The 382,237-nt window shown below is 51.7% G+C and carries 362 protein-coding genes, 9 tRNA genes, 24 pseudogenes, 2 riboswitches and 1 other annotated feature (1 of these 398 cut by a window edge); of the genes and pseudogenes, 161 read left to right on the forward strand and 234 right to left on the reverse strand.

What is annotated here, in order from left to right:
• The 4 genes and pseudogenes from ACLJTG_RS03790 to ACLJTG_RS03805 form a co-directional block, all read left to right on the forward strand.
• A pseudogene (locus ACLJTG_RS03790) lies at window positions 1-170 on the forward strand (fimbrial protein) (its annotated part extends 394 nt beyond the left edge of the window); the annotation flags it as partial.
• Between the two features lie 790 nt (window positions 171-960).
• Complete coding sequence (locus ACLJTG_RS03795; RefSeq protein ID WP_001233445.1) at window positions 961-1,875, forward strand: DMT family transporter; 915 nt, start codon at window positions 961-963, stop codon at window positions 1,873-1,875.
• A 132-nt stretch (window positions 1,876-2,007) separates the two neighbouring features.
• Complete coding sequence (locus tag ACLJTG_RS03800) at window positions 2,008-2,166, forward strand: DUF5993 family protein (protein ID WP_000480735.1); 159 nt, start codon at window positions 2,008-2,010, stop codon at window positions 2,164-2,166.
• A gap of 9 nt (window positions 2,167-2,175) precedes the next feature.
• Complete coding sequence (locus ACLJTG_RS03805) at window positions 2,176-2,790, forward strand: disulfide bond formation protein B (protein ID WP_000848069.1); 615 nt, start codon at window positions 2,176-2,178, stop codon at window positions 2,788-2,790.
• Window positions 2,791-3,116: 326 nt separating this feature from the next.
• Here the strand turns inward: ACLJTG_RS03805 and ACLJTG_RS03810 are convergent.
• Window positions 3,117-3,263 (reverse strand): annotated as a pseudogene (locus tag ACLJTG_RS03810) (helix-turn-helix domain-containing protein); the annotation flags it as partial.
• 14 nt (window positions 3,264-3,277) lie between these two features.
• On the opposite strand from ACLJTG_RS03810, the gene ACLJTG_RS03815 reads away from it, so the two are divergent.
• Entirely contained in the window at window positions 3,278-3,424 is a 147-nt protein-coding gene (locus ACLJTG_RS03815; protein WP_001520350.1) for a hypothetical protein, read from the forward strand.
• A gap of 513 nt (window positions 3,425-3,937) precedes the next feature.
• Here ACLJTG_RS03815 and ACLJTG_RS03820 read toward each other — a convergent pair.
• Window positions 3,938-4,063 carry a hypothetical protein gene (locus ACLJTG_RS03820; RefSeq protein WP_001574229.1) on the reverse strand — a complete coding sequence of 42 codons (126 nt, stop codon included), beginning with the start codon at window positions 4,061-4,063 and terminating at the stop codon, window positions 3,938-3,940.
• Here ACLJTG_RS03820 and ACLJTG_RS03825 point away from each other — a divergent pair.
• Window positions 4,054-4,254: pseudogene (locus ACLJTG_RS03825) on the forward strand (IS3 family transposase); the annotation flags it as partial. The gene ACLJTG_RS03820 and the pseudogene ACLJTG_RS03825 overlap by 10 nt on opposite strands.
• Before the next feature lie 377 nt (window positions 4,255-4,631).
• Entirely contained in the window at window positions 4,632-4,832 is a 201-nt protein-coding gene (gene pagK, locus ACLJTG_RS03830; protein WP_001751604.1) for a vesicle-borne virulence factor PagK, read from the forward strand.
• A 96-nt stretch (window positions 4,833-4,928) separates the two neighbouring features.
• Here the strand turns inward: pagK and ACLJTG_RS03835 are convergent.
• The 4 pseudogenes from ACLJTG_RS03835 to ACLJTG_RS03850 form a co-directional block, all read right to left on the reverse strand.
• Window positions 4,929-5,417, reverse strand: a pseudogene (locus tag ACLJTG_RS03835) (tail fiber assembly protein); the annotation flags it as partial.
• A pseudogene (locus tag ACLJTG_RS03840) lies at window positions 5,384-5,758 on the reverse strand (macro domain-containing protein); the annotation flags it as partial. The pseudogenes ACLJTG_RS03835 and ACLJTG_RS03840, both read right to left, overlap by 34 nt.
• Window positions 5,750-5,974: pseudogene (locus ACLJTG_RS03845) on the reverse strand (tail fiber protein); the annotation flags it as partial. The pseudogenes ACLJTG_RS03845 and ACLJTG_RS03840, both read right to left, overlap by 9 nt.
• Window positions 5,967-6,227, reverse strand: a pseudogene (locus ACLJTG_RS03850) (DUF1441 family protein); the annotation flags it as partial. The pseudogenes ACLJTG_RS03845 and ACLJTG_RS03850, both read right to left, overlap by 8 nt.
• 54 nt (window positions 6,228-6,281) lie before the next feature.
• Between ACLJTG_RS03850 and ACLJTG_RS03855 the strand changes: the two are divergent.
• A complete protein-coding gene (locus ACLJTG_RS03855) occupies window positions 6,282-6,473 on the forward strand; it encodes a hypothetical protein (RefSeq protein WP_001034750.1) in 192 nt (63 codons plus the stop codon).
• A gap of 64 nt (window positions 6,474-6,537) precedes the next feature.
• A complete protein-coding gene (locus ACLJTG_RS03860; RefSeq protein ID WP_000789530.1) occupies window positions 6,538-6,705 on the forward strand; it encodes a lytic enzyme in 168 nt (55 codons plus the stop codon).
• Between the two features lie 256 nt (window positions 6,706-6,961).
• Here the strand turns inward: ACLJTG_RS03860 and ACLJTG_RS03865 are convergent, their stop codons facing one another.
• Both ACLJTG_RS03865 and ACLJTG_RS03870 read right to left on the reverse strand, forming a co-directional pair.
• Entirely contained in the window at window positions 6,962-7,495 is a 534-nt protein-coding gene (locus ACLJTG_RS03865) for a DUF2514 domain-containing protein (RefSeq protein WP_410958892.1), read from the reverse strand.
• 53 nt (window positions 7,496-7,548) lie between these two features.
• A pseudogene (locus ACLJTG_RS03870) lies at window positions 7,549-7,740 on the reverse strand (glycoside hydrolase family 19 protein); the annotation flags it as partial.
• Between ACLJTG_RS03870 and ACLJTG_RS03875 the strand changes: the two are divergent.
• Both ACLJTG_RS03875 and ACLJTG_RS03880 read left to right on the forward strand, forming a co-directional pair.
• A pseudogene (locus ACLJTG_RS03875) lies at window positions 7,729-8,455 on the forward strand (exonuclease VIII); the annotation flags it as partial. The pseudogenes ACLJTG_RS03870 and ACLJTG_RS03875 overlap by 12 nt on opposite strands.
• Window positions 8,455-9,378 (forward strand): annotated as a pseudogene (locus ACLJTG_RS03880) (tyrosine-type recombinase/integrase); the annotation flags it as partial. The pseudogenes ACLJTG_RS03875 and ACLJTG_RS03880, both read left to right, overlap by 1 nt.
• A 371-nt stretch (window positions 9,379-9,749) precedes the next feature.
• Here ACLJTG_RS03880 and ACLJTG_RS03885 read toward each other — a convergent pair.
• From ACLJTG_RS03885 to yobA, 3 genes are read right to left on the reverse strand one after another with little or no spacing between them, the layout of a single operon-like run.
• On the reverse strand, window positions 9,750-10,103 hold the full coding sequence (locus ACLJTG_RS03885; RefSeq protein WP_000722367.1) for a YebY family protein: 354 nt from the start codon (window positions 10,101-10,103) through the stop codon (window positions 9,750-9,752).
• Between the two features lie 16 nt (window positions 10,104-10,119).
• Entirely contained in the window at window positions 10,120-10,995 is an 876-nt protein-coding gene (gene copD / locus ACLJTG_RS03890; protein ID WP_000979706.1) for a copper homeostasis membrane protein CopD, read from the reverse strand.
• Window positions 10,996-11,370 carry a CopC domain-containing protein YobA gene (yobA, locus tag ACLJTG_RS03895; RefSeq protein ID WP_000168395.1) on the reverse strand — a complete coding sequence of 125 codons (375 nt, stop codon included), beginning with the start codon at window positions 11,368-11,370 and terminating at the stop codon, window positions 10,996-10,998.
• Window positions 11,371-11,507: 137 nt separating this feature from the next.
• Here yobA and ACLJTG_RS03900 point away from each other — a divergent pair, with 137 nt between their 5' ends.
• The 3 genes from ACLJTG_RS03900 (at window position 11,508) to exoX (ending at window position 13,224) form a co-directional block, all read left to right on the forward strand.
• The gene (locus ACLJTG_RS03900; RefSeq protein WP_000856224.1) at window positions 11,508-11,738 is read left to right on the forward strand and encodes a DNA polymerase III subunit theta; all 231 of its coding nucleotides are present in this window, start codon (window positions 11,508-11,510) and stop codon (window positions 11,736-11,738) included.
• A 107-nt stretch (window positions 11,739-11,845) separates the two neighbouring features.
• Window positions 11,846-12,502 (forward strand): carbon-nitrogen hydrolase family protein, encoded by a 657-nt coding sequence (locus ACLJTG_RS03905; protein WP_000100249.1) that lies wholly within the window; start codon window positions 11,846-11,848, stop codon window positions 12,500-12,502.
• Between the two features lie 23 nt (window positions 12,503-12,525).
• Window positions 12,526-13,224: an exodeoxyribonuclease X gene (gene exoX / locus ACLJTG_RS03910; RefSeq protein WP_000944284.1), complete on the forward strand. Its 699-nt coding sequence runs from the start codon at window positions 12,526-12,528 to the stop codon at window positions 13,222-13,224.
• Window positions 13,225-13,260: 36 nt separating this feature from the next.
• On the opposite strand, the gene ptrB is transcribed toward exoX, so the two are convergent.
• The 4 genes from ptrB to yebG all read right to left on the reverse strand — a co-directional run bounded on the left by ptrB (window position 13,261) and on the right by yebG (window position 16,989).
• Entirely contained in the window at window positions 13,261-15,312 is a 2,052-nt protein-coding gene (ptrB, locus tag ACLJTG_RS03915; protein WP_001648967.1) for an oligopeptidase B, read from the reverse strand.
• 212 nt (window positions 15,313-15,524) lie between these two features.
• The gene (locus ACLJTG_RS03920; RefSeq protein ID WP_000024709.1) at window positions 15,525-16,184 is read right to left on the reverse strand and encodes a tellurite resistance TerB family protein; all 660 of its coding nucleotides are present in this window, start codon (window positions 16,182-16,184) and stop codon (window positions 15,525-15,527) included.
• Window positions 16,185-16,277: 93 nt separating this feature from the next.
• On the reverse strand, window positions 16,278-16,631 hold the full coding sequence (gene yebF, locus ACLJTG_RS03925) for a protein YebF (protein ID WP_001042123.1): 354 nt from the start codon (window positions 16,629-16,631) through the stop codon (window positions 16,278-16,280).
• Between the two features lie 67 nt (window positions 16,632-16,698).
• Window positions 16,699-16,989, reverse strand: a complete 291-nt coding sequence (gene yebG / locus ACLJTG_RS03930) for a DNA damage-inducible protein YebG (protein WP_000257723.1) — start codon at window positions 16,987-16,989, stop codon at window positions 16,699-16,701.
• A gap of 130 nt (window positions 16,990-17,119) precedes the next feature.
• Between yebG and purT the strand changes: the two genes are divergently transcribed.
• The gene (gene purT / locus ACLJTG_RS03935) at window positions 17,120-18,298 is read left to right on the forward strand and encodes a formate-dependent phosphoribosylglycinamide formyltransferase (protein WP_079951057.1); all 1,179 of its coding nucleotides are present in this window, start codon (window positions 17,120-17,122) and stop codon (window positions 18,296-18,298) included.
• A 99-nt stretch (window positions 18,299-18,397) separates the two neighbouring features.
• Here purT and kdgA read toward each other — a convergent pair whose 3' ends face one another.
• The 3 genes from kdgA to zwf all read right to left on the reverse strand — a co-directional run bounded on the left by kdgA (window position 18,398) and on the right by zwf (window position 22,598).
• A complete protein-coding gene (gene kdgA, locus ACLJTG_RS03940) occupies window positions 18,398-19,039 on the reverse strand; it encodes a bifunctional 4-hydroxy-2-oxoglutarate aldolase/2-dehydro-3-deoxy-phosphogluconate aldolase (RefSeq protein ID WP_000800494.1) in 642 nt (213 codons plus the stop codon).
• Window positions 19,040-19,076: 37 nt separating this feature from the next.
• Complete coding sequence (gene edd / locus ACLJTG_RS03945; RefSeq protein ID WP_001524363.1) at window positions 19,077-20,888, reverse strand: phosphogluconate dehydratase; 1,812 nt, start codon at window positions 20,886-20,888, stop codon at window positions 19,077-19,079.
• A gap of 234 nt (window positions 20,889-21,122) precedes the next feature.
• The gene (zwf, locus tag ACLJTG_RS03950; RefSeq protein WP_000301711.1) at window positions 21,123-22,598 is read right to left on the reverse strand and encodes a glucose-6-phosphate dehydrogenase; all 1,476 of its coding nucleotides are present in this window, start codon (window positions 22,596-22,598) and stop codon (window positions 21,123-21,125) included.
• A gap of 341 nt (window positions 22,599-22,939) precedes the next feature.
• Between zwf and ACLJTG_RS03955 the strand changes: the two genes are divergently transcribed.
• Both ACLJTG_RS03955 and pyk read left to right on the forward strand, forming a co-directional pair.
• Complete coding sequence (locus tag ACLJTG_RS03955) at window positions 22,940-23,809, forward strand: MurR/RpiR family transcriptional regulator (protein WP_001056719.1); 870 nt, start codon at window positions 22,940-22,942, stop codon at window positions 23,807-23,809.
• Between the two features lie 123 nt (window positions 23,810-23,932).
• On the forward strand, window positions 23,933-25,375 hold the full coding sequence (gene pyk / locus ACLJTG_RS03960) for a pyruvate kinase (protein ID WP_000091156.1): 1,443 nt from the start codon (window positions 23,933-23,935) through the stop codon (window positions 25,373-25,375).
• A gap of 72 nt (window positions 25,376-25,447) precedes the next feature.
• On the opposite strand, the gene lpxM is transcribed toward pyk, so the two are convergent.
• The 3 genes from lpxM to znuA all read right to left on the reverse strand — a co-directional run bounded on the left by lpxM (window position 25,448) and on the right by znuA (window position 28,815).
• Entirely contained in the window at window positions 25,448-26,419 is a 972-nt protein-coding gene (gene lpxM / locus ACLJTG_RS03965) for a lauroyl-Kdo(2)-lipid IV(A) myristoyltransferase (protein ID WP_000448401.1), read from the reverse strand.
• A gap of 116 nt (window positions 26,420-26,535) precedes the next feature.
• Window positions 26,536-27,855, reverse strand: a complete 1,320-nt coding sequence (gene mepM, locus ACLJTG_RS03970) for a murein DD-endopeptidase MepM (RefSeq protein WP_001184028.1) — start codon at window positions 27,853-27,855, stop codon at window positions 26,536-26,538.
• 15 nt (window positions 27,856-27,870) lie between these two features.
• Window positions 27,871-28,815 carry a zinc ABC transporter substrate-binding protein ZnuA gene (znuA, locus tag ACLJTG_RS03975; protein ID WP_000939597.1) on the reverse strand — a complete coding sequence of 315 codons (945 nt, stop codon included), beginning with the start codon at window positions 28,813-28,815 and terminating at the stop codon, window positions 27,871-27,873.
• 78 nt (window positions 28,816-28,893) lie between these two features.
• On the opposite strand from znuA, the gene znuC reads away from it, so the two are divergent.
• Complete coding sequence (gene znuC, locus ACLJTG_RS03980; protein WP_000203023.1) at window positions 28,894-29,649, forward strand: zinc ABC transporter ATP-binding protein ZnuC; 756 nt, start codon at window positions 28,894-28,896, stop codon at window positions 29,647-29,649.
• Window positions 29,646-30,431 carry a zinc ABC transporter permease subunit ZnuB gene (znuB, locus tag ACLJTG_RS03985; RefSeq protein WP_000571508.1) on the forward strand — a complete coding sequence of 262 codons (786 nt, stop codon included), beginning with the start codon at window positions 29,646-29,648 and terminating at the stop codon, window positions 30,429-30,431. The genes znuC and znuB overlap by 4 nt, the downstream gene beginning before the upstream one ends.
• Before the next feature lie 78 nt (window positions 30,432-30,509).
• Here the strand turns inward: znuB and ruvB are convergent, their stop codons facing one another.
• From ruvB to ACLJTG_RS04000, 3 genes are all read right to left on the reverse strand, one after another.
• Window positions 30,510-31,520 carry a Holliday junction branch migration DNA helicase RuvB gene (gene ruvB, locus ACLJTG_RS03990; protein WP_000568508.1) on the reverse strand — a complete coding sequence of 337 codons (1,011 nt, stop codon included), beginning with the start codon at window positions 31,518-31,520 and terminating at the stop codon, window positions 30,510-30,512.
• Between the two features lie 8 nt (window positions 31,521-31,528).
• Window positions 31,529-32,140: a Holliday junction branch migration protein RuvA gene (gene ruvA, locus ACLJTG_RS03995; protein WP_000580334.1), complete on the reverse strand. Its 612-nt coding sequence runs from the start codon at window positions 32,138-32,140 to the stop codon at window positions 31,529-31,531.
• 359 nt (window positions 32,141-32,499) lie between these two features.
• Entirely contained in the window at window positions 32,500-33,192 is a 693-nt protein-coding gene (locus ACLJTG_RS04000; protein WP_000227321.1) for a hypothetical protein, read from the reverse strand.
• A 208-nt stretch (window positions 33,193-33,400) separates the two neighbouring features.
• Between ACLJTG_RS04000 and ACLJTG_RS04005 the strand changes: the two genes are divergently transcribed.
• Window positions 33,401-33,997: a YebB family permuted papain-like enzyme gene (locus ACLJTG_RS04005; RefSeq protein ID WP_198898148.1), complete on the forward strand. Its 597-nt coding sequence runs from the start codon at window positions 33,401-33,403 to the stop codon at window positions 33,995-33,997.
• Between the two features lie 99 nt (window positions 33,998-34,096).
• On the opposite strand, the gene ACLJTG_RS04010 is transcribed toward ACLJTG_RS04005, so the two are convergent.
• From ACLJTG_RS04010 to aspS, 5 genes are all read right to left on the reverse strand, one after another.
• Window positions 34,097-35,593: a PstS family phosphate ABC transporter substrate-binding protein gene (locus tag ACLJTG_RS04010; protein ID WP_000974705.1), complete on the reverse strand. Its 1,497-nt coding sequence runs from the start codon at window positions 35,591-35,593 to the stop codon at window positions 34,097-34,099.
• 30 nt (window positions 35,594-35,623) lie between these two features.
• Window positions 35,624-36,145: a crossover junction endodeoxyribonuclease RuvC gene (gene ruvC / locus ACLJTG_RS04015; protein ID WP_000022510.1), complete on the reverse strand. Its 522-nt coding sequence runs from the start codon at window positions 36,143-36,145 to the stop codon at window positions 35,624-35,626.
• Between the two features lie 36 nt (window positions 36,146-36,181).
• The gene (locus ACLJTG_RS04020; protein WP_000907242.1) at window positions 36,182-36,922 is read right to left on the reverse strand and encodes a YebC/PmpR family DNA-binding transcriptional regulator; all 741 of its coding nucleotides are present in this window, start codon (window positions 36,920-36,922) and stop codon (window positions 36,182-36,184) included.
• Between the two features lie 29 nt (window positions 36,923-36,951).
• Window positions 36,952-37,404, reverse strand: coding sequence for a dihydroneopterin triphosphate diphosphatase (gene nudB, locus ACLJTG_RS04025; RefSeq protein ID WP_000653693.1), 453 nt, complete (start codon window positions 37,402-37,404; stop codon window positions 36,952-36,954).
• Between the two features lie 102 nt (window positions 37,405-37,506).
• Window positions 37,507-39,279, reverse strand: coding sequence for an aspartate--tRNA ligase (gene aspS, locus ACLJTG_RS04030; protein ID WP_001258633.1), 1,773 nt, complete (start codon window positions 39,277-39,279; stop codon window positions 37,507-37,509).
• A gap of 324 nt (window positions 39,280-39,603) precedes the next feature.
• Here aspS and ACLJTG_RS04035 point away from each other — a divergent pair, with 324 nt between their 5' ends.
• The 5 genes from ACLJTG_RS04035 to cmoB are packed head-to-tail and all read left to right on the forward strand — an operon-like array spanning window position 39,604 to window position 43,185.
• A complete protein-coding gene (locus tag ACLJTG_RS04035; RefSeq protein ID WP_000916144.1) occupies window positions 39,604-40,170 on the forward strand; it encodes a hydrolase in 567 nt (188 codons plus the stop codon).
• Entirely contained in the window at window positions 40,167-40,985 is an 819-nt protein-coding gene (locus ACLJTG_RS04040; RefSeq protein WP_000639226.1) for a DUF72 domain-containing protein, read from the forward strand. The genes ACLJTG_RS04035 and ACLJTG_RS04040 overlap by 4 nt, the downstream gene beginning before the upstream one ends.
• 52 nt (window positions 40,986-41,037) lie before the next feature.
• Window positions 41,038-41,433 (forward strand): MAPEG family protein, encoded by a 396-nt coding sequence (locus ACLJTG_RS04045; RefSeq protein WP_000252975.1) that lies wholly within the window; start codon window positions 41,038-41,040, stop codon window positions 41,431-41,433.
• Between the two features lie 40 nt (window positions 41,434-41,473).
• Window positions 41,474-42,217, forward strand: coding sequence for a carboxy-S-adenosyl-L-methionine synthase CmoA (gene cmoA / locus ACLJTG_RS04050; RefSeq protein ID WP_000019607.1), 744 nt, complete (start codon window positions 41,474-41,476; stop codon window positions 42,215-42,217).
• Complete coding sequence (cmoB, locus tag ACLJTG_RS04055) at window positions 42,214-43,185, forward strand: tRNA 5-methoxyuridine(34)/uridine 5-oxyacetic acid(34) synthase CmoB (RefSeq protein WP_021000436.1); 972 nt, start codon at window positions 42,214-42,216, stop codon at window positions 43,183-43,185. The genes cmoA and cmoB overlap by 4 nt, the downstream gene beginning before the upstream one ends.
• Before the next feature lie 235 nt (window positions 43,186-43,420).
• Here cmoB and cutC read toward each other — a convergent pair whose 3' ends face one another.
• Both cutC and ACLJTG_RS04065 read right to left on the reverse strand, forming a co-directional pair.
• The gene (cutC, locus tag ACLJTG_RS04060) at window positions 43,421-44,167 is read right to left on the reverse strand and encodes a copper homeostasis protein CutC (protein ID WP_001185768.1); all 747 of its coding nucleotides are present in this window, start codon (window positions 44,165-44,167) and stop codon (window positions 43,421-43,423) included.
• 19 nt (window positions 44,168-44,186) lie between these two features.
• A complete protein-coding gene (locus ACLJTG_RS04065) occupies window positions 44,187-44,756 on the reverse strand; it encodes a VOC family protein (RefSeq protein ID WP_000024794.1) in 570 nt (189 codons plus the stop codon).
• A gap of 236 nt (window positions 44,757-44,992) precedes the next feature.
• Here ACLJTG_RS04065 and argS point away from each other — a divergent pair, with 236 nt between their 5' ends.
• Entirely contained in the window at window positions 44,993-46,726 is a 1,734-nt protein-coding gene (argS, locus tag ACLJTG_RS04070; protein WP_001025360.1) for an arginine--tRNA ligase, read from the forward strand.
• Window positions 46,727-46,914: 188 nt separating this feature from the next.
• Entirely contained in the window at window positions 46,915-48,786 is a 1,872-nt protein-coding gene (gene mrdA, locus ACLJTG_RS04075) for a penicillin-binding protein 2 (protein WP_000142857.1), read from the forward strand.
• Between the two features lie 53 nt (window positions 48,787-48,839).
• Here mrdA and ACLJTG_RS04080 read toward each other — a convergent pair whose 3' ends face one another.
• The 15 genes from ACLJTG_RS04080 to flhD form a co-directional block, all read right to left on the reverse strand.
• Window positions 48,840-49,979 (reverse strand): glycoside hydrolase family 105 protein, encoded by a 1,140-nt coding sequence (locus ACLJTG_RS04080; RefSeq protein ID WP_000989909.1) that lies wholly within the window; start codon window positions 49,977-49,979, stop codon window positions 48,840-48,842.
• 236 nt (window positions 49,980-50,215) lie between these two features.
• On the reverse strand, window positions 50,216-50,608 hold the full coding sequence (gene flhe, locus ACLJTG_RS04085) for a flagellar protein FlhE (protein ID WP_001233619.1): 393 nt from the start codon (window positions 50,606-50,608) through the stop codon (window positions 50,216-50,218).
• Window positions 50,608-52,686 (reverse strand): flagellar biosynthesis protein FlhA, encoded by a 2,079-nt coding sequence (gene flhA / locus ACLJTG_RS04090; RefSeq protein ID WP_000002386.1) that lies wholly within the window; start codon window positions 52,684-52,686, stop codon window positions 50,608-50,610. The genes flhe and flhA overlap by 1 nt, the downstream gene beginning before the upstream one ends.
• A complete protein-coding gene (gene flhB / locus ACLJTG_RS04095) occupies window positions 52,679-53,830 on the reverse strand; it encodes a flagellar biosynthesis protein FlhB (RefSeq protein ID WP_000797089.1) in 1,152 nt (383 codons plus the stop codon). Before flhB ends, flhA begins: the two co-directional genes overlap by 8 nt.
• Before the next feature lie 193 nt (window positions 53,831-54,023).
• Window positions 54,024-54,668, reverse strand: coding sequence for a protein phosphatase CheZ (cheZ, locus tag ACLJTG_RS04100; protein ID WP_000983585.1), 645 nt, complete (start codon window positions 54,666-54,668; stop codon window positions 54,024-54,026).
• A 10-nt stretch (window positions 54,669-54,678) separates the two neighbouring features.
• Window positions 54,679-55,068, reverse strand: coding sequence for a chemotaxis response regulator CheY (gene cheY, locus ACLJTG_RS04105; protein ID WP_000763861.1), 390 nt, complete (start codon window positions 55,066-55,068; stop codon window positions 54,679-54,681).
• Window positions 55,069-55,085: 17 nt separating this feature from the next.
• Window positions 55,086-56,135 carry a protein-glutamate methylesterase/protein glutamine deamidase gene (gene cheB, locus ACLJTG_RS04110; RefSeq protein ID WP_000036389.1) on the reverse strand — a complete coding sequence of 350 codons (1,050 nt, stop codon included), beginning with the start codon at window positions 56,133-56,135 and terminating at the stop codon, window positions 55,086-55,088.
• Window positions 56,132-56,998 (reverse strand): protein-glutamate O-methyltransferase CheR, encoded by an 867-nt coding sequence (cheR, locus tag ACLJTG_RS04115; protein WP_000204362.1) that lies wholly within the window; start codon window positions 56,996-56,998, stop codon window positions 56,132-56,134. Before cheR ends, cheB begins: the two co-directional genes overlap by 4 nt.
• Window positions 56,999-57,151: 153 nt before the next feature.
• Window positions 57,152-58,813, reverse strand: coding sequence for a methyl-accepting chemotaxis protein II (tar, locus tag ACLJTG_RS04120; protein ID WP_000483275.1), 1,662 nt, complete (start codon window positions 58,811-58,813; stop codon window positions 57,152-57,154).
• Window positions 58,814-59,049: 236 nt separating this feature from the next.
• Window positions 59,050-59,553 carry a chemotaxis protein CheW gene (gene cheW, locus ACLJTG_RS04125; protein WP_000147295.1) on the reverse strand — a complete coding sequence of 168 codons (504 nt, stop codon included), beginning with the start codon at window positions 59,551-59,553 and terminating at the stop codon, window positions 59,050-59,052.
• A 20-nt stretch (window positions 59,554-59,573) separates the two neighbouring features.
• On the reverse strand, window positions 59,574-61,589 hold the full coding sequence (cheA, locus tag ACLJTG_RS04130) for a chemotaxis protein CheA (protein WP_000061314.1): 2,016 nt from the start codon (window positions 61,587-61,589) through the stop codon (window positions 59,574-59,576).
• Between the two features lie 4 nt (window positions 61,590-61,593).
• Entirely contained in the window at window positions 61,594-62,523 is a 930-nt protein-coding gene (gene motB, locus ACLJTG_RS04135) for a flagellar motor protein MotB (RefSeq protein WP_000795653.1), read from the reverse strand.
• Window positions 62,520-63,407, reverse strand: a complete 888-nt coding sequence (gene motA / locus ACLJTG_RS04140) for a flagellar motor stator protein MotA (RefSeq protein WP_000906312.1) — start codon at window positions 63,405-63,407, stop codon at window positions 62,520-62,522. Before motA ends, motB begins: the two co-directional genes overlap by 4 nt.
• Window positions 63,408-63,531: 124 nt before the next feature.
• Window positions 63,532-64,116 carry a flagellar transcriptional regulator FlhC gene (gene flhC, locus ACLJTG_RS04145; protein ID WP_000605987.1) on the reverse strand — a complete coding sequence of 195 codons (585 nt, stop codon included), beginning with the start codon at window positions 64,114-64,116 and terminating at the stop codon, window positions 63,532-63,534.
• Window positions 64,113-64,454, reverse strand: coding sequence for a flagellar transcriptional regulator FlhD (gene flhD, locus ACLJTG_RS04150; protein ID WP_001518146.1), 342 nt, complete (start codon window positions 64,452-64,454; stop codon window positions 64,113-64,115). The genes flhC and flhD overlap by 4 nt, the downstream gene beginning before the upstream one ends.
• A 682-nt stretch (window positions 64,455-65,136) precedes the next feature.
• Here flhD and ACLJTG_RS04155 point away from each other — a divergent pair.
• A complete protein-coding gene (locus tag ACLJTG_RS04155) occupies window positions 65,137-65,253 on the forward strand; it encodes a hypothetical protein (RefSeq protein WP_001617301.1) in 117 nt (38 codons plus the stop codon).
• Window positions 65,250-65,678, forward strand: a complete 429-nt coding sequence (gene uspC / locus ACLJTG_RS04160) for a universal stress protein UspC (RefSeq protein ID WP_000122606.1) — start codon at window positions 65,250-65,252, stop codon at window positions 65,676-65,678. Before ACLJTG_RS04155 ends, uspC begins: the two co-directional genes overlap by 4 nt.
• Before the next feature lie 17 nt (window positions 65,679-65,695).
• Here uspC and otsA read toward each other — a convergent pair whose 3' ends face one another.
• The 4 genes and pseudogenes from otsA to ACLJTG_RS04180 form a co-directional block, all read right to left on the reverse strand.
• A complete protein-coding gene (otsA, locus tag ACLJTG_RS04165; RefSeq protein ID WP_000089042.1) occupies window positions 65,696-67,117 on the reverse strand; it encodes an alpha,alpha-trehalose-phosphate synthase in 1,422 nt (473 codons plus the stop codon).
• Window positions 67,092-67,895 (reverse strand): trehalose-phosphatase, encoded by an 804-nt coding sequence (otsB, locus tag ACLJTG_RS04170; protein WP_000840114.1) that lies wholly within the window; start codon window positions 67,893-67,895, stop codon window positions 67,092-67,094. Before otsB ends, otsA begins: the two co-directional genes overlap by 26 nt.
• Window positions 67,896-68,117: 222 nt before the next feature.
• Window positions 68,118-68,298, reverse strand: a pseudogene (gene araH, locus ACLJTG_RS04175) (L-arabinose ABC transporter permease AraH); the annotation flags it as partial.
• Window positions 68,299-68,409: 111 nt separating this feature from the next.
• Window positions 68,410-68,967, reverse strand: a complete 558-nt coding sequence (locus tag ACLJTG_RS04180; RefSeq protein ID WP_000754796.1) for a DJ-1/PfpI family protein — start codon at window positions 68,965-68,967, stop codon at window positions 68,410-68,412.
• A 550-nt stretch (window positions 68,968-69,517) separates the two neighbouring features.
• Between ACLJTG_RS04180 and ACLJTG_RS04185 the strand changes: the two genes are divergently transcribed.
• The gene (locus tag ACLJTG_RS04185) at window positions 69,518-70,021 is read left to right on the forward strand and encodes a non-heme ferritin-like protein (protein WP_000741707.1); all 504 of its coding nucleotides are present in this window, start codon (window positions 69,518-69,520) and stop codon (window positions 70,019-70,021) included.
• 178 nt (window positions 70,022-70,199) lie between these two features.
• On the opposite strand, the gene ACLJTG_RS04190 is transcribed toward ACLJTG_RS04185, so the two are convergent.
• Entirely contained in the window at window positions 70,200-70,838 is a 639-nt protein-coding gene (locus ACLJTG_RS04190) for an RpiB/LacA/LacB family sugar-phosphate isomerase (RefSeq protein WP_000684804.1), read from the reverse strand.
• Between the two features lie 255 nt (window positions 70,839-71,093).
• Here ACLJTG_RS04190 and ACLJTG_RS04195 point away from each other — a divergent pair, with 255 nt between their 5' ends.
• Both ACLJTG_RS04195 and ftnA read left to right on the forward strand, forming a co-directional pair.
• Entirely contained in the window at window positions 71,094-71,429 is a 336-nt protein-coding gene (locus tag ACLJTG_RS04195) for a YecR-like lipofamily protein (protein WP_000803229.1), read from the forward strand.
• Between the two features lie 239 nt (window positions 71,430-71,668).
• Window positions 71,669-72,166: a non-heme ferritin gene (gene ftnA / locus ACLJTG_RS04200; protein ID WP_000920619.1), complete on the forward strand. Its 498-nt coding sequence runs from the start codon at window positions 71,669-71,671 to the stop codon at window positions 72,164-72,166.
• A gap of 45 nt (window positions 72,167-72,211) precedes the next feature.
• Here ftnA and ACLJTG_RS04205 read toward each other — a convergent pair whose 3' ends face one another.
• Window positions 72,212-72,451, reverse strand: coding sequence for a YecH family metal-binding protein (locus ACLJTG_RS04205; protein ID WP_000377238.1), 240 nt, complete (start codon window positions 72,449-72,451; stop codon window positions 72,212-72,214).
• A 226-nt stretch (window positions 72,452-72,677) separates the two neighbouring features.
• On the opposite strand from ACLJTG_RS04205, the gene tyrP reads away from it, so the two are divergent.
• Window positions 72,678-73,889, forward strand: a complete 1,212-nt coding sequence (tyrP, locus tag ACLJTG_RS04210) for a tyrosine transporter TyrP (protein ID WP_198898150.1) — start codon at window positions 72,678-72,680, stop codon at window positions 73,887-73,889.
• Window positions 73,890-73,963: 74 nt separating this feature from the next.
• Here the strand turns inward: tyrP and ACLJTG_RS04215 are convergent, their stop codons facing one another.
• The 10 genes from ACLJTG_RS04215 to uvrY form a co-directional block, all read right to left on the reverse strand.
• A complete protein-coding gene (locus ACLJTG_RS04215; RefSeq protein WP_000781521.1) occupies window positions 73,964-74,629 on the reverse strand; it encodes a YecA family protein in 666 nt (221 codons plus the stop codon).
• Between the two features lie 238 nt (window positions 74,630-74,867).
• The gene (locus ACLJTG_RS04220; RefSeq protein ID WP_000240837.1) at window positions 74,868-75,194 is read right to left on the reverse strand and encodes a glucose-6-phosphate dehydrogenase; all 327 of its coding nucleotides are present in this window, start codon (window positions 75,192-75,194) and stop codon (window positions 74,868-74,870) included.
• Between the two features lie 212 nt (window positions 75,195-75,406).
• Window positions 75,407-76,846, reverse strand: a complete 1,440-nt coding sequence (locus ACLJTG_RS04225) for an SH3 domain-containing C40 family peptidase (RefSeq protein WP_079950369.1) — start codon at window positions 76,844-76,846, stop codon at window positions 75,407-75,409.
• Window positions 76,847-77,060: 214 nt separating this feature from the next.
• Entirely contained in the window at window positions 77,061-77,393 is a 333-nt protein-coding gene (locus ACLJTG_RS04230; RefSeq protein WP_001669250.1) for a hypothetical protein, read from the reverse strand.
• A gap of 249 nt (window positions 77,394-77,642) precedes the next feature.
• Window positions 77,643-77,729 (reverse strand) — tRNA-Leu (locus ACLJTG_RS04235).
• A gap of 11 nt (window positions 77,730-77,740) precedes the next feature.
• A tRNA-Cys gene (locus ACLJTG_RS04240) sits at window positions 77,741-77,814 on the reverse strand.
• A gap of 52 nt (window positions 77,815-77,866) precedes the next feature.
• Window positions 77,867-77,942, reverse strand: a tRNA-Gly gene (locus ACLJTG_RS04245).
• Between the two features lie 151 nt (window positions 77,943-78,093).
• Window positions 78,094-78,642: a CDP-diacylglycerol--glycerol-3-phosphate 3-phosphatidyltransferase gene (gene pgsA, locus ACLJTG_RS04250; RefSeq protein ID WP_198898151.1), complete on the reverse strand. Its 549-nt coding sequence runs from the start codon at window positions 78,640-78,642 to the stop codon at window positions 78,094-78,096.
• Between the two features lie 56 nt (window positions 78,643-78,698).
• The gene (gene uvrC / locus ACLJTG_RS04255) at window positions 78,699-80,531 is read right to left on the reverse strand and encodes an excinuclease ABC subunit UvrC (RefSeq protein WP_179669614.1); all 1,833 of its coding nucleotides are present in this window, start codon (window positions 80,529-80,531) and stop codon (window positions 78,699-78,701) included.
• Window positions 80,528-81,184, reverse strand: coding sequence for a UvrY/SirA/GacA family response regulator transcription factor (uvrY, locus tag ACLJTG_RS04260; RefSeq protein ID WP_000611323.1), 657 nt, complete (start codon window positions 81,182-81,184; stop codon window positions 80,528-80,530). Before uvrY ends, uvrC begins: the two co-directional genes overlap by 4 nt.
• Window positions 81,185-81,495: 311 nt before the next feature.
• Here uvrY and ACLJTG_RS04265 point away from each other — a divergent pair, with 311 nt between their 5' ends.
• Both ACLJTG_RS04265 and ACLJTG_RS04270 read left to right on the forward strand, forming a co-directional pair.
• Window positions 81,496-81,651, forward strand: coding sequence for a hypothetical protein (locus tag ACLJTG_RS04265; protein ID WP_079950368.1), 156 nt, complete (start codon window positions 81,496-81,498; stop codon window positions 81,649-81,651).
• A complete protein-coding gene (locus ACLJTG_RS04270; protein ID WP_000106483.1) occupies window positions 81,648-81,872 on the forward strand; it encodes a DUF2594 family protein in 225 nt (74 codons plus the stop codon). Before ACLJTG_RS04265 ends, ACLJTG_RS04270 begins: the two co-directional genes overlap by 4 nt.
• Before the next feature lie 66 nt (window positions 81,873-81,938).
• Here the strand turns inward: ACLJTG_RS04270 and sdiA are convergent, their stop codons facing one another.
• From sdiA to ACLJTG_RS04315, 9 genes are all read right to left on the reverse strand, one after another.
• The gene (gene sdiA / locus ACLJTG_RS04275; protein ID WP_079951063.1) at window positions 81,939-82,661 is read right to left on the reverse strand and encodes a transcriptional regulator SdiA; all 723 of its coding nucleotides are present in this window, start codon (window positions 82,659-82,661) and stop codon (window positions 81,939-81,941) included.
• 232 nt (window positions 82,662-82,893) lie between these two features.
• Window positions 82,894-83,646 carry an L-cystine ABC transporter ATP-binding protein TcyN gene (gene tcyN / locus ACLJTG_RS04280; protein ID WP_001273033.1) on the reverse strand — a complete coding sequence of 251 codons (753 nt, stop codon included), beginning with the start codon at window positions 83,644-83,646 and terminating at the stop codon, window positions 82,894-82,896.
• Window positions 83,643-84,311, reverse strand: coding sequence for a cystine ABC transporter permease (tcyL, locus tag ACLJTG_RS04285; RefSeq protein ID WP_001158234.1), 669 nt, complete (start codon window positions 84,309-84,311; stop codon window positions 83,643-83,645). Before tcyL ends, tcyN begins: the two co-directional genes overlap by 4 nt.
• A gap of 20 nt (window positions 84,312-84,331) precedes the next feature.
• Complete coding sequence (dcyD, locus tag ACLJTG_RS04290; protein WP_001128188.1) at window positions 84,332-85,318, reverse strand: D-cysteine desulfhydrase; 987 nt, start codon at window positions 85,316-85,318, stop codon at window positions 84,332-84,334.
• A 153-nt stretch (window positions 85,319-85,471) separates the two neighbouring features.
• A complete protein-coding gene (tcyJ, locus tag ACLJTG_RS04295) occupies window positions 85,472-86,272 on the reverse strand; it encodes a cystine ABC transporter substrate-binding protein (RefSeq protein WP_000761628.1) in 801 nt (266 codons plus the stop codon).
• A gap of 146 nt (window positions 86,273-86,418) precedes the next feature.
• On the reverse strand, window positions 86,419-86,970 hold the full coding sequence (gene fliZ / locus ACLJTG_RS04300) for a flagella biosynthesis regulatory protein FliZ (protein WP_000218080.1): 552 nt from the start codon (window positions 86,968-86,970) through the stop codon (window positions 86,419-86,421).
• Window positions 86,971-87,028: 58 nt separating this feature from the next.
• A complete protein-coding gene (locus ACLJTG_RS04305) occupies window positions 87,029-87,748 on the reverse strand; it encodes an RNA polymerase sigma factor FliA (RefSeq protein WP_001087453.1) in 720 nt (239 codons plus the stop codon).
• 196 nt (window positions 87,749-87,944) lie between these two features.
• On the reverse strand, window positions 87,945-89,150 hold the full coding sequence (fliB, locus tag ACLJTG_RS04310; RefSeq protein WP_079951064.1) for a flagellin lysine-N-methylase: 1,206 nt from the start codon (window positions 89,148-89,150) through the stop codon (window positions 87,945-87,947).
• Between the two features lie 78 nt (window positions 89,151-89,228).
• Window positions 89,229-90,737 (reverse strand): FliC/FljB family flagellin, encoded by a 1,509-nt coding sequence (locus ACLJTG_RS04315; RefSeq protein ID WP_000079798.1) that lies wholly within the window; start codon window positions 90,735-90,737, stop codon window positions 89,229-89,231.
• A 256-nt stretch (window positions 90,738-90,993) separates the two neighbouring features.
• Here ACLJTG_RS04315 and fliD point away from each other — a divergent pair, with 256 nt between their 5' ends.
• From fliD to amyA, 4 genes are all read left to right on the forward strand, one after another.
• Window positions 90,994-92,397: a flagellar filament capping protein FliD gene (gene fliD, locus ACLJTG_RS04320; RefSeq protein ID WP_000146806.1), complete on the forward strand. Its 1,404-nt coding sequence runs from the start codon at window positions 90,994-90,996 to the stop codon at window positions 92,395-92,397.
• Between the two features lie 14 nt (window positions 92,398-92,411).
• Window positions 92,412-92,819 carry a flagellar export chaperone FliS gene (gene fliS, locus ACLJTG_RS04325; RefSeq protein WP_000287764.1) on the forward strand — a complete coding sequence of 136 codons (408 nt, stop codon included), beginning with the start codon at window positions 92,412-92,414 and terminating at the stop codon, window positions 92,817-92,819.
• The gene (gene fliT, locus ACLJTG_RS04330) at window positions 92,819-93,187 is read left to right on the forward strand and encodes a flagella biosynthesis regulatory protein FliT (RefSeq protein ID WP_000204899.1); all 369 of its coding nucleotides are present in this window, start codon (window positions 92,819-92,821) and stop codon (window positions 93,185-93,187) included. Before fliS ends, fliT begins: the two co-directional genes overlap by 1 nt.
• Window positions 93,188-93,258: 71 nt before the next feature.
• On the forward strand, window positions 93,259-94,743 hold the full coding sequence (gene amyA, locus ACLJTG_RS04335; protein WP_080102185.1) for an alpha-amylase: 1,485 nt from the start codon (window positions 93,259-93,261) through the stop codon (window positions 94,741-94,743).
• Between the two features lie 39 nt (window positions 94,744-94,782).
• Here the strand turns inward: amyA and yedD are convergent, their stop codons facing one another.
• Complete coding sequence (gene yedD, locus ACLJTG_RS04340; RefSeq protein WP_000754694.1) at window positions 94,783-95,196, reverse strand: lipoprotein YedD; 414 nt, start codon at window positions 95,194-95,196, stop codon at window positions 94,783-94,785.
• A 185-nt stretch (window positions 95,197-95,381) separates the two neighbouring features.
• Here yedD and yedE point away from each other — a divergent pair, with 185 nt between their 5' ends.
• The 3 genes from yedE (at window position 95,382) to ACLJTG_RS04355 (ending at window position 97,469) form a co-directional block, all read left to right on the forward strand.
• Entirely contained in the window at window positions 95,382-96,587 is a 1,206-nt protein-coding gene (yedE, locus tag ACLJTG_RS04345) for a selenium metabolism membrane protein YedE/FdhT (protein ID WP_001672650.1), read from the forward strand.
• Entirely contained in the window at window positions 96,584-96,817 is a 234-nt protein-coding gene (gene yedF, locus ACLJTG_RS04350; protein ID WP_000790504.1) for a sulfurtransferase-like selenium metabolism protein YedF, read from the forward strand. The genes yedE and yedF overlap by 4 nt, the downstream gene beginning before the upstream one ends.
• A 265-nt stretch (window positions 96,818-97,082) precedes the next feature.
• On the forward strand, window positions 97,083-97,469 hold the full coding sequence (locus tag ACLJTG_RS04355) for a hypothetical protein (RefSeq protein ID WP_000639596.1): 387 nt from the start codon (window positions 97,083-97,085) through the stop codon (window positions 97,467-97,469).
• Between the two features lie 120 nt (window positions 97,470-97,589).
• Here ACLJTG_RS04355 and fliE read toward each other — a convergent pair whose 3' ends face one another.
• Entirely contained in the window at window positions 97,590-97,904 is a 315-nt protein-coding gene (fliE, locus tag ACLJTG_RS04360) for a flagellar hook-basal body complex protein FliE (RefSeq protein WP_000719037.1), read from the reverse strand.
• A 216-nt stretch (window positions 97,905-98,120) separates the two neighbouring features.
• Here fliE and fliF point away from each other — a divergent pair, with 216 nt between their 5' ends.
• From fliF to rcsA, 14 genes are all read left to right on the forward strand, one after another.
• On the forward strand, window positions 98,121-99,803 hold the full coding sequence (fliF, locus tag ACLJTG_RS04365; RefSeq protein WP_001276833.1) for a flagellar basal-body MS-ring/collar protein FliF: 1,683 nt from the start codon (window positions 98,121-98,123) through the stop codon (window positions 99,801-99,803).
• Window positions 99,796-100,791, forward strand: a complete 996-nt coding sequence (fliG, locus tag ACLJTG_RS04370; RefSeq protein WP_000067735.1) for a flagellar motor switch protein FliG — start codon at window positions 99,796-99,798, stop codon at window positions 100,789-100,791. The genes fliF and fliG overlap by 8 nt, the downstream gene beginning before the upstream one ends.
• A complete protein-coding gene (gene fliH / locus ACLJTG_RS04375; protein ID WP_000064161.1) occupies window positions 100,784-101,491 on the forward strand; it encodes a flagellar assembly protein FliH in 708 nt (235 codons plus the stop codon). The genes fliG and fliH overlap by 8 nt, the downstream gene beginning before the upstream one ends.
• The gene (fliI, locus tag ACLJTG_RS04380; protein WP_000213257.1) at window positions 101,491-102,861 is read left to right on the forward strand and encodes a flagellar protein export ATPase FliI; all 1,371 of its coding nucleotides are present in this window, start codon (window positions 101,491-101,493) and stop codon (window positions 102,859-102,861) included. Before fliH ends, fliI begins: the two co-directional genes overlap by 1 nt.
• Window positions 102,862-102,882: 21 nt before the next feature.
• Window positions 102,883-103,326 (forward strand): flagellar export protein FliJ, encoded by a 444-nt coding sequence (gene fliJ / locus ACLJTG_RS04385; RefSeq protein WP_000046981.1) that lies wholly within the window; start codon window positions 102,883-102,885, stop codon window positions 103,324-103,326.
• Window positions 103,323-104,546, forward strand: a complete 1,224-nt coding sequence (gene fliK, locus ACLJTG_RS04390; protein WP_079951283.1) for a flagellar hook length control protein FliK — start codon at window positions 103,323-103,325, stop codon at window positions 104,544-104,546. Before fliJ ends, fliK begins: the two co-directional genes overlap by 4 nt.
• Before the next feature lie 104 nt (window positions 104,547-104,650).
• The gene (fliL, locus tag ACLJTG_RS04395) at window positions 104,651-105,118 is read left to right on the forward strand and encodes a flagellar basal body-associated protein FliL (RefSeq protein ID WP_000132169.1); all 468 of its coding nucleotides are present in this window, start codon (window positions 104,651-104,653) and stop codon (window positions 105,116-105,118) included.
• A 4-nt stretch (window positions 105,119-105,122) separates the two neighbouring features.
• Window positions 105,123-106,127 carry a flagellar motor switch protein FliM gene (gene fliM / locus ACLJTG_RS04400; protein ID WP_000502811.1) on the forward strand — a complete coding sequence of 335 codons (1,005 nt, stop codon included), beginning with the start codon at window positions 105,123-105,125 and terminating at the stop codon, window positions 106,125-106,127.
• A complete protein-coding gene (gene fliN / locus ACLJTG_RS04405; RefSeq protein ID WP_001282111.1) occupies window positions 106,124-106,537 on the forward strand; it encodes a flagellar motor switch protein FliN in 414 nt (137 codons plus the stop codon). Before fliM ends, fliN begins: the two co-directional genes overlap by 4 nt.
• Window positions 106,537-106,914 (forward strand): flagellar biosynthetic protein FliO, encoded by a 378-nt coding sequence (gene fliO / locus ACLJTG_RS04410; protein ID WP_000978276.1) that lies wholly within the window; start codon window positions 106,537-106,539, stop codon window positions 106,912-106,914. Before fliN ends, fliO begins: the two co-directional genes overlap by 1 nt.
• A complete protein-coding gene (gene fliP, locus ACLJTG_RS04415) occupies window positions 106,914-107,651 on the forward strand; it encodes a flagellar type III secretion system pore protein FliP (protein WP_001253411.1) in 738 nt (245 codons plus the stop codon). The genes fliO and fliP overlap by 1 nt, the downstream gene beginning before the upstream one ends.
• A gap of 9 nt (window positions 107,652-107,660) precedes the next feature.
• A complete protein-coding gene (fliQ, locus tag ACLJTG_RS04420) occupies window positions 107,661-107,930 on the forward strand; it encodes a flagellar biosynthesis protein FliQ (protein WP_000187355.1) in 270 nt (89 codons plus the stop codon).
• An 8-nt stretch (window positions 107,931-107,938) separates the two neighbouring features.
• The gene (fliR, locus tag ACLJTG_RS04425; protein ID WP_000616953.1) at window positions 107,939-108,733 is read left to right on the forward strand and encodes a flagellar biosynthetic protein FliR; all 795 of its coding nucleotides are present in this window, start codon (window positions 107,939-107,941) and stop codon (window positions 108,731-108,733) included.
• Between the two features lie 281 nt (window positions 108,734-109,014).
• Window positions 109,015-109,638 (forward strand): transcriptional regulator RcsA, encoded by a 624-nt coding sequence (gene rcsA, locus ACLJTG_RS04430; protein ID WP_000103971.1) that lies wholly within the window; start codon window positions 109,015-109,017, stop codon window positions 109,636-109,638.
• A 38-nt stretch (window positions 109,639-109,676) separates the two neighbouring features.
• On the opposite strand, the gene dsrB is transcribed toward rcsA, so the two are convergent.
• On the reverse strand, window positions 109,677-109,871 hold the full coding sequence (dsrB, locus tag ACLJTG_RS04435; RefSeq protein ID WP_000867218.1) for a protein DsrB: 195 nt from the start codon (window positions 109,869-109,871) through the stop codon (window positions 109,677-109,679).
• 128 nt (window positions 109,872-109,999) lie between these two features.
• On the opposite strand from dsrB, the gene yodD reads away from it, so the two are divergent.
• Window positions 110,000-110,227 (forward strand): YodD family peroxide/acid resistance protein, encoded by a 228-nt coding sequence (gene yodD, locus ACLJTG_RS04440; protein ID WP_000844798.1) that lies wholly within the window; start codon window positions 110,000-110,002, stop codon window positions 110,225-110,227.
• Window positions 110,228-110,537: 310 nt separating this feature from the next.
• Window positions 110,538-111,353 (forward strand): mannosyl-3-phosphoglycerate phosphatase-related protein, encoded by an 816-nt coding sequence (locus ACLJTG_RS04445; RefSeq protein WP_000948794.1) that lies wholly within the window; start codon window positions 110,538-110,540, stop codon window positions 111,351-111,353.
• Here ACLJTG_RS04445 and dgcQ read toward each other — a convergent pair.
• The 3 genes from dgcQ to ACLJTG_RS04460 all read right to left on the reverse strand — a co-directional run bounded on the left by dgcQ (window position 111,332) and on the right by ACLJTG_RS04460 (window position 114,388).
• Window positions 111,332-113,044 carry a cellulose biosynthesis regulator diguanylate cyclase DgcQ gene (gene dgcQ, locus ACLJTG_RS04450; protein ID WP_001119828.1) on the reverse strand — a complete coding sequence of 571 codons (1,713 nt, stop codon included), beginning with the start codon at window positions 113,042-113,044 and terminating at the stop codon, window positions 111,332-111,334. The genes ACLJTG_RS04445 and dgcQ overlap by 22 nt on opposite strands.
• A gap of 164 nt (window positions 113,045-113,208) precedes the next feature.
• Window positions 113,209-113,394: a YodC family protein gene (locus tag ACLJTG_RS04455; protein ID WP_001521741.1), complete on the reverse strand. Its 186-nt coding sequence runs from the start codon at window positions 113,392-113,394 to the stop codon at window positions 113,209-113,211.
• Window positions 113,395-113,470: 76 nt separating this feature from the next.
• Entirely contained in the window at window positions 113,471-114,388 is a 918-nt protein-coding gene (locus ACLJTG_RS04460) for a DUF808 domain-containing protein (RefSeq protein WP_085983347.1), read from the reverse strand.
• Between the two features lie 169 nt (window positions 114,389-114,557).
• Between ACLJTG_RS04460 and yedA the strand changes: the two genes are divergently transcribed.
• Window positions 114,558-115,478, forward strand: coding sequence for a drug/metabolite exporter YedA (yedA, locus tag ACLJTG_RS04465; protein ID WP_001212264.1), 921 nt, complete (start codon window positions 114,558-114,560; stop codon window positions 115,476-115,478).
• Here yedA and ACLJTG_RS04470 read toward each other — a convergent pair.
• From ACLJTG_RS04470 to drpB, 4 genes are all read right to left on the reverse strand, one after another.
• Window positions 115,467-115,937 (reverse strand): very short patch repair endonuclease, encoded by a 471-nt coding sequence (locus tag ACLJTG_RS04470; RefSeq protein WP_000785981.1) that lies wholly within the window; start codon window positions 115,935-115,937, stop codon window positions 115,467-115,469. The genes yedA and ACLJTG_RS04470 overlap by 12 nt on opposite strands.
• Complete coding sequence (locus ACLJTG_RS04475; RefSeq protein ID WP_001157303.1) at window positions 115,918-117,348, reverse strand: DNA cytosine methyltransferase; 1,431 nt, start codon at window positions 117,346-117,348, stop codon at window positions 115,918-115,920. Before ACLJTG_RS04475 ends, ACLJTG_RS04470 begins: the two co-directional genes overlap by 20 nt.
• Window positions 117,349-117,421: 73 nt before the next feature.
• Window positions 117,422-118,117: a phosphohydrolase gene (locus ACLJTG_RS04480; protein WP_079951284.1), complete on the reverse strand. Its 696-nt coding sequence runs from the start codon at window positions 118,115-118,117 to the stop codon at window positions 117,422-117,424.
• A gap of 79 nt (window positions 118,118-118,196) precedes the next feature.
• Window positions 118,197-118,508, reverse strand: a complete 312-nt coding sequence (gene drpB / locus ACLJTG_RS04485) for a cell division protein DrpB (RefSeq protein ID WP_079951285.1) — start codon at window positions 118,506-118,508, stop codon at window positions 118,197-118,199.
• Between the two features lie 649 nt (window positions 118,509-119,157).
• Between drpB and ompS1 the strand changes: the two genes are divergently transcribed.
• Window positions 119,158-120,351 carry a porin OmpS1 gene (ompS1, locus tag ACLJTG_RS04490; protein ID WP_410958894.1) on the forward strand — a complete coding sequence of 398 codons (1,194 nt, stop codon included), beginning with the start codon at window positions 119,158-119,160 and terminating at the stop codon, window positions 120,349-120,351.
• Window positions 120,352-120,612: 261 nt separating this feature from the next.
• Here ompS1 and ACLJTG_RS04495 read toward each other — a convergent pair whose 3' ends face one another.
• The 7 genes and pseudogenes from ACLJTG_RS04495 to ACLJTG_RS04525 form a co-directional block, all read right to left on the reverse strand.
• Entirely contained in the window at window positions 120,613-120,801 is a 189-nt protein-coding gene (locus ACLJTG_RS04495) for a hypothetical protein (protein ID WP_024131109.1), read from the reverse strand.
• 10 nt (window positions 120,802-120,811) lie between these two features.
• Entirely contained in the window at window positions 120,812-121,024 is a 213-nt protein-coding gene (locus ACLJTG_RS04500) for a cold shock domain-containing protein (protein ID WP_000208509.1), read from the reverse strand.
• Window positions 121,025-121,478: 454 nt separating this feature from the next.
• Window positions 121,479-122,747 carry a Y-family DNA polymerase gene (locus ACLJTG_RS04505; protein WP_079951288.1) on the reverse strand — a complete coding sequence of 423 codons (1,269 nt, stop codon included), beginning with the start codon at window positions 122,745-122,747 and terminating at the stop codon, window positions 121,479-121,481.
• Between the two features lie 2 nt (window positions 122,748-122,749).
• Window positions 122,750-123,169, reverse strand: a complete 420-nt coding sequence (locus ACLJTG_RS04510; protein ID WP_000394196.1) for a translesion error-prone DNA polymerase V autoproteolytic subunit — start codon at window positions 123,167-123,169, stop codon at window positions 122,750-122,752.
• 748 nt (window positions 123,170-123,917) lie between these two features.
• Window positions 123,918-124,736 carry a hypothetical protein gene (locus tag ACLJTG_RS04515; RefSeq protein WP_023238927.1) on the reverse strand — a complete coding sequence of 273 codons (819 nt, stop codon included), beginning with the start codon at window positions 124,734-124,736 and terminating at the stop codon, window positions 123,918-123,920.
• A 481-nt stretch (window positions 124,737-125,217) separates the two neighbouring features.
• Window positions 125,218-125,463 (reverse strand): annotated as a pseudogene (locus ACLJTG_RS04520) (hypothetical protein); the annotation flags it as partial.
• A gap of 290 nt (window positions 125,464-125,753) precedes the next feature.
• Window positions 125,754-125,843 (reverse strand) — tRNA-Ser (locus tag ACLJTG_RS04525).
• Between the two features lie 88 nt (window positions 125,844-125,931).
• Here ACLJTG_RS04525 and mtfA point away from each other — a divergent pair.
• The 8 genes and pseudogenes from mtfA (at window position 125,932) to ACLJTG_RS04565 (ending at window position 132,757) form a co-directional block, all read left to right on the forward strand.
• Window positions 125,932-126,729, forward strand: a complete 798-nt coding sequence (gene mtfA, locus ACLJTG_RS04530; RefSeq protein WP_000598920.1) for a DgsA anti-repressor MtfA — start codon at window positions 125,932-125,934, stop codon at window positions 126,727-126,729.
• 100 nt (window positions 126,730-126,829) lie between these two features.
• Window positions 126,830-126,905: transfer RNA gene (locus ACLJTG_RS04535), tRNA-Asn, on the forward strand.
• 167 nt (window positions 126,906-127,072) lie between these two features.
• Window positions 127,073-127,378, forward strand: a pseudogene (locus ACLJTG_RS04540) (Arm DNA-binding domain-containing protein); the annotation flags it as partial.
• 421 nt (window positions 127,379-127,799) lie between these two features.
• Window positions 127,800-127,875: transfer RNA gene (locus ACLJTG_RS04545), tRNA-Asn, on the forward strand.
• A 162-nt stretch (window positions 127,876-128,037) separates the two neighbouring features.
• Window positions 128,038-128,367 (forward strand): annotated as a pseudogene (locus ACLJTG_RS04550) (peptidase); the annotation flags it as partial.
• A pseudogene (locus ACLJTG_RS04555) lies at window positions 128,347-128,592 on the forward strand (transposase); the annotation flags it as partial. The pseudogenes ACLJTG_RS04550 and ACLJTG_RS04555, both read left to right, overlap by 21 nt.
• 683 nt (window positions 128,593-129,275) lie before the next feature.
• Complete coding sequence (locus ACLJTG_RS04560; RefSeq protein WP_111742543.1) at window positions 129,276-130,970, forward strand: SEL1-like repeat protein; 1,695 nt, start codon at window positions 129,276-129,278, stop codon at window positions 130,968-130,970.
• A gap of 56 nt (window positions 130,971-131,026) precedes the next feature.
• Window positions 131,027-132,757: a hypothetical protein gene (locus ACLJTG_RS04565; protein WP_111742317.1), complete on the forward strand. Its 1,731-nt coding sequence runs from the start codon at window positions 131,027-131,029 to the stop codon at window positions 132,755-132,757.
• A 57-nt stretch (window positions 132,758-132,814) separates the two neighbouring features.
• Here the strand turns inward: ACLJTG_RS04565 and ACLJTG_RS04570 are convergent.
• Window positions 132,815-132,919, reverse strand: a pseudogene (locus ACLJTG_RS04570) (DUF520 family protein); the annotation flags it as partial.
• A 47-nt stretch (window positions 132,920-132,966) separates the two neighbouring features.
• Between ACLJTG_RS04570 and ACLJTG_RS04575 the strand changes: the two are divergent.
• The gene (locus ACLJTG_RS04575; protein ID WP_000957535.1) at window positions 132,967-133,140 is read left to right on the forward strand and encodes a hypothetical protein; all 174 of its coding nucleotides are present in this window, start codon (window positions 132,967-132,969) and stop codon (window positions 133,138-133,140) included.
• A 521-nt stretch (window positions 133,141-133,661) separates the two neighbouring features.
• On the opposite strand, the gene ACLJTG_RS04580 is transcribed toward ACLJTG_RS04575, so the two are convergent.
• Window positions 133,662-135,116 carry an AMP nucleosidase gene (locus ACLJTG_RS04580; protein ID WP_410958895.1) on the reverse strand — a complete coding sequence of 485 codons (1,455 nt, stop codon included), beginning with the start codon at window positions 135,114-135,116 and terminating at the stop codon, window positions 133,662-133,664.
• A 45-nt stretch (window positions 135,117-135,161) separates the two neighbouring features.
• Here ACLJTG_RS04580 and ACLJTG_RS04585 point away from each other — a divergent pair, with 45 nt between their 5' ends.
• Window positions 135,162-135,323 carry a hypothetical protein gene (locus ACLJTG_RS04585; RefSeq protein WP_001536381.1) on the forward strand — a complete coding sequence of 54 codons (162 nt, stop codon included), beginning with the start codon at window positions 135,162-135,164 and terminating at the stop codon, window positions 135,321-135,323.
• On the opposite strand, the gene ACLJTG_RS04590 is transcribed toward ACLJTG_RS04585, so the two are convergent.
• From ACLJTG_RS04590 to ACLJTG_RS04605, 4 genes and pseudogenes are all read right to left on the reverse strand, one after another.
• Window positions 135,312-135,638, reverse strand: a complete 327-nt coding sequence (locus ACLJTG_RS04590) for a DUF1493 family protein (protein ID WP_000228159.1) — start codon at window positions 135,636-135,638, stop codon at window positions 135,312-135,314. The two genes, ACLJTG_RS04585 and ACLJTG_RS04590, sit on opposite strands and share 12 nt — an antisense overlap.
• A pseudogene (locus ACLJTG_RS04595) lies at window positions 135,632-136,095 on the reverse strand (STM2901 family protein). Before ACLJTG_RS04595 ends, ACLJTG_RS04590 begins: the two are co-directional and overlap by 7 nt.
• Before the next feature lie 419 nt (window positions 136,096-136,514).
• Window positions 136,515-136,590, reverse strand: a tRNA-Asn gene (locus ACLJTG_RS04600).
• A 140-nt stretch (window positions 136,591-136,730) separates the two neighbouring features.
• Entirely contained in the window at window positions 136,731-138,188 is a 1,458-nt protein-coding gene (locus tag ACLJTG_RS04605) for an EmmdR/YeeO family multidrug/toxin efflux MATE transporter (RefSeq protein WP_001669456.1), read from the reverse strand.
• A gap of 159 nt (window positions 138,189-138,347) precedes the next feature.
• Here ACLJTG_RS04605 and ACLJTG_RS04610 point away from each other — a divergent pair.
• Window positions 138,348-138,423, forward strand: a tRNA-Asn gene (locus ACLJTG_RS04610).
• Window positions 138,424-138,648: 225 nt separating this feature from the next.
• Here ACLJTG_RS04610 and ldtA read toward each other — a convergent pair.
• From ldtA to pduF, 23 genes are all read right to left on the reverse strand, one after another.
• Window positions 138,649-139,578 (reverse strand): L,D-transpeptidase, encoded by a 930-nt coding sequence (gene ldtA, locus ACLJTG_RS04615; RefSeq protein WP_001252817.1) that lies wholly within the window; start codon window positions 139,576-139,578, stop codon window positions 138,649-138,651.
• 77 nt (window positions 139,579-139,655) lie between these two features.
• A complete protein-coding gene (gene cobT / locus ACLJTG_RS04620) occupies window positions 139,656-140,726 on the reverse strand; it encodes a nicotinate-nucleotide--dimethylbenzimidazole phosphoribosyltransferase (RefSeq protein WP_001193983.1) in 1,071 nt (356 codons plus the stop codon).
• Between the two features lie 26 nt (window positions 140,727-140,752).
• The gene (gene cobS / locus ACLJTG_RS04625; protein ID WP_023226667.1) at window positions 140,753-141,496 is read right to left on the reverse strand and encodes an adenosylcobinamide-GDP ribazoletransferase; all 744 of its coding nucleotides are present in this window, start codon (window positions 141,494-141,496) and stop codon (window positions 140,753-140,755) included.
• Window positions 141,493-142,038: a bifunctional adenosylcobinamide kinase/adenosylcobinamide-phosphate guanylyltransferase gene (gene cobU / locus ACLJTG_RS04630; RefSeq protein WP_000973193.1), complete on the reverse strand. Its 546-nt coding sequence runs from the start codon at window positions 142,036-142,038 to the stop codon at window positions 141,493-141,495. The genes cobS and cobU overlap by 4 nt, the downstream gene beginning before the upstream one ends.
• On the reverse strand, window positions 142,035-143,555 hold the full coding sequence (locus ACLJTG_RS04635) for a cobyric acid synthase (RefSeq protein WP_045901211.1): 1,521 nt from the start codon (window positions 143,553-143,555) through the stop codon (window positions 142,035-142,037). Before ACLJTG_RS04635 ends, cobU begins: the two co-directional genes overlap by 4 nt.
• On the reverse strand, window positions 143,552-144,367 hold the full coding sequence (locus ACLJTG_RS04640; protein ID WP_045901214.1) for an energy-coupling factor ABC transporter ATP-binding protein: 816 nt from the start codon (window positions 144,365-144,367) through the stop codon (window positions 143,552-143,554). The genes ACLJTG_RS04635 and ACLJTG_RS04640 overlap by 4 nt, the downstream gene beginning before the upstream one ends.
• A gap of 8 nt (window positions 144,368-144,375) precedes the next feature.
• Window positions 144,376-145,053 carry an energy-coupling factor ABC transporter transmembrane protein gene (locus ACLJTG_RS04645; RefSeq protein ID WP_198898279.1) on the reverse strand — a complete coding sequence of 226 codons (678 nt, stop codon included), beginning with the start codon at window positions 145,051-145,053 and terminating at the stop codon, window positions 144,376-144,378.
• On the reverse strand, window positions 145,040-145,321 hold the full coding sequence (locus tag ACLJTG_RS04650) for an energy-coupling factor ABC transporter substrate-binding protein (RefSeq protein WP_000753212.1): 282 nt from the start codon (window positions 145,319-145,321) through the stop codon (window positions 145,040-145,042). Before ACLJTG_RS04650 ends, ACLJTG_RS04645 begins: the two co-directional genes overlap by 14 nt.
• Window position 145,322: 1 nt before the next feature.
• Complete coding sequence (cbiM, locus tag ACLJTG_RS04655) at window positions 145,323-146,060, reverse strand: cobalt ECF transporter S component CbiM (RefSeq protein WP_000764336.1); 738 nt, start codon at window positions 146,058-146,060, stop codon at window positions 145,323-145,325.
• Window positions 146,057-146,770 carry a cobalt-factor II C(20)-methyltransferase gene (locus ACLJTG_RS04660; RefSeq protein WP_001748552.1) on the reverse strand — a complete coding sequence of 238 codons (714 nt, stop codon included), beginning with the start codon at window positions 146,768-146,770 and terminating at the stop codon, window positions 146,057-146,059. Before ACLJTG_RS04660 ends, cbiM begins: the two co-directional genes overlap by 4 nt.
• A complete protein-coding gene (gene cbiK, locus ACLJTG_RS04665) occupies window positions 146,767-147,561 on the reverse strand; it encodes a sirohydrochlorin cobaltochelatase (RefSeq protein ID WP_000709784.1) in 795 nt (264 codons plus the stop codon). The genes ACLJTG_RS04660 and cbiK overlap by 4 nt, the downstream gene beginning before the upstream one ends.
• 2 nt (window positions 147,562-147,563) lie before the next feature.
• Window positions 147,564-148,355, reverse strand: coding sequence for a cobalt-precorrin-6A reductase (locus ACLJTG_RS04670; protein WP_001001975.1), 792 nt, complete (start codon window positions 148,353-148,355; stop codon window positions 147,564-147,566).
• Complete coding sequence (locus tag ACLJTG_RS04675; protein WP_000953643.1) at window positions 148,352-149,077, reverse strand: precorrin-3B C(17)-methyltransferase; 726 nt, start codon at window positions 149,075-149,077, stop codon at window positions 148,352-148,354. The genes ACLJTG_RS04670 and ACLJTG_RS04675 overlap by 4 nt, the downstream gene beginning before the upstream one ends.
• Window positions 149,077-150,132, reverse strand: coding sequence for a cobalt-precorrin 5A hydrolase (gene cbiG, locus ACLJTG_RS04680; protein WP_001098927.1), 1,056 nt, complete (start codon window positions 150,130-150,132; stop codon window positions 149,077-149,079). The genes ACLJTG_RS04675 and cbiG overlap by 1 nt, the downstream gene beginning before the upstream one ends.
• Complete coding sequence (locus tag ACLJTG_RS04685) at window positions 150,113-150,886, reverse strand: cobalt-precorrin-4 methyltransferase (protein WP_023226670.1); 774 nt, start codon at window positions 150,884-150,886, stop codon at window positions 150,113-150,115. The genes cbiG and ACLJTG_RS04685 overlap by 20 nt, the downstream gene beginning before the upstream one ends.
• Complete coding sequence (locus ACLJTG_RS04690; protein ID WP_061383541.1) at window positions 150,870-151,448, reverse strand: decarboxylating cobalt-precorrin-6B (C(15))-methyltransferase; 579 nt, start codon at window positions 151,446-151,448, stop codon at window positions 150,870-150,872. Before ACLJTG_RS04690 ends, ACLJTG_RS04685 begins: the two co-directional genes overlap by 17 nt.
• Window positions 151,438-152,043, reverse strand: coding sequence for a cobalt-precorrin-7 (C(5))-methyltransferase (locus ACLJTG_RS04695; protein ID WP_000958839.1), 606 nt, complete (start codon window positions 152,041-152,043; stop codon window positions 151,438-151,440). Before ACLJTG_RS04695 ends, ACLJTG_RS04690 begins: the two co-directional genes overlap by 11 nt.
• Window positions 152,037-153,176, reverse strand: coding sequence for a cobalt-precorrin-5B (C(1))-methyltransferase CbiD (gene cbiD, locus ACLJTG_RS04700; RefSeq protein ID WP_001292910.1), 1,140 nt, complete (start codon window positions 153,174-153,176; stop codon window positions 152,037-152,039). The genes ACLJTG_RS04695 and cbiD overlap by 7 nt, the downstream gene beginning before the upstream one ends.
• The gene (locus ACLJTG_RS04705) at window positions 153,176-153,808 is read right to left on the reverse strand and encodes a cobalt-precorrin-8 methylmutase (protein ID WP_000558988.1); all 633 of its coding nucleotides are present in this window, start codon (window positions 153,806-153,808) and stop codon (window positions 153,176-153,178) included. The genes cbiD and ACLJTG_RS04705 overlap by 1 nt, the downstream gene beginning before the upstream one ends.
• Before the next feature lie 10 nt (window positions 153,809-153,818).
• The gene (gene cbiB, locus ACLJTG_RS04710) at window positions 153,819-154,778 is read right to left on the reverse strand and encodes an adenosylcobinamide-phosphate synthase CbiB (RefSeq protein WP_000153660.1); all 960 of its coding nucleotides are present in this window, start codon (window positions 154,776-154,778) and stop codon (window positions 153,819-153,821) included.
• Window positions 154,775-156,154, reverse strand: coding sequence for a cobyrinate a,c-diamide synthase (locus tag ACLJTG_RS04715; RefSeq protein WP_000741252.1), 1,380 nt, complete (start codon window positions 156,152-156,154; stop codon window positions 154,775-154,777). Before ACLJTG_RS04715 ends, cbiB begins: the two co-directional genes overlap by 4 nt.
• 96 nt (window positions 156,155-156,250) lie before the next feature.
• Window positions 156,251-156,426: riboswitch (cobalamin riboswitch) on the reverse strand.
• A gap of 325 nt (window positions 156,427-156,751) precedes the next feature.
• Window positions 156,752-157,663 carry a transcriptional regulator PocR gene (pocR, locus tag ACLJTG_RS04720; RefSeq protein ID WP_000622326.1) on the reverse strand — a complete coding sequence of 304 codons (912 nt, stop codon included), beginning with the start codon at window positions 157,661-157,663 and terminating at the stop codon, window positions 156,752-156,754.
• 216 nt (window positions 157,664-157,879) lie between these two features.
• Window positions 157,880-158,674, reverse strand: coding sequence for a propanediol diffusion facilitator PduF (pduF, locus tag ACLJTG_RS04725; RefSeq protein ID WP_001000023.1), 795 nt, complete (start codon window positions 158,672-158,674; stop codon window positions 157,880-157,882).
• 524 nt (window positions 158,675-159,198) lie between these two features.
• Between pduF and pduA the strand changes: the two genes are divergently transcribed.
• The 21 genes from pduA (at window position 159,199) to pduX (ending at window position 175,968) form a co-directional block, all read left to right on the forward strand.
• Window positions 159,199-159,483 carry a propanediol utilization microcompartment protein PduA gene (pduA, locus tag ACLJTG_RS04730; protein ID WP_001183618.1) on the forward strand — a complete coding sequence of 95 codons (285 nt, stop codon included), beginning with the start codon at window positions 159,199-159,201 and terminating at the stop codon, window positions 159,481-159,483.
• Window positions 159,480-160,292 carry a propanediol utilization microcompartment protein PduB gene (pduB, locus tag ACLJTG_RS04735; RefSeq protein ID WP_000097500.1) on the forward strand — a complete coding sequence of 271 codons (813 nt, stop codon included), beginning with the start codon at window positions 159,480-159,482 and terminating at the stop codon, window positions 160,290-160,292. Before pduA ends, pduB begins: the two co-directional genes overlap by 4 nt.
• A gap of 18 nt (window positions 160,293-160,310) precedes the next feature.
• Entirely contained in the window at window positions 160,311-161,975 is a 1,665-nt protein-coding gene (pduC, locus tag ACLJTG_RS04740) for a propanediol dehydratase large subunit PduC (RefSeq protein ID WP_001256899.1), read from the forward strand.
• A 10-nt stretch (window positions 161,976-161,985) separates the two neighbouring features.
• A complete protein-coding gene (gene pduD, locus ACLJTG_RS04745; protein ID WP_000405048.1) occupies window positions 161,986-162,660 on the forward strand; it encodes a propanediol dehydratase medium subunit PduD in 675 nt (224 codons plus the stop codon).
• Between the two features lie 14 nt (window positions 162,661-162,674).
• Window positions 162,675-163,196, forward strand: coding sequence for a propanediol dehydratase small subunit PduE (gene pduE / locus ACLJTG_RS04750; RefSeq protein ID WP_001090597.1), 522 nt, complete (start codon window positions 162,675-162,677; stop codon window positions 163,194-163,196).
• A 9-nt stretch (window positions 163,197-163,205) separates the two neighbouring features.
• Window positions 163,206-165,038, forward strand: a complete 1,833-nt coding sequence (gene pduG / locus ACLJTG_RS04755; protein ID WP_001268879.1) for a propanediol dehydratase reactivase alpha subunit PduG — start codon at window positions 163,206-163,208, stop codon at window positions 165,036-165,038.
• Window positions 165,028-165,378: a propanediol dehydratase reactivase beta subunit PduH gene (gene pduH, locus ACLJTG_RS04760; RefSeq protein ID WP_039520013.1), complete on the forward strand. Its 351-nt coding sequence runs from the start codon at window positions 165,028-165,030 to the stop codon at window positions 165,376-165,378. The genes pduG and pduH overlap by 11 nt, the downstream gene beginning before the upstream one ends.
• Before the next feature lie 19 nt (window positions 165,379-165,397).
• Window positions 165,398-165,673 (forward strand): propanediol utilization microcompartment protein PduJ, encoded by a 276-nt coding sequence (pduJ, locus tag ACLJTG_RS04765; protein ID WP_001057755.1) that lies wholly within the window; start codon window positions 165,398-165,400, stop codon window positions 165,671-165,673.
• A 3-nt stretch (window positions 165,674-165,676) separates the two neighbouring features.
• Window positions 165,677-166,159, forward strand: coding sequence for a propanediol utilization microcompartment protein PduK (gene pduK / locus ACLJTG_RS04770; RefSeq protein WP_001284393.1), 483 nt, complete (start codon window positions 165,677-165,679; stop codon window positions 166,157-166,159).
• A complete protein-coding gene (locus ACLJTG_RS04775) occupies window positions 166,159-166,791 on the forward strand; it encodes a phosphate propanoyltransferase (RefSeq protein ID WP_001540344.1) in 633 nt (210 codons plus the stop codon). The genes pduK and ACLJTG_RS04775 overlap by 1 nt, the downstream gene beginning before the upstream one ends.
• On the forward strand, window positions 166,788-167,279 hold the full coding sequence (gene pduM, locus ACLJTG_RS04780; RefSeq protein ID WP_001012965.1) for a propanediol utilization microcompartment protein PduM: 492 nt from the start codon (window positions 166,788-166,790) through the stop codon (window positions 167,277-167,279). The genes ACLJTG_RS04775 and pduM overlap by 4 nt, the downstream gene beginning before the upstream one ends.
• A gap of 3 nt (window positions 167,280-167,282) precedes the next feature.
• Window positions 167,283-167,558 (forward strand): propanediol utilization microcompartment protein PduN, encoded by a 276-nt coding sequence (pduN, locus tag ACLJTG_RS04785; RefSeq protein WP_000549825.1) that lies wholly within the window; start codon window positions 167,283-167,285, stop codon window positions 167,556-167,558.
• A 9-nt stretch (window positions 167,559-167,567) separates the two neighbouring features.
• Window positions 167,568-168,578 carry a two-domain cob(I)yrinic acid a,c-diamide adenosyltransferase PduO gene (gene pduO / locus ACLJTG_RS04790; RefSeq protein ID WP_001029486.1) on the forward strand — a complete coding sequence of 337 codons (1,011 nt, stop codon included), beginning with the start codon at window positions 167,568-167,570 and terminating at the stop codon, window positions 168,576-168,578.
• On the forward strand, window positions 168,575-169,969 hold the full coding sequence (gene pduP, locus ACLJTG_RS04795; RefSeq protein WP_410958896.1) for a CoA-acylating propionaldehyde dehydrogenase PduP: 1,395 nt from the start codon (window positions 168,575-168,577) through the stop codon (window positions 169,967-169,969). Before pduO ends, pduP begins: the two co-directional genes overlap by 4 nt.
• An 11-nt stretch (window positions 169,970-169,980) precedes the next feature.
• Window positions 169,981-171,093, forward strand: a complete 1,113-nt coding sequence (gene pduQ, locus ACLJTG_RS04800) for a 1-propanol dehydrogenase PduQ (protein WP_017465518.1) — start codon at window positions 169,981-169,983, stop codon at window positions 171,091-171,093.
• Entirely contained in the window at window positions 171,090-172,445 is a 1,356-nt protein-coding gene (gene pduS, locus ACLJTG_RS04805) for a cobalamin reductase PduS (RefSeq protein WP_079951296.1), read from the forward strand. The genes pduQ and pduS overlap by 4 nt, the downstream gene beginning before the upstream one ends.
• Before the next feature lie 2 nt (window positions 172,446-172,447).
• Window positions 172,448-173,002 carry a propanediol utilization microcompartment protein PduT gene (gene pduT / locus ACLJTG_RS04810; RefSeq protein ID WP_198898263.1) on the forward strand — a complete coding sequence of 185 codons (555 nt, stop codon included), beginning with the start codon at window positions 172,448-172,450 and terminating at the stop codon, window positions 173,000-173,002.
• On the forward strand, window positions 173,002-173,352 hold the full coding sequence (gene pduU, locus ACLJTG_RS04815) for a propanediol utilization microcompartment protein PduU (RefSeq protein ID WP_000441103.1): 351 nt from the start codon (window positions 173,002-173,004) through the stop codon (window positions 173,350-173,352). Before pduT ends, pduU begins: the two co-directional genes overlap by 1 nt.
• Window positions 173,353-173,356: 4 nt before the next feature.
• Entirely contained in the window at window positions 173,357-173,809 is a 453-nt protein-coding gene (pduV, locus tag ACLJTG_RS04820) for a propanediol utilization protein PduV (RefSeq protein WP_000826278.1), read from the forward strand.
• On the forward strand, window positions 173,794-175,008 hold the full coding sequence (gene pduW / locus ACLJTG_RS04825; RefSeq protein ID WP_000120647.1) for a propanediol utilization propionate kinase PduW: 1,215 nt from the start codon (window positions 173,794-173,796) through the stop codon (window positions 175,006-175,008). The genes pduV and pduW overlap by 16 nt, the downstream gene beginning before the upstream one ends.
• A gap of 93 nt (window positions 175,009-175,101) precedes the next feature.
• Complete coding sequence (pduX, locus tag ACLJTG_RS04830) at window positions 175,102-175,968, forward strand: L-threonine kinase PduX (protein WP_135370423.1); 867 nt, start codon at window positions 175,102-175,104, stop codon at window positions 175,966-175,968.
• Between the two features lie 33 nt (window positions 175,969-176,001).
• Here the strand turns inward: pduX and ACLJTG_RS04835 are convergent, their stop codons facing one another.
• The 8 genes and pseudogenes from ACLJTG_RS04835 to ACLJTG_RS04870 all read right to left on the reverse strand — a co-directional run.
• Window positions 176,002-176,337: a DUF496 family protein gene (locus ACLJTG_RS04835; RefSeq protein WP_000450405.1), complete on the reverse strand. Its 336-nt coding sequence runs from the start codon at window positions 176,335-176,337 to the stop codon at window positions 176,002-176,004.
• A 244-nt stretch (window positions 176,338-176,581) separates the two neighbouring features.
• Window positions 176,582-177,640, reverse strand: coding sequence for an FUSC family protein (locus ACLJTG_RS04840; protein WP_001200854.1), 1,059 nt, complete (start codon window positions 177,638-177,640; stop codon window positions 176,582-176,584).
• A gap of 118 nt (window positions 177,641-177,758) precedes the next feature.
• On the reverse strand, window positions 177,759-178,226 hold the full coding sequence (gene sbmC, locus ACLJTG_RS04845; RefSeq protein ID WP_000384326.1) for a DNA gyrase inhibitor SbmC: 468 nt from the start codon (window positions 178,224-178,226) through the stop codon (window positions 177,759-177,761).
• Window positions 178,227-178,376: 150 nt separating this feature from the next.
• Entirely contained in the window at window positions 178,377-179,549 is a 1,173-nt protein-coding gene (dacD, locus tag ACLJTG_RS04850; protein ID WP_198898264.1) for a serine-type D-Ala-D-Ala carboxypeptidase DacD, read from the reverse strand.
• Window positions 179,550-179,672: 123 nt separating this feature from the next.
• Window positions 179,673-180,437 (reverse strand): thiosulfate reductase cytochrome B subunit, encoded by a 765-nt coding sequence (gene phsC / locus ACLJTG_RS04855; RefSeq protein ID WP_001092553.1) that lies wholly within the window; start codon window positions 180,435-180,437, stop codon window positions 179,673-179,675.
• Window positions 180,434-181,012: a thiosulfate reductase electron transport protein PhsB gene (phsB, locus tag ACLJTG_RS04860; protein ID WP_001016236.1), complete on the reverse strand. Its 579-nt coding sequence runs from the start codon at window positions 181,010-181,012 to the stop codon at window positions 180,434-180,436. Before phsB ends, phsC begins: the two co-directional genes overlap by 4 nt.
• A 14-nt stretch (window positions 181,013-181,026) precedes the next feature.
• Window positions 181,027-183,303 (reverse strand): thiosulfate reductase PhsA, encoded by a 2,277-nt coding sequence (gene phsA, locus ACLJTG_RS04865; RefSeq protein ID WP_198898265.1) that lies wholly within the window; start codon window positions 183,301-183,303, stop codon window positions 181,027-181,029.
• Window positions 183,304-183,562: 259 nt separating this feature from the next.
• Window positions 183,563-183,655, reverse strand: a pseudogene (locus tag ACLJTG_RS04870) (heavy metal-binding domain-containing protein); the annotation flags it as partial.
• A gap of 267 nt (window positions 183,656-183,922) precedes the next feature.
• On the opposite strand from ACLJTG_RS04870, the gene sopA reads away from it, so the two are divergent.
• Window positions 183,923-186,271, forward strand: coding sequence for an SPI-1 type III secretion system effector HECT-type E3 ubiquitin transferase SopA (gene sopA / locus ACLJTG_RS04875; protein WP_198898266.1), 2,349 nt, complete (start codon window positions 183,923-183,925; stop codon window positions 186,269-186,271).
• A 129-nt stretch (window positions 186,272-186,400) separates the two neighbouring features.
• Here sopA and ACLJTG_RS04880 read toward each other — a convergent pair.
• Window positions 186,401-186,478, reverse strand: a pseudogene (locus ACLJTG_RS04880) (hypothetical protein); the annotation flags it as partial.
• A gap of 159 nt (window positions 186,479-186,637) precedes the next feature.
• Here ACLJTG_RS04880 and sbcB point away from each other — a divergent pair.
• Window positions 186,638-188,068: an exodeoxyribonuclease I gene (sbcB, locus tag ACLJTG_RS04885; protein ID WP_000216699.1), complete on the forward strand. Its 1,431-nt coding sequence runs from the start codon at window positions 186,638-186,640 to the stop codon at window positions 188,066-188,068.
• 135 nt (window positions 188,069-188,203) lie between these two features.
• Here the strand turns inward: sbcB and plaP are convergent, their stop codons facing one another.
• From plaP to ACLJTG_RS04905, 4 genes are all read right to left on the reverse strand, one after another.
• Window positions 188,204-189,562, reverse strand: coding sequence for a putrescine/proton symporter PlaP (plaP, locus tag ACLJTG_RS04890; RefSeq protein WP_001519005.1), 1,359 nt, complete (start codon window positions 189,560-189,562; stop codon window positions 188,204-188,206).
• Window positions 189,552-189,614 (reverse strand): membrane protein YoeI, encoded by a 63-nt coding sequence (yoeI, locus tag ACLJTG_RS04895; protein ID WP_096335044.1) that lies wholly within the window; start codon window positions 189,612-189,614, stop codon window positions 189,552-189,554. Before yoeI ends, plaP begins: the two co-directional genes overlap by 11 nt.
• Before the next feature lie 233 nt (window positions 189,615-189,847).
• A complete protein-coding gene (locus tag ACLJTG_RS04900) occupies window positions 189,848-190,762 on the reverse strand; it encodes a LysR family transcriptional regulator (RefSeq protein ID WP_000803316.1) in 915 nt (304 codons plus the stop codon).
• A gap of 45 nt (window positions 190,763-190,807) precedes the next feature.
• Complete coding sequence (locus ACLJTG_RS04905; protein ID WP_000754712.1) at window positions 190,808-191,632, reverse strand: SDR family oxidoreductase; 825 nt, start codon at window positions 191,630-191,632, stop codon at window positions 190,808-190,810.
• 162 nt (window positions 191,633-191,794) lie between these two features.
• Here ACLJTG_RS04905 and hisL point away from each other — a divergent pair, with 162 nt between their 5' ends.
• The 9 genes from hisL (at window position 191,795) to hisIE (ending at window position 199,127) form a co-directional block, all read left to right on the forward strand.
• The gene (hisL, locus tag ACLJTG_RS04910; RefSeq protein ID WP_001364200.1) at window positions 191,795-191,845 is read left to right on the forward strand and encodes a his operon leader peptide; all 51 of its coding nucleotides are present in this window, start codon (window positions 191,795-191,797) and stop codon (window positions 191,843-191,845) included.
• Window positions 191,821-191,944: a sequence feature (His leader region), on the forward strand. (Overlaps the previous gene by 25 nt.)
• Before the next feature lie 46 nt (window positions 191,945-191,990).
• Complete coding sequence (hisG, locus tag ACLJTG_RS04915) at window positions 191,991-192,890, forward strand: ATP phosphoribosyltransferase (RefSeq protein ID WP_000886604.1); 900 nt, start codon at window positions 191,991-191,993, stop codon at window positions 192,888-192,890.
• A 102-nt stretch (window positions 192,891-192,992) separates the two neighbouring features.
• Window positions 192,993-194,297, forward strand: coding sequence for a histidinol dehydrogenase (gene hisD, locus ACLJTG_RS04920; RefSeq protein WP_000009622.1), 1,305 nt, complete (start codon window positions 192,993-192,995; stop codon window positions 194,295-194,297).
• On the forward strand, window positions 194,294-195,373 hold the full coding sequence (gene hisC / locus ACLJTG_RS04925; protein WP_000102715.1) for a histidinol-phosphate transaminase: 1,080 nt from the start codon (window positions 194,294-194,296) through the stop codon (window positions 195,371-195,373). Before hisD ends, hisC begins: the two co-directional genes overlap by 4 nt.
• On the forward strand, window positions 195,370-196,437 hold the full coding sequence (gene hisB / locus ACLJTG_RS04930; protein ID WP_079951300.1) for a bifunctional histidinol-phosphatase/imidazoleglycerol-phosphate dehydratase HisB: 1,068 nt from the start codon (window positions 195,370-195,372) through the stop codon (window positions 196,435-196,437). The genes hisC and hisB overlap by 4 nt, the downstream gene beginning before the upstream one ends.
• Window positions 196,437-197,027, forward strand: a complete 591-nt coding sequence (gene hisH / locus ACLJTG_RS04935) for an imidazole glycerol phosphate synthase subunit HisH (protein WP_001103591.1) — start codon at window positions 196,437-196,439, stop codon at window positions 197,025-197,027. Before hisB ends, hisH begins: the two co-directional genes overlap by 1 nt.
• The gene (gene hisA / locus ACLJTG_RS04940; RefSeq protein ID WP_000586406.1) at window positions 197,027-197,764 is read left to right on the forward strand and encodes a 1-(5-phosphoribosyl)-5-[(5-phosphoribosylamino)methylideneamino]imidazole-4-carboxamide isomerase; all 738 of its coding nucleotides are present in this window, start codon (window positions 197,027-197,029) and stop codon (window positions 197,762-197,764) included. The genes hisH and hisA overlap by 1 nt, the downstream gene beginning before the upstream one ends.
• The gene (hisF, locus tag ACLJTG_RS04945; protein ID WP_023194277.1) at window positions 197,746-198,522 is read left to right on the forward strand and encodes an imidazole glycerol phosphate synthase subunit HisF; all 777 of its coding nucleotides are present in this window, start codon (window positions 197,746-197,748) and stop codon (window positions 198,520-198,522) included. The genes hisA and hisF overlap by 19 nt, the downstream gene beginning before the upstream one ends.
• Window positions 198,516-199,127, forward strand: coding sequence for a bifunctional phosphoribosyl-AMP cyclohydrolase/phosphoribosyl-ATP diphosphatase HisIE (gene hisIE, locus ACLJTG_RS04950; RefSeq protein ID WP_000954846.1), 612 nt, complete (start codon window positions 198,516-198,518; stop codon window positions 199,125-199,127). Before hisF ends, hisIE begins: the two co-directional genes overlap by 7 nt.
• A gap of 80 nt (window positions 199,128-199,207) precedes the next feature.
• Here hisIE and wzzB read toward each other — a convergent pair whose 3' ends face one another.
• The 43 genes and pseudogenes from wzzB to ACLJTG_RS05165 form a co-directional block, all read right to left on the reverse strand.
• Window positions 199,208-200,191 (reverse strand): LPS O-antigen chain length determinant protein WzzB, encoded by a 984-nt coding sequence (gene wzzB / locus ACLJTG_RS04955; RefSeq protein ID WP_023231304.1) that lies wholly within the window; start codon window positions 200,189-200,191, stop codon window positions 199,208-199,210.
• Window positions 200,192-200,333: 142 nt separating this feature from the next.
• Complete coding sequence (gene ugd, locus ACLJTG_RS04960) at window positions 200,334-201,500, reverse strand: UDP-glucose 6-dehydrogenase (RefSeq protein ID WP_079951302.1); 1,167 nt, start codon at window positions 201,498-201,500, stop codon at window positions 200,334-200,336.
• Between the two features lie 236 nt (window positions 201,501-201,736).
• The gene (gene gndA / locus ACLJTG_RS04965; protein ID WP_198898268.1) at window positions 201,737-203,143 is read right to left on the reverse strand and encodes an NADP-dependent phosphogluconate dehydrogenase; all 1,407 of its coding nucleotides are present in this window, start codon (window positions 203,141-203,143) and stop codon (window positions 201,737-201,739) included.
• Window positions 203,144-203,306: 163 nt separating this feature from the next.
• Window positions 203,307-204,737, reverse strand: coding sequence for an undecaprenyl-phosphate galactose phosphotransferase (locus ACLJTG_RS04970; protein WP_000373565.1), 1,431 nt, complete (start codon window positions 204,735-204,737; stop codon window positions 203,307-203,309).
• Window positions 204,738-204,815: 78 nt separating this feature from the next.
• Window positions 204,816-206,252 (reverse strand): phosphomannomutase, encoded by a 1,437-nt coding sequence (locus ACLJTG_RS04975; RefSeq protein ID WP_076737177.1) that lies wholly within the window; start codon window positions 206,250-206,252, stop codon window positions 204,816-204,818.
• Between the two features lie 7 nt (window positions 206,253-206,259).
• A complete protein-coding gene (locus ACLJTG_RS04980) occupies window positions 206,260-207,681 on the reverse strand; it encodes a mannose-1-phosphate guanylyltransferase/mannose-6-phosphate isomerase (RefSeq protein ID WP_079951303.1) in 1,422 nt (473 codons plus the stop codon).
• Window positions 207,682-207,695: 14 nt separating this feature from the next.
• Window positions 207,696-208,853: a glycosyltransferase family 4 protein gene (locus ACLJTG_RS04985; protein ID WP_000405025.1), complete on the reverse strand. Its 1,158-nt coding sequence runs from the start codon at window positions 208,851-208,853 to the stop codon at window positions 207,696-207,698.
• Complete coding sequence (locus ACLJTG_RS04990) at window positions 208,840-209,850, reverse strand: glycosyltransferase family 4 protein (protein WP_001060530.1); 1,011 nt, start codon at window positions 209,848-209,850, stop codon at window positions 208,840-208,842. Before ACLJTG_RS04990 ends, ACLJTG_RS04985 begins: the two co-directional genes overlap by 14 nt.
• Window positions 209,850-211,049 carry an O-antigen polymerase gene (locus ACLJTG_RS04995; protein ID WP_023200996.1) on the reverse strand — a complete coding sequence of 400 codons (1,200 nt, stop codon included), beginning with the start codon at window positions 211,047-211,049 and terminating at the stop codon, window positions 209,850-209,852. The genes ACLJTG_RS04990 and ACLJTG_RS04995 overlap by 1 nt, the downstream gene beginning before the upstream one ends.
• 93 nt (window positions 211,050-211,142) lie before the next feature.
• Window positions 211,143-212,186: a glycosyltransferase family 2 protein gene (locus ACLJTG_RS05000; protein WP_001100430.1), complete on the reverse strand. Its 1,044-nt coding sequence runs from the start codon at window positions 212,184-212,186 to the stop codon at window positions 211,143-211,145.
• A 1-nt stretch (window position 212,187) separates the two neighbouring features.
• On the reverse strand, window positions 212,188-212,802 hold the full coding sequence (locus tag ACLJTG_RS05005) for an acyltransferase (RefSeq protein ID WP_001669240.1): 615 nt from the start codon (window positions 212,800-212,802) through the stop codon (window positions 212,188-212,190).
• A gap of 46 nt (window positions 212,803-212,848) precedes the next feature.
• Window positions 212,849-213,811, reverse strand: coding sequence for a glycosyltransferase family 2 protein (locus ACLJTG_RS05010; RefSeq protein WP_410958897.1), 963 nt, complete (start codon window positions 213,809-213,811; stop codon window positions 212,849-212,851).
• Window positions 213,804-215,144 (reverse strand): membrane protein, encoded by a 1,341-nt coding sequence (locus tag ACLJTG_RS05015; RefSeq protein ID WP_021000487.1) that lies wholly within the window; start codon window positions 215,142-215,144, stop codon window positions 213,804-213,806. The genes ACLJTG_RS05010 and ACLJTG_RS05015 overlap by 8 nt, the downstream gene beginning before the upstream one ends.
• Window positions 215,144-216,025: a CDP-abequose synthase gene (rfbJ, locus tag ACLJTG_RS05020; protein WP_000887842.1), complete on the reverse strand. Its 882-nt coding sequence runs from the start codon at window positions 216,023-216,025 to the stop codon at window positions 215,144-215,146. Before rfbJ ends, ACLJTG_RS05015 begins: the two co-directional genes overlap by 1 nt.
• Window positions 216,026-216,038: 13 nt before the next feature.
• Window positions 216,039-217,352, reverse strand: a complete 1,314-nt coding sequence (gene rfbH / locus ACLJTG_RS05025; protein ID WP_000126351.1) for a lipopolysaccharide biosynthesis protein RfbH — start codon at window positions 217,350-217,352, stop codon at window positions 216,039-216,041.
• 26 nt (window positions 217,353-217,378) lie between these two features.
• A complete protein-coding gene (rfbG, locus tag ACLJTG_RS05030; RefSeq protein WP_000565902.1) occupies window positions 217,379-218,458 on the reverse strand; it encodes a CDP-glucose 4,6-dehydratase in 1,080 nt (359 codons plus the stop codon).
• A gap of 4 nt (window positions 218,459-218,462) precedes the next feature.
• Window positions 218,463-219,236: a glucose-1-phosphate cytidylyltransferase gene (gene rfbF, locus ACLJTG_RS05035; RefSeq protein ID WP_000648783.1), complete on the reverse strand. Its 774-nt coding sequence runs from the start codon at window positions 219,234-219,236 to the stop codon at window positions 218,463-218,465.
• Window positions 219,233-220,226 (reverse strand): annotated as a pseudogene (locus ACLJTG_RS05040) (CDP-6-deoxy-delta-3,4-glucoseen reductase). Before ACLJTG_RS05040 ends, rfbF begins: the two are co-directional and overlap by 4 nt.
• A 5-nt stretch (window positions 220,227-220,231) precedes the next feature.
• Window positions 220,232-220,783, reverse strand: coding sequence for a dTDP-4-dehydrorhamnose 3,5-epimerase (gene rfbC, locus ACLJTG_RS05045; RefSeq protein ID WP_410958898.1), 552 nt, complete (start codon window positions 220,781-220,783; stop codon window positions 220,232-220,234).
• A complete protein-coding gene (gene rfbA, locus ACLJTG_RS05050; protein ID WP_000857530.1) occupies window positions 220,784-221,662 on the reverse strand; it encodes a glucose-1-phosphate thymidylyltransferase RfbA in 879 nt (292 codons plus the stop codon).
• A 47-nt stretch (window positions 221,663-221,709) separates the two neighbouring features.
• A complete protein-coding gene (gene rfbD, locus ACLJTG_RS05055) occupies window positions 221,710-222,609 on the reverse strand; it encodes a dTDP-4-dehydrorhamnose reductase (RefSeq protein WP_001023661.1) in 900 nt (299 codons plus the stop codon).
• On the reverse strand, window positions 222,609-223,694 hold the full coding sequence (rfbB, locus tag ACLJTG_RS05060) for a dTDP-glucose 4,6-dehydratase (protein ID WP_000697846.1): 1,086 nt from the start codon (window positions 223,692-223,694) through the stop codon (window positions 222,609-222,611). Before rfbB ends, rfbD begins: the two co-directional genes overlap by 1 nt.
• A gap of 376 nt (window positions 223,695-224,070) precedes the next feature.
• Complete coding sequence (galF, locus tag ACLJTG_RS05065) at window positions 224,071-224,964, reverse strand: GalU regulator GalF (protein ID WP_000981469.1); 894 nt, start codon at window positions 224,962-224,964, stop codon at window positions 224,071-224,073.
• A 177-nt stretch (window positions 224,965-225,141) separates the two neighbouring features.
• Window positions 225,142-226,545 (reverse strand): colanic acid biosynthesis protein WcaM, encoded by a 1,404-nt coding sequence (wcaM, locus tag ACLJTG_RS05070; RefSeq protein ID WP_023226691.1) that lies wholly within the window; start codon window positions 226,543-226,545, stop codon window positions 225,142-225,144.
• Between the two features lie 10 nt (window positions 226,546-226,555).
• A complete protein-coding gene (wcaL, locus tag ACLJTG_RS05075) occupies window positions 226,556-227,776 on the reverse strand; it encodes a colanic acid biosynthesis glycosyltransferase WcaL (RefSeq protein ID WP_023226692.1) in 1,221 nt (406 codons plus the stop codon).
• Window positions 227,773-229,053 carry a colanic acid biosynthesis pyruvyl transferase WcaK gene (wcaK, locus tag ACLJTG_RS05080; RefSeq protein WP_198898270.1) on the reverse strand — a complete coding sequence of 427 codons (1,281 nt, stop codon included), beginning with the start codon at window positions 229,051-229,053 and terminating at the stop codon, window positions 227,773-227,775. Before wcaK ends, wcaL begins: the two co-directional genes overlap by 4 nt.
• 21 nt (window positions 229,054-229,074) lie before the next feature.
• Window positions 229,075-230,553 carry a colanic acid undecaprenyl disphosphate flippase WzxC gene (wzxC, locus tag ACLJTG_RS05085; RefSeq protein ID WP_000058681.1) on the reverse strand — a complete coding sequence of 493 codons (1,479 nt, stop codon included), beginning with the start codon at window positions 230,551-230,553 and terminating at the stop codon, window positions 229,075-229,077.
• 132 nt (window positions 230,554-230,685) lie between these two features.
• Window positions 230,686-232,080, reverse strand: coding sequence for an undecaprenyl-phosphate glucose phosphotransferase (wcaJ, locus tag ACLJTG_RS05090; RefSeq protein WP_000183163.1), 1,395 nt, complete (start codon window positions 232,078-232,080; stop codon window positions 230,686-230,688).
• A 53-nt stretch (window positions 232,081-232,133) separates the two neighbouring features.
• Entirely contained in the window at window positions 232,134-233,504 is a 1,371-nt protein-coding gene (gene cpsG, locus ACLJTG_RS05095) for a colanic acid biosynthesis phosphomannomutase CpsG (protein WP_114043198.1), read from the reverse strand.
• Window positions 233,505-233,614: 110 nt separating this feature from the next.
• Window positions 233,615-235,057 carry a mannose-1-phosphate guanyltransferase gene (gene cpsB / locus ACLJTG_RS05100; RefSeq protein ID WP_000605946.1) on the reverse strand — a complete coding sequence of 481 codons (1,443 nt, stop codon included), beginning with the start codon at window positions 235,055-235,057 and terminating at the stop codon, window positions 233,615-233,617.
• Window positions 235,054-236,277: a colanic acid biosynthesis fucosyltransferase WcaI gene (gene wcaI / locus ACLJTG_RS05105; protein WP_079951308.1), complete on the reverse strand. Its 1,224-nt coding sequence runs from the start codon at window positions 236,275-236,277 to the stop codon at window positions 235,054-235,056. The genes cpsB and wcaI overlap by 4 nt, the downstream gene beginning before the upstream one ends.
• The gene (locus ACLJTG_RS05110) at window positions 236,274-236,747 is read right to left on the reverse strand and encodes a GDP-mannose mannosyl hydrolase (protein ID WP_079951309.1); all 474 of its coding nucleotides are present in this window, start codon (window positions 236,745-236,747) and stop codon (window positions 236,274-236,276) included. Before ACLJTG_RS05110 ends, wcaI begins: the two co-directional genes overlap by 4 nt.
• A gap of 2 nt (window positions 236,748-236,749) precedes the next feature.
• Window positions 236,750-237,715: a GDP-L-fucose synthase family protein gene (locus tag ACLJTG_RS05115; protein ID WP_079823364.1), complete on the reverse strand. Its 966-nt coding sequence runs from the start codon at window positions 237,713-237,715 to the stop codon at window positions 236,750-236,752.
• Window positions 237,716-237,717: 2 nt separating this feature from the next.
• Window positions 237,718-238,839, reverse strand: coding sequence for a GDP-mannose 4,6-dehydratase (gene gmd, locus ACLJTG_RS05120; RefSeq protein WP_000048160.1), 1,122 nt, complete (start codon window positions 238,837-238,839; stop codon window positions 237,718-237,720).
• 23 nt (window positions 238,840-238,862) lie between these two features.
• Window positions 238,863-239,417 carry a colanic acid biosynthesis acetyltransferase WcaF gene (gene wcaF, locus ACLJTG_RS05125; protein WP_001153603.1) on the reverse strand — a complete coding sequence of 185 codons (555 nt, stop codon included), beginning with the start codon at window positions 239,415-239,417 and terminating at the stop codon, window positions 238,863-238,865.
• Between the two features lie 15 nt (window positions 239,418-239,432).
• A complete protein-coding gene (gene wcaE, locus ACLJTG_RS05130) occupies window positions 239,433-240,179 on the reverse strand; it encodes a colanic acid biosynthesis glycosyltransferase WcaE (protein ID WP_000480128.1) in 747 nt (248 codons plus the stop codon).
• Window positions 240,180-240,191: 12 nt separating this feature from the next.
• A complete protein-coding gene (wcaD, locus tag ACLJTG_RS05135) occupies window positions 240,192-241,406 on the reverse strand; it encodes a colanic acid polymerase WcaD (RefSeq protein WP_000091392.1) in 1,215 nt (404 codons plus the stop codon).
• Window positions 241,381-242,598: a colanic acid biosynthesis glycosyltransferase WcaC gene (wcaC, locus tag ACLJTG_RS05140; RefSeq protein ID WP_020437419.1), complete on the reverse strand. Its 1,218-nt coding sequence runs from the start codon at window positions 242,596-242,598 to the stop codon at window positions 241,381-241,383. Before wcaC ends, wcaD begins: the two co-directional genes overlap by 26 nt.
• The gene (wcaB, locus tag ACLJTG_RS05145) at window positions 242,595-243,083 is read right to left on the reverse strand and encodes a colanic acid biosynthesis acetyltransferase WcaB (protein WP_000888725.1); all 489 of its coding nucleotides are present in this window, start codon (window positions 243,081-243,083) and stop codon (window positions 242,595-242,597) included. The genes wcaC and wcaB overlap by 4 nt, the downstream gene beginning before the upstream one ends.
• Before the next feature lie 2 nt (window positions 243,084-243,085).
• The gene (wcaA, locus tag ACLJTG_RS05150; protein WP_000205695.1) at window positions 243,086-243,928 is read right to left on the reverse strand and encodes a colanic acid biosynthesis glycosyltransferase WcaA; all 843 of its coding nucleotides are present in this window, start codon (window positions 243,926-243,928) and stop codon (window positions 243,086-243,088) included.
• 86 nt (window positions 243,929-244,014) lie between these two features.
• Entirely contained in the window at window positions 244,015-246,174 is a 2,160-nt protein-coding gene (gene wzc / locus ACLJTG_RS05155) for a tyrosine-protein kinase Wzc (protein WP_020437420.1), read from the reverse strand.
• Window positions 246,171-246,620, reverse strand: a complete 450-nt coding sequence (wzb, locus tag ACLJTG_RS05160) for a low molecular weight protein-tyrosine-phosphatase Wzb (protein ID WP_000482224.1) — start codon at window positions 246,618-246,620, stop codon at window positions 246,171-246,173. Before wzb ends, wzc begins: the two co-directional genes overlap by 4 nt.
• Before the next feature lie 5 nt (window positions 246,621-246,625).
• A complete protein-coding gene (locus tag ACLJTG_RS05165) occupies window positions 246,626-247,765 on the reverse strand; it encodes a polysaccharide export protein (RefSeq protein ID WP_000978077.1) in 1,140 nt (379 codons plus the stop codon).
• Between the two features lie 674 nt (window positions 247,766-248,439).
• Between ACLJTG_RS05165 and ACLJTG_RS05170 the strand changes: the two genes are divergently transcribed.
• The gene (locus ACLJTG_RS05170; protein WP_000454713.1) at window positions 248,440-250,020 is read left to right on the forward strand and encodes a TerC family protein; all 1,581 of its coding nucleotides are present in this window, start codon (window positions 248,440-248,442) and stop codon (window positions 250,018-250,020) included.
• Window positions 250,021-250,105: 85 nt separating this feature from the next.
• Here the strand turns inward: ACLJTG_RS05170 and asmA are convergent, their stop codons facing one another.
• From asmA to udk, 3 genes are all read right to left on the reverse strand, one after another.
• Complete coding sequence (gene asmA, locus ACLJTG_RS05175; RefSeq protein ID WP_021294058.1) at window positions 250,106-251,962, reverse strand: outer membrane assembly protein AsmA; 1,857 nt, start codon at window positions 251,960-251,962, stop codon at window positions 250,106-250,108.
• 38 nt (window positions 251,963-252,000) lie between these two features.
• Entirely contained in the window at window positions 252,001-252,582 is a 582-nt protein-coding gene (dcd, locus tag ACLJTG_RS05180) for a dCTP deaminase (protein ID WP_001234783.1), read from the reverse strand.
• 90 nt (window positions 252,583-252,672) lie between these two features.
• Complete coding sequence (gene udk, locus ACLJTG_RS05185; protein ID WP_000132082.1) at window positions 252,673-253,314, reverse strand: uridine kinase; 642 nt, start codon at window positions 253,312-253,314, stop codon at window positions 252,673-252,675.
• A 330-nt stretch (window positions 253,315-253,644) separates the two neighbouring features.
• Here udk and ACLJTG_RS05190 point away from each other — a divergent pair, with 330 nt between their 5' ends.
• A complete protein-coding gene (locus tag ACLJTG_RS05190; protein ID WP_023197841.1) occupies window positions 253,645-256,635 on the forward strand; it encodes an MASE1 domain-containing protein in 2,991 nt (996 codons plus the stop codon).
• Here the strand turns inward: ACLJTG_RS05190 and alkA are convergent.
• Entirely contained in the window at window positions 256,603-257,472 is an 870-nt protein-coding gene (gene alkA, locus ACLJTG_RS05195; protein WP_410958899.1) for a DNA-3-methyladenine glycosylase 2, read from the reverse strand. The two genes, ACLJTG_RS05190 and alkA, sit on opposite strands and share 33 nt — an antisense overlap.
• A gap of 133 nt (window positions 257,473-257,605) precedes the next feature.
• Between alkA and yegD the strand changes: the two genes are divergently transcribed.
• Window positions 257,606-258,958, forward strand: coding sequence for a molecular chaperone (gene yegD, locus ACLJTG_RS05200; RefSeq protein ID WP_000469629.1), 1,353 nt, complete (start codon window positions 257,606-257,608; stop codon window positions 258,956-258,958).
• 98 nt (window positions 258,959-259,056) lie between these two features.
• Here yegD and ibsA read toward each other — a convergent pair whose 3' ends face one another.
• Entirely contained in the window at window positions 259,057-259,116 is a 60-nt protein-coding gene (gene ibsA, locus ACLJTG_RS05205; protein ID WP_074430376.1) for a type I toxin-antitoxin system Ibs family toxin, read from the reverse strand.
• Between the two features lie 282 nt (window positions 259,117-259,398).
• Between ibsA and mdtA the strand changes: the two genes are divergently transcribed.
• The 11 genes and pseudogenes from mdtA to ACLJTG_RS05260 all read left to right on the forward strand — a co-directional run.
• Window positions 259,399-260,640, forward strand: coding sequence for a multidrug efflux RND transporter subunit MdtA (mdtA, locus tag ACLJTG_RS05210; RefSeq protein ID WP_000678811.1), 1,242 nt, complete (start codon window positions 259,399-259,401; stop codon window positions 260,638-260,640).
• On the forward strand, window positions 260,640-263,762 hold the full coding sequence (mdtB, locus tag ACLJTG_RS05215; RefSeq protein WP_020437424.1) for a multidrug efflux RND transporter permease subunit MdtB: 3,123 nt from the start codon (window positions 260,640-260,642) through the stop codon (window positions 263,760-263,762). Before mdtA ends, mdtB begins: the two co-directional genes overlap by 1 nt.
• Complete coding sequence (gene mdtC, locus ACLJTG_RS05220; protein WP_001210075.1) at window positions 263,763-266,843, forward strand: multidrug efflux RND transporter permease subunit MdtC; 3,081 nt, start codon at window positions 263,763-263,765, stop codon at window positions 266,841-266,843. It abuts the gene before it with no gap.
• Entirely contained in the window at window positions 266,840-268,252 is a 1,413-nt protein-coding gene (locus tag ACLJTG_RS05225) for an MFS transporter (RefSeq protein WP_080071949.1), read from the forward strand. The genes mdtC and ACLJTG_RS05225 overlap by 4 nt, the downstream gene beginning before the upstream one ends.
• Window positions 268,252-269,655, forward strand: a complete 1,404-nt coding sequence (gene baeS / locus ACLJTG_RS05230) for a two-component system sensor histidine kinase BaeS (RefSeq protein ID WP_000870075.1) — start codon at window positions 268,252-268,254, stop codon at window positions 269,653-269,655. Before ACLJTG_RS05225 ends, baeS begins: the two co-directional genes overlap by 1 nt.
• Window positions 269,652-270,374, forward strand: a complete 723-nt coding sequence (gene baeR, locus ACLJTG_RS05235; protein ID WP_000137854.1) for a two-component system response regulator BaeR — start codon at window positions 269,652-269,654, stop codon at window positions 270,372-270,374. The genes baeS and baeR overlap by 4 nt, the downstream gene beginning before the upstream one ends.
• 268 nt (window positions 270,375-270,642) lie before the next feature.
• Window positions 270,643-271,842 carry a cytoplasmic protein gene (locus tag ACLJTG_RS05240; protein ID WP_139761599.1) on the forward strand — a complete coding sequence of 400 codons (1,200 nt, stop codon included), beginning with the start codon at window positions 270,643-270,645 and terminating at the stop codon, window positions 271,840-271,842.
• On the forward strand, window positions 271,842-272,558 hold the full coding sequence (locus ACLJTG_RS05245; protein ID WP_000498587.1) for a DUF1266 domain-containing protein: 717 nt from the start codon (window positions 271,842-271,844) through the stop codon (window positions 272,556-272,558). The genes ACLJTG_RS05240 and ACLJTG_RS05245 overlap by 1 nt, the downstream gene beginning before the upstream one ends.
• Before the next feature lie 10 nt (window positions 272,559-272,568).
• A complete protein-coding gene (locus ACLJTG_RS05250) occupies window positions 272,569-274,680 on the forward strand; it encodes a DUF4034 domain-containing protein (RefSeq protein ID WP_198898271.1) in 2,112 nt (703 codons plus the stop codon).
• Window positions 274,681-274,795: 115 nt separating this feature from the next.
• The gene (gene yegQ / locus ACLJTG_RS05255; protein WP_001540403.1) at window positions 274,796-276,157 is read left to right on the forward strand and encodes a tRNA 5-hydroxyuridine modification protein YegQ; all 1,362 of its coding nucleotides are present in this window, start codon (window positions 274,796-274,798) and stop codon (window positions 276,155-276,157) included.
• 451 nt (window positions 276,158-276,608) lie between these two features.
• A pseudogene (locus tag ACLJTG_RS05260) lies at window positions 276,609-276,788 on the forward strand (non-LEE encoded effector protein NleB); the annotation flags it as partial.
• Between the two features lie 9 nt (window positions 276,789-276,797).
• On the opposite strand, the gene ACLJTG_RS05265 reads toward ACLJTG_RS05260, so the two are convergent.
• Window positions 276,798-277,214, reverse strand: a complete 417-nt coding sequence (locus ACLJTG_RS05265) for a CesT family type III secretion system chaperone (protein ID WP_410958901.1) — start codon at window positions 277,212-277,214, stop codon at window positions 276,798-276,800.
• 121 nt (window positions 277,215-277,335) lie between these two features.
• Window positions 277,336-277,671 (reverse strand): type III secretion system effector SteD, encoded by a 336-nt coding sequence (steD, locus tag ACLJTG_RS05270; RefSeq protein ID WP_079951314.1) that lies wholly within the window; start codon window positions 277,669-277,671, stop codon window positions 277,336-277,338.
• A gap of 570 nt (window positions 277,672-278,241) precedes the next feature.
• Here steD and yegS point away from each other — a divergent pair.
• Entirely contained in the window at window positions 278,242-279,141 is a 900-nt protein-coding gene (yegS, locus tag ACLJTG_RS05275) for a lipid kinase YegS (RefSeq protein ID WP_001273393.1), read from the forward strand.
• Window positions 279,142-279,193: 52 nt separating this feature from the next.
• Here yegS and fbaB read toward each other — a convergent pair whose 3' ends face one another.
• Window positions 279,194-280,246, reverse strand: a complete 1,053-nt coding sequence (gene fbaB, locus ACLJTG_RS05280; RefSeq protein WP_000129590.1) for a class I fructose-bisphosphate aldolase — start codon at window positions 280,244-280,246, stop codon at window positions 279,194-279,196.
• Window positions 280,247-280,499: 253 nt separating this feature from the next.
• On the opposite strand from fbaB, the gene ACLJTG_RS05285 reads away from it, so the two are divergent.
• The 3 genes from ACLJTG_RS05285 to ACLJTG_RS05295 are packed head-to-tail and all read left to right on the forward strand — an operon-like array spanning window position 280,500 to window position 283,734.
• Entirely contained in the window at window positions 280,500-281,771 is a 1,272-nt protein-coding gene (locus ACLJTG_RS05285; RefSeq protein WP_000858692.1) for a nucleoside permease, read from the forward strand.
• The gene (locus ACLJTG_RS05290) at window positions 281,768-282,772 is read left to right on the forward strand and encodes an ADP-ribosylglycohydrolase family protein (RefSeq protein ID WP_000642799.1); all 1,005 of its coding nucleotides are present in this window, start codon (window positions 281,768-281,770) and stop codon (window positions 282,770-282,772) included. The genes ACLJTG_RS05285 and ACLJTG_RS05290 overlap by 4 nt, the downstream gene beginning before the upstream one ends.
• Entirely contained in the window at window positions 282,769-283,734 is a 966-nt protein-coding gene (locus tag ACLJTG_RS05295) for a PfkB family carbohydrate kinase (protein WP_001012652.1), read from the forward strand. The genes ACLJTG_RS05290 and ACLJTG_RS05295 overlap by 4 nt, the downstream gene beginning before the upstream one ends.
• On the opposite strand, the gene ACLJTG_RS05300 is transcribed toward ACLJTG_RS05295, so the two are convergent.
• Genes ACLJTG_RS05300 through thiM form a run of 3 tightly spaced genes read right to left on the reverse strand, consistent with a single transcriptional unit; the run spans window position 283,708 to window position 286,074 of the window.
• Window positions 283,708-284,454: a GntR family transcriptional regulator gene (locus ACLJTG_RS05300; protein ID WP_000434062.1), complete on the reverse strand. Its 747-nt coding sequence runs from the start codon at window positions 284,452-284,454 to the stop codon at window positions 283,708-283,710. The two genes, ACLJTG_RS05295 and ACLJTG_RS05300, sit on opposite strands and share 27 nt — an antisense overlap.
• A 35-nt stretch (window positions 284,455-284,489) precedes the next feature.
• On the reverse strand, window positions 284,490-285,290 hold the full coding sequence (gene thiD / locus ACLJTG_RS05305; RefSeq protein WP_001188956.1) for a bifunctional hydroxymethylpyrimidine kinase/phosphomethylpyrimidine kinase: 801 nt from the start codon (window positions 285,288-285,290) through the stop codon (window positions 284,490-284,492).
• Complete coding sequence (gene thiM / locus ACLJTG_RS05310; protein WP_079951315.1) at window positions 285,277-286,074, reverse strand: hydroxyethylthiazole kinase; 798 nt, start codon at window positions 286,072-286,074, stop codon at window positions 285,277-285,279. The genes thiD and thiM overlap by 14 nt, the downstream gene beginning before the upstream one ends.
• Before the next feature lie 31 nt (window positions 286,075-286,105).
• A riboswitch (TPP riboswitch) is annotated at window positions 286,106-286,202 on the reverse strand.
• A 281-nt stretch (window positions 286,203-286,483) separates the two neighbouring features.
• On the opposite strand from thiM, the gene rcnB reads away from it, so the two are divergent.
• Complete coding sequence (rcnB, locus tag ACLJTG_RS05315; protein WP_000837534.1) at window positions 286,484-286,798, forward strand: Ni(II)/Co(II) efflux transporter accessory subunit RcnB; 315 nt, start codon at window positions 286,484-286,486, stop codon at window positions 286,796-286,798.
• A 261-nt stretch (window positions 286,799-287,059) separates the two neighbouring features.
• On the opposite strand, the gene ACLJTG_RS05320 is transcribed toward rcnB, so the two are convergent.
• The 6 genes from ACLJTG_RS05320 to apbC form a co-directional block, all read right to left on the reverse strand.
• Window positions 287,060-288,067: a putative fimbrial-like adhesin protein gene (locus tag ACLJTG_RS05320; RefSeq protein ID WP_198898272.1), complete on the reverse strand. Its 1,008-nt coding sequence runs from the start codon at window positions 288,065-288,067 to the stop codon at window positions 287,060-287,062.
• Window positions 288,068-288,082: 15 nt separating this feature from the next.
• Window positions 288,083-290,572: a fimbrial biogenesis outer membrane usher protein gene (locus tag ACLJTG_RS05325; RefSeq protein ID WP_000945362.1), complete on the reverse strand. Its 2,490-nt coding sequence runs from the start codon at window positions 290,570-290,572 to the stop codon at window positions 288,083-288,085.
• A 13-nt stretch (window positions 290,573-290,585) separates the two neighbouring features.
• Window positions 290,586-291,269, reverse strand: coding sequence for a fimbrial biogenesis chaperone StcB (stcB, locus tag ACLJTG_RS05330; protein ID WP_000698775.1), 684 nt, complete (start codon window positions 291,267-291,269; stop codon window positions 290,586-290,588).
• A gap of 55 nt (window positions 291,270-291,324) precedes the next feature.
• On the reverse strand, window positions 291,325-291,855 hold the full coding sequence (yehD, locus tag ACLJTG_RS05335; protein WP_079951316.1) for a fimbrial protein YehD: 531 nt from the start codon (window positions 291,853-291,855) through the stop codon (window positions 291,325-291,327).
• Between the two features lie 278 nt (window positions 291,856-292,133).
• On the reverse strand, window positions 292,134-292,415 hold the full coding sequence (locus tag ACLJTG_RS05340) for a YehE family protein (RefSeq protein ID WP_000760404.1): 282 nt from the start codon (window positions 292,413-292,415) through the stop codon (window positions 292,134-292,136).
• A 277-nt stretch (window positions 292,416-292,692) separates the two neighbouring features.
• A complete protein-coding gene (gene apbC, locus ACLJTG_RS05345; protein ID WP_001005424.1) occupies window positions 292,693-293,802 on the reverse strand; it encodes an iron-sulfur cluster carrier protein ApbC in 1,110 nt (369 codons plus the stop codon).
• A 164-nt stretch (window positions 293,803-293,966) separates the two neighbouring features.
• Between apbC and metG the strand changes: the two genes are divergently transcribed.
• From metG to ACLJTG_RS05360, 3 genes are all read left to right on the forward strand, one after another.
• Complete coding sequence (gene metG, locus ACLJTG_RS05350; RefSeq protein WP_000195332.1) at window positions 293,967-296,000, forward strand: methionine--tRNA ligase; 2,034 nt, start codon at window positions 293,967-293,969, stop codon at window positions 295,998-296,000.
• A gap of 240 nt (window positions 296,001-296,240) precedes the next feature.
• The gene (locus ACLJTG_RS05355) at window positions 296,241-296,699 is read left to right on the forward strand and encodes a YehR family lipoprotein (protein WP_000703137.1); all 459 of its coding nucleotides are present in this window, start codon (window positions 296,241-296,243) and stop codon (window positions 296,697-296,699) included.
• 171 nt (window positions 296,700-296,870) lie between these two features.
• Window positions 296,871-297,401, forward strand: a complete 531-nt coding sequence (locus ACLJTG_RS05360) for a YehR family lipoprotein (RefSeq protein ID WP_001197951.1) — start codon at window positions 296,871-296,873, stop codon at window positions 297,399-297,401.
• 56 nt (window positions 297,402-297,457) lie between these two features.
• Here ACLJTG_RS05360 and ACLJTG_RS05365 read toward each other — a convergent pair whose 3' ends face one another.
• Genes ACLJTG_RS05365 through ACLJTG_RS05375 form a run of 3 tightly spaced genes read right to left on the reverse strand, consistent with a single transcriptional unit; the run spans window position 297,458 to window position 300,373 of the window.
• Window positions 297,458-297,925, reverse strand: a complete 468-nt coding sequence (locus ACLJTG_RS05365) for a DUF1456 family protein (protein ID WP_000950413.1) — start codon at window positions 297,923-297,925, stop codon at window positions 297,458-297,460.
• 46 nt (window positions 297,926-297,971) lie between these two features.
• Complete coding sequence (btsR, locus tag ACLJTG_RS05370; RefSeq protein WP_000598637.1) at window positions 297,972-298,691, reverse strand: two-component system response regulator BtsR; 720 nt, start codon at window positions 298,689-298,691, stop codon at window positions 297,972-297,974.
• Window positions 298,688-300,373, reverse strand: coding sequence for a sensor histidine kinase (locus ACLJTG_RS05375; protein WP_000272850.1), 1,686 nt, complete (start codon window positions 300,371-300,373; stop codon window positions 298,688-298,690). The genes btsR and ACLJTG_RS05375 overlap by 4 nt, the downstream gene beginning before the upstream one ends.
• A 222-nt stretch (window positions 300,374-300,595) precedes the next feature.
• Here ACLJTG_RS05375 and mlrA point away from each other — a divergent pair, with 222 nt between their 5' ends.
• Window positions 300,596-301,327, forward strand: coding sequence for an HTH-type transcriptional regulator MlrA (gene mlrA, locus ACLJTG_RS05380; RefSeq protein ID WP_001240417.1), 732 nt, complete (start codon window positions 300,596-300,598; stop codon window positions 301,325-301,327).
• Between the two features lie 59 nt (window positions 301,328-301,386).
• On the forward strand, window positions 301,387-301,494 hold the full coding sequence (locus ACLJTG_RS05385; protein WP_001261696.1) for a protein YohO: 108 nt from the start codon (window positions 301,387-301,389) through the stop codon (window positions 301,492-301,494).
• Here ACLJTG_RS05385 and ACLJTG_RS05390 read toward each other — a convergent pair.
• From ACLJTG_RS05390 to bglX, 5 genes are all read right to left on the reverse strand, one after another.
• Window positions 301,475-302,206, reverse strand: coding sequence for an ABC transporter permease (locus ACLJTG_RS05390; protein WP_000824854.1), 732 nt, complete (start codon window positions 302,204-302,206; stop codon window positions 301,475-301,477). The genes ACLJTG_RS05385 and ACLJTG_RS05390 overlap by 20 nt on opposite strands.
• Window positions 302,190-303,137: an ABC transporter ATP-binding protein gene (locus ACLJTG_RS05395; RefSeq protein WP_000569166.1), complete on the reverse strand. Its 948-nt coding sequence runs from the start codon at window positions 303,135-303,137 to the stop codon at window positions 302,190-302,192. Before ACLJTG_RS05395 ends, ACLJTG_RS05390 begins: the two co-directional genes overlap by 17 nt.
• Complete coding sequence (locus ACLJTG_RS05400) at window positions 303,130-304,299, reverse strand: ABC transporter permease (RefSeq protein ID WP_001278103.1); 1,170 nt, start codon at window positions 304,297-304,299, stop codon at window positions 303,130-303,132. The genes ACLJTG_RS05395 and ACLJTG_RS05400 overlap by 8 nt, the downstream gene beginning before the upstream one ends.
• Before the next feature lie 3 nt (window positions 304,300-304,302).
• The gene (locus ACLJTG_RS05405; protein ID WP_023238869.1) at window positions 304,303-305,220 is read right to left on the reverse strand and encodes an ABC transporter substrate-binding protein; all 918 of its coding nucleotides are present in this window, start codon (window positions 305,218-305,220) and stop codon (window positions 304,303-304,305) included.
• A gap of 180 nt (window positions 305,221-305,400) precedes the next feature.
• Window positions 305,401-307,698, reverse strand: coding sequence for a beta-glucosidase BglX (gene bglX / locus ACLJTG_RS05410; RefSeq protein ID WP_000871554.1), 2,298 nt, complete (start codon window positions 307,696-307,698; stop codon window positions 305,401-305,403).
• A gap of 266 nt (window positions 307,699-307,964) precedes the next feature.
• Here bglX and dld point away from each other — a divergent pair, with 266 nt between their 5' ends.
• On the forward strand, window positions 307,965-309,695 hold the full coding sequence (gene dld, locus ACLJTG_RS05415) for a D-lactate dehydrogenase (RefSeq protein ID WP_000095234.1): 1,731 nt from the start codon (window positions 307,965-307,967) through the stop codon (window positions 309,693-309,695).
• 58 nt (window positions 309,696-309,753) lie between these two features.
• Here the strand turns inward: dld and pbpG are convergent, their stop codons facing one another.
• Both pbpG and ACLJTG_RS05425 read right to left on the reverse strand, forming a co-directional pair.
• Window positions 309,754-310,701, reverse strand: a complete 948-nt coding sequence (gene pbpG, locus ACLJTG_RS05420; RefSeq protein ID WP_000911555.1) for a D-alanyl-D-alanine endopeptidase — start codon at window positions 310,699-310,701, stop codon at window positions 309,754-309,756.
• Between the two features lie 165 nt (window positions 310,702-310,866).
• Window positions 310,867-311,454, reverse strand: a complete 588-nt coding sequence (locus tag ACLJTG_RS05425) for a Yip1 family protein (protein ID WP_001017057.1) — start codon at window positions 311,452-311,454, stop codon at window positions 310,867-310,869.
• Between the two features lie 158 nt (window positions 311,455-311,612).
• Between ACLJTG_RS05425 and ACLJTG_RS05430 the strand changes: the two genes are divergently transcribed.
• Entirely contained in the window at window positions 311,613-312,182 is a 570-nt protein-coding gene (locus ACLJTG_RS05430; protein ID WP_001523476.1) for a DedA family protein, read from the forward strand.
• A 48-nt stretch (window positions 312,183-312,230) separates the two neighbouring features.
• On the opposite strand, the gene ACLJTG_RS05435 is transcribed toward ACLJTG_RS05430, so the two are convergent.
• Window positions 312,231-312,992, reverse strand: coding sequence for an SDR family oxidoreductase (locus ACLJTG_RS05435; RefSeq protein WP_000169609.1), 762 nt, complete (start codon window positions 312,990-312,992; stop codon window positions 312,231-312,233).
• Window positions 312,993-313,057: 65 nt separating this feature from the next.
• On the reverse strand, window positions 313,058-314,494 hold the full coding sequence (mdtQ, locus tag ACLJTG_RS05440) for a multidrug resistance outer membrane protein MdtQ (protein WP_001081453.1): 1,437 nt from the start codon (window positions 314,492-314,494) through the stop codon (window positions 313,058-313,060).
• Between the two features lie 317 nt (window positions 314,495-314,811).
• Here mdtQ and yohP point away from each other — a divergent pair, with 317 nt between their 5' ends.
• Window positions 314,812-314,895 (forward strand): small membrane protein YohP, encoded by an 84-nt coding sequence (gene yohP / locus ACLJTG_RS05445; protein ID WP_000698460.1) that lies wholly within the window; start codon window positions 314,812-314,814, stop codon window positions 314,893-314,895.
• Window positions 314,896-314,952: 57 nt separating this feature from the next.
• Here yohP and dusC read toward each other — a convergent pair whose 3' ends face one another.
• The 6 genes from dusC to ACLJTG_RS05475 all read right to left on the reverse strand — a co-directional run bounded on the left by dusC (window position 314,953) and on the right by ACLJTG_RS05475 (window position 320,985).
• Window positions 314,953-315,891 carry a tRNA dihydrouridine(16) synthase DusC gene (dusC, locus tag ACLJTG_RS05450; protein ID WP_001264844.1) on the reverse strand — a complete coding sequence of 313 codons (939 nt, stop codon included), beginning with the start codon at window positions 315,889-315,891 and terminating at the stop codon, window positions 314,953-314,955.
• A 108-nt stretch (window positions 315,892-315,999) separates the two neighbouring features.
• Complete coding sequence (locus tag ACLJTG_RS05455) at window positions 316,000-317,193, reverse strand: 3-hydroxybenzoate 6-monooxygenase (RefSeq protein ID WP_000150113.1); 1,194 nt, start codon at window positions 317,191-317,193, stop codon at window positions 316,000-316,002.
• A 14-nt stretch (window positions 317,194-317,207) separates the two neighbouring features.
• A complete protein-coding gene (maiA, locus tag ACLJTG_RS05460; RefSeq protein WP_000781183.1) occupies window positions 317,208-317,852 on the reverse strand; it encodes a maleylacetoacetate isomerase in 645 nt (214 codons plus the stop codon).
• 8 nt (window positions 317,853-317,860) lie between these two features.
• Window positions 317,861-318,562, reverse strand: coding sequence for a fumarylacetoacetate hydrolase family protein (locus tag ACLJTG_RS05465; protein ID WP_000170626.1), 702 nt, complete (start codon window positions 318,560-318,562; stop codon window positions 317,861-317,863).
• 15 nt (window positions 318,563-318,577) lie between these two features.
• The gene (gene gtdA / locus ACLJTG_RS05470; protein ID WP_001289857.1) at window positions 318,578-319,615 is read right to left on the reverse strand and encodes a gentisate 1,2-dioxygenase; all 1,038 of its coding nucleotides are present in this window, start codon (window positions 319,613-319,615) and stop codon (window positions 318,578-318,580) included.
• An 11-nt stretch (window positions 319,616-319,626) separates the two neighbouring features.
• The gene (locus ACLJTG_RS05475; RefSeq protein ID WP_000194218.1) at window positions 319,627-320,985 is read right to left on the reverse strand and encodes an MFS transporter; all 1,359 of its coding nucleotides are present in this window, start codon (window positions 320,983-320,985) and stop codon (window positions 319,627-319,629) included.
• 125 nt (window positions 320,986-321,110) lie between these two features.
• Between ACLJTG_RS05475 and ACLJTG_RS05480 the strand changes: the two genes are divergently transcribed.
• The 8 genes from ACLJTG_RS05480 to preA all read left to right on the forward strand — a co-directional run bounded on the left by ACLJTG_RS05480 (window position 321,111) and on the right by preA (window position 328,092).
• On the forward strand, window positions 321,111-322,019 hold the full coding sequence (locus ACLJTG_RS05480) for a LysR substrate-binding domain-containing protein (RefSeq protein WP_000024658.1): 909 nt from the start codon (window positions 321,111-321,113) through the stop codon (window positions 322,017-322,019).
• Window positions 322,020-322,150: 131 nt separating this feature from the next.
• Entirely contained in the window at window positions 322,151-322,549 is a 399-nt protein-coding gene (locus tag ACLJTG_RS05485; RefSeq protein WP_000045719.1) for a CidA/LrgA family protein, read from the forward strand.
• The gene (locus ACLJTG_RS05490) at window positions 322,546-323,241 is read left to right on the forward strand and encodes a CidB/LrgB family autolysis modulator (protein ID WP_000989296.1); all 696 of its coding nucleotides are present in this window, start codon (window positions 322,546-322,548) and stop codon (window positions 323,239-323,241) included. The genes ACLJTG_RS05485 and ACLJTG_RS05490 overlap by 4 nt, the downstream gene beginning before the upstream one ends.
• A 153-nt stretch (window positions 323,242-323,394) precedes the next feature.
• Window positions 323,395-324,279, forward strand: coding sequence for a cytidine deaminase (cdd, locus tag ACLJTG_RS05495; RefSeq protein WP_000553526.1), 885 nt, complete (start codon window positions 323,395-323,397; stop codon window positions 324,277-324,279).
• 176 nt (window positions 324,280-324,455) lie between these two features.
• Window positions 324,456-325,175 (forward strand): outer membrane permeability protein SanA, encoded by a 720-nt coding sequence (gene sanA, locus ACLJTG_RS05500; protein ID WP_000920081.1) that lies wholly within the window; start codon window positions 324,456-324,458, stop codon window positions 325,173-325,175.
• Window positions 325,172-325,417: a DUF2542 family protein gene (locus ACLJTG_RS05505; RefSeq protein ID WP_000605187.1), complete on the forward strand. Its 246-nt coding sequence runs from the start codon at window positions 325,172-325,174 to the stop codon at window positions 325,415-325,417. The genes sanA and ACLJTG_RS05505 overlap by 4 nt, the downstream gene beginning before the upstream one ends.
• A 204-nt stretch (window positions 325,418-325,621) precedes the next feature.
• Window positions 325,622-326,863 (forward strand): FAD-dependent oxidoreductase, encoded by a 1,242-nt coding sequence (locus ACLJTG_RS05510; RefSeq protein WP_198879723.1) that lies wholly within the window; start codon window positions 325,622-325,624, stop codon window positions 326,861-326,863.
• Window positions 326,857-328,092, forward strand: a complete 1,236-nt coding sequence (preA, locus tag ACLJTG_RS05515) for an NAD-dependent dihydropyrimidine dehydrogenase subunit PreA (RefSeq protein WP_000956095.1) — start codon at window positions 326,857-326,859, stop codon at window positions 328,090-328,092. The genes ACLJTG_RS05510 and preA overlap by 7 nt, the downstream gene beginning before the upstream one ends.
• 74 nt (window positions 328,093-328,166) lie before the next feature.
• On the opposite strand, the gene mglC is transcribed toward preA, so the two are convergent.
• The 6 genes from mglC to folE form a co-directional block, all read right to left on the reverse strand.
• Window positions 328,167-329,177: a galactose/methyl galactoside ABC transporter permease MglC gene (mglC, locus tag ACLJTG_RS05520; protein ID WP_001275101.1), complete on the reverse strand. Its 1,011-nt coding sequence runs from the start codon at window positions 329,175-329,177 to the stop codon at window positions 328,167-328,169.
• A 15-nt stretch (window positions 329,178-329,192) separates the two neighbouring features.
• Window positions 329,193-330,713, reverse strand: a complete 1,521-nt coding sequence (gene mglA / locus ACLJTG_RS05525) for a galactose/methyl galactoside ABC transporter ATP-binding protein MglA (RefSeq protein WP_000535907.1) — start codon at window positions 330,711-330,713, stop codon at window positions 329,193-329,195.
• A gap of 133 nt (window positions 330,714-330,846) precedes the next feature.
• On the reverse strand, window positions 330,847-331,845 hold the full coding sequence (mglB, locus tag ACLJTG_RS05530; RefSeq protein ID WP_017465879.1) for a galactose/glucose ABC transporter substrate-binding protein MglB: 999 nt from the start codon (window positions 331,843-331,845) through the stop codon (window positions 330,847-330,849).
• Window positions 331,846-332,343: 498 nt separating this feature from the next.
• Window positions 332,344-333,366, reverse strand: a complete 1,023-nt coding sequence (gene galS, locus ACLJTG_RS05535; RefSeq protein ID WP_000628634.1) for an HTH-type transcriptional regulator GalS — start codon at window positions 333,364-333,366, stop codon at window positions 332,344-332,346.
• A gap of 149 nt (window positions 333,367-333,515) precedes the next feature.
• A complete protein-coding gene (gene yeiB, locus ACLJTG_RS05540; RefSeq protein ID WP_088759370.1) occupies window positions 333,516-334,658 on the reverse strand; it encodes a DUF418 domain-containing protein YeiB in 1,143 nt (380 codons plus the stop codon).
• A gap of 14 nt (window positions 334,659-334,672) precedes the next feature.
• Window positions 334,673-335,341, reverse strand: coding sequence for a GTP cyclohydrolase I FolE (gene folE, locus ACLJTG_RS05545; RefSeq protein WP_001139611.1), 669 nt, complete (start codon window positions 335,339-335,341; stop codon window positions 334,673-334,675).
• Window positions 335,342-335,670: 329 nt separating this feature from the next.
• Here folE and fghA point away from each other — a divergent pair, with 329 nt between their 5' ends.
• Window positions 335,671-336,528, forward strand: a complete 858-nt coding sequence (gene fghA / locus ACLJTG_RS05550; protein ID WP_000425488.1) for an S-formylglutathione hydrolase — start codon at window positions 335,671-335,673, stop codon at window positions 336,526-336,528.
• On the opposite strand, the gene ACLJTG_RS05555 is transcribed toward fghA, so the two are convergent.
• A complete protein-coding gene (locus ACLJTG_RS05555) occupies window positions 336,517-336,906 on the reverse strand; it encodes a helix-turn-helix domain-containing protein (protein WP_000876817.1) in 390 nt (129 codons plus the stop codon). The two genes, fghA and ACLJTG_RS05555, sit on opposite strands and share 12 nt — an antisense overlap.
• Before the next feature lie 4 nt (window positions 336,907-336,910).
• Complete coding sequence (locus ACLJTG_RS05560; RefSeq protein WP_079951319.1) at window positions 336,911-338,278, reverse strand: L-serine ammonia-lyase; 1,368 nt, start codon at window positions 338,276-338,278, stop codon at window positions 336,911-336,913.
• Between the two features lie 216 nt (window positions 338,279-338,494).
• On the opposite strand from ACLJTG_RS05560, the gene serB reads away from it, so the two are divergent.
• Together serB and ACLJTG_RS05570 are read left to right on the forward strand one after the other, a co-directional pair.
• Window positions 338,495-339,382 carry a phosphoserine phosphatase SerB gene (gene serB / locus ACLJTG_RS05565; RefSeq protein ID WP_058108583.1) on the forward strand — a complete coding sequence of 296 codons (888 nt, stop codon included), beginning with the start codon at window positions 338,495-338,497 and terminating at the stop codon, window positions 339,380-339,382.
• Window positions 339,383-339,414: 32 nt separating this feature from the next.
• Complete coding sequence (locus tag ACLJTG_RS05570; RefSeq protein ID WP_000023807.1) at window positions 339,415-340,737, forward strand: MFS transporter; 1,323 nt, start codon at window positions 339,415-339,417, stop codon at window positions 340,735-340,737.
• A 43-nt stretch (window positions 340,738-340,780) separates the two neighbouring features.
• Here ACLJTG_RS05570 and cirA read toward each other — a convergent pair whose 3' ends face one another.
• The 3 genes from cirA to yieE form a co-directional block, all read right to left on the reverse strand.
• Complete coding sequence (gene cirA, locus ACLJTG_RS05575; protein ID WP_410958902.1) at window positions 340,781-342,772, reverse strand: catecholate siderophore receptor CirA; 1,992 nt, start codon at window positions 342,770-342,772, stop codon at window positions 340,781-340,783.
• A gap of 345 nt (window positions 342,773-343,117) precedes the next feature.
• A complete protein-coding gene (lysP, locus tag ACLJTG_RS05580) occupies window positions 343,118-344,587 on the reverse strand; it encodes a lysine-specific permease (RefSeq protein WP_000535000.1) in 1,470 nt (489 codons plus the stop codon).
• Between the two features lie 189 nt (window positions 344,588-344,776).
• Window positions 344,777-345,640: a DNA-binding transcriptional regulator YeiE gene (yieE, locus tag ACLJTG_RS05585; protein ID WP_000548316.1), complete on the reverse strand. Its 864-nt coding sequence runs from the start codon at window positions 345,638-345,640 to the stop codon at window positions 344,777-344,779.
• Between the two features lie 120 nt (window positions 345,641-345,760).
• Between yieE and ACLJTG_RS05590 the strand changes: the two genes are divergently transcribed.
• On the forward strand, window positions 345,761-346,810 hold the full coding sequence (locus ACLJTG_RS05590) for a YeiH family protein (RefSeq protein ID WP_000137966.1): 1,050 nt from the start codon (window positions 345,761-345,763) through the stop codon (window positions 346,808-346,810).
• A 78-nt stretch (window positions 346,811-346,888) separates the two neighbouring features.
• Window positions 346,889-347,746, forward strand: coding sequence for a deoxyribonuclease IV (gene nfo, locus ACLJTG_RS05595; protein WP_000873909.1), 858 nt, complete (start codon window positions 346,889-346,891; stop codon window positions 347,744-347,746).
• A gap of 64 nt (window positions 347,747-347,810) precedes the next feature.
• On the opposite strand, the gene fruA is transcribed toward nfo, so the two are convergent.
• The 3 genes from fruA to fruB are packed head-to-tail and all read right to left on the reverse strand — an operon-like array spanning window position 347,811 to window position 351,584.
• Window positions 347,811-349,499, reverse strand: a complete 1,689-nt coding sequence (fruA, locus tag ACLJTG_RS05600; protein ID WP_023217963.1) for a PTS fructose transporter subunit IIBC — start codon at window positions 349,497-349,499, stop codon at window positions 347,811-347,813.
• Window positions 349,500-349,515: 16 nt separating this feature from the next.
• Window positions 349,516-350,454 (reverse strand): 1-phosphofructokinase, encoded by a 939-nt coding sequence (gene fruK, locus ACLJTG_RS05605; RefSeq protein WP_000091249.1) that lies wholly within the window; start codon window positions 350,452-350,454, stop codon window positions 349,516-349,518.
• Complete coding sequence (gene fruB / locus ACLJTG_RS05610; protein ID WP_000487287.1) at window positions 350,454-351,584, reverse strand: fused PTS fructose transporter subunit IIA/HPr protein; 1,131 nt, start codon at window positions 351,582-351,584, stop codon at window positions 350,454-350,456. The genes fruK and fruB overlap by 1 nt, the downstream gene beginning before the upstream one ends.
• 368 nt (window positions 351,585-351,952) lie before the next feature.
• Here fruB and setB point away from each other — a divergent pair, with 368 nt between their 5' ends.
• Entirely contained in the window at window positions 351,953-353,134 is a 1,182-nt protein-coding gene (setB, locus tag ACLJTG_RS05615) for a sugar efflux transporter SetB (RefSeq protein WP_000551934.1), read from the forward strand.
• A gap of 64 nt (window positions 353,135-353,198) precedes the next feature.
• On the opposite strand, the gene ACLJTG_RS05620 is transcribed toward setB, so the two are convergent.
• From ACLJTG_RS05620 to ACLJTG_RS05630, 3 genes are all read right to left on the reverse strand, one after another.
• On the reverse strand, window positions 353,199-353,864 hold the full coding sequence (locus ACLJTG_RS05620) for a GNVR domain-containing protein (RefSeq protein WP_001213889.1): 666 nt from the start codon (window positions 353,862-353,864) through the stop codon (window positions 353,199-353,201).
• A gap of 1 nt (window position 353,865) precedes the next feature.
• Window positions 353,866-353,988, reverse strand: a complete 123-nt coding sequence (locus ACLJTG_RS05625; protein ID WP_001519564.1) for a membrane protein — start codon at window positions 353,986-353,988, stop codon at window positions 353,866-353,868.
• A gap of 414 nt (window positions 353,989-354,402) precedes the next feature.
• Window positions 354,403-354,657, reverse strand: a complete 255-nt coding sequence (locus ACLJTG_RS05630; protein WP_001523448.1) for a YkgJ family cysteine cluster protein — start codon at window positions 354,655-354,657, stop codon at window positions 354,403-354,405.
• A gap of 323 nt (window positions 354,658-354,980) precedes the next feature.
• On the opposite strand from ACLJTG_RS05630, the gene yeiP reads away from it, so the two are divergent.
• From yeiP to yejF, 9 genes are all read left to right on the forward strand, one after another.
• A complete protein-coding gene (gene yeiP, locus ACLJTG_RS05635; protein WP_001136822.1) occupies window positions 354,981-355,553 on the forward strand; it encodes an elongation factor P-like protein YeiP in 573 nt (190 codons plus the stop codon).
• A 212-nt stretch (window positions 355,554-355,765) separates the two neighbouring features.
• Window positions 355,766-356,752, forward strand: a complete 987-nt coding sequence (locus ACLJTG_RS05640; protein WP_000169350.1) for a CobW family GTP-binding protein — start codon at window positions 355,766-355,768, stop codon at window positions 356,750-356,752.
• A gap of 29 nt (window positions 356,753-356,781) precedes the next feature.
• Complete coding sequence (locus ACLJTG_RS05645) at window positions 356,782-357,501, forward strand: phosphatase PAP2 family protein (protein WP_001749128.1); 720 nt, start codon at window positions 356,782-356,784, stop codon at window positions 357,499-357,501.
• A gap of 413 nt (window positions 357,502-357,914) precedes the next feature.
• A complete protein-coding gene (mepS, locus tag ACLJTG_RS05650; protein WP_000241015.1) occupies window positions 357,915-358,487 on the forward strand; it encodes a bifunctional murein DD-endopeptidase/murein LD-carboxypeptidase in 573 nt (190 codons plus the stop codon).
• Between the two features lie 325 nt (window positions 358,488-358,812).
• Entirely contained in the window at window positions 358,813-360,369 is a 1,557-nt protein-coding gene (locus ACLJTG_RS05655; protein ID WP_000957751.1) for a cyclic di-GMP phosphodiesterase, read from the forward strand.
• A 106-nt stretch (window positions 360,370-360,475) separates the two neighbouring features.
• The gene (locus ACLJTG_RS05660) at window positions 360,476-362,281 is read left to right on the forward strand and encodes an ABC transporter substrate-binding protein (protein ID WP_198898275.1); all 1,806 of its coding nucleotides are present in this window, start codon (window positions 360,476-360,478) and stop codon (window positions 362,279-362,281) included.
• A gap of 9 nt (window positions 362,282-362,290) precedes the next feature.
• Entirely contained in the window at window positions 362,291-363,385 is a 1,095-nt protein-coding gene (locus ACLJTG_RS05665; protein ID WP_000501623.1) for a microcin C ABC transporter permease YejB, read from the forward strand.
• Complete coding sequence (locus ACLJTG_RS05670) at window positions 363,385-364,410, forward strand: ABC transporter permease (protein WP_001137761.1); 1,026 nt, start codon at window positions 363,385-363,387, stop codon at window positions 364,408-364,410. The genes ACLJTG_RS05665 and ACLJTG_RS05670 overlap by 1 nt, the downstream gene beginning before the upstream one ends.
• 1 nt (window position 364,411) lies before the next feature.
• On the forward strand, window positions 364,412-366,001 hold the full coding sequence (yejF, locus tag ACLJTG_RS05675; protein WP_198898276.1) for a microcin C ABC transporter ATP-binding protein YejF: 1,590 nt from the start codon (window positions 364,412-364,414) through the stop codon (window positions 365,999-366,001).
• A gap of 3 nt (window positions 366,002-366,004) precedes the next feature.
• On the opposite strand, the gene ACLJTG_RS05680 is transcribed toward yejF, so the two are convergent.
• The 3 genes from ACLJTG_RS05680 to rsuA form a co-directional block, all read right to left on the reverse strand.
• On the reverse strand, window positions 366,005-366,349 hold the full coding sequence (locus ACLJTG_RS05680) for a YejG family protein (RefSeq protein WP_001094639.1): 345 nt from the start codon (window positions 366,347-366,349) through the stop codon (window positions 366,005-366,007).
• A gap of 390 nt (window positions 366,350-366,739) precedes the next feature.
• Window positions 366,740-367,930 (reverse strand): Bcr/CflA family multidrug efflux MFS transporter, encoded by a 1,191-nt coding sequence (locus ACLJTG_RS05685; RefSeq protein WP_000213349.1) that lies wholly within the window; start codon window positions 367,928-367,930, stop codon window positions 366,740-366,742.
• A 27-nt stretch (window positions 367,931-367,957) separates the two neighbouring features.
• Window positions 367,958-368,653 carry a 16S rRNA pseudouridine(516) synthase RsuA gene (gene rsuA / locus ACLJTG_RS05690; protein WP_001234835.1) on the reverse strand — a complete coding sequence of 232 codons (696 nt, stop codon included), beginning with the start codon at window positions 368,651-368,653 and terminating at the stop codon, window positions 367,958-367,960.
• Window positions 368,654-368,804: 151 nt separating this feature from the next.
• Here rsuA and ACLJTG_RS05695 point away from each other — a divergent pair, with 151 nt between their 5' ends.
• Together ACLJTG_RS05695 and rplY are read left to right on the forward strand one after the other, a co-directional pair.
• Window positions 368,805-370,565 (forward strand): DEAD/DEAH box helicase, encoded by a 1,761-nt coding sequence (locus ACLJTG_RS05695; RefSeq protein WP_000578121.1) that lies wholly within the window; start codon window positions 368,805-368,807, stop codon window positions 370,563-370,565.
• A 124-nt stretch (window positions 370,566-370,689) separates the two neighbouring features.
• Window positions 370,690-370,974, forward strand: coding sequence for a 50S ribosomal protein L25 (rplY, locus tag ACLJTG_RS05700; RefSeq protein WP_000494192.1), 285 nt, complete (start codon window positions 370,690-370,692; stop codon window positions 370,972-370,974).
• A gap of 108 nt (window positions 370,975-371,082) precedes the next feature.
• On the opposite strand, the gene ACLJTG_RS05705 is transcribed toward rplY, so the two are convergent.
• Entirely contained in the window at window positions 371,083-371,703 is a 621-nt protein-coding gene (locus ACLJTG_RS05705) for a hypothetical protein (protein WP_000033443.1), read from the reverse strand.
• A gap of 27 nt (window positions 371,704-371,730) precedes the next feature.
• The gene (gene yejK / locus ACLJTG_RS05710) at window positions 371,731-372,738 is read right to left on the reverse strand and encodes a nucleoid-associated protein YejK (RefSeq protein WP_021000527.1); all 1,008 of its coding nucleotides are present in this window, start codon (window positions 372,736-372,738) and stop codon (window positions 371,731-371,733) included.
• A 179-nt stretch (window positions 372,739-372,917) separates the two neighbouring features.
• Here yejK and ACLJTG_RS05715 point away from each other — a divergent pair, with 179 nt between their 5' ends.
• The 3 genes from ACLJTG_RS05715 (at window position 372,918) to ACLJTG_RS05725 (ending at window position 375,087) form a co-directional block, all read left to right on the forward strand.
• The gene (locus ACLJTG_RS05715) at window positions 372,918-373,145 is read left to right on the forward strand and encodes a YejL family protein (RefSeq protein WP_001135904.1); all 228 of its coding nucleotides are present in this window, start codon (window positions 372,918-372,920) and stop codon (window positions 373,143-373,145) included.
• Window positions 373,146-373,176: 31 nt separating this feature from the next.
• The gene (gene yejM / locus ACLJTG_RS05720) at window positions 373,177-374,937 is read left to right on the forward strand and encodes an LPS biosynthesis-modulating metalloenzyme YejM (RefSeq protein ID WP_000256150.1); all 1,761 of its coding nucleotides are present in this window, start codon (window positions 373,177-373,179) and stop codon (window positions 374,935-374,937) included.
• Between the two features lie 73 nt (window positions 374,938-375,010).
• Window positions 375,011-375,087 (forward strand) — tRNA-Pro (locus tag ACLJTG_RS05725).
• Between the two features lie 310 nt (window positions 375,088-375,397).
• Here the strand turns inward: ACLJTG_RS05725 and ACLJTG_RS05730 are convergent.
• From ACLJTG_RS05730 to ACLJTG_RS05740, 3 pseudogenes are all read right to left on the reverse strand, one after another.
• A pseudogene (locus tag ACLJTG_RS05730) lies at window positions 375,398-375,620 on the reverse strand (DUF4113 domain-containing protein); the annotation flags it as partial.
• Window positions 375,621-375,707: 87 nt separating this feature from the next.
• A pseudogene (gene sspH2, locus ACLJTG_RS05735) lies at window positions 375,708-378,074 on the reverse strand (SPI-2 type III secretion system effector E3 ubiquitin transferase SspH2).
• 935 nt (window positions 378,075-379,009) lie between these two features.
• Window positions 379,010-379,690, reverse strand: a pseudogene (locus ACLJTG_RS05740) (phage tail protein); the annotation flags it as partial.
• Between ACLJTG_RS05740 and ACLJTG_RS05745 the strand changes: the two are divergent.
• Entirely contained in the window at window positions 379,650-379,808 is a 159-nt protein-coding gene (locus ACLJTG_RS05745) for a hypothetical protein (RefSeq protein ID WP_000340080.1), read from the forward strand. The pseudogene ACLJTG_RS05740 and the gene ACLJTG_RS05745 sit on opposite strands and share 41 nt — an antisense overlap.
• A gap of 29 nt (window positions 379,809-379,837) precedes the next feature.
• The gene (locus ACLJTG_RS05750; protein WP_023242741.1) at window positions 379,838-380,026 is read left to right on the forward strand and encodes a virulence protein; all 189 of its coding nucleotides are present in this window, start codon (window positions 379,838-379,840) and stop codon (window positions 380,024-380,026) included.
• A gap of 191 nt (window positions 380,027-380,217) precedes the next feature.
• Here ACLJTG_RS05750 and pagL read toward each other — a convergent pair whose 3' ends face one another.
• On the reverse strand, window positions 380,218-380,781 hold the full coding sequence (gene pagL / locus ACLJTG_RS05755) for a lipid A 3-O-deacylase PagL (RefSeq protein WP_000281877.1): 564 nt from the start codon (window positions 380,779-380,781) through the stop codon (window positions 380,218-380,220).
• A 729-nt stretch (window positions 380,782-381,510) separates the two neighbouring features.
• On the opposite strand from pagL, the gene narP reads away from it, so the two are divergent.
• Window positions 381,511-382,158, forward strand: a complete 648-nt coding sequence (gene narP, locus ACLJTG_RS05760; protein ID WP_023258133.1) for a nitrate/nitrite response regulator protein NarP — start codon at window positions 381,511-381,513, stop codon at window positions 382,156-382,158.
• Window positions 382,159-382,237 lie beyond the last annotated feature (79 nt).

The following is a 382,237-nucleotide window of genomic DNA, read 5'->3' on the forward strand; positions in this document are numbered from 1 at the left end:
GCTATAAAGATTTAACCACACGGGTATCATCCGGTTCAGTAGAAATCTACAGCGGTGATTTTACTGCCTCACTTGAGGCGATCGGCGGACAAACAGTAACAGCAGGAAGCGTTAATGCGCAATTACAGGCATCGCGTCGTAGTGTGTCTGGCATCTATATTACGTTATAAACTGTTTTGCTCTGGTAACCCATTATGTTCTGCGGCTACGTAATGGGTTTTACAAGCTCTGGTGATGAATCTGACTCAGAACAAATTCTTCCAGGTAGCTGTACGGCCAGGAGAAGTAATTTAGAAGCGGATCACAATTTTGTTAATTGATTATATTTTATCCCAAATGGCGCCAGTATTAAGGTCGCCATATAAAAACATTCTATTACAACGAGTTATCTCCTCCTGCCTCCGCCCCGGCGCAAAGCTATAGTTTTTTCTATCTCCTTGTGAAACAAACAATTATTCTTGCTATGGCGCTGATTAACAATCGTTCGCGGGCAACGTACATTCAGCGAGTTTCAGAGCTTCCTGACGGAATTCAGCCGGTGCTGTTTCTGGGGCTTCTTACTGGTTGATACAGATCCTGCCTCTTACTTGAGAATTTACTCATTTAGCCGTATGTCCATTATGGGTGGATAAGATCATTTATCATCGTAAGGGTTGAAAGCGATAAGTTAAACTTGTCCTGGCTCAACAAGGGACCCGACTAATGATGAGCTCTTCATCTTCAAGGCGTTTTATGCCTTCCAGCAAGAATAGACATTAAATCGACAACTGCTGCCAGGTCTTACAGGCGCAGTGGACAATCGTGTGGTAACAGCCTGAGTCATTTATTATTTTTCTCATTCAGCATAACTGCGTCTTCTGATAGAGAAATTTTTATCTAAACATATAAAAAACACAGTGAAGAAAACGCTACTTTTTTCTAGCTAAAAAGCTAAATTAATTTTTTTACGGAGAGGATCTTATGCGCAAGGTGTCGATATCTATATTATTCATGCTAGTTTCACTGACTTGGGGGACTACATGGTTGGCCATGCGAATTGCCGTTGAAACTATCCCTCCAGTGTTTGCAACCGGAATGAGGTTTATGTTTGCAGCACCTTTTTTAATCATCATTGCATGGTTAAGAAAAAAAACACTGTTGTTTCCTCCCGGACAACGATTATTCCAGTTTGTGATATGCATCTTTTATTTTTGCATTCCTTTCTCACTAATGATTTATGGTGAAACCTATGTCAACTCTGGGCTTGCCGCCATTATCTTTGCGAATATGCCTGTGGCCGTTTTGATAGCATCGGTTTTGTTTCTAAATGAAAAAGCGAAACTAATGCAGATCGCGGGCTTAACTATCGCAATCACTGCATTGACGGGGATACTTCTTGAAGAAACGAATACAAGTACAGAGAGTCACTGGCAGGGTATCACTGCGCTTATTTCTGCTGTGTTAATCCATGCCATAATATATACACAATGTAAGAAAAGAAGTTGTACTGTCTCTGTTATCACATTTAATGCGCTCCCGTGCCTTTTAGCTGGGTTGATACTTTCTGCGACAGGATGGTTTTTTGAAAGACCACAAGTATCAACCTTCTCAGTACACTCAATATTAGCTACCCTGTATCTCGGGGCTTTTGCCGGAGTTTTTGGTATCCTGTGCTACTTTGCGCTTCAGCAAAAGGCTAATGCCTTCCAGGCTTCGCTTGTATTTCTTATCTTTCCGCTGATTGCGGTAAGTCTGGAAGACTATATTTATGGATATGCTATTTCAACACACTCAATGCTGCTTATTATACCATTAGTTATCGGGATATTTCTTACTCTTGTCGCCAGAAATATCCCTGTAACCAGCAGATGCCGGGATAACTCATCACAGAAATAATCGATTTATAATAACGCAAATAATTCCTGATGCCTTACTGAGCTCCGGCTAATGCGGGGTGGATAAGCTGGAATACAGACCCGGTAATACACAGCGATTATATTAACAAGCAATGTAATAAAGGAGTTTTTTATGTTCATGTTTCTGCCATTCTTGCTTGCACTGAGCGTGGCAATGGGGGCCATAAACAGAAAGGATAAAGTCAGCTACATTCTGTGGGCCGTTTTACTCATCGTCACTATTTTATCATTCATTCATCATATGACCAATTCGCTGACTTTGTCATTTTAAGGAGTGTGTATGAAAACGCATCATCATCCAACAACATTTGTTCATCTGATTAATCAGGTGGGACTCCTTGGGATATGCGTTGCTCTGGTTGTAGCCTTTTATTATCAACTCGTCAGGCATGAGCTGCCTTGTCCAATTTGCTTATTACAGCGGGCTGGCCTCATCATCGCCGGTTTTGGCTTTTTATTTAACCTCTGCTTTGGTCTACGAGGTATACATTACGGGATGGTAATTATTGGCAGTATCCTGACCGGAGTTATGGCATCCCGGCAAATATGTTTGCATATCATGCCCGGTGACACAGGATATGGTTCTGCATTTTTTGGATTACACTTTTATACCTGGACTCTGATTACGTCAATTCTGATTATTATTGCTGTTGCGGTAATTCTGGCAATCAGTAGCATGAATGTTGCATTTCGTTCATTGAATATTAATCCGGACCTGTTCAGTATTGTCGGTTGGGTATTTCTGTTACTGATTACTGCCAACCTTATTTCAACTGTACTGGAATGTGGCGGAGGGGAATGTGCTGCTAACCCGGTCACATATAAGCTACTGTCGAAACAGGATATTGCCTTTCTGAAAACAGGCCTCCTGACGAGGACAGTTCTCCGGTTATGACGCACTTTTAAAATGACTGATTGGTAAATATATAGCAAGCACCTGTCTTGTAGAAATTGGAATGGTTATGGGCTAACACGGAAGTTACAGTAACATTGAAATGGTGCAATAACAGGAATCAAACTTACAACCTTCGCATTACGAATTAGTAGAATCACATTTAACTAACTGTTTCAAATACACATTTCCGCATTCACATTGCTCAACTCAATGGCACATGATGTTAGAAATAGAATGATGCTTCACCATGTTTGACACAAAAATGGCACACCCTATAAAGCATCCACAGCACATATTTGGGTGGCACGCACCGTGGAAATACTGCATTACCCTAACACAGGGAATTTTCTGTACAGCGTCGACAGCCCCGCATCATAAATAATCGCTACCTGCTGTCGCGGTACTCCTGCCCTAATAAGGCACCCTGCCTGCGCCCATTGCTCCGGCGTCAGTTTTGGCCTACGGCCACCAATGTAGTGGCACTGTAGTGGCACACTGGGTACTGAAGCAATGGCCACAACTGGCGCTTGATGCTATCAGCCAGATAACCTTCCAGATGGATAACAAACATAGCAGCTATCCTGTCTGTATCGGAATTGTAAAACCAGACGTTGACCATCTTCATCAAGGTTAAAGGAACAAAGAGCTCTTTAAAGTAACTCTTTGTTCCATTACGATAGTTTAAATATGATGTTCTGAATGGGCCTTCACTACATAAACAGGAAAGGCTCAGGATAACCACTTCTCAGACATTAAAAGCAAATGAGAAAACCAAGGGGGCCTAAACCTGCCGCCAGGGAACAAACCTTTGCACAGTCTGCAGTGCTACCACCGTCCCCTATGCACCCCAGGGCGAACGCTGGCTGGGCAGCAGACGACAACAGCAGAAGAGTTGTTATGAATAAAACTTTACGTGATTTAATAAGAGAAAACATATTATTACCCTCATAGTAAGCAGTATTAAATAAGCCGGGATATATCTGATGTTCAATCAGTCCCTCATATAGGGTTAGCACCATAGCGAGTCGTTTTCACAAAAAACACAGACTGTTGAAACTTTATTTATCACTTTGACATTTGCAATACATGACACATGATTAGCTTCAGCCGCCATTATAGGGAAAGCTCCATTTCCATACTCATTTACTCACTTCTCCCTGCGGAAAAAGAAATGCAGTATAGCCAGCGTGATGCTTTTGCTGAAACCAGGCGCGAGCAACACGGCAATGATGATCGGCGTCAGAATGAGTTCGGAATCAGCATTGGCAAACAAGGCGCACAGTCGTTAATACCCACCAGCAGTTCCGGCAGGACTGCGACAATGTCGTAAGAGAGGCCTTCAGCCAGGCAAAACAGCGCTACGGTGCGCCCCGGCTTGCTGAGGAAGTGAACCTGGGGCCTGAGGTACAATGTAAAACGATAGCGTCCAGCCTGCGCCGTCAGGGTCTGCGGCGATCTCAATCCGGAACAATTTGAAAACCAGAACCTCGCTTAAGGCTGTGTCCACAATACGCGGACAGGATCAAAACTGTTAGTGTGGCTGGCTTACAAGAATGAAGTGAAGTTGATTGATATAACAAACACTCCTGATAATGTTAACTGGCCTGTTCCTCCGGGGGGGCGAGCCAGCCATGATTTGAAAAGCACATGAAATCACTTTCACATGAATTAATTTACATTGAAAATAAAATATAATAGTGCTTATCATTTTTATTTAAGTTAAATATTTTATAAATGGTTTTTATTTACTCACCTGATGGTAATGAATAACGTTTAATATCTATAGTAAAGGATGCTGTAACCGTAAGGATAGTGTGCCACAATTTAACAGGTAACATATTATGAAACACGTTAAGAGCGTATTTTTAGCAATGGTTTTAATATTACCATCTTCACTATATCCTGCTCTTACAATAGCGGCAGACTCTCAAGATCATAAAAAAGAAGAAACAATTAAGCCAATGCCTAAAAAGTGGTGTAATCTTTGGCCTGCTGACATACCCTTCCCTGAAGATTGGTTTAAAATGTGTAGAGGTTATTGAGTATAAATTTAATATACTAGCCAGTAACCATATCAGTTATGACAGACAGGCCTTCTTCATATTTGCTATAAATAAGGCCTGAGCTTTCCTGACAAATTATAAACTACTGGCTGGTTTCTCCGGCCAGACAGGCTTTAAAGTATCAACACGGTTTACCTGTACCCGGTACTTTCTCCATGCCAGAAGAGAAGCTTTTTCTTTATTGGTTGCTTCGTCCAGATCCACTGCATCCTGTAACGGCGCGATTTTTTCAGACGCTATTTGCAGGAGTCTGTTTTTCGTTCCTTCAGCTTCACGAAGTCTGGCTGCGGCCTCCGCAGCTTCATCATTCATCCAGACCTGAGCCTTACTATCCCATTTTTTGTATCCACCACCTGGTGAAACTGATGTGACGTTTTCAGGTAGCGGACCAAGATCGGAGATATAAACCTGATTGCCGGCTGTTGTGTCGTAAACCGTCTCGCCGCGGTGATCCTCCTGCAGACTCCACGTTTGGGTTTCAGCGTCAAAAACAGCAATATGACTGGAGGGAATATCAGGAGGGGCTATATCAGTACAATTTGCCGGGCGACGCTGTCCGGGGGGACCTGACCACATCCGGCCCCCATTGCAGGTAATGCAACAGATGTAATTTTCCGGTCTTCTCCGGCGCTTTTATTGTGCTGAAAAATTGCCAGTAACGCAGCCCGTGTTGCATTATAAACCGCGTCGGTGCCGTCAATAATCAGCGGAACGCGCATCGTCGGGGCGTGAACCAGCCACGGATGTTTACTGTTACCCGTTTCAATAACAAAGGCGGTGCCGACGGGCTGTTCCCCCAGGTATTCACGGATGATATTTTGCTGTACCCGTTCCTGTAATTGCGACCCGAAATATGCCGTAATAGCAGCATCCACACCGCCGTCCATAAGACCAAAGGTTTCCGCATTACCGTCTGCGTCCACAATAACGACGTGTCCGTGTGGACCGATATACATGGTGTGCTCGTGTCCTCCGATATAAACTGTATGCGCATGGTCGCCAGCGGCCTGTGTCCACGCACCACCTCCTAGCTGAAATGAAGTGTGATTGGAATCTCCCCAGTATGAGTTGATATAACCGCCGAACTGGTTAGTATGATTGCCCGTGGTATTAACGCCCCTTTTCGGAGTCAAACCAGTTCTTACGCTCTTTTGGAGTCATTTTATTCGGGTCCTGATGTTCAGCAGCCTGGGAAACGGGCGTTTCCATAAGTACGCGGATCACATCCGTCAGGAGATACAGCTTGTTTTTTTCATTGCTTCCCGGTGCCAGGGGAACGCCCGAGAGGCGACTGACAACCGTCTGTCGATGTAACCCTGTAATAGCGGTAAGCTGACAGATATTGCATTTGAGGTTCTTCAGTTCGCCGTCCATTTTTACCTCTGGGGCTGTTTCTTAGCGCGCCCTCCCCCGGAAAAACAAAATATAATGAACAAAAAACATACAAACCATCATCTTTTAAAAATAAATGACATTAAAACAGAGAGTTACAACATGATGATGATGATGCATGAAAAATCAAAAATGCGCCAAATCCCGCGCCGCTGCCGCCCCGTGGCAGACCGCCCCGCCGGGAGTACCTTTTTAAAATACGAACAATTATCAACAACTACCACTTAATGATTATTTATTTCATTTTGCGATATTGATTATCATTTTCAATAACAACACACAGAGAACATAAATGAAAAACATCATCACTATTATCGTAGCCATTATTATCGTTTTTTATGCAGGTATGTGGTCGCAGAAATTCCTGATGGAAGATGAGTGCCTTGATTCAGGTGGTTCATACAATGAAAATGGAATTTGCAATATTGCAGGCAGTCATCAGGATGTTCCCCCTAAGTAAGCAGAATGCTTTTTAAATTCGTTACCCACCTCTACAGATAAGGAGGCGAATGGTCACTAAAAGTAAAATCCATTGCAGAAGAATTTCCGGAAAGTTGTTATTCCAGCACCCCGACAGGTTATTCAGACAGATTTCAGCTATATCAAAACTGAGTGAGTACTTATCAGTTTCATCTGGTGAAAAACCTGTTCTTATTCATCTGGTTCCATCTGATGATATGTAGTCACTTTTTTACAGCAATATTACAGGGGGAGTTTCAATGCCTCCTGTAATTATTTGACTCTCTCACCGAATCATATACTCGTTCACACGTCATTCCTGCCCGGTAGCGCTCGTCAGCAATTCCAGCATAATGTTTAGCTTCTTCTGCAATATCTCCGAGCATGTTGGCAAGCATTCTGGCGTCGGCGTTGGTTGTTTTGCTTCTGACTGCAGCGGCAAGATTTGCGGTGTGCTTTGCGGCGTCCAGGCGGGTGGCAAGTTTTTTTGCTTCGGTACGCAGCTGGCTAACAGTGGCAGACAGGCCAGCAGCAGTGGCAGCAGATTTAGCGGCTTGCGCTTGTGCATCTTTCACAGCCTCATCACGGGCAATAACGCGGACCTGTTCAATAATACGGGCGGCGGTCTGGGCGTTGACTTCCTGAGAGGATTCAGCGCTGTCGCGATCTGCCCATTTTTTTTGCCAGCCCCTGTCACTCCAGACATTACCGGCGATAAACGCACCAGCCATCAGCAAAATAAACACCAGCTGCAACCAGTATCTTTTCAGAAGAGCAGATAACAGATTCATACCAGCACCGATTTTGCTTTCTCAAAGCGCTCCCGCCGATCACCGATGCCGTTCTACCCTCCGTTGATGATCTGCGTAACTCGTACCAGGTCGCCGGAATATTTCAGACACCCTTTAGTCACAAAAAGCCACGCTGCGGATCGGGCGGCATGACGTTCTAGCTCAAGCTGTCCTGGATTCGCCACTAGATCCAGTTTCAGTGCAACGCCACATCTGGTGTAATTCTCCAGCCCGGTAATCCTGATCTTCGCCGAACGTGGTGCGAAAGCTTTCTTGCCGTTCATGGCATTCGCGATCCGGACTGGTACGAATATGTGCCTGATAACACCCCAACAACCCATGAAGAAAATGCAGCAAGGCTTAGTCAGGCGGGCAAATGTCTGCGGGATATTGAGGCAGGGAGATTTCAGTGTGATGAAGAAAAAAAAGCAACCGACAGGCGAACTGGCAGATGAACCAGCAACGCCTGAAGCAGTGGAACAGGACACAACTGAACATCATCCGGACCCACAGCCGCTGGAGAATGAACCACCTGTAAGCCAGACAGAAGCAGGCTACCAGAAAATACGGGCAGAACTGCACGAAGCACGTAAAAACATTCCACCCAAAAACCCGGTTGATGTTGGTAAACAACTGGCAGCCGCGCGCGGTGACTATGTCGAAGACATCAGCGACCCGAACGATCCGAAGTGGGTTCATAACAATTACAGCGCCTCAAATCAGGGTGAAAAAGAAGAAGTGGTGCCGGAGGAAAAACAACCAGCAGCAGAGCCGGAGGCTGTCACCAGAAACGCGGACGGGACTTTCGATGTATCAGCGCTATTCCCGCCCCCCTCAAACCAGACCGAAAAAACGGAAGCCAGAACAGAAAGAGATGGAGAAACGCCGAAAGAGAGCAACCAGCAGGAAACGGCTGGCGATACAGGGCAGGAAATTACAACGGACGGTGGATCAGGTACAACTTCATAGCGCAAAACCACACGCCAATGGCGCTTATTGAAAAACTAAAAGGAACGGACTCATTCACTGTGTCCGCATGGATTGATCGCTATGAGGTTTTATTACAGCGCCGGAGTCTGTCGGTTAATACCTACAAGATTCGCAGTAATCAATTAGCGACCGTACGCGAAAAAATGGGGGAAATGATACTGGCAGAGGTGACCACGCGGCATATTGCTGAGTTTCTGGAGTCATGGATCGCGGAAGGTAAAAACACGATGGCGGGGGCGATGAGGTCTGTACTATCTGACATGTTTCGTGAGGCAATTGTGGAAGGAAGAATAACAACGAATCCGGTTGAGCCAACCCGAGCACCTGAAATTAAGGTTGCCAGGGAACGCCTGCAACTGGAAACATATAACGCCACGCGGACGGCGGCAGAATATCTGCCTGTGTGGTTTCCTCTTGCGATGGATCTCGCGCTGGTTACTGGCCAACGCCGTGAGGATATAGTTAACATTAAGTTTAGTGATATCGTTGATGGTCGCCTACACGTAACCCAGATAAAGACAGGAATGAAGATAGCATTCCCCCTATCCCTGACCCTTGAGGCGCCAGGGTTACGTCCGGGAACGGTTATCGATCGCTGCCGGCTGGTAAGCAGAACTGATTTCATGATCAGTGCAGGAATCAGGAAAAATAGCCCGACCGGGAATATTCATCCGGATGGATTGACAAAGACATTTGTAAAAGCAAGAAAAGCCTCCGGCGTTAACTTCAGCAATAATCCACCGACATTTCACGAGATCCGAAGTCTGGCCGGGCGGCTGTACAAAAACGAGCACGGCGAGGTGTTCGCCCAAAAACTCCTGGGCCACACATCAGCGAACACCACGAAACTCTATCTCGATGAGCGTGATGATAAAGCTTATATGATGCTCTAATACTCTAATTTTTGTTGTGAAATAAATGTTAAATTTAATTTGATTGTGATATAACCAAAAAGACCGGAATACCGAAATTCGGAAAATTTCGGATCGTTAATTGTAAGTAGCTTATTTATAATCAAAATAAAAAGAGACCGAATACGATTCCTGTATTCGGTCCAGGGAAATGGCTCTTGGGAGAGAGCCGTGCGCTAAAAGTTGGCATTAATGCAGGCTAAATCGCCTTGCCCTTTAAGAATAGATGACGACGCCAGGTTTTCCAGTTTGCTACGAAGGTGATTGAAAAAACCTGGCGTTTTGTCTGTCATCAGAGATAAAAAAACCGTAAGCCTTTTCGTGAAGGTTTACGGTTTTTTATTAAAAATCAGTCAGCTATTGGATGGATCACAAAGCTTTTCCGCACGTTCGATAAACGGCGCCAGACTCATTTTCTCACCGGGCTTCGCCGGGTTATCGATTTGAATGACGGCAATAGGCTGAGCACGCGTTTTACCCTCCGCTACTTGCTGTTCGGCAATGGCATTCAAGGGATACTGCACCAGCGTACTGGGGTTGATCACATAGAGCGCCTGGCCAGGCCGACAGGTCAACATGACCTCTTCCCGATTAAACGCCCACTTGTCTTTTCCTACTTCAAAACGACTTACGGTAATCACCTGCGGCGCAGCCAACGCTACGCCCGAAGTGGCCAGCAGAAGCGCCGGAAGGAGTATTTTTTTCATTCGTTATGCCAGTCCATCAAAAAGGTTCGAGGGTTGCAAACAGGCTGACGATCGCCAGAACTATGCCTCCAACTCCCCATTCAATTTGCGTCATCCTGACAAACCATAGGTCAGTCCGGGGATTTTCCTGTCGCATACGTGGTACGAGAACATACCGATTCGTCAGCGCAATTGCTACCATAAGCACGACCAGCGCACATTTTAACAAAAGCAACTGTCCATAGGTGGTCTGCCAGATAGCGGTAAATCCCGTGATAAATAGCGTGTTGCCAATGCCTGTGAGCAATACGCCCGCCACAAAAAAGTGACCATAACGAGAAAAACGCATCATGGCGCTAATAGCATGTTGACGCCAGCGTCCCTGAGCCATGCGCATACAATAAACCACTGGCAACAGCCCACCAAACCAGGCTGCGGCACAGAGTAAATGCAGAGCATGGTTAATCTGCTGTAATGTTCCCACTACACCGTCGCGCATCGTCGCATGTCCAACGCCTGCCAGCAGGATAAACTGAGCAACGGTGAGAATAAGAAGCCGTCGTTGCATTTTTACCGGCGCAATGACTACCACCGCCAGCGTGACCAGCGCGAGGATAATTTGCCATATCCAGACCGCACCAAAGCGGGTTTGCAGTACCGCGCCCCACACCGAGACGGAAAAAACATCGGGCCAGCCGCCGCCCATCAGTCCGCCCTGAATCGCCAGCATAAAAGCCGCGCTGATAACGCTCCAGGCGGCGGCATGTCGTTGCAGATGTAAAAATCGACGCGTCATTAAACGACGAATTGATGCGGGTGCCAGCCAGGCGCCGTAAAGCGCGCAGCCGTAGACCAGCATCACACTAGCAAAATGAATAAATCGGAGAGTTATCCAGACGAATGTCAGCATCATTTATTTCACGCTGAAGGTGTATTTCCCTTTTGTTTTATGTCCATCCACCGACACAACGTGCCAGTCTACCGTGTAAGCGCCAGATTTTAACGGCTGCTCAAGCGGGATAATCAACTGCGTTTTATCCTGTTCATTTCGCTTTGCCGGGCGCGTTTTGATGAGCTCTTGCTGAGGGCCAGTAATGGTTGCGCCGCTGAACCCTGGCTCAATCCCTTCAGAGAAATTCAGAGTCAGCGCCTGTGGCGAGGCCGTAACGGCAGCATTCGCCGCTGGATACTGATGCGTCAGGTGCGCATGTGCCCAGGCCGCTGGCGTCACAAATGTCGATGCCAGCAGCAGTAAAGCTAAACGTCGCGATGGTGCAGAAGAAGCCATATTCACTATTCCTTTTTGTTATACCTACGTTACAAAGAATAACCTTCAACAATCAATGAGTCGAGGATCATCATTTCCATCTTGCCATTACCGCGGACTCTTAGTACCTTCTGGCGGCAACAAAAAAGGAGACACGTATGAAAACAAATCTGGCTCAGCTTGAACAAGCGGAAATGGATAAAGTCAATGTGGACCTGGCGGCAGCCGGGGTGGCATTTAAAGAGCGCTACAATATGCCAGTTGTCGCGGAGGCGGTAGAACGTGAGCAGCCAGAGCATCTACGCGCCTGGTTTCGTGAGCGGCTGATTGCCCATCGTCTGGCTTCCGTATCACTATCCCGACTCCCTTACGAACCCAAAGTTAAATAAAAATTATATAGCGTTACACTTCCTTACATGCAGACGACTACATTATAAGGCGATTCTTAACCTATGCTTTTTAGAATGGCTGTAGAGACTATGAAAAGGAAGTCATTATGTCCTCCTGGAAAATTGCTGCTGCGCAGTATGCGCCCCTGAACGCCTCGCCGGCGGAGCATGTCGCCCATCATCTGGAATATATTGAGCTTGCGGCTCGTCAACAGTGCGAACTGCTGGTCTTTCCGTCGCTGTCGCTATTAGGCTGCGACGAAAGAAATAAACCGTTGCCCGCCCCGCCTGACGAGGCGCTTTTACAGCCGCTCACTCATGCGGCCGATACCCACCATATGACTATCATTGTGGGTATGCCTGTTGAGCATAACTGCCGCTTCGTAAAAGGCATCGCTATTTTTGCCCCATGGCTAACGTCGCCGCTCATGTTTCACAAAAGTCATGGCGCCTGTATTGCCAGGCAGCGAAGCGCTATCAACGTGGTGGATGAGCAGCCAGAAGGTGGTGATATAGATCCCTCATTTACGTTATTCACAACCAGTCAATGTCTTAACGAACCTGAACTCCATGCTTCTACCTCACGCTTACAACGTTTTTCGCATAAATATGCGCTGGCCGTACTGATGGCCAATGCCTGTGGCAGTAGCGCGCTGTGGGATGAAAGCGGGCAACTTATTGTTCGTGCCGATTGCGGTTCGCTATTACTGACGGGTCTGCGCACAACCGAGGGTTGGCAAGGCGATATCATTCCATTACGCTAAGGTCTTTCGGTGAGGAATGAATCATGTTGCGGATTATAGACACGGAAACCTGCGGGCTGCAGGGCGGGATCGTAGAGATAGCCTCTGTAGATGTCATTGATGGCAACATTGTCAATCCCATGAGTCACCTGATACGCCCCGATCGCCCTATTACGCCGCAGGCGATGGCGATACACCGTATTACCGAAGCCATGGTCGCCGATAAGCCGTGGATTGAAGATGTCATACCGCTTTATTACGGTAGTGAGTGGTATGTCGCTCACAATGCCAGTTTCGACAGACGCGTATTACCTGAATTGCCGGGTGAGTGGATCTGTACCATGAAGTTGTCGCGACGCCTGTGGCCGGGAATAAAATACAGCAATATGGCGCTCTATAAATCGCGCAAACTAAGCGTACAAACGCCACCGGGGCTGCATCATCACCGGGCGCTTTATGATTGCTATATCACCGCCGCCTTGCTGATTGATATTATGCGAACCACCGGCTGGACCGCGGAAGAGATGGTCAATATCACGGGCCGTCCTGCGCTGTTAACCACTTTCTCGTTCGGTAAATACCGCGGTAAGGCGGTATCTGAAGTCGCAAAACGCGATCCGGGCTATTTACGCTGGCTTTTTAATAACCTTGATAATATGAGCCCGGAACTTCGCCTGACGCTTAAACACTACCTGGACGATGTTCAGGCTGGCGAGCAACGCAGCAATGGAACACCACAATAACCCGCGACGCTCACAAGCCGTTGCGGGCGCGCGCGTCTATGCGCTATGTAAGGTTCCCTGCGCCAGGCCGATTAAAAAGGCGAACTCCAGCGCGACGCCTTCGTAGGATTTAAACCGCCCCGACTTACCACCGTGCCCGGAGTCCATATCCGTACATAACAGCAGCAGACATTGGTCCGTTTTTAGCTCGCGTAATTTTGCCACCCACTTCGCCGGTTCCCAGTATTGCACCTGGGAATCGTGCAATCCTGTCGTCACCAGCAGGTGCGGATAGTCCTGCGCTTTGACATTGTCATAAGGACTATAGCTTTTCATATAGTCATAATACTCAATATCCTGCGGGTTCCCCCACTCTTCAAACTCCCCTGTCGTTAATGGGATCGACTCATCCAGCATCGTGGTTAATACATCAACAAAGGGCACCTGGGCAATAACGCCGTGGAAAAGCTCGGGGCGTTCGTTGATAGCGACGCCCATTAGCATTCCGCCCGCGCTCCCGCCCATCCCATAACACAGCGACGGTGAACCGTAACCCAGTTTTAATAAGGCATCGCAGGCATCAAGATAGTCATTAAAAGTATTCCGCTTTTTGAGGAATTTGCCATCTTCATACCACTGCTGCCCCAGCTCACCGCCGCCGCGAACGTGTACGATTGCGTAAACAAAGCCACGATCCAGCAAGCTCAGTCGGCTGCTGCTGAAGTCGGCGTCAATACTGGAACCGTAAGATCCGTAGCCGTAAACCAGAAGCGGATTTTGCCCTTTACGAAAATACTTCTGATGATAAACCAGCGATACCGGCACTTCGACGCCGTCGCGTGCGGTGATCCACAGGTGTTCGCTCTGATAACAGCCAGAATCAAACCCAGGCACTTCCGTCTGTTTAAGTACCCGTCGTTCTCCGGTATCCATATCCAGTTCAAACAAGGTATCTGGCGTCGTCATTGAAGAATAGCCGTAACGCAGCCGGGAGGTCTCAGGTTCGGGATTATAGGCAAGCCACGTCACGTAAGCCGGATCGTCAAAGGCAATGCCTATCACTTCACGGGTTTTACGGTTAATTTGCCGCAGGCTGGTAAGCCCCCGTTGACGCTCTTCGACCACTAACCAGTCGGTAAACAGGGTAAACCCTTCCAGCATAATATGCTCGCGCGGAGGGATCAGCTCTTCCCAGGCGTTTTCATTGCGCACGCGGGTACGGTACAACCCAAAGTTTTTACCGTTCCGGTTAGAGCGCAGGTAAAACTTATGTTGATAGTGATCGAGACTATATTCGTGGTCTTTGCGGCGCGGTAAGAATGAAAACGGCTCGGCATCGGCCAGTTCCGCGTCAAGTAATAGCACTTCGCTAGTGGTGGCGCTGGCAAGATGAATTACCACATAATGCTGCGAAGTGGTTTTATGCAGGCTGACATAAAAGGTGTCGTCTTTCTCTTCATATACCAGTTCATCTTGCGATGACGGAGTGCCAATCGTGTGCCGCCAAACCTGATAGGGCAGCAGCGTCTTCTTATGCTTACGCACATAGTAAAGGGTCAGGGAATCATTGGCCCAGACAAATTCAGGCGCAACGTTATCCAGCAGTTCCGGATACCAGTTACCGCTTTCGAGGTTACGAAAACGCAACCCATACTGACGACGGGATAAATAATCTTCTGCCAGCGCCATGATGGTATTATCCGGCGTAATGGCAAGTCCGCCGAGCGTATAAAATTCGCTGTGCGCGGCCCGCTGGTTCGCATCGAGCAAGGTTTCCCACACATCCCACTCTTCGCTTAACGCCGATTGTCGTTGATAGATGGCATATTCGCAGCCGGGTTCATAGATATAACGGTAGCGATAGCCATTTTTCACATACGGAGCGGAAACTTCTCTGGGCGGGATGCGATCGATAATTTCTTTTAGAATGCGGTCCTGTAACGCCTGCTGAGAGGACATGACCTTCCGGCCATACTCATTTTCCTGATGCAGGTAATCAAGGACTTCCGGCTGCGAGCGAGTGTCATCTCGCAGCCAGTAATAATTATCAATGCGCGTATCGCCATGTACGGTCATGGCATAGGGAATTCGATTGGCTTTTGGCAACATGTCGTTTTTTCTTTTGCGTTAATATTTGTTATATATCACGCGGCAAACACAGCGACGTAGCATGGTAGTCCCGGTCGCTCACCTCGGTAAGCGCCTGAGATGTCACTGCTTCGCCGCTATCTTGCAACATGAATGATGTAAACTATCCATCCTATAAGGGTGGCAAAAGACACGCATGATGCAAGCGAAACATGTTACTTAATGGCAGGTTATCAGCCTGGTAGCGCTTGTTTTTGCTGCTGCAAGTCCTGCTCGATACCGTCCCGAACCTCTTGAGGAATTTTTAGCGCGTCTCCTAACGCATTCAGATAGCTACGTTCCATAAAGTGGTCAATATCAATGGCGGCACAGCTCAGGAAGTAGAGTTCCAGGGCTTCTTCTTCATTACGAACGCCCTGTGCCAGACGTTGTGGATCAAGCGGCTGCTCAATAGCTTTCTCGATAAACACACGCCCTTGCTCTTCCACACCTGATTCTCGCAGTTGGTGCTCAATCGCCGCGCGTTCTTTGGCATCAATATGCCCATCGCTTTTTGCAGCAAAAACCAGCGCCAGGATCAGTCGCTCAGTGCGAACATCCAGCGGCGTACTTTGGCTGCCGAATTGCGGCTCCCCCTGATGCGCGGCGCGTACTTTATCTTTGTACTTATTCCACAATACGGAACCCGCCACCGCGCCGCCGCCCACCAGCAAAGCGCCAGTACCGTATTTGGTTAATAATTTGCGCGAAGACTTATTGGCGACCAACAGTCCAGCCAAACCGCCCAGCGCGCCGGGAACCAGCAGTTTATTTAACCCCTGTTCACCGGAAGGCGATGCAGAAGCGCCTTTTTGCCCAAGAAGTGATTGTAATTGGTTCAACCAGTTAGCCATAGTACCCCTCAAATACAGACCAATAATGGTCAAGCGTACCTGAGGGGATGTCAGGAATTGTCTGTTCCGGCAAAAGAAGCGCAAATTACGCTGCTAGCGGGGCTTATATTCCGCCTTGCCGGCTTTGCAATCAACGATGACCTGATAATGAATATCGGCGCTTTTACCGCGAACAGTTAGCGGAACTGTCCATTTATCATTTTGACCTACAACGTCCTGCACATTAACCCACGCGACCGGGTCAGCCTGCCCGACCTTTTTTTGGTCGTCGGCCCACCGCACGATACGATTTTGCTGGTAGTCACGCTTCACGCTTGCCGCAATCCCGGCGGCATCCAGCCCTTCACACTGCGGAAACTTAACCGATTTACTCTCGGTGGATGCCGCAAATGCCGATACGCTGGCGGATAACAGTAGCAGGCTCAACAACGCTCCTCTTTTATTCATACTTTTCTCCTTAGCACAATGATTCAGGAAAAGCATGGTACAAAACGCCGGGAGCGCAAGTACGGGTTCAGGCGGCTTGCTTTTTCGTTTTACTCGCGGCGTCCTTTTCAACCGCCTGCGGAGAAGGCAACTTACCGGTTTTGAGGATAGTACTTAACACCTCTTTATGTTCCGCCAGCCACAGCGACAACGCCTCGCGCTGCCCATCTTCCAGCACGACTGGCGACTGCTCAAGCCAGGTATCAAGAAGATCGGCAGTATCGAGCATTTTGTCCCAGGCGTCGGCTTCCTTTTTACTGGTAAATGACATCTTCTCCTCACCCTCGCGAATGACTACGTATTTAACTTCAACCGCCATTTTGCAGCCCCTTATTTACCTGTGTTTATATACAGTATATTGCAAGACAGCAAGAAAAGCAATCTATTCGAAAAGACATACGCAAACGTTTTCGTATATACTGCGCGCAGGTAAATAAGGGGACAGAAATATGACGCTATTAGGCACTGCGCTGCGTCCGGCAGCAACGCGGGTGATGTTATTAGGGGCAGGTGAATTGGGAAAAGAGGTGGCGATTGAATGCCAACGCCTGGGGATCGAGGTTATCGCCGTCGATCGCTATCCTGATGCTCCCGCCATGCATGTGGCTCACCGTTCACACGTCATTAATATGCTGGACGGCGAGGCGCTACGTCATGTGATTACAGAGGAAAAACCGCATTATATCGTGCCGGAAATAGAAGCGATCGCCACCGATACGCTGCGTGAGCTGGAGGACGAAGGGCTGAATGTCGTGCCTTGCGCCCGTGCAACGCAGCTCACGATGAACCGCGAAGGGATCCGTCGCCTGGCCGCAGAAGAATTAGGTCTGCCGACATCGACGTATCGCTTTGCCGACAGTGAGGCCAGTTTTCATGATGCGGTAGCCGCAGTGGGTTTTCCTTGCATCGTCAAACCGGTCATGAGCTCTTCCGGCAAAGGCCAGAGCTTTATCCGCTCGGCCGAACAGCTCGCGCAGGCATGGGAGTATGCTCAACAGGGCGGACGCGCTGGCGCGGGTCGCGTGATTGTGGAAGGTGTGGTTAAATTTAATTTTGAAATTACGCTGCTCACCGTTAGCGCCGTCGATGGCGTGCATTTCTGCGCGCCAGTCGGTCATCGTCAGCAAGATGGCGACTATCGCGAATCCTGGCAGCCACAGCAGATGAGCGAACTGGCGCTGAAGCGGGCGCAAGAGATTGCGCGTCATGTGGTACTAGCGTTAGGCGGGCATGGCCTGTTCGGCGTTGAACTCTTCGTCTGTGGCGATGAAGTCATTTTCAGCGAAGTCTCCCCTCGCCCGCACGATACCGGAATGGTCACGTTGATTTCTCAGGATCTTTCTGAGTTTGCGCTGCATGTGCGCGCCTTTCTGGGAATGCCCATAGGCGCTATTCGCCAGTATGGTCCCGCTGCCTCGGCCGTGATTCTGCCGCAGCTTACCAGTCAAAATGTGACGTTTGATAATGTACACGCGGCGGTAGGGGCCGGAGTGCAGGTACGGCTGTTTGGTAAGCCTGAGATCGACGGCAGCCGTCGTCTTGGTGTAGCGTTAGCGACAGGTGAAAACGTTGAAGAAGCGGTGATAAGAGCGAAAAAGGCCGCCAGCCGCGTGACGGTAAAAGGCTAATGCGCCATCGCCTGATGGCGACGTTAGCGCATTTTTATCAGACCTGCCTGATCGCCACTCGTAAGCCCGATAAGCAAGCGCCATCGGGCATTTAACGGCTTACTGTTTCGCGCCTTCTACCGCTTCGCGCGCCAGTTTGGTGATGCGATCGTAATCACCCGCTTCCAGCGCGTCGGCCGGCACCAGCCAGGAACCGCCGATGCACAACACGCTTTTCAGCGCCAGATAGTCACGATAGTTTGCCGGAGAGATGCCGCCGGTTGGGCAGAAACGTACCTGAGAGAACGGACCGGCAATCGCCTGCAACGCTTTAGTGCCGCCATTCGCTTCCGCCGGGAAGAATTTGAACTCTTTCAGACCATAGTCCATGCCCAACATCAGTTCAGAAACGGTGCTAATACCGGGAATCAATGGGATAGTGCCTGCCGTCGCGGCTTTCAGCAGTGGCTCAGTCAGTCCCGGGCTAATCGCAAACTGCGCGCCCGCTTCCGTCACCTCCGCCAACTGCTGCGGATTGAGAACGGTTCCGGCGCCGACAATCGCTTCCGGCACGTCTTTAGCGATAGCGCGAATAGCATCCATCGCGCAGGCCGTACGTAAAGTCACTTCCAGAACGCGAACGCCCCCGGCCACCAGCGCTTTAGCCATCGGCACCGCGTGCTCCAGTTTATTGACTACAATGACCGGGACAACCGGGCCGGTGGTCAGGATTGCTTCTGCACTTGTTTTCCAGTTTTTCATCGGAATTCTTCTCTCGCCTGATTACTAGTGTGTCATCTTAAAAAGTGATACAGGTTGCGCCCTGCTCCGCACCCGACAGCTTTTCGCGCAGCGCGCCAAACAACTCACGCCCCGTTCCGACGCGCGACGCGCTCAGGTCCGGAATATGAGGCTGACGAGCGGCAAGTTCCGCCTCGTCGACCAGCAGAGTTAACTCACCTGTCTGCCCATTCACGCGAATGATGTCGCCATCGCGCACTTTTGCCAGTAAGCCGCCATCGTAGGCTTCCGGCGTTACGTGGATAGCTGAAGGCACTTTACCCGAAGCGCCTGAAAGTCGTCCATCAGTAACTAACGCGATTTTGAAACGGCGGTCCAATAATACACCAAGTGGCGGCATGAGTTTATGTAATTCTGGCATTCCATTCGCTTTTGGTCCCTGATGACGCACGACAACGACACAATCCCGGTCAAGCAGGCCCGCGTCAAACGCAGGCAGCACATCATGCTGACTTTCAAATACCATGGCAGGCGCTTCAATGATCTGGTTTTCAACCGGTACCGCAGACGTCTTCATTACTGCGCGCCCCAGATTACCGCTTAGCACCTTAGTACCGCCGTGAGGAGAGAACGGCTTATCAAAAGAGGCAATGACATCGTTATCCAGTGACCTTTCCGCGCCTTCACGCCAGTCCAGCTCGCCGTTGTTGAGCCAGGGCTCCAGCGTATAGCGTTTCAGGCCGAAGCCTGCGACAGTATTAACGTCTTCGTGCAGCAATCCGGCATTGAGCAGCTCACGCATCAATACCGGTACGCCGCCCGCCGCCTGGAAGTGGTTAATGTCCGCCGGACCGTTCGGGTACAGACGCGCCATCAACGGAACCACTTCCGACAAATCCGAGAAGTCATCCCAGTTGATCAGAATGCCCGCCGCGCGCGCCATTGCAACCAGATGCATGGTGTGGTTGGTGGAGCCGCCGGTAGCCAGCAGCGCGACAATGCCGTTCACCACGACTTTTTCGTCGATCATTTTACCGAGCGGCATCCACGTATTGCCGTTGCCGGTAAGACGTGTTACCTGACGTGCGGCAGCGGCAGTCAATGCCTCGCGCAGCGGCGCATCCGGATGCACAAACGAAGAACCCGGCAACTGCATTCCCATAAACTCCACCACCATCTGGTTGGTGTTGGCGGTGCCGTAAAATGTACAGGTGCCCGGCGCATGGTAAGAGGCGGCTTCTGACTCCAGCAGCGCCATTCTGTCTACTTTTCCTTCCGCATATAGCTGACGAATACGGACTTTTTCTTTATTCGGCAGGCCGCTCGCCATCGGGCCTGACGGAACAAAAATCGCGGGTAAATGACCAAAAGAGAGCGCGGCCATCGCCAGCCCCGGAACGATTTTGTCGCATACGCCGAGGAATAACGCGCCGTCAAACATATTGTGAGAGAGGCCTACTGCTGCCGACATAGCTATCACTTCGCGGCTGAGTAATGACAACTCCATGCCATCCTGACCTTGCGTAACGCCATCGCACATTGCCGGTACGCCGCCTGCGACCTGACCTACCGCATTCACGGAATGCAGGGCCTGACGAATAATCTGCGGATAATGTTCATACGGTTGATGCGCAGAGAGCATGTCATTGTAGGAGGTAATAATGGCGATATTATTGCGCAACATACTTTTCAGCGAGGCTTTGTCCTCTGGCTGACAGGCGGCGAAGCCATGCGCCAGGTTGCCGCAGGCCAGTTGAGATCGGTGGACCGTGGCGGTTTTCGCCTGCTCAATGCGGGCAAGATAGGCTTTTCGGGTCTGCTGCGAGCGTTCGACAACGCGCTGTGTTACGCGTAACAAATTAGGATTCATAGAGGCTCCTGAAATTTATCTGTCCGGCTACCGGGTTTACCATGCGTTTCATCAATGTGGAAAGACAGTGAAATACATGATGTCCGGGGATAATGGGGCAAAATCGTTTCAGGCAGTGTAATAAAAAAAGCCTCGCAGGTGAATCCACACGAGGCTTAAAAGTGCAAAAATGATTCTACAATCTGTGTTAGATCATGTTACCGGTAAAATACCACCTAAGAGTGAGTGGCAAATTTACTCAAACTCATTCCACGAACGACCGTCACGGGTAATCATCGCCACGGACGCTACCGGTCCCCAGGTGCCCGCCTGATACGGCTTCGGCGCGTCGTTGTCCATCGCCCATGCTTCGGTAATGGAGTCCACCCACTTCCAGGCTTCTTCCACTTCGTCACGGCGGACAAACAGCGCCTGAATGCCACGCATCGTTTCCAGCAGCAGGCGCTCATATGCATCCGCCAGGTGCGTCTGATTAAAGGTCTCGGAGTAGCTCAGATCAAGCTTCGTGATCTGCAGATTATGCTTATGATCCAGCCCCGGTACTTTGTTAAGCACCTGAATATCTACGCCTTCATCCGGCTGCAGGCGAATCGTCAATTTGTTCTGCGGCAGGTCTTGCCAGGACTCTTTAAAGAGATTCAGTTCAGGCGTCTTGAAATAAACCACGACTTCAGAGCACTTGGTTGGCAGACGCTTGCCGGTGCGCAGATAGAATGGCACGCCCGCCCAACGCCAGTTATCAATGTCGACGCGGATCGCGACGAAAGTTTCGGTGTTGCTGCTTTTATTCGCGCCCTCTTCTTCCAGATAGCCCGGCACCTTTTGACCCTGCGCAAAGCCCGCGGTGTATTGACCACGAACCGTTTTTTCACGCACGTTGGAGCGATCAATACGGCGCAACGATTTCAACACTTTGACTTTTTCATCGCGAATACTGTCGGCGCTCAGGTCAGACGGCGGTGACATGGCAATCATGCAGAGAATTTGCAGCAAGTGGTTCTGGATCATATCGCGCATCTGACCGGCCTGGTCAAAGTATCCCCAGCGCCCTTCAATCCCCACCTCTTCCGCTACGGTAATCTCAACGTGATCGATAGTGCGGTTATCCCAGTTATTAACGAATAACGAGTTGGCAAAACGCAGCGCCAGCAGGTTGAGAACCGTTTCTTTACCCAGATAGTGGTCGATACGATATACCTGGCACTCTTCAAAGTATTCGCCGACCCGATCGTTAATCTCACGCGAGGTCGCCAGCGAAGTACCCAACGGTTTTTCCATCACGACGCGCGCCGGTTTGGCGTTGAGTTTAGCCTCTCCTAACCCTTTGCAAATAGCGCCAAAGGTGCTGGGCGGCATCGCAAAATAGTTAATGGTGGTGCGGTTTTTTTGATCCAGCATATCGCCCAGGCGACTAAACGCAGGCGTATCGTTAACGTCAAGATTACAAAAATCCAGACGGCCGCTCAGCGTATCCCACAAGCCTTCATCAATTTTTTCCTTCATGAAGGTTTCCAGCGCTTCACGCACAACGTGGGTATAGGCTTCTTTATCCCAGTCCGCGCGCCCCACCCCAATGATACGGGTATCCGGATGGATCTGGCCGGCTTTCTCAAGCTGATACAGGGAAGGCAGCAGTTTCCGGCGCGCCAGGTCGCCTTTCGCGCCGAAAATGACCAGGTCACATGCCTGGGCTGTTTGCGTTACCGCCATGTCATTCTCCTCAGTTAATCTCCTGGTACTTTAGCCAGGATATCGTTGTAATTTTATTACACAGCACTGTACTGCTTTTACGAGATTACGGAAACCGTAAACGCCTTTTCATGGGTGAACCGGCGTTTGATTGGCAATATAATCGGCAAAACGCCTAATAAAATTGTCGCTTTTCCACACAAGCTGGAACTTAAAATCCGACGTCGGTCATGTAATGAAAAAAAACGACACCTTTTTTAGCCATTTTGCCCCCTTTGACAGCCGCCAGGAGTAATATCTAACAAAACGCGCTCGGTTTCGCGCATCATTGAAATCGCTAATACCCATGAGCCTTGCTAATCATGAATATGCTGGAAAAAGTCCAGTCTCAACTGGAACATTTAAGCAAATCTGAACGAAAAGTCGCCGATGTTATTCTGGCCGCCCCAGGCAGATCGATTCACTTAAGCATTGCCATGCTGGCCCAGGAAGCTAACGTTAGCGAGCCAACGGTGAACCGTTTCTGTCGCAGCATGAATACCCGCGGCTTTCCTGATTTTAAACTGCATCTGGCGCAAAGTCTGGCAAATGGCACCCCCTATGTTAATCGCAATGTGGATGAAGATGACAGCGTCGAGGCCTATACAGGAAAAATCTTCGAGTCCGCCATGGCCAGTCTCGACCATGTTCGTCAATCGCTGGATAAATCGGCCGTCAACCGCGCGGTCGATTTACTGACCCAGGCAAAAAAAATCGCCTTTTTTGGCCTTGGTTCCTCCGCCGCGGTCGCGCATGACGCCATGAATAAGTTTTTTCGCTTCAATGTGCCGGTGATTTACTCCGACGATATCGTGCTGCAACGGATGAGCTGTATGAATTGTAACGATGATGACGTCGTCGTGCTCATTTCGCATACTGGCAGAACCAAGAGCCTGGTGGAACTGGCGCAGTTGGCGCGGGAAAACGATGCGATGGTGATCGCCCTGACCTCCGCTGGAACGCCGCTGGCGCGCGAAGCCACGCTGGCCATTACCCTCGACGTACCGGAAGATACAGACATTTATATGCCCATGGTCTCTCGACTTGCTCAGCTGACCGTGATAGATGTGCTGGCAACGGGATTTACTTTGCGTCGCGGGGCGAAATTCAGAGATAACTTGAAGCGTGTCAAGGAAGCGCTCAAGGAATCGCGTTTTGATAAAGAATTACTCATCAGGAGTGATGACCGCTAAAAGCAATAACAATGTTCTACCCTTTTCGTCATCCGGGGACGTTCATTTTATACCGTTAAGGTTTCAGAACGACCGGATCAATGTTCACGCAACACCAAGTTGTTTTAGTCAACGGAGTATTACATGTCCAGAAGGCTTCGCAGAACCAAAATCGTTACCACGTTAGGCCCGGCAACTGACCGCGATAACAACCTTGAGAAGGTTATCGCCGCGGGCGCAAACGTAGTACGTATGAACTTCTCTCACGGCTCGCCGGAAGATCATAAAATGCGTGCTGATAAAGTCCGTGAGATTGCCGCCAAATTGGGGCGTCATGTGGCTATTTTAGGCGACCTGCAAGGGCCAAAAATTCGCGTTTCCACTTTTAAAGAAGGCAAAGTGTTCCTCAATATCGGGGATAAATTTCTGTTAGACGCTAACCTGGGTAAAGGCGAAGGCGATAAAGAAAAAGTCGGCATTGATTACAAAGGGTTGCCGGCAGACGTCGTTCCTGGCGATATTCTGCTGCTTGACGATGGTCGAGTGCAGTTGAAAGTGCTTGAAGTCCAGGGCATGAAAGTCTTTACCGAGGTCACCGTCGGCGGCCCGCTGTCTAACAATAAAGGCATTAACAAGCTCGGCGGCGGACTTTCTGCTGAAGCGCTGACCGAAAAAGATAAAGCCGATATTCAAACCGCTGCGCTGATAGGCGTTGACTATCTGGCCGTATCCTTCCCGCGCTGCGGCGAAGATCTGAACTATGCACGCCGCCTGGCGCGCGACGCCGGCTGCGACGCGAAAATTGTGGCTAAGGTCGAACGCGCCGAAGCGGTATGCGATCAAAACGCCATGGACGATATCATTCTGGCCTCTGACGTTGTGATGGTCGCACGTGGCGACCTGGGCGTTGAAATCGGCGATCCGGAGCTGGTTGGTATCCAGAAGGCGCTGATTCGCCGTGCGCGTCAGCTAAACCGCGCAGTCATCACCGCAACGCAGATGATGGAGTCGATGATCACCAACCCGATGCCGACCCGTGCGGAAGTGATGGACGTGGCGAACGCCGTCCTGGATGGCACGGATGCGGTTATGCTGTCTGCCGAAACCGCAGCCGGTCAGTATCCTTCTGAAACCGTTGCCGCAATGGCGCGCGTCTGCCTGGGCGCAGAAAAAATCCCCAGCATCAATGTGTCTAAACACCGTCTCGACGTGCAGTTCGACAACGTTGAAGAAGCCATTGCCATGTCTGCGATGTATGCGGCAAACCATCTGAAAGGTGTTACCGCGATCATCACCATGACGGAATCCGGTCGTACCGCGCTAATGACTTCCCGTATCAGCTCCGGCCTGCCGATTTTCGCCATGTCGCGCCATGAACGCACGCTGAACCTGACCGCGCTCTACCGCGGAGTAACGCCAGTGCATTTTGATAGCGCGGCTGATGGCGTTGTCGCGGCGCATGAAGCTGTTAATCTGCTGCGCGATAAAGGGTATCTGGTTTCCGGCGACCTGGTTATCGTGACTCAGGGCGATGTCATGAGCACCGTCGGTTCAACCAATACCACGCGTATTTTGACCGTTGAGTAAAACTCCTCCACGCCTGTTCATCAGGTAGTACAGGGTTTGTCAGCATAAAGCCTCTCTTACGAGAGGCTTTATTTATTTGATAGGATAAAGATCTTTACGCTTATACGGCTGAATCTCGCCTGGCTTGCGGGTTTTGAGCAGCTTCAGGATCCAGGTGTACTGTTCCGGATGCGGGCCGACAAAAATTTCGACCTCTTCGTTCATCCGTCTGGCGATAGTGTGGTCGTCAGCCGTGAGCAGATCGTCCATTGGCGGGCGAATCTGGATAGTCAGGCGATGCGTTTTACCATTATACACCGGGAAAAGCGGTATCACGCGTGCGCGGCACACTTTCATCAGCCGACCAATCGCAGGCAGCGTTGCTTTGTATGTCGCAAAGAAATCAACGAATTCACTATGCTCCGGGCCGTGATCCTGGTCCGGCAGGTAGTAACCCCAGTAGCCCTGACGAACAGACTGAATAAAGGGTTTAATCCCGTCATTGCGCGCATGCAAACGTCCGCCAAAACGCCGACGCACGGTGTTCCAGATATAGTCAAAAACCGGATTACCCTGATTATGAAACATCGCCGCCATTTTTTGCCCCTGAGAGGCCATCAGCATGGCTGGAATGTCGACGCCCCAGCCATGCGGTACGAGAAAAATGACTTTTTCGTCGTTACGACGCATCTCCTCGATAATCTCCAGACCTTCCCAGTCAACACGCTGTTGAATTTTTTTCGGACCGCGCATCGCCAACTCAGCCATCATCGCCATTGCCTGCGGCGCGGTGGCGAACATCTCATCGACAATCGCTTCGCGTTCAGCTTCGCTACGCTGCGGAAAGCACAATGACAGATTAATTAGCGCCCGGCGACGAGAACTCTTCCCCAGCCGTCCGGCAAAACGCCCCAGCGTCGCCAGCAAAGGGTCGCGGAATGATGCCGGTGTTAATGCGATCCCCGCCATTGCCGCCGCGCCCAACCAGGCGCCCCAATACTGCGGATAGCGAAAGGATTTTTCGAATTCAGGGATATACTCACTATTATTTTTTTTGGTTTCCATGCTTTTCCAGGGTCTGCTGACGCGAAAAGGAATTGTGAATAGTGTAGCGACGTCTGCGTCTCACACAAAACAAAAAAGCCGGCACACATCGCGTACCGGCTCTGTCAGCGCATTTGTTAATCGAAGCGCAGTTGCGGCAGAACCTCTTTCACCTGTGCCAGGTATTCACGACGATCTGACCCCGTCAGACCTTCCGTGCGCGGCAATTTTGCTGTCAGAGGGTTAACGGCTTGCTGGTTGATCCATACCTCATAATGCAGATGCGGCCCTGTGGAACGCCCGGTGTTACCAGAAAGCGCAATACGATCGCCACGTTTCACTTTTTGCCCCGGTTTCACCAGCAGCTTACGCAAGTGCATGTAACGTGTGGTGTAGGTGCGTCCATGACGAATCGCAATGTAGTAACCGGCAGCGCCGCTACGTTTAGCGACCACGACCTCGCCATCCCCCACCGACAGCACCGGCGTACCCTGCGGCATCGCAAAGTCAACGCCACGATGCGGCGCAACGCGTCCGGTAACCGGGTTCAGACGACGCGGATTGAAGTTGGAGGAGATGCGGAACTGTTTGGCGGTCGGGAAGCGTAAAAAGCCTTTCGCCAGGCCAACACCGTTACGGTCATAGAATTTACCGTCAGCGGCGCGAATGGCGTAGTAATCTTTACCATCGGAACGCATCCGCACGCCCAACAACTGACTCTGTTCACGCTTGCCATCCAGCATCTCGCGCGACATCAGAACCGAAAATTCATCGCCCTTTTTCAGCTTGCGAAAATCCATCTGCCACTGCATGGCTTTTATCACTGCGCTGATTTCGCTGCTGGTTAAACCGGCCTCTTTCGCGCTGGCGACAAAGCTACCCCCTACCGTACCTTTCAGCAGACTGTTGACCCAGTCCCCCTGCTGCATTTCACTGCTCATTTTAAAACCGTTGGCAGTGCGATCGTAGGTACGCGTTTCACGGCGGGAGACTTCCCATGTCAGACGCTGTAAATCGCCATCGGCGGTCAGTGTCCAGGAAAGCTGTTGGCCAATTTTCAGATTGCGCAGCTCCTTATCAGAAGCGGCAAGTCGGCTAATATCGCTCATATCGATGCCGTACTGATTCAGAATGCTGCTTAACGTATCGCCTGTGGAGACGACGTATTCATGGACGCCGACTTCGCCTGCGGTTTTATCGTCCAGCTCATCCTGAGGAATAGCTTCATCTTCCTGCGCGGCCTGATCGATGGGTTCGCTGGCCTCCGGTAAGAGGGAACGAATCTCGCTTTTCTCCAGTTCAATAGTTTTAACGATTGGTGCGGATTCTGGGTGGTAAACATAGGGCCGCCATACGGCGACGGCCAGTGTCAGAACGGTAAGTGACCCCAGCATAACGCGGTGGGGTCGGGGCAGATTATTAAATGCCAGGGCGACAGAGCGGGCTATCTGTTGCACGTATTCACTTCCTCGTTAATCTCCTTTCAGGCAGCTCGCATACTGGTTGGCTAATTGGCTTAAAAACGCTGAATAGCTTGTTTTACCCAGTTTAATGTTCGTCCCGAGGGGGTCCAGTGTTCCCATTCGAACGGATGTCCCTCTCGCCACGGCTTCCACGACCGCTGGCCTGAATTGTGGCTCAGCAAAAACGCAGGTTGCTTTTTGCTCAACCAACTGTGTTCTTATTTCATGTAAACGCTGCGCGCCAGGTTGTATCTCAGGGTTCACGGTAAAGTGACCGAGCGGGGTGAGTCCGTAGTGTTTTTCGTAGTAACCGTAGGCGTCATGAAAAACGAAATACCCTTTCCCCTTGAGCGGCGCGAGCTCGTTACCGACCTGTTTATCGGTTGCGGCTAATTGTGCCTCAAAATCCTTCAGGTTGGCGTCGAGTTTGGCTCGACTTTGCGGCATAAGTTCCACTAATTTTTCATGGATTGCAACCGCTGTAGCCCGCGCTATCTCTGGGGAGAGCCAAAGATGCATGTTATATTCGCCGTGATGGTGATGTACGTCACCTTTTTCCTCATCGGCGCCCGTATGCGCATGTTCATCCTCATCATCATCCGCGCCCTTCATGAGTAACGGTTTTACATCGGCAAGTTGCGCAATGGTAACCTGCTTATTATCAGGAATATTCCTGACCGACTTCTCCATAAAGGCTTCCATTTCCGGGCCAACCCAGACGACTAAGTCCGCGCCCTGTAAGCGTTTTACGTCTGATGGACGCAATGAATAATCATGCTCGGAAGCCCCATCCGGAAGTAATACTTGTGTATCCGTAACGCCATCAGCAATGGCGGAAGCGATAAACCCAAGCGGTTTAAGCGAAGCGACAACGGCGGCGTCGGCAGCCTGGGTTGCACTCCCCCAAAGCGCGGCGGATAATGCTGCGAAAAGAAGCGTATTTTTCTGTAACATAATGCGACTAATCATCGTAATGAATATGTGAAATGTGATATTATAACATTCTATCACTTCTGCAAGCCTAAAATTAACATGACAAGTTTAGTTTCACTGGAAAACGTCTCGGTCTCATTTGGTCAACGCCGCGTCCTCTCTGACGTGTCGCTTGAATTGAGCCCCGGAAAAATTTTAACGCTTCTCGGCCCTAACGGCGCGGGGAAGTCAACGCTTGTACGCGTGGTTTTAGGACTGGTAGCCCCTGATGAAGGGGTGATCAAGCGCAACGGGCAACTCCGTATCGGCTATGTCCCACAAAAGCTCTATCTCGATACCACGCTTCCGCTGACGGTAAACCGATTTTTACGTTTACGTCCCGGCACGCAAAAAACGGATATTCTCCCGGCGCTTAAACGCGTTCAGGCCGGACATTTGATTGACGCGCCCATGCAAAAACTCTCCGGCGGTGAGACACAGCGCGTACTGCTGGCGCGTGCTCTGCTTAACAGGCCGCAGTTGCTGGTACTTGATGAGCCGACGCAAGGCGTGGATGTCAACGGCCAGGTCGCGTTATACGACCTTATCGATCAGCTGCGCCGTGAACTCGATTGCGCTGTGCTGATGGTGTCGCATGACCTACATCTGGTCATGGCAAAGACGGATGAAGTGTTATGCCTGAACCATCATATTTGCTGTTCCGGCGCGCCGGAAGTGGTGTCTATGCATCCGGAATTTATCTCTATGTTTGGCCCGCGAGGCGCGGAGCAATTAGGGATTTATCGCCATCATCATAATCATCGCCACGATTTACAGGGTCGTATTGTACTGCGCCGGGGAAATGGTCACTCATGATTGAATTATTACTGCCCGGCTGGCTGGCCGGGATGATGCTGGCCTGCGCCGCTGGTCCTTTGGGCTCATTTGTGGTCTGGCGTCGGATGTCCTATTTTGGCGATACGCTGGCTCACGCGTCGCTTCTGGGCGTGGCGTTTGGCCTGTTGCTGGACGTTAACCCCTTTTATGCGGTAATCGCCGTTACGCTGCTGCTGGCCGCCGGTCTGGTATGGCTGGAGAAGCGCCCTCACCTCGCGATTGATACCTTACTGGGCATTATGGCGCACAGCGCTTTATCTTTAGGACTGGTCGTGGTCAGCCTGATGTCCAACGTCCGCGTTGATTTAATGGCTTATCTGTTTGGCGATTTGCTGGCCGTCACGCCGGAAGATCTTATCTCGATCGCTATTGGGGTCGTTATTGTGCTGGCCATTCTCTTCTGGCAGTGGCGCAACTTGCTGTCAATGACTATCAGTCCGGATCTTGCCTTTGTCGATGGCGTGAAGTTACAGCGCGTGAAGCTACTATTGATGCTGGTAACAGCGTTAACCATTGGTGTGGCGATGAAGTTTGTCGGAGCGCTGATCATTACGTCGCTGCTGATTATCCCCGCCGCAACCGCGCGTCGCTTTGCCCGTACGCCGGAGCAGATGGCGGGCGTCGCCGTTGGTGTAGGTATGATAGCGGTTACAGGTGGACTGACCTTCTCAGCCTTTTATGATACCCCGGCAGGGCCATCCGTAGTGCTATGTGCCGCGCTGCTGTTTATCTTCAGTATGATGAAAAAGCAGGCAAGCTAAGCGTGTGTTGCCCGGTGACGCTGCGCTTACCGGGCCTACAAAATCGCCCTGGTCTGATGAGCGCAGCGACTTCAGGCGTTAAGGCATCTCTGGCGGCGTAATACCAAAGTGGTTCCAGGCGCGCACCGTTGCCATACGCCCACGCGGCGTGCGCTGCAAAAAGCCTTGCTGAATCAGATACGGCTCCAGCACGTCCTCAATGGTTTCACGCTCTTCGCCAATCGCCGCCGCCAGGTTATCCAGTCCCACCGGACCACCGAAGAATTTATCAATAACCGCCAGCAGTAGCTTGCGATCCATATAATCAAATCCTTCCGCATCGACGTTCAGCATATCCAGCGCCTGCGCGGCAATTTCCGCTGAAATAGCCCCGTCATGCTTCACCTCAGCAAAATCACGCACACGTCTGAGCAGACGGTTGGCTATACGCGGCGTACCGCGCGCCCGACGCGCCACTTCCAGCGCGCCGTCATCGCTCATCTCAAGCCCCATGTGCCTTGCGCTGCGCCCGACGATGTGCTGCAGATCGGGCACCTGGTAGAACTCCAGGCGCTGCACAATACCAAAACGGTCACGTAGCGGGGACGTTAACGACCCGGCGCGCGTCGTCGCGCCAATGAGCGTAAACGGCGGCAGATCGATCTTAATTGAACGTGCGGCAGGCCCTTCGCCAATCATAATATCCAACTGGTAATCTTCCATCGCCGGATAGAGTACCTCTTCCACCACCGGTGAAAGCCGGTGAATCTCATCAATAAACAGCACATCATGCGGTTCAAGATTGGTGAGCATAGCCGCCAGATCGCCTGCTTTTTCCAGCACCGGGCCGGACGTGGTTCGGAGATTGACGCCCATTTCATTGGCAACGATATTCGCCAGAGTCGTTTTACCTAACCCTGGCGGGCCGAAAATCAGCAAGTGATCTAGTGCGTCGCCACGCCGTTTTGCCGCCTGAATAAAGATCTCCATCTGGGAGCGCACCTGCGGTTGGCCGACATATTCCGCCAATAACTTCGGGCGAATGGCGCGATCGGCGACGTCTTCTGCGATCGTGGCGCCTGCTGAAATCAGGCGATCTGCTTCTATCATCCTTTACCTCATAACGCGGCGCGTAACGCGTCGCGAATCAGTGTTTCACTGCTTGCATCCGGACGGGCGATCTTGTTTACCATCCGACTGGCTTCTTGCGGTTTATAACCCAGCGCCACCAGCGCAGCAACTGCTTCTTGTTCTGCATCTTCCGAGGTTGGGCTGGCCGGCGATGTCAATACCAGATCGACCGCTGGCGTAAAGAGATCGCCATGTAGCCCTTTAAAGCGGTCTTTCATTTCGACAATCAGCCTTTCGGCGGTTTTCTTGCCGATACCCGGCAGCTTCACCAGTGCGCCAAGCTCTTCGCGCTCAACCGCATTGACGAACTGTTGCGCCGACATGCCGGAGAGAATCGCCAGCGCCAGCTTAGGCCCGACGCCATTCGTTTTAATTAGCTCTTTAAACAGCGTGCGCTCTTGCTTATTGTTGAATCCGTACAGCAACTGCGCATCTTCACGCACCACAAAGTGGGTGAAGACGATTGCCTCCTGCCCGGCCTCCGGCAGCTCGTAAAAGCAGGTCATAGGCATATGTACTTCATAGCCTACGCCCCCTGTCTCCAGCAGCACGATCGGGGGTTGTTTTTCGAGAATAATGCCTCTGAGTCTGCCTATCACATGACGCTCCTGCGTAAAGGGCTGAAAAGATAATGCACTATCATAAAAAAAGACTGGATGTTTATCCAGATGAAAAACACGTATCCCGATATTTCTCTACTCCGACAACCCGCGATGGTTAACGACGGGTACGCTCCCCGCTGCGTACAAAATAAGTCGTACACTCATTGACAACTTTTTGCGTCCTACGCGAACAACTTTTTGCCAACATGCCGTGGCGCACGTTCGGTAGTCTTCAATAATGAGTATCCTGATAACACTAATAATGTATCCAGTACGAATGCCAACAGCGGAACATCGGGCCTCCAAAAAAACAGACCCGAGAATAGATTTAATAATATTAACCACTAGCGCTGAATTTAATCGCATGTTGTTTTATCGTCGCGCGCAACAGATTTTAATTCGCCATGACACAATAAATATTGTACAAACTCATTTTTCATGCCATCGAAATTCACGGCTGGCATCCCTTCTGAATAACTATAATAAATATTCACATACTCTTCGCTACTAAAAAGTGCCTGTCGTTTTGCTGCTAACCCACGGCCTTTTGCTGCAATATACTGGAAGCAGTGGCCGCTGGAGCCACAGCTCCGCCCATCATCAACAATATATATATCGGCAGCGTTAAACAGCTGTTCCAGCCAGCACTGGCGAATCGTTCCGGCCGCACAAACCAAAAATAATGATGCGCTAATCATCCACCCGGATTTTTTTACCGATGTCATAGCCAGGAAAGCCATAAAGCACGCTGCCTGCAGGCACAAAACCAGTTCTTTATTCCCGGCAACCAAATGCCACTGGTTAAATACTAAGGTAATGAAAACTGAACTCAATGTTGCCAACAGTCTGGTCCTGAACCGCCTGGCAGGGAGAAGCAAAAATAATAATGAAATCGTCCCTGGCTTTAATAAAAAAACAACAGTATTAGCCTCTGCCATATCAATACTCAAACAATAACAAAAACTAATAAACAGATGAAAGATAATAGCAACAAAAATATAAGAAAAATAAAATACCCAACCTATTCTCATTGGTTTATCATCAACCACGTCATACTCCCTGTCAATATGAGAGATCAGATGATGAGAAATTTACCACCTTAATCCCCCCCAAATATATTTGCGACATTAATTCCAATAAATGAAATATTCACCATACATATTTCGATGACACTAAGGCTTGTCATTTATCTGGTATAATGCTAACTACCCTGTAGAATAAATAAAAGGAATTTATTTCAAATAATGGAATGCAGAGATGAAAAAACATTATTCTGTCCAATATGAAACCGGGGATATCGTCTTTACCTGTATAGGTGCCGCGCTTTTCGGCCAGATATCCACCGCTTCACAGTGCTGGAGCAACCATGTTGGGATTATTATTGGTCATAATGGTGATGACTATCTGGTGGCGGAAAGTCGCGTCCCCCTCTCAACCGTCACCACGCTGTCACTGTTTATACAACGTTCAGCCGGACAACGTTACGCGGTTCGTCGCCTGTGCGGCGGCCTGACGGTCGAACAGAAACTCGCCATCATGGAACAGGTTCCCGCCCGGCTGAATAAGTTTTATCACACGGGGTTTAAATATGAGTCATCGCGCCAGTTCTGCTCGAAATTTGTGTTTGATATCAATAAAGAAGCATTGTGTATTCCGGTAGGCGATATTGAGACATTCGAAGAATTACTTCACAGCAATCCTGATGCAAAACTCACCTTCTGGAAGTTCTGGTTTTTAGGTTCAATCCCGTGGGATCGTAAGACGGTGACGCCAGCCAGCCTGTGGCATCATCCCAACCTGGATGTAATCTATCAGAGTCACTCTCAGGGGCATCTTCCCGGAGAAGCGGCATAACGCCCTGATATTTCCACTCGCGAGTATATCCTGACAGGCCGATACGAGGCCTGTCAAATGACTGACAGATATATTGTCTCTCCCGCCTCCCAACGTGCATTAGCGCGCCAGAGGAACGTATCCAACGTCAGCAATCAACCTTTGCCCTTGCTCGCTCAAAAACCAATCGATAAATTTTTGCGATTGCCGCGAGGGTTTTCCAGCGGAAACCATATATACATCAATAGTGTAAGGATATTTTCCATTGCGAATATTTTCGATGGTTGGCTCGATGCCATTCACCGCCAGCAAGCGCAAATCAGGGCTATGGTGAAGCTGCGTAGCATAATAGCGGAAGGTATACCCCAGAGCATTGGCGCTGTTCTGGTAATTTGCCACATTACGCAGCAATCCGATCATATCGTGAACGGATTCTGTTTCCAGCGGCTTGCGAAGTTTATCCTCGCCCATCACCGCAGCCAGCATAATCGTCTGGCTACCCGATCCCTTTGGCCGCTGATAGGGGTAAATACGCGCATCGTTGCCGCCGACTTCCAGCCAGTTGTTCACACGCCCGGAATAGATATCGCGAATCTGTTTTTCACTCAGTTGAGTCAGCGGATTATCCTTATGCGTGACAAAAACAAAAGCCTCGCGGGCAATGGGATAGAAGTGTAAATCAACGCCCTGCGCCCTCGCGCTGGCTTTTTGCTCGGCGGAAGGCTCAGCGACAAAAATGATATCCGCTTCACCATGAATTAACTTCTCCCAGGCACCAGGTGTCCGATCGCAGCGAACATATTTCCACACGCTGTCTACATCCAGATTGTGATACAGCGCCTGCGCTGCCGAGGCGTACACCGGATAAACTGCCGTTGCGCCATTCAGTCGCGGCCAGTCGTTTTCCAGCAATAGCCCAGGTGATGCGTTCAGCGCCGTCAGTTTATTATCGGGGGTAAACGGGTCATATGCGCCAGGCTCAAAAGATTCCGTTATTTCCCTGGCCGGATCGTTAACCACTCGTCGCTCGCGACGATCATAACTTTGCCAGGCCAATAATCCGCTAATGGCAATTGTCATTGCGGCAATGAGCAGAACAATACTTCGCCATCCGGTGACGTTTTCCAACTTATTATTCTGCCGGACGGTGATAAAACGCATGATGGTATACGACAGGAAGCCGACAAATGGAATCACCGGGGCAATGATCACCCTTGACGATGATATCTCATAAAATTCCGTCATTAAAGCCGATTTGATCAAGGCAGAATAGAGTCCGAACCACTGTATCCCGTGATAAAACACGCGACTTTCGAAGTCGCCGTCAGCGACGATAATCATTATCAGCCAAACGGTAAGAGAATAGAAAATCAGTAATAAGGCAGGTAAAAAACCAGGAATAAAACGCTCTCGTTCATCGATAAAGCGACCGCGAATACCACCAGTCGCACAACCCACAAGAATGGTGGCCATCAGCGTGGCGATAAGCCCATAGATATCGCCAGCAATATTAAAAATAATGTTAAAGATACTGAGTATTATTGCTAATATCGGCAACACCACGACCAGCAGCACGATTTCTGCCAGCCAAAATTTTATCGACTTTATTATCGCCATAGTACGGGTCTCCCTGACCCTGCATTTACATCAGCGCATTCTCCCACGCGCTAAATTCAGCCGCGATTCGCTCATTTGCATCGCGTTCTGGCTAACATGGCAATGCGTAATGGCGATAGCCAGCGCATCCGCGGCATCGGCCTGCGGGTTAGCGGGGAGCTTTAGCAACGTACGAACCATATGCTGTACCTGGCTTTTCTCCGCGCTACCAATACCGACGACGGTTTGCTTCACCTGACGTGCCGCGTATTCAAACACGGGCAGTTCCTGATTGACCGCGGCGACAATCGCGACGCCGCGCGCCTGTCCCAGCTTGAGGGCTGAATCGGCGTTCTTCGCCATAAACACCTGTTCGATAGCAAAATAGTCCGGCTGGAACTGCGTGATGATTTCCGTCACGCCTGCGTATATGAGCTTCAAACGAGACGGCAAATCATCGACTTTGGTGCGAATACATCCGCTGCCCAGATAGGTCAGTTGTCTGCCTACCTGGCGGATAACGCCATAACCGGTAATGCGCGAGCCGGGGTCAATACCGAGAATAATCGACACGCTATACCCCCTGCCCGCCGGCGTTTAACAGCACCATTACAGGGTCGCCGCCACCTCATCAGAGATCTCACCGTTATGGTAGACTTCCTGAACATCGTCACAGTCTTCCAGCATATCGATCAGACGTAGCAGTTTCGGCGCGGTTTCCGCATCCATATCCGCTTTGGTTGACGGGATCATGGACACTTCGGCGCTGTCCGCTTTCAGACCCGCCGCTTCCAGCGCGTCACGCACTTTGCCCATCTCTTCCCAGGCAGTGTAAACATCAATCGCGCCATCATCATAGGTCACAACATCTTCCGCGCCAGCTTCCAGAGCGGCTTCCATGATGGTGTCTTCATCGCCTTTCTCAAAGGAGATGACCCCTTTCTTACTGAACAGGTACGCCACTGAGCCATCGGTACCCAGATTACCGCCGCACTTGCTGAAAGCATGACGCACTTCCGCTACGGTACGGTTACGGTTGTCACTCAGACACTCAATCATAATGGCCGTGCCGCCAGGACCATAACCTTCATAGATGATGGTTTCCATGTTTGAGTCTTCATCACCACCCACACCGCGAGCGATGGCACGGTTCAGAGTGTCGCGGGTCATGTTGTTGGCCAGCGCTTTATCTACAGCCGCGCGCAGACGCGGGTTGGCATCCGGATCGCCGCCGCCCAATTTAGCTGCCGTTACCAGTTCACGAATAATTTTAGTGAAGATTTTACCGCGCTTGGCATCCTGCGCAGCTTTACGATGTCTGGTGTTGGCCCATTTACTATGACCTGCCATAAATATTTCCTCAAAAAAAGCGCGCCTTTTCAGGCGACGTTAATGACAAACTCTTCAATCGCTTGCCGGTTACTCCAGGACTTGGTAAGCGCCGCCGCGTCAGGCGCATCAAGCCACTGGTACGTCAGATGTTCAGTGAATATCACCTGCCGCTCATGCGGTAACGCAAGGCAGAACCAGAATTCTGTATTGTGCATAACGCCCGGCGCATAGCGATGACGTAAATGTGAAAAAATTTCAAACTCCACCGTACGTTGGCAGTCGATTAAGGTCAGTTGCTCTGCCGCAACATCAATCGTGACCTCCTCTTTGACTTCACGCACGGCGGCCTGCAACGCGGTCTCCCCTTCTTCTATGCTGCCAGTCACTGACTGCCAAAAATCCGGGTCGTCGCGTCGCTGCAACATTAGCACCCGTTTCGTATCCTGCGCGAAAATAACCACCAGGACCGAAACGGGGCGCTTGTACACTTTATCCTTCACGCGACCTCGTTGTTGGCTGTTGAGTGACGCCGTGCATTGATGAGACTCGCCCTTGCGGGCCGCCGCGATATCACGCGAATGATGTCGTGTACATTGTTCATATCAGTTATTCTCGGCTTTCTTCACAACCTGAATCCCCAACTCCGTCAACGCTGCCTGGTTGGCGAAACTCGGCGCTTCGGTCATCAGACACGCGGCGGCGGTCGTTTTCGGGAAGGCGATAACATCACGAATATTGTCGGTGCCGGTCAACAGCATGGTCAGACGGTCCAGACCAAACGCCAGGCCCGCATGCGGCGGCGTACCGTATTTCAACGCATCCAACAGGAAGCCGAACTTCTCGCGCTGCTCCTGCTCATTGATACCGAGAATACCAAATACGGTTTGCTGCATTTCACCGTTGTGAATACGCACCGAACCGCCGCCCACTTCATAGCCGTTAATCACCATATCGTAAGCGTTAGCGACGGCTTCTTCCGGCGCAGTTTTCAGTTCAGACGCCGTCATGTCACGCGGGGCGGTGAACGGATGGTGCATCGCGGTCAGACCGCCTTCGCCGTCGTCTTCGAACATCGGGAAGTCAATCACCCACAGCGGCGCCCATTTGTCTTCGTCGGTCAGGCTCAGGTCTTTGCCCAGTTTCAGACGCAGCGCGCCCAGCGCATCGGCAACCACTTTTTTGTTATCTGCACCGAAGAAAATCATATCGCCGTCCTGGGCGCCGGTACGTTCAAGGATAGCCTCGACAATGTCGGCGGTCAGGAACTTGGCCACCGGACTGTTAATCCCATCCAGACCTTTCGCGCGCTCGTTAACTTTGATATATGCCAGGCCTTTCGCGCCGTAGATCTTAACAAAGTTACCGTAATCGTCGATCTGCTTACGGCTAAGCTGTGCGCCGCCCGGCACACGCAGCGCTGCCACGCGGCCTTTCGGATCGTTAGCCGGGCCCGCGAAGACCGCGAACTCTACCGATTTCAGCAGGTCAGCAACATCCACCAGTTCCATCGGGTTACGCAGGTCTGGTTTGTCGGAACCGTAACGACGTTCCGCTTCGGCAAACGTCATGACCGGGAAATCCCCCAGATCCACGCCTTTCACTTCCAGCCATAAATGGCGCACCAGCGCTTCCATCACTTCGCGCACCTGTGGCGCGGTCATGAAGGAGGTCTCGACGTCGATCTGAGTAAACTCCGGCTGACGGTCAGCACGTAAGTCTTCATCACGGAAGCATTTGACTATCTGATAGTAACGGTCGAAACCGGACATCATCAGGAGCTGTTTGAACAGCTGCGGCGACTGCGGCAGCGCGTAGAATTTACCTTTGTGCACGCGCGAAGGCACCAGATAGTCGCGCGCGCCTTCCGGCGTGGCTTTGGTCAGCATCGGCGTTTCAATATCAAGGAAACCGTGATCGTCCATAAAACGACGCACCAGGCTGGTAATTTTGGCGCGAGTTTTCAGGCGCTGCGCCATTTCCGGGCGACGCAAATCCAGATAGCGGTACTTGAGACGCGCCTCTTCGGTATTAACGTGGTTAGCGTCAAGCGGCAGTGAGTCTGCGCGGTTGATGATAGTGAGAGAGGACGCCAGCACTTCAATTTCGCCGGTCGCCATATCCGCATTGACGTTTTTCGCGTCACGCGCACGCACGGTGCCCGTAACCTGAATGCAGAACTCATTACGCAGTTCAGAGGCCAGCTTTAACGCGTCCGCACGATCCGGATCGAAGAACACCTGCACAATACCTTCGCGGTCGCGCATATCGATAAAGATCAGGCTGCCAAGATCACGACGACGGTTGACCCAACCACACAGAGTCACCTGCTGCCCCACGTGGGACAGACGTAGCTGTCCGCAATATTCTGTACGCATGAGATATCCCTTAACTTAGCCGCAGGCGGATTGTTGCCTGCCATGCAGGCGACGAAGTCGCAGCTTTAGCTGTATGTCACAACTGGATGAAAAAAGGCGGCTATTATACTGGAAATTCTGCCGCACGATAAGAGTCAATCCAGCATGGGAGCGATAACTTGCCCGTTTCATGCGGTATCGACACTTGGTTCATACTGACTGTACCCGGGTTTTTCACGCGGGTATTGCGTATGCTCACAAAAATTAACAATATTTGTCACCGCTTTCCTCTTTAATCGCGCTTAAGGTGTAGTGAAATACGCTATTTTTAGGAGAGTGATTATCATGCTGAAACTCAACGCGACCACAACCGCCCTAGTGGTTATTGATTTACAGGAAGGAATTCTTCCGTTTGCCGGCGGCCCGTATACGGCAAATGAGGTGGTCGCCCGCGCCGCGCGGCTGGCGGAAAAGTGTCGTGCCAACGGCTCGCCCGTGGTTATGGTACGCGTCGGATGGTCTGATGATTATGCCGAAGCGTTAAAACAACCCGTGGATGCCGCAACGCCTGCGCACGCGTTGCCGGAAAACTGGTGGACCTGGCCTACGGCATTGGGTAAAAAGGACAGCGATCTGGAAGTGACTAAACGCCAGTGGGGCGCGTTTTACGGCACCGATCTGGAATTACAGCTTCGCCGCCGGGGTATCGACACCATCATATTGTGCGGGATCTCAACCAATATCGGCGTCGAATCCACAGCGCGTAACGCCTGGGAGTTGGGATTTAACCTTATTATTGCCGAAGATGCCTGTAGCGCCGCCAGCAGTGAGCAGCATCAGAGCAGTATGACGCATATTTTCCCGCGCATTGGCCGGGTACGCAGCGTAGAGGATATTTTAAACGCCTTATGATCTACATTGGCTTGCCGCAATGGTCGCACCCGAAATGGGCGCGGCTCGGCATCACCAGTCTGGAAGAGTATGCCCGCCACTTTAACTGCGTGGAGGGCAACACCACGCTTTACGCGCTGCCGAAAGCGGAAATTGTCGATCGCTGGTATGCGCAAACTACGGACGATTTCCGTTTTTGCTTTAAATTTCCCGCGACCATTTCTCACCAGGCCGCGCTGCGCCATTGCGACGATCTGGTACAGGCGTTTTTTACCCGCCTGGCGCCGCTGGAAACGCGTATTGGCCAATACTGGCTGCAGTTGCCCGCCGCCTTTGGACCGCGCGATCTCCCCGCCTTATGGCAGTTTCTTGATGCGCTCCCCGCCACGTTTACCTATGGCGTAGAAGTTCGTCATCCGTGTTTTTTTGACAAAGGTGAGGATGAACAGCGGCTCAATCGCGGGTTACACGCGCGCGGCGTAAACCGCGTGATCCTGGATAGTCGTCCGGTACATGCCGCCCATCCCCACAGCGAGGCCGTCCGCGACGCGCAGCGAAAAAAACCCAAAGTTCCGGTACATGCTGTCGTGACGGCTAGCCATCCGATGGTGCGTTTTATCGGTAGCGATAATATGGCGCAAAACCGTGAGTTTTTCGCCGCCTGGTTGCAGAAACTCCCGCAGTGGCGGCAGACCACCACGCCTTTTCTGTTTTTACATACTCCGGATATCGCGCAGGCGCCGGAACTGGTGAATACACTTTGGCATGATTTACGCAGCGTCTTACCGGAAATCGGCACTGCTCCGTCCATTCCACAGCAATCTTCTCTTTTCTGAAAATGCCCCCTATCATAGACAGTGCCATCAGCCATTTTAAAAGGGAGTTTGTATGGTAAGCGCGCTGTATGCCGTTTTGGGTGCGTTATTATTAATGAAGTTCTCTTTTAATGTCGTTCGCTTGCGAATGCAGTACCGTGTCGCCTATGGCGACGGCGGTTTTAGCGAATTACAAAGCGCCATCCGTATTCATGGCAACGCGGTGGAATATATTCCTGTCGCGCTGGTGCTGCTGCTGTTTATGGAAATGAACGGCGCCGAAACGTGGATGGTGCATATCTGCGGCATCATTTTAATCGCCGGTCGGCTGATGCATTATTACGGTTTTCACCACCGCCTGTTCCGCTGGCGGCGGGCGGGGATGAGCGCTACCTGGTGCGCATTGTTGCTGATGGTGCTGGCAAACCTGTGGTATATGCCCTGGGAGTTGGTTTTCTCCCTGTATTAGCGCACAATATGCGCCTTTATTTTTCCCGGATGTATACGTTATGTCTCACCGCGACACGCTTTTTTCTGCGCCTATCGCCCGTCTCGGCGACTGGACTTTTGATGAACGAGTAGCCGAAGTTTTCCCCGACATGATTCAGCGTTCGGTACCAGGCTACTCCAACATCATCTCCATGATCGGCATGTTAGCTGAACGCTTTGTGCAGCCGAACACGCAGGTCTACGATCTGGGCTGCTCGCTGGGCGCCGCGACGCTGTCTGTTCGGCGTAATATCCGCCATGAGCATTGTCGCATTATCGCCGTCGATAACTCCCCGGCCATGATTGAACGCTGCCGCCGCCATATTGATGCGTATAAAGCGCCTACGCCGGTTGAAGTCGTTGAAGGCGATATCCGCGATATCACTATTGAAAACGCCTCGATGGTGGTGCTGAATTTTACCCTGCAATTCCTTGAACCTGCCGAACGCCAGGCATTGCTGGATAAGATTTACCTGGGGTTGAATCCCGGCGGCGCGCTGGTACTGTCGGAAAAATTTAGCTTTGAAGACGCGAAAGTGGGCGAGCTGTTATTCAACATGCACCACGATTTTAAACGCGCGAATGGGTACAGCGAACTGGAGATCAGCCAGAAGCGCAGTATGCTGGAAAACGTGATGCTCACCGACTCGGTGGAAACACATAAAGCGCGCCTGCGTAAGGCGGGTTTCGAACATAGTGAACTGTGGTTCCAGTGCTTTAACTTCGGGTCGCTTGTCGCGTTAAAAGCCGGAGTTGCCGCATGATCGAGTTTGGTAACTTTTATCAGCTCATTGCTAAAAATCATCTCTCCCACTGGCTGGAAACATTGCCCGCGCAGATTGCCGCCTGGCAACGCGAGCAGCAGCATGGCTTGTTTAAACAGTGGTCGAACGCGGTAGAATTTTTACCGGAAATTACGCCCTGGCGGCTGGATTTACTGCACAGCGTCACGGCGGAAAGCGAAACGCCGCTCAGCGAAGGTCAGCTAAAGCGTATTGATACATTGTTGCGTAATCTGATGCCGTGGCGTAAAGGCCCGTTCTCGCTTTATGGCGTAGATATTGATACCGAATGGCGCTCCGACTGGAAGTGGGATCGCGTACTGCCGCATCTGTCAGATTTAACCGGCCGGACGATCCTTGATGTCGGCTGCGGCAGCGGCTATCACCTGTGGCGGATGATTGGCGCGGGCGCACATCTGGCGGTCGGCATCGATCCTACACAGCTTTTCCTCTGCCAGTTTGAGGCGGTGCGTAAACTGTTGGGTAACGATCAGCGCGCGCATCTGCTGCCGTTGGGCATTGAACAACTCCCGGCGCTGAAAGCATTTGATACCGTCTTCTCGATGGGGGTGCTTTATCACCGTCGCTCGCCGCTGGAGCATCTGTGGCAGTTAAAAGATCAGTTGGTCAACGAGGGTGAACTGGTACTGGAAACGCTGGTCGTCGACGGCGACGAAAATACCGTACTGGTGCCGGGTGACCGCTACGCGCAGATGCGTAACGTCTATTTTATTCCTTCCGCGCCGGCATTAAAAAAATGGCTGGAAAAATGCGGCTTTATTGATGTGCGTATCGCCGATGTCTGCGTCACTACCACCGAAGAGCAACGCCGTACCGAATGGATGGTTACCGAGTCGCTGGCCGATTTCCTCGACCCGAACGATCGCAGCAAGACGGTGGAAGGCTATCCCGCCCCGCAGCGCGCGATGCTGATTGCGCGTAAACCGTGATGGATTACCGAATGACCGTTACGTATAGCACCGTTTCTCCAAAATAGTTCAAGTTGCAGCAAGGCGGCAACGCAGCAAATCCCCGGGAACGTAGGTAGCTACGTGACCGGGGTGCGCGAGGCGGCCAACGCTGCTGCGGCTTGAAATATGAAGGAGAAAAAAAGGCCCCTGTTGAATTGGCAGGGGCCTGGTACGAGCAAGCATCATATTGGGCGACATGATGCAACGGTAAAAATCATTTGGCCTGATGGCGAACAATGATTCCTTTCATTTCAGCGACCGCCGCACCCTCTACCCTATAGCGAGAATACTCGTCCGCCTGTATATCGGCAGACATCGATAACCCCTGATTGCGATAGCGCATCGGCGAAGGCAGTAAGACTCCGGCGGAACTGTGTACTTCCCGTACTCCGGCATCGAGGAAATTCTGCAGGTTATTTGCACGAACCCCCGCACCAGCCATAATGATTGGAGCATCCCCCTGGGCAATAAGTTCCATAATTATTGATAAACCTTGCGCCGCATCGGCTTTTTGTCCGGAAGTCAGTACTCTTGCTACGCCTGCGTCAGCCAGATTCTTTAGCGCATTGAAGGGATTAGCGCACATATCGAAGGCGCGGTGGAATGTCACCGCCAGCGGCCCGGCCGCCGCCATTATTTTTTCCATTCGCGACATATCGACATCCCCATCAACGGTCAACACGCCAGTAACCAGCCCGGGAAAACCCAACTCTCTGACGAGGCGAATATCTTCCAGCATGGCGGCAAATTCGCCGTCAGTGTAATAAAAATCCCCGCCGCGAGGACGAATAATCGGATGTACGGGAATCGTAATATGCTCGCGTACGCTGCGTAAGACGCCGAAAGAAGGCGTAAGCCCCCCTTCTTTCGGCGCGGCGCACAGTTCGATACGATCCGCACCGTTTCGCTGCGCGGTGAGCGCGCATTCCATGCTGTAACAACAGATCTCAAGTAACGCCATATTCACTCCGCTCGGCAGGTTAATGGGCCGCCTGTTCGCTGGCGACAATCGCTTCAATCGACCATGGATGAAATTTTACCGTGATGCGGCCATCGGTCACGGCCAGCGTAGGGTTTGGCAAACGTTCATGCTCGCCCTGTGGCGAACTGGTTTTAACCACTATCCCCGGCTGACTAAGCCCCTCATCCGACAACAACGCCAGGGCCCTCGCGTTCAAGGTCTCCGGCTCGCCGGGCAGCACGATTTCAATATGCTCCCACCCCTCGTGTGGATAGCGTTTTTCTCCCGGCCACGGTAATTCGATAACAGAAAACCGCCAGTGTTCCACACATACCGGTTCATGCAGTTTAAACAGACAAATCGGCCTGCCGTTGATGATATTTTCCGACAGTAGCTCACCGCATTGTTCAAAACCGCGACGCCAACGCTCCGCCGTCGTATTCTGGTGACAGCGCAATGAAATGTGATCGGCCTCAAGGGCGCTAATCTGCAGACCAAGGCGAGTGGAAAGTTCTCTGAACGCCAGAGTGAATCGCGGTAAATCTGCGGAAATATCATGCAGTTCATCAATGTGTTGCCAGTTCGCCATATCAGGACGCTCTTCTTGCTGTGAAAACCGCTAATTTACGCTGTTGCGCCCCGGCAACCAACCTTTGATTTGATTGGGCGTTTATTGAATGCTTATGCAGATTATTGTTGCGTATATTTCAGGCGACGCGCCGCGCGCGCAATGCTGACGCCAACGGGCATTTGCAGTATACTCCCGCCCTAATTCTTAAACTGGCGCGGGCAATACAGTCCGCTTCATAAACGTAAGGTATTCCGGTGAATATTCAGGCTCTTCTCTCAGAAAAAGTTAGTCAGGCCATGATTGCTGCAGGCGCGCCTGCAGATTGCGAGCCCCAGGTTCGTCAGTCAGCCAAAGTTCAGTTCGGCGACTATCAGGCCAACGGCATGATGGCAGTTGCGAAAAAACTGGGTATGGCCCCCCGACAACTTGCAGAGCAGGTGCTGACTCATCTGGATCTCAGCGGCATCGCCAGCAAGGTTGAAATCGCCGGCCCTGGCTTTATCAATATTTTCCTCGAACCGGCTTTTCTCGCTGAACAGGTGCAACAGGCGCTGGCCTCCGATCGTCTGGGCGTTTCTCAGCCGACTCGTCAGACGATTGTCGTCGACTACTCCGCGCCCAACGTCGCGAAAGAGATGCACGTCGGTCATCTACGCTCCACGATTATCGGCGATGCGGCAGTGCGCACGCTGGAGTTTCTGGGCCATCATGTTATTCGCGCTAACCACGTCGGCGACTGGGGCACCCAGTTCGGTATGCTTATCGCCTGGCTGGAAAAACAGCAGCAGGAAAACGCGGGCGACATGGCGCTGGCGGATCTCGAAGGATTCTACCGCGATGCGAAAAAGCATTATGACGAAGATGAAGCGTTTGCCGAGCGCGCGCGTAACTACGTCGTCAAATTGCAGAGCGGTGATACCTATTTCCGTGAGATGTGGCGTAAGCTGGTTGATATCACGATGACGCAAAACCAGATCACCTATGATCGTCTGAACGTCACTCTGACGCGTGACGATGTGATGGGCGAAAGTCTGTATAATCCGATGCTGCCGGGCATCGTCGCCGATCTGAAAGCCAAAGGCCTGGCGGTTGAAAGCGAAGGCGCAACGGTGGTTTTCCTTGATGAGTTTAAAAACAAGGAAGGCGACCCGATGGGCGTCATTATTCAGAAGAAAGATGGCGGTTATCTGTATACCACTACCGATATCGCCTGCGCCAAATACCGTTACGAAACGCTGCACGCCGACCGCGTGCTCTACTACATTGACTCCCGTCAGCACCAGCACCTGATGCAGGCCTGGACCATTGTGCGTAAAGCCGGTTATGTGCCGGATTCCGTTCCGCTGGAACATCACATGTTCGGCATGATGTTGGGTAAAGACGGTAAACCGTTTAAAACTCGCGCGGGCGGTACGGTGAAACTGGCGGACCTGCTGGATGAGGCGCTGGAGCGCGCGCGTCGTCTGGTGGCGGAGAAGAACCCGGATATGCCGGCTGACGAGCTGGAAAAACTGGCTAACGCCGTCGGTATTGGCGCGGTGAAATACGCCGATCTGTCAAAAAACCGCACCACTGACTATATCTTCGACTGGGATAATATGTTGGCTTTCGAAGGCAATACCGCTCCTTATATGCAGTATGCCTATACGCGTGTGCTGTCTGTTTTCCGCAAAGCGGATATCGACGAACAGGCGCTGGCGAGCGCGCCGGTTATCATTAGCGAAGATCGCGAAGCGCAGCTCGCCGCCCGTCTGCTGCAGTTTGAAGAAACCCTGACGGTGGTCGCGCGTGAAGGTACGCCGCACGTCATGTGCGCGTATCTGTATGACGTCGCCGGGCTGTTCTCCGGCTTCTACGAGCACTGCCCTATTCTCAGCGCCGAGAATGACGCGGTTCGCAATAGCCGCTTAAAACTGGCGCAACTGACGGCGAAGACGCTGAAACTGGGTCTGGATACGTTGGGTATCGAAACCGTAGAACGCATGTAAACGCGCCGTCGTTAACATCATCAGGCCTGACTCCGGGTAACGGACTCAGGCCTTTTTATTGCCACAGCGGTATATCTGTAACAAATCACAAGGAATGACACATTTCTATAGAGAGATGGAACATCTTTTACCTGTGCTGGCGCTGACCGCCCCGTATCATTAGGCGGCGGATTGTTCAGGTACAGGTAATGACTTTTAAAGACTTTGATGCGGAAGAGAAACTCTTCCTGAGACGTGTGATTGTGGCGTTTGGTGTAGTGGTTGTCTGCTTTGGTATCCTGATCTTCAACCTCTATAACTTGCAAATCCGCCAGCACCACTACTACACCACCCGTTCGAATGAGAACGATATCAAGATGCTACCCGTCGCGCCCACGCGCGGCATCATTTACGATCGCAACGGCATTCCGCTGGTGCGTAACGTAACCTGGTATGATATCGCGGTTACGCCCTATAAAATTGCCGATATGGATGCGCTGCTAAAACAGCTCACCCCTATTGTTGATCTCTCCCCCGATGATATCGCCGACTTTCGCCATGCGCTAAAATCCAGTAGCCGCTATCGTCCGGTGGTGCTCAAAAACGCGCTAACGGATGTTGAAATCGCACGCTTTGCGGTCAATCAGTTTCATTTCAACGGCGTCACGATCAATAGCTATCAGGATCGGCAGTATCCTTACGGCGCGGAGCTGGCGCATGTTCTCGGTTACGTGTCAAAGATAAACGATAACGACCTTAAAGCGCTGGATAAAAAAGGGCTGGCAGAGAATTACGCGGCGGACCATAACATCGGTAAACAGGGGATTGAGCGTTACTACGAAAACGATCTTCATGGCAAAACCGGTTATCAGGAGGTCGAGGTGGATAATCACGGGCGTATTGTCCGCCTGCTGAAAGACGTTCCTCCCATCGCGGGTAAGAACATTCACCTGACGCTGGATCTCCATTTACAAGAGTACATTGAAAGTTTGCTGGCCGGGCAGCGTGCTGCCGTACTGGTTGAAGATCCGCACGATGGTTCAGTGCTGGCGATGGTATCTATGCCCAGCTACGACCCGAACCCCTTTGTAAAAGGCATTAGCTATCAGGATTACGGCAAACTGCTGCACGATAAAAATCTGCCGCTGATCAACCGCGTGACGCAAGGGCTTTATCCCCCGGCGTCAACGGTTAAACCCTATATGGCAATGTCCGCGCTGTTATGCGGGATTATTACGCCGCAAACCACCTTCTTTGGCGCGCCAACCTGGACGCTTCCCGGCACGCAGCGGCATTACCGGGACTGGAAAAAAACCGGACACGGTATGCTGGATGTCACTAAAGCGATTGAGGAATCTGCGGATACCTTTTTCTATCAGGTCGCTTATATGATGGGTATTGACCGTATCGACACGATGTTGTCTCAGTTCGGCTATGGCAAACCGACGGGCATCGACCTTAATGAAGAATATGACGGGCTGCTTCCCAGCCGCGCATGGAAACAGCGGGTCCATAAAAAAGCCTGGTATCAGGGCGATACCATTTCTGTCGGCATCGGCCAGGGTTACTGGATTGCCACCCCCATCCAGATGGTAAAAGCGATGGTGGCGCTCATCAACAACGGTAAGGTGATTGCCCCTCACCTGTTACTCAATGAAGAGAGCGGCAAAACGGTGGTTCCGTATCGCCCTTCAGGAACACCGGCACAGATAGCCGATCCGGCGTCGCCATACTGGGGACTGGTGCGTCAGGCGATGTATGGCATGGCGAATGCACCCAACGGAACGGGCTATAAGTTCTTTCACACCGCGCCCTACGGCATTGCGGCCAAAAGCGGCACGTCGCAGGTGTTTAGCCTGAAAGAAAATCAGACCTACAACGCGAAAATGATCCCCATTCGCCTGCGCGATCATGTGTTTTATACCGCTTTTGCACCGTATAAAAACCCTAAGGTCGCTATTGCCTTGATTCTGGAAAACGGCGGAAGCGACGGCGTTACCGCCGCGCCCATCATGCGAAAAATCCTTGACCACCTGTTTGATCCACAGGCTGATACCACACAGTCGGGTCAGGCGCCATAGTCAAATAAGCAAAGCGCCATCAGACAAGGATACGACCGGAATATCCGCATACATCAGAAATAGTTACGCAGATATTCCGTCAAACACAGCATAGCCATCGCCTGCCCGTAAGGCATAGAGGTCAACGGAATATGACGGTAAAAATCGAGATCGTGGCCCATGCCAGTGCCAAATGACGTTTGCAGCAGTTCGCCTTCCGGCGAGATATGTTTCACTATCCCCCGAATGGCTTTTTCCGCCACCTGCGCATAGTGCCGCCCGACATAGCGTTTGCGCACCGCTTTAAGAATACCGTAGGCAAAACCCGCCGTCGCCGACGCCTCAAGATAAGAGTGCGGATCGTCAAGCAGCGTATGCCACAAACCGCTTTCATCCTGACATTTCGCCAGCGCGGCGATCTGCGCATTCAGTACCTGGACCAGATAACGGCGCACAGCATTATTTTCCGGCAAGTCCAGCAGTTCAAGAAAATCCGGGATCACAATGGTCAGCCAACTGTTGCCGCGCGCCCAGCGAGCGTTAGCGAAGTTATGATGACCGTCATAGCTCCAGCCGTGGAACCACAGCCCCGTCTCTTTATCCATCAAATTCTGCACGTGCAGCAGGAACTGATAGGTTGCCTCTTCCACATATTCCGGCCGGTTCAACAGTTTACCGATTTTCGCCAGCGGCAGCACCGTCATCATTAGCGTGTCGTCCCACATCTGCTGATGATTTTCCTCCGCCAGCGTGATGTGCTGCATTCCGCCGTGATCGGTACGGGGCATTTCATTCATCGCCCATTCGGCCCACGTTTCCAGCCACGGTAAATACGCTGGATTACGCGTCTCTTCATAGCGATACGCCAGCGTTAAAAATGGCGCCATCGTATTAACGTTTTTCGTCGTCGCGCCTTCCGCAAAACGATCGGCAAACCAGTCATCAATGATCTTACGCATCGTCTGGTCGCCGGTCTGTTGGTAATAGTGATACATTCCGTACAGGCCCACGCCGTGCGTCCACTCCCATCCGGCCCAGCCTTTAGTATCGATCACGCGTCCATCGTCCAGTCGCAATAAAAATTCGCCTGTCTCATCTTTAATATTGACCAGGTTATGCGTCACCTTTTGCACCAGGGCTTTTAGTTCATCTCTGGCGATAAAATGCTCAGGCTGACGCAATAGCGGACTGTGTTTGACTGGATAAACCATCATTTGCTTAACCTCTGTGTAATGTCGAATTCAGTGCTGCGTGCAGTTTTACCGCCGACGCAGTCGATTCGCTACAGTAAAAGCTAAGCTGGGCGGAAACCTTTTTGTTTCTGCCATTGCCAGAGCGTAAATGGCAAAAACGCAAAGAGTCCGGCAACCTACCTCACCATTTTATAAAACAGCGTTTCTATTTATTCAAAAAGAGAGTCAGGTCTGCTACCTGGCAAAGAAAGGGGCGGTTAGCGGTAGTTCACAATCACCTGATTGCTCCGCACTTTTAACGCCGGGATAAGTCGGCCGCCGCCGGGGACTTCCCAGACAAAGCGGAGCGGCTCGACTGCGGGAACATGAGCAAAACCGTGGGTCGTGCCACTCTGACCATCAAGTTCTACGCAACGGGACTGGGAACATAAACGTACCCGTAAGCCCGCGGGAGTCGGGCCATTCAGTTCATAACGCCAGGCGACCAGCGTCATCACACCGGAAACCGGCTGGCGCGCCGACAATGGCGAAGACGATGCGGAAACACCCCGGTAATTTAAGGTTACACCCATACCGCTATCCTGCCACGCGCCTTCGCCTGCGGCCTGAACCGTCAGGGGAAAGAGCAACAACGCCAGCCATTTACGCATTATTTTCCTCCAATGGTCGCCGTCATGCGGATATGACGGTTATCGGAAAGCTCAAGGTTCGACAACACCACCAGCTGCGGTAAACTGCGCCGCAAAAAGCGGGACAATAATGGACGTAGCGCATGGTTAACCAGTAATACCGGCGGCGCGCCAAGCATCTCCTGGCGAGAAAGCGCCTCTTGCGTCTGCGCCAGCAGGCGATCCGCCAACCCAGGCTCAAGACCGCCGCCGCCCTGCAATGCCTGAAGCAGCAAACGCTCCAGCGCGGTATCCAGGCCAATCACCTGCACTTCTTCATTACCGGGGAACCACTGTTGCGTAATCGCTCGTCCTAATGCCACGCGTACCACGGCGGTTAATTCATGCGGATCGCTTTGTAACGGCGCATGTTCCGCCAGCGTTTCCAGAATGGTGCGCATATCGCGAATAGGGACTTTTTCCGCCAGTAAGTTTTGCAGGACTTTGTGTAAAGTCGTGAGGGTCACGACGCCGGGGACCAGATCTTCCGTGAGTTTAGGCATCTCCTGAGAGACACGATCCAACAGTTGCTGCGCTTCCTGGCGGCCAAACAGTTCGGCGGAGAATTGGCCAATCAAGTGGTTAAGGTGCGTCGCCACAACGGTACTGGCTTCAACGACGGTAAAGCCCTGAATTTGCGCCTGCTCTTTCAGGGCGCTTTCAATCCAGATGGCATCAAGGCCAAAAGCTGGATCGACGGTTTTCTCGCCCGGTAGCGTTCCCGCCGCCGTGCCGGGGTTAATAGCCAGCCAGCGTCCCGGATAGGCGTCCCCGCTGCCGATCTCTACCCCTTTCATCAAAATACGGTAGCGCGCAGGCTGTAAATCCATATTGTCGCGAATATGGACCACCGGCGGCAGGAACCCCATATCCTGCGCGAATTTTTTACGAATACTGCGAATACGTCCGAGCAATTCGCCATCCTGTTGAAAATCCACCATCGGGATCAGGCGGTAGCCCACTTCCATTCCCAGTGAATCCTCAAGCTGTACGTCATTCCAGGTGGCTTCGACCACCGAGTTATTTTCCGGCATTTTTACCGGCTGCGGCTCCTCCGGCGCTTTTTCTTCACGCCCGCGCAGCCACCATGCCAGGCCGAGCAAAGCGGCGGTAAAAAGTAAAAATACCAGGTTAGGCATTCCTGGCACCATGCCAAGCAGCCCCAGCACCGCCGCCGCCAGCAGCATCACCCTTGGATTACTGAACAGTTGGCCAACCATCTGCTCGCCTACATCCTGATCGGTACTGACGCGGGTCACAATGACGCCCGCCGCCGTGGAGATAACCAGCGCCGGGATCTGGGCGACCAGGCCGTCGCCAATGGTCAGCAGAGTGTAGCTTTCCGCCGCGCTGCCTATGCTCATTCCGTGCTGCAATACGCCGACCAGCAGCCCGCCGACCACGTTAATGACCATGATGAGAATACCGGCGATGGCGTCGCCGCGTACAAATTTACTTGCCCCGTCCATCGAGCCGTAGAAGTCGGCTTCCTGAGTGACTTCCGAACGCCGTTTTTTGGCCTCGTCTTCACCAATCAGACCGGCATTAAGATCGGCGTCAATCGCCATTTGCTTACCGGGCATACCGTCCAGCACAAAGCGCGCGCCGACTTCGGCAATACGTCCGGCACCTTTGGTGATGACCATGAAGTTGATAATGACGAGGATGATAAAAACCACAATCCCGATCGCGAAGTTACCGCCGACCAGGAAATGACCGAACGCCTCTACCACCTTTCCCGCCGCCGCCGCGCCGGTATGCCCTTCCATCAAAATAATGCGCGTTGAGGCAACGTTAAGCGCCAGACGCAGTAGCGTGGTAAACAGCAGGATGGTCGGAAACGCGGCAAAATCCAGAGTACGCTGGGTAAACATCGCCACCAGCAGCACCATGATCGATAGCGCAATATTAAAGGTAAACAATAAGTCGAGGATAAAAGCAGGTAGCGGCAGCACCATCATCGACAAAATCAGCAGAATGAGGATCGGCCCGGCAAGAATTTGCCATTGCGTCGATTTCAGGTTGCTGGGCAGGCGCAGCATCGCGACCAGATTAGCCATCAGTATTCTTCTCGTTCATAAAATCCAGCGCTTCTGGCACCGGAAGGTTCTCAGGTTGTGGAGGACGTTGCCCGCCCGCAAGCCGCCAGCGTTTAAGCTGCCAGACCCAGGCCAACACTTCCGCAACGGCAGCATATAACTGCCCGGGAATTTGCTGACCGATTTCGGCGTGGCGATATAATGCCCGCGCCAGCGGCGGCGCTTCTAAAGTGGGAACCCGATGTTCAGCGCCGATCTCGCGAATGCGCAGCGCTATTAATCCAGCCCCCTTCGCGACCACTTTCGGCGCGCTCATTTTGTTTTCGTCATACTGCAGCGCCACGGAATAGTGCGTCGGGTTAGTGACAATGACGTCCGCTTTCGGCACATCTTCCATCATGCGGCGCTGCGCGGCGGCGCGTTGCATCTGGCGAATTTTGCCCTTAACATGCGGATCGCCTTCGCTCTCTTTAAATTCGTCGCGAATGTCCTGCCGCGACATGCGTAATTTTTTCAGGTGGCTAAAGATCTGGAAAAACACGTCAAATCCCACCATCGGAATCACGCCCAGTACCACCAGTAACGCGCAGAGTCCAACCAGATCCAGCGCATTCCCCATTGCGACGATCGGCGACTCCGCCATCAGGCGCATCATTTGTGGCCAGTGATACCAGAGATAAAAGCCGGTAACGCAGCCGACCAGCGTGGATTTCAACACCGCTTTTAGCAGTTCCGCGCCGGTCTGCGCCGAAAACATGCGCTTAATTCCCGGCAGCGGGTTTAATTTAGAAAATTTTGGCTGTAGCGACTTACCGCTAAAAATCAGGCCGCCAAGCATAACCGGCGAGATAAGCGCCACCAGCACCACGCCCGCGATGAGCGGTAGCAACGCCATCATCGCCGCTTTAATCAGCAAAATTATCTGCCCCAGGATCAGGTTAGGATCGTTCACCATACGGTGATCGAAGTGCAGGCCTGCTGAGAGCATTCCCGCCAGTTGCCGCGCTAACGACTCGCCGCCGAACCAAATAATACAAACGCCCACCAGCAATATCAGCAGTGAGGTCAGTTCTCTGGAACGGGGGATCTGCCCTTCTTCCCGCGCTTTTTCAAGTCGGTGGGGTGTGGGGGCTTCTGTTTTGTCGTCGTCGCTCTCTTCTGCCACGCAGCAAACCCTGGATAGATTGATAAGCGAGAATGATGCCAGAACCGCTTTACGCCAATGGGCAGAGTAAGCGGTAAAAAAGGCGGGGTTTATGGCGTTAATAGAGATAGCCGGATACGATAAGAAAGTCTCGTATCCGGCCGGGTTGACGGATTCGGACCCGATAAGCGCCGCGCCATCAGGTCAAAAAAGCTTAAAAGCCAAGACTGTCCAGCAGGTCGTCCACCTGATCCTGACTGGCGACGACGCCAGCTTTCGAGGTATCCACCTGCGGGCCGTTGAGCAAGCTTTCGTTCTCGCGTTTTGGTCGCGCGCTCTGTTCCGGGATGTTTTCCAGCAGCACCATTAACAACTGGCGCTCAATCTCCTGAATCACGTCCATCATGCGTTTGATCACCTGACCCGTCAGATCCTGGAAATCCTGCGCCATCATGATGTCCAGCAGTTGCGCGTTAGTAAAACTAGTATGGCCCGGGACATCCCTGAGAAACTGGCGCGTATCCGTCACCAGTTCACGGGCGTCGGCAAGCTCGATCGGATTGTCAAACCACTCGTCCCAACGTTGGGTTAGCGCTTTCGCCTCTTTTTCCATCGCATCCTGATGCGGCTGCGAGGCTTCGACACTGTTTAGCGCGCGTTCCGCCGCCTGCGCCGTCATCTGGACGACGTAATCCAGACGGTCGCGCGCATCAGGGATCGCCTCCGCCGCTTCGGCAATCGCCTGGTCCAGCCCCAGTTCACGCAGGCTGTCGCGCAGCATTCGGGTCAGACTACCGATGCGCGCAATGATGTCTCCTGCTGAGCCTTCATCAGCAGGCTTGATAGATGGTTGCATCATCATCGCATCCTCACATGCCCAGTTTCTCAAAGATTTTGTTGAGCTTCTCTTCCAGAGTCGCTGCGGTGAACGGTTTTACGACATAACCGCTGGCGCCAGCCTGTGCGGCGGCGATAATATTCTCTTTTTTGGCTTCCGCCGTGACCATCAACACGGGTAACGCCGACATGGCGCTATCGGCGCGAATGGTTTTCAGCAGCTCCAGGCCATCCATGTTCGGCATGTTCCAGTCGGAGATAATAAAACCAAAGCCGCCCGCCTGGAGCTTGTTCAGCGCATCGACGCCGTCTTCGGCCTCTTCCACATTGTTAAATCCAAGCTCTTTTAAGAGGTTGCGCACGATACGACGCATGGTCGAAAAGTCATCCACAACCAAAAATTTAAGCTCTTTATCCGCCATAAAATACTACTCCTGGTTCAAATACGTATCGCCTGTCCGGCACTGATTTTCGCCAGCATCTGCTGGCTTACCTGGCTAAGATCGACCACTTCGCTTACGCCACCCATATTGATGGCCTCGCGCGGCATGCCGAACACCACACAACTTGCTTCGTTTTGCGCAATGGTCCAGGCGCCAGCCTGGTACATCGCTAACATTCCAGCGGCGCCATCGTTGCCCATCCCCGTAAGAATGACGCCTACGGCGTTGCGCCCCGCGTGTTTCGCCACCGAATGAAACAGCACATCCACGGAAGGCCGATGCCGGTTTACCGGCGGGCCATCATGAATTTTGATTTGATAATTCGCCCCGCTACGCGCCAGCTCCATATGCTTGTCGCCGGGCGCAATGTAGGCATGACCTGGCAATACGCGTTCGCCGTCCTCGGCCTCCTTAACGCTGATTTGACAGAGTTTATTCAGGCGCTCGGCAAACGAGCGGGTAAAGCCAGGCGGCATATGCTGCGTAATAATCACTGCCGGACTGGAAAGCGGCAGCGGTTGCAGCACATGTCGGATAGCTTCAGTACCGCCCGTTGAAGCGCCGATAGCAATCAGTTTTTCCGAACTGAGCAGCGGACCGGCTTTTAAGGTTGCCGGGGCCGCCATCGGTTTATGTGCGGCGATGCGGGCCCGCGCGGCGGTACGCACTTTTTCGGCGATCATCTCGCTATACGCCAGCATACCTTCACGAATACCAAGCTGCGGTTTGGTGACAAAATCGATGGCCCCCAACTCCAGCGCCCGTAGCGTCACTTCGGAACCTTTCCCGGTCAGCGAAGAGACCATCACCACCGGCATCGGTCGCAGGCGCATCAGTTTTTCCAGAAAATCGAGGCCGTCCATACGCGGCATCTCAACGTCCAGGGTCAATACGTCCGGATTAAATTTTTTGATGAGATCCCTGGCGACCAACGGGTCCGGCGCAGTCGCCACCATCTCCATATCGCTATGGCTATTAATAATTTCAGTCATGATTTGGCGCATTAGCGCGGAATCATCAACTGACAATACCCTGATTTTACTCATGCTTTATCCTTACTTAGCGCATACACCGTCTGTCCGCGCAGGCTAAACTCGCGCACGAGGTTGCTAAAGTTTTCTGAGTGACCGGCAAACAACAGTCCGTCAGGTTTAAGGAGTGGAACAAAACGGCGCAGAATGTCCTCCTGAGTCGTTTTATCAAAATAGATCATGACGTTACGGCAAAAAATCGCGTCAAAGGGACCGGGTACGTTGTACTGCTTTTCCAACAAATTAACGGAGGAAAATTCAACATAATTGGCCAGTTCCTGACGCACGCGCACCAGTCCTTCATGCGGCCCCGTACCGCGCATGAAGTAACGTTGTAGCTGCTGCGGCGATAACGTTTTCAGTTCGCTGAGGCGATAAATACCGCTTCTCGCTTTTTCCAGCACTTCAGTATCAATATCGCTGGCGAATACTTTCCAGCGACCGGGGGCCATCCCCAACGCATCCGCCAGCGTAATGGCGATACTGTAAGGTTCTTCTCCTGTCGATGCCGCCGCACTCCAGACGCGATACTCGCCGTGGCGGCGACGCGCATGTTCCGCAAGGATGGGAAAATGGTGCGCCTCGCGAAAAAAAGCGGTCAGGTTGGTAGTCAGAGCGTTGATAAAAGCCTGCCACTCAGCGCTGTTTTGATTAGCCTCCAGCATACTGAGATAACGGCCAAAATCATCCAGTCCCAGGGCACGCAGCCGACGGACCAGGCGGTTATAAACCATATCCCGCTTATGGTCGGCCAGCACGATCCCTGCGCGCTGGTAGATTAATTGACATATCCGACGAAAATGCGCGTCGGACAGCGCGAGGCGCTGTGTCATCTGTAACAATACTGACGTTTGCCCGGAGGGCAGAGATGATGTCATAGCGCCTTCTTAATCACATTCAAAGTACAACGGGCGCGCCCTGCGGCAGCGCCATGCTTCCCGTATTACACATTTTTTGCTTTTATCTATGCGAACCAGACGAAATGTATCGGCGGGTTCGCAAATTAATCGAGAACCGACAGCGCACGTCGATCAGAAGGTTTCCCAGTTCGCATCATCCCCGGCGGCTACTGACCGCGGCGTATTGCCGGACTGAGCGTCCACTGACAAACGCATCTCAGGTTTATTTGCCACCAGCGGTCGCGATGCCAGGCGGAAAGCCGATACCGCCTGGGTCAGACGGCTGGCCTGCTCTTCCAGCGCGGCGGCGGCCGCTGCGGATTCCTGAACCAGCGAGGCGTTCTGTTGCGTTACGCGATCCATTTCGGAAACGGCCAAAGCGACCTGATCGATACCCCGGCTTTGCTCATCCGAGGCGGAGGCGATTTCGCCCATGATATCCGTGACGCGCGTAACGGCATTGACGATGTCAGTCATGGTTTCCCCGGCGCTTTCCACCAGCACAGAACCGGTATCGACACGCGAGACGGAATCTTCAATCAACGCTTTTATTTCTTTCGCCGCCTGGGCGCTGCGGCTGGCCAGATTACGCACCTCGCCTGCCACGACCGCAAAACCGCGCCCCTGCTCTCCCGCGCGCGCCGCTTCTACCGCCGCGTTCAGCGCCAGAATGTTAGTCTGGAAGGCAATACCGTCGATAACGCTGATAATGTCAGCGATTTTTTTCGAACTGTCGGCAATTTCGTGCATGGTGTTTACTACGCCGTCGACCACTTTGCCGCCATGGCGTGCGGTCTCGGAGGCGCTTTGCGCCAGTTGCGAAGCCTGACGGGCGTTATCGGCGTTTTGCTTCACGGTGGCCGTCAGTTGTTCCATGCTGGCAGCCGTCTCCTCCAGAGCGGAGGCCTGCTGTTCGGTACGGGAAGAGAGGTCGGTATTACCGGCGGCAATTTCACTGGTGCCGGAATAAATCGCATCCGAACCTTCACGAACCTGCGTCACGGTGTCAATCAGCGAGCGTTGCATATGTTCAACCGTTCCCGCCAGTTCGCCAATTTCATTACGTCCTGAGACGGTGAGCGTTTTCGTCAGATCGCCGCTGGCAATTTCACGGATATGAGTAATCACTCGCGCTAATGGGTTAAGCAGGGCATGACGAATGCCGAACCAAACCACCATCAAAATCAGCACCAGCACGACCGCAAGAACCCCCAGTTGCCATTGCGCAAAACGGTAGTCATGAGCGCTTTGATCAAATGTCTGGCGGTACAGGTTTTCGCTCACCCGGGCGTAATTGCCCAGCGCCTCGCCCAACGCGTTTTGCATTCCCTGGGTTGGCTGGGCGAAGTAGGCATCCATATTGCCATTGTCCAGAAACTGAATAAGTTCGGCTAATGCGGCCTGATAGCGCTGATATTTTTCATCGACGTTCGCGCTGGCCTCCGCCATCGCTGGCAATGGCGTCATGTTTTTGAAATTGGCGTAGTGCGCCGCCGCCTGAGCGAGGGTCGTTTTTGCATTCTGGAGTAAATCCGTTTTGGCGCTGCTCTGCTGGTTAGAAGCGTCCATCATCATGCGTGCGGCGGAGCGGCTCAAGTTAATGCGCGTTTGCAGCATTAAGTCCCATGTCGACGTGAGTTCGCTTTGTTGCTGGCGTAATTCGTTAGAAATAACAAAACCTTGCTGGTTATGCTGTAATGAAGAAAACAGCAAACCACCGGAAACAAGCTGTAGCAGTGCGAAAACCCCCAGCACCATCATCAGCATTGTGACAACGCGGATACGGTTAAACATAAGGCACCTTCCTGATAACGAGTTATCAACGTTATCGGCACCTGCGGTGATAACTTTACTTTTGCAAAAAGGAAATACGCTGTTCCGGAAGACGACATTGCCAATGACAGTGTCGCAGCGGCGATGCCGGCGCAAAATGCAGGGGCTGGGCGCGGGCGATGAAGAGGCACTCTCACCGCTGGCGGAAGCATAACGGTGAATATTGCCGGATGGCGCGACGCCATCCGGCAACGTTATTACGCGACGTGTGATGCTGCGATATCCAGCAGCGCCATCTCTTCGCTGTTAAGCAGTTTTTCGATATTCACCAGAATCAGCATACGCTCGCCGAGCGCGCCCAATCCCGTCAAATATTCTGTTGACAAGGTCACGGCAAATTCTGGCGCCGGACGGATCTGTTCCGCCGTTAACGACAGTACGTCAGACACGCCGTCTACCACTATCCCGACGACGCGTTGCCCCAGATTCAGTACGATCACTACCGTATTGTCATCGTACTCTACGTCGCCTTCGCAGAATTTCACGCGCAGATCGACAATGGGGACAATCACGCCGCGCAGGTTAGTCACCCCTTTTATAAAGGCCGGTGTATTGGCGATGCGCGTCACCTGGTCATAGCCACGGATCTCCTGCACTTTCAGGATATCGATGCCGTACTCTTCATTTCCCAGTGTAAACACCAGGAATTCCTGACCTGACGGCTCGCCGGCCAGTTTGCTTACATTACTCATACCGGTCATATTATTCCCTTCTCACTCAATCAGGCGGCTGTGATCGCCATACGTTGTTCGCGGTTTAAACCCTGCAATGCGGAAACATCAACAATCAGCGCGACGCTGCCGTCGCCCAGGATCGTCGCGGCGGAAATCCCCGGTACCTTGCGATAATTGCTTTCCAGATTTTTGACCACCACCTGGTGCTGACCGATGAGCTGATCGACCAGCAGCGCGTAACGGCGTCCCGCGCTTTGCAGGATCACAACAATGCCCTGCGTGGCTTCGGTTTTCGCCCCGTCCACGTCAAACACTTTCCACAATTCGACCAGCGGCAAATACTCGCCGCGAACTTCCAGAACCCGTTCGCCGCCCGCCAGCGGATGAAGATCCTCTTCACGCGGTTGCAGCGACTCCATCACCGCATTTAACGGCAGGATAAAAACTTCCCCCGCCACGCGAACCGACATCCCATCGAGGATGGCCAGCGTCAGCGGCAGCAGAATACGAATCGTGGTGCCGGAGCCTTGTTTTGACTGGATCTCAACGTGACCGCCCATCTCCTGAATGTTACGTTTCACCACATCCATGCCAACGCCGCGACCGGAGACATCTGTGACCTGTTCCGCAGTTGAGAATCCCGGCGCGAAGATCAACATGCCTACTTCATCGTCGGTCATGTTTTCATTCACCGCCATCCCCTGCGACATGGCCTTCGCCAGGATACGCTCACGGTTAAGCCCCGCGCCGTCATCGGTCACTTCAATACAAATATTCCCGCCCTGATGTTCTGCGGAAAGAATCAGGTTGCCGACAACATTTTTCCCCGCCTCAAGGCGTTTTTCCGGCATTTCAATCCCGTGGTCGAGACTGTTGCGCACCAGGTGCGTCAGCGGGTCGATAATGCGTTCGATCAGGCTTTTATCAAGTTCAGTGGAGCTCCCCACCAGCGTCAGCTCTACCTGCTTGCCCAGTTTGCCCGCTAAATCGCGTACCAGACGCGGGAAACGGCTGAAGACGTACTCCATAGGCATCATACGAATCGACATCACCGACTCTTGTAAGTCGCGGGCGTTACGTTGTAACTGCCCCATACTGGTAATGAGATCGCCGTGGTTTACCGGGTCCAGCTCGTTAGAACGCTGGGCCAACATTGACTGGGTAATCACTAACTCGCCGACCAGGTTTATGAGCTGATCCACTTTCTCTACCGCCACGCGAATGCTGGTGGACTCGCGTTCACGCGCAGGTTTTTCACGCCCCGCATGATGTTCATGGGCCGCGCTTTTGGCGGCTGGCGCAACGACTGCCGGAGGCGCTACCGGCGCTACCTCGGTTTTCTCTTGCGCTTTTTCCACGGGCGCGGCGACCACTTTTTCAAAAGCGATCTGATCGGCCTCGATGACAAAACAGAGCACCGCGACAATGTCATCTTCCGCGACGCTGCCATCCAGAGTTGCCGACAGTGAATCCGCCCCCTTAACGACATCCGTCAGAGTAGCCAGATTACCCAACTCTTCTTCAAGCAGATCGACCTCACTGGCTTTCAACCGTGAAAGTACAATGCGCAGTTTACTCTCGTCACGAGGCGATTCGGTTTCGGCTACGCTCTCTTCCTGGATCGCCGCGCTTAGTGCCGCGGTTTCTACGACCGCCGGCGTGGTTTCGCCTTTCGCCTCCAGCGCCAACTGGCGTAGCGCATTGCAGATATATTCGAAGCTTGCGGCATCCGGCTCTTCGGAGTTTTTATAGGCGTCGAGCTGTTCCTGCATAATATCTTTCGTTTCCAAAAACAGGTTGATAATGTCGGTATTGAGCTGCATTTCACCGCGTCGGGCTTCATCCAGCAGGTTTTCCATTAAATGTGTGGTTTCCTGCAGAATAGTGAAGCCGAATGTGCCCGCGCCGCCTTTAATGGAGTGCGCCGCGCGAAAAATGGCGTTCAGTTGTTCAGCGTCCGGGGATTCCGGCACCAAATCCAGCAGATGCTGCTCCATATCAGCCAACAGCTCGTCAGCTTCATCAAAAAATGTCTGATAAAAATCGCTAATATCCATGCTCACGCTATCACCTCGGTTCCGCTTTTGGCGATGTGGGTACGCTTGCCGGCGGGGCTGCCGCAGGCTGTTGTAATACACTTACCGGCTCATTCTGGCTTTCAGCGTTTTCATGCAAAATGGCCTGTTCCGCCTGTTTGTTTAACACCAGCAGGCTTATACGGCGGTTGATGGCGTCATCAGGACCGCGATCGCTCAGCCGCATCGTGGCGGCCATGCCAACCACCCGTAATACTTTCCCGTTATCCAACCCCCCAGCGACCAGTTCGCGACGCGAGGCATTGGCGCGATCGGCGGATAATTCCCAGTTGCTATAGCCTTTTTCGCCGTTCGCGTAGGGAAAGTCATCGGTATGGCCGGCCAGGCTAATGCGATTAGGTATACCGTTTAACACTGGCGCAATCGCACGCAGGATATCGCGCATATACGGCTCAACTTCGGCGCTGCCGGTTTTAAACATCGGGCGGTTCTGGCTGTCGATAATCTGGATGCGCAACCCCTCCTGAACTAAATCAATTTTCAGATGCGGACGTAACGCGCGCAGTTTGGGATCGGATTCGATCAGTTGATCCAGATCGCCGCGCAGTTTGTTTAAGCGACTCTGCTCCATCCGTTTTTTCAGCTCGTCGATATTCGGCTGCTTTTCCACTTCACCCTGCTGTTGGGTGTAATCATCGCCGCCGCCTGGTATCGGGCTCTCGCTATTGGCAATCCGATTTCCCCCCGTTACCGCGGTGGCCAACGGCGTACGAAAATATTCGGCAATCTGAATTAATTCTTTAGGGCTGGAGATGGAAATCAGCCACATCACCAGAAAAAAAGCCATCATCGCCGTCATAAAATCGGCGTAGGCAATTTTCCAGGAACCGTGCGCCCCGCCGCCGTGCGGTTTGTGCCTGCGGCGTTTTACGACGACAATGGGATGAGCCTGATTTTTCATGCTTCCTCAGTCGTCTGCTGCTGGTTTGGGTTTCTCACTGCGCGAACGTGTTCTTCCAACTCAATAAACGATGGACGCTCACTGGAATAAAGCGTTTTACGTCCAAATTCCACGGCAATCGGCGGCGCATAGCCGTTCAGATTAGACAGCAGTGTGATTTTTACGCACTGCATCATCTTGGTGGTTTCGGCGCTCTTCTGGCGCAAAACGGTCGCTAACGGTGAAATGAATCCATAAGCCAGTAAAATACCGAGGAACGTACCTACCATGGCATGGGCAATCAGCGCCCCCAACTCCGCTGCCGGACGATCGGCTGAAGCCAGAGCGTGAACCACCCCCATTACCGCCGCGACAATACCAAAGGCAGGCAGCGAATCCCCCACCATCGCCAGGCTGTTGGCCGGGACTTCCGCCTCGCTTTCATGGGTTTCAATCTCTTCATCCATCAACGCTTCAATTTCGAACGTATTCATGTTGCCGCTGATGATCAGGCGCAGATAATCGACAATAAAATCAAGCATTACCGCATCGGCCAGAATACGCGGATAACTGGCGAAGATTTCACTCTCTTTCGGATTTTCAATATCGCGTTCAAGGGAGAACATCCCCTGCTGGCGTGATTTGGCCATCAGGCGATAGAGCAACGCCAGCAAATCCATGTACATAGATTTTGTGTATTTCGAACGACGAAATAACAACGGGATCGCTTTCATCGTGCCTTTGATGGCCTTCCCGTTGTTGCCGACAATGAACGCCCCTATCCCCGCGCCGCCAATGATGACCAGTTCAGCAGGTTGATAGAGTGCCCCAAGGTGTCCGCCGGTCATGACATAACCGCCGAAAACTGTACCGATAACCACCAGGTAACCTAATAAGATAAGCACGACATCATCCTTCCGCTGTTGACTATGACAGGATGCGCAGTCGGGCGATTAACGCGAAGGCAAGGCAAAAAAAAGCAGCGGTAATGACTTACCGCTGCTGGAGTGTTTGTCCACACCGTTTCGGTTAAACAGCCTGTTCGATCTGTTCATCCAGCAGTTGTGGAATAATATCGGCAGCATCTCGGGAAAGTTTACGTCTTTTTACTGCGCGGGATGGCGGCTGGCATAAACTACACGCAAAGCTGCCTACGGGCTGATGCGCATGGGTAATAAAGTTCCCACCGCAGCAGTTACAGCTCGACAATTCAAGCAACCCACTTTCAACAAAACGCACCAGCGTCCATGCGCGAGTCAGCGCCAACAACGGCCCTTCAGGCGGTTGCGGACACTGCTCAAGGTAAAGCCGATAAGCTTTAATCACCGCATCCACACCGCTGCATAAACCGGTCTTCAGTAAAAATTGCCAGGCGTTGCAGAACATGGAGGCATGAATATTTTGCTCCCAGGTCATAAACCAGTCTGTCGAAAATGGCAGCATCCCTTTAGGCGGCGGGCTACCGCGTAATTCTTTGTACAGCCTGATGAGGCGACCACGGCTGAGCTGTGTTTCGCTTTCCAGCATTTGTAGACGAGCGCCAAGATTAATCAACTCCATCGCCAACTGGATATCGCGAGCTTCCTGAACAATGCTTTTTTCACTCATTATCATGCCCTTTTCTTACGCGCCGTATCGTCCACTTCATTGAGCAGACGCGTTGAAAGCATGATACCTGTGTGAATCTGCTGTAAGTCATCGACGCGCGAATCCTGAGTCAAACGGGTGATCGTCTGATGATCGTCAAACCGGAAATGACAAACTAACTGGTTCGTCTCCGCCAGTTTGACCATCTGCGGCAGGGTCAACGCGCCCAGTGTGTTTGCCATCTCTTCGTTGATACCGAGGCGGAACATCGCAGATGCTTTGTCCTGGACGATCAAACGCTGTGCAAGGAGTAAATATGACAAATTGATGTCATAAATGTGTTTTAGCAACTCGGATGTATGCATTGTTCCCATCCAGAATAACCAACTTTATTTTTGTGCGACGTAGCCGCACCCCGTGATGTCGCCGGGAAGGCCCGGTAAAAGAAGCAAAAAGGTCAAATGCATAGCAGCGCTCAGCCATTATGGACATTGTGACGTATAACGCAGCCTCCCACTGAGATTCGCCTTACACGTTTACATCAATTTTTACAAATGCCTAAGATTTTTCCTAATTCGACGCAACTCTACTCGTCAGCTTCGTGACATACAACGGAGCGGGACGGCGATTTTAGAAAATATGTGATGTAGATCACATATTTTAACGGAATACTTACGATAAAACCATCAGCATGGCTTTTACTTTGTTTAATTAATAACCTAATGTTCACTTTTTCTATCCCACACTGCTGAATAGGGGTACGTCAACACCAAATTCTTTTTTGTTTCTCTCTGTTAAAATAACGCCAGGATAATAGATAACAGGCTATTATTTCTATTTTAGAAACGCTTTTATTTTACCTTTAGTAAACAGTAGCTTAAATATTAAACGTTATTAATTAATCTCGTCACAGCATACGCCCTCCGCTGTTAAAAATAAGCTCATTTGATTTAACTTTTAGCTTTCATTGTTCACCCATTTAAATGAAGCATCCTGGTGGTGTGTAAAAAGTGTCTTATGCCACGATTCTTTACATAAGAATAATTAATGATTAATTATGATGTCCTTCACATTAATGTGGCATTAGCGCATTGCAGAAATGCGATAAACAGAGTAAAGCTAAAGCACAATCTCATATTCTTGCAATCAAGGAGCGAGTTATGAGCTACACCCATATTCTTGTCGCCGTTGCCGTCACCCCGGAAAGTCACCAGCTACTGGCTAAAGCGGTCTCTATCGCCCGCCCTGTTCAGGCGAAAGTAAGCCTGATTACTCTCGCTTCCGATCCTGAACTGTATAACCAGTTCGCCGCGCCCATGATGGAGGATTTACGCGCGGTTATGCATGAGGAAACCGAGAATTTTCTTAAGATGCTGGGGGAAAAGGCGGATTATCCGATTGAACAAACTTTCATCGCATCAGGTGAGTTAAGCCAGCATATTTTGGCTGTGTGCCGCAAACACCATGTTGATCTGGTCATTTGCGGCAATCATAACCACAGTTTCTTTTCGCGCGCGTCCTGCTCGGCAAAAAGTGTCGTCAGCGCCAGCCAGGTAGATGTGTTGTTGGTACCGTTAGCGGGCGACTAGTCGCCGCTCGCGATATTTCAGGCCAGCTTAGGGAACGTCGCCACGTTGTTCTGCTGCTGACGCTCAGGGCTACGCGGCGTGACCTCCTTTAGGTCATGAATAAAACGTTCCTGCCAGCGGTTAATGTCATTTTTAACGATCACGTCCAGCATTTCCGCATGGCGCGAAATACGCTCGGCAAGGGGCATCGTTAACGCACGATTGAGCGCCGCCGCCACGTCATCCCGATCGTAAGGATTGACGATTAACGCCGACGTCAGTTCATTCGCCGCGCCGGCAAACTGTGACAGTACCAGTACGCCAGGATTAGCGGGGTCCTGCGCGGCGACAAACTCTTTCGCCACCAGGTTCATCCCGTCACGCAACGGGGTGACGAGCCCGACGTCTGAATAACGGAATATCTTCATTAACAGTTTACGGTCGAAATGCTGATTCAGATAATAGAGCGGCGTCCAGCCCAATTGTCCATATTTCCCATTAATCCGGCCTGCTTCCGTCTCAAGCTGGTGGCGAATATCCTGATATGCCTGTACTTCGCCGCGTGACGTAGGCGCAATTTGGGTATAACGAATTTTTCCCCGATGCTGCGGGTAGTTTTCCAGTAGCGCTTCATACGCCAGAAAACGTTCCGGCAGCCCTTTCGAATAATCCAGCCGCTCGACGGAAAAAATATTCTTCACATTTTTCAGTTCCGCCTTGAGCTGCGCCAGTTTAGGCGGCAACGGCCCGGCAGCCTGCAGAGCAATCTCATCGGGCTCAATACCGATAGGATACACTTCTGTCTGGAAGTCTTTACCCCACGCGATATGCTGCTTGCCGCTGCGAGTCGTGACTCGCGTTTGACTCGAAAGGCTATCCAGAAAAGCCAGGCGATCATTTTCGGTCTGGAACCCGAGCAGATCAAAGTCACACAACTGCTCCAGCAGTTCATCATGCGGCGGTAAAGCGTTAAAAATCTCCGGGGTCGGGAATGGAATATGCAGGAAAAAACCAATTCGGTTGTTCACGCCGCGTTTACGCAGCTCGCTGGCGAACGGTAACAGGTGGTAGTCATGCACCCAAATGATGTCGTTCTCTTTAATGAGGGGCAATAACTTATCCGCTAATAGCGCATTCACCCGCATATAGCCTTCCCATGCAGGGCGCTGAAACTGTACCAGGTCCAGACGATAGTGGAACGCTGGCCAGAGAACCGCATTGGAAAATTGACAGTAATAATCTTCGTAATCTTGTTCGCTCAGGTTAAACGATGCCCAGGTAATATTACCTTTTGTCACCTTTTTTAATGGCTCATCCTCGTTACCTGTCTCGCCACTCCAGCCGAACCACAACCCGCCAGCCGCTTTTAGCGCGCCAAGCACGCCAACGGCGAGGCCGCCGGCGCCGCCTTTATTATCCGGGGGGGCAATTCGATTAGATACTACGACTAAACGACTCATAGCCATCTCTCCTGTTATTCATTACTTGTTGTTCTTGTTGTGGATAATTGATTTGTTCCAGCCAGCGCCAGACATCGGGTACGCTTTCCAGCCGCCATGCCGCCTGGGTTGCCCCGACGCCCACTTTTACGGAAATTCCGCCAGCGTGATTCACCACGCCAAAGCCAGCCTCATCGGTCAAATCGTCGCCCACAAAAACGGGAATCCGTCCCGCAAAGGGCGCCTCCTGCATAAAGGCGGCAATCGCTTCGCCTTTATTGGTTCCCTTAGGTTTGATTTCCACAACACATTTACCAGGCTGCAACGCCAGTTGCGGCCAGTGCTGCGTAACGTGTTGCGCAAGCGCCAACAGCGCCGCTTCATGTTCCGGAGCCTGACGGTAGTGCAGCGCAAACGCCATCCCCTTCGTCTCCAGCTCCGTTCCGGGCAGCGCTACAAGCGTCGAACGTAATAACGCCTCCACCTCACGGACTACCGCTTCAGGAAGGCGCACGATATGGGTTTTACCATTGATGTCACGACGCTCTGCCCCGTGAACGCCAGCGAGCGGAAAGCGAAAAGGCTTCGCCAAAGCATCCAGCTCGGTCATTGAACGCCCTGAAATCAATGCCAGTGCCCCTGCGTTGTGCGCCGCGAGACGGTCTAACAACTGAAGGATTTTATGCGGTACCACTACCTGATCGGGATGAGGCTTTATCTCTGCCAATGTGCCATCAAGGTCAAAAAAATACGCATAGTTCGCAGTGAGTTCGGGGGATACGGTTAACGGTTCTGCCACCCTGGTCTCCTCCTTATCATCATATTGAGACTCACAAACGGTCTCATTAGTCATGTAAGTATAGACAGTGTGACGCTGCTCGCCATTTAGAAAGACCATCGCCAGCCGGGGTAGCGGCTGGCGATGACGTGAAGCTATACTGTTTAGTTGAGTGTTAATTCATCAAATCGTACGCTTCGCTTTTTGCTTATAATGGTCGAAGATAACTGTTGTCAGAAGGATTCAGCCGCGAACCACGTACTGTGCAAAAGGTGAAATGTTGAGCAGGTTCATCGCGTTCTCCACCGTTTCTGATATCAGTACGCTCGCCACCACATATGAGATTTTTCCGAGGCCGCCTTTCAGGAATCCCCCCTAAGACACACGCAGAAATAACGATTAACTCATAACCCAGGGAAGTCATTAGCCAGCATGACATAACCCAGAGCGAATTCATCAGCCAAAAGGCAGGAAAGCCAGCACATTAATCCATAACATCAGCCAGCTAATCCTTACGGCCCTGGGTGAATAACGATTACCAGGGATAATAGATATGTTCAGCCTGTTCGCGAACCGGCGCATCGTCTCCCAGCAGTCTGGCGGAAAGGGTTAGCGCGAAATCAAAGACATGACCCAACCCTTTGCCGCTAATTAAATTACCATCTTCAACCACGGGCGCATCCACATAGACACCTTCCGGAACCGCTTTCCACAGGTCGCCGGAACAGACATAACGACGCCCCTTCAACAATCCGTGAGCACCCAGCACCCTTGCCGCCGCGGAACAGATAGGACAAATAAATTTGCCTGCCGCATCATGACGCGCAACGAAAGCGATCACCGCCGGATTAGCCGCCAGATTAGCGCTCCCCTGCGGACCGCCCGGCAGCACTACCGCATCGAAAAGCGCCTGCTGGCGTTCACTCAGCGTGCTGTCCGCAACCATAGGAATATCATGGTAACTCACCACCGCCCGTGATTCAGCACACGCCAGCGTTTCGACGTCGATATGCAAACGTCGCAGAATATCAAGAGTAACAATGGCCTCTGCTTCTTCAAATCCTGGTGCCAACAGCACCGCGACCTTTTTCATTGACTGCTCCTTGTTAACGAGTCACCCATCAAAACTGTGCTCAACCGAATAACGTGCTCGTATGATTAATGACATTAAAAATGATCTACCGCAAAACCGGCTAGTTTATAAAAACAGGCATATTTGCTCTCAACCGTTTATGCGTGTGATATCCAGACTGGCTAATGTTTATTTTATTGAAATTACCATACTTGAAAGACTCACCCCATGATCTGAAACAATGTTTCATAAACCATAAATCCATATAATATCATTTAACTTTCAAACGGTTGCAATTTCTCTACACTCAAAATCATTACACCTGAAAAAATCACACCGCTGAAAATGTAAAAAAAGATAAACAATTGCATTTAAGGATTTTCTTATTTTTATTGACGCGCTATTCTCATTACCGATCGATAAACAGGAAATGAGATCGCATAAGGGACTGGCGGAACGGAGTTCTTCTGCTAAGAGTATTTATTGTGCATAGAGGTAAGAATGTGACAACGGCCCGTTGCATTCTCGTCTGTCATGCACATCAACACTTTCTGGAAATAAGGATATTGTTATGGCAGCTGTAGGAATGGTTCAAAAGCTCAACACGCCAATGAACCTTGAGTTTTACGCATCAAATCTTTACCTCCATCTAAGCGAATGGTGTTCTGAACACAGTTTAACAGGCACCGCCACCTTTCTTCGTACCCAGGCGCAAGGCAACGTGACGCAAATGATGCGCATGTTTAATTTTATGAAAAACGCCGGCGCCACCCCTATCGTTAAAGCCATTGACGTTCCGGGTGAAGAGCTCTGCTCTCTGGAAGAATTGTTCCAGAAAACCCTGGAGGATTATCAGCAACGCGCCAGCACGCTGTCGCGTCTGGCAGATGAAGCGAAAGCGCTGAATGATGCCTCAACGCTCGATTTTCTCCATACCCTGGAAAAAGAGCAGCAGCAGGATGGCGTACTTTTACAAACTATTCTCGAAGAAGTTCGCAGCGCTAAACGAGCAGGGTTATGTCTGGCGCAAACCGATCAGCATCTCCTTAACGTCGTGACCTATCAGCATCACTGATAGCGGCTCCCCGAGCGACAATATTGAGACGTTATTAGCCGGATAGCAACGCGAAGCAGCTTATCCGGCCTACACCGTTTCTGATCTGTTTGCCAGAGGTGGTGCCTGTCGCTACTGGCGTATTATCGGCACATCATGCCAGCCGACAGGCGCGAAACGCCTCTGTCTTGTCCAGGCATTACCCCAGCATCTCACGTACAAACGCTTCTATTTCTTTATTCTGGCCGTTTTCAAACAAACATTGCTGGAAACGCGGCCCTGAAACCGCCGTTTTAACCAGTTCAGGATCGATAGCCCGTAGTGTATCCAGATAATTCTCTTTGACGACCGCGGCCTTAACCTGATTCAAAATGCCCGCATTGCGTACCTGCGGCGCTTTGCGCTCAGGCGGATACCCCTCGCCTTTACGCCCGGTAAACGCTTTTTCAAAGATGAAACGCACGTTCAGCTCAGCGCCCCAGCCAAAGCCTTTCGCAAATGGCAGGGACAACGCATTGCCGTTGTTGATCTGCGCAAACAGAAAAGCATCTGCCGGATCGATGCAATAGCCACAAATGACACCTGGATGAATATTTAACGACATCAGCGCGCCCTGACCGGTGCCACAGCCAGTAACCACAAAATCAACCGCGTTTGCATTAAGCAGAATACTCGCCATGATGCCTAAATGAATGTACGTCAGGTGATGGTCATTTTCGTCGCACATGCCGACGTTAAAAACGGGAAATCCCTTTTCATTGGCGACGGCGCTAAGTTCGTTATAAATGATGGCATTTTTGCTGGCCTGGCTATTTTCCATCATCAGTGCAATTTTCATCGTGTTCCTCCTGAATGCAGACGGTCGCGTCTGCGTAAATCATGACGTTTTGCCCACACTACACACTTAAGAACACGCATTCAAATTTAATAAAACGAAGTTTCATTAAATGAAGAGACGCTCACACATTTTCTGTTCCCGCTGTAAATCCCCTGCCGTTACCTTTAATCAAGGCGAATCCGTAAGTTATTCCAGCCATTGACGGTGCAAGACACGAGGTAGCATGGTCTGATACCGAATTGTCGGAGCGATTTTATGAAGCCTCTTATTTTTACTCTTTCACTGCTAGCCCTGACGGGATGCACCATTACTCGACAAGCGCAGGTCAGCGAAGCCAGCCCGATAAGCGGCATCGTGCGCCTGACGTATAACCAGCCGCTATTTTTTACTTCACGGACAGATGACTATGTATCTCACGGGACCGCAACACGCGAATGCCAGCAGATGGGCTATGCCGATGCCGTTTCGTTTGGTCAGCCGGTAGGAACCTGTAGCATTTATGCGGGCTCGTTGTGTCTGAACACCCGATTTACCCTCTCCTGGCAGTGCCGGGGCGTTGCCGTCCCGCAAATCATGCCGCTTTATTATTAAGGCGGCTGGCTTAACGCCGACACCATGTACAATGGAGGAGAGTGCAGGGTCGCTATTGCCAGCATGAAGGTGCTGGCTTTTCTTTATTTTTATACGCTATACACTGGCGTTAATGCGTTTTATTCCCATTCGTATTTTTAATAATTAAATTTAATATTTTACCTTTTGCAAATAATAAAATAACAAATTATAGTGGCGCCACATTACCGTATATCTTTTGCTATTTGTGGAGCGGAACCATGCTGAAAACAGAAATGATCGACAAACTGAATGAGCAAATGAATCTGGAGTTGTACTCCTCCCTGCTCTATCAACAAATGAGCGCGTGGTGTAGCTATCATAGTTTTGAAGGCGCGGCCGCATTTCTTCGTCGCCATGCGCAAGAAGAGATGACGCATATGCAGCGCCTGTTTGACTACCTTACCGATACCGGAAGCCTGCCGCGCATTAATACCGTTTCTTCGCCCTTCGCTGAGTACACCTCACTGGATGAACTGTTCCGCGCGACCTATGAGCATGAGCAGCTTATTACGCAAAAAATTAATGAACTGGCTCATGCCGCAATGACCAGCCAGGATTATCCGACATTTAATTTCTTGCAGTGGTATGTGGCAGAACAGCATGAAGAAGAAAAATTATTCAAATCTATTATTGATAAATTAACGCTGGCGGGAAAAAGCGGCGAAGGGCTTTATTTCATTGATAAAGAACTCTCCACCCTGGATACGCAAAATTAATCCAGCACGTCCTTACACGGTGAGACGCGCTCTCACCGTGGCGTATTAATGGCGGCAGATTTTACTCTCATGCGTTGAAAAACCGTCCTCCACGGCAATAAACTTTCCTTTCGCCGCCAGAAACGCGACCAGTTCTGCCGCCGTCATATCTGACGCTGAACAGGTGTGAAATCGTGCCCGCTCGCCAAAGCGCGCTTTTATTGCCGCCTCCAGCGAGGTATGCGTGTACTGCTCGCCAGACTCAATCATCATGTTGAGCACTTCGTGACCGTGAATGGAATCCATAACCCCTCCTGAATAAAACTCGTAGCCTAATGTGTCCGTGTGCGAGCGACTTTGCGCTAGCGCAGGTTTGCGGCGGTTGTCCGCGTCTCCTCTCATATTCGCTTTTATGCCCGAAACTGTAAATTTTACAGTACACCCATTGTAACGACCATTTGACGAAAATAGCGTAATGCCTTACCCTGCGCCGCGGATATCACCGTTCTTTGTTACCGGGGTAGTAGAAAGCGTGAAAAACAGAACTCTGGGCAGTATTTTTATCGTGGCAGGCACCACTATCGGCGCCGGGATGCTGGCAATGCCGCTGGCAGCGGCTGGCGTTGGTTTCAGCGTCACGCTGGGATTGTTGAGTGGCCTGTGGGCGCTGATGTGTTATACCGCGCTACTATTACTGGAGGTATATCAACACGTTCCGGCGGATACCGGGCTGGGCTCGTTGGCAAAACGCTATCTTGGACGTTACGGACAGTGGCTTACGGGATTCAGTATGATGTTCTTAATGTATGCGCTCACCGCCGCCTACATTTCCGGAGCCGGAGAATTACTGGCATCCAGTATTAATAACTGGCTTGGCGCCACGCTCTCGCCCGCTGCCGGAGTACTGCTGTTCACCTTTGTTGCCGGTGGGGTGGTATGTGTGGGCACCTCGCTGGTCGACCTTTTTAACCGCTTCCTGTTTAGCGCGAAGATCATTTTTCTGGTCATCATGCTTGCGTTGCTCACGCCACATATTCATAAAGTAAATCTTCTTACGCTTCCTTTACAGCAGGGGCTGGCGTTATCCGCCATACCGGTCATTTTCACCTCGTTTGGTTTTCACGGAAGCGTGCCGAGTATTGTGAGTTATATGAACGGCAATATTCGCCGGCTGCGTTGGGTCTTTATGACGGGTAGCGCCATTCCGTTAGTGGCCTATATTTTTTGGCAGCTCGCCACGCTGGGAAGTATCGACTCGCCGACATTCAGAGGGCTACTGGCCAGCCATGCCGGGTTAAATGGCCTGCTGCAGGCGCTCAGAGAAGTGGTCGCTTCGCCACATGTCGAACTGGCGGTCCACCTGTTCGCCGATCTGGCGCTGGCGACCTCTTTTCTGGGCGTAGCGCTAGGATTATTTGATTACCTGGCCGATCTATTCCAGCGCCGCAGTACGGTGTCCGGACGCCTGCAAACCGGGCTGATTACCTTTCTGCCGCCGCTGGCGTTTGCGCTTTTCTACCCACGTGGATTTGTGATGGCATTAGGCTATGCCGGCGTAGCGCTGGCAGTGCTGGCACTACTCATCCCTGCCATGCTGGTCTGGCAATGCCGTAAACAGAGCCCTCAGGCGGGATATCGTGTGGCAGGCGGCACGCCAGCGCTGGCGCTGGTGTTTATCTGCGGCATTGTCGTGATTGGCGTCCAGTTTTCGATCGCACTGGGGTTTCTGCCCGATCCAGGTTAATGCCAGGCAAAGATTACCGGGCCCGGACGCCGTCCAGGCTCGATAATCATCACGCTATGGCCGTTTACGAGCCATTAATGCAGGCAGCACTGCTTAAATTTTTTGCCGCTCCCGCATGGACAAGGATCGTTACGCCCCACTTTCACCTCTGCTTTTATCGGCATCTGTAGCGGCGTCGTGTGCGGATGCGCCATCCACCAGGCATGCAGCTCAAGCGCCGCGATACGGATAGCGTCAACGCTTTTATCGAACGCTTCCGGGCTCATTTTATCCAACAGCGCAAAGTTTTCTTCAGTGCCGTGTAAGGCAATCGCTTCCAGCGCCGGTTTTAGCGTATCCGGCAAGTCAGACCAGTCGGACAGCGACACTCCGCGCATGTAACCAAAGCACCATTCTTCAACAATCGTTAATTCATGGCCATCAACTTCTCGCAGGCCAAACAGCGGCTCGAACTGTTCTGGATAGTCTTCAAGCCGGGCGGCTGTGTCCGCCATGTGCTGGAACACCAGATCCATAAATCGCGTCATTTCTTTTTCAGATGTCCAGCGCGGTACGTACGCGGGTCCCCCCCATATCGCGACCAGCCACTGTTCCGGCTCGATGGGACGTGGAGAACTTAGTACCGCAGTAATCAGACCGTCCAGCTCCGCGACATCCAAAATGGCCTGATCGGTATTGTATTTCGTCAGCACATCATCCAGCCATTCCAGCTCGTTCTCGTTTAATGGTTCCATTTTCATAACGCTTTTCCTCAGTGATGACTTCCGCCTGTAGGCCTCTTACATTGCAGCGGATAAAAATAATTTTTTTGCAGGCAGTTTGGATGGCAACCATCAGGGGCCAGATTAACACGAAATGAGGAGGATTCCGGAAGTTAACGCACAAAAGGAGGATCAGGGCGCAGATTTTCCGCCAGGAAGCGCTCGCCCCACACAAAAGCGAGAGATGGGTTTCTCGCTATATTATACTCATGCTAACTTATACCACCGCCGCGGACAGATAAAACCGCCCTCTCAAATAGAGTTTATTTTCAGTAAAAAAGTGTTTAATGAGTTCGTCTACCGCTTCTCTGTCAGCAGAAAAGGTTATTTCCATAAACAGCGTATCGTACCCTATTTTGATATTTTTTTTCTTACAGTAAACACGGATCTCATCCTGCACACTCAGCAACGGCAGGCTAAATGTGTATAGCGGTTGCGGTTCTTTTTTCGCCGCTTTCTCAAAAACTTTAGTGACCAGATCCCCAAGATCGCGCTCTGACCGGGCACCGTTATTAAAATGCAATAAATTACGTCTTTTTACCACCCAGCCTCCAGCCAGATACCGCCAACAATAACTCTCACTTCAATGTGTGAGGCACATAATCACATCCAGAATCAGCTCCAGATAGTATTTCAAATAAACAGCCCGCACTATAGCGCATACTTTTTTCAGACACAGTTTACAGGGATACTCTCTTTATATCCACGAGCACGGTTGCCTTAATCATATCTTCCGCGATAACACAGTTTGTCAACCTATTCTATATAACCAAGCTTAAACAGAACCTTACCAGCCAGCGATATCAGCTCAGGATTTTCAGGATAAAAACGCAGTAACGGCAAAAATACTGCCTCACCGATAATGCTCCGGCTATTAGCATGGTTTGGGCGCAATCCCCAGATATTCTGATAAGTCATCGGCACGACCTGCCCATTCATGGTTGTGTTACCGATATACAGCATAATATGCCCTGGAATATAGACCAGCGTAGTAAACGCTTTTCCGTATCTGGTGAGATAATCGATCCGCATTTGGGGATTTTTATGACTAAGATCGACCACCCGTCCAGCCGCCTCTACCTGCGCCGATGAATGTCTGGGCAGGAATATGCCAAACGGCATTAACAGGCTGCGGACTTCGGCTGAACAATCATTATAAAAGTTAAAATTTCCCCAACCGTAGGGGGCGCCGTGCATTGCTTTCATTAGCACGGCGATATTTTCCGGCGTCATTTTCCACGGCATAGCCGTAAACTCGTTACCGCTTAGCCAGACCCAATGGATAAACGCGCGACCGTTGCTGCCGCGAACTGGCGCCGCAATCAGGAACTGGCCCGCCCGTTGATGTCGGAACGGTAAAATAGTGCCCGGTCGCCCGGTGAAATAATAGACGCCTGCGGCATGGACAGAAACCGGCGCGTTGATAAATGCCCCCAGTTGCTTGTGAGCGAGCAAAACCCACTGTGTTATAAATTTCTGATCCGTACTGGCAATATCTTCACTATGAACCCAGCCAGTTACCGCTGGTGAAACGACATATTGCCAGCGTTGGTCTTTGCTCTTCGTCAGCGTATAGACCGGCGTACCGGGACGCAGCGAAGACATTTGTAAATTATCAAACGGGTACCCCTCGCCCGCCTGACGGGGATCGTTAAAGAGCGGGTCGTCCGTTGGCAGCGCTCTGACTAAACTTTCCCTGACCATAATGCCTCGCCGGGAGGCATGATAGATATTGTCAATCTGCGTATCCGTATTCCCTCTAACCTCCTCTTTCCAGCGAGAGGTATAAAGTCTGAAGTTTTCCCCCCAATAAGCACTGCCGTCGCTAAGAAACTGCTTAATACTGGCATCCCGGACCTGTGCTGCGTTTTTTTTCAGCAATGCGGTAATATAAAAACCATTCCACGGCGAGTGCGCTTCACTGTCCATTCCGAAATAATGAGATTTTAGTGCGTTAAAGTAGCGTTGTTGGGTAGCACTATCAATAACCGGAATAGTGTAATCAGCCGAGTCCGGAGGTATCCATTTATCAACCGACTGTGAATAATCCGCTAACGGAAAGCGTGTTTTTGTCGGGTCAATATAGCTCCCTGTGAGAATTTCATCTTTGGCTGTTGATCGGTTGGTCGTCTGGTGGCAAGCGGTGAGGCACAATGGTATCAATAAAACGGCCCAGGTTTTCTTTTGCATCATCATCTCCGTAAAGCGGGGAAAGCATAATATAGAGACTGACCAAAACCGCCATTCACGAAAACCCGAAATTATCTGTAGTTGACCTGTTATTAAGACAATATTGCAAAACGTGATTAAAGCATGAAGCGGATCACATTACCTTGTGATGAATATTAGTTCGCTATCTACCTTTAATTAAATTGTGCAGAAAACACCCCCTGAACAGTTTTATACTCGTTTAATTTGCATAAATACTCCACTGGCCCGCCCCTGTTTTTTTCAGACAATACATACTGTAGCGCGTCAGTTCTACTTTTTTTATATACTCTGCAAAGTCATTTTCATCGACGTAGCCAATAAAATTACGCGCATCACATGTCGAAGAGGAAAGCTCACCGGGAAGAGAGTAGGTTACGATTGCACTCTCAGGCTCATACAAAATAAAAAAAAGTAGCAAAGCACAACCTACAATCCCAATATTAATGAAGCTAATAAATAATTTTGCATTATCGGTATATTTCACTGGCAGACCTACTCTCTTTAATAAAGCAGGCATAAAACATATCAGCATTTTTTATAGAGATTAATGGATTTTATCGGCTGATTTACCCGACGTTTAGTAATTACCAGGCATAAGTTCTTGCGGGTCGGTAGCACATAACTGTTGTACTGGCAGAAATGCCGCTACCGATGTTTTTTACTGTGTATCGCGCTGGAAAGTTCACGCTCGCGGTCGGCATACAAATTGAAGGCACAAAAAAACCACCCGTAGGTGGTTTCACGACACTGCTTATTGCTTTGATTATTCTTGTCTTTCCCATGGTACCCGGAGCGGGACTTGAACCCGCACAGCGCGAACGCCGAGGGATTTTAAATCCCTTGTGTCTACCGATTCCACCATCCGGGCTCGGGAAAAATTGGAGGCGCGTTCCGGAGTCGAACCGGACTAGACGGATTTGCAATCCGCTACATAACCGCTTTGTTAACGCGCCAAATTTTTTTTGCTTTTCAGCCAGCATCCGCTTTACGCCAATGCTTTTAAACTGGAGCGGGAAACGAGACTCGAACTCGCGACCCCGACCTTGGCAAGGTCGTGCTCTACCAACTGAGCTATTCCCGCAGTATCAAGCAACTTTGTTAATCACTTGATTTTGTTATCGTCTGGCAATCAGTGCTGCCGTTCGATGCGTTGCATTCTACTTACCTGACGCACTGAGTCAACGATATTTTTCGTCACTCACGATCGTTTGCTGAAATTTGCGGCGAAACGATCACTGATCAAGCAAATCTCCACGTGCAGCGCTCAAATATTGCAACATGGACCACAATGTTAGCACCGCTGCGACAAAGAAAAGCGCGATCCCGGCATACTCTACCCAGATATTCGGACGCCACAAGAGCCACGCCAGCGCCACCATCTGCGCGGTAGTTTTGACTTTACCGATCAAGGAGACCGCTACACTACTGCGTTTGCCCAGCTCCGCCATCCATTCACGCAGAGCAGAGATAATAATTTCGCGGGCTATCATCGTCGCCGCAGGTAACGTCACCCACCAGCTATGATAATGCTCGGTGACCAGTACCATGGCGATCGCCACCAGCACCTTGTCGGCGACGGGGTCGAGGAAAGCGCCGAAACGCGTACTCTGGTTCCAGCGTCGCGCCAGAAAGCCGTCAAACCAGTCGGTAATCGCGGCAATACAGAAAATCAGCGCGCTGACCATCGGCGCCCAGGCGAACGGCAAATAAAACACCACGACAAAGAATGGAATCAGGATGACGCGAAACAGCGTGAGCAACGTAGGGATATTAAATTGCATAGTGACGGGTAACTATCTGTTGTCAGTGAAATTACCTCTATGTTGCTACAGTGGCCTCAATGTTTCAACGACCAGAAGATCTTTTCTGCCAGACCTTGCGAAATACCCGGCACTTTTGCAATTTCTTCTACGCTGGCGTTACGTAGTCCTTGCAAACCGCCCATATATTTCAGCAGCATCTGGCGACGTTTAGGCCCAACGCCTTCAATAGTTTCCAGCGTACTGGTATTTTTAACCTTCGCGCGTTTTTTACGGTGCCCGCCGATCGCGTGATCGTGCGACTCATCGCGAATATGCTGAATAACATGCAGCGCCGGCGAGTCCGGCGACAGGCTAAACCCCTCGCCTTCCGGTTCAAAAAAGAGTGTTTCCAGACCGGCCTTTCTGTCCGCGCCTTTGGCGACGCCAAGCAGCAAAGGACGATGCTTATCCCAGGGGACATCGAGCTCAGCGAAAACGGCTTTCGCCTGGGCGAGCTGCCCTTTTCCGCCGTCGATCAGAATAACATCCGGAATCTTACTTTCTTCTATGGCCTTGCCATAACGCCGGCGTAGCACCTGATTCATCGCCGCGTAGTCATCACCCGGCGTGATGCCCGCGATATTATAACGACGATACTCGGCGCGTAACGGCCCGTTAGCGTCAAATACCACACAGGATGCGACCGTTTGCTCCCCCATGGTATGGCTGATGTCAAAACATTCCATCCGCTTGATCGCAGGAAGTTTTAATACCGCCGCCAGCGCAGTCAAACGCTGCGTGATGGTGGACTGCTGCGAAAGTTTAGTGATTAAGGCCGTTGCCGCGTTGGTCCGCGCCAGCTTGAGATAACGGGCGCGATCGCCACGCGGTTTTGTCTGGACATGAATACGCCGTCCGGCAAGTTCCGACAACGAGTCGGCGAGCAGCGTTTTATCACTAAGATTAAAATCGAGCAGTATCTCGCCCGGTAGCGTGCGCATCTGGCTACCCTGCAGGTAAAACTGCCCGACAAAGGTTTCCACCACTTCGCCCAGTTCCGTACCGCCAGGCACTTTTGGAAAATAGCTGCGGCTGCCCAGCACCTTACCCTGGCGAATAAACAGCACATGCACACAGGCCATACCCGCATCAAAAGCCACGCCGATCACGTCGAGATCGTCGCCCGCATTGGAGACAAACTGTTTTTCCGTGACCCGGCGTACCGCCTGGATCTGATCGCGAATACGCGCCGCCTCTTCAAATGCCAGATCCTGGCTGGCCTTTTCCATCCGGGCAATCAGCTGTGTTAAGACCTGGTCGTCCTTACCGGACAAAAACAACCGGACATACTCCACCTGTTGCGCATACTCCTCCTCGCTGACCAGTCCTGCAACGCAGGGGCCTAAACAGCGGCCAATCTGATATTGCAGGCAAGGACGCGAGCGGTTGCGATATACGCTGTTTTCGCACTGGCGGATAGGGAAAATTTTCTGTAACAGCGCCAGCGTTTCCCGCACGGCATAGCCATTAGGAAATGGGCCGAAGTACTCGCCTTTCGCATGTTTGGCGCCACGGTGCATCGCCAGACGCGGATGGGTATCGCCGCTCAGAAAAATAAAAGGATAGGATTTATCATCACGCAACAACACGTTGTAACGCGGTTGATACAACTTGATGTAATTATGCTCAAGCAGCAGCGCTTCCGTTTCGGTATGCGTTACCGTGACATCAATGTGTTGAATTTGCGCAACTAGCGCTTCGGTTTTACGCGAAGCCAGGTTGCTGCGAAAGTAGCTGGAAAGACGCTTTTTCAGGTCTTTTGCTTTACCGACATAAATAACCGTACCGCCGGCGTCATACATACGATAGACACCGGGTTGGCTGGTAACGGTTTTCAAAAACGCCTTTGCATCAAATATTTCACTCACTGGCTTGTTAACGTCTCCGCATTACACAGGCCATGGCGGATTGCCAGGTGAGTCAGCTCAACATCACCATGAATGTTTAATTTACTGAACATACGATAGCGATAGCTGTTCACCGTTTTAGGACTGAGATTCAGCTGTTCTGAAATCTCATTGACCTTCTGACCCTTGGTGATCATCAGCATAATCTGCAACTCGCGTTCAGACAAACTGGCGAACGGCGTTTCCGTTTTTGCAGGCTCAATCTGACTGAGCGCCATCTGCTGAGCGATATCGGAGGCGATATAACGTTGTCCGGAATACACCGAACGAATAGCGCTCACCACCTCCTGAGGCGCAGCGCCTTTGCTGAGATAGCCAGCTGCGCCAGCCTGCATCACTTTGGCGGGCAACGGGTTCTCCGTATGGACGGTCAGCATGATCACTTTGATATCCGCTGTCGATCGGGCAATTTTACGCGTCGCCTCAAGGCCGCCAATACCGGGCATGTTCATATCCATCAGCACGACGTCAACGGCGTTAGTACGGCACCATTTTACCGCATCCTCTCCGCAGCACGCTTCACCGACAACTTTAATGCCCTTTATATCTTCAAGAATGCGTCGTATCCCTGCGCGCACCAGTTCGTGGTCATCAACAAGAAGAACGTTGATCAAAGGAATATCTCCAGAATAGGGATAACGCTACTGATAGTTAATCGTCCTTATATTAGCTGGTTTTATCTCAACTTTGAAACGTAAAAAAACACCGGGTATTCGATTTTGCTCTCGTTTTTGGAAATTATGTTGTACGTCATGTGGCAACTGCCAACGTTGTAGCCCCTTCTGACGGCGCTGTCCCGCGCAGCTATTTCATAATGGTGACAAAAATTTCACGTTCCGCTGTCTAAACACTAATTAGGGAATCAACTTTGTAACAATAATTAACGAGTAAAATACGCGTAATAAACAAAGAATGAAGAAAATATATGCATCACGCGGCAACGTTTATTTTGTGGGTAACCCCTCAGCTTTTTGATCAAAAAACAACCACTGCTATTTTTAGCGTAGCTTATGGTATACTCCGCCGCCTTAACATCTGCTATCGCACATTTTCACTGAAACATAACGAGGAAAATAAATGAGTACGCCTGATTTTTCCACCGCTGAGAATAATCAAGAACTGGCTACTGAAGTCAACTGCCTGAAAGCCATGTTAACGCTGATGCTGCAGGCGATGGGCCAGGCCGATGCAGGGCGCGTGATTCTTAAAATGGAAAAACAGATCGCGCAGATGGATGATGAAGCACAAGCGGCGGTATTTTCCAGTACGGTTAAGCAAATTAAACAGGCTTACCGCCAGTAGTAAAAAACCGGCTGTTAGCATCGCTTTCAGCCGGTTTCGCGTCTGGCGCAAAGCATCGTCAGCACGTCATATCAGACCTGTCGCCGCAGCGTAGCAGGCAATCTGTGTTTTATTGGGCGCATTGAATTTCTTCTGCATATTTTTCTGATGGAAGTTAACAGTATTTTCAGAAATCGACAGAATAATGGCGATCTCCGATGAGGTCTTCCCTTCCGCCGTCCACTTCAGAATCTCTTTCTCACGTTTACTGAAACGCATTTCAGGCGCCATCACCATGTCGTCTTCAAATCTTGTCAGCGCCGAAAGACTCTCCCGCGCCAGCAGTTGCAACCTCAGCTCCACTTCATCGTAGGTAAACGAGGAGCAGCGTAAGCTGCTACGGGAGAAAGATAAAAAGCCCAGCGCCCGGTTCGGCAACATCACACACTGGGTTACGCCTCTGCGTAATCCGAAACGCTGGGCGGCATCCCACATCGCCTGCGCTTCATGAAATAGCATGTCATCCCAATGTAAATGACCCTGCCTGAAATTTTCCAGCTTTAATACCGGATCGATCGCGAAATAGTTTTCGGACTGATAATGCGTTACCCACGCCGGAGGATAAGTGGTACGAAGCGATATTTTAGGCCGGGTAAAGGGGACGGGATGACGAACACACAGGGCATAATAATCAAATTCCAGCCGCTGTGTCTGATATTGCAATTCAGTATAAACATCCTCTGCTCCCGCCATCTCCTGAAAGCGTAACAACATTGCGCGTCGCCAGGTGAAGAAATCATTTTCCTGCATATTTTATGGTCACGCCTTTGATATTGATAATCATTATTATGAATAGCTTAAATTAACATATAAATAGTATTTATATATAAGAAATATCGGACGAAACGTAGAATACTTGAGCGGCATTACAGTTTTTTGGCTTCCGCCAGAGAGCGAGGTTAATAATCTGGCAGAATGACTTCATAATTATTCATTGCGCTCGCCCGAGGCGCGGCTAATTCGGGCGAGCGTTGAAAAGGCATTATTTCACTAAAAATTTCTCAAGGAACTGGCGGGTACGCGGATGCTGAGGATCGGCGAACAAGGTTTTCGCCGGCCCCTGCTCGACGATTTGCCCCTGATCCATAAATATTGCCCGATCAGCCACGTCACGCGCAAAGCCCATTTCGTGAGTAACGATCACCATCGTGCGCTTTTCCTGCGCCAGCTGGCGAATCGTATTAAGCACCTCGCCGACTAATTCAGGATCAAGCGCCGACGTCGGCTCATCAAACAGAATCACTTCCGGGCGCATCGCCAGCGCGCGCGCAATCGCCACGCGCTGCTGTTGCCCGCCCGACAGGCGGCGCGGATAACGGGTCTCTTTACCGGCCAACCCGACTTTGGCTAACAGTTCCCGCGCCAGCGCCGTCGCCTCGGCTTTCGGCTCTCCCTTTACAATCACCGGACCTTCAATGATATTTTCCAGCACGGTACGATGCGGGAACAGGTTAAAACTCTGAAAGACAAAGCCGACATGCTGACGTAGCTGGCGAATCAACCCTTTTTGCTGGCTGAATGGGCGGGCGGTATCGATGATAATATCGCCCACTTTAATGGTGCCCGCTTCCGGTTGTTCCAGCAGGTTAATGCAGCGTAATAACGTTGTCTTCCCTGAGCCGCTCGGGCCGATAATGGCGACGACTTCTCCGGGCTTTACCTCAAGGTCGATACCGTGCAGCACCGTTTGACCATGAAATTTTTTGACCAGGTTGGTGACTTCGATAGCACTCATTTTGGCTCTCTCTCCTGGCGGTTAAGCTGGTTTTCGAAATAGTTTTGCAGTGCCGATAAGACGGTCGCCATTACCCAGTAGATTAACGACGCGGCCAGATACATGGTAAACACCTCCAGCGTTCGCGAGGTAATTAACTGCGCCTGGCGGAACAACTCCGGCACCTGAATCGTCGCGGCGAGCGACGTATCTTTCACCAGGCTGATAAAGCTGTTGCTCAACGGCGGAAGCGCGACGCGAGCCGCCTGCGGCAAAATAGCGCGACGTAGCGTTTGCCACGGCGTCATGCCAATGCTCGCCGCCGCTTCCCATTGTCCCTTGTCGATAGCCGAGATCGCCGCGCGCAGCGTCTCGGACGTGTAAGCCGCGGTATTGAGCGATAAACCAATCATCGCCGCCGGGATAGGGTCCAGCTCAATCCCAAATTGCGGCAGGCCGTAATAGATCATAAATAACTGGGCGATAAGCGGCGTACCGCGAAAAATCGAGATATAAAAGCGCGCCAGCCAGCGAACCAGCCATAGCGGAGACATCCGCATCAGCGCCAGCACAAATCCCAGCAGCAGACCAAAAAACATACCGCCAATACTCAGTTGCAGGGTAAAGACGGCGCCTTTAAGCAAATACGGCAGCGATTCAATAACCAGTTGGATACTTTCTTGCATTCGCGTTGATTACCTGGAGGTTATACATGAGGATGGTAGGCAAACAGCGCAGGCGCCCCACCGGTGTGAATAAAGAGAATCGGCCCGTCATCGTTAAAGCGTTTCTGGCTGATGCCGTCTATCAGACCCGCCATCGCTTTGCCGGTATATACCGGATCCAGCAACACCCCCTCCAGGCTCGCCAGCAGTTTCACCGCCTCCATCCCCGCGTCATTTGGCACGCCGTAACCCGGGGCAAAATAGTCATCCCATAAATGAATATCCGCCGTCGCCGTCAGCGCCAGCTGACCGGCAATAGCCTGCTGCAAGGCAATCACTTTGGGTTTCTGCTCGGCGACAGAACGTGAAACGGTCACGCCAATCAGTTCGACGTCAGGCATCAGATGTTCCAGCCCGACAGCTAACCCGGCGTGCGTTCCGGCGCTGCCGGAGGCCACCACCACCGAAGAGAGCCCGACAACTTCTTCACACTGCTGGGCGATTTCCAGGGCGCTCTCTACGTATCCCATTGCCCCCAGCGCGCTGGAGCCGCCGACCGGAATCACATAGGGCCTGAACCCTTGCGCTTCAATGCGCGTCGCCAGCGTTTGCAGCTGCGCATCCGGATCGGTTAGCGCATCGCACATCTCAATTTGCGTATTAAATAAATCCAGTAACAGGCGATTACCATTCGTCAGGTAATTTTCCGCGGTGGTACCGATTGGATTTTCCAGCAAAGCGACGCAATGCAGCCCCAATTTGGCCGCGACCGCCGCCGTCTGACGGACATGGTTCGACTGAATCGCCCCTGCGGTTATCAGCGTATCCGCCCCTTCTCGCAGCGCGTCGGCCACCAGAAACTCCAGCTTACGCAGTTTATTGCCGCCCATTGCAATGGGCGTAACGTCATCGCGCTTAATGTAAATCTCACGGCCAAGATAATCAGACAATCGCGGCAGGTATTCGAGCGGGGTCGGCGCGCCAATAAGCTCCAGGCGAGGAAAGCGCGTTAAGTGATGTAGTGGCATTGAGCCTCCGGTAACGTTGTGGTGTGTTCTTTTTATTATGCACGTTGATCTAACGGAAATAAAAAAGGCGCCGATTCACGCGCCTCCGTTTGCTGACATAGTATGAGGTTGATATTGCCCGGCGGCGCACTGCCTGCCGGGCAACGTAGAACATTATTGGGTCACGTCAGCGCCAAACCATTTTTCAGAGAGGGCTTTTAAGGTGCCATCTTTTTGCATTTCCGCAATGGCGTTATCTACCGCCTTCAGCAAGTCTTCGTTGCCTTTACGTAACGCAACGCCGGACTCCTGACGCGAAAACGCATCACCGGTGACGGCCAGCGTACCTTTGGTTTTTTTCACCAGATCCAGCGCCGCCAGACGATCGACTAAAATCGCGTCAATACGGCCTACGCGCAGATCCTGGTATTTTGTAGGATCATCGTCATAGGTACGGATATCCACGCCCTGCACATGTTGACGTAGCCACTCTTCATAGTTAGTCCCCAGCCCAACGCCGACTTTTTTGCCCTGCAGATCGGCAGCCGTTTTGATCGTGCCTTCATTGCCTTTTTTCACCAGCGCCTGAACGCCGGAGACAGTATAAGGCGTAGAGAAATCATATTTTTTCTTGCGGACGTCTGAAATCGTGACCTGGTTTATCACCACATCAATGCGTTTAGAGTCCAGCGACGCCAGCATTCCGTCCCATTTGGTCGGCTTCAACGACGCTTTAACGCCCAGATGTTTTGCCAACGCCTCGGCGAAATCGACTTCAAAACCGGTTAATTTGCCGTCGTCGCCCTGAAAGCTAAACGGCGGATAGGTACCTTCCAGCCCTACCAGCAGCGTGCCGCGTTCTTTAACTTTGTTCAGCAAACCCTCATCGGCAAAGCTCTTCGCGCTCATTCCCGCCACCAGCGCTACAGCCATTACTCCCATCAGTGCCTGACGTCCCAGCAGTGCTAATTTCATAGTAACCCCGAATATTGCCGTTAATGACCATAGACTGTGTCCCGCCATGGCGCATCGTCACGTCTCGCGAACCTTTGGGGGACTCAGCCTAATGTAGAAGGTTTGCCACGTTTCACCAACACGACTCTGCTACATCTTATGCTTTTTTAATATATATCAGAACTGGCGGTAAAGGGGGATTTCTGTCTAGGCGCAATCTGCTGATGCGCTTTATATTGCTGGTATTTACGTAGTGCGATACGGTAATTATTGGTGCTGGTTTCCGGCAACCATGGCGCCAGGCTTTCATCGAGAAAACCGTCCTGCAGCAGATCGTGGGAAATGTTTTGCTCGCTGAGGTAATTGCCAAGACGTCGTAAACGCACGACATATTCCCGCACCGTGCCATGGCTCATCTCGGTTTGTTCAAACAAATACTGTTTGAAACCGATAATATCGAAAAAATCACTCTGCTTTTTGCAGTGCAAATCGCCGCAAAAGCGACACAGCGCCACCCACTCCTTCTGCTCCCGCTGCCAGGCAGCGTCGTCAAGTAGCATATCCAGTTGTGAAATAGCGATTTTATTAACGATCTTGCCACGGCGAACCAGCGTAATGCGGTCGAGCAGTTTGTGACAATGCGCGCAATGCGTCTGGCTGTGTTTAAAGTCTTTAAGATAGCGGCTCAGGGGCCGCCTTTTAGGTTGCTGCACCGTCATGAGAACTCCTGGTAGTCTATACGTTGTGCGGCACTTTTCGGGTGCGACCATGCGCGACCTATAACTTACCCAGTTTGGTGCGTAATCGTTTGATGGCCTGACTATGCAACTGGCTGACCCGCGATTCGCCAACTTCCAGTACCGCGCCAATCTCTTTGAGATTGAGCTCTTCCTGGTAATACAGCGTTAACACCAGTTGCTCGCGTTCCGGCAGCGATTCAATCGCATCCATTACCCGCTGTCGCAGGTCGCCCTCCAGCAGTTGATGTAACGGGTTTTCCTGTTGATGTTCTTCAGTCACCAGTTCGATGCTATCGCCATGCTCTTCCCGCCACTCATCGTAAGAGAAAAGTTGGCTGTTGTTGGTATCGAGCAACATCTGACGATACTCCGCAACAGGGATGCCAAGACGTTCCGCCACTTCGGTTTCCGTCGCATTACGCCCCAGTTCCTGCTCCAGTTGTCCCATCGCCTGCGCCACTTCGCGGGCATTACGCCGGACGCTACGCGGCACCCAATCGCGGCTGCGTAATTCATCCAGCATCGCCCCACGAATACGCTGCACTGCGTAAGTGGTAAATGCCGTTCCTTGCAAAGCGTCATATCGGTCGACCGCATTTAATAACCCGATGCCGCCCGCTTGTAGCAGATCGTCCAGTTCCACGCTCGCCGGCAATCGCACCTGCAGGCGCAATGCTTCGTGACGCACCAGCGGTACATAACGCTGCCACAGCGAGTGTTTATCCATTACACCTTCAGCGGTATACAGTGAATTCACGATAAACAGCCCTGCGTTAAATGAGTTATCGGCATGATTATCCGTTTCTACAGAGGGTTCTATCGAAGGAATAAGGCTATAAAAGAAGGGTTATTTCACTTATGTAACCTGTAGCACCTTTTTAGCGGCTCAAAGAGCAGAATAAAATCAGCCAGATAGGATAAACGGGATGCGCAAGCGCCCACCCCGAATAAAACTATGTCAGAAGATGAATCATCGACAGATCGTCGCCAGTACGCACCGTTTCTATATGGCGATGAAAATTCGCCGCCACCTCGCTGTTATGCTGGCTGCGGGAGTGAAAGCTATACACAATATTAGTAACGTCATCCCACTCAAGCCGCCCGCGCTCATGCACGCTGGCTGCCGTTAATAGCTTAATAAAGGCATATTCCGCCACGATAATATACAGCGCGCGTAACGGGTCGACATTCGGCTGGTTGGGGAAATTATTTTCCCAAATTTTATAGAGAATTAAATTTCTGAAAGCCCAGTTCTTCTGCTGCTCATCCGCCTGTAAACAGCGCGCTAATGAGGACTCAATATCGCTAACCTTCTGCTCCATTGAAACACCCTCTTCCGCCGTCAGCACCCGCAGAAGGCACTGGATATAGTGATCGAGGATAACACTGCCACGATTAAGCGGGAGCGAGCGGAAATAGTTCTGCATCTGCAATACCAGCGAGGTTTTTACCTTGCTGTCCGGCGCGATATTCATCAACTCCTGCGCCAACACGCCGGTCTGCAACTGTTCAAGTAACGCGGCATACACCTGTTCCAGTTCGCCCAGCGCGGCATCATCAATTTTGGCAAATTTCTGTGCATACATGACGAATTTAATCAACGCATAGAGCGCGGCTTCCGTACTGCTGTTGGCATGGTTGATCAGACTCAGGCAAAACAGATTGAGTAACTTTTGCTGCGCTGGGAATAACGGCGCAGTATTGAATGTCTGCTGAATGATTGTTTTTTCGCTGAGTGCCATTGCGTCAGGATCGTTTAAAATGCGGGACGTCACCTCCGGGCAGGCAAGACTCAGAGAGTTACGCACCTCATTTTTATAGGTATGATGCGCCCGCGGGAAAGAGGAACAGGTATGACTTAATGCCTTTGCGCCTAACGTTTTTTGCACCCGGCACAGACGGTCCTCATCCAGATAAGGGCAATTCCCCAGCGCCGAAGGCAGCTTAATTTCCCCCCAGTGGCTGTTGTTCTTTTTCAGCAGGATAATATGGTCTTGCGCGATGGTACGAATCGCCGTGTCTTTACTGGCGAGATACTTTTTGACCGTCGTCTTATCCAGCGTGATTTTCCAGCCCTTACAACAGTGATCGCGGCAGGCCGAGCCAGAACAGGAAAAGTGGGTGACAAAGGCAGGTTCAGTGACGGTGATTTCTTTCATTACACAGGCTCCGGAATTAAAAAAGGCAGCTTTCGCTGCCTTGATTGTGTACCACGTGTCGGTGAATCAATCGCCGGATTAACGCAGTAAAGAGAGGACGTTTTGCGGAACCTGGTTAGCCTGCGCCAGAACGGAGGTACCGGCCTGCTGCAGGATCTGCGCGCGAGACATGTTGGAGACTTCGGTCGCATAGTCGGAATCTTCGATACGGCTACGCGCTTCAGACAAGTTGTTTACGGTGTTGCCCAGGTTGGTGATAGCGGAGTTGAAACGGTTCTGTACCGCACCCAGGTCAGAACGCAACGCATCAACCTGCGCCAGCGCGGCATCAATTTTAGCCAGCGGGTTTTCGGTGGTTTTAGCGGCTGCTTCAGCCAGCTCTGGCTGCGCTTTGAAATCGTGACCAGCGGCTTTACTAGCATTGTAGGTTTTACCGTCGATAGTAACAACTTCGGTTTTACCGTCTACGCCACCAAGTTGGTTAGCCGCAGTTTTTGTGGCTCCCGTGGAATCAGTATAAGTGGTTACATTAGCTGTGATTTTACCTGTACCTTCGTCATAGGTTGCAGCATAGTACTTGCCACCGGCTTCAAGCGCATAACCACCGTCAATAGATTTTCCATTTTTATCGGTATAAGACATTTTTACTAATTTAGCTGCGGTAGCGTCCGCATTTGAAACGCCACCATCTTCTAGCGCTTTTTTAACATCAGTACTGACTGCAACAGGAGCATTAACCTGTACTTTGGTTACTGTTGTATCCCCAGTTACTGTGGCTTTAGTTGGTGCTGCATTGAAAGTTACCGCACCTGTCGCACTATCAACATTCACTTCATATTTACCATTCTTACTGGTATCGGCAGCATTCGTATACCCTGCAACAGTGGCGTAATACTTACCATCTTTAAACGAAAGCGTAGCAGACAAGGAATCGCCTGTTGCCGCGGGATTTCCCAACGCGGCTTTGATAGCAGTAGCATCAGGCGCTGTAAGATTTTTAGTACCGTCAGTAAATGATTTCGGATCCATTGCAGCAGTTGCTGATACATCATACGCTTTCTGCACATTCAGCGTATCCAGACCCAGGGTCTGAGAGTTGATCTGCTTCAGATCTATATCGATGGTTTCACCGTCGTTGGCACCAACCTGGATGGTCAGGGTGTTGTCCTGCGCCAGGACTTTCACGCCGTTGAACTGAGTCTGGCCGGATACACGGTCGATTTCGTTCAGGCGCTGGGTGATTTCAGCCTGGATGGAGTCGAGGTCAGACTGGGAGTTGGTGCTGTTAGCAGACTGAACCGCCAGTTCACGCACACGCTGCAGGTTGTTGTTGATTTCGTTCAGCGCGCCTTCAGTGGTCTGCGCAATGGAGATACCGTCGTTAGCGTTACGGGAAGCCTGAGTCAGACCTTTGATGTTCGCGGTGAAACGGTTAGCAATCGCCTGACCTGCCGCATCGTCTTTCGCGCTGTTGATACGCAGACCAGAAGACAGACGCTCGATAGCGGTGCCCAGAGCGGACTGGGATTTGTTCAGGTTATTCTGGGTCAACAGCGACAGGCTGTTTGTATTAATGACTTGTGCCATGATCTTTTCCTTATCAATTACAACTTGATGTTATTGGGCTGTTGCCCACGGTTTCTCACCGTAACCCTTGTATCGGCACCTGAATTTCGAACTTTAGAAAATTTTTCACTTCCCCCGATCTTTTTCTTAGGCGGCGAAATAGCCGCTTTATGCATCATTATTCCGCGCATTATTTTTGCAAAATTATCATTAAACTTTGCCTCCAGATTGCCGATAACGCGCTTAACTACTGTTTGCAATCAAAAAGGAAGAAGGCATGGCTTCAATTTCATCATTAGGTGTGGGATCAAACTTACCGTTAGACCAGTTGTTGACAGACCTGACAAAGAACGAAAAAGGACGCTTAACGCCAATTACCAAACAGCAGAGCGCGAATTCGGCAAAGCTAACCGCCTATGGCACATTGAAAAGCGCATTAGAAAAATTCCAGACGGCAAATACCGCGTTAAATAAAGCGGATTTATTTAAGTCTACCGTGGCGTCCAGCACGACAGAGGACCTCAAAGTCAGTACTACCGCAGGCGCTGCCGCAGGGACTTATAAGATTAGCGTAACCCAGCTTGCCGCCGCGCAGTCGCTGGCGACAAAAACCACCTTCGCAACCACCAAAGAGCAGTTGGGCGATACGTCGGTCACGTCCCGGACAATTAAAATTGAACAGCCGGGACGTAAAGAGCCGCTGGAAATTAAGCTGGATAAAGGCGACACCTCCATGGAGGCGATCCGTGACGCCATCAATGACGCCGACAGCGGTATCGCCGCCAGCATCGTTAAGGTCAAAGAGAACGAATTCCAGTTGGTGCTTACCGCCAATAGCGGTACCGACAATACGATGAAGATCACGGTGGAAGGCGATACAAAACTTAACGATTTACTCGCTTATGACAGCACCACCAATACCGGCAATATGCAAGAGCTGGTGAAAGCAGAAAACGCGAAGCTGAACGTAAACGGCATCGACATTGAGCGTCAGAGCAATACCGTAACCGACGCCCCTCAGGGAATTACGCTCACCCTGACGAAGAAAGTGACCGACGCGACCGTGACGGTAACAAAAGATGATACCAAGGCGAAAGAGGCGATTAAATCCTGGGTGGATGCCTATAATTCGCTGGTGGATACCTTTAGTTCGTTAACCAAATATACCGCCGTTGAGCCGGGCGAAGAAGCCAGCGATAAAAACGGCGCGCTGTTAGGCGATAGTGTGGTTCGTACTATCCAGACCGGGATTCGGGCACAATTTGCCAATAGCGGCAGTAATTCTGCGTTCAAAACAATGGCGGAAATTGGCATCACTCAGGATGGGACTTCCGGCAAACTGAAGATTGATGATGATAAGCTGACCAAAGTACTGAAAGATAACACAGCCGCAGCGCGTGAGCTGCTGGTGGGCGATGGTAAAGAAACGGGGATCACCACCAAAATTGCCACCGAAGTGAAAAGTTATCTGGCGGATGACGGCATTATTGATAATGCGCAGGACAACGTTAACGCCACGCTGAAAAGCCTGACGAAACAGTACCTGTCCGTTAGCAACAGCATCGATGAAACCGTTGCCCGTTACAAGGCCCAGTTTACCCAACTGGATACCATGATGAGTAAGCTGAATAACACCAGTAGTTATTTGACCCAGCAATTTACAGCTATGAACAAGTCCTGATAACAGAGGTCACCATGTACACCGCGAGCGGTATCAAAGCTTATGCGCAAGTCAGCGTGGAAAGCGCCGTGATGAGCGCCAGCCCGCATCAGTTGATTGAAATGTTGTTTGATGGCGCGAATAGCGCTCTGGTGCGCGCTCGCCTGTTTTTAGAACAAGGCGATGTTGTCGCGAAAGGTGAAGCGTTAAGCAAAGCCATCAATATTATCGATAACGGGCTGAAAGCCGGTCTCGATCAGGAAAAAGGCGGTGAGATTGCGACGAATCTTTCCGAGCTATACGACTATATGATTCGCCGTTTACTGCAGGCTAATTTGCGTAACGACGCTCAGGCCATCGAAGAAGTGGAAGGGTTACTCAGCAATATTGCAGAAGCCTGGAAACAGATTTCACCGAAAGCATCTTTCCAGGAGTCTCGTTAATGACCTCAACCGTGGAGTTTATCAACCGTTGGCAGCGTATTGCGCTGCTCAGTCAATCGCTGCTTGAACTTGCGCAGCGAGGTGAATGGGATCTCTTATTGCAACAAGAGGTCTCCTATCTGCAAAGTATTGAAACGGTGATGGAAAAGCAAACTCCACCGGGCATTACGCGAAGTATTCAGGATATGGTCGCCGGATACATCAAACAAACGCTGGATAATGAGCAGCTCCTGAAAGGGCTGCTGCAACAGCGACTGGATGAACTGAGTAGTTTGATCGGACAATCCACCCGCCAAAAATCACTCAACAACGCTTATGGGCGTCTTTCCGGTATGTTACTCGTGCCAGATGCGCCTGGCGCCTCATAATATTTTCCCGTCTCGTATGAAAATTCTTCCATACTCCAGAGGTCGGCTAAACGACTTCTGGAGCACGGAAGATGAAAAACCCCACGTTATTGCAGTACTTCCACTGGTATTATCCCGACGGCGGTAAACTCTGGTCTGAGCTGGCGGAACGTGCTGATGGGCTGAATGATATCGGTATCAATATGGTCTGGCTACCGCCCGCCTGTAAAGGCGCCTCCGGCGGCTATTCCGTAGGCTATGATACCTACGACTTGTTTGACCTCGGCGAATTTGACCAAAAAGGAACTATCGCGACAAAGTACGGCGATAAACGCCAGTTACTGGCGGCGATAGACGCGCTCAAAAAAAATAATATTGCGGTGCTGCTCGACGTCGTCGTGAACCACAAAATGGGCGCAGACGAAAAAGAACGTATTCGCGTTCAGCGCGTGAATCAGGATGACCGCACGCAAATCGATGACAACATCATTGAATGCGAAGGCTGGACGCGCTACACCTTCCCTGCCCGCGCGGGCCAGTATTCCAACTTTATTTGGGACTATCACTGTTTCAGCGGCATTGATCACATCGAGAATCCCGACGAAGACGGCATTTTTAAGATCGTCAATGACTATACCGGCGATGGCTGGAACGATCAGGTTGATGATGAGATGGGTAATTTCGACTATCTGATGGGGGAAAATATCGATTTTCGCAATCACGCGGTTACGGAAGAGATTAAATATTGGGCTCGCTGGGTCATGGAACAAACCCACTGTGACGGCTTTCGCCTGGACGCGGTAAAACATATACCCGCCTGGTTTTATAAAGAATGGATTGAGCATGTACAGGCGGTTGCACCAAAACCGCTGTTTATTGTCGCAGAATACTGGTCGCATGAAGTGGATAAACTGCAAACGTACATCGAACAGGTCGACGGGAAAACCATGCTGTTCGACGCGCCGTTGCAGATGAAATTTCACGAGGCCTCGCGCCAGGACGCGGAGTATGACATGCGCCACATATTCACCGGCACTCTGGTAGAAACCGACCCTTTTCATGCGGTGACGCTGGTCGCTAACCACGATACACAACCGTTACAGGCGCTGGAAGCGCCGGTAGAACCCTGGTTCAAACCATTGGCCTATGCGCTGATCCTGCTTCGTGAAAACGGCGTACCGTCAGTGTTTTATCCCGATTTATACGGCGCCAGCTATGAAGATAGCGGCGAAAATGGCGAGACCTGTCGGGTCGACATGCCGGTGATTAACCAACTGGATCGGCTGATCCTCGCTCGTCAGCGTTTTGCGCACGGTATACAAACACTCTTTTTCGATCATCCTAACTGTATCGCCTTTAGTCGCAGCGGTACTGAAGAGAATCCAGGCTGTGTGGTTGTACTTTCCAATGGCGACGACGGTGAAAAAACCCTCCTGCTCGGCGACAATTACGCTAACAAGACCTGGCGTGATTTTCTGGGAAACCGCAGTGAGCATGTTGTAACTAATGATCAAGGCGAAGCGACGTTCTTCTGCAACGCAGGCAGCGTCAGCGTGTGGGTCATTGAGGACGTATGATGAGCGTTCCCGGCGGCAGAGCGCTGCCGGGAAGCGAAATTACGGCAGCGGCGTCGGCAGCGGCGTTTTTTCTAACGCGGCGGCGCACTCCGGCGTCGGACGAGCGACCCGTTGCAGCGTCATGCCATCATATTCCAGGGTATTCCCGTCGCGCTCAATCTCATAGAGCTCACGCTTAACCGTAACATTGGTTAAGTCATCGGAGAGCATGGTCAGCTTGCCCGGCAGAGCAATAACGCGCTGCCACTGGCGGCAGTCCAGCGTATCGCCTTCTTTAGTCACCACCAGGCTGGCGATAGCTTCAGGGCTCACCAGCTTACGTTGCGGGCCTTTTGACTGCCAGTACCCTTCCAGACCGGCCGGCGCGGGCGTTTTCACCACATCATTATAGTTTTCCACCTCGGCGCATCCGGCCAGAACCAGCAATGCGCCAACGATCGCTACTTTTTTCATCATTCATCCTGCATCAGAAGAAAGAGGAATTGTGGCATTAAAGCCCTGACGCCGCCAGCCTTTCCAGGCGCTGGCCGCAATTTGATCCAGTCGGTATTACCGCTTATTAGGTGTAGGCAAATTCTGTGATCGGTGTAGTATGCGCACTTCTTGTTTCACACCTTCTGAGTTCAGAGGCTAAACACATGTCATGGCAACACTTCAAGCAAACCTGGTTAATTAAATTCTGGGCGCCGGCCCCTGCGGTGATCGCAGCCGGTATTCTCTCTACCTACTATTTTGGCATCACCGGCACGTTTTGGGCCGTGACGGGCGAATTTACCCGCTGGGGCGGGCAAATTTTGCAGCTTTTTGGCGTTCATGCCGAACAGTGGGGCTACTACAAGCTGATTCATCTGGAAGGTACGCCGCTGACGCGCATCGACGGCATGATGATCCTCGGCATGTTCGGCGGCTGTTTCGCCGCGGCGCTGTGGGCCAACAACGTAAAACTGCGTATGCCGCGCAGCCGAATCCGTATCGTACAGGCGGTGGTCGGAGGCATGATCGCTGGCTTCGGCGCGCGTCTGGCGATGGGGTGTAACCTGGCCGCCTTTTTTACCGGAATCCCGCAGTTCTCCCTACACGCGTGGTTCTTTGCGCTGGCGACCGCTATCGGCTCCTGGTTCGGCGCCCGCTTTACGTTGCTGCCGATGTTTCGCATACCGGTGAAAATGCAAAAGGTCTCCGCGGCTTCGCCACTAACGCAGAAACCGGATCAGGCAAGACGGCGTTTCAGGCTCGGTATGCTGGTCTTTATCGGCATGATTGGCTGGGCGTTATTAACGGCAATGCATCAGCCGAAACTGGGGCTGGCGATGCTGTTCGGCGTCGGGTTTGGGCTGCTGATCGAGCGCGCGCAAATATGCTTTACCTCGGCCTTTCGCGATCTGTGGATCTCCGGACGCGCCCATATGGCGAAAGCGATTATTTTCGGCATGGCGGTCAGCGCCATTGGTATTTTCAGCTACGTGCAGTTGGGCGTTGCACCTAAAATTATGTGGGCTGGCCCGAATGCGGTCATTGGCGGACTGCTGTTCGGTTTTGGCATCGTGCTGGCGGGCGGCTGCGAAACCGGCTGGATGTACCGCGCCGTAGAAGGCCAGGTGCATTACTGGTGGGTGGGCCTCGGCAATGTCATCGGTTCGACCATCCTGGCTTACTACTGGGATGATTTCGCGCCTGCGCTGGCGACCAGTTGGGATAAAGTTAACCTGCTGAATACCTTTGGTCCGCTGGGCGGTCTGCTGGTCACCTACCTGTTATTATTTGCCGCGCTGATGTTAATTATCGGCTGGGAAAAACGTTTTTTCCGCCGTGCGGGGCTGACGCCTGCTAAGGAATCTGTATGAAAAATATCGTCCCTGATTACCGTCTGGATATGGTTGGCGAACCTTGCCCGTACCCGGCGGTCGCCACTCTGGAAGCGATGCCGCAGCTAAAAAAAGGGGAGATCCTGGAAGTGGTGAGCGACTGTCCGCAATCCATTAATAATATTCCACTGGATGCGCGCAATCACGGTTATACGGTGCTGGATATCCAACAGGATGGCCCGACAATTCGTTATCTGATTCAAAAATAAGCGCATACTCCCGCTGTACGTTACGGCGGGAGACCTTTTTACGGCATAACCGGCAAAAATCTACAACGCATAAAAGAAATCAGACAAGGTCGTCTTGTGCGCCGTGGCATAAATCTATTATATAACGTATACCGTTTTAATTTTGTCTGAGCCGATGAAAAATCCAGGGTTATTTTAAGCAAAACATAAAATAATTATTATTTTCCCTCTACGTCATAAAAGACTATCAGGTATTTATATTTTTACTCACTGACATTATCAGGTGATCATTTATTTATGCACAGCAGAAGCCAAAAAAATGATAAAAATTATTTTCATCTCCATTATTGGAGTCGTCTGTCTTGCCGCTGCCCGTTACTCACCCGTCACAGTGGTCAATGCACATCCGAGCGCCATTGCCCGCTGTCTCGCTGATAATCTGTCCCCGTATGGGTATATACTGGATCTCCATGAAACAGATATTCCAGGCATTAATAAAGAATTTACCGTGTATTATCGCAACGGCGCATATATTGCAGGAACATTCTGGATTGCAAACTCAATGACAATCGCGTCAGAACGAATAGTAGGAATGAATGGCGTCAGTAAACAGGCGTACCCTATTTTTAATAAGTCCCTGCAACAATGTGCAACCCGCTTATCAATAAAATGAGCGCGCCTCGCAAAAAACAAGCCCACATAATCACGCACTGGTTGCATGGGCGTCGCGTCCCCCGCCGCTGACTTAGGTAAGCGCCCGGGAGTTCGCTGCGGATGTGTTGTCAACCCTGGCTTAAACCTGCATGGACATGACTTCCTGGTACGCGGCGACCAGCTTATTGCGCACCTGAATCCCCATTTGCATGGAAACGGACGCTTTTTGCATATCAGCCATCACGTCATTAAGCGCAATGCCCGGCTCACCCAGAGTGAATTTTTCCGCCTGAACGCGCGCCGCCGTCTGTCTGTCGCTAATACGATCCAGCGCAGCATGTAGCTGGCCGGCAAAACTCACCGTCGACTGCGAGTGCGTGTCTTGCCCGCGCGCGGCCATCGCCGTCGCCTGTAACTGGCTAATAACCCCTTCAATCCCCTGTATTGCTGCCATGCTATTCCCCTGGATGATTTTTTACGCAGCAGAGATTACCAGTTTGTCAATAAGATAAAGGCGTTAAATAACGATAAAAAACCTCGGTTTTTAGCGCATAGAAAAATTCGAAACCACAAATAATGAGACCGTCAATTTTTCGAGTTTGCTGACCCGGGAGTGAGTCTTGTTCCACTTTGCAAAAAACGCCGTCCACGATCAGTCACGAGGTGCGAGATGAGTGCGACTGCATCGACTGCAACCCAACCTAAACCTCTCGAGTGGCTTAATCGCCTACGCGCGAATCCCCGAATTCCGTTAATTGTGGCGGGTTCCGCCGCCGTGGCGATCGTCGTTGCGATGGTGCTGTGGGCCAAAACGCCCGATTACCGCACGCTATTTAGCAACCTTTCCGATCAGGACGGCGGCGCGATCGTCGCGCAGTTGACCCAGATGAATATCCCCTATCGCTTTGCCAATGGCAGCGGCGCGATTGAAGTGCCCGCCGACAAAGTGCATGAACTGCGTCTGCGTCTGGCGCAGCAGGGGCTGCCTAAAGGCGGCGCGGTAGGCTTTGAACTGCTTGATCAGGAAAAATTCGGTATCAGCCAGTTCAGCGAGCAGGTGAATTATCAGCGCGCGCTGGAAGGTGAACTGGCCCGGACGATCGAGACGCTGGGTCCGGTAAAAAGCGCCCGCGTTCACCTGGCGATGCCAAAGCCGTCGCTATTTGTGCGGGAACAAAAATCCCCTTCCGCCTCCGTCACCGTCACACTGGAACCGGGACGGGCGCTGGATGAAGGACAAATTAGCGCCGTGGTACATCTGGTTTCCAGCGCTGTCGCCGGTTTGCCGCCAGGAAACGTCACTCTGGTCGATCAATCCGGTCATCTGCTCACGCAATCCAATACCAGCGGTCGCGACCTTAATGACGCGCAATTAAAATTTGCTAATGATGTGGAAAGCCGCATCCAACGCCGTATCGAAGCCATTCTGTCGCCTATCGTCGGGAACGGTAATGTTCACGCTCAGGTAACCGCCCAGTTGGATTTTGCCAATAAAGAGCAGACGGAAGAGCACTACAGCCCGAACGGCGATGCGTCGAAGGCCACCCTGCGTTCACGTCAGTTGAATATTAGCGAACAGGTAGGCGCGGGCTATCCCGGCGGCGTGCCTGGCGCGCTGTCGAACCAACCAGCGCCGCCTAACGAGGCGCCGATCGCTACGCCGCCGACCAATCAACAAAACGCGCAGAATACGCCACAAACCAGCACCAGTACCAACAGTAACAGTGCTGGCCCGCGCAGTACACAGCGTAATGAAACCAGTAACTACGAAGTGGACCGCACCATTCGTCACACCAAAATGAACGTGGGCGATATTGAGCGTCTCTCCGTGGCCGTCGTGGTGAATTACAAAACGCTGGCGGATGGCAAACCGCTGCCATTGACCGCCGATCAGATGAAACAGATCGAGGATCTAACCCGTGAGGCGATGGGTTTTTCTGATAAACGCGGCGATACGCTAAACGTGGTGAATTCACCGTTTAGCGCAGTGGATGACACCGGCGGCGAACTGCCCTTCTGGCAACAGCAGTCCTTTATCGATCAGTTGCTCGCGGCAGGTCGCTGGTTACTGGTGCTGGTGGTGGCCTGGATTCTGTGGCGCAAAGCGGTACGTCCGCAGTTGACGCGCCGCGTTGAAGAAGCGAAAGCGGCGCAGGAACAGGCGCAGGTTCGCCAGGAAACCGAAGAAGCCGTGGAAGTACGCCTTAGCAAAGACGAGCAGCTCCAGCAACGCCGGGCTAACCAGCGTCTGGGCGCTGAGGTGATGAGCCAGCGTATTCGCGAAATGTCAGACAACGATCCGCGCGTGGTGGCGCTGGTCATTCGCCAGTGGATGAGTAACGATCATGAGTAATCTTAGCGGTACCGATAAAAGCGTCATTTTGTTGATGACCATTGGCGAAGACCGGGCGGCAGAGGTGTTTAAACACCTCTCAACCCGCGAAGTACAGGCGTTAAGTACGGCGATGGCTAACGTGCGTCAGATCTCCAACAAACAACTGACGGACGTACTATCAGAGTTTGAGCAAGAAGCGGAGCAGTTCGCCGCGCTGAATATCAACGCCAACGAATACCTGCGCTCCGTACTGGTTAAAGCGCTGGGCGAAGAACGCGCCTCCAGCCTGCTGGAAGATATTCTGGAAACGCGCGATACCACCAGCGGTATCGAAACGCTCAACTTTATGGAACCGCAGAGCGCCGCCGACCTGATTCGCGACGAACACCCGCAGATTATCGCCACCATTCTGGTCCACCTTAAACGCAGTCAGGCCGCCGATATTCTGGCGCTGTTTGACGAACGACTGCGTCATGATGTGATGCTGCGTATCGCGACATTTGGCGGCGTACAGCCGGCGGCGCTGGCGGAATTGACCGAAGTGCTGAATGGCCTGCTCGACGGTCAGAACCTGAAACGCAGTAAAATGGGCGGCGTAAGAACCGCGGCGGAAATTATCAACCTGATGAAAACGCAGCAGGAAGAAGCGGTTATTACCGCTGTGCGCGAATTCGACGGCGAACTGGCGCAGAAAATCATCGACGAGATGTTCCTGTTCGAAAATCTGGTGGATGTGGACGATCGCAGTATCCAGCGTCTGTTGCAGGAAGTGGATTCCGAATCGCTGCTGATCGCTCTGAAAGGCGCCGAACCGCCATTACGCGAGAAGTTCCTGCGCAATATGTCCCAGCGCGCCGCCGATATCCTGCGCGACGACCTTGCCAACCGTGGCCCGGTTCGTCTGTCTCAGGTGGAAAACGAGCAGAAAGCGATTCTGCTTATTGTGCGTCGTCTGGCGGAAACCGGCGAAATGGTGATTGGCAGCGGCGAGGATACCTATGTCTAATGAATTGCCGTGGCAAGTCTGGACCCCCGACGATCTCGCCCCGCCGCCGGAGACGTTTGTGCCGGTTGAGGCTGATAACGTGACCTTGACAGACGATACGCCGGAGCCCGAACTCACTACCGAACAGCAGCTGGAGCAGGAGCTGGCGCAGCTAAAAATACAGGCCCATGAACAAGGTTATAACGCCGGGCTGGCGGAGGGACGGCAAAAAGGACACGCGCAGGGATACCAGGAAGGGTTAGCGCAGGGGCTGGAGCAAGGACAAGCCCAGGCGCAGACGCAGCAGGCGCCGATTCATGCCCGTATGCAGCAGTTAGTGAGCGAGTTTCAGAACACACTTGACGCGCTCGATAGCGTTATCGCCTCACGGCTGATGCAAATGGCCCTGGAGGCTGCGCGTCAGGTCATCGGCCAAACGCCGGCGGTGGACAACTCAGCGCTGATTAAACAGATCCAACAACTGTTGCAGCAAGAGCCGCTCTTTAGCGGCAAGCCGCAGTTGCGCGTGCATCCGGACGACTTACAGCGGGTGGAAGAGATGCTGGGCGCCACGCTCAGTCTTCACGGATGGCGGTTACGCGGCGATCCAACGTTGCATCACGGCGGGTGTAAAGTCTCTGCCGATGAGGGCGATCTGGACGCCAGCGTCGCTACTCGCTGGCAAGAGTTGTGTCGCCTGGCGGCGCCGGGAGTGCTCTGATGACCACGCGTTTGACCCGCTGGCTTACCGCGCTCGACAACTTTGAAGCAAAAATGGCGTTATTGCCGGCGGTGCGTCGTTATGGACGTTTAACCCGCGCCACTGGCCTGGTACTGGAGGCCACCGGTCTCCAGCTTCCGCTGGGCGCCACCTGCATTATTGAGCGCCAGGACGGCCCTGAAACCAAAGAGGTGGAATCGGAAGTCGTCGGTTTTAACGGCCAGCGTCTGTTTTTAATGCCGCTGGAAGAGGTTGAAGGCATTCTGCCCGGTGCCCGCGTTTACGCCCGTAACGGGCATGGCGACGGTCTGCAAAGCGGCAAACAGTTACCGCTCGGCCCGGCCCTGCTTGGTCGGGTGCTGGATGGCGGCGGTAAACCGCTCGACGGACTGCCTGCGCCGGATACGCTGGAAACCGGCGCGTTAATCACGCCGCCGTTTAACCCGCTACAGCGAACGCCAATCGAACATGTGTTGGATACCGGCGTACGCGCTATCAACGCGTTGTTAACCGTAGGGCGCGGTCAGCGTATGGGACTCTTTGCCGGTTCCGGCGTCGGTAAATCGGTTCTGCTTGGCATGATGGCGCGCTACACACGGGCGGACGTGATTGTCGTGGGACTTATCGGCGAACGTGGCCGCGAAGTTAAAGATTTTATCGAAAATATTCTCGGCCCCGACGGTCGCGCGCGTTCGGTGGTGATTGCCGCCCCGGCGGATGTTTCGCCGCTGCTGCGAATGCAGGGCGCCGCCTATGCCACCCGCATCGCCGAAGACTTTCGCGATCGCGGACAGCATGTGTTGCTGATTATGGATTCGCTGACGCGCTATGCGATGGCGCAGCGTGAAATTGCGCTGGCAATCGGCGAACCGCCAGCCACCAAAGGTTATCCGCCCTCGGTGTTCGCAAAGCTGCCGGCGCTGGTCGAGCGTGCCGGTAATGGCATCCATGGCGGCGGCTCTATCACCGCGTTTTATACCGTGTTGACCGAGGGGGACGACCAACAAGATCCCATTGCCGACTCGGCACGCGCAATCCTCGACGGGCACATTGTCTTGTCCCGCCGTCTGGCGGAGGCCGGGCACTATCCGGCCATTGATATCGAGGCGTCAATCAGCCGGGCGATGACCGCGCTCATTACCGAGCAGCACTATGCGCGGGTACGGCTATTTAAACAGTTGCTTTCCAGTTTCCAGCGTAACCGCGATCTGGTCAGCGTCGGCGCCTATGCCAAAGGTAGCGATCCGATGCTCGATAAAGCCATTACCTTATGGCCGCAACTGGAAGCGTTTTTACAGCAAGGCATTTTTGAACGGGCCGACTGGGAGGACTCTCTGCAGGCGCTCGATTTAATTTTCCCGACGGTGTGATAAAGCAGGAGGGCGACGATCATGGCACAACATGGCGCTCTGGAAACACTCAAAGATCTGGCCGAAAAAGAGGTAGATGACGCGGCGCGTTTACTGGGCGAAATGCGTCGCGGCTGCCAACAGGCGGAAGAACAGCTCAAAATGCTGATCGATTATCAGAATGAGTATCGCAGTAATTTGAACACCGATATGGGCAACGGCATCGCCAGTAATCGCTGGATCAACTATCAGCAGTTTATTCAGACACTGGAAAAGGCGATAGAGCAGCATCGCCTCCAGCTTACGCAGTGGACGCAAAAAGTCGACCTGGCGCTGAAGAGCTGGCGTGAGAAAAAGCAGCGACTTCAGGCCTGGCAAACCTTACAGGACCGACAAACCGCGGCAGCGCTGTTAGCTGAAAACCGCATGGATCAGAAAAAGATGGATGAATTTGCTCAGCGTGCAGCAATGAGGAAACCCGAATGATCACCCTGCCCCAACTGATCACCACCGATACCGACATGACCGCGGGTCTGACGTCAGGAAAAACCACCGGTTCAGCCGAGGACTTTCTGGCGCTCCTGGCGGGCGCGTTAGGCGCAGACGGCGCACAGGGCAAAGACGCCCGCATCACGCTGGCCGATTTACAGGCGGCAGGCGGCAAATTATCGAAAGGGTTACTGACCCAACATGGCGAGCCGGGCCAGGCGGTGAAGCTTGCCGACCTGCTGGCGCAAAAAGCGAATGCGACGGATGAAACGCTTACCGATCTGACACAAGCGCAGCATCTACTGTCTACGCTAACGCCATCGTTGAAAACCAGCGCTCTGGCCGCACTGAGTAAGACGGCGCAGCATGATGAGAAAACGCCCGCGCTGAGCGATGAGGATCTTGCCAGTCTGAGCGCCTTATTCGCCATGCTGCCCGGACAACCTGTCGCGACGCCTGTCGCCGGAGAGACGCCGGCTGAAAATCACATCGCCTTGCCGTCACTGTTGCGCGGCGACATGCCATCGGCGCCGCAGGAAGAGACACATACGCTCTCTTTTAGCGAGCATGAAAAAGGGAAAACCGAGGCGTCGCTTGCGCGCGCCAGCGACGATCGCGCCACGGGTCCAGCACTGACGCCGCTGGTGGTCGCTGCCGCCGCGACCAGCGCGAAAGTGGAGGTGGATAGCCCGCCAGCGCCAGTAACGCATGGCGCGGCAATGCCGACGCTCAGCAGCGCCACGGCGCAACCGCAACCGCTACCTGTCGCCTCAGCCCCGGTACTCAGCGCGCCGTTAGGCAGCCATGAATGGCAGCAAACGTTCAGTCAGCAGGTCATGTTATTTACGCGTCAGGGACAGCAAAGCGCGCAGCTTCGATTGCATCCGGAAGAGTTAGGTCAGGTGCATATTTCGCTCAAGCTGGATGACAATCAGGCGCAGCTCCAGATGGTATCGCCGCACAGCCATGTCCGCGCCGCGCTGGAAGCCGCTCTACCCATGTTGCGCACCCAGTTGGCGGAAAGCGGCATTCAGTTGGGACAAAGCAGTATCAGTAGCGAAAGCTTTACCGGACAGCAGCAGTCTTCATCGCAACAACAGTCTGCCCGCGCCCAACACCCGGACGCGTTTGGCGCTGAAGATGACATAGCGTTAGCGGCGCCGGCCTCGCTTCAGGCCGCCGCGCGCGGCAATGGCGCAGTGGATATCTTCGCCTAACGCCAGAGGTAGCATGATTATCCGCGTCTTTTCCACGCTTTGTCGTGGACAGGACACGGGATAATCAGCCAATAAGCAGTACCGAAACAGGAAGCCCGTATCAGATGACTGACTCCGCGATTAACAAAAAGAGCAAACGCTCGATTTGGATACCTTTGCTGGTGTTGATTACCCTCGCCGCCTGCGCGACCGCCGGTTATAGCTACTGGCGTATGCAGCAGCAACCGACCACGAACGCTAAAGCGGAACCGGCTCCGCCGCCCGCGCCGGTATTTTTTGCGCTGGATACGTTTACCGTCAATCTGGGCGATGCGGATCGCGTGTTGTATATCGGCGTGACCCTGCGTCTGAAAGACGAAGCGACGCGCGCGCGATTAAATGAATATCTGCCGGAAGTGCGCAGCCGTCTGCTGTTGTTATTTTCCCGTCAGAATGCCGCCGAGCTCTCAACAGAAGCTGGCAAACAAAAACTGATTGCCGCCATTAAAGAGACTCTGGCCGCGCCGCTCGTTGCCGGACAACCAAAACAGGTCGTCACTGACGTGCTTTATACAGCTTTTATTCTGCGGTAACGATATGGGCGATAGTATTCTTTCTCAGGCTGAAATCGACGCGCTGTTGAACGGCGACAGCGACACCAAAGACGAACCCACTCCCGGTATCGCAAGCGATAGCGATATTCGCCCTTACGATCCCAATACCCAGCGTCGCGTCGTGCGCGAACGCTTGCAGGCGCTGGAGATTATTAACGAGCGTTTCGCACGCCAGTTCCGGATGGGATTATTTAACCTGCTGCGCCGCAGCCCGGATATTACCGTGGGCGCCATACGTATTCAGCCGTATCACGAATTTGCGCGTAACCTGCCGGTACCGACCAACCTGAACCTGATCCACCTGAAGCCGCTACGCGGCACCGGGCTGGTGGTGTTCTCGCCGAGTCTGGTGTTTATTGCCGTCGATAACCTGTTCGGCGGCGACGGTCGTTTTCCGACCAAAGTCGAGGGCCGCGAGTTTACCCATACGGAACAGCGTGTCATCAACCGTATGCTGAAACTGGCGCTGGAAGGCTATAGCGACGCATGGAAAGCCATTAATCCGCTGGAAGTGGAGTATGTGCGTTCCGAAATGCAGGTGAAATTTACCAATATCACCACCTCGCCGAACGATATCGTCGTCAATACGCCGTTTCATGTGGAGATCGGCAATCTGACCGGTGAATTTAACATCTGTCTGCCATTTAGCATGATCGAGCCGCTGCGTGAGCTGCTGGTGAATCCGCCGCTGGAAAACTCGCGCCATGAAGATCAGAACTGGCGTGATAACCTGGTTCGTCAGGTTCAGCACTCTGAACTGGAGCTGGTGGCCAATTTTGCCGATATTCCGTTACGTCTTTCCCAGATTTTGAAGCTGAAACCCGGCGATGTACTGCCGATTGAAAAACCCGACCGCATTATTGCTCATGTGGACGGCGTTCCGGTACTCACCAGCCAATATGGCACCGTAAACGGACAGTATGCGCTACGCGTAGAACATTTGATCAACCCAATTTTGAATTCGCTGAATGAGGAACAGCCCAAATGAGTGACATGAATAATCCGTCCGATGAGAATACTGGCGCATTGGATGATCTGTGGGCTGACGCGTTAAACGAGCAAAAAGCGACCACCAATAAAAGCGCCGCCGACGCGGTTTTCCAACAGCTTGGCGGCGGCGATGTCAGCGGTGCTATGCAGGATATCGATCTGATTATGGATATCCCGGTTAAACTGACCGTAGAGCTGGGCCGCACGCGAATGACCATTAAAGAACTGCTGCGTCTGACGCAGGGGTCGGTCGTCGCGCTGGACGGGCTGGCGGGCGAGCCGCTGGATATCCTGATTAATGGCTACCTGATTGCCCAGGGTGAAGTGGTCGTTGTGGCGGATAAATACGGCGTACGTATCACCGATATTATTACGCCATCCGAGCGTATGCGTCGTTTGAGTCGTTAATGATGAAGACAGAGGCCACGGTTTCTCAGCCCACCGCGCCAGCCGGATCGCCGCTCATGCAGGTGAGCGGCGCATTAATTGGCATTATTGCGCTCATTCTGGCGGCGGCCTGGGTGATTAAGCGTATGGGATTCGCACCAAAAGGAAATAGCGTCCGGGGACTCAAGGTGTCAGCCAGCGCCTCGCTTGGCCCACGCGAACGCGTGGTGATTGTCGAGGTCGAAAATGCGCGCCTGGTACTGGGCGTGACCGCCTCGCAGATCAACCTGCTGCACACCCTGCCGCCCGCGGAGAATGACACGGAAGCACCCGTTGCCCCACCGGCGGATTTCCAGAACATGATGAAGAGCTTACTCAAGCGTTCCGGGAGATCCTGATGCGCCGTTTGTTATTCCTTTCTCTGGCGGGTCTGTGGCTTTTTAGTCCCGCCGCCGCTGCGCAACTGCCGGGGCTTATCAGCCAACCATTAGCGGGCGGAGGCCAAAGCTGGTCATTATCCGTCCAGACGCTGGTTTTCATCACCTCGCTGACGTTTCTGCCGGCGATTTTACTGATGATGACGAGCTTCACGCGTATCATCATTGTTTTTGGCCTGTTGCGTAACGCGCTGGGCACGCCCTCGGCACCGCCAAATCAGGTGTTACTCGGACTGGCGTTGTTTTTGACCTTTTTTATTATGTCGCCCGTCATTGACAAGATTTACGTGGATGCTTACCAGCCGTTTAGCGAGCAGAAAATTTCTATGCAGGAAGCGCTGGATAAAGGCGCGCAACCGTTACGCGCGTTCATGCTGCGCCAAACCCGCGAAGCCGATCTGGCGCTGTTTGCCCGTCTGGCCAATAGCGGTCCGTTACAGGGACCGGAAGCAGTACCGATGCGTATCCTCCTGCCCGCTTATGTCACCAGCGAATTAAAGACGGCGTTTCAGATCGGTTTTACGATTTTCATCCCTTTTTTGATTATCGACCTGGTGATCGCCAGCGTACTGATGGCGTTAGGGATGATGATGGTGCCGCCAGCGACAATCGCCCTGCCGTTTAAGCTGATGCTGTTTGTGCTGGTCGATGGTTGGCAATTGCTTGTGGGGTCGCTGGCCCAAAGCTTTTACAGTTAGAGGCGCAAAATGACTCCTGAATCCGTCATGATGATGGGCACCGAGGCGATGAAAGTCGCTCTCGCCCTGGCTGCGCCGCTGTTACTCGTCGCGCTGATTACCGGCCTCATTATCAGCATCTTGCAGGCCGCGACTCAGATTAATGAAATGACGCTGTCGTTTATCCCTAAAATCGTCGCGGTATTCATCGCAATTATCGTTGCCGGCCCGTGGATGCTCAACCTGCTGCTGGACTACGTACGCACTCTGTTCAGCAATTTACCTTATATCATCGGATAAACAGAACGATGATACAGGTTACAAGCGAGCAATGGCTATACTGGCTGCATCTCTATTTCTGGCCTTTGCTGCGCGTACTGGCGCTGATTTCAACGGCGCCCATTCTCAGCGAGCGCGCTATTCCCAAGCGGGTAAAGCTGGGGTTGGGAATAATGATTACCCTCGTTATCGCGCCGTCGCTACCGGCAAACGATACGCCGCTTTTTTCTATTGCCGCCTTATGGCTGGCGATGCAACAAATTCTGATCGGTATTGCGCTGGGATTTACCATGCAATTCGCCTTTGCGGCGGTGCGTACCGCAGGTGAGTTTATCGGTCTGCAAATGGGGCTTTCCTTTGCCACCTTCGTCGACCCGGGCAGCCACCTGAATATGCCGGTTCTGGCGCGTATTATGGATATGCTCGCCATGCTACTATTTCTCACCTTTAATGGCCATTTATGGCTTATTTCGCTGTTGGTCGATACCTTCCACACTCTGCCCATCGGTAGTAACCCGGTGAACAGTAATGCATTTATGGCGCTCGCCAGGGCCGGAGGGCTCATTTTCTTAAACGGACTGATGCTGGCATTGCCGGTCATTACCCTCCTGCTTACGCTCAACCTGGCGCTGGGGCTATTAAACCGCATGGCGCCGCAGCTCTCGATATTTGTTATCGGTTTCCCGCTTACCCTCACCGTCGGCATTATGCTGATGGCCGCGCTAATGCCATTAATTGCGCCATTTTGCGAACATTTATTCAGCGAAATTTTCAATTTGCTTGCTGATATTGTTAGCGAGATGCCGATAAATAATAACCCATAATTTTTATCCTGTTTTACTAAGGTTTATCCGAAAATAAATTTTAAAAAACATTCACCAGGATATATCCGCTGCCCCTTATTTGTTTTTACTTCACTCACATAACGCAACATTCACTTTACTTTAAGATGATTCCTGGCAAATTATATGTAACTTTACGGGATAGTAAGTTCGCCTGAAAAACCGCGTAAGCGTTGTCTAAGGTGACTATTCGTGTTCCGTCTGATTATGGTGAGTTATTCAGGTAAGGGGAATTATCGTTACGCATTGAGTGAGGGTATGCCATGTCAACGATTATTATGGATTTATGCAGTTACACCCGGCTAGGGTTAAGCGGGTATCTGGTCAGCAGAGGGGTGAAAAAAAGGGAAATCAACGACATCGAAACCGTTGACGAACTCGCTATCGCTTGTGGCGCGCATCAGCCTTCGGTGGTGTTTATTAATGAGGACTGTTTCATTCATACGCCTTCAGACAGTCAACAAATAAAGCAAATCATTAATCAACATCCTGACACGTTATTTATTGTTTTTATGGCAATTGCTAATGTGCATTTTGATGAATATTTATTAGTAAGAAAAAACTTATTGATTAGCTCTAAATCGATTAAACCTGACTCGCTGGATACCATTCTTGGCGATATTCTGAAAAAAGAGTCGGGTATTTCAGGAACCATAAATTTACCAACATTATCGTTAAGTCGAACTGAATCCAGCATGTTGCGAATGTGGATGGAAGGTCAGGGAACCATTCAGATTTCTGACAGAATGAATATTAAAGCAAAAACAGTATCCTCCCATAAGGGGAATATTAAACGAAAGATAAAAACGCATAATAAACAAGTGATCTATCACGTAGTGCGGTTGACAGATAACGTCACTAACGGCATTTTTGTTAACATGCGCTGAGACATCCGGACTGGCAATGTACCTCCAGTCCGGCTCAATTAGTCCTGCTCCGCCTTCTCGACAAAAATACCATCCTGGTGACCTGACTCATTGAAGAACCAGATGCCGAGCGGGTAATCCTCCAGCGAAACCAGGTACATTGTGCCTTCACTAAATTCTTCCACTGCCAGTACCACGCCCGGTCGGCGGGGACCGCCGTCCGTTTTAACAGTTACCCGATCATTCACCTTCATCATTTTCCTCCTGTCGCTTTGTGCCAGTGTAGAACAATTTTCTGCGTCTGACAGCGCCTTGCCGGCGTGTTTGCTGGTTTTCTCAACGGTCTATACTTAGGCTGTCAGGAACCCGTGAGGTAGTGAAGATGAAAACGGCAAAAGAGTACAGTGATACGGCCAAGCGAGAAGTGAGCGTCGATGTAGATGCGCTACTGGCGGCCATCAATGAAATCAGCGAAAGCGAGGTTCACCGTAGCCAGGAAGATCCTGAGCGGGTGAGCGTAGACGGGCGGGAATATCATACATGGCATGAATTAGCTGAAGCATTCGAGCTGGATATTCATGATTTTAGTGTAACAGAAGTAAACCGTTAAAAATGGCCGAAAAAAATCCCGGCCCTACGGGTCGGGATCAAACTTGCTTATGCAAGAAGCACTTGAAAATTCGTTACACCAGGAAATCTGATGTGAGATTTACCTTATCTGCAATTTTTTTTGCATGACAAGTAAATATTTTTTACATGAATGATTAAGCGCGCTAATAGTTTGGTAGCAAAAGTGTGACAACGCATGTGCTGCCTGGAAGCGACGGGATCGGTTCCAGTTAGCGTTCGACTTCTTTCGGGTGTGCTTTAGGACTTTTCCTGGAAATAAGCCCGCCGTTGCAACGGAAAATGAGGAAAAAATGCTCTCAATCCATGACCCCTTGCTGATTTTTACCGATCTGGACGGCACACTGCTGAACAGCCACACTTTTGAGTGGCAGCCCGCGGCTCCCTGGCTTACACGCCTGCATGAAAGCGGCGTGCCCGTGATCCTCTGTAGCAGTAAAACCGCGGCTGAAATGCTCCAGCTCCAGACGACGTTAAATCTACAGGGACTGCCGCTGATTGCGGAAAACGGCGCGGTGATCCAACTGGACGTTCATTGGGAAGACCATCCCAACTATCCCCGTCTGATAGCCGGTATTTCTCACAACGAAATCCGCCTCGTCCTGCATAAATTGCGTGAAAAGGAACAGTTTAAGTTCACCACGTTTGATGACGTTGACGATCAGGTGATAAGCGAATGGACGGGCCTAAACCGGGCACAGTCTGCCCTAACCCGTCTGCATGAAGCGTCGGTGTCGCTGATCTGGCGCGATAGCGATGAACGCATGGCGCAGTTTGTCGCCCGTTTAAATGACCTGGGACTGCAATTTGTCCATGGCGCCCGTTTCTGGCATGTGCTGGACGCCTCCGCCGGTAAAGATCAGGCTGCTAACTGGCTAATAGAAGCATATCGTCGGCAGTGGCGCGCGCGTCCTCTGACGTTGGGGCTAGGAGACGGCCCCAATGATGCGCCCTTACTGGATGTGATGGATTATGCGGTTGTCGTTAAAGGGCTAAACCGGGAGGGCGTACATTTGCGTAACGACGATCCTCAGCGCGTCTACCGTAGCCAGAACGAAGGGCCGGATGGCTGGCGCGAAGGCATGGACTATTTCTTTTCCCGCTCCTGAGTCGCGTCGCTGGCGCAAATACGGTTACGTCCGGACTGTTTGGCGTAATAAAGCCGTTTGTCGGCCAGCGACTGCAACTGCTCAAAATCATAGTCGCCGTATTCCTCCGCGCTACTGATCCCCATTGACGCGCTGATACGAAGCGTCGTGCTTTTCGTCACCAGAATCTCTTTGTCATTAATGCGCTGGCGTATGCGTTCGGCAATCTGCAGCGCCTGCGCTTTCGTCGCGCCGGGCAGCACGATACAAAACTCTTCGCCTCCTACCCGTCCGGCGATGTCGTGCGCTCGAATGGTGCTGCCAATGAGCCCAGCGGCATGGGACAACACGCGATCGCCTGCCTGATGGCCAAAGCGATCGTTAACGCTTTTAAAATAATCTAAATCCAGCTGTATCACAGAAAATGGCTGGCGGGCTTCCCGATAGCGCTTTGCCAGCCTGGACGCTTTTTCAAACAGCGCGCCACGGTTATATAGCCGGGTCAGCGGATCGTGCCATGCCTGCCATTGCAGCGAATTTTGCAGAACAAACATGTTTTTGACCATATGTCGAATAACGCCCCAGGAGATCAACAGCATCGCCGTAAAAAGCACCCATAACAGCGTCAGCGCGATACTAATACTGCCAAAATTCCCTTGGATGCCTTCACGTAATGTATGCACGCGCAGCAGGACGCCATCAAAATGATCCAGTCGCTCCCAGCTTACATAATGCGTTCCTAAACGCAGCCCGCCCAGGGTATCTTTTTCTATTTCACGCGCCAGTAAGGCGCGCTCACGGTCATTTAACGTATTCGCGGTTTGTTGTTCCGGCGCGGAGTCCGTCAACAAACGGAGATGGTTATCGTATAGCTGATATTCCCCTTCAATATCCTTTTCGGCCGCATCGCGCAGGAACCGCTGTAATGACGCGACGGGAATATCCATTGCCAGTACGCCATACCAGTAATTATCGTGATCCAGCGGTAGACTGGCTGTCACTTTTTTCTGCTCGTCAGCAACATAGGGCTGTGCGGAGGTAAACCACCGCACGCCGCGCTGTGGGTTACGCCGTTGGCTTTGCTCGATAAACCAGGGCTGGGTCACGTACTGATAGTAACGGGAGACAATATCGCTACCGTACGCCGTAGGGAGAGTTGAGAGGTAAAACCCTGAGCGAGAAACATACATCGTCTCCAGCGTCAGCATGGCGGATGAGCGCGCCAGACGCGCCAGATACCCTAACTCCAGCGTGGCGGTTAATTCATTTGCCAGGTCACGACTCTCCCGCGAAAGAAGCGTCGTCCGGGCGACAAATTGATCGGAAACGCCATATAACGGCAATGTCCGCCGCTTATCCAGCTCCAGTTGCCAGAAATGTCTGACGCGTCGTTGCTCAAACTGCGTCACCGCGCTTTGCAATGCGGAAAAAGCCAGCGGCGCCACCAGCGCTTCATGCATACCGTTGCGTAAAAAGATCAACCTGTCCATGTTGAATTGCAGTTGGCGGTCAAGGACATTCGCGACGCTCCCCAGATGATTGCGCTGACTGGCGACATACGCGTCTTTCAGTATCATCACTTCCCGCCAGGTAAGTAGCGTCGAGAACAGCATCACGATCAGAAAACAGGTGTTGACGACATGACCGGGACCAAAACGCCGCGCCAGCTTTTTAAACCAGCCTTGATTGTCTAACAGTGTTTCGTGCGGCACCCTGGTAACTCCTGGTTATTGATACAACTCCCCCTGATGGCTTACGGTAGCCAGACCTCATCAAGGGATACCACTCAATCCTGGCATAACCAGGTAGCAGCATGTCGCAGCGCGACGACTCTTTTTCTCCACAGCAAAACGCCCGGCATTAACCGGGCGTTTTGTCATCGGGCTTCGTCCCGCCCGCGCCTTTCCTTGCCTGGCACGAGCTCATTCTCATGGAATGCCTCCCGCTTTACGCCAAAACCATCATACCAGCGACACTCTACCATTCCGCTGGAATAACCGGTGACGATCATCCGGGGCCCACCCTCTTTCACGGTAACTTCCTCACTGACAGAAAAGACCATACCTGCCTCCTGTATCAGATGAAACGTTTTCACCTTAGACGAGGATGGACAATTTTGCATAATTCATTCTAGAAAATCAGTGCGAAACACCGCGAATTTTCGCCACACCTTTCACCAGCGCCACCACAATGGCGCCGATAATAAAGCCGAGCACCAGATTCAGCCCCGCAGGGATCGTATGCGCTATGAAAGCCCCCTGCTGCTGCGCAAAATGTTCAATGGCATGGTGTAGCGGCGCAATACCGTGTACGACAATCCCGCCACCGACCAGAAACATCGCCAGCGTACCGACAATGGATAATGCTTTCATTAACCAGGGCGCGATAATCAGTAATCCTTTACCGACGCCCTGCGCCAGCACGCTACGCTTTTCCGCCAACCAGTACCCCATATCATCCAGTTTGACAATAATACCCACCAGGCCATACACGCCAATGGTCACAACCAACGCAATCCCCGCCAGCACCAACACCTGATTAAGCAGCGGCGCCTGCGCGACAATCCCCAGGGTAATGGCCACAATTTCAGCGGACAGAATGAAATCGGTACGGACCGCCCCTTTTACTTTATCTTTTTCAAAGGCCAAAGGATCTTGCGCAGCCAGCGCCTCAAGACGTTTTTGCCGCTCCGCCGGGTCTTCTTTGTGTTTTCGCGCCTCAAAGGTATGCAGGACTTTTTCTACCCCTTCAAAGCAGAGAAACGCGCCGCCTAACATTAATAAAGGCGTGATGGCCCACGGGATAAATGCGCTTATCAGCAGCGCCAACGGCACCAGAATAACCTTGTTGATTAATGATCCTTTCGCCACGCTCCATACCACTGGCAGCTCGCGATTAGCGCGAACGCCGGTCACCTGCTGCGCATTGAGCGACAGGTCGTCTCCCAGTACGCCCGCGGTTTTTTTCGCGGCCAATTTGCCCATTACCGAAATATCGTCCAGCAGCGTGGCGATATCGTCGAGTAATGTCAGTAAGCTACTTCCTGCCAAAATGATTTCCTCGGTCTTTTCTTCTAAGACGTTAAGTATGTAGCAAAACGCGCAATGCCGAAACCGGCGGCGCGGGTCAACGCCTTTTTATTCCAAAAGGACAATTATAATGCTCGCCAGCATAATAATTTTGACGTTTACTATATTCACCCTTTTTATTTCACCGTGAGTGATTATGCGTTTCCGGCAGTTATTACCTCTTTTTGGCGCGCTTTTTGCCTTGTACATCATTTGGGGGTCTACCTATTTTGTTATCCGCATAGGCGTTGAAAGCTGGCCGCCGCTAATGATGGCAGGCGTACGTTTTCTCTCGGCGGGGATGTTGCTCATGGCGTTTTTGCTGTTGCGCGGCGAAAAACTTCCGCCGCTGCGCCAGACCATCAACGCCGCGCTGATTGGTCTACTGCTGCTGGCGGTGGGTAACGGCCTGGTGACGGTGGCGGAGCATCAAAACGTGCCATCGGGCATTGCTGCCGTCGTGGTCGCCACTGTCCCGCTATTTACGCTGTGCTTTAGCTACTTTTTTGGTATTAAAACGCGCAAATTAGAATGGGTGGGGATTGCCATTGGACTTGCCGGGATTATTCTGCTGAACAGCGGCGGCAACTTAAGCGGCAATCCGTGGGGCGCGATTTTGATCCTGATAGGTTCGATGAGCTGGGCATTTGGTTCCGTTTACGGCTCGCGCATCGCCCTCCCTGTGGGCATGATGGCGGGCGCGATTGAAATGCTGGCGGCGGGCGTGGTATTGCTTTGCGCGGCGTTTCTTTCCGGCGAAAAGCTCGCCACGCTGCCTGGTTTATCGGGGTTTATGGCCGTCGGCTACCTGGCGTTGTTCGGTTCTATTATCGCCATTAATGCCTATATGTACCTGATTCGCAACGTCAGTCCGGCACTGGCGACCAGCTACGCCTATGTGAATCCGGTTGTCGCCGTGTTGCTTGGCACTGGCCTGGGCGGTGAGAGGTTATCGCCCGTTGAATGGGCCGCGCTGGGTGTGATTGTGTTTGCCGTAGTGCTGGTGACTCTGGGTAAGTACCTGTTTCCTGTCAAGGCGGTGGTCACGCCGTGTAAAACGGAAGATTCACGCCAGTAGATGAATCCCCTGGGTGTCGATCTGCGCGCTGGCGCCGCCGCCGCAGATCCACTCTTCCAGGCGCTCCGCCAACGCCGCGTCGCTCAATTTCGCTCGCCCGCGCAAGGCGCACTCCCAGACGATCAGTACCCGCCAGCCAAGCGCCTGTAAACGCTGAATATCGCGCTCATCGCGCTCAACGTTCTTACCGATTTTTTCCAGCCAGAAAGCCGTTCGCGTGGCCGGTACTTTGAACAGATAACAGTGGTGATGATGCCAAAAGCAGCCATGAGTAAAAATCACACAATCATAGTCATTCACCACAAAGTCCGGCTTGCCCGGTAATGTCGTGTCCTGAGTATGAAACGTAATCCCCTGCGCGCTTAGCAGGCCGGCAAGACGTTTTTCAATAGCCGTATCGCGGGTCGCTATCGCGCGCATATTTTTACTGCGCGTGGCTTTATCGTGAACGTCCGCCATCTACCGTCTCTTTCTGACGCAGCGTCACCGCCTGGTGAATTTTGGGTTCCAGCAGCTTTGCTACCGCAGCAAATACCGGCACCACCACGGAGTTGCCAAACTGGCGATAGGCCTGCGTATCCGAGACAGGTATCCTGAACTGGTACGTTTGCGGCGCCTCAAATCCCATTAAACGCGCGCACTCTCTCGGCGTGAGTCGGCGGGGACGATGTTGTTGGTTGCCAGCATCGTCGAAATTCACTTCGCCTTTCGCCATATCCCAACCACGATCGATCAGAATTTCGGCGCCATCTTTGTAGTAGCGAGCAGATAACGTGCGCGCCACACTTTCCGGATTGTCAGGATAAACCATGCCATAGCCAAAACCGTTTCCCCGCGCCTGGTGCTTTTTCGCGTAGCGATATAAATATTTCCACAGCACCGGCGTCAGGATATATTTGGCTTCGACGACGGGCTCCAGCAGTTCTGCCAGCGTCGGACGGCGCGGTGGATAACAGCGGGCGATATTGCGTAACGTAAAATCGGTTTTCAGGTTTAAATCGCGACGGAATCCCACTAACACAATACGTTCCCGATGCTGAGGAAGAAAGTGCTGCCCGTCGATAATTTTCGGATCGTCCGGGCCATTGTCAGCGGCATCCGCCACGTCATATCCCAGTTCATCGAGCGTTTGCATAATAATGCGGAAGGTGTTGCCCTGGTCGTGACTTTTAAGGTTTTTCACGTTTTCCAGCACAAACAGCGCGGGGCGGCGGGCGTCGATAATTCTTACGACATCAAAAAATAACGTCCCCTGAGTCTCGCAGGCAAAGCCGTGGGCGCGGCCCAGCGCATTTTTCTTAGAAACGCCCGCCAGAGAAAATGGCTGACAGGGAAAGCCCGCCAACAGGACATCATGTTGCGGAATATGCTGGCGAATGTGTTCCGCCGCCTCATCATCGCTGACCCCTTCCCGGTGGCTCAATGTGATATCGCGGATATCTTCATTAAAGCGATGTTGCAGCGGATCGCAAAAATAGTTCGCTTTATATGTCCGTACCGCGTGCTTATTCCATTCGCTGGTAAACACGCACTGTCCGCCTATCGCTTCAAATCCGCGGCGAATGCCGCCGATGCCCGCGAAGAGATCAATAAAACGAAAGGCGTAATGCGGATGATGCGCTGGCGGCGTCGGCAACCCTGTTTTAAGACAGGTGAGTTCATTGTCGCTCAAGCGATGCCATGCCGCGTTCATCATTACGCGCTTGAAGATGGCCGGGCTCCAGTGCTGTTCGCCCAGGCCGTTAAGGTGCGCCACCAGCGTTTTAACATCGTAGATTTCCAGCAATTGACTCAGCATCGCCTGGATCTCGCTTCCGGCGTCGTCGGCGATGAGGTTCCGGGCGTGTGTTACTGAAATATTTTCCTGCATACATTTAACCGGCCAAAAATAATTGCCGACAGACTATCATAAAATGACGCGGTTTACGTTTCAGCGGCAGGGGTTACTGATGCGTAGCAAACATCTGGATGACCGCCTCATCCCGTGTTTCATAGTCGCCTTTCAGCTCAGCGCTCAGTTTCGCCATGTACGACACCAGAAAATCCGCATTACGCTGCGCCAGGGACTTGCCCCGTTCGGTCTGCATCGTCAGCGGCAGTTTCAGCAGCTTGGTTTGAAAATGGTCGAGCGCGAATTGCTTATCGTTAAGAGGCCGTCTGTCGGCAAAGGGATCGTCGGCATCAAACAGCGCGACGCCCAGCGCGCCGGAGACCGCGAAGACCCGCGCCAGACCAATGGCGCCCAACGCCTCCAGCCTGTCTGCATCCTGCACGATTTTTGCCTCTGGCGTGGTAGGCGCAATTTTTGCGCTGAAGCTATGCGCTTCGATAGCATGACAAATGCCCGCCAGTTTTTCTGCCGGAAAGTAAGGAAAATCCCGCAGAAAAATACGTCGGGTTTCTGCCGCCGCCAGAATGGAAGAACGATGCCGCTGCGGATGATTTTTCGCCAGGCTGACGATGTCATGGAAATAACATGCCGATAGCACCACCAGCCAGTCGACAGGAACGTTTTCCCCCAGCGTTTGCGCGGTTGCCCAAACACGACGAAAATGGAAGATGTCATGGGCGGCATCCTGTTCCTGGTGGTGGTGACGTAGCCAGTCTTCAAACTGCGATTGCCAGTATCCTGAGTCCATACGCCCTCTCTTTATAGCTGACCATTTTTATTACATGCCTGAGCACAGGGTTCGCTATCCTGACATATCCGCCACCACTTTACATCCCTGCGTGCTTGCGCGTTTCTGGCTTGGTGTCGGCGGGATAAGCCCTGTTTTTGCGAGGCCGGGTGTACCAGGCAATACCCCCCAGAATAAGCCAGACGACGCCCAGCGAAAGCGCGTTAAGCCATTTTTCCGTTGCGCTGCCAGGAGTGCTGATTGGGCCGAGAACCGGCTCGGTTTGTATGGCGGACATCAGCCACACGCAACGCGCCATCGCCCAGATGAAGTAGCCGCAAAAGGTATAAAAAACCCATAACGCTAATTTACCGCCCATGCTACGGGTGGCGTTGTCCTCCCTGGTACTCAAACTTTACTCCGCTTTTGTGATGTAAGTCATATGACATTAATTACATTATAATGTGATATTAGTCACATTTCGACCATGGAATACCTTATCCACCTGTTCTGGTTATTCATTCCACAAATAGTTTATTCTCAGTTAATGTTGCGTCTGGCGCTGAACCTGCTGTTAAATAAGGGAATGGTAATTGAATCGCACTCTGATGCAGAATAACCTATAACCAGAACAACTTATTTTTACGCACCGCGATAGCGTTTTATTTTATTAGCATTAAATGTCAGAATGATTCGGTTATTAGCCTTTTATCATTTATTTTATCATTACCCACATTACCGGCATTTATGCCGGTTTTTTTTATGCTTTTTCATAATCAAAGCATCAAATACATATAAAAAACAAATTATATTCACGCCAGCAGCTATCAAATCAAAACACATAACTCATTGATAAAAAATGATAATTATAGACTATATATTCTTAGTCACTTATATATCATGTATTATAAAAAACCAAATAGAAACAAATTGAAATATTTTAAATATCTTTGTTACATGTTATTTTTTAAATTCCATGAACTTCATAGAATAGTATCAATTTGTAGTTTTGTTGAAGTGGCTACATATTCATATAAATTATTATCATAAGGGAATACATAATGAACAGAAAAGTTCTGGCACTGCTTGTCCCGGCGTTATTAGTGGCAGGCGCAGCAAATGCGGCTGAAGTTTATAATAAAAATGGCAACAAACTCGACCTGTACGGCAAAGTTGATGGTCTGCGTTACTTCTCTGACGACGCAGGCAGCGACGGCGATCAGACCTACGCGCGTTTTGGTTTTAAAGGCGAAACGCAGATTAACGATATGCTGACCGGCTATGGTCAGTGGGAATACAACATTCAGGCGGACACCTCTGAAGGCGAAGGTGCAAACTCCTGGACTCGTCTGGGCTTTGCCGGTCTGAAATTCGGCGAGTACGGCTCTTTCGATTATGGCCGTAACTATGGCGTTATCTACGACGTTGAAGCCTGGACCGATGTGCTGCCGGAATTCGGCGGCGACTCTTACACCCAGACCGATGTCTATATGCTGGGCAGAACCAACGGCGTTGCCACCTACCGTAATACCGACTTCTTCGGTCTGGTGGACGGTCTGAACTTCGCGTTGCAGTACCAGGGTAATAACGAAGATCCTGGCGCAGGCGAAGGAACAGCCAACGGCAGCGATGCAGAGAATGGTTCTCGCAAACTGGCCCGTGAAAACGGCGACGGTTTCGGTATGTCTGCCTCCTACGACTTTGACTTCGGGTTAAGCCTGGGTGCGGCCTACTCTTCCTCTGACCGTACGGACAATCAGGTTGCTCGTGGTTATGGCGACGGCATAAACGAGCGCAACAACTATGCCGGCGGTGAAACCGCTGAAGCCTGGACCGTAGGTGCCAAATATGACGCCTACAATGTTTACCTGGCGGCCATGTACTCTGAAACCCGCAACATGACCTATTATGGCGGCGGCAATGGCGAAGGTAATGGCGGTATTGCTAACAAAACCCAGAACTTTGAAGTGGTTGCGCAGTACCAGTTCGATTTCGGTCTGCGTCCGTCCATCGCCTACTTGCAGTCTAAGGGCAAAGATTTAGGCGGTCAGGAAGTCCATCGTGGCAACTGGCGTTACACCGACAAAGATCTGGTTAAATATGTTGACGTCGGTATGACTTACTACTTCAACAAAAATATGTCCACCTACGTTGATTATAAAATCAACCTGCTGGACGAAGATGATGACTTCTACGCAAGCAACGGTATTGCAACCGATGATATCGTAGGTGTTGGTCTGGTCTACCAGTTCTAAGACGCTTTATGTTATTCAAGCCCGTGCTTAGCGCGGGCTTGTTATTATAGGGCAAGAATTAAATAACGGATAAGGGCACAAAGACAGGTTGACCTGGTTTCATCGGATAGATGAAGACAACATCACTTTTTTCAGGCGCTGTCTGCAAGAGAAATAACACCTTTGGGGAAAGGTAAATGCCACTATAGATGATGGATGTCAGCGTCTATAGATGATAATCATCCGGGCATAAAAAAAGCTCCTGTACGGAGCTAATATGAATTATTTTCTAAAATCTGGCGGAACCTGCCCTGAGCGAATGTATAATCCAACATTATCAAAAGTGATCATGGTTGACTTACAAAAAATACATTTCGCGCCAAACGGGTTTTGCTCAGTAACATCGAATGTCGATGTTCTGTATTGTGAACCATGGCAACATGGACACCGGAAGTGAATTTTATTAGTAATATCAGTTGCCTTAAAGCGCCACAACGTTGACCGCTGATGGACCTTTTGGTCCCTGCTCTACTGAAAACTCCACTTCCTGATTTTCATTCAGAGTGCGGAATTCATTACTTTGAATGGCGGAAAAATGCACAAACACATCTTTGCTGCCATCTTTAGGCGTAATGAAACCAAAGCCCTTTTCAGGGTTAAACCATTTTACTAAACCAGTGATTTTCGTCGTCATAATATTGTTACCTTTTGAATGAGCCCTTGGGCAAAATGGCCTGAAGAAAATTATCAGAGAGAAAAAAACCTAAAGGAGATCTCAAGAGGAACAAATGATGAGAAATATTACAATCACTACTTCAGATAAGTTTGTATCAAACCGCACAACCATTAACGCATGGTTAACTGCACATAGCAAGCTTTAGTTTTGTTAAAAAAATATTAATTTTTTTTTAGCATTATCACGCTGATTGCCATACTCTTTTTATCCATGCCCGGTGCTACGGCTGAAACCTGGCGTAAATAAGTGACGTCTCACAACGCCTGCCGGGCAATAAACGCGCCACATTTTCTGATGTCGTAAACCAGGATACATGCGCCTCATCGTGAGAGGTTCCTGTGATCTTGTGCGACCAAAACCGGTTAGAGAACGGGGATGATTTGGCAACTATCTCAGGCATTGATCGCACAAGTTACTTAACACGCAGTAGATCAGAGTATCTTGTGGTGTACCGAGGCGAAAGCATTTCTCGCTTCATAGCCCACTGTTGCGACATCCCCTGCCCGGCGAAGTACAGCGTCCCCTTCCCGTCTTTTGCGTTAAGATGGTCCAGTACTTCCATCAACTTCGCACTACCGGCGCGCGGCGCGTTATCGTCGAAAAGGTTGAGTTGCGCTACGCCCTGACTGAAGAAGTCACCCAGCATCACCCCCGCTTTCTGGTAGCGATGGCCGTCGCGCCAGATTTTATCCAGGCATTTCACAGCCGCATTGATAATGTCGCGTGAATCCTGCGTGGGGGTGAGAAGCGTCACCGCGGCGCTGTTACCGTAGTAGGGCTCGTTCAGGGCAAAGGGTGATGTTTTGACGAATGTTGAAATGAAACGGCAGTACTGGTGCTCGCCGCGGAGTTTTTCTGCCGCGCGCGCAGCGTAGCTGTAAACAGCCTGGCGCATTTCCTCATAGTCTGTGACCCGCTCGCCGAAAGAGCGACTACAAACGATTTCCTGCTTTGCCGGCGCAAACTCTTCGAGCTCCAGACATGGCTCTCCGCGAAGCTCTCTCACGGTACGCTCCAGCACGACATTGAAGTGTTTCCTGATGATCCAGGTACTTTGTTCAGAGAGATCGAGAGCAGTCTTGATGCCCAGGGCATTGAGCTTCTTACTGATGCGCCTGCCGACACCCCAGACATCCTCCACGGGTATCAGGGCCAGCAGCCGACGCTGGCGATCGATGTTCGACAAGTCAACCACCCCGTCGGTCTGGCGCTGCCACTTTTTCGCAGCATGGTTAGCCAGCTTGGCAAGGGTTTTCGTCTGGGCAATGCCTACACCGACAGTCAGGTGCGTGCGCTTCAGGACCGTCGCTCTTATCTCGCGCCCGAAATCTGTCAGATCCCGGCAGTTTCGTACTCCCGTCAGATCACAAAAGGCCTCATCAATGCTGTAAATTTCTACCCGCGGCACCATCTCCTCGAGTGTGGTCATTACCCGGTTCGACATATCAGCGTAAAGCTCGTAATTACTGCTGAAGCAAACAACACCGGATCGCCGGAAGCGTTCTTTCTGTTTGAAGTATGGCTCACCTGGTGCGATACCGAGCTGTTTCGCCTCGGCGCTACACGCGATAACGCAGCCATCATTGTTTGATAACACCACCACCGGTCGGCCACATAAATCAGGACGAAAGACCGTTTCGCAGGAGGCGTAAAAGCTATTAACATCGCAGATCGCGAACATAATCAACTGACCGCTTTAATGATAAAGGTCACCACCCCGAATATGTCGAGCGTGTCTTCACTGCCGACAGGTATAGGTCGATAGGCGCCGTTCATGGGGATTAACTGCACTGTCGGGCGCAACTGCAACCGTTTTACGGTGAACTCTCCTTCAATTGCCGCAATTACAATGTCACCGTGGTCAGCGTTCCGTGAGCTATCCACCACCAGCAGGTCACCGTCGCTGATGCCTGCTTCAATCATTGAATCCCCCGAGGCTTTGACAAAATATGTTGAGCTGGGATGAGAAACGAGCAACTCATTAAGATCGATACGCTGCTCAATGTAGTCCGCCGCGGGGCTGGGGAATCCACACGGCACTAAGTAACTGAAAAATGGGAGAGGAATAATTTCGCGCAACTCTGTAGGTCTGAAAAATTCCATAATCCATACCTCGAATACTGTTTTTATATACAGTAGTGTTATTTGAACATGCGCGCAAGATACCGGAGTCGCTACGACTGTTTAAATCTTCGTCGCTTCGTTTGTAAGTTTCTCTCTCAGTTCAAATTATGGGTTTTGTAAATTTTCCGGTTGTATTGTCATGTGCGCATATTTAAGCCAGCCTGGAGGCCAGATTTTCTGTACAGCGTCGACAGTCCCGCAGCGTAAGTTATCGCCACGCGCCAGCGCGTTTCCCTGACAGCAATTAATCTTTCGCCCTGCGCCCATGTCTACAGGGGAACATGTCGGGCAACAGGCCGGGTGCGACGATTACCGAGGACGACGGCGTTAAGTCGCCGCGAGTGACATCACTGTGAATCCCGATGGGGTACAGCGAGCTTCATGAATTTACTAAAAATATAACAGACACAAAAAATAGTTTTATTTTTCATTATGATTAATATCAGTTTGCATATTGGAAATAAGAATAACTGACCAGAACACCATGATAAACACTGACAACAAATTAAAAGCGTAGTATTTTTGATTTACGGCAACAAAATTAATAAGAGTCATGGCAGCTAAAAAACTCTTTTTCTTTTCCTGTACAAATAAGATAAAAATCGCTTCATCCACCACCGCAAGAATATGTATATTATCTGTTATTACTATTTCGATAACACAATATCAAATTAAATATATCTCTATTACCTATCCATTAGTGTAATTTTCTTAAACTGAAAATTTATCATTTACAGCCCAAACTCTTACGCATTTTTTCTTTTAATGGCTCGGCTACTTCTGGACGTAATTTTGAGTATAAATTTTGTACATTTTCACAGCCAGCAGGTTGGCCTGATGATAAAGGTTCTATTTTCGTCAGGATATTCCACAAAATATAAATTGCAAATGCGATTAGCATTATACTTAAAAAATAAATACGGATACCCCGAGCATTAAACAACGCAGGGACATTTGATGTTTCTTGTTTAACGGATGGCACATAATTTACGACTGGAGCAGCAACCTCAGGAATAACAAGTTGTTTTCCATACGGAACGAAGTATGCAGAAATATGCTCTGGGCTATAACGCTGTTCAACACGTTTCCACTCATCTGACGGAATGAGTAAGAACGATAATGTATCACTAAAAGTGCTGTTCTGATATACCCGCAAAGTATATCCATTATTAGCCAATATATGCTCAATGCGCACCAGCTCTGCATCAAAACCATCACTTCCCATTGGGTAGTGATGAAACACATACTGCGCATCAACCAAATTTATCGTTGCTGTTTCAATCTCACTATCATAATCGAATTTGACCGTGACAGGCTTCTCTCCCTGATTATCTGAAAGTGCCTCAAGCAGGCTAAAAGTTCCCTCTTTCCAGTCAATATTAATTCCGTAGATACTCATAAACAGCGCCTGGTAGTCCTCTAATGCAGACTCAGACAGCCACGGCTCTTTATGTTTCTCCAAAAAAAATTTACGCCTTAAAGAGGCTTGTTCATCATCATTGGCAGCAAAAAAATCAAAAAACTCATCCTGTTCTGGTAATTGCATCGTGGTTCCATCCAGTATTTTATTAATCAAAAATCGATCCCAGCAGCTAATTTCCCCTGCTGTCTATGATAGAATAGAATATGTGATCTCAAAGCGTCAAGATGACAAGACCAAACGAGCACGCATCCATTCAATAAATGAATAAACCCTGTTAATACAAATAGTTTTAAAAATGATTCATCTGGACAACTGAAATTATCTTTATACTGATAGCAGTACAGCCATTTCTGTAAGTTTAAATGACAAATAAAAAACACGGACAAATCGTTTTACGTTATTTCCAATATTTTTCAATGTCTGCCCTCTGTTTTTTTACGTAATCTCTATGTTGTCGCGACGGGAACAATAATAGCGAATTCGCGTATGACGTTTTAGGGGCATTCATAAAAGAGTTTTTTGAAAAACATGAAGGGAGATGAACGGAAAAAGGTTCGTTAAGGCTGGATGCGATCACGTTCGCTTACGGCGAACGTAACCCTTTTTACCTGGCTGCATTTTTCTTCTTCTTTTCGTCCTCAACATGCTTATCAACAGGTGAGTCTTTTAAGCGATTGTTTTGCATGATGTCATCTTCAAGCGATTTTAGATAGCTTGCATCAGTCAGCAAGGCTATTGCCAGCGTTTTCGCATAAAATTGCGCGTGGCTTCGTGTCGTAGGATTTACCGCGTAGGTTCTGGCAAGCTCATGTCCAGGGGAGGCGGTATCACCACTGAAAAAGATTTCGCCTCTTTTCCTCCATCCTCCAGCAATCCATTTCCTTTAAGATACCCTTACAAGATCCGTGTGAAGCAACGGCAGTTAAACTGTTTTGTCACCAGAGATGTGAGATGGGCGTTGCAAAAGAGTGTGAGCTTGTGAGCTAAAGAAGATAAAAGTGGATGCCCGACGCGCAGCAAAATGGTAAAAAACAGCATCAGTAGTAAGAAAAATCGAGCGAGTGAAAGAAATTTTAATGCAGGGATTTATGTATGACGAAATCAAAAACGCTTTGTCAGTGATTGATTTTGTTGAATGATTGGCGGAGAGAGGGGGATTTGAACCCCCGGTAGAGTTGCCCCTACTCCGGTTTTCGAGACCGGTCCGTTCAGCCGCTCCGGCATCTCTCCGTATATTGCAATGATGCCAGGTAATTTGGCATTTTAACAGACCCTATTCGGGTAATTTTGTTCAAGTGACGAGTTTACGAGCAAAACGATGATTAAGTGGCCCTGGAAAGCACAAGAAATAACCCAGAACGAAGACTGGCCGTGGGATGATGCGCTGGCTATACCTCTTCTGGTAAACCTCACCGCGCAAGAACAGGCTCGGCTTATTGCGCTAGCCGAACGTTTTTTGCAGCAGAAAAGACTGGTAGCGCTACAGGGATTTGAGCTCGACTCGTTAAAAAGTGCACGTATTGCGTTAATTTTTTGCTTACCGATCCTGGAGCTCGGTATTGAGTGGCTTGATGGTTTTCATGAAGTGCTCATTTATCCCGCGCCCTTTGTGGTAGATGATGAATGGGAAGATGACATAGGTCTGGTGCACAGCCAGCGTGTCGTACAGTCGGGGCAAAGCTGGCAACAAGGGCCCATCATTCTGAACTGGCTGGATATCCAGGACTCGTTCGATGCTTCGGGTTTCAACCTCATTATTCATGAAGTCGCGCACAAACTGGATATGCGTAATGGCGATCGCGCCAGCGGCATCCCTTTCATCCCGTTGCGCGATGTGGCTGGCTGGGAACACGATCTCCACGCGGCAATGAATAATATTCAGGATGAAATCGATCTTGTTGGCGAAAGCGCTGCCAGTATAGATGCCTATGCCGCCACCGACCCTGCAGAATGTTTTGCCGTGTTGTCAGAGTATTTTTTCAGCGCGCCAGAACTGTTTGCTCCACGTTTCCCGGCACTATGGCAGCGTTTTTGCCAGTTCTATCGCCAGGATCCTTCTCAGCGCTTACGGGTAAGCGCTGCCGAAGGCGACTACGGCGAGGAATCCGAACATTAATTCCTCACTTTGTGGGTTAATTAACCAATTGAATTGGCGCGTTAATTTTACTGTTGACACGTTATAGCCGGCCCAGTATTATGCGCCTCGTTGAAACAATTCCTCTGTAGTTCAGTCGGTAGAACGGCGGACTGTTAATCCGTATGTCACTGGTTCGAGTCCAGTCAGAGGAGCCAAATTTAGGGAAGCAGACGTTCACTGGCGTCTGCTTTCTGCATTTATATCAACTGATTAACCCCTTCTTCAGGTTCACTCTCGTTTACTAAAAACCACTCGAAGCTATACCCTTTTGCTGGTAAAGCTGGTTCGATTTGCGTTTTACCAGCACGCGGAGGGAACCGTCATGTCACTGACTGATACTAAAGTAAAAAATGCCAGACCAGCGGAAAAGGCCGTCAAGCTCGCTGACGGGTTTGGCCTCTATCGATTCAAAATACTGGCAGTCAGGCTATCGCTTTAATGGCAAACAGAAGGTGTTTTCTATTGGGGTTTACCCTGCGGTTTCTCTTGCTGATGCCAGACAACGCCGTGACGAGGTCAAAAGGCTGCTGGATCAGGGGATTGACCCGAACGCAAAAAACAGGCTGATGAAAAAATCCTTCAGGAAAAGCGCGATAAAACCCGCTCGTTCCGTGTCGTCGCCAAAAGCTGATGCACCATAATTCTGCCTATGATATTGACGGAAATCTTTTCGCCTGCACCAGAAATTTATCTGCCATTTCCGCTACCGGCGTCAGACTGCCTGTATCAACCATTTTCACAAAATATTTCACGTCTAAAGTTCATTCTACTCCCTGCCCTTAATCTCTACGGCGTTATGTCTCAGAATTATTTGCCAAGTGCCTGCCAGTTTTTCACGTTTCATCAGACGCTGGTACATAGCCATTGCGGTAAGGTCACAGCATTTGACTTGTGCAATTACAGACAAAGTTGCGCCATGCCGGAGCAAAGTAGGAATTAGATCAAAACTTCAACGCTTTGTTGTTTTTGTCAGCAAACAAACGCGCAACCTTATTTCCCCCTTTGACAAGCCGATCGCACATCGTTACTATGCGCCCCGTTCACACGATTCCTCTGTAGTTCAGTCGGTAGAACGGCGGACTGTTAATCCGTATGTCACTGGTTCGAGTCCAGTCAGAGGAGCCAGATTTTAGTTTCGGGACATCCTGGCGAGTCCGGAGACGTTTAAAAAACAAGAAATTATCTTTACCCGGTTGATCTGATAAGGTTTGCCGGGTTTTTTGACATCCATAGTTTTTGGGGCTTAATCGGGCCTCACGGTTCGTTGAGTAAATGGAGCCCCCTCCTATGGCATTAACCGATACCGCTGGCGGCACGCAGACCGATCCGGGTACAGGAAAACCGTCAGAAAATCCACCCGCCGCTCCCAATAAGCCCACTCCACCGAAAGAAGAAACGCCGCCCGGCGCGCCGGAGAAATACGCGTTCACCGCCCCTGAAGGTCAGGAACTCGATACCAGCGCGCTGGCGCAGTTCGAACCAGTGGCGCGTGAACTGAACCTGACGCAGGAGCAGGCGCAGAAGCTGGTGGACGTCTATCCGAAAGTGCTGGCGGGAGTGCAACAACAGCAAGCGGAGTCATGGCAGAAGCAAACAGAAGACTGGGCGGAGGTGGTAAATATCAGGCTGCATTACCTTCCCCCTTACAGTCCAAACCTGAATCCGATAGAACGAATGTGGAAATTAATGAACGAACATGCCCGGAATAATCGCTACTTCAGCAGTACGCGAGAGTTCAGGGACGCAATATCTGTCTTTTTTAACCAGACGCTGCCGGATATAGCGGACTCACTGACATCCCGAATTAAAGATCACTTTCAGGTGCTCACTCCCGCATCTTGAGGTTTATTGGGTATATAATCGTTAATAATCATCAGCGCGTTATTATCAAATTAAAAACAACGCGCTCGTAATACTTAAATTATTCTTACTGGTAACTGAAGAAAACTCTCTCCTGCCAGAATATGCTCCTCGCATCCTTTACATTAACTCTTTGTTTCTATAGCATGAAATAAGTTTCAGGGAGTTATTATTCATACAAGGAGAACATCTTGAAGAAAATATTCATAACAATTATAGTTTCATTATATTGCGCGAATATATGTGCAAAACAATCCCCCAGTACAGAATCCAAACCCGTTAATTTCATCGCCCAAATTGAAAATATCGATTTTAATAAAACCGCCATTAGCAGTGACCTGAAACTTTTACTCGCCGACCGTTATTATTTTAAAGATAAAACACCCTGTAATACTAATACCCTTTCTGCGCGCGCAGAATCAATGGGACTGACGACAGAAGAATATATTAATAAAATACGCAGTTTAAGACCGGCTATTCTCGATGACCGTTATTTTTACCTGACGGTCGATCAGTGCGATGCTGGCGGCACGCCCATGCTGACTGGAATCGAGCTATGTACCGAAGCGCTGTGCGGTGCCGAATACATGAAAAGATCGTCTGACTTGTGGCTGGATGATGAACTGCAACCGACGGTTAAACGTCAGGCAACAACAGTAGTCCATATGCCTCTCCCCTATGACAAAGAGAAAAAATTATGGAAAGTCACCGGCTGGTATCTGGAATCCTCAGAAGAAACAGGGGAGGTGATGCAGAGTAAACAGATAGCCTTTGAAGGCTATACCAACGAAGAAAACTTCGCTAACCGACAACGTGTTTCTGTATTTAAGTCTTTCTATGAAAGCGGCAATCTCAAAAGTATTTATCATTATAATGCGCAAAATAAGCGTGACGGAAAAGCTGAAACTTACTTTGATGAAAAAGACAAAATAGCGGAAACGCTGACGTTTAAAGATGGTCAACCCGAAGGGGAATACATCGTATACCATGAAAACGGAGCCGTTGAAAGTAAACGTTACTTTGCCCAAGGTAAAATTAAAGATGGCGAATGCCCACATTTTTATGATAACGGCGTTTTAAAACAAAAACACAGCTATTTAAATCAGAAACTGGAAGGCCCGGCATTTGAATATTTCCCTGATGGGAAAATAAAGGAGAAATATTCATACAGTAAAGGCACCATTGTCGGCACCAGTACGGAATATTATTCTACCGGTAAAATTCGTGGTGTTTACCACAGAAATAACCAAGGTGAAAACGACGGAACGTTCGAACAATACAGTGAAGAGGGCAAACTCCTTTCTAAAGCGACCTATAAAAATGGCAAACAGCTTTCTGCTCAGAGCTGGTATGGAAATGGGCATCCCAAAGAAGAATCCTCTTTTGATAGTGAAGGCCGTAAACATGGTGCGGTCAAAGAATGGTTCAGCAACGGAAAGCCTGCCTCATCCAAAATGTATAAACATGATGTGTTAGACGGGGATTCCGAAAAGTGGTACGAAAATGGTCACCGCGAATCAGTCTATCCCTATAAAAACGGTATGCTAAATGGGGACGCTAAGCACTGGAATGAACAGGGCAAACTCACCTATACCACCGAATATAAAGACGATAAAAAGCAGGGAGCCGATCGCCGCTGGAGCGAACGTACCGGTAAACTTGTTGAAGAGGTTATGTTTGCTAATGATGAAAGAAACGGCCTGAAAAGAGAGTTTAACGATCGTACGGGTAAGGTCTTAAGTGCGCTGCCCTATGTCGATGGCGACAAGGAAGGTACAGAAGAAGCCTATGATGAAGACGGCATAAAATACATCCGTTGTTACCACAACGATGAAGAGCTTTCAGAGCTATATGCGCCGACTGACCTCACCAATAAGGCAAAGCAGGGTGACAGCACTGCGCAATATCATTTAGGTAAGTATGAGTTTGAATGCACAAACTACGATGCGGCGATGAAATGGTTAACTCAGTCCGCAGAGCAAAATCATCCCGGCGCGCTTCTCTTTTTGGCCTATGCGTACAACGACGGTGATGGCGTAGCGCAAGACAGCAAAAAATATCTCTCCTATTTATTCAAAGCGGCAGAGCTTGGCGAAAGTGATGCGCAGTTAGAAGTGGGATATTTAAATCTTATCGGCGAAGGAATGCCGAAAAACCTGCCGGAAGCCTATAAGTGGATTAAAAAATCCGCTGACCAGGGAAATGCTCAGGCGCACTATAACCTTGGACTCATGTACAGGAATGGTGATGGCGTTGAGAAAGACCTCAACAAAGCCAAACTTCATCTTACAGCGGCGGTAAAAGGCGGCGTCAAACCTGCACTGGCAGCCTTAAAGGAATTAACGCCTCAAACTAAGTAAATATGACTTTGCTGTAAAGAGGCTATTCAAACGGAACTGAAAGGATACACGTTGCTATGAAATTTAAATTCGCCACATTACTCACAGCCGCCACGGTTTTTTACTCTTATCAGAGCGTTGCACAAAGTCAGCAATCGCCTGATGTCTGGTCAGTTGTCGAACAGAAACTGCAAAATGCCGTCCCTTTAAATGAAAACACTACTTTTAAATCGCAGGCAGCCTGGTTTGAATTACACAGGGAACTGTTTATGTACGGCCCGATGAGCCGTGCGGATGCATTACTGAAAAAGCTGGACACACAATCGAATGATGCGAAGTTTTCGCTAAACCATGAGGCCTCGTGGATCGCTGAAAATAATAGCCCGGATGCCGCGATGGTTTTCCTGTCCAAAATTGGTCTCGATAAACCGTCGAGCATTACCGCCTACGAGAGCTACGTTGATGGCTGGGTTAATCGCAAACAGCCTGAAAAAGCCTTAGCCCTTCTTAGCAAAAATGCCGACGCGAGGAATTTTTATTTAGCCACGGTTTTAGAATCCTGGCACTCAGAGCCTGATAAAACCGCCACTATTTATAATGAAAATTACGCTGATAAAATTGTTGTTCCTTATACTCAGCTAAAAATGCTGCTTATTATTGCGAAGCAGTACCATGCCAAGGGCGACACCGCAAAGGCGTTGGTTTACGCAGATAGCGCGCTGAAAATGTTTGATACGGCTATTGCTCAACAACCGAGTGCTGAAGCCTACCGTTATCAAGAGTATCTCGACCTGATGGAGATCTATTACGCCACGGGTAATAAAGAGAAGGCGATGGCGTTGTCTGCGAGATTGCGCAAAGCAACCGGCAATAAAGGAAGCTATTTCCAGTATTCATTACCGGGATTGCTCTCTTTTTATAAGAAAAACGAGCTGACACAGAATTATCAGGAGACGCTTTCAACCTATGTGACGCAGGTCGATAAAATATTCAATTTTGCCCCTTCGCCGCGCATTGAAATGGAGCTGATTGATTTATTAAGCAAGCTTGATGATGTTGCGCTGATGAATAAGCGTATCGATTTGCTGATGAGCGCGCCGGAATATACCTGCTACGACGACAGGTATTGCTACGAGTACAAAATCAAAGCGCTGAAGAATCTCTTTCAGCATAAGCAGAATGCTGTGGCGGAAAAGCATATCGCAACCCTCTCCGCCGAGGCGCAAACCCTGACGTTCGCCGAATGGGAAGATGCAACAAATGAAATGGGTGAAGTACTCAAAGAAATTGGTCATCCTGAGGCAGCGCAAAAATTAGCCGTCAGCGCCGAGGCGATTTACCTCAGCCAGGCAAAAGCCTGGCCTGATGAAGATATGTCGCGTTCCTTTCAAAGACTTGCGGAGCTTTACGGCTATGGCAACGACACGGTGAATGCCAAACGGGTGTTACACCAGCACGTTCCCTCTCTCGAAGAGGAGGCGATGATCGACCACTACATGAATGCAAAACAGTGGAGTCAGGCAAGGGAATTGATGATTAACGCAGATAGGGTCGATAATAAAAACCTGATGCTGTTACGCCAGATTTGTTCTGAAAACACGCCCGAGTGTCAGGAACATATTACCTTTACGCTGAAAAAATTAACCACGCAGGCGTCGATTACCCGCCAGGACGACACCGGTAATCAGCAGCTTTATCAGATTGGGAATATTTTTCACAGATTGGGTATCATACCGGGAGCGGAACAGCAGGCGCTGATTCAGGCGTTGTATAACAAGGCCGCAGAGACTAAAAAAGCCACGCCTTAATCGATTTACCCGCCCGGCCACCTTTCTCACATGCGGGAAGGCGGCGGGCGGGAAAAATCAATCGCGGAAGTTTTTGAACTGGAACGGCTGGCCCAGATTGCCGCCGCGCATCAGCACCATCGCTGCCTGCAGATCGTCGCGGGATTTACCGGTCACACGCACTAACGTAAATTCGAATCCAAACCCACAGAGATTACCGCAAGATATTAATGTTGACCCAACACCGCCTGCCGGAAGACCCGCGCTGGAACGCCCTGCACGAGGAGTTCAGCTTTGACGACGACGACAACCTGCTGGGCATGAACATGCCGCCCGAAGGTGGCGAGCATCAGGCGAAAGTCAAAGGCGACCGCCTGCTGCTACAGGGCAGACCACCACTATGAGTACGACGAGTTCGGCAATCCCATCGCTGACCGCTGGGGCAAGGCGCAGTGCCGGGAGCACCGATTTGAATGGAACGGCGAGCACCGGCTGGTGCGCTTTACCGACGTGCGCCACTATGATGATGAAGGCTTTCCGCGCCACTCGTGGCGCTATGAGTTCGATAATGGCGTGACCACCCTATATCCCTGTCCGACGCGAAAATCCTCAGTATCAAGCCTTCTGATAACCCCTTTAAGCTGATCGATTCTCACGGTCGGTATCTGCTTGTTAATCCGGGCTTGTGGGTCAGGCGCTCAAGGAGCGTGAAGTGTGGCGCAATGTTTTCGCCTTCCGGCGCGTTTCCTGGCATAGACGCGGTTATCGGCGACAGGTATCCGGCGATGGTGATGAAGCTCGCGGCACAATAAGGCCTTAGCGGGATGCAGAATCGCCTCCCGCTAAGGCTTCATTCAGCCGCTTTCCATATCACATAAATACGCCTCTTCCACTCCTGTCCAGCAGCAGGCGACAGCTCATTTCGTTAGCGAAACGGTGGCTCATTAAACGTGCGTAATTTACGTGAGTGCAAACGATCACCTTCTGCGCGTAGTAAATCAATAGCACGAATACCAATTTGCAAATGTTCTGAAATAGCCCCCTCATAAAACCGGTTTGCCTGCCCGGGCAGTTTAATTTCACCGTGTAAAGGTTTGTCAGAAACACAAAGCAGCGTGCCGTAAGGCACGCGGAAGCGATAGCCCTGGGCTGCAATCGTCGCGCTCTCCATATCAATCGCGACCGCGCGGCTAAGGTTGAATCGCAGCGCCGATGCGGAATAACGAAGCTCCCAGTTACGATCATCCGTGGTGACGACTGTTCCCGTGCGCAGTCGCTGTTTCACCTCTTCGCCGGGCATTCCGCTAACCGCTTTGGTAGCGTCGTACAGCGCACGCTGTACTTCCGCAATGCTTGGAATAGGAATATCAGGCGGCAGAACAGCATCCAGCACATGATCATCGCGTAAGTAGGCATGGGCCAGCACATAATCACCAATCGCCTGACTTTCTCGTAACCCTCCACAGTGCCCAATCATAAGCCAGACGTCAGGCCGCAACACGGCCAAATGGTCGCAAATCGTTTTAGCATTTGAAGGGCCGACACCGATATTTACCAGCGTAATCCCCTGCCCATCTGCCGTTACCAGGTGCCAGGCGGGCATCTGATGCTTCTTCCAGGCCAGATCGGAAATAGCCTCTTCCGGCGCTTCCGTTTCTGCCGTGATCCAAATTCCGCCGGCACAGGAAAGCGCGATATAGGGACTGTCAGGATCAAGAATTTGGCTGCACCCCCAGCGCACAAACTCATCGACATAGCGGGTGTAGTTGGTAAACAAAACGAAGGGCTGAAAATGTTCAACCGGCGTACCGGTATAGTGCCGTAACCGGGCCAACGAGAAGTCAACACGACGCGCGTCGAAGTGCGATAGCGGATAGAATTCGCCGGGGTGGAACAGACCGTCTGCCGTCTCATCGCCAATCTGCGCCAGTTCTGTGGTAGGAAAATGGCGCGTTAGCCCGGCGCTCATAGAACGATCCAGCGTCAGAGCCAAGCCATCGATCACATAAGGATACGGGATCTCATGGTGCGAGGCCTCTACCGCAATATGCGCGCCATAATCATGGTAAACGAGGTTAAGCTGTTCCAGAAGATAAGCGCGAAATAGCGCAGGCCGCGTAACGGTAGTGGTATAACAGCCAGGATGAGTAAAGCGTCCAAAAGCGCGTGTTTTAGGCGGGTTCGGTGTCGCGCCATCCCAGCTTACAGACAGCGAAGGATAAACAAACAGTCCGTTAAGCCTGGCGTGGGGATCGGGCAGCGTACCGTTATCAACATAGTCAGCGATGGCTTCACGGAGCGCGTTAACCGACTGCTCGTATAGCTCCTCCAGGCGATCCAGCGCCTGCTCGGGCGTTAGGTTTGTGCCTTTATTTTCCATATTATTCTCCTTAGCGTTCACAGGTGAGGCACGTCATTCGATAGTATGACAGCAAAGGAGGAAACTAAAGGGGTTAGCGTAGGGGTGGCGACAGTAAACATGAACCCTTTAAAAAGAAAAGAGAACTATCTTAGCGCCACCATCATCGCTCAAAAAGAAGGGTACTGGTACAGCCATTTGTTAAGTTCATTACAATTAGTCATATAACCATTTCCCGGCTTTTGCTGACTCGATCAGCATGCTGATAGTGAAATCTGGGACGGGTACAGGTTCCGTTTTCTTGAACGGATGCCATGAAAAAGGGTGATTAGGAAAATAGGTTTCTATTCTGAAGTTACCTCGCTCGACATTGAGTTTCTCGAAGAATTTATTCATGAGATCTTCGGCTTCAAGTTCATCAATGCTCAGATCAGTATCAAGGTCAATCTCTGGTGTTAATTCCACTTGCTTAATGTTGAACAGATATGTGCCAGCATAAGGCCGTACAAGCTCGTAAACTTGCTGTTCAATATTGTCTACCATAACTTATCATTGCCCCGAGCAATGGTATTGTAGTCGCGTATAGTGAGATATGTTATTTGTGACACATCTGCGGCAAGGATAATTTCCCCGATCAAAGGAATGAAACGTCCAACAAACGGCGCAATGTTACGAACCATAACACGTCTGGCTGTCCACGGGGTGTAACCGCCTAACCATGTCGGAAGGAATATTCCAAAGGGAAATTTTGACTTTTTAAACACTGCACGTGCAGTCCTGGACGCGTATGATGTGCCTTTAGTCGCTCCAGCGGGTTTCGCCCTTGTCCAAAGATTATTACGACCTGATGCCAAAGCAACAACAGCCCCGAAATCTGCAACACCAATCCCAAACTGGCTTGCGGTATTCTCACAAAAAATCATAACAGAAGTTCGGCAGCAGTCAGATTGGATTTTCCTGCATAGAAGTATGTTCCATTTAGTTCTTCTACTGTATCCATTAGAAACTCTATAGTTACTATTTTGGTTTACTTATTGTACATCCTTGTTTCGAATGAAAGAAATCAATCTTTTGGGAAAGAACGGATCAAGATCACTGGAAATATCTGAAATCAGATGAAAGAGACAGTCGCGATTCCCACCAGGGGCATCACCTGGCAAGCTTGTGTGATCGCTCCGTTTGAACCGAACACATCTATATGTCAGCATACTGATACGGGTTTGATCTTGCGGATAGCGGTATCGGTTAATGCCATACGTGGGGGCTCCATTTTCTCAGCGAACCGCGAGGCCCCGATTAAGCCCCTAAAAACTATGGATGTCAAAAAACCCGGTAAACCTTCTCAGGTCAACCGGGTAAAGATAAGTTCTTGTTTTTTAAACGCCTCCGGACTCACCAGGATATCCCGAAACTAAAATCTGGCTCCTCTGACTGGACTCGAACCAGTGACATACGGATTAACAGTCCGCCGTTCTACCGACTGAACTACAGAGGAATCGTGTGAACGGGGCAAATATTAACGAGGTGCCCCTGGCTTGTCAAAGCCTGTTTTCACAAAAAAAGTTCGTTTGCTGCTTTATTCCACACTTCGGTTAAAATTCACCGTTTCCTGATGATTTTCACAGCAAAAAGCGCTTACTCCCTCTTTACGCGCGGGTATCTCCACAGCCAGCGCCCGCTTATCAGACGCCAGTAAAACAGTGCGCCACGCACGGCCCAGTCAAGAAACATCCCCAGCCAAACCCCTACAACCCCCATACCCAGCACAATACCAAGCGTATACCCTGCCACAACGCGACAGCCCCACATCCCCAGCATCGATACCCACATCGCAAATCGCACATCGCGCGCGCCTTTAAAACCCGACGGCAACACCCACGCGGCCGCCCAAATTGGCATAAAGGCAGCATTAAGCCAGAGCAGAACTTTCACTACCTCTTTTACGTCCTGCTCCTGGGTATAAAATGAGGCAAACAGACCCGCAAACGGCGCCGTCCCCCAGGCAATTGCCGTAAGTACGATAGTCGACATCCAGAATACATGGCGCAGTTGACGCTCTGCCTGACCAATTTGCCCGGTACCAAGACGCTTACCGGTGATAATAGTCGACGCCGAACCAAGGGCGTTACCCGGCAGGTTGATAAGCGCCGCCACGGAAAAGGCAATAAAGTTACCCGCAATAACGTTAGTGCCCATTCCGGCGACAAACATTTGCGTCAGTAGCTTGCCACCGTTGAACAGCACTGATTCAATGCTCGCCGGAATACCGATACCCATCACTTCCCAGATAATGCCGAAATTCAGCGGCTTCAGATAGCTTTTCAGCGGAATGCGCAGCGCCGGATTAAAACCAATCATCAGCACCCAAATAATCGCTACCGCGCCGATGTAGCGCGAAATGGTTAATCCCAGCCCCGCGCCGGCAAAACCCAGCCCTTGCCAGGAGAAAGCCCCGTAAATCAGGATGCTGCTGATAATAATATTGAGAATGTTCATCCCGCCGTTAATCATCAACGGGATTTTCGTATTCCCTGCCCCACGCAGCGCGCCGCTACCGATTAGCGCAATTGCCGCAGCCGGATAACTCAGCACCGTCAGTTCAAGGTACGTTAACGCCAGCCCCTTTACTTCTGGCGTCGCCTCGCCTGCGACAATATTAATAATTTCACTGCCGAAATAATGAATGACCACTGCCAGCACAACGGCAAATAGCGTCATAATCACCAGCGACTGGCGCGCCGCCGCCCTTGCGCGTCGCCTGTCGCGCTTGCCGAGGCTAAAGGCGACCACCACCGTAGTACCAAGATCGATAGCCGCAAAAAAAGCCATAATTACCATATTAAAACTGTCGGCAAGCCCCACGCCCGCCATTGCTTCCTTGCCCAGCCAACTGACGAGAAAAGTACTGAGCACGCCCATTAGCAAAACACAGGTATTTTCCAGAAAAATAGGGATAGCAAGTGGGGTGATTTCACGCCAGAACAACACTTTGTAGCTCTTGCGTTTGGCATACCAGGGCGTACGGACGACAGCCTGGCGTAAGGCAGTGGAGACGTTCAAAATGGACCTTAAAGAAGAGAGTTGAAACCACATTTCAATAATGAGCGAGAAATCGTAAGGCTGCAAAGCTTTTTGCAGAAAAAATGTCTGCAAATGCAACAAAGTGATGAGATAACCCGCAATCGAATCTGTAAGAGGTTAAATGGGGTTTGACAAAAATTTTTCCGCCGCTAATATACGACCCCACACGATTCCTCTGTAGTTCAGTCGGTAGAACGGCGGACTGTTAATCCGTATGTCACTGGTTCGAGTCCAGTCAGAGGAGCCAGATTTTAGTTTCGGGACATCCTGGTGAGTCCGGAGACGTTCAAAAAACAAGAACTTATCTTTACCCGGTTGACCTGATAAGGTTTACCGTTTTTTTTGATACCCATAGTTTTTTGGGACTTAATCGGGGGCCTCACGGTTCGTTGAGAAAATGGAGCCCCTGCCATGACACTCACTACTAATACAGATACTCCAGCCCATGAAAACCAGCAATGTGGCAGGATATTTAAAGGCCAGACCTGCCTGCGCTAATGTTGACCGGCATTCCGGAACGGCGCTCCAGCACCTCATTAACCCGCGAAGTATCAACGTCATCCCCTTTGATAAACGTGCGCAGCACTGGCGTAACGGGCAATGGAACTTTTTTGTCTGACTCAAATTCAGCACGGTTACGAGAAAGCGGTTCGTGTACCTCCAGCCAACGACTGCCATCCGGCTCTACCGAAAATTTAACGGGCCTGTCGATAATCTGAACGCGGGTTCCTACAGGAACATGGTCGAATAAATATTTAATATCGTCATTGCGTAAACGGATACAGCCCTGACTGACGCGAAGGCCGATGCCAAAGTTAGCATTAGTGCCATGGATGGCATATAACCTGCCGATATATATTGCGTATAGCCCCATAGGGTTATCCGGCCCCGCAGGCACCATCGCGGGCAGCGTTTTTCCCTCTTTAGCATATTCCCGGCGCGTATTAGCCGTTGGCACCCAAACCGGGCCATCTTGTTTGCGTTCAACCGCAGTTACCCAGTTGCGCGGCGTTTCACGGCCAGCCTGACCAATACCAATGGGTAGCACCTCAACCGTATTCGTGCCTGCGGGATAATAATAAAGGCGCATCTCGGCGACGTTTACCACAATACCTTCACGAACGGTGTCAGGCAGAATCAACTGCTGCGGCACTACCAGTGTGGAACCAGACTGAGGTAAAAACACATCCACGCCGGGATTCGCTTCAAGCATATTACTCAGCCCCTGACCGTAGCGGGCGGCAAATGACTCTAAGGGCTGAGTATTGTTCTGTGGTACGGCGATTGTGACAGGCTGTCCTACCAGACGACTGCCTTCGGGCGGCAACGGATAGCTTATAGCCAGCGAGAAATGGCTTACCAACAAGACGAAAAACGGAAAAAAAGGTGTGATACGACGCATTATATCCCTTCCTTTGTCGCGGCAGGTGTGCGTTAAGTATAGCTTTTTTCTCACATGGCTGGTGTTGTGCGCCCGGGTTATGTTGCGTTTGCGTTCCCCTCCGGCAGGACAATATTACTGGCCGCCAACTCCCCCATGTTGTGGAACATGGCGCACGCGGCTTCCACGATCGGCATCGCCAGCGCCGCGCCGCTTCCTTCACCTAACCGCATCGCCATATGCAAATAGGGTTCCATAGACAAATGCGCGAGCGCGATGCGGGCGCCCTTTTCCGCCGAAAAGTGCGACGGGATCAGATAAGGTCTCACCGCAGGCGCAATCTGACAGGCCGCCAGCGCTGCCGAGTAGGAAAGAAAGCCATCCAGCAATACGGGTAAGCCACACCTTGCCGCGCCAAGCATCACGCCGGTCATCCCGACCAGATCAAAACCACCCACCTTCGACAACACATCAATGCCGTCGCGCGGATTGGGCTGATTAATCGCAATCGCCCGCCGCACGACGTCCACTTTATTATCGATGCGGGAAGGCGGAAGATTCGCGCCAATCCCCACCACCTCTTTTGCATCACTTCCTGTAAAAACGCTGACCATCGCGGCGGCTGGCGTAGTGTTCGCCATTCCCAGCTCCCCTACGCCAAATAAGGTCACGCCGCGTTGCGCCAGGTCGCAGGTGTAGCGGGAAACCTCCAGCAAAAGCGCCTCAGCCTGCAAGCGACTCATCGCCGGGCCAACGGCAATATTTCCGCAGCCGCGCGCGACGCGCATATTAACTACGCCAGGAATAGGTTCGGCATCAATACCGACATCAATGACATGCACCTTCGCACCGGCCTGAGCGGCAAGCACGCATACGCCGGTTGTTCCCCGCGTCATATTCGCCGCCTGAATCGCCGTCACGATTTTGGGCGAAACCGCTACGCCTTCATCCCAGACGCCATGGTCGGCGCACATCACCAGCACCGCCTTTTCACCTACCTGCGGCGTACCGTTAAGACCCGGCATACCCGCGAGCTGAACGGCTAAGGTTTCCAGTCTGCCCAGGCTGCCCGGCGGTTTGAGCAGGCCGTCAATATGTTGCTGCGCACGCGCCATCGCCTCGGCGTCCGGCGCAGGAATGTCACGGAGTAAAGCGTGTAGTGTCTGCATAAGATGTCTCGTCCGTAATAATCGGCTCATAACAGAGCCAGCAGAAAGATCAATTCGCCAAGTTCGATCGCCGCGCCCAGCGTATCGCCGGTTTGACCGCCAAGCGTACGTTTAAGCAACTGGCCAAGGATGAAAATCGCCGCGCATGTGACCACCATTGCGGCCAGTCCTTGCATACCAGGCAGTAATACCGTGGCGATGATTATCGCCAATCCCAGAGTAATGCAGGTTTGCCGTCCGCTGACTTTACCGATAAATACATTGCCAAGCCCCTCTTCACGGGCGTAGCGATGACGGTACATCAATAAAACGGCGCTGCCGCGTCCGGCCGCACAGGCCACCGCCAGCGCCGCCAACATTGGCGTTCCACGTAACGCCAGTTCGCTGACCACCAGAATTTTTGTCAGGAGCACAAAAATAAGCGCCAGCCCGCCATGGGTTCCCAGACGACTATCGCGCATAATCTCCAGCATTCGCTCACGGCTGCGCGCGGAAAAAATGCCATCGCAGGTATCGGCCAGCCCATCCAGGTGAAAACCACCGGTCAGCAGCGCCAGCGCCAGAATACAGAACAACGCCGCTAGCGGAATACCGCACCAGGGTTGCAGGAGGATGAAAATCAGGCCGCTTACGCCCCCCAGAATCAACCCGATAAAGGGAAACATCACGATCCCACGCGAATACTGCTCGAAATCCAGTCCCTGCGACCAGCGTGACGGCACGGGCAAGCGGCTAATAAAAGCGAGCATGGCCCAAAACAGCTTACTCATTTAATTTTGACTCCAATACCTGAGACCACCAGCCAGACCTCATCCGCCGCTGCCGCCAGTCGTTGGTTGACCCGACCGGCAATATCACGAAAATGGCGCGCCAGACGGTTTTCCGGGACGATCCCCATTCCCACCTCATTTGTCACCAGTACCACTTTCGCCGGGCAGCGCTGGCAGGCTGCAATTAAAATCTGAATTTCATCGTCAATGGCGCGCTCCATCGCCGCGTAATCCCACTGTTCGGGATCGTTTTCGCCTCCCAGCGCAAACAGCAGATTCGTCACCATGGTGGTAATACATTCCAGCAAAATCGCGTCGTCAGGGGCAAGATCCGCGGTAATCAACGTATCAAGATGCCGCCAGCATTCTGCGGTCCGCCAGTGTGCCGGCCTGCCATCTTTATGATGCTGAATTCTCGCCGCCATCTCGTCATCAAGAATCTGCGAGGTGGCGATATACAGTACCTGCGGCGCATCGCCAATTAAGGTTTCAGCATGACGGCTTTTACCACTACGCGCCCCGCCCGTCACCAGAATCATCATACCGGCTCCTGATGCTGTTGCATGATGGTATAAATTTTATCAATATCAATATGTTGCCGCATCGCTTCCGCCAGCAGATCAAATTGCCGCGCTTTATGCTCCGCATAACAAAAAGTCGTTTCCCACGGCGTAAGTCCTTTTCGTGCCCTTAACCCATTGACCACCGCACGGGTAAAGGCATCGCTATCAAACAGGCCGTGAAGGTAAGTGCCAAACGCCAGTCCGTCGGCGGTGACCGCGCCATCCGCCACAGAGCATCCATTTTTCTGTAACGTCATGGCCGTACAGCATCCTTCCTGCAGCACCGTTTCCCCCATGTGGATTTCATAACCGCGTACCGGTAGCCCCGCCGCGGCAGCCAGCCAGCCGGGCAGCTCGCCTGACATTGTCGCGTTAACCTGCGTCGTGGTTTTATCCTGTGCAAAGCGAGTGATCGTATTAAGCAGCCCCAGGCCCGGCTGCGTACCCAGCCCCGACTCCACCTCATCCACAATAGTGTCGCCCAGCATCTGGTAGCCGCCGCAAATTCCCATCACCGGCACGCCCTGCCGATGTGTCTGCAATACCGCATCCGCCATCCCGCTTTCGCGCAGCCAGGCGAGGTCGCTCAGCGTATTCTTACTGCCCGGCAGGATCACCAGATCAGCGTCAGTCAACGCTTCCGGGCGGCGAATATAGCGTATGCGCACATCCGGCTGCGCCGCCAGAGCGTTAAAATCCGTAAAGTTAGAAATATGTGGCAGTTGCACAATGGCAATAGTGATATCACGGGGGGCGTTACCGCGATATTTATCGTTTTGTAGCGCGACGCCATCTTCATCTTCCAGATCCACATCCAGCCACGGCATCACTCCCAGAACCGGGACGCCGGTAAGCGATTCGATTTGTTCGATACCGGAATAGAGTAGCGCCACGTCGCCGCGGAATTTGTTGATAATGACGCCCTTTACTCTGTCACGCTCCTGTTTATGCAGCAGCGCCAGCGTGCCATAAATAGCGGCGAATACGCCGCCCCGGTCGATATCCGCCACCAGAATAACCGGACACTGGGCCATTTCCGCCATTCCCATATTGACGATATCGCGATCGCGCAGATTGATTTCCGCCGGGCTTCCGGCGCCTTCCAGCACAATAACGTCATATTCCTGCGCCAGGCTGTTATAGACCGCAAGGATTTGCTCACGCAAACGCGGTTTATAGTCATGGTAACTCACCGCATCCATATTGGTCGCCACTTTCCCCATCAGCACGACCTGCGCCTGGCGATCGCTGGTCGGTTTGAGCAGCACCGGGTTCATACGCACATCTGGCGTGATCCCCGCGGCTTCCGCCTGAAAAATTTGCGCCCGCCCCATCTCTTTACCATCCGGCGTAATACCAGAATTAAGCGCCATATTTTGCGATTTAAACGGCGCGGTACGCAGACCATCCTGATAAAAAATGCGGCATAAACCCGCCGCCAGCACACTTTTGCCGACGTCGGATGCCGTCCCCTGCAACATAACTGCCTGCGTCATGACGCCTCCCTGAATGCGCACTTTTGCATTCGATGAAAAAACTCCGTTTCTGTTTTACACAGCGGCAGTCCCAGTTGAGTATGAAGTTTGACCAGCCAGGGCTGGGTTAGCCCCGCGTGTTCCATCGCTTCCGTACACGCGAAAACCTCGCCAGGCGCGCCATGCGTCAGGATCTGGCCCTGGCGTAATACGTATACGGCATCGCTAATTTCATAAATAAGATCGATATCATGGCTGGAGATAATGACATGATTTCCCTGCGCCACAATCCGCCTGATGATAGCAATCATCTGAGTGCGCCCTGCGGGATCAAGACCAGCTGTGGGTTCATCCAGCAATAGATAGCGCGCCTGTAGCACCAGCGCTCCGGCGATAGCCACACGTTTTTTTTGTCCATGACTCAAACACTGAATGGGCTGATGGCGAAAATGTTGGGCGTCAACCAGCGTTAGCGCCTCGTCGACGCGGCGCGTGATTTCCGCCTCCGGCACCCCCAAATTACGTAAACTAAACGCAATGTCGCTATCGATATCAGTATAAAAAATCTGCTGTTCAGGGTCCTGAAAAACCGTCGCAACTTGCTGGCGCAGCGCCAGTAGTCCGCGCTTGCTGTAATCCAGCGGTTTTCCCTGCCACAACACGGCCCCTTTTTGCGGACGCAACAGGCCGCTCAGGTTCATAAAAAGCGTAGACTTCCCACAGCCGTTCGCGCCCACCAAACCGGTAACAGGCGAGAGCGAAAAATCCAGATTTAACCCTTTAAGTACCGGCTCATCCTGATATCGGAACCACAGGTCTGAAGTGGCAAGCATAATAGTCCTTACAGGTGAAAATCACCCTGATACAGTTTGATATCCAGCGTGGTGGTCATTTGCTGATAACGCATTAACACCCGCGTAAACAGGAGTCCAGTCAGCATTGCCAGAGATCGATAGCCGTTCGGCAGGCTGCAATAACCAAAACGCAGCGTTTGCGCGCGACGAATTGCCATCGCCTCATCCAGAAGAATAAAGAGAAAGCGCCACGTTAACAGGATTTGCTCGGTAAGCAGGCGTGGAATATGCGCGCGCTTAAGCAAGCTAATTAACTGCGGAAACGGTAGGTTCATCACCAGCCACAACGTCGCGGACAGCGCCGTCAGGCTACGCCAGAACGTTTCATTCGCCGTAACCACGCCCGCACGGGTAATCCCGATCCAGTACGGCCCGACAGAGATGCCAGCCAGCAGCATTTGCGGCTCGCGGCTGATGCTGAAGATAATCGTTATCACGCCGACCAACAAAAATCCAAAAGGTATCGCCATCCATCGACACCAGCGCCAGAGGGATATGCGCAATAGCCAACAGCTCAATCCGGCAATGATCAGCAGCTCAATGCCCTGCCCTACAGGCGGCAGAACAAACGCCAGTATCATCATCGCCAGCCACAGCAAAAACTTGCGCTGCGGCGCAACGTGTGCCCAGCGGCTTTGATAGCTGAGTCGATCAAGCCCGGTCATCACGGCGTTGTTTACCTTTGCAATACCCGAGGATATAAAAAATCACCGCCGCGCCAAGAGAGCCCTGAAGGGTAAACAGCAGGCTTTCAATTTCACCGCTGGCAGGTTCATATAACGGCTGAAACCAGGGTTTATACTGCGGCGCAATAGCCTGAATCTGGCTTTCCGCTTCGCCGTCTGAACCGCCATATTCACCGCCATGGTTAATAAAAAACGGCAGAATCACCAACGCCACCACCATCGCTAACAACATCAACGTTTTCTTCATTTTAATGTCCTTGTACGGTAATCACTTGCCGTTTGGTTAACTGGTCATAAATCATGACGGTTAATAAACCTTCAGCAATAGCGACAGGAATCTGTGTGAGGCAGAAAATCCCCATAAACTTCACAACAGACCCTGTCGCTCCGGCATGGGGATCGGGAAACGCAACGCCAAGCTGGACTGAAGTCACAAAATAGGTCGCCAAATCCGCCAGCATCGCGCACAGAAAAACGGCGACATCGCGGCGTAGTCCGGCACGGCAGGCCATTTTCCACACCAGATAACCGACAACCGGGCCAATCACCGCCATCGACATTCCATTTGCGCCAAGCGTCGTCAGGCCGCCGTGCGCCAGCAATAGCGCCTGAAACAACAGCACAACCGCGCCGAGAATCGCCACCACCCCGGGCCCGAACAAGATAACCGCCAGACCAACGCCGGTCGGATGTGAACAACTCCCCGTTACCGACGGAATTTTGAGCGCGGACAGGACAAAAATAAACGCGCCGCACAGCGCCAGCAGTACCTTCTGATGATTATCCTCCTGCACAATACGCCGTAAGCGCACCAGCCCATACCACAAGCAGGGTAAAAACAGTAGCCACCAGGCCAGCGCCCACACTGGCGGTAAAAAGCCCTCCATGATATGCATCGCAAACGCCTGTTGCGGGACAACCATCAGCAATAGCGCTGCAGCCAGTCCACTGAAAGACAACTGTCGAAGCTGCTGTTCAAGTTTCATTCTGCATACTCCCACTGTTTATTGACCAGAATGGTCGAAAAATAGGGCAACGGTCGATCATCGTTGACCTCGTGGAGATGGCGCCAGCACTGCTCGCCGGGCAGTGTGGCCTCGGACATCATTAAGGCGCATTCCAGCAGGCCAGCCTGCGCCAGCAACGCTTTAATACGGGCGAACCGGCCATACACTTTCATCAACACCAGGCTATCATGCTGTTGTAGCGCCTGGGCTATTTCCGCTTCCGGCGCGGTACAAGAAATAACCGCCAGCGATTGCTGTTCTATGGCGAGCGGCATTTTCGCGCGGGCGGCTATCGCGGCGAAGGACGTGACGCCGGGGACAATCTCCAGCCACTCCGGGCAGCCGATACGCTGGAGTAAAAAAATCCAGGTACTGAATAGCATCGCATCGCCCAGGGTAATAAAACCGACCTGTTTACCCGCTTTCACCTCTGCGGTAAGCGCGGCGGCAACCTCGTTCCAGACCGCTTCTTTCTCGGCGCCGTCAGCGCTCATAGGGAAATGGCAACAACGTACTTCCGTCTGCTCGCCGAGATAGTCGCGCACAATCGACAGCGCCAGACTATCGCCCCCCTTACGACCGGCGGGCGCATACAGAATGTCCAGCGAGCCAAGAATCCGCGCTGCGCGGACGGTTATCAGGTCGGGCGCGCCTGGCCCGGTGCTTAATGCGTATAATTTACCGTTCATGCCGCCTCCTCTACCGCCATGTTCAGCGCCTGGTGCAAATGCGCGACAAACATCGCCCGGATAGCCGGGTTTTCTCCCAGCCCGCTCAGCCACGGCGTCGCCGGAATGCCCGCCGCGTTAAAGCGCATTTTCCATGAGTCGCCGTCGTCTGAAGCCATATCATTAATGGCGTGATCGCCCGCCACCAGCATTAATGGCATCAAATGTACGCCGGTGACGCCTTCGTCACGCAGGCTGTCGATCAGGATGTCGACCTCCGGGTAGCTTTCTACGGCGCCGACGCGCGCCGGGAAGCGCTGCGCGGTCATCATATGATCGAGACAGGCATAAGCTGCGAATGCGTGATGGCTGGCGCCGTGGCCCATAAAAACGACTTTCTCCGTTTGTCTGAGCGATGGCATCTGTTGTCGCAACGCCTGCATTAGCTGCACATAATCGTTATGGCTGCTCAGCAGCGGCACGCCCAGCGTCAGGCGAGTGAATAACGGACGCAAGAGTTGTACCTCACGGACAATTTTTTCATATTCGTCGCCGTTAATAATGTGCAACGACTGAATCGCCACGTCCTGATATCCCTGTGCGGCAAGCTTTTGCAAAGCCTGTAATGGCGTATCGATGTCGATACCGTCACGCTGGCGAAGCTTGCGAATGATCATTCCGGAAGTGAAGGCGCGAAACAGGTCGCGATCGGGACAGGACGCCGCCAGATCACGTTCGCACGCCACAATGTTTTTTTCACAGGTGTCGTGATAGCTGGTGCCAAAACTGACTACCAGAAGCGCTTTTTTCATTTTTACTCCTTAGCTGCGGCCAGCCAGCGCGATAAACGCTGCGCAAAGGCGGCCTGGCTTTCCAGTAACTCATCACCCGTCACAAGCGGCGTCGGGCGCGCAATAACGATGCAGGGAATGCCCGCATCCAGACAGGGCTGAACTTTTTCCTGATATCCCCCCTCCGCGCCGGACGCTTTGGTAATGACTACGTCGGCCCGGCACTGGTGGTAAAACGCGGCGTTAAAATCAGCGCTGAACGGCCCACACAGAGCGAAAATTTCTCCAACGCCGAACCCCAGTTCGCTGCAGCGTTGAATCACCTCCGCCACGGGCAGTACGCGCGCCAGCAACGTTTTTTCCGCCAGCCCGGCACGCCAGACGGCCAGATCTTTACTGCCGGTCGTCAGTAACACGCGCGGACCAAAACGCCTCGCTATCTCGCAGGCATCGGCAATACTGCGCGCCGTATAGAGAAGCGGATGCGTCAGATTGCTAAGCTGCTCCGGACGCTGATAACGACTTAACAACACGCCCGCCGTTTCACAGGCGCGAAGGAGGTTATGGCTGACCATTTCTGCATAAGGATGCGACGCATCTATTACCCAGCGAGTACGGTTTTCTTTTAGCCATGCGACCATCTGCCCGTACTCCAGACGACCACAGCGCACCTGCCCTTTAATGTCGCCCGCCAGCGCTTTTCCGGCTGGCGTCGCCACAGATAAGGTGTACGCGACGTTCGCCGCATCCAGTTGTCGGCATAACGCGCGCGCATCGCTGGTGCCGCCCACCACCAGCACATCCCCCTCATTCACAGCGTGTAACCTCGCGGCGTTATCATCAGCCCATCCTGAACATAGGTCGTTTTATTACCGACGATGACCAGACTGGTCATATCTACCGGTTCAAAATCCATATCGCCGAGCGTAGTCAGCCATTTTTCCTCTTTCTTACGTCCGGCGGATTTCACCACGCCAACCGGCGTTTGCGCGCTTTTACTGGCGGCAAGCAGGTCAAACGCGCGCGCCAGATGCCCTTCGCGGCCGCGGCTGCGCGGGTTGTAAAAACAGATAACGAAGTCGGCTTCGCCTGCGGCAACAATGCGTTTTTCAATCACCGGCCACGGCGTCAGCAGGTCGCTGAGGCTGATATGACAGAAGTCGTGCATCAGCGGCGCACCCAGCAGCGAGGCGGCTGCGATACTGGCGGTCATCCCCGGAATAAGGCGAACCTCTACATCCAGCTTCTGCTTGCTCACCAGCTCCAGCACCAGTCCCGCCATGCCGTAAATACCGGCGTCGCCGCTGCTAATCAGCGCTACGTTATGCCCGGCCTGCGCCAGTTCAATAGCCGCCTGGCAGCGTTCAATTTCCTTACACATGCCGGTCTTGATCACCTGTTTGTCGCCGGTGAATGCTTTCACCAGGTGGGTGTAGGTTTTATAACCGACGACGATTTCCGCCGCCTGAAGCGCCTCAATCGCCTCCATCGTCATCATTGCCTGCGAACCGGGGCCAATACCAATTACGCTCAACATCAGTGTGCAACTCCTAAAGTAATAGTGACGCCCTGTTCTCGCAGGGTCTCGCCTAACAATTGTCCCTGGCTTAATAACCACGCTGCCGGGCCGGATACGCTGCCAACGCCCACCGTTTTTCTGACGAAGCCAGAACCGGGAAAATGGTGTTCGAATTCACGCAACGCTTCGGCGGTAAAGGTTTTAAAAGGCACGCGGCAGCAGGAGGCGAGCTGAATAAGCCCCGGCTCCCCTTTTTTGAGCGTGACGCTGCCAATCGCTTTTAACGCCAGCGGATCGAGTTTCTGCGCTTCAAGCTGACGCGCCAGTAATGTCGCTAACAGGGGAAATGGCGTATCGCGGCGACAGCCAATTCCCGCCACCACACGCTGGGGCACCAGTTTCCAGTGCAGTACGGGAAGCTCAGGGAGGTCATTACGCAAAGAGACGCAGATAAGCGCATCCAGTTCAGGCAATCGCTGCAAATCATCAACAGGGATAAAACCACGAATATCGCACTGGCCGATCTCTTCCGTTAGTTCGGCATCCCACCATAACCCCACCCGTTGATGACTGACCAACATCTGGTTAACGGTTTTTACCGCCGTGCGAAGATCGGACATGCGGGCGTTAAGCTGGAAAGCTAAGGTGTCCAACGCGGACATCTCATTGACATCCGTTGCCGTGGTAATCACCGGATCGGCGCCTAACATTCCTGCCAGGTAGCGCGTCAAGGCATTGGCCCCGCCCGCATGACCGGAAAGCAGGCTAATGACATGCTGACCACGTTCATCAATGACGACCACCGCCGGATCGCTGAACTTGTCGTTCACTAACGGCGCCAGGACACGAACGGCAATGCCGGTCGCGCCGATAAAAATAAGCGCGGTATAAGTGGTAAAAGCCTGCCGGGCGGTATTAGCGAATCCGCCATCGAAGGGAATAAATCCCTCTTCCCGCAGTTTTTCACTGGTAAAGCAGGTTAACGGCAGCATCGCGGAGAGTCTCTTTGCCAGCGCCACGCCGCCGGGCGTCAGGCAAAACAACGCAATGGATTCAGGCTTTACGGTATTCATGGCTAAAGTCCGCTGCATAAAGTCTTGAGTAGTGATACTCCTTACCCAGAAAATTCCCGACCAGAATCAGCGCCGTCTTACGGATGCCAGCATCACGTACTTTGTCGCTAATATCCGCTAACGTGCCGCGAACGGTCTGGCTTTCCGGCCAGGTAGCCTTATAGATGACCGCGACAGGCGTAGTTGCCGGATAACCGCCGGCAATGAGACGTTCCGCCACCCGATGAATACGCTGAACGGAGAGATAAATCGCCATTGACGTCTGGTGACTGGCGAACGCCTCCAGTTGTTCGCGCGCCGGTACTGGCGTACGCCCTTCCAGACGGGTAATAATGAGACTCTGCGATACCTCCGGTACGGTATATTCCACACCCAGATCTGCCGCAGCGCCGAGAAACGCGCTGACGCCAGGCACTACCTGCCAGTCGATACCACGGCGAGTTAACTCTTCGCCTTGCTCACGCACGGAGCCGTACAGCGAAACATCGCCCGTTTGCAAACGCACCACCGTTTTTCCCGCTTTCACGCCCGCGGCCATCAGCTCGATAATCTGCTCAAGATGCAGTTCGGCGCTGTCGTAGCGTTCTGCCTGCGCGGGGCAGTAATCCAGCAGTTCGGTATTGATCAGCGAACCGGCATAGATAACTACCTGCGCCTGTTGCAGCAGGCGGTAGCCTTTAAGCGTGATCAGCTCGCGATCGCCCGGCCCGGCGCCGACGAACCATACACAGCGTGGATCAAATGTCTCTGACATGGTTTTCTTCCTTCTGACAGGCGATAACAAAAACAGGATTGTTCGGTTTGAAATAGTGTCCCGCCCCCAGCGGCGTTAACGATGAAAGCTGAAGCTGTACACAGTCCATTCGACATGCGCCGATGTGGGCAATATGCGCCAGCGCGCTATGGAGGTTTTCCTGCAAGATAAAGGTCATCACCAGACGGCCACCGGGATGCAGATGACCCATCGCCCAGTCAATCAGCGCCGTCAGATGCCCGCCGCTGCCGCCCATAAACACCGCATCGGCTTTCCCGGTTATGGTCATTGGCGCTTCGCCGGGGAGAATATCGATATTGCCGCAGGCAAAGCGCTGACGATTCTCATCAAGCAGCCGTAGCGCGGCAGGATTACGCTCGATAGCCGTCACCTGCAACGAAGGAAATTGCAGCGCCGCTTCAATTGAGACGCTTCCCGTTCCCGCCCCGACGTCAATCAGGTGACTGGCGCGGTGGAGCTCAAGTTTCGACAGTGCCAGCGCCCGTACCGCCTCTTTGGTCATTGGCACGTTCTCGCCGCGCAGAAAAAGCTCATCTTTCATCCAGGATCACCACTGCATTCATTTCATAGTCGGCGTTGACCGCACTGACGGGTAGCCAGTGGATCCGCTCATTTTCCATCGCCAGATTTTCACCAATCACCATTAAGCGATGCCCTTTGCCCCGCGCGACCAGTTCCCGCGCGATTTCTCGCGGCCCGCAGCGGGCATCCGTGACCATCGCCACTTTGCGATGGCTCGCCAACTGATCGAAGCTGACGCAACGACCGTGGCTACTGGTCAACCACATGTCATTCATATCAATTCCAGCCTGTGCGCACAGATACTGTACGGCGCTGATGCCAGGGATAATGCGAACCTGTTCGATACCAAAATGCGCCACCAGGCGTGTACCGATGCCATAAAACAGCGGATCGCCGGAGGCCAGCACCACGATCCCTTTATCCCAGCGGGCGGCAATCCAGGACAACAACGCGCCAATATCCGCGCCCAGCGTAAATCGTTCGCCGCCAAACGCCGGAAACTGCGCCAAATGCCGTTTACCGCCTGCCAGCGCATCGGCGTGGTCTATCGCTTCCAGCGCCGCAGGGGTCATCAAATGCCGTCCGGCGGGCCCCATTCCCACGACCGTTAGCATTGCAGCTCCTTAGCAATCTCGTCGACGGGACGATTACTGCCGAGAATATGGTTATCAAAAGAAAACAGGATGGCGTCGCAGACAGGCGGCGTTTTGGTAAAACGCAGCATCTGCATGACTCGCAAACAAATACGCCTGGCAAGATGGTTATAGATATGCCCGAAGCCATATGCTTCAATGTGCTCCATTGCCGCTTCAGTGGTATCGCAATCGCCGACCAGGGTGAGTAACTCCAGCGGCGCGCCCAGTAAAGCTAAATGCGCGACCAGCGTTTCCATGCGCGCATCGGCAATATGGCTATGGGTATGAAAGATCCCGGCGGCGATTTTGATCAGTTTTCCAGGATGCCCCACCAGCACTATCTGGCAAAATCCCAGCCGTACCGCCTCTTCAATCATGTAGCCGACAAAATTGCTCATGGTGACGACTGCCTGTGTGTCGACGCCCATTTGTTCGCGAACAAACCGTTCGCCGTGGTTGCCCGGCACGAGTATCACCCGCGTTAATCCTGACGCCCGTTTGATCTCCAGTTCCAGCGATAGTGAGCGTTTCCAGCTTTCTTCCGACATCGGCGTCACAATGCCGGTAGTGCCAATAATGGAAATGCCGCCAAGGATGCCAAGCCGCGAGTTATACGTTTTTTGCGCCCGCACTTCGCCTTCCGGGGCAAAAATCTCCACATCGGCCCCACGCGCCGGGCCTATCGCTTCGCGCACCGCTGACTCAATGGTATGGCGCGGCGTACGATTGATGGCGGCGCTCCCGAGCGGCAGTCCAATCCCTTTACGCGTTACCGTACCAATACCTTCGCCGCCAGTGAGCGTAATCTCACCGCTGTCGTTGAGCGTAACGCGGGCAAAAATCAGCATTCCGTGCGTGGCATCCACGTCATCGCCGCCATCTTTACGAATTGCGGCTATCGCCTGCTGGCCTTCAATGTGCGGCGACTCCACGTTCAGGCATAGCGTGACGCCCGACGGCGTGACGATGGAGACCTGATGAATCAGATGTTGACGTAATACCATCAGCGCGGCGACTTTTGCCGCCGCCGTCGCGCAGGAACCGGTGGTATATCCTTTACGTAACGCTTTACCGTGGTGCCAGACCGGCGCGTCAAAAGAAAGCTCGCTCATCAGGCCTCCCGGAGATGATAGAGCAGCGCATTGACGATAGCGGCAGCCACGTTACTGCCGCCTTTACGCCCTAACGCGGCAACCGCGGGGAAATGGCTATGGGTGAGTGCCTCTTTGGACTCCGCCGCGCCGACAAAGCCTACCGGTACGCCCACCACGCCGCTCACCGTCACGTTATGTTCAAGCAAACGGAACAGGGCCGTCGGCGCATTACCGAAAACAAAGAGCTTGTTTTTCTCCTCCTCGGCGATAGCGATATCGACGGCGGCCATTGAACGGGTAATCCCCTGCGTTTGTGCGGCGCGCACCACGCGCGGATCGCTGATATAACAGCGACACTCGCCGCCAAACGTCGCCAGTAATCTTTTATTAATGCCGGACAGCGCCATCGTGGTATCGGTATAAATAATGCACGGATGGCGTAACGCATCACAAAGCTGCTCCAGCGCATCGGCAGAGAACCACAAAATGTCCAGCCAGTCGAAATCGGCGGTGGTATGAATAACCCGCTTGATAATGGCCTCATGGAGCGGACTGGCGAAACGGTAATCAGGACGCGTTTCGCGAATAATGTCGCTAATAATGGTGAAACTGTTGGCCTCAATGGTTTGGGGCTGCTGGATATAATGCATACTGTCGTCCTCAGGCCACGCCAGATAACCCGCACCGCGCCGCAATAAACAGCGCCAGCGCCAGGGTTGAAGCGACCCACATCAATCGAATCGTTCGGGAAATATCGTCCACGGAAATATCGCGCTGCGCGTCGCCTATCCAGGGCTTGTCCACACGCTCGCCAAAGTAGTTATTTGGGCCGCCGAGCTGGATACCTAAGGCGCCGGCCACACACGCTTCCGACCAGGCGCAATTTGGGCTACTGTGGTTATAACGGTCACGCCAGCCAATACGCAGCGCACGCCAACCACTCAGGCGACACAGTCCTGCCGCAATGCCCAGCAACAGCCAGCTCAGTCGGGCAGGAAGATAGTTCGCTACGTCGTCCATACGGGCGCTGACCATACCAATCGCCCGGTATTTTTCATGTTTGTAGCCCACCATTGAATCCAGGGTATTGACGGCTTTGTAGGCCATCGCCAGCGGCGCGCCGCCGAGAAAGAGGAAAAAGAGCGGCGCGATAATGCCGTCAACGGTGTTTTCTGCAACCGTTTCCACCACGCCGCGATTGATCTGCGCTGGCTGAAGTTGCGACGTATCGCGCCCGACGATCCAGGAGAGTTTTATTCGGCTTTCCGCAAGGTCGTTCTCCCGCAACGGTCGTTCAACCTCCTGCGCGGCGCGGGCCAGAGAGCGTCCGGCCAGCGTGGTAAAGATCATCCAGACTTCGACGCTCCAGCCAAACCAGGGGTGAATCCGCTGCGCCAGCGCCAGTACGCCCCATGCCACGCCCCAGGTCGCCCCGACAACCACAACCCACATTACGCCGCCGCCAATCCGCAGCGCTTTATCGCCGGGACAATAGCGACGCACAATACGCTGCACAAACGTAATTAATCGGCCTATCCAGCGTACCGGATGGGGCCAGTGTTGAGGGTCGCCGATGATAAAATCCAGCACCCAGGCGATACACCAGGCAAGGATCGTCATAATACGCGCCTCGCCGCCGCCAGCCAGTGCTGCAACATTTCCGGACGCTGGGCGAAATGGACGTGCAGATAGCTGGCAAACGTGTTGCCTGTCTGCCAGCCGCCAGTCCATTCCTGTAACACGCGGCCATCGCGAACCTTACGACAGGCCATAACGGCGGGTGTTTCGGGGATAAAATCTGAGTAGTGAAATTCATGGCCGCGCACTATCTCGCCAGGCGCCGCCAATAGCGTTGGCTGCATAGCCTGCGCCTCACAGTAGCCAAAGCGGGTAAGTCGCTTACCCATTTTGCTGTGACCGGGGATAATATTCGCCATCTGATGAATTTCCCCACCGCTATCCTCCAGAGTGCTCCCCAGATACATCAGACCGCCACACTCCGCGTAAATCGCCACGCCGCGCTGATGCGCCGCCCGCAAATGTTTTAACATCGCCGTATTTGCCGCCAGATCCGCGGCGTATAATTCAGGATATCCACCGCCCAGCCAGATCATCTGACAATCAGGCAATGCGCGGTCATGCAGTGGGCTAAAACGCACAATGTTAACGCCGGCACGCTCCAGAAAATCGATGTTATCGGGATAATAAAAGTTAAAGGCCTCATCATCCGCCAGAGCAAGCGTCAGCCCTGCCCCCGCTGTGTTATCGGGGCGCTCAGGCCACATTCCCGTCGGAAGCGCTGATAACACGCTCAGCGAGAGTAGCGCATCCACATCCACTGTTTGTTCCAGCGAGGCGGCAAAATCATGCCATGATTGCTGATTGACGAGGGATTCTCTGGCGGTAATCAACCCCAGGTGGCGTTCAGGTAATGCGACGCCGTCGCAAGGAGGAACATACCCCAGTACCGGCAGTGAGCAATAATGTTCAATGGCATTTTTGAGGAGCTGATAGTGGGCGTCGCTAGTGACGCGATTCACAATCACGCCCGCGAGGTTGAGGGTCGGGTCGAAGTGCTGAAATCCCATAACGGTAGCCGCAAGCGACGTTGAAACAGCCTTGCCGTCCACCAGTAGGATGACCGGGCAACCAAGCTGTTTGGCCATCGCGGCTGTGCTGCAGTAATTGGGGTCGACGCCATAGCCGTCATACAGCCCCATGACGCCTTCAATGACAGCGATATCCGCCTGCCGCATTTGTTCGCAAAATAAGGCGTTGAGAACAGGAGGAGGAAGCATGAAACTGTCAAGATTACGGGACGCCACGCCACAGATAGCGGTATGCCAGCCGGTATCAAGGTAATCTGGCCCAACTTTAAACGGCTGTACGCGCAGCGCGCGTTTTTGCAGCAGCCTCAACAAACCAAGCGTCACCGTGGTTTTGCCGCAACCGCTTCCTGTGCCTGCAAGAATAAATGCGTGATGCCTTGCCGCCATTACCCTGATCCTGTTCAGGGTGGTAGGGGTATACAGGTACGCGCATGTTCAGTCTTTCGACTGTACGCGTCTTCGCAACCCACTTCCCACCGAAGTTGTTGGTTATCACCGACAGGCAGGTCTTCTGGCTTAGCGTCCTCCTCGCCCGTCCTTCCCAATCTTGCGATCAGTGGTCTTTACGGGGTCGTCAGCATCACAGCAGCGGGGGCTGCGGGGGATTTTCACCCCCTTCCCTACCACAAATGTGGCAAACCTGTTGGTTTACGTTATGGCTGTACGGCACACCCATAACGGCAATTAATAATGTGCTACGTTTTACATTTCTGTGAGCAATAGCCTGAGCGGTTGCTCATCTGACGTTAATCTACTCATCCTTATCGGTATATTGACGATAAAACGTATCGACAAAGCGTAATAAAACTTATCTTTCCTGACACTGTACTTCATCACAAAAATAAAAACTGGTGCAGTTTATGCCCTAAATTTTATTATTTTGTTGCGCTATGACAATTTATTGTTACACCAGATAAATTTTCTTTCTGAAATGATTAAGATACAAAAGACTATCAAAAATCGGCAATAGCAAAATATTGCTATTCATAACGATGGAGGATGAGAATTCTCATTTATCTGCTGGCGATAAGCCTGCGGCGTAACCTGATAGGTCTGGCGGAAGACTTTGCAAAAATAGCTGGTTTGCGAAAAGCCTAAATTACGCGCAATACTGGCAATACTCCAGTCACTATGGCAAAGCAATTCTCTGGCGCTAACCATTCTCTGGCGGTTTACCCACGCATTAAATCCGATTCCCTGATATTTCTTGAATAGCTTACTGAAGTAATAGGGGCTGAGATAGACATGTGAGGCGACATCCTCAAGACGAAGATCGTCGGACAAATGCGCATCAATATAGCGAAGCGCTTTTTTCATTTTACTGTCATGCGGAGTGGGACCACGAGTGGTTTTATTTGCCTCCGATTGCTGCGGATTGTCTTTGATAACCACGAAATTGAGCTGTTTTTTCAGGCAATTCTCAACTATCAGTTTAAGAAGATCGGCGGAAGCGATAACGCGTGAATAGTCCATCTCTGGCACATTCCGAAATTCATTCAAGAGCTCAGGATCAGCCTGCCAGCGATCGTCGACATTAAGAATGTTTACCAGCTCCACGTCATTACTTAAACGAACCTGCCCGCATAAAACAAAGCCAACTAAATGCCCTGCGATTACCAGCGGAATAGAAAAATCCGTTAGACCGGCATGACAACGATAAATACAGGGTTGATCGGACTTCGATGCCTCCAGTCCCCCGCAGCGATCGCTCATACGACAACGTGTACTATGCTGGGGATGCTGCCGCATCAACTGACAAAACGGCGTGAAATTGAATAGCTCAGATATTTCATCACCATGAATATTGACAACCACAACCGCCAGACCGGTGGCTTGTGCAAAATCCTGTGCGATTTTATTAATGAGTTCTGAGTTCAGAGCGCTCGCAGAAATCATGATAAAACCCCTCAGTTAATTTATTGTTATAAACAAAACACATTATTTACATTCACTTTTTATTAGCATTATCCTGGCCCTGATAAAAAGTACAATGACAATATCAAAAGTCTCCCATTGCTGGGAGACGTTTTGATCAGTTCGTGAAAGCAGATCACGAAATTATCTCACCTGTTTTTACGATACATCATTGCTGTGAATCTGGTTCGCATTTTCTTACAGTTCACAGCGGTTACAAGGTAAATTCTTACCAATAAAATAGCGATATATGGCTGCTCCGGCACAGGCGCCGATAACAGGCGCGACAATCGGCACGATAAAATAAGGGATCTCTCGCCCACCGCTCATCGCCATGTTCCCCCACCCCGCTAACCATGTGAACAGTTTGGGACCGAAATCACGCGCCGGGTTCATTGCAAAACCGGTAAGGGGTCCAGTAGACGCGCCGATAACGGCAACCAATATCCCAATAAGCAAAGGCGCAAGCGGCCCTTTAGGAATGCCATTGCCATCATCCGTCAATGCCATGATCATGCCCATCAGAATCGACGTAATGACCACTTCCACCAACGCAGCCTGCCATACATTTAGCGCTGCGGCCGGATAGGTACTGAAAATGCTGGCTAATTGCAAACTTTCGACGCTACCGCGCACCATATGATGCGCAGTCTCAAATTCAGTAAAAAGGCTACTATAAAGCACATACGCCAGCAGAGCGCCGCCAAAAGCGCCGGCAAACTGGGCAATAATATAAGGCAATACTTTCTGTTTGGGGAAGCAGGCAAACAGCCACAGCGCAATCGTCACCGCAGGGTTAAGATGTCCGCCGGAGATGCCGGCCGTAAGGTAAACGGCCAGTGAAATTCCAAGCCCCCAAATAATGCAAATCTCCCATAATCCGAGGCTGGCGCCTGCGACTTTGAGCGCGCTCAAACAACCGATACCAAAAAACAAAAAGAGTCCGGTGCCTAAAAATTCCGCACCACATTGCGCCTTTAGAGAATCATTCATGTGACACCTTCTGAGCAAAGTTCGTGTCCTGGCCAGCGCAAGTTTCGGCTGGCGGTAGAGTACAGCTAACCTCACTATAAAAAGTGCCGCCTGTAAATTGTTGGCAACCTGCGGGCCTGCCTTCCGGAAAAATCGTGTTGCGATAGCAAAATTTTGCTTTTCCGATATTTTTATCAGCCCATCACACGGGAAATTTGAGCTATAAAATACGCCTGTTGAAATAATAAAATATTGCACAAGCCAACTTATCAATTTCGAATAAACATCACATTTTGCGTCTTTCGCCATATCAAATAAAAATACTCTCGTCACTAACAAAAATGTAAAAATGAAATAATAAAAACAAAATAATCATATAGACAATAATAAATTAAATATTGATTATCAATGAGTTATAAAAATAAAAGGCAATTTAGTCATATTGCTTTCTCATTATTTTCTGATGCTCAACAGCAAGTCAGCCATTCTTTTTCCTCGCATCTTCTTATAGTCCCAACTATCGGAACACTCCATGCGAGGTCTTTATGCAACAAGAAGCACTAGGAATGGTAGAAACCAAAGGCTTAACCGCAGCCATAGAGGCCGCTGATGCAATGGTTAAGTCAGCCAATGTGATGTTAGTGGGCTATGAAAAGATTGGCTCCGGGCTGGTAACCGTCATCGTGCGCGGCGATGTTGGCGCGGTCAAAGCGGCCACCGATGCAGGTGCCGCAGCCGCACGCAACGTGGGTGAAGTGAAAGCCGTACACGTCATCCCACGCCCTCACACCGATGTAGAAAAAATCTTACCGAAGGGAATTAGCCAATGAGCAGCAATGAGCTGGTGGAACAGATCATGGCGCAGGTGATTGCCCGTGTGGCAACGCCGGAACAACAGGCCATCCCTGGTCAACCCCAACCTATACGAGAGACGGCTATGGCAGAAAAAAGCTGCAGTTTAACGGAATTTGTCGGGACCGCCATTGGCGATACCCTGGGCCTGGTTATCGCCAACGTCGATACCGCCCTGCTGGACGCGATGAAGCTTGAGAAGCGCTATCGTTCCATCGGTATTCTCGGCGCCCGCACCGGCGCAGGCCCGCACATTATGGCGGCGGACGAAGCGGTGAAAGCCACCAACACCGAAGTGGTCAGCATTGAGCTGCCGCGCGATACCAAAGGCGGAGCGGGCCACGGTTCGCTGATTATTTTAGGCGGTAACGATGTATCCGACGTCAAGCGCGGTATCGAAGTCGCGCTGAAAGAGCTGGACCGCACCTTCGGCGATGTTTACGGCAACGAAGCCGGGCATATCGAGCTGCAGTACACCGCTCGCGCCAGCTACGCCCTGGAAAAAGCGTTCGGCGCACCGATTGGCCGTGCCTGCGGCGTCATCGTCGGCGCTCCGGCTTCCGTCGGCGTACTGATGGCCGATACCGCCCTGAAGTCAGCCAACGTTGAAGTCGTGGCGTACAGCTCTCCGGCGCACGGCACCAGCTTTAGTAACGAAGCCATTCTGGTGATTTCCGGCGACTCCGGCGCGGTCCGTCAGGCGGTGACCTCCGCCCGCGAAATCGGCAAAACCGTCCTTGCGACCCTCGGTTCTGAACCGAAAAACGATCGCCCGTCCTACATCTGATACCCACGAGGCTGATTCATGAGATCGAAAAGATTTGAAGCACTGGCGAAACGCCCTGTGAATCAGGACGGCTTTGTTAAGGAGTGGATCGAAGAAGGCTTTATCGCGATGGAAAGCCCGAACGACCCAAAACCGTCGATAAAAATCGTTAACGGCGCGGTAACCGAGCTGGACGGAAAACCGGTTAGCGAATTCGACCTGATCGACCACTTTATCGCCCGCTACGGCATCAACCTGAACCGCGCCGAAGAAGTGATGGCGATGGATTCGGTCAAGCTTGCCAATATGCTGTGCGATCCTAACGTCAAGCGCAGCGAAATCGTTCCGCTGACCACCGCCATGACCCCGGCGAAAATTGTTGAAGTGGTTTCGCATATGAACGTCGTCGAAATGATGATGTCGATGCAGAAAATGCGCGCTCGCCGCACGCCGTCTCAGCAGGCGCACGTCACCAACGTTAAAGACAACCCGGTGCAAATCGCCGCCGACGCCGCCGAAGGCGCATGGCGCGGGTTTGACGAACAAGAAACCACGGTTGCGGTAGCACGCTACGCGCCGTTCAACGCCATCGCGCTGTTGGTCGGCTCTCAGGTTGGTCGTCCGGGCGTACTGACGCAGTGCTCACTGGAAGAAGCCACCGAGCTGAAGCTCGGCATGCTGGGCCACACCTGCTACGCCGAAACCATCTCCGTTTACGGCACCGAGCCGGTCTTCACCGACGGTGACGATACACCATGGTCGAAGGGCTTCTTAGCCTCTTCCTACGCCTCTCGCGGCCTGAAAATGCGCTTCACCTCCGGTTCTGGCTCCGAAGTGCAGATGGGCTACGCCGAAGGCAAATCCATGCTGTATCTGGAAGCGCGCTGCATCTATATCACCAAAGCGGCTGGCGTTCAGGGTCTGCAAAACGGCTCCGTAAGCTGCATCGGCGTACCGTCTGCCGTGCCGTCAGGCATTCGTGCTGTGCTGGCGGAAAACCTGATCTGCTCTTCGCTGGATCTGGAATGCGCCTCCAGTAACGACCAGACCTTCACCCACTCCGATATGCGTCGTACCGCGCGCCTGCTGATGCAGTTCCTGCCGGGTACCGACTTTATCTCCTCTGGTTATTCCGCGGTGCCGAACTACGACAACATGTTCGCCGGTTCCAACGAAGATGCGGAAGACTTTGACGACTACAACGTTATCCAGCGTGACCTGAAAGTGGACGGCGGTCTGCGCCCGGTTCGCGAAGAGGACGTTATCGCCATCCGTAACAAAGCCGCCCGCGCGCTGCAGGCCGTGTTTGCCGGAATGGGACTACCGCCGATTACCGATGAAGAAGTTGAAGCCGCGACCTATGCCCACGGTTCGAAAGATATGCCGGAACGTAACATCGTCGAAGACATCAAGTTCGCCCAAGAAATCATCAATAAAAACCGCAACGGTCTGGAAGTCGTTAAAGCGCTGGCGCAGGGCGGGTTTACCGACGTGGCCCAGGACATGCTCAACATCCAGAAAGCCAAGCTAACCGGCGACTATTTGCACACCTCCGCCATTATCGTCGGCGACGGACAAGTGCTCTCTGCGGTTAATGACGTCAATGACTATGCCGGTCCGGCAACAGGTTATCGCCTGCAGGGAGAACGCTGGGAAGAGATTAAAAACATCCCTGGCGCTCTTGATCCCAACGAGATTGATTAAGGGGTGAGAAATGGAAATTAATGAAAAATTGCTGCGCCAGATAATTGAAGACGTGCTCCGCGATATGAAGGGCAGCGATAAACCCGTCTCGTTTAATGCGCCTGCGGCATCCACAGCACCACAGACCGCTGCGCCTGCGGGCGACGGCTTTCTGACCGAAGTGGGCGAAGCGCGCCAGGGCACTCAGCAGGATGAAGTCATTATCGCCGTCGGCCCGGCATTTGGCCTGGCGCAAACCGTCAATATCGTGGGCTTACCGCATAAGAGCATCCTGCGCGAAGTCATTGCCGGTATTGAAGAAGAAGGCATCAAAGCGCGCGTGATTCGCTGCTTTAAATCTTCCGACGTGGCGTTCGTCGCCGTTGAAGGTAACCGCCTGAGCGGATCCGGCATCTCCATCGGCATCCAGTCGAAAGGTACTACGGTTATCCACCAGCAGGGGCTACCGCCGCTCTCCAACCTGGAGCTGTTCCCGCAGGCACCGCTGCTGACGCTGGAAACCTACCGTCAGATTGGTAAAAACGCCGCCCGCTATGCGAAACGCGAATCACCGCAGCCGGTCCCTACGCTAAATGACCAGATGGCACGCCCGAAGTACCAGGCAAAGTCGGCCATTTTGCACATTAAAGAGACCAAGTACGTCGTGACGGGCAAAAACCCGCAGGAACTGCGCGTGGCGCTTTGATAAAGGATAACTCCATGAATACCGACGCAATTGAATCGATGGTTCGGGACGTATTGAGCCGCATGAACAGCCTGCAGGGCGATGCGCCAGCAGCGGCTCCGGCGGCAGGCGGCACGTCCCGCAGCGCAAAGGTCAGCGACTACCCGCTGGCGAACAAACACCCGGAATGGGTGAAAACCGCCACCAATAAAACGCTGGACGACTTTACGCTGGAAAACGTGCTGAGCAATAAAGTCACCGCTCAGGATATGCGCATTACCCCGGAAACCCTGCGCTTACAGGCGTCTATCGCCAAAGATGCGGGCCGCGACCGGCTGGCGATGAACTTCGAACGCGCCGCCGAACTGACCGCGGTACCGGACGATCGCATTCTTGAAATCTACAACGCCCTTCGTCCGTATCGTTCAACGAAAGAAGAGCTGCTCGCTATCGCCGACGATCTCGAAAACCGTTATCAGGCAAAGATTTGCGCAGCTTTTGTTCGTGAAGCGGCAGGGCTGTACGTTGAGCGTAAAAAACTCAAAGGCGACGATTAAGGATTTCGTATGCGATATATAGCTGGCATTGACATTGGTAACTCATCGACGGAAGTCGCACTGGCGCGGCAAGATGAGACTGGCGCACTAACGATTACACACAGCGCGCTGGCGGAAACCACCGGGATCAAAGGCACGTTGCGTAACGTGTTCGGCATTCAGGAAGCGCTCGCCCTCGTCGCAAAGCGCGCGGGGATCAATGTCAGCGATATTTCGCTCATCCGCATTAACGAAGCCACGCCGGTGATTGGCGATGTGGCGATGGAAACCATTACCGAAACCATCATCACCGAATCGACAATGATCGGCCATAACCCAAAAACGCCGGGCGGAGCAGGCCTTGGTGTGGGTATCACGATTACGCCGGAGGAGCTGTTAACCCGCCCTGCGGACTCGTCCTATATTCTGGTGGTATCGTCAGCATTCGATTTTGCCGACATCGCCAATGTTATCAACGCCTCAATGCGCGCCGGATACCAGATTACCGGCGTCATTTTGCAGCGCGACGATGGCGTGCTGGTCAGCAACCGGCTGGAAAAATCGCTGCCGATCGTTGACGAAGTGCTCTACATCGACCGCATTCCGCTGGGGATGCTGGCGGCGATTGAAGTCGCCGTGCCGGGGAAGGTTATCGAGACCCTCTCCAACCCTTACGGCATCGCCACCGTATTCAACCTCAACGCCGATGAGACGAAAAACATCGTCCCGATGGCGCGCGCGCTGATTGGCAACCGTTCCGCCGTGGTCGTTAAAACGCCATCCGGCGACGTCAAAGCGCGCGCAATACCCGCCGGTAACCTGGAGCTGCAGGCTCAGGGTCGTACCGTGCGCGTGGATGTTGCCGCCGGTGCCGAAGCTATCATGAAAGCGGTGGACGGCTGCGGCAAGCTCGACAACGTCACCGGCGAGGCCGGGACCAATATCGGCGGCATGCTGGAGCACGTACGCCAGACCATGGCCGAGCTAACCAATAAGCCCAGCAGCGAGATTTTCATTCAGGATCTTCTGGCCGTTGACACCTCGGTTCCGGTGAGCGTCACCGGCGGTCTGGCCGGGGAGTTCTCACTGGAGCAGGCCGTCGGCATCGCCTCGATGGTGAAATCAGACCGTCTGCAGATGGCGATGATTGCCCGTGAAATTGAGCAGAAGCTTAATATCGACGTGCAGATCGGCGGCGCTGAGGCTGAAGCCGCCATTCTGGGCGCGCTGACCACGCCGGGTACCACCCGACCGCTGGCGATCCTCGACCTCGGCGCGGGCTCCACCGATGCCTCCATCATCAACCCTAAAGGCGAAATCATCGCCACTCACCTCGCCGGTGCAGGCGACATGGTGACGATGATTATTGCCCGCGAGCTGGGGCTGGAAGACCGCTATCTGGCGGAAGAGATCAAAAAATACCCGCTGGCGAAGGTCGAAAGCCTGTTCCACTTACGCCACGAGGACGGCAGCGTCCAGTTCTTCCCGACGCCGCTGCCTCCCGCCGTGTTCGCCCGCGTCTGCGTGGTGAAACCGGACGAACTGGTGCCGCTTCCCGGCGACTTAGCGCTGGAAAAAGTGCGCGCCATTCGCCGCAGCGCTAAAGAACGCGTCTTTGTCACCAACGCCCTGCGCGCGCTGCGCCAGGTCAGTCCAACCGGCAACATTCGCGATATTCCGTTCGTGGTGCTGGTCGGCGGCTCGTCGCTGGATTTCGAAGTTCCTCAGTTGGTCACCGATGCGCTGGCGCACTACCGCCTGGTCGCCGGGCGAGGAAATATTCGCGGCAGCGAAGGCCCAAGAAACGCGGTGGCCACCGGCCTGATTCTCTCCTGGCACAAGGAGTTTGCGCATGGACAGTAATCACAGCGCCCCGGCCATCGTCATTACCGTTATCAACGACTGCGCCAGCCTCTGGCACGAAGTGCTGCTGGGTATCGAAGAGGAAGGCATCCCTTTCCTGCTTCAGCATCACCCGGCTGGAGATGTCGTTGACAGCGCCTGGCAGGCGGCGCGCAGCTCGCCGCTGCTGGTCGGCATCGCCTGCGATCGCCATACGCTGGTCGTACATTACAAGAATTTACCCGCATCGGCGCCGCTTTTTACGCTGATGCATCATCAGGACAGTCAGGCCCATCGCAATACCGGTAATAACGCGGCACGGCTGGTCAAAGGGATCCCTTTCCGGGATCTGAATAGCTAAGCAACAGGAGAACTGCAGTATGAATAACGCACTGGGACTGGTTGAAACAAAAGGGTTAGTAGGCGCCATTGAAGCTGCCGACGCCATGGTGAAATCCGCCAACGTACAGCTGGTGGGCTACGAAAAAATTGGTTCTGGCCTGGTTACCGTCATGGTTCGCGGCGACGTCGGCGCGGTTAAAGCAGCCGTAGATGCCGGCAGCGCGGCGGCAAGCGTAGTGGGTGAAGTGAAATCCTGCCACGTTATCCCGCGTCCGCACAGTGATGTTGAGGCCATTTTACCGAAATCAGCCTAATCGATGGCGAATAAGGAGCACCGCGTGAAGCAATCACTGGGATTACTTGAAGTTTGTGGTCTGGCACTGGCTATCAGCTGCGCCGATATCATGGCGAAATCCGCTTCTATCACGCTGCTCGCCCTCGAAAAGACCAATGGTTCAGGCTGGATGGTGATTAAAATTACCGGTGATGTGGCCTCCGTGCAGGCGGCCATCACCACCGGTGCGCAATTTGCCGAACAGCGGAATGGTCTGGTGGCCCACAAGGTTATCGCCAGGCCCGGAGAAGGGATCCTGCTCGCAGAGACACCCTCCCCCTCCGTCATTGAACCTGAGCCTGAAGCGTCAGAGATAGCTGATGTCGTTTCTGAAGCGCCAGCCGAAGAGGCCCCGCAGGAATCAGAACTGGTCAGCTGCAATCTGTGTCTGGATCCAAAATGTCCGCGCCAGAAGGGCGAACCTCGTACGCTTTGCATTCATTCTGGCAAGCGAGGTGAAGCGTAATGGATAAAGAGCTTCTGCAATCAACGGTCAGTAAAGTTCTCGACGAGATGCGCCAGCGGCCTATTCCGCTGGGCGTCTCAAACCGTCATATCCACCTGTCCGCGCAGGATTATGAGCGGCTGTTTCCCGGCCATCCCATCAGCGAAAAAAAAGCGCTGCTGCAGCCGGGACAATACGCCGCGGAGCAAACCGTCACCCTGGTGGGACCGAAAGGGCAGCTCAAAAATGTGCGCCTGCTCGGCCCGCTGCGCTCGGTAAGCCAGGTGGAAATTTCGCGTACCGATGCGAGAACGCTGGGGATTGCCGCGCCGCTGAGAATGTCCGGCAACCTGAAGGGCACACCGGGCATCCGCCTGGTCAGCCCCTTTGCCGAACTGGAGCTACCTTCCGGGGTTATCGTCGCGCAGCGGCATATCCATATGTCGCCGCTTGATGCGCTGATCCTGCGGGTTTCCCACGGCGATAGGGTTTCAGTGGCGATTGAAGGCGACGATCGCGGGCTGATTTTCAACAACGTGGCGATTCGCGTTTCACCGGACATGCGCCTCGAAATGCACATTGATACCGATGAAGCCAACGCCGCTGGTGCCGATAACCCGCAGGCCTTTGCCCGGCTGGTAGGCCCGCGATGAACGGCGAAACTCTGCAGCGCATTGTCGAGGAGATTGTCTCCCGGCTGCAGCGCCGTGCCCAGAGCACGGCGACGCTGAGCGTTACGCAACTTCGTGATGCCGACTGTCCAGCACTGTTCTGTCAGCACGCGTCGCTGCGCATCCTGCTCGTCGACCTGCCGCTGCTGGGTCAGCTTGCGGATGCAGAAACCGACGATGCCGCCGCCCGGAAAATTCACGACGCGCTGGCGTTTGGCATCCGCGTACAGCTCAGCCTGCACAGCCAGCTGCTGCCGGTTATCCCGGTAAAAAAACTGGCTCGTCTGCCGCTGGTATTCACCGACGAGCACGGACTGCCGCTGGTTCTGCATGCGGGTTCGGTGCTGAGCTATCGCGATGTCGCGCTGCTAAGCCGGGGGCGTCTGGTTGTCCACCGCAAATGCATCGTGACCGCCATGGCGCGTGACGCGGCCAATGCGCGGAATATTCAATTAATTAAGCAGGAGTAAATCATGCATCTGGCACGAGTCACGGGCGCGGTTGTCTCCACGCAAAAATCACCTTCTTTGATTGGGAAAAAGCTGCTGCTGGTGCGTCGGGTCAGCGCCGATGGCGAACTCCCCGCCTCGCCCACCTCCGGCGATGAAGTGGCCGTGGACTCCGTCGGCGCGGGCGTCGGCGAACTGGTTTTGCTCAGCGGCGGCTCCAGCGCCAGGCACGTTTTTTCCGGGCCAAATGAGGCCATCGACCTCGCCGTTGTCGGCATTGTAGATACGCTTTCGCGTTAAGGGGCGGTTATGGCGATTTATACCCGAACAGGTGACGCTGGCACCACATCACTGTTTACCGGCCAGCGGGTGAGCAAAACCCACCCGCGGGTTGAAGCCTACGGCACGCTGGATGAGCTGAACGCCGCGCTGAGCCTGTGCGCCTGCGCCGCTGCGGATGAAAATCACCGCACCTTACTCGAGGCCATCCAGCAGCAACTTTTTTGGTTTAGCGCAGAGCTGGCCAGCGACAGCGAGCAGCCGTCGCCCAAACAGCGCTACATCAGCAGCGAAGAGATTTCGGCCCTGGAAGCCGCTATCGATCGGGCAATGGCCCGCGTCGAACCGCTGCACAGCTTTATTTTACCCGGACGCTGCGAAGCCGCGAGCCGATTACATTTTGCCCGCACGCTGGCGCGCCGCGCCGAACGCCGTCTGGTTGAACTGGCAACTGAAGTCAACGTACGCCAGGTGCTGATGCGCTACATCAACCGCTTATCGGACTGCCTGTACGCCCTGGCCCGCGCGGAAGATAGCGATGCGCACCAGGCCAACATCATCCGCGAAGTTAGCAAGCGCTATCTGGCTGCCAGCCAGCCGACCCGCAGCAAGGAGACAACGCCCGTGGCCCTCTCATTCCACGATCTGCACCAGCTCACCCGCGCCGCCGTTGAACGCGCGCAGCAACTGCAGGTTCCGGTAGTCGTCAGCATCGTTGACGCGCACGGCACGGAAACTGTGACCTGGCGGATGCCGGACGCCCTGCTGGTCAGCAGCGAGCTGGCGCCGAAAAAGGCCTGGACCGCAGTGGCGATGAAAACGGCGACCCATGAGCTGAGCGATGTCGTTCAGCCGGGCGCCGCGCTTTACGGTCTGGAAAGTCATTTACAGGGAAAAGTGGTCACCTTTGGCGGCGGTTACGCCCTGTGGCGCGACGGCATATTAATTGGGGGTCTTGGCATCAGCGGCGGCAGCGTTGAGCAGGACATGGACATAGCACAGACCGCCATCGCGGCTATTAACGTGGGAACTCATCAATGAATACTTCTGAACTCGAAACCCTGATTCGCACCATTCTTAGCGAGCAATTAACCACGCCGGCGCAAACGCCGGTCCAGCCTCAGGGCAAAGGGATTTTCCAGTCCGTGAGCGAGGCCATCGACGCCGCGCACCAGGCGTTCTTACGTTATCAGCAGTGCCCGCTAAAAACCCGCAGCGCCATTATCAGCGCGATGCGTCAGGAGCTGACGCCGCTGCTGGCGCCCCTGGCGGAAGAGAGCGCCAATGAAACGGGGATGGGCAACAAAGAAGATAAATTTCTCAAAAACAAGGCTGCGCTGGACAACACGCCGGGCGTAGAAGATCTCACCACCACCGCGCTGACCGGCGACGGCGGCATGGTGCTGTTTGAATACTCACCGTTTGGCGTTATCGGTTCGGTCGCCCCAAGCACCAACCCGACGGAAACCATCATCAACAACAGTATCAGCATGCTGGCGGCGGGCAACAGTATCTACTTTAGCCCGCATCCGGGAGCGAAAAAGGTCTCTCTGAAGCTGATTAGCCTGATTGAAGAGATTGCCTTCCGCTGCTGCGGCATCCGCAATCTGGTGGTGACCGTGGCGGAACCCACCTTCGAAGCGACCCAGCAGATGATGGCCCACCCGCGAATCGCAGTACTGGCCATTACCGGCGGCCCGGGCATTGTGGCAATGGGCATGAAGAGCGGTAAGAAGGTGATTGGCGCTGGCGCGGGTAACCCGCCCTGCATCGTTGATGAAACGGCGGACCTGGTGAAAGCGGCGGAAGATATCATCAACGGCGCGTCATTCGATTACAACCTGCCCTGCATTGCCGAGAAGAGCCTGATCGTAGTGGAGAGTGTCGCCGAACGTCTGGTGCAGCAAATGCAAACCTTCGGCGCGCTGCTGTTAAGCCCTGCCGATACCGACAAACTCCGCGCCGTCTGCCTGCCTGAAGGCCAGGCGAATAAAAAACTGGTCGGCAAGAGCCCATCGGCCATGCTGGAAGCCGCCGGGATCGCTGTCCCTGCAAAAGCGCCGCGTCTGCTGATTGCGCTGGTTAACGCTGACGATCCGTGGGTCACCAGCGAACAGTTGATGCCGATGCTGCCAGTGGTAAAAGTCAGCGATTTCGATAGCGCGCTGGCGCTGGCCCTGAAGGTTGAAGAGGGGCTGCATCATACCACCATTATGCACTCGCAGAACGTGTCACGCCTGAACCTCGCGGCCCGCACGCTGCAAACCTCGATATTCGTCAAAAACGGCCCCTCTTATGCCGGGATCGGCGTCGGCGGCGAAGGCTTTACCACCTTCACTATCGCCACACCAACCGGTGAAGGGACCACGTCAGCGCGTACTTTTGCCCGTTCCCGGCGCTGCGTACTGACCAACGGCTTTTCTATTCGCTAACTGAGGTCGCGATGAATACCTTCTCACTACAAACGCGGTTGTACAGCGGTCAGGGCAGCCTGGCGGTGCTCAAGCGCTTTACCAATAAGCACATCTGGATAATCTGCGATGGCTTTCTGGCGCGCTCTCCGCTGCTGGATACCCTGCGTAACGCGCTGCCCGCAGATAACCGCATCAGCGTCTTTAGCGAGATAACGCCGGACCCCACCATCCACACAGTGGTTCAGGGCATTGCGCAAATGCAGGCTCTGCAACCGCAGGTGGTGATCGGTTTTGGCGGCGGCTCGGCAATGGACGCAGCGAAAGCGATTGTCTGGTTTAGCCAGCAAAGCGGCATCAATATCGAAACCTGCGTGGCGATCCCGACCACCAGCGGCACCGGTTCGGAAGTCACCAGCGCCTGCGTAATTAGCGACCCGGATAAAGGCATTAAGTATCCGCTGTTCAACAATGCGCTGTATCCGGATATGGCGATCCTCGACCCGGAGCTGGTGGTCAGCGTACCGCCGCAGATTACCGCCAACACCGGCATGGACGTGCTGACCCATGCGCTGGAAGCGTGGGTGTCACCGCACGCCAGCGACTTTACCGACGCGCTGGCGGAAAAAGCCGCCAAACTGGTGTTCCAGTATCTGCCCACGGCGGTGGAAAAAGGCGACTGCGTGGCGACACGAGGAAAAATGCACAACGCCTCAACGCTCGCCGGGATGGCCTTCAGCCAGGCGGGGCTGGGGCTTAACCACGCTATCGCCCACCAGCTTGGCGGACAGTTTCATCTGCCGCACGGGCTGGCCAATGCGCTGCTGCTCACGGCGGTGATCCGTTTTAACGCCGGAGTTCCACGCGCCGCCAAACGCTACGCGCGGATGGCCAAAGCCTGCGGTTTTTGCCCGGCAGAAGCCAATGATATCGCGGCAATCAATGCGCTGATTCAGCAAATCGAACTGCTTAAGCAACGCTGCGCCCTTCCCTCACTGGCCGTTGCGCTTAAAGAAGGAAGATCCGACTTTTCCGCACGCATTCCGGCGATGGTGCAGGCTGCACTGGCGGACATCACGTTGCGCACCAACCCGCGCCCGGCCAACGCCGAGGAAATTCGCGAACTGCTGGAGGAACTGCTATGAGTACCGCCGTCAACGCCGTTGAAATGTCCCTTAGCGCCGATGAAATTCGTGAGCGCGTTCGCGCAGCGGGCGTTGTCGGTGCGGGCGGCGCAGGTTTTCCCGCCCACGTTAAGCTACAGGCGCAGGTAGAGATTTTTCTGGTGAACGCCGCCGAGTGTGAACCGATGCTCAAAGTTGACCAGCAACTGATGTGGCAGCAGGCCGCGCGTCTTGTTCGCGGCGTGCAGTACACGATGACGGCAACCGGCGCGCGCGAAGGGGTGATAGCCCTGAAAGAAAAATACCGCCGGGCCATCGACGCCCTCACCCCACTACTGCCAGCCGGTATCCGCCTGCATATCCTGCCGGATGTATATCCCGCGGGCGATGAGGTGCTGACTATCTGGATGGCAACCGGCCGCCGGGTCGCCCCGGCTGCGCTACCGGCCAGCGTCGGCGTGGTAGTGAATAACGTGCAAACGGTGCTGAATATTGCCCGGGCGGTTGAGCAGCAGTTTCCGGTCACTCGTCGCACGTTGACCGTGAACGGCGCAGTCGCCAGACCGTTGACCGTTACCGTTCCTGTCGGCATGTCACTGCATGAAGTGCTGGCACTGGCGGGCGGCGCAACGGTCGACGACCCTGGTTTTATTAACGGCGGCCCGATGATGGGTGGCCTGATTACCTCTCTTGATAACCCGGTAACAAAAACCACCGGCGGCCTGCTGGTGCTCCCCAAAAGCCATCCGCTTATCCAGCGCAGGATGCAGGACGAGCGCACGGTGCTTTCCGTGGCGCGCACGGTCTGCGAGCAGTGCCGACTGTGTACCGATCTCTGCCCACGGCATCTGATCGGCCACGAACTCTCTCCGCACCTGCTGGTGCGGGCGGTGAACTTTCATCAGGCTGCCACGCCGCAGCTGCTGCTGAGCGCCCTTACCTGCTCGGAATGCAACGTTTGCGAAAGCGTGGCCTGCCCGGTCGGGATCTCGCCGATGCGCATCAACCGCATGTTAAAACGCGAGCTGCGGGCGCAAAACCAGCGCTACGAAGGGCCGCTGAATCCGTCCGACGAAATGGCGAAATATCGCCTGGTGCCGGTGAAGCGGCTGATCGCCAAACTGGGACTAAGCCCCTGGTACCAGGAAGCGCCGCTGGTTGAAGAAGAGCCGTCAGTAGAAAAAGTCACTTTGCAGCTGCGCCAGCATATTGGTGCCAGCGCGGTAGCGAACGTTGCGGTGGGAGAACGCGTGACGCGCGGGCAATGCGTTGCCGATGTCCCGCCTGGCGCGCTCGGCGCACCTATTCACGCCAGCATCGACGGCATTGTTTCGGCCATCAGCGAACAGGCCATCACGGTTGTAAGAGGTTAACCATGTCTCAGGCTATAGGAATTTTAGAACTCACCAGCATCGCCAAAGGGATGGAGCTTGGTGATGCGATGCTGAAAAGCGCCAACGTCGATCTACTGGTCAGCAAGACCATCTGCCCGGGGAAGTTTTTACTGATGCTGGGCGGCGATATCAGCGCTATCCAGCAGGCCATTGAAACCGGTACGTCGCAGGCCGGCGAAATGCTCGTCGACAGCCTGGTGCTGGCGAATATTCATCCCAGCGTACTTCCGGCCATCAGCGGCCTGAACAGCGTCGATAAGCGCCAGGCGGTAGGTATCGTCGAAACCTGGAGCGTGGCGGCCTGCATTAGCGCCGCAGACCGGGCGGTGAAAGGCTCAAACGTCACCCTGGTGCGGGTGCATATGGCCTTCGGTATCGGCGGTAAATGCTACATGGTGGTGGCGGGCGACGTTTCTGACGTCAATAACGCCGTGACGGTTGCCAGCGAAAGCGCGGGCGAGAAAGGGTTGCTGGTTTACCGTTCGGTGATCCCACGCCCGCATGAAGCCATGTGGCGACAGATGGTGGAGGGATAATGGAAAGACAACCGACAACGGATCGCATGATTCAGGAATACGTGCCGGGGAAACAGGTCACTCTCGCGCACCTGATTGCTAATCCAGGGAAAGATCTCTTTAAGAAGCTGGGCCTGCAGGATGCGGTGTCCGCCATTGGCATCCTTACCATCACGCCGAGCGAAGCATCTATTATTGCTTGCGATATTGCTACCAAATCCGGCGCGGTGGAGATTGGGTTTCTTGACCGCTTTACCGGCGCGGTGGTGCTGACTGGCGATGTTTCTGCCGTCGAGTATGCCCTCAAGCAGGTAACGCGCACGCTGGGCGAAATGATGCAGTTCACCACTTGCTCGATCACCCGGACGTAAAGTCATGAAGCGTTTGATGTTTATCGGCCCCAGCCAGTGCGGAAAAACCTCGCTGACCCAAAGCCTGCGCGGCGAAGCGCTCCATTATAAGAAAACTCAGGCCATTGAATGGTCGCCGATGGCCATCGATACGCCGGGCGAATATCTGGAGAACCGCTGCCTGTACAGCGCCCTGCTGACCAGCGCCTGCGAGGCCGACGTCATCGCCCTGGTGCTGAATGCCGACGCCCAGTGGTCGCCCTTTTCTCCGGGTTTTACCGCCCCGATGAACCGCCCGACGATTGGCCTGGTCACCAAGGCCGATCTCGCCGAGCCGCAGCGTATTTCGCTGGTTGCGGAGTGGCTTACGCAGGCTGGCGCCCGGCAGATTTTTATTACCAGCGCGTTGAATAATTCGGGTCTCGACGCCGTGCTGGATTTTCTGAATTCGAAGGAACCTTTATGTCTTACAAAATAATGGCCATTAACGCCGGCAGCTCATCGTTAAAATTCCAGCTGCTGGAGATGCCGCAGGGCGACATGCTCTGTCAGGGGCTGATTGAGCGTATCGGTATGGCGGATGCGCAGGTGACAATTAAGACGCACAGCCAAAAATGGCAGGAAACCGTCCCCGTTGCCGATCATCGCGATGCGGTAACGCTGCTTCTGGAAAAGCTGCTGGGTTATCAAATCATTAACAGTCTGCGGGACATTGACGGGGTGGGCCATCGTGTGGCGCACGGCGGTGAGTTTTTTAAAGACTCGACGCTGGTCACGGATGAAACGTTAGCGCAAATCGAACGTCTTGCTGAACTGGCCCCGCTTCACAACCCGGTAAACGCGTTGGGTATTCACGTTTTTCGTCAACTGTTGCCTGATGCCCCTTCCGTAGCCGTGTTTGATACGGCATTTCACCAGACGCTGGATGAACCCGCCTATATTTACCCGCTTCCCTGGCATTATTACGCGGAACTGGGGATTCGCCGTTATGGCTTTCATGGCACCAGCCATAAGTATGTCAGCGGCGTTCTGGCGGAAAAGCTGGGTGTACCACTCAGCGCATTACGGGTGATTTGTTGTCATCTTGGAAACGGTAGCAGCATCTGCGCCATCAAGAACGGGCGTTCGGTCAATACGTCGATGGGCTTTACGCCGCAGTCAGGCGTGATGATGGGCACCCGTAGCGGAGATATTGATCCCTCTATTCTGCCGTGGATAGCCCAGCGCGAAAGCAAAACGCCGCAACAGTTGAATCAGTTATTAAATAATGAGTCAGGCTTGCTGGGCGTTTCTGGCGTGTCGTCTGATTACCGCGATGTCGAACAGGCAGCCAATACCGGTAACCGGCAGGCTAAACTCGCTCTCACTCTGTTTGCCGAACGCATTCGCGCCACCATTGGCAGCTATATTATGCAAATGGGAGGACTGGATGCGCTGGTATTCACTGGGGGCATTGGCGAGAACTCAGCGCGCGCCAGATCGGCGGTGTGCCATAATTTGCAATTTTTGGGCTTAGCCGTTGATGAAGAGAAAAATCAGCGTAATGCGACATTTATCCAGACGGAGAACGCCCTGGTGAAAGTCGCCGTCATCAACACCAACGAAGAGTTAATGATCGCACAAGACGTTATGCGCATTGCGCTACCGGCCACGGAAGGGCTTTGTGTACCAGCCTGAGAGGGTTAAACGACGCATTGCGGCAAGTCATGGTAATAATGCTTTTACCATGACACTATGCGCGCACACTATTCGTACCTGAAAGGTGATAACGTGGCTGTTGCGCAATGCCCCGCCTCATGCGGGGAACTTATCCAGGGATGGATTCTGGGCAGTGAGAAACTGGTCTCCTGCCCCGTTGACTGGTACAGCACCGTAGCAGTCACGGCTGCGCCGCCGTTGGTAAACGAACGCCCATTGTCGCGGGCGATGGTGGAGCGCGTTCTGGCGCACTGGCAGTATCCTGCGCACTGGAGTAATGAGATTCGCGTCGATGTGCGTTCGTCAATTCCCGTTGCCAAAGGCATGGCCAGCAGCACCGCAGATATTGCCGCTACGGCAGTGGCAACGGCGCATCATCTTGGCCATTCGCTGGATGAAACTACCCTTGCACAGCTTTGCGTCTCAATCGAACCCACCGATAGCACCGTTTTTCATCAGTTAACGCTGTTTGATCATAATAATGCGGCCACGCAAATCGCCTGCGAGCCACCGCCGCCAATCGATTTGCTGGTACTGGAAAGTCCGGTCACACTGCGCACGCAGGATTACCACCGTCTCCCTCGCCAGCAGAAATTAATAGCAAGTTCAGCAACCTTGCAGCAGGCCTGGAATCTGGTGCAGGAAGCCTGTATAACGCAAAATCCGCTCCGACTGGGTGAGGCGGCTACGCTTAGCGCTATCGCCAGCCAGACGCTGTTACCTAAGCCGGGCTTTACCGCCCTGCTGTCGCTGGTCGAAGAGTGTGATTTATACGGATTGAACGTGGCGCATAGCGGTAGCGTGGTGGGTCTGATGCTGGACCGAAAACGTCATGATATTGTGCGCCTGAAAGGTAAGCTGGCAGAGAAAAAACTTACCCGACACTGGCCAAAACAACATTTACTCAAGATGGTCACTGGCGGGGTCAAACTGCAGTGAGAGCCTGATATACGCTCCCACTGCCGTAGCGCATTATTCGGCTTTTACATCGGCGTGTTTCATTTCGCCCATCGCTTTCAGCTTTTTGGAAATGTCGCGACGCTCTTTGGAGATTTCGGCATTTTTAATGATGTAGTCATCAACGCGATCTTCATAGTCGCTTTTCATGCTGGCGATGATACCCTGAATCGCCTCAACGCTCATACCTGGCTTGATGTAGTCGCTCAGGTTGTCCAGCAGCAGCACACGCTTCTGGTTGTCACGGATCTTCTTCTCAATGTCCTGAATTTCACGCTGCAGTTTATTTTTGCGACGGAACAGACGAACAAACTCCAGCACGTCCTGGAAAGAAGGCTTGGTTGTTTCCATTTTTACACCCCTGATAATGTGAGATTCGGATTCGTTAAGCAACTGCTAGTGGATAAACATTACGTTTATCCCCGTCATACTTCAAGCCGCCAGAGGAAACACCGTTACGTCGCCGTCTGGGGAAACCTGAAGGTTCGGGGATAAAATCGTTGCCAGTAGCACTCATTTTATCCTTATATTAGTATCATACTCTTAATCTTTGCTGAATCGAAGCAGCAACAAATTCATTCGCCCCATCTGCTTTTTATTTGCGCAAAGCCCGGCAGATCAAATGTGAAAGCAGTTCCAACTGTCGGGCCGTTTCCATACTTAGCCAAACATAGCCGTGGATGGGGGTTTCAGCCACCGCGTCGCCCTGCTGCTCGTTCATTAGCTGCCGCAACTCGGCAGCAATATCATTCAGTTTACCGGTGTTTGCCAGTACCGGCTGCGGGTTGCCTTCAAACAACGCGTGGGCGATCGTTAGCAAGGTTTGCTGCGTCATCTGCTGGGTTTCACGCAATGTGTGCGCGTTAAGCATCACAAAATGGCTGGCGCGCGTCGCCCAGTGGGCATTGATTTGTAATTCAAGCATACAAACCAGATTGCGGTTGATGGTCTGAATGGCCTCGAAAATAGATTTTTGTATCCGGGTTTCTTTACTGGCGGGCGTTATCAGCCCGCGCATTTTGACGACATCGTTCAGCAACCGTTGCAAATGTTTATCCAACCGGGGGCGCTCCAGCAAATTCGGCGACAGCGCTGCCTGATACACCCGATTATACGCCGTGACGCAATGCGCCAGTTGGATGCGCCAGTGCAAAAAGGCGCGCTGGGGCCAGATGCCGGTAAACAACATTGCCAGTAGCGACCCCAAAATCACATCCCCGCCACGCCATAATGCCGTATCCATATCACCAGCGGGAGCACCGACAACAACGGCAAGCGTTATGCCTATCAGTAGCGCCTGATACGGTTTTTTCCCTAAGGCCAGCCAGCCGCACAAAAACATCGCTATCGCACACCACACCAGCATCAGCGGTAAGGAAAAGAGCTCCAGGCGTAACGCCACCAGCCCTAACGCCGCGCCCAGGATCGTACCGCCTATGCGCTCAAAAGCACGAGGCACTACATTTCCCCAGAATGAGATGGGCCCCATAATCACCACTAACGTGATTAGCGGCCATGTGCCCTCGGGAATAGAAAACAGACGAACCAGCAGAAAGGTAAGAATGAACGCCAGGGCGATACGTATGCCATGCACGATGCGATAATGACGGTACAACCGTATTTCAAAAGGGCTTAATGACTTATCGGCACGCACGCTTGCGCTCCTTACGGGAATGGCAAAAAATGCATTGTACCTGCTTTATAGCAAAAATAGCGCACTGGCGGACGGAACACATTATCCGTCCGCTCTTTTCAGCCAGGAAACCAGTCGATCACTTCCGCTGTACCGGAATATACATTTCAATATCCCAGTATCCATCTTCCATGCCGTTATTCAGATAGGTTTCAAAACAGGGCGCAGAGGCTATCTGATAAGCGCTATCCTGCTCGAGGACATCAAAAAACCGTTCCCACGGCTTCGCAAAGTCACGGTCTTCCACTCGCGCGACAGCAGTGGCATATTCGCCGCCTTCAATGGCGGTCACGATTACGCCTTCGCTATTGTCCGGCAGGATGAAATTCTCTGCCACGGACACCACGGTATCGCAGCGGAGTTTTTCCGCAGGTACGACATCTGGATTGTCGTAATAGACGGCAATCCATTCAACTGGCACGATCCGCTGTCGATCCACCCACGTCATCAGTTGTTCAAAACCCTGCTTCACGGTGTGTTCCCATGGACCGACCATGTGGAAACCGGCTATCTTGCGTTTTTGTTCCTGCCTGATTTCGTAATCCATGCTGCCTCCGTCACTTCACTATACTGTATGAATGTACAGTGTAATTACAGCCTTTTACGGTCACAAGGACAGCGTGATCATTTTGTGAGCAACCTCGCAATCCCGCCCTTTTGACACCTCAAATGACGGTGAACGGTGTGTGACAACGGCTTACACTTTATGCTGAAAATAGTCGCTCAGACGAGAGAACATACCGCCTTTACCCACCGATTCCAGAGTGACCAGCGGCCGCTGAGCGATCAGTTTATCCCGATCGTAGAGCTCTATTTCACCTACCCGTTGATGGGCGGCGATTGGCGCCTCCAGCTCTTTTCTATCCAGCACATATTTTGCTTTGATATGCGGAATTTCCGCTTTGGGCAGCGCCATCCAGAAATCCTGTTCCGTACCCAGCGCAATCTTTTCTTTGTCTCCGTACCAGATCCGCTCGCTGCCCACTTTTTTGCCGCTGTGCAAAATCTGCACCGTCGCAAAGTTTTGCTGGCCCCACTGCAACAGTTTTCGCGCCTGTTCCTCGCGTCCTTTCGAACTTTTCGCTCCCATCACGACGGCGATAAGTCGACGCTGCCCGTCCACCGCCGATGCGATAAGATTAAATCCCGCCCCCGATGTGTGTCCGGTTTTAAGCCCATCGATATGCATGGTCTTATCCCATAACAAGCCGTTGCGGTTCTGCTGTGTGATGCCGTTCCAGGTCAGGCTTTTCTCGCTGTACATGTGATAAAATTCAGGTTCGCCGTGAATAATCGCCCGGGAGAGTACGGCCAGATCATACGCGGAGCTATGTTGTCCCGGCGCATCCAGACCGTGGACGGTTTCAAAATGGGTATCCTGTAAATTGAGTTTTTTCACATAGCTGTTCATCATCGCCACAAACTGCGGCTGCCCGCCCGCGATATAATCCGCCAGCGCCACACAGGCATCGTTACCGGAATCCACGATTAAGCCACGGCTTAAATCACGCACCGACACGCGATCCCCTTCTTTTAAAAACATCAACGAGGAGCCGACAAACACCGGATTATCCTTCGCCCAGGCGTCGCGCCCAACTGTGACGATATCGTCAGGGCTGATACGATGACTATCGATGGCGCGATCGACGACGTAGCCCGTCATTAGCTTGGTAAGGCTGGCGGGATTACGTTGCTGGTGTTCATTACCGGCGGTAAGAACCTGTCCCGTAGTGTAATCCATCAACACCCAGGCGCCTGCATCAATGGCTGGCGGTTGGGGAGCAAAACTTACGGCATCGGCCGCAAGCGCAGGAGAAAGGTGCATCGCGAATAAAGAAGCGGCAATAAACAAACGGCGTTTCAACTGCATGTCCTCAGGATGGTCTCTATTTGCCGTTCTTTTTACGGAAGTTCAGTTAAACAAACATGGATAAATTGCAAGAAAATGTGACACAAGGCACATTTTCTTGCTGACATTATTTTATGGATACGCTCAGACGGCGGACTTATCCCCGCGCGGCGCGGTACGATGACGATGATAGCCGTCAACCATGCTACGGAAAATTTGTCCCGGCGTGTCGCCAAGAGTACACAGATAGAGATGCGCGCAAATAAACAGTAAGCCGATGATAGCAAGCGCCATATGCAGCACCAGCATCACAGGGCCCAGACCCGCAACCTGCGGATAGAGACACAGCAAACCGGTGATGATTAACAGCGGTACCAGCGCGTACATAATCGCCAGATATGCCAGTTGTTGCAGTGGATTGAACTTATTCTGCTCTGTTGCCGCGAACGGATGCGCTTCCCCTTTCATGATGCCAAAAAGGTAAAAACGCGTCTGGCGTATGCAGCGCGTTACCAGTCCGGAAAAATTTACCCGATAGTGACGCCCGTTACCTGTGGTGAGGTTGATCAGCACAAACCCGACCCAGAAAGCCAGTAAGGCAAAACCACACCAGGTATGCACTTGTACCATTAGCGCTACAGGGCCGAGAGAAAAATGACCAAATAAACCGCTTAACAGTAATAAAACAAACAGTAACGCATTTCCCCAATGCCAACGGCGAATCGCCAGCGAGTAGAGATAGTCACGATGCTCTTCGCCGCCCGCCGTTTTTGGCGCCAGCATCCGGCGCAATAACGCATGGATAACCAGCCCAACAAGCATGAGCAGCACCACGACGCCTGCGTAAATTAACCACAGCGGCCAATAATCTGGCGCATAATGTAGTTCCGCTCCCCAGATAGTATTCATGCTTTACCCTCCTGATGGACTTCTTTACGACGGTACAGACTGACCGCGCCGCTACGCGCCTCCTGCTGGCGATAGACCTCTTTCTGACCGACCCAGCGCTGGATCTCGCTCTCATCCAGTCTGCCGAATTTCAGCGCGTCCGTTGGGCAAACGGATACGCACGCCGGAGACTGGCCAGCCGCCAACCGCGTGTCGGCGCAGAAGTTACACTTGTCGGCGACACCGGTTTGCGGATTCAAATAGCGCACATGGAAAGGACACGCGGCAACACAATAATCGCAGCCAATACAGCGCGATTTATCCACCTGCACGATCCCGTTTTCATCACGATATGACGCTCCGGTAGGACAAACGCTGACACATGGCGCATTTTCACAGTGCTGACAGGAGACGCGGACAAATTGAAAATGGGTTAGTGCGTTGGATGCCTGTTCAGGGGCGCGAATTTGTACCTGTACGCGGCTAAATCCCTCCGGTACGTCATTAAGCACTTTGCAGGCAACGGTACACGCCTGGCAGCCGATACAACGTTTTTCATCATGCAGCATGACGTACTGATTCGTTAAATGATTCATGGTTCCCTCCTCCCTCATGCCCGGCTCAGCGTCACGCCTGCGGTATGCACTACCGTACCGGATACCGGACTCGTCACGTGCGGCAGTAAATTTCCGCAGTGGATACCGTGTGTCGTCGCCGCCGTTTTGGCCCCAGCTTTAGCGCCAAATCCCATATAGACAAAAAGCGTGTCCGGGCGGATACCGGGCGTCACCAGCGCCTTACCTTTCTCTTTACCCGTGGCATTTTCCAGCAAGATCTCATCGCCGGTCTTAATGCCTTTTTCTTGCGCCGTTTGCGGATGAACCCAGACCGCGTTATCCCACATTAGCTCGCTGAGTAAAGGTACGTACTGCGTCGCGCCATTGGTATGCACGGCCACCTTGCCCTGAATGAAGTAAAGCTCATTCTCTTTTTTCAGCGCAAAGTCACGAACGCGCGGAACGCCGTAGCCAGGGAGCAACTCCTCCAGGGTTGCGGAATAAAGTTCGATTTTGCCGGAGGGCGATTTGAAGCGAAGCTGTTCGCCATAGGTGTTGTCACTGTCCGTCGCGATAGCGCCGGGGTAACGCGCCGTAAACTGACGAACGGATTCTGGTTCGCGTAATAGCAGCGGAACGCCCCATTCGAGATACCCTTTCTGTCGCAGTTCCTTCGCTAAGGCATGGTCGCCGTTCAACTGATAGAGTTGGCGCGTCTGCATATCCTGCCACGGATAGTACTGCCCTAATCCCAACTGCTCGCCAAGTTCTTTCCAGATTTGCCAACTCGGACGCGCCTCGCCAATCGGCTCTACGACCTGTTGGCGCAGAGCGTAAGCCGGGTGCAGTCCCGACATATCGGATACCTCTTCGTCCCGTTCGAGATAGGTGCATTCCGGCAGCAGATAGTCGGCATATGCCGCGCTCTCGCTCAAATAGACATCGCAGCTGACCACCAGATCCAGTTGCTCAACGGTTTTTACCAGGTCCGAACGACAGGTGACGGTCTGGAAAGGATTATGCCGCGACATAATCCACGCCTTTATCGGGTAAGGCTTCTGGGTTAACGCCGAGTCAATAATGCTTTGCACCACGCCGCCGCCAGCGGCGATATATTTAAACTGCGGTGCGACCAAATCGATGCGTTGCGCCGTCGGTTTCGGCATATTTTTAATGTTGAGTTTCGCCAGCGTTGGCGCGACCTTTTCTCCGGCCAGTTTATTGTAAACAGACGCGTTTTTTTTCTGATATAGCCCGCCTTCGCGCTCAATATTACCGAGCAGCACATTAAGCGTAAAAATCATACGCCGCATATCGATCTCTTCCTGCGAGAACGTCGCGCGATGACCAGGACTGACAATAGCGTGAGGCGCGCAGGCAGCCAGTTCGCGTGTCACCCGGACAATAACGTCGGCTGGGACATCGGCCTGCGCGGCGGCCCATTCCGGCGTCGTCTCTTTTACCGCCTGTGCTAACTGTTCAAATCCGCTGGTATAACGCTCAACAAAAGACGCATCGTAGAGCTGTTCATCAATCATGACGTGGCACATCGCCAGCAGAACCGCTAAATCCCCCCCGGGACGAATAGCGTGCCACTCATCCGCCTTGCTGGAAAATATCGACAAACGCGGATCGAAGCTCACCATTTTGGCCCCCTTCTCCTGCGCGGTCATTAACTCATGGGTATCGGCAACTTCAATCCCTTCATACAAATTGTGGCCAAACGAAACCAGATAGCGCGTGTTAGCGATATCCATCGCCAGATCGCCGCCCATCATCACTTTTGCCGCAATGGCTTTCCCGGCAGGGCATGTTGAGGCGTGAGTAAAGGTATTAGGCGAACCAAAGGCCGTAGCCAGATGGAAAAGATGGCTGGAGAGCGAGCCCGATTTGGAAGAGAAAGCCACGCTCTCAGGGCCATGCTGCGCTTTGATGGCATTCATTTTCGCCGCGATTTCCTGGTAAGCCTGTTGCCAGCTAATCACCTGCCATTCACCGTCGCCGCGTGGCCCGGTGCGTTTCATAGGTTTTACAATCCGTTGCGGGTCATTGACCAGGCTGACGCCGCTCCCGCCCCTGGCGCATATGCGCGTCCCCTGCTGCGGCGCAGAAGGATTGCCCTGGATAAAAACGGTCTTGTTATTGACTACCTGCGCCTGAATAGGGCAACGAAAGGAACACATCTCGCACAAACTTGGCGTTAGCGTGGTTTTACCGTTAATGCCGGCAATCGGGTTGCGCGCCAGCGCCCCGGGCGGAAAAGCGCCCAGCGCGCAGGCAGAGCAGCCTATGCCTACCCCCTGCAAAAAAGAACGACGACTAATGCTCATATAACCTCCTGTTATTAGATATAGCTGAAGATTATATTTAATTTGTATTATGAAATGTCGGCTTCAATCACAATTTGAAATAGTTGTTAAAATGAGCATGCCAACACGATAAAACCTTTTATTTTATAAATATTTTACATTTCCTGAACACGCACATGGACTGTCATTGAATAATCAGCAGAATTACCAAACAACCCGCTGTTAATTATAAAAATGATACAATTCCAATAACACGTAATAATATTTAAAAGAAAACGATTATTTCCTGAAAAGCGATTTCACGCGCTTTACGCAGTTCTTTCTCATACGCGCCGGACCGTCCGCCGACGATATCCCGAATGCCGGCGAAAAAACACTGGTTGAGCATCGAAGCGGGTTTACTTTTGCGTGCACACGGGCTCCGTTACCCGACCCGCTCTCTTATGCCTGGATTTTTCCGCAGATACGTCAGCGTCCCACAATACGGTGACATGATGACAGAATGGACACTTTCTGAAAGAAACCTTCCAGATAGCATGGTGAATTGTGATCTCCATCGCCATACCGATATATGAAGCTTACTTTTAAGGCGTTAAAAATCCAGACCGTTTTTCCATAATGATGTTGATAAGGAATTCTAATGAAGATATCATCAGGCGCAATTAATTTTTCTACTATTCCTAACCAGGTTAAAAAATTAATTACCTCTATTCGTGAACATACGAAAAACGGGCTCGCCTCAAAAATAACCAGTGTTAAAAACACGCATGCTTCTTTAAATGAAAAACTTAAAACAGGAAAGAGCTCATCGATTGAGTTCGCGTTACCACAAAAAATAAAAGACTTCTTTCAGCCGAAAGATAAAAACACCTTAAACAAAATATTGATTACTGTTAAAAATATTAAAGATACAAATAATGCAGGCAAGAAAAATATTTCAGCAGAAGATGTCTCAAAAATGAATGCAGCATTCATGCGTAAGCATATTGCAAATCAAACATGTGATTATAATTACAGAATGACAGGTGCGGCCCCGCTCCCCGGTGGAGTCTCTGTATCAGCCAATAACAGGCCCACGGTTTCTGAAGGTAGAACACCACCAGTATCCCCCTCCCTCTCACTTCAGGCTACGTCTTCCCCGTCATCACCTGCCGACTGGGCTAAGAAACTCACGGATGCAGTTTTACGACAGAAAGCCGGAGAAACCCTTACGGCCGCAGATCGCGATTTTTCAAACGCAGATTTCCGTAATATTACATTCAGCAAAATATTGCCCCCCAGCTTCATGGAGCGAGACGGCGATATTATTAAGGGGTTCAACTTTTCAAATTCAAAATTTACTTATTCTGATATATCTCATTTACATTTTGACGAATGCCGATTCACTTATTCGACACTGAGTGATGTAGTCTGCAGTAATACGAAATTTAGTAATTCAGACATGAATGAAGTGTTTTTACAGTATTCAATTACTACACAACAACAGCCCTCTTTTATTGATACAACATTAAAAAATACGCTTATACGTCACAAAGCCAACCTCTCTGGCGTTATTTTAAATGAACCGGATAATTCATCACCTCCGTCAGTGTCAGGGGGCGGAAATTTTATTCGTCTAGGTGATATCTGGCTGCAAATGCCACTCCTTTGGACTGAGAACGCTGTGGATGGATTTTTAAATCATGAGCACAATAATGGTAAAAGTATTCTGATGACCATTGACAGCCTGCCCGATAAATACAGTCAGGAAAAAGTCCAGGCAATGGAAGACCTGGTTAAGTCATTGCGGGGTGGCCGCTTAACAGAGGCATGTATCCGGCCAGTTGAAAGTTCGCTGGTAAGCGTACTGGCCCACCCTCCCTATACGCAAAGTGCGCTTATCCGCGAGTGGCTCGGGCCTGTTCAGGAACGTTTTTTTGCCCACCAGTGCCAGACCTATAATGACGTTCCCCTGCCGACTCCTGACACATATTATCAGCAGCGCATACTGCCTGTGTTGCTGGATTCGTTTGACAGGAACAGCGCCGCCATGACCACTCACAGCGGACTCTTTAATCAGGTGATTTTACACTGTATGACAGGCGTGGACTGCACTGATGGCACCCGCCAGAAAGCTGCAGCGCTTTATGAACAGTATCTTGCTCACCCGGCGGTGTCTCCCCACATCCATAATGGGCTCTTCGGCAATTATGACGGCAGCCCGGACTGGACAACCCGCGCTGCAGATAATTTCCTGCTGCTTTCCTCCCAAGATTCAGACACGGCGATGATGCTCTCCACTGACACGCTGTTAACAATGCTAAACCCTACTCCTGACACTGCATGGGACAACTTTTACCTGCTGCGAGCCGGAGAGAACGTTTCCACCGCGCAAATCTCTCCGGTAGAGTTATTCCGTCATGACTTTCCGGTGTTTCTCGCCGCATTTAATCAGCAGGCCACGCAGCGACGCTTTGGGGAGCTGATTGATATCATCCTCAGCACTGAAGAGCACGGGGAGCTGAACCAGCAGTTTATTGCCGCCACGAACCAGAAACATTCCACCGTGAAGTTGATTGATGATGCCTCAGTGTCGCGTCTGGCCACCATTTTTGCCCCCTTGCTTCCTGAAGGCAAACTCAGCCCGGCACACTACCAGCACATCCTCAGTGCTTATCACCTGACGGACGCCACCCCACAGAAGCAGGCGGAAACCCTGTTCTGTCTCAGTACCGCATTCGCACGCTATTCCTCCAGCGCCATTTTCGGCACTGAGCATGACTCTCCGCCGGCCCTGAGAGGCTATGCGGAGGCGCTGATGCAGAAAGCCTGGGAGCTGTCTCCGGCGATCTTCCCGTCCAGCGAACAGTTTACCGACTGGTCCGACCGTTTTCACGGCCTCCATGGCGCCTTTACCTGTACCAGCGTTGTGGCGGATAGTATGCAACGTCATGCCAGAAAATATTTCCCGAGTGTTCTGTCATCCATCCTGCCACTGGCCTGGGCCTAGTCCAGCCTCAACCCGCATGAAATTAAGGGACACAGCGTTGTGTCCCTCTGTACATAGACCCGTTTTAGTCCATGCATTTTTTGAGATCCCGGCCAGATTGCCCCTGGCCTAAATTCCATACAGTACTAAATCAGAACCAGTAATTTCAGATGGACCGGAATATGGTTTACCATAGAGGGAGCGTAGTTTAGTGTCGCTGATGGTCATTTTAGTATTTTGTACTCAATGATTTTAATGTTTATGTACTCACCATCGCATGTACGAACATTAGCAACAATATCAATTGGTGTACAAATACAATCAATCAACGACAAAATAAAAGAATAAAATATTTCATATACAGATAACATCAGGCGTGTACATCAAGTGACAGTTAAAAACGACAGCATACAGAGCACATTCCTCTTCCACGATTACGAAACCTTCGGTACGCATCCGGCCCTCGACAGACCTGCGCAATTCGCCGCGCTCCGTACGGATAACGACTTCAACGTTATCGGCGAGCCGGAGGTGTTTTATTGCAAACCCGCCGATGATTATCTACCGCAGCCCGGCGCGGTGCTGATTACCGGCATCACGCCGCAGGAAGCGCGTGAGAAAGGAGAAAACGAAGCCGCTTTCGCCAGACGCATTCATGCGCTGTTTACCGTTCCTAAAACCTGCGTTGTGGGCTACAACAATGTGCGTTTTGATGATGAAGTCACGCGCAATATTTTTTATCGCAACTTTTACGATCCCTATGCCTGGAGCTGGCAGCATGATAATTCACGTTGGGATCTATTGGATGTCATGCGCGCCTGTTATGCGCTGCGCCCGGAGGGAATTAACTGGCCGGAAAACGACGACGGCCTGCCCAGCTTTCGTCTGGAACATTTAACCCAGGCGAACGGGATCGAACACAGCAACGCGCATGATGCGATGGCGGATGTCTACGCCACTATTGCGATGGCGCAACTGGTGAAAACACGCCAGCCACGGCTGTTTGATTATCTTTATAGCCACCGCAGTAAACATAAACTGGCGGCGCTGATTGACGTCCCGCAAATGAAGCCGCTGGTGCATGTCTCCGGCATGTTTGGCGCGTGGCGCGGTAATACAAGCTGGGTCGCGCCGCTGGCGTGGCATCCTGAAAACCGTAACGCGGTGATCATGGTCGATTTAGCAGGCGATATTTCTCCTCTTCTTGAGCTGGACAGCGACACCCTTCGCGAGCGGCTTTATACGGCCAAAGCCGATCTTGGCGATCACGCCGCAGTGCCGGTAAAGCTGGTGCATATCAATAAATGTCCGGTACTGGCGCAGGCGAATACCTTGCGCCCGGAGGATGCCGACCGGCTGGGAATTAACCGCCAGCATTGCCTGGATAACCTGAAAGTGTTGCGTGAAAACCCGCAGGTTCGCGACAAAGTGGTGGCGATTTTCGCCGAAGCCGAACCTTTTGCCGCCTCGGATAACGTTGATGCCCAGCTCTATGATGGTTTTTTCAGCGATGCCGATCGCGCAGCCATGAAAATCGTACTCGAAACCGAGCCACGTAACCTGCCCGCGCTGGACATTACCTTTGTCGATAAGCGCATTGAGAAGCTGCTGTTTAATTACCGCGCACGCAATTTTCCCGGTACGCTGGATGACGCAGAGCAGCAGCGCTGGCTGGAGCATCGCCGTCAGGTGCTGACGCCGGAGTTTTTACAACAATATGCCAATGAATTGCAGATGCTTTCTCAGCAGTATGCGGAAGATAAAACGAAGCTGGGGTTGCTGAAATCACTGTGGCAGTACGCAACTGAGATTGTGTAATTGACCAATGCCTGACGAGCATTGTTAATCCAGAGCGGATAAAGAGTGACGCCGCCATCCGGTAAACGTGCTGGATGACAAACAAAAAACCGGAGGCACTGCCTCCGGTTTTACTATTGCCGATAATACGCGCGATTACGCGACGTCTTCGTACTGTGGAACCGGGTTGCGGAAGCTTTTAGTTACGCACGCCAGATAAATCAGCCCGATACCCGCCCAGATCAGGCCCAGTACCATTGAGCTCTCTTCCAGGTTAACCCACAACGCACCAACCGTGAGCGCGCCGCACATGGGCAGGAACAGATACTGGAAGTGATCTTTCAACGTTTTATTACGCTTCTCACGGATCCAGAACTGCGAAATCACCGACAGGTTAACAAAGGTAAACGCGACCAGCGCACCAAAGTTAATCAGCGCCGTCGCCATCACCAGGTCAAAATTAATCGCCAGCAGCGCGATCGCCCCGACCAGGATGATGTTCATCGCTGGGGTACGCCATTTCGGATGAACGTAACCGAAGAAGCTTTTCGGGAATACGCCGTCGCGCCCCATTACGTACATCAGGCGCGCTACGCCTGCATGCGCCGCCATACCGGAAGCCAGTACGGTGATAGTAGAGAAGATCAGCGCGCCCACCTGGAAGGTTTTACCCGCCACGTACAGCATGATTTCCGGCTGAGACGCATCCGGATCTTTAAAGCGAGAGATATCCGGGAAGTACAATTGCAGGAAATAGGTTGCAAAGATGAAGATCAGGCCGCCAATCAGCGCGGTCAGGAAAATCGCACGCGGGATCACGCGCTCAGCATCTTTGGTCTCTTCCGACAGGTTACTGATGCCGTCAAAGCCGGTAAAGGAGAAGCACAGGATCGTCGCTCCCGTAATCATCGGGATAACGTGCGCATCGCCGGACCAGAACGGACGGGTGCTCGCCAGCGTACCGGCGCCTTCGCCTTCAAATACGCCATAAACCACCATGCCCAGAATGACCGCAATCAGCACCACCTGTAGCACTACAATCACGGTGTTGAAGTTAGCGACCGATTTGAGGCTGCGCAGGTTAAAGGCCGTCATAAAGGCCACCAGCGCCACAACAAACACCCATGACGGAATGGAGGGCACCAGCGCTTCAAAATAAATTTTCGCCAACAGAATGTTGATCATCGGCGCGAACAGATAATCGAGCAGAGAAGACCAACCCACCATAAAGCCAACGGTCGGGCTGATGGATTTCTGGGCATAGGTATACGCCGAACCCGCGGAAGGGTAGCGACGCACCAGTTTCCCGTAGCTCAACGCCGTAAACAGAATCGCGATTAACGCGAATGCATACGCCGTCGGTACGTGACCGTCAGTGAGGCCTGAAACGATACCAAATGTATCGAACAGCGTCATCGGCTGCATATAGGCAAGACCCATCATTACAACCGGAACTAACGTAAGCGTTTTACGTAATTCCACGCGAGAGGTGTTTGGAGTAACGTTATGCGACATGGTCATTCTCCTTTACGGCGAATGCCGTCGCGTAAGCAAAAAATTGCCCCATTTTCTGGATTCCTCAGCGACAACAACTGTCGATTTTTAAGTAAGTATCTATCCGGTACGAAGCCCGGCCTCTTGGTATTGAATGATGTGTTTGAAGCAAAAAAATAACCGACGCGTATTAAAACGTCGGTTAGTGTCATTTTTTGCAAGCGGCGTATTCTGCCCTAAATTGAAGTGAAATGACAAGAGAATGCGAGCGCGTTCAAAAAATTATTTTTCATAAGCGATTGATTTTTAAACCGGCGATTTTGCATACACCCCAGCAATAGCATTATTTGCTAAAATTTCATCCCGCCACCAGCCGCTGGCCAGCCCGGCGGTCTGTTCATTCCAGCCAACCCACACCGGTTCATAGACGATTTGCGCCACAACTTTCTTCTCTATAAGCGCGCCGCTTTCCAAAAATCGCTGCGCCAGATAACGCGGTAAATAGCCGCATCCCAGGCCGCTAATTTGCAGCTCCAGCTTGGTTTTAAAATCAAACACGGTAATCGCTTCCTGAGCGTCGAGCAGTTCAGACCCTATTGATCGCGAGGAATGGACGCTATCGCCAACCACAATCGCGCGAAAACGTTTGATCGTCTGGCGGCTAAGCGGTTCCTCTTCATGAACCAGCGGATGATGAGGGGCGACGGCAAACACCAGTTCAAGGTCGCCCAGTCTTGCAAAGCCAAAGCCGGTGTCAGGCGGCGGCGCGCGCATGGCGCCAACAATAATATCCGCCCTTCCCTGCGTCAGCGTCTCCCATGAACCGCCGAGAACGCCATTGACAAATTTAAGGCGCGTCACGCTGTGGCGTTGATAAAAAGCGTCGATAAGCGGGGCCAGAAGAGAAAAGGGAAAGGTATCATCCACACCGATGACCAGTTCGTTCTCCCAGCCTTCATGCAGTTTAATCGCCTGCTTTTCCAGCTCGCGAACGGTGTGCAGCACTTCACGGCCTTTTTCCAGTAGCATCTTACCGGTTCGCGTAAATCGCGCGCGATGCCCGCTACGGTCGAGCAATTGGATATTAAGATCGTTTTCCAGCTTATGAACGGTATAACTGAGGGCGGACGGCGTTTTAAATAATTTTGCCGACGCCGCCGCGAAGCTGCCTTCTTTTTCTAACGCATCAAGAATAATCAGAACGTCCAGCAGTGGTTTCATACTCGTCCCCTTGCGCTATATGGCGACCACCTGCTGGACAGCGACTCACTCCATCGGCATCACCAGCGGATCGGGATATTGATATTCAAATCCCAGCTCATTACAAATCCGGCTACCGTCGATAATCTTCCCTTTGCCGTTGTCCGGTGCGTCACGAAAATGCGGCGGCGCCATTCCCAGCAAGCGCGTCATTTGCGGATAAAACACGTTGCGGGCTGGATGCGCCGGCGCACATATATTATAGATGTGCCCCCCTTTTGGCGCCTGTAGCAAGAGGGTAATTGCGCCAACCACGTCTTCAAGATGCACCAGATTGACCCCGTGTTGACCATCCGGCGCGGTTTTTCCGGCAAAGAAACGACCGGGATGGCGTCCAGGCCCGACCAACCCCGCCAGCCGCAGAATATCTACTGACGTGCCCGGCAGATTATGCAGCCAATCTTCCAGTTCCTTCAGGGTACGCCCGCTGGCCGTGACCGGATTACGCGGCGTATTCTCTTTCACCACGCCTTGCGCATCGCCGTAAACAGACGTCGAACTGGTAAAAATAATACGCGGGATACGATAAGCCAGCGCACTGTCGACCAGCTCCTGCATCGCCTGCAGATAAAAATCCTCTCCTGGACCGCTACGGCGCGCGGGCAGTGTTATCACCAGCGCATCGACATCCAGCAGAGCGTCAAGATCGTCCGCCTCACAGACCAGCTCCGGCTCCAGACGCAGCGGATAGCTTTCAATTCCACTCATACGGGCCGCTTCCACCCCGTCAAGGGTGGTTTTGCTGCCGGTAACCTGCCAGCCTCTCGCTGCCAGCGACATTGCCAGCGGCATGCCTAACCAACCTAAACCGACAATTGCGACCTTTTTCATCCATTTTCTCCTGACTTTAACGCCTTATACATAAGGCTACGCCAGCCCGCCGTGACTGACAATTCATACTATAAATGCGAAATGAAAAAAGCGCTTGCTTTAAGGCGTAAAAGTGGTTTAGGTTAAAAGGTATCAAATGAATAAGCATTCATCGGAATTTTTATGACACGCGTTCAATTTAAACACCACCATCATCACCATCATCCTGACTAGTCTTTCAGGCGATGTGTGCTGGAAGACATTCAGATCTTCCAGTGGTGCATGAACGCATGAGAAAGCCCCCGGAAGATCATCTTCCGGGGGCTTTTTTTTGGCGCGCGATACAGACCGGTTCAGACAGGATAAAGAGGAACGCAGAATGTTAGACAACACCCGCTTACGCATAGCTATTCAGAAATCAGGCCGTTTAAGCGATGATTCACGAGAATTGCTGGCCCGCTGCGGCATAAAAATTAATTTACACACTCAGCGCCTGATTGCGATGGCGGAAAACATGCCGATTGATATCCTGCGCGTGCGTGATGATGACATTCCGGGTCTGGTGATGGATGGCGTGGTCGATCTCGGCATTATCGGCGAAAACGTGCTGGAAGAAGAGCTACTCAACCGCCGCGCGCAGGGCGAAGATCCACGCTATTTAACCCTGCGCCGTCTTGACTTCGGCGGCTGCCGTTTATCACTGGCAACGCCGGTTGACGAAGCCTGGGACGGCCCGGCGGCGCTGGACGGTAAACGTATCGCTACCTCTTATCCGCACCTCCTCAAACGCTACCTCGACCAGAAAGGCGTCTCTTTTAAATCGTGTCTGTTAAATGGTTCTGTCGAAGTCGCGCCGCGCGCGGGGCTGGCCGACGCTATCTGCGATTTGGTCTCTACCGGCGCGACGCTTGAAGCTAACGGCCTGCGTGAAGTCGAAGTTATCTACCGCTCTAAAGCCTGTCTGATTCAGCGCGACGGTGAGATGGCACAGAGCAAGCAGCAGCTGATCGATAAATTGCTGACCCGTATTCAGGGCGTGATTCAGGCGCGCGAATCGAAATACATCATGATGCACGCGCCAAGTGAACGCCTGGAAGAGGTTATCGCCCTGCTGCCAGGCGCTGAAAGGCCGACAATTCTGCCGCTGGCGGGCGAGCAACAGCGCGTGGCGATGCACATGGTCAGCAGCGAAACGCTGTTCTGGGAAACCATGGAGAAACTGAAAGCGCTTGGCGCCAGCTCGATTCTGGTACTGCCGATCGAGAAGATGATGGAGTGATCTGACGCCTGATGGCGCTGCGCTTATCAGGCCTACGTAATGCGTTGATATTTTGGGTTCTGTAGGCCAGATAAGGCGGAACCCTGTGATGGAGTAAAGACCATGAGTTTCAATACCCTGATTGACTGGAACAGCTGTAGCCCTGAACAGCAGCGTGCGCTGCTGACGCGTCCGGCGATTTCCGCCTCTGACAGTATTACCCGGACGGTCAGCGATATTCTGGATAATGTAAAAACGCGCGGTGACGATGCCCTGCGTGAATACAGCGCTAAATTTGATAAAACAGAAGTGACAGCGCTACGCGTCACCCCTGAAGAAATCGCCGCCGCCGGCGCGCGTCTGAGCGACGAATTAAAACAGGCGATGGCCGCTGCCGTCAAAAATATTGAAACGTTCCATTCCGCGCAGACGCTACCGCCTGTAGATGTGGAAACCCAGCCAGGCGTACGTTGTCAGCAGGTTACGCGTCCCGTCGCGTCTGTCGGTCTTTATATTCCCGGCGGCTCGGCTCCGCTCTTCTCAACGGTGCTGATGCTGGCAACGCCGGCGCGCATTGCGGGATGTCAGAACGTGGTTCTGTGCTCGCCGCCGCCCATCGCTGATGAAATCCTCTATGCGGCACAACTGTGTGGCGTGCAGGAAATCTTTAACGTCGGCGGCGCGCAGGCGATTGCCGCTCTGGCCTTCGGCAGCGAGTCCGTACCGAAAGTGGATAAAATTTTTGGCCCCGGCAACGCCTTTGTAACCGAAGCCAAACGTCAGGTCAGCCAGCGTCTCGACGGCGCGGCTATCGATATGCCAGCCGGGCCGTCTGAAGTACTGGTGATCGCAGACAGCGGCGCAACACCGGATTTCGTCGCTTCTGACCTGCTCTCCCAGGCTGAGCACGGCCCGGATTCCCAGGTGATCCTGCTGACGCCTGATGCTGACATTGCCCGCAAGGTGGCGGAGGCGGTAGAACGTCAACTGGCGGAACTGCCGCGCGCGGACACCGCCCGGCAGGCCCTGAGCGCCAGTCGTCTGATTGTGACCAAAGATTTAGCGCAGTGCGTCGCCATCTCTAATCAGTATGGGCCGGAACACTTAATCATCCAGACGCGCAATGCGCGCGATTTGGTGGATGCGATTACCAGCGCAGGCTCGGTATTTCTCGGCGACTGGTCGCCGGAATCCGCCGGTGATTACGCTTCCGGAACCAACCATGTTTTACCGACCTATGGCTATACTGCTACCTGTTCCAGCCTTGGGTTAGCGGATTTCCAGAAACGGATGACCGTTCAGGAACTGTCGAAAGCGGGCTTTTCCGCTCTGGCATCAACCATTGAAACATTGGCGGCGGCAGAACGTCTGACCGCCCATAAAAATGCCGTGACCCTGCGCGTAAACGCCCTCAAGGAGCAAGCATGAGCACTGAAAACACTCTCAGCGTCGCTGACTTAGCCCGTGAAAATGTCCGCAACCTGGTACCGTATCAGTCCGCCCGCCGTCTGGGCGGTAATGGCGATGTCTGGCTGAACGCGAATGAATTCCCGACAGCGGTGGAGTTTCAGCTCACCCAACAAACGCTTAACCGCTACCCGGAATGCCAGCCAAAGGCCGTGATTGAAAACTACGCGCAATATGCTGGCGTAAAGCCGGAGCAGGTGCTGGTCAGCCGCGGCGCGGATGAAGGGATCGAGCTGGTGATCCGCGCCTTCTGTGAACCGGGGAAAGACGCCATTCTCTACTGTCCGCCCACTTACGGTATGTACAGCGTCAGCGCCGAAACCATTGGCGTAGAGCGCCGGACGGTTCCCGCGCTTGAAAACTGGCAGCTGGATCTACAGGGGATTTCCGACAACCTTGACGGCACAAAAGTGGTATTCGTTTGTAGCCCCAATAACCCCACCGGGCAACTTATCAACCCGCAGGATCTGCGCACGCTGCTGGAGTTGACACGCGGTAAAGCGATAGTCGTCGCCGACGAAGCTTATATTGAGTTTTGCCCACAGGCCACGCTGACAGGCTGGCTGGTTGAATATCCTCATCTGGTTATCCTGCGCACATTGTCGAAAGCTTTTGCGCTGGCGGGTCTGCGCTGCGGCTTTACGCTGGCTAATGAAGAGGTGATCAACCTGCTGTTAAAAGTGATCGCCCCTTATCCGCTTTCTACGCCAGTGGCGGATATCGCCGCCCAGGCGCTGAGTCCGCAGGGAATAAACGCAATGCGCGATCGCGTGGCGCAGACAGTGCAGGAACGTCAGTATCTGGTGAATGCCCTGCAACAGACCGCCTGCGTAGAACACGTCTTTGACTCTGAAACCAACTATATTCTGGCGCGGTTTACCGCCTCCAGCAGCGTGTTTAAATCCTTATGGGATCAGGGCATTATCTTACGCGATCAGAATAAACAACCTTCTTTAAGCGGCTGCCTGCGGATTACGGTCGGCACCCGCCAGGAAAACCAGCGCGTCATTGACGCCTTACGTGCGGAGCCAGTATGAGTCAGAAGTATCTTTTCATCGACCGGGACGGAACCTTGATTTCCGAACCGCCAAGCGATTTTCAGGTAGACCGCTTTGATAAACTGGCCTTTGAGCCAGAGGTGATTCCCGTATTGCTGAAGCTGAAAAAAGCCGGTTTTAAGCTGGTGATGATCACTAACCAGGATGGACTTGGCACGCAAAGCTTCCCGCAGGCGGACTTCGACGGACCGCACAACCTGATGATGCAGATTTTCACCTCTCAGGGCGTATGCTTTGATGAGGTGCTGATCTGCCCTCACCTGCCCGCAGACGACTGCGACTGCCGCAAGCCCAAAGTGAAGCTGGTGGAGCGTTATCTTGCGGAACAAGCGATGGATAGCGCCAACAGCTATGTGATTGGCGATCGTGCAACCGATATCCAGCTCGCTGATAATATGGGCATTACTGGTTTACGCTATCACCGTGAAACGCTGAACTGGACGATGATTGGCGAACAGCTAACGAAACGCGATCGCTATGCGCATGTGGTCCGCAACACCAAAGAGACACAGATTAATGTCAGCGTCTGGCTGGATCGCGAAGGCAACAGCAAGATTAATACCGGCGTCGGCTTCTTTGACCATATGCTCGATCAAATCGCCACCCACGGCGGCTTTCGCATGGAGATTACCGTTAAGGGCGATCTCTATATCGACGATCACCACACGGTAGAAGATACCGGACTGGCGCTCGGTGAGGCATTAAAACTGGCACTTGGCGACAAACGCGGTATCTGTCGTTTTGGCTTTGTACTGCCGATGGATGAATGTCTGGCGCGCTGCGCGCTGGATATTTCCGGTCGTCCGCATCTGGAATATAAAGCTGAATTTACCTACCAACGTGTGGGCGATTTGAGCACAGAGATGATTGAACACTTTTTCCGCTCACTCTCTTACACGATGGGCGTCACTCTGCATCTCAAGACTAAAGGTAAAAACGATCACCACCGTGTCGAAAGTTTGTTTAAAGCCTTTGGTCGGACGCTACGCCAGGCTATTCGCGTGGAGGGCGATACATTACCGTCCTCGAAAGGAGTGCTGTGATGAACGTCGTCATCCTTGACACCGGCTGCGCCAATTTAAGCTCGGTAAAATCCGCCGTGGCGCGCCACGGTTACACCCCGGTGGTCAGCCGCGAAGCGGAAATCGTATTACGCGCTGACAAACTCTTTCTGCCCGGCGTCGGCACGGCGCAGGCCGCTATGGATCAACTGCGCGAACGTGAACTGATCGACTTAATTAAAGCGTGTACTCAGCCGGTACTGGGTATCTGCTTAGGGATGCAACTGCTGGGTCGTCGCAGCGAAGAGACGCGCGGCGTGGATCTGCTGAACATTATCGAACAAGACGTGCCGAAAATGACCGACTTTGGTCTGCCGCTGCCGCACATGGGCTGGAATCGCGTGTATCCGCAGGCGGGCAACCGGCTGTTTCAGGGCATTGAAGATGGCGCCTATTTTTACTTTGTTCACAGCTACGCGATGCCGGTCAACCCGTGGACTATCGCCCAGTGCAATTACGGCGAGCCGTTTACCGCGGCGGTACAGAAAGATAATTTCTTCGGCGTACAGTTCCACCCGGAACGTTCGGGCGCGGCGGGCGCACAGTTGCTGAAAAACTTCCTGGAGATGTAATGATTATTCCGGCATTAGATTTAATTGACGGCACCGTGGTGCGTCTCCACCAGGGCGACTACGCCCGGCAGCGGGATTACGGTAACGATCCCCTGCCCCGTTTGCAGGATTACGCCGCCCAGGGCGCCGGGGTACTACATCTGGTAGATCTGACCGGCGCTAAAGATCCGGCTAAGCGACAGATACCGCTGATTAAAACCCTGGTCGCGGGCGTGAACGTGCCTGTTCAGGTCGGCGGCGGCGTGCGTACCGAAGAAGACGTTGCGGCATTACTGAAAGCTGGCGTTGCCCGTGTGGTCATCGGTTCAACGGCGGTGAAATCCCCTGACGTGGTGAAAGGCTGGTTTGAACGTTTTGGCGCGCAGGCGCTGGTGCTGGCGCTGGACGTTCGCATAGACGAACACGGCAACAAGCAGGTGGCGGTTAGCGGCTGGCAGGAAAATTCCGGCGTCTCGCTGGAACAACTGGTGGAGACCTATCTCCCCGTCGGCCTGAAACATGTACTGTGTACCGATATTTCTCGCGACGGCACGCTGGCGGGCTCTAACGTTTCGCTGTACGAAGAGGTATGCGCCAGATATCCGCAGATCGCCTTTCAATCCTCCGGCGGTATTGGCGATATCGATGATATTGCCGCCCTGCGCGGCACCGGCGTGCGCGGCGTGATTGTCGGACGCGCTCTGTTAGAAGGGAAATTTACCGTTAAGGAGGCCATCCAATGCTGGCAAAACGTATAATTCCGTGTCTGGATGTTCGTGATGGTCAGGTGGTGAAAGGCGTACAGTTTCGCAACCATGAGATCATTGGCGATATCGTTCCGCTGGCCAAACGCTATGCCGACGAAGGCGCGGACGAACTGGTGTTCTATGACATTACCGCCTCCAGCGATGGTCGCGTAGTCGATAAAAGCTGGGTGGCGCGCGTTGCCGAGGTGATCGACATTCCGTTTTGTGTAGCGGGCGGCATCCGGTCAATTGACGACGCCGCCAAAATTCTTTCTTTCGGGGCGGATAAGATCTCTATCAACTCCCCGGCGCTGGCTGACCCAACGCTGATTACCCGTCTGGCTGACCGTTTTGGCGTACAGTGTATTGTCGTCGGGATTGATACCTGGTTTGACGACGCCACGGGGAAATACCATGTTAACCAGTATACCGGCGATGAAAACCGTACCCGCGTGACGCAGTGGGAGACGCTGGACTGGGTGCAAGGGGTACAACAGCGCGGCGCGGGGGAAATCGTCCTGAATATGATGAACCAGGACGGCGTGCGTAACGGTTACGATCTGACGCAGTTGAAAAAAGTCCGTGACGTTTGCCGCGTGCCGCTGATCGCCTCCGGCGGCGCGGGCACGATGGAACACTTTCTTGAGGCATTCCGTGATGCCGATGTCGACGGCGCGCTTGCCGCCTCCGTTTTTCACAAGCAAATCATCAATATTGGCGAATTAAAAGCGTACCTGGCAGGCCAGGGCGTGGAGATCAGGATATGTTAACAGAGCAACAACGCCGCGAGCTGGACTGGGAAAAAACCGATGGCCTGATGCCAGCCATCGTGCAACATGCGGTATCCGGCGAAGTATTGATGCTGGGCTATATGAACCCACAAGCGCTGGACAAAACCATTGAATCCGGCCATGTCACGTTCTTCTCACGCACGAAACAGCGTTTATGGACCAAAGGCGAAACCTCAGGCCATGTGCTGAATGTCGTCAGCATTGCGCCGGATTGCGACAACGATACACTGCTGGTGCTGGCAAATCCTGTCGGGCCGACCTGCCACAAAGGTACCAGCAGCTGCTTTGGCGACGCCAGCCATCAGTGGTTATTCCTGTATCAACTGGAGCAGCTACTGGCAGAGCGCAAAACCGCCGATCCGGCCAGCTCTTACACGGCGAAACTGTACGCCAGCGGTACTAAACGTATTGCGCAAAAAGTTGGCGAAGAAGGTGTGGAAACCGCGCTGGCGGCCACCGTTAACGATCGTTTTGAATTAACCAATGAAGCGTCTGATTTGATGTACCACCTGTTGGTGCTGTTGCAGGATCAGGATCTCAACCTCACCACCGTGATCGACAATCTTCGTAAGCGTCATCAATAAGCGTAAAAAAACCGGGCAATGCCCGGTTTTTTAATGAGAAATTTTACCTGTCGTAGCCGACCACCATCCGGCAAAGAAGCTTACAAGGCTTTTGGCTTATAGCTACGTAGCGCATTGCGTCCCAGCACAATCCCGGCACCGATCATCCCGCCCAGCAATACAGCCAGCACAAGGGTAATGGCTTTTTTCGGGCTATCGCGACGGACCGGCAGCGTCGGCTTCATCACATAACGATAGACGTGCACCGTATCGGCAGTCACTTTCAGATTTTTAATGTCCAGCAGTGTCTGCTTCGTCTGGTAATAGGCCGGAGAAAAGACCAGTGGACGCGTCGCTTCGTTCTGTATCATCGATTTTAGCGCATCGCTCCCCAGCAGGAACATCGTGTCCTGGGTAACATCCTGGGTTTGCTGAATCTGCGGCTGCGTGATTTTGGCCTCATCCGCATAGCGCAACGCTTCTTCGATTTGCTTAATACGCAGATCTTTTTGCTCCTGCGCCACAACTTCCTGCGTCTCAAGGGACTCCTGCAACGTTTTAGTTTGCAGCGTGATGTTATCTTTCAGGTCAACTTCCAGTTCCTTAGCGACCTCTTCATCCACCTGTTGGATATATTCCGCCAGCCGACGCTGCGCGCCTTCAGCGGTAGTACTCACATAAGAAACCGAGAGCGGCAGCGCCTGCCCCTTTACCGACTGTTCAATGGTGAGCTTTTCCGGCTCTTTCTGATTATCCAGCGCTTCCGATAATGCGGAAAACGCAGAGCTAAAGCGGCTTATAAAATTCGCCTGCACTTCAGAGATTTTGGGGGCATTCCCGCCATACAAGACGTTGAGCGCATTGGTATAGGTGGCAACCTGCGCGGCATCAGGTTGGGTAATAATCGCCGTGGATGTCCATTTTTCTTTGGCTATCATCAGGTAGCCTACGGCCAGCAAAATGGCGATAATAACGGCTACAATAATGGTCATCTTCCCACGCCATAACTGTAGCAATAACTCAATCAAATCAATCTGTTCCGGATCGTTCCCACGCCCGGAAGACGTATTACTATCCACTGTCATAGATACCCTAACTAAAAAAAGGATGAAGCTGGAGACAGTGTAGTCATAAAGCAAATATATGCCATAGGATTAATGATAAAAATCAGACATTATTTCCATTTGGTCAATAAATCATCGGGACTCATCAGCCCCGATTGCCTTATTAATCACTACCGAAAAGATCGCGGGTATACACTTTTTCAGCGACATCCAAAAGCTCTGCCGCCATCCTGTTGGAAATAATGACATCCGCCTGCTGTTTAAAGCAGTGCAAATCACGTTCAAGACGTGAGTTAAAGAAAGTTTCTTCTTGCATTACCGGCTCATAGATGATGACCTCTACGCCCTTCGCTTTAATGCGCTTCATAATCCCCTGAATCGATGAGGCGCGGAAGTTATCGGAGCCACTCTTCATAATCAGGCGATAAATGCCCACCACTTTAGGCTTTCTGGCGAGGATAGCGTCGGCAATAAAATCTTTACGCGTACGGTTTGCTTCAACGATAGCGGAGATAATATTATTAGGCACCGACTGATAATTGGCCAGCAACTGTTTGGTATCTTTTGGCAAACAATATCCGCCATAACCAAAAGAGGGATTATTATAATGATTGCCAATACGCGGGTCGAGGCACACCCCTTCAATAATTTGTCGGGTATTTAATCCTAACGTCTCAGCATAGCTGTCTAATTCATTAAAATAAGCGACTCGCATAGCGAGATAAGTATTGGCGAAAAGTTTAATGGCTTCCGCTTCAGTGGAGTCCGTAAACAGCGTCGGAATCTCCTGTTTAATAGCGCCTTCCTGGAGTAATGCGGCAAATTCTCTGGCGCGCTCAGACTGTTCCCCAATCACGATACGGGAGGGATAAAGGTTATCGTAAAGGGCTTTACCTTCACGTAAAAACTCCGGAGAGAAAATGATATTTTCTGTCGCAAACTTCTGACGCATTGCCACCGTGAAGCCAACCGGCACCGTAGACTTAATAATCATCACGGCTGCAGGGTTGATGCTGATCACATCCTGAATGACCGATTCCACACTGGACGTATTAAAATAGTTGGTTTTGGGATCGTAATCCGTAGGCGTAGCAATGATGACGTAATCTGCATTCTGGTACGCATCAAACTTATCCAGCGTTGCCCTGAATCTGATGTTATCTTCCTTTAAAAATTGCTGAATTTCTTTATCAACAATCGGAGATATCCGATCATTTAACAGTTCAACACGGGAAGGAACAATGTCTAACGCCACCACATCATGATGTTGTGCAATAAGCAAACCATTAGACAAGCCAACATAACCCGTCCCGGATATCGTGATTTTCATTATTCGCTCTCAGAATTAACTTAATTATGAATCATGATGTATTTCGCATCCTGATAAGATATTAAAGTTTTAACGCCTGAGTATATAAAGTGCAACGCAGACGAAAACAATTCAGATTATCTTCATTACGATAAACACAGATTATTAAGTTAATATTAAGCAAAAGCGATAAATCAATAAGAATAGAGATAAAAAAAAGCCCGGTATTAAACCGGGCTTAAACATTTTTGCAGAAATTACTCCAACCATTCGGTATGGAAAATGCCTTCTTTATCAGTACGTTTATAGGTGTGCGCACCAAAGTAGTCACGCTGCGCCTGAATTAAGTTAGCTGGCAGTACTGCGGCGCGATAGCTGTCATAGTAGGCCACTGCCGCAGAGAATGTCGGCACCGGAATGCCGTTCTGCACCGCGTAAGCCACGACATCTCGCAGCGCCTGCTGGTACTCATCAGCAATTTTCTTGAAGTAAGGCGCTAACAGCAAGTTAGCGATATCGGCGTTTTCTGCGTAAGCATCGGTGATCTTCTGCAGGAACTGAGCGCGAATGATACAGCCCGCCCGGAAAATCTTAGCAATCTCGCCGTAGTTGAGATCCCAGTGATATTCATCAGACGCGGCGCGTAGCTGTGAGAAGCCCTGCGCATAGGAGACGATCTTGCCAAGATACAGCGCGCGACGCACTTTCTCGATAAATTCCGCTTTGTCGCCTGCCGGTTGCGCTTTCGGCCCGGAGAGCACTTTAGATGCGGCAACACGTTGCGCTTTCAACGAAGAGATGTAACGCGCAAAGACAGATTCGGTAATCAGCGACAGCGGTTCGCCCAGATCCAGCGCGCTCTGGCTGGTCCATTTACCGGTCCCTTTGTTGGCGGCTTCATCAAGAATGATATCCACCAGGTAGTTTCCGTCTTCATCTTTTTTAGTGAAGATGTCTTTAGTGATGTCGATCAGATAACTGCTCAGCTCGCCGTTATTCCACTCGGTAAAAGTGTTCGCCAACTCTTCATTGCTGAGGTTCAGGCCGCCTTTCAGCAGGGAGTAAGCTTCAGCGATAAGCTGCATATCGCCATATTCAATACCATTGTGGACCATCTTGACGTAGTGACCAGCACCATCGGCGCCGATATAGGTCACGCACGGTTCGCCATCTTCCGCCACAGCAGCAATCTTCGTCAGGATCGGCGCCACCAGTTCATAGGCATCTTTCTGACCGCCAGGCATGATAGATGGCCCTTTCAGCGCGCCCTCTTCACCACCGGAAACACCGGTACCGATAAAGTTAAAACCTTCCGCAGACAGCTCACGATTGCGACGGATTGTGTCCTGGAAGAAGGTGTTACCGCCATCAATAATGATATCGCCTTTTTCCAGATACGGTTTCAGCGAATCGATAGCTGCATCAGTACCTGCGCCCGCTTTCACCATTAACAGGATACGACGAGGCGTTTCGAGGGATTCAACAAACTCTTTCACCGTGTAATAAGGCACCAGCTTTTTGCCGGGATTCTCGGCAATCACTTCTTCGGTCTTTTCACGGGAGCGGTTGAAAACGGAGACGGTATAACCACGGCTTTCGATGTTGAGCGCGAGGTTGCGCCCCATCACTGCCATACCGACGACGCCGATCTGTTGCTTGGACATTACATACTCCTGTCAGGTGTGGAAACCCTGCCACAAACGGTCATGGCAGGTTAAAGGTGAATAGTATGTTAACTCAAAGGTATGATATTAAGGTAGCGATTGATGCGTTCAGATTTTACGCAGGCTATTTTATACAATTATTATTCAGTACTTCTCGGTAAGCTTAATACGCACCATCTCGCCGCAAAACAACTTTCGCTGTTTTAAACAGAATGGCAATATCATTCCAAAGCGTCCAGTTTTTAACATACCAGGAATCAAAATAAACACGAGTGTCATAATCAACATCATTACGCCCACTCACTTGCCATAGACCTGTCATGCCCGGCTTTGCCATCAAATAATAATCAACATCATCACAATAACGCTCCAGTTCATCCGAAACGATAGGTCGTGGTCCAACCAGGCTCATATCACCTTTTAGTACATTAAAAAGTTGTGGCAACTCATCAAGGCTAGTTTTACGTATAAATCGACCTACAGCTGTGATTCGAGGATCATTTTTCAGTTTAAAATCTTTCTCCCATTCAGCCCTGGCAATAGGATCGTTAGCCAAAAGTTCTTTTAGTACCTCTTGAGAATTCATAACCATAGAACGAAATTTGTAGCATGGAAAAAGTTTTCCATGCCGACCTACTCGCTGGTGACCATAAATAGCCGGACCACCATCTCGAGTAACTTTATACCACAGATAAATCATAAGTGGTGATGCAATTATAAGAATCATTATTGAACAAACAATATCAAATGTCCGTTTGAGAAAACGGGACGACCTTTTAGCCAAGTTATTTTGTATCCTTAATAACATAACTTCATGGCTAAAGATAAAAGACATATCAGTATTATATAATGGCAATCCTCTAAACGAGGGGACTACAGTAACAGAACGACAATGATGTTTTGAAAGTTCACGTAGCCAAAAATGTGTTTTCTCCAACTCGGTGTATTCATAAGCAAGGATATAATGGACATCACCTGTACGATTTAAATCCCAAATAGTCTCAGTGTCCTTTATCACCGGCAACATATTTATTTCAGCATCTGACGCATCCGTATCAAAAAAAGCGATAACATCAAACCCCATCATCTCCTCACTTTGCAGCGCAGAATATGCACCACGAGCATTCTGTCCGCTCCCCAGGATGATAGTTTTTTTCTTCCAGATACCTAGCTTGTTCAATAAATGCTTTGTAAGTGCGCGAAAAAAAGGCACCAGGATTATGGCAAAAGTCCAACAAAACACCCAGACATAGCGTGAAAACTGCCATTTTGTAAAAGCAATTAAAGCCAAATCAAACACAGCAAAAATAACGATAGTACGAATAACCTCTTTCAACTCATACCAGAATGGCTTTCGATATGTATAGTGACGCAGCCGAACCCAAAACCATCCAACGCATACTATAGATAGAATAAAATGTGATATAAATCGATTATCCAATTGCTCTTGTGGTACAAATCGCTGAACTTCATCAAAGATTAAATATACAACACCTAGCGATGCCCATAAGGCTACATTAAAAAACAATAAATCTGATATAGCCAATAATATTTTGCATAAATTTGGGTTATACTTATTATCAAAACGATCCATTTAATTCTCACCCTCAACCTGGGTACCAGATAACCAGACAAAGTATTACTGGAAAGAAACGCTCTATATCAACAGCCATTAAGCTCTACCCAGTTTGCTTTTGATATTAGAGAGAACAGTTTCAACAATATTACATGCATCCTCTTGCGAGTCAGCCTCCGCATAGCAACGCAACTCAGGGGCATTGCCTGAAGGTCGTAAATGAATAATATTATTGTTATCGATAGTGATTCTAAAGCCATCAGTAACATCAGAATGTAATATATGATGGTTATTAAAACCAATATACTGCAAAAAATCCTCTTGATCTGTCAGACCAAGATTTATTAGAGACATACTTGTTTTAACACTTATATCCTGTAATCTGTTTGAATAGGTATAGCGAGCAGGAAGTTTTTTAACAAGCTCACTAATACTTTTGTCCTTGCTACCAAACAGAAGCATAATGGCAGGTAATAAAGCATCACGTGTTGGTAATGCCTTAAGTAAACGCTGATTAATATAAACATCGCTACCTAGCAGAAAGCCACCATTCGCTTCAAAACCAGCTATACAATTATAGTTTGCAGATAATTTAGCAAATGCTGCAATCACATAGGGTGAACCAATCTTTGTTCGTTCCACATGTTTAAAAAAGTTACCAGATGAGATTGTACTGTTGCAGCTTACAGGAATAGCGACTGCATCAGCAGCTAATTCGAGAGAGCACAGAAGGCCTAATATATCTCCTCTTAACCAATTTCCATATTCGTCAGCTATCAGAGGGCGATCTCCATCACCATCAGTTGAAAATATAGCATCTAACTGATATTTTTTTGCCCATGTGATTGCTTTATTTCTATCATCTTCACTTACAGCTTCAGTATCAATAGGAACAAATTCGTCGCTCCTTGCTAAACTAACAACTGTAGCACCCAACATTTTGAATAACGTCTTATAGAGATCACGACCCGCACTAGAATGCTCATAAATTCCAATGCGCTTATTTTTTAAAAATGGCATTGGAAATAATGAGGTATATCGTAGAATATAATTTCTAGCAGCGATTGTGGAAATTGTCAATTGTTCAAGCTTAGGCTGCATAAATGAGGCTTCAACATGAATAATAGCATTCTCATCATCTTTAGTAATTTCACCATCTGGCCTATAAAATTTCAGGCCATTACGGTCAAAAGGGATATGACTGCCAGTAACCATGATTGCAGGTACTTTATCGGAAATTGATTGATGAGCTAAAGCAGGTGTTGGAATTACGCCATAGTAAACGGTTTTAATTCCTTTTTCTTGCAAAGCAGCGGCACAAGCTTGAGCCATCGCGTAACTGCTTGGACGATTATCAATTGCGAGCGCAACCGTTGTAAATGAGAATCTTTGCTGCATTACTGTCAAAAAGGAAATGGTAAATGCTGCGCAAACTTCGGGTGTAAAATCGGTAACAAGGCCGCGGGCACCACTGGTTCCAAAATTAATTCCAGATTTGTTGATAACATCGTAAGTATTATATATATTTTTCATCAATTCATTACTCCAGATATCCAGAATGTTTCTCCAGGCGAATAATATCATCCTCCGCAAGATAGGTGCCAGATTGAATTTCTATTAGTTCTAATGGAATAGTCGCGGGGTTTTTTAACGTATGAACTGTATTAGCAGGTATAAATGTTGATTCATTCTCCGAAATTGTAAAAATTTCTTCCCCCTTAGTAATACAAGCAGTACCAGATACCACTATCCAATGCTCAGCACGATGGAGATGCATCTGAGCAGCAAACTTCGCGCCTGGTTTAACAGTTATTCTTTTAACTAAATAATTATCGCCACTATGAATTACGCTAAATTTTCCCCACGGTCGGAAAACCTCTAAATGTTTTTTATGTTCGTTTCTATTATTAGCTTTTAAATAATCAACAACTTTTTTAACATCCTGGACTGAATCTTTATCAGATACTAATAATGCATCTGCTGTCTGCACGATAACTAAATTATTTACTCCGATTGTACTAATAAACGATTTTTCAGAATAGATATAATTATCTTTACTATTATATGCAAAAATATCGCCATGTAATACATTACGTTGTGGATCTTTCTTAGAAATATCCCACAGTGAAGACCATGACCCCACATCTGACCAGCCGGCATTCATCGGTACGACAACTGCATGCCTAGTATGTTCCATTACTGCATAATCGATAGAATCACTAGGGCACATTGCGAATGCTTCTTTATCAATACGGATAAAATCAAGATCAGGATTAATACTCCCTACCGCATTTTCACATGCTTGGTAAATATCGGGGGACAGATCCTTTAATTCTTGTAAGTAACTACTTGCACGAAATAGGAACATACCGCTGTTCCAATAATATTTCTCTGATTCTACATAATGACGCGCTGTATCGAAATCAGGCTTCTCTACAAATTCGGCTACAGAAAAAGCATCTTCCCCGATTGCTTCACCTCTACAAATATAACCGTAGCCAGTTTCGGCCTGTGTGGGCACAATACCAAACGTTACTAGCTTACCTTGTGTTGCATAAAATTCAGCGTGATTGATAGCTTTAAGAAACACTTTCTCATCGCGGATGACATGATCCGCAGCAAGGACAAGCAAAAGCGGGTCTTCATCGACGACATTCTGAAGTGAACAAAAAGCGGCCAGCGCTATAGCTGGGGCTGTATTACGCCCCACTGGCTCTAATATGATGTTATTTGCTAGTTTATTTATAGCTCGAAGTTGTTCAGCGACAAGGAAGCGGTGACTATCATTACAAATGACTAAAGGTTCTCCAGCCAAAAGAGGAGTCAATCTTTTAATGGTGTTTTGCAGCATAGATAATTCACCATCTACGCTTAAAAACTGTTTCGGATGCTCTTCACGTGAAAGTGGCCACAAACGGCTACCAATCCCACCGGCCATTATTACTGGTATTAATTTAGACATTCAATAAACCATAATTAACGTTTAATAATCTGTTCTGTTTTGAAAAGATTCCACTTTTCATTAACAAAGTTCTTAAATTCTTGTTCAAATCTTGATCGAGAAAATTTTTCTGCATTTTTTCTACAAGCCTGAGATGTAAAAAATGATGCATTTTTTTCAAATTCACTAACAGCTTCATGCAAAGAAGCAATATTCTGTTCCTTGAAGAAAATGCCAGTCGGTTCCTCTACACCTAGTGGGCGAACGGTTTCTAAGGCCCCACCCTTCCCAAAGGCAATAACAGGGGTACCGCAAGCTTGAGCTTCGACAGGTATTATTCCAAAGTCCTCTTCCGCTGCAAAAACAAACGCCCTGGCGCTCTGCATATACTCTTTTAAAACAGGAAAAGATTGATAACCGAGCAATTTTATATTGTCTGTAGCCTTGCTCTTTATTTTTTTCATCTCCGGTCCATCACCAATAACTACTAATTTCTTTTCCGGCATTTTACTAAAGGCTTCGACAATAAGATCAATACGTTTGTAGGGTACCATACGGGATGCTGTGAAATAATAGTCTTGCTTTTCATTTTTTACTTCAAAATTATCCACATCTACAGGCGGATATATAACTGAAGCCTCACGTCTGTATACTTTTTTAATTCTACGCGCGATATATTGAGAATTAGCTATAAAATGATCAACCCCATTTGCGGTTCGAGAATCCCAAATTCGTATTTTGTGAAGAAGCCATTTTGCTAACCAACCTTTAATTCCTTTATTCAGGTTAGACTCATTAAGGTACTGATGCTGTAAATCCCACGCATATCGAATAGGAGAATGAACATAGCTAATGTGAAGCTGATCTGGTCCGGAAATAACACCTTTTGCAACGGAATGGGCGCTACTAATGATGATATTAGCATCTGATAAATCAAGTTGTTCAATAGCCAGTGGCATTAGTGGTAAATATTTCTGGTAAAATTTTTTAGCTTTAGGTAAATTTTGAATAAATGTGGTAGTCGCATATTTCCCCAGAAAATGTCTTCTTTGTTCATCCGTTAGAAAATCAACCACCGAATATAACTTCGCTTCAGGAAAAACATGCAGGATGGCAGATGATACCTGTTCGGAGCCTGCATAACTTAATAACCACTCATGAACGAGAGATATTTTTATTTCATTTATTTCCATCACATGCCTCTGTCAGTACCATTTCAATCTCACTAACCACGTTTTGCCAATTGAACCTCTTTGCCCGCAAAAGCCCCTTTTGGATTAAATGCTTACGAAGTTCAGAATCATTAATTAACCTCGAAATTCCTTTAGTAATAGCATCTTCCGAAAGAGGGTCGACAAGAATCGCTGCATCTCCAGCCACCTCTGGCAATGATGAAGTTAGAGAAGTTAATACAGGAATACCACAGGCCATGCCCTCCACTACAGGTAATCCAAAACCTTCATATAAAGAAGGGAAAACTAATCCTAACGAGCCCTTATATAACGATGGTAAATCTTTTTCAGACACGAACCCAAAGAACTTTACACGTTCACTTAAACCATGTTGTATTATTAGTTTTTCTAAATCATTACAAGGATTACCAGTAAAAACGAGTTTTATTGATGGATCAATATCTGCTTTGGCAAAGGCAGATATAACACACTTCTCATTCTTATGAGTTTTTCTGTTTCCTACACATAGCAAATATTTATAGCCTAAATTCAATGGTTTTACATCGGCATTAAATAGACTAGATACCCCATTATATACCGTGACTATTTTATTAGGGTTTACACCTGACCATGCTACTATTCTTTCTTTTGAAAAATTCGAAACTGTAAATATTTTATATGCTTTTCTACAACCGCGCTTTATTATAAAATTATAAAATAACCTCTTAAAAAGAGAGGAATTATCATTTAAATCCAGATGATTTAGATCATGTATTGTTATTATGAACTTTTTCGAACAAAAAAGTGGTGGAATATAGCCAGGAAGAAAAACCACATCAGTTTTCTTTCGCAGAAAAATATTGACTGCTAAACCTAATGGGGCCAGCGGAGAAGCACATTTTCTATATAGTTCCTCCTTAGATATATCACATAGTAGTTTAGAAATTTCATCAGTAAAACGTCCAATCCCCCCTTTATTAGACCAACTAATATCCATCAAAACCTTTTTATTATTCATTATCGCGTGCACCGTCTATTTGTTAATTTTAAAAATGGAATCAAAGCTAAAACTGTCCAATAATATATAGAAAAAGTTGATGACGAAGGTGCTGAACTTAACGCTGCACTTATAAAATATATACTTCCAAAGAGAAAATATAATCTATAGTGCATATTGCTACAATGACTGCCATATATTCTATTTAGTAAAGTTGAAGAATAAAATTGACTTGCCAGATAAATAATATTTATGATTAAGCCAATAATACCAGTCTCAAGGGCGATCCAGAAAAAATAATTATCCGTATTTAACCTATTATCTTTTACCGAAAGCATGTTTCCTGAACCTTGAGTACCCAGACCTATACCTGATGGATGTTCTGACAGGAAGTTTAATGAATTAATTGCCATATCTATCCGTCCCTGTGTAGATCCACGCGATGCCTGAGACGAATCTGTAAACCTACCGATCAAAATTTCTGTATAGTTGTCAAAAATATTAGTAGAAATTGCTAAAACGGGTATGATTATTACAAATAAAGTTATTCCACAAAGAAGCATCTTCCGATTTGAAATTATATAAAGTGCGTAAATAAGCGCAGCAACAAGTATTGCTCCTCTAGTAAGACTCATGCAGATCGCTATAAATAGCACAAAACTAATAATAAGCATCAATAATCTTTTATATCCTTGGGAAAAACACTCCATACATAACAAAACACCTAATGTGAGCATATATCCAAAATTGAGAGCATCACTAAAACCGCCTGTAGCCCGGACCATCCCATCATAGCTATTAATTAAGTTTAATTGTTCTCCTGCATAATGCTCATCATATCCGAGCAATTTAATGAACTCTCCATTCATTAGTACATCAATAATAGATATTGTCGCAACCATAAACATTAGAAAAATTATGTAGCAAACTATTTTTTCAATATTTAAGGATTGCGGGTATGATACTTTTAAAATCACTAATGCTATGAAAACTGCCGGGAATAAAATATAACTCCGCCCCCCCATAATTGCTTGAATTTTATCCGGTGAGAATATAGTTAACGCTATTACCCATAGTATTACCGCCGACCATGAAAAAATAGTAAAAACCAACGGGAAATAAGTTTTTTTCCTATCAATGACAAATCGAACTAGCACTAACGCCACAAAAAATACATTGAGTACATCCCTTAGGATTGCTCCTGGTGGAAATGGCAGCATACCCACCATCCACGAACTAATATATGGAGAAAATAAGTTAACGCCTAATATCGCAGCAAGAAGTATATTCATAACATTTTTTGAAAGTGGAGGTTAAATACCAAGACGCGGAGTACCGCCTTTTTTGCTACGAATGTATTTAATTAAAGCATCATAGCCCCTCCTTTTTAGTACATACCCTAAAAAGGCATGCACATAGAAAAGCTTTTCATTTGAAAATCCCATTTTCCGAAATTTATTTATCATTTTAATATAAGTATAAAGAGGCAAGTCGAGTTGATCTCGAATATAAGGATAAAAATAGTTCGCTAAGTCTTTTCTAATTCCAGCATAAACGCCATCAATTTTTGTTGTATCTTCTATATATTTTGCAATTAGCAACAAGCCTTCAACCATATGTATACGGCCCTCTGGTTTATACCCCCCCGGGGTGAAAACTCCTTTTTCAGTTCCAGCGTTACCAAAGTCAGGAGCCTCTGTATCCCTCGACAATGTCATCACGTCGCTAAAATAGTATCCCTGACCTTCAGCCATTAGCATACCAGCAAGGTACATTTGATAATATAAACGCCCATCAAATAAATCACTCGATAGTTTTTTTGCTTTTTCAGCATTGACAATAAAGCCTGAAATAACTCCAACTCTACGGAAGAAAAATTTAATGGCATCAGCCCCCGGCTGAAATAAAGTATCGTCTGTTAAATGACGAACAGTATCACATAACTCATTCGGATTTTCCTTAAACCAACCATACGCTCGCGTAGCCAATACAATTTCAGGATTAGCCTTCAAAACTTTCACTATTTTTGATAACGCTCCATCTGCTAATAGATCATCGTTGCCCATGATCATGCAATATTTACCTGTCGTCAAACTAATGCATTTTTTTAAATTCTTATCATAGCCTAAATTATCTTCATTGAAATTAACATAAAGATTTTGTTTATTATTTTTTGCTTTATAGTTTTCGATAATAGAGTTTATCTCATCTCTCTGTGGAGATTTATCTTCACAAACAATGACCTCAAAATCATTATTCTTTAAACAATAATCTTGATTATATATACTATCCAGTAGTGGCTCTAAAAACTCAGCTCTATTATAAGACGGTATACAAATACTGATAAAAACATTCATTTTAAAATACCTTTATTACTTTAGCAGGAACCCCACCAATTAAACATGGCTTATCGACTTTTAAATCCTTGACGACTGAATTAGCTGCGATTACACAGCCATCACAAATTTCACTACCAGCCAGAATTACTGCATTATCTCCAATCCAGCAGCAATTACCTATTTTAATAGGAGCAATATCACCTAATGGCTTATTTGCTGGCGGTTCTATTTTCGGACTGCATACTTTATAACTGCCATGGCTATGATCGCCTATATAAACTTTGCTACCAATTAATATATCGTTTTCTAAAATTAAACATGATACGCAAGAAATATGAACATTATCACTTAAACATATACGATCACCTATGTACAAATAAGGTTCAAATTTTTCATCACCATAATTATATACAGCTTCAATCCAGCAGTTATCACCAACCCGCATACTACCCCATTTGGAAGAGGTGTTATTTTTTGCAGAGTAAGGTTTGACATTCAATTTAAAATTCTTCCCAACCATTTTAAAATCATATCCGCTAAGCAGAACAAGAAACTTTGCTTTTGATTTCCGCCTAACTTTACTCAATAATGATATGATAAGATTTAATTTTAATCTTAAACTATAGACAAACATTAGATAGTCCTATAAGTCGTTTTCAGCAAACCATCTTGAATAATTTTTATTTACGCATTAAAACCGTCTTTATAATATATTTTATTTTTCTAAATAAAGGCACAGTTTTAGGGTATAGATAGAAAAACCTAAGCCCATATTTATATATAATTAAATCTATAAATGCACTATCGCAATCTCTTAAATAATTATTTGTAGCAAAATTTTTGGTTTTATCTTCATCGCCTATGAAGTTAAGTAAGAATAAACATGCTGATGCGCGAACTCTTTTACTTACACGGTGCTCTCTGGGATAAAAAACATCAAAGATTGTCGCAAGATTATTAGAAAAAACCTTATATAAATGATATCCACCTGAATTATCTGGCTCAGCCTCAATTATATTATTATGGATAACTGCGAACTCTCCACCCTGTTTAAGTAATGGCAATTGCCATGTTAAATGCATAAGATATTTTCCAGTAGTTTGCGGACTGAAAATACCAACGGCTTTGACAATTGCATCAGTTTTCTTACATATCATTCCAGAAATAAACGTGAACATAACTTTCACGTCTGAAATAAAATCTACATCATTTGTGTAGAATGACGTCCTCACATCAGCATTATAGTTTAACTCAGTCTTTGCTGCTGAATTTACATACACCATATCTAATGCAGGCCGGGACTTTAATATCGAAAAAACCTTCGAAATACCATTTTTGACTATTAGATCATCATCGCCAATCATCCAAAGATATTTTCCATTTGATAACTCAAAACATTTCTGGAAGTTACCATCCATTCCTAAGTTTTCTTCATTTAGATGATAAGTACTATTTCTTATTTTATCTAAGCCACTCTTGGCTATTCTTGCTGTTTCATCTGTTGAAGCATTATCACAAACAATAACCTCGAGTTCATCATGACAATAGTTCTCCTGTTGAATTATACTATCAAGTAAACGAACCAAACATGAAGAGCGGTTATATGTCGGAATAGCAATAGTAAGAAGAGGTTTTTTACTCATAAGAACTCTTGAATCTTTTAAAGATTATATAAGTTTGAGGAACAAAATATAACCACGTTAGTGCTGCATACATTAACATGTAGAACCTCGAGTACTCTAAATATGCAACAAACAACATTGTAGTTATAGTCAAGAGAGCCATTATACATGATGCCAATGTCATTTTTTCAGTTTTATGCGCTCTTATATAGGTTGCAAAGCAAGCTACAATGTGATTACCAATAATTGCTAAAGATAAAAAGAAAAAATCCTGCAATCCCAAAAACCGCTCGCCAATGTTTGAACCAGATAATTTCAATAACCATAATGAAATGTATACACCAGTTAATCCTGTCAAGACAAAAAAGGATGATTGCATTACTGCACTTTTGAACGATTTACTCAGTTCCGCAAGCTGTTTGTTGGAAACCATTACTCCCCATTTTGGATATTTAGTGGATATCCAAGCCAGGCCCGTAGCCATTACCATATTGCATAATGTTAAAGACATCCCTAACTGCCCTGCATATATAGCCCCGAAATATTTGAATGCAATGGGGGTCATAACAAAATAAATAAAATACCCTGACATCCAACTTAGAGCAATTCGCCATTGCATAGGAAATATTTCATTAACCCATGAAATACCACCTTCAGTATATTTATTTTTATGCCTTAAAGATTGCAGGAAAATTTTTTTAAAATACTTATATGAAAACATGGAGAATATGATAGTCCCTGAAATAGCTATTGCAGACGTAGCATATAGTCCAAAGCCACTAATAAGTAAGCTTACTGCCAATATACCAGCTAACAGCGACTGATACATTCTCATTTTATTCACATCAGTAATTAACCCACTCCCTTCAGCGACAGAAAGTACAGAAACAAGAAAAATATTAAAAGCTGTAACTATTGTTAATAATAACCATGCCCCTTGCCAAGGTACACCTAAGCCTTCTTTTTGCGTAAAAAAAACATACCCGATGGGACCGACTATTAATATTATTAGCAAAGCTATTACTGCATACCATTTTATTGCCAACCGAAATAACGATAGGTAACGTTGCTTATTTTTACTTTCACCTATAATATCTCGTTCAGAATAATCATATTTTAACGCTGACATTTCGTGGCTAGCGAATTGAATGATTACCGTTGATAGCCCCAATTCAAATATTATCTGTAGTGCCACTACTGAATTAAATGTATAATAATAGCCCTGTGCGTCTTTAGATAAATGGTGTGATATTAACATTATTAACAGTAAACCCGTTAATACAGATATTATCTTACCAAAAATAACATAACGAATTGCTTTATCTACACCTAACATTCTAATAATACGATTCATTAATCTTTCATACTCAACATTTTTTTCACACCCTTCTCAATAGAAAACTCGGCACTCCAACCTAATTGAGTCAAGAAAGAGGTATTTGCATGTGACTCCATAATCTCATCATCACGCATCGCAACTGCACCATAATTTATCTTACTACTACTATGCGTTTCTTTTTTTATTATCTCAAACACTTCTTTTAGCTCTATCGATTTTCCAGTCCCCACCTCGACATCATAGTGTCCAGCGTTAAAACCCTCCTTTAAAATTTTCAAATAGGCCGAAACAACATCGTCTATATAAATAAAATCTCTTTTCTGCCTGGCGATCGTACAATCAATATCTTCATTGTTTTTCATTTTTTTGATAATATACGGGATTATTTTACCTGCTTTATCCCTCTCACCGTAAACATGTTCTAAACGTAAATTTATAAAACAAACGTCTGGATGTTCCTCTACGTATATTTTTGATAGTTCTACAAAATGTCTTTTAGATGCCATGTAAGAACGCATATATCCATAGTGCTTCTCATATTTCCCAAAAAAAGAGTCAGTAGAAATAAAGAATTTAGTTTTAAGCGCTGGCATTAACTCAAGCAGTCTTGTTGGTAATAGGACATTACATTTATATTGTTCAGATATAGGGGTTCTGTTTCGACCATAGTCTGTTGCAATATGGACAATCGCATGAATATTCATAGATGATTGACATATTTTTTCTATATCTTGTATATTCAACCATTCAATCAAGGTATTGATAATCGTTGGCTCGGTTATAGGACGCTTTAATGCAATAATACTATAACCTTCCTTTATGAGACTATGTAGTAGATGGGTACCTACAAAGCTAGTAGCACCAGTCATTAGGATTTTCTTATTCACATCAAGCATCCTATTCTAAAAATTAGAAATTTAAACCAAAAAATTCTTCAAACTTACTTACGACATAATCTAAATGCTCTGTAGTCAAGCCTGGATAAATACCAATCCAGAACGTTTGATTCATTATACGGTCGGTATTTGTCAACTCACCCACTACACGATATTTCACATTAGCAAAATACGGTTGGCGAATCAGATTTCCAGCAAACAGTAAACGTGTACCGATTTTTGCTTCATCAAGGAATTTCACCAGTTCGACACGGTTAACACCGCTAGTTTCTTTCAGGGTGATAGGGAAGCCAAACCAGGATGGGTCTGATTTCTCTGTTGCTTCTGGTAATTCGAGGAATTCAGTGCAAGATTGCAAACCCTGTTTCAAATAGGAAAAGTTAGCTTTACGCTGCTCTACAAACTCTTCCACGCGTTCTAACTGAGCCAGACCACATGCTGCCTGCATGTCCGTGATTTTGAGATTATATCCGAGGTGGGAATAAGTATATTTGTGATCATAGCCTTGAGGAAGTGACCCCAATTGCTGACCAAAACGTTTACCGCAGGTGTTATCGCATCCTGGCGCACAATAACAATCCCGGCCCCAGTCACGGAACGACTCAATAATTTTCTTTAGTTCACCTGACCTGGTGAATACAGCACCACCTTCACCCATTGTGATATGGTGAGCCGGATAAAAACTAACGGTTCCGATGTCACCAAAGGTACCTACCATCTGGCCTTCATAAGTCGTCCCAAGGGCATCACAGCAGTCTTCAATCAACCATAAGTTATATTTATCGGCAATCCGACGAACTTCACTCAGGTTAAATGCATTACCGAGTGTATGAGCGATCATTATCGCTTTTGATTTCTCAGTAACTGCAGCTTCAATGAGAGAGGCATCGATATTATATGTCGGGATATCAACATCCACGAATACCGGTATTAAACCATTCTGGATCGCCGGGTTAACTGTAGTCGGGAAGCCAGCAGCGACAGTAATAACCTCATCACCAGGTTTGAGAGCACGCTCGCCTAATTTTGGGGAAGTCAGCGCAGTCAGTGCCAGCAAGTTTGCCGAAGAGCCAGATGTAGTCGTTAAAACATGAGGAACCCCAATAAATTCCCCAAGTTTTTTCTCAAAGGCATCATTGAAACGACCAGTAGTTAGCCATCCATCAAGAGACGCCTCAACCATCAATTGTAACTCTTTGGCACCAATAACCTTCCCGGAAGGAGGCACAACGCTTGTACCTGCAACAAAAGGTTTCGGGCTCAATGCCTCATTCGCATACTGAGCGACAAGCTGAGAAATTTGCTCACGCAGGTTATTTGCTGTCATTACTTTGATTCCTTAAACTTATTTTCTTAACGAGTAGTTGCAGACATATAGTCGCTGATTTCACGCTTTGAACAAATCAACATATCTTCGCCGCGAATCCATGCTTTATGCCATTTTACGATGCGACCAAGTGTTTCAGTCAATCCCCAACGCGGATGCCATCCTAATTGCATATTTGCTTTAGAGCAATCCAGTTTCAGATAATGTGCCTCATGAGGATGATTCTCACCATCCAGTAACCAGCTTGCATCATCACCCCAAAGCGTGACCATCTTGTCAACAATAAATTCGACCGTCTTCGCATCTTCATCACGCGGGCCGAAATTCCATCCTTCAGAAAACTTAGCACCTTCTGTATATAAGCGTTGCGCCACCACAATGTAACCAGAAAGAGGCTCCAGTACATGCTGCCATGGACGGATAGAATATGGGTTTCGAATAATAACCTGCTGGTTATTTTCAAATGAGCGTAGAATATCGGGAATTAAACGGTCTTTAGCCCAATCGCCTCCGCCTATGACATTACCAGCCCTCACAGACGCCAAACCAACGCCATGTTGCTCATAATTTGCAGGATTGAAGAATGAGTTCCGGAATGCAGACGCGACTAATTCTGCACAACCTTTACTATTAGAGTATGGATCGTACCCTCCCATGGGTTCGTTCTCACGATAGCCCCACACCCACTCACGATTGTCGTAGCACTTATCACTGGTGATATTTACGACTGCCTTTATGTTACCTACTTGCTTAACTGCTTCAAGCAAATGGACAGTACCCATAACATTTGTTGAGTATGTTTCGATTGGCTGTTCATAAGATAGGCGCACTAAAGGCTGGGCTGCCATATGGAAAACAATTTCTGGCTTAAATTCTGCAATAGAATTGCGCAGCTTTTCAAAATCACGAATATCGCCAATATGAGATTCCATAAGATCATTAAGATGCACTATCTCAAATAAACTTGGAACAGTTGGCGCATCAAGTGCATAGCCTTTTACAATTGCACCCATTTCAGTCAGCCATAGCGAAAGCCAGCTTCCTTTAAAGCCAGTATGGCCGGTAACGAATACACGTTTACCTTGCCAAAAATTTTTATCAATCATCTACTTACTCCCAGGTTTTCCACGGAGCTTTACCTTTTTCCCACAGCCCTTCGAGGTAAACTTTATCACGTAGGGTATCCATCGGCTGCCAGAAACCTGGGTGTTCAAAAGCCATTAACTCCCCCTGTTGTGCCAATGTCATTAATGGCTCTTGTTCCCAAGTTGTTGCATCGTTATCGATGAGATCGATAACCGATGGATTCAACACAAAGAAACCACCATTGATCATTGCCCCATCGCCTTTCGGTTTTTCCTGGAATGACCGGACCTGACCAGCTTGGATATCTAATGCGCCAAAGCGTCCAGGTGGAAAAGTAGCTGTTAAAGTCGCTTTCTTACCGTGAGCCTTATGGAAATCGATAGTCGCTTTGATATCAAGGTCGGCAACGCCATCACCATAAGTAAACAGGAAAGCCTCGTCATCTTTTACGTATTCAGCAACACGTTTCAGACGACCACCAGTCATTGAAGAATCACCCGTATCAACCAATGTGACATTCCATGGTTCAACACGTTTGTGGTGAACTTCCATACGGTTTTCAGCCATATGGAATGTTACATCTGACATGTGAAGGAAGTAGTTCGCAAAATATTCTTTAATCACATATCCTTTATAACCACAGCAGATAATAAAATCCTTGATACCATGCACAGAATACATTTTCATAATGTGCCAAAGAATAGGCTTGCCACCAATTTCTACCATCGGTTTTGGTTTTACAATTGTTTCTTCACTTAGTCTGGTACCAAGTCCACCAGCCAGGATGACCGCTTTCATAAATTACCCTCAATATTATTTAGATGCAGTAAATGCATCAGAATAGAAATGTTCTACAGAGAGATTTTTCATCATAAAGTCCTTTTTACTGGCATCGATCATCACAGGTGAACCACATGCATATATATCGAAGAACTCTAGAGAATCAAAATCATCCATCACGGCATGATGGACAAATCCCTTTCTCCCCCCCCATTCGGCGTCATCACCAGAAACAACAGGGATATAGTGAACGTTGTCGTACTGTTCACTCCACTGCTGCGGTAATGCAGAGTAAAAATCTTTACTATCTTGCATTCCCCAGTAAATGTAGATCTCACGACGACATTTCCCCTGAATGAGATGCTCAACCATTGATTTAACTGGAGCGAATCCAGTACCGCCTGCAAGGAAGATTATAGGTCTGTCACTTTCACGAATAAAAAATGTTCCGCAAGGCCCTTCAATGCGCATAAGAGTATTTTCTTGTAACTCCCCAAAAATGAGCGAGCTCATCTGACCATTGGGAACATTCCTTACATGCAACTCAATACCATTCGACTCATCACTATTAGCGATAGAATAACTGCGAGTTACACCTTTATAATGTAAATTGATATACTGCCCTGGAAGGAAGCCAATTTTTGCTGTTGGTGGTGTGCGTAACTTCAAAGTCATAACATCGCCTGAAACCAGTACAGCACTATTTACCTTGCATGGGACAATTTTTTTTGTCTGTCCAGCTAGTTCAGGAAAAAAATGCGCATTTAGCTCAAGGGCGGTTTTAGGTTTACAGCAGCAGGTTAGTATTTTATCACCCTGTCCAAAAATATTACCTTTGGAGTCAACAACTTCTCCCGCCAACAAATCGGACTCACAGATACCACAATCACCCGCTTTGCAGCTATGTTCAAGATGGATGCCAGCCGATAGCGCAGCATCGAGGATTGATTCATCCTCTCTACCGGAAAATTCAATATTTGATGGAAAAATCTTAATAATATGAGACACGATGCTTACTCTGTTAACAAGGCTTGATCCAGTAAAGGTGCTGCAGCATCTTTTGCTGAAAGCTCAGGCAGCTGAGAAAAAGGCCATTTAATACCTATTGTCTCATCATTCCATAGAATGCTACCTTCCGATGAAGGTGAATAATAATTAGTTGCTTTGTACAAAAACTCTGCATAATCACTGAGAGTAACAAAACCATGAGCAAAACCTTCTGGAATCCAAAGCTGTCGCTTATTCTCAGCAGATAGATTTACGCCAACCCACTGACCAAAAGTAGGCGACTCCTTTCGGATATCGACCGCAACATCAAAAACCTCACCGACAGCACAACGAACTAACTTACCCTGTGCATTTGCTCCTCTCTGAAAATGCAGCCCTCTAAGTACGTTCTTTTTGGATTTTGAATGATTATCTTGAACAAATGTAATTTTACGTCCAATCAACTTTTCAAAGGTCTGCTGGTTATAACTTTCAAAAAAGAATCCCCTCTCATCACCAAAAACTTTAGGCTCTAAGATCAAGACATCTGGTATTGCTGTTTTAATCACAATCATCACTTATAAACCTTTCACCATCGTCAGCAAATATTTGCCATAATCATTTTTTAATAATGGCCCGGCCAGTTCTATAACCTGTTGTGCATTTATAAAATTTTTACGAAATGCGATCTCTTCCGGGCAAGACACTTTCAGACCCTGGCGTTCTTCGATGGTTGCAATAAAATTACTGGCCTCTATCAAACTCTGATGCGTCCCTGTATCCAGCCAGGCATAACCGCGCCCCATCATAGCGACAGACAATCTTCCCTGATCCATATAGATACGGTTAATATCCGTGATTTCTAACTCACCGCGAGCGGAAGGCTTAAGATTTTTCGCCATCTCCACCACGCTATTATCATAAAAATACAGCCCCGTTACCGCGTAATTACTCTTCGGTTGTAACGGTTTTTCTTCCAGACTAACGGCTGTGCCATTTTGATCAAACTCAACCACACCGTAGCGCTCCGGATCGTTTACATGATAAGCAAAGACGGTAGCACCACTTTCTTTATTAACGGCAGCTTCCATTAACTTTGGTAAATCATGACCATAGAAGATATTGTCACCCAGCACTAATGCACAATCATCATGACCAATGAACTCTTCACCAATAATAAACGCCTGTGCTAAGCCATCCGGGCTTGGCTGTACTTTATATTGAAGATTCAGCCCCCACTGGCTGCCGTCTCCCAGCAGTTGTTGAAAACGCGGCGTGTCCTGTGGCGTACTGATGATCAGGATATCCCGAATGCCTGCCAGCATAAGCGTGGAAAGGGGATAGTAAATCATCGGTTTATCATAAATTGGTAGCAATTGCTTACTTACCGCCATGGTCACCGGATAAAGACGGGTGCCGGAGCCCCCCGCTAAAATAATGCCCTTACGCGTTTTCATTTCCATTTCTCATTCATAGAAAATGCCCTGATGGGCATTTAAATTTATCAGATGGTTGTCGTCGTAAACATTTCAGTCAGCATGCGCTTAACTCCTAATTCCCATTGCGGCAGAATAAGGTCAAAATTACGCTGAAACTTTTCAGTATTGAGACGCGAATTGCCTGGTCTGCTCGCCGGCGTCGGGTAGGCGCTGGTCGGCACAGCATTAAGCTCAGTCAGCGCAAGCGTTATCCCTGCTTTGCGCGCCTCGTCAAAGACTAAGGCCGCGTAGTCATGCCAGGTTGTGGTTCCCCCGGCAACCAGATGGTAAAGACCTGCGACTTCTGGATTCTTTAACGCCACACGGATCGCATGCGCCGTACAGTCAGCCAGTAATTCCGCACCGGTCGGCGCACCGTACTGATCGTTGATGACTGAAAGTGTCTGACGCTCTTTCGCCAGACGAAGCATTGTCTTTGCGAAATTATTGCCCTTACCTGCATAAACCCAACTGGTGCGGAAGATAAGATGCTTAGGGCAGTTATCCTGCAGGGCCTTTTCTCCCGCTAGTTTGGTCTTGCCATAGACATTCAGCGGCGACGTAGCGTCCGTTTCCTGCCATGGGATATCGCCGGTACCAGGAAATACATAATCGGTTGAATAATGCACTACCCATGCGCCAGTTTCGTTGGCCGCTTTAGCGATGGCTTCCACACTGGTGGCGTTAAGTAACTGCGCCAGTTCTGGTTCAGACTCTGCTTTATCTACTGCAGTATGTGCGGCTGCGTTAACAATCACATCGGGACGAAGCTTACGAACGGTTTCGGCAACGCCTTTCGGATTACTAAAATCACCGCAAAACTCTTTTGAATGGACATCCAGGGCAATCAGATTCCCTACTGGTGCCAGAGAACGTTGCAACTCCCAGCCTACTTGCCCTGTCTTACCAAAAAGTAAGATATTCATTACTGGCGTCCTTCATAGTTCTGTTCTATCCAACTCTGATACGCCCCACTTTTAACATTGTTTACCCATTGAGTATTTGCAAGGTACCATTCCACTGTTTTACGAATACCGCTTTCAAAGGTCTCCAGCGGTTTCCAGCCTAATTCGCGGCTAATTTTACCTGCATCAATGGCATAACGACGATCATGGCCCGGACGATCCGCGACATAAGTGATTTGTTCACGATAAGAAGTCGCTTTGGGTACAATTTCATCCAGCAGATCACAGATGGTAAATACCACATCGAGATTTTTCTTCTCATTGTGTCCACCAATGTTATAAGTCTCCCCTGCCTTGCCTTCAGTCACTACCATATGAAGCGCGCGAGCGTGATCTTCTACATATAGCCAATCGCGAATCTGATCCCCTTTGCCATAAATTGGCAAAGGCTTTCCTTCCAGTGCGTTCAAAATGACCAACGGAATCAGTTTTTCAGGGAAGTGATAAGGGCCATAGTTATTAGAACAATTGGTAACGATCGTTGGTAGACCATAGGTACGCCGCCAGGCACGGACTAAATGATCGCTGGATGCTTTTGACGCAGAATAGGGGCTACTTGGCGCATATGCCGTCGTTTCAGTAAATAACGGCAGCGTAACGCTGTTTTCAACTTCATCAGGATGCGGTAAATCGCCGTAAACTTCATCAGTGGAAATATGATGAAAACGGAAATTATTTTTTTTATCTTCGCCAAGCGCAGACCAGTATTTACGCGCAACTTCAAGAAGTACATAGGTGCCGACGATATTGGTTTCAATAAATGCTGCCGGCCCGGTAATCGAACGGTCCACATGACTTTCCGCAGCCAAATGCATCACCGCGTCCGGCTGGTACTGCTCAAAAATACGCGTTATTTCAGCGGAATCACAAATATCCGCGTGTTCAAAATTGTAGCGATTACTTTCAGAAATATCAGAAAGGGATTCAAGATTACCGGCGTAGGTTAATTTATCAATATTAACTACAGTGTCCTGTGTATTCTTAATAATATGGCGGACAACAGCTGATCCAATAAAACCTGCCCCGCCAGTAATAAGTATCTTCACTTTTCTATTCCATAAGGCGTATTTAATGTGGTATTTAATTTGCCAATAAAAATTAATTGCTCAAGTCGTTACACACGCTACCGCCCCTGGCTCATCAGCTACCAGTGCACTGCATACATATCGACTTGTTACAAACCTTGCCCAGCAGGGCAAAGCTCACTAAAACTTAAACGCTAATTGTCTTATTAATTGCATCCGGAAACAAGGATTAATCTTATAAAATCAGCATTAAAATGCTCCAGATAACCCCTTGTTACTTAAGCCCTTTATACAAAACTAAAACGGCAGTCAACACTCGTTTCAGCCAACTTGCCGCTTCGAATGTTCACTGCCGTTATTATGTTTATCACCAACCATTTATCACGGTTGTTAATACTTATTCATGCAGAAGCTGCTCTATGCTCTTACGGAACTTCGCTCCTTCTTTCAGGTTGCGCAGCCCGTACTTCACAAATGCCTGCATGTAGCCCATTTTTTTACCGCAGTCATAGCTGTCACCCGTCATTAGCATCGCGTCAACCGACTGTTTTTTCGCCAGTTCAGCAATGGCATCGGTGAGCTGGATGCGGCCCCAGGCGCCCGGTTCGGTTCTTTCCAGTTCCGCCCAGATGTCGGCTGAAAGCACATAACGGCCTACCGCCATCAAATCGGAATCCAGCGTCTGCGGCTGATCCGGTTTTTCGATAAACTCCACAATCCGGCTGACTTTGCCTTCATTATCCAGAGGTTCTTTCGTCTGGATAACGGAATACTCCGATAAATCACCTTTCATGCGCTTCGCCAGCACCTGGCTGCGACCCGTTTCATTGAAACGCGCCACCATCGCCGCAAGGTTATAGCGCAGCGGATCGGCGGTAGCATCATCGATAATAATATCCGGGAGTACCACAATGAAAGGGTTATCGCCCACGACCGGACGCGCGCACAGAATAGAGTGCCCCAGCCCTAACGGCTGCGCCTGGCGAACGTTCATAATCGTCACGCCCGGTGGGCAGATAGATTGCACTTCCGCCAAAAGCTGGCGCTTAACGCGCTGCTCAAGAAGTGATTCAAGTTCATAAGAGGTGTCGAAGTGGTTCTCAACGGCGTTTTTAGACGCGTGAGTCACCAGCACGATTTCTTTGATCCCTGCAGCCACAATCTCATCGACAATGTACTGAATCATTGGCTTGTCGACGATCGGTAGCATCTCTTTTGGGATTGCCTTGGTGGCAGGCAACATATGCATACCCAACCCCGCTACCGGTATAACTGCTTTCAAATTCATCATTGTTTCTTCCACCTGTAAAATGGTTGCTGAATTATAGCTCTTTAGCTTGTTTTCGCCAGCATGAATTACTCTGCTGCCAGGGATAATGATGGCACGCTCTACATTACGTCTTAGTCGGCACCATGACATTAAGTATGAACAACTTTTTCCCAGGAATTTTCGTAAAAATAGCGGTACTTACCCTCCCCGCTTCGGCAGCGAAAAATTCACTGCTTCGACATTCACGGTTTGGTGATTAATCCTGTCGATATCCACGGAACTCTGCCCGTTTTCATTGATGGCATGAACATTAGCGAGGGAAAGCAGCGTGTCCTGGCGGGCCATAAATTGACCACGGACATCTTTACGCAAATCGAAATGCATTTTTAACGCCGGGCCAATCGCTGAAGTTTGCATCACGTTGATATTACGCAGAAAGAGGTGCTGCGGTTGATTATGCAGTTCCAGCGTAGCACGCGTCATCCGTACATTGGTGATGGCGACAAAAGAGGGGGTGTTGCCGGAGGAAATTTGAATGCCGCGTAATTTATAAGCAACCTGGCGATTATCCAACCGAATAGCGTTTAATTTAAAGTTTTGCGGAATTGACAGGTATTTTCCTTTAACGACGCCATAGCCGATGAGCATCCCGGCACTATTCGTCATATCAATATTATCAATGACGAAATTATCACAGCCATAAATTGCGATCGTTGCGTTATCAATACCCGCATTTTTACTGAAATCGGGCGTGATGTTTTTGGCTTTGACATTGCGAATGACGAAATGTTTGCCATTTTCTACGTGCACAAGCTGTCGGCAATCAGATCCGGTAATATTGGCCACCACAAAGTTTTTTACTGCCTGGTCTTCAGGATAACTGTTGTCATAGGTGCTACCCGCCAGCCCGATGCCGATCCCCCAGTTGATTTTGCCATTGGTACAATCAATGCGTTCGATGACATGATCGGAAATCAGGATGTCGCGGTCGTGAATCGCGACATTCCACTCAATGGCGTCCCCCTGCAAATCGCTAAAGCGGCTATGCGTAATCCGCGCGCCGTCCATTTGGTTATGAAATCCCTGGCGGAGAATGGCGTAGTTGGCGTGGGTAACGGTGATGTCATCGATAATGAGATTACGCATCACCTGCGGTTCCTTACCGCCGATGAAAATTTGCGCGACGGGGCCAAAGCCGCTCATCGTCACACCTTTAATCACACAGTCCGACCCGCGAACATCCAGCGTCACATTGTGCAGACTGCCGCCCTGCTCCCCCACCACCTGACACCCGTCCTGCAAAATAAACCGTCCCCGGCCATTCCCACGCACCGTGCCCTGTACCCGCAGCGTTTTTCCCGCCGGAATCGTTATCGCCACATTGATATTTTCACACACCCATCCTGGCGGTACGACCACGGTCTGTCCGTCGGCGAAGGCCTGTTTGAACGAGGCAATACCGTCATCCGCCGGATAATCCTTAATATCGACGGTCTGGCGAGGTTCACGCGCCTGTACCGGCAAGGCGCGCAGAAAAGGAAGAACAGCAAGCGCAGAACCTGCCGTCAGGAGGGTACGTCGGGAGAATTTAGTCGCGGGCATACCACCTCGTTTATATCGTTTGTAGCAGGCTGGCTAACTGGCGATTAATCGCCTGCTGATTAAAATCTTGCGCCACTTTTTCACGGGCGCGCGTGATCACCGACTCCAGCGTGTCGTGGTCAATCCGGCTGAACTCAGCGAGTCGGGCCGCCAGCGCCTGCGCATCGTTTTCCGGCACCAGCCAGCCGGATTTGCCGGCCTCCACCAGTTCCGGAATACCGCTATGCACGGTAGATACCACGGGAATCCCTACCGCCATCGCCTCCATCAGCGCTACCGGAATACCTTCCATATCGCCATCCGTACCGGTAATCGACGGCAGCAAAAAAACATCGGCGTCATCCAGCATCGCCTTCACTTCATGGCTCGGTTTAAACCCCGGCATCTCAACGACATCCTCTAGCTGATACTGCTCAATGATCGTGCGCAGCCGACGTTCCCACGGGCCAATCCCCAGAATGCGGTAGCGAAACGCCACGCCCTGCGCTTTCAGTTGCCGACAGGCTTCAATCGCCACATGCAGGCCTTTTTTCTCGGTCAGGCGCGCGACGGAAATCATCTCCAGCGGCATCCCTGGCGCTTTCACCGGACGATGGGAAAAACGCGTCATGTCGACGCCCATGCGCGAAACGGCAATCTTTTCCGGCGGGCAGCCCATACTTTTCAGGCGACCGGCCCACAGATCGCTGATAGGCAGCATCAGATCGCCACGACGAAACAGCTGCTGATACTCCGGCGTGTAATGACTGAGTACCTCGCGACTGGAAATATCAATCCCGTGGAAAATAGTCGCGATTTTGCCGCGAAGCACGCCCAGTTCGCGTAGTTTGGCCGCCGTCACGCCCGCCGGACCAAAGTGTGCGATGAACACATCCGCCACAAAAGGCTGGCTCACCTGCGCGCAAATCGCGGAAAGGATCAAATTGCGTGATTCATCGCCATAGCGGGTAAAATTGAGCGCTTTCCAGGTCGCCGCCCGATGCAGCCCCGGCAGCGTTTTACATGCCCGGTAGCGCAGTTTCGCCAGCCGTCCCTGGGGCTCATCCTGTAACCAGCGGGTTTTCGCCGCCAGGCCATACTTCTCCCAGGCGGCGTGAGTATGTTGGGTATCGCCTTTTTGTAACGCGACAATCTCGACCTCATGGCCCATATCAATAAACGCAGTAATCTGATTCAGCACAAAGGTTTCCGATGAGAGTGGAAATTTCAGCAGAAAAAAGCTGACTTTCATTGTTCCTCCCGAATTCTGTCGAGAACGGATTTGATCATCGTGAACCCTTTCGCCCGCTCCTCGGTGACGGCGTTAGCCACTTTTGCCTTTAGCGCAGGCAATTGATTGAGCGTATCGGCCACCACGCTTTGTAATGAACCGTTCAGCAAGTGACGGATATCGATGGCCAATTCCGCCAGGCCTAGCTGCTGCATAATCCCGGCGGATTTATGTTCATAATTAATGGCGATAGCGGGCGTGCCAAAATTCATGGAGATAATGGCGGAATGCAGGCGCGTCCCGATGGTCAGTACGCAGGATGCGAGGATCTTTCCGATTTCCACGTCATTGAGTTCGTCCATCGCGATATGGAAATGCTCTGAGTCGTTTACATACTTCGCCATCCGTAACGCAACCATCCGGTCATCGCGGTTATAGCGATCGATACTGGTGCAGGTTGACAGCGCCAGTACCTGATAACCGTCCGCAATCAGGCGATTCACGACCTGGGCAAATGCCTGCTCATAGACCTGCTGAGTGGTGCCCAGGCGTTTATCAAACGGCTCCAGATCGCGCAACGTAATCGCGACGGTTTTGCGGCGCGCGGTGACGTCCAGCCAGTGCTGCACAGCATAACTGGCGACAAACTCGTCGTGACGGCGTTCGACTAACCAGGCGGTATCCACCCCCTGCTCCACTTTCCGGGTATCGATCTGCGCGGCGGTCATCAGATCGCGGCTGACGGTTTCACGCAGGATCAGCGCACTGGTGCGCCCAAAAACATAATTGGCGAGCTGGTTAAAGTCAGGATTCTGGAAAGGGCCGACGCTATGTCCCACCATATAAATTGGTTTGTTCGCCATAAACGCGCACAGCGGATATTCAAAGTGAGTCAAACCATATAAGTCGACATAGTTTGAACCACCCACCTGAATGACGGCGTCATACTGCGCAATAAATTGCGCGAATTCGGCAAATTCCGGCGCGATAGCAAAATTACGCAGCGCTCCTTCCAGGGCGACTTTAGACAATAAAATTTTATGCTGAAAACGACGGCGTAATATTTTTTTCACCCGACCGTTAAGCCCTGCCGCCGCCTGCTGTTTCTGGCTTAACTGATACAGCGGGTCGGCAATAATCGGGCGCCCCTGCAACCAGGCGGAACTCACCGGGAAACGGCTCATCACATCCATCTCCGCCTCTGGCGCCTGTTGACGGATGGCATCAAGCAAACCGCGCATAATGGCGCTATCACCACGGTTGCCGCATGTGTGGTTGCCTAAAATTAATAATTTCATAAATAGCCTCTTATATCCCCGTCATCCGACACGTAATAACTTTTTCAGTTTTGCACTGCCAACAAGCTGATTTTTAATTTCCATCACCAGCGCATTGCGTGAAAAAATAATCATTAAAATAAAACTCAAAATACCGACCATAACCTGTAGTGCGAATACCCCCGACAACGGTAAATAACCGTCGACCAGCTTTCCTGCGCCGTAGCTGGTAATAAATGTTGGCAATGAGAGATAAAACGGTAGCCACAGGCTGAGAATATACTGACGATAGCTGGAGCCGAGTACCGGCTTAATCATCACGAAATAGCTCAGAATGGTGTTGATGATTTGTACCACCAGGAACCCCAGCGTCACGCCAATCGCCCCCGCCAGATGGCCGCCAATGAGAATTGCCGGGATAAACAGAAACGTTTTAAAGACGTTGAACTTAAAGCTGATATCCACGCGCGCTTTCGCCATCAGCAGCGAACCAATCGGGTTGCCGACCGAGCGCAGCAGCCCCACCACGCACAGCAATTGCAGGATCGGGATAATGCTGTTCCACTTCTCGCCAAACACTAACGGCACAAAATTGTTCGCCACTACCATCAGGCCCAACAGCGCGGGAAAATTGATAATTCCCACCACGGAAAGCAACTTATAGAAGTTGACGCGCAGCTTCTCGGTATCGTCCTGGATTTTGGCGAATGCCGGAAATAGCACGCGAGTAATGATGGGGTTAAGTTTCGCCGGCGGCACAACCGCCACGTTGTACGCGAGGTTATATCCCCCGGCGACGCTTGCGCCGAGAATTCTCGCCAGTACCAGCGTCGATAAATTCGTGTTGATGTAATTGACGATACTGTCCGCCGTCAGCCACGCGCCAAAACGCAGGTTCGTGGACACCGATGCCAGCGAAAAATGCAGCCCCGGACGGTAAATCTTGCGGCCAAAGTAACCAAACAGCAGCGTCCGCACCGCGCTGTTCACCAGATAGCCGAGAATCGCGGTTAACGCCAGCGGCCAGTAATGGGCGCTAATCACCGTAAAGGTGAACCCCGCCAGCACGGAGGTCGTTTCGATCATGCCGATCTTATTGAACTCCAGCTCTTTTTGCATCAGCGCGCGGAACTGCTGCCCGTGAGGGATCACGATAAACGCCAGCGACAACGTTTTGATTAACGGCGCAAGATCCGGATTATGCAAAACATGGGCAATCGCATCGCTCAGCCAAAAGACCACCGCAAATACCACAATCCCAAGCCCAACGTTTAGCCAGTAAAGCGTGGTCAGCTCCAGATGCCCAATCGTTTTACGCTGGATAATCGAGTTCGCGATGCCAAAGTCCGAGATCGTGTCGGCCAGCGCGATAATCACCAGCGAGACGGTCAACAGGCCAAACTGGTGGTTGTCGATGATCCGCGCCAGCACCGTCATCTGAATTAACCCCAGACCGATAATCACTATCGTGGCGATAGCCGACCATTTAGCGCCGCTGATCGTTTTTTGTCGTAAACTCATTCTTTTCTCCAGAACCTGTTCACAAGGCATCATTGGCGCAGCCAGATTGAATACGGACAGCGCGGAAAAACCGGAGCGTACACGCTGCCCTGGTTCAATATGGCAAGTAAAATAGCCTTGTGGGTCAGGTTCTTAATACGCCGCTTTATTAACAAACCCTTTAAAAATCGTCAGAAAAACGATTTTGATATCGAACCAAATACTCCATTCGCGGATGTATTCCAGGTCGAATTCCACGCGTTTTTCCATTTTCTCCAGCGTATCGGTCTCACCGCGCCAGCCATTAATTTGCGCCCAGCCGGTGATGCCCGGCTTCATCTTGTGGCGTAGCATGTAACCTTCAATCAACTGACGATACTGTTCGTTATGCGCCACCGCGTGCGGGCGAGGACCGACGATGGACATCCCGCCGGTTAATACGTTGATAAACTGCGGCAATTCATCCAGCGAGGTACGACGCAAAAAGTTACCTACCCGGGTGACGCGCGGATCGTTTTGCGTCGCCTGGGTAACGACCTTATCGTTCTCCATCACCTTCATTGAGCGGAACTTCCAGACTTTGATCGGCTTGCCGTCCATCCCGTAGCGCGTCTGACGGAAAATCACCGGCCCGGGCGAGCTCAATTTGACCGCCAGCGCAATGCAGCACAGTACCGGTGAGATGAGCAGCAGAATCAGCGACGCCAGCACGATATCTTCTGCCCGTTTAAGCAGACGGTTAATCCCTGACAGCGGCGTGTCATATAGCGGAACGACCGGAACGCCGCTCATCTCCTCCACGCGCGAGTGGAGAATATTAAAGGTGAACACATCGGGAATAAGGATCACCGAGCAGGTGGTGTCGGCCAGCTCGCGCACCAGTTTTTTCACCATGGCGCCGTCGCTCATTGACATGGCGATATAAACATTGTGAATTCGCGAGGCTTTCGCATCGTCAATTAACTGCTCGAAGTTCCCGGCCCAGTCAGCAGAGACGCCGCCCGGTTTGGGATCGTGATAGACGCCCACCACCTCAAAACCCAGCCACGGCTCATTACGGAAGCTATCCAGCAACGCCTGGCCCGCAGGCAAATCCCCGGCGACGGCGACCCGGCGAGTGTTATAACCACGATTGCGTAGCCAGCCCGCGCCGAAACGAATAAATGAACGGCATAACACTAAGCCCAGGCTGGACAGCGCATACCAGGCCAGCCAGGTGGCGAGGCGGTTGTCAAAGTCATCATTAAACGCCACCAGACCGGCGCTGAAGATCAGGCTCAGCGTCCAGTTTTGCAGTAACAGCGTTAACTCTGTCGACATTTTGACGCCGCGCCAGGAGCGATAAAAATCGGTCATCCCGCCCAGCATTTGAAAAACAACCAGCGTAATCAGCGCCACCAACAGGTGCATGTACAGGAATGGCAGTCCACTGACTTCACAGATGAACCACAGCCCGCCAAACATGATGGTGATATCTGAAAAGCGTTGCACCATAGAGATTAACGATGCATTGGTTTTGGCTCGTTCGCGCTTTTTTAGATTTGTCATCGTTGTTCCTGTGATTGGCCCCTTACCCGCAGGCGGTAAGGGGAGATCTGACGTTACTGATTCAGCAGCGCCAGCAGAGTGCGTGTTCGCGCTTCCATCAGCGGAATATCGCCGCGTGATTCCACATTCAGGCGCACCACCGGTTCGGTGTTTGACGAGCGCAGGTTGAAACGCCAGTTGGCGAACGACATGCTGAGACCGTCCGTGCGGTCCACTGCCTGCGCCTCTTCCGCGAAGTGCGCTTCCACCCGCGCCATGGCCGCCGCCGGCTCCGCCAGCCTGCTGTTGATTTCCCCGCTCGCCGGGAACGCCGCCATCCGGTCGCGGACCAGCTCACCCAGCGACTGCCCCTTCAGGCACACCAGCTCCGCCACCAGCAGCCACGGGATCATCCCGCTGTCGCAGTAGGCAAAATCACGAAAATAGTGATGCGCGCTCATTTCCCCGCCATAAATGGCATCCTCCGTACGCATCCGCTCCTTGATAAAGGCATGTCCGGTTTTTGACATCACCGGCGTCCCGCCCGCCGCCGTCACCACTGCCTCCGTGTTCCAGGTCAGGCGCGGGTCGTGGATAATCTTCGCCCCCGGGTGTTTTTCCAGAAACGCTTCCGCCAGCAGCCCGACGATGTAGTACCCCTCGATAAACTGCCCTTTCTCATCGAACAGGAAGCAGCGGTCGAAGTCGCCGTCAAAGGCGATGCCCATGTCCGCCCCGTGTTCAATAACGGCCTTGCGGGTGTCGTCGCGACACTCCGGCAGCAACGGGTTGGGAATGCCGTTCGGGAAGGTGCCGTCCGGGGTGTTGTGGATTTTGATGAACTCCACCGGCGCGCCCAGCGCCTTCAGGCGTACTTCGATGGCGTCAATGACCGGCCCCGCCGCCCCATTGCCGGCGTTAAACACCAGCTTCAGCGGGGTGAGATTTTTAACGCTGATATAGCCGAGCAGGTGGCCGATGTAGGCGTCGCGCAGGCTGATTTGTCTGTAGCTGCCGCGCGCGGCCTCGTTCACCGGCGGGAAGTCGCCCGCTTCCGCCAGACGCTGAACGTCGCGCAGACCGGTGTCGCCGCTTATCGGGCGGGCGCCCTCGCGCACCAGCTTCATACCGTTGTAGTCCATCGGATTATGGCTGGCGGTCACTTCAATACCGCCGTCCACGCCGAGGTGGAAGGTGGCGAAGTAAATCTCTTCGGTGCCGGACATACCGATATCCAGCACGTCGACGCCCGCGTCCTGTAACCCTTTCGCCAGCGCCAGCTTCAGCGCCTCGCTGGTCAGGCGCACGTCGCCGCCCAGCACGATGGTTTTCGGTTTTAAATATTCGCCGTAAGCGCGGCCAATCCGCCACGCGATATCTTCATTGAGCTCTTCGCCCAGCCTGCCGCGAATATCGTAGGCCTTGAAACAGGTTAATTTTGTCATGTTCTTACCTTTCTTCAGGCAACAGTTAGCCCTGACCGTAAATGGCCAGCATCGTTATTGTTATTCATTGCCGGATGGCGCGTTGCGCTTACCGGGCATAATTGCAGGCGTCAGACCCGCCCGTAACGGTCCTCGAACCGCACCACGTCGTCCTCTTCGAGATACGAGCCGGAACGCACTTCAATTAAATCGAGCGGTATTTTTCCCGGATTTTCCAGGCAGTGGGTCGCCCCCAGCGGAATATAGATGGACTCGTTTTCACCGAGCAGCTTAACCTCGCCGTTGATGGTGACTCTGGCGGTCCCCGCCACCACCACCCAGTGCTCGGCGCGGTGATGGTGCATCTGCACCGACAGTCCTTCCCCCGGCTTGACGGTAATGCGCTTCACCTGATAGCGCTCGCCCGCGTCGATGGAGTCGTATTTGCCCCACGGACGGTAAACCTCGCGGTGCATGTGGTGCTCATGGCGTCCGTCGGCCTTGATCTTCTCCACCACCTTTTTCACGTCCTGCACCGCGTGGCGATCGGCAATCAGCACGGCGTCTTTGGTCTGCACCACCACCAGATCCTTCACACCGACGGTGGTCACCAGGCCGGATTCGGCGTAAACGTAGCTGTTTTCCGTTTTATGGCTGATGACGTCGCCGTGGTGGACATTTCCCTCCGGGGTGTGGGCGCTGATTTCCCACAGCGAGGACCACGAGCCGACATCGCTCCAGCCCGCGTCCATTGGCATCACCACCGCGTCCGCCGTCCGCTCCATCACCGCGTAGTCAATGGACTCTTCCGGACAGGCGAGGAAGGCCTCTTCATCCACACGAATGAAGTCAAGATCCGGATCGACGCCGCGCATCGCCTGTTCACAGGCGGCCAGAATATCGGGGCGGAACTTTTTCAGCTCTTCCAGATAGCGTCCGGCACGGAACAGAAACATGCCGCTGTTCCAGTAGTAATCGCCGCTGGCGACGTAGGCCTGAGCGGTTTCCAGCCCCGGCTTCTCAACGAACTGCGCCACCTCAAAAGCCACCGCATCCGTCGCGCCCGGCACGACATCACCACGCCGGATATAGCCATAGCCGGTTTCCGGCAGATCCGGCACGATACCGAAGGTCACCAGTTTGCCCGCGTCGGCATAGGGCATGGCGCCGCGCACCGCGTCGCGGAAGGCCTCTTCATTGGCGATCGCATGATCCGCCGCCAGTACCAGCATCAGCGGATCGCAGTCCGTATGCTGGCGCGTCGCCGCCAGCGCCGCCAGCGCAATCGCCGGCGCGGTATTGCGCCCGGCGGGCTCAAGAATAATGTTCTCCGTCAGCTTATTGAGCTGGCGGAGCTGTTCGGCAACGATAAAACGGTGCTGTTCGTTACAGATCACCACCGGGCTTTCGCACTCCACGCCGTTCAGACGGCAAATGGTGGTTTGCAGCATGGTGAGATCGCCTTTCAGGCACAGAAACTGTTTTGGATAAAGCACGCGAGAAAGCGGCCACAATCGGCTACCGGAGCCACCGGCCATCACAACCGGGTAAAGTTTTGTCTGACGCATTATCATCCCCGAATATCTGCAATAAATTGGCGTAGCACGTTCTCTTTATTGAGCGTGCGTTCGGCGTATTCACGTGCCGTCGTGTTGTTTTTCGGCATGGCGAGCGCCTGGCTAATCCCGTTGACCAGCGCGTCGGTCGACTCCGGTTCCACGCAAACGGCGATGCCCGGATAGCGCGCGCAAAGTTGTCCTAATTCGGTGTGCGGCTCAGCGGTAATCACCGCATTACCGCCGACCGCCAGAATGTTAGTCAGCTTGGAGGGCAGTACCGCATCCGCTGCGCCGCGCTTTTGCACCACCAGATGGCAGTCGCCCATTTTCAGCAGCGCGGGTAAGGCGTCGTAAGGCTGCAGCGGGAGGAATTTAATATTTGGCAGGCCGCGTTCGCGGGCCATGTTCTCCAGCCGCGCCTTGCCGCCCCCCTGGCCGACAATCGCAAAAATCAACGGTCGATCGCGTAATCGTTCCGCGACGTCAATTACCTTTTCCAGCCCTTGCTTTTCGCCGATATTGCCGGAATAGAGCACAATTTTTTTGCCCTCTGGCAAGCCAAGCTGCTGACGCAAAGCCGTCACGTCAGCGTCATTAACGTCCTGAAAGCGCGCCACTTCCGACCAGTTCGGAAAAAAGAGGATTTTTTCCGCCGCGACGCCCTTTTCCCGCGCTTTATTCATCATGGAGCGAGAGATGGTCGAAACATTATCAACGTTACGCAGCGCGCTGCGTTCAAAGGCCGTCGCTAACCGCGCTACGCTGCCGCGCTTGCCTTTTCCCGCCATTCCTAAGCCGAGCATGGCGTCCACTTCGTAATCCTGAATATGCAGTACGGTACGCGCGCCGGAGAGTGTCGCCAGCAGGCGCATTCCCGGCGTACAAAAGAGCGTCGGTACAACGCCGATAATCCGATCCGGCTTCCAGCGACGCTGCGCCATCAGTGGGAAAAAACTGCTCAATGCAAAGCTCCCCAGATGAAGCAGTCGTTTTAAGGTGGAGGGCTGTTTCGGCACATACAGCGGGCAGCGCCAGACGGTAGCCTCGCCCTCTTCCCGGCGATAGCGCCAGGCGGAATAGCGCTCGCCGACCTTCCACTGCGGGTAGTACGGCGGCGCAGTAATGACCCGCACCTCATGGCCTTCCCGCGCCATCCACGCCACCATTTCGCCGGTATATTTGCCGATACCGGTCAGTTCCGGCGAATAGTTAATGCCATAGACCAGGATCTTCATAGGCCCACCGCCGGCGCGTCAGAAGAGAAGTAGGCCCGACTGTTCTCATGAACATTGTCGCTTGCCAGAAGCTGTTCCGGCGTCAGCCAGCGGTAACTGCCATGCTGCGCGTCAGGCAGGAGTAAATCGCTCTCCGCCACGCGCAGACGAAAGCCGAGCACGATGTAGTGAGTTGAAAAATCCTCACCGGAAAAGTTGTCGTCATAGAAGTGCTGCCAGACGCCATAAAACGTCCCTGCCGCCAGCGGCAGACGCACGCCCAGTTCCGCCTGCGTCAGGCGTGCAAAGGCGGCCTCCAGCGTTTCGTCTTTGCGCACCCGTCCCCCCGGCACAAACCAGTAGCCCTGCGCCGGACGGTTGAGACGCTGGCCCAGTAAAATTTCCCCCTGGCCGTTTTCCACAATGAAATCGAGGGAGATGAGGGGCGTGGCCCGCACCACGGCGGCGAAATCTTCCTGACGTAAAAACATTGTCACCCCCGGAACCGTTGCTGATTCTCAAGGAACCACTGGTAAGTACCGGCAAGCCCTGCCTCCAGTGAAATTTCGTGATACCAGCCAAGCTGATGCAGGCGCGTGACGTCGAGCAATTTACGCGGCGTGCCGTCCGGCTTCGCGGCGTCGAACACCACCCGGCCCTGGTAACCCACCACCTTTGCGATGGTCTGCGCCAGCTCGCTGATGGTGCAGTCCACGCCAGTGCCGACGTTAATGTGCGACAGCATCGGGGCGGTGTTCTCCTGCCACACTTCGCGCGCCAGCTCCATCACGTGAATACTGGCCGCCGCCATATCGTCAACATGCAGAAATTCGCGCATCGGCGTGCCGCTGCCCCACACCACCACCTCCGGCGCGTGGCTCTGCGAAGCCTCATGAAAGCGGCGCAGCAGCGCCGGGATCACATGTGAATTGTCCGGATGGAAATTGTCATGCGGGCCGTACAGGTTGGTCGGCATCACCGAACGGTAGTCGCGACCGTACTGGCGGTTGTAGGACTCGCACAGTTTAATCCCGGCGATCTTGGCGATGGCATACGGCTCGTTGGTCGGCTCCAGCGTCCCCTGCAGCAGCTCGCTTTCCGCCATCGGCTGCCTTGCCAGTTTCGGATAGATACAGGACGAACCGAGAAACAGCAGTTTGTTCACGTTGTGCAGGTGCGCGGCGTGAATAATGTTGCTCTCTATCATCATGTTTTCATAAATAAAATCCGCCGGATACGTGTTGTTGGCGACAATGCCGCCCACTTTCGCCGCCGCCAGATAAACCTGGTCGATACCCGCCCCGGCAAAGAACGCCTGTACCGCACGCCCGTCGAGCAGATCCAGCTCATCGCGGGTGCGAAGTACCAGTTCCACGTCGCCGCGCTGCGCAAGCTGCCGTACAATGGCGGAACCCACCATCCCGCGATGGCCCGCCACAAAAATTCGTTGCTTATTCATTCTCAGGACTCCAGCGCGATGGCCACCTCGTAACCGTGAGATTTCAGCAGTGAGTGTTTTTTCGCGGCCTCCAGATCGTTCGCCACCATCTCGGAGACCATCTCCGACAGGGTGATTTCCGGTTTCCAGCCCAGTTTCTCATGCGCTTTGGACGGGTCGCCCAGCAGGGTTTCCACTTCCGCCGGACGGAAATAACGCGGATCAACGGCCACAATCACATCCCCCGGTTTCACGCCCGGCGCATCGTGTCCGGTAACGGATACCACGATCCCTTTCTCATTAATGCCTTCGCCTTCAAAGCGCAGTTTTATCCCCAGTTGCGCCGCCGCCAGCTCCACAAACTGGCGTACGGAATACTGCACGCCGGTGGCAATCACGAAATCTTCCGGCTGCTCCTGCTGTAACATCATCCACTGCATCCGCACGTAATCTTTCGCATGGCCCCAGTCGCGCAGCGAGTCCATATTGCCGAGATACAGGCAGGACTCCAGCCCCTGGGCGATATTGGCGATGGCGCGGGTGATCTTACGGGTGACGAAGGTTTCGCCGCGACGCGGGGACTCATGGTTAAACAGAATGCCGTTACAGGCGTAAATACCGTAGGATTCACGGTAGTTGACGGTGATCCAGTAGGCGTACAGTTTCGCCACCGCATAGGGGGAACGCGGGTAAAACGGCGTGGTCTCTTTCTGCGGGATCTCCTGCACCAGACCGTACAGTTCAGAGGTGGAGGCCTGGTAGAACCGCGTTTTCTTTTCAAGACCGAGGAAGCGAATCGCCTCCAGCAGGCGCAGCGTGCCCATCGCATCCACATCGGCGGTATATTCCGGCGACTCAAACGACACCGCCACATGGCTCATCGCGCCCAGGTTGTAGACCTCATCCGGCTGCACTTCCTGTAAAATGCGGGTCAGGTTGGAGGCGTCGGTCAGGTCGCCATAATGCAGATGAAATTTCGGGTTGCAGCTGTGCGGATCCTGATAAATATGGTCCACGCGCTCGGTATTAAACGATGACGCGCGGCGCTTGATACCATGCACCTCATACCCTTTTTCCAGCAGAAATTCTGCCAGGTAAGACCCATCCTGTCCGGTTACGCCAGTAATGAGAGCGACTTTTGACATTTTCATTTCCTCAAATAGTCCCGTTAGGGAGTAACTTTCTGAACGCGCTGGCGCGTTACCACTGCGGGATTGCCCCGACAAATCGCATTTGCCGGTAATGATTTAAATACGCTGCTGCGCGCGCCGACGACGGTGCCATGACCTATCGTCACGCCGGGCGCGACAAAAACATCGGTCGCCAGCCAACATTTTTCGCCAATAACAATCGGCGCGGCGTTAATATCGAAATGGGCGCTGGTATAATCATGGCTACCGGTGCACAAATACCCTTTTTGTGAAATGACCGCATGTGCGCCAATATTAATTTCACCCAACGTATATAACACAGCGTCGTCGCCTACCCAGGCATAATCGCCGACGGTTAATTTCCACGGATAGGTAATTTTTACTGACGGTCGAATAACCACATTCTTTCCAATTTTGGCGCCAAACAGACGCAGCAAAAAGGCTCGCCAGCGATACAATATTTGCGGCGACCCGGCGAATAATGTCGCCTGTACCGCCCACCATAATTGTACTTTTAGCGCATTAGCGCCGCGGAACCCCTTCGGCACCGTAAAGCCGCTAAGATCCTGCATAATAACTCCCGGTGATTAGACTTTGTTATACCGCGCTTTTGTTTTACCCGTCGTTTTCAGACGTAATAAATAGGATAATTGCGCCCAAAATCCTGGCACACGTAATATTTTTCGCTGTACGTTTTTTGCATCCTGACATAATTCCAGATTATTCGAGGTTGACACGCCGCCCATTGAAAATTCAGATACCAGTCCGTTAATTCGCCGAAAAGGATAGCCTGCTTTATAGAGACGGGCCGCCAGCGCATAATCTGAAGAGACATGATATTGCAGATCATAAGGATACTTTTTTAACGCTGCCGTCGGGAAAAATATCGCCTGATGGCTGGCTGGCAAACTATGGTAGATATAATACCCGGGTTTAGCCTTCCGGCGTATTTTATGCCCGCCGCCAAAATCCAGCAGCGCGTCGCCAATATACATCGCCTCGCCCTTTTGTCGCGCCAGTTGGCGGACAAACAGCGCGGCATCATCATGGAACGCATCACCGGAATTAAGAAACAGGGTATAGCGCCCCTGCGCCAAGGCAATGCCTTTGTTCATGGCATCATAAATACCGTGATCCTTTTCACTGATAAAACGCAGGTTAAACTCACCGTGACGTTTTTGCAGAAATTCGCGCGTGCCGTCCTCCGAACCGCCATCCACTACGATCCATTCAAATGACAGGCCCGGATCGCGCGCCAGATTGCGCAGCGAGCGCCAGGTTTTTACCACCCCTTCGTAATTGCGAAAGGCGACGGTAACGACGCTTAAAAACATGCAACCACCCCGTTATGAAATTTTTAACGCCTTGCGCAAAATGAACGGACAGACGATTAAAAAAGCATATTCCGGGCTAAATATTGAACCGGTAAAAAACAGCGACACCGGCGTAAAAAGATAGAGCTGCACCCGAAAATTACGATTATCGCCAAACGCATTTAGCGCCATTTTTAAAACTTTCCCCATATACCACAGCGTCATTAGCACTGCGAACCAGGAAAAATAAATAATCAGTAGATACAATCCATTGTCTATGGTTTTCCCGACATCCGCACCGTTAAAGATTCCGAATGATGCGACATATTCATAAAGTGAGCCAAATCTGACTACACCATCAATATGGGTCAAGGAATATCCGACCATGACTAAGGGGCCCACAATACGATAATAAGAAGATGAGCCTTCCGTCCCTAAATCGCCAAGTCGTGTCGCGATATAAGGAAATGCAATAATTACCCCAACCAAAAACAGGGTTAATGAGACCAGCGCCAGTGGAAGTTTTTTCTTTATCGCATCCTTATTCAAATATTGGAACGCCCACTCCAGAAGGTAAAACAGGATAAAGGTCATTACCCCTGAAAATGATCCTGATAATATTATCCCTGCCAGAATCATAGCATCGCTTTTCGGTGTTTTGATACCAAACTGTTTGATGCTCAGCCAAATTGAGATTAGTGCCAAAGCGAAAAATGCCGGTTCAAAATAAAGCGCAGTGGTACGCTTACCGCCAAATTTTATGAAGTTCAGTACGTAGCTATTACTGTAAATGAGATATTTCGAAATTCCTTCCATAATACTGCTGCCGCCAGTAAGGATAATTTGCGCCATCTCAACCGCGGCGAGCGCGACCACTATACCCACCACCAGATAAAAAAAACGCAAAATCTTTCGGTGGTTATGCGCGGAAATGGTTTTGAATCGGATACTCCAGACCATCCCGATAATGACCACAATATAGACAAACAGCATCGTGGACGTGACATATTTACCGGCATTCAGCGACTGGCCGAACAGGAAGTTAAATGCCGTAAGCCCCGCGCCGATGCCTAAGGCGATCATTAATTTTTTTACGCTAATGCGTTCCACAAATAACAGCAGCAACAGCGGTAAAAAAGTGACGATGGTAATGGGAAAGCTTTCCCCCAGTTGGGCAATCTTGACATTGACCAGTAGGTAGATCAGCGGCAGCAGCAGATAGCTACAGATTCTGATAGAACGAGACATACTCCTCCAGCATCTGTTGACCGCTGTACGCGACGCGGCTACGCATACGAAAGGCGTCCAGCGTGGCGCCAAATACCGCCTGAGCAATCTCTGGCTTACGCCGCTGCGCCAGGCGCAGTACATCTGTAGCGGCAAAGGTCTGGCCGCCGGATTTCGCCAGCACCTCCTGCGCCGCCTCGCTGTGGGTGGCGATCACCGGTACGCCGATCGAGAGCGCTTCACACAAGATCAGCGGATAGTTATCGACCCGCGAGCTAAAGACCAGCGCATCCATCTCATTGAGTGCGCTCATTAATTTGCGCTTATCGGTTTCAAAACCGTGATTAACAACGTTTTGGCCGGTAAAAGGCGAAAATTTACCGAAGGTGTGCAGTTCAATTTTTTCGCCCAGCGCCATCATGTCGTGTACCAGACGCTGGTCAGTTTTGCCGTCATAACGCAAGTCATGCGCCACAATGGCGATCCGCGGTTTGCCCGGATTCAGCGGCACAGGTGATAGCTGCGCGAGAATCGCCTCGGTCGCCAGATCGATACCGTTGTTAATAATCTGGCAGCGCCCCGCGCCATAAACGCTGTTAAAGGCCTCGGCCACGTGCTGGCTCGGCGAAATAAACTGGCAGCCCAGCCGCAGCATGTCCCGAAAGCGCTGACGTTTGCCGTCAATAAGCTGGTGCGCCCGATCCACCCTGACCGGCGGATAATTGCTTAGGGTCGGGCATTTTTGGCAGCCGCTTTTCCAACCCTCGCAACCGTCGGTGAAGGCGCAACGCCCGGTGACGCTCCAGTGATCGTGCAACGTCCAGACCAGCGTGACGTCTGGTTTTTGCGCTTTGACTTTTTCGCAAAACGTCACGATGTCCTCCAGGTTTAGCCAGTAACTGTGGAGAACATGAAAATGCAGCACCAGCGGGCCGGATGTCTGGATAACCGTGCGGTAAAGATTGTCGAGATTGCCAAACAGATCGCGATTCAGGAAACGAAACAGCGCGATATTAGCGATTGCCGTGCCGCGCGGCGTCTGTTTTATCACCTGCGGATAACGGTGGTGGCTGACGCTTTTTTTTCCGCCTTTGCCATAACCATAGACAAAACGCGACGTCAGCCCTTTTTGCAGCGCCCGCAGATGGAGATCCAACGCCACTCCCGCCGCGCCGCCTTCCGCCAGCCGTACATTAAATTGCAGAATATTCATGTGCTGACCTTCACCCGTGCTTTTTCTCCCACCACCAGCGCATGGTCCGGAATACTGTCAAGCACCACGCTACCCGCGCCAATCGTGACGTGATTACCGATAGTAATATCGCCAAGCAGGATGACATTCGCCCCCAGCTCAACGCCGTTACCAATCACCGGACAAGCCAGGCTGTCCGCGCCGCGATTGCCAATGGTGACGCCGTGGCGAATGGTAAAATCGTCGCCGGCGACGACATGTTTGTTGATCACTACCGCGTAACCATGATGGATAGTGAACCGCCGACCAATGGTCGCGGCGGCCTGGATTTCATACCCGAACAGGCATTCCGTGATCACGCGATACAGCACCAGCACCGGCGCGGCCCACAGATTATTCAGCACATTCTTTTTGCGCCAGACGGAACAAAAATGAGCGATACGGTAGGCCAGCACCATGCAACAGGGGCGTAAGCTCCAGCTATTCGCGCGTAAGTCTTCCAACATCGTTATCGCCCCCGCAGCCCGGCCGCCAGGCGTTTGCTGTTACGCACGGAGAGCAACGTCAGCAACGTGCGCCAGGTCATTCGCTTATTGCGAATTTGGTACAGGGTAAAAAGCTGGTATTTTTTGCTGGCGCGATCGAATTTATCTTTGTGCTTACGATAAAAATGGAAATAGCCGGAGAACTTTTTCGGCGAAGAGGTAATCTGCATCTCGCCGTGGTTGATATGTAAAATTTGCGTCGCCTCTTCGACTTTCCACGGTTCGCCATACTCCACCACCATGCGCAGAAAAATGTCGTAGTCCTGCGCCGCCTTGAGTTCGGTATCGAACAAACACGCTTTAAAACGCCAGGCCCAGGTAAAAACCTGATTGCCAATAATATTGCGCTTGTAGAATAAGCGGCGCGAATAAGGGGATTTCGGATACAGCGGCAGGCTGGCAGGCTGAGAGTAGACCTCGCCCTCGCACACATAGTCGTTGGCATACAAAAAGGCGTGCGTAGTCAACTGGTGTTTATGGGCCAGAAACACGCTCAGACGGTTTGGCGTCCATTCATCGTCATCATCAATACCGGTAATGTAGTGCCCTTGCGCCTGCATAATGGCCTGGTTGCGAACCGCGCAGGCGCCGGTATTCCTGGCGTTATGAGTATAACGAACGCGCGGGTCGTTCAGCTCCTCAACAAATTGTTGTAGCTGCTGATAAGACGAGGAGCAATCATCCACGATGATCATCTCCCAGTGACGGTAGTCTTGACGTAGTACTGATTTAATCGCCCGGATAGCCAACTGCTGCCTGTTCCAGGTTGGCATATAAATTGAGATCAGCGGATTGTCTGTTGTCATGCTTATTCCCCAGATAGTTTTGCCGCATGGCGCTACGCTTGTCCGGCCTACAGTCTCAGGCCGCGCCATCCGGCACGCCTTATTTTTTATTTGGAATCTGACTGGTATTCATACTCGTAATAGCCATAATCCTGGTAGCCCGTCGCCCGGCGGAAAATGGAGTTGAGAATGACGCCTTTGACCTGAATGCCATTCTGGTCAAAACGGCTCAGACTGGTTTCCACCTCTTTTAAGGTGTTGACGGCATAACGCGCCACCATCAGCGTCGTCCCGGCGTGGCGACCCACAATCGCGGCGTCCGTCACGGCCAGAATCGGCGGCGTGTCGATTAATACCAGGTCGTAGCGGCTGCTTGCCCAGGCGATCAGCTCGCCGAAGCGCTCGCTCATCAGCAGTTCCGATGGATTAGGCGGCACCTGACCGCGCGGAATAAGATCAAAATTAGCAATCGCCGTGGGTTTCGCGCAGGAGGCTATCTCACCTTTGCCCGCCAGAATGTCAGATAAGCCGTCCACGTTATTGGTGCCGAGCAGTTCATGGGTGTAGCCCTTGCGCATATCGCAGTCGATCAGTAATACCCGTTTATGCGTCTGGCTGATGACGGCCGCCAGGTTGGCGCAAACAAAGGTTTTACCGATAGAGGGGCTGACGCCTGTGAGCATGAGTACATTATTTTGCGCCTGCATCATGGCGAAATGCAGGCTGGTGCGCAGGCTGCGAATCGCCTCAATCGCCAGATCGGTCGGATTGCCCACCGCCAACAGTTGGCTCTGCTTATAACGCTTAATCCCTTTAATGGTTTTGACGCTATCGCGCGCTTTTTGCCATTCCGACAGCGGAATACTGGCATAGACGCTGATTCCGTGCTCCTCCAGCGCCTGCGGGCTTTCAATACCGCGATTAAACAGCGAGCGCAGCAGCACGCCGACAATCGATAACATTAATCCCAGAATAATGCTGCCGAGAATAATCAACGCCTTTTTCGGCTTCAGCACGCCCGGCTGGGTAATCGCCGGGTCAACGATGCGCACGTCGCCAACGGTGCTGGCTTCGGTGATTTTCAGCTCCTGCTGTTTATTAAGCAGTTGCATATAAACCTGCTGGCCGGACTCCACATCGCGGGTCAAACGCACAATCTCCTGCTGGGTTTTCGGCATTGCCGTCACCCGCCCGTTCAGTTTGGCTTTTTCATCTTCCAGCGCTTTACGTTTTTCCAGCAGGGTGCGGTAAGCCGGATGCGCTTTGGTAAAGAGCTTGGAAATTTCCGCCTCTTTAAACGTCAACTCATTCAACTGGGCGTCGATATTAACCATCGAATCGAGCACCGCCTTCGCCTCCAGCGGTAAATCCACCGAGTCTTTATCCTGGCGGAAAGCGTTTAGCTTGTTTTCCGCCACATCCAGACGGCTGCGGACTTCCGGCAGTTGTTTTGCCAGAAACGCCAGGCTCTTCCCCGCCTCTTCAGATTTCCGCGCAATATCCTGTTGCAGATAGTTACGGGTAATACTGTTGAGAATTTCGCGGATCTGGTCGCGATCCTCTCCCGTGAACGTCAGGCTCAGAACGCCGGTATCTTTGCCGGTTTCCGTTACGGTGAGGTTATTTTGCAGGTTATTAATCATGCCAAGCGTTGAGAATTTACTCACCGTAAATTCCGTATCAGGACGGGCGTCAATCGCCTCTACCCGCATCGTCACGCCGTCTTTATTGAGTGGCTGGCCCACAACGCCCTGCGCGCTAAATCCGCCGTCGCTAACCAACTGATAACGTTTGTCGCCCAGCACTTTGAGGGTGAAGATCTGTCCGCTCATCGTCTCTGGTCGGGTGAATGTCGTGACTTTCACCATTTCATTCTGACGTCCCATCAGCCGTTCCCACCCGGCGCCAAACAGCGGAAAGGTGTTTTTGGTGACGGCAATATCCAGATCCAGATCGTCAACGGTCTTCCCCAGCACCAGGCGCGATCGAATGAGCTGAATTTCCGCATCGGAAGCCGGCGGCTTATTCGCTAATGCGCTGTTGATATCCTGTACCAGCGAATTACCGGCGTTTTGTTCAATCTGCACCAGCGCATCGGCGCTATAGATGGGCGTGGCGAAGAACGTATAAATTACCGCGCACAGCGCAAATATGGCCGTCGTCCCCAACACCCACCAACGCGCTTCAATCACCGTTCCGACCAGGCGCCCGATATCGATTTCATCGCTACCCGTAACCGCCGCAGATTGTTTTACTTTTTCTGTCATGGTTTTCCCTGCTCTGCATTCAGTGCCTGCGCCCACTGGCGGGCAGACCTTTCCAGTAATGTGTACACCGCCTCAAACGCATCGCGGCTTTTGCGATACGGGTCCGGTATTTCACGCTCGCTGTCCCAATGACCAAACAGCATTACCTTGCCGCGCATTTCCGGCGCAATGTCGCACAGGGCGGCGATGTGACGTTTCTCCATCGTCAGAATCAGGTCATATTCCCGGCACAGACGCGCGGAAATTTGCCTTGCGCAGTGATTTTCCAAAGACAGATCGTGGGCGCTCGCCACGCTCGCCGCCGCAGGATCGGCGCCTTTGCCGACCAGCGCGCCTAACCCGGCGGACGCTACCGTCAGCGAAGGATGAAAGCGCTTTAGCAAACGTTCTGCCGTCGGGGAACGGCAAACATTCCCCACACAGACCACTAAGATTTTGTTAAACATAACGATTACCAGGAATGAATGTCGCTGGCCGTATCCGTCATATAACGGACACCGCTAATGGTCGGCAGCAACTGATTGATCAGACGGTTCCAGCGAGCAACCGGCGCGGTCGTGACGTACACCACATCGTAAGGCTGAAGTCGGAATTCCGTCGCCATCACCAATGACGTGGCGTCAGACATATCAAGCTGGTAGATATTGGCGATCTTGCCGCCGCGTCCCCCCTCGCCTTTCAACGGACGAATCACAAAAATGCCGCTGGCGTTGGAGGTGGTCAGATCGATGCCTTCCGCATTGCCTAATGCTTCGGTGAGCGTCATGCCGCTGAAATCCATTTTGAGGGTGCTCTGTTTTTTCACTTCGCCCATGACAAAGACTTTCAGATCGTCATTGCGCGGCACATACAGAATGTCGCCAGGGTAGAGCAAGCGGTTCTGGCTAAGATCGCCATTTTGCATCAGCGCCTGTAGCGAAATGCGCTGTTCTTTGCCGTTGTGCGTCAACACGACGTTGCGCCAGTCCGCCATATCGGTCAGGCCGCCCGCAGCGTTAATCGCATCCAGGACGGTTAGCGGTACGTTAGTAATGGCCTGCTGACCGGATTTATTCACCTGGCCGGAGATGTACGCTTTTTGCGAGCGGAAAGCGGCGATATTGACATCCACCTGCGGGTCCGCGATGTACTTCGCTAAACGCCCGGTAATATCGCTGCGAATCTCTGACAAAGTTTTACCGACGACGCTAACCTTGCCAATGTAGGGATAAAACATGGTGCCGTCCGGCTGTACCCAGTTGCCGGTATCGCTTGAGCTACGGTACTGGCCCGCTGGCGTGGTCAATTCCGGGTGATCCCAGACGGTGACATTCAGCACATCGCCAGGCCCGACGCGATACTGATAGCTGGCGATCTCCTGGTCCAGCGACATATTCGGTTGCGCGACATTGGGCCGCGGGCGTAATTGCTCAACCAGCCGTGGCGTCAGCGGATACACATTGACCATCCGGTCGAGATCAAAGTCAGCGTCTTGCTGTTTGATCACATCTTTCCCCATCGTAGACATATTGCTGCCCGGAAGTACTGTGCAACCACTTATCAAGCTGAGCGACGCCAATAATGGCATCAATTTCATTTTGGATTTCATCATTGATTATTTATCACTTTGGCAGAGTCATTATCCTGTGCAATTTAAATAGCGGCTTCGTCCGTGCACATTTACCTTGCAGTTAATGGCAGAGAAAATTAACTGGCATCATTCTGAAAAAAAATCAATTCATCCGCAGGCTATTGACAGAATAATAAAGGCTTATATTCAGGCTTTCAGGCACGCTACCGCCCCTGGCTTCTTAGCTACCAATACACTGATTATTCTAAATTTTCGCATTCCCCTCCGATTTCATCCTCGTTCAGATAAAAATCTTCAGCGAAATAAAGGTTACGTATTAATAGTTTTCTCGATGTCGTGACAGGATATTTAAGAGCGCTATCTTAATCCTGCAAGAATTGTTGCAGCTAACCTAATGACAGGCAAGGTAACAAACCCGCCATTCTATATTTTTAAGATTAATATTAAATGAATTAACAGATGATTTTAGGATTTTATTGATGTTGACAATATTTATTTACTTCACTCCGCCTGCGATATTTCCTAAATATATTCTTGACATTATTTAGTTTCCGACAGAAACATTACGGCTATTTTAAAGTTATTTTATAGCCGCGTAACAAAGATAAATTGCTCTGCGGCATTGCATTTTTCCGCCGTATTATCCATGATCGAATTGTGACAATTGTCATATTACAGAAGGTATTGCTCTTACTATGGAATGGATTGCCGATCCGTCAATCTGGGCCGGACTGGTAACGTTAATCGTTATCGAACTTGTTCTCGGCATTGATAACCTGGTCTTTATTGCCATCCTCGCTGAAAAACTACCGCCGGGGCAGCGCGACCGCGCGCGCATTACCGGCCTGATACTGGCGATGATCATGCGCCTGCTGCTGCTGGCGTCAATCTCGTGGCTGGTCACCTTGACTAAGCCGCTCTTTAGCGTACAGGCGTTAAGCTTCAGCGCCCGCGATCTGATTATGCTGTTCGGCGGCTTCTTCCTGCTCTTTAAAGCCACCATGGAGCTCAACGAACGGCTGGAAGGGAAAGATAGCGCCAACCCTACCCAGCGTAAGGGGGCGAAATTCTGGGCGGTGGTCGCGCAAATCGTGGTGCTGGACGCTATCTTTTCTCTCGACTCCGTGATTACCGCCGTGGGGATGGTCGATCACCTGGCGGTCATGATGGCGGCCGTGATAATCGCCATTAGCCTGATGCTGCTCGCCAGCAAGTCACTGACCCGATTTGTGAACAACCATCCCACCATTGTCATTTTGTGCCTTAGCTTCCTGCTAATGATCGGCTTTAGCCTGGTGGCGGAAGGGTTTGGTTTCCACATTCCGAAAGGGTATCTGTATGCGGCTATCGGCTTCTCGGTGATGATCGAGGCGCTCAACCAACTGGCTATTTTTAACCGCCGCCGTTTTCTTTCCGCTAACCATACGCTGCGCCAGCGCACAACGGAGGCCGTGATGCGGCTGATTAGCGGTAAAAAAGAGGATGCCGAACTGGATGCGGAAACCGCCGCGATGCTGGCAGACCATGACGACAGCCAGATTTTTAATCCGCAGGAGCGCAGGATGATTGAGCGGGTGCTGAATCTCAACCAGCGCACCGTAAGTAGCATCATGACGTCGCGTCACGATATCGAGCATATCGATCTCAACGCGCCGGAAGCGGAAATCCGCGCTCTGCTGGAAAAGAACCAGCATACGCGTCTGGTCGTGACGGGTGAAAATGAACAGGAAGATTTACTCGGCGTCGTCCACGTCATCGATCTGTTGCAACAATCGCTGCGCGGCGAACCGCTCAACCTGCGGGCGCTGATTCGCCAACCGCTGGTTTTCCCGGAAACATTGCCGCTGCTGCCTGCGCTGGAGCAGTTCCGTAACGCCAGAACCCATTTTGCCTTTGTCGTAGATGAGTTTGGCTCGGTTGAAGGCATTGTGACATTAAGCGATGTCATGGAGACTATCGCCGGTAATCTGCCGAATGAAGTCGAGGAAATTGACGCCCGCCACGATATTCAGAAGAACCCGGACGGTTCCTGGACAGCAAACGGCCATATGCCGCTGGAGGATTTGGTGCAGTACGTGCCGCTACCGCTGGATGAAAAACGGGAATACCATACGATTGCCGGATTATTGATGGAATATTTGCAACGCATACCGCAAACCGGTGAAGAGGTTCAGGTGGGCGATTATTTGCTGAAAACATTGCAGGTAGAAAGCCATCGAGTGCAGAAAGTGCAGTTAATTCCGCTGCATAACGGCGAGCCAGACCAGGAGATGTAACGTCTGTTCGCCTGCCCCGGCCTGCTTACCAGGCAGGCCGGAGGCGCGTTAGCCTCGCCATCCGGCTCTGCCCTTTGGCCAAAAACTACAGCTTATTCAGCAGCTTCTTCACATCTTTACCGTTGCGGGTATCTTTATTGCGATCCGCCCAGTCATTGAGCCGACGCTTCGCCTCATCCTGTAAATGCTTACGCAATAACTGATCCACTTGCAGGGTATAGTTCAGCTCCTGCCACTTGCCATAGACGCGCAACGGCACCGGCGTCTCTTTCAGGAAGGTGATCAGGTTGCTATCGCCGTTCCAGCCGCCCAGCACACGCAGATTAAATTGTGTATCACAGCTCTGCTTAACCAGATCCAGCGTTCCGCTGCCGGTTAACGCCAGCATAGAAGATTGCCCGACCATGTCGTCGAGTGTCAGCGTGCCCTTATTTAGCGTCAGATCGGTCGTGAAGCGATCCAGTCGGGTCGCGTTGTCCATATTTTCCTGCGACTGCTGCGCGTCGCCGCCGCTTCGCTCTACGGCCTGCTGCACCAGTTGCTGGAAATTCATTCCTTCGAGGCGCGTATTGCTCATGTCAACATGCGCTTTTCCTTTCCAGCTGTGGCGAAATGCCTCCGCGTCAATATCCGCCCCGGAGAAATCGCCAACCAGCGACATCTTACCGGTCAGGCTAATCGGATAATTGAAGGCTTTCAGGATAGTCCCAATCTCAACATGGTTGAGGCGAGGGTGGAATTCGATGCGCGGACTGGCGGTGCGGGCGTCCAGCGTGCCGGGCAGCGACATCTCTCCGTCGGCCAGTTTCCCCTGCAACTCGGTGATATCCAGCAATCCGGCCTGATTAGACATCTTCGTCGAAACCTGGGTAAAGTCCATTCCCCGCCAGCGAACTGAATCCGCCTGTAAAACAATCTCCGCCGTAAAGCTTTGCAGCCCCTGATAAGGCGGCGCACCAACACGCGACGCGATAACTGGCCTGGTCAGGGGGAGCGTATTTTGCCCCTGCGACACCGCGCCGCCCGTCTGTGCCACGGCGCTATGATGCGGCAACAGGTTGTCCAGATTAAGCTTGCTGGACCGGAGGTCAATTTGCCATTCCGGCTGCTCCGCCAGCGTTACCTGAACATGCCCGGTCAGCGAACTGTCATTCGCCGTTAAATTTAAGTGGTTAAATGAAAGACGTTTTTGCGCCTCCTGCCACTGCGCCTGCAATTGTCCCTGCCCCTCAATCCCCTGCGCCGGTAGATCCGCGCCCTGCAATTGCCAGCGCAGTTGCTCAATACCCGCGGTTAAATTATGCGGATAATCGGAAGCATCCACCGTTCCGCTGAACGATAAAGCAAGATCCCGCTGATCGCGGTTCACGCGTCCCGAAAAATCAAACGTGCCGCGATGCTCGGCATCTTGTTCCATATTCAGACGAATATCGCGCACCGTGACCTGATCATCATTTTCATGCTGGAAAACCAGCACGCTGTCGGCAACGCGCAGGCTACGAATATCAAACGACCAGCCGCGATCTTCCGCTACGTCCGGCAAGGTATTATCTTTCGGCGCGACCGGCGCATCATCACTGCGTACCGCTTCCGTTTGCGGCGTCAATTGAATCACCCCGCCTTTCAGCATCACCTGCTTAACATGAAGCTGATGACTCAACAGCGGCCATAAAGCGACATCCAGGCGCATATTGTCAGCCCGCACCAGCGGTTCGCTGGCGCCTCGCGCCGTTAGCGTCATTCGCCCGGAAAGGATGCTGAGTTGCGGCCATACGTGCCAACGCAGCGGCCCGTCCAGTTGCAACTGATATTCACTACGCGCGGCAACCTGCTGCACCATATAGGCGCGGAAATCATTCGGATTGACCAACAATACCAACGCAGAGAATCCGGCCACCAGCACGACCAGGAGAATCATCAGCGTCGTCAGAAATCGTCTCATGCTACCCTCAATGGACCGGCAGTATTGCGCCGAATGGCTCAGTCTTTATCAATCCGGCTGGCAACAGCGCCCTGCTGATCGCGATATTTGGCATCCTGACGGCGGTTATAAGGCCGCGCCGCCGGGCCGGACAGCGGCTCAAAGCTCAGCGCGCCGATGAGCATACCCGGACGCAACGCCAGCGGCAGCTTCCCGGAGTTGTAAAACTCAAGCACAATGCAGCCCGACCAGCCGGGATCGATACGGTGCGCCGTCACATGCACCATCAATCCCAGACGCGCCAGCGAGGAGCGACCATCCAGCCAGCCCACTAAATCCGGCGGCAGGGTAACGGATTCAAAGGTGACGGCCAGCGCCAACTCGCCCGGATGCAGATAAAATGCCTCGCCGTCCGGCAAAACGATTTCATCGCTCATCACGCGATCCAGCGCCGCGCTGACCTCGTCTTTCGGCCCGCTCAGATCGATAAACGCCGCCGTATGGCCACGGAAGGTTCGAAATTTATTGCCAAGACGTACATCGACCGTCGCGCCGTTAATGCGCTCTACGGGAGGTCGCGGGGTGATAGACAAACGGCCTTCATCCAGCCAGGCTTCAATATCTCGGTCGCATAAACGCATGGCACTTTCTCCTTTCGCGCATCAAGCCCTTAAATCAAGCACATCAAGGGCTAACCAGGTTATCACTGAACGGTACACAATTCGCCAGATTTATTCAAAGAACTGGCTGATTTTCGCTTTCAGAATATCAATAGCGATGCGGTTTTTACCGCCGCGCGGCACGATAATATCCGCATATTGTTTGGAAGGCTCAATAAATTGCAGGAACATCGGACGCACCGTTTTCTGATATTGCGCCATCACCGAATCCATTGAGCGACCACGCTCGTTCACATCGCGTTTGATACGGCGCATCAAACAGATATCCAGCGGCGTATCGACAAAAATAGAGAAGTTCATCTCTTCACGCAAACGCGCGTCGGTCAGTAACAGAATACCTTCAAGAATAATCACTTTCTTCGGTTCTACGCGAACCGTTTCCTGCATACGGGTATGCTCAACATAACTGTATACCGGTAATTCAATCGCCGAACCGCGCTTGAGCGCCTGAAGATGCTGAAATAGCAGGCTGTGATCCATCGCATTCGGATGGTCATAGTTAGTTTTTACGCGTTCTTCCATCGACAGATGGCTTTGATCTTTGTAATAACTGTCTTCGGGAATAACGCCAATATGTTCGTCACCCACTTGTTCACGCAATTCGCGGTAAAGGGTACTGGCAATAAGACTCTTGCCGGAAGCCGATGCGCCAGCGATACCGATAATGACGCACTGATGAGACTGATCAGTCATAAATTTAGCGACCTGATTAACCTGGATGTAAGGAAGGGGGGCGCCGAAACGCCAAACGCGGCAATTATAGGGATTTCAGCAGCGCGATACCAGTCCGGCGCTATGCCACGGTGAATTTGTTGGCGGCGCATTCGACGTCGCGACGTAAAAGCGTTCAGTTTTAACGCGGGCAGCGGTTTTATCGACCCGTCTGGAGGAGGAATACGCCGGGAGCCACAATTTATATTCAGCCAGCGTATAAATCATTACGCGTTTATACTAGCATAATCACAGAGTAAACTGACGCGTCCGGTATTCCGCGACGTTACCGGCGATTCGGATAGAGTGGTAATGAGTAAACCATCCCAACATGTTTTCGTTACCGTCCCCCACCCGCTATTGCGTCTGGTCAGTTTAGGCCTGGTCGCGTTTGTCTTTACGCTCTTTTCGCTCGTATTATCGCGTGTCGGCACCCAACTCGCGCCGCTGTGGTTCCCCACCTCCATTATGATGGTCGCGTTTTACCGCCATGCGGGCCGTCTGTGGCCAGGGATCGCGGTCGCCTGCTCGCTCGGCAGCATCGGCGCCTCACTGACTTTATTTCCTGCCGCCTCGCTTAACTTTAGCTGGACGGCAATAAATATTATCGAGGCGGCCACTGGCGCGATACTGCTGCGAAAACTGCTCCCCAGCTACAACCCCTTACAAAATTTGAATGACTGGTTTCGTCTGGCTATCGGCAGCGCCGTGATTCCGCCGCTACTCGGCGGCCTGTTATTTTGGCTAATAGCGCCGGAAGCGGTCGCCTCGAAAGCGTTTCTGATTTGGGTATTATCGGAAGCCATCGGCGCGCTGACGCTGGTGCCGTTAGGTTTACTGTTTAAACCACACTATCTGTTGCGTCATCGCGACCCGCATCTGTTGCTGGAAACGCTATTGACGCTGGTCATTACGCTGGCGCTAAGCTGGCTCGCTATGCGCTATATTCCGTGGCCGTTTACGTGCGTTATCGTCCTGTTGATGTGGAGTGCGGTGCGCCTGCCGCGAATGGAGGCGTTTTTAATTTTTTTAGCTACCGTTATCGTGGTCTCGCTCATGCTGGCCAATGACCCCACGCTGCTCGCCACGCCGAAAACCGACGTGATGGTCAATATGCCGTGGCTGCCTTTTTTAATGATCCTGCTGCCTGCCAATATGATGACGATGGTGATGTACGCGTTTCGCACGGAGCGTAAACATATCACCGAGAGCGAATCCCGCTTTCGCAACGCGATGGAGTATTCCGCCATTGGTATGGCGCTGGTCGGTACGGAGGGTCAGTGGCTACAGGTCAATAAATCTCTGAGCCATTTTCTTGGCTATAGCCAGGATGAATTACGCACGATGACATTTCAGCAATTGACCTGGCCGGAAGACCTGAATAACGACCTTGAACAGCTAAACATGCTGGTGCGCGGCGACATCAACAGCTATTCCATGGAAAAACGCTACTACACCCGCAACGGCGATGTCGTCTGGGCGCTGCTGGCCGTCTCACTGGTTCGTCATAAAGACAATAAACCTCTCTATTTTATTGCTCAGATTGAAGACATTAACGATCTCAAGCAAAGCGAGCAGGAAAACCAGCGGTTGATGGAGCGTATTACACAGGCGAACGAGGCGCTGTTTCAGGAAAAAGAACGGTTGCACATCACGCTTGACTCTATCGGAGAAGCGGTGGTGTGTATTGATGTCGCGATGAATATCACCTTTATGAACCCGATCGCCGAGAAGATGAGCGGCTGGCGGCAAGAGGATGCTTTAGGCGCGCCATTATTAACGGTTCTGCGCATTACGTCAGGTAATAAGGGGCCGCTGCTGGAGGATATTTATCGCGCCGACAGGTCGCGATCGGACATGGAACAGGAGATAGTGCTCCATTGTCATAACGGCGGTAGCTACGATATTCATTACAGTATCACGCCGCTCAGTACGCTTGACGGCGATAAGATTGGTTCGGTTCTGGTTATCCAGGACGTTACCGAATCACGAAAAATGTTACGCCAGCTCAGCTACAGCGCAACGCATGACGCCCTCACCCATCTTGCCAACCGCGCCAGTTTTGAAAAGCAGCTTCAACAGCGCCTGCAAACAATACAGGAATCGCCTCAACATCATGCGCTGGTGTTTATCGATCTGGACCGTTTTAAAGCGGTTAACGACAGCGCGGGACATGCCGCTGGCGATGCCTTATTGCGCGAGCTCGCGTCACTGATGCTCAGTATGCTTCGATCCGGCGATCTCCTGGCCCGTCTGGGTGGCGATGAGTTTGGCCTGTTGCTGCCGGATTGTAATAGTGACAGCGCGCGCTTTATCGCGACGCGGCTTATCAACGCCATTAATGAATATCACTTTATGTGGGAAGGACGCCTGCATCGGATCGGCGCCAGCGCCGGGATCACAATGATAAATGAACATAACTGCCAGCTCACAGAGGTCGTGTCTCAGGCCGATATTGCCTGCTACGCCGCGAAAAATAGCGGTCGAGGCCGTCTGACCGTGTACGAACCGCAGCACGCATTAACCTCCTCAAAGGGAATGATGCCGCTGGAAGAACAGTGGCATATGATTAAAAATAACCACCTGCTGATGCTTGCCAGAAACGTCGCGCCGCCGCGTACGCCGGAGGCCACCAGCTTTTGGCTGGTCTCACTCAGGCTGTGGACCAGCGAAGGGGAAGTGTTGGAAGAGCGCGCGTTCCGGGCAGGGTTAGCCGACCCCGCGCTGCATCACGCGCTTGACCGACGGGTATTCCATGAGTTTTTCCACCATGCGGCGACCGCCGTCGCCAGCAAGGGATTAAGCGTTGCGCTGCCGCTGTCCGCCGCAGGATTATACAGCGCGACCCTTATTGATGAGCTGCTGGAACAACTGGAGCATAGCCCACTACCGCCACGGTTATTACACCTGATTATCCCGGCTGACGTTATCGTTAAGCAGGCGCAGACCGCCGCTGCGACTCTGCGAAAACTGCGGCAACGCGGCTGCCAGGTTATTCTCAGCCATGTCGGGCGCGATTTACAGCTGTTTAATTTACTGCCCCCGCATATCGTCGATTATTTACTGCTGGATAGCGACCTTATCGCCAACGTTCATGAGAGTTTAATGGATGAAATGCTGACCTCGATCATCCAGGGACACGCCCAGCATCTGGACATCAAAACGCTCGCCGGGCCGGTACAAAACCCACAGGTGCTGGATACGCTCTCCCGTATTGGCGTGGATCTGATTTATGGCGACACTATCGCCGAAGCGCAACCGCTGGATTTATTACTGAATACCAGCTATTTCGCTATCCATTGACGGTTGCCAGCCGTGGGTATACCAGATATGCAGTAGCGCGTAGGAACGCCACGGTTTCCAGCGCTCCGCGTAGCGACGGATCTGCGCGGCCGTCATCCCGGCGAAGCGCTGCTTAATTAAGTAATCATCGGGTAAAAAGATATCTTTTGCCTGCCAACCGCGCAGGGCGAAATAGTTCGCCGTCCAGCGGCCAATTCCCGGAAACGTTTGTAAATTTTTAACGCTCTGCTCAATATCCGGCGGCGCGGCGAGCGCCAGTTTTCCCGCCAGCGTCGCCTGCGCCAGATGAATCAGCGCTTCGGCGCGCCGCAGCGGCATCCCCAGAGCTTTAAGCGCCAGCGGATCGGCCAACGTCAGCGTTTCCGGACCGGGAAAACAGACATAATCGGGCGCATCCGGCAACGCCTCGCCATAGCGGCGCGCCACTTTCGCCGTCAACCTGGCCGCCATCGCAACACTCACCAGTTGCCCCAGTATCGCCCGCACGCCTTGTTCAAACGTATCAACCGATCCCGGTAAACGCAGCCCCGGTCTGTCCTCGCCCAGTGGCCCCAGCACGGCGGCAACCTGCGCGGGCTGGCAGTCAAGATCAAACAGACGCGAAACCTTCGCCAAACACGCCGGCGCGACGGGAAGTAATCCGGCGCTCACGCTGACCTGCACAGTGTGGGTGGGCAGATGGGGGCTCACGATGATCAGTCCGCGATGCTCGCCCACCACCAGGCTGCGCGCATAAAAGCCCTCGCCTACCGTTTCCACGCCGTCCACCGCACGCGCGGCAAGAAAGCCCAACATCCACGACCAGTCGTAAGGCGGCTGCCAGCTCAGGGTAAACATACTTTTCTCCTTTATTTGACCTTTCAGCATAAACGCTAATCGCACGTAACGCCTTGCTTTCATATTCCAGTTGTCGCCGCGACGACATTTCGCTAAAGTCACGCCCCTTCTTCACTGGCATGGGGATTTTAAGGTGTTTATCGGATTTGATTACGGTACGGCAAACTGCTCGGTCGCCATTATGCGCGACGGGCATCCACAGTTGCTGACAATGGAGAATAACAGCGCATTACTGCCGTCTATGCTGTGCGCGCCGACGCGCGAAGCGGTGAGCGAGTGGCTGTATCGCCATCATGATGTGCCGGCAACGGACGAAGAAACCCAGGCGCTGCTACGCCGCGCAATACGCTACAACCGCGAGGAAGATATTGAGGTTGGCGCGCAAAGCGTACAGTTTGGTCTGGCGTCGCTGGCGCACTATATTGACGATCCCCAGGAGGTCTGGTTTGTCAAATCGCCGAAATCCTTTTTAGGCGCCAGCGGCCTGAAACCGCAGCAGGTCGCGTTGTTTGAAGATTTGGTCTGCGCCATGATGGTACATATTCGTCATACGGCGCACAGCCAATTGCCGGAGGCCATTACCCAGGCAGTGATCGGTCGCCCGATCAACTTTCAGGGACTGGGCGGCGATGACGCGAACCGCCAGGCGCAGGGTATTCTGGAGCGGGCGGCAAAACGCGCCGGTTTTCAGGAGGTGGTATTCCAGTACGAACCGGTCGCTGCGGGCCTGGACTACGAGGCTACGCTGCGGGAAGAAAAGCGTGTGCTGGTCGTGGATATTGGCGGCGGCACCACCGACTGTTCCATGCTGCTGATGGGGCCGCAGTGGCGTCAGCGCGCCGATCGTGAAAACAGCCTGTTGGGGCACAGCGGTTGCCGCGTGGGCGGAAACGATCTGGATATCGCGCTGGCCTTTAAAAATCTGATGCCTTTGCTGGGCATGGGCGGCGAAACCGAAAAAGGTATCGCCCTGCCGGTGCTGCCGTGGTGGAACGCCGTCGCGATTAACGACGTCCCGGCGCAAAGCGATTTTTACAGTAGCGCGAATGGTCGTCTGTTGAACGATTTGGTTCGCAACGCGCGTGAAGCAGACAAGGTCGCGTTGCTGCTCAAGGTCTGGCGTCAGCGGCTTAGCTACCGCCTGGTACGCTGCGCGGAAGAGAGCAAAATCGCCCTTTCCGGCCAGGCGGATGTTACGGCGAGGCTGCCATTTATCAGCGACGACCTGGCGGTCGCTATCAGCCAGCAAGGACTGGAAGCGGCGCTGGATCAACCGCTGACGCGCATTCTGGAACAGGTGCAACTGGCGCTGGACAGCGCGCAGGAAAAACCGGATGTCATCTATCTGACCGGCGGCAGCGCCCGTTCGCCATTGATTAAAAAAGCGCTTTCCGAACAGCTACCGGGCATACCCGTCGCTGGCGGCGATGATTTCGGCTCCGTCACCGCAGGACTGGCGCGCTGGGCGGAGGTCGTTTTCCGCTAAGCGCCTCGCAAGCCCAGCGCTGATGGATTGACATTATTTTTGATGTGGCTTAACGTCAGGAGTGAGGGTAAGGGAGGATTCCTCCTCCCCCTGGTGTCTTAGTAAGCCTGGAAGCTAATCACTAAGAGTATCACCAGTATGATGACTAACTTCATCATAACCCTTTCCTTATTTTGGCCCCTTCCTCGGGAGGGGCTTTCCCGTTTCAGCGTCCTGCTGAAATCGGTGGCTTACCTTCATTGCCGTGCCGCCACTTTACCGCACTCCGGCGCGTTAACGATTTTCACCGATGAGAGTTGCGTAGCGCCTCGCAAAGCGGGTCGCCATTCAGAATAATCCCGACCGTGTTCCATAATTCCTCCATTTTTCTCCCTTCCCTGCTGACTACAATAGAGGGAGCAACATTCCGCAAAACGTTTCAGGATGAGAAACTTATACCGATGAAAGGCAGTAATACTTTCCGCTGGGCAATCGCGATTGGGGTTGTAGTGGCCGCCGCCGCATTCTGGTTCTGGCATAGCCGTAGCGAAAGCCCGACCGCCGCGCCGGGCGTCGCCGCGCAAGCGCCGCATACCGCCGCCGCAGGTCGCCGCGGTATGCGCGACGGCCCTCTGGCGCCGGTACAGGCCGCGACCGCGACCACGCAGGCCGTACCGCGCTATCTGAGCGGGCTGGGTACCGTGACCGCAGCGAATACCGTTACGGTGCGTAGCCGCGTGGATGGTCAACTCATCGCCCTGCACTTTCAGGAAGGTCAGCAGGTCAACGCAGGCGATCTGCTGGCGCAAATCGATCCCAGCCAGTTTAAGGTCGCCCTGGCGCAGGCTCAGGGACAGTTGGCGAAAGATAACGCTACGCTGGCGAATGCGCGTCGTGATCTGGCGCGCTATCAGCAACTGGCAAAAACCAATCTGGTTTCTCGTCAGGAACTGGATGCGCAACAGGCGCTGGTCAACGAAACCCAGGGAACCATTAAAGCGGATGAAGCCAATGTCGCCAGCGCGCAGTTACAGCTCGACTGGAGTCGTATCACGGCCCCGGTCTCGGGACGCGTGGGTCTGAAACAGGTGGATGTCGGCAACCAGATTTCCAGCAGCGATACCGCAGGTATTGTCGTCATTACGCAAACGCACCCGATTGATCTCATTTTTACTCTGCCGGAAAGCGATATCGCGACCGTAGTTCAGGCACAGAAAGCGGGGAAAGCGCTGGTCGTAGAAGCCTGGGATCGGACTAACTCGCACAAATTGAGCGAAGGTGTGTTGCTCAGTCTGGACAACCAGATTGATCCCACGACGGGAACGATCAAAATTAAAGCGCGCTTTACCAATCAGGACGATACGCTATTCCCCAATCAATTTGTGAACGCCCGGATGCTGGTCGATACCGAACAAAATGCCGTTGTGGTGCCTGCCGCGGCGGTGCAAATGGGCAATGAGGGCCACTTTGTGTGGGTGCTGAACGACGAAAATAACGTCAGCAAGAAGCGGGTAAAAATCGGTATTCAGGATAACCGAAACGTGGTGATCAGCGCAGGCTTATCGGCAGGCGATCGCGTCGTTACCGATGGTATTGATCGGCTGACGGAAGGCGCAAAAGTCGAGGTCGTTGAGCCGCAAACCACCGCGGCGGATGAAAAATCCCCTTCCCGCCATGAAGGTCAAAAAGGAGCGCGCGCCTGATGCAGGTATTACCTCCGGGCAGCACGGGCGGCCCCTCGCGTCTGTTTATTCTGCGCCCCGTGGCCACCACTCTGCTGATGGCGGCGATTTTACTCGCCGGGATTATCGGCTATCGCTTCCTGCCCGTCGCCGCTTTGCCGGAGGTCGACTACCCCACTATTCAGGTTGTTACGCTCTACCCTGGCGCCAGCCCGGATGTCATGACCTCCGCCGTCACCGCGCCGCTTGAGCGCCAGTTCGGCCAGATGTCAGGACTGAAGCAGATGTCGTCGCAAAGCTCCGGCGGCGCGTCGGTGGTGACGCTACAGTTTCAGTTGACGCTGCCGCTGGACGTTGCCGAGCAGGAAGTACAGGCGGCGATTAACGCAGCCACCAATTTATTGCCTTCCGACCTGCCGAATCCGCCGATTTATAGCAAAGTCAATCCGGCGGACCCGCCGATTATGACGCTTGCCGTCACCTCAAACGCGATGCCAATGACTCAGGTAGAGGACATGGTAGAAACCCGCGTGGCGCAGAAGATCTCGCAGGTCTCCGGCGTCGGACTGGTGACGCTTGCCGGCGGGCAGCGCCCTGCGGTACGCGTAAAACTGAATGCTCAGGCTGTCGCCGCGCTCGGTCTGACCAGCGAAACGGTCCGTACCGCAATTACCGGCGCCAACGTTAACTCGGCGAAAGGCAGTCTGGATGGCCCCGAACGGGCGGTGACGCTTTCTGCTAACGATCAGATGCAGTCTGCCGACGAATACCGCAGGCTTATCATCGCGTATCAAAACGGCGCGCCGGTACGGTTGGGCGATGTCGCCACCGTCGAACAGGGGGCGGAAAATAGCTGGCTCGGCGCATGGGCGAATCAAGCGCCGGCTATCGTGATGAACGTTCAACGCCAGCCCGGCGCCAATATCATTGCGACAGCGGACAGCATTCGCCAGATGCTGCCCCAGCTTACCGAAAGCCTGCCAAAATCGGTGAAGGTCACGGTCCTGTCCGATCGCACCACCAATATTCGCGCTTCCGTGCGCGATACCCAGTTTGAACTGATGCTGGCGATCGCGCTGGTCGTCATGATTATCTATCTGTTTTTACGTAATATTCCCGCCACAATTATTCCCGGCGTCGCCGTACCGCTGTCGCTTATCGGCACCTTTGCGGTGATGGTGTTTTTGGATTTTTCCATTAATAACCTGACGCTGATGGCGCTCACTATCGCCACGGGTTTCGTGGTGGACGATGCGATTGTGGTGATCGAGAACATCTCGCGCTACATCGAAAAAGGAGAAAAACCGCTGGCGGCGGCGCTCAAAGGCGCGGGCGAAATCGGCTTTACCATTATTTCCCTCACCTTTTCACTGATTGCGGTGCTGATCCCGTTGCTCTTTATGGGCGATATTGTTGGTCGACTGTTCCGCGAATTTGCGGTGACGTTGGCGGTAGCGATTTTAATCTCCGCCGTCGTCTCTTTGACGCTCACGCCCATGATGTGCGCGCGTATGCTCAGCCAGCAGTCTCTGCGTAAACAAAACCGCTTTTCCCGCGCCTGCGAGCGGATGTTTGACCGCGTGATCGCCAGCTACGGACGTGGATTAGCGAAAGTGCTCAACCATCCGTGGCTTACATTGAGCGTGGCATTCGCCACGCTCCTGCTCAGCGTTATGCTGTGGATAGTCATTCCGAAAGGGTTCTTTCCGGTACAGGATAACGGCATTATCCAGGGAACGCTGCAGGCGCCGCAATCGTCATCGTATGCCAGTATGGCGCAACGTCAGCGCCAGGTGGCGGAGCGGATATTACAGGACCCGGCGGTGCAAAGCCTGACGACTTTTGTTGGCGTAGACGGCGCTAACCCCACGCTGAATAGCGCGCGCCTGCAAATTAACCTCAAGCCGCTGGATGCGCGTGATGACCGCGTGCAGCAGGTGATCTCCCGGCTGCAAACCGCCGTGGCGACGATTCCCGGCGTGGCGCTGTATCTCCAGCCGACGCAGGATTTAACCATCGACACGCAGGTCAGCCGCACACAGTATCAGTTTACCCTGCAGGCCACGACGCTCGATGCGCTCAGCCACTGGGTGCCAAAACTGCAGAACGCGCTACAGTCGTTGCCACAGCTCTCTGAGGTAAGCAGCGACTGGCAAGATCGGGGATTAGCGGCCTGGGTGAATGTCGACCGCGACAGCGCCAGCCGTCTGGGTATCAGCATGGCGGATGTGGATAACGCGCTCTACAACGCGTTCGGACAACGCCTGATTTCAACGATTTATACCCAGGCGAACCAGTACCGTGTCGTGCTGGAACATAATACCGCCAGCATGCCGGGCCTGGCGGCGCTGGAGACGATTCGCCTGACGAGCCGCGACGGCGGCACCGTACCGCTCAGCGCGATTGCCCGCATTGAGCAGCGCTTCGCTCCGCTCTCTATCAATCATTTAGATCAGTTCCCGGTTACGACATTTTCGTTTAACGTGCCGGAGGGCTATTCGCTCGGCGATGCGGTGCAGGCGATTCTCGATACGGAAAAAACGCTCGCCCTGCCAGCGGATATTACAACGCAGTTTCAGGGCAGTACGCTCGCCTTCCAGGCGGCGCTGGGCAGCACCGTCTGGCTTATTGTCGCCGCCGTGGTGGCGATGTATATCGTGCTCGGCGTGCTGTATGAGAGTTTTATCCATCCGATCACGATTCTCTCAACGCTGCCGACGGCGGGCGTCGGCGCGCTGCTGGCGCTGATCATCGCTGGTAGCGAGCTCGATATTATCGCCATTATCGGCATTATTTTGCTGATCGGCATCGTGAAGAAAAACGCCATCATGATGATTGACTTCGCCCTCGCCGCTGAACGCGAACAGGGGATGAGTCCGCGCGACGCTATCTTCCAGGCCTGTCTGCTGCGTTTTCGACCGATTCTGATGACCACGCTGGCGGCGTTGCTCGGGGCATTGCCATTAATGTTGAGTACCGGCGTTGGCGCGGAATTACGTCGCCCGTTGGGGATCGCGATGGTGGGCGGCCTACTGGTCAGCCAGGTATTAACTCTGTTTACCACTCCGGTGATTTATCTCCTGTTTGACCGCCTGTCGCTGTACGTGAAAAGTCGCTTTCCGCGCCATAAAGAGGAGGCGTAGATGCGCTTTTTCGCCCTTTTCATCTACCGCCCGGTCGCCACCATTTTGATTGCCGCCGCCATTACGCTGTGCGGCATTCTGGGCTTTCGTCTGCTGCCGGTCGCCCCGCTGCCGCAGGTCGATTTCCCGGTGATTATGGTTAGCGCCTCGCTGCCGGGCGCCTCGCCGGAAACCATGGCTTCGTCGGTGGCGACGCCGTTGGAACGCTCTTTGGGACGCATTGCAGGCGTCAATGAAATGACCTCCAGCAGCTCGCTCGGCAGTACACGCATTATTCTCGAATTTAATTTCGATCGTGATATTAACGGCGCGGCGCGCGACGTGCAGGCCGCCATTAACGCCGCGCAAAGCTTGTTGCCAGGCGGAATGCCCAGCCGCCCGACTTATCGCAAGGCCAACCCGTCCGACGCGCCGATTATGATTTTAACGCTTACCTCGGAGAGCTGGTCACAGGGCAAACTGTATGATTTCGCCTCTACCCAACTGGCGCAAACCATCGCGCAAATTGACGGCGTCGGCGATGTTGACGTCGGCGGCAGCTCCCTGCCCGCAGTACGTGTAGGCTTAAACCCGCAGGCGCTCTTTAACCAGGGCGTCTCGCTGGATGAGGTCCGCGAAGCGATCGACAGCGCCAACGTACGCCGACCGCAAGGCGCAATTGAAGATAGCGTCCACCGCTGGCAAATCCAGACCAACGACGAACTGAAAACCGCCGCCGAATATCAGCCGCTGATTATTCACTATAACAACGGCGCGGCGGTACGCCTGGGCGACGTCGCCAGCGTCACCGACTCGGTGCAGGATGTCCGTAACGCCGGGATGACGAACGCTAAACCCGCTATTTTGTTGATGATCCGCAAGCTGCCGGAGGCCAATATTATTCAGACGGTCGACGGCATCCGGGCAAAACTGCCGGAACTGCGGGCAATGATCCCCGCCGCTATCGATTTACAAATCGCCCAGGATCGTTCGCCGACGATTCGCGCATCGCTGCAAGAGGTAGAAGAGACACTGGCTATCTCTGTTGCGCTGGTGATCCTGGTGGTGTTTTTATTCCTGCGCTCCGGGCGCGCCACGCTAATTCCCGCCGTCGCCGTTCCCGTTTCGCTCATCGGCACCTTCGCCGCCATGTATCTGTGCGGCTTCAGCCTCAACAATCTGTCGCTGATGGCGCTGACTATCGCGACCGGATTTGTCGTTGATGATGCCATTGTGGTGCTGGAAAATATCGCCCGCCATCTGGAGGCGGGAATGAAACCTTTGCAGGCGGCATTACAGGGTACGCGAGAAGTTGGGTTTACGGTCATCTCCATGAGTCTGTCGCTGGTGGCGGTATTTCTGCCGCTGCTGTTAATGGGCGGCCTGCCAGGACGATTATTACGGGAATTCGCCGTTACCCTCTCGGTGGCGATTGGCATTTCGCTGGTGGTCTCGCTCACACTGACGCCGATGATGTGCGGCTGGATGCTTAAATCAAGCAAACCGCGCACCCAACCGCGTAAACGGGGCGTTGGCCGTTTGCTGGTCGCCTTGCAACAGGGTTACGGCACGTCATTAAAATGGGTGCTTAACCATACGCGTCTTGTCGGTGTGGTTTTTCTTGGCACCGTTGCGCTGAACATCTGGCTTTATATCGCCATCCCTAAAACATTCTTTCCGGAGCAGGACACCGGCGTGTTGATGGGCGGTATTCAGGCTGACCAGAGCATCTCTTTCCAGGCCATGCGCGGCAAGCTGCAGGATTTTATGAAAATTATTCGCGACGATCCGGCGGTGAATAATGTCACTGGTTTTACCGGCGGCTCGCGGGTGAATAGCGGCATGATGTTTATTACGCTGAAGCCGCGCGGCGAACGCAAAGAGACGGCGCAGCAAATCATTGATCGACTGCGGGTCAAACTGGCAAAAGAACCCGGCGCCAGGCTGTTTCTGATGGCGGTACAGGATATTCGCGTCGGCGGGCGGCAGGCTAACGCCAGTTACCAATATACGTTGCTGTCTGACTCTCTGGCGGCGCTGCGCGAGTGGGAGCCGAAAATACGCAAAGCGCTCTCGGCCCTGCCGCAACTGGCGGACGTAAACTCCGACCAGCAGGATAACGGCGCTGAGATGAACCTTATCTACGACCGCGACACCATGTCACGACTGGGTATTGATGTTCAGGCCGCAAACAGTCTGTTAAATAATGCTTTCGGCCAGCGGCAAATTTCCACCATTTATCAGCCGATGAACCAGTATAAAGTGGTGATGGAAGTCGATCCGCGCTATAGCCAGGATATCAGCGCGCTGGAGAAAATGTTTGTTATCAACCGCGACGGAAAAGCGATCCCCCTCTCTTATTTCGCCCAATGGCGGCCCGCCAATGCGCCGCTGTCGGTGAACCATCAGGGACTTTCCGCGGCGTCCACGATTGCCTTTAACCTGCCGACCGGCACATCGTTATCGCAGGCGACGGAGGCCATTAATCGCACCATGACGCAGCTTGGCGTCCCCCCGACGGTACGCGGCAGTTTTTCCGGAACGGCGCAAGTCTTCCAGCAGACCATGAATTCGCAGCTTATTTTGATAGTGGCGGCGATCGCTACCGTCTACATTGTGCTGGGGATACTGTACGAAAGCTACGTCCATCCGCTGACCATTCTCTCTACTCTGCCATCGGCGGGCGTTGGGGCGCTTCTGGCGCTGGAACTCTTCAATGCCCCTTTCAGCCTAATCGCCCTGATAGGGATCATGCTATTAATTGGCATTGTGAAGAAAAACGCCATTATGATGGTCGATTTTGCGCTTGAAGCGCAACGAAGCGGCGGCCTGACGCCGGAACAAGCCATTTTCCAGGCCTGCTTGTTACGCTTCCGTCCAATAATGATGACCACGCTGGCGGCGCTGTTCGGCGCACTGCCATTGGTGTTATCTGGCGGAGACGGTTCGGAATTACGGCAGCCGTTGGGGATAACCATTGTCGGCGGTTTGGTCATGAGCCAGCTCCTGACGCTCTATACCACGCCGGTGGTGTACCTCTTTTTCGATCGTCTGCGGCTGCGTTTTTCGCGTAAAAATAGCAAACCGGTAGTAGAAATATGACAGAACTTCCTGACAATACCCGCTGGCAACTCTGGATTGTGGCATTCGGCTTTTTTATTCAGTCGCTGGATACCACCATCGTCAACACTGCGCTGCCCTCCATGGCGAAAAGCCTGGGGGAAAGCCCGCTGCATATGCACATGGTAGTGGTGTCATATGTTCTTACCGTCGCCGTAATGCTCCCCGCCAGCGGCTGGCTGGCAGATAAAATCGGCGTGCGTAATATCTTCTTTGCCGCCATTGTGCTGTTCACGCTGGGTTCGCTGTTTTGCGCCCTTTCCGGCACGCTTAATCAACTGGTATTAGCGCGGGTTTTACAAGGCGTAGGCGGCGCGATGATGGTGCCGGTCGGACGCCTGACGGTCATGAAAATCGTGCCGCGCGCGCAATATATGGCGGCGATGACCTTCGTCACCCTACCGGGACAGATCGGGCCGTTACTCGGCCCCGCGCTGGGCGGGGTGCTGGTGGAATATGCTTCATGGCACTGGATCTTTCTGATCAATATCCCGGTGGGAATTGTCGGCGCTATGGCGACCTTTATGCTGATGCCAAACTACACCATAGAGACCCGGCGCTTTGATCTGCCGGGGTTCCTGCTGTTAGCTATCGGCATGGCGGTACTCACGCTGGCGCTGGACGGTAGTAAAAGCATGGGGATCTCGCCCTGGACATTAGCCGGACTTGCTGCGGGCGGCGCGGCAGCCATTCTGCTCTATCTCTTCCATGCCAAAAAAAACTCAGGTGCGTTATTCAGCCTGCGATTGTTCCGCACGCCCACGTTTTCACTGGGGTTGCTGGGCAGTTTTGCCGGGCGTATCGGCAGCGGTATGCTGCCGTTTATGACGCCGGTCTTTTTACAAATTGGTCTTGGTTTTTCACCGTTTCATGCCGGTTTGATGATGATCCCCATGGTGCTGGGCAGCATGGGAATGAAGCGGATTGTGGTGCAGATAGTTAACCGTTTTGGCTATCGTCGGGTTCTGGTAGCGACCACGCTCGGACTGGCATTGGTTAGCCTGTTGTTTATGTCGGTCGCGCTGCTCGGCTGGTATTATCTCCTGCCGCTGGTACTGCTTTTGCAGGGAATGGTGAACTCGGCGCGCTTTTCTTCCATGAATACCTTAACGCTAAAAGACCTTCCCGATACGCTGGCCAGCAGCGGCAATAGCTTATTATCGATGATTATGCAGCTCTCGATGAGTATTGGCGTCACTATTGCCGGAATGCTGCTGGGTATGTTTGGCCAACAGCATATCGGGATAGACAGTAGCGCCACACATCACGTCTTTATGTACACCTGGTTATGTATGGCGGTTATTATCGCGCTACCGGCGATAATTTTTGCCCGCGTGCCGAACGATACACAGCAAAACATGGTCATTTCACGGCGTAAAAGGAGCCTGTAATGAAAGTCTGGCGGCCCGGAATCACCGGCAAGCTGTTTCTGGCGATTTTCGCCACCTGCATCGTGCTGCTGATCAGTATGCATTGGGCCGTGCGCGTCAGTTTTGAACGCGGATTTATTGACTATATCAAACACGGCAACGAGCAGCGGCTACAAATGCTGGGCGATGCGCTGGGCGACCAGTACCAGCAACACGGCAACTGGCGTTTTTTACGCAACAATGATCGCTTCGTTTTCCAGATTCTGCGTTCATTTGAGCATGACAACGACCGGGATAAACCCGGCCCCGGTATGCCGCCGCACGGTTGGCGCACCCAGTTCTGGGTCGTCGATCAAAATGGCCGGGTGCTGGTCGGCCCACGCGGTCCGGTGCCGCATGACGGTACTCGTCGGCCCATTCTGGTCAATGGCGCCGAAGTCGGCGCGGTTATCGCCTCTCCTGTCGAGCGGCTGACGCGCAATACGGATATTAATTTTGATAAGCAGCAGCGGCGCGCCAGTTGGATGATCGTGGCGTTATCAACGTTGCTGGCCGCGCTGGCGACGTTTTTGCTGGCGCGTGGCCTGCTCGCCCCGGTCAAACGGTTGGTCGAGGGTACGCACAGACTGGCGGCGGGGGATTTTACCACGCGCGTGACCCCAACCAGCGCCGATGAGCTGGGAAAACTGGCGCAGGATTTTAACCAGCTTGCCAGCACGCTGGAAAAAAACCAGCAGATGCGCCGCGACTTTATGGCGGATATTTCCCACGAACTGCGCACGCCGCTGGCGGTATTGCGCGGCGAACTGGAAGCCATTCAGGATGGCGTTCGCCAGTTCACGCCAGAATCGGTTACCTCGCTACAGGCGGAAGTCGGTACGCTTACCAAACTGGTTGACGACCTGCATCAGCTGTCGTTGTCTGACGAGGGCGCGCTGGCTTATCAAAAAACGACCGTCGATCTTGTTCCCCTGTTGGAAGTCGCTGGCGGCGCGTTCAGAGAGCGCTTTACCAGCCGGGGGCTAACGTTACATTACGCGTTGCCGGATAGTATGACCGTCTTCGGCGACCCGGATCGCCTGATGCAACTGTTTAATAATCTACTGGAAAACAGTCTGCGCTACACCGACAGCGGCGGCGGCCTGCATATTTCCGCCGAACAACGCGACAAATCATTATTCCTGACCTTTGCCGATTCTGCACCGGGCGTCAGCGATGAACAGTTACAAAAGCTTTTTGACCGTTTTTACCGCACGGAAGTGTCCCGTAACCGCGCCAGCGGCGGTTCTGGACTGGGGCTGGCGATATGCGTCAATATTGTACACGCGCATAACGGTCATCTTCACGCCGCTCATTCGCCTTTTGGCGGGGTTAGCATTACAGTAGAGTTACCGCTGGATCGCGATTTACAGAGAGAAGTATGACTGAATTACCCATTGATGAAAACACGCCGCGCATTTTGATTGTTGAAGATGAACCCAAGCTGGGACAGCTGCTTATTGACTACTTACGCGCGGCGAGTTACGCCCCCACGCTCATCAATCATGGCGACAAGGTACTGCCGTATGTGCGTCAAACGCCGCCGGATCTGATCCTGCTGGATCTGATGCTGCCGGGTACCGATGGTCTGACGCTATGCCGGGAGATTCGCCGTTTTTCCGACATCCCCATTGTGATGGTCACGGCCAAAATCGAAGAGATCGACCGGCTGCTGGGGCTGGAAATCGGCGCCGATGATTATATCTGTAAGCCTTACAGCCCGCGCGAAGTCGTGGCCCGCGTGAAAACCATTTTGCGCCGTTGTAAACCGCAGCGCGAACTCCAGCAGCAGGATGCCGAAAGCCCGTTAATGATTGATGAAAGCCGCTTTCAGGCCTCCTGGTGTGGTAAAGCGCTGGATTTAACCCCCGCTGAATTCCGCCTGCTAAAAACCTTATCGCTTGAACCGGGTAAAGTTTTTTCCCGCGAGCAGTTGCTAAACCACCTCTACGACGACTACCGTGTGGTGACCGATCGTACTATCGACAGCCACATTAAAAACCTGCGCCGTAAACTGGAATCGCTGGATGCCGAACAGTCATTTATCCGCGCGGTCTACGGGGTGGGATATCGCTGGGAAGCGGATGCGTGTCGCCTGGTATAATGATTATTGGCATAACAATAACAAGGTCGTAAGACGATATTTTCCGCCAACGCTATTCTGGCGGAATTAACACACAGTCCTCTTTCCTTTGGCCGAGCGGTATCCCGAAAACCACGACGAACGCGATCGGGGACAATAAATTATTTGGCCGCTCTTTTTAGTTTACCGATATACTGTGAGTAGTTTTTTAAACTTATTGCGCATTAATTCATTAAGTGAATCTAAAAATACATAAACATAATACCAGCTTAATTATACATGGATTTTTATGACAGAAACGTCATCTCACCGCTATAAACCACGCAATATAATAAATGCGCCAAATGTAAAATCGTCTATTTTTTCCCGGAGCCAACAACGCGGCGACAGCGAAATTATCCAGCGCTGGTTAAGCAACCATTTTTATCGTTGGATCATTGGTGACTTTCCTCATGTTTATCCTGTGCGCTCCGTCGCCGATTATGCCGTTTATTTTAGCGCTGATGCAGAAATCCCCGCCTGGCTGGCGCCAAAGCTGGGTGGCGATGAGCGCTTTTACTACCTTAACGTTCAGCACCCGCAACTTGTGGCGATGGAAAGAGATTTAGTGGAATTTCTTTCGCGTCAGGAAGGAACGCGGCTGGAAACTAAACTACAGCGTATCAACTGCTTTACCGTGCTGGCAATGCGCGAAGCGGAGCATCAAAAAATGCAGCGCCTGCGTGAACAAGGTTGGTATCCCTCCAACAGCGAGGCGCTAAAACCGGTGATGACGGTGAATAACGGCGTACTGGTTGAGCTTGATGCAACAAACCCCGGCCTGCGCAGTGAGATGGCGTATGAATCCTGGCATATGCAACACTGCGTCGGAGATTTTGATAATAAAGGCGCGCTTTCCGGCGGCTACGGCGATTACTACGCCCGGCAAATTGAACAACAGAAACTTCGCCTGTTCAGCCTGCGCGACGGCAATAATATTCCCCACGTCACAATAAGCCTGGTGGTTGGTAATAACGGCCTGAGCATTGATCAGATTAAAGGTAAGCAAAATCGCCATCCTATTAAGAAATATGCTAACGATGTTTTATCTCTGTTACGCCATCTGCAACCACTTCCTGAGCGCCACGCTGATTGCGAAGGGATGGGAATAGTTTATGAAGCAACGCCGGAATATTCAGGTTGGAAATTTATTACTCATATTCATGACCTCAATTTTCTGCTCAATGTGCTGCATGACAATTTTCATTTAATGGAACACTTCCCCACTCCCCCGGTAGCTTTACAGTGGCTGCTGCACAGCGCCCCGGAGGCGCTACGCTACCTTCAGGTTGTTGATCCTAACGTGGCGACAGCTGCGGAAATGCTGTTTCCGCAGCATGAATGGCATCCTACGCTTGCCGGGAAAAACACCAGTAGCGAACCTTTCGAAATTGAAAGCCTGACGCTACAAACCACGCGTTACCTTCCTGTCATCAAGGAGGTGCAATAATGTTCTGGATTGTTCTTATTATTGCCGCCCTATTTTTTAGCTGGCGCAACTACAAAAAAAACAAACCGCTGATTGCGGCCCGTATCGCCGAGGAGAAAGAAAAAGATCGCCTGAAAGACCTGCGTCGCGATACCCGACGGCGGCAATGGGCGCTGGCGCTAGCTGATATCCTCGCCCGGCGCAACGGGCTACCGATCAAAGGCGTTGAGCTGGTATTTAAACTTGACGATGACAAACGCCGCTATCTGGCGCAGCAGGTAAAAAAAGAGCTGGGCTTGAGCGAAAACCTCGACGGCGCGGCGTTACGCCACAAGGTTGAGGATATCTTACGCCGCTGGCCTGCGGGCATCGGCAGCTCGCCGCGCACGTTTTATCATCATCTGGCGGCCCAAGGCCAGGTCCGCGACGCGCTGGCTTTCGACTGCATGCGAACCGCCTTTCTGACCCGCTGTATCGCCGGGCTCGGCTGGTGTAACGAAAACGAGGCCTGGCTGGTGCTATTGCTCAACGCCCAGCGCGCTCAGGACTGTTTTGATTCCTGGGAGGATTACGCCACCGCCTACGTTCGTGCCCGCCGGGTATGGCTCACGCTACGTGACACGCCAACAGCGCTTGCCGGACGGGATTTACAGGAAGCCACCCATTATCTGCAAGACCCTGTCAGCCGCTGGCGACAACTGCCGTGGAATGAATTCAAAATTTTCGAGCCGATTTAAAGGACTATTTATGGAACAGGATGATCGTCTGCTCAACGCTATGTTTGAGATGTGCAACCACAAAAATCCCCTCAATGACGGGCAACGAGAGTGGCATATCGCCGATATTTCCGGCCTGCTGCGCGAAGAACGCTATGACGAACTGGACGAACGCTACAACCAGGCGCTGACGGAGAGCTTTACCAGCCGCGAAGCGGAAAAGCGCTATTTCTTCGCCTGGAATCAAATGGACAACCCTTTTTACGATATGGACACGCTGGTTGAGGCTGGGCCGCAAGGATTAGCGCTGATCAAAAACTGGCAGCGCGCCCGCCCCCGCTCCACTCACGCCTGGCTTGCCGAGGCGCAATACTGGAATCACCGTGCGTGGCTTTACCGCAGCTATGGCTGGGCGAGAGAAACCACCCGAGCGATGTGGATCTGCGCCGCCGCCTGCAACGAACGGATGGTCATCGCCGCGCTCAATGCTATCGACTGTGAACCGCGCCAGTGGATGGCGGCGGCCCTGACCAGCACCAACTCAAAAGTCTTCGGCCAGCCCGACTGGCTGGTTGAGTTCCTCGAGGGCGCGGATGTTGCCGGGCAGCCATTAATGGAGGATCTGGCTGAATATCATCGCCATTCACCGCAGGAGGTGGACGCGCTGATGGCCCATTCCGGGCTGTCGTTTGCCGACGCGGTTTGCCCAAATTTGCCGCGCCCGTCCGTGCTGCCGGAGTGCAATGACGATGCCGGGCAAAAATACTGGCTCACCGTCTGCCTGGCTATTTTCCCGACGGCATTTTACGTGCTGGATGAATATATCCCGTTTCGTATGCCGCGCTGGGGAGGGTCTCACGAGGAAATCCGCGAATTTCTGGAATCAAGCGTATGCGATCACCTTTCTGCCGCAGAACGTGAACATCTGGAGCTATTGATCTGGTGGGACGCTCACCGCGATCTGCGCATCAAAGAGGTTGACTCCCCGGCAGAACAGGAACGCATTATCGCCAAAGCCGAAGAGATTAGCCTGCGAGCGCATATCCAGGAATCTCGCCACAACGCGCTGAAGTGGCTGCGGGTCTGCTATAGCGATCTGGATGATAATGACGCGCTCTGGCGAACCCTTCAGCGTTCGATCGTGGAAAAAGTTAAGCTCAACAATTACTTCTTTGATGACACGATAAAGTTCGCCCTGCGCGATTTTCCTGACACCTGGTGGATGTATAATTTTCTCTGCCAGAATGCGCAGCAAACGGAATTCGCAGTGCCGAAAATCCGCCGTGGCTACTTTCAGTACGCCGGGCTATTGGGTTTCGAAAAGGATGAGGCGCAAGGCCTCGCCTGGCTCGATAGCGTCGCCGACATTCAATATAACCATAGCTGGCGGGCGGCGATTAAAAATTTCGACTGGTTCGAGCTCCCGGAACATTTCGTGCCGCTGGCAGAGCTGGGCGCACAAAGAAATATACCCGCCGCGCTAAACCTGCTGGGCCTTGAACACAATAATAAAGAGAACAACGGCCTACTACCTTACGATCCTGCCATCGCGTTAGGGTATTTTCAGCGCGCGGCGGAGATTTTGCACCGGCAGTTAGCGCTGCGCGAGAGCACCCCGTACAAATTAATAGATAACGGAGGCTATACCGACTATGAAAATGACCTACAAAATATTCATTTCAGCATCGGCGTCTGCAACCAGCGTCTGAGTAAACAAGAACCTGATACCGAAAAACGTTCCGCTTATGAAAAAGAACTACTCGATAATCTCTGGCTGGCGCATCAGTTCGGGCATAAAGAAGCCTGGGGCTTGTTCCTGCTGAATATTTTTGAAGTGAAGGATATTACGCTGGCGCATAAGCATCTGGAACTGGTGCAACAAGAGGCCAACAAAGGCACGCTACATGCTATGGTGACCCTATCGCGCCTGCACGGTAATAAACACGATCGAACGCTGTTTAATATGAAGCTAAGCGCACGCTGGGCGCATTTTGCCTTCACGCTTTACCCGGATAATGAAATCGTTATGGACTGCCTAGACCACCTGCATTTCGATTCTTTCTGGAAACGCTTTCGTTTCGCCTGGTATACCGTCCGTATCCCGAATTCAGAGCTGCCGGGACAGGTCAACTCAATGGTGTAAGGTGGTTTACTCCCCTCTCCCACGGCGCTACAATGCCCGCCCTTAAAGTGAGGACTCTCCTCAAGCCGCCTCATCAGGTGAGGCGGATCTGACCTGTCATCAGAACGAGAAAATGATGTTTAAACCAGAACTCCTTTCGCCGGCGGGAACGCTGAAAAATATGCGTTACGCTTTCGCTTACGGTGCCGATGCCGTCTATGCGGGCCAACCGCGCTACTCTTTACGCGTGCGTAATAACGAATTCAATCACGAAAATTTGCAGCTTGGCATCAACGAAGCCCACGCGCTCGGAAAAAAATTCTACGTGGTGGTGAACATCGCCCCGCATAACGCCAAGCTCAAAACCTTTATCCGTGACCTGAAACCCGTCGTCGAGATGGGCCCGGATGCGCTGATCATGTCCGATCCAGGGTTGATTATGCTGGTACGCGAGCACTTCCCGGCAATGCCGATTCACCTGTCGGTACAGGCTAATGCCGTAAACTGGGCGACGGTAAAATTCTGGCAGCAGATGGGGCTGACCCGTGTGATTCTCTCCCGCGAGCTGTCACTGGAAGAGATTGAGGAAATTCGCCAGCAGGTGCCGGATATGGAAATAGAAATTTTCGTCCACGGCGCGCTATGCATGGCCTATTCCGGCCGCTGCCTGCTTTCCGGCTACATCAATAAACGCGATCCGAATCAGGGCACCTGCACCAATGCCTGCCGTTGGGAATATAACGTGCAGGAAGGAAAAGAAGACGTTGTCGGCAACATCGTGCATAAGCATGAACCGATTCCGGTACAGAACGTTGAGCCGACGCTCGGTATCGGCGCGCCGACGGATAAAGTGTTTATGATAGAAGAGGCCCAAAGACCGGGCGAATACATGACCGCGTTCGAAGACGAGCATGGCACCTATATCATGAACTCAAAAGATTTGCGCGCTATCGCCCACGTGGAGCGCCTGACGAAAATGGGCGTCCACTCGCTGAAAATCGAAGGCCGCACCAAATCCTTTTATTACTGCGCCCGTACCGCGCAGGTCTACCGTAAGGCCATCGACGACGCCGCCGCGGGTAAACCCTTCGACCCTACGCTGCTGGAAACGCTGGAAGGTCTGGCTCATCGCGGCTATACCGAAGGTTTCCTGCGTCGCCATACGCACGACGATTACCAGAATTACGAGTACGGGTACTCCGTTTCCGAACGCCAGCAATTTGTCGGCGAGTTCACCGGTGAGCGTAAAGGCCAACTGGCGGCCGTGGCGGTGAAGAATAAATTCTCCGTTGGCGATAGTCTGGAGCTGATGACACCGCAGGGAAATATCAATTTCACCCTGGAACAGATGGAGAACGCCAAAGGAGACGCTATGCCGGTGGCACCCGGCGATGGCTATACCGTCTGGATGCCCGTCCCGCAGGACGTTACGCTGGATTACGCACTATTGATGCGTAATTTCTCAGGCGAATCAACGCGTAACCCCCATGGTAAGTAGTTAATTGCGGTTATTTTTTCATGGCGGGAAGATTCTTAGAAATTGATCACATACCGCTTCGCTCAATGCGGGTATTATTCAACGCGCTGAAAAACATAACCCATAAATGCTAGCTGTACCAGGAACCACCTCCTTGGCCTGCGTAATCTCCCTTACGCAGGCTTATTTTTTGCGTATAATCAATAAAAAAGTGGTACTTCCCGCCACATCCAAAAATTGACCACACTAACCAAAGCGCAAATGGGCGCTTAGGTTTAGAGACCTCCCCTATCCATTGCCAGCCAGCAAGTCACAATCCTCCCCGCATCCGGTCGGACTCAGGACTTAGCATTCTGACTTTTACGTTTAACATCAGTGAATTAAATCAATAACTGCTTTGTGAGAACTTACACAAAAAGTTTCCAGGTTATTAAATTAAGGTTAAAAACTGATAATTTAAGCGTGTAAAAATATGGCACGTTTTAATGCCGCTTTTACAAGGATTAAAATAATGTTTTCCCGGATTAGAGGTTTGATTTCATGTCAAAGTAATACTCAAACCATCGCACCTACGCTCAGTCCACCTTCATCAGGCCATGTAAGTTTTGCTGGGATTGATTATCCTCTATTGCCACCAGATCACCAAATCCCCTTCCCACCGTCACGTATAATCGGTATCCAGAGTTATTCCTTTATCCTGTAAAATGTGATACAGATTCTCCATTGATCTAATAACTACCTCAATTTCACTTTCAAGTTTCTCTACAGAACTTTCATTTAGTGAGAAGTTGAGAGCCAATAATAATGATTGTGAGTTATTATCATAACACAAATGTGGTCCATTATTCTCTGCAAACCATAAATTAGCATTGAGAAATTCAAAAGCAAGATTATTATTATCCGGAGGTTTTCCGCAAAAACCGTATATCATTATATACTCACTGTTAGTGCTTGTTAGTAAGATACGGTGACGGTTATCTATAATAAATGAGCATAATCTGTTTTCGTCAAAGGCAATTGAATCGGCATTTAATTTCAGTGAAAACTGTCTTAATAAGCGATCGGCTCTTGAATACATAACACCCCATACTCTATCTAAAGCGTTTCTATATAAGTCATAAGCCTCTGCTCTGGACGCGCAACACCCCGTGTCATCGTCAGAATTCGTCTTTTCCCTATGACTTGCTGTGTTTGCTCATTTATGGCCAGGCTGGCCGGGTTCTGACACCATTTGCGCTAAGGTATAGTCCGGCGCATATTCCCATCATACCAATCCCCCCTATGCCAAACGATGCGCCTAAAACCGTCAGGGCGGTAGTATATGTAGCACCACTACTGACACTGGCGACAGCCCCTGAGCATACCCCACTGAAAACACTTGTAAACAATGCAGAGGTTCCCAGACACATTAAACATCTGGGTTTATTGCCGTAAGCGTTAAACTCAACGATTTCAGCTACTGGTTTTTCGTCATTACCCCGTTCAGAAGGAGGGAGCAATGGCGTTTGCGCATTCACGCCTGAAGTGACATTCATATAAACCTCTTCATGCACATCCCTGTTTATGTTTATGTTTATGAGAAAAGTGATACCTCAGGCAACGGTACGACTATAAGACACCGCGCTAAGTCATCATCTAAATAGGTTTTATTTGATAACAAGAATAGTGTACTGCTAATAGTGCGTCTTGTTCCTGCCAAAGCAGTCTAAAGAACATTTCGATTTTATGCTATTAAAAAGTATGTTTGGTAATAAATATCAGGTTTTTATCTGATATTATGGTGTTTGAAATTAATACTGATAACTGACGTATGTTCGTCTTGTTAATTCTCCGTTTCGTTATCAAAGGCGCTATATCGGAAAGCGTCTGACTACCCCTTGTGATTTCCTTGCACTCTCACAAGCGCTACTCAATGCGCATACCGGCATCTCTCTTGTCGCCATTTGCCTTAAACCATGCTTCGCTTACCGCTGCGTACAGCAGGAAGAAAAACGGTAAAGCAATAAGTGCGCAACATTTCAATTTTCATCCTGTTCTGACCTCGCTTTTTCATTTCTGCTATACACTTTCTGGAGATTGTTGTTCAACCTATTAAGGCATAACGGATGGCTAACTTTCCCGCCAGCTTACTGATCCTCAATGGCAAAAGCGCTGATAACCAGCCGCTACGTGAGGCCATTACTCTACTTCGCGACGAAGGCATACAGATTCACGTTCGGGTAACCTGGGAAAAAGGCGACGCGCAGCGTTACGTTGATGAAGCCCGTAGACTGGGCGTTGAAACGGTGATTGCCGGCGGCGGAGACGGTACCATTAATGAAGTGTCGACCGCGCTCATCCAGATCCGCGACGGCGTAGCCCCTGCACTGGGCCTTTTGCCGCTCGGCACTGCCAACGATTTTGCCACCAGCGCCGGTATTCCTGAAGCGCTGGACAAAGCGCTGAAACTGGCGATTGCCGGAAACGCGATGGAAATTGATATGGCCAGGGTCAATGATAAAACCTGTTTTATCAATATGGCGACGGGCGGTTTTGGCACCCGCATTACCACCGAAACGCCGGAAAAACTTAAAGCCGCGTTGGGCGGCGTCTCCTATCTTATTCACGGTCTGATGAGAATGGATACGCTGACCCCTGACCGCTGCGAAATACGTGGCGAAAACTTTCACTGGCAGGGAGATGCGCTGGTGATCGGCATCGGCAACGGTCGTCAGGCCGGCGGCGGGCAGCAATTATGTCCCACCGCGCTGATTAACGACGGGCTGTTACAGCTACGGATTTTTACCGGCGAAGAACTGCTGCCGGCGCTGTTTTCCACACTCACGCAGTCAGATGACAATCCGAATATTATTGACGGCGCCTCAGCGTGGTTTGATATTCATGCACCGCATGAAATCACGTTCAATCTGGATGGCGAACCACTCAGCGGGCAAGAATTTCATATTGAGGTGCTGCCTGGCGCATTACGCTGTCGGCTGCCGCCAGACTGCCCGTTGCTACGTTAATAACACCAGTCGCTGGCCGGATGCGCTCACATCCGGCTTTTCTTCGTTGAACTCAGGCGATGGTGACTTTGCTATCCAGATAGACATCCTGTACGGCATTAATCAACTTCACGCCATCAGCCATCGATTTCTTAAAGGCTTTACGTCCCAGAATTAGCCCCATTCCACCGGCTCGTTTGTTGATCACCGCGGTACGAACCGCGTCGCCGAGATCAGTGTCACCGCCGTCCGCGCCGCCGGAGTTGATAAGCCCGGCGCGTCCCATATAGCAGTTCGCCAACTGGTAACGAACCAAATCAATCGGGTTATCGCTGGTCAGTTTGCTGTACACGCGATCGTCGGTATAGCCGAAGTTGACCGCTTTATAACCGCCATTATTCTCGGCCATTTTCTGTTTCACAATATCCGCACCAATCGTAGCGGCCAGATGGTTGGCTTGCCCCGTCAGGTCAGCGGATACATGGTAATCGACGCCGTCTTTTTTAAAGGAAGAATTACGCAGGTAAGCCCACAATACGGTCACCATACCCAGCTCATGCGCACGCTCAAAAGCGGCGGAGATCTCTTCAATCTGGCGACGGGACTGTTCCGAACCGAAATAGATCGTCGCGCCTACCGCCACGGCGCCCATATTGAACGCCTGCTCAACGCTGGCGTACAGGGTCTGATCGTACTCTGTCGGATAGCTCAATGTTTCGTTGTGATTCAGTTTGACCAAAAACGGAATACGGTGCGCATAGCGCCGTGAAACCGAGGCCAGTACGCCGTAGGTAGAGGCCACGCAGTTACAGCCGGCCTCAATCGCCAATTCAACAATATTTTTTGGGTCAAAGTAGCGCGGGTTGGCCGCAAAAGAAGCGCCGGCGGAGTGCTCCACTCCCTGATCGACGGGCAGTATCGAAAGGTATCCTGTTCCCGCCAGGCGTCCAGTATTATAGAGCGTCTGCATATTACGCAGAACGGCTGGTGGACGATTATTGTCAATCATCACCCGGTCAACGTAATCCTTGCCGGGTAGATAAAGCTGATCGGAAGGAATGGTCATACAACGATGCTGTAAAAGGCTGTCGGCGTCTTTGCCAAGCAACTGCGCAATATCAGTCATAGCTATGCTCCCGTAAGTTCCGATAGGGTATCGGAAGGTGAATAGTCCTGCCCCGCAGATTGCGGGTCGCAATAAGCCTGGTACTGACCGACCATTTTTGCCAACTTTAGCGCATTTTTTCGGCGCTATCTGCTGACTCGATTCACGTCCGAAAAAGTGTTAGATCGGTCAAAATTAATGCTCAATGGTATTTAAAAGGTATTATTAAATGGTATTGTCATGGCGTACCTTACCTGTCATGAAGGATTCAAAAATGAAAACGACCTTTAAACTGTCGTTCATGATGTTCGTGGAGTGGTTTATCTGGGGCGCCTGGTTCGTCCCCCTGTGGCTATGGCTAAATAAAAGCGGGTTTTCCGCCGGTGAAATAGGCTGGTCTTATGCCTGTACCGCCATTGCGGCGATCCTGTCGCCGATTCTGGTCGGCTCCGTTACCGACCGTTTTTTCTCAGCGCAAAAAGTCCTGGCGGTACTGATGTTTGCAGGCGCCGTGCTGATGTATTTCGCGGCGCAGCAAACCACCTTCGCCGGATTCTTTCCGCTGCTTCTGGCCTATTCATTGACCTATATGCCGACCATCGCGCTGACAAACAGCATTGCCTTCGCTAACGTACCGGACGTTGAACGCGATTTTCCACGCATTCGCGTTATGGGAACCATTGGGTGGATTGCCTCCGGCCTCGCCTGTGGATTCTTGCCGCAAATGTTAGGCTATAACGATATTTCCCCCACCAACATTCCACTGCTCATAACCGCCGCAAGTTCAGCGTTGCTGGGCGTATTTGCGTTCTGTCTGCCAGACACGCCGCCAAAAAGCACCGGCAAGATGGATATTAAAGTGATGCTGGGGCTGGATGCGCTGGTTCTGCTGCGCGATAAAAACTTTCTCGTTTTCTTCTTCTGTTCCTTCCTGTTTGCCATGCCGCTGGCCTTCTACTACATCTTCGCTAACGGCTATCTGACAGAAGTGGGAATGAAAAACGCCACCGGCTGGATGACGCTCGGCCAGTTCTCTGAAATCTTCTTTATGCTGGCGCTACCCTTTTTCACTAAGCGCTTTGGTATTAAAAAGGTATTATTACTTGGTCTTATTACCGCCGCGATCCGCTACGGCTTTTTTGTCTATGGCGGCGCGGAGACGTACTTCACTTACGCCCTGCTGTTCCTCGGTATTTTGCTGCACGGCGTAAGTTACGATTTCTACTACGTCACCGCCTACATTTATGTCGATAAAAAAGCGCCGGTTCATATGCGTACCGCTGCGCAAGGGCTTATCACCCTCTGCTGTCAGGGATTCGGCAGCCTGCTGGGCTATCGTCTCGGCGGCGTGATGATGGAAAAAATGTTTGCTTATCCGCAACCGGTTAACGGTCTGACATTCAACTGGGCGGGCATGTGGACGTTTGGCGCAGTGATGATTGCCGTCATCGCGCTACTGTTTATGATTTTCTTTCGCGAATCGGACAAAGAGATCACTGCTATTGACGATCGCGATATTGCGTTGACACAAGGGGAAGTAAAATGAAAGCAGAACGTATTCTCGGTGCTCTTTACGGGCAAGCGTTAGGGGATGCGATGGGAATGCCCTCTGAGCTGTGGCCGAGAACGCGCGTCAAAGCGCATTTCGGCTGGATTGACCGCTTTCTGCCCGGCCCAAAAGAAAATAATGCCGCCTGCTATTTTAACCGCGCGGAGTTTACGGATGATACCGCAATGGCACTCTGCCTGGCCGACGCGCTACTCGAATGCGAAGGCAGCATTGATCCCGAGATTATTGGACGTAACATCCTCGCCTGGGCAGAACGCTTTGATGCGTTCAATAAAAATGTACTCGGCCCGACGTCAAAAATTGCGCTGAATGCGATTCGCGACGGCAAACCCATCGCGGCGCTGGAAAATAACGGCGTGACTAACGGCGCGGCCATGCGCGTTTCGCCGTTGGGCTGCCTGTTGCCGCCAACTAACCTGACAGCCTTTATAGCAGAAGTAGCGTTAGCCTCCAGCCCGACGCATAAATCCGATCTGGCGGTGGCTGGCGCCGTGGTTGTCGCCTGGGCCGTCTCGCGAGCGGTTAACGGCGACACGTGGCAAAGTATTGCCGACTCGCTCCCCGCCGTCGCCCATCAGGCGCAGACAGCGCGTATTACCACGTTTAGCGCCTCGCTATCGGCACGTCTGGAACTGGCGCTAAACATTGTCCGCCACGCCGACGGCGTCGAATCTGCCAGCGAACAGCTCTATCAGATCATCGGCGCGGGAACCAGCACCATTGAATCGGTTCCCTGCGCTATCGCCATGGTGGAACTGGCGAATACCGATCCTAACCGCTGTGCCGTGCTGTGCGCTAACCTCGGCGGCGATACCGACACTATCGGCGCGATGGCTACCGCCATTTGCGGCGCGTTGCACGGGGTAAGCGCCATTAACCCCCAGTTAAAGCAAACGTTGGACGAGGTTAATCAGCTGGATTTTGCGCGCTATGCCGTTGCGCTGGCGAGCTATCGTCAACGGCGGGAGGCACTATGAACGGCGCACGGTTGCTGACATTATTACCGACCCTGCATACCCGGCGTCCGCTCACCGTTATCGGCGCGGCAGTGATCGATATCATTGCCGACGCCTGGACGTTGCCGCGTCGCGGAGGCGATATTGAACTGCAACAACAGAGCGTCAATGTCGGCGGCTGTGCGCTGAATATTGCCGTGGCGTTGAAACGACTGGGGATTGACGCCAGCAATGCGCTGCCGCTGGGCCAGGGCGTGTGGGCGGAGAGGATTCGCCGCCGTCTGGCAAAAGAGGGATTATCCAGCGTGATTGACGCGGTTGAAGGAGATAACGGCTGGTGTCTGGCGTTAGTCGAACCGGATGGCGAACGCACGTTTATGTCTTTTAGCGGCGTGGAAAACCAGTGGAATGCGGACTGGCTGTCGCAGCTCAGGACACCGCGGGGCAGTCTTGTCTACCTGTCCGGCTATCAACTGGCCTCGTCCTGTGGCGAGCCACTGATCCAGTGGCTGGAAACCGTCGACGATGTAACGCCTTTTATCGATTTTGGCCCGCGAATCGGTGATATTACAGACGATGCAATGGCGCGCATTATGGCCTGCCGGCCCATCGTCTCCCTCAACCGCCAGGAAGCCATCATCGCTGCGGAACGCGCCGGGCTTGCGACCGATACCCGCACTTTCGGCGAAGCATGGGTAAAACGCTTTTCCGCGCCGCTGGTGGTGCGCCATGATAAAGACGGAGCGTGGTATTTTAGCGCGCAATCTTCCGGCGTTGTGCCAGCGTTTCCGGCAACCGTGGTGGATACCATCGGCGCGGGCGACAGCCATGCTGGCGGCGTGCTGGCAGGACTGGCGTCAGGCTGGCCGCTCGCGGATGCCGTACTGCTGGGAAATGCGGTGGCAAGCTGGGTGGTCGGGCATCGCGGCGGCGACTGCGCGCCCACGCGCGAGGCGCTACTCCTCGCACACAAAAACGTATAGGTCGCTACGACAATAACTGATGCTGTATTCAATAGGCCGCTGCTGCTGATCGAGCGCCACCTGCTTAATCACCAGCACCGGCACTTTACCATCCATTTGAATATGCGACTGAAACTCATCATCCGGCATCCGGGCGCTGACGCGGGATCGGGTACGCTGAGGGTAAATGTGCTGGCGACGAAAATAGTCATACAACGAAATGCCAATCGCGTCGACATCATGAATCAGATGCGCGGGCACCCAGGACTCTTCAATCGATACCGCGTCCTCATCAACATAACGAATGCGTTTGAGTAAAAAGACGTCGCTGCCTGCGGGGATCGCCAGGTGCTGCGCGACCTCATCCGGACAACTTACCACGCGTTTGTTAACCCATAGCGTATCCGGTTTTTTGCCGCGCAAGACAACCTGCTGAGAAAATCCCCGCGCCTCTTTCAGGGAATATTCAAAGATATTATTGATTTGCGTACCGTAGCCGCGGGCGCGCGTGACGACACCCTCTTCTTCCAGCGCCTGCATCGCTTTTCGTACCGTGATGCGCGAGACGCCGGTAAGCTGGCTGAGATCGCGTTCGCCAGGCAAAATATTACCGTGCTCAAGAATACCGCTGCGCACGGCATCCTTTACCGTCTGGGCGAATTTCATGTATAGCGGCGTATTATCCGCCGCTGAAATTCGTTCATTCAGTTGCGCGATGAGCCGGGTATGCGCTTGTTCCATTTATCTTTCCTGACGACGGGTCTGTAGGCAGTATACTACCACCACGCGTGGAAATGATGTACCGGACCAATGCCCTTCCCCACTTCCAGCGTGTCCGCCTGCGCCAGCGCCGCCGAAAGCCATGTCTTCGCCTCGTTTACCGTCTCTCCCCAACAGCGATGCCGGGGCCGTAACGCCGCCAGCGCCGCCGACAGCGTACAGCCCGTTCCATGCGTATTTTTGGTGTTCACACGCGGCGCGCTAAAACGTTGCTCGCCCTCACGGGTAAAGAGCCAGTCCGGGCTTTGCGCATCCTCTAAATGCCCGCCTTTCATCAATACCGCTTCACACCCCATCGCCAGTAACGCCCGCCCCTGCGCCAGCATCTCCTGTTCCGTACGCGCATGGGGCGCATCCAGCAACGCTGCGGCTTCCGGCAAATTAGGCGTAATCAGCGATACCTGCGGCAACAGCCGGACGCGTAATGTTTCTATCGCAGAGGGCGAGAGCAGCGGATCGCCGCTTTTCGCCAGCATCACCGTATCCAGCACCACATTACGTACATGATGACGCTGTAGTCGCTCCGCCACGGCCTCGACAATATCGGTTTCCGCCAGCATGCCGATTTTTGTGGTATCAATGCGCACATCGCTGAACACGGAATCAAGTTGAGCGGCGACAAAGTCCGGCTCTATCCGGTACACCGACTGTACGCCACAGGTATTTTGCGCCACCAGCGCGGTGATGACCGAACAGCCATATGCGCCCAGCGCGGAAAAGGTCTTGAGATCCGCCTGGATACCGGCCCCGCCGCTGGGATCGGTGCCGGCAATCGTCAGCGCGTTAATTCGTTGCATTGACCGCCTCCATATCCAGATGATAGAGCGCATCAAGAAAAGCCGGGATGAAGCTGCCCGGTCCTTCGCTACGCTCTGCCGCGACCTGTCCAGCCAGTTTCATCCAGCAGCAGGCCGACGCGACATTGTCCAGCGCGGCGCCCGGTAACGCGCAACTGGCGGCGACAACCGCCGACAACGCGCAGCCGGTGCCTACAATGCGAGTCATTAACGGATCGCCGCCGGGAATGCTCAGCGTGCGCTGACCATTAGTGACGTAATCTATCTCTCCGGTAACCACAACGATGCAGTCTATCTGACGCGCCAGCGCCTGCGCCGCAGGCAGTGCGGCCAACGCCGCCTCGGTGGTATCTACGCCGCGTCCGCCCAGCGCCATGCCGGATAACGCCAGGATTTCCGAGGCGTTGCCGCGTATTGCCGCCGGGCGCAGGGACAAGAGATCCAGGCAAAATCGCCGACGAAATTCCAGCGCGCCCACCGCGACAGGATCAAGCGTCCACGGCGTTTTGGCATCATAAGCGCTTTCTACCGCCGCACGCATCGCGTCAGCGCGTGAGGCAGTTAATGTTCCGACATTAATCAGCAAGGCGTTGGCGATGGCGGCAAACGGTCTGGCCTCGACAGGATCAATCACCATGGCGGGTGAAGCGCCCAGCGCCAGCAACGTATTGGCGGTAAACGTTTGTACGACGTCATTCGTCATACAGTGCGTAAGCGGGGAGAGCGCGCGAAAGTGTTTTAACGTATGCGCCGCAAGCGTGCGGCAGTGCAGGTCAGGCTGCATGGTTCAGCTCCTGCCCGCGTGAAGAAGGGACACGAGCAGTGTCAGACTTCCCTACGCTGGCATTATCCAGATCAGGTGGTACGGGTATTTCTCAGCCTTCACAAAGAAGGGCACCCCGAGTCGTCAAGCCCCACCGTGTTAAGCGGGGTTTCGCTATTAAGCATACTGTCTGCGCCAGACAATGTAAATTTACAGCCAGCCGCGGACGATAATTTCAGCGTTATCAGATAGTTCTCAAAACCTATTCGGTTCTGGCAAACTTGCTGGCGGATATGTTGCTGCACGACGCTTTCGTTTACACTTTTTACGAAAAGGGGCGTGAGATAACAAAATAGCGCTTGTCAGATACGCCACCAGCAGAAATGATACACACGATGTTAACTGACCCGCATATGTGGAGGGTAAAAGTATGAAAAGTAAGTTGCTGCCTTGCGCGCTGTTGCTTGCAACCAGTTTTGCATGGGCCGCCCCCGCGACAACGGGCATTGATCAATATGAGTTAAAAAGCTTTATCGCCGACTTCACCCACTTCAAGCCCGGCGATACCGTTCCGCAAATGTACCGCACCGATGAGTATAATATTAAACAGTGGAAATTACGTAATCTGCCCGCGCCAGATGCCGGTACTCACTGGACCTATATGGGCGGCGCGTATGTACTGATTAACGATACCGATGGAAAAATTATCAAAGCCTATGATGGCGAGATTTTTTATCATCGATAAAAAAAGCCCCCTCATCCAGAGGGGGAAATACAGCCCCATGTTACTTTTTTATTAGCCCTTAATCACTCTATCCCCTTCAAACTGCCTTTTTGTTGACTGCCTTCACTACCCGATTCGCTCTGGATCTCGCCCTTTTGAAACTACCGCATACCACATTAAAATTTATTGCAGAAAAATTGTCATCCCGGTCACTTATTATTGTAAGTGACCGGAAGTTCATTCACCTATCGCGCCATATATTTTAAATGTTTTTCATATACATTAATCGTATTTCACATAGATCAGCGCAGTCGCTTTTAGATCGCCTGGCTTTATATTGTCTCGGTCATAAACATAATAACTGGCGATAATAGGGATTGTTATCATATCACTGTTGAGCGGCGTGCCTACTTGATCCACTTTCCATAACGTTGAAGCATTACCTTGCTCTGCTGTATTTGAAATATTCACCGTTTTTCCACCGCTCTCCAGTATAAATCCGACGCCATTATTCACAGCACCACGCAACACAGAATAGCTATCTGGTATTAAATCACTGCTGGAGAGATAAACCGTCATTTTACGCGATGTTTGTTTAGCATTACCAAAAAGATTATCACACTGGAGTCGAATATTATCCGCGGCATTTTTGTTGCTGACCTTGCCTGTGTTATATAATTCAGAAAGCGCAATATTCGGTAGCGTGATCGTCAGATCTTCAGGTTTGCAGGTTGTCTGCTTGCGATCGTAGGACACAAACAGATCAAATGAATATAACCCTGCACCTCTAAGATAACTATTATAATCTGCGGCACAGGCATTCCAGCCTCTTCCTGCTAGCAGGCACCCTAAAAACCGCAAACTGGCCGTAAACTGAGTTGCAGAAGAAGCGCTTGTTATTGATACCACCCCGTTGATTAGGACACTGTTCCCACTACCGGCAGAAATATTTACATTCGCCCCAGAGGAAGCGGGTTCAACCGTTACCATATAGCCCGTTGTAAACGGCATTGTGAGAGTATTATTATCTGCCCAGGCGATTTTTAACTTCAGTTTTACTGTATCATTGTATAATCCCACGATGATATCGGAAGGATCCATACGCGTTATCTTATAAGTCCCTGAACAAGTTGTATCGTTAAAATTATGGCTATAAGTTGCGGACTGATTAGGGTTAATCGTAAAATCCTCACGAATAATTAAATTATCCTGATAAGTAATTTCTCCCGTACAGGCTGCGTATGTTTCAGGTAAAATCAATAACATCACGATAAAAAGAAAGAGTTTCATTTCACCACCTCACCACTACCGACAAATATAAACTTTACTTTCATCAACCGTTTTACCAAAGGTGATTGAACATGAAAGCCCCTGCTCTTTATCTACTGGTACACTGACTTCGGGCGGAATATCATTCGTTCGAATAAATAGCTGACTACCTTGTCCAACAATGCCCACATTATGACCATGATGATCTACTACATCATAACCAAAAATAAGAGGCGAACCATCAGGACGCTGCGCTTTAATAAACCATGGTTTACGCTGGTCGGTATCAAAATTCACTAGCACGACGGCCCCTCGGTACGGGGCGGCAACTTTACGGTTACCGCGTAATTCCGTTTCACTGCTACTTTGCGACACATCAAGCATAAGATGGTTTTCGCGATATGGCGTAAGGTTGTCATAAACCACCGTTCCTTTTTTATTGGTGGTCCGATATTTTTGGCCGTTAACGTAGGCTCCTTCAAGTCCCGGAGCCTGCATAATCGCAAAGGTATCTGAAAGCCGGCTGGATAAATTCAACCCGCCACTCCAGGCTACAACCCCACCGGAAATACTTCCGCCGGTCTGAGTATAATTGGACGACTGGCTGTAACTACCATTAAGCGTTGCAACGGGCGTATTCCAGGTTAAATTCGTCCCCGCAGTGGTCTCACTATCGTGTCGCTGATGACTAACATTCACGCCGTAATTAAATTGATCGCGACTGCCTGCCGTACCGGTTAAACCAATATTGTTTGAGGTAAATCCATCATCATCAAAGGTCGTCGAGTTCGACACATTCAGATGACGCCGCGGGGTAGTAATACCGTCCCCCCAGTCAAAGGGAATTGAAATAAACAGGTTAAAACGTTTATCTTCATTATGATCCTCGTCGTAAGTCTGACTGGCGGATAACGTATAATTAATTTTCTGGAACGTATTGGAATAGCTTATTTGATAATCTTTACTGGTGCCGCTACGTCCCCAGTAATCACGCCATAATGCACTCAGTGATACTGCGCCCCATCCTTCTGGCAAGGATTGGCTCACATTAGCTGAAAACGTATTTTTACGCCCAAAATCGTTTTGATAATAATCAGCAATATCGTATACATCATTCTTATCGCGACGATAGTTATTTTTATTATTGGCCCAGACATGATCGTTAAATGTGCGGTAATCCTGTGATGAATACCGATACGCAGCCAGACCAAACCGAGTTAATGTTTGGGTCAGGTATTTATTATAAGCAATCTGATAACTCTGACCATCAAATACATCGCCATTATCCTGTTTACTGTGCGCTCGCGTAGCGTCAAGCGAAATGGCGCCAATCCGGGTATTCCACCCCGTGCCGAGGGTAAACGCATTATAATGGTTCGATAGCATCGTACCGCCATAAAGCGTCAACAGGTTATTAAGGCCATACTGATAACTGATTTGTGTAAAATCGGCCTGATTATCGGCGCCTTCAATATGACTACGGCCGGCGGAAAAATCATACTTAGAGACGCCAGGCTGCAACATGTTCGGTACGGAAGCGTAAGGCACCAGCCAGGTATTTATCGAACCATCCGCCTCACGCACGGTGACATCAAGATCCGCGCCACCGCCCGCGAGTTGCAGATCCGCAATGGAAAAGGGGCCAGGAGGAACCTCTTTCTGATAAACAACGAATCCGTTCTGTTCGATGGTTACCAAAGCGTTAGTCTGTGCAATCCCCTGCACCAACGGCGTAAAATTCTGTTTCGAGTTTGGCAACATTTGCATATCGCGGAACAGGCGAACGCCGGTAAATCTCACAGAATCAAAAATCTCTGACGAGGTATACTGATCCCCGGCGCGTAATGTGCCGAGGAGCTCAGCGATACCGCGCTCCAGATACAATGTGTTGCTTTTCCACTCACCGCTGCTGCCATCGGTTTTATTAAATGTGGTATCCGCATGCGCTTGCCAGCCCAACAGATTGAAACCGCTATTGAACCGAACGTAAGTACTTTCACTACTGCCAGAATTCTTATAGTCACTGTAATACTGGCTGGCATAGTAAGAAGTATAAAATGCATTGATGCCGCGATCCCAGTTTTCAGGCAATACATAACCCGCCTCGACCTCATTTACATAGGCCTGGGGAACGCTCAAATCCAGCCGAAAAACGCCAATATTAAAAGTATAGCCACCGCTTCTCACGACATCTTTTAACGCAATACAATCCGTTGCTCCCTGCGGTTGCAGACCATCGCTTATCACACCAATATTTTTCAACAACTCAGTTGAAATACACGTGCTACCGGGATCATCGGCAACAATGATATCGTATTTACCTCGCCATTGATTGTTGACATAAATATCCAATTCGTACTGTCCCGGAATTGGCTTATTCTCATCCAGATGGAAATTTGTTATTTTTTGATCTCTCATTCCCCCCACCATAAAATGGGTATCAAACGTTTCCGTCGCGATAGCCTGCGTTTGCCAGGTAAACAGAGTCAATAAAACAAGCGAAGCGATGGGCGTCATCCTTAGCATGATGAACTCCTGTTTATTTTACATTAATTTTGCTACTAATATAGTTACCATTATCATCAATAATCGTTACTTCATACTGGCTTGTTGACGCATATTTCATGTTAATATTTTGCGTCGATAGCGGTGGCAGCATGATAGTTTGATCATTAATCTTAGTATTTCCTGCTTTTACATCCGTCACGGTAATCCAGTTTGCAGTATCATTTTTCATGATGACAGTTTTATTACTGCGAAATAAACCAATCCTCTGAAAACTGTCTTTGGTTACGGCGGCAATTCGACTGGGGCGCCATATTAATTTTATTCGATTCTGCATTGCGAATTTAAGCACATTTTTACCGGCGTTTTCCTGGCTGTTTGGTGGAATATCAAGCACATTCAGATAAAACAGACTTTCTTTGTTGTCCGGTAAGCTATTAGGCATTTTCTTGATTTTGATCTGCTGACCAGACTCAGCGGCAACGCGCGCCACTGGCGGCGTCAGCATAAATGGCACCTGAATTTTTTCTGGCGGTAATGAAGTGTTACCGTCATCAATCCAGGACTGTACCAGCGAAGCTTGCTCGCCCTGATTCACCAATTGTACAACGACTTCTTTCTTCTCTGCCGGGTAAATCACACGCGTACCATAAATAACAATACCAGCATGCGCAGGCAAAATTATGGCAGATAATAATACTGCAGATAATATTTTCATATTTACACGGCCTTGCTTATAAAAAACCGGCGACGAACGCCGCCGGTTGAATAAATTAGTCAGTAACAACCGTTAAAGTCAGTGTTGAGCTAACATCACCAGAAGCAACATCACCGTCTAAACGCGCATAGCGTGCTAAAAAAGTCAGGTCGTATTCACCGCTGCTATTTGGATCTAGTGTCACCCCCGTCTCTGGATCAATCTGATTATCCGTACTTCCGTAGTAAACCGCAAAACCGACACCTTTGGCAGACCCGTTATTAAATGTGATATCGTGGCTGTCAAATTGCGTTGAAGAGAAGGTAATACGCGGCGCTACACCCTGTTGACATTTTATTTTCAACGGCATCTGAGTTTGATTAGTTACTGCGTCATAAATCTGACCCGGGGTTAAATTAATTATTTTATCCGCACCAATTTCATTCAGTCTAATTTCAGCGGTGTTCGTACCCAAAAATTGACAGGTAGTACCAACCACCTTTCCGTTAATATTCAGAACGCCTGAATCATACTCATCAACAGCAAAAGCCCCAGCGCTCATAAATACAGTAGACAATACAGAAGCAGCAATAAGTGAACGTTTCATAATCTCTTCCTTAATGAAGTAATTTCTATTTGTTAAGAGTTATTAACCCTTGCAACGAAAATTCTCATAGACAGGAAGTTATCGCAATGTAAACACGATGTTTTGTTGATTTAAAACAATTTACAGATTGCAATATAATTGCAACAAATAATCATTGCTTATCATTATTTTGTAAACTTATTAATTTCCGAAATTTACTGCCCTTAAACATAAACACAACAAATAAAAAAGCCCATATCATTGATATCAATGATATGGGCCTGCGGAATTAATAAGAATTAGTCGTAATGATTAACAACAATCTGTCGGGTGCTATCACCAGGCACCGTGTATAGCTGCGTTGTCACACCTCTCATCGGCGTAGCGGCGGGTGTTTGCAGAGTTGAAACGTGGATAGTGTTGCCGCAACGCTGCTGCAACTGTGCGTTTACCACTTCTGTACTGCACGTTGGCGCGGTCACTTTTCCACTGATGGTTAATGTTGCGGTGTCGGAGGCAAAAACAGGTACGCTTATCCCATAAGCCGAAACTATAATTCCCATCAGCAAATATTTTTTCATAGTGAGTAATTGTTCCTCTGGTGAACGTCAAACAGTATGCAGGCCGTCCTGATGAGCAGTATGAACGTATCGATACCTTAAAACCAATTGAAAAAATAAATCAGTAGGATAGGTATGATCAATTCAAATAATGTTTTTGCCGATTATTTCAGATAAACACCTGTCTGTTTAAGCAGGAATTAACAATGCGGGGGCTATTATTTTATTAATACATTCACTGCATCAATATATATTAATGCAGTGAATGTCATATTCTCTTTGGAATACGTCAGGAGGATTACACCGCGCGGAAGGCGATTTCTCCCGGAATCACTTCACCCTGCCAGTAAAGCTGTGCCGCAACGCGATCGGCCAGTTCGCGATAGATCGCGGTAAACTCGCTCTCCGGACGGCTAACCACCGTCGGCGTACCGCGATCGAGATCTTCACGCAGACTAATATGCAGCGGCATCTGACCCAGAAGCTGAGTATGGTATTTTTCCGCCAGCTTCTGCGCGCCGCCCGTGCCGAAGATCGGTTCGTGATGGCCGCAGTTGCTACAAATATGCATACTCATATTTTCCACAATGCCGAGCACCGGCACTTCCACCTTCTCGAACATCACGATACCTTTTTTGGCGTCGATTAGCGCGATATCCTGCGGCGTAGTCACCACCACCGCGCCGGTAACAGGAATGTTCTGCGCCAGCGTTAGCTGAATATCCCCGGTTCCCGGCGGCATATCCAGTACCAGATAATCCAGATCCGGCCACAGCGTCTCCTGCAACATCTGCATCAGCGCCTTACTGGCCATTGGGCCGCGCCATACCATCGCGTTATCGTCAGTCACCAGATAGCCGATCGAGTTGGTCGCCAGGCCGTGAGACATAATCGGCGCCATATGCGTACCGTCTGGCGATGTCGGGCGCTGATCTTCTGCGCCAAGCATGGTTGGGATCGACGGACCGTAAATATCGGCATCGAGAACCCCGACCTTTGCGCCTTCAGCCGCTAACGCCAGCGCCAGGTTTACCGCCGTGGACGATTTCCCCACCCCGCCTTTACCGGAGCTCACGGCAATGATGTTTTTCACGCCATTAATGCCAGGCTGATTTTTGACGCGTTTCAGCGTCGCAATGTTGTACGACAGTTTCCAGTCGATCGCTTTTGCGCCCGTAATACGTAACAGATCGGCGCTGCATTGCTCTTTTAATACCTCAAACGCGCTGTTCCAGACGAACGGCATGACCAGCTCAACGTGCAGCGTATCATCCATCCAGGCGACGTGGTGCAACGCCTTAAGCGTGGTGAGGTTATGCTTCAGGGTTGGGTGCTGAAAATTCGCCAGCGTCCCGGCGACCATCGCTCGCAGGGTATCTGGTGATTTGGCCTGGGATTGTTCGTTCATCCCGACTCCTTTTGTAGTTCTGAAAAGTACGATTGTAACTTTGTAGTTTACTCCAGCGGTAACAATTATTCATTTACGGATAAATGCCCTTATCGATTGGCGCAGTAATTACCATTTTGGTACTATCAAAGCCCTTTTTTACAACAGAAGAAGTAATACCCACTATGACTCAAGTCGCGAAGAAAATTCTGGTAACGTGCGCGCTGCCGTACGCCAACGGCTCTATCCACCTCGGCCATATGCTGGAGCACATCCAGGCTGATGTCTGGGTCCGTTACCAGCGAATGCGCGGCCATGAGGTTAACTTCATCTGTGCCGATGACGCTCATGGCACGCCGATCATGCTGAAAGCGCAGCAGCTTGGTATTACGCCGGAGCAAATGATCGGTGAAATGAGCCAGGAGCACCAGACCGATTTCGCCGGTTTTAATATTAGCTACGACAACTACCACTCAACGCACAGCGACGAGAATCGCGAGCTGTCCGAGCTGATTTATACGCGCCTGAAAGAGAACGGTTTTATTAAGAACCGCACCATCTCTCAACTCTACGATCCGGAAAAAGGCATGTTCCTGCCGGACCGATTTGTGAAAGGCACCTGCCCGAAATGTAAATCCGCAGACCAGTACGGCGATAACTGTGAAGTGTGCGGCGCGACCTACAGCCCGACCGAACTTATCGAACCGAAATCCGTGGTGTCCGGCGCGACGCCGGTAATGCGTGACTCCGAGCACTTTTTCTTTGACCTGCCGTCATTCAGCGAAATGTTGCAGGCGTGGACCCGCAGCGGCGCGCTGCAGGAGCAGGTGGCGAACAAAATGCAGGAGTGGTTTGAATCCGGCCTGCAACAGTGGGACATTTCCCGCGACGCGCCGTATTTTGGTTTCGAAATCCCGAACGCGCCGGGCAAATATTTCTACGTCTGGCTGGACGCGCCGATTGGCTATATGGGCTCCTTCAAAAATCTGTGCGATAAGCGCGGTGACACGACCAGTTTTGATGAGTACTGGAAAAAAGACTCCGATGCCGAGCTGTACCACTTTATCGGCAAAGACATCGTCTATTTCCACAGCCTGTTCTGGCCTGCCATGCTGGAAGGCAGCCACTTCCGTAAGCCGACCAACCTGTTCGTTCACGGTTACGTGACGGTGAACGGCGCGAAGATGTCTAAGTCTCGCGGCACCTTTATTAAGGCCAGCACCTGGCTGAAACACTTTGACGCCGACAGCCTGCGCTACTACTACACCGCGAAGCTTTCTTCACGCATTGATGACATCGACCTGAACCTGGAAGACTTTGTCCAGCGCGTCAATGCCGATATCGTCAATAAAGTAGTCAACCTGGCCTCGCGTAACGCCGGTTTTATCAATAAGCGTTTCGACGGCGTGCTGGCGGCTGAACTGGCCGATCCGCAATTGTATAAAACCTTTACTGACGCCGCTGCGGTGATTGGCGAAGCATGGGAAAGCCGTGAATTCGGTAAAGCTATCCGTGAGATTATGGCGCTGGCCGACATCGCTAACCGTTATGTTGACGAGCAAGCGCCGTGGGTGGTGGCTAAACAAGAAGGCCGCGACGCGGACCTGCAGGCCATTTGCTCAATGGGCATCAACCTGTTCCGCGTGCTGATGACGTATCTGAAACCGGTACTGCCGACGCTTTCTGAACGCGTTGAAGCCTTCCTGAACAGTGAGTTGAACTGGGATGCCATCGAACAGCCGCTGCTCGGTCACAAGGTCAACACCTTTAAGGCGCTCTACAATCGCATCGACATGAAGCAAGTTGAAGCGCTGGTTGAATCGTCTAAAGAAGAGGTGAAAGCCGCAGCCGCGCCGGTTACCGGCCCGTTAGCCGACTTCCCGATTCAGGAAACCATCACCTTTGACGATTTCGCCAAAATTGACCTGCGCGTAGCATTGATTGAAAATGCTGAGTTCGTAGATGGTTCTGACAAATTGCTGCGTCTGACGCTGGATCTGGGCGGCGAGAAGCGTAACGTCTTCTCCGGCATTCGTTCCGCCTACCCGGACCCGCAGGCGCTGATTGGCCGCCAGACGGTAATGGTCGCCAACCTCGCGCCGCGCAAAATGCGCTTTGGCGTCTCCGAGGGAATGGTGATGGCCGCAGGACCTGGCGGGAAAGATATCTTCCTGTTAAGCCCTGATGACGGCGCGAAGCCTGGCCAACAGGTGAAATAAGCAACAAGCCGGAGCATGCTCCGGCTTTTTTAACCGCTTAATCCTGACTGGCATATCACCCCATCCGCGTGTTTTAACTTTTTCCTTAATAAGCAATAGCGTTAAGACTCCATATCCGGACTGCTAAATAACGGCTAAAAGTCATATTCTATCTCTCCCTGATACATTGCTATTACTGGGTTAAATTAATTCATTGAAATTATTTTAAAAACCCAATCATTATATAAAATGGAGTTTTAGATGAAAATTTCTGGCAAGTTATTGTCCGCGGCTTTGGCTTCCGTACTGGTGTTCTCTCTTGCTGGCTGTGGCGATAAAGAAGAATCAAAGACCTTTAACGCAAACCTGGCGGGGACAGAAATTTCAATTACTTACACCTATAAAGGTGACAAAATCATTAAGCAGACGTCTGAAAGTAAAATCAGCTATGCCACTGTAGGCGCTAAAACGAAAGAAGATGCCGCCAAAATTCTCGATCCGCTGAGCGCGAAATATAAAAATATCGCCGGAGTGGAAGAAAAATTAACCTATGAAGATACCTATGCCCAGGAAAACGTCTCTGTGGATATGGAAAAAGTGGACTTTAAAGCGTTACAGCAAATCTCAGGGACGATGGTGTCCGGCGATACCAGCAAAGGTATCAGCATGAAACAAACCCAGACGCTGCTGGAAGCTGCTGGTTTTAAAGAAGCGAAATAACTGGCAGGCATAATGTATTGCATCGACTGGTAAAGTCGCTCAGGGCGCTGCTTCGGCAGCGTCTTTTCTTTATGAATTCCGAAAAAAGACAGCCTCGCTGTAAGTCCCCTCGCCAAAGCCTATAATCCCTGAATTCCTGGCCACACCAATACTTAACGACAAGGAATTGTTATGCAGGTTCTACGTCTTATGGCACTGCCACTATTCGCGCTCTCTCTATCGGTTAGCATAACTGGCTGCGATCAGAAAAACGATACTCTCCAGGGAAAGCAAAATAACATGACAGCGTTTATCAAGAAGATAGCCGCTAGCAAAGAGTCAGAGGAAACACAACGCTATGTAGGTAATCTCAACGGTATTGAAATCAAGTTAACCTATTACTACAAAGGGGATATCGTTTTACGTCAAATATCTGAACATAAACTACTTTATAAGACCCTGAAAGCCAATAATAAAGAAGAAGCACAAAAAATGCTGAGTCAAGTCGGCGAAGCTTATCAGGGTATGCCGGGTTTGACTGAACGAATCGACTATTATGATAGCTATGCTACGGAATATGTGGATATTGATTTTACCCAGGCAAAAATAAGCGACCTCTGTAAATTGCCAGGATCATCAATTGACAACTGTTCCGCGTACTATCTGTCAATGATTCGCTCGCAGAAACTGTTGGAAGAGAGCGGGTATCATAGAATCAATTAGTATAATAATGCGTTTTCCCGGTCAGACAGGACGCTGCCGGGAACAATACCGCAGAATTACTTCGCCGCGTGTTCACGGGCCGCCAGACCGCGCAGAAAATAACGCATAAACTGATCGCCGCATTCGCGGAAGTTCTTATGGTCCGGCGCGCGCATCATCGCGGTGATCTCTGGCATTGAGACACGAAACAACTGACCGGTAAGTATCGCCAGGATATCATCTGTTTTTAGCGAAAAGGCAATACGCAGCTTTTTCAGCACAATATTGTTGTTGATACGACGTTCCGCCGTCAATGCAGGCGCCGCCTCATCTTTGCCGCGTTTTTCATAAATGAGGCCATTGAGAAATGAGGACAACACGATATCCGGGCAACGCTGAAACCCCTCTTCCTCTTCTTTGCGCAACCAGATTGCTATCTGCTCCGGCGTAGCATCAACGTTACCCAGCGCCAGGATACGCGCCAGATCGGTATTATTAGCTTTTAAAATGTAGCGCACGCTACGCAGAATATCGTTACTCAGCATGAGGCCTTCGGTCGTTTCTATGGCAAAACGATATTCTAACAGTCTTTTACAGGCCAATCGCCTCTTTTAAACTTTTCAGATAGCGACGGCTTACCGGCACCGTCAGGCCGTTGCGTAAAATCAGCTCTGCCTGCCCATTATCCTCCAGCCGAATTTCCTGCAAATGGGCCATATTCACCAGAAACTGACGATGACAACGCAGTAGCGGCGTCCGGCTTTCCAGCGTGCGCAGCGTCAGCTCGGTAAACCCCTCTTTCCCTTCACTGCTGGTCACATAAACGCCGCTCATACGGCTACTGACAAAGGCGACATCATCCATTTGCAACAAATAGATCCGGCTGTGTCCGGTACAGGGAATGAATTTAAGCGCCTGCTGGTTTTCCGGCAACAACGAAACATCCTGTTTACTGCGCTCCTGACGCAGACGATGTAACGTTTTTTCCAGCCGTTTCTCCTCTATCGGCTTGAGCAGATAATCAAAAGCGTGCTCTTCAAAGGCTTTGATGGCGTATTCGTCAAATGCGGTCAAAAAAACGATATACGGGCGGTGTTCCGGATCAAGCATTCCTACCATCTCCAGTCCACTGATACGCGGCATCTGAATATCCAGAAACAGCACATCAGGTCGCAACTTATGTACCGCGCCAATCGCTTCTACCGCGTTCGCGCACTCTCCCACAATCTCAATGTCATCCTGCCCCTGGAGCAAAATCCGCAGATTTTCCCGCGCTAACGGCTCATCATCCACAATCAGCACTTTAATCATGCGTCCTCCTCCAGTGGAAGTCGTAATGTAATTCGGGTAAAACAGTCCGGCTCGCAGGCCACGCTAATACCATAATCATCGCCAAAGTGTTCGCGCAGACGTTTATCAACCAGACTCATCCCCAGCCCGCTACTGCCGGCGGAAGGCTGATACAGTCCCGCATTATCTTCAATATCTAACATCAAATGCTGCCCTTCGCGCCGGGCGCGAATAGCGACGTTGCCGGTATCAAGCAGTTGCGACGTGCCATGTTTAATGGCGTTCTCAACAATCGGCTGTAATGTAAACGCAGGCAATTTCTGACGTGAAAGCGTCGATGGAACATCAAGCTGTACCTGCAGACGCGACTGAAAACGCGCTTTTTCAATTTGCAGATAAGCGTTCACGTGTTCAATTTCATCCGCCAGCGTGACGATTTCCGACGGGCGTTTTAAATTTTTGCGAAAAAAGGTCGACAAGTACTGCACCAGTTGGCTGGCCTGTTCGCTGTCGCGACGAATCACCGCTTTAATGGTATTGAGCGCGTTAAACAGAAAATGCGGATTCACCTGCGCGTGCAACAGCTTGATCTCTGACTGCGTCAGCAACGCCTTCTGCCGTTCATACTGCCCGGCCAGGATCTGCGCGGATAAAAGCTGCGCAATCCCCTCTCCCAGGGTGCGATTAATTGAGCTGAATAGTCGGTTTTTCGCTTCGTACAATTTAATGGTGCCCATGACTCGCTGATTTTCGCCACGCAGCGGGATCACCAGCGTCGAGCCGAGTTTACACTGCGGGTGTAGCGAACAGCGGTACGGCACTTCGTTGCCATCGGCATAAACCACCTCTCCGGTTTCAATCGCTTTCAGCGTATAACCTGATGAAATGGGTTTGCCCGGTAGATGGTGATCGTCGCCAATACCAGTAAAAGCCAGCAGTTTTTCACGATCGGTGATGGCGACGGCGCCAATATCCAGCTCCTGATATAACACCTGCGCCACCTTCATACTGTTCACTTCGTTAAATCCCTGACGCAGAATCCCCTCCGTTGACGCGGCGACCTTCAGCGCGGTAGCAGAAAATGCCGAAGTATATTTTTCGAACATGGCGCGCTTATCGAGCAAAATACGCATGAACAGCGCGGCGCCAACGGTATTCGTCACCATCATCGGCGCGGCAATATTACTGACCAGATGCAGGGCATCGTCAAACGGCCTGGCTATCAGTAAAATGATCAGCATCTGCACCAGTTCGGCAACACACGTAATTGCTCCCGCCGTCAGCGGGCTAAACACTTTGTCCGGGCGTCCGCGACGTATGAGAACGCTGTGTACCAACCCTCCCAGCAGCCCTTCGACGATGGTGGAAATCATACAGCTCAGCGCCGTCATGCCGCCCATAGAATACCGATGTAACCCACCGGTCAGGCCGACCAGCCCGCCGACGACCGGCCCGCCGAGTAGGCCACCCATCACCGCGCCAATCGCGCGGGTATTGGCAATCGAATCTTCGATATGTAGCCCAAAATAAGTGCCCATAATGCAGAAGATAGAAAACGTGACGTAACACAGAAGCTTGTGCGGCAGACGAACCGTGACCTGCATAAGCGGGATGAACAAGCGCGTTTTACTCATTAGCCACGCAATGACCAGAAACACGCACATCTGCTGAAGCAGCAGCAACACCAGATTAAACTCGTACATACCCGCAAACCACACTTCAATTAAAAGCGCGTAACATACATTGAGTACGATTAACTTTCTTTGAACTGTTGCATAAAAATATGAATTCGTGAATACGATCACTTAAACACCCCGCCGCAACCCGCTACTTCGCGTTTTAATGCATAAAAAACAGGCAAAACTTCCTGGTTCGTAAAAGAGCGTCTAAAGTTAAACCGGGACCTCGCGAGCAAGGGTGAAACGATGGCGCTTTACACAATTGGTGAAGTGGCTTTGCTTTGTGATATCAATCCTGTCACGTTGCGCGCGTGGCAGAGACGTTATGGACTTTTAAAACCACAGCGAACGGATGGCGGTCATCGTCTGTTTAACGATGCCGATATCGACAGAATCCGCGAAATCAAGCGCTGGATAGATAACGGCGTCCAGGTCAGCAAAGTCAAAGTGCTGCTCAGTAGCGACAGTAGCGAACAACCTAACGGCTGGCGCGAACAGCAGGAGATCCTGCTGCACTACCTGCAAAGCAGTAATCTGCACAGTTTACGGTTATGGGTCAAAGAACGCGGTCAGGATTATCCTGCCCAAACATTGACCACTAACCTGTTCGTCCCACTGCGGCGACGATTACAGTGCCAACAACCCGCCCTTCAGGCGCTGCTCGGCATTCTTGACGGTATCCTGATCAACTATATTGCGCTCTGCCTGGCGTCTGCGCGTAAGAAACAGGGAAAAGATGCGTTGGTGATCGGCTGGAATATCCATGATACCACCCGCCTGTGGCTGGAAGGTTGGGTCGCCAGCCAACAGGGATGGCGAATCGACGTGTTGGCGCATTCGCTTAGCCAGTTCCGCCCGGAACTTTTTGACGGCAAGACGTTACTGGTATGGTGCGGAGAAAACCAGACGCTGGCGCAGCAGCAGCAACTCCTGGCATGGCGCGCCCAGGGACACGACATTCATCCCCTTGGCGTTTAAACAGCAGCTAACAAATTCGCTTTAATGTATACTCCTTTTATTAACATAAGGAGTACATAATGCGCGTAGCGAAAATCGGGGTGATCGCCCTTTTCCTGCTGATGGCTATTGGCGGTATCGGCGGCGTGATGCTGGCAGGTTACAGTTTTATTTTGCGTGCCGGGTAAGCGCGCGCGTCAGCCTTTCAAACAGGCGATCGATAATGATCGCCGCCAGCGCCACCAGCAGCGCCCCCTGGATAACATAGGCCGTATTAAAGCCGCTAAGCCCGATAATGATCGGCGTGCCTAACGTACTGGCCCCCACCGTTGAAGCGATGGTCGCCGTACCAATATTGATAATCACCGAGGTTCGGATGCCCGCCAGAATCACCGGCGCGGCCAGCGGCAGCTCAACCTGATACAACTGTTGGCGACGGCTCATTCCCATACCGCTGGCAACGCTCATCACGCTGGCAGGCACCGCGCCCAGCCCGGCCAGGGTCGCCTGCAGGATGGGCAACACCCCATACAGGATCAAGGCGATAATGGCCGGTTGCTGACCAAAACCCATGACGGGTACCGCGATCGCCAGTACCGCGACCGGCGGAAAGGTCTGCCCGACGGCGGCGATAGTCTCCACCAGGGGACGAAACTCTTTCCCACTTTCTCGCGTGACCGCAATCCCTGCGCCGACGCCCACCACGACGGCAAACAAACTTGAGATGCCCACCAACCAGAAATGGGCGAGCGCGAGGGCGGCAAAACTCTCCTGTTGGTAGACCGGGCGCGGTAAATCGGGAAACAGCGCGGCGAAGAACGGCTGGCTATAAGGCAATCCAAACAGCAGAAGCAAGAACAGAACAATAAGCCAGAGAAGCGGATCACACAGTCGTTTCACGGGGGGACGTCTCCGAAAGCAGATCGCGGAAATGGAGCGTACCGCAGGGCTCGCCCTGCTGATTCGCCACCGGCAGGACGTCGCACCGACGGGCGACAAACATCGATAGCGCATCGCGTAGCGTCATCTCTTCCACCAGCGCGTCGCCGCTGAGCTGTTCATGCCGACGTACATAATCGCCTACGCTACGTAACGAAAGCAGCCTTACGCCCAGCTCGCTGCGGCCAAAAAATGCCTGCACGAAATCATTTTCCGGCGAGGTCAGCATAGAAAGTGGCGATCCCTGTTGGATAACGTGGCCCCCGTCCATCAGCACCAGATGGTCGGCGAGGCGTAGCGCCTCGTCGATGTCGTGCGTCACCAGTACGATGGTGCGCCCCAGTAGCTGATGAATGCGGGTCATCTCCTGCTGCAATGCGCCGCGCGTTACCGGATCAAGCGCGCCGAAAGGCTCGTCCATCAGCAATACCTGCGGATCGGCAGCCAGCGCCCGCGCAACGCCGACCCGCTGCTGTTGCCCGCCGGAAAGCTGATGCGGATAGCGATCGCGCAGCGCGCTTTCCAGACCCAATAATGCCATCAGTTCATCAATACGATCGTTAATCCGCGCACGCGACCACTTTTGTAGTTGCGGTACGGTGGCGATATTTTGCGCCACCGTCCAGTGGGGAAAAAGGCCGATAGACTGAATGGCATAGCCCATGCGACGGCGCAGTTCAAGCACCGGCAGGCTGCGGATCTCTTCCCCGGCAAAACGGATCGTTCCGCTATCATGCTCTACCAGCCGGTTAATCATCTTCAGAGTGGTCGATTTTCCCGAACCGGAGGTGCCAATTAACACCGAAAAGCTGCCTTCGCTAAAGTGCAAATTGAGGTCGCTAACAGCCTGTTGATCGCCGAAGGTTTTACTGACATGGTTAAATTCAATCATCGGTTGCTCCCTTCAAAAACGCGATCCATAAATCAAACAGCGCGTCGATCACTACCGCCAGCGCAATCACCGGAATGACGCCCAACAGGACTAAATCAATGGCGCTGCTCAATAGCCCCTGAAACACCAGCGCGCCGAAACCTCCCGCGCCAATCAGCGCGGCGACGACGGCCATTCCCACTGTCTGGACCATTACTACCCGCAGGCTACGTAAAAAGACCGGCAGCGCCAGCGGCAGTTGCACATGCCTGAAGCGCTGGCCGCTACTCATTCCCATTGCTCTTGCGCTCTCCAGCACATCGCGTGGCACCTGATTGAGCCCGGCGACCACGCCGCGCACCAGCGGCAATAACGCATAGAGCACCAGCGCTATCAGCGCAGGCGTCATGCCGGTTCCCGCGACGCCGAATTCGGCAAGCCACGGAAACTGTTTCACCAGCCCGGCCAACGGCGCGATCAGCAGGCCAAACAGCGCGACGGAAGGAATAGTCTGGATCACATTCAGTACGGTAAACACCGGCCCCTGGCGTGAGGCGGAAAAATAACACCAGACGCCCAACGGTAGTCCGATCGCCAGCGCCGGCAGCACCGTGCCCGCCAGTAACATTAAATGTTGCACCAGCGCGGCATCGAAAACATCCTGGCGGTTGGTATACTCTTTCAGAAGCGAGAGGTTGTCGAACGTGCCTGAAAACAGCAGCGCCAGCGGGACAATAACAATTTGCGCGTGCAGCAACCAGCGCCACAGCGGCCCAACGGTAATACGGCGGATCGCATCGCTACAGGCCAGCAGCATCAGACCGAGGCCCAGCCACAATCCACTTCCCAGACTGGTACGCGCCAGCGGACTGCCCTCCTGCGCCAACTGGGTCGCCGCCCTGCCGACTCCCCACAGCATGACAATAAAAAGCGTCTGCGCCATCATCAGCGTCAGTACGCTACCGCGTTTACCGGGCACAAAGCACAGCGTAAACAGCGCGCATCCCGCGCCAGTCAGCATCCAGATGGTCGCCGGCCAGATCTCCCATAACTGGCGCCCCTCGCCGCTCACCAGACGATTCGGGGCGTAATTAATGAAAGGCAGCGCGACAGCAAGCAGGGCCAGAACAACCAACAGCAACAGCACACGATTAACCGTAATTTTTTTGGCAGCGTCACTCACAGATTACTTCACCCACCCTTTTTGTCGGAGGTAATCTGCGGCGACTTTTTTCGCATCCAGCCCTTCTACGGCGATTCTGGCGTTCAACTGTTGCAGCGTTTTCTCATCAAGGCTGGCGAAAACGGGCTGCAGCCAATCGGCTATCTGCGGATAGGCCTGTAACACCGATTCACGCACTACCGGCGCGGGGGCATAGATAGGCTGGACGCCTTTCGGGTCGCTCAGGGTTTGCAGACCCAGCGCGGCGACCGGGCCGTCGGTGCCATACGCCATCGCGGCGTTAACACCGGATGTTTGTTGCGCGGCGGCTTTGATCGTGACCGCCGTATCGCCGCCCGCCAGCGACAAGAGCTGGTTCTGATTCAAGGTAAAATCATAGGCTTTTTCAAATGCCGGCAGCGCATCCGCCCGTTCGATAAATTCCGCAGACGCCGCCAGTTTAAAAGTGCCGCCCTCTTTCAGATAACGGCTGAGATCGGCAAGCGAGGAGAGTTTATTTTTTTCCGCGATGTCCTGACGTATCGCGATGGTCCAGGTGTTGTTGGCCGGCGCAGGCGTCAACCAGACCAGCTTATTCTGCTCCGCATCCAGTTTTTTGACTTTCTCAAAGCCTTGCTTTGCATTTTTCCATGCCGGATCGTTTTCATCTTTAAAAAAGAACGCCCCGTTACCGGTGTATTCCGGATAGATATCCAGCTCTCCGGCGGTAATCGCGCCACGAACGACTGGCGTCGTCCCGAGCTGAATTTTATTGACCGTTTTAACGCCGTGGCTTTCCAGTACCTGCAAAATCATGTTGCCGAGCAGCGCGCCTTCGGTATCAATCTTTGACCCGACCGTCACGGGCGATGCCGCCTGTAGAGGTAAACTCACCGTCGCCAGCAACGCCAGCAAACTTACCCATAGCTTTGAGATCGTCATGATGCTTTCCTCATCCTTTTACGGCCTTTTTCAGAGACTTGAGAAAAAAGCATAGTTGAAAAGTCTGCGTTTAACCTAGGATTTTCCGCCAGTGTAAGTGACGTGGCAGGCAATAAAAGGGGGGACAGAAAAAGTCATTGCCAGACAGGGCGCTGCTATCGCGCCCTGTTGACGGCAGGCTTACAGTAGCTCGAACGATCCTTGTTTAACGCGAGCGGAATCCACGCCGATAAAGACGTTGAACTTGCCGGGTTCCGCGTCATATTTCATCTGCTGATTCCAGAACTTCAACGCCTCGATATCAATCGGGAAACTCACGGTTTTACGTTCGCCGGGCTTGAGGGTGATTTTTTCAAAGCCTTTTAATTGCTTCACCGGGCGGCTCATTGATGCCGTGACATCCTGTAAGTACATCTGGATGACCGTGGCCCCTTCGCGTTTACCGGTGTTCGTGACCTCTACGCTGGCCGTGACTTTGCCGTCGCGTTGCATTGTCGGTGAGGAGAGCGTGACGTCAGACACCGTAAATGTGGTGTAGCTCAGACCGTAACCAAACGGATAGAGCGGGCCATTCGCTTCGTCAAAATAACGTGAGGTGTATTTGTTTGGCTTTTCAGGATTATACGGGCGTCCCGTATTGAGATGGCTGTAATAGACCGGAATTTGTCCCACCGAACGCGGGAAGGAGATCGGCAGTTTGCCTGACGGGTTGTAATCGCCAAACAGCACATCGGCAATGGCGTTGCCGCCTTCCGTCCCGGCAAACCAGGTCTCCAGAATCGCATCGGCCTGTTGATCTTCTTTTACCAGCGCCAGCGGTCTGCCGTTCATTAATACCAGTACCAGCGGCTTACCGGTGGCTTTCAGAGCGGTGATTAAGTCGCGCTGACTCTGCGGAATGGTGATATTGGTACGGCTGGAGGCTTCATGCGCCATCCCCTGCGACTCGCCTACCACCGCGACCACCACATCGGCCTGTTTCGCCGCCTGCACCGCCTCATCAATCATCGCCTGCGGTGAGCGCGGATCGATTTTCACCGCCTCTTCATACAGGTTTAAGAAATCGACGATATCTTTATCGTTAGTGATATTCGCCCCTTTGGCATAGAGGATCTTCGCCCCGTCGCCGACGGCATTTTGAATACCCGCCAGCACCGTCACCGACTGATTCGCGACCCCAGCAGCAGACCAGCTTCCCATTACATCACGTTGACTGTCGGCCAGCGGCCCAACAACGGCAATGGTGCCCGATTTTTTCAGCGGCAGCGTTTCCAGCCGGTTTTTCAGCAGTACCACACTTTCCCGCGCCACTTCCCGCGCCTCTTTACGATGCAGGCGGCTTTCGGCATTGGTGTCCACCGGGTCGCTCTCTTTCGGCCCCAGATGGCTATAGGGGTCGTTAAACAATCCCATGTCATATTTTACGTTGAGCACATGGCGCGTCGCGTCGTCCAGTTCCGCCATCGTCACTTTGCCCGACTTAATCAGACCCGGCAGATATTTGCTGTAATACTCATCCGCCATGCTCATATCCACCCCTGCCTTTAGCGCCACGCGCACCGCATCTTCCGGGTCGGCCGCGGTACCGTGTTTAATCAGTTCTTTAATAGCGCCGTGGTCGGAAACGGTAATTCCCTTAAAGCCCCACTCATCGCGCAGGACATCTTTCAGTAGCCAGGAATCTGACGTCGCAGGCGTGCCGTTCAGCGAGTTCAGCGCCACCATCACCGCGCCGCTCCCCGCATCCAGCCCCGCTTTGTACGGCGGCATGTAATCATTAAACAGGCGCTGGGAACTCATATCCACGGTGTTGTATTCTTTACCGCCTTCAACGGCGCCATAGGCGGCAAAATGTTTCACGCTGGTCATCACCGAATAGCGGTCCGCCGGGCTTTTGCCCTGCATCGCTTTCACCATGGTTTCGCCCATGATGGAGGTTAAATATGTATCTTCGCCAAAGCCTTCGGAGGCGCGTCCCCAACGCGGATCGCGGGAGACATCCACCATCGGCGCCCAGGTCATATTCAGGCCGTCGTCCGCCGCTTCATACGCCGATACGCGTCCTACAGTTCTTACCGCATCCAGATTAAAAGAAGAAGCCAGACCGAGGCTTATCGGGAAGACGGTTCGCTGGCCGTGTACCACGTCATAAGCAAAAAAGAGAGGAATTTTCAGGCGGCTCAATGCCATCACCTGATCCTGCATTTGACGGATATCCTGGCGGGTGACGGTATTGAAAATCGCCCCTACCTGCCCGTCTTTGATCATCTCGCGAATCGCTTCTTTCGGGTTATCAGGGCCGACGCTAATCAGACGTAACTGACCAATTTTTTCATCGACAGTCATTTTCTTGAGTAAATCCGTGACGAACGCGTCGCGCGCTTCGGGCGTCAGCGGGTGATTGCCAAACAGGTTTTCCGCCAATGCTGGCTGCATCGCCAGACTCACAGCAACACCTACTGAACATAACCATTTCATGTTGAGTCTCTCTTTATCTTTATCCCGACGAGGCGGTAAAAACAGAATAAAAACCGCAGTTTGCCATAAGCCTAAACGCGAGAGGAGAAGAAAGCGAAGGTTATTCTCCTAATTTTCCGCACAGTCGAATACGCAACCACCAGCAAATGGTATCAAGGCGGCAAATGAATACCACCAACACAGAGACAATTTGAATGAGAAAGCGTATTGTCATACCAAGCGCTATGCTTAACGCTGATATTTTGTCCCACCACAAGGAGTGGAGAATGTCTTCCATAACAATGACTGATAATAAAACGTTCCTGAATGAGCTGGCCCGCCTGGTAGGCCATTCTCACCTGCTGACAGACCCCGCCAAAACCGCCCGCTATCGCAAGGGTTTCCGTTCCGGTCAGGGCGACGCGCTGGCCGTTGTTTTCCCGGGTTCATTACTGGAACTGTGGCGTGTGCTCAACGCCTGCGTTAACGCTGACAAAATTATTCTGATGCAGGCCGCCAACACCGGTCTGACGGAAGGCTCCACGCCGAACGGCAACGACTACGATCGCGATATTGTGATTATCAGCACCCAGCGGCTGGATAAGCTGCACTTACTGGATAACGGCCAACAGGTTCTGGCCTGGCCCGGTACGACGCTCTATGCGCTGGAAAAAGCGCTTAAACCGCTGGGCCGTGAACCGCACTCGGTGATTGGTTCGTCGTGTATCGGCGCGTCGGTCATCGGCGGTATCTGTAATAACTCCGGCGGCTCGCTGGTGCAGCGCGGCCCGGCCTATACCGAGATGTCGCTCTTTGCCCGTATTGACGAGCAAGGCAAACTGCAACTGGTCAATCATCTGGGTATCGATCTTGGGCATACGCCGGAGCAGATCCTGAGCAAGCTGGATGACGAACGGATTAAAGATGAGGATGTGCGCCACGATGGTCGTCATGCGCACGATCACGACTACGTGACGCGGGTACGAGATATCAACGCCGATACGCCCGCCCGCTATAACGCCGACCCGGACCGTTTGTTTGAATCTTCCGGCTGCGCCGGAAAACTGGCGGTTTTTGCCGTTCGCCTTGATACCTTTGCAGCGGAAAAAAATCAGCAGGTTTTTTATATCGGCACCAATCAGCCCGCGGTACTGACTGAAATCCGTCGGCATATTCTGGCGAACTTCGACAATCTGCCAGTGGCGGGAGAATATATGCATCGCGATATCTACGATATTGCGGAGCAGTACGGTAAAGATACCTTTCTGATGATCGATAAACTCGGCACCGACAAGATGCCATTCTTTTTCACGCTAAAAGGCCGAACCGATGCGATGCTGGAAAAAGTAAAATTTTTCCGTCCGCATTTCACCGACCGCGCGATGCAGAAATTCGGCCATCTGTTTCCCAGCCATCTGCCGCCACGAATGAAAAACTGGCGCGATAAATATGAGCATCATCTGCTGTTAAAAATGGCGGGAGACGGCGTCGCAGAAGCGCAACGCTGGCTGAATGAATTTTTTAAATCCGCTGAGGGCGGTTTCTTCACCTGTACGCCGGAAGAAGGCAGCAAAGCCTTCCTGCACCGCTTCGCCGCTGCTGGCGCGGCGATTCGTTATCAGGCCGTACACGCTGATGAAGTGGAAGATATCCTGGCGCTGGATATCGCTCTGCGCCGCAACGATACCGACTGGTTCGAGCATCTGCCGCCGGAAATCGACAGCCAACTGGTACATAAACTCTATTACGGCCACTTTATGTGCCACGTTTTTCATCAGGACTATATCGTGAAGAAAGGCGTCGACGTCCACGCGCTGAAAGCGCAAATGCTGGAGCTGTTGCAGGCGCGCGGGGCACAATACCCGGCGGAGCACAACGTTGGACATCTGTATAAAGCGCCGGAAACGCTGACGCGTTTTTATCGGCAAAATGACCCAACCAACAGTATGAACCCCGGTATCGGCAAAACGAGTAAGCGGAAATTCTGGCAGGAAAATACGCCCGACGAAACGCATTAACACCGAGTGGTTTACCGTGAATGCCCGGCGGCGCGATGCCTGCCGGGCCTGCGGCGACTTAATCGTTCTGTGCGGTTTGCGCTCCGGCGCTGGCGCTGGCTGCCGCCATTTGCGCGGCTTTTTGCTTTTTATAGCTCAGCGCGGCAGCCGGAACGGGCATGACTTTACCGGTTTCAATCCATGTACGCAGGCGACTGGCGTCCGCAAAGTGGGTATATTTGCCGAACGCGTCCATGACCACCAGCGCGACCGGTTTGTTATTGATCACGGTACGCATCACCAGGCAATGCCCCGCCGCATTGGTAAAGCCGGTTTTCGTTAACTGGATATTCCAGTTATCACGATAGACCAAATGGTTGGTATTGCGAAACGGCAGCGTATACGCAGGATGCGAGAATGTCGCCATATCTTCGCGCGTGGTGCTTAGCTGGCCAATCAGCGGGTATTGCTTCGTGGCAATCAGCAATTTTGTTAAATCCCGCGCGGTCGAGACGTTATGAATCGACAGCCCCGTCGGCTCAACGAAGCGGGTATGCGTCATGCCCAGCGCTTTCGCCTTCGCATTCATTGCTTTAATAAACGCGTTATAACCGCCAGGATAATAGTGCGCCAGGCTTGCCGCCGCACGGTTTTCGGATGACATCAACGCCAGCAGCAACATATTTTTGCGGCTAATTTCGCTGTTCAGGCGCACGCGGGAGTAAACCCCTTTCATTTCCGGCGTCTGGCTGATATCGACCTTCAGTATTTCATCCAGCGGCAATCGCGCGTCGAGCACGACCATCGCTGTCATTAATTTGGTTATCGAGGCAATCGGACGCACCAGATCCGGGTGGTTCGAATAGATCACTTTATTGGTGTTGAGATCAACAATCATTGCGCTACCGGAGGCAATCTCAGGTTGAGACGCCGCGGTTGTCGCTGCCGTTTTCGCCACAGCCTGCGGGGCAAAAGGAACGGCCAACATCAGAGCAAGGCTCAGGAATGAAGCTCGGAATTTCAGCATGATGAGATTTCTGATAATGATTCACGCGCGTCGTAACGCACACCGCCTGAGCTAAGATTATACTCAAGCTAGCAGTGGCATCATAGCGGCACGCCAGCGTTGCCGCTACAGAAGAATCGTCAGCAAATGCTGCATTGCTGGCTTTTGCGCCAGCCCTTTTTCGCATCAGAACAGGCGGTAGCCGTATCCCCACAGGATCACGGTGATCGCCAGTAGCACCTCCAGGACCAGTACGCCGATAGCGAGCGTCGAACTGGAGAAGCTTAATCCTTCCTCTCTATTAATGTTAAGGAAAGTCGGAATACCCAAATACAGCAAATAGCCGGTGTAAAAGAGCGCGACAGCGCCGACCAAAGCGCATAGCCATACCAGGGGATAGAGCGCCACCAGACCACTTAAAAACAGCGGCGTCGCGACATAGCCGGCAAAAACCATACAGCGCGCAAGCGATGGCCGTTGCGGATAGTTTCGCGCCATCCACCAGATGACGCGTCCCATCACCGCGACGCCCGCCAGCATCACGCCGTAGAACAAGACCGCCAGCGCAAAAGCGGTAAACAGCGAGAGTTGTAACACGTTGCCGTCGCCAAAATTCCAGCCGATTTGCGTCGTGCCGATAAAGGCGCAGACGACGGGAATCGCCGCCATCAGCAAAACATGGTGCGTATAGTGATGCGAAACGGTTTCGTTTTCGCTTTTGATCACCTGCATTTCCCGATCGGGATGGGAAAAAAGCCCCCATACATGGTTCATACTGCCCCCTTCTGCTGCCTCAGATGCCAGTATGTTCAAGTATAATTCAGTTTCTGGTTATTTTATGAGCAATGGCAAAATAGTCTCCGGCAAAACGTCGGCTTTGCCGCGCACGCCTCTTGCCAGGGTGTATGCTTAATGCCGGAGGTGGTTTACGCATGGATATCAACACGCTTATTACGCATTATGGCTATGCGGCGCTGGTTATCGGCAGTATGGCCGAAGGTGAAACCGTTACCCTGTTGGGGGGCGTCGCGGCGCATCAGGGATTACTCAAGTTTCCGCTGGTGGCGGCGGCCGTCGCGCTGGGAGGGATGATGGGCGATCAGCTACTTTACCTGTTAGGACGATGCTATGGCGGGAAGATCCTGCGTCGTTTCCCGCGTTATCATACGAAGATTCGTCGCGCGCAGAAAATGATCCAACGCCATCCGTATCTGTTTGTGATCGGCACGCGTTTTATGTATGGCTTCCGGGTGGTTGGCCCGCTGCTGATTGGCGCCAGCCGCCTGCCGCCTAAAATTTTTCTGCCGCTGAATATTGTAGGCGCGCTGATCTGGGCGCTGCTGTTTACCACGCTGGGATATCTTGGCGGCGAGGTGATCGCGCCATGGCTGCACGACCTCGATCAGCATCTCAGGCACGGGGTCTGGCTGATTCTGGCCATCGTCCTGGTGGTGGGCGTGCGCTGGTGGCTGAAAAGACGCGGCAAAGCGGAGGCCCGTTAAACCCGATGGTATCCGGATGGCATAACGCCGCCATCCGGCACCCGGCGTTTATTTTGCGTTGAATTGCGGATTCACCAGCATAAATCCGCCGTCGACAATCAGCGACTGACCGGTGGTATAGCTTGCGCCTTCCGAACACAGCCAGGCGACGAGGCTGGCTATTTCATGCGTAGAACCCGGTCGGGCGATAGGGATCGAGGGTTCCGATCCCGGCTCAATGTCGCTGTCATCCATATCATTCATCGGCGTGGCGATAGCGCCTGGCGCGACGGCGTTGACCAAAATATGATGCTCAATCAGTTCCAGCGCCATGGATTTAGTCAATCCCCCCAACGCATGTTTCGCCGCGGTATAGGCGCTGGCTTGCGGAAGCGGCGTATGCTCATGGACGGAGGTGATGTTGATAATGCGCCCTCCCTCTCCTTGTTTAATCATATGCCGGGCGGCGATCTGCGCGCAGAGAAACGCGCCATCGACATCCACGGTAAAAATTTGCCGCCACTGCGTAAACGGCATATCAATAAACGCGGATTTGGTCATCGCCCCGGCATTATTGACCAGCACGTCAACGCGCCCCAGGCGCTGGATAAGATGTTCAATGGCCTGCGCGCCCTCGGGTAACTGGCTCAGGTCAAGATGAATGGTCTCTGCCCGCACACCAAACTGCGCCGCTTTTTTCGCCGTCTCCTGCGCGCCGCGTTCATCGGAATGCCAGGTGATACCAATATCAAAACCGTTTTGTGCTAATAACAACGCACACGCTTTGCCAATTCCCGAATCTGATGCCGTTACAATTGCGACTTTGGTCATATTCCTCTCCGGATGAATCATACACAGCCTAAGTATAGGAACCCTGTCTGAATCATCTGGAAAAATCAGGAATGATAACCGCCGCCCAGCGCGCTGGTAAGCTGAATAGAGGCATCCAGCCACTGGCCCTGCAACAGCAAGCCGTTACACTGCTCGCGCAGTGCCGGGATTTTGGCCTCGCTCACGCGGGAACCCGCAATAATGCCGGCATTAAAGCGCGCTTGCGCCAGACCGACCACACGCTGCGCGTCATGCTCAATCTGCTGCTGATGCTGATTTTTCTGCGCCAGCGTCTCTACCTGACTGGCGGCGCGCGCCACATCATTAACCGCATCTACCACCGCTTTGTTGTAGTTGGCGATAGAAAGGTTGCTTTGCGCTTTGGCGATATCGAGGTTGGCATTCAGCCTGCCGCTGTCGAAAATCGGCAGCGTCAGCCCGCCGGTAATGCCATATTGCTGTGCGGAATGGCGGAACAAATCGCTCAGATGTAACGCATCCTGCTGTAAAAAAGCCATCAGATTGATATCGGGATAAAACGCGGCCTTCGCGGCGTCAATGCTGCTCAACGAGGATTCAATGTACCAGTGCGCGGCCTGTAGATCCGCCCGGCGCGCCAGCAACGAATACCCCAGTTGCGACGGTAACTGGCTTTCAACGGCGGGGAGACTCACCTGACGCAGCTTGAGCGCCGCCGATTGCGTATTGGTTAACGCGCTGAGCCGCGCTTCAATAACCTTCATTTTACCGTTAACGTCATTCAACTGCTGCTGGGTTTTGCTGGCGTCGATATCGGTCTCGACCCCTTCAACAGAAGAAGTAATACCGTGTTGATACAGCTCCCGGTTTACCGCCACCACGTTTTGCTGCTCATGCTCGATTTGCATCAGCACATTTTTCAGCGCTGCCTGTGTTTGCCACTCCCAGTAGAGTCGCGCCACGCCGCTTGCCAGCAATTGTCGGGTCTGCTCCTGCTCCGCTTCGCGCGCTTTGACCGCCCCGATCCGCGCAGTAACTTCAGCGCGGTTTTTCCCCCATAAATCCAGATCCCAGCCCGCCGTCAGGCCGAATGTACCGTTGGTATACCACGGCCCGGTCGTTCCCGCCGCGGGGTCGGTAATCGCGAATGGCCCCATCAGCCCTTCCGCGGACATTCGCTGGCGCTCAATGTCAGCAGAAAAGTCGAGCTGCGGGCCGTCCTGCGCCTCAACCGCTTTCGCCTGCGCTTCCGCCAGTTGAATACGCTGTTCAGCCACCTGCATATCCGGCGAATGCTGTATGGCATTATCAATCAGCGCGTCAAGCTGCGCATCGTGATACGCCTTCCACCACTGGCTATCCGGCCAACCGTTTTTCAATGCCGCCGGCAGGCTGGAATCAACATGAGAAGAGGGCGTCTGCTGGGTCAGCGACTGGCGGGTATCGTGCATAGGGGCGCAGCCCGCCAGCAAAATAAAAAGCGGTAAGCTCGCTGTCGCGGCAAGGAAAGAATTACGATTCATGGAGGTGTTCTGATAAAAAAAGGTGCGCAGAGAGTACGTCTTACGGCGATCTATTTTTTAGTTACGCGTGGCAATACATCATCAGACAACAAAAGACATATTTTGAAATTTATATGATTAGTAAATAATTTCATCTGATACATTTTTTGATGTAATACTTCAATGAAAAGTCCCACTAACCCGTTCATAAATGAACGATTTTGCTGCAATACGCGCCAGCAGCCTTCATGAGTTAAACGTCGCCGCGCCCAACAAGGCAGCAGATGGCTTAATACTTTCCTATACTTTGTTTGTATTTACCAATAAAGGGACAAACAATGAAAATTCTTCTATGGGCAATCTTAATTATTTTTCTGATTGGGCTGTTGGTGGTAACGGGCGTGTTTAAGATGATTTTCTGATTCCTGCGCCGGGCAGCGATAGTATCTGCCCGGCACACGTTCTGGACGCTGTAGAGATTAGATTTTAATAGCCTGAATCGCCCGCGCAATCTCGGATGAACGGTTTAACGCCCGAATCGACTGAAAGAGTTCCGTCGCCTCAATATATTCCTTACGCAAATATCCCAACCACTGTTTAATACGCGCGACATGGTATAAACCGGTATCGCCCTGCTTTTCCAGTCGGGTATATTTTTGTAATAACGTTACCACTTCCGGCCACGGCATACGCGGTTCGTTATACTTCACCACCCGGCTCAGGTTAGGAATATTTAACGCCCCACGGCCAATCATCACCGCATCGCAGCCGCTGGTCGCCATACATGCCTGCGCGCTCTGCCAGTCCCAGATTTCGCCATTCGCGATAACCGGAATAGTCAGACGCTGGCGTATTTCGCCGATCGCCTGCCAGTCGATATGCTCGGCGCGGTAGCCCTGCGCTTTGGTACGACCATGCACCACCAGTTCACTGGCGCCAGCCTGCTGCACAGCATCGGCGATTTCAAATTTTCTATCGCCGCTATCCCAGCCGAGACGCACTTTTACCGTCACCGGAAGATGCGACGGTACCGCGGCCCGCATCGCTTTCGCGCCCTGATAGATGAGTTCGGGATCTTTGAGCAATGTCGCGCCGCCGCCGCTGCCGTTCACCACTTTTGACGGACAGCCGCAGTTCAGGTCCACGCCATACGATCCCAACGCCGTCGCCCGCGCGGCGTTTTCCGCCAGCCACTGCGGATGCTGGCCCAGAAGCTGAATACGCACCGGCGTGCCGGACGGCGTGCGGCTGGCGTAATGCAACTCCGGGCAGATGCGATGAAACACTTTTACCGGCAGCAGCTGATCCACCACGCGCACAAATTCGGTGATGCAGAGATCGTAATCATTCACTTCGGTCAGCAGCTCGCGCACTAACGCGTCGAGCACGCCTTCCATCGGCGCCAGTAAAACACGCATATCGGTATCCACAGCAAAAAAAGAGGCGCTATCATAACGCCTCTCTGCGATGAGCAAAACTTTTTGCCGGGTGGCGGCGCAAACGCCACGCTACGTCACGTAAGGCGCTCAACGCGGCTCAAGACAGTTATCTTCTTTCCAGCCGTACAGCCATTCGATACCGCGATAAAACGCCTCCTGCGATTTCCCTTTCCACAACAGATTACGCACCTGACGCTCCACCCCGGCGGCGTGATAGAGACGCCCCATCTCGCGGGTAGACCAGACGATACGCGCCGTGCGGGGAATACGCACCGACTCATACAGCGCAAATGCCTGCTGCGCGTCGCCGTCGCAGCGTTCCAGCGCTTTGCCTAGCGTGACGGCGTCTTCCAGCGCCATACAGGCGCCCTGGGCCATATATTGCGCCACCGGATGCGCGGCGTCGCCCACCAGAGTGATACGCTCGGTTCCCCATTTTGCGACCGGCTCGCGATCGGCGGTCGACCAGCGGCGCCAGGAGGTCGGCTTATCCAGCATCTGACGCGGGCGGGGATGAATACCGGCAAAATAAGAGAGCACCTCTTCTTTACTGCCGTCTTTCACGCCCCACTCTTCTTGCTGGCGGCTGTGGAATGTCACCACCAGATTGTACTGTTGGCCTCCGCGCAGCGGATAATGGACCAGGTGACAATGCGGGCCTGCCCACAGCACCGGCGCATTAATACGTAAATCGTCCGGCATATCGTCGCAATCAATCACCGCCCGATAGACTACATGCCCCGTTACGCGCGGCGCGTCGCCGAGTAAACTTTGCCGCACGACCGATTTAACGCCGTCGCAGCCCACGAGAATATCCGCCGTCCAGCTATTTCCCTGCTCATCAAACACCGTAACGTCATCCGGCGTCTGGCGGATATCGACAATATGGGTCGAGGTACGATACTCCACGCCAGGGTGCGTCAGCACCGCTTCCCATACCGTTGCATGAATATCTACCCGGTGAATTACCGCATACGGCCCGCCAAAATGGTCGCGGAACGCCTGTCCGGTTTCAATGCGTACCACTTCTTCGGCATTCACGGCATCCATCATGGTAATGTGATCGGTAAACACCGCACGCTGGCGGGCAACATCGCCCACACCGAGACTATCCAGCGCCGAAAAAGCGTTCGGCCCAAGCTGAATACCCGCGCCAATCTCGCCAATTTCGTGCGCTTTTTCCAGCAGCATGACTTTTATTCCCTGGCGCGCCAGCGACAGCGCGGTCGCCGCGCCGCCGATTCCGCCACCTACAATAATTGCGCTTGTCACGTGAGTCATGGTCATTCTCCTTTTCAGGCCGGGATTTTATCTTGTTGATTTTCCGGCGCGGCGGCAATAAACGCCGGTAGCTGTACGCAGGCGTCATAAACGGCTTTACAGCGCGGATAGCCTGATAAATCGCAGCCCATCCTGAGCGCATTCGCCCACTGAGGAATCAGGCAGCAGTCCGCAAGTCCTGGCGCGTCGCCCACGCAGAATCGTCCGGACTGACTTTTACGCAATAGCTGCTCTACCGCGCTTAACCCTTGCTGTATCCAGTGGGCGTACCAGCGTTTTTTATCCTCTTCGCTAACCTTCAGCTCATCGGTCAGGTAGCGCAACACGCGCATGTTATTGATTGGGTGTATATCGCAGGCGATAGCGTAGACAATTTCCAGCGCCTGGCTGCGCGCCGGGTCGCTCGTCGGCAGCAGCGGCGTTTGCGGAAAATGTCGGTCCAGCCAGTCGACGATGGCCAGCGATTGCCCCAACGATTCGCCGTCATCAGTGACCAGCGTCGGCACCAGGCCTACCGGATTCATCCGTCGGTAGGCCAGCGCATTCTGCTGGCCGATACGAATATTGACGCCCACCGTCTGGTAATCAATCCCCTTTAACGCCAGCGCAATACGTACACGATAAGACGCCGAACTATTAAAGAAACTGTACAGCTTCATCGTTCACCTCAGACAATTTTCACAGCAATCGGCGTCAGACCTTCTACGTTCCCGGTGATAACATCCCCTTTCACCACTGCGCCCACCCCCTCTGGCGTACCGGTGAAAATCAAATCACCTGGCTGCAATTCAAAAAAGCCGGACAAATAGCTGATGGTTTCATTCACCGACCAAATCAGGTGACGAATATCGCTGCGCTGATGGTCTTCGCCGTTAACCTGTAGCCAAATAGGGGCGTTATCCACATTATGCGTTTCAGCGGCTTTGTGTAATGGCGCAATGGGCGCGGAGAGATCGAACGCTTTGCCAATTTCCCACGGGCGTCCCATCTGACGCATTTCCATCTGACGATCGCGACGCGTCATGTCCAGACCGGTGGCGTATCCCCAGACATATTCATGGGCTTTTTCCAGCGGGATATCGCTCCCCTTTTTACCAATCGCCACCACCAGCTCAATTTCATAATGGTAGTTATCAGTCTGCGCCGGATACGGCAGTTCCAGGGTATCCCCCTCCGCTACCGGGACGACAGCGTCCGCTGGTTTACAAAAGAAGAACGGCGGTTCGCGATCGGGATCAAAGCCCATTTCACGGGCATGGGCGGCATAGTTGCGACCCACGCAGTAAACGCGACGTACCGGAAACTGCTCATCACTGCCCGCCACGGGTACTGTCACTGGGGCCTGCGGCTGGAATACATATTTGGTCATGTTCTCTCTCCCTAATTAATAACGTGCTTCGCGGAACAGCCCCAGGGCTTCCTGAACCGGCTTGTCCGAAAAGCTGAATAACACCGTGTCTTCGCTGCTGCGAAACGACACCTCATGCCAGGTCGGCGCCACAAAAATGTCTTTTGCGGAAAAATGAAAAGTTTCGTTGCCGATAGTGACCTGCCCTGCCCCTTCAACGACGTGGTAGATAGTGCTGTCGGTGCTCCGCGCCACACGCGAGGCAAAGCCTTTTGGCAGCAGTTGCAGGAACGCGCCCATCGACGGCATCGGATAACCGCCGGTGACGGGATTAACGTAACGCAGCTTGTAGCCTTCCCACTCATCCGGATCGCCCATACGGGTCAGATCGTGCAGCGCCTCGCGACTGCGGTCGTAACGGTAGTTGAAAATCGGCGACGAGTTCCCGCGCTGGTGGCGCAGCGGCAGCATATTCGCTGCATAGCGCGGCAGATAATCGCCCTCTTTTCGCGTCACCGGCTGCTGATCTTCGGGATAGTCTTCCGCAAACCCACAGCCCAGGAGGTTGACTAACGGCAGATCCAGACCATCCAGCCATACCACCGGCTCTGATCCCGGATTACCATGATCGTGCCAGCGCCACTGCGGCGTCAGGATAAAATCGCCGGTATGCATTGGCGTGCGCTCGCCGTCCACCGCGGTAAATGCGCCTTTACCTTCGACGATAAAACGCAGCGCCGACTGGTTATGGCGATGACTCGGCGCGACTTCGCCGGGCAGGATCAGCTGTAAACCAGCGTATAAGGTCGCCGTGATCGACGACTGACCGCGCAATGCCGGATTTTCCAGCACCAGCACCCGGCGGATCGCCTCTTTCGCGCCAATGACATTGCCGCTTTCCATCAGTAGCGGACGAATTTCCTGATAATTCCAGTAGGCCGGCGCGCAGTTGGCGTTTGGCGTCTGCGGTACCAGGTGATGTAACGATTCCCACAGCGGCGTCAGATTCTGCCCGGAAATATGCTGGTAATACTGCTGACGGCTATCTTTTACGTTCTGATTTATTTCAGACATGGAGATTCTCCTTATTCGTTTACGACGCTGGCACGCGGCAGGTCGTCAGGTACAGAAATCGAAAGGCGGACAACCACCGTCAGCAGGGTAAGCATTACCGCGCTGATAGCCGCCGGAATAGCAATGACAAAAAACAACGTATCGAAAGAGAAATTGAGGGCCATCATCATGCCGCCGGAGAGCGAACCGACAATCGCCCCGCAGCGTCCAATGGCGTTCGACCAGCTCACGCCCGTCGCCCGGCTTTGGGTGGGGTACAGCGTCGCCGTCAGAGCATTAAGCCCGACCTGGGAACCGCTAATACCGATGCCGGTACCAAAAATCGCCAGCGCCATCAGCCAAAGGCCGTTTTCGCTCAGGCCTATCATGACAATGCAAACTGCGCCCAGCGCATAGCTCACCGCCAGTACCCGGAACGGGTTAAGCCGGTCCATCAACACGCCGAGTAACAGCGCGCCAAGCGTGCCGCCAACCTGGAATGCGGCAGTCACCCACGACGCCTGTTGCAGATCAATACCGCGATGGTTAAGTAACGTCGGCATCCAGCTGGAAAGCAGATAGATAATGAGCAGGCTCATAAAGAACACCACCCATAACATCAGGGTAATGACAAGCTGTCGCCCGGCAAAAAGCTGGCGAATACTGCCTTTGGCGATGGCTGCCGTCTCATGCAGAAAGAATTGCGTATCGTGATAGCGCTCGCCGGTAATGGCGCTGACCGTCCGGGCGACAACGGCTTGCGGTAGTTGGCGGCGTACCTGCCAGCGGGGAGATTCCGGCAGCGCGAACAGCAGGCCGAAAAACAGCATCAAAGGCAAGATGCCGCCTAGCGCCAGAATTCCGTGCCAGCCAATCAGCGGCACCAGTTGCGCGCTCACAATCCCGCCCATCGCCGACCCCAGGGTAAAACCGCAGAACATCAGCGTGACCAGCGCTCCGCGTCGACGAGCGGGAAGGTATTCCGACGTCATGGTGATGGTATTCGGCATCGCTCCGCCCAGTCCCAGACCGGTTAAGAAGCGCAGCAACACCAGGGTTTCTATATCCGGCGAGAAAGCGGAAAGCAGACTCAATGCGCCGAATAGCGCCACGCAAAGCTCAATGACCCGCTTGCGGCCAAAGCGATCCGCCAGCGGCCCGCATAGCAGCGCGCCGGCCGTAAGCCCCAGCAGCCCTGCGCCAAACAGCGGCGCAAGTTCGCTGGCGCTTAGCTGCCAGTGAGTACGAATATCCGGGGCGATGAAGCCAATCGCGGCGGTGTCAAAACCGTCGAGCATAACCACCAGAAAACAGCAGATGATAACGCGCCACTGCATTTTGCCGACGGGCGCGGCATCAATAAGGGCTTGTAGATCACGTCGTTGAGTCATAGCTAATGCCTCAGTGCAGGGAGATAGATGTTGTTTTTATGTTTGCTATGTTACGAGTTTGTAGAGTGAGCGATAAAATGTACAATGGCTTTTCAGGCAGAGACATAACCTGGAGGTTATAGCGAATGGCGAACTGGGCGCAGAAATTGAAATTACATCACCTGCAAACGCTGGTTGCGCTGGGCGAACAGGGCAACCTGACGCACGTCGCCCGGATGATGAATATCTCCCAGCCGGCGCTATCGAAGTGGTTATCTCAACTCGAAGATGAGATAGGCATCACGCTTTTTGAGCGCCACAGTAAAGGGCTACGCCCCTCGGAAGGCGGTAAATTACTGCTCCAGCACGCCCAGCGCCTAATTAACGATCTGGAGCGTTCACAGTATGAAATCGCCCGTTTTAAGCAGGGCGGCCTGGTTGGCAGCCTGAAGATCGGCTGTTCGCCCGTGGCGACTGACTGCGTATCACAGGCGATTCTGAGCCTGCTTAACGAAATGCCGACGCTGCATCTGAATATTGAAGAGAAGGTAATGACGCCGCTGCTGCACGATTTGCTTGCCGGTCAGGTGGATGTGGTGGTAGGGCGTGTCGGCGGCCGCGCCCTGCAACTGCCGCTTAATTATCAGGTACTTTATACCGAGCCGGTCTGCTTTGTGGCGCGTCCGCACCATCCGCTGGCCGCGCGAGCGCAGATCGCCTGGAGCGATCTGGCGCACTGGCGATGGATAGTCTGGCCAACCGGCACCCCTATTCGCATCAGTATTGATAACGCCCTCGTCGATAACGGCGTCATGCTCCCGGAAAACACCATTGAGTCAGCGTCAATGAACGTCAGCACCAATTTGCTGCAAAGCAGCGATATGATCTCTATTCTTTCTTTACGGCTGGCGCAACGCTATGCCAGCCAGGGGCAACTGGCGATTTTAAACTTGCCAAAAATTGAGCAAAAAGGCAGCGTAGGGATGTTCTGGCGTAAGAATGAGACGCCGTCTTTGGCCCTGAGTCGCTTTTTGTATTTTTTAGCCCAGGTTTAACGCCGCCGACCAGGGGCATTGCCCGATGTTCCTGCTGTCTATACCCACTATGCTAAGAATTCATGATGTGATCGGTAGCACGTTTTAACGTTTAATTGTATGATGAATCCATCTCATCAAGGGCTTTAAACATGAGTAAGTCACTGAATATTATCTGGCAATATATACGCGCTTTTGTATTGATTTATGCCTGTTTGTACGCAGGCATTTTTCTTGCATCACTGCTTCCTATCACTATTCCCGGCAGCATTATCGGGATGTTAATTCTGTTTGTATTGCTGGCGCTGCAAATTCTGCCGGCAAAGTGGGTTAACCCCGGCTGTTATGTGCTGATTCGTTATATGGCGTTGCTGTTTGTGCCGATTGGCGTTGGGGTCATGCAATATTTTGACTTACTGCGCGCGCAATTCGGCCCGGTGGTGGTCTCTTGCGCTATCAGTACGCTGGTCGTTTTTGTGGTCGTAAGCTGGAGTTCACATCTGATACACGGTGAGCGTAAAGTGGTTGGGCAGAAGGGAACGAAAAAATGATGACATATATCTGGTGGTCGTTACCGCTGACGCTGGCGGTATTTTTCGCCGCCCGCAGACTGGCGGCGCATTTTAAAATGCCGTTGCTGAATCCGCTGCTGGTGGCAATGGTAGTCATTATTCCTTTTCTGTTGCTGACCGGTATTCCCTACGAGCACTACTTCAAAGGCAGCGAAGTACTTAACGATCTGCTGCAACCAGCGGTGGTGGCGCTGGCCTATCCCCTTTATGAACAATTGCACCAGATTCGCGCGCGTTGGAAATCCATTATTAGCATCTGTTTTGTCGGCAGTCTGGTAGCGATGATTACCGGAACATCCGTTGCCTTGCTGATGGGCGCAACGCCTGAAATCGCGGCATCGGTACTGCCTAAATCCGTGACTACGCCTATCGCGATGGCGGTGGGCGGCAGCATCGGCGGCATCCCCGCGATCAGCGCGGTATGCGTAATTTTTGTCGGTATTCTGGGCGCGGTGTTTGGCCACACGCTGTTAAACGCGATGCACATCCGTACTAAGGCCGCACGCGGGCTGGCAATGGGGACCGCCTCACATGCGCTCGGTACTGCGCGCTGTGCCGAGCTGGATTACCAGGAAGGCGCGTTTAGCTCCCTGGCGCTGGTGATCTGCGGCATTATTACCTCGCTGGTAGCGCCCTTTTTGTTTCCGCTCATTCTGGCGGTAATGCGCTAACGACGGGACAAAAGACCGGGTTAAAATTTGCGATACGTCGCGCATTTTTCATTTAAGTTTCACAAGTTGCATAAACAATGAGATTTATATCACATATTAAGACATAGCAGGCCCGTAAACTACGGTTCCATTACATTGTTATGAGGCAACGCCATGCATCCACGTTTTCAAACTGCTTTTGCCCAGCTTGCGGATAATTTGCAATCAGCGCTGGCCCCTATCCTGGCGGACCACCATTTTCCCGCCATGCTGACCGCAGAGCAGGTCTCGACGCTTAAAAATACGGCGGGACTGGACGAAGACGCGCTGGCTTTCGCACTGTTACCTCTGGCGGCGGCCTGCGCCCGTACCGATTTGTCCCATTTTAACGTCGGCGCGATTGCGCGCGGCGTTAGCGGCAACTGGTATTTCGGCGCGAATATGGAGTTCCTGGGCGCCACCATGCAACAAACTGTGCATGCTGAACAAAGCGCGATTAGCCACGCCTGGCTACGCGGCGAAAAAGGGCTCGCCGCCGTCACCGTTAACTACACGCCTTGCGGCCACTGTCGCCAGTTTATGAACGAGCTGAACAGCGGTCTGGATCTGCGCATTCATCTGCCGGGCCGCGCGCCGCATACGTTACGCGATTATCTGCCTGACGCTTTCGGGCCAAAAGATCTGGAGATCAAAACGCTGCTGATGGACGAGCAGGATCATGGCTTTACGTTAACGGGCGATACGCTAACGCAAGCGGCGATTACGGCAGCCAATAAGAGCCATATGCCTTATAGCCACTCACCGAGCGGCGTGGCGCTGGAATGTAAAGATGGCCGTATTTTCACCGGCAGCTATGCGGAAAACGCCGCCTTTAACCCTACGCTTCCCCCACTGCAAGGCGCGCTAAACCTGCTGAGTCTCAATGGCTATGACTATGCGGATATTCAGCGTGCGATTCTGGCGGAAAAAGGCGATGCAGCATTAATTCAATGGGATGCCACCGCCGCAACGCTGAAAGCGTTAGGTTGCCATAATATTGACCGCGTGCTTCTCGGCTAAGCAAATGTGCCGGATAGCGACGCACTGGCGTCTTATCCGGCCTGACTCTCCTCTCCCGCGACCCGATACAAGGGAAATCATGCTGAAAATCTCCGCAATCAGACGGCGGTTTCTTGCGCTACGTCTTCGGGTACAGTAGCCTGATCGTACTTTCATCCTGGTATCGAGTTTCCTGCATGTTAAAGCGCGTGTTTTACAGCCTGTTGGTCCTGGTAGGCTTGCTGCTGTTGACGGTGCTTGGCCTCGATCGGTGGATGAGCTGGAAAACAGCGCCCTATATCTATGACGAGCTACAGGATCTCCCCTACCGCCAGGTTGGCGTCGTGTTAGGGACAGCCAAATACTATCGCAAGGGTGTCATTAATCAGTACTATCGTTATCGTATCCAGGGCGCGTTAAACGCTTACAATAGCGGTAAAGTCAATTACCTGCTGCTCAGCGGCGACAATGCCCTGCAAAGCTATAACGAACCGATGACCATGCGCAAAGACCTTATCGCGGCGGGCGTCGATCCTGCGGACATTGTGCTTGATTACGCTGGCTTCCGTACGCTTGACTCCATTGTGCGTACCCGCAAAGTGTTTGATACCAACGACTTTATTATCATCACTCAGCGCTTCCACTGCGAACGCGCCTTGTTTATTGCGTTGCATATGGGCATTCAGGCGCAGTGTTACGCGGTACCTTCGCCCAAAAATATGCTGACAGTGCGCCTGCGCGAATTTGGCGCCCGCTTTAGCGCGCTGGCGGATCTCTATATTTTTAAACGCGAACCGCGTTTTTTAGGCCCGCTGGTACCTATTCCCACGCAGCATCAGGTGCCGAATGACGCCCAGGGATATCCGGCCGTTACGCCGGAACAATTGCTTGAACTGGAAAAGAAAAAAGGGAAATGATCATGGATGTACAGACGATATTTGTCATATTAGCCTTTCTGCTACTCCCGCTTTTTTGCTTCCGTGAGGCCTGGAAAGGCTGGCGAACCGGCGCGGTAGATAAAGTTGTCAAAAATGCGCGAAAACCGGTTTATGTCTATCGCCATGCCGATCCCGTACAATATTGGTCTTATCTTTTTCTTTATACCGGTTGCGGTTTTTTATTTACTGGAATGATTATTTATCTTCTTTTTTATCGTTAATCTATTTATTATCCCTTTAAAATTGAGAATAGTTATTATTATGATATAAGGAACAAATGCTGTTTTGCATTCTGGTTTCATTTTTTTGTGAATTCTTTCACAGAATACCCTTCTTTCAATGCTTAGGCTGGCGGTAGATTTTGGATCATTAAAACGCGTTATTTGCGTTTCGCCTTAATTTATTCAAGCATTAAGGAAGATTATATGCCGCAACAAAATTATCTGGATGAACTCACGCCTGGTTTTACGCCATTACTGGCAATAAAAGAGGCTTCACGTTGTTTATTATGTCACGATGCGCCCTGTAGTCAGGCTTGCCCGGCGCAAACCGATCCGGGGAAATTTATTCGTTCTATTTACTTTCGCAATTTTAAAGGCGCAGCGGAAACTATCCGGGAAAATAATGCGCTTGGCGCCGTCTGCGCCAGAGTCTGTCCGACGGAAAAATTATGCCAGCGCGGATGTACACGTTCCGGAATAGATAAACCTATTGATATTGCACGCCTGCAACGTTTTATTACCGATTTTGAACAGCAGACTGCCATGCAGATTTATCAGCCCGGGAGTAAAACACGCGGGAAAGTCGCGATTATTGGCGCGGGTCCGGCAGGTTTGCAGGCAAGCGTGACGCTCACGCATTTAGGCTATGACGTCACCATTTACGAAAAACAGCCGCAGCCCGGCGGATGGCTGCGTCACGGCATCCCGGCATTTCGTCTGCCGCAAAGCGTACTCGATCAGGAAATTGCCCGCATTGTAGAAATGGGCGTCAATATTAAATGTAATTGTGAGGTGGGCGGGTCGCTATCGCTTGCGCAACTCAAAGCCGAATATCGCGCCGTGCTGATGACCGTCGGGATGTCCTGTGGCTCTGATTTACCGTTATTTGAGCAAGCCAGTCACGTAGAGATTGCCGTTGATTTTTTACAGCGCGCCCGTCAGGCCGACGGCGATATTAGCGTTCCGCGTAGCGCATTAATTATTGGCGGCGGCGACGTAGCGATGGATGTCGCCAGTACGTTAAAAATTCTCGGCTGCCCTTCCGTCACCTGCGTGGCGCGGGAAGAATTAGCCGAATTCCCCGCCAGCGAAAAAGAATTTACCAGCACGCAGGCATTAGGCGTATCGATTATTGATGGCTTTACGCCTGTCGCCGTCAGCGGAAATAAAGTGACCTTCCACCATGTACGCCACTCAGGAGAACTGACGCTGGAAGCGGAAAATATTATTTTGGCCGTGGGGCAGCACGCGCGACTGGATGCCTTTGCGGAGATAAAAGCGCAGCGTAATATTATCGACACGCACAATTATCAAACCGACGCCCCGGCGATCTTTGCCGCTGGCGATATTGTTAAAGGTGATAAGACCGTCGTTTATGCGGTAAAAACCGGAAAAGAAGCCGCTCAGGCTATTCATCATTATTTAGAGGAGGCCTGCTCATGTTAACAAAAGATTTGTCTGTTACCTTTTGCGGCGTTAAGTTTCCCAATCCGTTTTGTCTCTCTTCTTCTCCGGTAGGCAATTGTTATGAGATGTGCGCCAAAGCCTATGATACCGGTTGGGGCGGGATCGTTTTTAAAACCATTGGTTTTTTTATTGCCAACGAAGTCTCTCCACGTTTTGACCACCTGACGAAAGAAGATACCGGTTTTATTGGTTTCAAAAACATGGAGCAAATTGCTGAGCATCCGCTGGAAGAGAACCTGGCCGCCATTCGACGGCTAAAACAGGATTATCCGGATAAGGTGCTGATTGCTTCCATCATGGGGGAAAATGAGCAGCAGTGGCAGGAACTGGCGCGTCTGGTTGAAGAAGCCGGCGCGGATATGATTGAGTGTAACTTCTCTTGCCCGCAGATGACCTCGCACGCCATGGGAAGCGATGTAGGGCAAAGCCCGGAACTGGTTGAAAAATACTGCCGCGCCGTAAAACGCGGTTCATCTTTGCCAATGCTGGCGAAAATGACGCCGAATATTGGCGATATGTGTGAAGTCGCGCTGGCCGCCAAACGCGGCGGGGCCGACGGTATCGCCACCATCAACACCGTGAAATCCATTACTAACATCGACCTGAACCGCAAAATCGGGATGCCGGTGGTTAACGGTAAATCCAGTATCTCCGGTTATTCAGGAAAAGCGGTGAAACCCATTGCGCTGCGTTTTATCCAGCAGTTGCGAATGCACCCTGAACTGCGCGATTTCCCGATTAGCGGTATCGGCGGCATTGAAACCTGGGAAGACGCTGCCGAATTTCTGCTGCTGGGCGCGGCGACCCTACAGGTGACGACAGGCATTATGCAATACGGTTACCGCATTGTAGAAGATATGGCGAGCGGCCTCAGCCACTATCTGGCCGATCAGGGATTTGCCTCATTACAGGAGATGATCGGGCTGGCGAATGGCAATATTATCCCGGCGGAAGACCTGGATCGCAGCTATATCGTCTATCCGCGGATTAATCAGGAGAAATGCGTCGGCTGCGGACGTTGCTATATCTCCTGCTATGACGGCGGCCATCAGGCGATGGAGTGGGATGAACACAGCCGCACGCCGCATTGCAATACGGAAAAATGCGTCGGTTGTCTGCTGTGCGGTCATGTCTGCCCGGTCGCCTGTATTGATTTAGGCGAGGTCAAATTTAAAAAAGGCGAAAAAGAGCACGCGTTAACACTGTAGCTCGCGGTATGAAGCCCGGCGCGCAGTTTCGCTGCGCCGGGTTATCTGATAAGCAAGGCAATAGGTCTGGATAACTACTTCTTACGCGCGTATTTCAGCGAGTCCAGCGCCACGGCGAAAATGATAATGCCGCCTTTGATAATGTACTGCCAGTACGGGTTTACCCCGATATAGGTCAGGCCGTAGTTGATGACGGTAAAGATAATGACGCCGGTCACCACACCGAAGACCGTACCCACTCCGCCGCTAAATGATACGCCCCCGACCACGCACGCGGCAATCGCATCCAGTTCATACATAAAGCCGAGGTTGTTGGTGGCAGAACCAATACGCCCTGCTTCCAGTAAGCCGCCGAAGGCATAAAACACGCCGGAGAGCGCATAAATCATCAGCAGGTTCAGCGCCACGTTTACTCCGGAAACTTTCGCCGCTTCCGGGTTGCCGCCAATAGCAAAAATGTTTTTACCAAAACGGGTCTTATTCCACAGCACCCAGACAAACGCTACCGCAATCAGGGCGTAAAAGGTTATGTATGAGAGCCGGAAACTGCCCATCGCCACAAAGCCCTGCGCAAAGGTGGAAAAGCCGCTGTCAAAGCCGGAAATGGGCGAAGCGCCGACAAAGTCATAGTAAAGGGAGTTGATCCCATAAACGATAATCATCGTGCCAAGCGTGGTAATAAACGGCGTCACATTCAGGTAAGCAATGATGATGCCGTTCACCAGGCCAATCACCGCGCCAATCGCGCAGACAATCAGGATGACCAGCGCAATCGGCATGGTCGCCATTTCCGGAAACACTTTATTGGCGTTTTCCATTGATTGCAGTAATGTTGCCGCCACGACCGCCGCCAGCCCTACCTGACGCCCCGCCGACAGGTCTGTCCCCTGGGTGACGATGAGTCCCGCCACGCCCAGCGCGATAATAATACGTACCGAAGATTGCGTCAGAATATTACTTAAATTCAGCAAACTTAAAAAAGTCGGGTCCTGGAAAATAATAATCGCCAGCAACACTAAAAGAACGACGTAAATTCCGCCCTCTTTCAGCCAGGTCAAAAAGCTTTTCTTGTTTAACGCACTCATAAGGAGCCCCTGATCTTAAAGGTGCAAAGAAGCAAGACGCAAAATTTCGTTTTGCGTTGTTGTTTTAGTATCGACAATGCCGGAAACGAGACCGTTACTCATCACCAGGATACGATCGGTAATCCCTAACAGCTCCGGCATTTCAGAAGAGATAATGATGATCCCCTTGCCTTTTTTCGCCAGTTCCGCAATAAGCTGATAAATTTCAAATTTTGCGCCGACATCAATGCCGCGGGTCGGTTCGTCCAGCATTAATATTTCCGGCTGCGTTAATAGCCAGCGACCAATGATCACCTTTTGCTGATTGCCGCCGGAAAGTGAACCAATTTGCGTGCGATGCCCCGGCGTTTTTACCCGCATGGAATCAATGACCCATTGGGTGTCGCTTTTCATCCGGGAATTATCCAGTAACCCCACTTTATTTTTATAATTACGGATATTCGAAATTAATGAGTTAAACCCGATATCCAGATAGGCATAAATTCCGGTGGAACGGCGCTCTTCCGTCACCAGCGCAAAACCGTGGTTAATCGCTTCGTTCGCAGTGTGATTATTAATTTTCTTGCCATGTAAAGTGATTGTCCCGGACGACTTCTCACGAATGCCAAACAGCGTTTCGACGATATCGGTACGCTTTGCCCCAACCAGACCGGCAATGCCCAGAATTTCGCCCTTGTGCAAATCAAAGGAGACATCGCGAATGGAAGGCTGGCGCAGCGAGGTCAGGTGACGTACCTCCAGAATCACGTCGCCCGGCTTATTTTCTTTATCCGGAAAGCGCTGGTTCAGGGAACGCCCGACCATCATCGCAATGATCTTATCCATATCCAGCCCTTCCAGCGGCTGGGTGGCAATCCACTGACCGTCGCGCAAAATAGTAATTTCATCGCACAATTGAAAAATTTCTTCCATTTTATGCGAGATATAAACAATGCCGCAGCCGCGTTCTTTCAGCTTGCGAATAATGGTGAACAGATGATTAACCTCTTTCTCAGTTAGCGATGAGGTCGGTTCATCCATAATAACGATCTTAGCGTTATAGGAAAACGCCTTCGCAATTTCGATCATCTGCATTTGCGAAACGGATAACGTTCCTACGCGCGCGCGCGGGTCAATATCGATATCCAGCTCATCAAATATCGCTTTGGTATCCTGGTACATTTTATCCTGGTCGACAAACATACCTTTGGTGGGATAACGTCCCAACCACATGTTATCCATGACCGAACGTTGTAATACCAGGTTTAACTCCTGGTGTACCATCGAAATCCCATTCTCCAGCGCTTCTTTCGCCGAATGGAAGTCCACTTCTTTTCCCTGAAATACAATGCTGCCGGAATCTTTTTGATAAATACCGAAAAGACATTTTAATAATGTTGATTTGCCTGCGCCGTTTTCACCCATTAATGCATGAATAGAATGCGGACGAACGTTTAAGTTGACATTATCAAGCGCTTTCACGCCGGGAAATGATTTGTTAATGCCACGCATTTCCAACAAATATTCACCCGACGGCGGAGAAATCGTGCTGCCCATAATGATACCCTGTCGGCCTTTTTAATTATGACTATCCGCGCCGGATGGCAAAAGAAATACGTTATCCGGTCTGCGGCGCGTCACCCTTCCACGGTTTCAGGGCGCAACAAAATTGCGCCCACAGACGGAAAAGTTATTTTTGGGTAAATTCGCTCAGATTGTCTTTGTCCACGCCGACATAAGGCACGCGCACGATTTTGTTCTCAATCTTCCAGCTGGTGCCGTCAGCCGCGCCCTTGCCTTCGGCGAGGTTTTTCGCCAGATCGAATGTCGCTTTCGCCTGATTGTTGGCGTCATTCAGTACCGTACCGGCCATCGCGCCCGATTTCACCAGCGCCAGGGCTTCCGGTAACGCATCGACGCCAAAGACCGGAATCGACGATTTATTATGCGCTTTCAGCGCCTCTACCGCGCCCATCGCCATCGCATCGTTATTCGCGATAACCACTTCAATCTTGTTAGCGTTCGGGCCAGACAGCCAGGCATCCATCTTATCTTTTGCCTGCGCGGTATCCCACATAGCGGTGTCTAACGCCAGTTGCTCGGTCTGAATACCTTTAGCATTTAACTCTTTCACCACATACGTCGTACGGGCTTCAGCATCCGGGTGCCCCGGCTCGCCTTTCAGCAGAACATACTGAATTTTACCGTCTTTATTCAGATCCCAACCCTGATTCGCCTGCCAGTGTTTGGCAATCAAGTCGCCCTGAATCACACCGGATTCTTTAGAGTCAGTCCCGACATAATACGCCTTGTCATAGCTGTCCAGCGCTTTGCGGGAAGGCTCTTTGTTAAAGAACACCACCGGCACATTTTGCCCGCGCGCTTTCTCAATCACCGTACCGGCGGCTGCCGGGTCGACCAGGTTAATCGCCAGAGCTTTAACCCCTTTCGCCAATAAAACGTCAATTTGATCATTCTGTTTAGATTGATCGTTTTGCGAGTCATTCATCAGTAGCTGAACATCCGGCGCGGATTTGCCATCTTTTTCAATAGCCTTACGCACCACGGACATAAAGTTATCGTCATATTTATAAATCGTCACGCCAATTCGAGTATCAGCCGCCTGCGCGTGCGCGCCGAATAACAGACTTGCCATCACGGCAGAAAGGGTCAGTACCTTCTTATTCATGGTAGCTCCGGTTTTATTATGTAGGGTATAGCGTAAAAAAATGCCCGGCTGTTCAGCACGTTAACGCGTGTTACTGAACGCCGAAGCGTATTTAGAGCCTATCCCACCAGGCGTTATTGGCGCAGCCAGTTTGGACACGGACAGCGCGCAAAAACCGGAGCGTACACGTAGTACGTGAGGTTTGACTCGCTACGCTCGCCCTTCGGGCCGCCGCAAGCGGCGTTCAAAACGCTAACGCGTTTTGGCGAGCACTGCCCAGGTCCAAAATGGCAAGTAAAATAGCCCTAATGGGATAAGCTCTTATTCAACTCTTTATTTTTGTCCGGTAGTCGCGGGATATTGTGATAACGGTTTTTATAAGCGAAATACCCCAGCAAAACTGACAACTAACTGTTACACATTAGTTACAGTGCGACAAACGTTGTCATCATAGCTATCACAATGTTAATAAACTGTGAATTTACTCACAGATTGAAAACGGTTACATGCGGTGCGTAATCAGTTAGTGATCAGTACCGCATTCTGTCGCCATGCCACCGAATGGCGCCGCACCAGGGTCGGCATAAAGCAGTGCGTCGCCGTGATATCCAGCGTACCTGCAGCCCCCTGTAACGCCAGCTCGGTCGCGATTTTCGCCATAGAAGCAATAGGATAGCGCACGGTAGTCAACTGAGGATCGGTATAACGAGCAATAGGGATATCATCGAAACCGATGACAGACAGATGCAAGGGAATGGCGATGCCGTTATCTTTTAACGCCGTCAGCGCGCCCGCCGCCATGTTATCGTTATAGGCAAATACCGCCGTCAGTTGCAGATTGCGTCCCAGCAACTCAACCATTGCCGACTCGCCGCCCTGCATATCCGGCGTGCCGGTGCCAATCCAGCTCTCCGACGCAGCAACCCCCTGCTCTTGCAGCGCGTGTAACCACCCTTCTCTGCGCATCGCGTCATCTTCAATACGGTGGCTGGAGGCCAGGTAGCCGATGCGTTGATGTCCATTATTCAGCAACATTCGGGTCGCCATTCTGGCGCCGCTCACATTGTCGAGACAAACACAACGATGCGCATAACCCGGCACGATACGGTTAATCAGCACCATACCGGGGATCTGATCCATAAAGTCGCTCAGCTCGCGATCGGTTAAGGCTTTTGAGTGAACAATCAATGCGTTACAACGCTGACGGATCAAGACTTCAATCGCATGGCGCTCTTTTTCCGCCTCATGATAACTGTTGCCAATGAGAACATATTTCTGGTGCTGCTGCGCGACCAGATCTACGGCTTTCACCAGAGCGCCGAAAAAGGCATCGGAAACATCCATGACCACGACGCCGATGGTATCGCTCACCTGGGTGGCCAGCGCTTGCGCATTCGCATTTGGCCGATATCCCAGCAGGGTGACGGCCTGCATAACGGCGTCACGGGTGTCGGGACTGACCAACGCGCTGTTATTCAGTACGCGGGAAACGGTCGCTACAGACACGCCAGCCTGGCGCGCTACATCACGAATGGTGATCATATTCACTGCCCTGTTTGAGTTCAAAAATGCTCACAAATGCCCCGTTAGCAGGCGGCTATTTTGTCAGCCCCCTGCCCAGGGCTGCGTGAGAAACATCACAGGGATGGAAACGGTTACAGCCATTTTGTTAATGAATGTGATCCAGATCGTTATCTGAGCGATCCTGACGCGCGCAACGTGAGTTGACGCCATAACCACTCGACCGGTCCCTGTCGCCAGAAACGTAGCCAGATGACGGAAAAGAGAAGGTTTATTGCCCATACCGGAACGACAAAGAACAAGAGTTCCAGCCGATTGAATTCCATAAATAAGCCAAACTGATAAAACAGTGTGGTACAGATGATCGTCTGCAGCAGATAATTGGTCAGCGCCATTCGCCCTACGCAGGCAATGGCAAGCGTCAGTCTGCATCGGCTAAGCTGCGGCCAGAAGCCAAACATCAGCGCGGCATAGCCCAGCGTTTGCAACGGCGCGCTCAGTTCGCGCGGCGCCTGCAATAAGAAGGCGCACCAGCGGTACGCCCAGTCCAGCCGCCATTGTAAGATGACCGCAGGCAGGTTGATCATTAGCCCTAACGCCACCAGCAGAATCCCGGTACGGCGATAGTGCCGCAGACTGTACTGACCTTTCAGCCAGCCGCTACGCATTAGCGCGGCGCCCAGCAGCATCATACCTGCCAGTTGCCAGCCATACTGCGCGCCGAGCGCCAGTAAACTATTCGACAGCATCTCTGCCCGGTTGCTGATAGCCTCCATGCCGCCGTTCAGCTTCCAGTATTTTTCATACAATATTGCCGACGCATCCGGCGTCCAGGCGCGGCTGGTTTCGCTACTCGATACCACGCCCAGCAGCAGTAGCACGCCAATCCCGACCAGATAAAGGAGTATGCCGGTATTGAACAGGCTTTTTACCGAAGGCGCGTCGCGTACCAGTCGCCAGCAAATTAACCCGACCAGACCGTAGGCCAGCAGAATGTCGCCGTCCCAAAAGAATAACGCATGGATAAAACCTAACAGTACCAATAGCGTCAAGCGCGACTGAATCCACTGTTTACCACGCGGAAGCAGCATTTGTAGCCCCGCGCCAAACAACAACGCGAACAGCGTAAGAAACTTAGCCTGCGCCACAATATCGAGAATCGCCCAGGACCAGGCGTCTTCGGGAACGATCGCGCCGTACCAGGCGGGATTGAGATAAGCCGCCTTCGGCAATCCAAAGGCGCTAATGTTAAGAAGCAGGATACCGAGGATAGCGACGCCACGTACAAAATCCAGCGTGACATTACGTTCCATCGTCTCCGCCTTAATCATGGATGATGGCGAACGGCACGCAGAAACTCCTGGCGCGTATTCTGGCTGGACTTAAACAATCCGCCCAGCGACGTCGTCGTCGTGGCGCTGGTTGCGTCACGAATACCGCGCGCTTTCACGCAGTAATGCACCGCATCAATCGATACCGCTACATTATTGGTGCCGAGCAAGGTTTGCAGCGCCGTCAGAATTTGTTGGGTCAAACGTTCCTGAACCTGTGGACGCTGGGCGAAGAATTGCACGATGCGGTTAATTTTCGACAGGCCGATCACGGAATCTTTGGGGATATACGCGACGGTCGCTTTGCCATCAATGGTCACGAAGTGATGTTCACAGGTGCTGGTCAGCGTGATATCGCGGACGGTGACCATTTCATCCACCTTCATTTTATTTTCAATGAGGGTAATTTTCGGGAAATTGGCATAGTCGAGGCCGGCGAAAATCTCGTCAACGTACATCTTAGCGATACGATGCGGCGTTTCCATCAGACTGTCATCGCTCAAATCGAGATTCAGCAACTGCATAATCTCAGTCATATGCCCTGCGATAAGGCTTTTTCGCGTTTCATTATCCAGTTCATCCATAGGCGGGCGCAGCGGCGTTTCCAGCCCCCGGGCAACCAGCGCGTCATGAACCAGGGCCGCTTCTTTACTGAGTGATGGCATTAATCGTGTTCTCCTGCAGGTGTGGCGCCTCTGCCCTGCATGGGGCAAAGTTTGTCAATATTGTGACAGTGTGATTATTGTGCGTGAGGTAGCGCACATAATCCAGTATTCACGCCCATAATTGTTGAAATTGTCGCTGCCTTTCATGACATCTGTTCCGGTGCGAAAATGATGGCAGGACAAAGGGCATATTTGTTAACGCAACGTTATTTAAATGATGAAGCATGTTTATGTATTACGGAAGTGAAAGTTACTCACAACGCGGTGAATAATCTGTATTATGAAGAATCTGCATACCTTATCAGGTTCACTATAAAAGGAGCCCCCGCATGGAAATGCTCGAAGAGCACCGATGTTTTGGCGGCTGGCAGCAGCGCTGGCGTCATCATGCCGCCACGCTAAACTGCGCCATGACATTCAGCATTTTTCTTCCGCCGACTCAGGATAATGAACCGCCTCCGGTACTGTACTGGTTGTCCGGGTTGACCTGCAATGATGAGAATTTTACCACCAAAGCAGGCGCGCAGCGTATCGCAGCAGAACTGGGCATTGTATTGGTGATGCCGGATACCAGTCCACGCGGTGAACAGGTCGCCGACGATAGCGGATACGATTTAGGCCACGGCGCCGGGTTTTATCTCAATGCCACACAGCCGCCCTGGGCCAGCCATTATCGCATGTACGATTACCTGCGCGATGAGCTTCCGGCGCTTATCCAGACACAGTTTAACGTCAGCGACCGTTGCGCCATCAGCGGGCACTCGATGGGCGGCCACGGCGCATTAATCATGGCGCTGAAAAATCCGGGCAAATACACCAGCGTCTCTGCTTTTGCGCCTATCGTCAACCCCAGCCGCGTGCCGTGGGGAATCAAAGCGCTTACCGCTTATCTCGGCGAAGATGAATCAGCCTGGACTGAGTGGGATAGCTGCGAATTAATGCTGGCCAGCCAGCCGCAGGACGCCATTCCTGTGCTCATCGATCAGGGCGACAGCGATCAATTCCTCGCCGATCAGCTTCAGCCCGCCGTACTGGCGGAAGCCGCGCGGCAAACCGCCTGGCCGATGACGCTAAGAATCCAGCCTGGCTACGATCATAGCTATTATTTTATTGCGTCCTTCATCGAGGACCATCTGCGCTTTCATGCCCGGTATTTACGGGACGAGCGTGAGACGTCACCAACATAATGAATTTTCCAGCGCCGCGCTGTAATTCACCTCCTCCGACTGCGGCGCGGAAGATTTATTATTTAAATCCGCGGCCTGCTGGCGTACCTGAAGGCGGCCGCTGCCCTCTCCGCCTTCATAACTTTCGTGAAAATTACGCAGCTCGGATTCAAACAGCACCGCATCAAGATTATGCAACTTATCCAGCGCCCGCAGGAGAGAAATTAACGTATCAAGATTGAGCCCTCCTCCCTTCTCGATACGCTTGATGGTGGCAATGCCAACGTGCGCGCGATCGGCAAGCTGCTGCTGGGTCATCGAAAGAGACAGACGCGTCTCCTTTAAGCGGGCGCACAACGACAGGATAATCTCGTCGTTATTCATCGTATTGTATTTCACGCTGTTACCCTCTCTTGCGCGGCTGAATTTTCCCCAGCGAACCATGATACGTTTCACGGTATTTAGCGCTCATGTCTTTACCGGTCTCGTACATCGCAGCAATGATCTCATCGAGCGAGATACAGGGTTCGCTTACGCGACTCATCGCCATCGTCGCCGCGTTTATCGCTTTCACGGCAGAGATGGCGTTTCTCTCTATGCAGGGAATTTGTACCTGCCCGCCCAGCGGATCGCAGGTCAATCCCAGATGATGTTCCATGGCAATTTCAGCGGCGCTCAGCGTTTGCTCCACGGATGCGCCCATCAGTTCAGCCAGGCCCGCCGCCGCCATTGAGCACGCCACGCCGACTTCCCCCTGACAGCCAACTTCAGATCCCAGAATAGAGGCGTTTTGTTTAAACAATATCGCGATAGCGGCGGCGGTCAGGAAGAAACGGGTCAGAGCACCGGGCTCCAGCGGCGTGACAAATTTATCATACCAGCAGAGCGCTGCCGGAATAATGCCGCACGCGCCATTGGTTGGCGCGGTAACAATCTGTCCGCCGCTGGCATTTTCTTCGCTTACCGCAATCGCGAAGGCATTGACCCAGTTCAGCGCGGTTAAAAAATCGCTGGCGGAGCGGTTAGCCTGTAACGTCTTATGTAACGCACAGGCGCGCCGCGGTACCTGATAGGGGCCGGGTAATACCCCCTCAGTATGCAGGCCGCGATAAACCGCCTGCTGCATCACGTCCCATATTTGCGCCAGATAATTCTGCAACATCTGTGGCGAGTGGCGGCACAGCTCATTTTTCATCATCAGCGCCGCCACGGACAGGCCGTTACGCCGACACAGCGCCAGCAACTGCGCGGCATGACTAAATTCAAAGGGCGACACTGTACGCAAAGGAAGCGATGGCGTCAGCGGCTCGCCATGTTTGCGAACCTGTCCGGCGCCGGTCGAAAACCAGGTCTCTTCATACACCGTGAAATAATCATCTCTGGCGCGAAACGTCATGGCATAAGGATGGCCTGGATGCGCCTGGTGATTGGCGATAATCTTGACTTTTATCGTGATTCCGCCCGCGTCGGAGAGCGGGAGTTCGATTTTGTTTTCATTTTCCGCACGCTTAATCACCGCCATATGCGAACGGAGATCGACATTCTCCGGCTGGTAACCCAGCAGCCCAAGATACAGGGCGGTATCCACATTGTGGCACTTGCGGCTTAACGATAACGCGCCATACAGCTCGATTTCAATTTCCCGAATTAGCGGCAACGTCTCTTGTTCTCTGAGCAATGAAATAAAGTGACAGGCGGCGCGCATCGGCCCTACGGTACGTGAGCTGGATGGACCTATTACTATTTTGAATATATCAAGACAACTCTCCATCGTTATATCAATCCTTTCAGTGTCATTCGCGTTCAGTAATAAATAACATCCTCGCACAGTTGGCATATCAAAAGTGATACCTTTTGTGTCTGAACTTTACCTGGTATCAAAAACAACGCTTTTTTAGCCCTTTTCTGGCTGTGATATCTGTGATAGCACGAGATTCCACGCCGCAAAAGAGCCATTATAATACCCATAAATTAAGGGAGTTATCATATGAGCATTATTTATTTTATTACTACACAGGATATCGATACGTTTCAGAAAAAATTACAGGAAACGTTATTTAATGCCGTCACCATGCCGTTTCCGCTATTATTTGATAAACGTTATGCCGCGCTTATCAATACCGCTTATTTAAAGCTTATGCTGCCAGCGGAATGTCTGACGCCTGAATTTTATCGCTATTTACGCGAACTCTCATTGCAATGGCAGTTTGATTTTTTTATTAAGCCGCAGCCACTGCCTGCTAACGGTATTATCGCGTTTGATATGGACTCGACATTTATTGCGGAAGAAGGCGTGGATGAAATTGCCCGCGAGCTTGGCATGTCGACGCAAATCACCGCCATTACCCAACAGGCGATGGAGGGCAAGCTTGATTTTAACGCCAGTTTTACCCGACGTATCGGAATGTTGAAAGGCACGCCGAAAGCAGTGCTGAACGCCGTATGCGATCGCATGACCCTTTCGCCAGGCCTGTTAACTATTCTGCCAGTCATCAAGGCCAAAGGATTTAAAACCGCGATTATCTCCGGGGGACTGGATATATTCACCCAGCGTCTAAAAGAACGGTATCAACTGGATTATGCCTTTTCGAATACGGTTGAAATACGCGATAACGTTCTGACGGATAACATTACCTTGCCGATTATGAATGCCGCAAACAAAAAACAGACGCTGGTTGACCTGGCTGCCCGGTTAAATATTGCCACGGAGAATATTATTGCCTGCGGTGATGGCGCCAACGATCTGCCGATGTTAGAACATGCTGGCACCGGTATTGCCTGGAAAGCGAAGCCGGTTGTACGGGAAAAAATCCACCATCAGATTAATTATCACGGTTTCGAATTGCTTCTTTTTCTTATTGAAGATGAATTATAACGCGACTCACCTCGCCGGAAGGGAATTTTAAAATGAGTATAAAAACATTTATTTTCAGCCAGCCCGATAAGCCGATTGTAAAAGAGAAAAAAGAGATAGACCAGACCTATAAAAAATTTCGTTTTGAGATTATCGCCTCGGTCTTTATCTCTTATGCCGTCTTTTATCTTACCCGTAAAAATTTCTCCGCCGCGATGCCGGCCATGCTGACGGAAACGTCACTGACCGCAGAAGACTTCGCCATTATGTCTTCTATTTTTTACATTCTTTATGGCGCGATGAAGTTTGTCGGCGGGATGCTGGTCGATAAAATTAACCCGAAAGCCATGACCGGCCCGGTGCTGATTGGCGTGGGGATTGTAAATATTCTGTTCGGCTTTTCCGACAGCGTGGCGGCATTCTACGTGCTGTACAGTCTCAACGCGATATTACAGGGCACCAGCTTTCCGCCGATGGCGAAAATTATGGCCTCGTGGTTTTCGAAAAACGAACGGGGACGCTGGTGGGCTATCGTTGAAGCGGCGCACAATATCGGCGGCAGCCTCGCGCCGCTGCTGACCAGCTTTGCTATCGCCTTTAGCGGTAGCTGGAAAATGGGGTTTTATGTTCCCGGCGCCATTTCGCTGCTGATGGGGATAGTGGCGCTATTTACCATTAAAGATCGTCCCGGTACGTTAGGTTTGCCCAACGTGGGGCAGTGGCGTAACGACCCGACAGAACTGGCCCAGGTCAAGGCCAGCCCGGTCAACCTGAGCTTCTGGCAGATTTTTGTGAAATATATCCTGACCAATCCACTGGTATGGATCATTATTATCGGCGATATGTCGGTTTATATTGCGCGCACTATCCTTAACGACTGGCCGCAGATTTACTATTCGCAGGTTCACGGCTGGAGCCTGATAAAAGCGAACTCGATTATTTCCTGGTTTGAGGCGGGCGGACTGGCAGGTGGGTTGCTGGCAGGCTACTTGTCTGACTTTATGTTCAAAAGTAACCGCTGGATGACCGGATTAATCTTCGCGTTAGCGCTGTGCATATGCATCGTGCTGGTGCCGCTGGTTCAGGATACCTCTTACACCCTCACCGCGATTCTGTTCACCATCATGGGCTTCGCCTTATACGGACCGCATATGCTTTTTGCCGTCGGCTGTCTGGATGTGACCCATAAGGATGCGGCGGGATCGATTACCGGCTTTCGGGGATTGTTCAGCTATGTCGGCGCGGCAATGGCCGGTGTGCCGGTAATTATGGTGAAAAATAGCTGGGCGTGGTCGGGCGTTTATATCTATGCGGTGATCGCCATTCTGCTAACGACTCTGTCGCTGGCGCTGCTCTCCAGGCTGCATCGGTTATAACATTCTGGCGACAGCGGCAAAACGCGGCTGTCGCCAGTCTCTGTCAGAAACGGTAATCCACCGCCATAAAGTAACGACGTCCGTCTTCGGTATAACCGTAGTCGTCGCGTTTGAGATCTTTATCGCCCACGTTCAGAACGCCCGCACGTAGTTTAACGTTTTTCGTCGCCTGCCATGCCGCGCCGGTATCCCAGACCACGTACCCGCCCGGCGTTTTCGCCGTTGCGCTGTCGGCCCGCTTACGCCCGGTATAATTCCCTGATACGTAGAATGACCAGTCTTCGAGCTGCGCCGGTTTCCAGTCCAGCGTACCGTTCGCGGTGTGGAACGGCAGATCGGAAAGCGGCTTGTTCCCGCCATTACTGACGTCGCGTCCGTCGTTATAGGTGTAATTCAACGACAGTTTCCACGCCTCGTTAAACGGAACTTTCAACTCGGTTTCCACGCCCTGAATACGCGCTTTATTCACGTTGTAATAACGGAAGACCGGAACGCGCTGTCCCCGACTGTTGGTTTCGAAACCGACAAAGTTGGAATAGCCGGGCGCGGCGTTAACGTCAGGGGTACGGCTAATGCTGATGCGATTGTCCACATCGTTACGGAACGTGGTAACGCTCGCTTCCACGCCCTCCAGTATGCCTTCTTCGCCACGGTAATAAAGGCCGAGCTCCCAGCTTTCACTGGTTTCAGGTTTCAGATTCGGGCTACCGATAATGCGGCATCCGCCACGGCAGGAGTTGGTCGCCCAGTCCGGGCTTAATTGCAATAGCGACGGCGCTTTAAAGGCCGTGGCCCACCCACCTTTCACCGTCAGGGTATCCGTTGCGTTATAGACCAGATAAGCACGCGGGCTCCAGTGATCGCCATAGGTTTCATGGTCATCCATACGAATACCGGTGGTCAGCGCCAGCGGTTCGAAGATGCGCCACTCATCTTCAAGGAACAGAGCGTACTGGCTGGCGGAGGTTTTAGTACTGGAACCGCCGGTCAGGTTCACCGCATCGCTCAGTTTATCGTGACGCCATTCGCCGCCGAAGGTGAGGAACTGGTTGACAGACGCTAACGGCAGAACGTATTTCCCGTCAATCGAATTGCTTTCTGACGTGATAGGGCTACTGTTGCCGGGGTTTTTGTTTTCCACTTTTTCGCCGTAGAATTTGAGCTCACTATTGCCGAGATCCCAACGTCCGTTATGGCTCAACGCATAGTTTTGTCGTTCCAGACGGTTTTTATCCAGCGAGTCGGAGTCCCGGTCCTGGCGATCAAAACCGTAGCCTGCGGTAACGTCATGATTTTCGTTTGGTGTCCAGGCAAACTCGACGTTTCCATCCCGGCTGGTAAATCCTTCAATGCGCGGCGTTTCACCCGTAGCGGTGGTGGCGGAACTCTGCTGCTCGTCTTTTTCGCGTTTCGCCAGGCTACCGTAGGCTTTCATTCCCAGCACGCCGTCGATCAGCGGACCGCTGGTAAAGAACTGACCGTTATAGGTATCGCCACGGTCGCGATGTTCCTGAATAGTGGAGTCAACCGTGACGCTGCCGTGCCATTTCTGACCAATTTTTTTGGTGATAATGTTGACCACGCCGCCCAGCGCATCGGAGCCATACAGCGAGGACATGGGGCCACGCACCACTTCAATGCGTTCGATAGCGTCAACCGGTATCCAGTTCAGATCAAAATCATTATGGCGGAAGACCGCGTTACGGGAGTTAACGCGCTTACCGTCGATCAGGATCAGCGTATAACTGCTGTCCAGACCACGAATACTCACGCCTTTACGGTTATCCCCTTCGTTAGTGAGCTGTACGCCCGGCACCTCTTTCAGGACATCTTTCAGGTTTTGCACGGGCCTGCGCTGTAAATCTTGCTGGGTAATGACGCTGATACTTGCTGGCGCATCTTTCAGATTTTGTTCGATGGCGGACGCGGTAACGACCATGGTTTCACCATCATCCGTTGCCGCGGCAACCGGCCAGGCCAACGTAACTGCGGACATACAAAGCCCTACCCGAACGAAAGGGTTAAACCTAAACATTCCATTTCTCCATGAGGTAAATACGACAAAAAAATCGGTTATCGCTCACAACGCATTACGTTTCGCCTGCGATAACGGTTATCACGGCGAACTCTTTTTATGCAGGCGAGTCGGGCTCATGAGTGACGGTCGCGCCCGAATCTTCATCCTTTCTGATTTCGAGCGTAACGATAAAGCAAACGATAATAATTATCAATTTAATTGTTAATAATTATGTCATTTGAACCAATCATGAAGAAAAAACAAAAAACCCTCTCGAATGAGAGGGTTAGAAGAGTCAGATTCAGGCAGTCAGTGCCGGATAGCGGCATAAAAGCCTATCCGGCCTACGACGAGAATACCGCGTTACTTTTTAACGCGTTCCGGGAAGTGCATTTCGCTATAGCGCACGAAATGCGTACCTTTTATCAGCTTGTAGCCGAACCAGATAAGCAGGAACAGCGGAATACCGATATAGGTCGCCGCGACGCCGCCCCAGTCGATGGTATCTTTCAGGAACGCTTCATAGTTCTGCCCCAACGTAATAATCAGGCACAGTACAAAGGCGAAAATCGGCCCCAGCGGGAAGAACCCGGAACGGTACGGCAAATCATTCACATCATACCCTTGTAACACGTAACCGCGACGGAAGCGATAATGGCTAATGGCAATCCCCAGCCAGGCGATGAAGCCCGTCATACCGGAGGTGTTCAACAGCCACAGATAGACCGTCTGGTTGCCAAACATTGAGGTCAAAAAGCAAAGACCGGCAATCACGGTGGTGGCATAAAGCGCATTGCGCGGTACGCCGCCGCGGGACAATTTCGCAAAAATACGCGGGGCCTTACCGTCACAGGCCAGGGTGTAGAGCATACGGGTCGAGGCATACATCCCGGAGTTACCCGCAGACAGTACCGCCGTCAGGATAACCGCATTCATTATCGCCGCCGCAGACAACAAGCCCGCATGCTGGAACACTAAGGTAAACGGACTGACGCTAATGTCTTTGACGTCGTTACGCAGCAGGTTTGGATCGGTATAAGGAATGATCAGGCTGATAATCAAAATCGCGAAAACATAAAACAGCAGAATACGCCAGAACACCTGACGCACCGCGCGCGGAATATTCTTCTCCGGGTTTTCAGATTCCCCGGCGGCAATACCAATCAGCTCAGTTCCCTGGAAAGAGAAGCCCACGATCATCGCGACGCCAATCATTGCCGCAAAACCGCCAGCAAAAGGCGCATCGCCCGTCGTCCAGTTGCTCCAGCCGACCGGCTCAACACCTTTAAAGATACCGATAATCATCGCTACGCCAACGATGATGAAGATAATAACGGTCGCGACTTTAATTAACGAGAACCAGTACTCCGCTTCGCCAAAACCGCGCACGGAAATGTAGTTCAGCAAGAAAATGACGCAGAGGAATAGCGCGCTCCAGATCCAGCCCGGCGTGTCCGGGAACCACCAGCCCATCACCAATTGCGCGGCAACCAGGTCAACAGCGATAGTCACCGCCCAGTTGTACCAGTAGTTCCAGCCCAGCGCGAAACCAAAGCCTTCTTCCACATAGTTCTGACCATATGTCGCAAACGAGCCAGATACCGGCATATAGGCCGCCAGCTCGCCAAGACTGGTCATCAGGAAGTAGACCATCAAACCAATCAGAATATAAGAAAACAGCGCGCCGCCTGGCCCCGCCTGAGAAATTGTCGCACCAGATGCAACGAAAAGACCTGTCCCGATGGAGCCGCCAATGGCAATCATCGTCAGGTGACGCGCCTTTAATTCGCGACGTAGCGCGGGCGCTTCTGTGGTTTTAGTTTTGGAACCCATGTGAAAATGCTATCCATCCAAAAAATGAGGCGCGATTGTAACAGACGAAATACTATCCTTCCGACACAAATGCGCGGTTATAAGAGACCTTCATGACCGGCCACGGATTATAAGTAAAGCAGAGAATAACGTATACGTAAGCGGATACTAAAAATGGCGATGCCGCCCGGGCAGCCCTCCTCTTCACCTTTATTCACAGTAACTCAAAAAACGCTGCAACGCGTTAGAAAGATGTTTCTGCCGATGATGAACACGCCACAACGTGCGCACCAGGCGCGGTAACGGCACCGCGACTTCGCCCAGGGTTCCCGCCTGAAGTTGTTCAGCAATCACCCGGCGCGATAAACAGCTTATCCCCAGTCCATGACGCACCGCATGTTTGATCGCTTCTGAATTCCCCAACTCCATCGCCATATGAAAGCGCGGCAAATGCGACAACAGCAAATAATCGACAATTTCCCGCGTACCGGAACCGCGCTCGCGTAAAATCCATGGGGATGCCGCAAGCTGTTCCAGCGTCACCGGCCCCTGCGTCAGCGGCGAGGACGGCGCGGCAAAGACCACCAGCTCATCTTCCAGCCACGGCTCAGAGATAATCTCTGTACTGTGACACGGCCCTTCAATCAGGCCGATATCAACCCGAAAATCCAGCACCGCGTTAATCACGTCCTGGCTGTTTCCCACGCTGAGTTCCAGCGGCAAGGCCGGATAATGCTGGCGATAGCGGGCAATCATGGCGGGTAAAATGTAATTGCCGATGGTGCTACTGGCATAAACCCGTATCGCGCCGTTATCTTCACGAAATAGCTGCTCAATTTCTACCGCTTGCTCCAGCAATGCCAGCGCGCGCGGGTATAACAAGCGCCCATGTTCGTTGACCACCAGCCGTTTCCCCACCCGATCAAACAACTGTACGCCGAGCTGACCTTCCAGATCGGTGAGCGCGGCGCTAACGGCGGACTGCGATAATGACAGCATGACCGACGCCTGGGTTGTTGAACCGCTTTTCAGTACTTCAGCAAACACTTCAAGTTGTCGTAGCGTAATATGCATAGTCGTATCCCACCGATAGCGTTTCACTTACCACTTATAAAGATTAATTATAAATATATAATCAATTTTATTTTTAAACCAGATCACCGTAACCTTATTGTCCATATACAGGAGAAGGTTATGACAGAACTCACCTTGCAGAATCATCGTCGTACAATGTGGCATTTTATACCGGGGCTCGCTCTGAGCGCCGTCATTACAGGAGTCGCCCTGTGGGGCGGCGCTATCCCTGCCGTTGCAGGCGCGGGGTTCAGCGCCCTGACCCTGGCTATCCTGCTGGGTATGGTTATCGGGAATACCGTCTATCCACAAATATGGAAACAATGCGACGGCGGCGTGCTGTTTGCAAAACAACATCTGCTGCGTTTAGGGATTATCCTTTACGGCTTCCGCCTTACCTTTTCACAAATCGCCGACGTGGGCATTAGCGGCATTGTAATTGACGTATTAACGCTTTCCAGCACGTTCATGCTGGCCTGCTTCTTAGGCCAAAAAGTCTTTGGTCTGGACAGGCACACCAGCTGGCTGATTGGCGCCGGTAGCAGTATCTGCGGCGCGGCGGCGGTACTGGCGACAGAACCGGTGGTAAAAGCGGAAGCCAGTAAGGTTACTGTAGCCGTCGCGACTGTCGTTATTTTCGGCACCATCGCTATTTTCCTTTACCCGGCAATGTATCCGCTGCTGGCGCACTGGTTCAGCCCGGAAACTTACGGCATCTATATCGGCTCAACCATGCATGAAGTCGCGCAAGTGGTCGCAGCGGGTCATGCCGTTAGCCCGGATGCGGAAAATGCGGCAGTTATCGCTAAGATGCTGCGTGTCATGATGCTGGCGCCGTTCCTGATCATTCTGGCGGCGCGCGTTAAACAGCTTTCACCGGCGACCGGCGCGGAAAAAAGCAAAATTACCATTCCGTGGTTTGCTATTTTCTTCATCGTAGTGGCGATCTTCAACTCTTTTCACCTGCTGCCGAAAGCCGTGGTGGATATGCTGGTGACGCTGGACACAGTGCTGCTGGCGATGGCGATGGCGGCGTTGGGTCTGACCACTCACGTTAGCGCATTGAAAAAAGCGGGGGCGAAACCGCTGCTGATGGCGCTGGCATTATTCGCCTGGCTGATTATTGGCGGTGGCGCCATTAACGTCCTAATCCATAGCCTTATCGCATAAATTATTACGTTTCACGCCTGTTAACCCGTTATCATAGCGTTCGTAATGAACCGTTAGCGGGTTTAACAGGAGTCTTTTATGAAATACATCGGAGCGCACGTCAGCGCTGCTGGCGGTCTGGCTAACGCCCCTGCCCGCGCGGCTGAAATTGGCGCAACGGCCTTTGCGCTTTTCACAAAAAACCAGCGTCAGTGGCGTGCCGCCCCCCTTACTCCCCAGGTCATTGATGACTTTAAAATCGCCTGTGAAAAGTATCATTTCTCGGCGGCGCAAATTCTTCCCCACGATAGTTACCTGATTAATCTGGGCCATCCGGTCAGTGAAGCGCTGGAAAAATCACGCGATGCCTTTCTCGATGAAATGCAGCGCTGTGAACAACTCGGCTTAACCTTGCTTAATTTTCATCCCGGTAGCCATCTGATGCAGATTGCACAGGAGGATTGCCTGGCGCGGATCGCGGAATCCATCAATATTGCCCTCGCGCAGACCGAGGGCGTTACGGCGGTTATCGAAAATACAGCCGGTCAGGGCAGTAATCTGGGGTTTGAGTTTGAACAGTTAGCCGCCATCATCGACGGCGTGGAAGATAAGTCGCGCGTTGGCGTCTGTATCGATACCTGCCATGCCTTTGCCGCCGGATACGATCTGCGTACGCCAGAGGCGTGCGAAAAAACATTCGCCGAATTCGGGAAAATTGTCGGATTTCAGTATTTGCGCGGAATGCACCTGAACGACGCCAAAAGCGCCTTCGGTAGCCGCGTTGACCGCCATCACAGTCTGGGTGAAGGCAATATCGGCCACGATGCGTTTCGTTGGATTATGCAGGATGGGCGTTTTGACGGTATTCCGCTGATACTGGAGACCATCAATCCTGATATCTGGGCGGAAGAGATTGCGTGGTTAAAAGCCCAGCAAATTGCCGAAGCGATGGCCTGACGCTCAATGTTCTTCAGGCAATAAAAAAGGCAGAGCGCGCTCTGCCTTTTTTAGCGTGTTTCTCTTATGCCGCTTTTGCCGTGACTTCCGTCTCCGGACGTTTCAGGACGGCATAAGCCAGCCCTGCCACCAGCGTACCGGCCACAATTGCCAGCAGGTATCCCAATACCGGCGTAATTGCGCCTGGGATAAGCAGAACAAACAGACCGCCATGCGGCGCCATCAATTTTGCGCCTACCGCCATAGAAATGGCCCCGGTCAACGCGCCGCCAACGATACAGCACGGCAGTACACGCATCGGGTCGCGTGCCGCAAACGGAATAGCGCCTTCAGTGATAAAGCACAGCCCCAGCACCAACGCCGCTTTACCGCCTTCCTGCTGCGCTTTGTCGAACTTACGGCGCGCCACCATCGTCGCCAGACCCAGCGCTAACGGCGGTACCATACCTGCGGCCATGATCGCCGCCATCGGCGCGTAAGTTTGCGTACTCAGCAGACCAACACCAAACGCATACGCCGCTTTGTTCACCGGGCCACCCATGTCGGTACACATCATCCCGCCGAGAATCGCGCCCAGCAGCACCGCGTTTGCCGTCCCCATGGTTTGCAGCCAGTGGGTGAGCCCTTCCAGAATCCCGGCAACCGGTTTACCGATCAGGTAAATCATTGCCAGCCCCACCACCAGACTGGAAATTAACGGGATGATCAGGATTGGCTTCAGCGCTTCCATACTTTGCGGAAGTTTCAGTTTGGTACTGATAAGCTTCGCCATATACCCGGCAAGGAAGCCGGCAATGATCCCGCCGATAAAACCGGAACCGGTGCTAACCGCCAGCATACCGCCAATCAGACCTGGCGTAAGGCCTGGGCGATCCGCGATGGAGAAAGCGATATAACCCGCCAGTACCGGCACCATCAGCGCAAACGCCGAACCGCCGCCAATCTGCATCAGCGCCGCCGCCAGCGTGTCCGGCACCTTAAAGGCTTCAATACCAAAGGCGAAGGAAAGTGCAATACACAGTCCCCCGGCAACCACCATAGGCAGCATGTAAGAAACGCCCGTCAACAGATGCCGGTATGCTCCAGCGCTCTCTTTCTTCCCTTCGGTCGCCGCTTGCGATGCCTTACCCGCCGGTTGATACGGCGTTGCTTCCGCTACGGCTTTATCCAGCTCCTGCGCCGTCTTTTTCAGCGCCAGGCCGGTCGACGTGCGGTACATCGGGAGACCGGCAAACTTCGCCAGATCCACTTCGATATCCGCCGCCACAATGACTAAATCCGCTTCCGCCACCTCTTCCGGGGTGATGGCATTGCCGGCCCCCACGGAGCCGCGCGTTTCGACTTTTACCCACCAGCCGCGTTTTTTCGCTTCTGTTTCAATGGCTTCAGCCGCCATAAAAGTATGGGCGACGCCGGTCGGGCAGGCCGTTACCGCGACCACGCGTTTCGGACCGCCGCTCGCCGCAGGAGCAACCGCAGCAGGAGCGCTGTAAGGGGTCGCATGGCTTTTGGCTTCACTCAGAAACAGTTCCGGATGCGCGACGGCGCGACCAATATCCCCCAGCCAAACCTTTTTGCCGTTCAGAGCATTGTCGTTCGGCAGAGATTCGCCCAGCACGATCGCCAGCTCAGCATCATTCGGATTGTCGATAATTTCCAGATTTGCTTTATGCGCCGCCGCTCCAAGCAGGGTTTTCGCCATGTAAGCGCGAGCCTGGCCGAGATTAGCGTCAATTATCAGCAGCGTTTTCATTATGCCTCTCCTGCTGTCAGTTAAACGGTTGTAAGTCGACACGCGCCATCATTGCGGCCAACTGAGGACGATCGGTAATACCCACATTGCTCTGGCTGACCGCCAGCGCGGCAACCGCCGTCGCCAGACGCAGCGTATGTTCGCTGGACTCGCGCATCAGCAGGCCGTAAATCAATCCGCCAACCATGGAATCGCCTGCGCCGACGGTACTTACCACGTCAACTGCCGGTGGTTTAGCGATCCATTCTCCTGAGGCGTTAACCCACAGCGCGCCTTCCGCCCCCAGCGAAATCACCACATGGGCGATACCCTGTTCGCGTAACGCGTGCGCCGCATCAATCACATCTTTCATTTCCGGGAGCTTACGACCCGCCCAAATTTCCAGTTCGCGGCGATTCGGTTTCACCAGCCACGGCGCAGCTTTAAGACCGGCGACTAACGCTTCACGGCTACTATCAAAGATAATGCATGGACACTGGCTGCGCAGACGCGTCATCCAGTCGGTGAACGCTTCCGGGCTCACGCCAGCCGGTAAGCTACCGCTGACGCAGACCATATCGAACTGACCCAGCCAGCTCAGGGAGTCGTTAACAAAGCGTTCCCAGTCTGCGGGGGTCACGTCAAAGCCGGAAAAGTTGAAGTCGGTCACTTCGCCATCTTTTTCCGTCAGCTTCACGTTGATGCGGGTCCGGCCCTGAACCACCTGAAAGCGGTTAGCGATACCCAGTTCGCTGAACAATTGCTGAAAACCGTCCTGGTTATCTTTACCGAGAAAACCGCCGACGGTGACGTCGATGCCTAAGTCTTTCAGCACTTTGGCAACGTTAATGCCTTTGCCCGCCGCGTGCAGACCCGTGGTTTTCACCAGGTTCACTTCGCCGCGTTCGATTTCAGGGCAAAACCCAACCAGATCGTAAGCCGGATTAAGGGTAATGGTGGCAACACGCCTGCTCATTATGCGCCCTCCCCGAGACCGGCGGCGATCGCATCGCCAATCGCTTTCAGCGCCTGTTCAGCATCTTCACCCTGCGCGGTAAAGCGCAGACGATGGCCTTTCTTCACGCCTAACGCCACCACTTTCATCAGACTACGTCCGTTTGCCGGTTTGCCGGTTCCATCAAGGTTTGTCACGGTAATTTCACTGTTAAATTGTTTAATCGTATTCACCAGCATGGTGCCCGGACGGGCATGGAGACCATGCTCATTACGCACTACAAATTCCGCGCTCAGTACGTCATCCGTCAGCGCATCATCACTGGTCAGCAACGCCAGCAGCGTCGCGGCGTCGGCGCTCAGCAGACGATCGGCTTTATTGTTCAGCAACAGGTCGCCGAGGCGTTTTAACACGGCAATCGGCTGCTCGTCGTTCATCGCGACAGTGACCAATAAGGCTGCTTTTTCACCCTCTACGTCAAACGCCTGGGTCGCACGGCTTACCGCAACAGCGCTGCGCAAATTGCCTTCCGCGCTGTCGTTCAGCCAGATGCCTTGTCCCAGATTCATCGGACTATCGTTAATCGTTTTTGCGACGAACGCCGCATCAACCGCTCCCGCCTCTTTCAGACGCGCCGCATTTAGCGCCTGCAATGTGACCAGCGAGCTGGCGATGACATCCAGCGTCATCGTCTCGTTATCAAGTTTTAATTGTTCACTTTGCTTCTCGCCCATCAGCAATGCGCGCAGCTCTTCCGCCGTTGTCGCGGATTTCAGCTGTTCAGCCACGGAGTCATCGCTCAGCACATGCGTCAGCTGACGCAGCAGGCCAAGGTGTTCGTCCGAACTGGCGGCAATACCAATCGCCACGTAGGCGACCTGGCCTTCTCCCCAGGTAACGCCCTGCGGAAATTGAAAGACCTGGACGCCGGTTTTCAGCACCTGATCGCGCGTGTCTGTTGTGCCATGGGGAATCGCAATACCATTGCCAAGAAAGGTCGAGGTTTGCTGTTCGCGCGCCAGCATACCGTCAACATAGCCGCCCGCCACATTCCCCGCCTGCGCTAACGCGGCGGCGATTTGCCGAATGGCCTCTTCTTTATTTCCGGCCTGCTCGCCCGGATGAATGTCCTGAACCGATAACTGGAACATGTGTCTCCTCTCCTGCTGAATTGAAACGATTCAGCCACTATGAGAAAAAAAGCGCCAATCTGAGTTATCAAAAAAACCAGATCGCGCTGAAACGTTTCAAGAAGTCTGGATCTTTCTGCTTCAGCACGCAAGAAAAGTTACCGGTTTTGTAGCAATTTTTTGAGGTGAAGCACATTTTTTCTCCAACAGCCCCTCAATAGCTGACGCATAAAAGGCTTCAGCTTTTTTCTTTCAGCTTGCGTCAGCACCCCCTGGTAACAAACTGGAATGCTATTTTGATTTTTCGTGTCGATTTTGATTCAGACGCCTGTTTATTTTCTGACGGGCAGCGTAAACTCCGCCTCTCTTCACACCACTGATATAGAAACATGCACAACAGTCCCGCCGCCGCTGCGCCTAAATCGTTTGACCTGACGTCTACCGCCTTTTTGATCGTGGCTTTTCTCACCGGTATTGCCGGTGCGCTACAGACGCCGACGCTCAGTATTTTTCTGACGGATGAGGTTCACGCCCGCCCCGGCATGGTGGGATTCTTTTTTACCGGCAGCGCGGTTATCGGCATTATCGTGAGCCAGTTTCTGGCGGGTCGCTCAGATAAAAAAGGCGATCGCAAAAAACTGATCGTTTTCTGTTGCGTGCTGGGCATGTTGGCCTGCGTGTTGTTTGCCTGGAACCGCAACTACTTTATTTTGCTGTTCATCGGCGTCTTTCTCAGTAGCTTCGGCTCTACCGCCAACCCGCAGATGTTTGCGCTGGCCCGAGAACATGCCGATCGTACAGGTCGTGAAGCGGTGATGTTCAGCTCAATCCTCCGCGCCCAGGTCTCGTTGGCCTGGGTCATTGGGCCGCCGCTGGCCTATGCGCTGGCGATGGGTTTTAGCTTTACGGTGATGTATTTGAGCGCGGCGGTAGCTTTTATCGTCTGCGGCGTCATGGTGTGGTTCTTTTTACCGTCAATGCGCAAAGATGCGCCGCTGGCGACCGGCACGCTGGAAGCACCGCGTCGTAATCGCCGCGATACGCTGTTGCTGTTTGTCATCTGTACGTTAATGTGGGGAACTAACAGCCTGTATATCATTAATATGCCGCTGTTTATCATCAATGAGCTGCATCTTCCGGAAAAACTTGCAGGCGTGATGATGGGCACCGCCGCCGGGCTGGAGATTCCCACAATGCTGATTGCAGGTTACTTCGCCAAACGGCTGGGAAAACGCCTGTTAATGTGCATCGCCGTTGTCGCCGGACTGTGCTTTTATGCGGGTATGTTGCTGGCGCACGCGCCGGCAACGTTGCTCGGCTTGCAGTTGCTGAACGCGATTTACATCGGCATTCTTGGCGGGATTGGCATGCTCTATTTTCAGGATCTCATGCCAGGCCAGGCGGGTTCAGCCACCACGCTGTATACCAATACCATTCGCGTCGGCTGGATCATTGCCGGTTCGTTGGCGGGAATCGCCGCAGAAATCTGGAATTATCATGCGGTCTTCTGGTTTGCGTTAGTTATGATTGTCGCCACTATGTTCTGCCTGGCGCGTATTAAAGATGTTTAACTTGCAAGCCTGATACTTTTACTCTTCGACACATTTCAGCGCAGAGTTTATCTCTGCGCAATGTTCATGCACGGTCATTCATTGTCTTTTTCTCAATACGATATTCTGTAAGCGCCCTCCTACATAAAAGACCGGTTATTGAGAAAATTACGCCCATCAGCCCGCAAAGGACCAACACCAGCCGCATCTTATATTTTGGTGTGACAGCAACATCTATCACTTCAATGTTAGCATTATTTTTAACCGCCTCCGACAACAATGATAGCTTTGCATATGTTTCTGTTTGTAACATATTTTTATGCACACTATAACGTTTAATGTCACCATCATCGATATACCATGCTGCCATTTTATCGACACTATTTTTCAGGGTGGAAATAATATTATTGACCCTTTCTTCCCTCCCCTGCGCCTTAAAAAGAACAAGCTGTTTTTTCGCGTCAAAACTTATTTTATTTTTATAGTTCGCAGGCAAGAAACGGCTAAACTGGTTAAGGATAACCGTTGTTTTACATTGAATATCATTAGTATAGCCACATAACGCATAGGTAGCAGGCGTATCCAGATTAGGTTTGATCGTAATACTCACAACCTTTGTATCATGCTGCACGCTCACAAAAACATAGCCAATGGCGACAAAAATAAAGGTAGCGATCACGATACTTAGCCATTTTCTTATAAGGAATAAGGAAACGTCGACTAAATCAATTTCACTATTTTCTCCCCGCATTTCACATCCCTTTTAAAACGCTAATAGTCAACCCGAATACTGAAATAACAAAAAGCAACACCAGCGTAAAAATAAACGCCCTGGCTGCGAACGTATATTTCTTCATAAGATAAAACCCACACATAAGAATTCGAGTATTTTAAAGGAAAATAACAACACATTCACACTGGTTATATCGATCGGTAAATACATCAATGATAGATATAAACTATCAAATTCATGATATCGATCGTTATAAATAATTAAAATCGATCAAAATTCCTCTTTTTAATAGATAAAAACTATCATATAAATAAAATTGATCGTTTTTGTTTTATGTGACGGTTTATTCGGTACACGTTCAGGCACCAACGGGGTTGAGCGGCGACATCTACCGCTTCAGAAGCCACGAAATAAGGGAAGCATGTATTACGCTATTTAATGGTAAAAGGAGGTAATTTGATGCGCAGCTTTTGTAGACTATTTCGGGATATAACGTAAGCCCCTGCACGTTTATCAAAAACAGCTGACTTAGAGCCTATCCCATTAGGCTATTAGCTCATGGTAAGGTTTTCTGTTCGAGTTCCAGCAAATAAATAATGGCCTCTTCCCGGGTCGTTAAACACATGTCCCCTGTCGGTTGCAAACCAGAGCACACTTTTGGGCGTAAAGGCGAGCCAAAGATAAGGCACAAGTTATCTTCCGAAAGCTGCACGCATCTGGTATTCATCGGCTTGCCATTCGGCATTCCGGGTATCGGCGACGAAATTGAAGGCGCAATACAGCAAGCGCCACAACCGCTACGACAGTCCATGCTCAGCCCTCTATTTATAACCAAATGAAAGATAACAGAATTTGTCCAAAGAAAAATCCAGATTTAAAATGTAGACGTCATCATGATCAGGCCTGCCCTCAGACATTCCGAAGACAAGGCTGGAAACAGAAGGGCCAACACAGCACACTTCCCCCCTCCGGGCGACATGCCATCGCGTATTCTCGTTGAACGCGGAGCGGAAAGCGGGCGAACAGTATCACCTTTTTTGCACCAGCAAAAGTGACAATTCCACTTGCCTGGACGGCCCGGCGCGAGTAGTTTTACGCGATATTTTAGATAATCTCTACAACAGGATCTCCTCGATGCCAAGAGCGAACGAAATCAAAAAGGGTATGGTACTGAACTACAACGGCAAATTGCTGATTGTGAAAGATATCGACATTCAGTCGCCTACCGCCCGTGGCGCCGCCACACTGTATAAAATGCGTTTTTCCGATGTCCGCACCGGTCTGAAAGTGGAAGAACGTTTCAAAGGCGACGATATCGTTGATACCGTCACCCTGAGCCGTCGCGGCGTTGACTTTTCTTATGTCGATGGCAACGAATATGTGTTCATGGATAAAGAAGACTATACGCCGTATACCTTCACCAAAGATCAGATTGAAGAAGAGTTGCTGTTTATGCCTGAAGGCGGAATGCCGGATATGCAGGTTCTGACCTGGGACGGCCAACTGCTGGCGCTAGAGCTTCCGCAGACCGTGGATCTGGAAATCGTCGAAACCGCGCCGGGTATTAAAGGAGCGTCCGCCAGCGCACGTAACAAACCCGCGACATTAAGCACCGGTCTGGTGATTCAGGTTCCCGAATACCTGAGCGCAGGTGAGAAAATCCGCATTCATATCGAAGAGCGCCGTTATATGGGGCGCGCGGATTAAGTTTCACATTTTTCGGCTGCGCCCCAGGGCGCAGTCTGCCCCTTTTATTTATTGACTGTTCTGCACCAGGCAAGAGAAACGTTAAAAATTTAACATTTTCTGCTCTTAAGATGGCAGAAGCACGACTTCGTCAACTCAGCGCTTCTCTTTTTCACGTTTATTCGCCAGGATTATTAAAAGTTGTTATGTTGTATCAATATTCTGGAGCTGACGTGACCAAAACCAATCTTATTACTGGATTTCTCGGTAGCGGAAAAACCACCTCTATCCTTCATTTATTAGCTCATAAAGATCCGGCTGAAAAGTGGGCCGTCCTGGTTAATGAATTTGGTGAAGTGGGTATTGACGGCGCGCTGCTTGCCGACAGCGGCGCACTGCTAAAAGAGATCCCCGGCGGCTGCATGTGCTGCGTCAATGGATTGCCTATGCAGGTGGGGCTCAACACGCTGCTGCGCCAGGGCAAACCTGACCGGTTGCTGATTGAACCAACCGGACTGGGGCACCCAAAACAGATTCTGGATTTATTAACTGCGCCGGTTTATGAGCCGTGGATTGATTTACGCGCTACGCTCTGCATCCTTGACCCTCGCCTGCTACTGGACCAACAGAGCGTCGCCAATGAAAATTTCCGCGATCAGCTCGCCTCAGCCGATATTATCATCGCCAATAAGACCGATCGCGCCACGGCGCAGAGCGATGCCGCCCTGCAACAGTGGTGGCGACAGTACGGCGGCGATCGTCAACTGATTCATGCCGAACATGGACAGATAGACGGTAAGCTTCTGGATTTACCGCGACAAAATCTGGCGGAACTGCCGGCCAGCGCCGCGCATTCTCACACTCATGCCAGTAAAAAAGGACTCGCCGCGCTAAATCTGCCCGCCCAGCAGCGCTGGCGACGCAGCCTCAATAGCGGACAGGGTCATCAGGCCTGCGGCTGGATTTTCGATGCCGATACCGTGTTTGACACCATTGGCCTACTCGAATGGGCGCGTCTGGCGCCGGTGGGCCGGGTGAAAGGCGTTATGCGCATACAAGAGGGGCTGGTACGCATCAATCGCCAGGGCGATGACCTGCACATCGAAACACAGAGTGTCGCGCCGCCGGATAGCCGGGTTGAACTTATCTCAAACACAGAAACCGACTGGAATACGTTACAGACGGCCTTGTTGAAGCTTCGTTTAGCGACGCACGCGTAAGGTTGCCACCGTTTAAAAACTATGGCGAAATGACGATGAAAACCCGCTATTCCTTGATAATTCTGCTTAATGCCGCCGGTCTGGCGCTGTTTTTGTCATGGTATCTTCCCGTCAATCACGGTTTCTGGTTCACCATTGATTCCGGCATATTCCACTTCTTTAACCAGAAACTGGTGGAAAGCCACGCGTTCCTCTGGTGGGTCGCTATTACCAATAATCGGGCGTTTGACGGCTGTTCGCTGCTGGCGATGGGGGGACTGATGCTCAGTTTCTGGCTAAAAGAAAACGCATCGGGCCGGCGGCGCATTGTGATAATCGGATTGGTCATGCTGCTAACAGCGGTGGTGCTTAACCAACTCGGTCAGGCGCTGATCCCCGTCAAGCGCGCCAGCCCAACGCTCTCTTTTGAGCATATTTATCGCGTCAGCGAGTTGCTGCACATCCCGACAAAAGACGCGTCAAAAGACAGTTTCCCAGGCGATCACGGTATGATGCTGCTGATATTTTCCGCCTTTATGCTGCGTTATTTCGGCAAAACGGCGGGGATTATCGCCCTTATTATATTTGTGGTTTTCGCGTTTCCGCGCGTTATGATTGGCGCTCACTGGTTCACCGATATTGTGGTCGGGTCACTCACGGTTATTTTGATTGGCCTCCCCTGGTGGCTGATGACCCCGCTCAGCGACCGGGCGATAACGCTTTTTGAGAATTATCTCCCGGGCGGAAATAAACAAATTTTAAACAAATAACCTATGTAATTAACATTACCTTCAGCGATAGTTTTACATCGTTGAAGGTAATTTATGATGATATTCCCCCAGCCCATCATTTTTCGGTCATATTATTCCTCTGCAAAATGAACAGTTTGCCCGATTTTTAAACGATTTGCGCTTAATTTGACCCGTGCTGCTAGTTCACTTTTCGTATCATAAATTCTTATAAAAAATCACGCGAAATCGCTCGCAATGACAGCAACAATCGGGTAATCTCAAACTCGTTTTGCCTCGCCAGATAATTATTCTCATTGCGAATAAATTTGTGCGTTCCGCCACAGATTTGTGCACAAAGAATTGTCTCAAGCTGTGCAGGTAATTAGTCTCATCACGTTTGGCATTTTTATAACGATATTTATCGTTAAGGACTTCAAGGGAAAACAAACAACATGGTCAAATCTCAACCGATTTTGAGATATATTTTGCGCGGGATTCCTGCGATTGCAGTTGCGGTTCTGCTTTCTGCTTGTAGCACAACCACCAATACCGCAAAGAATATGCATTCTGAGACGCATGCTGTGGGCAATAGCGATAGCTCTTCACTGCAAGCCTCTCAGGATGAATTTGAAAATATGGTGCGTAACCTCGACGTTAAGTCGCGGATTATGGATCAGTATGCTGACTGGAAAGGCGTGCGTTACCGCCTGGGCGGCAGCACTAAGAAAGGCGTCGACTGTTCCAGCTTTGTACAGCGCACCTTCCGTGAACAGTTTGGTTTAGAGCTTCCGCGTTCAACCTATGAACAGCAGGAAATGGGCAAAGCGGTTTCACGCAATAACCTGCGTACGGGCGATCTGGTTCTGTTCCGCGCCGGTTCCACTGGTCGTCATGTCGGTATTTATATCGGCAATAACCAGTTTGTCCATGCGTCTACCAGTAGCGGCGTCATTATCTCCAGTATGAACGAACCGTACTGGAAAAAACGCTACAATGAAGCGCGTCGAGTTCTGAGCCGCAGTTAATCTTCATCAGGCAGCACCTCCCTTGGCTTACCTGATGAGACGACATAAAAAGCACTGCTTCAGCAGTGCTTTTGCTTATTATCCCTTCTGAACCCGTTTTACCGAATAGCGACGTGTCGCCTCTTATCCAGCCTACAACACACGAACATAGGCCTGATAAACATAGCGCCATCAGACATTCAGGTCGTTTCCGCCAACGACTACTGCGACAATATGCTTTCCTGCGCATCACAGAAAAGCATGACTATCCGGGGTAATCCAGGCTATAGTCTTATAAATCAACCAGTTTAACCGGCATCCGCCTTTTCAGGTCACACCAGGAATTATGCTTACACGCGACTCCTCTTCCGGTCGGAAAATCCTGCTTACCTGTATCATTACGGGGATAGCGGCAGCATTACTTATTGGTAGCCTGCAATTTTTCCTGTCGTGGCATAAACGGGATGTTAAATACAATACGCTCCTTTCTGATGTACAACATTACCTGGCCAGCTATTTCGCCGACCTGAAAGCCACCACCGATATTCTTCAGCCGTTGACGATCAACACCTGTCAGCAGGTTGGCGCAGAACTCACCTCAAGAGCCGCTTTTAGCCTTAATGTCCGCGCCTTCTTATTGATTAAAGATAAAAAAGTGTTCTGCTCTTCCGCCACTGGCGCCATGAATATGCCGCTTCAGCAACTGGTACCGGATATAGATATCCGCAAAGACGTTGCTATGGCGATTCTGCCCGGCACGCCAATGATGCCCAACAAACCGACAATGGTGATTTGGTATCGAAACCCATTATTAAATGACAGCGGCGTATTCACATCGCTGAATATTAACCTGACGCCCTACTTACTCTATACCACGCGCCAGGACGATTTTAACGGCATCGCGCTGATTGTCGGCAATACCGCGCTGTCGACCTTTTCTTCGCGTCTGCTGACCGTCGCGGAGCTGCCGGGCACGCCTTCACGACAGGCAACTATCAACGGCCTGCCGCTTAAAATACAGCTTTATGCCGATAGCTGGACCTACAATGACTTGTGGTATGCGTTGATGCTGGGCTGCATTAGCGGCATCGTAGCAGGGTTTATCTGTTACTTTATCTATGCCCTCCGGACGCGACCGGGCAAAGAGATTTTAACGGCGATCAAACACGAGCAGTTTTATGTGGTTTATCAGCCCGTCGTCGATACTCGTACGCTGAGCGTCACCGGGCTTGAAGTCTTACTGCGCTGGCGTCACCCTACGGCAGGCGAGATTCCGCCGGATGCCTTTATCCACTATGCCGAAGCGCAGCAACTTATCGTACCGTTAACGCAGCATCTGTTCGAGCTGATCGCCCGCGACGCGCCCACGTTACAGAAGGTGATGCCCGTCGGTGCCAAATTTGGCATTAACATCGCGCCGGAACATCTGCACAGCGACAGTTTTAAAGAGGATATGCACCGGCTCAGGGACGCCCTGCCCGCGCACCATTTTCATATCGTGCTGGAAATCACTGAACGCGATATGCTCCAGCAGTATGAAGCGGCCAAACTGTTCGAATGGCTGCATTCCGCCGGGTTTGAAATCGCTATAGATGATTTCGGTACAGGCCATAGCGCCCTGATTTATCTGGAGCGATTTACTTTAGATTATCTGAAAATCGATCGCGGCTTTATCCAGGCGATCGGCACGGAAACCGTCACGTCTCCGGTTCTGGATACCGTGCTGACGCTCTCCAGACGCCTGAATATGCTGACGGTGGCCGAGGGCGTTGAAACGCCGGAGCAGGCCCGTTGGCTACGCGATCACGGTGTTAATTACTTGCAGGGGTACTGGATTAGTCGTCCTTTACCCCTAAAAGATTTCGTGCTGTGGATGTCGGCGCCTTCTGTGCCTGAATGGTAGCCCCCTTACGGTTTTAACGGATTCACATCAGACGCAACGTCACTTATTATTCAGCGAAACGCCTGCCGGTTTGCAGCGGGCAATACGATAAGGAAACCGCCTTCAGATGATTGCGCGCGTAATGCTTCTGCTTGTCGCACTGGTTAGCGCAGGCGCCCAGGCCCAGGAAATCAAAGAAAGCTACGCTTTCGCCGTACTCGGCGAACCTAAGTATGCTTTTAACTTTGATCACTTTGATTATGTGAATCCTGCTGCGCCGAAAGGCGGTCAGATGACGCTTTCCGCCATTGGTACGTTCGATAATTTCAATCGCTATTCGCTGCGCGGCAATCCCGGCGTACGTACCGAAGCCCTTTACGATACGCTTTTTACCACCTCGGATGATGAACCCGGAAGCTATTACCCGCTGATTGCCGACCATGCCCGCTATGCCGCCGACTATTCCTGGGTGGAAATCTCGATTAATCCCCGCGCTCGTTTTCACGATGGCACGCCCATTACCGCCCGCGATGTGGCCTTTACCTTTCATAAGTTTATGACCGAAGGCGTACCGCAGTTCCGTCTGGTCTATAAAGGTACTACCGTGAAGGCGATTGCGCCTTTAACCGTGCGAATTGAGCTGGCGAAGCCTGGTAAAGAAGACATGCTTAGTCTGTTTTCATTACCGATCATGCCCGAAAAATTCTGGAAAAATCACAAGCTCAGCGATCCGCTTTCAACGCCGCCCTTAGCCAGCGGGCCATACCGGATTACTCAGTGGAAAATGGGCCAGTACATTGTCTATTCACGCGTCAAAAACTACTGGGCGGCTAATCAGCCGGTCAATCGTGGACGTTTTAACCTCGACACTATCCGCTACGATTACTACCTTGATGACAATGTCGCTTTCGAGGCGTTTAAAGCGGGCGCATTTGATCTACGGCTGGAAAACGACGCTAAAAACTGGGCAACGCGCTATATCGGTAAAAATTTCGATAATCATTACATCATTAAAGAAGAACAGAAAAACGAGTCGGCGCAGGACACACGCTGGCTGGCCTTTAATATTCAGCGCCCGGTATTTAAAGACCGGCGGGTACGTGAAGCTGTCACCCTGGCCTTCGATTTTGAGTGGATGAATAAAGCGCTGTTCTATAATGCCTGGAGCCGAACCAACAGTTACTTCCAGAATACCGAGTACGCCGCCAGAAATTATCCTGACGCCGATGAGCTGGTATTACTCGCGCCGATGAAAAAAGATCTTCCTCCTGAAGTCTTCACTCAGATCTATCAGCCGCCGGTCTCTAACGGCGACGGCTACGATCGCGAAAATCTTCTTAAAGCTGACGCCTTGTTGACGCAGGCCGGATGGGTGATCAACGGACAGCAACGGGTCAATAGCGTCACCGGTAAGCCCCTGACGTTTGAACTTCTCCTTCCTGCCAGCAGTAATAGCCAGTGGGTTCTGCCCTTCCAGCATAATCTTCAGCGTCTGGGCATTACGATGACTATCCGTCAGGTTGATAATTCTCAGCTCACCAACCGGATGCGCAGCCGCGACTATGACATGATGCCGAGGCTATGGCGGGCGATGCCCTGGCCCAGCTCCGATCTACAAATCTCATGGGCGTCGGAATACATTGACTCCAGTTATAACGCTCCCGGCGTACAAAGCCCGGTCGTGGATAAACTGATCGCGCAAATTATCGCAGCGCAGGGTGATAAAGCGAAACTGGTGCCGCTGGGACGGGCGCTGGATCGCGTGCTGACCTGGAACTATTACATGCTGCCGATGTGGTATATGGCGCAAGACAGGCTCGCCTGGTGGGATAAATTCTCCCATCCGGCGATTCGCCCGGTATATACCATCGGGTTAGATACCTGGTGGTATGATGTCAACAAAGCCGCCAAACTACCGGCAGCCAGGAGGTAGTAAGAATCAATGGGCGCCTATCTTATCCGCCGTCTGTTACTGGTGATCCCCACGCTATGGGCCATTATTACCATTAACTTTTTTATCGTGCAGATCGCTCCCGGCGGCCCTGTCGATCAGGCGATTGCCGCGATTGAATTTGGCCAGGGCGGCGCGTTGCCCGGCGCCAGCGGCGAAGGCGTTCGCGCCAGTCATGCGCAAACCGGCGTCGGCAATATCAGCGACAGCCATTATCGCGGCGGCCGGGGACTCGATCCGGAGGTGATCGCGGAGATCACCCATCGCTACGGCTTCGACAAACCGCTGCATGAGCGTTATTTCAAGATGCTACGGGACTATCTCTCTTTTGACTTCGGCGACAGTCTGTTTCGCAGCGCATCCGTACTAACGCTGATCAAAGATAGCCTTCCCGTCTCCATTACCCTGGGATTATGGAGCACGCTGATTATTTATCTGGTGTCTATCCCGCTGGGGATCCGCAAAGCCGTCCATAACGGCAGTCGCTTTGATGTGTGGAGCAGCGCGTTTATCATTATTGGTTATGCGATCCCCGCCTTTCTGTTCGCTATTTTATTAATCGTCTTTTTTGCCGGCGGCAGCTACTACGATATCTTTCCGCTACGTGGCCTGGTCTCCGCCAACTTTGACACGTTACCGTGGTACCAGAAAATCACCGATTATTTGTGGCATATTACGCTACCGGTGTTGGCGACCGTCATCGGCGGTTTTGCCGCCCTGACGATGCTGACGAAAAATTCGTTTCTCGACGAGGTGCGTAAACAGTATGTCGTTACCGCTCGCGCTAAAGGCGTGAGTGAAAAAAACATTCTCTGGAAACATGTTTTTCGTAACGCCATGCTGCTGGTGATCGCCGGGTTTCCCGCCACTTTTATCAGTATGTTTTTCACCGGCTCGTTGCTAATTGAAGTCATGTTCTCGCTCAACGGCCTGGGGCTGCTGGGTTATGAAGCAACCGTTTCGCGCGACTATCCGGTGATGTTCGGCACGCTTTATATCTTTACCCTGATTGGCTTATTACTGAATATCCTGAGCGATATCAGCTATACGCTGGTCGATCCACGCATTGATTTTGAGGGACGATAATGCCGCGATTAAGCCCGGTCAATCAGGCCCGCTGGGCGCGTTTCCGCCATAATCGCCGGGGCTACTGGTCACTATGGATTTTCCTGGTAGTGTTCAGCCTGAGCTTATGCGCGGAACTGATTGCTAACGATAAGCCATTGCTGGTGCGCTATGAAGGCCAGTGGTATTTTCCGCTGGTAAAAAATTACAGCGAGCGCGATTTCGGCGGCCCGCTGGCGACAACGGCAGATTATCAGGACCCCTGGCTACAACGGCAGCTTGAGAATCGGGGCTGGGTGTTGTGGGCCCCCGTACGCTTTGGCGCCAATACCATTAATTTTGCCACCACGCAGCCTTTCCCCTCCCCGCCTTCGGCGAAAAACTGGCTGGGCACCGATGCGAATGGCGGCGACGTTTTCGCCCGCATCCTGTACGGCACCCGCATTTCTATTTTATTCGGTCTGATGTTAACGATTTGCTCCAGCGTCATGGGCGTACTGGCGGGCGCGCTACAGGGCTATTATGGCGGCAAAGTCGATTTATGGGGGCAACGTCTCATCGAAGTCTGGTCGGGGATGCCGACCCTGTTTCTGATTATTTTACTTTCCAGCGTAGTGCAGCCTAACTTCTGGTGGCTGCTGGCCATAACCGTGTTGTTTGGCTGGATGAGTCTGGTGGGCGTAGTGCGCGCCGAGTTTTTACGGACCCGCAATTTTGACTATATCCGCGCCGCGCAGGCGCTTGGCGTCAGCGATCGGGACATTATCCTGCGCCATATGTTGCCTAATGCGATGGTCGCTACTCTGACATTTTTACCGTTCATTTTATGTAGCTCCATCACCACCCTGACGTCGCTGGATTTTCTGGGATTCGGTCTGCCGCTTGGCTCCCCTTCTCTCGGCGAACTTCTTTTACAGGGGAAAAACAACTTACAGGCTCCCTGGCTGGGGATCGCCGCCTTTCTGTCTGTCGCCATTCTGCTATCGCTGCTGATTTTTATCGGCGAAGCGGTACGCGACGCCTTTGATCCTGCTAAGGCGGTATAAGATGACATCTCCATTGCTTGCGATTGAAAATTTATCGGTAGGTTTCCGTCAGCAACAGCACGTACGTCCTGTCGTTAACGCCATTTCGTTACAGGTGAACGCCGGGGAAACGCTGGCGCTGGTCGGCGAGTCCGGGTCAGGAAAAAGCGTGACGGCGCTTTCCATTCTGCGTCTTTTGCCTACCCCTCCCGCCGTCTACCTCTCCGGCGATATTCGCTTTCACGGCGAATCATTGCTTCATGCCAGCGAGCAGACGCTACGCGGCGTGCGCGGCAATAAAATCGCCATGATTTTTCAGGAACCGATGGTTTCACTTAACCCGCTGCATACGCTGGAAAAACAGCTCTATGAAGTGCTGTCGCTCCATCGGGGAATGCGTCGGGAGGCGGCAAGGGCGGAGATGATCGGTTGTCTGGATCGGGTCGGTATCCGCCAGGCGAGCCAGCGTCTGCGCGATTACCCTCATCAGCTTTCTGGCGGCGAACGCCAGCGCGTCATGATCGCCATGGCGCTGTTAACACGGCCGGAATTACTGATCGCCGATGAGCCGACCACCGCCCTCGACGTCTCCGTACAGGCGCAGATTTTATCTCTACTGCGGGAACTCCAGCGCGAGCTCAATATGGGATTGCTGTTTATCACCCATAACCTCAGCATTGTAAAAAAACTGGCGGATTCAGTGGCGGTAATGCAACACGGCAAGTGCGTAGAGAACCAACGCGCCGACACGCTGCTCTCCGCGCCGACCCATCCATACACGCAAAAACTACTCAACAGCGAACCCACAGGCGATCCGGTTCCGCTCCCCGCCGGGCAGACGCCGTTGCTGGAAGTAGACAGGCTGCGCGTCGCCTTCCCGATCCGCAAAGGCATTCTGAAGCGCGTCGTGGATCATAATGTGGTGGTTAACAATATCAGTTTCACCCTGCATCCAGGCGAAACGCTGGGTCTGGTCGGCGAGTCAGGATCGGGAAAAAGTACCACCGGTCTGGCGCTGTTACGGCTTATCCGCTCCGAAGGCCGCATCGTGTTTGACGGTCAATCACTGGATACGTTAAACCGCCGCCAGCTTTTACCTGTTCGCCACCGTATCCAGGTCGTATTCCAGGATCCGAACTCATCGCTAAACCCGCGTTTAAACGTGTTGCAAATTATCGAAGAAGGCCTGCGCGTCCACCAGCCTACGCTTTCAGGCGCGCAGCGCGAACAGCAGGTGAAAGCGGTCATGATGGAAGTCGGCCTGGACCCGGAAACGCGGCATCGTTACCCCGCTGAGTTTTCCGGCGGCCAGCGTCAACGTATCGCCGTCGCCAGGGCGATGATTTTAAAACCGTCGCTTATTATTCTGGATGAACCGACCTCATCGCTGGATAAAACCGTTCAGGCGCAGATTCTTGCCCTCCTGAAATCGCTCCAGCAAAAGCACCGTCTGGCCTATATCTTCATTAGCCACGATCTGCATGTAGTACGCGCGCTGTGCCATCAGGTTATCGTGCTGCGACAGGGGGAGGTGGTTGAACAGGGGCAATGCGAGCGCGTGTTTACCGCACCGCAACAAGCGTATACGCGTCAGCTACTCGCGTTAAGCTGACGCCTAAAAAGGATTATTGTTAGAAAAAGGTTCCGCTATCGCCACGCCGAAATTTTTCAGCCGACAGGTGGCGGCAAACTCATCCTGACGATTAACGAACAGGCACGGTTCCCCTTCGCACTCCAGCACGGAGCAAGGAACTTCAATATCGCTTAGCGCCTGGCTGAGCTTATGCATCACTGACCACGCGCTATCGCCTGCCGGACTCAACAGTTTAAGCGCCACCAGACTATTCTCGGTGCTCTGCCCGTTTTGCGGAATCGGTTCAACCTTTGACCCCGCAAAACCCGCCGACCAGCGATAGTTTTGCGGCAGACGGTGAACAATTGAGAGCTGTAATGTATTCACTTTCTTTCCCCGGAAGCACAATTACTTCACAATTTGCTTACATTTATATTAACACATCATTGACAACCCGTCCTTAAACAGATTGCTAACGCCCTTCTCTCCGTCAGTGGCTCTACAGCAAGCGGGAGTTAAAATAGTTTTACCGACGCGGAGATAGCGGCGGGCTATATGTACCCGTTTCTGCGATCTAACTCAACCTTTTTAACTACAATGATGTGACTTTTTACATAAATGGATTTTACATAAAATAAACATAAAGGAGGAAAATGATGAATTGGTAATTGATATACATCAACTATGAAAGCCGTTTGGCTTTGCCATCGTGTAGCGGATAGCGTCCCCCAACGCCGCCTGCGCATTCTTCGGCGCCATTGAGGGACAGCGCGCCCGTCACCGTTTTTTGGGACGGCTGGCGTAGAGATAAAACAGAATGGAACAGGCGGCGCAAAGCGCAATCGACCAAATCATCGGCCACGCACTGGTAAAGGTAGCCAGCGACAGCAACGCGCCGACGATAGCGCCAATACCAAAGCGGAAAGTGCCCGCCAACGAAGACGCCGTTCCGGCCATATGCGGAAACTCATCCAAAATGACCGCCATCGCATTGGACGAAACCATCGACACACAGCCGACAAACGCCGCAACGCCGACCACCAGCGCCCAGAATCCAATGCCCATCAGCGCGCTGAAAACCATCCACACCGCCATCGCAAACTGAATCCATAGCCCGGCCCGAAACATGTTTAGCGCCCCTACCCGTCTGACAAAACGGCTGTTGATAATCGTCATCACAAACAGAAATACGATGTTCAACGCGAAGTAGTAGCCGAAATCCTGCGGCGGAACATGATTAATTTCGATATAGACAAACGGCCCCGCGCTCAAAAAAGAGAACATACCGGCAAAACTAAACCCGCTCGCCAGCATATAGCTCAGTACGCGTTTGTGGCGAAACAACGCAGCAAAGTTACCTATTGTGGTACGAATATGAAAAGGCTGACGCCGCTCAACGGGCAGCGTCTCTTTAATCAGAGCAAAGATCATGACTGACGCCAGAATCGCCGCAATGGCCAGTATCCAGAAGATATAGTGCCAGCTTAACCATACCAACACCCAGCCGCCGACAATGGGCGCCATTAACGGCGCTATCGTAGTGACCAGCATGACAAATGACATCATGCGCGAAAACTCTTCCTTTGGATAAATATCCCGCATCAGCGCATTGATGACGACGCTTGCCGCCGCGGCCGCCAAACCGTGAAAGAAACGCATCACGATCAGTTGATCGATAGTCTGCGCCAACGCACAGGCGACCGCCGCAGCGGCAAATACCAGCGTCCCGCCCAGGATGACCGGCTTACGCCCGAGGCTATCCGCCATCGGTCCATAGATAAGCTGCCCCAGCGCAAACCCCAGAATATAGGTGCTGAGCGTCATCTGCGCGCTACCGGCAGGCACGCCGAATTGCGCAGAAATCACCGGCAGCGCTGGAAGATACATATCAATCGACAGCGGCATTAACATGGCCAACAGGCCAAGGATAAAGACAATGGCAAAGGAAGAGTGCTGCCGGGTGGTCACATCGAACTCCTGAATTTAACGAGATAGTTAGCCGACGCTGGCGATTTCTTCTTCAGTCAACGGGCGGTACTCGCCGGGAGCCAGATTCTCATCCAGCGTAATGGCGCCAATCCGTTCGCGGTGCAGTTCCACAACGTGATTGCCTACTGCGGCAAACATCCGCTTCACCTGATGATAACGGCCTTCGCTGATGGTCAGACGGACCTGCACAGGCGTTATCACCTCCAGCGTAGCGGGTTTAGTGAGATCTTTTTCATTATGCAACTGCACGCCTTTCGCAAATTGCGCTGCCGTATCGTCGGCCACCGGCGACTCCAGGGTCACCAGATAGGTTTTTTCACAGTGATGGCGCGGCGACGTAATGCGGTGCGACCACTGACCGTCATCTGTCATTAACACCAGACCGGTAGTATCGATATCCAGACGTCCTGCGGCATGCAGCTTATACGCCACCGGCTCATCCAGGAAATACAGCACCGTTGGATGATCGGGATCATCGGTTGAACAAACGTATCCCTGCGGCTTGTTAAGCATAAAATAGCGTGGCCCGTGTTGCTGCGCTAAGGGATTGCCGTCATACGCAACCGCATGTTCCGGGAGCAGTTTGAAGGCCGCATTTTTAATGATGTCGCCATCGACGGTAACGCGGTTACCACGAATTTCACGCCCGGCAATAGCGCGGCTGACGCCAAGCTGCTGAGCGATAAATTTATCAAGTCGCATGTGTGTGATTTAGCCTGTAATAATACGGAAATCGGGCATTCTACCCGAAAAAAGGGAATTGCTATCCGCTCAGTATAGCGGGCTAACTATATCCCTCAAGGGAAATGATTCATGGCATACTATTCCCGGAACCGTTTAACGTAGTGAGACCATGATTTTTACACTCCGCCCCTACCAGCAAGAAGCCGTAGACGCCACGCTCAGCCACTTTCGCCGCCACCGTACGCCCGCCGTGATTGTTCTGCCGACCGGCGCAGGTAAAAGCCTGGTGATCGCCGAACTGGCGCGCGTCGCCCGCGGACGGGTACTGGTGCTGGCGCATGTGAAAGAGCTGGTCGCGCAGAACCACGCCAAATATTGCGCGCTGGGGCTGGAAGCAGATATTTTCGCCGCCGGACTCAAACGTAAAGAGAGTCAGGGCAAAGTCGTGTTCGGCAGCGTACAGTCGGTGGCGCGTAATCTTGACGCCTTCCAGGAGGAGTTTTCGCTGTTGATTGTCGATGAATGCCACCGCATCGGTGACGATGAAGACAGTCAGTATCAGCAAATCCTCACTCACCTGAGTAAAGTTAATCCTCACTTACGTCTGCTTGGGCTAACCGCCACGCCCTTCCGCCTCGGAAAAGGCTGGATTTATCAATTTCATTACCACGGTATGGTGCGCGGCAACGACAACGCTCTGTTTCGCGACTGTATTTATGAACTGCCGCTGCGCTATATGATTAAACACGGCTATCTGACGCCGCCTGAGCGGCTTGATATGCCAGTGGTCCAATACGATTTCAGCCGCCTGCAGGCCCAAAGCAATGGGCTGTTCAGCGAAGCCGATCTGAACCGCGAGCTGAAAAAGCAGCAGCGGATTACGCCGCACATCATCAGCCAGATTATGGAATTTGCGCAAACGCGCAAAGGCGTGATGATTTTCGCCGCCACGGTCGAACATGCGAAAGAGATTGTCGGTCTGCTTCCGGCGGACGACGCGGCGCTGATTACCGGCGATACGCCAGGGCCCGAGCGCGACGCGCTGATTGATAATTTCAAGGCGCAGCGTTTTCGCTATCTGGTTAACGTCTCGGTGCTGACCACCGGCTTTGACGCCCCACACGTTGATCTCATCGCGATTCTACGTCCCACCGAGTCAGTTAGTCTTTACCAACAAATTGTCGGGCGTGGTCTGCGCCTTGCGCCGGGAAAGACCGATTGCCTGATTCTTGATTACGCAGGCAACCCGCACGACCTGTATGCCCCGGAGGTCGGTAGCCCGAAGGGAAAAAGCGATAACGTCCCTGTCCAGGTATTTTGCCCGGCCTGCGGCTTTGCCAACACCTTCTGGGGGAAAACCACTGCCGACGGCACGCTGATTGAACACTTTGGCCGTCGCTGCCAGGGCTGGTTTGAGGATGACGACGGCCATCGCGAGCAGTGCGATTTTCGCTTTCGCTTCAAAAACTGCCCGCAGTGTAATGCCGAAAACGATATTGCCGCCCGACGCTGCCGGGAATGTGACGCTATTCTGGTCGACCCAGACGATATGTTAAAAGCGGCGCTCAGGCTCAAGGATGCGTTAGTCCTGCGCTGTAGCGGAATGACGATGCAGCATGGGCAGGATGAGAAAGGCGAATGGCTGAAAATCACTTACTATGACGAGGACGGCGCGGATGTCAGTGAGCGCTTCCGCTTGCACACGCCCGCCCAGCGTACCGCTTTCGAACAGCTATTTATTCGCCCGCATACCCGCACGCCCGGCGTTCCTTTACGCTGGATCACGGCGGCGGATATTGTCGCGCAGCAGGCGCTGTTGCGGCATCCCGATTTTGTGGTCGCGCGGATGAAAGGCCAGTACTGGCAGGTGCGTGAAAAAGTGTTCGACTATGAAGGCCGCTTCCGCCGGGCGCACGAATTACGTGGTTAATTGTACTTTTCATTGATGTAACGGCGATTTGAGTATAGAATCCCGCCCGCCTTTGCATACGCAAAGCAGATCACTTACCTGTTGCTGGGTCGCCTGTAGCAGGAATTATTAAAGAGAGATTTAAATGTTTACTATCAACGCAGAAGTACGTAAAGAGCAGGGTAAGGGTGCGAGCCGCCGCCTGCGCGCCGCTAACAAGTTCCCGGCAATCATCTACGGCGGTTCTGAAGCCCCGATTGCTATCGAACTGGACCACGACCAGGTGATGAACATGCAAGCTAAAGCTGAATTCTACAGCGAAGTTCTGACCCTCGTTGTTGACGGTAAAGAAGTAAAAGTTAAAGCTCAGGCTGTACAGCGTCACGCTTACAAACCGAAGCTGACTCACATCGACTTCGTTCGCGCGTAATCGCCTGGAAGTTGAAGAAAAACCCCGCCCCGGCGGGGTTTTTTTATGCGTTTAATTGAATTTGACGACATGCAGAGCAACGAGAACCCACTTTGCTTTTCTGCTTTCTTACACCTCGCCACATTCAATTAGCGCCTCCCCTAATCGAGGATCTGTAGTTTCCGACGCGGTATTCATACCTTTAAGCCGATTGAATAATGCCCGTTGACGAACGCTGGCACTTTCCGGTTTCCATGGCAGAATTCGTATTGGTATCGTTTGCCCGTCATTCAACGCATCAAATACCTTTTCATTGGTCAGTAAGTCGCCGCAGCTCCATGTCTTGCTATCAAACTGAAAATCAAATAAGACATGGAGCTCCAGTTCATCTACACGCACTTGACGCTTTGCATTATCGATGCGTATTTCCACCTTCTCTTTATGCGTCAAAGTTGCATCAAGATTGAGTCCATACCGTTTCAACTGCCCCTTGTCGTAATAGTAACGTATGCTGGACCAGGTTGATTTAAAAGCAAATCCAGTAATGAATAAACCACTTAACAAGAACAGCGGGCATATGAACAAGCTCAGTAACCAGTTGGCACCATAAGTATAAAACAGTACCAACGATAGAACGGTGAACACCATGCCGAGCACCAACATCATCAAAAATGCGACAATGTGCGCATACAAAACCTGCCGAAATAAACTGAAATTAACAGGCGGCCTCTGACGTATTCCTTTACTCACTACGGCGTCCTTTTATGTCGTATGCCTTTATTTCCCGCCCGACGTGCGTCGCTGCAACTGATCGCGCAAATTCGGCGGCGTCCCTTTGATAGTCAGGGTATCGGTCGCCGGGTCCCAGAAAATACGTTCACCCAATAACATAGCGTCGAAGTTAATGGTTAACCCGCCGCCACTGCCGGCATATTTGGTTAACTGGCGCAGCGTACTGCGATCTGCCGGGAAGCTCTCTTCCAGCTCATAGCCTTTTTCGGCGGTAAATTCGCTGAAGCTGACTTCACTGACGCCGGAAAGCTCTTTAGACAGCGATTCCAGCTCAATCTCTTCCCCGGCTTGTAATTGCTCATTGCAGTAGCTGTACACCTGCTGGCGCACGTTCTGACGTTCCGCTTTATCCAACTGCGCTTCTGCGGTGAAATCATCCACTGCCTGCAACAGGCCGCGATTCTGCGCTTTGGCGTTCAACCCTTCGCTGGCGCCGAGGAAATCCATAAAGAAGTCAGCAACCTTGCGCCCTACCCGACCTTTCAGGAACGTCAGATAGCGGGTCGATTGCGGATTAGTTTCCCACTCGGTAAGATCGATACGCGCCACGATATCCGCATGATTGATATCAAGATAATGCGTCGGGTTAATGTCCAGATTTTCATTGACCCGCATACTGCTCAGGTTGTTCAGTACCGTAACCAGCAGATACTCCACCGCCAGGTAGCGATAATGGCAGAACAATACAATGCCGCCGTCCGCAAAGGGGTATTTCGCCAGTTCGTCACGCAGGCGTCCGGTCGCCGCCCGGCTAAAGGCAAGAAAATCGTCTTCCCCCTGACGTTGCAACCGCAGCGCTTGCGCCAGTTCACTCTCTTCATTAAACAGGCCATACGCCTTATTCTTGGCGCTATAGACCCGATGCAGTTCAGCCACCATCTCGACAACGGTGGTTGTCGGCTCCAGCAATGAATCGCGCAAGACCAGCTCAAGATTTTGCTCATCGCGCTTGATAAGCTGGTGCAGGGCAATCTGGTTGATATCCAGACTCATGATAAACTCTCCTTTAAGACCGGGCGGTATTCAACCACCGCCTGCCGGAAGACGCAAGCAATCGCCCTGTCATTTCAGGCGTTATCCGTAACGCGAATGATTTAGGGGATAAAAATGCAGAAAAAAAACTGTTGCTACGGTAATATGTTGCCCTTTCATGAACAAACAGATTTTGATTTATGCCACAACTCTCCCGCTATAGTGATGAACATGTTGAACAACTGCTGAGCGAACTGCTCAGTGTACTGGAAAAACATAAGGCGCCGACCGATCTTTCCCTGATGGTGCTGGGAAATATGGTCACCAACCTTATCAACACCAGCGTTGCGCCGGCTCAACGCCAGGCGATTGCGAACTCTTTTGCCCGCGCCTTGCAGTCTTCGATTAGCGAAGACAACGCGCACTAAAAAGCCGACTCCGGAGAAACAAGCGACAGGTATGGTAACTCATCGTCAGCGCTACCGTGAAAAAGTCTCCCAGATGGTTAGCTGGGGGCACTGGTTCGCTCTGTTCAATATACTGTTGGCTACGTTGCTCGGCAGCCGTTACCTGTTTGTCGCCGACTGGCCGACAACGCTTGCGGGTCGCATATACTCCTACCTGAGCATTGTCGGGCACTTTAGCTTTCTGGTGTTCGCCACCTATTTGCTTATTCTTTTTCCGCTCACGTTTATCGTGATGTCCCAGCGGCTGATGCGGTTTTTATCAGCCATTCTGGCGACCGCGGGTATGACGTTGTTGCTTATCGACAGCGAAGTCTTTACCCGTTTTCACCTGCATCTTAACCCCATTGTCTGGGAACTGGTCATCAACCCTGACCAGAACGAAATGGCGCGCGACTGGCAGCTTATGTTTATTAGCGTGCCGGTTATCTTATTGATTGAGATGCTATTTGCGACATGGAGTTGGCAAAAGCTGCGCAGTCTCACGCGCCGCCGCCATTTCGCAAGGCCGCTTGCGGCATTCTTTTTCGTCTCCTTTATCGCATCGCATCTTATCTACATCTGGGCAGACGCTAATTTTTACCGGCCGATTACCATGCAGCGGGCAAACCTGCCGCTCTCTTATCCGATGACGGCGCGACGTTTTCTTGAAAAACACGGTCTGCTGGATGCGCAGGAATATCAGCGCCGTCTGGTAGAGCAAGGCAATCCGGAAGCGGTCTCCGTACAGTACCCGCTCAGCAATTTGCACTATCGCGATATGGGCACCGGTCAGAATGTGCTGCTCATTACCGTAGACGGCCTGAACTATTCTCGCTTTGAGAAGCAGATGCCGGAGCTGGCTACATTTGCCGAGCAAAACATCGACTTCACCCGTCATATGAGTTCAGGGAATACCACTGATAACGGTATTTTCGGCCTGTTCTATGGCATATCGCCAGGCTATATGGATGGCGTGTTATCCACCAGAACGCCTGCGGCGCTCATTACCGCGTTGAATCAGCAAGGCTACCAACTGGGACTGTTTTCTTCGGATGGCTTCGCCAGCCCGCTTTATCGTCAGGCATTACTGTCCGATTTCTCGATGCCGGCAGCGCAAACGCAGTCTGATGCGCAAACGGCCAGCCAGTGGATAGACTGGCTTGGGCGCTACGCACAGGAAGATAACCGCTGGTTCTCATGGATATCGTTTAACGGTACTAACATTGATGACAGTAACCAGAAAAATTTTGTTAAGCGTTACGCCAGTGCCGCCAGCGACGTGGATGCGCAAATCAATCGGGTTCTGAACGCGCTGCGAGAGGCCGGTAAATTCGACAATACTGTCGTGATCATTACCGCAGGACGCGGCATACCGTTGACGCCGGAAGAAAATCGCTTCGACTGGTCGCAAGGTCATCTGCAAGTACCGCTGGTGATCCACTGGCCGGGGACGCCTGCGCAGCGTATTAATGTGCTTACCGATCATACCGATGTGATGACCACGTTGATGCAACGCCTGTTACATGTCAGCACGCCAGCGAACGAATATTCACAGGGCCAGGACATCTTTACCGTTCCACGTCGTCATAACTGGGTAACGGCGGCAGACGGCAGTACGCTGGCAATCACGACGCCGCAAATGACCCTGGTGCTCAATAATAACGGTCATTATCAGACCTATGACTTACACGGCGAGAAGATCAAAGATCAGAAGCCGCAGCTCAGTCTGCTGCTGCAAGTGCTAACAGAAGAGAAACGTTTTATCGCTAACTGATTAATTATAAATCAGTTAGCACCGTTTCCCCTTGCATTCGCGTTGGAAAGAGGTAGTATTAGCACCCACAAGTCGGCACGTAGCGCAGCCTGGTAGCGCACCGTCATGGGGTGTCGGGGGTCGGAGGTTCAAATCCTCTCGTGCCGACCAAAATTCCCCTTAAAAACCAGCCTGCCAGGGCTGGTTTTTTTATATATCCAATTTGCAAATGGTGAAATGATGGTGAAATAGCTATCGAAGGTCACTGCAAATTGACTTCAAGCTCCCTCCAACGCGAAAAGTTGAACAGATGACTTAAATACATTGATTAGTCATCCTTAACCAGTAGAATCCGCCACGACTGGTAACTATTCAATACACGCACTATCGAACGATCGCCAGTTTGCCGCAGCCCGTTCTTGCATACAATGTGGCTGCGGCACACCATCACATCAGAAATTTGAAAATCAGGGTAAACCTGTCACTTAACCTGAAGCAGGCCTTCATAGCGGGTGGTATATCGGGATGACAGTATGTTTCTCTTCATAGCCCACTGTTGCTGGATACCCTCCCCGGCAAAGTACAGCTTTCCCCAGCCCTTCTTTGCATTCAGGTGATCCAGTACTTCCATCGGCTTCTCGCTACCGGCGCGCGGCGCGTTATCATCGAAAAAGTTGCGCCGCGCCCTGACTGAAGAAGTCTCCCCTATTTCACCTGTACATCATCCGTACTGTCTGATGTTGTTCGTCCGGGAATATCTTTGTCGCACCGCACCTCATTCACCTGGTGCATCAGTTACGACGCCACTGAACGTTCAGATAGCTCCCCAGCATCTCCTCCACAAGAGGTCGCAGGCCATCCAAAAATGTCTTTTTCGCGCTCTCCATCGCTCTTGCTCCGATAGTGCGCTCTGCATCGGTATTACCGACCAGCCCAGACGGTCTCAGCTCTGTGTCAGACAGCATCCGGTACGTTTCCTCATAATCCGATATTTGCTTTTCACGAAGCGCGTTAACGCGTTCCGGCGCTTTGCGCTCCAGCACTCTGTGTAACGGCCCCCACTGCAGTATCCACTCCCTGAACTCGCTTTTTTCAGCGGCTTTCACCTGAAGCTCCGCGTCCTGAAGGTCTGTAACCGTCACGCCGGATACGTCAAAGAAACGCATTTCTGCCGTCACGCTGGTCAGCCCGAGTGATTTCTTCAGCTTATTCTGATACGCCAGCCAGACCTCAATTTCATCAACGAGAGCCAGCGTTCTGACCTTTTCCCGGGCAATCTGTTCCAGTTTTCCCAGACGGAACATCTCACGCCCCGTGGCAACCAGCGCCGCGAGATCGTTATCGTATTGCCCTTTTTCTGCATTATGTACCAGCTGTACGTTCTTCATCTGGTGCAAAAAAAATGTGACCCGGTCCTCGCAGCTTGAGGTTGCCTCTGTTGCCATAGCAAAGGTGTTTGCTCTCAACGCCTCATCTTCAGCCAGTTGTGCCAGCCAGGACGATATCTGTGCCTTAAACCCCGCGTCCTTTATGAAGTTTTCCGTCTCACTCAGTCTGTCCAGGAAGAGGCTGAAGGCGTCGGCGTTATCTTCCTGTCCGAACATATGCCATCTGTCTGCAGGAGCCGGTTCCCCCTCCCGGGCAGGCACCAGCCAGTCAGCGGCCGCCAGGTGCAGTGCCCGAGTTTCCCGGGGGGCGGAGGCTCCCGCCATATCGAATCGTATTATGGGGCCTGAATAGCCAGGCGCGCTGGTGATCTCCCGCAGCGCCTGCAAAGTACGTTCAGACAGTGGGTTCCCTTCCAGATTTACGGTTGTCTCTGAAGACAGATGAATGAGACTTTCCGGCAGGCGGGTCAGCTGGTTACGATAGACCGACAGCGACAGTAGTCCTGACGGCAGCATCGGCAGGCTGGTCAGCCGGTTACCAGATACCATCAGCTCCTTCAGTTCTGACGGCAGCACCGGCAGACTGGTCAGCCGGTTACCAGATACAATCAGCTCCTTCAGTCCTGACGGCAACGCCGGCAGGCTGGTCAGCCGATTATTATAGGCCCACAGCTTATATAATTCTGACGGCAGCGTCGGCAGGCTGGCCAGTTGGTTATCAGATACCGACAGCTCCTGTAGCCCTGACGGCAACGTCGGCAGGCTGGTCAGCTGGTTATTATAGGCCCACAGCTTACATAATTCTGACGGCAGCGCCGGCAGGCTGGCCAGTTGGTTATCAGATACCGACAGCTCCTGTAGCCCTGGCGGCAACACCGGCAGGCTGGTCAGTTGATTACCAAAGATCCACAGCTTACATAGTCCTGACGGCAGCGCCGGCAGGTGGGTCAGCGGGTTACTAAAGATCGACAGTTCCAGTAGTCCTGGCGGCAGCACCGGCAGGCTAGTCAGCTGGTTACCAGAGACCTCCAGCGTCCGCAGTTCTGGCGGCAGCGCCGGCAGGCTGGTCAGATTATTATCAGGAATAACCAGTGTGGTAATATGCGCGGGTAAACAGTCTGGCAAGGTGGTAAGACCTGATTCTCCCACGTTAAGCACTGCATTGCCATTATTCAGGCAGGCACGCATTTTCTGTACCACTGCTGCACGGCCGCGTGACTCTTCTGCGGGTGCAGCCCTTCTCCACGCTGACCAGACAGCATCATACTCTGCTGGCGTCTGTGGAGCCGTTGTGGCAGGGAGGAAGGATGTCCTGAATGTCCCGGATGCCCCTTCCGCGTGTCCTGTGCCCTCCTCACCCTGTGCTGTGTCCAGGGTGAGGCGATGTGTTTCACTGTACCCCTGGCAATTTACGGTATAGTTCCCGGCATCATCAAGGGTGACTGACAATATCTCCTGACTGTCTTCATCCAGAATACAGAAGTAATTTTCCCCGTGCTGGCCGGAATGAATGCTTTCCTCCCATCCGGCATACGCGAGCGTCCTGAGCAGTTCAAATCTGCTGACCACATCCTCCCGCGTCGTTCCGGCCGGCGGGTGACAAATCGTCCAGATGCACTCCAGCGCTTCAGTCTGGTGCGTTGAGCAAAAAAATTCCTTCATTTTTTCCCAGGAACTCATTTCAGGGGGGGTATCAGACCAGGCAATACGCTAAATGCGGCGATTACTGATGGTGGCGGGAAGACATCCGCTTCCAATATGAAAGGGCATAACAAAAAACCTTTATAAATTTACATATAGTATCTGTCCGGCAGACATCATCTCTTCCTGGTCTTAATTTCACAATAAGGTTATCGGCGGATTCATGGTCGTCCTGACATGGCGGGCTTCAGAAGGTGCAGAAGAAAAATCCGTTATGATGACCGGATGGCGGGACTGTCATTTTACAGCTAAAGTGTCGATTTTTTCAGGGTCGCTTTCCACGATGACCAGATCATCCGGTATCAACGCCCGGGCGTTCAATTTTCGATTCTGCCTGCCTGCGCAGCTCTTCCGGCGAATAAACCCTTTGAACGACTTTACCGTCTTTAAACTGCCAGCAGCATGAATATCAGCGCGACGGTTTTCATCCGTATCAGGCAACTCTGCAACGCTCTGGCCAGCAGGCCACAGCCCGGAAACATCACGCGTAATACACGTAATAACATCGTTATCGTCGTAGGTAATTTTCAGCGTGTCTGCTGAAAATAATTGCTGGCACCCATACCAGTCCTGACCATCCTCTGATTTAAGATACGCCGCATCGGCGAATAATGTGTCATCTGGTTCCGGTGCATACGGAATGAAATTTTTAATATTTAAAAACTGTTTGTTCTTTTTATTTTTTTTCCGCTGTCATAATTATTCCTTCTTATACACTTGGGGCTGTCACCCACGTATCACCAACCAGATACTGAATGGGACGTTGTCACCCGAATAGTCATCGCGCCACGCACTCCCATTACCTCAATCACTGCGCCAGCGAGACAGATATTACCGCAGCCAGTATCCGTGATGATTTTGTTATAAGCGTAAGACCAGGAGCCACGACACATCCAGTAAGGGTGATTGAATGCGCCCTGAGACTCCAGCCAGACGATAAACTCCGCCGTCGTCCACGGATTATCATCACAGCCGATAGTAACTGCGCCATCAAACGCTCGCGCGGCACCGATACGACGCACAAACAAATCCTTGTCCGGAATATCGCCGCCATTCTGTGATTTTTGTAATGCATCGGCGGCACGACTTATGGTTTCTCGCAAACCAACGTATTCGATAAGACCGTCAACGCTTTTTCCTGACAGCGCCGTCAGGGTTTCGTCCAGCGGCTGCTTGCCCGCCAGTTTATTCAGTACCGTGGTGGCAAAGTTCGGATCATTTCCCAACGCGTCAGCCAGTTCCTGCAGGGTGTCCAGTGGCTCCAGTACGGAACCAACCAGCGCGGCAATCAGTTTGCGGACAAACTCCGCGTTTGTTGTCTGAAGCCCTTTAGCATCGCCTGGCGGCGTCGGTGTGGTCGGCGTTCCAGTGAATGCCGGGCTGTCCAGCGGCGCTTTGGTCCGTACCTCACCCATAACGGTTTTTACCGCCTTTGGTGTGGCCGCCAGCGCTTCGCTGTCACTGTCCGTGGCACTGCTTAATTTAACGATACCTTTTTTCGTCAGGCTTGCATCTTCCAGGGAAATCACGTCTGCGATATCCTCGGCCCGTTTCGCGGCCTCTTCGGCTCTGGTTGCCAATTCTCCGGCTGCAGCTCTGCTTTGCGCTGCCAGTGATGCGCTGGTATCAGATGCGGAGGCGTGGGTGGATGCCTCCGATGCTGATGACGAGGCGGCTGCCGCCGTTCTGGCTGTGTCAGCCGACGCCGCGCTGGCTGATGCCTCCCCGGCTTTTGTGGTCGCCGTACCTGCGCTGCTCTCCGCAGATGCTGCGGATGAAGCTGCCGACCAAAATTCCCCTTGAAAACCAGCCTGTCAGGGCTGGTTTTTTTTATGCCTACAATTAAAAAGTTAGCTGATGCCAGAGACGTTATTTTGCATGAACTGATCGGACATCTTTCCTGTGCAGTGGTCAACGTAAAGTCAATGCAGGCAAATAACGTAAACCATGTTTGTACTAAAACAGAAAAAGCGCATCTACACCCTATGCTGGAAGAAATGTTTGTAGTGGCAGGTAAATGAGTAAGCAATCTGTCGCAGCAATAATAAAACGTTCTGGTAAGGTAAACGGCCTACCACTTCTTTGTCACTAACAATTAGCCTCCCTGTCGCCATAGGGTCGATAACGATCGGCTATTCACAACACGTTTTGTAGACAACGTACGGTGATTAATTACTCCTTCAGCCAGCAACTCGCTAATTGTTATTCAACTTCAGAAATTATAACTAATTGAAGCACCTACAAAATTATGCCCTGAATTTTTATCCGTAAGTGATCCATTCGAGAAATGCCGGATATAAGCTTCTGTAGAAAAAGCCCCAAAGTTCCAGCCAAGAAACGCTTTTTCTCCAAAGGTAAATGCAGAATTGACACGCATATCATCTCGCGACTTAGATTTTATATAAGCCCCCAGACCAATACCGGTATAGATACCAGCGAAATGAACCAGCGCCACATCCTTCGAGATACCCAATACGCCCTGGTTATATTTATTGCAGGGAACGCTGCCAGAATGTTTACTGCAATCATCGCTACCCTTAGCCTTAAATCCTCCTAACTCCAGATTATTTCTTGCCTGTAAAAAGAAAAAATCGCTGGGTTCACTGTATGTCAGAAAAGCCGTATATAAGTGCTCAACCCCTCCTCTTCTTATACTTTCTCCCGCAGCAAAAGAGATCTGATGCTTGTTGCCCTTGCCAAAAAAAACATTATCATTAGCAGAACATGCGAATGCACAAGGTAATAATAGATATATAAATATTCTCTTCATATACACTCCACCACCATTTCAATGTCAATAGTTATTTTTAACCGGCTAACATATTTAAAATTTTCTACGCCACGCTTACGCTCACAGAAACGGCTGATATAGCATCCACACTACGTTCTCCCCTTGAGTCGCCCCAACGGGTGCTCAAAACGCCGCGAGTGTTGTTCAGGCATATCCAGGATAAGTTATAAGTGAATGACACTCATTTCTGACCACATTTTCATTTATGATAAGAATATCGTCAGAATCTCTTTATCGCATAAAAATACCTCTGCTATTGACTTAATATTTAATTTAACAGATGTCGCGGTTCATTCGTTCTGCTCAGATGTATTTCATTGACATTAATAAAACCATAAATAAATTCAGTTAAAATAATTTGTTAATAATGACAAGCTTTAGACGCTATGACTTTTAATAAGGAATTTCCTGCCAGTAAAGATAGTCTGGACTTACGGGTGCAAGGGCGCAGCAACATATGCCACACTTCTGTTATGTCACATTGTCCGAAAGAAGCGTCCAGACCAGTATTCAACTTCAGGGAGTATTCTGTTTTCTCTCACAACGGGTTGTTTTATCCTTTCTATCGTTCAGCTAATTACTCGCCTGTCACAGGTTTTACTACTTACCCATGCACTAATTAGGGTAAAATTTACGCGCTTGACAATGTGGCAAATCTGGACGATTTCCGCGCTGAAAACAATAATCATTCTAATAAAACTCAGGAGATACAGCATGCCTGAAGTAACACCTTTTCAGGTGCTTATTGTGGACGACCATCCACTTATGCGGCGAGGTATTCGTCAATTACTGGAACTGGACCCGGCTTTTTATGTCGTTGCCGAAGCGGGTGACGGGGCGAGTGCGATCGATCTGGCGAATCGCATTGAGCCCGATCTGATCCTGCTGGATCTGAATATGAAAGGTCTGAGCGGGTTAGATACCCTGAACGCGCTACGCCGGGATGGTGTGACGGCGCAAATTATTATTCTTACCGTCTCGGATTCCGCCAGCGACATCTACGCGCTGATCGACGCCGGCGCCGACGGTTATCTGCTCAAAGATAGCGATCCGGAAGTGCTGCTGGAGGCCATTCGCAAAGGCGCTAACGGCGGTAAAGTCTTTAGCGATCGGGTCAATGAATATCTGCGTGAGCGCGAACGGTTTGGCGCGCAGGAAGATCCCTTTAGTATCCTGACCGAACGAGAGTTAGATGTCTTGCATGAGCTGGCGCAGGGGCTTTCTAACAAACAGATTGCGTCAGTACTGAATATTTCTGAGCAGACGGTTAAGGTGCACATTCGTAATCTACTTCGCAAGCTAAACGTGCGCTCACGCGTCGCGGCGACCATTCTATTTTTACAAACACGCGGAATACAGTAACAAGCCAGGCCCGATGGCGCCACGCCACCGGGCCGTCAGGGTCTTATTTCTCCTGCGCCAGCCGGATACTGCGCTCTAT

This window comes from Salmonella sp. SAL00672 (assembly GCF_046552175.1).
Classification (GTDB): Bacteria; Pseudomonadota; Gammaproteobacteria; order Enterobacterales; family Enterobacteriaceae; genus Salmonella; species Salmonella enterica.

Bases quoted from the DNA above. Each gene is read 5' to 3' on its own strand.
- ACLJTG_RS05110 (WP_079951309.1), bottom strand. From the start codon at position 236,747: ATGTTTTTACGTCAGGAAGATTTCGCCGCCGTGGTGCGGGCCACGCCC.
- rplY (WP_000494192.1), top strand. From the start codon at position 370,690: ATGTTTACTATCAACGCAGAAGTACGTAAAGAGCAGGGTAAGGGTGCG.
- baeR (WP_000137854.1), top strand. From the start codon at position 269,652: ATGACTGAATTACCCATTGATGAAAACACGCCGCGCATTTTGATTGTT.
- ACLJTG_RS04040 (WP_000639226.1), top strand. From the start codon at position 40,167: ATGATCTACATTGGCTTGCCGCAATGGTCGCACCCGAAATGGGCGCGG.
- mdtQ (WP_001081453.1), bottom strand. From the start codon at position 314,494: ATGAATCGTAATTCTTTCCTTGCCGCGACAGCGAGCTTACCGCTTTTT.
- ACLJTG_RS03795 (WP_001233445.1), top strand. From the start codon at position 961: ATGCGCAAGGTGTCGATATCTATATTATTCATGCTAGTTTCACTGACT.
- pduN (WP_000549825.1), top strand. From the start codon at position 167,283: ATGCATCTGGCACGAGTCACGGGCGCGGTTGTCTCCACGCAAAAATCA.
- ACLJTG_RS04195 (WP_000803229.1), top strand. From the start codon at position 71,094: ATGAAGCCTCTTATTTTTACTCTTTCACTGCTAGCCCTGACGGGATGC.
- serB (WP_058108583.1), top strand. From the start codon at position 338,495: ATGAGCATTATTTATTTTATTACTACACAGGATATCGATACGTTTCAG.
- preA (WP_000956095.1), top strand. From the start codon at position 326,857: ATGTTAACAAAAGATTTGTCTGTTACCTTTTGCGGCGTTAAGTTTCCC.
- mlrA (WP_001240417.1), top strand. From the start codon at position 300,596: ATGGCGCTTTACACAATTGGTGAAGTGGCTTTGCTTTGTGATATCAAT.
- ACLJTG_RS04995 (WP_023200996.1), bottom strand. From the start codon at position 211,049: ATGCTGCCATTTCCACCAGGAGCAATCCTAAGGGATGTACTCAATGTA.
- fghA (WP_000425488.1), top strand. From the start codon at position 335,671: ATGGAAATGCTCGAAGAGCACCGATGTTTTGGCGGCTGGCAGCAGCGC.
- ACLJTG_RS05465 (WP_000170626.1), bottom strand. From the start codon at position 318,562: ATGACCAAATATGTATTCCAGCCGCAGGCCCCAGTGACAGTACCCGTG.
- fliK (WP_079951283.1), top strand. From the start codon at position 103,323: ATGATCACCCTGCCCCAACTGATCACCACCGATACCGACATGACCGCG.
- yedA (WP_001212264.1), top strand. From the start codon at position 114,558: ATGCGTTTCCGGCAGTTATTACCTCTTTTTGGCGCGCTTTTTGCCTTG.
- ACLJTG_RS04645 (WP_198898279.1), bottom strand. From the start codon at position 145,053: ATGACCGGGCTTGATCGACTCAGCTATCAAAGCCGCTGGGCACACGTT.
- nfo (WP_000873909.1), top strand. From the start codon at position 346,889: ATGAAATACATCGGAGCGCACGTCAGCGCTGCTGGCGGTCTGGCTAAC.
- fruA (WP_023217963.1), bottom strand. From the start codon at position 349,499: ATGAAAACGCTGCTGATAATTGACGCTAATCTCGGCCAGGCTCGCGCT.
- flhC (WP_000605987.1), bottom strand. From the start codon at position 64,116: ATGATAATGAGTGAAAAAAGCATTGTTCAGGAAGCTCGCGATATCCAG.
- ptrB (WP_001648967.1), bottom strand. From the start codon at position 15,312: ATGTTGCCAAAAGCCAATCGAATTCCCTATGCCATGACCGTACATGGC.
- rfbH (WP_000126351.1), bottom strand. From the start codon at position 217,352: ATGACAGCAAATAACCTGCGTGAGCAAATTTCTCAGCTTGTCGCTCAG.
- ACLJTG_RS03885 (WP_000722367.1), bottom strand. From the start codon at position 10,103: ATGAAAAAAATACTCCTTCCGGCGCTTCTGCTGGCCACTTCGGGCGTA.
- purT (WP_079951057.1), top strand. From the start codon at position 17,120: ATGACGCTATTAGGCACTGCGCTGCGTCCGGCAGCAACGCGGGTGATG.
- dsrB (WP_000867218.1), bottom strand. From the start codon at position 109,871: ATGAAGGTGAATGATCGGGTAACTGTTAAAACGGACGGCGGTCCCCGC.
- cobT (WP_001193983.1), bottom strand. From the start codon at position 140,726: ATGCAGACACTACACGCTTTACTCCGTGACATTCCTGCGCCGGACGCC.
- ACLJTG_RS05570 (WP_000023807.1), top strand. From the start codon at position 339,415: ATGAGTATAAAAACATTTATTTTCAGCCAGCCCGATAAGCCGATTGTA.
- maiA (WP_000781183.1), bottom strand. From the start codon at position 317,852: ATGAAGCTGTACAGTTTCTTTAATAGTTCGGCGTCTTATCGTGTACGT.
- cheB (WP_000036389.1), bottom strand. From the start codon at position 56,135: ATGAGTAAAATCAGGGTATTGTCAGTTGATGATTCCGCGCTAATGCGC.
- ACLJTG_RS04685 (WP_023226670.1), bottom strand. From the start codon at position 150,886: ATGTCAGAGACATTTGATCCACGCTGTGTATGGTTCGTCGGCGCCGGG.
- ACLJTG_RS04315 (WP_000079798.1), bottom strand. From the start codon at position 90,737: ATGGCACAAGTCATTAATACAAACAGCCTGTCGCTGTTGACCCAGAAT.
- rcsA (WP_000103971.1), top strand. From the start codon at position 109,015: ATGTCAACGATTATTATGGATTTATGCAGTTACACCCGGCTAGGGTTA.
- ACLJTG_RS04705 (WP_000558988.1), bottom strand. From the start codon at position 153,808: ATGCATTATATCCAGCAGCCCCAAACCATTGAGGCCAACAGTTTCACC.
- tcyJ (WP_000761628.1), bottom strand. From the start codon at position 86,272: ATGAAATTAGCACTGCTGGGACGTCAGGCACTGATGGGAGTAATGGCT.
- hisG (WP_000886604.1), top strand. From the start codon at position 191,991: ATGTTAGACAACACCCGCTTACGCATAGCTATTCAGAAATCAGGCCGT.
- ompS1 (WP_410958894.1), top strand. From the start codon at position 119,158: ATGAACAGAAAAGTTCTGGCACTGCTTGTCCCGGCGTTATTAGTGGCA.
- ACLJTG_RS05670 (WP_001137761.1), top strand. From the start codon at position 363,385: ATGCCGCGATTAAGCCCGGTCAATCAGGCCCGCTGGGCGCGTTTCCGC.
- cirA (WP_410958902.1), bottom strand. From the start codon at position 342,772: ATGTTTAGGTTTAACCCTTTCGTTCGGGTAGGGCTTTGTATGTCCGCA.
- ACLJTG_RS03860 (WP_000789530.1), top strand. From the start codon at position 6,538: ATGAAAAACATCATCACTATTATCGTAGCCATTATTATCGTTTTTTAT.
- wcaJ (WP_000183163.1), bottom strand. From the start codon at position 232,080: ATGACAAATCTAAAAAAGCGCGAACGAGCCAAAACCAATGCATCGTTA.
- ruvB (WP_000568508.1), bottom strand. From the start codon at position 31,520: ATGATAGAAGCAGATCGCCTGATTTCAGCAGGCGCCACGATCGCAGAA.
- ACLJTG_RS05010 (WP_410958897.1), bottom strand. From the start codon at position 213,811: ATGAGTAAAAAACCTCTTCTTACTATTGCTATTCCGACATATAACCGC.
- ACLJTG_RS05425 (WP_001017057.1), bottom strand. From the start codon at position 311,454: ATGAACCATGTATGGGGGCTTTTTTCCCATCCCGATCGGGAAATGCAG.
- ACLJTG_RS04775 (WP_001540344.1), top strand. From the start codon at position 166,159: ATGGATAAAGAGCTTCTGCAATCAACGGTCAGTAAAGTTCTCGACGAG.
- ACLJTG_RS04980 (WP_079951303.1), bottom strand. From the start codon at position 207,681: ATGTCTAAATTAATACCAGTAATAATGGCCGGTGGGATTGGTAGCCGT.
- ACLJTG_RS05290 (WP_000642799.1), top strand. From the start codon at position 281,768: ATGAAAGCAGAACGTATTCTCGGTGCTCTTTACGGGCAAGCGTTAGGG.
- dacD (WP_198898264.1), bottom strand. From the start codon at position 179,549: ATGCAGTTGAAACGCCGTTTGTTTATTGCCGCTTCTTTATTCGCGATG.
- tcyN (WP_001273033.1), bottom strand. From the start codon at position 83,646: ATGAGTGCTATCGAAGTCACCAACCTGGTCAAAAAATTTCATGGTCAA.
- ACLJTG_RS04675 (WP_000953643.1), bottom strand. From the start codon at position 149,077: ATGTTGAGCGTAATTGGTATTGGCCCCGGTTCGCAGGCAATGATGACG.
- mdtC (WP_001210075.1), top strand. From the start codon at position 263,763: ATGCGCTTTTTCGCCCTTTTCATCTACCGCCCGGTCGCCACCATTTTG.
- yodD (WP_000844798.1), top strand. From the start codon at position 110,000: ATGAAAACGGCAAAAGAGTACAGTGATACGGCCAAGCGAGAAGTGAGC.
- ACLJTG_RS05750 (WP_023242741.1), top strand. From the start codon at position 379,838: ATGCCTACAATTAAAAAGTTAGCTGATGCCAGAGACGTTATTTTGCAT.
- dcyD (WP_001128188.1), bottom strand. From the start codon at position 85,318: ATGCCACTACATCACTTAACGCGCTTTCCTCGCCTGGAGCTTATTGGC.
- yieE (WP_000548316.1), bottom strand. From the start codon at position 345,640: ATGCATATTACGCTACGACAACTTGAAGTGTTTGCTGAAGTACTGAAA.
- pyk (WP_000091156.1), top strand. From the start codon at position 23,933: ATGTCCAGAAGGCTTCGCAGAACCAAAATCGTTACCACGTTAGGCCCG.
- ugd (WP_079951302.1), bottom strand. From the start codon at position 201,500: ATGAAAATCACGATATCCGGGACGGGTTATGTTGGCTTGTCTAATGGT.
- folE (WP_001139611.1), bottom strand. From the start codon at position 335,341: ATGCCATCACTCAGTAAAGAAGCGGCCCTGGTTCATGACGCGCTGGTT.
- phsC (WP_001092553.1), bottom strand. From the start codon at position 180,437: ATGAATACTATCTGGGGAGCGGAACTACATTATGCGCCAGATTATTGG.
- yejK (WP_021000527.1), bottom strand. From the start codon at position 372,738: ATGAGTCTGGATATCAACCAGATTGCCCTGCACCAGCTTATCAAGCGC.
- cheY (WP_000763861.1), bottom strand. From the start codon at position 55,068: ATGGCGGATAAAGAGCTTAAATTTTTGGTTGTGGATGACTTTTCGACC.
- fliM (WP_000502811.1), top strand. From the start codon at position 105,123: ATGGGCGATAGTATTCTTTCTCAGGCTGAAATCGACGCGCTGTTGAAC.
- rsuA (WP_001234835.1), bottom strand. From the start codon at position 368,653: ATGCGACTTGATAAATTTATCGCTCAGCAGCTTGGCGTCAGCCGCGCT.
- otsA (WP_000089042.1), bottom strand. From the start codon at position 67,117: ATGAGTCGTTTAGTCGTAGTATCTAATCGAATTGCCCCCCCGGATAAT.
- ACLJTG_RS04230 (WP_001669250.1), bottom strand. From the start codon at position 77,393: ATGCTGATATGTTTTATGCCTGCTTTATTAAAGAGAGTAGGTCTGCCA.
- ACLJTG_RS05240 (WP_139761599.1), top strand. From the start codon at position 270,643: ATGACAGAAACGTCATCTCACCGCTATAAACCACGCAATATAATAAAT.
- ACLJTG_RS05485 (WP_000045719.1), top strand. From the start codon at position 322,151: ATGAGTAAGTCACTGAATATTATCTGGCAATATATACGCGCTTTTGTA.
- ACLJTG_RS04470 (WP_000785981.1), bottom strand. From the start codon at position 115,937: ATGGCGGACGTTCACGATAAAGCCACGCGCAGTAAAAATATGCGCGCG.
- mglA (WP_000535907.1), bottom strand. From the start codon at position 330,713: ATGGGCAGCACGATTTCTCCGCCGTCGGGTGAATATTTGTTGGAAATG.
- galF (WP_000981469.1), bottom strand. From the start codon at position 224,964: ATGATGAATTTGAAAGCAGTTATACCGGTAGCGGGGTTGGGTATGCAT.
- sbmC (WP_000384326.1), bottom strand. From the start codon at position 178,226: ATGGATTACGAAATCAGGCAGGAACAAAAACGCAAGATAGCCGGTTTC.
- ACLJTG_RS04660 (WP_001748552.1), bottom strand. From the start codon at position 146,770: ATGAACGGTAAATTATACGCATTAAGCACCGGGCCAGGCGCGCCCGAC.
- ACLJTG_RS05190 (WP_023197841.1), top strand. From the start codon at position 253,645: ATGAGTAAACCATCCCAACATGTTTTCGTTACCGTCCCCCACCCGCTA.
- wcaB (WP_000888725.1), bottom strand. From the start codon at position 243,083: ATGTTGGAAGACTTACGCGCGAATAGCTGGAGCTTACGCCCCTGTTGC.
- ACLJTG_RS04265 (WP_079950368.1), top strand. From the start codon at position 81,496: ATGCATCACGCGGCAACGTTTATTTTGTGGGTAACCCCTCAGCTTTTT.
- cobS (WP_023226667.1), bottom strand. From the start codon at position 141,496: ATGAGTAAGCTGTTTTGGGCCATGCTCGCTTTTATTAGCCGCTTGCCC.
- mdtA (WP_000678811.1), top strand. From the start codon at position 259,399: ATGAAAGGCAGTAATACTTTCCGCTGGGCAATCGCGATTGGGGTTGTA.
- phsB (WP_001016236.1), bottom strand. From the start codon at position 181,012: ATGAATCATTTAACGAATCAGTACGTCATGCTGCATGATGAAAAACGT.
- wcaE (WP_000480128.1), bottom strand. From the start codon at position 240,179: ATGTTTTTAAGCGTCGTTACCGTCGCCTTTCGCAATTACGAAGGGGTG.
- pduV (WP_000826278.1), top strand. From the start codon at position 173,357: ATGAAGCGTTTGATGTTTATCGGCCCCAGCCAGTGCGGAAAAACCTCG.
- ACLJTG_RS05385 (WP_001261696.1), top strand. From the start codon at position 301,387: ATGCGCGTAGCGAAAATCGGGGTGATCGCCCTTTTCCTGCTGATGGCT.
- yeiB (WP_088759370.1), bottom strand. From the start codon at position 334,658: ATGGAACGTAATGTCACGCTGGATTTTGTACGTGGCGTCGCTATCCTC.
- rfbG (WP_000565902.1), bottom strand. From the start codon at position 218,458: ATGATTGATAAAAATTTTTGGCAAGGTAAACGTGTATTCGTTACCGGC.
- ACLJTG_RS05320 (WP_198898272.1), bottom strand. From the start codon at position 288,067: ATGAAACTCTTTCTTTTTATCGTGATGTTATTGATTTTACCTGAAACA.
- pduE (WP_001090597.1), top strand. From the start codon at position 162,675: ATGAATACCGACGCAATTGAATCGATGGTTCGGGACGTATTGAGCCGC.
- hisIE (WP_000954846.1), top strand. From the start codon at position 198,516: ATGTTAACAGAGCAACAACGCCGCGAGCTGGACTGGGAAAAAACCGAT.
- ACLJTG_RS05165 (WP_000978077.1), bottom strand. From the start codon at position 247,765: ATGATGAAATCCAAAATGAAATTGATGCCATTATTGGCGTCGCTCAGC.
- ACLJTG_RS05655 (WP_000957751.1), top strand. From the start codon at position 358,813: ATGCTTACACGCGACTCCTCTTCCGGTCGGAAAATCCTGCTTACCTGT.
- thiD (WP_001188956.1), bottom strand. From the start codon at position 285,290: ATGCAACGAATTAACGCGCTGACGATTGCCGGCACCGATCCCAGCGGC.
- ACLJTG_RS05480 (WP_000024658.1), top strand. From the start codon at position 321,111: ATGGCGAACTGGGCGCAGAAATTGAAATTACATCACCTGCAAACGCTG.
- ACLJTG_RS04215 (WP_000781521.1), bottom strand. From the start codon at position 74,629: ATGAAAATGGAACCATTAAACGAGAACGAGCTGGAATGGCTGGATGAT.
- ACLJTG_RS05715 (WP_001135904.1), top strand. From the start codon at position 372,918: ATGCCACAACTCTCCCGCTATAGTGATGAACATGTTGAACAACTGCTG.
- ACLJTG_RS05300 (WP_000434062.1), bottom strand. From the start codon at position 284,454: ATGGAACAAGCGCATACCCGGCTCATCGCGCAACTGAATGAACGAATT.
- cbiD (WP_001292910.1), bottom strand. From the start codon at position 153,176: ATGAGCGAGCTTTCTTTTGACGCGCCGGTCTGGCACCACGGTAAAGCG.
- gmd (WP_000048160.1), bottom strand. From the start codon at position 238,839: ATGTCAAAAGTCGCTCTCATTACTGGCGTAACCGGACAGGATGGGTCT.
- ACLJTG_RS05340 (WP_000760404.1), bottom strand. From the start codon at position 292,415: ATGAAAAAATATTTGCTGATGGGAATTATAGTTTCGGCTTATGGGATA.
- wcaC (WP_020437419.1), bottom strand. From the start codon at position 242,598: ATGAATATTCTGCAATTTAATGTACGGCTGGCGGAAGGCGGCGCGGCG.
- ACLJTG_RS05505 (WP_000605187.1), top strand. From the start codon at position 325,172: ATGATCATGGATGTACAGACGATATTTGTCATATTAGCCTTTCTGCTA.
- pduO (WP_001029486.1), top strand. From the start codon at position 167,568: ATGGCGATTTATACCCGAACAGGTGACGCTGGCACCACATCACTGTTT.
- ACLJTG_RS04065 (WP_000024794.1), bottom strand. From the start codon at position 44,756: ATGGCGAACTGGCAACACATTGATGAACTGCATGATATTTCCGCAGAT.
- fliI (WP_000213257.1), top strand. From the start codon at position 101,491: ATGACCACGCGTTTGACCCGCTGGCTTACCGCGCTCGACAACTTTGAA.
- asmA (WP_021294058.1), bottom strand. From the start codon at position 251,962: ATGAGACGATTTCTGACGACGCTGATGATTCTCCTGGTCGTGCTGGTG.
- ACLJTG_RS05365 (WP_000950413.1), bottom strand. From the start codon at position 297,925: ATGCTGAGTAACGATATTCTGCGTAGCGTGCGCTACATTTTAAAAGCT.
- cobU (WP_000973193.1), bottom strand. From the start codon at position 142,038: ATGATGATTCTGGTGACGGGCGGGGCGCGTAGTGGTAAAAGCCGTCAT.
- fliD (WP_000146806.1), top strand. From the start codon at position 90,994: ATGGCTTCAATTTCATCATTAGGTGTGGGATCAAACTTACCGTTAGAC.
- ACLJTG_RS05475 (WP_000194218.1), bottom strand. From the start codon at position 320,985: ATGACTCAACGACGTGATCTACAAGCCCTTATTGATGCCGCGCCCGTC.
- znuC (WP_000203023.1), top strand. From the start codon at position 28,894: ATGACAAGTTTAGTTTCACTGGAAAACGTCTCGGTCTCATTTGGTCAA.
- wzb (WP_000482224.1), bottom strand. From the start codon at position 246,620: ATGTTTAACAAAATCTTAGTGGTCTGTGTGGGGAATGTTTGCCGTTCC.
- ACLJTG_RS04505 (WP_079951288.1), bottom strand. From the start codon at position 122,747: ATGTTCGCGATCTGCGATGTTAATAGCTTTTACGCCTCCTGCGAAACG.
- ACLJTG_RS04650 (WP_000753212.1), bottom strand. From the start codon at position 145,321: ATGAAGAAAACGTTGATGTTGTTAGCGATGGTGGTGGCGTTGGTGATT.
- cheR (WP_000204362.1), bottom strand. From the start codon at position 56,998: ATGACATCATCTCTGCCCTCCGGGCAAACGTCAGTATTGTTACAGATG.
- ACLJTG_RS03800 (WP_000480735.1), top strand. From the start codon at position 2,008: ATGTTCATGTTTCTGCCATTCTTGCTTGCACTGAGCGTGGCAATGGGG.
- hisF (WP_023194277.1), top strand. From the start codon at position 197,746: ATGCTGGCAAAACGTATAATTCCGTGTCTGGATGTTCGTGATGGTCAG.
- cdd (WP_000553526.1), top strand. From the start codon at position 323,395: ATGCATCCACGTTTTCAAACTGCTTTTGCCCAGCTTGCGGATAATTTG.
- mglB (WP_017465879.1), bottom strand. From the start codon at position 331,845: ATGAATAAGAAGGTACTGACCCTTTCTGCCGTGATGGCAAGTCTGTTA.
- ACLJTG_RS04565 (WP_111742317.1), top strand. From the start codon at position 131,027: ATGAAATTTAAATTCGCCACATTACTCACAGCCGCCACGGTTTTTTAC.
- cmoB (WP_021000436.1), top strand. From the start codon at position 42,214: ATGATCGAGTTTGGTAACTTTTATCAGCTCATTGCTAAAAATCATCTC.
- mglC (WP_001275101.1), bottom strand. From the start codon at position 329,177: ATGAGTGCGTTAAACAAGAAAAGCTTTTTGACCTGGCTGAAAGAGGGC.
- kdgA (WP_000800494.1), bottom strand. From the start codon at position 19,039: ATGAAAAACTGGAAAACAAGTGCAGAAGCAATCCTGACCACCGGCCCG.
- ACLJTG_RS05560 (WP_079951319.1), bottom strand. From the start codon at position 338,278: ATGGAGAGTTGTCTTGATATATTCAAAATAGTAATAGGTCCATCCAGC.
- ACLJTG_RS04515 (WP_023238927.1), bottom strand. From the start codon at position 124,736: ATGCAATTACCAGAACAGGATGAGTTTTTTGATTTTTTTGCTGCCAAT.
- mepS (WP_000241015.1), top strand. From the start codon at position 357,915: ATGGTCAAATCTCAACCGATTTTGAGATATATTTTGCGCGGGATTCCT.
- yohP (WP_000698460.1), top strand. From the start codon at position 314,812: ATGAAAATTCTTCTATGGGCAATCTTAATTATTTTTCTGATTGGGCTG.
- wcaF (WP_001153603.1), bottom strand. From the start codon at position 239,417: ATGCAGGATCTTAGCGGCTTTACGGTGCCGAAGGGGTTCCGCGGCGCT.
- yebF (WP_001042123.1), bottom strand. From the start codon at position 16,631: ATGAATAAAAGAGGAGCGTTGTTGAGCCTGCTACTGTTATCCGCCAGC.
- yehD (WP_079951316.1), bottom strand. From the start codon at position 291,855: ATGAAACGTTCACTTATTGCTGCTTCTGTATTGTCTACTGTATTTATG.
- btsR (WP_000598637.1), bottom strand. From the start codon at position 298,691: ATGATTAAAGTGCTGATTGTGGATGATGAGCCGTTAGCGCGGGAAAAT.
- pduW (WP_000120647.1), top strand. From the start codon at position 173,794: ATGTCTTACAAAATAATGGCCATTAACGCCGGCAGCTCATCGTTAAAA.
- cbiG (WP_001098927.1), bottom strand. From the start codon at position 150,132: ATGAATACCGTAAAGCCTGAATCCATTGCGTTGTTTTGCCTGACGCCC.
- zwf (WP_000301711.1), bottom strand. From the start codon at position 22,598: ATGGCGGTAACGCAAACAGCCCAGGCATGTGACCTGGTCATTTTCGGC.
- ACLJTG_RS05000 (WP_001100430.1), bottom strand. From the start codon at position 212,186: ATGAATGTTTTTATCAGTATTTGTATACCGTCTTATAATAGAGCTGAG.
- pduM (WP_001012965.1), top strand. From the start codon at position 166,788: ATGAACGGCGAAACTCTGCAGCGCATTGTCGAGGAGATTGTCTCCCGG.
- alkA (WP_410958899.1), bottom strand. From the start codon at position 257,472: ATGTTTACCCTGAGCTGGCAGCCGCCTTACGACTGGTCGTGGATGTTG.
- ACLJTG_RS04635 (WP_045901211.1), bottom strand. From the start codon at position 143,555: ATGACGCAGGCAGTTATGTTGCAGGGGACGGCATCCGACGTCGGCAAA.
- rfbJ (WP_000887842.1), bottom strand. From the start codon at position 216,025: ATGCTTGATGTGAATAAGAAAATCCTAATGACTGGTGCTACTAGCTTT.
- hisC (WP_000102715.1), top strand. From the start codon at position 194,294: ATGAGCACTGAAAACACTCTCAGCGTCGCTGACTTAGCCCGTGAAAAT.
- flhD (WP_001518146.1), bottom strand. From the start codon at position 64,454: ATGCATACATCCGAGTTGCTAAAACACATTTATGACATCAATTTGTCA.
- ACLJTG_RS04695 (WP_000958839.1), bottom strand. From the start codon at position 152,043: ATGCTAACGGTCGTGGGAATGGGGCCCGCCGGACGGCATTTGATGACC.
- pduP (WP_410958896.1), top strand. From the start codon at position 168,575: ATGAATACTTCTGAACTCGAAACCCTGATTCGCACCATTCTTAGCGAG.
- ACLJTG_RS05435 (WP_000169609.1), bottom strand. From the start codon at position 312,992: ATGACCAAAGTCGCAATTGTAACGGCATCAGATTCGGGAATTGGCAAA.
- fliG (WP_000067735.1), top strand. From the start codon at position 99,796: ATGAGTAATCTTAGCGGTACCGATAAAAGCGTCATTTTGTTGATGACC.
- ACLJTG_RS05325 (WP_000945362.1), bottom strand. From the start codon at position 290,572: ATGCTAAGGATGACGCCCATCGCTTCGCTTGTTTTATTGACTCTGTTT.
- wcaL (WP_023226692.1), bottom strand. From the start codon at position 227,776: ATGAAAGTCAGCTTTTTTCTGCTGAAATTTCCACTCTCATCGGAAACC.
- ACLJTG_RS05395 (WP_000569166.1), bottom strand. From the start codon at position 303,137: ATGATTGAATTTAACCATGTCAGTAAAACCTTCGGCGATCAACAGGCT.
- yeiP (WP_001136822.1), top strand. From the start codon at position 354,981: ATGCCAAGAGCGAACGAAATCAAAAAGGGTATGGTACTGAACTACAAC.
- dld (WP_000095234.1), top strand. From the start codon at position 307,965: ATGTCTTCCATAACAATGACTGATAATAAAACGTTCCTGAATGAGCTG.
- ACLJTG_RS04690 (WP_061383541.1), bottom strand. From the start codon at position 151,448: ATGAAAGATGAGCTTTTTCTGCGCGGCGAGAACGTGCCAATGACCAAA.
- ACLJTG_RS04575 (WP_000957535.1), top strand. From the start codon at position 132,967: ATGTTGACCCAACACCGCCTGCCGGAAGACCCGCGCTGGAACGCCCTG.
- wcaK (WP_198898270.1), bottom strand. From the start codon at position 229,053: ATGAAATTATTAATTTTAGGCAACCACACATGCGGCAACCGTGGTGAT.
- pocR (WP_000622326.1), bottom strand. From the start codon at position 157,663: ATGATTTCTGCGAGCGCTCTGAACTCAGAACTCATTAATAAAATCGCA.
- ACLJTG_RS05355 (WP_000703137.1), top strand. From the start codon at position 296,241: ATGAAAATTTCTGGCAAGTTATTGTCCGCGGCTTTGGCTTCCGTACTG.
- fruB (WP_000487287.1), bottom strand. From the start codon at position 351,584: ATGTTCCAGTTATCGGTTCAGGACATTCATCCGGGCGAGCAGGCCGGA.
- rfbD (WP_001023661.1), bottom strand. From the start codon at position 222,609: ATGAATATCTTACTTTTTGGTAAGACAGGGCAAGTAGGCTGGGAGTTG.
- rfbF (WP_000648783.1), bottom strand. From the start codon at position 219,236: ATGAAAGCGGTCATCCTGGCTGGTGGACTTGGTACCAGACTAAGTGAA.
- thiM (WP_079951315.1), bottom strand. From the start codon at position 286,074: ATGCAGCCTGACCTGCACTGCCGCACGCTTGCGGCGCATACGTTAAAA.
- ACLJTG_RS03920 (WP_000024709.1), bottom strand. From the start codon at position 16,184: ATGGCTAACTGGTTGAACCAATTACAATCACTTCTTGGGCAAAAAGGC.
- pduF (WP_001000023.1), bottom strand. From the start codon at position 158,674: ATGAATGATTCTCTAAAGGCGCAATGTGGTGCGGAATTTTTAGGCACC.
- pduD (WP_000405048.1), top strand. From the start codon at position 161,986: ATGGAAATTAATGAAAAATTGCTGCGCCAGATAATTGAAGACGTGCTC.
- yegS (WP_001273393.1), top strand. From the start codon at position 278,242: ATGGCTAACTTTCCCGCCAGCTTACTGATCCTCAATGGCAAAAGCGCT.
- ACLJTG_RS04190 (WP_000684804.1), bottom strand. From the start codon at position 70,838: ATGAAAATTGCACTGATGATGGAAAATAGCCAGGCCAGCAAAAATGCC.
- ACLJTG_RS04180 (WP_000754796.1), bottom strand. From the start codon at position 68,967: ATGAAAAAGGTCGCGGTGCTGTTGGCACCAGGATTTGAAGAAGCAGAG.
- ACLJTG_RS04205 (WP_000377238.1), bottom strand. From the start codon at position 72,451: ATGGATTCCATTCACGGTCACGAAGTGCTCAACATGATGATTGAGTCT.
- ACLJTG_RS05360 (WP_001197951.1), top strand. From the start codon at position 296,871: ATGCAGGTTCTACGTCTTATGGCACTGCCACTATTCGCGCTCTCTCTA.
- ACLJTG_RS04475 (WP_001157303.1), bottom strand. From the start codon at position 117,348: ATGCAGGAAAATATTTCAGTAACACACGCCCGGAACCTCATCGCCGAC.
- cbiM (WP_000764336.1), bottom strand. From the start codon at position 146,060: ATGAAACTTGAACAGCAGCTTCGACAGTTGTCTTTCAGTGGACTGGCT.
- pduU (WP_000441103.1), top strand. From the start codon at position 173,002: ATGGAAAGACAACCGACAACGGATCGCATGATTCAGGAATACGTGCCG.
- ACLJTG_RS04045 (WP_000252975.1), top strand. From the start codon at position 41,038: ATGGTAAGCGCGCTGTATGCCGTTTTGGGTGCGTTATTATTAATGAAG.
- ACLJTG_RS05625 (WP_001519564.1), bottom strand. From the start codon at position 353,988: ATGTGTGGGTTTTATCTTATGAAGAAATATACGTTCGCAGCCAGGGCG.
- galS (WP_000628634.1), bottom strand. From the start codon at position 333,366: ATGATCACCATTCGTGATGTAGCGCGCCAGGCTGGCGTGTCTGTAGCG.
- fliH (WP_000064161.1), top strand. From the start codon at position 100,784: ATGTCTAATGAATTGCCGTGGCAAGTCTGGACCCCCGACGATCTCGCC.
- ACLJTG_RS04005 (WP_198898148.1), top strand. From the start codon at position 33,401: ATGAAAAAACATTATTCTGTCCAATATGAAACCGGGGATATCGTCTTT.
- ACLJTG_RS04975 (WP_076737177.1), bottom strand. From the start codon at position 206,252: ATGAAAAATATATATAATACTTACGATGTTATCAACAAATCTGGAATT.
- wzxC (WP_000058681.1), bottom strand. From the start codon at position 230,553: ATGAGTTTACGACAAAAAACGATCAGCGGCGCTAAATGGTCGGCTATC.
- plaP (WP_001519005.1), bottom strand. From the start codon at position 189,562: ATGTCGCATAACGTTACTCCAAACACCTCTCGCGTGGAATTACGTAAA.
- ACLJTG_RS04560 (WP_111742543.1), top strand. From the start codon at position 129,276: ATGCCTCTCCCCTATGACAAAGAGAAAAAATTATGGAAAGTCACCGGC.
- dcd (WP_001234783.1), bottom strand. From the start codon at position 252,582: ATGCGTTTATGCGACCGAGATATTGAAGCCTGGCTGGATGAAGGCCGT.
- yegQ (WP_001540403.1), top strand. From the start codon at position 274,796: ATGTTTAAACCAGAACTCCTTTCGCCGGCGGGAACGCTGAAAAATATG.
- pbpG (WP_000911555.1), bottom strand. From the start codon at position 310,701: ATGCTGAAATTCCGAGCTTCATTCCTGAGCCTTGCTCTGATGTTGGCC.
- ACLJTG_RS05285 (WP_000858692.1), top strand. From the start codon at position 280,500: ATGAAAACGACCTTTAAACTGTCGTTCATGATGTTCGTGGAGTGGTTT.
- ACLJTG_RS03905 (WP_000100249.1), top strand. From the start codon at position 11,846: ATGTCCTCCTGGAAAATTGCTGCTGCGCAGTATGCGCCCCTGAACGCC.
- ACLJTG_RS04580 (WP_410958895.1), bottom strand. From the start codon at position 135,116: ATGGAAAATAAAGGCACAAACCTAACGCCCGAGCAGGCGCTGGATCGC.
- sopA (WP_198898266.1), top strand. From the start codon at position 183,923: ATGAAGATATCATCAGGCGCAATTAATTTTTCTACTATTCCTAACCAG.
- ACLJTG_RS05620 (WP_001213889.1), bottom strand. From the start codon at position 353,864: ATGCGGGGAGAAAATAGTGAAATTGATTTAGTCGACGTTTCCTTATTC.
- ACLJTG_RS04020 (WP_000907242.1), bottom strand. From the start codon at position 36,922: ATGGCAGGTCATAGTAAATGGGCCAACACCAGACATCGTAAAGCTGCG.
- cheZ (WP_000983585.1), bottom strand. From the start codon at position 54,668: ATGATGCAACCATCTATCAAGCCTGCTGATGAAGGCTCAGCAGGAGAC.
- pduT (WP_198898263.1), top strand. From the start codon at position 172,448: ATGTCTCAGGCTATAGGAATTTTAGAACTCACCAGCATCGCCAAAGGG.
- cpsG (WP_114043198.1), bottom strand. From the start codon at position 233,504: ATGACAAAATTAACCTGTTTCAAGGCCTACGATATTCGCGGCAGGCTG.
- ACLJTG_RS04590 (WP_000228159.1), bottom strand. From the start codon at position 135,638: ATGGTAGACAATATTGAACAGCAAGTTTACGAGCTTGTACGGCCTTAT.
- bglX (WP_000871554.1), bottom strand. From the start codon at position 307,698: ATGAAATGGTTATGTTCAGTAGGTGTTGCTGTGAGTCTGGCGATGCAG.
- pduK (WP_001284393.1), top strand. From the start codon at position 165,677: ATGGCGAATAAGGAGCACCGCGTGAAGCAATCACTGGGATTACTTGAA.
- fliJ (WP_000046981.1), top strand. From the start codon at position 102,883: ATGGCACAACATGGCGCTCTGGAAACACTCAAAGATCTGGCCGAAAAA.
- exoX (WP_000944284.1), top strand. From the start codon at position 12,526: ATGTTGCGGATTATAGACACGGAAACCTGCGGGCTGCAGGGCGGGATC.
- flhe (WP_001233619.1), bottom strand. From the start codon at position 50,608: ATGCGTAAATGGCTGGCGTTGTTGCTCTTTCCCCTGACGGTTCAGGCC.
- fliE (WP_000719037.1), bottom strand. From the start codon at position 97,904: ATGGCAGCAATACAGGGGATTGAAGGGGTTATTAGCCAGTTACAGGCG.
- gtdA (WP_001289857.1), bottom strand. From the start codon at position 319,615: ATGTCTGAAATAAATCAGAACGTAAAAGATAGCCGTCAGCAGTATTAC.
- ACLJTG_RS04985 (WP_000405025.1), bottom strand. From the start codon at position 208,853: ATGGAAATAAATGAAATAAAAATATCTCTCGTTCATGAGTGGTTATTA.
- ACLJTG_RS03900 (WP_000856224.1), top strand. From the start codon at position 11,508: ATGAAAACAAATCTGGCTCAGCTTGAACAAGCGGAAATGGATAAAGTC.
- mdtB (WP_020437424.1), top strand. From the start codon at position 260,640: ATGCAGGTATTACCTCCGGGCAGCACGGGCGGCCCCTCGCGTCTGTTT.
- ACLJTG_RS04715 (WP_000741252.1), bottom strand. From the start codon at position 156,154: ATGGCGGCAAGGCATCACGCATTTATTCTTGCAGGCACAGGAAGCGGT.
- sdiA (WP_079951063.1), bottom strand. From the start codon at position 82,661: ATGCAGGAAAATGATTTCTTCACCTGGCGACGCGCAATGTTGTTACGC.
- wcaM (WP_023226691.1), bottom strand. From the start codon at position 226,545: ATGCCCGCGACTAAATTCTCCCGACGTACCCTCCTGACGGCAGGTTCT.
- cpsB (WP_000605946.1), bottom strand. From the start codon at position 235,057: ATGATAATGCGTCAGACAAAACTTTACCCGGTTGTGATGGCCGGTGGC.
- pduJ (WP_001057755.1), top strand. From the start codon at position 165,398: ATGAATAACGCACTGGGACTGGTTGAAACAAAAGGGTTAGTAGGCGCC.
- fliS (WP_000287764.1), top strand. From the start codon at position 92,412: ATGTACACCGCGAGCGGTATCAAAGCTTATGCGCAAGTCAGCGTGGAA.
- steD (WP_079951314.1), bottom strand. From the start codon at position 277,671: ATGAATGTCACTTCAGGCGTGAATGCGCAAACGCCATTGCTCCCTCCT.
- ftnA (WP_000920619.1), top strand. From the start codon at position 71,669: ATGCTGAAAACAGAAATGATCGACAAACTGAATGAGCAAATGAATCTG.
- hisD (WP_000009622.1), top strand. From the start codon at position 192,993: ATGAGTTTCAATACCCTGATTGACTGGAACAGCTGTAGCCCTGAACAG.
- ACLJTG_RS04990 (WP_001060530.1), bottom strand. From the start codon at position 209,850: ATGAATAATAAAAAGGTTTTGATGGATATTAGTTGGTCTAATAAAGGG.
- ACLJTG_RS04185 (WP_000741707.1), top strand. From the start codon at position 69,518: ATGGCAGCTGTAGGAATGGTTCAAAAGCTCAACACGCCAATGAACCTT.
- wcaD (WP_000091392.1), bottom strand. From the start codon at position 241,406: ATGTCTCGTTCTATCAGAATCTGTAGCTATCTGCTGCTGCCGCTGATC.
- ACLJTG_RS05225 (WP_080071949.1), top strand. From the start codon at position 266,840: ATGACAGAACTTCCTGACAATACCCGCTGGCAACTCTGGATTGTGGCA.
- ACLJTG_RS03955 (WP_001056719.1), top strand. From the start codon at position 22,940: ATGAATATGCTGGAAAAAGTCCAGTCTCAACTGGAACATTTAAGCAAA.
- fbaB (WP_000129590.1), bottom strand. From the start codon at position 280,246: ATGACTGATATTGCGCAGTTGCTTGGCAAAGACGCCGACAGCCTTTTA.
- ACLJTG_RS04905 (WP_000754712.1), bottom strand. From the start codon at position 191,632: ATGAAAAAGGTCGCAATTGTCGGTTTAGGTTGGTTAGGCATGCCGCTG.
- yejF (WP_198898276.1), top strand. From the start codon at position 364,412: ATGACATCTCCATTGCTTGCGATTGAAAATTTATCGGTAGGTTTCCGT.
- cbiB (WP_000153660.1), bottom strand. From the start codon at position 154,778: ATGACGATCCTTGCCTGGTGTATCGCCTGGGTGCTGGATTTTATCATC.
- ACLJTG_RS05430 (WP_001523476.1), top strand. From the start codon at position 311,613: ATGGATATCAACACGCTTATTACGCATTATGGCTATGCGGCGCTGGTT.
- yobA (WP_000168395.1), bottom strand. From the start codon at position 11,370: ATGGCTTCTTCTGCACCATCGCGACGTTTAGCTTTACTGCTGCTGGCA.
- ACLJTG_RS04500 (WP_000208509.1), bottom strand. From the start codon at position 121,024: ATGACGACGAAAATCACTGGTTTAGTAAAATGGTTTAACCCTGAAAAG.
- ACLJTG_RS05405 (WP_023238869.1), bottom strand. From the start codon at position 305,220: ATGACGATCTCAAAGCTATGGGTAAGTTTGCTGGCGTTGCTGGCGACG.
- dusC (WP_001264844.1), bottom strand. From the start codon at position 315,891: ATGCGTGTTTTACTGGCGCCGATGGAAGGCGTGCTCGACGCGTTAGTG.
- ACLJTG_RS05510 (WP_198879723.1), top strand. From the start codon at position 325,622: ATGCCGCAACAAAATTATCTGGATGAACTCACGCCTGGTTTTACGCCA.
- setB (WP_000551934.1), top strand. From the start codon at position 351,953: ATGCACAACAGTCCCGCCGCCGCTGCGCCTAAATCGTTTGACCTGACG.
- mtfA (WP_000598920.1), top strand. From the start codon at position 125,932: ATGATTAAGTGGCCCTGGAAAGCACAAGAAATAACCCAGAACGAAGAC.
- fliZ (WP_000218080.1), bottom strand. From the start codon at position 86,970: ATGACGGTGCAGCAACCTAAAAGGCGGCCCCTGAGCCGCTATCTTAAA.
- yejM (WP_000256150.1), top strand. From the start codon at position 373,177: ATGGTAACTCATCGTCAGCGCTACCGTGAAAAAGTCTCCCAGATGGTT.
- pduB (WP_000097500.1), top strand. From the start codon at position 159,480: ATGAGCAGCAATGAGCTGGTGGAACAGATCATGGCGCAGGTGATTGCC.
- ACLJTG_RS05660 (WP_198898275.1), top strand. From the start codon at position 360,476: ATGATTGCGCGCGTAATGCTTCTGCTTGTCGCACTGGTTAGCGCAGGC.
- pagK (WP_001751604.1), top strand. From the start codon at position 4,632: ATGAAACACGTTAAGAGCGTATTTTTAGCAATGGTTTTAATATTACCA.
- ACLJTG_RS04970 (WP_000373565.1), bottom strand. From the start codon at position 204,737: ATGGATCGTTTTGATAATAAGTATAACCCAAATTTATGCAAAATATTA.
- pduA (WP_001183618.1), top strand. From the start codon at position 159,199: ATGCAACAAGAAGCACTAGGAATGGTAGAAACCAAAGGCTTAACCGCA.
- apbC (WP_001005424.1), bottom strand. From the start codon at position 293,802: ATGAACGAACAATCCCAGGCCAAATCACCAGATACCCTGCGAGCGATG.
- ACLJTG_RS04155 (WP_001617301.1), top strand. From the start codon at position 65,137: ATGATTAATTATGATGTCCTTCACATTAATGTGGCATTAGCGCATTGC.
- aspS (WP_001258633.1), bottom strand. From the start codon at position 39,279: ATGCGTACAGAATATTGCGGACAGCTACGTCTGTCCCACGTGGGGCAG.
- ACLJTG_RS05265 (WP_410958901.1), bottom strand. From the start codon at position 277,214: ATGTATTCAAGAGCCGATCGCTTATTAAGACAGTTTTCACTGAAATTA.
- znuB (WP_000571508.1), top strand. From the start codon at position 29,646: ATGATTGAATTATTACTGCCCGGCTGGCTGGCCGGGATGATGCTGGCC.
- rfbA (WP_000857530.1), bottom strand. From the start codon at position 221,662: ATGAAAACGCGTAAGGGCATTATTTTAGCGGGGGGCTCCGGCACCCGT.
- mrdA (WP_000142857.1), top strand. From the start codon at position 46,915: ATGACTTTTAAAGACTTTGATGCGGAAGAGAAACTCTTCCTGAGACGT.
- fliT (WP_000204899.1), top strand. From the start codon at position 92,819: ATGACCTCAACCGTGGAGTTTATCAACCGTTGGCAGCGTATTGCGCTG.
- ACLJTG_RS04640 (WP_045901214.1), bottom strand. From the start codon at position 144,367: ATGCTTGCCACTTCAGACCTGTGGTTCCGATATCAGGATGAGCCGGTA.
- ACLJTG_RS03805 (WP_000848069.1), top strand. From the start codon at position 2,176: ATGAAAACGCATCATCATCCAACAACATTTGTTCATCTGATTAATCAG.
- yedF (WP_000790504.1), top strand. From the start codon at position 96,584: ATGAAAAATATCGTCCCTGATTACCGTCTGGATATGGTTGGCGAACCT.
- motB (WP_000795653.1), bottom strand. From the start codon at position 62,523: ATGAAAAATCAGGCTCATCCCATTGTCGTCGTAAAACGCCGCAGGCAC.
- pgsA (WP_198898151.1), bottom strand. From the start codon at position 78,642: ATGCAATTTAATATCCCTACGTTGCTCACGCTGTTTCGCGTCATCCTG.
- ACLJTG_RS05590 (WP_000137966.1), top strand. From the start codon at position 345,761: ATGACAGAACTCACCTTGCAGAATCATCGTCGTACAATGTGGCATTTT.
- pduH (WP_039520013.1), top strand. From the start codon at position 165,028: ATGGACAGTAATCACAGCGCCCCGGCCATCGTCATTACCGTTATCAAC.
- ACLJTG_RS03855 (WP_001034750.1), top strand. From the start codon at position 6,282: ATGAACAAAAAACATACAAACCATCATCTTTTAAAAATAAATGACATT.
- rcnB (WP_000837534.1), top strand. From the start codon at position 286,484: ATGAAAAGTAAGTTGCTGCCTTGCGCGCTGTTGCTTGCAACCAGTTTT.
- wcaI (WP_079951308.1), bottom strand. From the start codon at position 236,277: ATGAAGATCCTGGTCTATGGCATTAACTATTCGCCGGAACTGACCGGT.
- ACLJTG_RS04510 (WP_000394196.1), bottom strand. From the start codon at position 123,169: ATGGAATTTTTCAGACCTACAGAGTTGCGCGAAATTATTCCTCTCCCA.
- ACLJTG_RS04900 (WP_000803316.1), bottom strand. From the start codon at position 190,762: ATGAAACCACTGCTGGACGTTCTGATTATTCTTGATGCGTTAGAAAAA.
- ACLJTG_RS05015 (WP_021000487.1), bottom strand. From the start codon at position 215,144: ATGAATCGTATTATTAGAATGTTAGGTGTAGATAAAGCAATTCGTTAT.
- hisA (WP_000586406.1), top strand. From the start codon at position 197,027: ATGATTATTCCGGCATTAGATTTAATTGACGGCACCGTGGTGCGTCTC.
- ACLJTG_RS04010 (WP_000974705.1), bottom strand. From the start codon at position 35,593: ATGGCGATAATAAAGTCGATAAAATTTTGGCTGGCAGAAATCGTGCTG.
- narP (WP_023258133.1), top strand. From the start codon at position 381,511: ATGCCTGAAGTAACACCTTTTCAGGTGCTTATTGTGGACGACCATCCA.
- ACLJTG_RS05170 (WP_000454713.1), top strand. From the start codon at position 248,440: ATGGAATGGATTGCCGATCCGTCAATCTGGGCCGGACTGGTAACGTTA.
- cheW (WP_000147295.1), bottom strand. From the start codon at position 59,553: ATGACCGGTATGAGTAATGTAAGCAAACTGGCCGGCGAGCCGTCAGGT.
- znuA (WP_000939597.1), bottom strand. From the start codon at position 28,815: ATGTTACAGAAAAATACGCTTCTTTTCGCAGCATTATCCGCCGCGCTT.
- wzzB (WP_023231304.1), bottom strand. From the start codon at position 200,191: ATGACAGTGGATAGTAATACGTCTTCCGGGCGTGGGAACGATCCGGAA.
- hisH (WP_001103591.1), top strand. From the start codon at position 196,437: ATGAACGTCGTCATCCTTGACACCGGCTGCGCCAATTTAAGCTCGGTA.
- fliQ (WP_000187355.1), top strand. From the start codon at position 107,661: ATGACTCCTGAATCCGTCATGATGATGGGCACCGAGGCGATGAAAGTC.
- fliO (WP_000978276.1), top strand. From the start codon at position 106,537: ATGATGAAGACAGAGGCCACGGTTTCTCAGCCCACCGCGCCAGCCGGA.
- ACLJTG_RS05695 (WP_000578121.1), top strand. From the start codon at position 368,805: ATGATTTTTACACTCCGCCCCTACCAGCAAGAAGCCGTAGACGCCACG.
- ACLJTG_RS05455 (WP_000150113.1), bottom strand. From the start codon at position 317,193: ATGACTCACGTGACAAGCGCAATTATTGTAGGTGGCGGAATCGGCGGC.
- ACLJTG_RS04080 (WP_000989909.1), bottom strand. From the start codon at position 49,979: ATGATGGTTTATCCAGTCAAACACAGTCCGCTATTGCGTCAGCCTGAG.
- fliL (WP_000132169.1), top strand. From the start codon at position 104,651: ATGACTGACTCCGCGATTAACAAAAAGAGCAAACGCTCGATTTGGATA.
- tcyL (WP_001158234.1), bottom strand. From the start codon at position 84,311: ATGCAAGAAAGTATCCAACTGGTTATTGAATCGCTGCCGTATTTGCTT.
- lpxM (WP_000448401.1), bottom strand. From the start codon at position 26,419: ATGGAAACCAAAAAAAATAATAGTGAGTATATCCCTGAATTCGAAAAA.
- ACLJTG_RS05005 (WP_001669240.1), bottom strand. From the start codon at position 212,802: ATGTTTGTCTATAGTTTAAGATTAAAATTAAATCTTATCATATCATTA.
- ACLJTG_RS03865 (WP_410958892.1), bottom strand. From the start codon at position 7,495: ATGAATCTGTTATCTGCTCTTCTGAAAAGATACTGGTTGCAGCTGGTG.
- ACLJTG_RS04445 (WP_000948794.1), top strand. From the start codon at position 110,538: ATGCTCTCAATCCATGACCCCTTGCTGATTTTTACCGATCTGGACGGC.
- yebG (WP_000257723.1), bottom strand. From the start codon at position 16,989: ATGGCGGTTGAAGTTAAATACGTAGTCATTCGCGAGGGTGAGGAGAAG.
- pduS (WP_079951296.1), top strand. From the start codon at position 171,090: ATGAGTACCGCCGTCAACGCCGTTGAAATGTCCCTTAGCGCCGATGAA.
- sanA (WP_000920081.1), top strand. From the start codon at position 324,456: ATGTTAAAGCGCGTGTTTTACAGCCTGTTGGTCCTGGTAGGCTTGCTG.
- wzc (WP_020437420.1), bottom strand. From the start codon at position 246,174: ATGACAGAAAAAGTAAAACAATCTGCGGCGGTTACGGGTAGCGATGAA.
- ACLJTG_RS04225 (WP_079950369.1), bottom strand. From the start codon at position 76,846: ATGATGATGCAAAAGAAAACCTGGGCCGTTTTATTGATACCATTGTGC.
- yedD (WP_000754694.1), bottom strand. From the start codon at position 95,196: ATGAAAAAAGTAGCGATCGTTGGCGCATTGCTGGTTCTGGCCGGATGC.
- ldtA (WP_001252817.1), bottom strand. From the start codon at position 139,578: ATGCGTCGTATCACACCTTTTTTTCCGTTTTTCGTCTTGTTGGTAAGC.
- uspC (WP_000122606.1), top strand. From the start codon at position 65,250: ATGAGCTACACCCATATTCTTGTCGCCGTTGCCGTCACCCCGGAAAGT.
- gndA (WP_198898268.1), bottom strand. From the start codon at position 203,143: ATGTCCAAGCAACAGATCGGCGTCGTCGGTATGGCAGTGATGGGGCGC.
- cutC (WP_001185768.1), bottom strand. From the start codon at position 44,167: ATGGCGTTACTTGAGATCTGTTGTTACAGCATGGAATGCGCGCTCACC.
- phsA (WP_198898265.1), bottom strand. From the start codon at position 183,303: ATGAGCATTAGTCGTCGTTCTTTTTTGCAGGGGGTAGGCATAGGCTGC.
- ACLJTG_RS05115 (WP_079823364.1), bottom strand. From the start codon at position 237,715: ATGAATAAGCAACGAATTTTTGTGGCGGGCCATCGCGGGATGGTGGGT.
- amyA (WP_080102185.1), top strand. From the start codon at position 93,259: ATGAAAAACCCCACGTTATTGCAGTACTTCCACTGGTATTATCCCGAC.
- pduG (WP_001268879.1), top strand. From the start codon at position 163,206: ATGCGATATATAGCTGGCATTGACATTGGTAACTCATCGACGGAAGTC.
- ACLJTG_RS05250 (WP_198898271.1), top strand. From the start codon at position 272,569: ATGGAACAGGATGATCGTCTGCTCAACGCTATGTTTGAGATGTGCAAC.
- ACLJTG_RS05665 (WP_000501623.1), top strand. From the start codon at position 362,291: ATGGGCGCCTATCTTATCCGCCGTCTGTTACTGGTGATCCCCACGCTA.
- fliN (WP_001282111.1), top strand. From the start codon at position 106,124: ATGAGTGACATGAATAATCCGTCCGATGAGAATACTGGCGCATTGGAT.
- wcaA (WP_000205695.1), bottom strand. From the start codon at position 243,928: ATGACAACAGACAATCCGCTGATCTCAATTTATATGCCAACCTGGAAC.
- ACLJTG_RS05645 (WP_001749128.1), top strand. From the start codon at position 356,782: ATGACGATGAAAACCCGCTATTCCTTGATAATTCTGCTTAATGCCGCC.
- fliB (WP_079951064.1), bottom strand. From the start codon at position 89,150: ATGAAAGAAATCACCGTCACTGAACCTGCCTTTGTCACCCACTTTTCC.
- pduC (WP_001256899.1), top strand. From the start codon at position 160,311: ATGAGATCGAAAAGATTTGAAGCACTGGCGAAACGCCCTGTGAATCAG.
- ACLJTG_RS05375 (WP_000272850.1), bottom strand. From the start codon at position 300,373: ATGTACGAGTTTAATCTGGTGTTGCTGCTGCTTCAGCAGATGTGCGTG.
- yedE (WP_001672650.1), top strand. From the start codon at position 95,382: ATGTCATGGCAACACTTCAAGCAAACCTGGTTAATTAAATTCTGGGCG.
- tar (WP_000483275.1), bottom strand. From the start codon at position 58,813: ATGTTTAACCGTATCCGCGTTGTCACAATGCTGATGATGGTGCTGGGG.
- baeS (WP_000870075.1), top strand. From the start codon at position 268,252: ATGAAAGTCTGGCGGCCCGGAATCACCGGCAAGCTGTTTCTGGCGATT.
- ACLJTG_RS04455 (WP_001521741.1), bottom strand. From the start codon at position 113,394: ATGGTCTTTTCTGTCAGTGAGGAAGTTACCGTGAAAGAGGGTGGGCCC.
- ACLJTG_RS04835 (WP_000450405.1), bottom strand. From the start codon at position 176,337: ATGGAAACAACCAAGCCTTCTTTCCAGGACGTGCTGGAGTTTGTTCGT.
- udk (WP_000132082.1), bottom strand. From the start codon at position 253,314: ATGACTGATCAGTCTCATCAGTGCGTCATTATCGGTATCGCTGGCGCA.
- stcB (WP_000698775.1), bottom strand. From the start codon at position 291,269: ATGAAAATATTATCTGCAGTATTATTATCTGCCATAATTTTGCCTGCG.
- pduQ (WP_017465518.1), top strand. From the start codon at position 169,981: ATGAATACCTTCTCACTACAAACGCGGTTGTACAGCGGTCAGGGCAGC.
- ACLJTG_RS04585 (WP_001536381.1), top strand. From the start codon at position 135,162: ATGACAGCAAAGGAGGAAACTAAAGGGGTTAGCGTAGGGGTGGCGACA.
- fliP (WP_001253411.1), top strand. From the start codon at position 106,914: ATGCGCCGTTTGTTATTCCTTTCTCTGGCGGGTCTGTGGCTTTTTAGT.
- hisB (WP_079951300.1), top strand. From the start codon at position 195,370: ATGAGTCAGAAGTATCTTTTCATCGACCGGGACGGAACCTTGATTTCC.
- metG (WP_000195332.1), top strand. From the start codon at position 293,967: ATGACTCAAGTCGCGAAGAAAATTCTGGTAACGTGCGCGCTGCCGTAC.
- ACLJTG_RS05245 (WP_000498587.1), top strand. From the start codon at position 271,842: ATGTTCTGGATTGTTCTTATTATTGCCGCCCTATTTTTTAGCTGGCGC.
- ACLJTG_RS05490 (WP_000989296.1), top strand. From the start codon at position 322,546: ATGATGACATATATCTGGTGGTCGTTACCGCTGACGCTGGCGGTATTT.
- cbiK (WP_000709784.1), bottom strand. From the start codon at position 147,561: ATGAAAAAAGCGCTTCTGGTAGTCAGTTTTGGCACCAGCTATCACGAC.
- fruK (WP_000091249.1), bottom strand. From the start codon at position 350,454: ATGAGCAGGCGTGTTGCCACCATTACCCTTAATCCGGCTTACGATCTG.
- ACLJTG_RS04480 (WP_079951284.1), bottom strand. From the start codon at position 118,117: ATGGACTCAGGATACTGGCAATCGCAGTTTGAAGACTGGCTACGTCAC.
- lysP (WP_000535000.1), bottom strand. From the start codon at position 344,587: ATGGGTTCCAAAACTAAAACCACAGAAGCGCCCGCGCTACGTCGCGAA.
- ACLJTG_RS05630 (WP_001523448.1), bottom strand. From the start codon at position 354,657: ATGGACTGTCGTAGCGGTTGTGGCGCTTGCTGTATTGCGCCTTCAATT.
- copD (WP_000979706.1), bottom strand. From the start codon at position 10,995: ATGATGCTGACATTCGTCTGGATAACTCTCCGATTTATTCATTTTGCT.
- cmoA (WP_000019607.1), top strand. From the start codon at position 41,474: ATGTCTCACCGCGACACGCTTTTTTCTGCGCCTATCGCCCGTCTCGGC.
- ACLJTG_RS05295 (WP_001012652.1), top strand. From the start codon at position 282,769: ATGAACGGCGCACGGTTGCTGACATTATTACCGACCCTGCATACCCGG.
- fliR (WP_000616953.1), top strand. From the start codon at position 107,939: ATGATACAGGTTACAAGCGAGCAATGGCTATACTGGCTGCATCTCTAT.
- edd (WP_001524363.1), bottom strand. From the start codon at position 20,888: ATGAATCCTAATTTGTTACGCGTAACACAGCGCGTTGTCGAACGCTCG.
- ACLJTG_RS04270 (WP_000106483.1), top strand. From the start codon at position 81,648: ATGAGTACGCCTGATTTTTCCACCGCTGAGAATAATCAAGAACTGGCT.
- ACLJTG_RS04035 (WP_000916144.1), top strand. From the start codon at position 39,604: ATGCTGAAACTCAACGCGACCACAACCGCCCTAGTGGTTATTGATTTA.
- ACLJTG_RS04605 (WP_001669456.1), bottom strand. From the start codon at position 138,188: ATGTGGTTTCAACTCTCTTCTTTAAGGTCCATTTTGAACGTCTCCACT.
- fliF (WP_001276833.1), top strand. From the start codon at position 98,121: ATGAGTGCGACTGCATCGACTGCAACCCAACCTAAACCTCTCGAGTGG.
- flhA (WP_000002386.1), bottom strand. From the start codon at position 52,686: ATGGCTAATCTGGTCGCGATGCTGCGCCTGCCCAGCAACCTGAAATCG.